The organism is Enterobacter sp. Y17, assembly GCF_019730495.1.
Classification (GTDB): Bacteria; Pseudomonadota; Gammaproteobacteria; order Enterobacterales; family Enterobacteriaceae; genus Enterobacter; species Enterobacter asburiae_B.
The window spans coordinates 2056705-2513477 of sequence record NZ_JAASKP010000001.1 but is presented as its reverse complement, the minus strand read 5'-3'; the positions used below and the strand labels follow the sequence as shown (position 1 = coordinate 2513477).

Here is a 456773-nt window from a genome sequence, read left to right as displayed (position 1 = left end):
CGTGTGTCATCGCCAGTTTGTTGATACCGACCACTGGCTGCAAACCGAGGCCGGAAAAACCATCGCCGAGATTGTTGAGCAAGAGGGATGGGAGAGCTTTCGCGCGCGCGAAACCGCCGCGCTGAAAGCGGTCACCACCCCGTCTGCCGTGATCGCCACTGGCGGTGGCATTGTTCTGGCGGAGTGTAATCGCCACTTTATGCGCGAAAAGGGGATTGTGATTTATCTCAGCGCGCCGGTGTCGGCTCTGGTAGGACGTCTGGAAGCCTTTCCGGAAGAGGGGCAACGCCCTGCGCTGACTACCAGGCCGCTCAGCGAAGAGGTGAGCGAAGTGCTGGCCGAACGCGATGCGCTATACCGCGAAGCGGCTCACCACGTGGTGGATGCGTCAGCCTCTCCCGAAGACGTTGTGATTCAGATTATTACCGCCCTGCGTCTGGCTTGTGCCAGCTAACCGGCGTCTATACTTATAGCTCAGACATAAAAAAAGGATGAGCTATGCCAACCAGACCTCCCTATCCGCGTGAAGCACGCATTGTTACCGTTGAAAAAGGCCAGACGGGTCATACCGTGACCTGGTATCAACTGCGTGCCGATCACCCCAAGCCGGACTCGCTGATCAGTGAACACGAGACTGAACAGGAAGCGCTGGATGCGAAACGGCGCTATGAAGATCCCGATAAAACCTGACCCTTTTCCTAAACGTTCCAGTATCGTGCCTGAATCACACTTTTTACTCATCGGGAAAGTTAAGCAGGAGTTAATATTTAGTTATTACAAGTAACTCCGGTATCGGCAGGCGATCTTTACATTTCGATGTCGGGATCACCTGCTACGCTTGGTGCTGTTTTGTTGAAAAAATGAACTGTGCAGCGTAGTGAGCCTGTACCTGTATGCACGATGTTGGAGTAATGGAAGGCGATCAAGATGAAGGCAACGTTGGCGATCCTCACCATTGGTGTGGTCCCTGTAAGCGAAGTGTTACCGCTCTTAACCGAGCATGTATCTGAACAACAGATAACGCATCTTAGCCTGCTGGGGAAGATGAGTCGGGAAGAGGTCATGGAAGACTACGCTGTCGAGGCGGGGGAGGATCCCCTGGCGACGTTATTAAGCGACGGTAAACTGGCGCACGTTTCGCGTCAGAAAATCGAGCGCTCGCTGCAGGGCGTAATAGAAGTGCTCGATAATCAAGGTTATGACGTTATTTTGCTGATGAGCACCGCGCCCATTAAGGGGCTTACGGCGCGTAATGCGATTTTGCTTGAGCCGATGCGGATCATTCCACCGCTGGTGGCCTCCATCGTGGATGGTCATCAGGTGGGGGTGATTGTGCCCATTGAGGAGCTCATGGATAACCAGGAAGCAAAATGGCACGTGCTGGAAAAAGTGCCCTTGTATGCGCTGGCAAATCCGTTCTGGGACAGTGAGGCAAAACTTATTGCTGCCGGGAAGGAACTGCTTGAGAGAGGAGCAGATGTCTTGATTCTGGACTGCCTCGGTTTCCATCAGCACCATCGTGATCTGCTGCAAAAAGCGCTGGATGTTCCCGTGCTGTTATCCAACGTTCTGATGGCTCGCCTGGCCTCGGAACTTCTCATGTAATGATTTTGCGTGACAGGTGATGAGCATGGCCCCTATAGTGAATTTTTATCTAAAAATATAAGGGCCAGTTCATGCTTCAAAGTAACGAATACTTTTCCGGTAAAGTGAAATCCATTGGTTTTACCAGCAGCAGCACTGGTCGCGCCAGTGTCGGCGTTATGGCGGAAGGGGAATACACCTTTGGCACGGCGGAAGCTGAAGAAATGACGGTCGTCAGCGGGGCGCTGAACGTCTTACTGCCGGGTGAAACGGAATGGAAAGTTTACGCTGCCGGGCAAGTTTTCAACGTCCCTGGCCACAGCGAGTTTCATTTGCAGGTCGCTGAACCTACCTCTTATCTGTGCCGCTATCTGAAATAAAAAATAAGCCGGGTGGCGCTAACGCTTACCCGGCCTGCGTTTTGCCTGTTATCTCTGCGCTTCGCCGCCGAGACCTTCCACCAGATTCTGAATCAACGCGGCCAGCTCGCCGGTCATCAGGATGAAGTCCGCGTCAAAGCGCTGGGCGTAATCTTCCCTGTCGATATCTTCGTTCTGATCGCGCAGCTCGTCGCAGAACTTCAGACGCTTCACGGAGCCGTCGTCGCACATCACGAACTGAATGCGCTGCTGCCAGTCGAGCGCCAGTTTAGTGACCACTTTACCCGCTTCGATGTGGACGGCGATCTCGTCGCTCACCAGATCCTGCTTCTTCGCGCGGATCACGCCGCCATCTTCCAGCAGGGCTTTCAGCTCGGCTTCATCAAGGATCTGGAAACCCTGAGCCGCAGCGCCGCTGCGTACCCATTCGGTCAGCGTCAGCTCGATCGGCGTTTCCAGCGCCAGCGGAACGACCGGTAAAGATCCGATGCTTTTACGCAGCAGGGCCAGCGTATCTTCTGCTTTCTTGGCGCTGGCGCAGTCCACCATGATCAGCCCGTTGACGGTGTCGATCCACATCATGGTCTGGCTGAAGCGGCTGAAGGCGCGCGGCAGCAGGGAGTGCAGCACTTCGTCTTTCAGCGAATCTTTTTCGGTCTTTTTCAGCTTGCGGCCCTGTTCGGCTTCCAGCTTGAAAATTTTCGCTTCGAGCGCCTGCTTAACCACCGGCGTCGGCAGGATTTTCTCTTCTTTACGGGCGCAGACGATGATTTGACCCGTGCTGCTGGCGTGGGTCAGTGCATCGCTTTGTGAACCCATTGGCGGAACCCAGCCGGTTTTCGCCATATCCTGGCTACCGCAAGGGGAAAAGGTATAAGCGGCTAACTGTTTTTCCATCTCTTCTGCACGCAGCGAAACGTCGCGGCTGAGACGGTAAACCATCAAATTTTTGAACCACAGCATGATAATTTCCACGGCCTTGTCGTTAAATCAGCGGGCATGATAACGAATTGTCGCATCGCTTGCATTGCTAATCGGGAAGCGTGCTTCTACTCTGTTGATAATCAAAATAATGAGGAGAGTCTTGTGCGTATTGGGATCGATTTGGGCGGCACCAAAACAGAAGTCATCGCACTGAGCGAGCAGGGGGAGCAGCTGTTTCGCCATCGTCTGCCGACGCCGCGCGATGATTATCACCAGACTATCGAGACGATTGCCAGCCTGGTTGAGATGGCAGAGCAGGCGACAGGGCAAACCGGCAGCGTCGGGATGGGGATCCCGGGGTCGATCTCGCCGTATACCGGGGTGGTTAAAAATGCCAACTCCACCTGGCTCAACGGTCAGCCGTTTGATAAAGATTTGAGCCAACGTCTGAACCGGGAAGTGCGTCTGGCCAACGACGCCAACTGTCTGGCGGTCTCTGAGGCCATCGACGGCGCGGCGGCTGGTGCCCAGACCGTGTTTGCCGTGATCGTCGGTACCGGCTGCGGCGCGGGCGTGGCGTTCGGCGGACGCGCCCATATCGGCGGTAACGGCACCGCGGGCGAGTGGGGACACAACCCGCTGCCGTGGATGGATGAAGACGAGCTTAAATACCGCGCTGAGGTGCCGTGCTACTGCGGAAAGCAGGGCTGTATTGAGACGTTTATCTCCGGCACCGGTTTTGCGACCGACTACCACCGCTTAAGCGGCCAGCCGCTTAAGGGCAACGAAATCATGCGTCTGGTCGAAGAACAGGATCCGGTCGCCGAGCTGGCCCTTAGCCGCTACGAAATGCGGCTGGCGAAATCCCTGGCGCACGTGGTGAATATTCTCGATCCGGACGTGATTGTGCTCGGCGGCGGCATGAGCAACGTCGACCGGCTGTACGCCACGGTACCGAATCTGGTGAAACAGTGGGTGTTTGGCGGCGAGTGTGAAACCCCGATCCGCAAAGCTGTTCACGGTGACTCCAGCGGTGTGCGCGGCGCGGCGTGGCTGTGGCCGGAATAAAAGCAAATAATGTTTATTCCCTCTCCCTGTGGGATAGGGCCAGGGTGGGGCAAGGTAAAAGCAAAACAGCAACGCAAGTTGCTGTTTTTGGTGTTTTTACCCTCTCCCTGTGGGAGAGGGCTAGGGTGAGGGCATCAGACCGCACCGACCTACCATTCAGCCAACCGCAAATTCCTTATCCAGCCTGCTATAACCCAGCCCGTTAATTTTCTTCACCTTGATCTGCACCGGAATGCGCTCTTTCATCGCCTCAACGTGGCTGATCACGCCGATGGTTTTCCCGGTGGCGTTCAGCGCGTCGAGCGCATCCAGCGCGGTATCCAGCGTTTCACTGTCGAGCGTGCCGAACCCCTCATCCAAGAACAGGGAATCGATTCGCGTTTTATGGCTCACCAGATCGGAAAGGGCCAGCGCCAGCGCCAGGCTGACCAGGAAGCTCTCGCCGCCCGAGAGCGTGCGGGTATCGCGAACCGCATCCGCCTGCCAGGTATCGACCACTTCCAGCTCCAGCGCGTCGCTGGCCTTGCGCTGCAGCAGATAGCGGCCGTGCAGACGGTTAAGCTGCTGGTTAGCAAGCCAGACGAGATTGTCCAGCGTTAGCCCCTGCGCGAATTTACGGAACTTGTCGCCGGTGCTGGAGCCGATCAGCGCGTTCAGATAACCCCAGTCGTCCGCCTGGCGCGCGGCCTCTTCAATTTGCTGCATCAACGCCAGCTGGTGCTGACGGTTATCGCTGTCCTGCTTAAGCTGCTGGCGGATCTCGCCCTGATGCGTGGTGTTCTCGCGAAGCCGTTGCGCCAGCTGCTGCAGCTGGCTTTGCAGCGCAGGAGCATCGGCGTTGAGCCCTTCCGGCCGCAGCGCCAGATGAGCCTGCAGCTGCTGGTTAGCCTGGCCGGAAAGGGCTGCGGCCTGCTGTATCTGGCTTTCCAGCGACTGCTTCAGCTGTTCGAGGCGACGAATAGCGTCGTCATCCAGCAGCGCGGCAAGGAACGCGTCCCGATCGGCAAAGCAGCTCGCTGCGAGCGCCGCGGTGAACTGCGTCTGCGACTGCTGCAGGCGCTCTTGCTCCAGCTTTTCCTGCTGCTGCTGCGCGCTGAGCTGGCTTTGTAGCGACACGCATTCATCGTGAACGTCGCGCCAGCCGTCAGGAATGGCCGGTTCGGCCTCTTCGCCGTTCGTTTCCGGAAGCGTGTCGAGCAGCGGCTTCAGCGCGTTTATGCGTTCCAGAAGCACGCCGTGCTGCGTTTGTTTCTCCTGCCACTGCGCGAATTCCGCTTCGCGGGCGTGCAGCCAGGCGGCTTCATTGCCGTCTTCAGGTACGTTAAGCGATAGCGAGAGCAGGGTGTTTTCCAGCGCCTGGCGCGCGGCCGTCAGCTGCTGCTGATACTGTCGCTCCAGCACTTCCTGCTCGTTTAGCTGGTTTTGCAGGGTCAGACGCTGGCTCAACTGATAAAGCTGGCGCTCGTACTGTTCCTGCTCGTTCATCCATGGCGTGATATCTTCCTGAATATTCAACGCGATGTTCAGGGAAGCGCAGGCCTCCATCCACTCTTTAGTGAGCGCTTGCTCTTCCTGAGAGAGAGTCTGCGCTTCGTCTGACTCGCGCTGGATCTGCTGCGTCAGGGCATTAACCTGTCCCAGCACCAGCAGCCCTTCCTCTTTAAGGGCGGCGACCTCTTTTTCCAGGACATCGCGGCGGCGCTGGTTATCCGTCAGCTCAAGCGACTGGTATTGCGCAACGGCGGGGTGCTCGCTGGAGCCGCACAGCGGACAGGGTTTGCCGGCCTCAAGCCGGGAACGATAGCTTTCCAGGTCTTTAATCGTCGCTTCGCGTTCGCAGAGGGCTTTAAGATCCAGAAAGTGCTGGTGTTTCTCTTTGTACTGCTGGCGACGAAGCGTCAGCGTTTCATTGAGTTTATTTTGATCGGCCTGGGCCTTCTGCACGCTTTCACCGCTCTGGCGCAGGCGCTTTTGCAGCGGCTGATAGCGGGCATGCAGCGACGTCAGCCGCTGGCGCAACGTGCGTGATCGGGACTGCTGCTCCATGGCCGCGCTGACCTCATCCGCCGTCAGCGTCAGCGCATTTTCCGGCATCTCAGCCAGCCTGTTGCGTAATTCACCCATCCGCGCAGCAAGCGAGGCTAACTGCGTTTTGTCGCGGTTAAGCTGTGAGAACTGGGCACGCCAGCCGGCAATTTCCTGCCCCAGCAGGCGATAGCGCTCGTGCTCCGCCAGCCACTGCGCCAGCGCCGTCAGTTCGGTCTGAAGCTGCTCATGATTACGCTGGGCGGTATGACGGATCCGCGCGCGCAGCGCGGTTTTGGCTTGTAAGCGAGTATTTACTTCAATAATTCGCTGCTGGGTTTGCGTCAGGCGCGCGGTTTGCTCCTGCTGGTGCTCCCAAAGCGGTCGAAGCTGGGCGGCGGGCAGAGCAAGCTGGAGCTTTGCCAGCTCTGGCGCAGCGTTCGTCAGCGCCTGTTGCGCCTGCTGCTGCATCGCGGTGACGCGCTGTTGCTCAAGCACGAGCTCATCATGGCGCGTAAGCCACTGAAAATCTTTCTGCTGGCTTTGCTGCTGAACCAGCAGGGTTTTCTCTTCGTCAGTAAGCGCCTGCAAACTTTGCTGCAACTGCTGCTGTTGCTCTTCGCTCAACAGCACGACGCCCGCCGCCTGCGCCTCGCACTTTTCAAGCACGCTGCGGGCGGCTTTGTGTTTCTCAAACACCATGGCGGAAATCTGTCCGTAGATCTCGGTGCCGGTCAGCTCTTCCAGCAGCTCGGCGCGATCGCTCGGCCTGGCATTAAGGAAGGCGGCAAACTGCCCCTGTGAGAGCAGCATCGAGCGGGTGAAGCGGCCATAGTCCAGCCCGGTGAGCGCAGCGGTTTGCTCCAGTTTATCCGTCACTTTGTCGGCCAGGATTTTGCCATCTTCGCAGCGCGCCAGCTCCACGCGCGGCGCCTGCAGGTTTCCGTCCGGCTGGTTGCGCGCGCGGTTCTGGCTCCAGAATGCGCGATAGGCGGTGCCTTTTACCTCGAACTCCACTTCCGCCAGGCACTCGGCGGTGTCGCGCGTCATCAGGTCGTTTTGCGCCTGAGAGACCTTCTGCAGTCGCGGCGTTTCGTGATAAAGCGCCAGGCAGATGGCGTCGAGCAGGGTGGTTTTACCTGCCCCGGTCGCGCCGGTAATGGCAAACAGCCCGTTGCTGGCAAACGGCTCCGCGGTAAAGTCAATTTTCCACTCGCCCTTGAGGGAGTTGAGATTTTTCAGGCGCAGGCTCAAAATTTTCATGCGTTTTCTTCCTCATCATTGAGCGCATGCAGGGTATGGCTGAACAGTTCGCTGAGTCTTGCGCGCTTCGCGTCGTCAATTTCCTCCTGCGAGAGCCTGCGTTCAAACACCTCTTCAACCCGAAGCTCACTGAGCGTTTCACGTTGAGCGCTTAACAGAATTTTCTCGCGCTGCTCGCGGCTGCGGCGTACCAGTAAGACTTCGACGGGTAAATCTTCCGTCAGCGCCTGAATTTTACGCTGCATATCGTGCAGGTAGTCGTCGGTGGTGATTTCGATATCCAGCCAGACGGGCGGGTTAAGCGTTGCCCCGCGCCACTGCTCAAGCTGGGCGGTAATGGCGTCAAGATCGCCCTTCAGCACCGCCAGCGGCTGGGTGACCGGTACTTCCAGCGTCTCGACGGCGTGAAGTTTTCCCTCGGAGAAGCTCACCAGATGGACGGACTTGGCTTTGCCCGTTTCGTCAAAGCTGAGCGAAAGAGGCGAGCCGCAGTAGCGGATGTGCTCGCTGCCGCCGACGATCTGCGCCCGGTGTATGTGCCCGAGCGCAATGTAGTCGGCTGGCGGGAAGTTTTGCGCCGGAAAGGCATCCAGCGTGCCGATATAGATGTCGCGTACGGCGTCACTTTTACTGGCCCCGACGGTGGTGAGATGCCCGGTCGCAATCACCGGAATCGGCTGGTCGCCGCGCAGGGCGCAGGCATCGGCGTGCTGCTGGTGATAATAATCCGTGATGGCCTGCAGGAGATGCTGCTGTTTTTCCGCGCCCGACAGCCCCGCCTGACTTTGCACGATGTCCCGCGGACGCAAAAAGGGAATGGGGCACAGCACCGCCCCCGGCGTGCCGTCGCGTTTTTTCAGGATCTGCGGGGCGTGCCCGGCGCTGGCGACGACGGTGGTATTGAGAAATGCCAGGATGTCGCGGGATTCATTGAGCGTCGCGACGGAATCATGGTTGCCGGCGACAATCACCAGATGACAGCCGGTTTGCTGCAAATTCACCACGAAGCGGTTGTACAGTTCACGCGCATAGCTGGGGGGCGAGCCGGTATCAAAGATGTCACCCGCCACAATAATCGCGTCCACCTCGTGCGTCCGGGCCGTTTCCAGCAGCCAGTTCAGGAAGGCTTCATGTTCAGCCGCACGGCTTTTGCTGTAAAAATTTTGACCCAGATGCCAGTCCGAGGTGTGAAGTATGCGCATAGCAGATCCGTGGCAAAAAAGAGAAAGCAGGATTATAAACGTTCAGAGACGGGAAAATAACCGCTGTAATAAAACAACGGTTTGCCCGTTATCGTGGTACTGTTTTTCATAAATCTGTCATAAATCTGACGCATAATGGCGCCGAATTACAAACTTGTAACTTAAATAAGATAAGACAGGGCAAAGTATGGCGAGACGTATTCTGGTCGTAGAAGATGAAGCTCCAATTCGTGAAATGGTGTGCTTCGTGCTCGAGCAAAACGGCTTCCAGCCGGTTGAAGCGGAAGATTATGACAGCGCAGTGAACCAGCTGAATGAACCCTGGCCCGATCTGATTCTGCTGGACTGGATGTTGCCCGGCGGCTCCGGACTGCAGTTTATCAAACACCTGAAGCGTGAAGCGCTGACCCGCGACATCCCGGTTGTGATGCTCACGGCGCGCGGAGAAGAAGAGGATCGCGTGCGCGGTCTGGAGACCGGCGCGGACGATTACATTACTAAACCGTTCTCCCCAAAAGAGCTGGTTGCCCGCATTAAAGCCGTGATGCGCCGTATTTCGCCGATGGCGGTGGAAGAGGTGATAGAGATGCAGGGGCTGAGCCTTGACCCCACCTCACACCGCGTCATGACCGGTGAAAATCCCCTCGACATGGGGCCTACCGAATTTAAACTCCTGCACTTCTTTATGACTCACCCGGAACGCGTTTACAGCCGCGAGCAGTTGCTGAATAACGTCTGGGGAACTAACGTGTATGTCGAAGACCGGACGGTTGACGTACATATTCGCCGCCTGCGAAAAGCACTGGAACTGAGCGGCCACGATCGCATGGTGCAGACGGTCCGCGGCACGGGTTATCGTTTTTCTACCCGTTTCTGAACAATGACAGGAGTGTGACGCGTGCTGGAACGTCTGTCATGGAAAAGGCTCGTCTTTGAACTGATCTTATGCTGTATTCCGGCCTTCCTTCTGGGGGCCTTTCTTGGACACCTGCCGTGGTTTCTGCTGGCGTCGGTCACCGGGCTGCTGATCTGGCATTTCTGGAACCTGCTGCGCCTCTCGTGGTGGCTGTGGGTTGACCGAAGTATGACGCCGCCGCCGGGAAGCGGCAGCTGGGAGCCGCTGCTGTACGGTCTGCATCAGATGCAGATGCGTAATAAAAAGCGTCGCCGCGAGCTGGGAAGCCTGATTAAGCGTTTTCGCAGCGGTGCAGAGTCGCTGCCGGATGCCGTTATTCTGACGACCGAAGAAGGGACGATCTTCTGGTGTAACGGCCTTGCGCAACAGCTGCTGGGCCTGCGCTGGCCCGACGACAATGGCCAGAATATCCTCAACCTTCTGCGATATCCCGAGTTCACGCTGTATCTGAAAAAGCGTGATTTTACCCGCCCGCATAATCTGAAGCTCAATAATGGTCGCCATCTGGAAATCCGCGTGATGCCCTACAGCGATAAACAGTGGCTGATGGTGGCGCGCGATGTCACCCAGATGCACCAGCTGGAAGGGGCGCGTCGCAACTTCTTCGCCAACGTCAGTCACGAACTGCGTACACCGCTGACCGTGCTTCAGGGATACCTGGAGATGATGCAGGAGCAAACGCTTGAAGGCGCGCCGCGTGAAAAAGCGCTGCACACCATGCGCGAGCAAACGCACCGGATGGAAGGGCTGGTGAAGCAGCTGCTGACGCTCTCGAAGATTGAAGCGGCGCCGTCGCTCGCGCTAAATGACACCATTGATGTGCCGATGATGCTGCGGGTCGTTGAGCGTGAAGCGCAGACGTTAAGCCACAAAAAGCATCACCTGACTTTTGAGGTCGACAATACGCTGAAGGTGCTGGGCAGCGAAGATGAACTGCGGAGCGCCATTTCCAACCTGGTATATAACGCGGTGAATCATACGCCGGAGGGGACGAATATCGTGGTGCGCTGGCACCATGCCCCAACGGGGGCTGAGTTTAGCGTGGAAGACAACGGGCCGGGGATTGCGCCTGAGCATATTCCGCGTCTGACCGAGCGCTTTTACCGTGTGGATAAAGCGCGATCCCGGCAAACAGGCGGAAGCGGCCTGGGGCTGGCAATTGTGAAACACGCGGTGAATCACCATGAAAGCCGTCTCGATATTCAGAGTACGCTGGGTAAAGGAACCCGCTTCAGTTTCGTTATTCCGGAACGATTAATTGCCAAAAAGATCGCCTGACGGCAGGCGTGTCATTTTACCTTTCCACGGGTCAGCGTCTGCTGGCCCGTTTGCTTTGCAGTCAAGCGAAACGCGGATGAATTTTATACGGCTGACTGTTTTTTGTTCGCATGATTAGCCATGGGTTTTTCTTATAAATAGCGTATTGTTCTGACGTGTATTTTCATGCTGGCATATTGTTCTGGTTTTGCGATCCCACCTTGCCTTTAAACGTTATAAGCGTTTAAATTGCGCCCCAGATACTGTCAGACCGACTGTATTTGCGTGGTAAATCGAAAAACTATTCTTCTCCACGCCAGGACGGGAGCATTTCCCGCTGAAATTGAGCAAATTTTCGGCTGTATCGTCCCGTCAGGGATATCGAAAATCTCAATGTTTTCAACACCACATCCACAGGCAGTAAGGTTTTATGACCCATCACTTAAAATCGCGTGACATCATCGCGCTGGGCTTTATGACATTTGCGCTGTTCGTTGGCGCAGGCAACATCATTTTCCCTCCAATGGTTGGCTTACAGGCGGGTGAACACGTCTGGACCGCCGCGTTTGGTTTCCTGATTACTGCCGTGGGTCTGCCGGTTCTGACCGTCGTTGCGCTGGCGAAAGTCGGCGGCGGTGTGGATAGCCTCAGCACCCCGATTGGCAAAGTGGCGGGCGTTCTGCTGGCAACCGTCTGCTATCTGGCCGTTGGCCCGCTGTTTGCGACCCCGCGTACGGCAACCGTGTCCTTCGAAGTGGGTATTGCTCCCCTGACCGGTGACGGTGCGATGCCGCTGTTTATCTACAGCCTGATCTACTTCGCGATCGTGATTCTGGTTTCCCTCTATCCGGGCAAGCTGCTGGATACCGTGGGTAACTTCCTGGCTCCGCTGAAAATTGTGGCGCTGATTGTTCTGGCTGTTGCGGCCATCGTCTGGCCAGCGGGCCCAATTAGCGACGCGATGGACGCCTATAAAAATGCCGCGTTCTCTAACGGCTTTGTGAACGGCTACCTGACGATGGATACGCTGGGCGCGATGGTGTTTGGTATCGTTATCGTTAACGCCGCGCGTTCCCGCGGTGTGACCGAAGCGCGTCTGCTGACCCGCTATACCATCTGGGCTGGCCTGATGGCCGGCGTGGGGCTGACGCTGCTGTATCTGGCGCTGTTCCGTCTGGGCTCCGACAGCGCCATGCTGGTTGAGCAGAACGCCAACGGTGCGGCTATCCTGCACGCCTACGTTCAGCACACCTTTGGCGGTGCGGGCAGTATGCTGCTGGCAGCGCTGATTTTCCTTGCGTGTCTGGTGACGGCGGTTGGCCTGACCTGCGCCTGCGCAGAGTTCTTTGCACAGTATCTGCCGCTCTCTTACCGCACCCTGGTGTTTATCCTCGGTATCTTCTCCATGGCGGTGTCCAACCTCGGTCTGAGCCACCTGATTCAGGTCTCTATTCCGGTGCTGACGGCGATTTACCCGCCGTGTATCGTGCTGGTGGTGCTGAGCTTTACTCGCCCGTGGTGGAACAACTCTTCACGAATTATTGCGCCAGCCATGTTTATCAGCCTGATTTTTGGTATCCTTGACGGGATTAAAGCATCAGCTTTCGCGCACATACTGCCGGCATGGACACAGCGTCTGCCGCTGTCCGAGCAGGGTCTGGCCTGGCTGATGCCTACCGTTGTTGCACTGGTTCTGGCGATTATCTGGGACCGTGCTGCAGGGCGTCAGGTCGCATCGAACGCTCATTAATCAACGGCAACAAACTGTTTAACCACGGGGCTTAAGGCCCCGTGGTTTTTTGTTTTTTTCGTGTTGAATGGCAAGATTTAAATGGAAAGCACTAACAAACTTAAACGTGGATTGAGCACGCGCCACATCCGCTTTATGGCGCTGGGCTCTGCTATCGGCACCGGTCTTTTTTATGGCTCGGCAGATGCCATCAAAATGGCCGGTCCCAGCGTTCTGCTGGCGTACATCATCGGCGGCGTGGCGGCGTATATCATCATGCGCGCCCTCGGCGAAATGTCGGTTCACAACCCGTCCGCCAGCTCCTTCTCCCGCTACGCGCAGGAAAACCTCGGCCCGCTGGCCGGGTTTATCACCGGCTGGACCTACTGCTTTGAAATCCTGATTGTGGCGATTGCCGACGTGACGGCGTTTGGCATCTATATGGGCGTCTGGTTCCCGGCGGTGCCGCACTGGATTTGGGTGCTGAGCGTGGTGCTGATCATTTGCGCCGTCAACCTGATGAGCGTGAAGGTGTTCGGCGAGCTCGAATTCTGGTTCTCCTTCTTCAAGGTCGCCACCATCATCATCATGATCGTGGCCGGTTTCGGCATCATCATCTGGGGAATCGGCAACGGCGGGCAGCCGACCGGCATCCATAACCTCTGGAGCAACGGTGGCTTCTTCAGCAACGGCTGGCTCGGGATGGTCATGTCGCTACAGATGGTGATGTTCGCCTACGGCGGCATCGAGATAATCGGTATTACCGCCGGTGAAGCGAAAGATCCGGAGAAATCCATTCCGCGCGCTATCAACTCGGTACCGATGCGTATTCTGGTGTTCTACGTGGGCACGCTGTTCGTGATTATGTCCATCTACCCGTGGAATCAGGTCGGCACCAACGGTAGCCCGTTTGTTCTGACCTTCCAGCATATGGGCATTGCCTTTGCGGCCAGCATTCTGAACTTTGTGGTGCTCACCGCGTCACTCTCCGCGATCAACAGTGACGTCTTTGGCGTGGGCCGTATGCTGCACGGCATGGCGGAACAGGGCAGCGCGCCGAAGGTGTTCGCCAAAACCTCACGCCGCGGCACGCCGTGGGTAACCGTTGTGGTGATGACCGTGGCGCTGCTATTCTCGGTTTACCTGAACTACATCATGCCGGAGAACGTCTTCCTGGTGATCGCATCGCTGGCGACCTTCGCGACGGTGTGGGTGTGGATTATGATCCTGCTGTCGCAGATTGCGTTCCGCCGTCGTCTGTCGCCGGATGAGGCGAAAGCGCTGAAGTTCAAAGTACCGGGCGGCGTTGCGACGACCGTCGTCGGGCTGATCTTCCTGGTGTTTATCATTGGCCTGATTGGCTACCATCCGGATACCCGCATTTCCCTGTACGTGGGCTGCGCGTGGATCGTCCTGCTGCTGGTGGGCTGGATGTTTAAATGCCGCCGTGACCGTCAGCTGGCGGAAGCGCAGTAATATCCTTTTCCCCTCTCCCCTTGGGAGAGGGAATTTTGCCTCATCCTCCTTTCTCCTCCCCCAATAATCCCGAACGTGATGAGCTATCCTTAACCACCCTGTGGCAAGGTGACGTCAATTTCATCAGAGGGGATTCGTGATGTTAAACGCCTGGCACCTTCCGGTTGCCCCATTTGTTAAGCAAAACAAAGACAACCTTGTGATTACGCTCTGGCTGGCGGGGGAAAATCAGCCTGAACGCGTGACGCTCCGCGCCGAAATAGATAACGAAGAGACCGGCCTGAAAATGCACAAGCTGCGCAGCCAGCCGCAGCCGGGGATCACGGCGTGGCGGGCGAATATCGACCTGAATACTGGGCAGCCGCGCCGCCGTTACAGCTTTAAGCTTTTGTGGAATAACCGCCAGCTGTGGTTTACCCCGCAGGGGTTTAGCCGTTTCCCGCCCGCACGGCTGGAGCAGTTTGCGGTCGATTACCCGGATAACGGCCCGCAGTGGGTTAACGATCAGGTGTTTTACCAGATTTTCCCGGACCGTTTTGCGCGCAGCGAAAAGCGTACTGCGCAGCAGGATAAGGTTTATTACCACCACGCGGCGGGTCACGACGTCATTATGAAAGCGTGGAATGACCCGGTGACGGCGCAGGCTGGCGGCTCGACGTTTTACGGCGGCGATCTCGACGGCATCAGCGAAAAGCTGCCGTACCTGAAAAAGCTCGGCGTGACGGCGCTGTATCTCAACCCGGTGTTTAAAGCCCCGAGCGTGCACAAATACGATACCGAAGATTATCGCCACGTTGACGAACAGTTTGGCGGTGACGAGGCGCTGCTGCGCCTGCGAAAGAACACTCAAAACGAAGGCATGCGCCTGATTCTGGATGGCGTGTTCAACCACAGTGGAGATTCGCACGCCTGGTTTGACCGCCATAACCAGTCGATGGGCGGGGCGTGTCATAACCCGGACTCGCCGCAGCGCGACTGGTACAGCTTTAACGAGGAGGGCCGCGCGCTGGACTGGCTGGGCTACGCGAGCCTGCCGAAGCTGGATTTCCAGTCGCCAACGCTCGTGAATGAAATCTACGGCGGTGAAGACAGCATCGTCCGTCACTGGCTGAAGGCGCCGTGGAATATGGACGGCTGGCGGCTGGACGTGGTGCATATGCTCGGTGAAGCCGGCGGAGCGCGGAATAACCTTCAGCACGTCGCCGGGATTACGCGCTCGGCGAAAGCGGCCCAGCCGGAGGCGTTCGTCTTTGGCGAGCACTTTGGCGACGCGCGCCAGTGGCTGCAGAACGATGCGGAAGATGCGGCGATGAACTATCGCGGCTTTACCTTCCCGCTGTGGGGATTCCTCGCTAACACCGACATCTCCTACGATCCGAATCATATCGACGCTGAAACCTGCATGGCGTGGATGGAGAACTATCGCGCCGGTCTGTCTCATCAGCAGCAGCTGCGGATGTTCAACCAGCTCGATAGCCACGATACCGCCCGCTTTAAATCCCTGCTCGGCAAGGATGCGGCGCGTCTGCCACTGGCGGTGACCTGGCTCTTCACCTGGCCGGGCGTGCCGTGCATCTATTATGGAGACGAAGTGGGGCTGGACGGCAACAACGATCCGTTCTGCCGCAAAACCTTCCCGTGGGAGCCAGAGAAGCAGGACAAGATGCTGTTCAGCCTGTATCAGCGGCTGGCGAAGCTGCGTAAGCAGAGTCTCGCCCTGCGCTACGGCGGCTGCCAGGTGGTATACGCCCACGATAACGTGGTGGTGTTTGCTCGCGTCTATAACCAGCAGCGCGTGCTGGTGGCGATTAACCGGGGCGAGGCCTGCGAAGTGGTGCTGGATGATTCACCGCTGCTAAAGGTGGCTGCGTGGAAGAATAAAGAGGGCAAGGCGACGATACAGGACGGCGTGCTGGCGCTGCCTGCGGTATCCGCGACGATCTGGTTCGGCAGTTAAGACCTGTTAATGTTTCCACTTTTTAAGATGGCGCAAATGCAACTATTTGTGTCAATCTTAACGGATCGTTTACGGTGAAGGTGGAAACATGGACGAGCTTTACATCCTTGGCTGTTTGTTCCTGGTTTTTGCGCTGGTGGTTGCGCCCGTGCTTGCGGTTATCGGCTTTAACCGAAGTACGGCGGCGCGACAGGAGATCGCCCGGCTACGCCAGCGCATTGAGGCGCTTGAGCAGCGCGACGTACCTGAAAGCGCGCCGGAGCCCGTGCAGCCTACCGCGCCAGTGGCTGTGACCGCGCCGGTGGTTGAAGACGCTCCCGCGCCTGTCGACCCCTGGCGTTCCGATACTCCCGCAGCCGTGGCAGAACCCGCTCCGGCCCCGACGCCTGCGGCAAAACAGCCTTCTGCCTTTGGCGGTATCCTGACGTCGCTGGCGCGCTGGTTTATGCAGGGTAATCCGCTGGCGAAGCTTGGGATCCTGCTGCTTTTCCTCGGTCTTTCATTCCTGTTGCGCTATACCGTGGAACATTCCCTGTTCCCGCTTGAGCTGCGCCTCGTGGCAACGGCGCTGTTTGCCATCGTTCTGCTGGCGGTGGGGTGGCGGCTGCGGCATAAGCAGCGTGTCTATGCGCTGATCCTCCAGGGCGGGGCGACCGGCGTGCTCTACCTGACGGTGTTTGGCGCATTCCGGCTCTGGCAAATGCTGCCGATGACGCTGGCCTTTGCGCTGCTGGTGGTGATTTGCGCGGCGAGCGTTGGGCTGGCGGTGCTGCAGAAGGCGCTGAGCCTGGCCATGCTGGCGAGCCTCGGCGGGTATCTTGCGCCGCTGCTGTTGTCCACCGGGGGCGGCAGCTTTGTGGCGCTGTTCTCATTCTATCTCCTGCTTTCCATCGGGATTCTCGCTATCAGCATCTGGCAGCACTGGCGCGAGCTGAACCTGCTCGGGCTGCTGTTTACGTTCGGCGTGGGCGGCCTGTGGGGGCTGAATGACTACCAGCCTGAAGACTATTGGATCTGCCAGCTGTTCCTGATTGCCAATACGCTGATATTCGGCGTCCTGAGCGCGGCGCTGTCGCTGCGGGCGCAGGAGAAAGGGAAGCAGATTATCGACGGCGTGCTGCTGTTTGTCCCGCCGCTGATCGGTTTCGGGATGCAGTACGGCATGACCCGGCACTGGGAGTATGGCCCGGCCCTGAGCGCGCTGGGATACGGCGCATTTTATCTTACCCTCGCGTTCCTTGCGCTGCGGCGCTATCCCTCCATCGGACGACCGCTGGTCATGGCGGCGCTGGCCATCGGCGGCGGATTTGCCACGCTCGCCATTCCGCTGGCGCTGTCGGCGCGCTGGACGGCGATGGCCTGGGCGCTGGAAGGGCTGGGTATCCTCTGGCTGGGCGTACAGCAGAACCAGCGTCGCATGAGCTATAGCGGGACGGTGCTGCTGGTGCTGGCGCTCGGCAGCGCGCTGTGGGCGCAGACGAACGGCGTTACGTCCCTGAGCCTGCTGCTGATCTTCACCATCCTCAGCCTTTGCTGGCTGGCTGCGGCCTGGCTGTGGCGGACTCTCTTTCTGCCGGTCAGCTGGGCGCTGCTGGCAGGCGGGCTGCTGTTCTGGCTCGTGGCGCTATTGGGCGCGTCACAGCTGGCACTGACGAAGGAATTACCGATTCTGGCGGGCGTGCTGGCGCTGACGGCGGCGTCGGTCTGGGGCTGGCGGCAGGCAGCTGCTCGTCTGGCGTGGCGGGAGCTGGATGCCAGCAAATGGCTGCTGTGGCCGGTTATGCTGCTGATGGTGGGTTATCAGCTCTGGCACCAGCAGATCGTTGCCGCCGGCTGGTCAAATCTCGCCTGGTGCGTTGCGCTTCCTGCCGCGCTGATGCTGCTGCGGCGCGACGGTGACAGACTCCTGCCGCGCATCGCGATGGGGCTGCATTTGTCGCTGTTCTGGATGATTTTGCTGGCGCTGGCCGCGGAGCTTTACTGGTTTGCCCGGTCGCTGCCGTGGGGCATGGCGGCCTGGGGCAGCGGAGTAACGATGGCAGCAGGCGGCGGGGTAATTATGGGGCTCTCTGCAGCCGTACGGCGTCGCGGGCGGCCGTTCCGGGAGTGGCCTGCACTCTACGCCTGCCTGGCGCCGATCCCCGTGGTCGTGGCGCTGCTGGTACTGCTGGTGGTGACCAATTTCCAGGACGGCGTGGTCTATCGTCAGACCTGGCTGCCGCTGGTAAACCCGCTTGAGGAAGGCGCAGCGTTCGCATTGCTGGGGCTGGTGGTCTTTTATCGGGCGGTGGATCGCTACTACCCGGCGTGGCTCTCGCAGGCCCGTACGTGGCCTGCCGTCGCGATGATGACGTTTGGCTTCTGGTGGCTTAATGGTGCGCTGATGCGCGCCCTGGCCTGGTACGGCGACGTGGCCTGGAATATGGCATCGCTGTGGGATTCGCGGCTTATCCAGACCTGTTTTGCCCTGTTCTGGATGCTGAGCGCGCTGGTGGTCATGATCCATGCCACCCGTCGGGCTTCCCGGCAGGAGTGGCTCTGCGGTGCCGCGCTGCTGGGCGTGGTGATGGTTAAACTGATGCTGGTGGACAGCGCGGGCGGAGGCGGTTTGTCGCGCGCGGTGGCGTTTATCGGCGTGGCGATACTGGTTCTGATCGTGGGGTATTTCTCCCCGCTGCCGCCCAAAACAGGAGATGAAAAATGAAATGGATGAAAGCGGTAGCCTGTACCGCGCTGCTGGCGCTTTCCGGCCCGGCGTTCTGCGACGAAGGACAAACGGAATCGCCCCGGGACTATGCCTTTGGTCTTTCACTGGATACGTCTGTTCCTTCCCAGTGGTATCGGGTGATGCTGCCGCTCGCCGTCTATGAGCAAAGCACGTCGCCGGATCTGCATGATGTCCGCGTCTTTAACCAGTCGGGCGAGGCGGTTCCCTTCAGCCTGGTCAGCGCGACGCGTCCGCAGGTGCCAGCGCAATCCACCGCGCTGCGCCTTTTCCCGCTGGACGCCTCGCCGCTAGCGGCTTCTCGAGGATCCGGTGATAGCGATAAGATCCTGCTTCGTTCCGGAAGCGGCGTTGAGATTGTGCTGGAGGGGCAAAAAGCCGCCGCAGCCGGGCAACATTATCTGCTGACCCTGCCGGAACAGGCGACGGGCGAGATCGCTATATCCCAGCTGCAGCTGCTCTGGAATACCCCGCAGACGCCGTGGCAGGGAACGGCGTCGGTCTATTACAGCGAGGATCTTAAGCGCTGGTATACCCTGCGCGAGGATATGCCATTGCTGGACGTCGTCAGCGGTCAGGATCGTCTTAAGCTCGATCGGATCGATACCGATACCGTTTTATCTCCCGATGCAAATCGTTATCTCATGGTGGTGCTGAACGCGCAGAGCCAGGGGCTAACCTTGACCGGCGTAAACGCAATCAGCGCACCTGCGCAGGCAGCCCCGGAAGCGGTCGACCTTGAGGGCGAAGTGGAGCAGCTATCGACAAGCGAAGCGCAGTGGCACTGGGCGCGCCCGCAGCCGCTGAGTGCTGTCAGCCTCTCACTGAATGGCGATGGCGTCCTTCCCGTGGAGATCGCGTGGCGGAGTACGGAAAAAGACGCATGGCACCCGCTTAAAAAAGAGGTTCTTTACCGTCTTGAGGGAAAAACGTCGCCACCGGTTTCGCTTAACGGGGGCCTGGTGCAGGCTGTGAAAATCACGACGCTGAATGCGCGTCTGCCAGAATATCTGCCGGGCGTCACGGGACATCGCGACCGCTATGACCTGGTGTTCAACGCGCAGGGGAAAGCGCCGTACGTGCTCGCCTGGGGCAACGGCGCCGCGAAGCCTGCCAGCGTGGAGCCCGGCATGCTGATCCCGGCCGACCTGCGCAAGACCTATGATATGGCGAACCTGCCGCAGGCCGACATTCTGGATGATGTCGCGTTAGGCGGCCAGGAGCGTCTGACCGCTACCTCTGCGGCAGAGCGGGAGAGCAGGATGAACACGCTGCTGGTATGGGGCGTGCTGATTGCGGGGGTGATTCTGCTGGCGGGCATGGCCTGGCGTATCTGGCGAGAGACGCAGCGTAAGGCATAAAAAAAGGCCCGCATAAGCGGGCCTTTTTCGTAAACCGTGCCGATTACAGGCTGGATACGTTCTCAGACAGGTATTTAGCCACGCCGTCTGGAGACGCGTTCATGCCTTCTTTACCTTTTTCCCACTGAGCCGGGCACACTTCGCCGTGCTCTTCGTGGAACTGCAGCGCGTCAACCATGCGCAGCATTTCGTCGATGTTACGACCCAGCGGCAGATCGTTCACAACCTGGTGACGAACGATGCCGTTTGCGTCGATCAGGAAGGAACCACGCAGCGCAACGCCAGCGTCCGGATGTTCGATACCGTAAGCCTGCTGGATTTCGCGTTTGATGTCCGCAACCATTGCGTATTTCACCGCACCGATGCCGCCTTTGTCGACAGGGGTGTTACGCCATGCGTTGTGTACAAATTCAGAGTCGAAGGAGACGCCAACAACTTCCACGCCACGCTTCTGGAATTCTTCATAACGTTTGTCGAAGGCAATCAGCTCAGACGGGCAAACGAAAGTGAAGTCCATTGGCCAGAAGAACAGAACGGTCGCTTTACCGTTGGTGTGCTGTTTGAAGTTGAAGTTTTCAACGATTTCACCGTTGCCCAGAACTGCTGCAGCTGTAAAATCCGGAGCCGGACGAGTTACCAGAACCATATGATTCTCCTGTAGATACTAAGGTTATTTGGAACGCAACGCGAGCCAGTATAGAGAGTGTTCATGGATAAGACAAAGAGGTGGTGACAATCGTTCCGCCAGCTTTTACCTATCAATGTGAATTCTGTCAGAGCTGTTTGTTTTTCGCCTGCACCATCATCCGCGGGTAAAACTGCCAGAAACGCGCTTCCAGGGCATCGTAATGTTCATCCAGGTCATACCAGGAATCCCGCAGCGCATCCAGTCGCGGTCGGCGGCTCGCCATCCCGTTCAGCACGTTCTGGATGAAATCCATCTCGCGATAGCGCTCCAGCCAGCGTTCCGACCATAAATAGTTATTCAGATTCACAAAGCGCGGCGGCGAGTCGGGCAGAATGATCGACACCTGCTGGTGGGCATAGCGCACAAACGCCGGCAAGGGCATCTCCGGCGACAGCTGTTCCCAGTGGCGCGACAGAAAGTGATCCCACATCACGTCGAGCGTGATCGGCGCAACGCGGCGCGTTTCAGGGCGAAACCACGCTTTAGCTTCCGTCACTTCCGGCAGCTTATCTGTCAGTACGTCGATGCGGCGGTGCATAAAAATCCCGTCGACAACCTCAGGGGAATAGTCCTCAGCGGGGTTGCCGCGTACGAAATCGGCCAGCAAATTGCCGGACAGGGAGCTGTCAGCGAGGTGAGCGAGATGCAGGTGAGCGAGAAAATTCATGCGTTTTATTTGTCCGGGGGCGGCTAGTTGTTGCAGCAAAAGGGTGTGAGCACTAGACTATGCCGCCTGTTTTTAAGTCACGAGTATACGTCATGCGCGTCGCCGATTTCTCCTTTGAACTACCTGAATCCCTGATTGCTCACTATCCCATGCCTGAGCGCAGCAGCTGTCGCTTACTGTCACTGGATGGGCCAACGGGCGAGCTGACGCACGGTACTTTCACCGATTTGCTCGACAAGCTCAACCCTGGCGATCTGCTGGTCTTTAATAATACCCGCGTGATCCCGGCGCGCCTGTTTGGCCGTAAAGCCAGCGGCGGCAAGATTGAAGTGCTGGTCGAACGTATGCTCGATGATAAACGTATTCTGGCACATATTCGCGCCTCCAAGGCGCCGAAGCCGGGCGCTGAACTGCTGCTGGGCGATGATGAGAGCATCAAAGCGACCATGACCGCGCGCCACGATGCGCTGTTTGAGGTGGCGTTCGATGACGAACGCACGGTGCTCGATATCCTGAACGCCATCGGCCACATGCCGCTGCCGCCGTATATTGAGCGTCCGGACGAAGAGGCCGACCGCGAGCTGTACCAGACCGTCTACAGCCAGAAGCCTGGCGCCGTCGCTGCGCCGACCGCGGGCCTGCATTTTGATGAGCCGCTGCTGGAGAAACTGCGCGCGAAGGGCGTGGAGATGGCGTTCGTGACGCTGCACGTCGGCGCGGGAACCTTCCAGCCGGTGCGCGTGGACAGCATTGAAGATCACATCATGCACTCTGAGTATGCCGAAGTGCCTCAGGATGTGGTGGACGCGGTGCTGGCGGCGAAAGCGCGCGGTAGCCGCGTCGTGGCGGTCGGTACAACGTCCGTGCGCTCACTCGAGAGCGCCGCGCAAGCCGCGAAGAGCGATCTTATCGAGCCGTTCTTTGGCGATACGCAGATCTTTATCTACCCGGGCTATCAGTACAAAGTGATTGACGCGCTGGTGACCAACTTCCATCTGCCTGAATCAACGCTGATTATGCTGGTGTCGGCATTTGCCGGTTATCAGCATACGATGGCGGCCTACAAGTCTGCGGTAGAACAAAAATATCGCTTTTTTAGCTACGGGGACGCGATGTTTATCACGTACAATCCGCTGGCTTTGAATGAGCGTGTCGGGGAATAAGTCCGCGGCACCGTTTTACAACGTTGGACTGTTTTTCTGACGTCGGAGAAAAAATGAAATTTGAACTCGATACCACCGATGGCCGAGCGCGTCGCGGTCGCCTGGTGTTTGATCGCGGCGTGGTGGAAACCCCCGCGTTTATGCCTGTGGGCACGTACGGCACCGTCAAAGGGATGACGCCGGAAGAAGTAGAAGCCACTGGCGCACAGATTATCCTCGGCAACACCTTCCACCTGTGGCTGCGTCCGGGTCAGGAGATCATGAAGCTCCACGGCGACCTGCACGATTTCATGCAGTGGAAGGGCCCAATCCTGACCGACTCCGGCGGCTTCCAGGTCTTCAGCCTGGGCGATATCCGCAAGATCACCGAGCAGGGCGTACACTTCCGTAACCCGATCAACGGCGATCCGATTTTCCTCGATCCCGAAAAATCGATGGAGATTCAGTACGATCTCGGCTCTGACATCGTGATGATCTTCGACGAATGTACGCCGTATCCGGCCGACTGGGATTACGCAAAACGCTCCATGGAGATGTCTCTGCGCTGGGCGAAGCGTAGCCGTGACCGTTTTGACTCCCTGCAGAACAAAAATGCGCTGTTCGGCATTATCCAGGGCAGCGTTTACGAAGATTTACGCGATATCTCTGTTAAAGGTCTGGTAGAGATAGGTTTTGATGGCTACGCTGTCGGCGGTTTGGCTGTGGGTGAACCGAAGGAAGACATGCACCGCATTCTGGAGCATGTCTGCCCGCAAATCCCGGCGGATAAACCACGATACCTGATGGGCGTGGGTAAACCAGAAGATCTGGTTGAAGGCGTACGCCGCGGCATTGATATGTTCGACTGCGTCATGCCAACCCGCAACGCGCGTAACGGCCATTTGTTCGTTACCGATGGCGTGGTGAAAATCCGTAACGCGAAGCATAAGAGTGACACCAGCCCGCTCGATTCCGAGTGCGATTGCTATACCTGTCGCAATTATTCTCGCGCGTATCTGCATCATCTCGATCGTTGCAACGAGATTTTGGGCGCGCGTCTCAATACCATTCATAATCTTCGTTATTATCAGCGCTTAATGGCTGGTTTACGTAAGGCTATCGAAGAGGGTAAATTAGAGAGCTTCGTGACCGATTTCTACCAACGTCAGGGGCGGGATGTTCCACCGTTGAACGTTGATTAATTTTAATAATGAGGGAATTTGAATGAGCTTTTTTATTTCTGATGCGGTAGCGGCAACAGGTGCTCCAGCGCAGGGCAGCCCGATGTCTCTGATTCTGATGCTGGTTGTGTTCGGTCTGATCTTCTACTTCATGATCCTGCGTCCACAGCAGAAGCGCACCAAAGAGCACAAAAACCTGATGAACTCCATTGCCAAAGGCGATGAAGTACTGACTAACGGTGGTCTGGTGGGTCGCGTAACCAAAGTGGCTGAAAACGGCTACATTGCTATCGCCCTGAACGACACCACTGAAGTGGTCATCAAACGTGACTTCGTAGCTGCCGTTCTGCCGAAAGGCACCATGAAGGCGCTGTAATCCCAACTTTTCCCAAAGGGAACTGCCGTGTTAAACCGTTATCCTTTGTGGAAGTACATCATGCTGGTCGTCGTGATTCTCGTCGGCCTGCTGTACGCGCTTCCCAACCTGTATGGTGAGGATCCGGCTGTTCAAATCACTGGCGCGCGCGGTGTCGCCGCCAGTGAGCAAACGCTGATCCAGGTCCAGAAAACGTTACAAGAAGAAAAAATTACCGCTAAGTCTGTGGCTCTGGAAGAGGGTGCAATTCTTGCTCGCTTCGACACCACCGACACGCAGCTCCGCGCTCGCGAAGCGCTGATGGGCGTGCTGGGTGACAAATACGTCGTGGCGCTTAACCTTGCCCCTGCAACCCCGCGTTGGCTGGCTGCGATGAAAGCAGAGCCAATGAAGCTCGGTCTTGACCTGCGTGGCGGCGTTCACTTCCTGATGGAAGTGGATATGGATACCGCGCTCGGCAAGCTGCAGGAACAGAATATCGACAGCCTGCGCAGCGATCTGCGTGATAAAGGCATCGCTTACACCACCGTGCGTAAAGAAGATAACTACGGCATGAGCATCACGTTCCGCGACAGTGCGGCGCGCGATCAGGCTGTAGATTACCTGACCCAACGTCACCGTGACCTGGTAATCACCTCTCAGGGCAGCAATCAGCTGCGCGCGGTGATGACCGATGCGCGTCTGAAAGAAGCGCGTGAATATGCCGTTCAGCAGAACATCAACATTCTGCGTAACCGTGTAAACCAACTGGGCGTGGCTGAGCCGCTGGTACAGCGTCAGGGTGCTGACCGTATCGTGGTTGAACTGCCGGGTATCCAGGATACCGCGCGTGCGAAAGAGATTCTGGGTGCGACTGCAACCCTGGAATTCCGTCTGGTGAACTCCAACGTCGATCAGTCCGCTGCTGCCGCAGGGCGTATTCCGGGTGACTCCGAAGTGAAACAGACCCGCGAAGGTCAGCCAGTTGTGCTGTACAAACGCGTGATTCTGACCGGTGACCACATCACCGACTCCACCTCGAGCCAGGACGAATACAACCAGCCGCAGGTTAACATCTCGCTGGATAGCGCGGGTGGTAACATCATGTCTAACTTCACCAAGGACAACATCGGCAAACCGATGGCGACCCTGTTCGTGGAGTACAAAGACAGCGGTAAGAAAGATGCAAACGGTCGTGCGGTGCTGGTGAAAGAGGAAGAGGTGATTAACATCGCCAACATCCAGTCTCGTCTGGGTAACAGCTTCCGTATTACCGGTATCAACAACCCGAACGAAGCGCGTCAGCTCTCCCTGCTGCTGCGTGCCGGTGCGCTGATTGCGCCAATTCAGATTGTTGAAGAACGTACCATTGGTCCAACTCTGGGTATGCAAAACATCCAGCAGGGTCTGGAAGCGTGTCTGGCCGGTCTGGTGGTCTCAATCCTCTTCATGATCTTCTTCTACAAGAAGTTTGGTCTGATTGCGACCTCCGCGCTGATCGCCAACCTGGTGCTGATCATCGGCATTATGTCCCTGCTGCCGGGGGCGACGCTGACCATGCCGGGCATTGCGGGTATCGTTCTTACCCTTGCGGTGGCGGTCGACGCCAACGTACTGATTAACGAACGTATAAAAGAAGAGTTGAGCAACGGTCGCTCTATTCAGCAGGCGATTGACGAAGGCTATAAAGGCGCGTTCAGCTCCATCTTCGATGCGAACGTAACAACACTGATTAAGGTTCTTATCCTGTATGCAGTGGGTACTGGCGCGATCAAAGGCTTTGCGATTACAACCGGTATCGGTGTCGCAACGTCAATGTTTACCGCTATTGTCGGCACCCGTGCCATCGTGAACCTGCTGTACGGCGGCAAGCGCGTCAAAAAGCTGTCTATCTGAGGAGTGCGTTGTGGCACAGGAATATACTGTTGAACAATTGAACCACGGCCGTAAAGTCTGGGACTTTATGCGCTGGGACTACTGGGCCTTCGGCATTTCAGGTTTCCTGCTGATTCTGTCCATCGGCATTATGAGCGTGAAAGGCTTTAACTGGGGGCTGGATTTCACCGGCGGTACGGTCATCGAGATTTCCCTGGAAAAACCGGTCGATATGGACCAGATGCGTTTGTCTCTGCAGAAAGCGGGCTTTGAAGAGCCGCTGCTGCAGAACTTCGGCAGCAGCCGCGACATCATGGTGCGTATGCCGCCGGTGCACGATGCCAACGGCAGCCAGGAGCTGGGCAGTAAGGTTGTTAGCGTGATTAACGAAACAACCAGCCAGAACGCGGCGGTCAAGCGTATTGAGTTCGTCGGCCCAAGCGTGGGTGCTGACCTGGCACAGACCGGTGCGATGGCGCTGCTGGTGGCGCTGATCTCCATTCTGGTATACGTCGGTTTCCGCTTTGAGTGGCGACTGGCGGCCGGTGTGGTTATCGCTCTGGCGCACGACGTGGTTATCACCATGGGCATACTGTCGCTGTTCCACATTGAGATTGACCTGACGATTGTGGCATCCCTGATGTCCGTTATCGGTTACTCACTGAACGACAGTATCGTGGTATCTGACCGTATCCGTGAAAACTTCCGTAAGATCCGTCGCGGTACGCCGTACGAAATCTTTAACGTGTCGTTGACCCAGACGCTGCACCGTACCTTGATAACATCCGGTACCACCCTGATGGTGATCCTGATGCTGTTCCTCTTCGGTGGTCCGGTACTGGAAGGCTTCTCGCTGACCATGCTGATCGGTGTCACCATCGGTACGGCGTCGTCTATCTACGTCGCATCCGCTCTGGCACTGAAACTTGGCATGAAGCGCGAGCACCTGCTCCAGCAGAAAGTCGAGAAAGAAGGGGCGGATCAGCCGTCCATTCTGCCGTAAGGCGACGTTTAGCGCGTTATCGAAATCCCGGTCTGTTGACCGGGATTTTTTTTTATCTGCTCCTGACAAACACTCCTGACAGTATGCTGTCAGGAGCCCTGTCGTAGACTCCTTCTGAACCCAAACAACAGGCAGGAGGATGTATGAAAAGCGTCATTAACTGGTTTGAAATTCCGGTCGCGGATATGGATCGCGCCATCAAATTTTATGAGCCGGTGATGCAGCTCGCGCTGCGTCGCGAGAAAATGGACTGTGCGGAGCTGGCCGTTTTCCCGCATGAGGATCCGTATACCGGCGGGGCGCTGGCAAAATTTGACGGCGTTACACCGTCTTTGCAGGGCGCTATTATCTACCTGCATACTGACAATCTGGCGGCCACGCTCGATCGCATCGCCTCCGCGGGCGGCGAGTGCGTGTTTGGCCCGCTGGAACTGCCGCATGGCATTGGCACTATCGCATTGTTTACCGACAGCGAGGGTAACCGCGTCGGCCTCCATCAACCTGCCTGAGAGCGGAATAAGATATGACCCGACGCGCTGACCGTTTGTTTCAGATTGTGCAGATCCTGCGGGGCAGGCGTCTGACAACGGCAGCGCATCTGGCGGACCGGCTTGGCGTGTCCGAGCGCACGATCTACCGCGATATCCGCGATCTGTCGCTTTCCGGCGTGCCGGTGGAAGGTGAGGCGGGGAGCGGATATCGGCTGATGTCGGGTTTTGACCTGCCGCCGCTAATGCTGACAAATAAGGAGTCAGAGGCGCTGATCGTCGCGATTCGCCTGCTCAAAACCTGGGGAGGGGAATCGCTTTCGTGCGAGCTGGAGTCGGCTCAGGAGAAGGTGCTGGCTATCCTGCCCGAGGAGAGTCGTCGAAAGGCGGAGCAGACGCGGATCTACGCCCCGGATTTTTGCATGCAAAGCCACTCCCGCAGCGATTTTGACAGGATCCATCAGGCGATTTCCGCCCAGCGCGTGCTGGCGCTGCATTACCGTGATGAGGCCGGGCAGCTCTCTAAACGCGAGGTCCAGCCGCTGGGCTTGTTCTTCTGGGGGGAGCGCTGGCTGCTGGCGGCGTGGTGCGAACGGCGCGACGACTATCGCTGTTTCCGGCTCGACCGCTGTCTCAATATTGTGCAGACGGAGAGGCGGTTTAGCGAGAGTGCGGACAGATCGCTGGCGGATTTTTTGCGGAAGGTTAAGCAGTAAAAAGCCAGCTCTTGAGCTGGCTTTTTTTGCCCGGCGGCGAGGTAAAAGTAAAACGGCAACGAATGTTGCCGTTTTTTGTATTTGTTCCCTCTCCCTGTGGGAGAGGGTCAGGGTGAGGGCATCAGCCCGCACAGTCCCGAACAGGTTAGAAGTTATAACCTACAACCAGGTAGCCACCCCAACCGGTAGAACGGACGTTTTCGTTCATCCATACCAGTTTCGCGTCGTCGTTCCACTGACCGCCGTTGTGCCAGTAACGCGCAACAACAGAGTAGTGCCAGTGATCGTAGTTCAGCGCCAGAATGTGGCTTGAGGCGATGGAATTGTTGGTACGCTGCTTGATACCGTTCTCTGCGTAACCGCTCTTATCGCCCAGCTCTGAACCCCAGTCGAAGTTGGTGAAGCCGATATAGCTCAGGTTACCGCCCCACAGCTGAGTGATTGGCACAAAGTATTTCACTTTGAAACGGTAGCCATCCCACTCATTCTGGTTTTCGGCACCGTAGTTCTGCCACTGGTATTTCGCGTACACGTTCAGGGACAGGCTCATTGGCAGGCCGGTGTCAACGTCGGTACCCAGACCCATATACCAGGTGCTCTGACGACCGGACTCGTTGCGGCCCATGTCGTAGATATAGTTGTTCGCGAAGTACCACTCTTTGAACGGGCCGAAGCTCAGGTCTGTGCCGGTCAGCTTGTCGATGGAGAAGCGCGGTTCGATCTCCATGAACAGTGGAGAACCGTGGTTCCAGATACCTTTAGCCTGCGAGTTACCGCCGAAGAAGACCGGTGCATCCATATAGCCGTAGAAATCAAACCAGTCTTTCTTGGCGAATGCTTCGTACTCCAGGTAGGTATCGTTGCGGATCTGAGGTCCGAAACGCGTGTGGTAGCTGCCGACCACGTTAACACTCTGGTGCCACCAGTCGGAGAGGTATTGTGGTTTATCGTTTTCCGCTGCGTTAACAGTGAAAGAAGAGGAGAGTGCCAGTACAGCGCCGGCTGCGAGTAATGTTTTTTTCATAATCATGCCACTGATTGAAATTCCCTTCCGGGAGTGAAAAATGCGCGAATTGCGTTTCTAAATATTTCGTGTTTCTGCGGTGCCTATTATAGGAATCCCTGCTCACAAAAATATGTGTTGTTTCACATATCTCTCACGCGCGTAATCGATTGCGTTCACGTTTGCGTACTTTAAACGGGCGGGATTGTAGCGGCAATCATTTATGTTGCCAATCCATACGAAATGTAAATGTTAGCGGAGTGACATTTCACTCCGCTAAAGGGAGGGTTATTGCGCGGCGGGCTGGATATCGTGAATGCGGATGAAACCTAACCGATCCGGAGTGAGTCCGTTAAGCTGCAGCGGAATGTCAACATCGCTCGGAGCCAGCACGCTGGCCGGTGCGGTGAACAGCTGACTGTTAACATTTACCTCCTGGTAGCTCTCAGTGGTGCCCTGAATCTGTCCCCATTCGACGGTGCCGCTGAAGGCGGGCAACGGATCGTTGGACTCGCCCTGAATGCGTAATGTTGCGCGAGTACCATTTGCATTCGCCGCCACATTCACCAGAGACATTTTTAGCGTGCCAATCTGACTATTGAGACGCGCAGGCGTATTCGCTCCCGGCAGCAGATAAACCCCGCTGCTGGATTTGGCGTTTAGCGCGTTTTGCTGGGTGATCTTCACCGTTTCTTTGTTCAGTTTGTCCATCGCCGCATTGAGCGTGTTCACGCTCTGTTTCATCTGACGGACTTCGGTTTGCTGTGCACAGGCGCTAAGGGTGAAGAGGCTCCCCACCAGCAAAATTTTAAGGTAACGTCTTGTCATTGCGTTTATTTCCTTGAAATAACGGATCGCCTTAATGGTAGCCAGACTCGACGTGTCAGACATAGATCCTTTGTCTCAAAAAGCTCTTCCTTTGTTGTCAGGCCAGATCAGGGTAAAATGAAAATTAGTTAACCACATAACAGGGATACCGTATGCATTGCCCATTCTGCTCCGCTGTGGATACCAAAGTCATCGACTCTCGTCTTGTGGGCGAAGGGTCCTCCGTACGCCGTCGTCGGCAGTGTCTGGTGTGCAACGAGCGTTTCACGACCTTTGAGGTTGCAGAGCTGGTAATGCCGCGCGTGGTGAAAAGCAACGACGTGCGCGAGCCGTTTAACGAAGATAAACTGCGCAGCGGGATGCTGAAGGCCCTGGAAAAACGTCCCGTCAGCGCGGATGACGTTGAGATGGCGTTAAACCACATAAAATCTTACCTTCGTGGTTTGGGTGAGCGTGAAGTGCCGAGCAAAATGATCGGTAACCTGGTGATGGAGCAGCTGAAAAAGCTCGATAAGGTTGCCTATATCCGCTTCGCCTCGGTCTACCGCAGCTTCGAAGACATCAAAGAGTTTGGCGAAGAGATCGCCCGCTTACAGGATTAAGCTCATGCAGGATGAGATTTACATGGCGCGAGCCATGAAGCTGGCGCAGCGCGGTCGTTTTACCACCCATCCCAACCCGAACGTCGGGTGCGTTATCGTTAAAGATGGCGAGATCGTGGGGGAGGGGTTTCACTATCGTGCCGGCGAGCCGCATGCCGAGGTTCATGCGTTGCGCATGGCGGGTGAGAAGGCGCGCGGCGCCACAGCCTACGTCACGCTGGAGCCCTGCAGCCATCACGGGCGTACGCCGCCGTGCTGCGAAGCGCTGATCGCGGCAGGCGTTTCACGCGTGGTCGCATCGATGCAGGACCCGAATCCGCAGGTTGCCGGACGCGGTCTGTATCGCCTGCAGCAGGAAGGCATCGACGTCAGCCATGGGCTGATGATGCAGGATGCGGAAGCGATCAACAAAGGCTTTCTGAAGCGCATGCGCACGGGGTTCCCGTATATTCAGCTCAAGCTGGGCGCCTCGCTGGACGGTCGTACGGCGATGGCAAACGGCGAAAGCCAGTGGGTAACCTCACCACAGGCAAGGCGCGATGTGCAACGTCTTCGCGCGCAAAGCCATGCTATTCTCACCAGCAGTGAAACCGTTCTGGCTGACGATCCGGCCATGACCGTGCGCTGGGACGAACTGAATGCCGATACCCAGGCGCTGTACCCGCAGGAGAACCTGCGCCAGCCGCTGCGTATTATTATTGATAGCCAGAACCGGGTGACGCCGGAGCACCGCATCGTCCAGCAGCCGGGTGAAACCTGGATTGCCCGCACTAAAGAAGATACGCGCGAATGGCCGGAAGGCGTGCGCAGCATTATGGTGCCGGAGCATAACGGTCATCTGGATCTGGTAGTGCTGATGATGCTGCTCGGCAAGCAGCAGGTGAACAGCATCTGGGTGGAAGCGGGGCCAACGCTCGCCGGTGCGCTTTTACAGGCCGGACTGGTGGATGAACTGATTGTTTACGTTGCGCCTAAACTGTTAGGTCACGACGCGCGCGGCCTGTTTGTGCTGCCCGGCCTTGAAAAACTGGCCGACGCACCGCAACTCAAATTTAGCGAGATTCGTCCGGTAGGCCCGGATGTCTGCCTCCACTTAACGACAGCGTAATTGCTCCTGAAATAGGGAAGCAGTGCGCAAAGTATTATGATAAAATCCGCCCCCCTGCGGGGCCAAATGAACCCGTAAAGGAAGAGTATGAACATTATTGAAGCTGCTGTAGCTACCCCGGACGCTCGCGTCGCCATCACCATTGCGCGTTTCAACAACTTCATCAACGACAGCCTGCTGGAAGGTGCGATTGACGCCCTGAAACGTATCGGCCAGGTTAAAGATGACAACATTACCGTTGTTTGGGTTCCAGGCGCTTACGAACTGCCACTGGCGGCAGGCGCGCTGGCGAAAACCGGTAAATACGACGCGGTGATTGCGCTGGGTACCGTTATTCGTGGCGGCACTGCGCACTTCGAATACGTTGCGGGCGGTGCAAGCAACGGTCTGGCACACGTTGCGCAGGATGCTGAAATTCCTGTCGCGTTCGGCGTGCTGACCACCGAAAGTATTGAACAAGCCATCGAACGTGCTGGCACCAAAGCCGGTAACAAAGGTGCAGAAGCTGCACTGACCGCGCTTGAAATGATCAATGTATTGAAAGCCATCAAGGCCTGATTTTTTTGTAAGGGGAATTCCGTGAAACCTGCTGCTCGTCGCCGCGCCCGTGAATGTGCCGTCCAGGCACTTTACTCCTGGCAGTTGTCCCAGAACGACATCGCTGATGTCGAATACCAGTTCCTGTCAGAACAGGACGTAAAAGACGTTGACGTTCTGTACTTCCGCGAACTGCTGTCGGGAGTGGCGACTAATAGCGCGTATCTCGATGGCCTGATGAAGCCATACCTGTCCCGTCTGCTCGAAGAGCTGGGCCAGGTGGAAAAAGCAGTGTTGCGTATCGCGCTGTTTGAGCTGTCTAAACGTGATGATGTGCCGTATAAAGTGGCCATCAACGAAGCGATCGAGCTGGCGAAAACCTTCGGCGCTGAAGACAGCCACAAGTTTGTAAACGGCGTACTTGATAAAGCAGCACCTGCGATCCGTCCCCACAAAAAGTGATCCGCAAACCGGAGTCCTGCATTGCCTGACGGGCAGTGCGGCTCCGGTTTTTTCTTTTATTTGCTGAGGCATAACGTATGGCATGCGGCGAATTCTCCCTGATTGCCCGTTATTTCGACCGTGTCAGAACCTCTCGTCTTGATGTTGAAACCGGCATTGGCGATGACTGTGCACTTCTCAATATTCCCGAAAAACAGACGCTGGCAATCAGCACCGACACCCTGGTGTGCGGCCGTCATTTCTTACCGGATATCGATCCTGCCGATCTGGCGTATAAAGCCCTGGCGGTTAACGTCAGCGATCTGGCGGCGATGGGTGCCGATCCCGCGTGGCTGACGCTGGCTCTGACCCTGCCAGAGGTGGATGAAGCCTGGCTGGAAGCCTTTAGCGATGCGCTGTTTGAGCAGCTTAGCTATTACGATATGCAGCTGATTGGCGGCGACACGACTGCCGGTCCGCTGTCGATGACGCTGGCGATCCACGGCTACGTGCCGCTCGGCCGCGCGTTGAAGCGCTCAGGTGCAAAACCGGGCGACTGGATCTACGTAACCGGTACGCCGGGCGACAGCGCGGCAGGGCTGGCGATCCTGCAAAACCGTTTAACGGTTGATGATGCTGACGACGCGGCATATCTGGTGAAACGCCATCTGCGGCCAACGCCGCGTATTTTGCACGGCCAGGCGCTGCGCGAACGGGCAAGCTCGGCTATCGATCTCTCTGACGGGCTGATCTCGGATCTCGGGCATATCCTGAAGGCCAGCGGCGTAGGCGCGCGCGTTGACCTGGATCTGTTCCCGCTGTCGGAGCAACTGCTTCGCCATGTAGAGCCTGAGCAGGCCCTGCGCTGGGCGCTGTCCGGTGGTGAAGACTACGAGCTGTGCTTCACGGTGCCTGAGCTCAACCGTGGAACGCTGGACGTGGCGTTAGCGCATCTCGGCGCGAAGTTTACCTGCATCGGTCAGATCATGCCGGAGAGTGAAGGGCTGAAGTTTGTGAAAGACGGTGCGCCCGTTACGCTGGACTGGAAAGGATACGATCACTTCGCGTAAGTTTGTGCGCGCTGTACTGCCGGGTAGCGGCTCCGCCTTACCCGGCCTACAAAAGATGGGCTTACTTAAACCCCACCACCGGGTGGGGCTGATACGGTGTTTCCAGCTCGGCAATCTGCTCCGGCGTCAGCGTGATATCCACCGCATTCAGCAGCTCATCAAGCTGTTCTTCCCGCGACGTTCCAATAATCGGTGCCGCGACCCCGCGCTTGCCCAGCAGCCACGCCAGCGCCACCTGAGCGCGGGTTGCACCGGTATCGTCGGCGATTCCGGCTAAACGTTCGGCAATCAGCGCATCGCTGGCTTCTGTACCGCCATAGAGATTCTTTCCCACTTCATCCGATACCAGCCGAGCCGTGGTTTCACCCCACGGACGGGTCAGGCGACCGCGCGCCAGCGGGCTCCACGGGATCACCGCCACGCCTTCCTGATGGCATAGCGGCAGCATCTCGCGTTCTTCTTCACGATAAATCAGATTGTAGTGATCCTGCATGGTGACAAAGCGCGCCCAGCCGTGCTGCGCCTGGAGATCCAGCGCCTGAGCAAACTGCGACGCGTGCATAGACGATGCGCCGATGTAGCGCGCTTTCCCGGCTTTGACCACGTCGTTCAGCGCTTCAAGCGTTTCCTCGACTGGCGTGTTGTAATCCCAGCGGTGAATTTGCAGCAGGTCGACGTACTCCATGTTCAGGCGTCTGAGGCTGTCATCAATGGAGCGCAGGATCTGCGCGCGAGAAAGGCCCTCAGCCAGGTCGCCCACAGGATAGTAGACTTTGGTGGCGACGACGATGTCATCACGGCGGGCAAAGTCGCGCAGTGCGCGGCCGACAATTTCCTCGCTGCTGCCGTCTGAGTAGCTGTTGGCGGTGTCAAAGAAGTTAATGCCGCCCTCGATGGCGCGTTTGATAATCGGACGGCTGCTCTCTTCCGGCAGCGTCCAGGCGTGGTTTCCCCGATCGGGCTCGCCAAAGGTCATGCATCCCAGACAAAGTCGGGAAACCTTAAGGTCCGTTCTTCCTAATGTTGTGTATTGCACGGTTCCGCTCCTGCTGTTTAAACATCAGCTTTAAGCATAGCAGGAGCGGAAAAGGGGGAAGGGTCAGTCCAGCCAGGTACGGATTTTGGCTTCGATACCGGCGGCGTCCAGGCCTATCGCCGCACGGGCTTCGTCCTGAGTACCTTGCGGAATGAAGCGATCCGGCAGGCCGAGGTTCAGCACCGGCACGGCTTTACGGTTCGCCATCAGCACCTCATTCACGCCGCTGCCCGCGCCGCCCATGATGGCGTTTTCTTCCAGCGTGACCAGCACGTCGTGGGTCTCAGCCATACTCAGGATCAGAGAGTCGTCGAGCGGCTTCACAAAGCGCATGTCCACCAGGGTGGCATTCAGCGCTTCAGCCGCTTTCGCGGCCTCGGGCATCAGCGTGCCGAAGTTCATGATCGCCACTTTCTCACCGCGACGCTTAACCACCCCTTTACCGATCGGCAGTTTTTCCAGCGGCTGAAGCTCAACGCCCACCGCATTGCCGCGCGGGTAGCGAACGGCGCTTGGGCCATCCTGATAGTGATAGCCGGTAAACAGCATCTGACGACATTCGTTCTCGTCGCTTGGCGTCATGACAACCATATCCGGAATACAGCGCAGGAAGGAGAGATCAAACGCGCCCTGGTGCGTCTGGCCGTCGGCACCGACGATGCCCGCACGATCGATAGCAAACAGTACCGGCAGCTTCTGAATCGCCACATCGTGGATCACCTGATCGTAGGCGCGCTGCAGGAAGGTGGAATAGATAGCGACAACGGGCTTGTAGCCGCCAATCGCCAGGCCCGCTGCAAACGTCACCGCATGCTGCTCGGCAATGGCGACGTCAAAATACTGGTCAGGGTATTTTCTGGAGAACTCCACCATGCCGGAACCTTCACGCATGGCCGGGGTGATCGCCATCAGCTTGTTGTCTTTGGCTGCGGTTTCGCACAGCCAGTCGCCGAAGATTTTGGAATAGCTCGGCATGCCGCCGCTGCTTTTTGGCAGACAGCCGCTGGACGGGTCAAATTTCGGTACCGCGTGAAAGGTGATCGGATCTTTTTCCGCCGGTTCGTAACCGCGCCCTTTTTTGGTCATGATATGCAGGAACTGCGGGCCTTTCAGGTCGCGCATGTTCTTGAGCGTGGTCACCAGTCCCAGCACGTCGTGACCGTCAACCGGGCCAATATAGTTAAAGCCCAGCTCTTCAAACAGGGTGCCCGGCACCACCATGCCTTTGATGTGTTCTTCGGTACGCTTGAGCAGCTCTTTAATCGGCGGTACGCCGGAGAAGACTTTCTTGCCGCCTTCGCGCAGCGAGGAGTAAAGCTTGCCGGAGAGCAGCTGGGCCAGATGGTTATTCAGCGCGCCGACGTTCTCTGAGATCGACATTTCGTTATCGTTGAGGATAACCAGCATGTCCGGCTTGATATCGCCCGCGTGGTTCATGGCTTCGAAGGCCATACCGGCGGTAATGGCGCCGTCGCCAATCACGCAGACGGTGCGGCGCTGCTTGTTCTCTTTCTCGGCGGCAACGGCAATACCGATGCCCGCAGAAATGGAGGTGGAGGAGTGGCCGACGCTCAGCACGTCATACTCGCTCTCACCGCGCCACGGGAACGGGTGCAGGCCGCCTTTCTGACGAATGGTGCCAATTTTATCGCGACGTCCGGTCAGAATTTTGTGCGGATAGGCCTGGTGGCCCACGTCCCAGATGAGCTGATCGAACGGCGTGTTATAGACGTAATGCAGCGCCACGGTCAGCTCTACCGTGCCAAGCCCGGAGGCGAAATGGCCGCTGGAGCGGCTTACGCTGTCGAGCAGGTAGCGACGCAGCTCGTCGCACAGCTTCGGCAGGCTCTCTTTCGGCAACAGACGTAACTCCTGGGTGGAGTCAACTAACGCCAGTGTCGGGTATTTGGCAATATCAAAACTCATCAAAGGCTCATCGAGATATATAGTTTATTTATCACGCTGGATTATATAGTCCGCTAGCGCTTCCAGTGCCGAGGTATCCAGCGATTGCGCGGCCAGTTCATTTAGCGACTGGCGGGCATCGTCAATCAGATCCCGGGCTTTACGTTGGGCTTGCTCAAGACCCAGCAGGGCGGGGTAGGTACTTTTGCCAAGCTGCTGGTCCGCACCCTGACGTTTACCCAATGTTGCAGTATCGCCCACCACATCCAGAATGTCATCCTGAACCTGGAATGCCAGACCGATACTTTCTGCGTATCTGTCCAGAATCGGCAGGGCTTTGCGCCCTTGTTCACCCGCGCTCAGCGCGCCCAGGCGAACGGCGGAACGAATCAACGCCCCGGTTTTATGGCGATGAATACGCTCCAGCTGTTCCAGATTAACCTGACGTCCTTCCGCTTCAAGATCCAGCGCCTGTCCGCCGCACATGCCGGCCACGCCGCTGGCCATTGCCAGCTCGGAGATCATCGCCAGGCGGTCGCGGTCGGCCACTTCCGCCATCGGCGCGTCGCTCAGAATCGAGAACGCCAGCGTTTGCAGGGCATCACCCGCCAGAATGGCATTCGCCTCGCCAAACTTGATATGGCAGGTGGGTTGACCCCGACGCAAATCGTCGTCGTCCATGGCCGGGAGATCGTCGTGGATCAGCGAGTAGGCGTGGATGCACTCCACGGCGGCTGCCGGGGCGTCCAGCGTGTTATCGCTGATGCCAAACATATTGCCTGTGGCGTACACCAGGAACGGGCGCAGGCGTTTTCCACCCAAGAGTGCGCCATAGTGCATGGCTTCAACCAGTGGAGTGTTCTGAAAAGGCTGTGGCGCAATAAAACGGCGCAGGGCGTCGTTGGCGCGTACGACACGCGCCTGAAGCTCGTTGGCAAAATCCATTTACTCGGCGTCCGGTGTGAAAGGCGTGGTTTTCGCGTCTTCGCTGTCGGAAAGCAGGATCTGCACGCGCTGCTCGGCCTGCTGCAGTTTGACCTGCCCTTGGCGCGCCAGCTGCACGCCACGCTCGAATTCGTTGAGCGCCTCTTCCAGCGGGAGATCGCCGCTTTCAAGACGGGTAACGATTTGCTCCAGTTCACTCAGCGCAGTTTCGAAACTGGCCGGTGCGTCGTTCTTCTTCGGCATAGTGAATTGACTCTTATATTCTCAGCCCCGACATGGTAACGGACTCAGGGCAATTATCAAATAACGCGCAATGTGCACAGGAGCGGCGCGATGGTGGTATACTTGCGCGCCTGGATGCAGCCACGGGTGTGGGCTGCTGTACTCTTTTCCATTACAAGCCTTAATACGCTTGCCTAAGAAACATTGCCGCCATGAAGTTTATCATTAAATTGTTCCCTGAAATCACCATCAAAAGCCAATCTGTGCGTTTGCGCTTTATTAAAATTCTCACCGGGAACATTCGTAACGTATTAAAGCACTACGACGAAACCCTCGCCGTGGTGCGCCACTGGGACCACGTAGAGGTCCGTGCGAAAGACGAAAACAAACGTCAGGATATTCGCGACGCGCTGACCCGTATTCCGGGGATCCACCATATCCTGGAAGTGGAAGATGTTCCGTTCAGCGATATGCACGACATCTTCGAGAAAGCGCTGGTGCAGTACCGCGACCAGATCGAAGGCAAAACCTTCTGCGTGCGCGTGAAGCGTCGCGGTAAGCACGAGTTCAGCTCTATTGAAGTGGAACGTTACGTCGGCGGCGGTTTGAACCAGCACGTTGAAACGGCGCGCGTTCGTCTGACCAACCCGGACGTAACCGTGAACCTGGAGATCGAAAACGATCGCCTGCTGCTGGTGAAAGGGCGCTATGAAGGTATCGGTGGCTTCCCGATTGGCACCCAGGAAGACGTATTGTCCCTGATCTCCGGCGGCTTCGACTCCGGCGTCTCCAGCTATATGCTGATGCGTCGCGGCTGCCGTGTGCACTACTGCTTCTTCAACCTGGGCGGCGCGGCGCACGAAATCGGCGTTCGTCAGGTCGCACATTACCTGTGGAACCGCTTCGGCAGCTCCCACCGCGTGCGTTTCGTGGCGATCAACTTCGAACCTGTGGTCGGCGAAATCCTCGAAAAAGTGGACGACGGCCAGATGGGCGTGGTGCTGAAGCGCATGATGGTGCGTGCGGCGTCCAAAGTTGCCGAGCGCTACGGCGTGCAGGCGCTGGTCACCGGTGAAGCGCTGGGCCAGGTGTCCAGCCAGACGCTGACCAACCTGCGTCTGATCGACAACGTGTCTGATACGCTGATCCTGCGCCCGCTGATCTCCCACGATAAAGAGCACATCATCGATCTGGCGCGCGAAATCGGTACCGAAGATTTTGCCCGCACCATGCCGGAATACTGCGGCGTGATCTCAAAAAGCCCGACGGTGAAGGCGGTGAAGGCGAAGATCGAAGCGGAAGAAGAGAACTTCGATTTCAGCATTCTGGAAAAAGTGGTGGAGGAAGCGTCCAACATCGACATCCGCGAGATTGCCCAGCAGACCGAGCAGGAAGTCGTTGAAGTTGAAACCGTGAGCGGTTTTGGCGCTAACGATGCGATTCTGGATATCCGCTCCATTGACGAGCAGGATGACAAGCCGCTGCTGGTTGAAGGCGTCGACGTGGTTTCTCTGCCGTTCTATAAGCTGAGCACCAAGTTTGGCGATCTCGACCAGAGCAAAACGTATCTGCTGTGGTGCGAGCGCGGGGTGATGAGTCGCCTGCAGGCGCTGTACCTGCGCGAACAGGGCTTTGCGAACGTGAAGGTGTATCGCCCGTAGTTTTTTGCCGGGGAGTGCGGCCTGAAGCCCTCACCCCGGCCCTCTCCCACAGGGAGAGGGAGAACACCTATTCGTAATAATTATAAATCCCCGCCGGCATCACCAGCGATGACGCCACTTCGTACGCTTTCTCGCGCCCGACCAGCAGGTCAATAATCTTTAAGCCAAAATCAATCGCGGTGCCTGGCCCCTGGCTGGTTAGCAGGTTGACGCGCGGGTCCCAGACGACGCGTTTATCCACCCAGTGCTCTTCCGGGATCGTATCCTTCAGCCCCGGGAAGCCGGTCATGTTGCCGATGGGGAAGATATCGTGCGGAACCAGAACCGTTCCTGCTGCGGCACAGATTGCCGCGACGATGCGGCCGGATAAATGAAACTGACGCACGGTCTCGACCAGCAGCTGGCTGTCGCGAAAACATTCCGCGCCTTTTAAGCCGCCGGGCAGCACGATGATGTCGTAATCGCCGTCAGCCACCTGAACAAGGGGGGCATCCGCGAGGATTTTCACCCCGCGCGAGCAGGTGATTGTCAGATTACCGTCGCTGGCGACGCTGGCGGTGGTGACCTTAATGCCGCCGCGCACCATCAAATCAATGGTGGTGACCGCTTCCATCTCTTCGCTACCAGGGGCGAGACAGATCAGTGCTGACGCGCTCATATTCACTCTCCTTACGTTTAACAAGGTCATACAGACGGGCGTTTTCCGGCACGGAAATACCGTGCGCGCGGGCGCGTTTTAGCAGATAGCCGGTAATGTAGTCGATCTCCGTGTGGCGTAAAGCCCGAACATCCTGCAGCATCGAGGAGATGTTTTCTGCCGTGCTCTCAATGACCTGCTCGACATAACAGCGTAAATCGTCGGCCGAGGTATGCAGGCCTTCCCGCTCAACGACCGCCGCGACTTCCGCACACAAAATCGCAACGTCCTGCGGATGATTTTTCAGCTCCCCGTTCGGGCAATTCCACAGCGCCGTCAGCGGATTGATCACGCAATTTACCGCCAGCTTGCGCCACAGCTGAGGGCGGATGTTGTTGTGCCAGGCGACGTCCGGCAGCACCTTCTGCAGCACATCGGCAAGATAGCTGTAATCTCCATCCTGAGTTCTGGCGGGCCCGATGTGCGTCACGCCGCTGGCGACATGCACGATGATGTTGCCGTCGCGACGCGCAGCGTGCGTGGTCGTCGCCATCAGCAGGGGCTGCGGGACGCTTTTCAGCTCATCAAGGGTTCCCATGCCGTTATGCAGCAACAGTATGGGCGAAGTGGGGGGGAGCTGCGCGGCCAGTGTCTTTACCGCGTCTGAGACCTGCCACGCTTTGAGCGTCACCAGTAAAAGATCGCTTTGCGCCAGGAAATCAGGATCGTTCGCGGTGAGGGATTCGTTAAAGATGCTTCCGTCTTCACCAATCAGGTTTACCCTGCAATAGGGCTGGGGCACGCGCAGCCAGCCCTGAACCTCATGTCCGTGCTTGCACAGCGCGGTCAGCCACAGCTGACCAAGCGCTCCGCATCCGAGCACCGTAATTTTCATTGTTCCTCCTCACCTGCAACTGCGCCAGGTGTTACAGCTTAATTATACAGCTAAGCTTCTGTTGAGTTATGCCTCGTAGCGGGTATTATGCAACGCAACAAAAGTGAAGGGAGAAGAAAAGATGCCATCTTTCGATATTGTTTCCGAAGTTGATATCCAGGAAGTTCGCAACGGCGTTGAGAACGCAACCCGCGAAGTTGAGTCACGTTTCGATTTTCGTGGCGTTGAGGCGTCGTTTGAGCTGAACGACGCAAATAAGACCATTAAGGTGCTGAGCGAGTCTGATTTCCAGGTGAATCAGCTGCTCGACATTCTGCGCGCCAAGCTGTTAAAGCGCGGCATCGAAGGGACGTCTCTGGACGTGCCGGAAGAGTTTGTGCACAGCGGTAAAAACTGGTTTGTTGAAGCCAGGCTGAAGCAGGGCATCGAGAGCGCAGTGCAGAAGAAGATCGTTAAGCTTATTAAAGACAGCAAGCTGAAGGTGCAGGCGCAGATCCAGGGCGAAGAAATTCGCGTGACCGGTAAGTCCCGCGATGACCTCCAGTCCGTAATGGCGCTGGTGCGCGGCGGCGATCTGGGGCAACCGTTCCAGTTTAAAAACTTCCGCGATTAATATAAAAAGCCCGGTTTAACCGGGCTTTTTTTCACGCTTTGAGCGCCTGCTCGACTTCGAAGCGGTTGGTCATTTTACTGTTTATTTTGACGTAAGCGCTGCGCTCTTCCGGGACGATGAGCACCTCTGTCACACCCTCTTTGGCTTCCAGACGCTGCTTAAGCACATCGTTGATTTCCACATCATCCGGGATTTCTACCCGCAGGCTGCTCACGTAGCGCGGCTCTTTCATGGTGCTGGCGACCAGCAGCCAGACTGTCGCCAATAGCGCACCGGCGAGAAACACGGTTTGTGAATCAAACAGGCCGTCCACCCAGCCGCCGAGCGAGCCGCCGATCGCCACGCCGAGAAACTGGCTGGTGGAGTAGATGCCCATCGCCGTGCCTTTGTAGCCGGCGGGGGACTCTTTGCTGATCAGAGACGGCAGCAGCGCTTCCATCAGATTAAAGGCCAGGAAGAAAAGCTGCACGCCTGCAATCAGCTCCCAGAAGTGCGGGCCGGCACCCCAGAGCACAATTTCGGCAATCAGCAGGACCGCCACGCAGCCCACGAAGACGCGCTTCATTTTGCGCTTCACTTCGGCGTAGATGATGAACGGCACGACGGAGACAAACGAAATCAGCATCGTGACCAGATAGATTTTCCAGTGCTCAGCCGCCGGGAAACCCGCTGCGGCAAGCTGGCCGGGCAGGGCGACAAAGGTCGACATCAGCAGGATATGCAGGCACATAATGCCAAAATTGAGCTTCAGCAGGCGCGGCTCGACAATCACTTTGCTGAAGCAGCCTTTTACCATCCCTGATTCGCGGTTCAGAACGTGGTTTTTGCTGTCCGGCACGACCCACAGGGTTAAGGCAATACCGATGGTCGCCAGCACGGCAATCATCCAGAACAGGGCGTGCAGACCCAGCGTGTGCGTAATGATGGGGCCCAGCACCATCGCAATCGCAAAGGTCACGCCAAAGCTCACGCCGATGAACGCCATTGCTTTGGTACGGTTCTGCTCACGGGTTAAGTCTGACAGCAGCGCCATCACCGCGGCGGCAATCGCGCCGGAACCCTGCAGGGCGCGGCCGAGAATAATCCCCCAGATGGAGTGGGAGAGGGCGGCAATCACGCTTCCGAGCACAAAGACCAGCAGCCCGCCGACGATCAGCGGCTTTCGGCCCACCCGATCAGAGAGCAGGCCAAACGGGATCTGGAAAACCGCCTGCGCCAGACCGTAGATGCCGATCGCGAGTCCAATCAGCGCCTCGCTGGCCCCCTGCAGCGCCATACCGTACGTGGTCAGAACAGGCAGGACCATAAACATGCCAAGCATCCGTAGCGAGAAGACAGTCCCTAAGCCCCAGGTCGCGCGTAGCTCGCCTGGCGTCATTTTATAATCGTTCATTACCACCTCAGTTCAAAAGCAGGCCATAGTGTAGTGCGGGGAAGGGGCGGGGTAAATAAAGGGTTATTTAACAAATATTACATGCGTTATTAGTAGATTCAGTGAATAAAAAAGGGTGCCGAAGCACCCTTTTATTGACCTGTTTGGCTTACCAGACGTAAGTCAGCAGGTTGTGTGAATCTGGCACCATGAAGTCCACGGACATCATCACGGACAGCGAGGTGATGGCCACAATCGAGAACACAAACAGCTTGCGCGCCCAGACTTTGTCATCTTCCACTTTGTAACCGCGCAGCGCCATACCGAGCCACCAGACGCTCACCGCAGCCGCTACCGCCAGATATTTATACCCGGCGTAACCACCCAGAGAGAGCATCAGCGTTGCCACGGCAAAGGCGATGATGTACAGCGTGATGTGGTTCTTGGCAACAGAAATGCCTTTCACGACCGGCAGAACCGGGATGTTCGCTGCCTGATAATCCTTAAAGCGGAAAATCGCGATGGCATAGGAGTGCGGCATCTGCCACAGGCTAAAGATAGCCAGCAGGATCAGCGCACCGCTGTCTAACTCGTTCGTGACCGCGCAGTAGCCAATCACCGGCGGCGCAGCGCCGGAGAGAGAACCAATCAGCGTGCCGTAGACGGAGTGGCGTTTCATATACAGGCTGTAGACGCCCACATACACCACGAACCCCATCACCCCCAGCCAGCAGGCCAGCGGGTTAGCACCAAACCACAGCAGCATAAAGCCAGCAATACCCAGCAAGGTGGCGTACACCAGCGAGACGGAAGGGGCGATCAGGCCTTTCACCAGCACCCGATTTTTGGTCCTTTCCATCTTCTTGTCGATATCCATGTCGATGTAGTTGTTAAATACACAACCGGACGCAACAACCAGTGACACACCGACCAGCGTGTAGATAAAGAGGGTGTAATCAATGCTGCCCTTAGAGGCCAGCAGGAACCCTCCGATCACGGAGATCAGGTTGCCAAAGATGATGCCTGGTTTCGTTACTTGCAGGTATTGCTTAAACATACTCGCCGCTCTTAGTGAACCATCATGTTGTAGTTGAGGTTCCACATAATCCAGATGGAACCGACTACCAGGATAGCGATGATAATCACGGTAAAGATAAAGGCGGTCATATTCCAGCCTTCATCGGACTTGGTGTTCATGTGCAGGAAGCAAACCAGATGCACCAGAATCTGAATCACCGCGGTCACCAGGATTGCACCCAGAATAACCGGTTTAGACGCAGAACCGCTCATCACCATCCAGAACGGGATCACCGTCAGGATGATCGACAGGATGAAACCTGTCATGTAGGTTTTTACGCTACCGTGGGAAGCGCCATGATCGTTTGAATGACTCATTACATCGCCCCCATCAGATATACAACAGAGAACACACAGATCCACACCACGTCCAGGAAGTGCCAGAACAGGCTCAGGCACATGATACGGGTACGGTTAGTGCTGGTCAGGCCGCGACGGGATACCTGGAACATCAGTACCGCCATCCAGATCAGACCAGAGGTGACGTGCAGACCGTGGGTACCGACCAGCGCGAAGAACGCGGACAGGAAGCCACTGCGATCCGGACCGAAACCTTCCAGAATCAGGTGATGGAATTCATAGATTTCCATCCCGATAAATCCAGCACCAAACAGCCAGGTCAACGCCAGCCAGGACACAACCTGGCTCTTGTTGTTTTTGTACATGGCGATAGCCGCCATGCCGTAGGTGATGGAGCTGAATAACAGCAGTGCGGTTTCAACCAGAACGAACGGCAGTTCAAAGATGTCCTTGCCAGCCGGGCCGCCCGCCGTGCCGTTCACCAGAACGGCGTAGGTCGCGAACAGACAGCAGAACAGAATGCAGTCGCTCATCAGGTAGATCCAGAAACCGAAGACTTTGGTCGGTCCTGTATCGTGGTGCGCATGTTCATGCGCGTGGGCAGTTGAGTGCGCCAGAGTATCAGTTGCCATTTTTCAGCCCCGCTTTAGAAATCTCGTCGAAATGCTGATTTTCCAGCTTCTCAACTTCACGGACTGGTACGTAGTAGTCCACGTCCTCGTCAAAGCTCTTCACAATCCAGCTGATTACGATGCCGGCGAAGCCAACAATCGCCATCCACCAGATGTGCCAGATCATTGCGAAACCAAATACCGTTGCGAAGGCGGCAATCACAATACCCGCACCGCTGTTTTTCGGCATGTGGATTTCTTCGTAATGAGCAGGTTGCTTGTACGCTTCACCTTTTTCTTTCATTTCCCAGAATGCGTCGCGTTCATGAACCTGCGGCACGATGGCAAAGTTATAGAAAGGAGGTGGAGAAGAGGTCGCCCACTCCAGCGTACGGCCACCCCATGGGTCACCGGTCAGGTCACGGTTCTGGTCGCGGTCGCGAATAGACACGTAGAACTGAATCAGCTGAGACGCGATACCGCAGGCAATCAGCACGGCGCCGCCCGCTGCAACCATCAGCATTGGGTGGAACTGCGGATCGATCTGCTGGCTCAGACGACGGGTCATACCCATGAAGCCCAGCACGTACAGCGGCATAAATGCCACGAAGAAGCCGATGATCCAGAACCAGAACGCGCGTTTACCCCATTTTTCGTTCAGCGTGAAGCCGAACGCTTTTGGCCACCAGTAGGTTACGCCAGCGAAGCAGCCGAAGACCACGCCACCGATGATAACGTTATGGAAGTGCGCAATCAGGAACAGGCTGTTGTGCAGAACGAAGTCAGCACCTGGTACCGCCAGCAGTACGCCGGTCATCCCACCTACGGAGAAGGTCACGATGAAGCCGATGGTCCACAGCATCGCTGAGTGGAACACGATACGGCCCTGGTACATGGTGAACAGCCAGTTGAAGATCTTCACCCCGGTAGGGATGGCGATAATCATGGTGGTAATACCGAAGAAGGCGTTTACGTTCGCGCCCGCACCCATAGTGAAGAAGTGGTGCAGCCAAACGATGAACGACAGAACGGTAATACACACGGTTGCCCACACCAGAGAAGTGTAACCAAACAGACGTTTACGCGAGAAGGTTGCCGCGATTTCGGAGAACACACCGAACACAGGCAGAACCAGAATGTACACTTCCGGGTGACCCCAGGCCCAAATCAGGTTGATGTACATCATCATGTTGCCACCCATATCATTCGTGAAGAAATGGGTGCCCAGGTAGCGGTCCAGGGTCAGCAGCGCGATGGTGACGGTCAGAATTGGGAAGGAGGCAATAATCAGGATGTTGGCGCACAGAGATGCCCAGGTAAATACCGGCATCTTGAACATGGTCATGCCAGGGGCACGCATCTTGATAATGGTCACGAAGAAGTTGATACCGGTCAGGGTAGTACCGACGCCGGAGAGCTGAAGCGCCCAAATCCAATAGTCGACGCCAACGCCCGGACTGTACTCAATTCCTGACAGCGGCGGGTAAGCCAGCCAGCCGGTCTGCGCGAATTCGCCCACACCCAGTGACAGGTTAACCAGGATAACGCCGACAACCGTGAACCAGAAGCTCAGGTTGTTCAGGAACGGGAACGCCACGTCGCGCGCGCCGATTTGCAGCGGAACGACAACGTTCATCAGACCGATAACCAGCGGCATCGCCACGAAGAAGATCATGATAACGCCGTGGGCGGTAAAGATCTGATCGTAGTGGTGCGGTGGCAGGAAGCCGGCTTCGCCCGCAGAAGCGAGTGCCTGCTGGCTACGCATCATGATCGCATCCGCAAAGCCACGAATTAACATGACGATACCGACGATGCAGTACATGATACCGAGTTTTTTGTGGTCAACCGAAGTCAGCCACTCGTTCCACAGGTAGCTCCACTTACCGAAGTAAGTGATCAGGGCCAGTAAGGCCGCGCCACCAATGATAATTGCAGCCACCGTAACCACGATAATCGGTTCATGGTAGGGCACTGCATCCAGTGTCAATTTTCCGAACATTTTCTTCCTCGGCCCCTTAGTGAGCGGTTTCCGCGTGGCTCATGTCCATGCCTTCCATACCTTCGTGCGCGCTGTGCTCGCCTTCAGGCTGGGTCATGTCCATGCTCTTGCCGTGATCCATAAATTTGCCAATAACGTCTTTGAACAAATCTGGTTTCACATTAGAGAAGTACTCCACCTTGTTGTATTCGCTTGGTGCAGCCACTTTTTCGAACGCCGCCATGTCAGACATGGTGTTTGGAGACTGCTTCGCTTTTTCAACCCACTGGTCGAAAGCGGCACGGTCTGGCGTCGCAATAGCTTTGAACTTCATACCTGAGAAGCCCGGGCCGCTATAGCTGGCGGAGATACCATCATAGGTGCCTGCTTCATTCGCGATCAGGTGCAGGTTGGTCTGCATACCGGCCATCGCGTAAATCTGGCTACCCAGACGTGGGATGAAGAAGGAGTTCATTACGGAGTTGGAGGTCACTTTGAACTGAACCGGAGTGTTCGCCGGGAAGGCGATTTCATTCACGGTAGCAATACCCTGCTCTGGATAGATGAAGAACCATTTCCAGTCCATGGAGACCACTTCAATGGTAATAGGTTTCTCATCGTGAACCAGCGGTTTGCTTGGCTCAAGTGCGTGAGTGGTTTTCCAGGTCAGTACGGCAAGGAACAGGATGATCAGAATAGGTACCGTCCAGACCACAGCTTCCACTTTATTGGAGTGTGACCAGTTAGGGCTATACTTCGCATCTTTATTGCTCGCACGATACTTCCAGGCGAAACCAACAGCCATCAAAATGGCAGGAATAACCACAATCAACATCAGGCCAAAAGCCGTCAATATCAGTGAACGTTGTTCCAGTCCAATCTGTCCTTTGGGGTCTAGTAGTGCAGAATCGCAGCCACTGAGTAATACAGTGCCCGCGAATAATGACAACCATCCCAAACTTTTATTGTATTTCCCGAGTCTCATTTAACGACCTCAATTCCACGGAGTCTGGTGGCGTTTAAAGTGTGCGGGCATTTTACGGGAAGGTTACATTACTGTAAACATCATTAGGCCTGTGTCAGGAAGGTGTTACCGGGTTCTGCCGCACGTGTCACAAGTGTTGCAAATTATGTCGGTTTTTATGACCGAAGCCGCATGGCAAGGGCTTTATAACGAAAGGACCCCCAAGCATACCCTAAAAGGGGCAATTGGTATAACCATTGTTGAAAATAAACAAAAAATTAACAATTAATTATCAATAAAAAGACATCTGAAAAACGAAAAATCAAACTCTCGTATGCTGAATCGTTTAATGAAAAATAGCGTTTTGGAATGGGAGCCAATAATTTCCAAATCCTATCCCGCACAAAACAACAAATATTTTTTTTGCGCCTGGCGGCTATTTCGCCGTTATAATTTCGGTTAGTGATTACAACGGGAAATAACCTTTCGCATTTTTCTTCAGGTCATCTGCGTTTTACGCAACGCCATGAAATCAAGCAGACCTCCGGTCAGGATCCCGGCGATAGCCAGCAGGGCGCCTGCGTCCAGCAGAAGGGCTTCGAAAGGGAGTACCAGAGAGGTGCTGGCATTGATAATAAGCACCACAAGCCAGAGCGCCAGAGCAATGCAACCCGCCATTAACAGACGCAGCGCAAAACGGTAGGCGCGGCGATATTCGGTGCGCGGCATAAAATGTTCTGTCCGCTGGGTATATTCCAGCGTCTGACGGCAGACCAGCAGCAATAAAATCCCCGGCACGGCAGCCACGACCGAGAAGAGATAAAATGTTGGCCAGCCGTGGGCTTCCACGAACCAGCCGGCAATCGGGCCAACGTACACGCGGCCAACTGCGGAAAGCGCCGAGAGCAGAGCGAACTGGGTAGCGGAAAACGACTTATTGCACAGGGTCATCAGCAGGGCGACAAACGCCGCTGTTCCCATGCCGCCGCAGAGGTTTTCGAAGAACACCGCCGCGGCCATGCTGATCGTATGTTTGTCGGTAATCGACAGCAGCCAGTAGCCTGCGTTAGAGGCGCCCTGAAGGATGCCGAAAATCAGCAGCGCGCGAAACAGCGTCAGGCGTTGCATCAGCACGCCGCCATAAAGCGCGCCGACAATCGTCGCAAACAGCCCCAGCGTTTTATTCACCACACCCACTTCACCGGCGTCAAAACCGACGCCCCGGATCAGGAAGGTGGTGGTTAAACTCATGGCAAAGGCATCGCCCAGCTTATAAAGGACGATGAGCAGCAGGATCAGCCAGGCGTTGTTGCGGCCAAAGAAGTCACGGAGCGGTTCGGCGACGGCCTGCTCCAGCGTGCGGGGAACCGGGATGACGTCACTCGGTTCGGGCGCGAACAGCGTCGCGATAATGCAGGGGATCAGCAGGGCGGCCATCAGCCAGTACATGCCCTGCCAGCCGAGGTAACGGTCGGCCAGCCACAGCGCCAGCCCGCCGGAGACCAGCATTCCGAGGCGATAGCCCAGCACGCTGATTGCTGCACCAGCACCGCGCTCTTCAGCAGGTAACACGTCCGTCTTCCAGGCGTCGAACACAATATCCTGAGAGGCGGAACAGAAGGCAATCACCACCGCAAGCGCTGCCATCCAGCGAAGCTGGGTGGTGGGTTCAAGAAATCCCATCGCCGCAATAGCCAGCAGCAGCAGGATCTGCGTCATCACTAGCCAGCCGCGTCGACGTCCGAGGAAAGGCGGCGTGTAGCGATCCATGACCGGAGACCACAGGAATTTAAAGACATAGGCCTGGCCGACAAGCGAGAAGAAACCAATGGTTTTAAGATCGATGTTCTCAACCGTCATCCACGCCTGAAGCGTGCCGGAAGTGAGCGCGAGGGGTAAACCCGAGGCGAAGCCGAGGATCAGCAGGATCGCTGATTTCGGTTGCTGGAAAATGCGTAAGTAATGGCTGGACATGTTCTTATAAAACTGACCCGGTGATACACCGGGTCAGCGAGCGGGATTAACGCGCGTTCTGCTTGATGAAGTCGTGAATGCTGGTGTCCTGCGCCATATCGGCGATGGTATCGGTCAGCACGCTGTTCACGGCGTTAGCAATGTTCTGGTTAGAAGCCTGGAAGGCACCTTCAACAGAGTAGCTGGCGCGGTAGTTTTTGGTCATCTTGTTGCCATTCTTCGCGGTGGCAATGATGGCGATATCCGCTTTGGTCGCAATGTTGTAGCGCACGTTGCCCTGAGACACGTCAGCGTACAGGTTATTCACGATGATCTGCAGATCAACCGCGCCGCTTGGGCCAATCATGTAGCCGCGAGCGGTCATCTGTTTCTCCAGCACTTCCTGGAGCAGGAAGCGCAGGTCGCGGGACGCGGTGAGAGTAACCTGCTGGTTATCGCGGGTCACTTTAGCCAGCGCCTGATCCTGACGCTGATCGGCACCGTTAATGCTCACGGTGACGCCCATCAGGCTTGGATCCTGCTGAGGCAGGGTGATTTTTGGTGAGACATCAATGGTGGTAGGTGGGGTAGCACAGCCTGCCAGCATAAAAAGGGCTACCAACGGAAAGAAGAGTTTTTTTAACATTTTCGGGTTCTCAACGAATCGTAAGCATATAAAGAGAAAAATTGCCGCCATCATAACATCGCCAACGGCGAGGGGAAGTGGTCAACGCATGTAAATTCATCGCCTTGTCCGAAAACTGACCAGATCACCCTTTTTCCCAATCCGTGTATGACAAAACGTATGAGTCTCACAGTGAACTTCATTCGTTTGAATGAGAAAATCAGACGAAAGCTAAATATTTGTTGTCAAGGTGTAATGGAAACGGTAAAAGCGGCTAACATTTAAAGGGATGGGTGACATCCTGGCGTTGTCGGAGGAGTAATTTCATGATGATACGTGAGCATATAGAAGATAAATTAAGGGCGGCCTTCAACCCTGTGTTCCTCGAAGTCGTCGACGAAAGCTATCGTCATAACGTGCCGGCAGGTTCTGAAAGCCACTTTAAAGTGGTTCTGGTTAGCGATCGCTTCACGGGAGAACGTTTCCTGAATCGACACCGCTTGATCTACAGCACCTTGACGGAAGAGCTCTCCACGACCGTGCATGCGCTGGCACTGCATACCTACACCATTAAGGAATGGGAAGGCCTGCAGGATACGGTTTTCGCATCGCCGCCCTGTCGCGGTGCAGGCACTATCGCCTGATAAATCGGATTTGCAACGGCTGGAGCTTTTCCAGTATGTTGCTTACAGATTTCCTCAAAACGGCCTCCGGGCCGTTTTGTTTTGTCTGAGTTTTGAGCGAATGGAGCGATTTTAAGACTAAAAATAGCCTTAAAGTGTGAAAAAAGCCGCAGCAACATGCCCCAACCGTTCTCGACTCACCTAAGTGATGCCGCTATAATGCCGCGTCTTATTGAATGTCTTCGGGATGATTCTGGCGACAGGGAATGTGAATCTGCACTAAGAGAGCATCCCGGTATAACAGACAGATTCAGAGTTGACCGAGCACTGTGATTTTTTTGAGGTAACAAGATGCAAGTTTCAGTTGAAACCACTCAAGGCCTTGGCCGCCGTGTAACGATTACTATCGCTGCTGACAGCATCGAAACTGCTGTGAAAAGCGAGCTGGTCAACGTAGCAAAAAAAGTACGTATTGACGGCTTCCGCAAGGGCAAAGTACCAATGAATGTTGTTGCTCAGCGTTATGGCGCTTCCGTGCGTCAGGATGTGCTGGGTGAACTGATGAGCCGTAACTTTATTGATGCGATCATCAAAGAAAAAATCAATCCGGCCGGCGCGCCGAACTACGTTCCAGGCGAATACAAACTGGGCGAAGACTTCACCTACTCCGTTGAGTTCGAAGTGTACCCGGAAGTTGAGCTGAAAGGTCTGGAATCTATCGAAGTTGAAAAACCAGTTGTTTCCGTGACTGACGAAGACGTTGACGGCATGCTGGATACCCTGCGCAAACAGCAGGCGAACTGGAAAGAGAAAGAAGGCGCTGTTGACGCTGAAGACCGTGTCACCATCGACTTCACCGGTTCTGTAGACGGCGAAGAATTCGAAGGCGGTAAAGCGTCTGACTTCGTACTGGCGATGGGCCAGGGTCGTATGATCCCAGGCTTCGAAGACGGTATCAAAGGCCACAAGGCTGGCGAAGAGTTCACCATCGACGTGACCTTCCCGGAAGAATACCACGCTGAAAACCTGAAAGGGAAAGCAGCGAAGTTCGCTATCAACCTGAAGAAAGTTGAAGAGCGCGAACTGCCAGAACTGACTGAAGAATTCATCAAGCGTTTCGGCGTGGAAGATGGTTCCGTAGCGGGTCTGCGTACCGAAGTACGTAAGAACATGGAACGCGAACTGAACGGCGCGGTGCGTAACCGTGTGAAATCTCAGGCGATCGAAGGTCTGGTGAAAGCCAACGAAATCGACGTTCCAGCTGCCCTGATCGACAGCGAAATCGACGTTCTGCGCCGTCAGGCTGCACAGCGTTTCGGTGGCAACCAGCAGCAAGCGATGGAACTGCCACGCGAGCTGTTTGAAGAGCAAGCGAAACGCCGCGTTGTTGTTGGCCTGCTGCTGGGCGAAGTGATTCGTACCCACGAGCTGAAAGCTGACGAAGAGCGTGTGAAAAGCCTGATCGAAGAGATGGCTTCTGCATACGAAGATCCATCAGAAGTGATCGAGTTCTACGGTAAGAACAAAGAATTGATGGACAACATGCGCAACGTTGCCCTGGAAGAGCAGGCTGTTGAAGCGGTACTGGCGAAAGCGAAAGTGACCGAAAAAGCGGCCTCTTTCAACGAACTGATGAACCAGCAGGCGTAATTTCGCCCCAACGGTTTAAAGTTTGAACAGAAAACCCGTTGCCTTGCGGCAGCGGGTTTTTTTTATCGCAGCGATAGCCCAGGAAGAGTGCTAAAACGCCCTTTCGGTGTTAGCGTAACAACAAAAGGTTGTTATGCTTGAAATAGGGCACTGTGAACCCCATAAGTACGTAATCATGATGAATGAGACTGGCTGATAATCCGTCCGTAAGGTTACAATCAGTACAGCAGGTGTTTTCAATTTTGATCCAGGAGACGGAAATGTCATACAGTGGCGAACGAGATAACTTTGCACCCCATATGGCTCTGGTGCCAATGGTTATTGAACAGACCTCACGTGGTGAGCGTTCTTTTGATATCTATTCCCGTCTGCTCAAGGAACGCGTTATCTTTCTGACCGGCCAGGTGGAAGACCACATGGCTAACCTGATCGTGGCACAGATGCTGTTTCTGGAAGCGGAAAACCCGGAAAAAGACATTTACCTGTACATTAACTCCCCGGGTGGCGTGATTACAGCAGGAATGTCCATTTATGACACCATGCAATTCATCAAGCCTGATGTAAGCACTATCTGTATGGGTCAGGCTGCATCTATGGGCGCGTTCCTGTTAACAGCAGGGGCGAAAGGTAAGCGTTTCTGCTTGCCAAATTCCCGCGTGATGATTCACCAGCCGCTGGGCGGTTACCAGGGGCAGGCGACGGATATCGAAATCCACGCCCGTGAAATTCTGAAAGTAAAAGCGCGCATGAATGAACTTATGGCGCAGCATACGGGTCAACCACTCGAGCAGATCGAGCGCGATACCGAGCGCGATCGCTTCCTCTCTGCTCCAGAGGCAGTTGAGTACGGCTTAGTCGACTCCGTGTTGACCCATCGTAATTGATGCCCGCGACGCGAGTGTGCCGCTATACTAAGGTAGGGCGGCACGCTGCTGATTGCAGCTTGCGTCTTAGAATGGCATTTGCGTCGTCATGTGCGGCACAAAGAACTTAAAAAGAGGTTTGGACTCATGACAGATAAACGCAAAGATGGTTCGGGCAAACTGCTGTACTGCTCTTTTTGCGGCAAAAGCCAGCATGAAGTGCGTAAACTGATTGCCGGGCCGTCCGTGTATATCTGCGACGAATGTGTCGATTTATGTAACGACATCATTCGCGAAGAGATTAAAGAAGTCGCACCGCACCGTGAGCGCAGCGCGCTGCCAACGCCGCATGAAATTCGTCATCACCTTGACGACTACGTCATCGGACAGGAGCAGGCCAAGAAAGTGCTGGCGGTAGCGGTCTATAACCACTACAAACGTCTGCGTAACGGCGACACCAGCAATGGCGTAGAACTGGGTAAAAGTAACATTCTGCTGATCGGCCCAACCGGTTCCGGTAAAACGCTGCTGGCTGAAACCCTGGCGCGCCTGCTTGATGTTCCGTTCACGATGGCGGATGCCACCACCCTGACCGAGGCCGGTTATGTGGGTGAGGACGTCGAAAACATCATTCAGAAACTGCTGCAGAAGTGCGATTACGACGTACAGAAAGCCCAGCGCGGGATTGTTTACATCGATGAGATCGACAAGATCTCCCGTAAATCTGACAACCCGTCAATTACCCGTGACGTATCGGGTGAAGGCGTACAGCAGGCGCTGCTGAAGCTGATTGAAGGTACGGTTGCTGCCGTTCCGCCACAGGGTGGTCGTAAACATCCGCAGCAGGAGTTCCTGCAGGTTGATACCTCCAAGATCCTGTTCATCTGTGGTGGCGCGTTTGCTGGTCTGGACAAAGTCATCTCCCACCGTGTTGAAACCGGCTCCGGCATTGGTTTTGGCGCAACGGTGAAATCGACGTCCGAAAAACCAAACGAAGGCGAACTGCTGTCTCAGGTTGAACCGGAAGATTTGATCAAATTCGGTCTGATCCCTGAATTCATCGGCCGTCTGCCGGTTGTGGCAACGCTGAATGAGCTGAGCGAAGACGCGCTGATCCAGATCCTGAAAGAGCCGAAAAATGCGCTGACCAAGCAGTATCAGGCGCTGTTCAATCTGGAAGGCGTTGATCTGGAATTCCGCGACGAAGCGCTGGATGCTATTGCCAAGAAAGCGATGGTCCGTAAAACCGGTGCCCGTGGTCTGCGTTCAATTGTTGAAGCGGCACTGCTCGACACCATGTACGATCTTCCGTCGATGGAAGACGTTGAGAAAGTGGTGATTGACGAGTCCGTCATTAGCGGTCAAACCAAGCCGCTGCTGATTTACGGCAAACCGGAAGCGCAGCAGGCATCTGGCGAATAATTAACCAAATCATACAAGCAGTTAATCAAAAAGGGGGGATTTTATCTCCCCTTTACTTTTTCCGTATTCATAGCGTTGAATGTGTGGGAAACATCCCCATATACTGGATACATGTTAATGGTTATGTGAAGCACAGTGACATGACCAGCTTACCTGGCGGACACTAACTAAGAGAGAGCTCTATGAATCCTGAGCGTTCTGAACGCATTGAAATCCCCGTATTGCCGTTGCGCGATGTGGTGGTTTATCCGCACATGGTCATACCCTTATTTGTAGGGCGGGAAAAATCTATCCGTTGCCTCGAAGCCGCCATGGATCATGATAAAAAAATCATGCTGGTCGCGCAGAAAGAAGCATCAACGGATGAGCCGGGTGTAAACGATCTTTTCACCGTCGGGACCGTGGCCTCTATTTTGCAGATGCTGAAGCTGCCTGACGGCACCGTGAAGGTGCTGGTAGAAGGCCTGCAGCGTGCGCGTATTACCACTCTGTCAGACGACGGCGAGCACTTCTCTGCAAAGGCAGAGTACCTTGATTCGCCTGAGCTTGATGAGCGTGAACAGGAAGTGCTGGTTCGCACCGCGATTAGCCAGTTTGAAGGCTATATCAAGCTGAACAAGAAAATTCCACCAGAAGTGCTGACGTCGCTGAACAGCATCGACGATCCTGCGCGTCTGGCGGACACCATCGCTGCACATATGCCGCTGAAGCTGGCTGACAAGCAGTCCGTGCTGGAAATGTCCGACGTTAACGAACGTCTGGAATACCTGATGGCGATGATGGAGTCTGAAATCGATCTGCTGCAGGTTGAGAAGCGCATTCGCAACCGCGTCAAAAAGCAGATGGAGAAATCTCAGCGTGAGTACTATCTGAACGAGCAAATGAAGGCCATTCAGAAAGAACTGGGCGAGATGGACGACGCGCCGGACGAAAACGAAGCGCTGAAGCGTAAGATCGACGCGGCGAAGATGCCGAAAGAGGCGAAAGAGAAGGCTGAAGCAGAACTGCAGAAGCTGAAAATGATGTCTCCAATGTCGGCTGAAGCGACCGTTGTACGCGGCTACATTGAGTGGATGGTGCAGGTTCCGTGGAACGCCCGCAGCAAGGTCAAAAAAGACCTGCGTCAGGCGCAGGAAATCCTGGATACCGACCACTACGGTCTGGAACGCGTGAAAGACCGCATTCTTGAGTACCTCGCGGTACAAAGCCGTGTAAACAAAATTAAAGGCCCAATTCTGTGCCTGGTTGGACCGCCGGGGGTGGGTAAAACCTCTCTGGGTCAGTCCATCGCCAAAGCGACCGGACGTAAGTATATCCGTATGGCGCTGGGTGGCGTACGTGATGAAGCGGAAATCCGCGGTCACCGCCGTACCTACATCGGTTCTATGCCGGGTAAACTGATCCAGAAGATGGCGAAAGTGGGGGTTAAAAACCCGCTGTTCCTGCTCGATGAGATCGACAAAATGTCGTCGGACATGCGTGGCGACCCTGCGTCTGCACTGCTGGAAGTGCTTGATCCAGAACAGAACGTAGCGTTCAGCGATCACTACCTGGAAGTGGACTACGACCTGAGCGATGTGATGTTCGTGGCGACCTCCAACTCCATGAACATTCCGGCCCCGCTGCTGGACCGTATGGAAGTGATCCGTCTCTCCGGTTATACCGAAGATGAGAAGCTGAACATCGCTAAGCAGCACCTGCTGCCGAAACAGATTGAGCGTAACGCGCTGAAAGCCAACGAGCTGACCGTCGAGGACAGCGCGATTGTCGGCATCATTCGCTACTACACCCGTGAAGCGGGCGTGCGTAGCCTTGAGCGTGAAATTTCGAAACTGTGTCGTAAAGCGGTGAAACAGCTGCTGCTGGATAAGAGCCTTAAGCACATTGTGATTAACGGCGACAATCTGCATGCCTATCTCGGCGTTCAGCGCTTCGACTACGGTCGAGCGGACAACGAAAACCGCGTTGGCCAGGTGACCGGCCTGGCATGGACGGAAGTGGGCGGCGATCTGCTGACCATCGAAACCGCCTGTGTCCCTGGCAAAGGCAAGCTGACCTATACCGGCTCGCTGGGTGAAGTGATGCAGGAATCCATCCAGGCGGCGCTGACCGTGGTGCGCGCGCGCGCGGAGAAACTGGGTATCAACCCTGATTTCTACGAAAAACGCGACATCCACGTGCACGTTCCGGAAGGGGCGACGCCGAAAGATGGCCCAAGCGCGGGTATTGCTATGTGTACCGCTCTGGTTTCCTGCCTGACAGGTAACCCGGTGCGTGCCGATGTGGCAATGACCGGTGAAATTACGCTGCGTGGTCAGGTTCTGCCGATTGGTGGTTTAAAAGAAAAACTGCTGGCGGCACACCGCGGTGGGATCAAAACCGTATTGATCCCTTACGAAAACAAACGCGATCTGGAAGAGATTCCGGACAATGTGATTGCCGACCTGCAGATCCATCCTGTGAAGCGAATTGAGGAAGTTCTCAGTCTCGCACTGCAGAATGAACCCTCCGGAATGCAGGTTGTAACCGCAAAATAGTGACCTCGCGCAAAGAGCGTCAATAAAAACAAGGCTGGTAAGTCATTTCGCACTTGCCAGCCTTTTTTTGTATAGCTAATTTAGATTGCTGATTAGGTCCGTCATCAACAACGGGTGTTGTAAGGTCATGGCAGGCCTGATATAACTGCTGCGCGGTCGCGTTGTGAAGGATTCAGGCGCGATATAAATTATAAAGAGAGGAAGAGAACAGTGAATAAATCTCAACTGATTGACAAAATTGCTGCGGGTGCTGATATTTCTAAAGCTGCAGCTGGACGTGCGTTAGATGCCTTAATTGCTTCTGTTACTGAATCTCTGCAGGCTGGGGACGACGTTGCACTGGTAGGTTTCGGTACTTTTGCTGTTAAAGAGCGTGCTGCCCGTACTGGCCGCAACCCTCAGACCGGTAAAGAGATCACCATTGCTGCTGCTAAAGTGCCGGGTTTCCGTGCAGGTAAAGCGCTGAAAGACGCAGTAAACTGATTGCTTTCCCGTTTCAGGGAAGCCGGAAAGTACAAGGGCGCATCATTTGATGTGCCTTTTTTGTTTGTCCAGACCTGATTTGTGCGAGTTTATGCGAGTTGTGGGCTGACAATCGCCCCGTTTTCTTGTCACAATACGCCTTCACGCGCGACGGGCAGGATTTTCCGTCAGCGTCAGGTAACCAGTCACCTACAGCGGAGTGTTGTTACACCATGATGGACAGCTTACGCACGGCTGCTAACAGTCTCGTGCTCAAGATTATTTTCGGTATCATTATCGTGTCGTTCATATTGACCGGCGTGAGCAGTTACCTTATTGGCGGTGGCGCAAACTACGCCGCAAAAGTGAATGGCCAGGAAATCAGCCGTGGTCAGTTCGAGAATGCTTTTGCCGGTGAACGTAACCGTATGCAGCAACAGCTGGGCGACCAATTCTCTGAACTGGCGGCGAACGAAGGGTACATGAAGACCCTGCGCCAACAGACACTGAACCGTCTTATCGACGAAGCGCTGCTTGATCAGTATGCCAAAAAACTCGGCCTTGGCATCAGTGATGAGCAGGTGAAAAAAGCCATCTTCTCCACGCAAGCCTTCCAGTCTAACGGTAAATTCGACAACGCGCGTTACAACAGCATCGTCAATCAAATGGGGATGACGGCCGACCAGTACGCTCAGGCGCTGCGTAACCAGCTGACCACCCAGCAGCTCATCAATGCCGTCGTGGGCACCGATTTCATGCTCAAAGGTGAAACGGATGAACTGGCCGCGCTGGTGGCGCAGCAGCGTGTTGTACGCGAAGCGACCATTGATGTGAACGCCCTGGCGGCGAAACAGCAGGTGAGCGACGCTGACGTCAACGCTTACTACGAGCAGAACAAGAATTCCTTTGTTTCTCCAGAGCAGTTCCGCGTGAGCTACATCAAGCTGGATGCGGCCGCGCTGCAGGAAACCGCGTCTGATGCTGAAATCCAGTCTTACTACGATCAGCATCAGGATCAGTTCACTCAGCCGCAGCGTAACCGCTACAGCGTAATTCAGACGAAAACCGAGGCTGATGCTAAAGCGGCGCTGGATGAGCTGAACAAAGGCGCTGATTTCGCGACCGTTGCGAAAGCGAAATCCACCGACATTATCTCTGCGAAAAACGGCGGTGATATGGGCTGGCTGGAAGATGCGACCACGCCTGACGAGCTGAAAAATGCCGGTCTGAAAGAGAAAGGCCAGCTTTCTGGCGTCATTAAGTCTTCCGTTGGTTTCCTGGTCGTGCGTCTGGACGACATCACCGCGGCGAAAACCAAGCCGCTGGCTGACGTTCGTGATGATATCGCGGCGAAAGTGAAACAGGAAAAAGCGCTGGATGCCTACTACGCGCTGCAGCAGAAGGTAAGCGATGCTGCCAGCAACGACAACGAATCTCTGGCAGGCGCAGAGCAGGCGGCTGGCGCGAAGGCGGTTGAGACAGGCTGGTTTGGTCGTGACAACCTTCCGGAAGAGCTGAATTTCAAACCGGTTTCCGATGCCATCTTCAACGGTGGTCTGGTGGGCGAGAACGGTACGCCGGGCAGTAACTCTGACATCATTACCGTCGACGGCGATCGTGCGTTTGTGTTGCGCGTCAGCGAGCACAAGCCAGAAGCGGTCAAACCGCTGGCGGAAGTGAAGGATCAGGTCGTCGCTCAGGTTAAGCACAACAAAGCGGAACAGCAGGCGAAACTGGATGCTGAGAAGATTCTGTCCGATCTGAAAGCGGGTAAAGAAGACGCGCTGAAAGCGGCTGGCCTGAGCTTCGGTGAAGCGAAAACGCTGAGCCGTACCGGCCAGGACCCAATCAGCCAGGCCGCGTTTGGTCTGACTCTGCCTGCGAAGGACAAGCCAAGCTTTGGTACCACCACCGATACGCAGGGTAACGTCGTTCTGCTGGCGCTGGATGAGGTGAAAGCCGGTACCCTGCCAGAAGCGCAGAAGAAAGCGATGGTTCAGGGGATTACCCAGAACAATGCTCAGATTGCCTTCGAAGCCATGATGAGCAACCTGCGTAAAGAAGCCAAAATCAAGCTGGGTGATGTAATGACTCAGCAGCAGTAATTACGTGTCTGCTCGCAGATTTTCGTAACGCTCTGCAAAAACTAAAGGCCGCTTTCGCGGCCTTTTCCATTTCTGCAATCTGCTGTTTGTGCCGGTTTTATCTGGCGGCTATTGTGACCTGGCTGTCAACAAACAAGGAGATACAGCATGAAATGTGGAATCAAAGCACTGTTAATTACGCTGGCTATTGCCACCACCGGGATGAGCGCGGGTGCGATGGCGTCGGCCCCTGCAGCCAAAATACAGGCTACGCAGAGCAAGTCCGACGCGGCAGCGCCGGTGCAGGGGCAAACCAAAGCGACAGATGCCGGTAAAAATGCGGATGATGAAGGTACGCGGGTCAGTATCAATTCGGCCTCAGCGGAAGATCTCGCCCGTGCGTTGAACGGCGTGGGCCTGAAAAAAGCGCAGGCCATCGTCAGCTACCGCGAAGAGTATGGTCCTTTCAAAACGGTCGACGATCTCAAGCAGGTGCCGGGCATGGGCAGCGCGCTGGTTGAGCGCAACCTCTCACACCTGACGCTGTAATTACGCAATTTCTTGCACTGCGGCAAATTTTTGCCAGGATAAAGAGGTCATACCAGTTATGACCTCTTTTCCTACAATAACAGTAAAGGCTATTGCGCTATGCAGACAAAAATCAAAGTACGCGGTTTTCATCTCGACGTTTATCAGCATGTGAACAATGCTCGCTATCTTGAGTTTCTTGAAGAAGCGCGCTGGGACGGGCTGGAAAACAGCGAAAGCTTTCAGTGGCTGACCGCGCACAACATCGCGTTTGTGGTCGTCAATATCAACATCAACTACCGCCGTCCGGCCGTGCTGGGTGACGTGCTCACGGTAACCAGCCAGGTGCAACAGATCAATGGCAAAAGCGGGGTCTTAAGCCAGGTGGTGACGCTCGATCCAGAAGGGCAGGTGGTCGCAGATGCGTTGATCACGTTTGTCTGTATCGATCTGAAAACGCAGAAAGCGCTGCCGCTGGAAGGGGAACTGCGGGAAAAGCTGGAGTTGATGATCGTGTAAGACATGTTAAGGCGTACTCGTGCTGTCGACACCTGTTTGCGACAGCACGGTCAAGTAGCCCTATTTAAGACCGGTCTTTTTCTGCATCGCGGCCATCACGCCGGATTTATCGGCAAGATAGTGGTTCAGCCCGTTAGCGCGCAGATTACAGGCCGCACACTGGCCGCAACCGTCGCCTTTGATGCCGTTATAGCAGGTGAGCGTTTCGTTGCGAACAAGGTCCAGCTTGCCCCAGTAGTCCGCCAGCGCCCAGGTTTCGGCTTTATCCAGCCACATGAGCGGAGTTTCAAAGCGCGTCTCTTTCGCCATCCCCAGATTGACGGCGTGGTTTAACGCTTTTACGAACTCATCACGACAGTCCGGGTAGCCGGAGAAGTCGGTCTCGCACACGCCCGTGATCACCGCTTCGGCTTTTACCTGGTAGGCGTAGATCGCCGTCAGAGTCAGGAACAGGATATTACGGCCCGGCACGAAGGTATTTGGAATGCCGCTGGCATCGGGTTCATAGTCTGGCACAGGAATACTGTCGCGGGTGAGGCTGCTCACGGCCAGTTCATTTAACAGCGTAACGTCCAGCACCTTGTGCGCGCGTGCGCCCAGTTTCAGGGCTAGTTCACGAGCAACGTCGATTTCAGCGCGATGACGCTGACCATAATCGAAAGTGACACAGTGAACTTCATCGTACTGATGAAGGGCCTGGACCAGGCAGGTAGTAGAGTCTTGTCCTCCGCTGAACACGACGACGGCACGTTTCATAAATCATCTCGACTGTTACGGTAAAAACGTTATGTTACCGTCTGACCACGACGGCGACCAGCTTCTTCACGATTTGGGCGCGGGCAGCCAGGCTTCGGTAAAGTCAAACCAGCCGCGGGTGTTGAGGCGTATACCATTCACGCCAGGCGGAGCACTGATTTGGTATTGATAATTAAAGAGTGGCGTCAGCACCGCACTCTCCATTAACCGGTTAAAGATGGCTTGCAGTCCCGCGTGTCTATCCCGAGCCTCGGCCTGAGTCTGTACCGCATCCAGCGTGGCTTGCAGATGGGCGTAAGCCGGTGCGCTAAGAACGTGCGGCCAGAGGGCATCGCAGCGCAGCCACTGTTCAAGCGTATATTCCGGCGCTTCGCCAATCAGCCTGTCCCCCATCATGATGTCTGCATCGGCAAGCTCCAGGCATCCGTCCCACGTCTTGGCGTCGTGAAAGATGACGGTCAGTTCACACCCCTGTAGCGCCAGGTATGCCTTCAACTGGCTGGCCATGGTGTGAAGCTCAACAGGGAGATGGTAAACCAGCGTCAACGCTTCAGGGAGGGTGACGTCCGATAAATCAGGCCATTCGGGGATGGTCCAGCCGGGAAGCAGTTCCTGGGTGGGCGTGATGAGCCCTTCGTTTAGCGGAAGTGTGTGAAGAAGCCTGGAGAGATGAATGATATTGATAAGCCGCTTTGCCTGAATCTCACTCAGGCGCGCGCTCTGTTTTAGCGTGAGGTAACAGAACCCCAGGCTGGTGCTGCTGCTTACCAGCCGCAGACTTTCCAGCTCGTCGGCCTCGCCGATCGCGATTTGCACCGGGTGACGACAGCTGGTGCCCAGGCTGTAATCAAAAAGCTGGGGAGTGATCCAGTATTCGATGGCTTTGAGCAGCGGATGGCTCAGGTGATACTGCTCATGGCTTTCCAGACGAACCAGGTCGGGCTCAAAGGCGGCCAGCCGAAACGGGCCACTGCCAACCGCAGGATGGTCGGGATGCGCCAGACGGCTACAGTAGGTTGCCAGCCTGTGCGGCAGCCAGTAGTCCGGTTGATGCAGCGTAAACGTCAGACACTGAGGATGCGTTGTTTCAATACATAAGACGCTCTGAAACAGAGTGCGCAGGGCGGGAAGCGTCAACAGCGCTGTCAGACTTCGCTGGAGTTGCGCCGTTTCTATTTTATCGCCGTTATGCCAGTGCAGGGTGGAGCGAATGTAGAAATGCCAGCGCAGGCCGTCAGCAGAGACATCCCAGTGATGCGCCAGATCGCCCGTAGGTTCACTGCTGTTACCGTTAAAACGCGTCAGGCCTGAGAACACCTCTCCCGCCAGATGCTGCTCTGCCCGGCCCGGTAAAAAACCCGGCTGAAGCGGCTCCAGCGAGCGATAGTAGGGGATGCGCAGCGTCGGCGTGTCGTTTTGCCACTGCCCGCCCAAAAAAGGATGCAGCAATGACCGCAGCGCTTCAGGGGCAAGCTGCGCCAGTTCCAGCGCGTTATGCTGCTGCCCGCTTTTCAGCGCTTCTTCCATCATCGTATTGCGCAGTGACTCCGGGGCGACATGGAACGTGAGCTCACCGCGCTTACCGCGGCCAGACTGCGCTCGCCAGCTGAGCCAGCCCGCCTCCTGGGCCTGGCGCAGCAGGGTTCGGACATGCCGCTCGCTACAAAAACAGCGGGCGGCCAGCTCGCTGATGGTGACCTGTTGCGTTGCACCCTGCGAAGGCTGCCAGAGGCGGTGATACTGGTTGAGTCGATTGAGCTGGCGCATAAGAAACCCGGAACAATAATTTTCATCTATTCACTATTACTTCCGTATATCTCACACGATACTGTTGCACAAGTTAACCGCATCACATTTCGGGAGTAATCATGGCTCGGCTCGCTGCATTTGATATGGACGGTACGCTGTTAATGCCGGATCACCGTTTAGGGGAAAAAACCCTGAACACGCTGAAGCGCCTGCGCGAGCGTGATGTCACCCTGACGTTTGCCACTGGCCGCCATGTGCTGGAGATGCGCCATTTGCTGGGCGCGTTTTCCCTCAACGCCTTTCTGATCACCGGCAACGGGACGCGAATTCACTCCGTAGAAGGGGATGTGCTGCACCGGCAGGATCTCAACCCGGAAGTGGCGGACATCGTGCTGCACAGCACCTGGGACACGCAGGCCAGTATCCACGTCTTTAACGATCGGGGCTGGTTTACCGGACGTGAAATTCCTGAACTGCTGCACGCGCATGTATACAGCGGTTTCAAATATCAGCTTATCGATCTGCGTCGGATCCCCGCCCATGCGGTAACCAAGATCTGCTTCTGCGGCGATCATGACGATCTGTGTCGCTTACGGATTCAGCTGAATGAGGCGCTGGGCAACCGGGCGCACTTGACTTTCTCGGCGGTGGATTGTCTGGAAGTGCTGCCGGTGGGTTGTAACAAAGGCTCCGCTCTGGCGGTACTCAGCGACCACCTGGGCTTAACGCTGCAGGAGTGTATGGCGTTTGGTGACGCCATGAACGACCGCGAAATGCTGGGTAGCGTTGGTCGCGGTCTGATCATGGGGAATGCGATGGCGCAGCTGAAAGCAGAACTTCCCCATCTGCCGGTTATTGGCCACTGCCGCAATGAAGCAGTGTCCCATTTTTTGACGCATTGGCTGGACAACAACAATCTCCCGTATTCCCCCGAATAGTGAGACCCTTCCAGCAAGCCAGACTTCGGTCTGGCTTTTTTTATTTCACCAGTTCTGCAATCTGCGCTTTCCACGGAGCGATATCGCCGATGTTGGCCTGCACCCACTCCGCGTTGTAGTAAGTTTCAAGGTAGCGTTCGCCGCTGTCGCACAGCAGCGTGACGATGGAACCGGTACGGCCCTCTTCGCGCATACGGGCGGCAAGCTGCAGTGCGCCCCACATATTTGTGCCCGTCGATGCGCCCACTTTGCGCCCCAGCTGCGTTTCCAGCCAGTGCGCCGTTGCCACGCTTGCGGCATCCGGCACGCGCATCATCTCATCCACGACGTCGGGGATGAAAGAGGGCTCCACGCGCGGGCGGCCAATCCCTTCAATTTTACTGCCCACCGGGCTGCGCAGCTCCGCATTGCGGTTTTGCCAGTAGTCGAGGAACACGGAGTTCTGCGGGTCAACCACCATCAGTTGGGTATCGTATCCCTGACAGCGGATGTAGCGTCCAATCGTGGCTGACGTGCCGCCGGTACCGGCGCTCATGACGATACAGGACGGAACCGGATGCGGTTCGTGGGTCATCTGGCGGAAAATACTGTCGGCAATGTTGTTATTGCCGCGCCAGTCGGTCGCGCGCTCGGCGAAGGTGAACTGGTCCATATAGTGACCGTTCAGCTCACGGGCCAGCATTTCGGAGGCGGCGTAGATTTCGCAGGCGCTTTCCACAAAGTGGCAGCGTCCGCCGTAAAATTCGATCTGTTCGATTTTGCGTTTTGCGGTGCAGGACGGCATTACCGCGATAAACGGCAGGCCCAGCAGGCGGGCGAAATAGGCTTCGGACACCGCCGTTGAACCGGACGAAGATTCAATAATAGTGGTGCCTTCTTTAATCCAGCCGTTACATAAACCGTATAAAAACAGCGAGCGCGCCAGGCGATGCTTCAGGCTACCGGTGGGATGGGTGCTTTCATCTTTCAGATAGAGCTGAATGCCGTCAAATCCCGGCAGGGAAAGGCGAATCAGGTGCGTATCCGCCGAGCGCTGATAGTCGGCATTGATTTCGCTGATCGCATGTTTAACCCAGGTGCTATTCATCATCGTTATCCGTTTGTCATTTTGTGCCTAGGATAGCGAAAAGCACAGAAAAAATTGTTGCTATCTGGCCTTTAAAATAGAATGAAGAGAGAAAAATTTTCTCTCTGAGGTGGGTATGCTAGATAAAATTGACCGCAAGCTCCTTTCATTGCTGCAAAATGACTGTACCCTCTCTTTGCAGGCGCTGGCAGATGCCGTTAATCTGACCACCACCCCGTGCTGGAAGCGGCTTAAGAAGCTGGAAGATGACGGCATTCTTCTGGGGCGCGTTGCGTTGTTAGATCCCGAAAAGCTGGGGCTTGGGCTGACGGCATTTGTGCTGATAAAAACCCAGCATCACAGCAGCGAGTGGTATTGCCGCTTCGTCACTCAGGTGTCTGAGATGCCCGAGGTGCTCGGTTTCTGGCGTATGGCCGGAGAGTATGATTACCTGATGCGCGTCCAGGTGGCCGACATGAAGCGCTATGATGATTTCTACAAGCGGCTGGTGAACAGCGTCCCGGGTTTGTCGGACGTCACCTCTAGCTTCGCCATGGAACAGATTAAATACACCACAGCATTACCCATTGAATAACTTCGTAAAATACCTTCAGGAACAAACCGCGTGCGATTATTTGCCCAACTAAGCTGGTACTTTCGTCGGGAGTGGCAACGCTACCTCGGTGCAGTCGCCCTGCTTATTATTATTGCCATCCTGCAGCTGATCCCGCCGAAAGTGGTGGGGTACGTCGTGGATGGCGTCACCGAACAGCATTACACCACCGCACGGGTGTTGATGTGGGTCGGCACGCTGGTGCTGACGGCGGTCATTGTTTATCTGCTGCGCTACGTCTGGCGCGTGCTGCTGTTTGGTGCGTCCTATCAGCTGGCCGTTGAGCTGCGTGAAGATTTTTACCGCCAGCTGAGCCGACAGCATCCCGAATTTTATCTTCGTCATCGCACCGGGGATCTCATCGCCCGCGCGACGAACGACGTCGATCGCGTGGTCTTTGCCGCCGGGGAAGGAGTGCTGACGCTGGTGGACTCGCTGGTGATGGGCTGCGCGGTGCTGATCGTGATGTCCACGCAGATCAGCTGGCAGCTGACCCTGCTCGCCCTGCTGCCGATGCCGATCATGGCGCTGGCGATCAATCGCTATGGCGAACAGCTGCACGAGCGCTTCAAGCTGGCGCAGGCGGCGTTTTCGTCTCTGAACGATCGCACCCAGGAGAGCATGACCAGCATCCGCATGATCAAAGCGTTTGGCCTGGAAGACCGTCAGTCTGCGCTGTTTGCCGCCGATGCGGCAGACACGGGGGCGAAAAACATGCGCGTCGCGCGTATCGACGCCCGTTTTGACCCGACGATTTATATCGCAATCGGCATGGCAAATATGCTGGCGATTGGCGGCGGAAGCTGGATGGTGGTGCAGGGCACGCTTACCCTGGGGCAATTGACCAGCTTTGCGATGTATCTGGGGCTCATGATCTGGCCGATGCTGGCGCTGGCCTGGATGTTTAACATCGTGGAGCGCGGCAGCGCTGCCTACAGCCGCATTCGCGCCATGCTGGCCGAAGCGCCGGTGGTCATCGACGGTAGCGAGGCCGTACCGGAAGGGCGCGGCGTCATGACCGTCGACGTCCGCAAGTTTGTCTATCCGCATACGGAGCATCCGGTGCTGGAGAACGTTAGCTTTACGCTTCAGCCAGGGCAAATGCTGGGCATCTGCGGCCCGACGGGATCCGGCAAAAGTACCGTGCTCTCTCTGCTTCAGCGCCACTTTGACGTCACCGAGGGCGATATCCGCTTTCACGATATTCCCCTGACCAGACTGCTGCTGGACGAGTGGCGCGGTCGACTGGCGGTCGTCAGCCAGACGCCGTTTTTATTTTCGGACACCGTGGCAAACAACATTGCCCTGGGACGCCCCGGGGCGACGCAGGAAGAGATTGAACATGTGGCGCGTCTGGCCAGCGTTCATGATGATATTTTGCGTCTGCCGCAGGGGTACGAAACGGAAGTCGGGGAACGCGGCGTCATGCTGTCCGGCGGGCAAAAGCAGCGTATCTCGATTGCCCGCGCGCTGCTGCTGAATGCTGAAATTCTGATCCTGGATGATGCGCTTTCCGCCGTGGACGGCCGTACCGAGCATCAAATTCTGCATAACCTGCGCCAGTGGGGCGACGGGCGCACGGTGATAATCAGCGCCCATCGTTTGTCGGCGCTCACCGAAGCCAGCGAAATTGTGGTCTTACAGCACGGGCACATTGCCCAGCGCGGGCAGCATGAAACGCTTGCCGAGCAGCCGGGCTGGTATCGCGATATGTACCGCTATCAACAGCTTGAGGCGGCGCTGGACGATGCGCCGGAGCAGGATGAGGAGGCCGCTAATGCGTAAGCTCGGAACGATGTGGCCGACGCTCAAACGTCTGCTGGCCTACGGCTCGCCGTGGCGTAAACCGCTCTCCGTGGCCGTGCTTCTACTCTGGATTGCGGCGATTGCTGAAGTGAGCGGTCCGCTGCTCATCAGCTATTTTATCGACAACATGGTCGCCAAAAGCTACCTTCCGCTGGGGCTGGTGGCGGGCTTAGGCGTGGCCTACGTTGGCCTGCAGCTGGCGGCGGCAGGGCTGCACTATGCGCAGTCGCTGCTGTTTAACCGCGCAGCCGTGGGCGTCGTTCAGCAGCTGCGTACGGATGTGATGGACGCGGCGCTTCGCCAGCCGCTCAGCGAGTTTGACATCCAGCCGGTCGGGCAGGTGATTTCTCGCGTAACCAACGATACCGAGGTGATCCGCGATCTGTACGTTACCGTGGTCGCGACGGTGTTACGCAGCGCGGCGCTGATTGGCGCGATGCTGGTGGCGATGTTCAGCCTCGACTGGCGCATGGCGCTGGTGGCGATCACCATCTTCCCGGCGGTGCTGATTGTCATGGTCATTTACCAGCGCTACAGCACGCCGATTGTGCGTCGGGTGCGCGCGTATCTGGCCGACATTAACGATGGCTTCAACGAAGTGATCAACGGCATGAGCGTCATCCAGCAGTTCCGCCAGCAGGCGCGCTTTGGCGAACGCATGGGGGAAGCCAGCCGTTCGCACTACATGGCGCGTATGCAGACGCTGCGGCTTGATGGTTTCCTGCTGCGTCCGCTGCTGAGCCTTTTCTCGGCGCTGGTGCTTTGCGGGCTGCTGATGCTCTTCGGGCTGAGCTCAAACGGTACGATTGAAGTGGGCGTGCTGTACGCCTTTATCAGCTATCTCGGACGCCTTAACGAGCCGTTGATCGAGCTTACCACCCAGCAATCGATGCTGCAGCAGGCGGTGGTCGCCGGTGAGCGCGTGTTTGAGCTGATGGACAGGCCGCGCCAGGCCTACGGCAATGACGAGCGGCCTCTGCAAAGCGGGACTATCGCCTTTGATAACGTCTCGTTTGCCTATCGCGAAGACCGGCTGGTGCTGCAGGACATCACGCTCGACGTTCCGTCGCGCGGTTTCGTGGCGCTGGTAGGGCATACCGGCAGCGGTAAGAGCACGCTTGCCAGCCTGTTGATGGGCTATTATCCGGTCACGCACGGCGAAATCCGCCTCGATGGGCGCCCGCTCGCGTCTCTCAGCCACACCGTGTTGCGTAAAGGCGTCGCGATGGTGCAGCAGGATCCGGTCGTGCTGGCCGATACCTTCTACGCCAACGTGACCCTGGGGCGAGACTACTCCCAGGAGCAGGTCTGGGACGTGCTGGAAAAAGTGCAGCTGGCAGAGCTGGCGCGCGGGTTTAGCGATGGGATCAATACCAAACTGGGCGAGCAGGGGAACAATCTCTCCGTCGGGCAAAAGCAGCTCCTGGCACTGGCGCGGGTGCTGATTGAAACGCCGCAGATACTGATTCTGGATGAAGCCACGGCCAGTATTGACTCCGGCACCGAACAGGCCATTCAGCAGGCGCTGGCCGCCGTACGCGACCATACGACGCTGGTGGTGATTGCCCACCGTCTTTCCACCATCGTCGATGCCGATACCATTCTGGTGTTACATCGCGGACAGGCCGTTGAACGCGGTACGCACCGTGAACTGCTGGAAGCCAAAGGGCGCTACTGGCAGATGTACCAGCTGCAGCTGGCGGGCGAAGAGCTGGCGGCCAGCGTGCGTGATGAAGAGTCGCTTAGCGCCTGATGCACCAAAATGAGGCGACGCGCTAACAGTCATTCCTGTTGGTGCAAAACTGAAACGCACCCTGCACCGGCATGGTGCGTTTTTTTTCACCTGTTTGTTTATTACGGCCGCGTAATGCTCTGTGCGCCGCCGTTCCCCCTCGTTTTCATTTCTGGCACACCCCTTGCAATACCTTCTGCGTAAGCTGCGGCCATTACCGAATTCTGACTGGAGGGGATCTATGAAGCTGGTTACGGTTGTAATCAAACCATTCAAACTCGAAGACGTGCGTGAAGCGTTGTCTTCAATGGGTATTCAGGGACTGACTGTCACCGAAGTGAAAGGCTTTGGTCGTCAGAAGGGTCATGCCGAGCTTTATCGCGGGGCGGAATACAGCGTTAACTTTCTGCCAAAAGTAAAAATTGATGTCGCGATTGCTGACGATCAGCTTGATGAAGTCATTGATGTCATTAGCAAAGCGGCCTATACCGGCAAAATTGGCGACGGCAAAATTTTCGTTGCCGAACTGCAGCGCGTCATTCGCATCCGTACCGGCGAATCTGACGAAGCGGCATTGTAAATAACGCCTGGCACACAGTGATAGGGATCGAGAAAATGAAGATAGCAACACTTAAAACGGGTCTGGGTTCGCTGGCTCTGCTGCCGGGCCTGGCGCTGGCTGCTACCCCTGCGGTGGTCGACAAAGCCGATAACGCCTTTATGATGATCAGCACCGCGCTGGTGCTGTTCATGTCAATTCCGGGCATTGCGCTGTTCTACGGCGGCCTGATCCGTGGCAAAAACGTTCTCTCCATGCTGACGCAGGTTGCCGTGACGTTCGCACTGGTCTGCGTGCTGTGGGTGGTTTACGGTTACTCGCTGGCGTTCGGTACGGGCAACGCGTTCTTTGGTAACTTCGACTGGGTGATGCTGAAAAATATTGAGCTGACCGCGCTGATGGGTAGTTTCTATCAGTACATCCACGTTGCGTTCCAGGGCTCCTTCGCCTGTATTACCGTCGGGCTGATTGTGGGCGCGCTCGCCGAGCGTATCCGTTTCTCTGCCGTGCTGATCTTCGTGGTGGTCTGGATGACGCTCTCCTATGTGCCGATTGCGCACATGGTCTGGGGTGGCGGTCTGCTGGCAACGCACGGCGCGCTGGACTTCGCGGGCGGTACCGTTGTACACATCAACGCCGCGGTAGCGGGTCTGGTGGGTGCCTACCTGATTGGCAAACGCGTGGGCTTCGGTAAAGAAGCGTTCAAACCGCACAACCTGCCGATGGTGTTTACCGGTACGGCTATCCTCTACTTTGGCTGGTTTGGCTTCAACGCCGGCTCGGCAAGTGCTGCAAACGAAATCGCCGCGCTGGCCTTCGTGAACACCGTTGTGGCCACGGCGGGTGCAATCCTCTCCTGGGTGTTTGGCGAGTGGGCGGTACGCGGTAAACCTTCTCTGCTGGGTGCCTGTTCGGGTGCCATTGCTGGTCTGGTTGGCATTACGCCAGCGTGTGGTTATGTCGGCGTGGGTGGCGCGCTGCTGGTCGGCCTGGTGTCCGGTCTGGCGGGTCTGTGGGGCGTGACCGCACTGAAACGTGTGCTGCGCGTTGACGACCCATGCGATGTGTTTGGTGTTCACGGCGTGTGCGGTATCGTGGGTTGTATCATGACCGGTATCTTCGCCGCGAAATCGCTCGGTGGCGTGGGCTACGCAGAAGGCGTGACCATGGTTCATCAGGTGCTGGTGCAGCTGGAAAGTATTGCTATCACCGTTGTCTGGTCTGCCGTTGTGGCCTTCATTGGCTATAAGCTGGCGGATATGACGGTGGGTCTGCGCGTACCGGAAGAGCAGGAGCGCGAAGGCCTGGACGTCAACAGCCACGGCGAGAATGCGTATAACGCCTGATAAACAGCAAAACGGCAACCCAGGTTGCCGTTTTTATTGTGTATTCCCTCTCCCCGTGGGAGAGGGTCAGGGTGAGGGCATCAGGCCGCACACAATCACCCGCGATTACGCATTACCCCTTCCTGCACCGTAGACGCGACCAGCACGCCATCCTGAGTATAAAACTCCCCGCGCACAAACCCGCGCGCGCTCGACGCTGACGTACTCTCCACGCTGTAAAGCAGCCACTCATTCATGTTGAACGGACGGTGGAACCACATGGAGTGATCGATCGTCGCGACCTGCATCCCTTTTTCCAGGAAACCAACCCCGTGCGGCTGCAGCGCCACCGGCAGGAAGTTGAAATCTGACGCATAGCCGAGCAGATACTGATGCACGCGGAAATCTTCCGGCACGGTCCCGTTGGCACGGATCCAGACCTGGCGCTTCGGTTCGGCGGTATGGCCTTTCATCGGGTTGTGGAACTCAACCGGGCGGATCTCCAGAGGCTTATCGCAGAGAAATTTCTCTTTGACCTGCGGCGGAAGCAGATGCGCCAGCGCGCGGGCGATATCCGTCTCTGATTTTAAAGAGTCGGGCGACGGAGCCGGGGGCATCACTTTTTGATGTTCGTAGCCGGGTTCCGGCGCCTGGAAAGAGGCGGTCATGTAAAAGATTGGCTTGCCGTTTTGAATGGCCGCTACGCGGCGTGCGCTGAAGCTGTTGCCGTCTCGCAGGACTTCAACATCATACACAATCGGTTTTGCGCTATCGCCAGGGCGTAAGAAGTAGCTGTGGAACGAATGCACCAGACGGTCTGCCGGGACAGTCTCCTTTGCTGCGTACAGAGCTTGTCCAACGACTTGCCCCCCGAAGACCTGGCGTAAGCCGAGATCTTCGCTCTGTCCGCGAAAGAGTCCTTCCTCAATTTTTTCCAGATTCAGTAATGTCAGCAGATTGTTCAGTGCCTGACTCATAGTTGTCCTCAATAAACGCCGTAGCGAAAGATAGGCAGAGTATAACGCAGAAATGAAAGTGGTCCGATGGGTAGAATAATCTGAATATCGGCACGTTTTCAGGCATAAATCGGTGATCTGTGCCACACTTGAATACGTTATGTGATTGAAACGACATCGGATGGGATCGATCCCGCTGGTGCATTGATAAGGAGACTTCAATGAAACTCGTGCCCATGCTAAGTGGTGTAGCTATTGCGGTGGCGTTGTCCGCCTGTGCCGGTAAAAGCGCCCAAGTGCCAGTACCAGCAGCCGACCCGAACGGGATTAATACCCTTTCGCAGCAATCCATTCAGCAACCTAACGTTTCCGGTACCATCTGGATTAAACAGAAAGTGGCGTTGCCGCCGGATGCGGTATTAACCGTAACGCTGTCTGATGCTTCTCTGGCCGACGCGCCGTCGAAAGTCGTTGCCCAGCGTGCGGTCCGTACTGAAGGCAAGCAGGCGCCGTTTAGCTTCGTATTGCCGTATAACCCGTCGGACGTGCAGCCTAACGCCCGTATCCTGCTGAGCGCAGCGGTAACCATCAACGGCAAGCTGGTCTTTATCACCGATACGGTCCAGGAAGCGATCAACAACGGTGGGACAAAAATCGACCTGAACCTGGTGCCGGTGCAGCAGACCGAAGTGCCGGTCGCACCGCAGACCAATCAGCCGTCTCTGCCAACTCCACCGACTCAGATGTAATTTCTGCATTTCCCCTCTCCTCCGGGAGAGGGGTCAATACACCCAGCGAAACTTCTGCAAATCGATCTGACCCGACCCTGACACCTGCACACCCTCTGAAAGTAACGCCTGACGCTGGCGCTGGAGATCCGGCCCGGTGAGCGAAATGGCGCCATGACGGTTCACCACCCGATGCCAGGGCAGCGTACTGCCTTCCGGCAGCCGTTTCAGGACGCCTCCAACCTGTCGCGCCGCGCGCGGGGAACCGGCCAGACGCGCGACATCACCATAGGTGGTGACGTAGCCTTCCGGGATTGAGGCCACGATTTGCCATACGCGCTGTGGAAAGGAGTCGTGTTCGTCCATACCTTTACCTGTGGGAGTTTCTGGAAAGCTATGGTAAACGAAGATCTTCATGATTGCTGCGCCTGTTTGCGCAAGAAACCAGCATCCGGTTGCTGGTCGCTTGCAATTGGGCTTTAGCACAGGGATAATGCGCCAGCGCGTTGGTTATCAACGCTCTCAATGGGGGCTCTGTTGGTTCTCCCGCAACGCTACTCTGTTCACCAGGTCAGGTCCGGAAGGAAGCAGCCAGGGCAGACGACGTGTGTGCCGGGATGTAGCTGGCAGGGCCCCCACCCATTTGTGGCCTCATAAGATTCTTCAGCTTCACCTCTCCCTCAAAGCATTACTCCACAATAAAACTACGCCTGTATCGTGTAATATATATTTCATTGCACTGAAATATTATTGTCATAAACCTGTAATAATAGACTGTCATTTTATAATCGGACGGTTATTTTGTTCCATAACTCAAAAAAATATATATCTGGATAACATTGTTAAGTTCGTGTATTAAATAAAGTACTTATTCCGAAGGGAAGTGACAAACATGGCTACAGCGGTATTAAACGTTAAGATTGATGACGCGCTAAAAGAAAGGCTTCGCCACTATGCGGAAGTCAATAACGAGAATTTAAGCGTGACGACAGAGAAATTGCTGCTGCTGGCGTTCGAAGCAGTAGAAGAGGCGGGAGTATCGGAAGAGGATATTGATAATCAGCATACGGAAGAAGAGAGCGTTTCTCCATTTACTCCTAAAGAAATCAAGGCGCTACGTAAACTTCTGAAGAAGAGAAAATGAAACAACAACTGTCAACCGCCAGTGACTACAACGAGGCCTGCGATCTGTTGCGTTCAGGCTACGTGAAGCATGTACGTCTTGGCTGGAATGTTGGAAGCGATGAGTTCTTTCGTATTGCGTCTGACTGGTGTGATACCGGTGCAAAAATAAAGAAAGACGGTGATAACTTCGTTATTTCACTAAAAGGCTTTCCTATTCCTCCTCAGCATTAAACCCTGACCAGTGAAAACTGCTGACTGCATATATTACAGTCAGCAGTTTTTATTTTATGATCTGCTTCAAATATTTAAATATCAGATCACGCTGCGTTTTAACGATGGCACGTTTTTATTCAGGGCGAGCCATAACGGTTTGATCCTAAGCAACGCCTGCTCAAGCTCTGTCGATTCCAGCGAGAAGGGCATACGTAAATAGCGGTCAAACGCCCCCGATAAACCAAATCGCGTCCCGGTTCCCAGGTTAATCCCGATTATTTCTGCCCGCGCGGCAAGCTGTGTCGCCAGCATGCCCGGGAGCTCTATCCAGTAAGAGAGCCCGCCTTCCGCCTCGTGGAATTTCCACTCCGGGAAATGTTCGCGCAGCAGGTCACCACATCGATCGCGCCGTTCCGCCAGCATCTTCCGGCGTGCGGGCAGAAACGTCTCGCTGTTGTTAATGAGCCACCGCATTGCCAGCTGTTCGAGCAGCGGCGAGCCTAAATCCAGAGTATCCCGCGTCTGGGCAAGGGTGGCGATGATGCGCGATGAGGCACGGATCCAGCCGAGACGCAGCCCGCCCCAGAAGCTTTTTCCGGCAGAGCCTAAGGTGATGACGGTGGCCTGCGGGTTAAAGGCGGCCAGCGGTGGCGGGGGAGGCGCATCAAACCAGAGATCCACCATCGTTTCATCCACCACCAGCGCCGTGCGGGTTTGGGCTGCAATATCCGTGATGGCCTGACGGGTGGCGATATCCATACAGCGCCCGGTCGGATTATGAAAATCTGGCATCAGGTAGGCCAGACGCGGCGCCGTCTGGGCAAGCGTTGCGGCAAAGCCATCCGTATCCCAGCCGGTTTCCGGCAGCGACACCCCGACTGGCCGACACTGCGCCCCCTGAATGGCGGCAATCGCCAGCGGATAGGTGGGATGATCGACCACGACGCGGTCCCCCGGCCCGGTCATCATCCGCAGCACCAGCGCAAAGCCGCTGACGGCGCCATTAACCACCATCACTTCGTCTGCGCGGGTGGGAAGGCCCCGCGCGGTATAGCGCGCAGCGATGGCCTCCCGCAGCGTCGGTAGCCCCAGCTGATCGTAGCCCGTCAGCGAGAGATGCGGGGTAATGGCCGTGAGCGCATGGGCATAAGCCTGATGGATCTCCGGCCCGGCATTCAGGGCGGCAGTGGAGAGATCCAGTGCGGCGCTCGCCGCGGAAAGGGTGGGAACGGCGCGCGTGTCAGGGAGAATGACCCGTGACCCGCTGCCGTGGCGGCTTTCAAGGTACCCCTCTTCACGCAGGTGGGCGAGCGCGCTGCTGATGGTGGTTCGGCTCACGTCCAGCGCCGTGGCCAGCTCACGCTCGCCCGGCAGCCGCGTATTCAGTGCCAGACGCCCATCAAGAATTAACAAACGCAGCGCGTCGGCCAGCTGTCGCCAGAGCGGGGTGCGGGATGAGGCTTGCTGCCAGTGGCCTAAAAGGCGTACCAGAGACTGGCTTCCGAAGCGACGTGATGACATATGCAGTCCACTATTTGAAAACTGGACATTAATCATAGTGCCATTTTAGGTCAGGATGAAAGCCTGGTTCACTGGAGAAGATAAAAATGGTACGTCGTCTGCTACAACTCTATGTCGGTTTAGGACTGTATGGCCTTTCCACCGCGATGTTTATTCGTTCCGATTTGGGTGTCGATCCCTGGGATGTGTTTCACCTCGGGGTGGGGATGCAGCTGGGGATGACTATCGGGACGGTGATCATTGTGACCGGCGCGGCGGTGCTGCTGCTGTGGATCCCGCTGCGCCAGATGCCGGGCCTTGGCACGATCAGCAACGTGATTTGTATCGGTCTGGCGGCAGACGCCAGCATGGCGCTTATCCCGGAGCTGGATTCGCTAGCCGTTCGAATTGCTTTCCTGGTGTCGGGCATCGTGATGAACGCGATTGCGACCAGCATGTACATCGGGGCCGGTTTCGGGCCAGGCCCGCGCGACGGCCTGATGACCGGCATTCACGCCCGACTGGGTTGGTCCATTCGCAGCGTGCGTACCTCAATTGAGGTGTCCGTTCTGCTGATTGGGTGCGTGCTTGGCGGCACGTTTGGGGTGGGAACCGTACTGTATGCACTGACCATTGGCCCGCTTATCCAGCTCTGCCTGCCCTGGTTCCGCCAGAAGCCACGCATTGCGGAAATACCCCAGCCGGAGCGGGTTGTTTAATTTTGCGAAGCGCTCACATGTTTTAACGGCGTCGCTGTGCCAGAATAGACGCTTCGAAAATCGCGATGCCAGAAAGCATGAAAGCAATCACTCTCTATGATGTCGCCCTCCTTGCGGGGGTTTCTTATCAGACCGTTTCCCGCGTCATTAACGACGCGGAACATGTCTCTGCCCGCACGCGAGAAAAGGTGCAGCAGGCGATGGCGGAGCTGCACTACGTTCCTAACCTTCGGGCGCAGCAGCTGGCGGGGAAACGCACCCGTACGCTGGGCCTCATCACCACCGACCTGGCCCTGCACGCGCCTTCGCAAATTGTGTCGGCAGTCAAATCGCGTGCGGCGGAACAGGGGGCGAGCGTCCTTATCTCCATGGTGGAGCAACCCCGGCAGTGTCAGGCCGCGCTTCAGGCGCTGCTGGCACAGCGGGTGGACGCGCTGCTGGTGAATGTGCCGCTTGACGATCCGCACGCCGAAGAGATCGGGGCGCTGGCGTCGCCCGTCCCGGTGCTGTTCCTCGATGTATCGCCCTCAGCGCGGGTAAACAGCCTCGTGTTTAACGCGGAGCAGGGGGCGCGTCTGGGCGTTGAGCATCTGCTTTCTCTGGGGCATCAGCGCATTGCCCTGCTGAGCGGGCCGGAAAGCTCGGTCTCTGCGCGGGCGCGCCTGGCGGGCTGGAAAGCGACGCTGGCGCAGGCGGGTCTTAACGCAGCGGCTGTGGCCTACGGTGACTGGAGCGCGGCCAGCGGTTATGAGAAGGGACACGTGCTGCTGTCGGGGGCGGCATTACCGGACGCGATTCTGGTGGCGAACGATCAGATGGCGCTCGGGGTGATGCGCGCCTGCGCGGAAAAAGGGATCGCGATCCCTGGCCAGCTTTCGGTGGTAGGGTTTGACGATACGGCCGACAGCGCCTGGTTTTCCCCGCCGCTGACAACCATTCGTCAGGCGTTTCGCGAGGCGGGCGAACGCAGCGTGGAGTGGCTGCTGGCGCCTTCCGGGGGCGAAGCGTGCCGGCAGGTTCAGCTGCCGGTGACGCTGGTTACCCGTCATTCCAGCGCACGGCGCAACCCTAAGCAGGCCGAACGCGAGGATCTGGCGCAGCAGCTCAGAAGTCTGGCACTGCTTGCCGAGCAGATTGCCCGCAAATAAAACTTTGTGATCGGACTCGCTACCCCGCGATTGAACGCTTTACCGTTGCCGGGTGCCAGGGCATGTTAACCAAAATTGTGAGCGCTTCGCAAAGAGGTTACTATGTCTACCACTTCACCGCTGACCCTCAGCGCCATTCTGGCCCGTCGGGACTGGGAAAATCCTGGCGTCACCCAGTGGAACCGTCTGGCCGCACACGCGCCGTTACACAGCTGGCGCAATGAACCCTCTGCCAGAGATGATGCTGGATCCGCCAGCAGGCACGTTCTCAACGGGCTATGGCGGTTTAGCTACTTTACCGCGCCGGAGCAGGTTCCTCAGGCATGGGTAACCGAAGATTGCGCCGATGCCGTTGCGATGCCCGTGCCGTCTAACTGGCAGATGCAGGGGTTCGACACGCCCATCTATACCAATGTCACCTATCCTATCCCCGTTAACCCACCTTTTGTGCCGCAGGAAAACCCGACCGGTTGTTACTCGCTCACATTTGAGGTGGATGACGCCTGGCTCCGGAGCGGGCAGACCCGCATCATCTTCGACGGCGTGAACTCGGCGTTCCATCTCTGGTGCAACGGACAGTGGATGGGCTATTCCCAGGACAGCCGATTGCCCGCCGAATTTGACCTCTCGGCGGCCTTGTGCCCCGGGCAGAACCGCCTGGCGGTCATGGTATTGCGCTGGTGCGACGGCAGCTATCTGGAAGATCAGGACATGTGGCGCATGAGCGGCATCTTCCGCGATGTGACGCTGCTGCATAAACCCGAGACGCAGATTGCCGATTATCACGTGGTGACGGACCTGAATGAGGAGCTGGATCGCGCGGTGCTGAAGGTGGATGTCGCGCTGGCAGGCGCTGGCTTTGCAGACTGCGAGGTGGTCATGACCCTGTGGCGCACGGGTGAAAAATGCGCCAGCGTTTCCCGGCGGCCAGGATCTGCCATCGTCGACGAGCGCGGCAGCTGGGCCGAGCGGCTAACGGCAGCGATCCCCGTCGACCAGCCCGCGCTCTGGAGCGCTGAAACGCCAGAACTGTATCGCCTGACGATTGCGCTTCTTAACCCGCAGGGTGAGGTGCTGGAGGTTGAGGCGTGCGACGTGGGCTTCCGCCGCGTTGAGATCGGCAATGGCCTGCTGAAGCTTAACGGTAAACCGCTGCTGATCCGCGGGGTTAACCGGCACGAGCATCACCCGGAAAACGGCCAGGTGATGGACGAAGCGACCATGCGCCGCGATATCGAAATCATGAAGCAGCACAACTTCAACGCCGTGCGCTGCTCGCACTACCCTAACCATCCCATGTGGTACCGGCTTTGCGACCGCTACGGGCTGTACGTCGTTGACGAAGCCAATATCGAAACGCACGGCATGGTGCCGATGAGCCGCCTTGCTGACGATCCGCGCTGGCTGCCCGCGATGAGCGAGCGGGTGACCCGCATGGTGCAGCGCGATCGTAATCATCCCTCGGTTATCATCTGGTCCCTGGGCAATGAGTCGGGCCACGGTGCGAATCACGATGCGCTGTACCGCTGGCTGAAAACCACCGATCCTACGCGTCCGGTGCAGTATGAAGGCGGCGGCGCGAACACGGCGGCGACCGATATTGTCTGTCCGATGTACGCCCGGGTCGATCGGGATCAGCCCTTCCCGGCAGTGCCTAAATGGTCAATCAAGAAATGGATCGGCATGCCGGACGAAACGCGCCCGCTGATCCTCTGTGAATACGCCCACGCGATGGGAAATAGCTTTGGCGGGTTTGCGAAATACTGGGAAGCGTTTCGCAGCCATCCTCGCCTGCAGGGTGGGTTTGTCTGGGACTGGGTCGATCAGGCCCTGACGAAACGGGACGAAAAGGGCAACGCGTTCTGGGCCTACGGCGGAGACTTCGGCGATAAGCCGAACGACAGGCAGTTCTGTCTAAACGGGCTGGTGTTCCCCGATCGCTTGCCGCACCCGGCGCTGTACGAGGCGCAGCGCGCCCAGCAGTTCTTTACCTTTACGCGGGTCAGCACCTCTCCGCTGGTGATTGAGGTGCAAAGCGGCTACCTGTTCCGCCACACCGATAACGAAGTGCTGAACTGGACGGTTGCCCGGGACGGGGACGTGCTGGCCGCGGGCGAGGTGACGCTCTCGATGACGCCTGAAGGCACCCAGCGTCTGGAGATTGACCTGCCGGCGCTGAACGCCGGGCCGGGTGAGGTCTGGCTGAACGTTGAAGTACGCCAGCCGCGGGCAACGCCGTGGTCTCCGGCTGACCACCGCTGCGCGTGGGAGCAGTGGCCGCTTCCGGCTCCCCTTTTTATTGCTCCGCCAGTCCCGGCGGGCGAGCCGCCGGTGTTAACGCAAAACGATCGCATCCTGGAGATCGCCCATCGTCAACAGCGCTGGCAGTTCGATCGCGCATCCGGACACCTGACTCAATGGTGGCGAAACGGCGTTGAAACGCTCCTTTCACCTCTGACGGATAACGTCAGCCGCGCGCCGCTGGATAACGACATTGGCGTGAGCGAGGCGACGCAGATCGATCCGAACGCCTGGGTTGAGCGCTGGAAAGCGTCGGGCATGTACGATCTCACCTCGCGCGTTTTGCACTGTGAGGCACAGCAGCACGCAGGCGACGTGGTGGTCACAACCCAGCACGTACTTGAGTATCGCGGCAAAGCCCTGTTCATGAGCCGTAAAGTCTGGCGGGTAGACGATCGGGGTGTTCTGCATGGCGATATTCAGGTCGATATGGCATCTGATATCCCTGAACCCGCGCGCGTTGGCCTGAGCGTTCATCTTGCCGAAACGCCGGAAAACGTTCACTGGCTGGGGCTGGGGCCGCATGAAAACTACCCGGACAGAAAGCTGGCGGCGCAGCAGGGTCGCTGGACATTACCTCTCGAGGCCATGCACACGCCGTATATCTTCCCGACGGAAAATGGTTTGCGCTGCGATACCCGGGAACTTGTGGTGGGAACGCATCAGCTGAACGGCCGGTTCCATTTCTCGGTGAGCCGCTACGGCCAGCAGCAGCTGCGTGAGACAACCCATCATCATCTGCTGCGCGAAGAGCCGGGATGCTGGCTCAATCTCGATGCGTTCCATATGGGCGTGGGCGGCGACGACTCCTGGAGCCCCAGCGTCTCTCCGGAATTCCTCCTGCAGACACGCCAGCTTCGCTATACCTTCAGCTGGCAGCAGACCCTTAGCTGACCATGAAGATGCGGCCACAGAGCGTGGCCGCAGTCTTACGCCAGAATGCCGCTCAGGCCATGCAGGCTCATGTAAATCCCTACTACGGTAATCAGCGCAGCGGAGATCCACGGCGCTTTACGGGAGAATTCGCTAAACCCGGGCCAGCGTTTGGTCGCGTGCTTGAGGCTTAAGGCGGCAATCGCGCCGGAAGCGACCAGCGTTAACGCCAGACCAATGCTGAAGCTGAACACCAGCGTCGCGCCGAGGGCGAAATGCTTTAGCTGCAGGCAGATCAGCAGCACGGTGATGGACGCCGGACAGGGGATAAGCCCGCCGGTCAGGCCAAACATCACGATCTGTCCGGTGGTGACATTTTGACCGCTGAAGCGCCGGTTAATATCCTGCGCGTGAGCGCGCTGGTGGGCGTCCTGCCACTCTTCTTCAACCAGCGAGTGTTCGTGGTGATGGTGATGATGATCATGATGGTGGTCATGGACATGGTCATGGTGGTGGTGGTGGTGATCATGGTCGTGATGATGATGATCGTGCGGCTGGCTCTCTTTCCAGGTTCGCCACGCCATCCACAGGGCGATCGCAACGATCAGCACCCCGGAAATCAGCTGGAACCAGGGTTCGGACGTGTGTGCATCCCAGCCCCGACCAAACCATAATCCCGCCATCGCAACGAGCCAGACCACCGCCGTATGGGAGAGCGTGGCCGCCAGGCCGAGCAGCACCGCCTGTTTCAGCGTGCCTCGGATGGCAACAATAAAGGCGGCCATCATTGTTTTTGAATGGCCCGGTTCCAGGCCATGTAGCGCACCGAGCAGGATAGCGCTGGGAACAAACAGCCAGGCGTTGCCCTGCTGAAGGAGTGAAGCAAAATCGGTCATGGGAAATTCCGGAGTGGAAAGCGTGCGGAGATACTACTCCCCCCCAGTAGCGTAATACTACCCCCCAGTAGAAAAATACTCAGGGGGAGTAGAGCGTGATATGCTTTAAAAGCCAAAAAATAAGGGAGACAGAGATGTCACATACCGTTCGAGACAAGAAGATGTTACTGACTCGCCTGAAGAAAATTCAGGGGCAGAGCACCGCGCTGGAGAAAATGCTCAACAGCGATCACGAATGCGCCGAGGTGTTACAGCAGCTGGCGGCGATCCGCGGGGCGGTGAATGGCATGATGATGCAGGTGATCGAAGGGCATTTAACCGATCATGTGGTGAAAGAGCCTGAAGAAGCGCAGCGTGAAGCCGATCTTGGCGTGGTGTTGCGGGTGATGAAATCCTATCTTAAGTAGAATGCATGCCGAGGTTATTTTCTGCCCAGAGAATAAATTCCGTTTTTGGCAGCGCTTTGCTGTAGTACCACCCCTGCCCGTACTGCACGCCGTGTTGGTGCAGCCAGGCGAGCTGCCCTGCGGTTTCGACGCCCTCCGCCACCATCGCCAGCTTCAGCGACTTCGCTATTTCAATGATGTGCGGCGTCACGTTTTTATACTCCAGCGCATCCACGAACGATTTATCAATTTTTAGCGTGTCGACGTCCAGATCCTGCAGATAGCTCAGGCTGGAATAGCCCGTGCCAAAATCATCTATATAAACAGGGTGGCCCGAACGACGAAATGCGGCGATAGCCGGTGCGCTAATTTTGGGGTCGGCAAAGCCGCGCTCGGTGAGCTCAAGGGCGATTTGTCGGGGATGGATTTGCCACTTATTCAGGAGCTGACTCAACAGAGGCGGCAGGATGCCGGAGGTTAAATCGGCAGGGGCGAGGTTAATGGAGATATGCTGATCCGGATAGCGTTGCAGCCAGTGGCCCATATCTTCAAACACCTTTTCGATGACTAACTGCGTCAGCTTCGAGATGAGCCCCGTTTGCTCGGCAAGGGGGACAAAAATATCCGGCGAGAGGCAGCTTCCGTCCGGCTGTGGCCAGCGCGTCAGCGCCTCAGCGCCCACAATTTTTCCGCTACAGAGCGCCACGATGGGCTGATAGTGGACCACAAAATCCCGGCTGTTAATGGCGTCAAGCAGGCGATTGCGCGGCGACTGGATACGCCGCAGGATCCGCAGGACAAACAGTGCGGCGAGCAGGCTTATCAACATGCCGAACGGTAACCAGAAAAGAAGCTGCCGGTGCCAGGTTTCAGCCAGCGGTTTGAGCGTTGCCCATGCGACAACGGTAAACCCAAGCTCAGGTACAGACTTCATGACGTACATTGAACCGTTGTACTGCACGCTTTTCACACCCCGCTCCTGAACCATGTCGCGGATGTGAGAGTCGAGCTTGCTGCTGCTGGCAAATATGCGGTGCGTTGCGCTTCCTACCAGGGCGGCATCAATCGCTATCTCGCCGAAAGGGATCACGTCCACCAGCGAGGCAGGATCGATCATGACAAGGTAGTGGCCTTTTCCCAGCACCGTCATGTAGCGGTTAAACCCAAGATCGTTTTGCGTTGTCAGCCACGCGCTGTAACCATCTTCGGTAATGCGCATTGGAGGAGGGAAAGGGGACGCGTGACTGGTTTGCTCCAGGGAGGAGCAGAGCGGTCGAAGATTGTCGATATAAATCACTTCCTGGACATATCGCCACGAGAAAGCGACCCGGCGCATTTCCCGCAATTGCAAGGGGCTACACGGCACGCCCTCAAAGGCCTGCAGGTGATCGAGCGCTTCTTTTGCCTGATCCACAACCCTGTCGGTGCGTACCAGCACGCGGGAGGCATAGTTATCCAGCGCATCGGCGAATTTATCTTCCGCCTGGCGATGGGCCAGCCAGATGCTCAGGCAAATGGGGACCAGCACAGAAAAGATAAGTACGCCAGTCACCAGACTGACCAGATGTCGGGTTTTCATGCTGTCGTGTCCTTCCTCGTATACCCGTTCCTGGGCATTGAGTTCCCTGCCTGAAGAGAAAGATTTTACCGCGAAATGATATAGTTATAGCACGTGGTTGGCATGGTTTTCATTTTATCTCAGGCATACGAGAAATTATCGTCAGAAGAGAGGGGTTGTTTTTTCAACCTCGCCTGGATATTATTTTGTTATGTTATAACAAAACATAAAGGATTTGCGATGAAACCCAATATCCACCCAGCCTATCGCACCGTGGTATTCCACGACACCAGCGCTAATGAATACTTTAAAGTCGGCTCAACCATTAAAACCGACCGCGAAATTGAACTCGACGGTGAAACGTATCCGTACATCACCATTGAGGTTTCTTCAAAATCGCACCCGTTTTATACCGGTAAGCAGAAAACGTTCTCCACGGACGGCAGCGCAGCGCGCTTCCGCAAGCGTTTTGGCGGTTTTCTCAATGCGAAGCGGGGCTAATCATGCAGGTACTTAACTCATTACGCAGTGCAAAGCAGCGTCACCCGGATTGCCAGATTGTCAAACGCAAGGGACGCTTATACGTGATTTGCAAATCTAATCCGCGCTTTAAGGCGGTTCAGGGACGTAAAAAAAGACGCTAAACGCGCGTTTCTCGCCAGCTTTCCAGGGATCTAATCTGTTTGCCATCGGCGGTAAAATTGTCGGTGGCAAGCCAGCTTTCAAAGGCGCTCGCCAGCGCCGGCCACTCTTTGTCGAGAATCGAAAACCAGTCGGTATCCCGGTTACGGCCTTTTATGACCAGCGCCTGACGAAAGCGCCCCTCAAACTGAAAGCCCAGACGCAGCGCCGCTTTACGGGAAGGCTCGTTCAGGCTATTGCACTTCCATTCATAACGCCGGTACCCCAGGGTATCGAACACGTATCGCATCAGCAGATACTGCGCTTCTGTCGACCCTGGCGTGCGGCTTAACAGAGGAGAGAAGTGAACGTGCCCCACTTCCACGACCCCGTTTTTAGGATCGATCCGCATCAGGGACAGCGTCCCGACAGGAGACTGGGTCCGGTTATCCATAACGGTAAAGTGGATGGGATCGGATAACTCACTTACGCTCGCCACCCAGTCGGCAAACTCCTCTGCGGTGGCATCGGGTTCACGCAGCAGCCACGTCCAGCTGCGGGTATCTTCAGCCAGGGAATAGGCGGAGAACAACGCGTGGGCATGCTCCACGCGCAGCGGCTCAAGCCGACAATAGTGACCCTGAAGGACCACCCGGGACGGGTGCTGACGAGGCTGCCAGTCGATAAGGGCTTCGCCTACAGGTTGTCCAAACTCGTTGAATGTATTCATCTTTATTTCCATGACGTTGAAAAGATCTCCAGATTAGTGAATTGCTGGTTCCTTAAAAAGAACCACCAGGCTATGTTTTTCTGGTACCACAAGGAGGGAAGATGAATATACCGGGTGATGAGCTTTACACTTTGCTCCATGCTGCGCTGAAAAAGCGTGGGCAGGAGACGCTTCAGCGCGCGCTCTATCTTGCTTTGCGGGAGGCCATACTGGGCGGAAGGCTTCGGTCCGGCAGCCAACTGCCCGGTTCGCGAACGCTGGCGCAGCAGATCTCGGTTTCCCGAAACACCGTCAATGCGGCGCTGGACCAGCTCACGCTCGAAGGTTATTTACTGCGTAACCGTCAGGGAACGCGGGTGGGGCAATTCGCTCAGCGTACGATTGCCCGGGCATTGCCGGATCCTGACATCAGGCTGACAAAACGGGTCGCCCTGCTGCCCGCGCCCGTGCCGCGCGACACCCCGGTGATGGCGTTTACGCCGGGAACGCCAGCCATTAACTATTTCCCCTTGCCGCTGTGGCGGCGATTGTACGATCGCGTCCTGCGCGAGGAGGGAAGTGCCCTGTTAGGCTATGGCGACCCGGCCGGCGAGCCGTCGCTGCGTGCCGCGATTGCCCGGCATCTCGCCCTGTCCCGCGGTATCGACTGCGACGCCAGCCAGATTGTGATAACCGAAGGGGCGCTTGAAGGCGTCAACCTCTGCACGATGCTGTTAAGCGAGCCTGGCGATGTCGCCTGGGTAGAAAACCCCGGCTATAGCGGGGCAAAGAGTGCGTTTGTTAAAACTGGCCTGGCAATGACGGGAATACCGGTTGATGACGAGGGAATGTGCTGGGAAGGGCTGGATGCGCCTGCGCCCTCAATGATTTTTACCTCACCTTCGCATCAGTTCCCTTACGGAAGTGTGCTCAGCGCGCGGCGGCGGCTGGCGCTGCTGGAACTGGCCCGGCAGCACAACGCGTGGATCATTGAAGACGATTACGACAGCGAGTTCCGTTATGCCGGTGAGCCCGTACCAGCGATGCTGGGAATGGTCAACAATGCGCCCGTTGTGTATCTGGGAACGTTCAGTAAAACGCTGTTTCCCTCGCTCAGAATGGGGTTCATGGTGCTACCGCCAGCGCTGGCGAAAGCGGCTCGCCCGGCCATCGGCTCGCTGTTGCGCGGAGGGCATCGTGCGGAGCAGCGTACCCTGGCGCTGTTCATTGAAGAAGGTCACTATGCCCGTCATCTTGCCGCCATGCGTCGGCTCTACCGTAAACGCTACCGCCAGCTGCGTGAGGTGCTGAGCGCAGAGCTTCATTCTCCGCATCGCATTCTGGCAGGCGAAGGGGGAATGCATCTGACGCTGGCGATAGACGGTATTGACGACCAGAAGCTGGTGGAGCAGGCGAGGGCGTTTCAGCTGGCACCCGCTGCGCTGAGCGGGTACTACCTGGAGGCGAAGCAGGGGCAAACCGGTCTGGTTTTAGGTTACGGCAATACCTCTGCTTCTCAGTTTGCGCCGGGGATCCGACGCCTGCAGGCGTTAATTACGCAGCAGCAGGGCGGGAAAGGGTAAAAACATCATAGAATGAGAGCTGACCTTTGGTGGAGACCATTTTCTGCAGCTTCTCTTTTTGCCCGGCTTCAACCGCCGGAGAGTGCATGATGTTTTCGATCAGCTCCTCTGGCACGTAACGCGTGTTGTACCATTCGCCGTTATAGCAGACCCGGAAATCGAGCACGTCGATATCTTCGTAACGGTAGCGCGGATTCACGTCGAAAAAGAAAAAGGCGTTAAAGACGACAAACAGTACAACCAGCAGCCAGACGGAGTCCACCAGCGTTTCGGACTTCAGCATTACAATCAGCGTCGCCAGCCACGCGGCATACATGGCGACAAACAGTCCAGGATGTTTGCGAATAAAGCTAATGCTAAAGCGCGGGCGATTGTCGCGCTTTTCGCGGAGGTTGAGATCGTCGATGGTGGCGGTAAGCAGGCGCTGTATCTCGGTCATTTTTTGCCTTCATAAGAGTTGACAATACAGGGGGTCTGCCAATTTTAGGGGAGCCATCAGGCTGAAAAAAGTAACAGTCTGGCGCTAAAAGACTATAACAGTTGACTCCCCGCAACCTCACAGCGTTTTGATGATTTTTGCCGGATTGCCGCCAACGACGACGTTAGCCGGGACGTCTTTCGTCACGACGGCGCCGGAGGCCACCACCACATTATCACCAATGGTGACGCCAGGGTTAATGACAGCCCTGCCGCCAATCCAGACGTTATTGCCAATATTGACGGGTTTTCCAAACTCCACGCCGCTGTTTCGTTCTTCCGCGTCCAGGGGATGGGTAGCCGTATAAATATGAACACCCGGTGCGAGCATACAGTTATCGCCAATATGAACAGGGCAGACATCCAGCATCACGCAGTCGAAGTTAGCGTAAAAGTTTTTGCCCAGATAAATGTTATATCCGTAGTCGCAGCGGAAGCTCGGCTCAATATAAGCGCCTGCGCTTTGTCCCAGAAGTTCCGCCAGAATGTTCTGGCGTTCTGTTTTTTCATCAGGCGCGGTGTGGTTATAGCGGTAAACCAGATGGCGGGCGTGCAGTCGGTCAGCCCGTAACGTCTCATCGCCGGGGCGGTAATGTTCACCGGCAATCATTTTCTGTTTTTCTAAGCTCATTGGAAACCTCTCTGGATGTTATTACCGAAGGGTAATCGGAACAGGCCAGAAGGGGAACGTTCCCGAAAAGCCGATGTGACTGACGTCACAACATTGCTGCTGATGAACACGTTTTACACGGAGACCTGGCCTGGGCACAGGGAGCATAACGGGACAGGTAAATACTCAGAACGAGGCGTAGAACTCTACAGACACCCTTCAAAGATTAACGGACAAATTTCCACACAGAAGTAGGGATTTTGTCATACAGTTTATTCATTGTCAGTTCAGCAAGACGATGGTCAGCGGCTGAATAAAATACCGCCAGTTCATTATCAGAAAGCTCGTATTTATTCTTTTCAATGACGCGCTCAAGCGTATCAATTGACTGACAACGTCGTAAGCGCATCAAATAATCGATTTTTGTGAGTGGTTTATCAGACATAAATTCACCTTAGTAATTGTAATAATTTTAACAGGAAAGACTCACCGGGTTAGCTCTGCTCACGTTGACGAAACAGCGGAATAGCCGATTTCCCGATTTACGCCATTTTTGCAAATCCTGCGCGTTAATGCCGTAACTGCTGAACAACATAAAGGTGTCGTCCAGGTATTCATCAATTTGCTCAATGAGCTTATTATCTTCATTGTACTTAATTTTATAATTAAGTGCGAAGGTTGCGATATGCTCTATCAGCTCATTCAACTGTAAATTGATGGCAGATGTTGGGTCGTTTACCCAGCCATGGTTACTTTCATCAAGATTGGCAAGGCAGTCATGGTACAAGGATTCGCAGAGAAATTTCAACTGCGCGATATCATGCCTTTTTGGCGAGTACTCGTCCATAGCGCATCCCCTTCTGAGTGATTTCTTACTCACCGAACATCATTGTCGGGATGGATACAACTGACTTAGCTACATGAGTGCTGTGTTCCTGATAACCTAACTATAAGCCACTCCTTCCTGGATTTCACCGCGCTATTACGAAAAATTACAAATAAAAACCGCAGGCTGGGAGCGTGTACGCAAATGGTCACCCTGGACTCAACGTTTTTATCCAAATTAACGACGGGGTTTTATCGCTTCCTTACGTTTCATCGGCTTAGCAAAAATGATGAGAAAAGTTCAGATTCAGACTTATCTTTGTAAGAACTTCTTATTAGGAATATTCCTAATAGCTTAAGCGGGGAAATGAAATTAAAAAAATCCTGAATTCACCGATTAAGGTATCAGTTAATTATGATATGTCTATTTAAGATGGCAGAAAATAAATAGAGCCACAATAAGCGTAATTTATGATTTTTTCTGAAAATGAAAAAGGCCGCTAATGCGGCCTTTTTATCATGTGGAACCGGTATCAGTGAGGTTCTACCGAATGACTGTGTTCAACATCTTCATTCTTGCGGCTAAAGCGGCGGCGAACCACCACGAAGAACACCGGTACGAAGAAGATAGCCAGTACGGTCGCGGTAACCATACCGCCCATCACGCCTGTACCTACCGCGTTCTGCGCGCCGGAGCCCGCACCGGAGCTGATAACCAGCGGCAGTACGCCGAGGATGAACGCCAGCGACGTCATCAGGATTGGGCGCAGACGCATACGAACCGCTTCAAGCGTCGCCTCAATAAGGCCTTTGCCCTCTTTCTCCATCAGATCTTTGGCGAATTCAACGATAAGTATCGCGTTCTTCGCCGACAAGCCAATGGTTGTCAGCAGGCCTACCTGGAAGTAAACGTCGTTGGTCAGTCCACGGAACGTTGCCGCAAGCAGCGCACCGATAACCCCGAGTGGAACCACCAGCATAACGGAGAACGGAATCGACCAGCTCTCGTACAGTGCCGCCAGACACAGGAAGACCACAATCAGTGAAATGGCGTACAGGGCAGGGGCCTGGTTACCGGACAGACGTTCCTGATAGGACATACCGGTCCAGTCATAGCCGATACCCGCAGGCAGTTTGCTTGCCAGTTCTTCCATCAGGTTCATGGCTTCACCGGTGCTTCGGCCCGGAGCAGCCTGACCCAGGATCTCCATCGATGGCAGACCGTTATAGCGTTCCAGACGCGGCGAACCGTATTCCCAGCGTGAGGTTGAGAACGCCGAGAACGGTACCATCTGACCATTGCTGCCGCGCACGAACCAGCTGTTGATATCGTTAGGCAACATACGGTACTGCGCCTCGGACATCACGTACACTTTCTTCACACGACCGCGATCGATGAAGTCGTTAACGTAGCTACCGCCCCAGGCTGCGCCCAGCGTGGTATTGATGTCACTGATGGATACGCCCAGCGCCTGAGCTTTCTCCTGGTCGATATCGATCTTGTACTGCGGCGTATCTTCCAGGCCGTTTGGACGCACGCCGACCAGCAGGTCAGGGTGTTTAGCGACTTCACCAAACAGCTGGTTACGCGCCTGCGTCAGTTTTTCGTGGCCCAGACCGCCCTGGTCAATCAGCTGGAAGTCGAAACCGGTCGCCGTACCCAGTTCAACAATCGCTGGCAGGTTAAAGGCAAAGACCATCGCATCTTTAATCTGCGAGAAGGTTCCCATTGCACGGCCGGTGATGGCTTCAACCTTGTTCTTTTCGCCTGGACGTTCAGACCAGTCTTTCAGAGAAACGAAGGCAATACCGGTGTTCTGACCACGACCCGCAAAGCCAAAGCCGTTAACCGCAAACACGGACTCAACGTTGTCTTTCTCTTTGGTGAGATAGTAGTCCGTCACTTCATCCAGCACTTTCTGGGTACGCTCTTGCGAGGCACCCGCCGGAAGCTGCGCCATCGTCAGGAACACGCCCTGGTCTTCATCTGGCAGGAACGAGCTTGGCAGACGAACGAACAGGAAGGCCATGCCCACCACGATGATGATATAGAGCAGCAGGTAACGACCGGTGCTGCGCAGGATGTTGCCCACGCTGTCGGTGTAGTGATGCGTGCTCTTATCGAACATGCGGTTAAACCAGCCGAAGAACCCTTTGTGCTCGCCGTGACCGCCTTTCTGAATTGGCTTCAGCATGGTGGCACACAGGGCAGGGGTCAGGATCAACGCCACCAGCACCGACAGCGCCATCGCGGAAACGATGGTAATGGAGAACTGGCGGTAAATCGCACCGGTAGAGCCCCCGAAGAAGGCCATCGGGATAAATACCGCAGACAGCACCATCGCGATACCGACCAGCGCGCCCTGGATCTGGCCCATTGATTTACGGGTCGCTTCCTTCGGCGGCAAACCTTCTTCCGCCATCACGCGTTCGACGTTCTCGACCACGACGATGGCGTCATCCACCAGCAGGCCGATGGCGAGCACCATCCCGAACATCGTCAGGGTGTTTATCGAGTAGCCGAATATCGACAGGATCGCAAAGGTCCCGAGCAATACCACCGGCACGGCAATCGTTGGGATAAGCGTCGCGCGGAAGTTTTGCAGGAACAGGTACATCACCAGGAATACCAGGATGATCGCCTCAACTAGCGTCTTAACCACTTCATGAATCGAGATTTTGACGAACGGCGTGGTGTCGTACGGGTAAACGATTTTCAGACCTGACGGGAAGAACGGTTCCATCTTCTTCAGCTCTGCGCGGATCGCCGTGGCGGTGTCCAGGGCGTTAGCGCCGGTCGCCAGTTTGATACCCAGACCGGAAGCCGGTTTACCGTTAAACTTCGCGATGATGTCGTAGTTCTCACCGCCCAGCTCAACTTTCGCCACGTCGCGCAGGCGAACCTGCGAACCGTCCTGATTCACCTTCAGCAGAATTTTGCTGAATTCATCGGCAGAGGTCAGACGGGTCTGCGCGATGATCGAGGCGTTAAGCTGCTGGCCTTTCACCGGCGGCGTACCGCCTAACTGACCGGCCGCTACCTGGGCGTTCTGCGCTTTAATCGCGCTGATCACGTCAACCGGCGTCAGCTGGAAGTTGTTCAGCTTGTTCGGATCCATCCAGATACGCATCGCGTACTGGGAACCGAACAGCTGCACGTCACCCACACCGGAAGTACGGCTAATAGCGTCCTTCATGTTGGCGCCCACGTAGTCGGAAATATCCTCCTGCGTCATGGTGCCGTTGGTGTTGATAACGCCGACAACCATCAGGAAGCTACTGGACGATTTCTCGACGCTCACACCCTGCTGTTGTACTTCCTGCGGCAGCAAAGGCATTGCCAGCTGCAGTTTGTTCTGCACCTGAACCTGCGCAATGTCAGCATCCGTACCTGACTGGAAGGTCAGGGTGATCTGCACCGTACCGGTGGAGTCACTGTTTGAGGACATGTACATCAGGTTATCGATACCGTTCATGTTCTGTTCGATAACCTGGGTGACGGTGTCCTGCACCGTTTTCGCATCAGCCCCCGGGTAGGTTGCGGAAATTGTCACCGCCGGTGGCGCAATCGTTGGATATTGCGCGACAGGCAGCTTCAGGATCGCAAGTCCCCCGGCCAGCATGATGATTATGGCGATCACCCACGCAAATATGGGGCGATCGATAAAGAAATTAGGCATGTCTTAACGGCTCCTGTTTAAGTTAAGACTTGGTTTGTTCTGACTGGCCAGCGGCCGAAGCTTGTTGTTTATCGTCAGATTTCACTTCCTGTGCTTTAACCTGCGCGCCAGGACGAACTTTTTGCAAACCAGTAACAATCACGCGATCGCCATCTTTCAGACCTTCCGTCACCAGCCATTTATCGCCAATCGCCTGGGTGGCGGTGATATTGCGCGTTTCGACTTTGTCATCAGCCCCAACAACCAGCGCGCTCGCATCGCCGCGTGGCGTACGGGTCACACCCTGCTGTGGAACCAGAAGTGCGGTTGGATTCGTTCCTTCTTCCAGACGCGCGCGAACGAACATACCTGGCAGCAGATTTTTGTCAGGGTTCGGGAAAATCGCACGTAAGGTGATGGAACCGGTAGTCTGGTCGACCGTCACGTCAGAGAATTCCAGGGTACCTTCCTGCGGGAACTTAATACCGTCGTTGGTAATCAGCTCCACCTTGGCTTTGCCGTTTTCCTGTTTCAGGGTGCCGTTAGCCAGCTCCTGTTTCAGGCGCAGGAAATCGTTGCTGGACTGCGTCACGTCAACGTAGATCGGATCAAGCTGCTGCACGGTTGCCAGCGCATTGGTCTGACCGTTCTGCACCAGCGCCCCTTCCGTGACGGAAGATTTACCAATACGACCGCTGATAGGGGAGGTCACTTTGGTATAGGCCAGGTTAATGCGCGCGGTTTCGACGGCCGCTTTGGCTGCCACCACGGCCGCGTTAGCCTGCTGTGCATCGGCCAGAGCGGTATCGTAATCCTGTTGGCTGATGTACTTGGTACCGAGCAGCTTTTGGTAGCGGTTCAACGTCAGCTGAGCAATTTTGGCCGCGGCTTGTGCTTTCGCCAGGTCGCCTTTCGCACTTTCATAAGAGGCCTGATAGGTTGCTGGATCAATCTGATACAGAGACTCACCGGCTTTCACATCACCACCTTCGGTGAAGTTACGCTTCAGGATAATGCCGCTGACCTGAGGACGCACTTCCGCAATGCGGTAAGCATTGGTACGGCCTGGTAATTCGGTGGTGATTTGTAGAGGTTCAGATTTGAGCGTCACGACGCCTACTTCTGGCGCCTGCTGAGCTCCTTGTTGAGCTGGTTTGTCGTCACATCCTGTTAGCGCTAAGCTGCCTGAGAGCATCAGAACGACCGCCAGAGGCGTTAACCCTCTGTTTTTGTTCATATGTAAACCTCGAGTGTCCGATTTCAAATTGATCAAGGGTCCTGAGTCTAAAAACCCATTGCTGCGTTTATATTATCGTCATGCTATGGTACATACATTCACAAATGTATGTAAATCTGACTCCTGTAAATTCACCCACCTATGGCACGAAAAACTAAACAACAAGCGCTGGAAACCCGACAACACATTCTGGATGTGGCAATACGTTTGTTCTCGCAGCAGGGTGTTTCATCCACCTCGCTGGCGCAGATTGCTCAGGCTGCCGGTGTGACGCGAGGAGCGATTTACTGGCATTTTAAAGATAAGTCAGATCTGTTCAGTGAAATCTGGGAGCTTTCAGAGTCCAGCATTAGCGATCTTGAGAGTGAGTATCGGGCAAAATTCCCTGACGATCCACTCTCAGTATTGAGAGAAATATTAGTATATATCCTTGAAGCAACGGTAGTTGAAGAACGTCGCAGATTAATGATGGAGATTATTTTTCATAAATGCGAGTTCGTGGGCGAGATGGCGGTGGTGCAGCAGGCGCAACGCAGCCTTAGCCTGGAGAGCTATGATCGTATTGAACAGAACCTGAACCTGTGTATGCAGGCAAAACTCTTACCGGCTAATCTCTTGACCCGACGGGCGGCAATCCTGATGCGCAGCTACATTTCAGGTCTGATGGAAAACTGGCTTTTCTCGCCGCAATCCTTTGACCTCAAAGAGGAAGCCCGCAGCTACGTGGCGATTTTACTGGAAATGCTACAGCTCTGCCCCACGCTGCGCAGCGACGCGCCTTCGCTAACGGCCTGATCCCTTTCCAGGATTTATCTCAGAGGATAACGTTCGCGCTATTCTGCTTTCAGCGAGCGTGATATTCTTCACGCCGGACTATTTTCGGTCATCTTCTGACATCATTCACAACTATGCTGCCCATCAATCGCTCGCAACATCCTGTTTTTGCATTGCTCTTTGCGATGCTGTTTTTCTTCGCCACGGCGCCGCTGACCTGGGCCCGCGCCGATAACAGCAATGATATTCCCTCGCGCGGCGATGTTCAGTCGCAGCTCGACACGCTGAACAAACAAAAAGATCTCTCCCCTCAGGAGAAACTCGTCCAGCAGGATCTGACGGAAACGCTGGAAACGCTGGATAAAATTGAACGCATCAAAGCGGAAACCGTCCAGCTTCGCCAGAAGGTGGCGCAGGCGCCTGAAAACATGCGTAAGGCCACCGACGCGCTGAATGCCCTCAGCGATGTGGATAACGATGACGAGACGCGCAAGACGCTCTCGACGCTCTCTTTACGCCAGCTGGAGTCCCGCGTCGCGCAGCTGCTTGACGACCTGCAAACCGCGCAGTCGGATCTCGCAACCTATAACAGCCAGCTTGTCTCGCTTCAGACCCAGCCCGAGCGCGTGCAAAACGCGATGTACGCCGCGTCTCAGCAGCTGCAGCAGATCCGCAACCGTCTGAACGGCACGATGGTAGGCGAAGGCACGCTGCGCCCGACGCAGCAAACCCTGCTGCTGGTACAGCAGACCTTGCTCAATGCGCAAATCGAACAGCAGCGTAAAAGCCTGGAAGGGAATACGGTGCTGCAGGACACGCTTCAGAAACAGCGTGATTACGTCACCGCGAATATTAACCGCCTGGAACACCAGCTTCAGCTGTTGCAGGAGGCGGTAAACAGCAAACGCCTGACCCTGACGGAAAAAACCGCCCAGGAGGCCGTATCGCCTGACGAAACCGCCCGCATTCAGGCAAATCCGCTGGTGAAACAGGAGCTCGAGGCCAACCACCAGCTTAGCCAGCGCCTGATACTGGCGACGGAAAACGGCAACTCGCTGGTTCAGCAAAATATCAAAGTGAAGAACTGGCTGGATCGCGCGCTGCAGGCTGAACGCAACATCAAAGAGCAGATTGCGGTCCTGAAGGGCAGCCTCCTGCTGTCGCGTATTCTCTACCAGCAGCAGCAGACGCTCCCGTCCGCCGATGAGCTGGAGGACATGACCAACCGCATTGCGGATTTACGTCTGGAACAGTTTGACGTCAACCAGCAGCGTGATGCCCTTTTCCAGAGCGATGCCTTTGTCGCCAAAATTGAAGAGGGGCATTCCAGCGACGTGAACCCGGAAGTGCACGACGCGCTGCTCCAGGTCGTCGATATGCGTCGCGAGCTGCTGGACCAGCTCAACAAACAGCTGGGCAACCAGCTGATGATGGCCATTAACCTGCAAATCAACCAGCAGCAGCTGGTGAGCGTCTCGAAAAGTCTGCAGGAGATACTGACCCAGCAGATTTTCTGGGTGAACAGCAACAAGCCGATGGACTGGGACTGGGTCAAATCCTTCCCGGAGACGCTGAAAACGCAGATTAAGAGCATGAAGATCACCGTAAACTGGGAGAAAGCCTGGCCTGCGGTGACGATTGCCCTGCTGGCGGGATTACCGCTGCTGCTGATTGCCGGTCTGATCCGCTGGCGTCTGGGCTGGCTGAGAAACTACCAGGCGAAGCTGGCCTCCGAAGTGGGGCAGCTGCGCAACGATAGCCAGCTCCATACGCCAAAAGCGATTCTCATCGATCTCATCCGCGCCCTGCCGGTGTGTCTGATTATTCTGGCCGTGGGCCTGATTCTGCTCACCATGCAGCTCAACGTCAGCGACCTGCTGTGGGCGTTCAGTAAAAAACTGGCGCTGTTCTGGCTGGTGTTTGGCGTGTGCTGGAAGGTGCTGGAAAAAGACGGCGTGGCGGTGCGTCATTTCAACATGCCTGCGCAGCTGACCAGCCACTGGCGTCGTCAGATTGTGCGCATCAGCCTGGCGCTCCTGCCGCTGCACTTCTGGTCGGTTGTCTCTGAGCTTTCTCCGCTGCACCTGATGGATGACGTGCTGGGCCAGCTGGTTATCCTGCTGAACCTGCTGCTGATCGCGATCCTGATGTGGCCGATGTGCCGCGACAGCTGGCGTGATAAAGAGTCCCACAATATTCGCCTGGCCACCGTGACGGTGCTGGCGATCATTCCGCTGGCGCTGATGGTGCTGACGGCAACGGGCTACTTCTATACCACGCTGCGCCTGTCCGGGCGCTGGATTGAAACGGTCTATCTGGTGATCGTCTGGAACCTGCTCTATCAGACCGTGCTGCGCGGCCTGAGCGTGGCGGCCCGCCGCATCGCCTATCGCCGTGCTATCGCGCGTCGTCAGCATCAGGTGAAAGAGGGGGCCGAAGGCGCGGAGCCTCAGGAAGAGCCGACCATTGCCCTGGAGCAGGTTAACCAGCAGACGCTGCGCATCACCATGCTGGTGATGATCGCCCTGTTTGCGGTGATGTTCTGGGCTATCTGGTCCGATCTTATTACCGTTTTCGCCTATCTCGACAGTATTACCCTCTGGCAATACAACGGTACCGAAGCGGGCGCGGCGGTCATGAAAAGCGTGACCATGGGTAGCCTGCTGTTTGCGCTGGTGTCGTCGGTGGTGGCCTGGGCGCTGATTCGCAACCTGCCAGGCCTGCTCGAAGTGCTGCTCCTGTCGCGTCTGAATCTCCGCCAGGGGGCGTCCTACGCCATTACCACGATCCTCAACTACGTGATCATTATTGTTGGGGCGATGACGGTCTTTGGCTCGCTTGGCGTCTCGTGGGATAAACTGCAGTGGCTGGCGGCCGCCCTCTCGGTCGGTCTTGGTTTTGGCCTGCAGGAGATCTTCGGTAACTTTGTGTCCGGCCTGATCATCCTGTTCGAACGTCCGGTACGAATCGGCGATACCGTCACCATCGGCACCTTCTCCGGTACGGTCAGCAAGATCCGTATTCGTGCCACCACCATCACCGACTTCGATCGCAAAGAGGTGATCATCCCGAACAAAGCGTTCGTGACCGAGCGCCTGATCAACTGGTCGCTTTCCGATACGGTGACGCGCGTGGTGATCCGCCTGGGCGTAGCCTACGGATCGGATCTGGAGAAGGTGAAAGAGGTACTGCTCAAGGCGGCGTCAGAACATCCGAAAGTGATGCACGATCCGGCGCCGGCGGTCTTCTTCACCACCTTTGGGCCGAGCACGCTGGATCACGAGCTGCGTTTATACGTGCGCGAGCTGCGTGACCGCAGCTACACGGTGGATGAACTCAACCGTTCTATCGATCGTCTGTGCCGTGAAAACGATATTAATATCGCCTTCAACCAGCTCGAGGTTCACCTGCGCAACGAGAAAGGTGATGAGCATACGGAAGTGAAGCGCGACATTAAGGGTGACGATCCTACGCCTGCTTAATCTATTTTCTCTCAGCCCTCAGGGGCGAGGGAACGATTTTCCCCCTCTCCCTCAGGGAGAGGGTTGGGGTGAGGGTAATTTTCCTTCAAAATCCCGCCGCACAATCTCCAGCGCCTTAAGCACCGTCTCGGCGGGGATCTCATGATTCTCGAGAAGCATAATCAAATCGACGGCCAGCTTGACCTCATCGGGTGCATTTTCCAGTGACATGGGTGTGGCTCCTGTTAACGGGTCAAACGTTCAATGACGCGCTCAATCTCGTCCCGCGCCTGACGGCAGCGGACGATACGTCCTTCCAGCGCGCTAATCTCGCGCATCAATAGCTGCTGCTCTTCCAGCGTCTCGCTGTTGTTTAGCCGCGTCTCGCGCTCGCGCTTCATCTCAAACAGCCGGCGCTCAAACTCCTGGTTCTCCAGCCGCTTGCGCTGCCATTTACCGAGCCCCGGCGAGGCGCTGTCCCAGGCGCGCAGCGGCCAGGCGGCGATTTCGCGATGCAGAGCGGTGATCTGCTCTGTGAGATGCTCTGCGAGCCACGCCACCTGTTCCTGCTGTTCACTCTCAACCGCATGGCGAAGCTCGTCGAGGTTCGTCTGCGCTTCCGCCAGGTAATCCTGAATGACGGTGCTGCGGGTACGAAAAAGCTGCCGGTCAAAGCGCGGTTTCAGCGTGGCGTGGCCCATCAGCGGTGTAGCCTGCTCCCGCAGAGCACTAAGCTGATTTTGCAGCCTCTCAAGAAGCAGTGCTGTTTTCAAGGCGCTCTCCAGTGGTAAAGTAGCCGTTCAGTTTGATAACGATTCGCATTATGAAGCGTACTATTTTAATCATCATTGGCTGGCTCGCGGTAGTGCTTGGCACGCTGGGCGTGTTTTTACCCTTGCTGCCGACCACCCCGTTTATCCTGCTTGCGGCCTGGTGCTTCGCCCGCTCGTCGCCGCGTTTTCACCACTGGCTGCTCTATCGCTCGTGGTTTGGCGGCTATCTGCGGCACTGGCAAAAACACCGGGCCATACCGCCCGGCGCGAAGCCGCGCGCGATCGCGGTGATCCTCATCACCTTCGCTATTTCATTATGGCTGGTGAAAATGATGTGGGTACGTATTCTGCTGCTGGCGATCCTCTCCTGCCTGCTTTTCTTCATGTGGCGGATCCCCGTGGTTGATGAAAAGCAACAAAAGCACTGAAGCCTCATCATGGCTGTTGCAATTATCACGCGCAGCCAGTAAATTCGACCGTTTTCGAGCACAGGTGCGCCTGGTCAAAGGTTAAACAATTGTTGCCTTGGCCGACTCGTTGCGCGCTGTGAGTAACACTGTTTCATTTAGGCAAAACCGATGACCGCAACTGCACAGCAGCTTGAATATCTGAAAAACAGCATCAAAAGCATCCAGGACTATCCAAAGCCTGGCATTCTTTTCCGTGATGTCACCAGCTTGCTGGAAGACCCGAAAGCGTACGCGCTCAGCATTGAACTGCTGGTCGAGCGTTATAAAAACGCCGGGATCACCAAAGTAGTAGGTACCGAAGCCCGTGGCTTCCTGTTTGGCGCACCGGTTGCGCTGGCAATGGGCGTGGGTTTTGTGCCGGTGCGTAAGCCGCGCAAACTGCCGCGTGAAACCATTGCTGAGAGCTATGAGCTGGAGTACGGCACCGATCAGCTGGAGATCCACGTTGATGCGATCAAGCCTGGCGACAAAGTGCTGGTGGTGGACGATCTGCTGGCAACCGGCGGTACCATTGAAGCGACCGTGAAATTGATCCGTCGTCTGGGTGGTGAAGTGACCGACGCGGCATTCATCATCAACCTGTTCGATCTCGGCGGTGAACAGCGCCTGGAAAAACAGGGCATCACCAGCTACAGCCTGGTGCCTTTCCCGGGTCATTAATCCCGGTTTTCACAACCTCGCTCAATGGGTGAGGTTGTGATAGCATTCCCCTCCATAAATTCACCTTCCAGCGTTGCAGAGCCTGCCCATGAGTTATCAGGTGTTAGCCCGTAAATGGCGACCACAAACCTTTGCTGACGTTGTCGGTCAGGAACATGTGCTGACGGCCCTGGCGAACGGCTTGTCGCTAGGTCGCATCCATCACGCCTATCTTTTCTCCGGCACCCGCGGCGTCGGTAAGACCTCTATTGCCCGTTTGCTGGCAAAAGGTCTCAACTGCGAAACCGGGATCACCGCCACGCCGTGCGGCGTGTGCGATAACTGCCGGGAGATCGAGCAGGGGCGTTTTGTCGATCTGATCGAGATCGACGCCGCCTCGCGCACCAAAGTGGAAGATACCCGCGATCTGCTCGATAACGTGCAGTACGCCCCGGCGCGCGGCCGCTTCAAGGTCTACCTGATCGATGAAGTGCACATGCTGTCGCGCCACAGTTTCAATGCCCTGCTGAAAACGCTGGAAGAGCCGCCCGCGCATGTGAAGTTCCTGCTGGCGACCACCGATCCGCAAAAGCTGCCGGTCACGATTTTGTCGCGCTGCCTGCAGTTCCACCTGAAGGCGCTGGACGTTGAGCAGATCCGCGCGCAGCTTGAGCACATTCTTGATGAAGAGAAGATTGTTCACGAGCCGCGAGCCCTGCAGCTGCTGGCCCGGGCGGCGGACGGCAGCCTGCGTGATGCGCTCAGCCTGACCGACCAGGCGATTGCCAGCGGTGACGGCAAGCTCTCCACCGAGGCGGTCAGCACCATGCTCGGCACGCTGGATGACGATCAGGCGCTGTCGCTTATCGAGGCGATGATTGCCGCCAACGGCGAACGCGTGATGTCGCAGGTGAACGCGGCCGCTGCCCGGGGTATCGAATGGGAAGGACTGCTGGTTGAGATGCTCAGCCTGCTGCACCGCGTGGCGATGCTGCAGCTTTCACCGTCCGCCATCGGTGCGGATATGGCCGCCATTGAACAGCGGATGCGTGAACTTGCCCGCACCGTGCCGCCTGCCGACGTGCAGCTGTACTATCAGACGCTGCTGATTGGCCGCAAAGAGCTACCTTTCGCGCCGGATCCACGAATGGGCGTTGAAATGACGCTGCTGCGCGCGCTGGCGTTCCACCCGCGCATGCCATTGCCGGAGCCGGAAGCGCCGCGGCAGTCTTTCGCGCCGGTCGCCCCTACGGCGGTGATGTCGCCGCAGCAGGTGCCACCGCAGCCGACACCGCCGCCGCAGCAAAACGTGCCGCTGTCGGATGCCACCAGTTCGGTGCTTGCCGCACGCAGCCAGCTGCAGCGTGCGCAGGGAGTAACCAAACCAAAAAAGAGTGAACCGGCAGCGCCAGGAAGAGCGCGGCCGGTGAACAACGCCGCGCTTGAACGACTGGCCTCGGTAACGGAGCGCGTACAGTCGCGTCCGGCACCGTCCGCGCTTGAGCAGAAAGCCCCGGTGAAAGAAGAGGCTTACCGCTGGAAGGCAACCACCATCACCGAAGAGGTGAAGGAAGAGGTCGCCACGCCGAAAGCGCTGAAAAAGGCGCTGGAGCATGAGAAAACGCCGGAGCTTTCCGCGAAGCTTGCTGAAGAGTCCATTGCGCGCGACGCCTGGGCCGCCGAGGTCAGCAAACTCCAGCTGCCGAAGCTGGTCGAGCAGGTCGCGCTGAATGCCTGGAAAGAGCAGGATGGTAATCAGGTGCGTTTACACCTGCGTCCGGGTCAGCGGCACCTCAATTCTCCTGGCGCGCAAAAGGCGCTGGCGGAGGCGCTCACCGCATTACAGGGTGCGCCGGTTGAATTGACTATCATTGAAGATGATAATCCGGCAGTGAAAACGCCGCTCGAGTGGCGCCAGGCCATTTATGAAGAAAAGCTCGCGCAGGCGCGCGAGGCGATTATTGCGGATAACAACATTCAGACCCTGCGCCGGTTCTTCGACGCCGATCTGGATGAAGAGAGTATTCGCCCCATTTGATCGTGAGTCTGACTTACGGTTGTAATCCTTAAACGTGAAAGAAGAGAGAAGCCTATGTTTGGTGGAAAAGGCGGTCTGGGTGGCCTGATGAAGCAGGCTCAGCAGATGCAGGAAAAAATGCAGAAGATGCAGGAAGAGATCGCTCAGCTGGAAGTCACGGGTGAATCCGGTGCCGGTCTGGTCAAAGTGACCATCAACGGTGCGCACAACTGCCGTCGCGTGGAAATCGACCCGAGCCTGCTCGAAGACGACAAAGAGATGCTGGAAGATCTGGTTGCAGCCGCGTTTAACGATGCCGCTCGCCGTATCGACGAAACTCAGAAAGAGAAAATGGCCTCTGTTTCCAGCGGTATGCAGCTTCCGCCTGGCTTCAAGATGCCATTCTGATGCAAACCAGTCCGCTGCTCACGCAGTTAATGGAAGCACTGCGCTGCCTGCCGGGCGTTGGCCCGAAGTCGGCGCAGCGCATGGCGTTTACGCTATTGCAGCGCGACCGCAGCGGCGGGATGCGCCTGGCGCAGGCTTTAACCCGCGCCATGTCAGAAATTGGTCACTGTGCGGATTGCCGCACCTTTACCGAGCAGGACGTGTGTAACATCTGTACGAACCCGCGTCGTCAGGAAAACGGTCAGATTTGCGTGGTGGAGAGTCCGGCGGACATCTACGCCATCGAACAAACCGGGCAGTTTTCCGGCCGCTACTTCGTGCTGATGGGGCATCTCTCCCCGCTGGACGGTATTGGCCCGGATGATATCGGTCTTGACCGCCTTGAACAGCGTCTTGAGTCCGAAACCATCAAAGAGGTGATCCTCGCCACCAACCCGACGGTGGAAGGAGAGGCAACCGCCAACTACATCGCCGAACTGTGCTCGCAGTACGGCGTTGACGCCAGCCGCATCGCCCACGGCGTGCCGGTGGGCGGCGAGCTGGAAATGGTCGACGGCACCACGCTGTCGCACTCTCTGGCCGGGCGTCACAAGATTATTTTCTGACCAAACGGAGGCTGCGCGCGCGGCCTCCGCTTGAAAATTTCCCCCCTTATCCCCATCTCTCACTCAACGTTTTAAAACCCCATTAAATGGCATTGTTGAGGTCGACATAGATGAAAGGACAAGAAACCCGTGGTTTCCAGTCAGAAGTAAAACAGCTTCTGCACCTGATGATCCATTCCCTGTATTCCAACAAAGAAATTTTCCTGCGTGAGCTGATTTCCAACGCCTCGGACGCGGCGGACAAGCTGCGCTTCCGCGCGCTGTCCAACCCGGACCTGTACGAAGGTGACGGCGAGCTGCGCGTGCGCGTCTCGTTCAATAAAGAGAACCGCACCCTGACCATCGCCGATAACGGCATCGGGATGAACCGCGACGAGGTGATCGACCACCTCGGCACCATCGCCAAATCCGGCACCAAAGCGTTCCTTGAGTCCATGGGCTCTGACCAGGCGAAAGACAGCCAGCTCATCGGCCAGTTCGGCGTGGGCTTCTACTCGGCGTTTATCGTGGCCGACAAAGTTACCGTCCGTACCCGTGCGGCAGGCGACAGCGCCGAGAACGGCGTGCTGTGGGAATCCAAAGGGGAAGGCGAATATACCGTTGATGACATCACCAAAGCGGATCGCGGTACCGAAATCACCCTGCACCTGCGTGAAGGGGAAGATGATTTCCTGAACGACTGGCGCGTGCGCTCCATCATCAGCAAATATTCCGATCACATCGCCCTGCCGGTAGAGATTGAAAAACAGGAAGAGAAAGACGGTGAAACCGTGGTTTCCTGGGAGAAGATCAACAAGGCGCAGGCGCTGTGGACGCGCAACAAGTCTGAAATTAAAGACGACGAATACAACGAGTTCTACAAGCACATCGCCCACGACTTTACCGACCCGCTGACCTGGAGCCACAACCGCGTGGAAGGTAAGCAGGAGTACACCAGCCTGCTGTACATTCCGGCACAGGCGCCGTGGGACATGTGGAACCGCGATCACAAGCACGGCCTGAAGCTGTACGTGCAGCGCGTGTTCATCATGGACGACGCCGAGCAGTTCATGCCGAACTACCTGCGCTTCGTGCGTGGTCTGATCGATTCCAACGATCTGCCGCTGAACGTCTCCCGTGAGATCCTTCAGGACAGCACCGTCACCCGTAACCTGCGCAACGCCCTGACCAAACGTGCGCTGCAGATGCTGGAGAAACTGGCGAAAGACGATGCGGAAAAATATCAGACCTTCTGGAAACAGTTTGGCCTGGTGCTGAAAGAAGGCCCGGCAGAAGACACCGCGAACGTTGAAACGATCGCCAGGCTGCTGCGCTTCGCCTCTACGCACACCGACTCCTCCGCGCAGACCGTGTCGCTGGAAGAGTACGTCTCCCGCATGAAAGAAGGGCAGGAGAAGATCTACTACATCACCGCCGACAGCTACGCGGCGGCGAAGAGCAGCCCGCACCTGGAGCTGCTGCGTAAGAAAGGCATCGAAGTGCTGCTGCTTTCTGACCGCATCGACGAGTGGATGATGAACTACCTGACCGAGTTCGACGGTAAGGCGTTCCAGTCCGTAGCCAAGGCCGACGAGTCCATCGACAAGCTGGCGGATGAAGTGGACGAAAGCGCGAAAGAAGCCGAGAAGGCGCTGGAGCCGTTCGTTGAGCGCGTGAAAAACCTGCTGGGCGAGCGCGTGAAAGAGGTACGCTTCACGCACCGTCTGACCGACACCCCGGCCATTGTCACTACCGATGCGGACGAAATGAGCACCCAGATGGCGAAACTGTTCGCGGCGGCGGGCCAGGCGATGCCGGAAGTGAAATATATCTTTGAGCTTAATCCGGATCATCCGCTGGTGAAACGCGCGGCGGATACCCAGGACGACGCCCGCTTTGCCGAGTGGGTTGAGCTGCTGCTGGATCAGTCCCTGCTGGCCGAGCGCGGCACGCTGGAAGATCCTAACCTGTTCATTAAACGTGTGAATGCGCTGCTGCTGGCGTAATTGACCACGCCTCCCCTGGTCTTCTCCCTCTCCCGTGGGAGAGGGCCGGGGTGAGGGCACCAGACCGCACCCTCCCAAATAATCTCCCCCCGTTAACCGTTTCAGCCTTCCCGCCTTCCTTGAGCGATGCCCGTTCTGATGGTATTGTTTAGCGCTTTTGAAAAATTGAAACGACTTTTGAGGGGATTTTCGCAATGCGTATTATTCTGCTTGGCGCTCCGGGCGCGGGTAAAGGAACTCAGGCTCAGTTCATCATGGAGAAATACGGTATTCCGCAAATCTCCACCGGTGACATGCTGCGCGCCGCTGTAAAATCTGGCTCCGAGCTGGGTAAACAAGCGAAAGACATCATGGACGCAGGCAAGCTGGTGACCGACGAGCTGGTTATTGCTCTGGTCAAAGAGCGCATTGCGCAGGAAGACTGCCGTAACGGTTTCCTGCTGGACGGCTTCCCACGCACCATTCCTCAGGCTGACGCCATGAAAGAAGCGGGCATCAACGTGGACTACGTTCTGGAGTTCGACGTACCGGACGAGCTGATCGTTGACCGTATCGTTGGCCGTCGCGTACACGCTGCTTCTGGCCGCGTTTACCACATAAAATTCAACCCGCCTAAGGTTGAAGGCAAAGACGACGTGACCGGCGAAGAGCTGACCACCCGTAAAGACGATCAGGAAGAGACCGTGCGTAAACGCCTGGTGGAATACCATCAGATGACCGCGCCTCTGATCGGCTACTACACCAAAGAAGCGCAGGCGGGTAACACCAAATACGCCAAAGTTGACGGCACCAAAGCCGTGGCTGACGTACGTGCAGAGCTGGAAAAAATCCTCGGCTAATCGCGCGCCTCTCACCCGGGCTCCCGGGTGAGAAATATTCTCATCTTACCTATTACAGCAATGGGTTTCGTTTAAACGCATTTCCGCTACAATTGACAACCTATCAAATGGTTAAGAGGCGTGAATGAGTCAGGCGAAAACCGGCATCCTGCTTGCCAATCTGGGCACTCCAGAAGCACCTACATCAGACGCGGTAAAACGCTACCTGCGACAATTTTTAAGCGACACGCGCGTCGTGGATTTCCCGAGACTGCTGTGGTGGCCGCTGCTGCGTGGCGTCATTCTGCCGATTCGTTCTCCGCGCGTCGCCAAACTTTATCAGTCCGTCTGGATGGAAGAGGGCTCGCCGCTGATGGTATACAGCCGTCGCCAGGAAAAAGCGCTGGCCGCCCGACTGCCGGATATGCCCGTCGCGCTCGGCATGAGCTACGGAAAACCGTCCCTGCAAAGCGCGGTGGAATCACTGCTGGCGCAGGGCGTGGACCATATCGTCGTGCTGGCGCTCTACCCGCAGTACTCCTGCTCGACGGTGGCCGCCGTCTGGGACGAGCTGGCCCGCATTCTGGCGACCCGCCGCCGCATTCCGGGCGTGACCTTTATTCGAGACTACGCGGATAACGATCTCTACATCCAGGCGCTTGCCAACAGCGCGCGCGCGTCGTTTGAAAAGCACGGCGAGCCGGATCTGCTGCTGCTCTCCTATCACGGGATCCCGCAGCGTTTCGCCAATGAAGGGGATGATTATCCGCAGCGCTGCCGCGATACCACGCGCGAGCTGGTTTCCGCCCTTGGCCTGCCGCCGGAGAAGGTGATGATGACCTTCCAGTCGCGCTTCGGTCGCGAGCCGTGGCTGACGCCTTATACCGATGAAACCCTCAAAATGCTGGGTGAGAAGGGCGTGAAGCACATTCAGGTGATGTCGCCGGGCTTCTCGGCAGACTGTCTGGAAACGCTGGAGGAGATCGCGGTGCAAAACCGGGAATTTTTCCTTGAGGCTGGCGGCGAAAAGTATGAGTACATTCCGGCGCTTAACGACTCGCCTGAGCATATCGACATGATGGTCTCGCTGGTAACGAACAGCCGCTGATCGCACTCCGGGCCGGGTTTGTGCTACCATTCCCGGCCCATATTCTTCGTACAGTTCAGACCATGAAATTTCCCGGTAAACGCAAATCCAAACACTACTTCCCCGTCGATGCCCGCGACCCGCTCCTGCAGCAAATCCAGCCAGAAAACGAAACCAGCGCGGCATGGGTCGTCGGTATCGATCAGACGCTGGTGGACATTGAAGCGAAAGTGGATGATGCGTTTGTCGCCCGTTACGGTCTGAGCGCCGGTCACTCGCTGGTGATTGAGGACGACGTTGCCGAAGCGCTGTATCAGGAGCTGGTGCGCGCAAACCTGATTACCCATCAGTTCGCCGGTGGCACCATCGGCAATACCATGCACAACTACTCCGTGCTGGCCGACGACCGCTCGGTGCTGCTCGGCGTGATGTGCAGCAATATCGAAATCGGTGGCTATGCCTACCGCTATCTCTGCAACACCTCCAGCCGTACCGATCTGAACTACCTTCAGGGCGTCGACGGGCCTATTGGCCGCTGCTTTACGCTGATTAGCGATTCCGGCGAGCGTACTTTTGCCATCAGCCCGGGTCATATGAACAAGCTGCGCGCCGAGAGTATTCCGGAAGAGGTGATCGCGGGCGCCTCGGCGCTGGTGCTGACTTCCTATCTGGTGCGCTGTAAGCCGGGCGAGCCGATGCCGGAAGCGACCATGAAAGCGATCGAGTACGCGAAGAAATACAACGTGCCGGTCGTTCTGACGCTGGGCACAAAATTCGTTATCGCCGATAACCCGGAGTGGTGGCAGGCGTTCCTGAAAGAGCACGTCTCGATTCTGGCGATGAACGAAGAAGAGGCCGAAGCGCTGACCGGCGAAAGCGATCCGCTGCTGGCGTCTGACAAAGCGCTGGACTGGGTGGATCTGGTGCTCTGTACCGCCGGCCCGGTTGGGCTGTACATGGCGGGCTTCACGGAAGAAGAGAGCAAGCGCAAAACCCAGCACCCGCTGCTGCCCGGTGCGATTGCCGAGTTCAACCAGTACGAGTTCAGCCGCGGCATGCGCTACAAAGACTGCGTGAATCCGCTGCGTATCTACTCTCATATCGCGCCGTATATGGGCGGGCCGGAGAAGATCATGAACACCAACGGTGCGGGCGACGGCGCGCTGGCCGCACTGCTGCACGACATCACCGCTAATGCCTACCATAAAACCAACGTGCCGAACTCCAGCAAGCACAAGTTCAGCTGGCTGACCTATTCCTCGCTGGCACAGGTGTGTAAATATGCCAACCGCGTGAGCTATCAGGTACTGAACCAGCACTCCCCGCGCTTAACGCGTGGGCTGCCGGAACGTGAAGACAGCCTCGAAGAGGCTTACTGGGACAGGTAAAAGCAAAACGGCAACCCTGGTTGCCGTTTTTAGTGTTTGTTCCCTCTCCCTGTGGGAGAGGGTCAGGGTGAGGGCATCAGGCCGCACCAAACTTACCCCGTCACAGCCTCTTCAACCGGCGGTTTCTCCAGCAGCGTCAGCATCGTATTCGCAATCTCGCGCTCGCCCATCACCACCTTATTCGCACCGCGTTCGGTAATGTACTCCACCTCGTCGTCATAGTGCGCCCGGGCGATAATCTCAATCGTTGGGCACTTCTCGCGCGCGGAGGCCACAATTTCACCCGCTTCATAGCCGTTAGGTATGGTCAGCAGCAGCCAGCGCGCGCAGTCCAGGTGCGCCAGATTCATGATCTCTTCGTTTGCCGCATTGCCCAGTACCGCACGAATGCCGCGCTCGCGCAGCTCGTCGACGCGGGTGCGTGAGGTCTCAATCACCACCAGCGGAATGCCCTGCGCCATCAGCTTCTCACCGAGCAGGCTGCCCACGCGGCCAAAGCCGACCAGCAGGGCGTGATTGCAAATATCCACCGGGATCTGCTTCTCTTCTTCGATGGCCTCTTCCAGCGTCTGTTCTTCCAGCGTTTCGGTTTTATCGAGGTATTTTTCCAGCAGGGCAAACAGCACCGGGTTCAGCATAATCGACAGGATCGCCCCCGCCAGCACCAGGTTTTGCCCCGCCTGCGGCAGCAGGTTTAGGGCCATGCCCAGACCGGCCAGAATAAAGGCGAACTCACCGATCTGCGCCAGGCTGGCGGCGATGGTCAACGCCGTGCGCGGGGAGTGGCCGAACATTCTCACCAGGAAGAAGGCGGCGAGCGACTTACCAAAGATGATGATCGCCAGCGTGCCCAGCACGGCCAGCGGCTGGTGAATCAGGACCATCGGGTCAAACAGCATCCCGACGGAGACGAAGAACAGCACGGCGAAGGCATCGCGCAGCGGCAGAGTGTCATGCGCCGCGCGGTGGCTCAGCTCGGATTCGTTCAGCACCATCCCGGCGAAGAATGCGCCCAGGGCAAAGGAGACGTCAAACAGCTCTACGGCACCAAAAGCGATACCCAGCGCCAGCGCCAGCACGGAGAGGGTAAACAGCTCGCGTGAGCCGGTTGCCGCGCTGCGGGACATGATCCACGGCACCAGACGGCGTCCCACCAGCATCATGATGGCGATAAACGCCACCACCTTACCGATGGTGATACTCATATCCAGCGCCAGCGAGGCCAGGCCGACGTTGTCTTTTTCCATCATCCCGGCGACGGCTGGCAGCAGCACCAGCGTCAGGACCATCACCAGGTCTTCCACAATCAGCCAGCCTATCGCGATTTGCCCGCGCTGGCTGTCTATCAGCTGTCTCTCTTCAAGCGCGCGCAGCAGCACCACGGTGCTGGCGGTTGAGAGACACAGCCCAAATACGATACCGGTCATTAACGACCAGCCCAGCACCGCCGAAAGCGCCATCCCCAGCAGCGTCGCCACCCCAATCTGGGCGATCGCTCCCGGTATGGCGATCGACTTTACCGCCATCAGATCCTTCAGGGAGAAGTGCAGGCCGACGCCAAACATCAGCAGAATCACGCCCAATTCCGCCAGCTCAGGGGCCAGCTTGGTATCCGCCACGAAGCCTGGCGTAAACGGTCCCGCCAGTACACCCGCTAACAGATAGCCGACAAGAGGAGAAATACGCAGCTTATTGGCAATCATGCCGAGGATAAAAGCGAGCACAAGTCCACCAACAATGGTGGTGATAAGCGGTGTGGCGTGGTGCATTCCGTCTCCTTTCGTTGTGGGTGTTCCTTTTTGGCGAAAACCAAAAAACCGAGTAATAGTTTATGACAATTTTTACCCTTATGTTTATGAATTATTGTTGAAGTTTGAATAAAACAGCAATATGCACGTAAAAAAGCGCGTTTTGATAAATTCAGCGAGGGGAAGAAGAAGAAACCCTTATGGCATCAGGATATCAGGTAGCCAAAGTTAAACTTTGGCTACCCGTAATTTACGCTTTATGACGGTTATCAGGCAGGAATATGGTCAACATCCCAAGAAGTGGCAGGAAAGCGCAGATTTTATAAACTAGGAAGATGCTGGTGTGATCCGCCACCATCCCCAACACCGCCGCGCCAAGCCCGCCCATACCGAAGGCGAAACCGAAAAAGAGCCCGGAAACCATACCGATACGGCCAGGCAGCAGCTCCTGGGCATAGACCAGAATGGCGGAAAACGCGGATGCGAGAATAAAACCAATGATCACGGTTAAAATCCCCGTCCATTCAAGGCTGGCGTACGGCAAAATAAGGGTAAACGGCGCCACGCCGAGGATAGAGCCCCAAATGACGTATTTACGCCCAATCTTATCACCCACAGGCCCGCCAATGACTGTGCCGGCCGCAACGGCGAACAGGAAGGCAAACAGGTGGAACTGTGCATTCTGCACCGATAATCCGAATTTTTGCATCAGATAAAAGGTGTAATAGCTGCTGATGCTCGCCATATAGAAGTATTTCGAGAAGATCAGTACCAGCAGCACGGAAACCGCCAGGATAACCTTATTGCGCGGAAGAGGATTGATAACCTTCGCTTTAGGTTTACCTTTATTCACGCGATGCTGAGCGGCATACCAGCGGCTGATCTGCGCCAGCACGATAATGGCCAGCAGAGCGGCCAGCACAAACCAGGCCACGTTGCCTTTGCCGTAAGGGGCAATAATCACCGCGGCCAGCAGCGGGCCGAGAGAGCTACCAAAGTTACCGCCTACCTGGAAGAGCGACTGCGCCAGACCGTGACGTCCCCCGGAGGCCATGCGCGCTACGCGGGAGGACTCCGGATGGAAAACGGACGAGCCGGTGCCTACCAGCGCGGCGGCAATCAGCACCGCTTCAAAGCTCCCCGCCATGGCCAGCAGCACCAGCCCGCTTAGGGTGAAGCACATGCCAATCGGCAGCGACCACGGCATCGGGTATTTATCCGTCCAGTAGCCCACCAGCGGCTGCAGCAGTGAGGAAGCCAGCTGGAAGGTCAGGGTGATCATCCCGATCTGCACGAACGTTAACGAAAACTCGGACTGCAGCAGCGGATAAATTGCCAGAATCAACGACTGGATCATGTCATTGAGCAGGTGCGAGAGACTGATTGCGCCTAAGACTTTAAAGGAGGTGCGCGACGCCGGCGCGCCCGGAACGGGCTGGGTTGATTCACTGATTGCCATAGAGAGAAGTACCACGTTTTTCGTTATTAGAGATGCAGGGTGTAATTATTATCCGACTAACATACCCGTCCGGGACATTTGAAGAAAGTCGCAATTCTGAAAACTTATTTGTCTATTCTTGTTAGTCACTGTAATTTTTGCCTTTGTCTATTGGTCAGGGAGAGAGAAGATGAAGTTTATGAAGCGGGGCGTCGCGCTGGCGCTCATCGCCGCGTGGGGCCTGGTAAGCTTGCCCGCGCAGGCGTATGAAAAAGACAAAACCTATAAAATCACCATTCTGCATACCAACGATCACCACGGTCATTTCTGGCGCAGCGAATACGGCGAATATGGCCTGTCGGCACAGAAAACGCTGGTGGACGGCATTCGCAAAGAGGTGGCTGCCCAGGGCGGCAGCGTGCTGCTGCTGTCGGGTGGCGATATCAATACCGGCGTGCCGGAATCCGATTTACAGGACGCGGAACCTGATTTTCGCGGCATGAACCTGATTGGCTACGACGCGATGGCCGTGGGTAACCACGAGTTCGATAATCCGCTGACCGTGCTGCGTCAGCAGGAAAAATGGGCTAAATTCCCCTTCCTCTCCGCCAATATTTACCAGAAAAGCACCGGCGAACGCCTGTTTAAGCCGTGGGCGCTGTTTAAGCGCCAGGATCTGAAGATTGCGGTCATCGGCTTAACCACTGACGACACGGCGAAAATTGGCAACCCCGAGTTCTTTACCGATATCGAATTCCGCAAACCGGCAGACGAAGCGAAGCTGGTGATTCAGGAGCTGCAGCAAAACGAGAAGCCGGACGTGATTATCGCCACCACGCACATGGGGCACTACGACAACGGCGAGCACGGCTCTAACGCGCCCGGCGACGTGGAAATGGCGCGCAGCCTGCCTGCGGGCTCGCTGGCGATGATTGTGGGTGGTCACTCACAGGATCCGGTGTGTATGGCCTCGGAGAACAAAAAGCAGGTGGACTACGTGCCGGGCACGCCGTGCGCGCCGGACCGTCAGAACGGTATCTGGATTGTTCAGGCGCACGAGTGGGGCAAATACGTCGGCCGGGCGGATTTCGAGTTCCGTAACGGCGAGATGAAGCTGGTCCATTATCAGCTCATCCCGGTCAACCTGAAGAAGAAAGTCACCTACCCGGACGGGAAAAGCGAGCGCGTACTTTACACGCCAGAGATTCCAGAAAACCAGCAGATGCTCTCCCTGCTGACGCCGTTCCAGAACAAAGGCAAGGCGCAGCTGGACGTGAAGATCGGCACGCTGAACGGTCGTCTGGAGGGGGACCGCAGTAAAGTTCGCTTCGTGCAGACCAACATGGGCCACCTGGTGCTGGCGGCGCAAATGGCGCGCACCGGCGCTGACTTCGGCGTGATGAGCGGCGGCGGTATTCGTGATTCCATCGAAGGTGGAAACATTACCTATAAGGACGTCCTGAAGGTGCAGCCTTTCGGCAACGTGGTGGTCTATGCGGACATGAGCGGGAAAGAGGTGATTGACTACCTGACCGCCGTGGCGCAGATGAAGCCGGATTCCGGGGCCTATCCGCAGTTTGCCAACGTCAGCTTTGTGGCGAAAGACGGCAAGCTTAACGACCTGAAGATCAAAGGCGAACCGGTTGACCCGGCCAAAACGTACCGTCTGGCGACGTTAAGCTTTAACGCCACCGGCGGCGACGGCTATCCGCATATTGATAACAAACCGGGATACGTGAATACCGGCTTTATCGATGCGGAAGTGCTGAAGCAGTTCATCGAGCAGAATTCACCGATTGACGTGAATGCGTACGAGCCGAAGGGTGAGGTGAGCTGGCAGTAGTGGTGTGCGGCCTGATGCCCTCACCCCAACCCTCTCCCACCGGGAGAGGGCGCGAACACAAAAAACGGTAACGCCTGTTACCGTTTTGCTTTTACCTCGCAGCCGCCACCGGGCAATTTTCTCAATCCCGGCGCGCAATATCCGCAAACTTCGCGTCCAGCATTTTCGCCAGGTCGCCCGCCGCCAGCTCGATATCCAGCCCGCGTTTGCCGCCGGATATAAAGATGGTTTCAAACTCCTGTGAAGGGGCATCAATCAGCGTCGGCAGGCGTTTTTTCTGCCCGAGCGGACTGATCCCGCCCACCAGATAGCCCGTGGTGCGTTGCGCCACCATCGGATCCGCCATATCCACCTTCTTCGCCCCCAGGGCTTTGGCGACTTTCTTCAGATCAAGCTGTCCCGCCACCGGAGTAACCGCGACGGCGAGGTGTTTCATATCGCCATTCACCGCCACCAGCAGCGTTTTATAAACCTGGTCAGCATTCAGCCCCAGCTTGCGCACCACTTCATCACCAAAGTTAGTTTCATTCGGATCGTGATCGTAAGTGTGGATCCGGAAAGAAATGTTGTTTTTTTCGAGTAATTTAACGGCGGGAGTCATAGCTATCCTTCTTACGACAGACAAATCATGCCATCAGCATACGCCTGACGTTTGTCTAAAAAATAGCACCATCTTGCGCAATAGTATTGGCAGTGATGGTCACTTTGAGCGACAATCGGCTCAACCGAAGGTCTCCTTCGGCATAATAAAAACGATGAAATTCCTCTTTGACGGGCCAATAGAAATATTGGCCATTTTTTTATTTCAACAGTGACGGCAAATTCCCTTCTCCGTACAAATGTAACGCCCCAACCGCCACCACGTAATGCCCCGCGGGCAAAGCATGCAGCGTCTGCCGCCAGGCTTTGTTGCGCGCATTCATCAGCACATCATAAAGCGATTCGCTGAACGTCGAGGGCAATGCCAGCTTACCGTCCTCAGGCGGCGCGTCCAGCCACCAGCCAATCATGGTCTGCAGCAGGCGCGCGTTGGTGTGCCAGTGGGTCAACGTATCATCCAGCAGCATCAGGCCGTCGTCGGGAAGCTGGCGCAGAAGCGCAATCTGGCTGTCCGTCCCTTCCAGCTCAATGACGGGCAGGCTGCGGGCCCTTGCCGCGTTCAGCAGCTGGTAATCAATGCCGTAGTCACCGCGCAGTCCCAGACGCTGCGCCTGCGTAGCCTGCAGCACCATCGCAATTTGCCAGAGCGGCAGGGTGTCAATCATGGAGAGCGACACGCCGGTTTCATCCGCGACGCGCGTCAGTTCGGCAAGCCGGGGATCATCCAGACGTTCCGCCAGAGTGAGAGCGCTTTCCAGCCCGACAAACGGCGACTCCTGACCCGAAATGTCCGCCTCAACGACCAGCGCGTCGGCGCGTTTCAGCAGTTTAATCAGCCCGGGTGGCAGGGGAGACATATCCTGCGTACCCATATGAATACTGCCGACCAGATGCAGGTGCTGCCCGCCGGGGAGAGAGATATCCAGACCGGGCCAGGCATAACGGCGAGGAAAGAGGGCGCGAAACGATGCTTTTATACGATTAAACAGATCCATACGCGCTCCATGAATGGAAAGGTTCATGCTAGCGCGTACGGGTACAAGGTTCAATCCTTCGGTTTAAAGCGCAGCAGGCGGTTGGCGTTGCTCACCACGGTAATGGAGGAGAGCGCCATCGCCGCGCCCGCGACCACCGGGTTAAGCAGCGTGCCGGTCAGCGGCCACAGAATACCGGCCGCGATTGGGATACCGAGGGTGTTATAGACGAACGCTCCCAGCAGGTTCTGCTTCATGTTGCGCAGCGTGGCTTTTGAAATGGCCAGCGCGTCGGCAACGCCCATCAGGCTATGGCGCATCAGCGTAATGGCAGCGGTTTCGATGGCGACATCGCTCCCGCCGCCCATGGCAATCCCGACGTCCGCCTGGGCCAGCGCCGGGGCATCGTTGATGCCGTCGCCGACCATCGCCACCTGACGACCCTGACTTTGCAGTTTCTTGATGGCGTCCGCTTTACCGTCCGGCAGTACGCCTGCAATGACCTCATCAATTCCGGCCTCTTTCGCGATGGCGTTGGCCGTTGTCGGATTGTCCCCGGTCAGCATCACCAGACGATAGCCCGCACGGTGCAGACGCTGCAGGGCGTCCACGCTGTCCTGGCGAAGCGGATCGCGCACGGCCAGCAGCGCGGCGGCTTTGCCATCCACCGCCAGCAGAACCGGCGTGGCGCCCTGAGACGCCTGCGCCTTCAGCTCGCTTTCCAGCGCGGCGGTATCAATACCGTTTTCATTAAGCAATGCCTGGTTACCCAGCAGCAGCGCGTGGCCTTCTGCTTCACCGCTGACGCCGAGCCCGCGCAGGGTGCGGAAATTGCTGACCTGCGGCAGGGCAGAAGCATTCGCTTTATCGAGAATGGCGCGCGCCAGCGGATGGCTGGATCCTTGCTCCAGCGCGGCGGCGAGGCGCAGCGCGTCCTCTTGCGCAATGCCTGCGGTAGTGACGGCCACCACCTGCGGTTTGCCTTCGGTCAGCGTGCCGGTTTTATCAAACACCAGCGTGTCGAGGGTGCTGGCCCGCTGCAGCGCGTCCGCATCCCGTACCAGTACGCCAAATTCGGCCGCGCGGCCTACGCCGGAGATAATCGACATCGGGGTCGCCAGGCCAAGGGCGCAAGGACAGGCGATGATCAGCACCGTGGTGGCGATCACCAGGGTGTAAACAATCTGCGGTGCCGGGCCGAAGAAATACCAGATCGCCGCGCTCAGCAGGGCAATGCCGACCACTACTGGAACAAAAACGGCGGAGATCCTGTCAGCAAGCTGGCCAATTTCCGGCTTGCTGCTCTGCGCCTGGCGCACCATGCGGATGATACGCGACAGCGTCGTGTGGCTGCCGACGGCGCTGGCGGTAAACAGCACGCTGCCGTCCTGCACCACCGTGCCGGCATGAACGGCGTCGCCGTCTGATTTCTGCTGAGGGATAGGCTCGCCGGTCAGCATCGCTTCATCCAGCCAGGCTTCGCCCTGGGTTATCTTGCCGTCAACGGGAACGCGATTGCCCGTCGTCAGGCGCAGCGTCATGCCGGGCTGAACTTCCGCCAGCGGGACGCTTTTCTCCCCCTCGTCCGTGACCACGCGCGCCGTCGGCGGGGTTAAATCAAGCAATCTTTCCAGCGCTTTCGAGGAGCGCTGGCGGGCGCGGGCTTCCAGCATGTGGCCCAGGTTAATCAGGCCGATAATCATCGCGCTGGCTTCGTAATAGAGATGGCGCGCCTCCATCGGGAACCACTGCGGCCAGACGTTCACGCTCATCGAATAGAGCCACGCCGCGCCGGTACCGAGCGCCACCAGCGTATCCATCGTCGCGGTGCGGTTTTTCAGGCTCTTCCAGGCGCTGGTATAGAAATGCCCGCCTGCAAACACCATCACCGCAAGGGTAATCAGACCAATCACCAGCCACAGCGTGCGGTTGTCAGCGGTGACCATCATGTTGTCACCCATCATGCCCCACACCATCACCGGAATACCCACCAGCAGGGCGACAATCGCCTGCCAGCGGAAGCGCTTCATGGTGGCGATAGCCGTTTCCTGCTGGCGCTCGCGGCGCTCGGCATCATCTTCGATGGCCTCCGCCCCGTAGCCCGCTTTCTCAACGGCCTGCACTAAATCTGCGGCGGAGGCGCTGCCCATCACCAGCGCAGTGCGCTCCGCGAGGTTTACCCGTGCCTGCGCGACGCCCGGTACGGCCTGCAAGGCGTTTTGTACCCGGGAGACGCAGCTGGCGCAGCTCATGCCGTTGATCAGCAGCTGTTGGCTGTCGTCAATATCATCAGCTGCCGGAAGCTCAGGAGTGGCCGCTGTCAGTGCTTCCGACGGGGATGATGACTCTGCCAGCGGTTTAGCCTTTGGGTGGCTTAACTCCGCCCCGTAACCGGCCTGCTTGATGGTATCGATCAGCGCATCCGCGCTGGCGCTGCCGGTTACGGCGGCATGATCGATAGTCACGTCAGCGCTTTCAACGTCAGGGCGCTGTTCCAGGCTTTCTTTAACGCGTTTGACGCAGTGGCCGCAGGAGAGGCCGTCCAGCGTCAGGTCGATAGTGTGAGACATAACAAAACTCCCGTATAATGAACTGGTCAGTAGTTGACCGGAGTAACGCTTTTCGCTAACTGTTATGAAGGTTAAACCTTCCATCAAGGGGAAGGTCAAGGGGGAATTGTGAATATCAGTGACGTGGCAAAAAAAACCGGCTTAACCAGCAAGGCAATCCGCTTTTATGAAGAGAAGGGGCTGGTAACGCCACCGCTGCGCAGTGAAAACGGCTACCGCAGCTACACGCAGCTGCATCTGGATGAACTGACGCTGCTGCGCCAGGCAAGACAGGTGGGGTTTAATCTGGAAGAGTGCGGCGAGCTGGTGAACCTGTTTAACGATCCGAAGCGTCACAGCGCCGACGTGAAAAAACGCACGCTGGAAAAAGTGGCCGAAATTGAACGCCACATCATCGAGCTGCAGGCGATGCGCGAACAGCTGCTGCAGCTCGCGGAATCCTGTCCGGGGGATGACAGCGCCGACTGCCCGATTATCGATAATCTTGCCGGCTGCTGTCATCGTAAGGCCTCTGCTTAGCAGGCTTTCACCCGCAGGGTAATGCCTTCCACCGCAATGACCTCAACCCGCGTGCCGGCGCTGAGGTCGTCGTCTGCGACCACCGGCCACGAGCTGTCGCCCACGCGCATATGCCCGCGCCCGTTCACCAGCGAGGTGTCGAGCGTAAAACGCTTGCCGACAATCTGCTGTCCGCGCTGGTTGAGGTGCGCGTCCAGCGGTTTTTGCTCGTTAACCCGCCGGTTTAGCCAGCGCCACCACAGCCACGCGGCCACCAGCGTCAGCACGGCAAATAGCGCACCCTGCCACGCCCAGTCCAGGGGAAGGATCCAGACCAGAAGGCCCGTAATGACGGCGGCAACACCGCTCCAGAGCAGGTAGCCGTTGCCGCCCAGCATCTCCGCCGCCAGCAATAAGCCACCGAGGCTTAGCCAGAAGGCATGAGGATGTGCAGCGATCAGCTCAATCATTTTTTACGCTCGTTTCCGCTGTCTTTAATCAGTTCGGCAATACCGGCGATAGAGCCCATCAGGCTGCTGGCCTCCAGCGGCATCATCACCACTTTGCTGTTGTTCGCCGAGCCGATCTGTTTTAGCGCGTCGGTATATTTTTGCGCGACAAAGTAGTTCACGGCCTGGATATCACCGGCGGCAATCGCCTCGGACACCATCTGGGTGGCGCGGGCTTCCGCTTCTGCCGAACGTTCACGTGCTTCCGCCTGTAAGAATGCGGACTGACGATCGCCTTCCGCTTTCAGGATCTGCGACTGTTTTTCCCCTTCCGCTTTGAGGATCTCCGCCTGACGCACCCCTTCGGCTTCCAGAATGTAGGCGCGCTTGGTTCGCTCGGCCTTCATCTGGGCGTTCATGGAGGCGATCAGCTCCGCCGGCGGGCGCACGTCGCGGATCTCAATACGGGTGACTTTGATCCCCCACGGGTTCGTTGCTTCATCGACAATGTGCAGCAGGCGGGTGTTGATGCTGTCGCGCTGGGAAAGCATTTCGTCCAGCTCCATCGAGCCGAGCACGGTACGGATGTTGGTCATCGTCAGGTTGACGATCGCCAGCTCCAGGTTGCTGACCTCATAGGCCGCTTTCGGCGCATCAATCACCTGAATAAAGCAGACGGCGTCGATGGTGACGTTGGCGTTATCCTTGGAGATGATCTCCTGAGACGGAATGTCCAGTACCTGCTCCATCATGTTGATCTTGCGACCAATCCGGTCCATGAAAGGAACAATCAGGCTTAAGCCCGGCTGGAGGGTGTTGGTGTAGCGACCGAAACGCTCGACGGTCCACTGATAGCCCTGAGGGACAATTTTGACGCCTGCGCCCACAATAACCAGCGCAACGAAAATAAGGACAGGAACAACGATAAGCATAAAAACCTCCTGTTTTGCATGCTGTGATGAGTGAAAGTGTGTGTTTATTGCTCGTAAGTATAGGTAAAGTCAGAGATGAATCCATCACCCGCTTCGGCAATGGCTTTGGATAATCCCTGGTAGTACTTCTCCAGCCCCAGCGCTTCGATACGCTGGATCTGTTCGCGAATGGGGGCGCAGAACAGAACGGCATTCCCCGCTTCAACGCGCTTGTTATTGGGAGGAAGATCGCCCGCGATGGCTTTGAACCACGTTCTGATACCCTGCTTTAAATTATGCGGCGCTTTAGTCAGGTTATCCATGCCCGTCAGAACCTGCAGGGTGGGAAACTCATCGGCCAGCACGGCGGTTTTCATGCGCGCAAAGAACTGGCTGAACAATTCAAACGATCCCAGATCGGTGACGCGCGGTTTGGTCGTTTTACCGTTTTTATTGCCGATTTTCCCTGCGGCTGACGCTGGGGCCGGAACCGCATTCACCTTTTCCAGCTCCAGCCCGAATAACAAATTACAGTGCGCACGGCGCTCTTTCAGCGGATAGGACATCAGCACGTCAATGAATTGGGTGGCCTTTACATCCGCAAGATCGTGGTTGATAAGCCACTGGGTACGAGAAAATTCAGCCGGAGAGACGAACCAGTCGGGTACCTCATTGAAACGTTTGGATTTTCCCTTGCCGTCAAATTCCAGGAAGTGTGTCCCGTTGTCGAAGGCGAAATAGCAATTTTTGAAACTGCCGATCGTGGTGTTCACGATGAGCGCCTTCTTAACAAAATCCACCACCTCTGCGCCAATGACAAAACGCGTGAGTTCCGACGATTTGATGACTTCCATTAATGTTTCGACATCAGGAACACCAGGCTTCAGGGAAGGAAACTCATAAAAGATATGTGCCATGCTGCTTACTTCCTGTAGTGATGGTGGAGACAAATAACAAACAAAAAGTTTAACACTTGCTTTAGCGTGAGGCTATTCGCTCTGTGCGCACGAAAGGATTATGCTACAGGCGGTTATTACACGAAGCGGTTAACGGAAGCGTAATGAACGATAAAAAAGAACTATTACATCTCAGGGATATCGGATTTCGTGTTGGAGAAAATATTATTCTTCAGCACGTCGGGTTTAGCCTGTCGCCGGGCGAGTTTAAATTAATCACGGGACCTTCGGGCTGCGGTAAAAGCACGCTGCTGAAAATTGTGGCCTCACTCCTCAGCCCGACGGAGGGCACCATTCTGTTTGAAGGACAGGATATCTCAACCCTGTCCCCGGAAAACTATCGCCAGCAGGTCTCCTACTGCGTGCAAACCCCCGCGCTGTTTGGCGATACGGTTTATGACAACCTGATTTTCCCGTGGCAAATCCGCAATAAAACGCCGGAGCCGGAAAAGTTTATCAGCGATCTGGCCCGCTTTGGCCTGGCGCAGGAGACGTTAACCAAATCCATCACCGCGCTGTCAGGCGGAGAAAAGCAGCGCGTCTCGCTGATCCGCAACCTGCAGTTTTTACCGAAGGTGCTTTTGCTGGATGAAATTACCAGCGCGCTCGATGACGTCAACAAGCGCAACGTTAACGAGATTATTCATCGCTACGCCCGGGAGCAGAACATTGCCGTGCTGTGGGTGACGCACGACGCTAATGAAATAACCCATGCGGATGACGTGATTACGCTTCAGCCGCACGGCGGGAAAATGCAGGAGGCTAACCGTGGGTGAGCATAACATTACCAATGAATCACTGGCGTTTTCGATGGTGCTGGTGCTGATTGCGATTGTAGTCAGCTATCGGGAAAAGCTGGGGCTGGAAAAAGATATTGTGTGGAGTATCTGCCGCGCGGTGGTTCAGCTCATCATCGTCGGCTATGTGCTGAAGTATATATTTAACGTCAACCACGCTGTGCTGACGCTGCTGATGGTGCTCTTTATCTGTTTCAACGCGGCGTGGAATGCGAAAAAGCGCAGTAAATACATTGATAAGGCGTTTATCTCGTCGTTTATCGCTATTACCACCGGGACGGCGCTCACGCTGGCGGTGCTGGTGCTCTCCGGCTCGATTGCCTTTACGCCGATGCAGGTTATCCCTATCTCCGGGATGATTGCGGGGAACGCCATGGTGGCCGTTGGGCTCTGTTATAACAATCTCGGCCAGCGCTTCAGCAGTGAACAGCAGCAGCTTCAGGAGAAATTAAGCCTGGGGGCGACGCCTAAAGTGGCCTCGGCGCGGCTGATCCGTGAGAGCATTCGCTCATCGCTGATCCCAACGGTCGATTCAGCCAAAACGGTGGGGCTGGTGAGCCTGCCTGGCATGATGTCGGGGCTGATTTTTGCCGGTATCGATCCGGTCAAAGCGATTAAGTATCAGATCATGGTGACGTTTATGCTGCTTTCCACGGCAAGCCTGTCAACCATCATTGCCTGTTACCTGACCTATCGGAAGTTCTACAACGCGCGTCACCAGCTGGTGGTGACGCAATTAAAGAAAACGGGTTAAGCCTGTTTTGTAGGCCCGGTAAGCGTTAGCGCCACCGGGCATTTTTTTGTTAGTAGAGCAACGCGTACAGCTGACGACGATACTTCGATGCCAGCGCGTCTCCGGTGCCCAGCGCGGCCAGAATTTCCTGGAACATCTTGCGCGCCTGACCGTCTGCGGCTGCCAGGTCTTTTTGCAGGTGGCTGAACAGCAGCTCCAGCGCCTCTTCGTTACGCCCCACCTGGTGCAGCTGCAGCGCCAGCTGGCTTGCCAGCGCGGCATCGGCCGGGTTGTCGGCAACCTGCTGCTGCAGCTGCTGAATTTCCGGGGTGTCCGCGGCCTGTTTCAGCAGCTCAATCTGCGCGACAAGACCCTGATAGCGGGTGTCCTGATCCTGCAGCGGAACCGTCTTGAGTACGGCTTCCGCGTCTTCTGAACGGTGCAGGGCGATCTGCGTTTCCGCCAGCAGCAGGCCAATCTGGCTGTTCTGATTCGACAGCTGCCACGCCTCTTTGAGCAGCGGCAGCGCCTCGTCGTATTTACCTTCCTGCATCAGCGCCATGCCTTCCTGCGCCTTCAGCTCTTCTTCACGCGGCAGCACTTTATCCAGCAGGGCGCGGATAGCCTCTTCCGGCTGCGGCCCCTGGAAGCCGTCAACGGGCTGGCCGTTCTGGAACAGATAGACGGTTGGGATGGCGCGCAGACCAAACTGAGACGCCACCATCGGCTCGGCGTCGCAGTCCAGCTTAGCGAGAATGAACTGACCGTTGTACTGGGCGGCAAGGCTTTCCAGCACCGGCGTCAGCTGCAGGCAGTGTTGGCTGCGTTCAGACCAGAAGTAGAACAGGACCGGTTTGGTCATCGACTGTTCAAGGGTCTGTTGCAGGTTAGCTTCTGTAATATTGACGATATTCTGTACGGACATGCGGCTTTCTCTTTTGTCGGTTTGTTCTTTACATGGGGATGAGCGTCGTCGCTTCAACTCAACCGTGCAAAATTTTGTCCATCATCCGGCCCGGCAGCAGGCGTTTTAACCAGCCTACGGCATGGGTGACCAGCGTCACCGGATAGCGCATTTTAGGATGTTCGCTCTCAAAAGCATGGCGCACTTTGGCCACCACCGCCTCTGGCCCGAGGGTAAAACGTGCGGCAATGCCGGGGTTCTCGACCGGCTTATCCGCCTGGGTCTGGTTCACGTTTTCGGTAAAGCGGGTGCGGATCGGGCCGGGCTCAATCAGGCTGACCTTGATGCCGCTGTGGCGCAGCTCCATGCGCAGGGCGTCGGACCAGGCCTCCAGCGCATATTTGCTGGCGGCGTAGGCGCCGCGGCCCGGAGTGGAAATCAGCCCCATCACTGACGATGTCATCACGATGCGCCCTTCACCGTGCGGCAGCATCGCGGGGAGCAGGCGCATGGTGAGCTGATGCACGCCGAAGAAGTTGGTCGAAAACTGTTTCTCCAGCGTTTCGCGGGAGAGCGTATCCAGCGGACCATACACGCCGTAGCCGGCATTGTTAAAGAGCCCGTACAGACGATTGTCGGTCAGCGCGATCACCTCATCGGCGGCGCGTTCAACGCTCTCCGGCGAGTCCATATCCAGCAGCACGCCGGTAAAGCCCAGCCCGTTCATGCGTTCGACATCGTCGGGTTTGCGACACGCCGCCAGCACCCGAAACCCCTGGCGCTTCAGTTCGAGCGCGCTTTCCAGGCCGATTCCACTGGAACATCCTGTAATTAAGACCGATTTTTGCATAACTTTACCTGTCAGGATCTCCGCTTAATCAGGAGTCATGTTTAACTAAAGGAGCCAGCCGCGTTGCCATCCAGTCGGCAATAAACGGCTGAGCATCGCGATTGGGGTGGATCCCGTCGTCTTGCATCCACTGGGGTTTGAGATAGACCTCTTCCATGAAAAATGGCAGCAGCGGAATATCAAACTCTTTGGCAAGCTTAGGGTAGATCGCGCTAAAGGCTTCATTATACCGACGACCGTAGTTAGCGGGCAGGCGAATTTGCATCAGCAGCGGCTGGGCGTTTGCCGCTTTGATATCCTGCAAAATGGTGCGCAGCGTTTGCTCGGTTTGCTGAGGCTGAAAACCGCGCAATCCATCGTTACCGCCAAGCTCCACCAGCACCCAGCGCGGCTGATGCTGTTTGAGCAGTGCAGGCAGGCGCGACAGGCCCTGCTGCGAGGTATCGCCGCTGATGCTGGCGTTAATTACCGACGTCTTGCTCTGCCATTTGTCGTTGAGCAGCGCGGGCCAGGCCGCGCTGGCCGCCATGCGATAGCCTGCGCTCAGGCTGTCGCCGAGAACCAGTAACGTGTCCGCTGCCGCCGCGCGGAAGGTCATCAGAATCAAAAACAGGAAGGGCAAATGCCAGCGGAAAACAGTGTTGAAGTTCATCATCTTAAGAAGTCCGTCGGTCAGGGGGAACACGAGCTTTCCATCCTTACTGGAGTTGAACTCGTTGTCAAACGCGCTGAAACCATCGCGCTGATTGGCGAATCCGGCTCCGGCAAGTCCACGCTGCTGGCGATTTTGGCCGGTCTGGACGACGGCAGCAGCGGCGAGGTCCATCTTGTCGGGCAACCGCTGCATCAGCTTGATGAAGAGGCGCGGGCCGCGCTGCGCGCGCGTCACGTTGGTTTTGTCTTCCAGTCCTTCATGCTGATCCCCACCCTGAACGCGCTGGAAAACGTCGAACTCCCGGCGCTGTTGCGCGGTGAAAACAGCCGTGAAAGCCGGGCGCACGCGAAGGCGCTGCTGGAGCAGCTCGGTCTGGGCAAGCGTCTCGACCACCTTCCCGCACAGCTTTCCGGCGGTGAGCAGCAGCGCGTGGCGCTGGCGCGGGCGTTTAACGGTCGTCCCGAAGTCCTGTTTGCCGATGAGCCCACAGGTAACCTTGACCGTAAAACCGGTGACCGGATTGCCGACCTGCTGTTTTCGCTCAACCGCGAGCACGGCACCACGCTGATCCTCGTCACCCACGATCCGCAGCTCGCCGCCCGCTGCGACCGTCGCCTGCGGCTGGTGAACGGTATTCTTCAGGAGGAGGCATGATTACCCGCTGGTTCTGGCGCGAGTGGCGCTCGCCCTCGCTGCTGATTGTCTGGCTGGCGCTAAGCCTGGCGGTGGCCTGCGTGCTGGCGCTCGGCAGCGTCAGCGACCGCATGGAAAAAGGGCTTAGCCAGCAGAGCCGGGAGTTTATGGCGGGTGACCGGGCGCTGCAAAGCTCCCGCCCGGTGCCGTCGGGCTGGATTGACGAAGCACGTAAACAAGGGCTGAAGGTGGGGGAGCAGATAAGCTTCCAGACCATGACGTTTGCGGGCGACACGCCGCAGCTCGCCAGCGTTAAAGCCGTCGATGATATCTACCCGATGTACGGCGAACTGCAGACCAACCCGCCAGGGCTGAAGCCAAAGCCCGGTACGGTGCTGCTGGCATCACGTCTGATGGCGCTTCTGAACCTGAAACCCGGCGATAGCATCGACGTCGGCGACGCCACCTTCAACATTGCCGGGGAAGTGGTGCAGGAGCCCGATTCCGGCTTTAACCCCTTCCAGCTCGCGCCGCGCCTGCTGATGAACACCGCGGATGTCGCGGCAACCCATGCTGTACAGCCGGGCAGCCGCGTCACCTGGCGCTATAAGTTTGGCGGCACGCCTGCCCAGCTTGACGTGTACGAAAAATGGCTTCTGCCGCAGCTCAAGCCGGAGCACCGCTGGTACGGGCTGGAGCAGGACGAAGGGGCGCTCGGTAAATCTCTTGAACGTTCTCAGCAGTTCCTGCTGCTTTCGGCACTGTTGACCCTGCTGCTGGCGGTGGCGGCGGTTGCCGTGGCGATGGGGCACTACTGCCGCAGCCGTTACGACCTGGTGGCGATCCTCAAAACCCTGGGGGCGGGCAGGGCGCAGCTGCGCAAGCTGATTGTCGGCCAGTGGCTGATGCTGCTGGTCCTCTCCGCGATTACTGGCGGAATAATCGGGCTGCTGTTTGAAAAACTGCTGATGGTGATGCTGAAGCCGGTGCTCCCGGCCGCCTTGCCGCCGGCCAGCCTCTGGCCGTGGCTGTGGGCAATCGGTGCGATGACGGTGATTTCGCTGCTGGTGGGGCTACGCCCGTACCGCCTGCTGCTCGCGACGCAGCCGCTGCGCGTGCTTCGCAACGATGTGGTGGCGAACGTCTGGCCGCTGAAGTTCTACCTTCCGGTGATTATTGCCGTGGCGGTGGGGCTGCTGGCGTGGCTGATGGGGGGCAGCACGCTGCTGTGGGCGGTACTGGCCGGGGCGGTTGTGCTGGCGCTGCTGTGCGGCGTGCTGGGCTGGATACTGCTCAACGTCCTGAAGCGGCTCACGGTGAAATCGCTGCCCGTGCGCCTGGCGGTCAACCGCCTGCTGCATCAGCCGTGGTCAACGCTCAGCCAGCTGTCGGCGTTTTCGCTGTCGTTTATGCTGCTGGCGCTGCTGTTAGTGCTGCGCGGCGATCTGCTCGATCGCTGGCAGCAGCAGCTTCCCCCGGAAAGCCCGAACTATTTCCTGATCAACATTGCCCCTGAGCAGGTCACGTCGCTGAAGGGCTTCCTGGCGGAGCATCACATTATCCCTGAGTCGTTCTATCCCATCGTTCGCGCGCGTCTGACGCAGATCAACGGCCAGCCAGCGGACGGGAACAAGGACGAGTCGCTGAACCGCGAGCTGAACCTGACCTGGCAGGAGAAACGCCCTGACCACAACCCGCTTACCGCCGGCACCTGGCCGCCAAAAGCGGGGGAAGTGTCGATGGAGGAGGGGCTGGCGACGCGCCTGAACGTGAAGCTGGGGGACAGCGTCACCTTTACCGGCGATACCCAGGATTTTACCGCGAAAGTCACCAGCCTGCGTAAAGTGGACTGGGAAAGCCTGCGGCCAAACTTCTTCTTTATCTTCCCGCCGGGCGCGCTGGACGGTCAGCCGCAGAGCTGGCTGACCAGTTTCCGCTGGGAAAACGGCAACGGCATGCTGACCCAGCTCAACCGGGAGTTTCCGACGGTCAGCCTGCTGGATATTGGCGCGATCCTGAAGCAGGTAGGGCAGGTTCTGGAGCAGGTGAGCCGCGCGCTGGAGGTGATGGTGGTGCTGGTGACGATCTGCGGCGTGCTGTTGCTGCTGGCCCAGGTGCAGGTGGGCATGCGCCAGCGCCATCAGGAGCTGGTGGTCTACCGCACGCTGGGGGCTGGAAAGCGGCTGCTGCGGATGACGCTCTGGAGCGAGTTTGCGCTGCTGGGGCTGGTGGCGGGTCTGGTAGCGGCCATTGGCGCGGAAACGGCGCTGGCGGTGCTGCAGACAAAGGTTTTCGACTTCCCGTGGGAGCCTGACTGGCGTCTCTGGTTGATCCTGCCTCTCAGCGGCGCGGTGCTGCTTTCTCTCTGCGGAGGCTGGCTCGGCACGCGGCTGTTAAAGGGCAAAGCCCTGTTCCGTCAGTTTGCGAGTTGATTTAGCACGGTGATAGTTGCGCGCCGGGTTTTAATGCCGGTGCGCAGCGTTTAAATAGCACAAACTGATAATACCCACTCATTTAGTAGCACAAAACATTAAAAACCCGACCACACGGCCCGATTATTTCCAGTTAATATTCACCCGCTAAATATTTAGCAGCGTGTCTATTAAGGAAAAATAATGACTATAAAAAAATCAGCGCTGGCGGCAACGATCGGCGCGGCAGTGGCATTGACTACCTTCGCTTCTCAGGCGGAAATCACCGTTCTTAAGCAGGAGCCTCAGGCGGGTAACCCGCTGAGCCGCCTGAACTTTACCGTTGGCGGCAGTATTCGTCCTCAGTTCCAGAACATGACCGGCGACGACGGTAAAAACAGCTACAAGCGTAACGGCTTTGACGGCGGCACCCGTTTCCGTTTCGCGGCTGATTACTACCTGTTTGATGACATCAGCTGGATCAGCTACTACGAGCTGGGTGTCAATATTCCTGCGCAGTTTAACTGGGATCACCACTACGCCGACGGCGCACACGACACCACGCGTCGTATGCTCTACACCGGTCTGAAGAGCGATACCTGGGGTACGCTGACCTTCGGTCAACAGAACAGCGTTTACTATGATGTGGTGGGCGCGAAAACCGATATCTGGGACTACGACATGATTGGTCAGGCTCCGGGTAACGGGATCAACGGCGATTACGACGGTTCTTACCGTTCACGCCAGATGCTGAAATATAAGAAAACCGTGGGCGATGCCGACATCTACGCATCTTACCTGTTTGAAGACAGCGAATACCTGCCGGGCAACGGCCTGCGCTACAAGCGTAAAGGCGGCGGCTCGCTGGGTCTGGATTACCACCTGACTACCGACCTGACCTGGGGCGCGGCGTGGAACTACACCCGCGCGGACATGCGTAACCCGGACAACGGCGACAGCAAAACCTACGACCAGAACATTCTCGGTACCGCGCTGAGCTGGACCCCGGACAACTGGACCTTCTCCGCAGGCGGCGGCTGGTACCAGAACTTCATGACCACCAAAAAAGTGTCGGTTAACGACTACTTTGCGGGTGATGCATGGGGTATTGAATACTTTGCGGGCTACAAGTTCCCGGTCGGCCAGTACGCGGTTAAATCCATCCAGCCTTACTTCATGGGCGACCGTATTGAGTACGTGAACGGCCGTAACTACCAGCGCATCGACAACGGCGTGGGTATCAGCTTCCAGCTGGATTACGGTTTCCGCGTGGATTACGAACACGTGTTCACCTCCAGCACCGACAACCTGGGCGACATGAACCTGGTGCGTCTGCGTTACGACTTCTAAGTCGTCTTGTTGGGTGCGCCCTGATGCCCTCACCCTGACCCTCTCCCACGGGGAGAGGGAATAAACATTAAAAACGGCAACCCAGGTTGCCGTTTTGCTTTTACCTCGCCACCCGGCTTTATTTTTCAGCGATCAAGCCACTCAGCAATCTCTTCGTACGTCCCGCGATACACAATCTTCTCCGCCTTTTTCTCCAGCTGATAGCCGTACATCGGGTCGTAATAATCCTTCAGCAGCGGCGCAAGCCAGCTGAAGTGCGCGTCAGTGCTGCCGGAGCGTTGCTGTTCCAGCAGCGCGGAATCTAACAGCGCGGTGAATTCTGCATACCGCTGCAGCCCCAGACGGCGGCGAATGGCAAACAGGCCGTGGTGCAGATACTCGCTGTATTCTTTCCAGCCCGCTTCCTCGCCGTATGCGGCAGAAAAGTCTGCCCACATATGGTCGAAATACTCTTCGCGCAGGCGCTCAAGGCGGACGTCAAACGGGTCTTCGACGACAACGATAGGGGCTTCAGCCATGCGGTCGCGCAGGCACTCCGGCAGGTGGTTGGAGCCAATCATCCGGCCCTCGTCTTCCAGCACCCAGCGCGCGGCGTTTTTTTTCAGGAGCTCAACCGCAAGGTGGTTTTCAAAGCTGGCCTGGGAAAGCTGCGGCGTGAGCGTGCGGCCAAACGACGAACCGCGATGGTGCGCCAGCCCTTCCAGATCGATACCCTGCGCGTGCTGCTTCACCAGCAGGGTTTTGCCGTTTCCGGTGCAGCCGCCAATAAGCACCATCGGCTTTTGCGACTGCTCGATAGTCACCTGAATCGCCGTCTGACGCAGAGCCTTATAGCCGCCGCGGATCAGCGGGTAGTCAACGCCCGCCTCTTTCAGCCAGGCCTGCGAGATATGCGAGCGCTGGCCGCCGCGCGCGCAGCAGAGAAAGCCCTCAGGATGGGTAAGGCTGGCTTCCCGCCAGGCGTTAATGCGTGCCTCACGCGTCTCGCCGCTCACCAGCTGATGGCCGAGCGCCAGCGCGGCCTCGGGGCCCTGGCGTTTATAGCAGGTACCGACGGCGGCGCGCTCGTCGTCGTTCATTAAGGGCAGGTTGATCGCCGCAGGCATCGCGCCCTGGGCAAATTCGATCGGCGCGCGAACGTCGATTAAAGGGGTATCAAACGCGAGGATCGCGCGATAGTCCGTTCCATCGTTCATGGTTGTTCCAGAAGAAAACTCAGCAGCAATGGGCGGGGATTGTACGCCGGGGAAGGGGAAGATCAACTCCCCGGCGCAGATGTCTTACTTGAGCTTAGACTGTGCCCAGACAATGCCGCTCGCATATTCCGGCGGCAGGAGCGGGATCATCGCTTCCAGGGTGGCGCTCAGGCGGCCCGTGTCGCTGTCGTTCAGGTTCAGGTGACCGACCTTACGACCCGCGCGTACCTCTTTGTCATACCAGTGCAGATGCACGAGCGGCAGCTTCAGCCAGTCGTAGTTCAGATCGGTGCCGATCAGGTTGATCATCACCGACGGGCTGTTCACCACCGGCTGCGGCAGCGGCAGGTCCGTAATCGCGCGCAGGTGCAGCTCGAACTGGCTGATGGACGCGCCGTTTTGCGTCCAGTGGCCGCTATTGTGCACGCGCGGCGCAAGTTCGTTGATCAGCAGACCGGACGGGGTGATAAAGCACTCCATCGCCATGACGCCCACATACCCGAGTTCGTGCATGATGGCAGAGAGCATATCTTCCGCCTGCGCCTGCTGGTCAGCATTGGCGTGCGGGAAGGCGACGCTGGTGCGCAGAATGCCGTCCTGATGCAGGTTATGCGTCAGCGGATAAAAGACGGTATGCCCGTCTTGCCCGCGCGCGCCAACCAGCGACACTTCACCGCTGAAGTTGATGCCCTGCTCAACGATGCACTCGCCGTAGCAATCGTCCGGCAGTTCTGCCGTTTCATCTGCACGCAGGCGCCACTGGCCGCGGCCGTCATAGCCGCCCACACGGCGCTTCACGATTGCCAGCTCGCCCAGCATCGCGAAAACGTCATTCCACTCGCTTTTATCGGACAGGAGCTGCCACGGCGCGGTCGGCAGACCGAGCTTGTCGAACAGCTGCTTTTGCGTCAGACGGTCGGCGATGATCGGGAACACGTCGCGGTTAACGAAGGCGTTATGACGCGCCAGCTCGCGGGTCAGAGCCGTTTCTGGCCAGCGTTCGATCTCGGCGGTGATCACGCTCTGGTGGAACGGTACGGCTTCCGGTTCGGCGTCCAGCCCGACGGGCCAGACGGCAATACCCAGCGGCTCACCGGCCTGACGCAGCATGCGGCCTAGCTGGCCGTTACCGAGGACGCAAACCTGCTTCATGCCGCACCCCGCGGGTCCGGATTGTCCAGCACCTCGTCTGTCTGGGCTTTACGCCACTCCGCCAGACGCTGGTGTAATGCTTTATCGTGCGTCGCAAGAATTTGCGCCGCCAGCAGGGCGGCATTGGCAGCACCCGCTTTACCAATCGCCAGCGTGCCGACAGGAATACCGCGCGGCATCTGGACGATTGAGTAGAGGCTATCCACACCGCTTAACGCGGCGCTTTGGACCGGAACGCCCAGTACCGGCACCAGGGTTTTAGCGGCAATCATGCCTGGCAGATGTGCTGCGCCGCCCGCGCCGGCAACGATCACCTCATAACCGTTCTCTTCGGCGCTTTCGGCGAAGCTGAACAGTTTGTCCGGTGTACGGTGCGCGGAGACCACTTCAACGTGGTGCGGAACATTCAGGATTTCAAAGATTTCGGCGGCGAACTGCATGGTAGCCCAGTCGCTTTTGGACCCCATCACGATGGCGACACGCGCCGGATTATTGCGGGAAGACATGCGTCTTAAAACTCCTGTGGTGCGAAACACACTGCTTTCGAGGGCACAGAGAATAGCATGTTATACGGGCAAGGAAAACGGTTGCGCGGTTAAAAGGTGAGCAGTTATGGCGAGAAAGCGATAACAAAAAAGACCGCACGATGGCGGTCTTTTATATGATGTTACTGAAGATCCCCTGCGGACAGGTTCTCGTTGTCGAACGCGCGGCTGACATCGATATGATTCACCATGCTGGTGTCGGCATTCGAGCCCGATTTTGGCACGGAGAAGCGATTCTCCGCGGCCTGTGCGCCAGTGGACACCACGACTGCCAGCAGCAGGGTACTTACGATGCTGATGTTTTTCATTCTCTGTTCCTTCCTCATCGTATTGTCGCTGTCGCACGTCTTCGCTGGCGGCACGGCAATCAGGGTTTTTATTTAGTCAGTTCTGCGGTCATGTACACGCGGTTGTTGACCTTCGCGCTCGTGATTTTATAAGAGGCATTCTGCTCGGCGGCCTGCGCGGCAATTTTCGCTTCTGCGCGGTCAAGGGTAGAGGCGGTTGCGCTCACGCTTTGAGCGAAAGAACCGAAAGAAACCAGGGAAAGAGCGGCAACTGCAACGAAAGTTTTGATAGATTTCATGGTCGTATTCCTTAAGTGTTTTATCTGGGATAGGGCGTATTGCCCTGATGCGATAAATAATAGGCCGACCACGGGCTGATTAAAATCGAAACAATTTGCCGATATTGTTCAAAAAAATAGAATGATGGTGCGAGGGGTTAAAACGGAAAGGCGATCAGCTCCACGCCCTCTGGCGTGACTTTGACCATGGAGCCTTCGGTGTGCCAAGCACCTAATACCACGCGATGGGCCGGTTCGCCGTTGGCGATAAGGGAATGGACGTCAGGACGATGGGTATGACCGTGGATCAACCACTGAACGCCATGCTTTTCCATCACGCTCACCACGGCCTGCGGGTTCACGTCCATGATGGTCATGGATTTGCTGCTGTTGGCGGTTTTACTGCCCGCGCGCATTCTGGCGGCGATACGGTTGCGTATAAACAGCGGCAGCGCAAGGAACACCTTTTGGATCCACGGGGTGTGGACTTTGGCGCGAAACGCCAGGTAGCCGGTATCGTCGGTGCAGAGCGTGTCGCCGTGCATGATCAGGATCCTGCGGCCATAGAGATCGAGCACCTGCTCTTCCGGCAGCAGCGTCATGCCGCTTTCGCGGGCGTAGCGCTTGCCGATCAGGAAATCACGGTTGCCGTGAATGAAATAGCAGGGAACGCCGGAATCCACGAGGGCGTGAATGGCGTCTGCCATTTCACGGTGCAGCGGGTTAGGGTCGTCGTCGCCAATCCAGGCTTCAAAGAGGTCGCCCAGGATGTACAGCGCATCGGCGCTTTTCGCTTCACCGCGTAAAAAACGCAGAAAACCGGCGGTTATCGCCGGTTCTTCTGTTTGCAGATGCAGATCCGCAATAAAGAGTGTCGCCACGAATTACTCGCTGACGGTCACGCTTGTAATCACAACGTCTTCTTTAGGAACGTCCTGGTGCATACCGCTGCGGCCAGTAGAGACGGCTTTGATCTTGTCAACCACGTCCATACCTTCAACCACTTCTGCGAATACGCAGTAGCCCCAACCCTGCAGGCTTTCGCCGGAGAAGTTCAGGAAGTCGTTGTCCGCCACGTTGATGAAGAACTGCGCGGTGGCAGAGTGTGGCGCCTGAGTACGGGCCATTGCCAGCGTACCGCGGGTGTTTTTCAGACCGTTGTTCGCTTCGTTTTTGATCGCTTCTTTGGTCTCTTTCTGGTTCATGCCAGGTTCGAAACCGCCGCCCTGGATCATAAAGCCGTTGATCACGCGGTGGAAAATGGTGTTGTTGTAGAAACCTTCGCGGCAGTAGTCCAGGAAGTTTTTAACTGTTTCAGGCGCTTTGTCATCAAAGGTTTTGATTACGATATCGCCATGATTAGTGTGGAAAGTAACCATTTTTGCATCCTGTTCCGTTATTGTGGTACGTCGACCCGCGTTCGGGTCATCTATAGGGGCTTGTTATAGCATAACCACAGGATGCGATCACCTTGCATTGTGTGCTGCTTCGGGTTTGAATTACGGGTAGAATAGCCGGTTTTCAACCACACACGTGTTTACATGGAATCTTCGATGTTAAAAATCTTTAATACAATGACGCGCCAGAAAGAGGAATTTAAACCTATCCATGCCGGGGAAGTCGGCATGTACGTGTGTGGTATTACGGTTTACGATCTCTGTCACATTGGCCATGGCCGTACCTTTGTCGCCTTCGACGTGGTGTCACGCTACCTGCGTTTTCTGGGCTACACCCTGAAATACGTGCGTAATATCACCGACATCGACGACAAAATCATCAAGCGCGCTAATGAAAACGGCGAAAGCTTTGTTGCGCTGGTCGATCGCATGATCGTCGAAATGCACAAAGATTTCGACGCCCTGAATATTCAGCGCCCGGACAGCGAGCCGCGCGCGACCCACCATATTCACGAAATCATCGAGATCACCGAAAAGCTGATCGCTCGCGGTCATGCCTACGTTGCGGACAACGGTGACGTGATGTTCTCGGTGCCGACGGACCCAACCTACGGTTCGCTTTCCCGTCAGGATCTGGACCAGCTCCAGGCCGGCGCGCGCGTTGACGTGGTTGACGTGAAGCGTAACCCGATGGACTTCGTGCTGTGGAAAATGTCCAAAGAGGGCGAGCCAAGCTGGCCATCACCGTGGGGCGAAGGCCGTCCGGGCTGGCACATTGAATGTTCCGCGATGAACTGCAAGCAGCTGGGCAAGCACTTCGATATCCACGGCGGCGGTTCAGACCTGATGTTCCCGCACCACGAAAACGAAATCGCGCAGTCTACCTGCGCCCACGGCGGCGAGTACGTGAACTACTGGATGCACTCCGGCATGGTAATGGTTGACCGCGAGAAGATGTCTAAATCGCTGGGTAACTTCTTCACCGTGCGCGACGTGCTGAAGTATTACGACGCGGAAACCGTGCGCTACTTCCTGATGTCCGGCCACTATCGCAGCCAGCTGAACTACAGCGAAGAGAACCTGAAACAGGCGCGCTCGGCGCTGGAGCGCCTGTATACCGCGCTGCGCGGAACCGACAGGTCTGTTCCTGCTGCAGGTGGCGAAGCGTTTGAAGCCCGCTTTGTTGAGGTGATGAACGACGACTTCAACACCCCGGAAGCCTACTCCGTGCTGTTCGACATGGCGCGCGAAGTGAACCGCCTGAAGTCAGAAGATATGGCCGCGGCGAATGCGCTGGCGTCCCATCTGCGTAAGCTTTCCTCCGTGCTCGGCCTGCTGGAGCAGGACCCGGACGCGTTCCTGCAGAGCGGTGCGCAGGCGGACGACGGTGAAGTGGCGGAAATTGAAGCGTTGATCAAAGCGCGTCTGGAAGCGCGTCAGGCAAAAGACTGGGCGGCGGCAGATGCGGCGCGTAACCGTCTGACCGAGATGGGCATCATTCTGGAAGATGGCCCGCAGGGCACCACCTGGCGCCGTAAGTAATTTTCCCCTCACCCTAACCCTCTCCCAAAGGGAGAGGGAATTATTAGGTTTTCTCCCTCTCCCCGTGGGAGAGGGCCGGGGTGAGGGCATCAGCGCCCACGTTTTCTCCACCACAGCAACCCCATCAGCACGACTCCCGGCAGCCACACCCACAGCAGCTCCGACACGATCACCTGATGCCCGTACGGCGTGGTGTAGCGCGACAGCGCAAACGGCGCGACCTTAATCACCTGCCACGACGCAAAGAAGCGTTCATCTGACCACGGCCACAGCCAGCCGACGCCTTTCCCGCCCGTGGTAATCGAATCCAGCAGGCTGTGCGACAGCAATGACACGGTTAAAAACAGCCAGCACCGCGTCAGGCTGGCCCGGAACCACCGTCGTCCAGTCAGCACGCAGAGTATCGGCACCACAAAGGCGAACAGCAGGGAGTGGGTAAAGCCGCGATGGCCGAAAACATTGCCGTACGCGACGCCGAACTTGAACGCCAGCACGTCGGCATCCGGCAGCATGGCGAGGACAATCCCGGCAAACAGCAGGCGGGGAGGAATCACTTTGGTTCCCAGGCCTAAGCCCAGACAAAGCGGAACAGCAGCGTGTGTAATAACGGTAGGCATTGCGATTATCCATGGCAAATCATGGAAATATAGCAGCAATCCCGCGCCGGCAGACCCGCGTCAAATTCTTATTTTTACGCCGACTCGCGCGCGATAAGCTGTCCGGAAAGCGTAATGCGCTGGGTTTGCAGCGTCGGCTCCTTCAGCGTGCGAATAATCAGACCTGCAGCCTGACGCCCGGTCTCTTCGCTGGCGGACGAGACGTAAGTAAAGGACGGCGAGGTGAGGTTAACGTGGAGCATATCTTCGAAACCGACCAGCGCGACCTGCTGCGTCAAAAACACATCTTTACCCACCGTTCGTCCAACCTGATGAATACCGGAGATGGAGCCGATCATGGCATCCGGCGAGTGGCAGAGCAGGGCGGTGATGGTGTTGTTTTTTTCCAGCAGCTGGCGGGTGGCGAAACCCGCTGCCAGGGTGTCATCGCTGCAGGCCGGAGAGTATTCATCGCGCCAGACCAGCCCGTTCTGCGTCATCGCGCTGCGAAAACCGAGCAGGCGCTGCTCGCGGATGAGGCAGCCTTCACGTCCGCCAATGTAGGCGATATTGCGATGGCCGCGCTCGATAAGATAACGCACCGCCAGATTTGCCGCCTGGCGGTTATCGCGCATTACCAGATTGCATTTTTCATCCAGCAGCGACTGAGAGACCACCACCAGCGGCAGCGGGCAGCGGCGAATCTGCTCCGGCAGGGTGGAGGTGCGGGTATCCGAGGCCAGATAGATAACCCCGGCGACGCCCTGCTGCTTAAACGACAGCAGGCAGCGCTCAAGATGGTCATGGTCGTTCTGGGGCTGGCCGAGAAAAACCATATACCCCTGTTTTTCAAGATCCTGAACGATGCTCGCCATCACCTTGATGGAGAAACTGTCGCTAAAGTCGCGGAGGATCAGGCCAATCAGATTGGACGTATTGGCGCGGAGGTTGGCAGCGGCGACGTTATGAACATAGCCCAGCGTATTGATGGCAGCGTTGACCTTCTCGATCGTTGCCTCTGAGATTTTCCCTTTCTGGCGCAAAACCAGCGAGACGGTTGAGACCGATACACCCGCGTGCTTTGCGACATCAATAATGCTGACTTTCTTCAAAACCGCTCCCTGAAATTCACCGATTATCAGTCAGATACGACAATGCGTCTCCCAGACTACAGGAGACGCGTCGTTCAGGCATCTTATTATTTGCCGATCATGGTGGACATGGTCTGGGCGATAAACTGTGCTCTGGCACCGAAAATCACCTGAATACCGTTGTCGCCGACGAAGACCACGCCGCGCGCGCCGAGTCCGTTCAGGCCGTCCTTATCGACCACCTCGCTTTTTGCCACTTCCAGGCGAAGGCGGGTGATACAGGCGCCGACGGAGTCGATGTTGTGCGCCCCGCCCAGCAGGGTGATGATCTCGGTCGCGAGTTCTGAATCAGACTTATCATCCGCGTTGGCGGTCACTTCAGTGCGGCCCGGCGTTTTCACGTCGAAACGACGGATCACAAAGCGGAACGTGAAGTAATAAATCAGGCCCATCGGAATGCCGATGATAATCGCATTCAGGAAGTTGGTCTTGTAGCCGTTAAAGGACGGCAGGATCCCGAATGACAGATAGTCGATAAAGCCTGCGGAGAAGGACTTGGCGATATGCGCATGCAGCAGATACATGGTCATGTAGGCCAGGCCCGCCATGATGGCGTTAAAGACGTACAGGATCGGCGCCACGAAGATAAAGGTAAACTCGACCGGTTCGGTGATCCCCGTCAGGAAGCAGGTCAGCGCCGCAGAGAACAGAATACCGGCCGCGATTTTCTTATTCTTCGTATGGGCTTCGTGATACATCGCCAGGCACGCGGCGGGCAGCGCGAACAGCATCAGCGGGAATTCGCCCTGCATGAATTTACCGGCATTCTGGTAGGTGTCGCTGCTGAAGGACTTCACTCCTTCTTCCAGCATCTTGAACCAGATGGTCTGGTCGCCGTGGATCACCTGTCCTGCCTGGGTGGTGTAATCCCCGAACGAGTACCAGAAGGACGGATACCAGATGTGGTGCAGGCCGAGCGGGATCAGCGCGCGCTCTACCAGACCGAAGATAAAGGTCGACGCCGCCTGATTATCGCCGTTAACCACCACGGAGAGCGCGTCGATACCGGCCTGGATATGCTGCCACACGTACGGTAGCAGCAGCCCCATCAGGAACGACAGTAACGCCGTTGCAATGGCCACGAAGCGCTTGCCGGAGAAGAAGCCCAGGAACTCCGGCAGCTGCATGGTGTGGAAGCGGTTATAGCACCAGGCCGCGAGAATACCGCAGATCAGGCCGCCGAAGACGCCCATCTGCAGCGTCGGGATGCCGACCACCATGGCGTATTTCCCACCCTGGGAGGCCATTTCCGGCGTGATGCTCAGCACGGTGCTGATGGTGATATTCGTGACAAACACCGACACCGCCGCAGACAGCGCCGCGATGCCGGATTCTGACGCCAGACCCACGGCGGAGCCAATGGCAAACAGCATCGGCAGGTTATCAAAGATAACCCCGCCCGCGTTCATCATCAGCGGCAGATGGAACTTATCGCCGAAGGCCAGCAGCAGGCCCGCAGCGGGAAGCAGTGAAATTGGCAGCATTAAGGCGCGACCAATCATCGATAACTTAGACAGCGATTTAACAAACCCTGATATCAGACTCATGCTGATTTCCCCCGAGTAGCGCTTTTTTGGCGCTGTTATTGTAAGTAGAACGTTTTAGTAGAACGTTCTACTTATCGTGGGCAAAGAGTGAAAAACGCGCAACAGAATTTTCATGTTTCAACAGATGAAATAGTGATTATTTGAAGTTGATCGATAAATAACCGCGATGGGTGTAAGGGATTTTATATCCCCTCTCCCTGTGGGAGAGGGTTAGGGTGAGGGCATAATACGGCTCAGGCCGTAACGGTTACGCTCTGTCCTTCAAAGCTCACGGTCTGACCCGCGACAATCTTGCAGCGCTTGCGCGTTTCTACCACGCCGTCGACTTTTACCAGCCCGTCGGCGATAACGATTTTCGCCTGCGCGCCGCTTTCGCTCCAGCCTTCCAGCTTCAGCAGATCGCACAGCTCAACGTGCGGGTGTTTACCTAATGAAAAAGTCGCCATCTTACGCGTCCTCTACGTCGTGATATTCTTCGCACGCCTGCAGCGTATTCTGAATCAGCGTTGCTACGGTCATCGGGCCTACGCCGCCCGGTACGGGGGTAATGTAAGACGCGCGCGCGGCGGCATCTTCGTACACCACGTCGCCGACCACTTTGCCGTTTTCCAGACGGTTAATCCCGACGTCCACGACAATCGCGCCCTCTTTGATCCACTCGCCCGGAATAAAGCCCGGTTTGCCGACCGCGACGATCAGCAGATCGGCGTTCTCGACGTGGTGACGCAGGTTTTTGGTGAAGCGGTGGGTCACGGTGGTGGTACAGCCCGCCAGCAGCAGCTCCATGCTCATCGGGCGGCCCACGATGTTGGACGCACCGATAACCACGGCGTTCAGACCGTAGGTGTCGATGTTATAGCGCTCCAGCAGCGTCACAATGCCGCGCGGCGTGCACGGGCGCAGACGCGGCGCGCGCTGGCACAGGCGGCCAACGTTGTACGGATGGAAACCGTCCACGTCTTTATCCGGCGCGATACGCTCCAGCACCTTCACGTTGTCGATACCCGCCGGCAGCGGCAGCTGAACCAGAATACCGTCGATCTCTTTATCGGCATTCAGGGTGTCAATAAGTTCCAGCAGCTCTGCTTCGCTGGTGGTTTCCGGCAAATCGTAAGAGCGGGAGACGAAGCCCACCTCTTCACACGCTTTGCGCTTGCTGCCGACATAAATCTGCGATGCCGGGTTGCTGCCAACCAGCACAACGGCCAGCCCGGGGGCGCGTTTTCCGGCAGCTTTACGCGCCTTCACTTTTTCCGCGACCTCAGAGCGCACCTGCTGCGCAATCGTTTTACCGTCAATAATCTTTGCTGCCATCAGAGAGAAGATTCCGTCTGTAACGTTTGAAAGGGGGGATGGCGTGTATTTTGTCAGAAGCGAGCGTCGCTGTCAGTCACCCTTTACGCGTTTTTATCAGTGAGACGCAAAAACCCTTCTTAAGGGATGGTCAATTTCTTAGGCGGGATTAGGATGTGACCTGGCGAAATAGCAGCGTTTTGACATATTTAAAAAACGCGTCCTGAGCTACTTTGTCTCCTCCGAAATAAGCTTTCAATTAATCAATTGAACGTATTTCTTATTCCCGATTATTCGCGGGAAGGGTTATTTACATTTTAAAGGAATAGACATGAAACTCAGCAACATTGCTTCTACTGTTATTGCTACTTTGGCCCTGGTTGCAGGTGCCGCAAATGCAGCAGATCCTGCTGCGCCGGTTTCCGTAAATGGCGGTACCGTACATTTTAAAGGTGAGCTGGTTAATGCGGCTTGTTCAGTAAATACTGATTCTTCCGAGCAGACCGTTAATCTGGGTCAGTATCGCACCGCGAAATTTACCAAAGTGGGCGACACCACCTCTAATATTCCATTCAACATTGAACTGAATGATTGCGATCCGCTGGTTGCCAAAACTGCCGCTGTTGCGTTCACCGGTCAGATCGACCCAACCGACAAAACCCTGCTGGCCGTGACTTCCGGTAACAACGACAACACCGCAAAAGGCGTGGGTATCGAGATCCTCGACAGCAAATCCAGCGTTCTGACCCCAGACGGCGCGACCTTCTCTGCTGCGCAGACGCTGATCGAAGGGACCAACACCCTGAAGTTCACCGCACGTTACAAATCAACGGCTGCCACCACTGAGCCAGGCCAGGCAAACGCTGACGCCACCTTCGTAATGAAATACGAGTAATTCCTCCGCACAGGGATGTTCAGGCCTCACGGACGAGGCCCGTCATACGCTAATGCCAGGAACGAAGGATGACAAGGACTGGAACACTACTGCTGTTAACCCTTGCGATGGCTTACCCGGCATCGGCGCATACCGTGGTGATCGAAGGTGGCAAGGTTCATCTCAGAGGTGAACTGGTGAACGGCGGCTGCGCCGTGGCGCCCGACAGCCAGAATATGCGCATCGACATGGGGCAGTACCGAACCAATTCATTTTCCGGTGTGGGCAGTTTTTCCACGGTTAACGTGCCTTTTACCGTGCGGCTGCTGGACTGCAGCGTTGATGTTTCGCGCACCGTGGGGATCCAGTTTCAGGGCGTGACGCCCGCAGAAGATCCGCAGGTCTTTCTGGCGACCTCGCGGCCGGGTGAAACGCCCGTCAGCAGCGGCGTGGGGCTGGCGCTTTTTGACGAACAGCAGCGTCAGATTATCCCAAATGCCACGGCCGTCAGCTGGCTGCCGATCGATACCCGCGAGCTCGCGTTCCATTTTAGCGCCCGCTATCGGGCTATTTCCGAACACCTCGAGCCAGGCAAAATTCAGTCGGATGTCTGGTTTACGTTGATTTATCCATAACACCTGCGAACACATTATTAAAGGTACGGTTGTGATGAATACCCTAATTAAACCAGGACTTTTTTTATCGTTTATTTTGATGATGGTTTCTGCCTGCGCAAATGCTTCCGGCGGTATTGCGCTGGGGGCCACGCGCGTTATTTATCCCGCAGAGGCGAAGCAAACGTCGCTGGCGATCACCAACAGCAACAAACAGGAACGCTATTTAATTAACGCGTGGATCGAAAATGCGAGCGGGCAAAAAGAAAAAACCTTTGCCGTCACTCCGCCCCTGTTTGTCAGCGAGCCGAACAGTGAAAACACGCTGCGTATTATTTACGCCGGGCCAGCGCTGCCTGCCGATCGCGAATCGCTCTTTTACATGAACGTGAAGGCGATCCCGTCGGTGAACAAAGCGAAAACGGAAAACAATAACGTGCTGCAGCTGGCGATCCTCTCACGCATCAAGCTGTTTGTGCGCCCGAACAACCTGGCGATGCAGCCGGAAGAAGCGCTTTCCCAGCTGCGGTTTGAGCGCGCGGGCAGCCATCTCAAAGTCAGCAACGCTTCCCCGTATTACATCACCCTCGTCAACCTGAAGCTGGGCGGGCAGCAGCTGGATAACCTGATGGTTGCGCCGAAAAGCTCGGCTCAGCAGGTGCTGCCAGCCGGTGCCAGCGGTACGCTTTCCTGGCAGAGCGTGAATGACTACGGTGCCATCACTCCGGCGCGTAGCGTCAACCTGTGAGCAGAGTCAGGTCGATGAAAAACCACCAGAGACGTTACTGCCCGGTTGCACTGGCGCTGATGGCTGCGCTCTGGCCGCAGGCTGGCTGGAGCGAAAGTTATTTCAACCCGGCCTTCTTGTCCGACGACACCGCCAGCGTGGCGGATTTGTCGCGTTTTGAACAAGGACACCAGCAGGCACCCGGCGTTTATCGCGTGGATATCTGGCGTAACGATGAGTTTATCGGTACCCAGGACGTGCGTTTTGAGCAGGCCAAGAACACGCCGCCGGTGGCGGGCGGTTTGTCGGCGTGCATTACGCGCGCGATGCTCGATCGCTTTGGCGTCAACGTCGCGGCGTTTCCCGAACTGGCTAAGGTGCAGGGCGATACCTGCGTTCCGTTGACCACGGCCATACCCGGCAGCGAAACGGTATTCAACTTTGCCTCACAGCGTCTGGACGTCAGCCTGCCGCAGGTGGCGTTGCAAAACAGCGCCCGGGGCTACATTCCGCCTGAACAGTGGGATGAAGGCATTCCCGCCGCGCTGGTGAACTACAGCTTCACCGGTAACCGGGGAAGCGAAGACGACAGCTATTATCTGAACCTGCAGAGCGGGTTGAACTATGGCGCCTGGCGTTTACGTAACAACGGCGCATGGCGGTACACGGAGAATAACGGGCAGCGGCACAGCGAGTGGCAGAATATCGGCACCTGGGCGCAGCGCACCGTCATCCCGCTCAAAAGCGAACTGGTGCTGGGCGACAGCAATACCGGGAATGACGTCTTCGACAGCATGGGTTTTCGCGGCGGGCGGCTCTTCTCGTCTGACAGCATGTACCCGGACAGCCTGCAGGGCTACGCGCCGACCGTGCGGGGGATCGCCCGTACGCATGCCAAAGTGGTGGTTCGCCAGAATGGCTACGTTATCTATCAAAGCTATGTCCAGCCGGGCGCATTTGCGATTACCGATCTTAACCCGACCTCCTCAAGCGGTGACCTGGAAGTCACGGTTGAAGAGAAAGACGGCACCCAGCAGCGCTATACCGTGCCGTACTCCACCGTGCCGCTCCTGCAGCGTGAAGGGCGCTGGAAGTATGACCTCGTTGCGGGGGATTACCGCAGCGGTAACAGCGATCAGGATACGCCGTTCTTCACTCAGGGCACCCTGATTACCGGTCTAGCCAACGGTTACACGCTCTACGGCGGGACGCAGCTGGCGTCACGCTATACCGCGGTGGCCGTCGGGGCCGGGAAAAACCTGGGCGACTGGGGCGCGGTCTCGCTCGATATCACCCACGCCCGCAGCCAGCTCGCGGACGACAGCAGGCACGAAGGGCAGTCTCTGCGCTTCCTCTACGCGAAATCCCTTAACGGCTTCGGCACTAACTTCCAGCTGCTGGGCTACCGCTACTCCACAAAAGGGTTTTACACCCTCGACGATGTCGCCTGGCGCTCAATGGAGGGCTATCAGTATGCCGATAGCCAGAACGATAACGATGTGCCGGACGTGCAGAGCTATCACAACCTGACGTGGAATAAAAAAGGCCGCTTCCAGCTCAACGTATCTCAGTCGCTGGGGGACTACGGCTCGGTCTATATCTCCGGTAGCGAGCAGACCTACTGGGGAACAGACGAGACGAACCTCTGGTACCAGCTGGGCTATGCGGGCGGCGTGAAGGGGATCAACTACTCCGTCTCGTGGTCGTGGAACAAATCCGTGGGGATAGACGGCACCGATCGGATCGCGTCGTTTAACGTCTCCGTGCCGTTCAGCCTCTTTACCCGTCAGGGCTATCGCCGGGACAGCGCGATTGACCGCGCCTACGCTACGGCATCCGCCAGTCGAAACAGCGACGGCGACACAAGCTGGCAAACCGGCGTCAGCGGAACGCTGCTGGAGGATCGCAACCTGAACTACAGCGTGACCCAGGGACACGCCAGCACCAACGGCGCAAGCGGAAGCGCCAGCGCCAACTGGCAGGCGACCTACGGCACGCTGGGCGTTGGCTACAACTATTCCCGCGACCAGCACGATCTCAACTGGCAGCTCTCCGGCGGGGTGGTCGGCCACGCCGACGGCGTGACCTTCAGCCAGCCGCTGGGCGACACCAACGTGCTGATCAAAGCGCCGGGGGCATCGGGCGTCAGTATTGAAAACCAGACCGGCGTGAAAACCGACTGGCGAGGCTACGCGGTGATGCCGTATGCCACCGTCTATCGTTACAACCGCGTGGCGCTGGATACCAACACCATGAGCAACAACACCGATATCGAAAACAACGTGAGCAGCGTGGTGCCGACCAAAGGCGCGCTGGTACGCGCCAGCTTTGATACCCGCATTGGCGTGCGCGCCCTGCTGACGGTAACGCGCGGCAAACAGCCTGTGCCGTTCGGCGCGGTGGTGCGTGAGACCAAAAGCGGCGTGACGAGCATGGTGGGGGATGACGGGCAAATTTACCTGAGTGGGCTGCCGCTGGAGGGCGAACTGCTGATCCAGTGGGGCGACGGGGCGCAGTCCCAGTGTCGCGCACCTTACAGCTTGTCTGAACAGAGCCTGCAACAGGCAATCACACTTAAGGGGATCGGCTGTGATTAAAACTCAACTCTTTGCCTTGTCGCTGCTGGCGCTACTGCCCGCGACAAACGCATTAGCGACCGTGTGCGTCAATGAAAAAGGCGTGCCGACGGAAGTGCATTACGACCTGACGGATAAATTCAACAGCTCGAATAACCAGATTGGGCAGGTCGTGACGCTCAGCGAGAAATCGCAGTGGGTAGGGGTGAATGCCGTCTGCCCGAAGGGCACGACCGGGAATACCACCAAGCGCAGCTATGTGACCGATTATCCGGTCACGGGGACCAGCGATGGCTATCAGTATCTGAAGCTTAACGACTATCTGGACGGGGCGATGAAAATCACGGACAGCTATGCTGGCGTGTTTTACCCGCCAAAAAGCTATATCCAGATGGGGAGCCATCCTAACGTCTCCAAAAACAAACCGTTTGGCGTTCAGGACTCCAGCCTGGTCTTCCGTCTTAAGGTGACCCGGCGTTTTATCAACATGGTGGTGATCCCGCGTGCCACCATGTTCCGCGTTTACGTCACCACTACCTCTTCCGATCCGTTAACCACGCCGGTCTATACCATCAGCTACAGCGGAACCATTCAGGTGCCGCAAAGCTGCGCCATCAATGCCGGTAACGTGGTGGAGTTTGATTTCGGCGACATTGGCGCCTCCTTGTTCAGCAAGGCGGGCGTGGGTAACAAGCCGGAGGGGGTCTCATCGCAAAGCAAAACCATCGCCATCAAATGCACCAACGTGGAGGCGAACGCCATGCTGACGATGCGGGTCGAGGCGGAAAAAGTCTCTGATAATGTGCTGGTGTCGGATAACCCGGATGTGGGGTTCATCATCGCCAACGAGAGCGGGGCGCCGCTGACGCCCAACAACCTGACGAGCAAAATTCCGTTCAGTCTCGACGACAGCGCGCAGGCGCAGGTGGGGATCCGGGTCTGGCCGGTGAGCGTGACGGGCAATAAGCCAGCGGAAGGGCGCTTCACCTCGCGCGGGTATTTGCGCGTGGATTACGACTAAGGAGCCGATATGCGAAACAGGATCCGTTTTCTCACCGTAGCGCTCTTTGCGCTTTGCACGCAGGCTCAGGCGGACACCGCGTTGGGCGAGATTAACATTCGGCTCTACGGCAATATCGTCGATTTTACCTGCGTTGCCGAGGGCAGCGACAGCGACAAGGCCGTCCCGCTGGGCACCTGGCCCACGAAACAGCTCAGCACCACCGGGAGCCGCACGCAGCCGATGCCGTTTACGCTGAAGCTGACCGGCTGCCCGCCGGGCGCGGCGTCCATTACGTTTTCGGGTAAAGCCGACGGAAGCAATAGCGGCCTGCTGGCGCTGAATGACGCCAGTACTGCAAGCCATGTCGCCGTTGAGATCAGGGATGCGGATAAAACGCGGCTGGCGCTTCAGCAGGCCAGCCAGCCGGTCTCGGTTGATGCGCAGGGAAATGCGATTCTGTCATTTTATGCCAATTATATTGCCACTGCCGATAACCCTCAGCCCGGACGGGCTGATGCGGATGCCACCTTCATGATTAATTATAATTAGCACTGACCGCACTCCCTGCAGCTCAGATAAGCTGCAGGGAGTGAATTCAGGTTATAGCAGCTCGTGGGCTTTAGCGTAATCAATTAATTCCACGATGCTTTGCACACCCAGCTTGGAATAAATATTGGATTTGTGCGCGCTAATGGTCTTGTTGCTTAATAGTAGCTGTTCAGCAATTTCCTTGTTGGATAATCCATTCGCCAGATACCGTAATACCGTGACCTCGCGATTCGATAATGGCATATCTACTGCCATCCCTTTCCCTGAACCCAGGTGGTTTATAAAGTTCAGCGTTTCCGACGGGAAAAAGGAATAGCCCATCAGGATCATTTCTACGGCGTTGTAGATCTCCCCTAAATCTTTTCGTTTACTGACGAAGCCATTTGCCCCGGCGCGAATGGCGCGACCCGCGTAAAATAACTCTGATTTAGACGAGAGGAACAGAACCTTAATGTTCTTGTTTAAGTTTCTGATTCTCTTAAGTAAAGCGAAAGCATCCGTGCCCGTGAGTTCAATGTCAAGGATCACCAGATCGATAGGGTGATTGCGGATACAGTCAAGGACTTCATGGCTATCGCCAGACTTGAGCTTGACTGTGATATTCTTATTTTTCTGTAGCAGGACTTCTATCGACATTCTGACGATAGGATGTTCGTCCATAATGATAACGGATGCCGGTTTCATTTTTAATGCCTCAGATTGTTAAAAGCGTTATGCAGAGTTTGGTAAAACTCTCGAAATGCCGGAAGGATATAATGTGCAGATCCCTATACCGTAGTATTTCCCTGGAAAGAGCGAAAGCATCCTTGTTTACGTAATGAAAAGAACTATGCCTCAGCGCGGTCATCTCATTAGGCTGGTGTTGGCAAAAAGGTTTTTCTTATTCATATTTGATACGCATCTTATTATACAGGGTAAGTTTTTTCCGAAAACCCTGTAAATTAATATGAGGGTATTGGTTTGTATTATCTTCTGGATCTTAATCGCTATTTTTTTAAATTTAGCGGAAATATCCTGTTATCTCATTTACCGCATATTTTCATCTTTATGTAATAACAAAAAATAACAGATATCTCTGTATGTTGATTAATTGTTAACAAAAATACGCCTCTTTGAAAGGGACGAACCCGCAAAAGTGAGGTTGAAAATTGCCCTCGCAGGCCGTCTGACCTTCATCTGAAAGTGCTTACGCCGATCCGGATAACGGCGTCTGGTGCACAGGAGAACGTGCTGCCCGCTTTGCTTTTTACTCCTGGCAGTTGTCGCTAAGCTGCTTGTTTTTACATCATTATCATCTTGTTAACGCCTTCTGCATTCGCTTAACGGATGGAGGAAAGTGCTGCCGTTCCGCTAATCTGTGGCATTTCACAAGGTTCGCGCCCATAAATTAGGAATAGTTATAAATTCGATTATATTGTTAAAAATTAACATTTTCGCAACGCAAGTGGTAAGTAAATTCTTAAACCGCTTTAGGAAATAAGGGGTTAGGAGGTGAGTGAAAACGTGCAGTCTGAGAGGTTATTAAGAAGATGCAGCAATTCCTGGCGATGGCTTAGCCCCAGCTTTAGGAGGATGCAGCTGAGACGATAGATAATGCGGCTATAGGGGCGATTCTGCATAAGGGCAATCTGACGCAATGTCTTGCCCCGGGAAAGCTCCTGCAGAATGGGCCATTCGTTGCGCGAGAACCAGTCTTTCTCGGTACCCGGCGGAGGGAGGGGATCCTGCAGGCTGTGCTGGAGCGCGGCGGCGTTCAGCTGACGTTCGAGCACATGAAAGGGACCTGCCGCTTTGCAGAAGAGGCGGGTGTCGTAATTATCGGCCCGGACCAACAGCCAGGGCGTCAGGAACGGAGAAAACAGGCTATGCCGTCTCAACTGATCCAGTTTCTCCAGAAGCCCCGTGGATCGGCTTTCAATATCCACGACCAGACGGGCTGAGGGCCACTGCGTCTGAGCGATAAGGGCGTCGTCCAGCGTGGCGTAGTCGCAGCAGCTGCTCAGGGGAAACTGCCCGTGGAGAAAACCGGTGCGCAGGTAGTGATCCTCCGTCACCAGAAGGATAAACGGGGCGTCTGTTTTGCGGGGCTGGCTGATGGACTGGCTCAAAAATTCGAGCCGGTCGAAAAAGGGGGGAGCAAAAGGTGAGCGCGTAAATCCCAGTGCATCACTTCCTGTACGCCGCCGCCGGTAACGGCGCACTGTCATTCGCATGGTCTCCCTCCTGGAAATGGCTTTTTAATCCTCCGGCCATGTCCAGGACGGCCAGTAATATCCCTGGCCGAGGTCTGCGCCTGCCTGCAGTGCCCAGGTACGATCGCGTTCAGTCTCAATACCTTCAATAAGCACTTTCCCGGCAAGCTGAAAGCAAAGGGAAACCAGTTGCCTCAGCGCAGGGGTGTCGCGTAAACGCCAGAATGCTTCCTTATCTATTTTGATGCCGCTTAACGGGAGTCGGCAGGATAAAAACGACTGCACTGTGACGTCATCCACGTCATCAAGCCAGATAGCGTGTCCCTGTTTGCAAAGTTGCCGCAAATTTTGAACGACATGCTGCTTCTCTACGAGGGAAAGCGCCAAAAAGGACGCGAGGTCGACAATCTCAATATTGAGCGGCACGCCTGGCAACCGGATAAGTCGCTGAAAAGACGCGGGCTCTGTCAGGACGGTTATCGGCAGATTAATAAAAAGATTATGACCGTGCGGCGTATTTTTTAACGCGGCAAGCTGCGCTTCAAGCAGCGTTATCGACCACTCTGCGGAGCGATCGCAAAAAAAGTTCTCGCTGTCCCGCGTGTCGGACAGGACGCTAAGGACCTCCACGCCAACCTGGCGCAAGGAGGAAAGGGCGACGATGGGCTCAAGCTTAATGCCGACGATGTCCTGAGAAATGTACTGTAACCGGGGGGGCGTATCGATCAGGTTTTGCGCTGTCACTCCATTGTCCTGTTGTCTGTCAGCCTCCAGGCGGCCGGGATACCTGACTCTAGTGTGACGAGCTGACGGTCAGGAAAACAGCAGGCGTTACTTAAATGCAACTAAGCCTTTTCGCAGCGCTAAATTTTACGGTGAAACAGGGCGAAATGTTGAGAAAATAGCCGTATTTACAATCGGCTAGCGGTAATTGGCCCTGAAAACGGAAAAGGCATTGACTCACCTGCCATTGACCGTATAATTCTTCGCGTTTCACCACCGCGAAGTACACGCATATCAGTGCGCCCTTAGCTCAGTTGGATAGAGCAACGGCCTTCTAAGCCGTAGGTCGTAGGTTCGAATCCTACAGGGCGTGCCATTTCATTTCATAGAGTTACGCCTCTTTCACATCCTCCTGATTTCCGTTGTGGGACTTATTTGGGACATCGCCCCTAAAATTTACCGGTCAAGAAGGACATTTATGTGGTATCTACTCGCAACTTCGCTTGCCGCACTCTCCCTTAATAAAAGCCTGGCTTATCTAATGCTGGGATTAACGGCATTTCTCGGCTGGAAACAGGGCATTCTTGACGCCCCGGCGCTGCTGGTTATTGCATCAATCGTTGTTGGCTGGTCTGCTGTTGAATGGCTACGTAATAAAAATAATAAATATACATATCTGGTCGAAGGCCTGTGCGTGGCCATCGCCGTTGCCCTGGTTTTGCATCTGATCCCGGGTTTTCATAACCCCAAAGTGCTGGATGCTGTCGTCGTAGGTCCGCAAAGCATACCGTTCAGTATGTACTTTAATATGGACAAGGCAGTGGTGCCGTTCTTTTTAATTACGTGCATGCCAACGTTATTCGTAGCAAAACCCCTCTATAAAGCGGGCAAGATCGGCTGGGGAATATTGGTTCTTGCGATACCCGCGCTGTTACTTCTGGCTGTTGCGTTGGGTGGACTTAAAATTGAGCCGCATGCGCCAGAATGGTTCGCTCAATTTGCCCTTGCGAATATTTTTTTCGTCTCTTTGGCTGAGGAAGCCTTGTTCAGAGGCTACCTGCAGCAACGCTTGTCCCGGATTATTCATCCTGTTGTCGCGCTGTTGATTGCCTCAGTCATCTTTGGACTGATGCATTATAGCGGCGGTTTACTACTGATTATTTTTGCCAGCCTCTCCGGCATTATTTACGGCCTGGCGTGGATGTGGAGCGGCAGGCTCTGGGTTGCAACGTTATTCCATTTTGTGCTGAACTGCGTGCATTTATTGTTCTTCACCTATCCTATGTATGCCCCTCATGCGGTTATGTGATGCTTTTAAAATTAGTCGCCTTATAAATTTAGCGACCTCCGGATAAGCATAAAAAGCCCCGCAAGATCGGGGCTTTTATATCTGCCGGGCGCATGAATAACAGATTTACCTTCGCGTCATAATGAATAGAAGGCTAATGAATTTCACTGTAGGCAGGCTTAAGGTTTTCTTAATCTAAAAATTATCTCTCATTAAAATTTGGATTTTTATCATTCTAAAATCTGCTAAAAAGAAATTTTACACTTTTACGACTAAACTCGATTGATACTAATTATCATTAGCGTTGTTGTATGCTTTAATCCTGTCCCACAAAGCTATGAGTCGTTAATCCCGTTGGTCTATAAAGGATATGTTCATGAATTCTCGCCTGCTGTCCTGCTTCTCGCTTGCCTTGTTGTCTTCATCCCTTTTCCTTTCCACACAAGCGGTTGCCGCTGATAACAACGAAGGTATCGTTGTTTATAACGCGCAGCACGAAAACCTGGTGAAGTCGTGGGTTGACGGTTTTACCAAAGAAACCGGCATTAAAGTCACTCTGCGTAATGGCGATGACAGCGAGCTGGGTAACCAGCTGGTTCAGGAAGGCAGCGCGTCCCCGGCAGACGTATTCCTGACGGAGAACTCGCCGTCAATGGTGCTGGTGGATAATGCCAACCTGTTTGCGCCATTGGATGCAGACACCCTGAAGCAGGTACCGGCAGAATATCGTCCGGCGCACGGCCGCTGGATTGGCATCGCGGCCCGCAGCACGGTGTTTGTGTATAACCCGGAAAAGCTGAACGAAAAGCAGCTGCCTGAATCGCTGATGGATCTGGCAAAACCCGAGTGGAAAGGGCGCTGGGCGGCATCACCGTCAGGCGCGGATTTCCAGGCCATCGTGAGCGCGATGCTGGCGCTGAAAGGCGAAAAGGCCACGCTGGAATGGCTCAAGGCGATGAAAGCCAATTTCGTTGCCTATAAAGGCAACAGCACAGTGATGAAAGCGGTCAATGCCGGTCAGATTGATGGCGGCGTGATTTATCACTACTACCGTTTTGTCGATCAGTCCAAAACCGGTGAAAACAGCAAAAACACCCAGCTTTACTACTTCAAACACCAGGATCCGGGCGCGTTCGTGAGCCTCTCTGGCGGCGGCGTGCTGGCGTCCAGCAAACACAAAGCGCAGGCGCAGGCCTTCATCAAATACATTACCGGTAAAGAAGGCCAGGAAAGCCTGCGGACCAACAACGCCTTTGAATATGCCGTGGGCGTGAACGCGGCCTCAAACCCGAAACTGGTCCCGCTGAAAGATCTTGATGCGCCGAAAGTTGAACCTTCAACGCTCAACAGTAAAAAAGTTATCGAGCTGATGACGCAAGCCGGCCTGCTGTGATCCTGAGAGTGAAGTGAACGTCTTATGTCTGGTCTGAGTCTCGACATCGGAAAAAACAGAGTGCAGGAGCCTGCCCGCAGGCGTCCTGCACTGCCGATGGTTGCGTTAGCTGTATTGTTTTCATTGATGGCGCTTCTGCCTTTGGGGTTTATCATTGCCATTGGCATTGAGACCGGCTGGGAAACCATTAAGGCGCTGGTGTTTCGCCCGCGTGTTGCTGAGCTGCTCAGCAACACGCTGTGGCTGACGGCTTTAGCGGTTCCGCTGTGTATCGTGACGGGCGTGGCAATCGCCTGGCTCACGGAGCGCACGCAGCTTGCCGGGCGAGGGATCTGGTCCGCACTGGCGGTCGCCCCGCTGGCGATCCCCGCGTTTGTGCAAAGCTACGCCTGGGTGAGCGCTGTCCCGTCCATGCACGGGCTCTCCGCGGGCGTGTTCCTCTCGGTTCTTGCCTACTATCCGTTTATCTATATGCCGGTTGCGGCGGTGCTGCGTCGCCTTGACCCGACGCTTGAAGATGTCGCCGCTTCGCTGGGAACGCCGCCTTGGCGGGTCTTTTTCCGCGTGGTGTTGCCCCAGCTCAAGCTCGCTATCTGTGGCGGCGCGCTGCTGGTGGCGCTGCACCTGCTGGCGGAATATGGCCTGTACGTGATGATCCGCTTTGATACCTTCACCACGGCAATTTATGACCAGTTCCAGTCTACCTTCAGCGGCCCGGCGGCGAACATGCTGGCGGGCGTGCTGGCCTTGTGCTGTCTGGCTATATTAATGCTGGAGGGCGTGACGCGCGGAAAAGCACGCTACGCGCGCATTGGCGCCGGGGCCGCGCGCGAGCAGAAACGCTGGCCGCTGAAGCCAGCGGCCGCCGCGCTGGGCCAGCTGTTTTTCATCGTGCTGATCGTGCTGGCGCTGGGCGTGCCGTTAATTGTCCTGTGTCGCTGGATTTGGCTCGGCGGCGTGCAAAACTGGATGAGTGCCGATCTCTGGCACTCCCTGCGCCAGACGCTGATGCTCGGCGTGGGCGGCGCGCTTCTGACGACGGCGTGCGTGATCCCCATCGCGTGGCTCGGTATCCGCTATCCGCACCGCATCTTCCGGATGCTGGAAGGGTGCATCTATATCACCAGTTCGCTGCCGGGCATCGTCACGGCGCTGGCGCTGGTCACCGTCACCATTCATTACGCCCGTCCCATTTACCAGACGGAAATTACCCTGTTCCTTGCCTACCTGCTGATGTTTATGCCCCGTGCGCTCATCAACCTGCGGGCGGGGATTGCGCAGGCGCCGGTCGAGCTGGAGAACGTGGCGCGCAGCCTGGGCAGCACGCCCGCGAAGGCGCTCTGGAGCGTCACGATGCGGCTGGCCGCGCCGGGTGCGGCGGCGGGGGCCGCGCTGGTTTTCCTCGGCGTCAGCAACGAGTTGACCGCCACGCTGCTGCTCTCTCCGCTGGGCACGCGCACGCTCTCCACCGGATTCTGGGCGCTGACCAGTGAAATTGACTATGTTGCCGCCGCGCCTTACGCGATGCTGATGATCCTGATTTCACTCCCGCTGACCGCCATTCTCTATATGCAGTCGAAAAAAATTGCAGGGCTATGACATGCTTGAATTAACCGCCATTTCTAAATCGTTTTCTGATGTGCAGGTGCTCGACAGCTTAAACCTGAGCGTGGCGCCGGGGAGCAGGACGGCGATTGTCGGGCCGTCCGGGTCGGGGAAAACCACGCTGCTGCGTATTCTGGCCGGGTTCGAAACGCCTGACACCGGGCGCATTGTCATGCAGGGGAGAACGCTGTTCGATGAAAACAGTTTTGTTCCCGCCCACCTGCGCCGGATCGGTTTTGTGCCTCAGGAGGGTGCGCTGTTCCCGCACCTCAATGTGGCAGACAACATCGCCTGGGGGCTGGACGGCACTCGCCACGAGAAGCGCCAGCGCGTTGAGGCGCTGATGGAGATGGTTTCTCTGGACAGGCAGCTCGCAACGCACTGGCCCCACGAGATTTCCGGCGGACAGCAGCAGCGCGTGGCGCTTGCCCGTGCGCTGGCACAGCGTCCTTCACTGATGCTGCTGGATGAACCGTTCTCGGCTCTGGATACCGGCCTTCGCGCCATGACGCGTAAGGCAACGGCCGATCTGCTGGCCGAAGCGGGCGTGGCCTCGATTCTGGTCACCCACGATCAGAACGAAGCGTTGTCCTTTGCCACGCAGGTTGCCGTCATGCGCTCCGGGCGCTTCACGCAGGTCGGGACGCCTTATGACGTTTACACCCGTCCCGTTGACGAAGAGACGGCGCTGTTTCTTGGCGATGCCGTGATCCTGCCTGCTCAGCTCGCTGCCGGGTATGCCGTGTGCGCGCTGGGTGAAGTGCCGACGGACAACGCGCATGCAACAGGGCAGGGCAGGGTAATGATGCGCCCTGAACAATTACGCGTGACGGCATGTGCAGCGCATGAAAGCCCGATCTCGATTCTCGACGTGGACTTCACCGGCCAGCTGTCAACGCTCACCCTGGGATTAGCCGGGCAGCAGCAGCCCGTAATTCTGAAGACCGTAAGCCAGCCAGGATGGAACCCGGGCACGGCTGTACGCATTGATATTGCTGGCACCGCGCGGGTATTCGAATATTCTTAATATTCGTTAGTAATTTCATGCAACGGGTTGTTATAAAAGATTTTTCCCGAACGCATGGCAATTCCTGAGATTCTCTACCATGCTCATAAAACCTCACCACAATGCGTGAGGTTTTTCGTAGTTGCTGATTAATCTCAAGGAAAAAGGTTATGAAAAAGACGACTGCTATTTTGTTGGGAACGGCGTTACTGTTTACGACCAATGCTTTTGCTGCCCAGCTACTCACTAAAAGCGAGTTCAAGAAAGTTGCATCTCAATATAAAAAAATCGGTACGGTAAACACCTCGAATGAAGTATCGGTGGATGATGCGAAAAAAGAACTGATTGAGAAAGCCGATAAGCAAGGCGCGGATGTCCTGGTGCTCACTTCAGGGAACACCAACAATAAAATTCACGGTACGGCCAATATCTACAAGAAAAAATAATGTTATTGCAGCCATCCCCGAAACTGGGTGGCTGTTCCCCCTCTTTTCTCGCCAAATCTCCTTATGAACGCGGTTACACTTGCTAACGCATGGATAATGCGTATAGTTCTCATTTGCATTGCATTCAATACATTCTAAGGCCCGACAACGGGTCATTTTTGCGCGCACTTTAAAATGAGTTAACGATGAACAACACCAAAATACACAAGACGCTGCTGGCGCTCGCCGTTGGCGCGGCGCCACATTCCGCCTTTGCGGCGGACAATCAAAAAGAGGACACCCTCGTTGTCCAGGCTGCACCAGCCAGCGATTTCAAACCCGGCGGCGACCAGTTGGTACCGGCCTTCCTTGACGGACAGGTGGCGAACGGCGGGCGCATGGGTATGCTGGGCCAGCAAAACGCCATGGACGTGCCGTTCAACATCATCAGCTACACCTCGAAGCTGGTGGAAGATCAGCAGGCGAAAACCATTGCCGATGTCGTCGCGAACGACGCGGGCGTGCAGTTCGTTCAGGGGTACGGCAACAGCGCGGAGACCTACCGCATCCGTGGCCTGAAGTTCGACGGCGACGACATGACCTTTGGCGGCCTGTCCGGCGTGCTGCCGCGCCAGGTGGTGGATACCCAGATGGTTGACCGCATCGAGATCTTCAAAGGGGCCAACTCGCTGATGAACGGCGCGGCAAGCTCCGGCGTGGGCGGGATGATTAACCTTGAGCCAAAACACGCGGGCGAACTCCCGCAGGCGAAAGTCGGCGTGGACTACACCTCGGATTCCCAGATTGGCACCACGCTGGATGCGGGCCGTCGCTACGGTGACAGCGACCAGTTCGGCGCGCGGGTGAACCTGGTTCATCGCGAAGGGGAAACCGGCATACCGAATGACCGCCGCCGCACCACGCTACTCTCTACCGGCCTGGATTACACCGGCGACCGCTTCCGCACCTCGCTGGATCTGGGCTATCAGAAGAAAACCTTCCACGGCAGCCCGACCAGCGTCAATATTTCCGCGGTGGATTTCGTTCCGGAGCCGCCGAAAAACGATCGCAACTTCTCGCAGAAGTGGGCCTACAGCAATATCGAAAACGAATTTGGGATGTGGCGCAGCGAGTACGACATCACCGACGGCTGGACCGCCTATACCGGTCTTGGCGCGCAGCACGCGCACGAGGAAGGCATCTACAGCGCGCCGAAGCTGGTGGATAAAAGCGGCAAGGCAACGGTCAGCCGTCTCGACACCAACCGCATCAGCGATTCCGTCAGCGGCATGGCGGGCGTTCGCGGTAATTTCAATACAGGCTTCGTCTCGCACAAGGTCAACATTGGCTATTCGGCGATGACCAAAAACGAAAAAATCGCGTGGAAAATGTCGGCGGCGAAGGATAACCCGACCACCAACATCTACCACAACACCGGCGTCGATATGCCGGACAGCACCAACTTCAGCGGCTCCGGCGGAAAGTACAGCGATCCGCTGACCAGCGGGCGCACCCGTACCCAGGGCTGGCTGCTGAGCGATACGCTGGGCGTGCTGGACGACAAGCTGCTGTTCACCGCAGGTGCCCGCCATCAGAAAGTCGTCGTTCGCGGGTATAACAAAGTCACCGGTGCGGAAAACGCGGCGGACGGCTTCGACGGCAGCCGCTGGATGCCCACCTATGGCGTGGTCTACAAGCCGTGGGAGGCGATCTCCCTCTATGCTAACCACACCGAAGCGCTGCAGCCGGGCAAAACCGCACCTAACACCGCCACCAACTACGGCCAGAGCACCGGTATCGTTCACTCTAAGCAGAACGAAGTGGGCGTGAAGGCAGACTTCGGCCGCGTGGGCGGATCGCTTGCGCTATTCGAAATCAAAATGCCGTCGGCGATCCTCGACGACAGCGGCCACTACGGCCTTGACGCCGAGCAGCGTAACCGAGGCGTGGAGCTGAACGTCTTCGGCGAGCCCGCGCTGGGGATGCGTCTGAACGCCAGCGCCACCTGGCTGCAGGCCGAGCTGACCAAAACCAAAAATGGCGTGAATCAGGGTAACGATGCGATCGGGATTCCGAACTTTTACGCCGTGCTGGGCGCTGAGTACGACATCAAGCCGATTGACGGCCTGACCGCCACCGCCCGCGTGAACCACTCCGGCGCGCAGTACGCTGACCTGGCAAACTCCAAAAAGCTGGACAGCTACACCACGCTGGATCTGGGGATGCGTTATCGCTTCGCGGTTAACCACAATGAAAACCAGATGACGGTTCGTGCGGGCATCGATAACGTGACCAATGAAAACTACTGGGCCAGCGTGGACGATTCCGGTACCTATATTACGCAGGGCGAACCGCGCACCTTTAAGGTCTCGGTTGGCTACGCGTTTTAAGCGTTCCATCTCGTTATCCGGGGCAGGGATGCCCCAATCCCTTGCTACCTCCAGCATGAAGTGTTAAAACGTGCCCCTTCTAAAAAAGAGACAGGGGTAGGACGTGAAAGACGCGTCATCCGCTTCAGGCCATGGTAGCGCTGAAGCCTCGTCGGATCAGAATCCGACGCTGCAACGTGGTTTGCAAAATCGACATATTCAGCTCATTGCCCTTGGCGGCGCGATCGGTACCGGGCTGTTTCTCGGCATCGGCCCCGCTATTCAGATGGCTGGCCCGGCGGTGCTGCTGGGTTACGGTATCGCCGGGATTATCGCCTTCCTGATCATGCGCCAGCTTGGCGAAATGGTCGTTGAAGAGCCGGTTTCAGGCTCCTTCGCGCACTTTGCTTATAAATACTGGGGCCCGTTTGCAGGCTTCCTGTCCGGCTGGAACTACTGGGTAATGTTCGTGCTGGTGGGGATGGCGGAGCTGACCGCCGCGGGCATTTACATGCAGTACTGGCTGCCGGATGTTCCGACGTGGATCTGGGCGGCGGCCTTCTTCATCATTATTAACGCCGTTAACCTCGTCAACGTGCGCCTGTATGGCGAAACCGAGTTCTGGTTTGCGCTGATCAAGGTGCTGGCGATTATCGGGATGATCGGCTTTGGCCTGTGGCTGCTCTTTTCCGGCCACGGCGGCGAGCGCGCCACGATCGACAACCTGTGGCAGCACGGCGGCTTCCTGGCGACTGGCTGGAAAGGGCTGATCCTCTCCCTGGCAGTGATCATGTTCTCCTTCGGTGGACTAGAGCTGATCGGCATTACCGCCGCGGAAGCGCGCGACCCGCATAAAAGCATTCCCAAAGCGGTCAACCAGGTGGTGTACCGGATTCTGCTGTTCTACATCGGCTCGCTGGTGGTGCTGCTGGCACTCTATCCGTGGGTGGAAGTGAAGTCCGACAGCAGCCCGTTCGTGATGATTTTCCACGATCTGAACAGCAACGTGGTGGCCTCGGCGCTGAACTTCGTCATTCTGGTTGCATCTCTGTCGGTCTATAACAGCGGCGTTTACTCCAACAGCCGCATGCTGTTCGGCCTCTCCGTGCAGGGCAACGCGCCGAAGTTCCTCACCCGCGTCAGCCGTCGCGGCGTGCCGGTGAATTCCTTGTTACTTTCCGGCGCCATTACGTCGCTGGTGGTGCTGATTAACTATCTGCTGCCGAAAGAAGCCTTTGGCCTGCTGATGGCGCTGGTTGTTGCCACGCTGCTGCTGAACTGGATCATGATCTGCCTTGCGCACCTGCGCTTTCGCGCCGCGATGCGCCGCAAGGGACGCGAGACGCAGTTCAAAGCGCTGCTTTACCCGGCGGGGAACTACATCTGTATCGCTTTCCTCGGGCTGATTCTGGTGCTGATGTGCACCATGGATGAGATGCGTCTTTCGGCGATGCTGCTGCCGGTATGGGTTATCTTCCTGTTTGTGGCGTTTAAGCTTTCCCGCAAAAAGTGATCTGCTTTTCTCCCTCTCCCCGTGGGAGAGGGCCGGGGTGAGGGCACCAGACTGCACCTGCCTTCACGCCCGGCAACCCACCTCACCGATGCTGTAGGGTCAACGAGCGAATATCGTTCCCGGTCGGGGACTGGTGAATACGCAGCCCAAATTCATCCACCACTGCGAAAATATGGTCGAAGATGTCGGCCTGAATCTCCTCATATTCTGCCCAGACCACCGTGTTGGTGAAGGCATATATTTCAATCGGCAAACCATTCGCATCAGGCGCTAGCTGGCGCACCATCAGCGTCATATCTTTGCGAATACGCGGATGGTTGCGCAGATATTCATTCAGGTAGGCGCGGAAGGTCCCAATATTGGTCATCTTACGCAGATTTAATACTGACTCCCCTTCACCGTTCTTCTGATTCCACAGGCTAATTTCCTCATGTCGCGCGGCCAGATAGGGCTTCAGCAGCTTCGCCTGAATGAGTTTCTGCTGCTCCTGCTCGTCGAGAAAATGAATGCTGGTGGTATCAATATTCAGGCTGCGCTTAATGCGTCGCCCGCCGGAGGCCGACATGCCGCTCCAGTTGATAAAGGCGTCGGAGACCAGCGCCCACGTCGGAATGGTGGTGATGGTGTTATCAAAATTGCGCACTTTAACGGTGGTCAGACCGATGTCCGTTACCGTGCCGTTGGCACCGTATTTCGGCATCTCCAGCCAGTCGCCGAGCTTGAGCATGTCGTTGGCGGAAAGCTGGATCCCGGCCACAAGTCCGAGTATCGGGTCCTTAAACACCAGCATCAGAACGGCGGCCATGGCGCCCAGACCGCTGATCAGAATCGCCGGGGACTGGCCGATCAGCAGGGAGATAATCAATATCCCCACCAGGATGGCGCTCACCAGCTTGATGCCCTGGAAGATCCCCTTCAGCGGCAGCTGTGACGCGGTGGCCATTTTCTGCGACAGATTAAAAATCACGTCCAGCAGCGAGAAGAAGGAGAGCAGGGCATACACCATGACCCACAGCTTTGCGCAGGTAGTGAGAATTTCCGCCGCTTCGCTGCCCTTTTGCAGCCACAGTACCGCCTGAACGTTGACGATTATCCCCTGAAGGGTGAAGGCCAGACGGTGAAATAATTTATTCTGGGTAATGATCTGCAGCCATAAATGGCTGCTGGCCTGCGCGCGTTTTTCGAACGCGCGAAGCACCACTTTGTGCAGAATAAAATGAACGATGATGGCGGTAAGAAAAATAATACCAAAGATAATCACTAAAGAGGTGGTGTGATTAATTTCAATGCCTAACTCTTCAACCTGAGCAATTAATTCCTGCATAACGTCTCCTGTATTGATGCAGCCCCATAATGGCGGCTGCGGATCTATTATGCAAATTCCCGGGCTTATTTGGTGGCCTGGCAGACCTTCACCACCGGCAGGCACAGGCGATGGCGGATGCGCAGCGTCGCCAGGACAAGCGCCACCATCATCGCCGTTTCCACCATCAGGAAGACGTTCACCGCCTGGGTGTAATCCCCGTGATGGTTCTGCAGCGCGTGGAGCAAAATCGCGCCAAAAATGGCCGGGCCAAGCCCCAGCGCGGCCTGCTGCAGCGTGCTGAGAATGGCGCTCGCGGCCCCGGCGTCGTCAGGCTGAATATCGCGCATCCCGATGCGGTAGAAGCTGTTCACGATCAGCGCCTGCCCGTAGCCGACCAGCCCGGTCGCGGGCGCCAGCGTCAGGGCGGTATTCTCCATTCCCCAGACGCGGAACGTGGCGATCAGCGCCAGCAGGCCGGCAATCTGGATCGCCAGACCCGTCAGCAGAATGGTACTGGTGCTGTAGCGAGCAATCAGCCTCGGCGCGAACCACGCCGAAATAAAGTAAGTTACGCCCAGCGCGATAAAACTGTTTCCGGACTGCCACGGTGCCATCCCCAGACCGGTTTGCATGGTCAGCGCCATACAGAACATAAACCCGGACCAGACGCTGAAAAAGAGCATCGCAATCAGAATGCCAAAGCGAACGCTGCGAAGCTGCAGCAGGCGCGGCGGGATCAGCGGGTGGGCATTCTCACGCTCCTTTTTGCGCGCATTCAGCGCCGTCAGCCAGCCCAGCGGAATAATGGCGAGAAGCATAACCTTCAGCGGCCACGACCAGTGCCACTGGGGGCCGAGCGCCATCGGGAACAGCAGGCAGCAAAGAATGATCGCCAGCAGCACGGTTCCGGTCCAGTCGATCCGTGACGGCGTCTCGCGACGGGTTTCGGGTACGAAATGGCGGCTCAGCCCCAGCACCACCAGACAGATCGGCACGTTGATGAAGAAGGCGTTACGCCAGCCCAGCCCGGCGATATCCGCCGACACCAGCCAGCCGCCGCCCATCTGGCCGACGATAAACGCAATCCCACCGATGCCGCCAAACAGGCTGATGGCCTTAGCGTGCGCCGTACCTTTCAGCGTCACGTGCAGCGTGGCAAGAATTTGCGGCACGATCAGTGCCGCTCCCGCCCCCTGAACGATGCGCGCGGCCAGCAGCTGTTCAATGTTCCCCGCCATCCCGCAGAGCAGCGAGGCCAGGCCAAAGCTCGCCACGCCCCACATGAACAAACGCCGACGGCCAAAGTTATCCCCCAGCTTGCTGCCGAGCGCGAGGCAGACGGCGAAGGCCACGCCGTAGAGCGCGACAATTAGCTCCAGCTCGGTGGCGGTGGCGTTCAGAGAATGGGTGATGGCATCAAGCGCGACGTTGGTGATTGAGGTATCAATCATCGGCAGCATCTGGCCGGTTAGCAGCAATATCAGGCCAGCGCGGCCCGGTGAAACAACTGACGTATTCATGGTAACTCCATTGCGTCATTCAACAGATGGTCGTAGCATCAACCATCTGATAAACGGGTACCAGTTCTTGCTTATACTGGTACTGGCACTACCATGCAGGGGGATTTATGGCCTTGATGTCTGAACCCGTCTTCTCACTTCAGGATGACACCCGAAAACAGCTGGGGGCATTTTTACGCGCGCGACGCGAAAGCCTCGATCCGCAGCGTCTCGGCCTGCCGCGCAGCGGTCGTCGCCGCACGCCGGGTCTGCGCCGGGAAGAGGTAGCGATGCTCGCGGACGTGGGCGTGACCTGGTACACCTGGCTTGAGCAGGGCAGGGACGTCAATCCGTCCAGCGTGGTGATGGCGGCTGTGGCAAAAGCGCTGCAATGCACCCCGACCGAGGCCCGACACCTGTTTGTGTTAGCCGGGTTGCCGCCGGGTGAAGCGCCGCAGGCGGTTTGCTGCGAGGGTATCAGCGAGGGCACGCGCCGCCTGCTGGATACGCTGATGCCTAAACCCGCCAGCATTCAGAAACCGAATTTCGACATCGTGGCGTGGAACGACAGCTTCGGGCACCTGATGGGCGTCGATTTCAATGAAATCCCGCCGGAAGACCGCAACTGTATTTACCTGTTCCTCACCCACCCGGCGTGGCGCGCGCGTCTCGGCAGGCGTGACGATGTGCTGCCCATATTTGTTTCCTATTTCCGGGCGGCGATGGCCGAGCATCGGGGCGATCCGCTGTGGGAGGCCAAACTGGCGCGCTTCTTTGCGGTGTCGGAAGAGTTTAAAACCCTGTGGCACCAGCGCAACGACGTGCGCGGCGTGGAGAACCAGCTTAAGCTGTTTACCCATCCCGAGCTGGGGGATTTTACGCTGCAGCAGATGTACTGGTACTCCGCGCCGCGAAACGGATCGCGGCTGCTGGTGTATTTACCGGTGGATGAGGCGGGAGAAAGGGCAATGGCATGGTTGGCGGAGCAGAACAAATAAACCTGGTTTACCGGGTCAGTAGTTATCCGGAAGCCTGTTTATTGCCATTAAGAGCCCACGTTCAATTTTAATATAGTTGCCTGTTTTCAAATCGCTCAGGATCTTCATAATTCGACTGCGCGAAAGATGAGTCTTTTCCTGTATGTAGTCACAGGCATTAACAGACAGACGAAGGTCTTCCTTCTCTGTCATCAGTGACACAAGATTAAGGCGAATTAACTCATAAGTAGACAACCCAACCGAAGTTTCATGAGCTTCCAGTAATCGTTTAATGGCGTACATATACGAATAGGCGGCCTCCTGCCAAAGATTGCGATTGTTAATAATTGCAAATGTAGATTTTAGCGGTTTGATTTCATATCTAATTTCACCGCAGGCCTGCATATAAAATCCCGCATTGGTATCAATAAGATTATTCATACCAACGATCATCGGGGCTTCGATAAACTTCAGCAGAAGCCGGTCTCTCGTGCGGTAGACGGCGACGATGCCGGAATGGAGTATGAATGTCATTGGTTTTTCATGCTGATCCAATGAAATGATTTGCCGTTGGTGTCCTACCCTGACGCGCTCCGGTTCAGAGAGTTCATGTATAAGTTTTATAATATAATTTTCAGGTTTCATAGCGTACAACATACCCTGAGAAATATCACTACGAGTATTTCAGAGGTTGATAAAAGTAGTGGAAGTGAGAACAAGGTTATAAATGACACCATGGGCACACGCAATATATAACATGTTATCTTATAGAGGCTGAGAGGATGAAGGATGTTTAACGTACAGGCGATGAGGAAACCGCGTTGAATGCAGCCAGCAAAGACGCAAAACGAGAGAAAATCATGATATCCCTTTCAGCACCCTACAATGAAAAAAGACCGGAAACGACCATCCTTGAGCCGTATCCGGGAGAAAAACCCGTTTGTTAGTTATACGTGAATGACATCGTGATAACGGAGCTGATTTTTCCCGGTGTCGCGCCACCGTCTTTACTGAAAGCGCGAGTATGCATCTTAAAGGTGGGGGTCGCGCCTGCGGAGGCAATATCAATAGTCGCCGTTTTGCCGTTGCCGTAAGCTTCATTAGCCAAACCTTCAAGCTGAACAGCGATGTTTTTGGCCGCTTTGTCTTCTCCCGCATCTACCGCCGTGTTGCTGTACAGCGTGTTAGGATCGCCAGCATCGGCTGTGCCATGGAATGTTGCGGTTATCGTTGACGTACCCGCCGGACAGCTTTTGAAAACGACGTTAATTGGTACCCATGCAGAACTGCTTCCTGCTGCGTTCAGATCGGCGCTTTGCAGTTGATCGCCTAAAGAGATGTTTAACGACTCACTTCCCGTATCGATTACGCAAGGTGAGGCGACAATATTGCCCGTTACGGTAATTTGTACTGGGTCAGCGGCAAACGCGGAGTGAGCCGAGACGACAGTAAGAAAAATACAGGCTGTTGATGATAAAAAGAATTTTTTCACATTGAACATAGTAATGGCCATTTAAGCAGATTTTGAGTGCATCTTGCCCACAGCGCCGAAGTCGCTAATGACGCTGAATTGAATATTTCCGGAATTAACCCCCGCAGGGAGCGTAAACGATGTTGTTTTGCCCGGTGATGCATAGGAGACATTCGTAAGTTTTTTTCCGGCAACACTTATTTCATTGAAATTAATGTAGCAGGGGGTCGGATTGTTGATATTCAGTTGGTTGCCGGAAATATGCCAGCTGAGTTTGTCGCTTTCTTTCTCTACGTCCAGGTTTTTCAGCGAGTCCGGGCGATAAATCAGTTTGATGCTGGTTGATACCGCAATTTGTAGCGTATTTTTTTCACGTGGCGCTGAAGGGATCGCCTTAACACGTAGCCAGAACATGGACTCTTTATCTTGTGGAAGATTGCCTGACTGGATAACGCGCATTAGGTTTTCTTTCCCTCCATCAAGGCGATAAAGCGGAGGGGTGATGATGAAGGGCGGTTTTTGCTGACTACTCTCAAGATTATCGATAACCGTCTGAATAAGATAAGGACTACTGTCTGGATTACGAACGCTGAGTGACACTTCTTTTTTTGCACCTGCATAGACGAGGCGTGTTCCGCCAATATTGACCGTTGCGTGAGCCATCTGGCAGGTGGCGGCGACAGTGCAGCCAAGCAGTAAAATAGTAATAATTTTCACGGTAAAACTCCGAGAGATAATATATGTCTCCTTAATGGGAAAGACAGTTTTCCATGCTGATGCTGTAATTCTAAGTGCCGCTAAGGGTATTGTCCTTCTAAACAATATCCTATTTAGGATCCAAGAAAGGATCGTATTTCATTTTGACTAAAAAGTTAATATTGTAAAAATACCCTTGTAAATAAAATATTGTTACAACATGCTGAGTGTTTTTTCGCTGAAAAATAATGTTTTATTTGTGAGAACAGGATTTTTCTTTTTTATTATAGGTATCTGGAGTTTTAAATGAAGAAGCATATGTTAGCTGTAGTTATGGCATCTATTATGGCAAGCGCTACCTGTGCACAGGCGGCAAGCACTACGACCGTTAACGGTGGTAATATTAAGTTTATGGGTTCTGTGGTAGACGCACCGTGCGCTGTTGCCCTGGAATCTGAAGACCAGGTTGTCCATATTGATCAAATTACGTTGAAAAGCCTCGGCGCTAAAGATGCCGTTTCTGGCCAGTCTAAGCCGTTCTACGTGACCCTGACTAACTGCGATGTCAGCACTTATACGAATGCCGCTATCAGTTTCAGCGGTCAGTCAGACGCTATAACTGCAGGTGCTTTGGCTAACACCGCAGGTTCTGGCGGAGCAACTGGCGTGGCTTTGCGCCTGTTTGGGCCAGATGGTAAGGCGATGGATGTTAACTCTGGTACCGCATCTGACACCATTCCGCTGTCAAAAGGCGACAACACCATTCCTATGAGTGTTGATTATCTGACAACTGGCGATAAACCAACTGCGGGTGCTGTTGAAGCTGTTGCAACATTCCAGATCATCTATTCCTGATTGCTTTATTTATCCCCCTCTGGAATTCCGGGGGGGATATTTCTGGCGCTTCATCATTATTTTTTTATTGAGATAAACATGTTTCGTCTGATAGCACTGATAATTTTCATTCAACTGCTATTGATTCAGCCAGGTATTAGTAGCGATATATCAACCGTGGGAAAAGTGCATTTCTATGGTGCTGTGGTTAATAGCTCATGTTCAATTGATACGCAGAGTTTTGACCAGAGTGTCATGATGGGTCAAGTCCGCACCGGTTCATTTTTAGGGCCAGGAAGTTGGGCTGAACCGGTCACCTTCTGGATTAAGCTTGAAAATTGTGCCACTTCAACCAGCGAGTCGGCAAGCGTCACCTTCAACGGACTGGCTGATCTTAAGGATCCACAGGTCTTTCAGGCAGGTTTTGGCTCTGGTGCTGCAAAGGGCGTCGGAATTGGTATTTTTGATATGAGAGGCAACCAGGTGATCCCTGATAGCCAACCTCTCGCAAAAATGCCGCTGATTGCGGGAGAAAACACATTACTGTTTACCGCCCGATATCGCTCTGTATCGATGCCCGTTACGGCGGGGGATGCCAGTGCGGCCGTCACTTTCTCGGTGATTTATCAGTAAGTAAAAATGGATAAGTACTCACCAGGATGTTTTTTATTTTTTTGGATTTTTAAAATGAAAACCTTTATTTCAACGTTGCTCTTATTAATGATCTGCTTGGGAAATAGTCATTTAGTTTATGCAGAAGGGATCGCGCTGGGGGCCACCCGAATCATTTATCCGCTGGGTGAAAAACAAACCAGCATCAATGTTGTTAACACCAATAAGAAAGAGACGTTTTTGGTGCAATCTTGGGTATCCGATCCGCAGGGTAATAAATCCACACAGTTTACCGTGACGCCGCCATTGTTTGTGATGAAGCCTGAAAAAGCGAACGTTCTGCGCATCATGTACGTAGGCCCAAAACTTCCGGAAGATCGCGAGTCAGTATTTTACTTCAATAACAAAGCAATACCTTCACTCGATAAAAAACAACTCCAGGGTAATACCTTACAGATCGCTACGCAAAGTGTGATCAAATTATTTGTTCGCCCTGCGCATTTAAAAATGAAATCAATGGATGCACCTGCAACGCTGCGTTGCCAGCGTAGTGGAAAAAGCATCACCATTACAAACCCTTCTCCCTATTTTGTTTCGCTGGTGAAATTCAGCGTTGGAGGGAAAGCATTGCCGAACAACATGGTTCCCCCAATGGGTAACCTTCAGGTAACGGCGCCGGATAATGCCCAGGGCAGTATATCTTTCCAGACCATGAATGACTATGGCGCAGTAACCCCAGCATTAACATGCAATGCGTAATGCAGACAGGTCATAAGTTGTTATGAAACTTCGAAAACAAGCTCGAATGATTAATGCAGTCCGCTGGCGGTTATCTCCATTAGCGTTAGTTATTGGATCGGGTTTATTTTCCGGTGTTTTGCATGCAGAGAACTATTTTAATCCGGCTTTTTTGGCGGATGGTGAAAATCAGGTTGCCGATCTATCCCGCTTTGAAAACGACGGCAGCCAGGCCCCTGGGGTATATCGCGTAGACATTTATCTCAATAATGATTTTATCACCAGTCATGATGTCGAGTTTCAGGCCCGGCAAACGCAGAATTCCAGCGCCCCGTCATCCTCCGATGAAACAGGTTTAACCGCCTGTTTATCCGGAAAAGTATTGGATGGTCTGGGTATCGATCTAAGTATTCCGCAAGCCCGAAAACAGTCTGTAGACGGACAGTGTATCGACATCGCGACTTTGATTGAGGGGGCTAAAGCCAGTTTTGATTTTAGCAAGCAGCGCCTGGATCTCAGTGTGCCACAGGTTGCGCTTAAAAATAGCGCACGGGGCTACATTCCTCCGGAAAAATGGGATCAGGGGATCAACGCCCTGCTTCTGAACTACAACCTGAATGGCTCGAGACGAAAAGACAGCAGCGGCGAAGGTAGCAGCAATTTTCTGGGGCTAAACGGCGGCGTTAACCTGGGAGCATGGCGTTATCGTGACTATTCTACATTTAACCGTAGCACCAGTAGTAATGGAGAGACAACCAGCCAGTGGCAACATATTAGTGGTTTTCTGGAACGCACGATCATCTCGCTGAAAAGTGAACTGACGGTGGGTGACAGTTATACCAGTGGTGACGTGTTTGACAGCGTTAGCTTCCGTGGTGTTCAGCTAGCCTCAGACGACAATATGTTGCCGGACAGCCTGAAAGGCTTCGCCCCAACGGTGCGCGGTATTGCAAAAAGCAACGCTCAGGTGACGATCAAACAAAACGGATACGTTATTTATCAGACTTACGTAGCGCCTGGCGCCTTTGCAATAGACGATCTCTTTCCGACATCCTCAAGCGGGGATTTGACGGTAGAAGTAAAAGAGCAGGATGGTGCTATTACCTCCTATTCTGTCCCTTATTCCGCCGTCCCGTTACTACAGCGCGAAGGTCGTCTGAAATATTCTGCCACAGCCGCGAAGTACCGCACCAGCAACGAACAGCAAGATCAAGTCTCTTTCGCACAAGGAACATTAAGCTGTGGCTTGCCGCATGGTTTTACGCTGTATGGCGGCGCACTGCTGTCTGACAATTACAAGGCAATGGCGATCGGGACGGGGGTCAATATGGGCCACTGGGGCGCGCTGTCTGCGGATGTCACTCACGCCCAAAGTACGCTTATTGATGAGACCGAGCATAGCGGTCAGTCATTGCGTTTGCTTTATGCAAAATCGTTAAACGAAATAGGAACTAACTTCCAGTTATTGGGCTATCGCTATTCAACGTCAGGCTATTACACCTTTACGGATACTACGTACAAGCACATGGATGGCTATAACAGCAATCCGCTGAACGAGGATGATGATGATAACAACGATGTGCCGCACTGGTTCGACTACTACAACCTCTATTACACCAAGCGCGGAAAGTTGCAGGTCAATATTTCTCAACAGCTGGGTGGTTTTGGCTCCATTTATCTCAGCGGAAGCCAGCAAAGTTACTGGCATAACGATGATAAAGATACGCTGGTGCAGTTTGGTTATAACACCACCTGGAAGGATATTAATATCGGTTTGAGCTACAACTACAGCCAGATGTCCGGCCAACCCGTAGCCGACAAAATGATTGCATTCAACCTGTCGTTACCGATCGGTAAATGGCTCTCAGCGCAGGGAGCCTCGTCGTCAAATAACGCATTTGCGACGTACAGCATGAACCACGATAACCACGGTAGCGTCACCCAGAACGCCGGGATCAGCGGTACTCTGCTGGAAGGCAATAACCTGAGCTACAGCGTTCAGCAGGGCTACGGTAATCAGGGTACAGGTAATAGCGGTAATGCCAGCCTTGCTTATCAGGGCGGATATGGTAATGCCAACGTAGGTTACAGCTACGACAGTAGTAATTCTCAGCAGGTGACCTACGGCGTCGCGGGCGGCATCGTGGCGCATCGCCACGGCATTACTCTGAGCCAGCCGCTAGGGGAAACGAATGTCCTGGTTGAAGCGCCGGGTGCGGATAACGTTAAGGTTGAAAACTCCACCGGCGTGAAAACGGACTGGCGTGGATATGCTGTTGTGCCTTTCGCAACGACCTACCGTAAAAACCGTATAGGCCTGGACACCACAACACTGGGTGACAAAGTTGATCTTGAAAACGCGGTAGTAGACGTTATACCCACGCGAGGTGCACTGGTTCGTGCAACATTCCAGGCGCATGTCGGAAGCCGGGCATTATTTACGTTGATGCACAATAACAAACTAGTTCCCTTTGGGGCGACGGTAACACGAAATGATAATGGTATGGGTAGTATTGTAGGAGATGACGGACAGGCGTATTTGTCCGGGCTGGCACCGAAAGGTGAGTTGCAGGTGCAGTGGGGAGAAGGGGCTGAGCAAACGTGCCGGGCGAACTACCAGCTCCCTGCTGATGCAGAGAATTCCGCCATTACCCAGATGAAAGTCATTTGCCATTAAAAAGGATGCAAACGGTGGAATTGAATTTGAAATGCTTTTTTGTCGTGACTCTGACGCTGCTGGGGGGGATTTTTTGTGTTCCCTTTGCATCGACAGCAGATTCGACGTTAACGATAGCGGGCAATATTATTGCCAGTGGTTGTACTGTTCGATATCCGACCCCGACGGTGATGATTGGTGTATTTTCTGGGAAAGATTTTCCTACGGTAGGAAGCACCACAGCATTCAAAGCTATGAATATTGATTTAAAAGATTGCTATTCAAAATTAAAAAATGTTCAAGTGAGTTTTTCAGGTGTTACGGATAAAGATAATCCTGCTTTGTTGGCGATAACCGATATTGGGAAAGACAAGGTGTTAGCGACGGGGGTGGGAGTTGAATTGCTCGATAATAATTTTAAAACATTGCCATTTAATAGCGAAAAGCCATTGGTATATGAGCTCGACGGGGAAGAAAATACGCTATCATTTCTAATGCGTTACAAGTCGACAAAAGCACAGGTGACGCCAGGAGATGCCTCTGCTGTGATGTATTTTGATTTAATATATCAGTGAGTTTTTATAATGAAAAACACAAGGCGTTTTTTTATAATGTGCTTGCTTTTAAATGTATTCATATTTGATGTTGAAGCACATGATGGTACTGTAACTATATCTGGCACAATACAAGATAATACATGTGAGCTGGCTACAGACTCGCAAAATAAGACCGTTGAAATGGGTGTGCTGGCAGTCAATCAGTTTACAAGGAAGGGTAATCAAACGCCAGAAAAGGCCTTCTCAATTAATCTTATTAACTGTGGGCCTGCGGCAAGTGAAGCTTCTGTTACCTTTTCAGGTACACCCGACCCACAAGTCAATACCCTCTATTCTCTCGACCACAGTTCCGATGCGGCCACAGGTATTGCGCTGGGAATTTATGATAGTAATGCCCAACCGATCGCTCCGGGTGCTCAAAGCTTGGGTGTTGCGTTGGAACCAGGCCAGACATCAGTTGAGTTGGCGTTTACAGCGCGCTATGTATCTGTTGACGATAACGTTGAGATGGGGAGTGCGAATGTATATGTTACGTTTATAGTCAACTACGCATAATAAAATGCTGGAAAGGACAGAGAAATAGTAGATTTTTTTGATTATGCTAATAATATAACCGCGTCCACAAATTTTTAGGTATTCTATGTTCTCTTTTTTACGTTATTTATGTTTATCTACACTGTTATTTTCAACCCATTTACTTGCTTGCAGTGCAGATGCTTATTTTGGTCCAACAGATGACGTTCATTTTAATGATATAATAGTGCAGCGAGATACCCCTGTTGGGACTGTTATTGCATCAGTGGCCGGTGAAATGAGTGGTGGTGAGTATTATTACGGGATTACTGACTGTGATATATATGTTGCAATGAATTATCAAGGGGCTGTTCCAGCACCAATAGAGCATGTTTATAATACAAATGTTCCAGGGGTAGGCATTCGTTTTTATTTGTCTACGTGGTCGCATGGCGGCGTTTACGCTTCACCTACACCAGGCACTTTTTTGGATCATTTTTCAACAGCCATGAGCTATGGAATTAATCCCCCTGTTGTGGATTTAATTAAAACAGGAAATATTACGTCAGGATCTCTGGCAACTGGGAGTGTAGCTCATGTATATGCTTTGAATAATGAGAATACAAACGGGGATGTGACATGGAGCATAAATTCGCCTGCGGTTATTACACAAGTCGCCTGTGCCATAAATTCAGGTCCGTTGTCATTTCCAATTGGCAATGTTTTATCGGCCCAGTTTATATCTACTGGAACCGTATCTCAGGAAGTAAAAACCGTTGATTTAAAACTAGACTGTGATCCTGAAGCGAATATCAATTTCACATTGACTGGTGTACAAAACCCCGACTCATCAGACAGTAGTATTTTGGCATTAACGGGGCAGGGCCAGGACGATGCTAAAATTGCGGATGGTATTGGTGTCCAGCTTCTTTATAATGATAAACCGCTGAAATTAAACGAAAGGCTGGAAATTAAACATTCCGCTGGCGGAAACGAAATTTTCCCTATTACTGCTCGATACATTCAAACTAAAGATAAGATTAAAGCTGGCATTGCAAATACCACCGCAACGTTGAATCTGACCTACCAATGACCTTCAATATGACAAACCGGGCAGGATGCCCGGCCTCACGTTTTACCCACGCTTCATATCAATACGCTGCATAAACCGTTTCAGATCGCGCGCTTTCCTTAATGCCAGTTTCGATACGACTTCAGCGGGTACCGGTTTTTCGGGTTTAGGCAGCGCCATTACCACCGTTCTTCCCTCTTCAACTACAATCTCCACTGGCGCACTTCCGTACCGCGTTCATCACCGGATTTAATTACAGGTGTAATAATAACCAGAAGGAAGGAGAAGTCTGTTTAAAAATACTTAAGCCTGCATTTATGACTTACCTAAATATATAAAAACCGCGTTAATCAATGCGGTTGAAATAGATTTCGATCCCCTATGATTTAAATCGAACGTCCCACGGCATTAGCCGATGTGCCCGCTGTTTTAATTTTTCTGCATCACCCTGACGATGTGAAAATAATAAAATATTAACCTGATCGTTCCAGGCGTCCTCTTCCATATGCAATTTTATCCATTCACCATTTTCTTTGGCGTATCGTTCCAGCTCATCGATATCGCCCGTCTGGTTGAAATGCCACAAATGAAGCTGGCTAAGATCGCGCTGATAGCGCATCTGCATGAGCCCCGGCACGTGTAAACCGGTAATGCTCTCAGGGAAAGCAAGTCTGCCCGTCTCAAAATTTCCCAGCACAATGCTGGCAAAAAAAAGCTGTGCAGAAAGCACTAAGCCATACAGTGCGATGAACACCAGCGGCCAACGTAACCGCGAACTGCGAACCTGAAATGTGCGGAGTTCTCCGTCTGCCGAGGCCATTAAAATCAGAATGGCAAAATAGTGCGCCACGGAATAATAGAGTGGAAACTCCACCTGAGTGTGCAGCAGAATCGGCAAGGTGGTGAGCAGTGCCGCCCACTGCCACAGGCTTTTTCGCCTCAGGAAAAGAATTATCCAGCCCCGCAGGAGACACAGCCCGCCCGCCAGCGCCATCACGCCGCCCTCCGCCCAGATAAACAGCGTCTCATTGTGCGGGTGTTGCATCATTTCCCGGCTTGGATTATCGAACGGCAGCGCGGCCATAAAATTCTGGAAGGCGGGTTCAAACATTCCTAACCCCCAGCCCCGCCAAGGATGAACGCCGATCATACGTAGCGTGTACTCCAGGGTTAACATCCGCTGATTGCTGGAGCTTTCGTGCGCGAGGGATGCGTCCAGAGGCTGATTCAGCAGCAGCGTGCCTAAAAGCCCACCCGCGAACGGCAAAAGGACCACCAGCAGGCGGCGACAACGTGTCGTTCGAACGCGAAAACGCGGGTGGCTGAACATCACCGATACGCACAGAATGCCGATTAACCCGCCGAGCCAGCCGGTGCGTGAGTGAAACACAACCAGCGTGGCCGATATCACTATGATGCTGACACAAATAAACAGCAGGCGATACGATTCTGCGCGAACCCGGTAACAGACGCATCGAGCATCGGCAAGAACAAACAGCAGGGCGACCAGCCCCGTCGCCAGAAATGAAGCGGTGACATTCAGTTGCTGAAATATACCCGGTGCGTAGCCAGAATAATTTTCAGCCAGGTTATTGAGCGGGAAGGGGAGATACGCCGGGCAGTAAAGCCCCGCCAGCGAAATCAGACATTCCACAACGGCAGCGATAGCCAGCAGATAAAAAATCCCTGTGGTTTCTTTCTCCTGAAGAGGAACCTGAAGCAGAGTCACGAAACACATCACTCCGCCCCAGATCCCGACCAGCCGGGGTAGGGCAGTCGGTAAGCCTTCAGAAGGAGACCAGAGGATCGGCAGCGTAAACAGAACCGCGCTCGCCAGCATGAGTATGCTGGTGCGTGTAATACGCACGGTTGCCGTACGCAAAAAAAGCCATACCAGCAGCGACAGCATGGACATCACGCCCCAGCACAGCAGGTTCATCGGCAGGTTCATGCCGTAATCGCCGTTGTTAGGCCAGGGGATATGGAGTAGCACCAGCCAGTAGAGGCTGAAAGTGGACAGTATCAGCACGCGTATCGTGCGGGCGTTTAGCAATATATTTGCCAGCGTAATCAAAGAGGATGTCAGCGTGTTCATTAGAGCCTGAAGAGGGTAAATCATGATTGTATTTACCCCCTCCGACAGGGGCTAACGCTCCTGCGTCCATTCTGAGACTTTCTCCGTCAGTACTGCCATTGCACCGAAAACCCAAGCGTGACGGGACTGGTATGCATCTCATCCGGTTTTGCCAGTGGTACGCCCGCAAAAAGGTCATACCCCAGATGGCCTTTTACCCCACGCACGCCAGCGACCGCACCGGCAATGTGCGCCCCGCTCCAGTAATCATTTTCTGAGCCGCTGACTTCGCCATAGTCTGCGCCAATATACGGCTGCATTCCCCATACCGGCAGATTCAGGTTGATATCGTTGCGCAGATACCAGCCTTTGTCGGCATACAATGAGGACTCTCCGTCAAAGCCGCGCACCGTCCAGCGGTTGCCGATGGTGAACTTATCGGGCTGGGTCAGCCTGTCCGGAGAGGTCTGTTGCTTGAAGTGCGGTTCATAGCTGAGGGCAAACTTGCCCAGTTTGAACGGGAAAGTACCGTCTGCACTCAGCGTAATAATGCGCGCCTGCGCGTCGGCACTGCCCACCATCTCTTCAGCATCGGGTTCTTCACCAAACCACGGTGCGGCATGTTGATAACCGAGGCTTGCCGTAAGCTGACCGAAGGGAAGATAGGCTAAATGTTCCAGGCTGAGCTGCCAGCTGCTGGTGTCCCGGTGCTGAACCTCCACTTCCACGTCGTTAAGATCGTAGCGGGAATCCCGCTTGATCCCTTTAAAGCCCAGCGTGGTTTTCTGGCTCGCGCTGCGGTAAACCACGCGGTTAAGCGCGGCGGTCATTAACTTTTCATCGCTACTGTACCGGTAGTTAAAATCACCGCTATGGAGAGTCTGCGTCGTTCTGTACTGGCTGGCATAAAGTTCCAGCGCCCAGTATCCCCAGGGAACGGAGTAAAACACCGAGGTATTATCGTTACGCTTGCCGTTTTCATTCTTGAAACCACCGCCATACGCGGCATAAAACATATCGTTGAGCGAGGTGGGGTTATCCAGATACAGCGCCAGGCCCCCCTGGTACCGTCCGGTGTATTTACTACCGGAATCATCAAACCAGCTGCCCAGTCGCCAGGCTTTACGCTGGTCGCGCTTGATCTCAACGCGCGTATCGCCAGGATTTTCCCCCGGCACCAGACGAAAACTGGCCTGCGAACCGGGAATACGCTGCAGGTTTTCCAGCCCCTGTTCCAGACCGCGTAAATCGAGGAGATCGTCCGGCCCTTGTGGGACGTTATTCCAGCGATGAACGGAGAGGCCGCTTTGATCCTGAATAATGACATCACTGACGCGTCCAGGCAGAATTCGCAGGGTTAACGTTCCCTTGTGCAAATTTTGCTCCGGTATTAATACGCGGGTGGTAATAAATCCGTGGGATATTAATCGATTCTGCACGGCCGTATGTATGGCTTTAATTCCCTTCACGCCAATACAGTTATTCTCAGCCTGACGAATGATATCGCGAAAAGTGAGCCAGTGAGGAAGCGACTGCGTATTGTCGATGTTCAGATGCTGAATGTCGTAGCACACTGTCTCATGTGGCAGTGCAAGCGCATCAGTTGCGAGCATGCTTTCTGATGAAAGGACTGACTTCCCAGGCGGTGCAAGCTGTTCGTGCCTCGCCTGATCCTGCTGCTGAGTGGTGGCCGGTTCAGCATGTACAGTGTCGGGAAGTGACGCGAGCAGTGATAGCAGAACGAGGCCAGATCGATAATTAGTCATGTAAATAACTTTATGGACCGCGAAGGATCCTGAATATAACGAAAAAATAGATAGCCCCATTCCAGGAATGGGGCTTTGGTTTATTTCAAACGATTACGCGGTATAAATGGAGTAGCCGCCTGGGTAATAAACGATACCCTGAATGGGATACCCGTAATACAGATCGCCCGGATAATAGACAACGCCGTTTTCCCAAACGCCATTACCTTCAGGTGTACCGTTTGGCTTAACGGTGGTATTTCCACTATTATTCGCCGTGGTATCTGAATCTGGGTTGGTATTATTGTTATCAGCAGTGTTACTACCGTTGTCTTGATTTGCTGTACCGGTCTCGTTAATCACACCCATGTTATTGACGTAACCCATGGTGTACACGCGATCGCCGGTAATATTACCGCTGGCTTCGTTGTTAATGCCGTTAGCCGTGTTCAGCGTAATACCGCTTGCACTGGTGATGTTACCGCTGTTGGTCAGGTAGTTGCTGACCAGGATAATACCGTTATCAGCAGACAGCGTACCGCCGTTGATGAGGGTTACGCGGTCCATCTGTGCGTTCAGGGTATTACCCGCCACAATCGTGCCGTAGTTATACGCGGTGCTTTGAGACCAGCCGTAGCTACCCATTACGTCGAGATTAATGTCATGCGCCGCGCGGATGTCACCGCTGTTGTCCAGATTGTTCATGATAAACAGCATGGCATCAGAACCCGCGTTGATCTGGCTACCTGCATCGGTCATCAGATAAGAGGCGGTAATGTTGATGTTATGGTCTGCGACGAGCGTACCGTTGCCCCGGTTTTCCAGGCTAGTGGTGTTCAGGTTGATATCATTCTTGCTGACGATCGAGCCGCTGTTGGACAGGTCTGCCAGCTGAAGATCCATCTGATTAGCGGTAATGTCGCCGCTGTTGTCGAACTGACTGCTGTTCATCTGCAGCGCCAGGCGACCGCCAGCCGCGATGGAACCGCTGTTCTGCGCCGGGCCGCCATAGTTATTCCAGCCATTAGAACCGATGGTTAACATCATATCCTGACCCGCTTTAAGGGTTCCGGCGTTCTGGAACGTACCGGTCTCGGTCATGTCGATATTGCCGCCTGCTTCCATCTTACTGGCAAGGTCAGAATAGTAGGACGTGCCGTACATAAAGAGGTCTTTTTCGGCTGCGATGGTGCCGGACATATTATCCAGCGCGCCATTGATTGAAACAGAGCCGTCGCTGTGGATTGATCCATTGCGGTTAGAGAGCATGTTGTTGCCGCTCACCTGAAGCTGGCTGTCAGATCCCAGAGACTGAATCACACCGTTATCGTTATTCAGCATGGAGGCGTTGATCATGTTCCAGCCGTTCCCGGCGGAAATGAGACCGTTGTCGTTCGTCAGCGTGTCGACATTGACGCTCATCGCACCGTTGGTTTCTACGCGGCCAGCGGAGTTGTTCAGGCTGGCAGCGTCAACGCTGAGGGCACCCTTAGCAACAATGCGGCCATGGGTGTTATTCACGCCCTGCGAGTTGTAATTCCAGGAGGCGCGGCCGATCGTCAAATCGCCATTGCTGAGAATTTCACCGTCGCTGTTGTCCAGCGAGTCAGCGGTAATAAAGGTATTCTGGCTGCCCTGAATGGAACCACGGTTGTTAACGGTATTTTTGCCGGAAACATTAACCATCGCAGCTTTAATGACGCCGTTAGTGTTGTCCAGCGTGTTGTCTGCGGCAACGGACACCATCCCCTCAGAGGTAATCTGACCGTTATGGTTCAGGACATCACTTCCCATCACGGTAGCTGAATTTTTACCGCTGATACGTCCGCCGTTGTTTTCGACCACACCCTCAACGTTGATTGACAGCGTGTCGGATGCCGTCAGGTCAGCACCATCGATATGCACGCCAACGCCGGCGTCAGTGCCTTCCATATAGATTTTATTCGCGTACATGGAGCCCAGCGCAGACACATCCAGCGCTACGTCCGGGGCATTGCTGCTGTCATACTTCTTCTGCACGCGGCCATATTTATCAATGTGGTTATTAGCCGTGACGATATTCAGTTCGTTAGCCTGAAGTTTCGCATTGACCTTCACTGAACGGGCAATAATGTCGGTGTACTGCGTAGAACGAGTATCCATCCCTTTACCGGTGATGGTCACCTGACCTTTGCTCACATCCAGACCGCTAACATCACCCTTGTTGTCGTAGGTGGCAGTACCGGTGGTCAGCGTAGCGTGGTTGGTATTGATAAAGCCGCAGCCGTCACAGGTTATGCCTGATGGGTTGGCGATAATCACCTGCGCGGACTGGCCTGCTACTTCGACCATGCCGTTCAGCTGGCTCGGATCGGATGAACGCACTTCGTTCAGGATCACTTTAGCGCTGCCGCCGGCCATATTAGCGTTGCCATTGATCTGACCTGCTAATTGGGTGTTGGTTGCTGTGCCGCTGTTATTCAGGATCACGCCGTTGCTGTCGACGTTAAATTCGGAATAAACGTTATGGGAAACCCCACCCGCGCTCGCCTTGTTGATATCAACGATGGTTGCGCCACTTGCATCCGTATGAATGGCCGGTTTGTCGGTATTACCTGCCACGATGGCAGCCTGAGCTGGCATAATCATGCCCAGCGCAAGCATGGTCGCAAAGCAGGTCGGCGCCAGTTTGGCGTGCAATACCTTTGAATTAGCCTTTGTGCTCACTGCACTTTTATTTTTCATATATCTATCCTTGTAATTCCTTGAAAAAGTGTTCCCATTTCTCTTCATGCGAAATGGACGCACATAAAAACATGCAGAACTTCGATTCCAAAAATAGACATGTAACAATTCATACAAAATGTGCATTAATTAATGCGGTACCAGAAGGGAATAATTAACGTGAACGTGACAAAAAATAAATGGATATATTTTTGAGAGTTATTGATTGGGGTGATGAGAGGCTATAACAGGTTGATAGCACATAGAAGAACGTAATTAATAATTATAAAATTGCATGCGAAATTTCCGATATAACTATTTCTATGCTGTTACAAATAATTTGCCTGCTAACGGATGCATCTATACACAGCGGGAGTATGCGGTATTGAAAACAGGCACGCCGGATCCCAGCGCGCCAGAGGAGATCAGCACTCAGTTACAATCGTGCTCAGCGGCAGGCGAGACTTCGGCAGCGTGGCGTTGAAATCTTCCACGCTGTGGTGCCCAACCGGTACTACCACCAGGCTGGTAAAGCCCTTTTCTTTCAGGCCAAACTCTTCGTCGAGAATAGCGGCGTCGAAACCTTCAATCGGTACCGCGTCCAGACCCATCGCGCCTACGCCCAGCAGGAAGTTGCCGACGTTCAGGTAAACCTGCTTCGCCATCCACTGGTCGTCATCTTTCAGATCCACGCGGTGCATGTCGGCGAAGAAGGTGCGGCCCTTGTGGTTTGCGGCTTTGGCTTCCGGCGTGTTGAAACGGCCATCGGCCTCTTCCTGATCCACGACGCGCTCCAGCCAGGCGTCATCCAGCGCGGTTTTCGCGCAGAACACCACCACGTGAGAAGCATCCAGCATTTTGCGTTCGTTGAACACATAGGTGCCCGCGGCGGATTTCGCCACGCGCGCTTTTCCTTCCTCGGTGCTGGCCACAATGAAGTGCCACGGCTGGGAGTTGGTGCTGGACGGGCTGTACTGCAGCAGGGTTTTGATTTTTTCCGCTTCTTCCGCGGTCAGTTTTTTGCTTGGGTCGAACGCCTTGGTCGAGTGGCGTTTCAGGGCGACAGAAATGATATCCATAACAACTCCTGGTGATGAAATTCGCCCGCTCGCGGGCGCGAAAGGAAAGCAGATTACAGCGGGACGCGGAAAAAGATAAGTGCAATTCGAGCGCTTAATCTGTTCGTCTCAGACGAACAATCAGACCGGCCGGATCCACTTCTGGTCTTTTTTCGGCAGCTTATCTACCACCAGATTCCAGGAATCATTAATGAGGTCGGTAACCAGTTCCGGCGTCACGTCGTCAGTGCCGTAAAGGGAAATCCAGTGCTTTTTACTCAGATGGTAACCCGGCTCTATCCCGCGATAGATCTGCTGATTTAACAGTGATTTCTCCGGGTCTGACTTCAGGCTGACGTGCGGTCGCCCGTGCGCGACCGCGGCGATCATGAAAATCTTTCCGCCCACTTTAAACACGTCAAACTCCGGCCCAAACGGCCAGCAGTGCTCGGTGAAGGGCAACTCAAGGGCCACGCGCATTGCGTGCTCCTGCAAGGATTTACTGTCCATCGCTCTCTTCCTGGGCTAGCCCGCGCCACATCACTTCAAAACCGAGCGCTTTAAAATCAACGGCGCGGGAAGGGTCGCGAGTGGCAAATTCCATCGTGGATTCGGCCAGCGATAAGAAAAGCGCATCGCCAAAGGTTTTAAATTCATCTGACATAAACACCTGGCGCACCGAGCGGCGGCACAGTTCATGGAGTTCCGGGAACATCTCTTTCACCGCCTGTTCGGTTTCGGCGCTCAGCTTTTCACTGACGCCAATCTGGCGGATAGCCGCATGAGAAACGGGGTTACGAATACCCCAGTCCACGTAGCTGTTCCAGATATTGCGGGTATGTTCTTTGGGCAGCGTGATGGTGCGATCGAGGTTTGCCAGCATGGCCTGGCAGAGATCCTGCTTCAGGTGCAGATAGAGGGCATTCAGCAGATCGTCTTTAGTGGGAAAGTAGCGAAACAGGGTCCCTTCGGCGACGCCCGCGTTACGGGCGATTAACGACGTTGAGGCGGCAATACCTGACTGTGCAAACGCCACCGTTGCGGCTTCCAGTAAGGCCTGTTTTTTATCTTCACTCTTCGGACGTGCCACTAAATTTTTCCCCCTGTCAATTATAAAAACCCTGATTGAAACACGTGCTTTGACACGCTGCAACGCGGAATGTCAAAGATCGAAAACGTCTTGACGACTTTATCATCATATCTATAATGAGTGCTTACTCACTCATGATCAAGTTTACCCCGCGCAAACTATCGGATGGGGCGCGTTTTCGGGTCTGGATATGAAAAAACCTCTCTTCATCTGCGTGGTGTTAATCATGATTATTGCTTCAGCTGCGAGTTTACCGTTTGTTCTGAATGCCGGATTCGGCCAGCCGCCGCAGGGTGAGCAGCTCACTGAAGTGGAGGCCTCTCCCCAGTATCGCGACGGGAAATTCCACAACACGCTGCCGACGCCGGGCTATAACGGCGACAAAAACATGCTGGTCGCGACGTGGGATTTTCTGACCAAAAAAACCGAAAACGCGCGCCCGGCCCAGCCGCTGCCGCTGGTGAAAACCGATCTTGCGAGCCTGCCGCTTGAGGAGAACACCCTGGTGTGGCTCGGCCACTCCTCGTGGTACCTGCAGCTCGCGGGCAAACGCATCCTGATCGACCCGGTGCTCGGCAACTATGCCGCGCCGTTCTCGTTCCTGAATAAAGCCTTTGCCGGGGAATATCCGTGGCGCGCTGAAAGCATGCCGGAAATCGACCTGCTGATTATCTCGCACGATCACTACGATCATCTGGATTACGCCACCATCCGGGCGCTACTGCCGAAGGTGAAGCGCGTGGTGACGCCGCTGGGCGTGGGATCCCACCTGCGCTACTGGGGGATGAAGCCTGAGATTATTGACGAACGCGACTGGAACCAGTCGGTACGCATCAGCGATGAACTGACGGTGCATGTTCTGCCGGCGCGTCACTTCTCCGGGCGCGGCATCAAGCGCGATCGAACCCTGTGGGGCAGCTTTATGTTCGTCACGCCAGATCGGAAAGTTTATTACAGCGGGGATTCCGGCTACGGCCCGCACTTTAAGGCCATCGGCGAGCAGTTTGATGGTGTGGATGTCGCCATCATGGAAAACGGCCAGTACGACCAGGACTGGAAGTACATCCACATGCTCCCGGAGGAAACGGCGCAGGCCTCGGTGGATCTGAACGCGAAAGCCGTGGTGCCCGGGCATAACGGGCGCTTCGTGCTGGCGAAACATACGTGGAACGATCCGCTGATCCAGCTGGCTAAAGCCAGCAAGGATAAAAACTATCGGCTACTGACACCGGCGCTGGGCGAGCCCGTCCGGGTGAATGACGCCACGCAAACCTTTCGCGCGTGGTGGGAATAATGTTTAAGCGAGAAGCAGAGGGGGACAGCAGCATGACCATTTCCGCTCAAGTCATCGACACTATCGTCGAATGGATCGACGACAATCTGCACCAGCCATTACGTATAGAAGAGATTGCCCGCCACGCGGGCTACTCGAAGTGGCACCTGCAGCGGTTGTTTATGCAGTACAAAGGGGAGAGCCTGGGGCGTTATATCCGTGAGCGCAAGCTGCTGCTGGCGGCGCGCGATCTGCGTGAATCCGACGCTCGGGTGTACGACATCTGCCTGCGTTACGGGTTTGACTCGCAGCAGACGTTTACCCGTATTTTCACCCGCACGTTCAACCAGCCGCCTGGTGCGTACCGCAAGGAGAACCACAGTCAGGCGCATTGAGCTGTTTTCCGCCCTGGCGGGTCTGGAAAATTGCCATCACAGGCCGGGTAAGGCGAAGTCGCCACCCGGCTTTTTTATTGGCTTACGACGCCAGTGAAAACCAGCGGCGCCAGACGAAACGCAGCACGAAGAATTCGATGGCACCCAGCAGTAAAAACCACACGCAGAACAGAATGGTGTAAAGCTGGTTCAGATCGACCATGTGAAAGGTCTGAACCAGCTTCTGCGCCAGCACCAGACCCAGCGATGGCGCGGGCAACAGCAGGCAGGAGAGCAGGGCCAGCAATAAAATGCCGCCTGCCGTAAGCAGCGATTCTAACGGGTGTTTCATCGTAATGTTAATCGTCAGTTAAAAATGTCATTGTCCGGCATCCTGTAACGTAAAGCAATATCAGCGACTAAGACGTTATTGAATAAAACGAAGATATTATTTGGGGAATAAATAACAAAATACGACCCGGCATTTATATTAATATCGCGTTATGTAAATAAATGTCTTTGTCAGGAAAATAATTTTACAAATGTATAAGTGCTATAACCAATTAACGTGGCAATAACAATGGCCGCGATAACGTATAACACCAGTCGGCGTCCGCGATAAATACCCCACATGGTTCCCCCTCGTTTAGTGTTGGTTTAGAAATATTTTGTAAAAATCAGGCCATCTAAATAGTTTTAATCAGTTTTGAATAACCGAGAAGTCATTATATTGCGGTAGATCAATTTTACCCGCAAGACTTAAAAATGAATTTATTTAGCCAGAAAGGAATTCAGGCTTCTGTTCACCGGATATTGAAGGAAAAATACGATGACCGAAAAAAAAGTGTCCCCAAACGTGCCGCCTTCCGGCGGGCTGGCATACCAGCAGACCGTAGAGCAGGTGCTTACCCACACGCAGAGCCAGGCCAGCGGCCTGGATCGTGCAGAGGCGCAGGCGCGTCTGCAAAAAACAGGGCCGAACGCGCTGCCGGAGAAAAAAGGCAAACCCGCCTGGCTGCGTTTCCTGGCCCATTTTAATGATGTGCTGATTTATGTCCTGCTGGCCGCCGCCGTATTAACGGCAGTAATGGGCCACTGGGTTGATACGCTGGTAATTCTGGGCGTGGCGGTAATCAATGCTTTAATTGGCCATATTCAGGAAAGCAACGCGGAAAAATCCCTGAAGAGTATTCGTAATATGCTCTCCAGCGAGGCGCGCGTTATTCGTAACGGCAATCACGAAACTCTACCCACAACTGAAATAGTCCCGGGCGATATTATTGTATTACGCGCGGGGGATCGTATTCCGGCGGATATGCGTTTAATCGAAGCGCATAATTTACGCGTGGAAGAGGCCATTCTGACCGGTGAATCCACCGTGGTGGATAAACACGTTAATCCGCTGAGCGGCGAACTGCCGCTGGGCGATCGCACCAATATGGTCTTCTCCGGAACGACCGTAAGCGCGGGCGGCGGCGTCGGCGTGGTCACCGCGACCGGTAAGGATACGGAGCTCGGCCACATCAACCAGATGATGGCGGGTATCGAAAAGCACCGCACGCCGCTGCTGGTTCAGATGGACAAGCTGGGTAAAGCGATCTTCGCCATTATTCTGGCGATGATGGCCGCGCTGTTTGTCTTCAGCCTGGTGTTCCGCGAGATCCCGATGGGCGAGCTGCTGCTCTCCCTGATTAGCCTGGCGGTGGCCTCCGTGCCGGAAGGTCTGCCGGCGATTATCTCCATCATCCTCTCGCTGGGCGTGCAGGCGATGGCGCGCAAGCGGGCGATTATCCGCAAGCTGCCGACGGTGGAAACGCTCGGCGCGATGACCGTGGTCTGTTCGGATAAAACCGGCACCCTGACCATGAACGAGATGACGGTTAAAGCCATTATCACCGCTGACGCCTGCTACCGCGTGGACGGCAACAGCTACGAGCCGGTCGGCAACATCTACCTGGAAGGCAGCGACGAGCCGGTCCACATCCAGCCGGGCACCGTGCTGGAGCACTACCTGCGCACCATCGACCTGTGTAACGACAGCCAGCTGATTCAGGACGAGCGCGGCCTGTGGGGCATCACCGGTGGGCCGACCGAGGGCGCGCTGAAGGTGCTGGCGGCGAAGGCCAGCCTTGAGCCGGTCATGACCACGCTGGTTAACAAAATCCCGTTCGACTCGCAGTACAAGTACATGAGCACCCACTACCAGATTGGCGGTGAGGAGCAGATCCTGATCACCGGCGCGCCGGACGTCATTTTCGCCCTGTGCGCGCAGCAGCAGACCCGCAACGGTGCGGAAGCCTTCAACCGCACGTACTGGGAAAGCGAGATGGAGCGTTACGCGCGTCAGGGGCTGCGCATGGTCGCCGCGGCGTTCAAGCCTGCGAACGGCGAGCAGGAACTGACGCACGACGACCTGAGCCACGGCCTGATCTTCCTCGGCATCGCCGGGATGATGGATCCGCCGCGTCCGGAAGCCATTGATGCGATTAACGCCTGCCAGCAGGCGGGGATCCGCGTGAAGATGATCACCGGGGATCACCCGCAGACGGCGATGAGCATCGGCCAGATGCTGGGGATCGCCAACAGCGAGCAGGCGGTCACCGGCTATGAGCTGGAGAAAATGGACGACGCCGCGCTGGCGGAAGCGGCGGTGAAGTATGACATCTTCGCCCGTACCAGCCCGGAGCATAAGCTGCGCCTGGTGAAAGCGCTGCAGGACAAAGGCGAAATCGTCGGCATGACCGGTGACGGCGTGAACGATGCCCCGGCGCTGCGTCAGGCTGACGTCGGCATCGCGATGGGCATCAAGGGCACGGAAGTGACCAAAGAGGCGGCGGACATGGTCCTGACGGACGATAACTTCGCCACCATCGCCAGCGCGGTGAAAGAGGGGCGTCGCGTTTACGACAACCTGAAGAAGACGATTCTGTTCATCATGCCGACCAACCTCGCGCAGGGGCTGCTGATTGTAATTGCGCTGCTGGCGGGGAACATCATTCCGCTGACGCCGGTGCTGATCCTGTGGATGAACATGGCCACTTCCGCCACGCTCTCCTTCGGTCTGGCCTTCGAAGCCGCCGAGCGCAACATCATGCGTCGTCCGCCGCGTCAGACCGGGCAGCACGTGATGGACGCCTACGCCGTGTGGCGCGTGGCCTTCGTCGGCACCATGATTGCCATCGCCGCCTTTGCGCTGGAAGCCTGGCTGGCCCCGCGCGGCCACAGCGCGGAGTTCATCCGCACCGTGCTGCTGCAGATGCTGGTCTGCGCCCAGTGGGTGTACATGATTAACTGCCGCAACACCGAAGGATTCTCCCTGAACCGAGGCCTGCTGGCGAACAAAGGGATCTGGCTGGTGACGGGCGTGCTGTTCCTGCTCCAGGCGGCGATTATCTACCTGCCGTTGATGCAGATGCTGTTCGGCACCGAAGCGCTGCCGCTGCGCTACTGGTTTGTGACCCTGGCGGTAGCGGGCGTGATGTTCTTCGTCGTCGAAATCGAGAAGCGACTGACCCGCAGGTTCCGTAAGGCTGCATAACCTTTTGCCCTCACCCTAACCCTCTCCCACGGGGAGAGGGGACTCTGACCTCCCTCTCCCTGTGGGAGAGGGCCGGGGTGAGGGGAACACATCTGAGGTACCTCTTAATGAAACTCCCACTCCTGTTCGCGCTCCTCGCCTGCACCCTGCAACCCGTATTCGCTGCCGCCATCCCCGTTCGCGTCGCCACCGTGGAGCAGACCGCCCACGCCGCCGAGCGCCAGATCCCGGGCCGCATCGAAGCCATCCACACCGTTGAGCTGCGCGCGCGTACCGAAGGCGCGATCGCCAAAATCCACTTCCGCGACGGGCAGTACGTGAAAAAAGGCGACCTGCTGTTCGAGCTGGACGACGCCGAGCCGCGCGCCGCCCTGCGTCTGGCGCAGGCTGAGGTGAGAAGCGCTGAAGCCACGCTGCGCCAGGCGCAGCAGCAGCTTTCCCGCTTTGAAAGCCTGGGCAGCAGCAACGCCATCAGCCGTCACGACGTGGACAACGCCCGCATGCAAAGGGACGTCGCCAGCGCGGCGCTGGAGCAGGCCAAAGCCCGGCTCGAAACCCGTAATGTCACCCTGAACTACACCCGCATCACCTCGCCGATCGACGGTCGCGTGGGGCACAGTCGGTTCCACGTCGGCAGCCTGGTCAACCCTGCCAGCGGCGTGCTGGTGGAGGTGGTGCAGCTCGATCCCATCCGCATCGCCTTTGCGCTGGAAGAGGGCGCGTTTGCCACCAAAGCCGGACAGCATGCGGATATCAGCGCCATGAAGCAGGCCTGGCAGACGTTCATTGACAGCAACGGCCAGCGCGTCAGCGGCGAGCTGACGTCCGTGGACAACCGCATCGATCCGCGCACCGCCAGCGTGATGCTGCGCGCCGAGTTTGCCAACCCGCGCCATCAGCTGCTGCCCGGCGGCAGCGTGAACGTGACGCTGCGCCCGGCCAGCGAGCAGCCGGCTCTGACCCTGCCCGCCGCGGCGGTCCAGCAGAACGGCGACGGGTTCTTTGCCTGGGTGGTTAACGCCGACGGCAAAGCCGAAATGCGCCCGCTGAAGGTCGCCGGACAGATCGGCCAGCAGTTCCGGATTACCTCCGGCGTGAAGCCCGGTGAGCGAGCGATTACTGACGGCGCGCAGCGCGTGCAGCGCGGCGCGGCCGTCCAGATACTGAATTAAGGAGCCATCATGCTGACGTTTTTCATCAAACGCCCGCGCTTCGCGATGGTGATTGCGCTTGTCATCACCCTGCTGGGGGCCATTGCGCTGAGGATTATCCCGGTGGAGCAGTACCCGCAGATCGCGCCGCCGGTGGTGAATGTGTCTGCCAGCTGGCCGGGCGCCAGCTCGGCTGACGTGGCGGAGGCTATCGCCACGCCGCTGGAGACGCAGCTGAACGGCGTGGATCACATGCTCTACATGGAGTCCACCAGCTCGGACGAAGGCTCGTATAGCCTGAACATCACCTTCGCGGCGGGCACCGATCCGGACCTCGCCGCCATCGACGTGCAAAACCGCGTCTCGCAGGCCGTGGCGCAGCTCCCGACCGAAGCGCAGCAAAACGGCGTGCAGGTGCGCAAGCGCGCCACCAACCTGATGATGGGGGTAAGTCTTTACTCACCGGACAACACCCACACGGCGCTGTTTGTGAGTAACTACGCCAGCACCCAGGTGCGCGAGGCGCTGTCGCGTCTGCCGGGCGTCGGGCAGGTGCAGATATTTGGCGCGCGCGACTACAGCATGCGCATCTGGCTGCGTCCGGACCGCATGAACGCCCTGAACGTCACCACCGACGACGTGGCGCAGGCGCTGCGCGAGCAGAACGTGCAGGGTGCGGCAGGCCAGGTCGGCACGCCGCCGGTGTTTAACGGCCAGCAGCAGACCCTGACCATCAACGGCCTGGGGCGCTTAAGCCAGGCCGAAGACTTTGCCGACATCATCATCCGCGCGGGCGAGATGGGCCAGCTGGTGCGTCTGAAGGACGTCGCCACCATCGAGCTCGGCTCGCGCAGCTACAGCTCCGGCGCGCAGCTGAACGGGCACGATTCCGCCTACCTCGGCATCTACCCGACGCCGTCCGCCAACGCCCTGCGCGTGGCCGACGCGGTGCGCGCGGAGCTGGATCGCCTCTCGACGCGCTTCCCGGACGACCTGGTCTACGAGGTGAAATTCGACACCACCTCCTTTGTGGCCGCCACCATTAAAGAGATCGGCGTCTCGCTGGCGCTGACGATGCTGGCGGTGGTGGTCGTGGTGTCCCTGTTCCTGCAAAGCTGGCGCGCGACGCTGATTGTCGCGCTCGCCATTCCGGTATCGCTGGTGGGCACCTTCGCGGTGCTCTACGCGCTCGGCTACTCCGCCAACACGCTCAGCCTGTTCGCCATTATTCTGGCGCTGACCATGGTGGTGGATGACGCCATCGTAGTGGTGGAGAGCGTCGAAACGCTGATGGCGGAAGGGCAGAGCCGCACGGCGGCGACCGCGCTGGCGCTGCGCCAGATCGCCGGGCCGGTCATCGCCACGACGCTGGTGCTGCTGGCGGTGTTTGTGCCGGTAGCGCTCCTGCCGGGGATTGTCGGCGAGCTGTACCGCCAGTTTGCGGTGACGCTCTCCACCGCCGTCACGCTCTCAAGCCTCGTGGCGCTGACCCTGACGCCCGCCCTGTGCGCGATGCTCCTGCGTCCGCGCCCGGTGCAGCCCGCGGCGATTTTCCGTGGGTTCAACCGGGGGCTGGAGGCCACGCGTGGCGTCTACACCCGCATCGTGACTGTCTTCAACCTTCGCCCGTGGCTGGCGCTGCTGGCCACCGCAGGCGCGGCGGCCGTGGTGGCGTTCAGCTTTACGTCGATGCCTAAAGGCTTCCTGCCGCAGGAGGATCAGGGCTACTTCTTTGCCAGCGTCCAGCTGCCGGAGGCGGCCTCGCTGGAGCGCACCGAAGCGGTGATGACCACGGCACGCGAACTCATCGCAAAAAATCCGGCGGTGGAGGACGTGATTCAGGTCTCCGGATTTAACATTCTCAACGGCACCAGCGCCTCCAACGGCGGGTTTATCTCCATCATGCTGAAGGACTGGAGCGAGCGCCCGCCGCTGGACGAGGTGATGGGTACCCTGCAGCGCCAGCTGCTGGCCCTGCCGGAAGCGACCATCATGACCTTCGCGCCGCCGACGCTGCCGGGGCTGGGCAACGCCTCCGGCTTCGACCTGCGCATTCAGGCGCAGGCGGGGCAGAGCCCGGCGGAGCTGGAGCGCGTGACGCGTGAGGTGCTGGCGAAAGCCAACCAGCACCCGCAGCTGAGCCGCGTGTTCACCACCTGGAGCAGCAACGTGCCGCAGCTGACGCTGACCGTTGACCGCGAGCGCGCCGCGCGTCTCGACGTGCCGGTGTCGCGCATCTTCAGCAGCCTGCAAACCGCCTTTGGCGGCACGCGCGCCGGGGATTTCAGCGTCAACAACCGCGTCTACCACGTGGTGATGCAGAATGAGATGCAGTGGCGCGAGCGCGCCGGGCAAATCAGCGAGCTGTTCGTGCGCAGCAACAGCGGCGAGCGGGTGCGCCTGAGCAACCTCGTCACCATCACGCCGACCGTCGGGGCGCCGTTCCTGCAGCAGTACAACCAGTTCCCGTCCGTGTCGGTGAGCGGCTCGGCGGCGGAAGGGGTGAGCAGCAGCACCGCGATGGCGGCGATGGGCGAGCTTCTGGCGCAGAATCTGCCTGCCGGGTACGACTACGCCTGGAGCGGCATGTCGTATCAGGAGCAGCAGACCGGCAACCAGGCGATGTGGATCGTGCTGGCGGCGGTAGTGATGGCGTGGCTGTTCCTCGTCGCCCAGTACGAGAGCTGGACGCTCCCGGCGAGCGTGATGCTCTCGGTGCTGTTCGCCATCGGCGGGGCGCTGGTCTGGCTGTGGCTGGCGGGCTACGCCAACGACGTGTACGTGCAGATTGGTCTGGTGCTATTGATAGCCCTCGCCGCCAAGAACGCAATTCTTATCGTGGAGTTCGCCCGCGCGCGGCGCATGGACGGAATGGCGATTGTCGATGCCGCGCGGGAAGGGGCATCGCGCCGCTTCCGCGCGGTGATGATGACCGCCGTGTCGTTCATTATCGGCGTCCTGCCGATGATGCTGGCGACCGGGGCGGGGGCCCAGAGCCGCCGCATCATCGGCACCACGGTGTTCAGCGGCATGCTGGTAGCGACCGTGGTGGGGATTGTGTTTATCCCCGCGCTGTTCGTGCTGTTCCAGCGCCTGCGCGAGTGGGGCCACGGCCTTACGGACTCGTCGCCCACAGCTCGCAGTGCTTCTGAACCAGAGAAATCAGCGAGCCACCGTCGGCGATAAACTCCCGCATGCGCTGCGCCTCGCTCTTGCCCTGCTTTAACAGCAGGGCAATTTCATTGATTGCGCTCGTCGCGCCGAGCTTCTCGGCCGACGGCGCAACCTGCTCCAGCAGCCACGCAATGTCTTCCGCCACGGTTTTGTGCTCGCCGGTATGCACATCCGTCAGGATCCCCTCCAGCCCGTAGCGACAGGCCTGAAAACGGTTAAAGCGGTACAGCAGAAAATCTTTTTCCTGATGCTTATAGGGCCGCGCGGTCAGCAGCCAGTGCGACGTCGCCTGAATAAGCCCGGCGATGTTAATGGCGTGGCCGAGCGTCAGCGGCGTATCCATCACCCGGACCTCGACGGTGCCGAAATGCGGGCTGGGGCGAATATCCCAGTGCAGATCCTTAATGCTGTCGATCATGCTGGTGGAACTCAGGCGGCGGAACAGCCCCTCGAACTCCTGCCAGCTGTTGACCCACGGCATCTGGCCGTTATCCGGAAATCCCGAGAAGATGTTGAGCCGCGACGAGGAGAACTTCGTGTCCGTGCCCTGCATGTACGGCGAGGCCGCCGCCAGGGCGATAAAGTGCGGCACGAATCGCGACAGGCCGTGCAGCAGGTAAATCGCGTCGTCCCCGGTTCGGCAGCCGACGTGCACGTGCTGGCCGAACACCGTCGCCTGCAAAATCAGGTAGCCAAAGCGCTCCAGCGTGACGTTATAGCGCTCGTCGTCGCACACCTCCTGCCGCTGCCACTTCTGGAACGGGTGAGTCCCGCCGCCGCAGATCTGGATATGCTGCTCCGCCGCCGCGCGCAGGATGCTCTGCTGCATCACCGAGAACTGCGCCGCCGCCTGGTCGATGTTCTGGCATACGCCGGTGGCGATTTCGAGCATGCTTTCGGTGATATCGTGTTTGACCTCGCCGCCTTTGATGTCGTCTTTGACGGCGGCGATGAGCGCGGAGGAGTCCTGGCTCAGATCGTAGCCCGGCGGGTTAACCACCTGCAGCTCGAGTTCGATGCCGAGGGTGAAAGGTTCAGAGGACTTAAAATCGGGTAAAGGCATGGCGCACTCCGTTGTCTGTAGTGTGTTGAGTATAGACAACGACGTGGCGCTCACTTTTCAGGGTGGTATAACTGTTAGCAGGCTTAGCGAAAAGGGGAGATAACCATGTCTGACAATCCAGTGATTGCGCTGATTGGGCCTGGCGCAATTGGTACCACCATCGCCGCGGTGCTGCATGACGTTGGCCGCACGCCGTTGCTGTGCGGGCGCACCGCGCACGCGGAATTACGCCTGCGCCACGACGAGGGTGAAACCGTGGTGCCCGGTCCGGTATTAACCGATCCGGCCGTCATCAGGCAGCCAGTGGATCTGGTTTTCATCGCAGTGAAAACTACCCAGAACGCCGACAGCGCCGGGTGGCTGCGCGCCCTGTGCGATGAAAACACCGTGGTCTGCGCCCTGCAAAACGGCGTCGAGCAAAAAGCCCAGCTTGAGCCGTGGGTTAACGGCGCGACGGTGCTGCCGTCGGTGGTCTGGTTCCCGGCCCAGCGCGAACCGGATGCCTCCGTCTGGCTGCGCGCCAAACCGCGTCTGACCCTGCCGGACGTGCCGCAGGCGCAGCGGGTGGTAGAGGCGCTTCGCGGTACGCGCTGCGCGGTTGAGCTCTCGACAGATTTCGCCTCCGTCGCCTGGCGCAAGCTGCTGCAAAACGCGGTCGCCGGGCTGATGGTGCTTTCTAACCGCCGCGCCGGGATGTTCAGGCGCGAAGATATCAGCGAGCTTGCGCTGGCCTACCTGCGCGAGGGGCTTGCCGTTGCCCGCGCCGAAGGGGCGAAGCTGGATGATGACGTGGCGCAGGAGATCCTGGCGAACTTCCAGCGTGCGCCAGTAGATCTGGGCACGTCGATCCTGGCCGACCGCCAGGCCGATCGCCCGATGGAGTGGGGTATCCGCAACGGCGTGATCCAGCGCTACGGCCGCAAGCACGGTATTGCGGTGCCCATCAGCGATGTGGTGGTGCCGTTGCTGGCGGCGGGGAGCGAGGGGCCGGGCTAACGGCCGCTGTTTTTCCGTTCGGCAAAATAATGGGCGGGCGTGCTGCCCATCGCTTTTCTGAACATGGTGATAAACGCATTCACCGATTCATACCCGAGCGTTGCCGCCACGTTCTGGACGGGCACGCCGCTGGCCAGCTCCCGCAGGGCGATAATCAAATGCAGCTGCTGACGCCAGCGCCCGAAGCTCAGCCCGGTCTCGCGCTGCATCAGGCGGGCAAACGAGCGCTCGCTGAGGGCGAGCCGTTTCGCCCAGTCCTTCAGGGTGCTTCTGTCCTCAGGACGGCTGACCAGCGCGTCCGCCATGGCGCGAATTTTCGGATCGGTTGAGACCGGCAGGCTTAGCTTCTGCTGCGGCATGCTGGCGAGCTCGTCAAGCGTGACCCGGGTCAATCTGGCGACGTGGCCGTCGGGGGGATAATCCACGCCTTCGCGCGTCAGACGATCAACCAGCTCCTTAATCAGCGGCGAGATCGCCAGCGTGCAGCATCTTTCTGGCAGCGCCGCCGCGCCGGGCTCAATAAACAGATAGTTAAGATGCGCGTTCCAGGTCGCCCTGGCGCTGTGCGGGATCCCGCCGGGGATCCAGACGGCGCAGTCCGGCGGCACGATCCAGATATCATTCTCCGCGTAACAGCTGACCGCGCCGTATCGGGCAATAATCAGCTGGCCCTTGCGGTGGGTATGCACCGGTACTTCCGCGGCGTAATCCACGAAGTCCAGATGACGCGCCACGGCAGGAGAGGCGGTAGAGTCAGGGTCATACAGCGTAGTAGCAGATTGAGGTTTCACGATTCTGGCAACATTTAGGTATTTTTTGACAGAATAGAGTATTTAAGCGGGTCTGCAAGCCGGTAATAATCCCGGCATGAAAAACATCTTCTCTCATCCCGTGCGTCTCCCCGCCGCGCTGCGAAACGATGCGGGCGCGCTGATCTACGCCGCGAAGAGTTTTGCCGCGGCGATGCTGGCTTATTACCTCGCGCTGTCGATAGGCCTTGAGCGTCCCTCGTGGGCCATTATTACGGTTTACATCGTGTCGCAGACGTCGGTCGGGGCATCGCTGAGCAGAAGCCTCTACCGGCTGGCCGGCACCGCGGTAGGTGCCAGCGCGACCGTTGTGATTGTGCCTGCCTTCGCAAATACGCCAGTCCTGTGCAGCGCGGTGCTGACGGGCTGGATCGTATTCTGCCTGTGGCTCTCCCTGCTGGAACGCACGCCCCGGGCTTACGCGTTTGTGCTGGCAGGCTACACCGCGAGCCTGATTGGTTTTCCGGCGGTGTCCGATCCCGGCGGCATTTTTAACGTCGCCATCGTCCGCGTGCAGGAGATCGCGATTGGGATTTTCTGCGCGGCGCTGATCCACCGCTACGTGCTGCCCGCGCGCGTATCGGGCCAGTTCAACGCTAAGCTATCCCAGACGCTACAGGCCGCGCGCGCGCGGGTGGCGGACACCCTATCAGGCAAACCCGATGCGGCTTCCGGCCCCCTGCATCTGGCTCTGGCGCTGCAGTTCCTGCAGGGCATCAGCCACCATATTCCGTATGATTTTGCCCTTTCAGCCCCGGTGCGACAGGCCAGAAAAGCGATCCACGACCGGCTGGCGCGGCTGGTTATCGTCAACTGTGAACTGCACGATCGCCTGCCAGCGAGCGGAACCCTGCCCGCCGACGTGCAGGCGTTGATGGGCGACGTTCAGGCCTGGCTTACCGCTGAAGGCGCTGATGCCGGCAGTACGGCAGAGTCGCTGCGGCTCCGCTGTGCGCTTCTCATCGATCGGTATGCCGCGCAGGCGCAGACGTTTGACGACGCGCTGCAGGTCAGTTTTATCCGCTACCTCTCGGAGGCGATCGTGCTTCTGCAGCAGTGCGAACGTCTTTCCGGGGCCATCCACCGTGCAAAACCCGTGTTTGGTGAGGTGCAAACCCGCGCGGCGAAAGGCTACGTTTTCCATCGCGATCCCCTAACTGCCGCCCGCACGGCGCTGGGGGCTTTCGCTATCATCCTGAGCGGCTGTCTGGTCTGGATCTTCTCGGCGTGGCCGGATGGCGGTACGGCGGTTTCGATACTCGGCGTCTGCTGCACGCTGTTTGGCAGCTTCGACACCCCGGCGCCGCATATCGTGAAATACATCATTGGCTCATTCTGGGGCGTGGTCATTAGCCTGTTCTACAGCTTTGCGCTGCTGCCGCAGGTAAGCGATTTTACGGTGCTGGTGGCGGTGCTTGCCCCGGCGTATCTGCTGGCCGGGTCGCTTCAGGCGCGCCCGCCCACCACGTTTATGGCGATGGGCATCACCCTGACCCTGCCCATTCTGTGCGAGCTGGGGGCGCACTACAGCGGAGACTTCGCCGTCGCGGCCAACACCGCCATCGCGCTCTTTGCCGCGACCGGCTTTGCCGTCGTCAGCATGAGCCTGCTGCAAACCGTGCAGGCGGACGGCGCCATCGCGCGTCTGCTGAACCTCTGCCAGCGCGACATTCGCCGCAGCGTGAAGGGCACGCTGCGGGTTGATGAAACGCACTGGATCAACCTGATGATGGACCGGACCGCCCTGTTGCTGCCGCGCCTGCAGCGCAGCGCGCGCGCGCCGGAGCAGGCGCTCGATCGGCTGTTGCACGCGCTGCGTCTGGGGCTCGCGGTTATGCATTTACGCCGCAGTGGCGCACCGCCCGGCAGGGAGGTTGACGCGCTTTTTCATCGGATAAACGCCGCGGACCGCAACGCCTTACGCGAACGCATTGCCGCTATTATCGAGAGCCAACTGCCTGCGGCAGATGAACACGCGCGGCAATTGGTCTTCAGGCTGGTGGATCTGCACTGTGCATTACGGGGGCCAGACAATGGTTAACGATCTCAATATCGGCGGGGTTTTTATTCCGGGGCTGCTGATGGTCGCCCTCGCGGCGCTGGTCTGCACGCTGGGCCTCGTCGCGCTTTTCTCGCTCAGCAGGCTCTACCGGCGCTTGCCGTTTCGCCCGCTGATGGATGTTTCAACCTGGATTGTCACCTTTTTCCTGCTGATGCAGGGTCTGATCGCGTTGGGGTTATTGTCATGAAATCACTGCTCTCTTTACTGGCTCGCTATGCGCTGACGTTGAGCGCGGCCGCGGCGGCCTCGCTTCTGGCCTTTATGATGTGGAAACACTACGCGCAAACGCCGTGGACCCGCGACGGCCGCGTGCGGGCGGACGTGGTGCAGATTGCGCCGGACGTCTCCGGGCCGGTCATCAGCGTGGCCGTGCGGGACAATCAGTGGGTGAACCAGGGCGATGTGCTTTACACCATCGATCCGCGCTGGCTTAAGCTGGCGGTGGTCAGCGCGCAGGCGGACGTCGAGTCGAAACGCCATGAGATGCTGATGCGCCAGGACGCGGCCCATCGCCGCACGCTGATTAAAAACGCCATCTCGAGCGAGGATTTACAGCAAACCGGCAGCGCGGCGAACGTCGCGGCGGCCAATTATCACGGCGCGCTGGCCGCGCTGGATCTGGCAGAGCTGAATCTGGCGCACGCCACCGTGCGCGCGCCGGTCTCGGGGTACGTCACGCACCTGCGGCTTCGCCCCGGAGACTACGCGACGGCGGGGGAGACGAAGGTCGCCATTGTTGATGCCCACAGCTTCTGGGTGGTGGGGTACTTTGAGGAGACCAAGCTGCGCCATATTCGCGTCGGGGATGCCGCGCAGGTGGTGCTGATGGGTTACGAGCCTGTCATCACGGGCCATGTGGAGAGCATCGGGCATGGGATCGGGGACAGCAACGATGAGGCGGGCTGGCTGGGCCTGCCCGACGTCGAGCCCACCTTTAGCTGGGTGCGCCTGGCGCAGCGCGTGCCGGTGCGCATTCATATCGACAGGTTGCCGGAGGGGGTTGAGCTGGTGGCGGGGCTGTCGGCGAGCGTGGCGGTGGGGCGGTAGATAAGGATTGAAGCGACTATTCCTTGTCTACAAACTTGTCGGCTTCAGGAGAGTAATGCTGATAAACGCATGCGAGCTTATGCCCGTCAGGATCGCGCAGATAGGCAACATAAAAGTCGGGGCCGTACGCGCTTCGCGTACCAGGCTCGCCTTCATCCGTTCCTCCCACAAGGAGGCCAGCTGCATGGAACCGTCTGACAAGATCCGCGTTATCTGCACTGAATGCGAACATTGTCCCGTTTCCCGCCGTCGCGGGCTGCTGGTCAAAAGGAGGACAAAGACAGAAGCTGAAGCCCTCGCCGGGATTATTTTCATCTCCCCACATTGCCCAGCTTTCAGTCCATGCCGGCAGACGTGAATAGCCCAGAACGTTAAAAACTGCGTCATAAAAATTCACGGAGCGCTGAAAGTTGTTTGTACCTATTGTGATATAAGCCAGCATCTTATGACTCCCGTCCTTCAATATTCGATTTAACAGCCTTCAGCGTCCTTTTACGGATCCAGCCGCTTCCCGCCCGTATTATCAGCCAGTAAGCCGACATTTTTAGTCGAGTGCGTCTGTCCGGACAATAGATGAATGTTTCCGTAGAGAGCTCATGTTTGCCGGGCGCCAGCTCCGTTACCTTGTAGCGCAGCAACAGTTTCGCGCTGCCCGGCTCGGCTGGGGTCTGAAAAACACTGGCATCCGGCACGTTTTCCAGACCGAAATCGGTACGCCAGAATTGCCCTCTTAAGCCATAGCAGAGCTCAGATGCAGAGTTCTTCAAAAGGGTAAAACTGTGCAAACCAAAGTTGCCGATCGACTGTGGCTTCTGGTTGCGCAGAAATTTTTGCGGTATTTGACGCAATGACATTAACCGCCGAATCACGGCATCTTGCCGGACGTCAAAGCTGGCAATCATCGGCAGAATATTTTCAGGGCGGCTAGTGTGAATGACCGTCAGGTGTTTTTCATGAAACTGGAACTGGGGGAGAAAAGCGGGAACATCCTTCCACTGAGCAAGCGCTTTGCGGGTAACGAATCCTGGGTTAAGCATCTCTCTTCCTTGTCATCCCTTGCGTCCTGCCAGAGTAACAGATGGTGTGTTGCAGGCAATTACCAGGAAAAGAGAGGGCAACAGGGAAGTAAATGTAACGAGCCGGTTGGGTTAACCACGTTCGCTTCTTTGCGAATGGAGGAGCTCAGTGATTTCTTTGCGCTTTCTTGTTGCCCATTCAGGTTTGATAGAGAGCATTAAACTATATTGCCTTCTGAAATAAACCTCTCTAAATTCTCGTTCAGATGAATGGCTTGCTGCATAGGTTGAGGCCATCCCCGCCACGGCACTTTCCACAAACCAATACAGAACTTCATCGTCACTGAGCGTTACTTTTCGCTGTATCTCAAGGCCTCTTTCACTGACGATAAAATGATATTCTTTGCCATGAATTTCAAGATAGGGAGTTGCGGCCCCATCGGGTTGGTCAGGGATAAAGAAGTAATGTTTTGGCCTTGTGCCTCCCCCTAGTTGCTCACCTATTTTTAGAAGCTCGTTTCGTAGTTCTTCAATTGTTTTCATAAACAGCTCTTTGTTCTTGTATGTAAACGACGCATTATCGCGGATTGGGTACAAAGCGCCTGCTCTCGATCACTTCCCCACAAACGCACTCACCGGCAAACCAAAACCCTTCGCCAGCGCACGCATATGATCCAGCGTTAACGTTGGTACTGATCCATCAGCGTTCGCAATAACGCAACGCCTGACGGAATGCTGGCAACACGCGCGTTAAATTTTGCAAACACCGGAGACTTGTTTTCGTATTTATCGATTTTAGTGGTGAGCATCTTCACCAACGTCAGCGCATCCTCGTAATCATGCCGCGACGGGCGTGAGCCCAGGAAAGGGAGCGCGTTTGTCAGATCGTTTGCCGCTTTGATGGCTGCTGCATAATTCATTCTTTCGTTCTCCGGTAGAGGTCCGTGAGCTTGTCATATTCTGCGTGTGTGCTGATGTGTTTGATGAAAATCTTTCCTCGCTCAAAATCAGCAAAAAACATCACCGCTGCCCACATCAATGACCCACCATTTCACCCGGTATTTCATCCTGTCCAGGCTGGGGAATCGCTTTCGCATATCGTCCGGTGACGGGTAGTGTTCCTCTTTAGTACTCGGTAAAGATCGTCCAGGGCTTGTGCTTGATTAGGAAATTGTCTGGTAGTCGCGTCGAAAGGCGCTCTTGAGACTACGTGCATCCTTGCCCCGTGTTTCCATATTGGAAATATAATAGGTGATAGTTGGTGGGTTGATAATATGGAAAAAGTGATGGAGTACAGTTTTCAAATGCTCGTGCTGACGGCGGTCATTTAATGAGTGTGAACACTGTATGAGGTGACTGTGAAAAAAATGTCCGCTTTGTGCCAGAAGCGGACGTGGAGGAGAATGTTAATTTGATTCGAAATATTTGCGTAATATCTTTTCTAATAGCGAGAAAACGACCGTCACCCTTTTTGGAGTAATCAGCTGGTAAGGCCGGTATAAATAAAATTGCCATTTCTCCTGTCGCAGTTCTGGCAGTGGGGGAACAAGTTGGCCGCTTGCTAAGTACTCTCTACAGATAAAGTCGCTTGACTGTACAACCGTTTTCCCGGCCAATGCGGCCTGAATTTCGGCATATGGATCTGTAGTATAAAACTCAATATGACGAGGTACAAAAGTATTTACTGCGTCACTCATAAACTCAAATGATTTTCCCGTCTCAGGATTAATTAAACCACTAAATGGATAGCGCTGTCGAAGATCTTCTAAATCAGTAGGAGCCCCCAGGCGCGCAATGAGTTCAGGGGATGCGACTAAAATATGTTCAACTTGCCCAATATTTTTAATGATAAAGTTTGGATTAGGTTCTCGCCCTACGCGTATACCTATATCAATACGATGCTCGATAGTATCAAGTTTCATCATATCTAAACGCCAGTCGATAAATAACTCAGGATAGGGACGTAGTGCAGTCAATAGTTCATACAAGATTTGTTCATGATTTGGAAGTCGAAGTAATGTGATACGAACAATGCCCTTCATTTCATTATCATCTTTTGCCGTCTGAAATAGTTTTTCTGAATCCTCCAGCAGTCGCTTCGCTTGGGGTAAAAATAGTTCACCGAAACTGGTGAGAAAGATCGAACGCGTATTGCGTTTGAATAGAGGTTCACCAAGTTGTTTCTCCAACTCAGCGACTGTTCGGCTTACTACTGATGGTGAAACCGACAGCTTGATTGCTGCTTCGCGGAAGTTCAAGGTCTCAGAGGCGATGATGAAAAATTTTAGAGCATCAAGTTTGTTCATGATTGTTGTGAAATTTGCATTAATATATTTTGATAATAGCAATTAATTTGCAACTATTCCAGTCATATAATCGAACAATAAAATAAGTAACCTGTCTTACTTTTTATCAGAACTCAAAAGAGTAAATTATGTCAATTCAACGAGTAGAGTTAAACAAAGCCTATCGGCTATTACAGATCGGGCCAACGACGATGATATCGGCTAAAAATGATGGCATTGAAAATGTCATGGCAGCGGCTTGGGTGGGATTAGTAGGCAATAACAAAGTGATGGCTTTTATAGGTCCACAGGCATTTACTCGCGGGCTTGTAGAAAAAAGCGGATATTACGTTGTGCAGATCCCAGTAGTAAATCAGATGGATATGGTCTTATATGCTGGAGGCCACAGTTATTCCGACACACCCGATAAAAACAGTAAAATTCCACTATTCTATCAAAAAGAGTTTGATCTGCCTTTAGTTGAAGGTTGCGCTGGCTGGTTAGTATGTAAGGTCATACCCAATGAAGAAAATGAAAAGCAGCACAACTTGTTTATGGGGGAAATTGTCGGAGCATGGAGTGATGACCGCGTTTTCAGAAATGGGCACTGGATTTTTGATGATGCGCCAGATGAATTACGTACTGTCCATTACGTAGCTGGCGGACAGTTTTACGCCATTGGTAAAGGTACAAAATTCAATTATGGCCCGGGAAAAGACTAATCCTTACTTCTGTATAAATGTAGCCATATAACATTGCTATATAGAGGTAGTAGCATAAAAAAACAACTTACTTAAGATGTCCGCTCCTCGCTTTTGGCAGACATTCAACGTTAGCGTAAGGTCGAAATCCTGCTTCTACCCAGCAGAATTCCGGCCACCTATCACCCACCTCAATGTGCCGAAATATAAGGCTCCTTCACAAACTCCGCCAGAAGCCAGACCATATCATGCAGAAGCCCGGTGAGTTCTTTCGCCACGCTCGCAGGCAACGTCCCGCCCATCACCGCCAGCGTTAACGCTACGGCATAATCCACCTGCAGCGTCGTCTCCTGCCAGCAGTCCGGTACGCAGGAGGCAATCTTTTCCCCCGCAATCAGTTGTTCAACCAGATGCGAAGGCAGTTCGGCATTGCAGCACTCCCGCAGTCGCTTAAGCGCAGCCAGCAATCTCTTACAGAGCGTGGCAAACGTCACCGCGTCGTCAGTTTCCACCAGCACGCTGACATACGCAGTGCAGGCATCGGCCAGTTCGAAGAGATCCGCAGAATCGGAAATTGAAGTGTTGATAAGGTGATGAACTGCGCTTTCCTCAGAGAGCGCGTAAGAAAATCCAGGGGTAGTCGCCATTTAGCATCCTCTTTGTCCAAAAAAACGTCATGTTATGCTAACGGGTTCCTACGCCCGGTTACGGATGTGCCGCAACGCAGGCACTTTACGGCGGCGAAAAAGGGAAGGAAAGGGATCACCCTGAATTACATAAGGTTTCTTGAAAGTTTGCGAGGCGGCTTCCAGAAGGGCATTGCCGGGAGGCGGCTACGCCTTACCCGGCCTGCAAAAACCAAAACCCCTCTATTGCCGTCACCCCTCGCTCATCATCATCAAAAACCGCTTCACCGTCCGCGAGCGTTCAAAGCGCCGCCAGCAGAGCGCGATATCGGTATAAAGCTCCGGCGAGCTCAGCGCGTGATAGGTGACATTCGGCGGTGAAATGGCCGCCATGGATTTCGGCACCAGCGCGAACCCGCCGCCCGCGGAAACCATGCTCAGGGAGGAGGAAAGCTGCGACGACTGCAGCGCGTGCTGCACGTCAATTCCGGCCCGCTCGCAGCAGCCGTGAACCCGTTCGTACAGCCCCGGCGCGACCTCCTGCGGGAACAGCACCACCGGTGTATTCCGAAGCTGCTCTAACGCCAGCGAATCGCACGCCGCCAGCGGATGATCGCGATGCAGCGCCACCACCATCGGCTCCCGGTCGAGGATTTTTAACTCGAACGCCTTGCTGCTCTCACACGGCAGGCGCACGAAGGCGATATCCAGTTCACCCTCCGCCAGCATCGTCGTCAGCGACGACATATTGGCTTCCACCTGGTGAACCTGCACCGCCATGTTCTGCACCTGAAACTGGCGGATCAGCGCGAAAATTTTGGGATGAAAAGCGTCGGAGCTGGTGATGCCAATCGACAGGTTGCCGTTCAGCCCGCGCGCGATGCCGCGGGCTTTTTCCAGCGCGGCATCGCTCAGCGCCAGAATTTTGCAGGCGTCCTCGTAGAAGGCTTCTCCCGCCTCGGTCAGCTCCACGCCCCGCGTCAGGCGTCTGAACAGCGGCGTGCCCACTTCCTCTTCGAGCCGTTTGATCTGCTGACTCAGAGGAGGCTGGGAAATACCCAGCGCTTCGGCCGCCCTGGTGAAGTGTCGCTCGCGTGCAACCGCGACAAAATACCGCAGATAACGAAGTTCCATATCTAAAACGTCTCAAACCAGCATGGTTTCTATATTGGAACTCTCTGCTGAATCGGGTCAACATTTATTTAACCTTTCTAAATAAAGTTGAAGAGGACGAGCACGATGATGCATTCATCTGCCTGCGACTGTGAGGCCAGCCTGTGCGAGACCCTGCGGGGGTTCTCCGCCCAGCATCCTGACAGCGTGATCTATCAGACATCGCTAATGAGCGCCCTGCTAAGCGGCGTGTACGAAGGAGAGACCACCATCGCCGATCTGCTGGCACACGGTGATTTTGGTCTGGGCACCTTCAACGAGCTGGACGGAGAAATGATTGCCTTCAGCAGCCAGGTGTACCAGCTGCGCGCCGACGGCAGCGCCCGGGCCGCGAAGCCAGAACAGAAAACGCCGTTCGCGGTGATGACCTGGTTCCAGCCGCAGTACCGCAAAACCTTCGATGCGCCGGTCAGCCGTCAGCAGATCCACGACGTCATCGACCAGCAGATCCCCTCCGACAACCTGTTCTGCGCGCTGCGCATCGACGGCAACTTCCGCCACGCCCATACCCGCACGGTACCGCGCCAGAAGCCGCCGTACCGCGCGATGACCGACGTGCTGGACGACCAGCCGGTGTTCCGCTTTAACCAGCGCGAAGGGGTGCTGGTCGGGTTCCGCACGCCGCAGCACATGCAGGGCATCAACGTGGCCGGCTATCACGAGCATTTCATCACCGACGACCGTCAGGGCGGGGGCCATCTGCTCGACTACCAGCTGGAGAGTGGCGTGCTCACCTTCGGTGAAATTCACAAGCTGATGATTGACCTGCCCGCCGACAGCGCGTTCTTACAGGCCAACCTTCACCCCAGCAATCTTGATGCAGCGATCCGTTCCGTCGAAAACTAACAGGAGAACTACCGTGAACAGTGAGAAACAGTCACGTCAGTGGGCGCACGGCGCCGATATGGTTGTCGGCCAGCTGGAAGCGCAGGGCGTGAAGCAGGTGTTCGGGATCCCGGGTGCGAAAATCGACAAGGTCTTTGACTCCCTGCTGGACTCCTCCATCGAGATCATCCCGGTACGCCACGAGGCCAACGCGGCGTTTATGGCGGCGGCGGTCGGGCGGCTGACCGGCAAGGCCGGGGTGGCGCTGGTCACCTCCGGGCCGGGCTGTTCTAACCTGATCACCGGCATCGCCACCGCCAACAGCGAAGGCGACCCGGTGGTGGCGTTGGGCGGGGCGGTGAAGCGGGCGGATAAAGCCAAGCTGGTGCACCAGAGTATGGACACCGTCGCCATGTTCAGCCCTGTCACTAAATACGCCGTGGAGGTCAGTTCGCCGGACGCGATTGCCGAGGTGGTATCGAACGCGTTTCGCGCCGCCGAGCACGGCAGGCCGGGGGGCGCGTTCGTCAGCCTGCCGCAGGATATTGTCGACCAGCCCGCGACGGGGGCGATTTTACCCGCCAGCGGCCCGGCGCTGATGGGCCCGGCACCGGAGTCAGCGATTAACGACGTGGCGAAGCTTATCGAAAACGCCAAAAATCCGGTCATTTTACTCGGCCTGATGGCCAGCCAGCCCGCGAACAGCGCCGCGCTGCGCAAGCTGCTGGAGAAAAGCCGCATTCCGGTGACCAGCACCTATCAGGCCGCCGGGGCGGTAAACCAGGAACACTTCACCCGCTTCGCCGGACGCGTCGGCCTGTTCAATAACCAGGCGGGCGACCGGCTGCTGCATCTGGCGGACCTGATTATCTGCATCGGCTACAGCCCGGTGGAGTACGAGCCGTCCATGTGGAACAGCGGCGACGCGACGCTGGTGCACATCGACGTGCTGCCCGCCTATGAAGAGCGTAACTACGTGCCGGATCTGGAGCTGGTGGGGGATATCGCCGAAACGCTGAACCTGCTTGCTAACCGGATCGACCGTAAGCTCGAGCTGAGCCAACGGGCCTCCGAAATTCTGGTCGATCGCCAGCATCAGCGCGATCTGCTCGACCGCCGCGGCGCCTCGCTCAACCAGTTTGCCCTGCACCCGCTGCGCATCGTTCGCGCCATGCAGGACATCGTGAATAACGACGTGACGCTCACCGTGGACATGGGCAGCTTCCACATCTGGATCGCCCGCTACCTCTACAGCTTCCGGGCGCGTCAGGTGATGATCTCCAACGGTCAGCAGACCATGGGCGTCGCGCTGCCGTGGGCGATTGGCGCGTGGCTGGTGAACCCGGGCCGCAAGGTGGTTTCAGTCTCCGGCGACGGCGGCTTCCTGCAGTCGAGCATGGAGCTGGAAACCGCGGTGCGCCTCAACGCCAACGTGCTGCATATCATCTGGGTGGATAACGCCTACAACATGGTGGCGATTCAGGAAGAGAAAAAATACCAGCGCCTTTCCGGCGTCGAGTTCGGCCCGGTCGATTTCAAAGCGTATGCCGACGCCTTCGGCGCGAAAGGCTTTGCCGTGGAGAGCGCCGAGGCGCTTGAGCCGACGCTGCGTGCGGCGATGGATGTGGATGGCCCGGCCGTGGTGGCCATTCCCGTCGACTACAGCGATAACCCGCTGCTGATGGGCCAGCTCCATCTCAGCCAGATTTTGTGACTCAATATAAGGACAGAGAAATGCAAAAAGTTGCTCTCGTAACAGGCTCAGGCCAGGGGATTGGTAAAGCGATCGCGCTTCGCCTGGTGAAAGACGGCTTTGCCGTCGCCATCGCCGACTATAACGTTGAGACGGCAAGAGCCGTCGCCGATGAAATTATCCGTAACGGCGGTAACGCCGTCGCCGTGAAGGTCGATGTCTCTGACCGCGAACAGGTATTTGCTGCGGTGGAGAAAGCGCGCACCGCGCTGGGCGGCTTTAACGTGATCGTGAATAACGCCGGGATTGCGCCGTCTACCCCTATCGAATCCATCACGCCGGACATTGTCGACAAGGTTTACAACATTAACGTGAAAGGGGTGATCTGGGGGATCCAGGCCGCGATTGACGCCTTCCGCAAAGAGGGACACGGCGGCAAGATCATCAACGCCTGCTCCCAGGCGGGCCACACCGGCAACCCGGAACTGGCGGTCTACAGTTCCAGCAAGTTCGCGGTGCGCGGCTTAACCCAGACCGCGGCACGGGATCTCGCGCCGCTGGGGATCACCGTTAACGCCTACTGTCCGGGCATCGTCAAAACGCCGATGTGGGCGGAAATCGACCGTCAGGTCTCCGAGGCGGCGGGTAAACCGCTCGGCTACGGGACCGAAACCTTTGCCAAACGCATTACGCTTGGCCGCCTGTCCGAGCCGGAAGATGTCGCCGCCTGCGTCTCATACCTGGCAGGCCCGGATTCCGACTACATGACCGGCCAGTCGCTCTTAATCGATGGAGGGATGGTGTTCAACTAAATACTAATATACCCGTCATACTTCAAGTTGCCTGTGCGTTGGCTTTCCTCGCTCACCCCAGTCACGTACTGATGTACGCTCCCGGGGATTCGCTGCGTCGCCGCCTTCATGCAACTCGAATTATTTAGGGTAAAAGCTCTGACATGAGTTTTCCCCTGCACCTGTGCAGGGGCTTTTTTTTGTCTCCTCCGTCATTGTGCATTACACTGCGCGCTGCAAAACTTTAGTCATTACGATCTGACAGGCGGTAACAGCGATGAACGGTACAATCACAACGTGGTTTAAAGATAAAGGCTTTGGATTTATCAAAGATGAAAACGGCGACAACCGCTATTTTCATGTGATTAAGGTCGCGAACCCCGATCTGATTAAGAAAGATGCCGCGGTGACCTTTGAGCCAACCACCAACAACAAAGGCCTTTCCGCCTACGCGGTGAAGGTGATCCCCGAAAGCAAACATCTCTTTATTGCCGGCGAGCGCGTGAAGCTCTCCTCCATCAAATCCTTCGTGGTGTTTAACGAAGAAGAGCCGGCTGATACCAAAATCGACAAAGAGAACGCGGTGCTGTCGGTTGGGCTGCTGATGAACAGCATCAAGCCTAAATCCGAGAAAAAGCCGGGCGAAATGCGCACGGTGAAGAAGCTGGCGATCACCACCTTCCAGAATACGACGCTGATCTTCACCGAAGATGAGATCGACATCGACGCCACGGTGAAGCTGCTGAAGTAAGGTTTTGCCGGGTGGCGGCTACGCCTTACCCGGCCTACGAAAAACCATCAACGCGGCACGAAACGTAGGCCCGGTAAGCGCAGCGCCACCGGGCACCGCCGCGCGCATTTACCCCATCCTGTGCTCACCCCGCAACATCGCCTCACGGTCAAACATCCTCTGGATCTCCCCGTGCGCCATAAATGCCGCCCGGTCGGACATATGGGCAATCACGTCCGCATCGTGGCTCACCAGCAGGTAGGTCATGCCGTGCTCGGCCTTCAGGCGGTTGAGCAGGTTCAGAATTTCCGCCTGCACGGACATATCCAGCGCCGAAGTCGGCTCGTCCAGCAGCAGAAGCTGCGGGCGCAGCAGCAGCGCGCGGGCAATGGCCACGCGCTGACGCTGCCCGCCGGAAAGCTGGTGCGGATAACGCTTGCCCGCGTCGGCGGAAAGCCCCACCTGCTGCAGCGCATCCGCTACCTTTTCGGCAATCTGCGTTTCGCCGTGGATGTTTAACGGCTCCGACAGGGTGCGCGCAACGGTGTGGTTTGGATGCAGAGACGCCCACGGATCCTGAAACACCATTTGCACGTTGCGGCGAAGCTCGCCTTCAAAACGCCGTCCTGGCCGTAGCGCGTCTCCCAGGATCGAAATACGGCCGTTCCACTCGCGCTGCAATCCCGCCAGCACGCGCAGAATAGTCGATTTCCCGCAGCCGGATTCGCCGATCAGGCTGAAGGTTTCACCTTTCTCGATGCCAAAGCTGGCGGCGGACACCGCCGTTTTCTCCCCGAATCTCACCTGGAGATCCTTAACCTCAACGAGCGCCATTATCGGCCTCCTTCCACGGCTGCGTGCGGTCCAGCGTCGGCAGCATCTGGCCGAACGTTTGCGCATTGGGTCGGCAGGTCCACAGGGTTCGCGTATACGGGTGCGTCGCCTGCGGAAGTCGGCTTGCCGCCATCTCATCGACCTTCTCGCCCTGATACATCACCAGCACGCGGTCACAGTGCTCCGCCACCAGCGGCAGATCGTGGCTGATTAACAGCATCGCCATCTGGCGTTCTTCGCTCTGCTGCACCAGCAGTTCGAGGATCTGGTTGCGCAGGCGGGCGTCCAGCGCGGAGGTGGGTTCGTCGGCAATCAGCACCTGCGGGTTGTTGATCAGCGCAATGGCGATCATCACCCGCTGGCCCATGCCCCCGGAGAGCTCGCCGGGGTAGCGCTGGAGGACGTGTTCGTTGAGCCCGACGGCGCGGATGATGTCGTGAATGCACCCCAGGCGCTCGGCGCGGGGCAGGCGCTGGTGCAGGGTCAGCGCTTCATCGAGCTGAGCGGCGACGTTTTGCGCCGGATTCAGCGCGTAGCGCGGGTCCTGCAGGACCATCGCAATCCCGTTGCCGCGCAGCGCCTGCCAGCGGCGGGTGCTCAGGGTCAGCAGGTCGTTGCCGAGCACGTTAAGCCGGTTCGCGCTCACGATGCCGGGCTTACGCACCAGCCCCATCAGGGCGCGGGCGGACATTGATTTGCCCGAGCCGGATTCCCCCACCAGCGCCAGCCGCTCGTTGCCCAGCGTGAAGCTGAGGTTGTTGACCACGCGCGCGGCGGGGTAGTCGATATTCAGCGCATCGACGATGACGCGTTGTTCAGTCATGCTGTGGCTCCAGTACGTCGCGCAGGCCGTCGCCCAGGAGGTTAAAGGCGAGGCTGGCAAACAGAATCGCTCCGCCCGGAATGGCGGCAATCCACCACTGGTCGAAAATCACCTGCATGCCGTCAGCGATCATCGCGCCCCATTCGGCCATCGGCGGACGCGCGCCAAGGCCGAGGAAGCCCAGACCGGCGGCTGCCAGAATAATCCCCGCCAGATCCAGCGCCAGCCGCACAATCGCGGACGGCAGGCACAGGGGCAGAATATGGCCGACCAGCAGGCGCGGGCCGCGAATGCCCATCATCTCGGCGGCGGCCAGATAATCGCTGTGGCGCAGGCGCTGAATTTCACTCCGCGCCTGACGCGCGTAGGCCGGCCAGGTGGTTAAGGCCAGCGCCAGCGCGCCGTTGACCAGCCCCGGGCCGAGCATCGCCACAAACGCGAAGGCGAGTATCAGGCGCGGCATCGACATCACCACGTCGGTAAAACGCATCAGGATGCGCTCCAGCCAGCCGCCGTAGTAGCCGGACAAAATCCCCACCAGCAGCCCGGCGGGCAGGGTGATTACGGTAACTAATGCCACCAGCCCGAGCGCCGGACGGGTGCCGTAAATCAGGCGCGAAAGCAGGTCCCGCCCGTAGCTGTCGGTGCCCAGCCAGTGTTGAGTATTCGGTGCCTGCAGGCGCGCGGCGGCGTCCTGCCAGTTCGGGTCAAGCGGCGCGAGCCACGGCGCGAACAGGGCGATAACCACCAGCAGCGCGATGGCAGCCAGCCCGCAAAACGCGGCGGGGGAGCGGCGCAGGCGGCGTAAGAAAAGATAAAACGGCATCAGCGCACCCTGGGATCGGTCGCCCGCACAAGCAGGTCGGTAAGGTTATTGATCAGCACAAAGCAGACGCCAATCAGCAGCGTGCCGCCCATGACGGCGGTGGTGTCTCCGGCGAACAGGGCGGTGGTGAGGTAGCGCCCAATCCCCGGCCAGGAGAAGACGGTTTCAGTCAGTACCGCGCCTTCCAGCATGCTGGTGTAGGCGAGGGCGATCACCGTCAGCAGGGTGCCGCGAATGTTCGGCAGCACGTGGCGCAGCAGGATGGTCATCTCCCCGGCGCCCTTGGCGCGGGCAAGCAGAATGTACTCTTTGTTCATTTCGCTCAGGCAGGCGGAGCGCGTCAGGCGCGTGATGCTCGCCAGCGAGTAATAGGCCAGCAGCAGCACCGGCAGCACCAGGTGGCTGAGGGCGTTGCGGAACGCCTCGCGATCGCCGGAAAGCCAGGTATCCACCAGCGCAAAGCCGGTACGCGGCTCGACGGTGAACTGCCAGATATCATCCAGCCTGCCGGGACCCGCGCTCCACTGCAGCTTCGCGTAGAACAGGGCCAGCATCAGCAGGCCGAGCCAGAAAATCGGTACCGAGTTGCCGAGCAGGGTGAGCGTTCTGATGGCTAAATCAAGCGGCGAACCGGCGTAGCGGGCGCACAGCACCCCGGCAATCACGCCGAGCACGGCGCCGATGATTAACGCCAAAGTCGCCAGCTCGAGCGTGGCGGGAAACGCGTGCAGCAGATCCTGCAGCACCGGCTGCCCGGTGGCGCTGGCGGTGCCTAAATCCCCGTGGGCAAGGTTTTGCAGGTAGTGCCAGAACTGCACGGGCAGAGGCCGATCCAGCCCAAGCTGGTGGCGAACCTGATCGTAGGTTGACTGGCTGGCGTGATCGCCGACGATCTGCAGCACGCGATCGACCGGTGAAAACGCCGAGAGCGCAAACGTGACGAGCAGCAGCCCGAGGAGCGTGAGCAGCAGGGTCAGCAGACCCTGGAGCACGCGGGTGGAAAGATGTGGCATGGGTAAATCGTTATCCTGAAAATATGCACGGACGACCCCCTCTCCCTGTGGGAGAGGGCGGGGGTGAGGGGGAACAGGCGGCTCTGTTGCACGATGTTGCCCTCACCCCAACCCTCTCCCACGGGAGAGGGAGAAGGAGAAGGGCTACTTCGTGACGCGATCGTACCAGACCATATCCGCGTTCAGCCCCTGCTGATACCCCTTCACGTTATCGCGCACCACGATCTGGGTTTTCCCCTGATCGACGAACACGTACGGCGAATTCTGCTGCAGCTGTTCCTGCATCTTTTTGTAGAGACCTAGACGCTTCGCCGGATCCGGCTCGGCTACCGCCGCCAGCGTGGCTTTGTTCAGCTCGGGAATTTTCCAGCCGTTAAGCCCGGCCACGGTGCTGGATTTGCCGTCGTTCCACGCGAAGGCGCTGGCGTTTGAGTGCGCGTCGAAGTAGTCCGGGATCCACAGACGAATCGCCGCCTGATGCTGCTTTGCGCGCACGCGGGCATAGACCTGGCTCCCGGCGGCAGGCAGCAAATCGACCTTCACGCCGCCCTGAGCAAAGCTCGCCTGCATCGACTGGGCGATGGTGATAAACGGCGGCTTGTTCTCCACGTCCAGCGTGAAGTGCGCGTCTTTAATGCCCGCTTTGGCGAGAATGGCTTTCGCTTTTGCCGGGTCAAATTTAAACGGGTTGTCTTCCAGCGCGCCCGGCAGGCCGACCGGCAGGAAGCTCTGATGAACAAAGTACTGGCCTTTCAGCAGATTTTTGGTGATGCCTTCATAATCGACCAGCCAGCGCGAGGCTTCCCAGAACGCCGGGTTGTTCAGCAGCGGGTTGGCGCTGTTGCCGGTGTTAAACACCAGGTAATTTTGCTCGGCGGACGGAATGCTCAGCACCTTCACGCCCGGCTTGCCGTCCAGGGCGCTTATCTGATCTGCACCGAGATCGCGCGCCACGTCCGCATCACCCTGCTGGATCAGCAGGCGGCGTGAAGCCGGATCGGGGACGTTTTTAATGATGATGCTTTTGAGCTTCGGCGCGCCGCCGGGCGCTGATTCGTTAGCTTCCAGCACGATGGCCTGATGCGGCTGATAGACGCGCATTTTGAACGCGCCGCTGCCCGCCGAGTGCATTTTCAGCCAGGCGTTGCCGAAGTCATTATCCTTCACGTTCGCCGCAACCTGCTTTTCATCGACGATGGAGGCAATCGGCGTGGAGAGAATATTCAGCGCCACCGACGGGCTAACGTCCGCCGTCCAGTGAAGCTGGAGGGTATGGTCGTCCACCTTTTTCAGCTGGCTGGCGATGTTGCTCGCGTCCCAGCCCAGCACGTTGAGGATAAAGGCCGGGGATTTGTTGAGCGTCACGGCGCGGGTGTACGAGAAAATCACGTCTTCCGGGCGCAGCGGGTTACCGGAGGCGAATCTGGCATCGGGCTTAAGCTTAATCGTCAGGGTTTTGGCTGCCGCGTCCGCTTCCCAGCTTTCTGCCAGAATCGGGGTGATTTTTTCCGGGTTATCGCGGTCCGGCTGTACCAGACGCTGATACAGGCTCGGCACGGTCTGGATGCTGGAAAGCTCGTTGGCTTCGGCCGGGTCGAGGCTCACGATGTCATCCAGCCCCTGGGCAACAACCAGCGTGTTGGGCGGAGTAGCGGCGTGGACAGCGCCTGAGAGCGCAGCCAGCACCAGTAACGGCAACAGTTTTTTCGTCATAGCGATCCCTGAGAAGAATATATTGTGATTGTTTTATGCTCCGCTACGTTAGGGCGACTCTGACATTACGCAAAGTCGAAATTCAGCTTTGCTTATGCCTTTCGGGAATATCGCATGCGTTCGGGCTATTAAAATACGCTGCTTTTCGCCCGCTTTTTAACCTGCTATAACAAACTCCTTACCTTTCAGGGAGTCACCGCCGTGCCCGAAATCAATCAACATGGTCAAACCGTTAACGATATCGTTCCCGACTGGAGAGGCGCGCGCGTATTAACCCGCACGCCGCTATTCGGCCAGTATTGCCGCCTGGAGCCGCTGGACGCCGATCGCCACGCGGCCGATCTCTATGAGGCCTACGCGCTGGGCGACGACAGCGACTGGACGTGGCTTGCCAGCACGCAGCCAGCGAGCGTGGAAGCCACCGTGCACTGGATCGTGGGTAAGGTGATGGACGATGAGCTGGTGCCGTTTGCCGTCATTGATTTACGCACCGAACGCGCGGTGGGGCTGGTGAGCTATATGGCTAACGAGCGGCTGCTGGGGTCGGTGGAGATCGGGCACGTGACCTGGTCGCGCAGGATGAAAGGAACCCGGATGGGCACCGAAACGGTGTGGCTGCTGCTGAAAAATGCGTTTGAGCACGGCTACCGGCGCGTCGAGTGGAAGTGCGATTCCATGAACGTTGCGTCACGCAATGCGGCGGAGCGGCTGGGGTTTGTCTGGGAAGGTCGCCTGCGTCAGAAGCTGGTGCGCAAAGGGCGCAACCGCGACAGCGATATGCTTTCTATTATTGACGGCGAATGGCCGCAAAGAGACGCCGAACTGCGCGCCTGGCTGGCGGCGGAGAATTTTGACGAGGAAGGGCGGCAGATTAAGCGGCTTGAGGCGTTTCGGTTATAAGTGTTTTATGTAGGGTACATCTGAAACGGGCGATCAATCTGCGGAAATGGCAATTTCGATCAAATTGGTTTTTCCTGACTGTAGCCCCTGCGTCACCGCCGTGGCGATATCCGCGGCCTGGGTCACCCGGCAGCAGCGGATACCCATCGCGGTGCCCAGCGACTGGAAATCAATTCGCGGGTTAATCAGATCCATCCCGATAAAACGACCCAGCTTTGTCGAACTGTAGCCCGGCTGTCCTTTCATGAAGTTTTTCAGGATGTTGTACTCCAGGTTATTCATCACGATAAAGGTGACGGGCAGATTTTCGTGCGCCGCCGTCCAGAGCGCCTGCGGCGAGTACAGGGAGGCACCGTCGCCAACCAGACACACAACCGGCTCGCGTCCCAGCCCCAGAGAGTGACCTACTGCTGCAGGCATTCCCCAGCCCAGACCGCCGCCGCGCATAAAGTAGTAGCGCGGGTGCTGCTGGTCGGAGATAAACCGGCGAACGTGTCTGGCCGTTGCAATCGCCTCGTCGACAATCGTTATGCCCGGTGGAACGGACTTTATCACCTCGTAGGCCGCGACCATCGGCGAAATCGCCGGGCGCAGCCGCTCGGCTGCCAGACGCTCTTCCTGCAGTTGCCACTCTTTTTCTCGTTCAGCGCGTGCCGCTTTGAGCAGCCGCTGATGCGTCAATTTGCTTGCCACCCGGCGCTGCTCAAGCTTCGGCAGCAGTTCCTTCAGGGAGAGTTTTATATCCCCCATCACCGAGAGGCGCGTGGCGTAGGTGCGGCCAAGTTCGTTCATATCCGCCGAGAGCTGATACACCGCGCAGGTTTCCGGAATGGCCTCGCCCTCGCTATACAAAATGGTAATCAGGCTTCTGCCGCCGATGATAAACACCGCATCGTAGGCATTAACGACGCTGGCGATTTCCTTTGCGGTGGTGGGCATATTCCCTCGCCATAGCGCGTGCTGCGTGGGAAAGGGCAAATTCAACGGCCAGGAGGAGCCGTAGACATGGGCGCCGAGCGCTTCAGCAAGCTGGACAATCTCCTGCGTCGAGCCGCTGGAGTGAACTTCATCCCCCGCCACAATCATGATCCTGCCGGGGGTGACTTCGCTTAGCGCCTGCGCCAGCTCGTCCAGCGAGCCCGCCACTGTGTGGTAGTTCACTTTAGAGGCCGTTTGTATCCCGGCGTCGCTCAGCTCTTCCATCACGTTCATTGGCAGGGATAGCAGAACCGGACCCGCGGGAGGGTAGCTGGCGGCATGAAACGCCCGACGCACCAGCACCGGAAGCTGGTCGGCGCTGGTGACCTCCTGCGCCCATTTCACCACCGGCGATCCAATGGAGACAATGTCATCGTACAGGAGCGGGTCGCGCACGTAGTGCCGGGTATCCTGCTGCCCGACGGTGACAACCAGCGGCGTTTTCATGATCCGCGAATTAATGAGATTCCCCATGCCGTGCCCAAGACCGCTGGCGGTATGCAAATTGATAAAACCGGTCTTGCCGGAGGCTTTCGCGTAGCCGTCGGCAATGGCGACCACGCTGCTCTCCTGGAGTGCCAGAATATAGTGAATATTTTCATGGCGAAGAAGGGCATCAATGAGCGGGAGTTCGGTGGTGCCGGGGTTGCCAAAAATATATTCCACACCTTCACTCTCCAGCACTTCAAGGAGAATATCGGCACCCGATCGCATATTTAAATCTGACAGGGACGTTAATGATTTAATCATAATGACACCTCATTCAGCGTTATTTAACTCATGCTAAAATTCTTCCTGCGTAGGACGGACAATTATTTCATTTACATCAACGTCGCCAGGCTGTTCGATAGCAAATAATACGGCCCTGGCAATCGACTCTGCCGGAATAGCCTGCTTATAAAATTCATGCAGGAACTGTTTGCTCGGGGCATCAGAGCTGCCAAACTGCAGCTCGCTTTCAACGGCGCCGGGGGAAATAAGGGTCGTCCGAACGGTTTTCCCCGCTTCCTGACGTAAGCCTTCACTCAGGGCGCGGACGGCGAATTTCGTGGCGCTGTACACCACGCCGCCGGGGGCAAGGACCTTGATACCCGCCACGGAGGCCACGTTAATAAAGTGTCCGCTCCCCTGACGCTGGAATACCGGGAATGCCGCTGCGATACCGTACAGCACGCCTTTGATGTTGGTATCGATCATCCGGTCCCACTCGTCGGTTTTCAGCTCGCTGAGGGGAGCAATTGCCATAAAGCCTGCGTTGTTGATCAGCACGTCGACGCGCTGGTATGCGGCGACGGCAGCGTCAATCGCGCGCTGAACCTCCTCCTGTCGGGTCACGTCCGCCTTCACGGCAATCGCCTGGCCGCCCTGCTGAATAATGCGATCCACCAGGGCGTTAATTCTCTCCAGACGACGGGCAACCAGCACCAGAGAGAAAGGTTTATTTGCCAGATGAAGGGCAATGGCCTCACCAATACCGCTGCTGGCACCGGTGATAACAACAACTTTGTTTGCACTATTATTCATGATCTTATCTCACTGTTGTGTGATTCAAAATAAATAAAAATAAGGGAGCGGTTTAAGAATTATGAAAAATTCTTAAATGCTCGTTTTTGATATATTCTGTATCTGGAATGAAATAATGCTCGCTTAAAACTTAATGGAGTGCGGAAGAAAATGTCAATGACGTTTTTTAATAATTAAATTAATTGCAAGCTTAATATTTAATTCTTATATGTAACAATCATATGAACAGAATAAAATTTGGTGACCCCGCGGCCCTGCGAACAAGGCCGGAGGATTAAATCTTGCCGCTGTACAGCACGGGGCCGGTGGGTTGACCGGTGGGTGATCCCCCTTTAGGTTCAAGGCTTATGGCTATCATCGCGTCAGGGGTAAGGGTGTTTTTCCTGAGGGCAACATCAGTCGGTATATCACGTTGCAGCAGCCCAAGGGATATCGGGGCCTTCCCGGCAGGAATAAGCCAAAGCTGCAGGCTGTTTTGCGCCGCGACAGCGTTCGGTCTGAGAGGGGTGATGCTCAGATACTGGCGGCGGCTGTCCGCACTGACGATCCATTGCCCGTGCTGTTGGGCATCGTTGAGCACCATCAGCGGTGCGAGTTCCGGCGTTCGGATGGAATACCAGGTCACGACGGTAACGGCGGCGAGGCCGGCCGCGACCACCCAGCCGAGATAGGGCCGGCTTTGGCGCAAAGGCTTTTTCGGTGGCAGATCGAGGGCTATCCTCTTCCACACCGTCTCGGGTGGGTGAACGGGCGCGAGATGACTGTCGAGCGTGCTGAACATTTCCTGCCAGTACGCCACGCGGGCAGCCAGACCGGGCTCAGCGGCAAGCCTCTTCTGGAACTGAAGCCGCGCCCCTCCGCGCAGGGTGCCGAGGGCATATTCTGCAGCCAGCATGTCATCGCGTTTTTCGCTGTCATTCATAGGCCCACGCACTCCCGAAGATGATCCATCGCGCGGCGGATCCAGCTTTTTACCGAGCCCACGGGCTGCTGGAGCCAGTCGGCAATGTCGCTGTGGGACATGCCCTGATAGTAGGCGAGCGTAATGCTCTGGCGCTGTTCCTGACTCAGATGATCCAGACAATGCCTGAGTCGTGCTGCCTGCGCGTTATCGTACCCGTTGTTTTGCTCATCGTTTTCGCTAAGCAGACTCTCTTCGGAATACGACTCCTCGCGGGCGGCAGCGCGGGTTTGCCCGCTGCGCAGCCAGTCAATGCAGCGGTTGCGAACAATATGCGTAAGCCAGGTCATCGGAGAGCTTAGGGCGGCGTTATAGGTGTCGGCTTTACTCCAGACGGTGACAAAACAGTCGTGAAGGATCTCTTCTGCCCAGGCGCGATGGCGTAGCATGCGCAGCGCGACGGCAAACAGATGCGGTGAAGTGAGTCGGTAAAGCTGTTCAAATGCGCGGCGATCGCCGTTTGCGACCGCCTGCATTAATTTCAACTGCTGTTCAGCCAGCGCGTTATCCATGTTTTTCCCGGAAGGCAACGTCACACTTCCGAAGTATAGACAACTACTTAGGCATCAGGACGGTATCAATCACATCGATCACGCCATTTTTCTGATGGACGTCATAGGTGCTGATGTTCGCCACGTTACCTTTACCATCCTTGAGCTGAATATTGTGCGGGCCGTTACTCATGATCCACAGCGGTTGACCGTTAACGGTTTTCAGCTCCGCGTGGCCGCCGCCCTGTTTAATTTTCTGCTCCAGCGCTTTCATATCGTAATTACCGACGACCACGTGATAGGTCAGAATACTGGTGAGCAGCGCTTTATTTTCCGGCTTCACCAGATTGTCGACCGTACCCGCAGGCAATTTTGCAAACGCCGCATCGGTGGGCGCAAAGACGGTGAATGGCCCTTTGCTCTGCAGCGTATCCACCAGCCCGGCCGCTTTAACCGCCGCCACCAGCGTGGTGTGATCTTTAGAGTTCACGGCGTTTTCAACAATATTTTTGCTCGGGAACATTTCCGCTCCGCCCACCATCACGGAGCCAGACGTCATGGCCGCTGATGCGCCTGCACAGAAGAGTAAAGCGCTGGATACGAATGCAACACTGAGTAGCTTTTTCATCATTTATCCTCGGATTAGGGAGCAAAGGCGTTGCTCACATACTCACATACGAGGGCAGGGTGGAAACTGGATGCAGGAGGATGAAAATATTTTGGGAAGGGAGTGGCAAAGTGAATTTGAAAGTTGATTTTGGTTAAGTTCTGTTCGCGGATTTTATGCGCTAATGCCCTTCTGGATCTACAATATCAGGAACTTAACTCATGGATGACTCTGAAAATCGTGCTTATCATCGGCCCATCTGGGACGACAATGGACGGTTTCATTATGAATTGACCTCCCAGCCAAAAGAAAATAATTACGTGGCGGTTTGCCTTATGCCGCCGCACAAAATCATTCCGGTTATTTTCATTCCAGGAGTGATGGGATCTAATTTAAAGAATAAAGAGAACAAAGTCTGGGAGTACAGCTTTGAATCACTAAAAAAATGGCCGTTGGCAGGCCCGGAGAAAAGAAAACAGCTTCTTGACCCAAAAACAACATTTGTTGATGACAGCGGGAATATCTTCAATGAGGGGGCTGACGGTAAAAAGTTCCCATCCCGGTGTGTGCGGAGCTGGGGGAGTGCGTTTTACAAGAGCTACGGCGAGGCGCTTGACCGGTTACAGTACCTGCTCAGTGACGACGATATCCTGTTAGATAATTATTTCCGTGAAGCGCAATTACAAACGGCGCGGCAGCGTTTTACCGGTGTCAGGATCAGTGACGAACCTGCAGAGCAGGTGCTGACGGAAGAAGAAGCGGCGCACGGGCACCACTTTTTATACCCGCTTCACGTTTTTGGCTATAACTGGCTACAGTCGAATGCTGATTCGGCGGCGTTGCTTGGCCAATATATCAGCAAGGTTCTGGGGTTATATCACGGTCGTCTGGCGGTGGACAAAGTCATTCTGGTCACCCATTCGATGGGAGGCCTAGTTGCCCGACATTATTCAGAAAACATGAACGGTCAGAGCAAGATTCTGGGGATTGTCCACGGGGTGATGCCGGACCTTGGCTCGCCAGCAGCTTATCGACGGATGAAAATCGGCGAACGGGGAATTACCGGGATAATTATCGGGGACAGTGCCGAGAAGCTGATGCCGGTGTTGGCCCAGTCTCCCGGCCCGTTACAACTGCTGCCGGGCAAGGCTTACGGTCCTGGCTGGCTGAAAATCGAGAGCGGCGATACGCAACAGTCTCTACCAAAGAGCGATCCGTACACGGAAATATACCTGAACAAAACGGACTGGTGGCGGCTATGTGATAAGGATTTGCTGCTGGGGGATACGAATAGTGAGTGGCAAGATTTTGTTTACCGGATAAAGAATCCAGTTAAAGAATTCATTGAGAAACTGAATGGCAAATACCACCCGCAGACCTGGCTGTTTTATGGTGCGAGTGCAGACAATAAGTCTGATGCTTTTCTGACGTGGAAAGAACGGCCTGCTCTGCGGCCTGTGCCGGTGATGGGCTATCCAGAGCCATCGTCACCGACATATCGGTATGATGCAGGAACAACCTTTGAGTTGATTTCCGCAGGCACGCCCGGCGATGGCACGGTGCCAGTAAAGGCGATCCGGACCAGGTCCCCCAGAATTTTTGGGGTGCTGGCGACCAATGTTGACCATGAAGGGGCCTATGCCGTTGATCCTGTGGATCGCTCCCGTTCAGTTTACAGCGACCTGTCCGACGCCCTGATGTTCACGGTCCGCTCGGTGGTAAAAATCGTGCAGCAGGTGCCGGCACCATGAAAAAATTCCCGTTTCCCCTGCTTATTCCGCTGGCGATGCTGTTGCTGGCGGCAGGATTCTATATTCACAACTTTGTGACGTTTGTTCATACGCCACCAGAATTGACCGCTAAGGAAAAACGTATGGTTGATACCCTGTTTGCCTACACTAAAGCCCAGTGCGTGGGGCGCTATGTGTTTGAGGTTCCGACCTCTTTTGAAAACACCCGGACCGAAGATGCCAAAATCAATGAGATCAGCATCAGCAGCAAGCGACTTTATCGCCCGGCATTTGAACAACGTATCCGGCTACGAGAGCAGGAGTTGCTGAACGGGCATACAGTGAGGAAAGTGGATCAGCCTTTCTTAAAGCAGGTGTACCGGATCAATGAGAATGCGGTGATCTTTGACCGGAATAGAAATGGGAGTGAAGGAGGATATGGCCGCACTCTGGAAGGGCACCTGTATATAGATGGGGTAGCGTTTATCCTCAGTCAGGATATTATCGATTTATCAGATCCTAAATATCAACAAGATAAGGAGGATTTTATCAATGCTGGTGTCAGTCCTGGCCATATTAATAACAAACCTCAGAAACTAGCAGAGCTACAGGACTTAATGTCCCGTCTGAGCGGGCGAAAAAATGATGAAATCCCGACACAGCCGGGCACCTGTATTTCAGAAGGGTTTATCCGCGACGGGAACGGTAAACCAAAGGAAGACATCACCTTTATTTATCCGCACAGTTCGGTATTTTCTTTTATCGTCTGGAGCAATAATGCTCTGAAAGAAAGCACCACCATGCTGGAGCGAACCGGGGAAATTCAGTCTTATATCAACAGCATTAATGGACGCACATTACGTAAGGGGGAAGCGCAGATTGCCGGTTTCACGGGCAATGAATGGCTGATTACCGCCCCACCAAAAAGATCATCCGATAATCCCTCAGCGCAGCTCATGTTTACAGCCGTAGCGAATGAGACAAATGCAGACTTCATGCATCCCAGTCTTGATCTGACACTCAGCAACGAAATCCCACCCGAAGGAAGCGACACTGCTCCCCCATCAGCCTATAGCGAAGCTGAGCTTGTGGCGATCTGGGATCGCATTACCCGTTCATTTCGTCTCAGGGACAATGCGTTCTGACTGGTACAAATCCCCGGCGGCGACGTCCGGGGATTTTTGTCTATGAAACTGAGGTTTTAATCATCGTTGAAACGTAGGCGGGCGAAACTTAGCGTCTTACCGGTGCCCCGTTCGCCACATAATACGCCGCCGTGCTCTTCGCCAGTGGCTCGCGCCCGCGGATGGCGTCGGCAATTTTTTCGCCAATCATAATAGTGGTGGCGTTCAGGTTGCCGGTGATGATCTGCGGCATGATCGACGCATCCACCACGCGCAGCCCTTCCAGCCCGTGAACGCGGCCTTCGCCGTCGACCACCGCCATCTCGTCGTAACCCATCTTGCAGGTGCCGCACGGGTGGAAGGCGGTTTCGGCGTGGTTACGCACGAATTCGTCCAGCTGCTCGTCGGTCTGGCATTCGATACCCGGGCTGATTTCGCGACCGCGATATTTGTCCAGCGCGGGCTGGTGCATGATCTCGCGGGTGATGCGGATTGCGTCGCGGAACTCCTGCCAGTCCTGCTCGTGTGACATATAGTTGAACAGGATCGCCGGATGCTGGTGCGGATCGCGCGACTTGATGCGCACGTGGCCGCGGCTCGGGGAGCGCATGGAGCCGACGTGGCACTGGAAGCCGTGCTCTTTTACCGCGTTCGAACCGTTATAGTTAATCGCTACCGGCAGGAAGTGGTACTGAATGTTCGGCCACTCGAACTCTTCGCGGCTGCGGATAAAACCGCCCGCTTCGAAGTGGTTGCTCGCGCCCACGCCGGTGCCGCCAAACAGCCACTCGGCGCCAATCTTCGGCTGGTTCCACCACTGCAGGGCAGGGTAGAGGGAGACCGGCTCTTTGCATTCGTACTGGAGGTACATCTCCAGGTGATCCTGCAGGTTTTCGCCCACGCCGGGCAGGTCGTGCACCAGCGGAATATCGAACTGCTTCAGCAGCTCCGCGTTGCCCACGCCGGAGCGCTGGAGGATCTGCGGGGAGGCAATCGCACCCGCACACAGCAGCACCTCTTTATTCGCCGTCGCTCTGGACGGGATGGTGCTTTCGCCCTCCAGCCACTCGACGCCCGCCGCGCGCTTGCCGTCAAAAATAATATGATCGGTCATGGCGTGAGTGCGGATGGTCAGGTTCGGGCGCTTTTTGGCCTGGTCCAGATAGCCGCGCGCGGTGCTGGCGCGTCTGCCCTGCGGCGTGACCGTGCGGTCCATCGGGCCGAAGCCCTCCTGCTGATAGCCGTTGAGATCGTCGGTGCGCGGGTAGCCCGCCTGCACGCCCGCCTCCACCATCGCCTCAAACAGCGGGTTCACGCCCGGCTTAGAGGTGGTGACGCTCACCGGACCGTCGCCGCCGTGGTAGTCGTTCGGCCCCACGTCGCGCGTCTCGGCCTTGCGGTAGTAGGGCAGGCAGTTGAGGTAGCTCCAGTGCTCCAGACCCGGCTCTTTGGCCCAGTTGTCGAGGTCCATCGCGTTACCGCGGATGTAGCACATGCCGTTGATCAGCGACGAGCCGCCCAGCCCTTTGCCGCGCCCGCACTCCATGCGGCGGTTGTTCATGTACGGCTCTGGCTCGGTTTCATACGCCCAGTTGTAGCGCTTGCCCTGCAGCGGGAACGCCAGCGCGGCGGGCATTTGGGTGCGGAAGTCAAAGCGGTAATCCGGCCCGCCCGCCTCAAGCAGCAGAACGGTGGTATTCGGATCTTCAGTCAGTCGCGTTGCCAGTACGTTGCCGGCAGAGCCGGCCCCGATAATGATGTAGTCAAATTGCAAATAAACCTCCCGGTTAAAATATGGACTGGAATTTACCCATCTCAACCTGGATGGACTTCACCTGGGTGTAGCTCTGCAGCGTCATCACGCCGTTCTCGCGGCCAATGCCGGAGTGTTTGTAGCCGCCGACCGGCATCTCTGCGGCGGATTCACCCCAGGTGTTGATCCAGCAGATGCCCGCTTCGAGCTGATGAATGGCGCCGTGCGCGCGGTTCAGGTCGGCAGTGACGATGCCCGCCGCCAGACCGTAGTCGGTGTCGTTGGCGCGGCGAATGGCTTCTTCTTCGCTTTCATAGGTGAGGATGGACATCACCGGGCCGAAGATCTCTTCGCGCACGATGGTCATCTCGTCGGTGCAGTCGGTGAACACGGTCGGGGCGACCCACGCGCCGTTGTCGAAGCCTTCGCCCTTCAGCGCGTCGCCGCCGCACAGCACGCGCGCACCTTCCTCTTTGCCTTTGGCGATGTAGCGCAGCACGCTGTCGCGGTGCGGGAAGCTGACCATCGGGCCAAAGTTGGTGCGTTCATCGAACAGATCGCCCGCGCGGATGCGGCCCACGCGCTCAACGATTTTCTGCTCAAACGCGGCCTTGAATTTCGCGGGTACGAACACGCGGGTTCCGTTGGTGCACACCTGGCCGGAGCTGAAGAAGTTCGCCATCATGGCGATGTCTGCCGCGAGATTGAGATCCGCGTCGTCGAAAATAATCAGCGGGGATTTGCCGCCCAGCTCCATCGTTACCTCTTTCAGGGAGGAGGCAGCCGAGTTGGCCATTACCTTCTTGCCGCTGGCGACGCCGCCGGTGAAGGAGACTTTGGCGATGCCCGGATGCTCGGTAAGGTACTGGCCAGTCTCCGCGCCCACGCCCGGCAGGACGTTAAATACGCCGTCCGGCAGGCCCGCTTCGGTGTAGATCTCCGCAAGCTTCAGGGCGGTGAGCGGGGTGACCTCGCTCGGCTTGAAGATCATCGCATTGCCCGCCGCCAGCGCCGGGGCGGATTTCCACAGGGCGATCTGGATCGGGTAGTTCCACGCGCCGATGCCCGCCACCACGCCCAGCGGCTCGCGGCGGGTGTAGACGAATGAGGTCTCACGCAGCGGGATCTGGCTGCCTTCCAGCGCCGGGATCAGCCCCGCGTAGTACTCCAGCACGTCCGCGCCGGTGACGATGTCGACGGTGGAGGTTTCGGAATACGCTTTACCGGTGTCGAGGGTTTCCAGCTTCGCCAGCTCGTCGTTGCGCTCGCGCAGGATATCGACGGCGCGACGCAGAACGCGCGAGCGCTCCATGGCGGTCATCGCTGCCCAGATTTTTTGCCCGCGTTTTGCGCTTTCCACGGCGCGGTCAACGTCTTCGCGCCCGGCGGCCTGTACGCTCGCCAGAACTTCACCGTTGGCCGGGTTGATGGTCTCGAAGGTGCGACCGCTGGTGGTGGAGGTATAACCACCATTGATATAAAGCTGCTGTTCTGCCATTCGGGACATAAATTCTCCTCGGTTATTCGGTCGGTAAATGCTGGCTGATAAAGTGGCTGGTGAGCGACTGCGCCAGGGGCTTATCCAGCGGCTTGCCGCTCAGCGCGGCGCGCAGCCACAGCCCGTCGATCAGGGCCGCCAGGCCGTAGCCCGCCTCTTCGGCCTGTTCGCGCGGCAACTCACGGCGGAACTCGTACACCAGGTTTGACAACAAGCGACGGCTGCTCACCTGCTGCAGACGGTAGAGCATCGGCTGGTGCATGCTGCTCGCCCAGAAGGCCAGCCAGGCCTTCATTGCCGCGCCGCTGGTCTGGGTTTCATCAAAATTGCCGCCGACAATGGCCTGCAGGCGCTGCTCCGCGCTGCCGTCCGGCAGAGCGCGTAAGCGGCTCAAAACCGCGTCGCGCAGCTGGCCGGTGATGTCGCGCATGGTCGCTTCCAGCAGACCGTTTTTGTCTTTGAAGTAGTGACTGATGATCCCCGTGGAAACGCCCGCCCGACGGGCGATCTGCGCGATCGTCGCGTCGTGCATTCCCACTTCATTTATTGCTTCCAGCGTGGCGTCGATAAGCTGCCTGCGCCGGATCGGCTGCATCCCCACTTTGGGCATTTTTGCCACTCCATTCATCAGCGTTGGTAATACATTAAAGCGGTTTTTGATTGGACGTTCAATATAAAATGTGTCTTAATTGTTGCGGATTTGGATTTTAATAGTTACAAAAACAGTGGGGATACTGGATGACAGACCTTTCACAAGACAGAGAAAAAGACAAAATCAACCCGGTCGTTTTTTATACGTCCGCCGGGCTGATTTTGTTGTTTTCCCTGACGACCATCTTCTTTCGTGATTTTTCTGCCGAGTGGATTGGGCGCACCCTGAACTGGGTGTCGAAGACCTTCGGCTGGTACTATCTGCTGGCCGCGACGCTCTATATCGTCTTCGTGGTCTGCATTGCCTGCTCGCGCTTTGGTTCCGTGAAGCTCGGGCCTGAGCAGTCCAAGCCCGAATTCAGCCTGCTGAGCTGGGCCGCGATGCTGTTTGCCGCCGGCATCGGCATTGACCTGATGTTCTTCTCCGTGGCCGAACCGGTCACGCAGTATATGCAGCCGCCGGAAGGCGCGGGGCAGACGATGGAGGCCGCGCGCCAGGCGATGGTCTGGACACTGTTCCACTACGGCCTGACGGGCTGGTCGATGTACGCCCTGATGGGCATGGCGCTCGGATACTTTAGCTATCGTTATAATTTGCCTCTCACCATCCGTTCCGCGCTGTACCCGATCTTCGGTAAAAAGATTAACGGGCCGATTGGCCACAGCGTCGATATCGCGGCGGTGATCGGCACCATCTTTGGTATTGCGACGACGCTCGGGATTGGCGTGGTGCAGCTCAACTACGGGCTGAGCGTGCTGTTTGATATCCCGGATTCGATGGCGGCCAAAGCGGCGCTGATAGCGCTGTCGGTGATTATCGCCACCATCTCGGTGACGTCGGGCGTGGATAAAGGCATCCGCGTGCTCTCCGAGCTGAACGTGGCGCTGGCGCTGGGCCTGATCCTGTTCGTGCTGTTTATGGGCGATACCTCGTTCCTGCTCAATGCCCTAGTGCTCAACGTGGGCGACTACGTAAACCGCTTTATGGGCATGACGCTGAACAGCTTCGCTTTCGACCGCCCGGTAGAGTGGATGAACAACTGGACGCTGTTCTTCTGGGCGTGGTGGGTGGCGTGGTCGCCGTTTGTCGGCCTGTTCCTGGCGCGTATTTCGCGTGGCCGCACCATCCGCCAGTTCGTGATGGGCACGCTGATAATCCCGTTCACCTTTACCCTGCTGTGGCTGTCGATTTTCGGCAACAGCGCGCTGCATGAGATCATCCACGGCAATGCCACCTTCGCGCAGGAAGCGATGGCGCACCCGGAGCGCGGCTTCTACAGCCTGCTGGCGCAGTACCCGGCGTTTACCTTTAGCGCCTCCGTGGCGACCATCACCGGCCTGCTGTTCTACGTCACCTCGGCGGATTCCGGCGCGCTGGTGCTGGGTAACTTCACCTCGAAGCTCAAAGATATCAACAGCGATGCGCCGAACTGGCTGCGCATCTTCTGGTCCGTCGCCATCGGCCTGCTGACGCTCGGCATGCTGATGACCAACGGTATCTCGGCGCTGCAGAACACCACGGTGATCATGGGCCTGCCGTTCAGCTTCGTCATCTTCTTCGTGATGGCCGGGCTGTATAAATCGCTCAAGGTGGAAGACTATCGCCGCGTCAGCGCCAGCCGCGACACCGCGCCGCGTCCGATGGGCGCGCAGGACAGGCTGAGCTGGAAGAAACGTCTCTCGCGCCTGATGAACTACCCGGGCACGCGCTACACCAAACAGATGATGGAGACGGTCTGCTTCCCGGCAATGGAAGAGGTTGCGCAGGAGCTGAAGCTGCGTGGAGCCTACGTGGAGCTGAAAAACCTGCCGCCGGAGGAGGGCGAGACCCTGGGGCACCTGGATCTGCTAGTGCACATGGGCGACGAGCAGAACTTTGTTTATCAGATCTGGCCGCAGCAGTATTCAGTACCCGGGTTTACCTACCGGGCGCGCAGCGGGAAATCGACCTACTACCGGCTTGAGACCTTCCTGCTGGAAGGGAGCCAGGGGAATGATTTGATGGACTACAGCAAGGAGCAGGTAATTACGGACATTCTGGACCAGTATGAACGGCACCTGAACTTTATCCATCTGCACAGGGAAGCGCCGGGGAATAGCGTGATGTTCCCGGATGTTTGATCCTTGATCTTAAAAACGTATAAAGGCATCACCGCTGCCCTCATGCCGGGTGGCGGCGATGCCTTACCCGGCCTACAACACCGCTTTACCGAAGACCTGATAAGCGTAGCGCCATCAGGCTTTTAGCAGCGTAAACACGCTCGTATCATTATTCTGCCAGATGAGGATGAAGCGTTTACCCTCAGGATAGTCTCCAGCCGGGTTCGAAAGCGCCAGCGTGATTGTTTTTTCCGTTAACTCTGTGACTCTCGCCCACTCAAACCCCATGTAAGTATTTGCCTTTGGAAAGAGCGCCTTAAACAAACTCTCTTTGGCGCTAAATGCCAGCGTCAGCGCCAGCGCAAAAGGGTAGCCCGAGTGCGTCAGGCATATCGCTTCCTGCGCATCAATAATGCCGTCCTGGATTTCGCGGGCTTCCCGGTCTGGAAGAATGGCTTCGCAATCAATACCTACGAGCGCATCTTGATGACGGACGACAACCGCCATCGCCTGCGTGCCGCTATGAGTAATGCTTCCCGAAACTCCTTCCGGCCAGAGCGGTTCGCCGCTGGGGCCGACGCCGGGGATCGCGCGTTCATGTATCGCGCCGAGCGCATGTGCGGCGGCGATGCGGCCTGCCAGATGCTCGGCTTTGCGTTTGCGTCCGGCGTTTGAAAGTTCAGCGTAGTGGGGGAGCCAGAGAAGGTCGGCGTCGGTGAAGGTGGTGGGGGCGAAGGTGACGTTGTGGACGGTGTGGCCGGCAAGAATGAACGTGGTGTGGGTTGTGTGCATGTTTTTTCCCTTCAGAATTGTGCGGCCTGATGCCCTCACCCCGGCCCTCTCCCACGGGGAGAGGGAGCAAACACGAAAAACGGCAACTCAGTTGCCGTTTTGTTTTTACCTTAGAAGCGCGTATTCACGCTCATGTACCAGGTACGACCCGGCTCATTATACGTATACGCTCCCGCACCGTACATATACGCACCGGTGGTGGCGTTGCCCGTGGTCTGGGCATTACCCGCGCGCCACTGGCGTTTGTCGAAGACGTTATCCACGCCGCCGGTCAGGCTGACGTTTTTGGTCATGTCCCAGGTCGCGCTCAGGCCAACGATGCTGTACGGACTGATTTCGTCTTTCTCAGACCCGGTCACCGGCTGACCTTTGTAGTTATACTTCTTCGGCTGCTGCTTGCCGTACCAGGTAAAGGTCGACTGGAGCGACACGTCCTGATGAACCTGCCAGCTCAGGGTCGAGTTCAGCGTGTACTCCGGAATGATCGACAGACGGTCGCCGGTCTCCTTGTTTTTGCTCTGCAGCATCCAGGTGATGTTGTTGGTCCAGTTGATCGTGTCGCTGACCGGCACGTTCAGGGAGCCTTCCAGCCCTTCGACGACCGCTTTCGGAACGTTTTCCCACTGGTAGATATCCGTCTGCACTTTACCGGAAGAGGTGTGACCGATCGGCGCGTAGCCCGCTTCAATCTTGTCGCGATAGTCGTTGCGGAACCAGGTCACGCCCGCCAGCCAGCCGTCGCGTTTCCACTCCAGACCAATCTCTTTATTGATGCTGGTTTCCGCTTTCAGGTCGTCGTTGCCCATCATGTAGCAGCCCACGCCGTCGGAGCTGGCGTAGCAGCCCTGGCCTTTGCTGTAGAGCAGGTAGTTCGGGTTGGTCTGGTACAGGCTCGGCGCTTTATAGGCGCGCGCGATCCCCATCTTCAGCGTGAAGTCATCGCCCAGACCTTGCGACAGGTTCAGGGACGGGCTCCAGTTGTTGCCGACGATAGTGTGGTGATCGAAGCGCAGGGCAGGGGTTAGCATGGTGCTGTCGGTCAGCTCCATGTTGTTTTCGGCGAACAGGGAGAAAATCTCCGCCGAGGTGTACGGGCTGCGGTCGTTGCTCATGCCCGGAATGGTGCCGCCCTGCAGGGTTTGCGTAAAGGAGGTGGAGTCCTTCATGCGCTGCTGGTTCCACTCGGTGCCCAGCGTCAGGTTCTGGTTGACGAGGAAATCAATCGGCAGGTTGATTTCGCTGTGCAGCATCACGTCGGCCAGGTCGGTGTCGGTAAATTTATTGCTGTTGAACAAGCCTTCCGTACCGCCCGCCAGACCTTCGCCCAGGCGGGAGTTGCGGGTGTGTTCGTACTGTGCCCAGCTGCTGGTGGTGATGCCGTTATCCCAGCCGCCGTTCCAGGTCACCGCGAAGTTCTGGCGGTAGATACGGTTAGTCTCTTTGCCGTAATTTTTCTTCACCAGCGCGCTGTCGTTGTTGGTGTTCTGCGTGTCGCCCGCGTAGAGGTTGTTCTGGCGGCTGTAGCCCGCTTCGAACTCCAGGGACTGCATGGGCGCGAAGTCCCAGCGCACCACGCCGTTGATGTCTTTGTTTTCCACGCCCTCGCGGCCAGCCGGCAGGGTGTTGGCGTAGGCACCGGTACGATCGGACTGATGACCCTGGTTGATGTCCCACGCGTCGGCCTGGGTTTTATCGAGGTTACCGAACATGCGGAAGCTGAAGTCGCCGCCCAGGGGGCCGCTCAGGCTGAAGTTGGTGCGCCTGGTGGAACCTTCGTCCTTATGTTCTGGCGCGTTCAGGTAGGTGTTCCAGGAGCCGTGCCACTGGTCGTCGAATTTTTTGGTGATGATGTTCACCACGCCGCCTGCCGCACCGTTGCCGTAGCGCGCGGCTGCCGGACCGCGGATCACTTCGATACGCTCGATCATCTCCGGCGGTACCCAGCCGGTATCGCCGCGGGTGTCGCGCTCGCCGCGCCAGCCCAGACGAATAGAGTTGCGGCTGGTGACCGGCTTGCCGTCGATGAGGATCAGGGTATTTTCCGGACCCATGCCGCGAATGTCAATCTGACGGTTGTTTCCGCGCTGCCCGCTGGTGGAGTTCCCGGTCAGGTTAACGCCCGGCATAGTGCGGATGATTTCCGCCACGTCGCGCGCGGGCGGGTTTTTGCGGATCTCGTCGGCGGTGATGGTCGACACGCCCGGCGCCTGTAAATTCTGCTCGGCGGCGGTGATCACCATCGTATCTTCGTGCTGCGCAGAGGCGGTGTTGTCGTCTGCCATGGCGGGCAGCGCGACACCATAAATCCCTAAATTGACCAGCAAGGCCAGAGAGTGAATCTTCTTATTCATTGTACGTCCCGCTTTTATGGTTATTTAATGAGCGCGCTTCCCACAGCGCGGGCATTACGCTATTGCAAATGCAAATAGTTATCAATAATATTATCAATAAAATTTGCTCTGAAACAAAAAAGACTGTGAAACATGGGGTTATAAGGGTGACGACGTTAACAACCGGAAGTGAAGCGTGGTGGCAGTCGAAAAACGGACCTGAATGGGAACGTCAGAAGGAGAACTGTCGCGTCACCTTCTGGTGGCGGGATCCGGCAGGAACGCAGAAAACCTCATCGGTCAAACGCGTCTGGCTCTACGTTACCGGCGTGACCGATCACCATCAAAATGCCCGCCCGCAGTCCCTCGAGCGCATCCCGGATACCGACGTCTGGCAGTGGCAGGGCGAATTCAGCCCCGAGTGGCGCGGGAGCTACTGTTTTATCCCTTCTGTAAATGAAAACGATTTTGCCGATACCGTGTTTGAAGGCGAGCTGCCGGACCGCATGGCGCTGCGCGAAGGCTGGCGCAAGCTGCTGCCGCACGCGGTTTCCGACCCGCTGAATCGGCAGAGCTGGCGCGGCGGGCGCGGTCATGCCGTTTCTGCGCTGGAGATGCCGGACGCGCCGGTTCAGCCCGGCTGGGACCATCCCGATACGCAGTATCACCAGCCGGTCCGCATTGAGTGGAACAGCGAGCGTCTCAACAACCGTCGCCGCGTGTGGATTTTTACCACCGGGGACGACGGCACCGAGCGCCCGCTGGCGGTGCTGCTCGACGGGCAGTTCTGGGCTGAAAGCATGCCCGTCTGGCCTGCGCTGACGTCGCTCACCACCGGGCGCCAACTGCCCCCTGCGGTCTACGTATTAATCGATGCGATCGACATGGAACACCGCAACCGCGAATTGCCCTGTAACCCCGATTTCTGGCTGGCGGTACAGGAAGAACTTCTCCCTCTTGTAAAACATCTCACGCCCTTCAGCGACCGCGCCGACCGTACCGTGGTGGCGGGCCAGAGCTTTGGCGGACTCTCTTCGCTTTATGCTGGCCTCAGCTGGCCGCAGCGGTTTGGCTGCGTGCTGAGCCAGTCCGGCTCGTACTGGTGGCCGCACCGCGGCGGGCAGCTGGAAGGGCGCCTCATTGAACAGCTCAGAGCCGGTGAGCTGACCGCGAGCGAGTTGCGTATCGTCCTCGAAGCCGGGCGCAACGAGCCGCTGATTTTCAATGCCAATCAGGCGATTTACGCCGAACTACGCGCGCAGCAGGTTACCTGGCGTCAGGTTGACGGCGGACACGATGCGCTTTGCTGGCGCGGTGGGCTGACGCAGGGGCTGATGACCCTCTGGCAGCCGCTCATTCAATAACGGAGTCTGTATGGAATTCAGCAATCCTTTCGATAATCCGCAGGGACAGTTCGCCATTTTGCAAAACGACCAGGGGCAGTACAGCCTGTGGCCGCAGCAGTGCGCACTGCCGGCGGGGTGGCGCGTGGTGTGCGAGGCGCAGTCTCAGGAGGCGTGCCAGCAGTGGCTGGCCGGGCACTGGCGCACGCTTGAACCGTCCCATTTTGCGGAGGGGAGCGCATGAACCGTCTTCCTCTAGTTGCCGCCCAGCCGGGTATCTGGATGGCGGAGCAGCTGTCCTCCCTGCCAAACGCCTGGAGCGTGGCGCACTACACCGAGCTGAAAGGCGATATCGACGCGCCGCTGCTGGCAAAAGCCATCGCTGAGGGCATGACGCAGGCCGATACCCTGCGGATGCGTTTTGCCGAGGAGAACGGCGAGGTGTGGCAGTGGGTGGATAACACCTACGTTCTGCCGGAGCCGTCCATCGTTCGCGTTGACGACCACGCCGCCGCCGTGGCGCTGATGGAGGCCGATCTCAATCAAAACCTGCGCGTCGACAGCGGTCAGCCGCTGGCGTTTCACCAGCTGATTCAGGTGGGTGAAAGCCACTGGTACTGGTATCAGCGCTATCACCATCTGGTGGTGGATGGCTTCAGCTTCCCGGCCATTACCCGCCAGATCGCCGCGATTTACGCCGCGTGGAAAAAGGATGAACCGACTCCTGACTCCCCGTTTACGCCATTTGCCGAAGTGGTGGAAGAGTATCAGCGCTATCGCGACAGCGAGGCGTATCAGCGCGACGGCGCCTTCTGGGCGGAGCAGCGCAGGCAGCTTCCTTCTCCGGTCTCGCTCTCTTCCGCGCCGCTGCCGGGACGCGCCGCCACTACCGATATTCTGCGCCTCAAAATCGCCGCCGACGGTCGCGCCTTTAGCCAGCTTGCACAGGCGGCAGGGCAGGCGCAGCGTACCGATCTGGCCCTTGCGCTGGTGGCGCTGTGGCTGGGCCGCCTGACCGGAAGGCTGGACTACGCCGCCGGGTTTATCTTTATGCGACGCATGGGCTCCGCCGCGCTGACCGCGACCGGGCCGGTGCTCAACGTCCTGCCGCTGGCGGTGAATATCAACCCGCAGGAGAGCCTGCCGGAGCTGGCGCTGCGCCTGGCCAACCAGCTGAAAAAAATGCGCCGCCACCAGCGCTACGACGCCGAGCAGATCGTGCGCGACAGCGGGCGTGCCGCAGGCGAAGAAGCCCTGTTTGGCCCGGTGCTGAACGTGAAGGTGTTTGATTATCAGCTGGATATCGACGGCGTGGAGGCCATCACCCACACGCTGGCCACCGGCCCGGTGAACGACCTTGAGCTGGCGCTGTTCCCGGACGAACAGGGCGGATTGAGCATTGAGATCCTCGCCAGTAAGCAGCGTTACGATGAGGCGACGCTTTCCCGTCACGTCGCGCGCCTGAACGCGATGCTGATGCAGTTTGCGGCCAACCCGGACCTGCGCTGCGGCGAAGTGGAAACCGTTTCAGAGCAGGAATACCAGAGGCTTGCGCGCATCAACGATACCGGACTGGCGCTGCCGGCCACCACGCTGGCGGATCTGGTGGCGGAGCAGGCGAGCAAAACGCCGGACGCCCCCGCGCTGGCGGACGCGCATATTGAGCTCAGCTATCGTCAGATGCGCGAGCAGGTGGTGGCGCTGGCAAACCTGCTGCGCGCGCGCGGCGTGAAGCCGGGCGACAGCGTGGCGGTGGCCCTGCCGCGCTCGGTGTTCCTGACGCTGGCGCTGCACGGCATCGTCGAGGCCGGCGCCGCGTGGCTGCCGCTCGACACCGGCTACCCGGACGACCGCCTGAGGATGATGCTGGAAGACGCAAAGCCATCCCTGCTCATTACCACCGACGAGCAGCTTCCGCGCTTTAGCGATCTGCCGATTACTGCCTTTAGTTACAACACCCTTTTACCGGCTGCGGATGCAAAACCGCTGCGCCTGGCGAAGCCGGAGCAGACGGCGTACATCATCTTTACTTCCGGTTCGACGGGGCGTCCGAAAGGGGTGATGGTTGGCCATACCGCCATCGTTAACCGCCTGAAGTGGATGCAGGACCACTACCCGCTGGACGCGACGGACGTGGTGGCGCAGAAAACGCCGTGCAGCTTTGACGTGTCGGTGTGGGAGTTCTGGTGGCCGTTTATCGCCGGGGCGAAGCTGGTGATGGCCGAGCCGGACGCGCACCGCGATCCGCAGGCGATGCAGAGCTTCTTCGCGCAGTACGGCGTGACTACTACCCACTTCGTGCCGTCGATGCTGGCGGCGTTTGTCGCCTCGCTGACGCCGGAAAACATCGACTGCTGCAGGACGCTTAAGCAGGTGTTCTGCAGCGGCGAAGCGCTGCCGACCGGGCTGTGCCGCGAGTGGGAGCAGCTCACCCGTGCGCCGCTGCACAACCTGTATGGCCCAACCGAAGCGGCGGTGGACGTCAGCTGGTATCCGGCGTTTGGCCCCGAGCTGGCGGCGGTGGAAGGCAACAGCGTGCCGATCGGCTTCCCGGTGTGGAACACGGGGCTGCGCATTCTGGATGCGATGATGCGCCCGGTGCCGTTCAGCGTGGCAGGGGACCTTTATCTCACCGGGATTCAGCTGGCGCAGGGGTATCTGGGCCGTCCGGACCTCACCGCCAGCCGCTTTATTGCCGACCCGTTCGCCCCGGGCGAGCGGATGTACCGCACCGGCGACGTTGCCCGCTGGCTGGACAACGGCGCGGTGGAATATCTCGGCCGCAGCGATGACCAGCTAAAAATTCGCGGACAGCGCATCGAGCTGGGCGAAATCGACCGGGCGATGCTGTCGCTGCCGGACGTGGCCCAGGCCGTGGCGCATGCCTGCGTGTTCAACCAGGCGGCAGCCACCGGCGGCGATGCCCGCCAGCTGGTGGGGTATGTGGTTTCCGAATCCGGCTTACCGCTGGATCGCGACGCGCTGATGGAAGCACTAAAAGCACAGCTGCCGCCGCATATGGTGCCGGTGGTGCTGCTGCAAATCAGCGCGCTGCCGCTCAGCGCGAACGGCAAGCTGGATCGCAAGGCGCTGCCGCTGCCGGAGCTGACGAGTAAAACCTCCGGACGCGTGCCGGAAAACGAATCCGAAATCGCCGTCGCGCAGGCGTTTTCTGTCCTGCTGGGCTGCGAGGTGAACGATATCGACGCCGATTTCTTTGCCCTCGGCGGACACTCGCTGCTGGCGATGCGCCTGGCGGCACAGCTCAGCCGCACGTTTGGCCGCAGGGTCACGCCGGGGCAGATAATGGTCGCCTCGACGGTGAGCAAGCTCAGCGCGCTGCTGGACTCGCAGATGAGCGACGAGCAGGCGCAGCGTCTGGGGTATGAAACCCTTCTTCCGCTGCGCGAAAGCGACGGCCCGACGCTGTTCTGTTTCCATCCGGCGTCCGGCTTTGCCTGGCAGTTTAGCGTCCTGGCACGCTACCTCAGCCCGCGCTGGTCCATCGTCGGCATTCAGTCGCCGCGTCCGGACGGTCCAATGCAGCAGCGTGCGGATCTGGATGGGGTGATTGAGCATCACCTGGCTACGCTGCGTAAGCAGCAGCCGCAGGGGCCGTATTACCTGTTCGGCTATTCCCTCGGCGGCACGCTGGCGCAGGGTATTGCCGCCCGTCTGCGCGAGCAGGGTGAAGCGGTGGCCTTCCTCGGCCTGCTGGACACCTGGCCGCCGGAAACCCAGAACTGGTCGGAGAAAGAGGCCAACGGCCTCGACCCCGAGGTGCTGGCGGAAATCGAGCGCGAGCGTCAGGCGTTTATCGCCGCCCAGCAGGGTCAGGGCTCCAGCGAGCTGTTTAACGCTATCGAGGGCAACTACGCCGACGCGGTGCGGCTGCTCACCACGGCGCGCAGCGCGCGCTTTGACGGCAAAGCGACGCTGTTTGTCGCCGAGCGCACGCGAACGATGGATCCGCAGGTCGCCTGGGCGCCGTGGGTGGCGGAGCTTGAGGTGTACAGCCAGGACTGCGCCCACGTGGATATCATTTCACCGCAGGCGTTTGAGAAGATAGGGCCGGTGTTGAGGGAGATATTGGGGTAACGTCAAAAGCGCCTCTCCCACAGGGCGAGGGGAGGGGGTGCTCCCTCTCCCTGTGGGAGAGGGTCGGGGTGAGGGCATCAGCCCGCACGCTTGCCCAGCGGCACCACCAGCGGCGTACCCGCCACCGGATCGTCAATAATCATGCAGCGCATGCCGTAGATCCGCTCGATCAGCTCCGGCGTCACAATCTCTTTCGGCGCGCCCTGCGCCACGATCTCACCGTCTCGCAGCGCAATCAGATGCGTGGCGTAGCGGCATGCCTGGTTTAAGTCGTGCAGCACCGCCGCCAGGGTGTATCCCTGCGTGCGGTTCAGCTCGCTCAGCAGCTCCAGCAGGTCAATCTGATGGCTGATGTCGAGCCAGGTTGTCGGCTCGTCCAGCAGCATGATCGACGTTTCCTGTGCCAGCACCATCGCGATCCACGCCCGCTGACGCTGCCCGCCGGAGAGGGTGTCCACGCTCTGCTGGGCGAGATCGGTGATGCCCGTCGCCTGCATCGCACGGTTCACCGCCTCGTCATCCTCGTTACGCCAGCGGGTAAACAGCGGCTGGTGCGGGTAGCGCCCGCGCGAGACCAGCTCCTGCACCGTGATGTCTCCCGGCGTGGTGGCGTTTTGCGCCAGCAGACCGATGCGCCGTGCCACCTCTTTGCTGGCGAAGCGCTGGATCTGCTCCCCGTCGAGGAACACGCTGCCTTCAGCCGGCGTCATCAGGCGGCTCAGCGTGCGCAGCAGGGTCGATTTGCCGCAGCCGTTCGGCCCGATAATCGCGGTGAAATGGCCGTCCGGAATGGCGACGGATAAGTCACGGGCAATGATTTTTTTGCCGTAGCCGAGGGTGAGGTTTTCGCCGCGCAAGCGGGTGGTTGAATCAGTCATTTCCTGCGTGACTCCTGAACGAGCAAGACGATGAGGTAAATCCCGCCGAGGCTGACGGTCACCACGCCCACCGGCAGTTGATAAGGCATAAACAGCCGCTGGGCGCAGAGATCGGCGGCCAGCAGCAGCAGCGCGCCGCACAGCGCCGCCTGGGTTAATCCCCAGCGCGCCGTGCCGCTAAGTCGCCGGGCGATGTGCGGTGCCACGAGGGCGATAAACGAGATTGGCCCGGCAATCGCGGTGGAGGCGGCGGTCAGCAGTACGGCGACCAGCATCAGCGTCAGGCGCGAGCGCTCGACGCCCACGCCCAGCGCGCAGGCGCTGTCGTCGCCCATCTCCAGCAGACGCATGCGCCGCACCAGCAGCAGCGCGCCGATAAACATCAGCAAAATCAGCGGCGCGGCGGGCCAGGTTTTGCCCCATGTCAGGCCGTTGAGCGATCCGGCGTACCACAGCCCGGCGGAGAGCGCGGTTTCCAGCGAGGCCTGCAGTAAAAGCCAGGTGTTAAAGGCCATCAGCATGGCGCGGATGCCGATCCCGATGATGATCAGGCGAAAGGTGTCGATACCGTTGCGCCAGGCCAGCGCCCAGATCAGTAATGACGTCAGAATGCCGCCCGCCATCGCCGTAAAGGTAATGGCCGTCAGGTGCTGACCAAACAGCACCATCGCCACCAGCACGCCGCTCCAGGCCCCGGTGTTAAGGCCCATCACGTCCGGGCTGCCGAGCGGGTTGCGCATCAGCGACTGGAATATCGCACCGCTCACGCCGAGCGCCGCGCCGACCAGAATCGCCATCGCCACGCGCGGGAGACGCCACTCCGTCACCACCATGGTGACGTTGCGCGGCGCGCTGCCGAGCAGGGCGTTGAATACCTGAGTAAAGTCGAGCGTCACCGCGCCGCTGCGCAGGCTCCAGACAGCCAGCAGCAGAATGACGATAGTCAGCAGGCATACGCTGGTGAGTAAACGACGGGACGGGGCCATCATGCGCCACCTCCGCGTTTACGGCGTACCAGGAAAATCAGCACCGGCGCGCCGATAAAGGCGCTGACCACCGAGACGCGCAGCTCGCCGGGCACCAGCAGGCGGCCCAGCACGTCGGCAAACAGCAGCAGGGCAGGGGTCGCCAGCAGGGTCACCGGCAGCGACCAGCGGTGATCCGCCCCCACCAGCCAGCGCGCCATGTGCGGCATCATCAGGCCGATAAAGGCGATCGGACCGACCACGGCGGTCGCGCTGCCGCACAGAATCGTGATGGCCAGAAGTCCAGTCAGCTGCGTGCGCGCCACGCGGTTGCCGAGGGCGGTCGCGGTGTCGCTGCCGAGGCTCAGGCTGTTGAGCGACCGGCTTAAAAACAGCGCCACGGCGGCGGCGATAATGACCGGGATCGCCACCACTTTTAGGGTTTCGAGGGTGCGGATATCCAGCGAGCCGGCCTGCCAGAAGCGCAGCTGGTCGTAGACGTCCGGGTTGAGCAGGGCGATGCCGTTGGACAAGCCCTCCAGCACCGCCGCGAGCGCCACGCCCGCAAGCGTCAGGCGTACCGGGCTCAGCTGCCCGCCGCCCTGGCTGCCGGTAAAGGCGACCACCAGCGAGGCGGCCAGCGCGCCGCAGAAGGCCATCACCAGCTGTTCGGAGGGCGAGGTCAACCCGAACAGCGCCGCGCCGAGCACGATGGCAAAGCTGGCGCCGGAGTTAACGCCGAGAATACCGGGATCCGCCAGCGGGTTACGGGTAAGGGTTTGCATCAGGGCACCGGCAAGGCCGAGCGCGCCACCGGACAGCAGTCCGGCAAGCGTGCGGGGCAGTCGGGCGTCGAGCACGATGACGCAGTCGGCGCTCTGGCAGGTGCCGGAGAGCGCATCAACGATAACGGACGCGGGCAGCGGCTTCGCGCCGACCAGCAGGCTGAGTGCAGTCGCAAGGATCAACAGCAGCAATAAAACGGGCACGGCAACGGCGCGCACCGCGGAAGAGGAAAACGACATAGCAACATCCATGATTTGATAATGATAGTGATTATCGTTATCTATCTTATTTGGCTATGTTAGCATGTGCGCCCATGGAATGGGTAGAAATAGACTCAAGGCTTTGTCATGAATCAAAAATCCTGGCTGCTCAACCTCAGCCTGCTGAAAACGCACCCGGCGTATCGCGCCGTTTTTATCGCTCGCTTTATCTCCATTTTGTCCCTCGGGCTGCTCGGCGTGGCCGTGCCGGTCCAGATCCAGACCATGACGCACTCCAGCTGGCTGGTGGGGTTATCCGTCACCTTAACCGGCGGGGCGATGTTCATCGGCCTGATGGTCGGCGGCGTGCTGGCGGACCGCTACGAGCGTAAAAAGCTGATCCTGCTGGCGCGCGGCACCTGCGGCGTGGGCTTTATTGGGCTGTGTCTGAACGCGATGCTGCCGGAGCCGTCGCTGCTCGCGATTTATGCCCTGGGGCTGTGGGACGGTTTCTTCGCCTCGCTGGGCGTGACGGCGCTGCTGGCGGCGACGCCCGCGCTGGTCGGGCGCGAGAACCTGATGCAGGCGGGGGCGATCACCATGCTCACCGTGCGTCTGGGCTCGGTGATTTCGCCGATGGTGGGCGGCCTGCTGCTGGCGACCGGCAACGTGGCCTGGAACTACGGGCTTGCGGCGGCGGGAACCTTCATTACCACGCTGACGCTGCTGCGCCTGCCGCTGCTGCCGCCTCCGCCGCAGCCGCGCGAGCATCCGCTGAAATCGCTGATGGCCGCGATTCGTTTCCTGTTCAGCAACCCGCTGATTGGCGGGATTGCGCTGCTCGGCGGCCTGCTGACCATGGCGAGCGCCGTGCGCGTGCTCTACCCGGCGCTGGCGGGAGAGTGGCAGATGAGCGCCTCGGAGATTGGCATTCTCTACGCCGCCATTCCGCTCGGCGCGGCGTGCGGGGCGCTGACCAGCGGCAACCTGGCACAGGGCGCGCGTCCGGGGCTGATTATGCTGCTTGCCACGCTGGCCTCGTTTATCGCCATCGGCTTCTTCAGCCTGATGCCGGTGTGGGCGCTGGGCGCGTTGTGCCTCGTGATTTTCGGCTGGCTGAGCGCCATCAGTTCGCTGCTGCAGTACACCCTGATCCAGACCCAGACGCCGGAAGGGATGCTCGGGCGCATTAACGGCCTGTGGACGGCGCAGAACGTCACGGGGGATGCGATTGGTGCGGCGATCCTCGGCGGGCTGGGGGCGATGATGACTCCGGTGGCCTCGGCGAGCTGCGGCGGGTTTGTACTGGCAATTATTGGCGTGATTTTGTTAGTGGCGCTGGTGGAATTGCGGCGGTTCAGGCAGGAGAGTGCTCCGGTGTGATTTGCCGGGTGGCGGCTGCGCCTTACCCGGCCTACATTTTGCACTCGTAGGCCCGGTAAGCGAAGCGCCACCGGGCGCAGCTGTTACCCAAAGATTGCTTCTAAACGCTGCAACACCAACACCGCGCTGTAATAATCCAGGCGGAACGTCTCCGTTCCCAATGCCCAGACCCGTTTGTTTTTCACCGACGGCAAATGCGCCAGCAGCGGGTTGGCGTAAATCGCATCCACGTCTTTCCGATCGCCGGCAAACACAAACAGCCCTTCGCCGTTCAGCCCCGTCGCCAGGTTTTCACCGCCCAGCTGGATGATGTCGTGGCGTTTGCCCTGGCTTTTTGAGGTGTGCAGTCCGGCGGGCAGTTCCGCCAGCGTAAAGCCCAGCTGGTGCAGCAGCTTGCCCTGCGCCGATTCCGCGGTCCACAGGTTGGCGCTGTGCGCGGCGGCGGTGTAGACGATGGCGTTCACCGGCTGCGGCGGCAGCTTCATCTGCTGTTTCACCTGCGCGAGCTGTTTATCAAAGGCGGCAATGCGCTCTGCGGCCTGTTTTTCCTGCCCGGTGAGGCTGCCCAGCTGCGTCAGCAGTTCCTGCCAGCTCTTGTCGTCGTAGTTGATGATAAGCGTTGGGGCGATGGCGGACAGCTGATCGTACAGCGCCAGCGCGGAATCCCCGCCGGTAGCGCTGATCAAAATCAGATCCGGCATTTGCGCGGCGACCGCTTCGGCGCTCGGCTCGCCGATGTACAGCCGCGCAACCTTGCGCTGTTTCGCAATATTACCCCACTGACGCAAAAAGCCCTGCGCATCCGCCACGCGGTTGTTCGGCGTGGTCGCGCCGCTGGCAACGACCGGCGCGTCAATCGCCAGCAGGGAGCCGGTTAAGGTCACGCTGGTGGAGACAATGCGCGTCGGTTTGCTCTCAAGCGTGTGAACGCCACGGCTGTCGGTCACCTGACGCGGCCAGTCGGCGGCAGCGGCTGAGGCAAGTCCTAAAACAAAAAGTCCAGGTAAAAGCAGGGTATTACGGAATAGGGCAGGGAATTTCACAGCGCGACATCCTGTTTTCGTTGAAGATAATGCTTCTCATTTTCATGGTTGATGCGAAGGGATGCAAGCTTTTGTCGCATAAGTTATTTGTCCGACGGTTGACAGCGAAGCGATGTGGGATTAGGTTAGCCGACGAAAATATAAATGATAATCATTATTGCTTCTTTTATCATTTTGAGGAGGATGATATGGACACGTCCCTGGCTGAGGAAGTTCAGCACACCGCGACCACGCTGCAATCAGACAGCTTTTTCTTTATGTCGCCTTACCGCAGTTTTACTACCTCAGGCTGTTTTGCCCGCTTCTCTGAACCCGCCGTCGGCGGCGACGATCCGGCCGGGCAATTCCAGCAAAAATTAGCCCAGGCCTTCCGGAATGCGAAAGCTAACGGTATCGCTCATCCGGTAATGGTAGGGGCTATTCCGTTCGATACCCGCAAGCCATCTTCTCTGTTTATTCCGCAGCGCTGGCAGACCTTTTCCCGCCCGGCGCGTCAGCAGTCCGCACGCTATTTTTCCGGCTCGCAGGCGCTGAAGGTGGAACAACGCACCGAGATCCCGCCGCAGCCCGTGTTTGAAGAGATGGTCGCTCGCGCCGCGTCGCTTACCGCCACGCCGCAGGTGAATAAGGTGGTGCTGTCGCGCCTGATTGATATCGCGACCGACAAACACATTGATAGCGGTGCGCTGATGGAGCGCCTGCTCGCCCAGAACCCGGCAAGCTTTAACTTCCACGTGCCGCTGGAAGACGGCGGCGTGCTGCTCGGCGCCAGCCCCGAACTGCTGCTGCGTAAAGAGGGCGCGCACTTTAGCTCGCTGCCGCTGGCAGGCTCCGCGCGCCGTCAGCCGGACGACGTGCTGGATCGCGAAGCGGGCAATAAGCTGCTGGCCTCCGAAAAAGACCGCCACGAGCACGACCTGGTGACTCAGGCAATGAAGGCCATTCTGGCACCGCGCAGCCACCACCTGAGCATGCCGTCTTCCCCGCAGCTCATCACCACGCCGACGCTGTGGCATCTGGCGACGCCGGTTGAAGGTGACGCGCGTGAAAACGAAAACGCCCTGACTCTGGCCTGCCTGCTGCACCCGACCCCGGCGCTGAGCGGCTTCCCGCATGAGGCGGCAAAAGAGCTGATCGCCGAGCTGGAGCCGTTCGACCGCGAGCTGTTCGGCGGCATCGTCGGCTGGTGCGACAGCGAAGGTAACGGCGAGTGGGTGGTGACCATCCGCTGCGCGCGTCTTCGCGAAAATAGCGTTCGCCTGTTTGCCGGCGCGGGCATTGTGCCTGCCTCTTCGCCGGTGGGCGAATGGCGCGAAACGGGCGTGAAGCTCTCCACCATGCTCAACGTGTTTGGCTTGCACTAAGGATCGCTCATGACCATTCCTTTTACCCGCTGGCCTGAGGAATTCGCCCGCCGCTACCGCGAAAAAGGCTACTGGCAGGATCAGCCGCTGACCCACATCCTGACGGATCGCGCTGACAGCGATGCCGTGGCGATTGTCGACGGCGAGCGGCACATCACCTACCGCGCGTTTAATCAGGCGGTGAACAACCTGGCGTCCGTTCTTCAGGCGCGCGGGCTGCAGCGCGGCGAGATCGCGCTGGTGCAGCTCGGTAACGTGGCCGAGTTCTACGTCACTTTCTTTGCGCTGCTGCAAATTGGCGTCGCGCCGGTTAACGCGCTCTTTAGCCATCAGCGCAGCGAGCTGAACGCCTACGCGGAGCAGATCAAACCCGCCGTGCTGATTGCCGATCGCGACCACGCGCTGTTTGCGGGCGATGATTTCCTCAACGCCTTTGTGGATGCGCATCGCTCGGTACGCCTTGTAATGCTGCGCGGCGATAAGGACGAACACGCCCTGGAAGCGGCGATTGCGCGTCCGGCGGACAACTTCATCCCGAACCCGACGCCCGCTGACGAAGTGGCGTTTTTCCAGCTTTCCGGCGGCAGCACCGGCACGCCGAAGCTGATCCCGCGCACGCATAACGACTACGACTACAGCATCCGCCGCAGCAACGAGATCTGCGGAATCAATGCACACACCCGTTACCTGAACGCGCTGCCCGCGGCGCATAACTACGCCATGAGCTCGCCGGGATCGTTAGGCGTCTTCACCGCGGGCGGGTGCGTAGTGCTGGCGAACGATCCGAGCGCCACGCTCTGCTTCCCGCTGATTGAACGGCATCAGATTAACGTCACCTCGCTGGTTCCTCCGGCGGTGAGCCTCTGGCTGCAGGCGATTGCCGACGGCGCGGGTAACGCGCAGCTCAAATCCCTCAGGCTGCTGCAGGTGGGTGGCGCACGCCTCTCCGCTACGCTCGCGGGGCGCATTCCGGCGGAAATCGGCTGCCAGCTTCAGCAGGTGTTCGGCATGGCGGAAGGGCTGGTGAACTACACCGCGCTCGACGACTTGCCGGAGCGCATCATCAACACCCAGGGTCGCCCGATGTGCCCGGACGACGAAGTGTGGGTGGCGGACGAACACGGCAACCCGCTGCCGCGCGGTGAGGTCGGGCGTCTGATGACGCGCGGGCCGTATACCTTCCGCGGCTATTTCAACAGCCCGGAACACAACGCCAGCGCCTTTGACGCCAACGGCTTTTACTGCTCCGGCGATCTCATCGCCATCGACGAGCAGGGCTACATCACCGTGCAGGGGCGCGAGAAGGATCAGATCAACCGCGGCGGCGAGAAGATCGCCGCCGAAGAGATTGAAAACCTGCTGCTGCGCCACGAGGCGGTGATCCACGCCGCGCTGGTGAGCATGGAGGACAGCCTGCTGGGCGAAAAAAGCTGCGCGTATCTGGTGGTGAAACAGCCCCTGCGCGCGGTCGAGGTGCGCCGCTTCCTGCGCGAGCAGGGCGTTGCCGAATTCAAGCTGCCGGACCGCGTGGAGAGCGTGGATGCGCTACCGCTGACGCCGGTCGGCAAAGTCGATAAGAAACAGTTGCGCCTGTGGCTTGCTGAACGCGCCCGGGGCTGAGGAACAGAGTATGGCCATTCCAAAATTAACCGCTTACGCGCTGCCGACCGCCGCAGAGCTGCCGACCAGTAAAGTGAACTGGGCGTTTGAGCCTGAACGTGCTGCGCTGCTGATCCACGATATGCAGGAGTATTTCCTGAACTTCTGGGGCGAAAACAGCGCGATGATGCAGCAGTTGGTGGCGAATATCGCCAGACTGCGCGCTTACTGCAAAGCGCACAATATTCCCGTGTACTACACCGCTCAGCCGAAAGAGCAGAGCGACGAAGACCGCGCCCTGCTGAACGACATGTGGGGGCCGGGCCTGACCCGCTCGCCGGAGCAGCAGCGCATTGTCCGCGAACTGACCCCGGACGAAGCGGACACGGTGCTGGTGAAGTGGCGCTACAGCGCGTTTCACCGCTCGCCGCTGGAGCAGATGCTGAAAGAAACCGGCCGCAACCAGCTGCTGATTACCGGCGTTTACGCCCACATCGGCTGCATGACCACCGCCACCGATGCCTTTATGCGCGACATCAAGCCGTTCTTTATTGCCGACGCGCTGGCGGATTTCACCCGCGACGAGCACCTGATGTCGCTCAACTACGTGGCCGGACGCTCGGGCCGCGTGGTAATGACCGACGAGCTGCTGCCGTCCGTTCCGGCGACCAAAGCCGCGCTGCGTGAGCTGATCCTGCCGCTGCTGGACGAGTCCGACGAGCCGATGGATGACGAAAACCTGATCGACTACGGTCTGGACTCGGTGCGCATGATGGCGCTGGCCGCCCGCTGGCGCAAAGTGCACGGCGATATCGACTTCGTGATGCTGGCAAAAAATCCAACAATCGACGCCTGGTGGGCGCTGCTGTCCCGCGAGGTGAAGTGATGGGTCTGGATTTCACCGGTAAAACCGTCTGGGTGACGGGCGCGGGTAAGGGGATTGGCTACGCGACGGCGCTGGCGTTTGTGGAGGCGGGCGCGCAGGTGACCGGCTTCGATCTGGCGTTTCCGCTGGGGGATTATCCGTTCGCCACTGAAACCCTGGACGTGGCGAATGCCGCGCAGGTGCAGGAAGTATGCGGGCGCGCGCTGGCGTCGCTTGAACGGCTGGACGTGCTGGTCAACGCGGCGGGCATTCTGCGCATGGGGGCGACGGACCAGCTTTCGCAGGAGGACTGGCAGCAGACCTTCGCGGTCAACGTCGGCGGCGCGTTCAACCTGTTCCAGCAGACGATGGGCCAGTTCCGCCGTCAGCAGGGCGGGGCGATAGTCACCGTGGCGTCCGACGCGGCGCACGCGCCGCGCATCGGCATGAGCGCCTACGGCGCGTCGAAGGCGGCGCTGAAAAGCCTGGCCCTGACCGTCGGGCTGGAGCTGGCGGGCAGCGGCGTGCGCTGTAACCTGGTGTCGCCGGGCTCAACGGATACCGATATGCAGCGCACCCTGTGGAAAAGCAACGACGCGGAGCAGCAGCGTATTCGCGGCTTTGGCGAGCAGTTCAAGCTCGGCATTCCGCTGGGCAAAATCGCTCGTCCGCAGGAGATTGCCAGCACGGTGCTGTTCCTTGCTTCCGATGCCGCCAGCCATATCACCCTGCAGGATATCGTGGTGGACGGCGGCTCCACGCTGGGGGCGTAAGATGATCTGGAAACGTCATTTACCGCTCGAGGAGCTGAACGCGACCAGCCTGAACACCCTGGTGGCGCATCTCGGTATCGTCTATACCCGCCTCGGCGACGACACGCTGGAAGCGGAGATGCCGGTGGATGCGCGTACCCATCAGCCGTTTGGCCTGCTGCACGGCGGCGCGTCGGCGGCGCTGGCGGAAACGCTGGGGTCGATGGCCGGTTTTCTGATGACCCGCGACGGGCAGAGCGTGGTGGGGACGGAGCTTAACGCCACGCACCATCGTGCGGTCTCTCACGGCAAAGTGCGCGGGGTATGCCAGCCGTTGCATCTGGGGCGTTCGAGTCAGAGCTGGGAGATTGTGGTATTCGACGAGCAGGGGCGGCGGTGCTGCACCTGTCGGTTGAGTACGATGGTGTTGGGCTAAGCCAGGCAGATCAAAGTGATCGGCTTAACACTGTGGTGTAAATCTCTGGTTTGACCACGCATTATTGCGTTTCAAAGTTGTTAAATTTTTCCGGTTGTTCTAGAAACAAAATGTAACATCTCACTGTTTCACAACAACGGACAACAACTATGAACAACTCAGGGAAATACCTTATATGGGCAGGGCTCTCCGTTGTGGGAGCCTTTGCCCTGGGCTATATCGCCCTCAACCGGGGGGAACAGATCAATGCGCTCTGGATCGTCGTCGCCTCCGTCTGCATTTATCTGATCGCGTACCGTTTTTATGGCCGCTATATCGCAAAGAACGTTCTGGGCGTTGATGCGACGCGCATGACGCCTGCCGTCCGCCATAACGACGGGCTGGACTACGTGCCGACCGACAAAAAAGTGCTGTTCGGTCACCATTTTGCGGCGATTGCCGGGGCGGGTCCGCTGGTGGGGCCGGTGCTGGCGGCGCAGATGGGCTACCTGCCGGGGATGATCTGGATCCTCGCGGGCGTGGTGCTGGCGGGCGCGGTGCAGGACTTTATGGTGCTGTTCGTCTCGACCCGCCGCGACGGGCGTTCGCTGGGTGAGCTGGTGAAAGAGGAGATGGGGGCAACCGCCGGGGTGATTGCGCTGGTGGCGACCTTTATGATCATGGTGATCATCCTCGCGGTGCTGGCGATGATCGTGGTGAAAGCGCTGACCCACAGCCCGTGGGGGACCTATACCGTTGCCTTCACCATTCCGCTGGCGCTGTTTATGGGGATTTATATTCGCTACCTGCGCCCGGGCCGCATTGGTGAGGTGTCGGTAATTGGCCTGGTATTCCTGGTGTTCGCCATTATCTCCGGCGGCTGGGTGGCGGAAAGCCCTACCTGGGCGCCGTTCTTCGACTTTACCGGCGTCCAGCTGACCTGGATGCTGGTGGGCTACGGCTTTGTGGCGGCGGTGCTGCCGGTATGGCTGCTGCTGGCTCCGCGTGACTATCTCTCTACGTTCCTGAAAATCGGCACCATCGTCGGGCTGGCGATCGGCATTCTGATTATGCGTCCGACCCTGACCATGCCTGCGTTAACCAAATTCATCGACGGTACCGGCCCGGTCTGGACCGGTAACCTGTTCCCGTTCCTGTTTATCACCATCGCCTGCGGCGCGGTGTCGGGCTTCCACGCGCTGATCGCTTCCGGAACCACACCGAAGATGCTGGCGAATGAAAATCAGGCCTGCCTGATCGGTTACGGCGGTATGCTGATGGAATCCTTTGTCGCCATCATGGCGCTGGTCTCTGCCTGTATTATCGACCCGGGCGTGTACTTCGCGATGAACAGCCCGATGGCGGTACTGGCACCGGCTGGCACCGTTGACGTGGTGGCGTCCGCCGCGCAGGTGGTGAGCGGCTGGGGCTTTGCGATTACCCCTGATACGTTGACGAGCATCGCCAGTGAAGTGGGCGAGCAGTCGATTATCTCCCGTGCGGGCGGAGCGCCGACGCTGGCGGTCGGCATGGCGTATATTCTTCACGGCGCGCTGGGCGGGCTGATGGACGTGTCGTTCTGGTATCACTTCGCCATCCTGTTCGAGGCGCTGTTTATCCTGACGGCGGTGGATGCAGGAACCCGTGCGGCGCGCTTTATGCTGCAGGACCTGCTGGGGGTGATCTCCCCGAACCTGAAGCGTACCGATTCGCTCCCGGCTAACCTGCTGGCGACGGCGCTGTGCGTGCTGGCGTGGGGCTACTTCCTGCATCAGGGGGTAGTCGATCCGCTGGGCGGGATTAACACCCTGTGGCCGCTGTTTGGTATCGCCAACCAGATGCTGGCGGGCATGGCGCTGATGCTCTGCGCGGTGGTGCTGTTCAAGATGAAGCGCCAGCGTTACGCGTGGGTGGCACTGGTGCCAACCGCGTGGCTGCTGATCTGTACCCTGACGGCGGGCTGGCAGAAAGCCTTTAGCCCGGACAACAAGGTGGGCTTCCTGGCGATCGCCAACAAGTTCCAGGCGATGATCGACAGCGGCAAGATCCCGGCGCAGTACACCGAGTCGCAGCTGTCCCAGCTGGTGTTTAACAACCGTCTGGATGCCGGGCTGACCATCTTCTTTATGGTGGTGGTCGTGGTGCTGGCGTTGTATTCTCTCAAGACCGCGCTCGCGGCGTTGAAAAACGATCAGCCAACAGCGAAAGAAACACCGTACGAGCCGATGCCTGAAAACCTGGAAGAGATTGTGACCCAGGCGAAAGGGGCGCACTAACCTGTTTGCCGGGTGGCGGCTTCGCCTTACCCGGCCTACATTTCTTCTCCGCCCTCACCCTCCGGGAGAGGGCCGGAAACAAACGAGAAACTGATTATGTTCGACACTCTATCCAAAGCAGGTAAATACCTGGGCCAGGCCGCCAAAATGATGATTGGCGTGCCGGACTACGACAACTACGTCGAGCATATGCGCGTCAACCATCCGGACCAGACGCCCATGACCTACGAAGAATTTTTCCGCGACCGCCAGGATGCCCGCTACGGCGGCAAGGGCGGGGCGAAGTGCTGTTAACCCTCTTTCGGTAGATAGAGGCTGATCTGCTCCTGCTTGCAGCCGTAGATAGCAGCCAGCTTTTCGCGGGTGCGCTTTTGCGGACGGGAGTCGAGGGCCTCAAGCTGTGATACGGCGGACTGGGTGATGCCGAGTTTCTCAGCCACCTCCTGCTGGGACATGCCACGCAGGATACGCCACGCGGCCTGCAGGCTGACGTTCTCGTTATGCATGACGTCGCACACTTCACCAGGTAATCCTACGTCATCATAACAATCGTGTTCGACTTCAATATCCTCTAGATCATCATCGGTTTCGTCGTCGATTTCTGCCATCTGTAAGCACATACGAAAGTATTCATCATAGGGAATTACGGCGTACTGCGCTTTTCCGTCATTGTCCTTAATTAGCTGAACAGCCATAGGGGGCTTTCTCCTCGTGAAGGTATGTCGTTGAAGTTCTGCGCTTGACGGCCAAAACATAACAATGGTTATCGGGATCGTCCCGAAGTGTAATCAGAATGCGGTAATCGCCAACGCGTAGCCGGAAATGATTTTCTGTTGCCGATATTTTTTTGATATCGGGCCGGGGAGCTGAGCGATCGTCCAGCTCAGCAAGTTTTGCTTTGATTCTTCGCTGATATCGGCCATCGATTTTGGAAAACTCTTTCTTTGCATTCTTTGACCAGACAATCTTCATCCGTACCTCCACTGTACGCCCACACAAAGTATAAGGAAATAATAAGGCTATTAGATAAATTCCGAATTTCTAATGGGGTACTGTAGAGCGAGGAAATAACCGGAGAAAGCGGCAAAACGCAAACCGTCGAGGGCGCTCGGAAACGCCTCTGCCGGACGACAGAGGCTTGCAGTGAGATTGCGATCAGGCGTTCAAACCGCCGTCCACGTCCAGGCCGGTACCGGAGATCTGCCCGGCCGCCGGACTGGCAAGAAACGTGACCGCCGCCGCGACGTCTTCCGGCTGACCGTAATGACCCAAAGCAATAAGCTGACGCTGAGAGTCAGCCTGTTCCCCGTCTCCCGGGTTCATATCGCTGTTGGTGGGCCCGGGATGTACCAGGTTAACGGTAATGCCGCGCGGCCCTAAATCACGGGCCAGCCCGCGGGTGAGGGAATTCAGCGCCGATTTGGTCATCGAGTAAACGGCAATGCCCGGCTGCGCCACGCGGTTTGCCAGACAGCTGCCGATGTTGATAATGCGCCCGCCGTCTGACATGTGCACCAGCGCTTCCTGAATGGCGATCACCACGCCGCGAATGTTGACGTTGATAAGGGCGTCAATGTCCGCCAGCGTCATGGACTCCAGCGGACCGCCGCGCGCGATCCCGGCGTTGTTGACCAGAATGTCCAGCCCGCCAAGAGAACGCGCCGCATGGGTGACGGCATCCTGAATCGCCTGCGCGCTGGCGCTGTCGGCCTGCACGGCTTCGCTGTGGCGCCCCAGCGCCTTAATCTCATCGGCGACCGCCTGGGCCTTATCGGCAGATTTTTCATACGTAATAATCACATCCGAACCGGCGCGCGCCAGCGACAGGGCAATCGCACGACCCAATCCGCGGCTGGCACCGGTAACCAGCGCCTTTTTACCTGTTAAATCGATCTGCATGATGACCTCGTTACGAGAGTGGTAAGAATCATCATTAGGTATAGCCTGTCGGCGCGATTAACGGCTGAAGGATTCCACTTTCTCAAACGCGGCGCGCAGAACGTCAGGCGTTAACGTAACAGGTAAATAGTGAATCGACTCCACCGGGCGCAGGGTGTGGGCGATGACCCGATCCAGCTCGTCACGGTTATTGATGTCGACGTCCAGCTCGCGAAGCGTGGTCGGCAGGTTAAAACGCTGGTACGCCGCGACCAGCTGCGCCAGCACGTCGTCCTGACCGAGCAGGGCGCTCTGCACCAGAATCCCGTAGGCAACCTTGGTGCCGTGCAGGTATTTCTCCGTCTGCGGCAGCACGGTTAAGCCGTTGTGTACCGCATGCGCCGCCGCCACGCGCGTATAGCGTTCGCCCAGGCCGCCGACCATCCCGCCGCCGGCGATGATTGCATCGACCACGTCCCGGAACGCCTGCGTCTGTTCGCCGCGCTGCTGGTCGGCCAGCGCCTCTTCGCTGCGCGCCAGCAGCACGTCGCGGATCGCCAGCGCACCGTTGATGCCCAGCCGCACCGTCAGCGGCAGGTTCTCAGGCTCAGGTGCCAATACCACCGCTTCGTACCACTTCGCCAGCGTATCGCCGATGCCCGCCAGCAGGTACTCCGCCGGGGCGTTAAGGACTATCTGCGGCTCCACCAGCACCAGGAAGTTGGCGTCGTCGAAGATCTCAAAATGCAGCGCCTGACCGGCATCGTTGTACCAGACGGAAAGCGGGGTCCACGCCGCACAGGTGGCGGCAATGGTGGGGATGCCCACAAACGGCACCCCTAAGCGGCGCGCCACGGCCTTGACGGTATCCATCACCGCGCCGCCGCCGACGCCAATCACCACGCTGGCGTCGCTGCCGGATTCATTCACCAGATGGGTGACGTCGCGCTCGCTGCAGTGGCCTTTAAACAGCAGGCGTTTCGCTCCCGGCGCGTTAAAGCTCTCGGGCAGGAAAGGGCGCGCGCCTTCGATAGCGCGCTCGCCGTAAATCCACACCGCGCGGGAGAGCTGCTGCGGGGTAAAGAAGTTATCCAGCTGCGCAAGGCTTCCGGGATGAGAGAAGTAGTTCGCCGGGCCAGGCACGACGCGGATATCGGTGTTGCTCATGATGGTGTCCTTTTTGCGGAAGCGCTAACCCGATGTTATGTCTGGACATCTGGATGGCTAATAATATTTCGCTTTAACTTATGCCTTTTCCGTCGTTGTCAGTCAACCAGAGCTGTGAAAAATTCGATAAATCAGAAGAGTAATGAAGGATTTACGCGGATGGTTTCCAGTCGCCTTGAGATGCGCGGTATCAGCCTGGCCTTTTCCGGCTTTCAGGCGCTGTCGCGCGTGAATTTCACCTTAACCGGCGGATCCGTACACGCGCTGACCGGTGCCAACGGCGCGGGAAAATCGACCCTGATGGCGGTGCTGTGCGGGACGCACGACCACTATGAGGGCGAGATCAGCATCAACAACCAGCCGGTGAGCATCCGCGAACCGCTCGATGCCAAACGGCTGGGGATCCACCTTGTGCAGCAGGAGGTGGACGTAGCGCTGATCCCGGGGTTAAGCATTGCCGAAAACATCATGCTCGACCAGCTGGCGCTGCCGGGGCATCGCTTCAGCTGGCGCGCGATGCGCCAGCAGGCGAGACAGGCGCTGGCGCAGCTCGACGTGACGCTGGACGTTCGCCGTTCCATCGACGGCTGTTCGCTGGCCGAAAAGCAGCAGATTTTGCTGGCGCGGGCGCTGTCCCATCACTGCCGTTTTTTGATTCTTGATGAACCCACCGCGCCGCTGGACGCGCATGAGAGCGAGCGCCTGTTTGCGGTAGTGAGACGTTTAAAGCAGCAGGGCATCGGCGTGGTGTTTATCTCTCACCGCATTCACGAGCTGAAGGCCATCTGCGACACCCTGACGGTGCTGCGCGACGGCAAGCTGATCGAGTCCGGCCCGATGGCCGATCTTAGCGGCGAAGCGATCGTCGAGAAGATGCTCGGCCACGTGCTGAGCGATATCTATCCGCCCGCGCGGCCGCCGCACGGCGACGAAACGCTGTTACGCGTTGAGGGGCTTCACGACGACGCGCTGCTGAAAGATATCTCCCTGCACCTGCGCAAAGGCGAAATTCTCGGGATTGCCGGGCTGGCGGGGGCGGGGAAAACCGAACTCTGCAAGGCGCTGTTTGGCGCCAGCAAAAGCCGCGTGGCGCGCGGTGAGCTGAATCATCAATCCTGGCAGCCGCGCGACCCGGCCGACTCCGTGCTGCGCGGTCTGGCGCTGGTGCCGGAGGAGCGGCGGAAAGAGGGCATTTTTATCGACGAGCCGGTGAGCATGAACCTCGCCGTGTGCGCCGATAACAGCTTTTCGCGCTGGAGCCTGTTTGGCCATCGTCAGGCGTGGCGCTGGGCGGAAGAGGTCATCACCCGCGTCGGCGTGCGCGCGCGTGGGCCGGGGCAGGTGCTGCGCCGTCTCTCCGGCGGCAACCAGCAGAAGGTCGCCATCGGTAAATGGCTGCGCAATGACGCCAGCGTGCTGATATTCGACGAGCCGACCAAAGGCGTGGACGTGAAGGCCAAAACCGATCTGTTCCAGCTGATTGACGGCCTGGCGCGCGAGGGCAAAGGGGTAATTTACGCCTCGGGCGAGTTTGCCGAACTGGTCGGGCTGTGCGACCGCATCTGCGTGCTGTGGGACGGGCGCATCGTGGCGGAAATCGCCGGGGCCGAGGCCCGCGAAGAGACACTACTTTATTATTCAACCGGAGGAACGGCGTCGTGAGCAAGGCCCTTTCAGTGAACGCGGCGGCGTCTGGCCGCCAGCAGATTTTCGATTTTCTCTACAGGTGGGGCATGCTGTTAACCGTCGTCGCGCTGGTGGCCGTCTTTGGCCTGGCGTCGGACAGCTTCCTCGATCCGAACAACATCATCAATATTCTGCGCTCGATTGCCATCGTGACGGTGATTGCCATTGGCGTGTCGATCTCGTTGACCATCGGCGGGTTCGATCTCTCCGTGGGATCCACCGCCTCGCTGGCGAACGCGCTGGTGATTTCCCTTTTCGTCTGGCACGGCTTTGGCACCACCGAGTCGATTCTGATCACCCTCGCGCTCTGCACGCTGGTGGGTCTGTTTAACGCATTCCTGATCGTCATCCTGCGCATTCCGGACATGCTGGCGACGCTTGCCAGCCTGTTTGTGATCCAGGGCGTGGCGATGACCTACAGCTACGGCGGGTCGATTACCGAGAACATGGTGCTGCCGAGCGGCGACATGGCGGAAGGGACCATTCCGGCGGCGTTCAGCCTGCTGGGGCAGGTGCCGACCATCGTGATCGTCATGCTGGTGGTGACCGTGCTGGCGCAGCTGGGCCTGTCGCTCACTACGCATGGCCGACGCATGTACGCCATCGGCGGCAACCCCGAAGCGGCGCGCCTCTCCGGCATTCGCACCACGCGCTACAAGGTGGCGGCCTACGTGATTGCCTCGCTGCTGGCGGGTCTGGGCGGGATTTTGCTGGCTTCACGCATCGGCTCGTCGCAGGTGAATGCGGGCGGCGGATACCTGATGGATGCGGTGGCGGCGGCGTGGATTGGCTTCTCGCTGGCCGGATCCGGCAAGCCGAACGCGCTGGGAACCCTGGTTGGGGCGGTCATTCTCGGCGTGCTGTCGAACGGGCTGGTGATGCTCTCCGTGCCGTATTACGCCATGGACATTATAAAAGGGCTGGTGCTCGCGGTAGCGCTGGCGATTACCTACATACAAAAACGCTGACAACACAACGGGATAAAAAAATGAAAAAGATTGCACTCTCTTTGGTGGCACTTGGGTTGCTCACGGCTCTGCCAGGCTTCGCGGCCACGCCCGCGCCGCTTCCGGCAGCCATTGCGAACCATGACGGCCCGATCCGCATCGCGGTGATCCGTAACCTCGGCTCAGATGACAACACCACGCAGTTTATTGCTGGCGCAATTCAGGAAGGGAAGAAGCTCGGCTTTAAGGTCAGCACCTTTTTAAGCAACGGGGACGACGCCAAATTCCAGGACTTTGTGAACCAGGCCATCAGCCAGAAGTACGACGGGATTATTCTCTCTCAGGGGCGCGATCCGTACTCCACCGCGCTGGTGAAGAAAGCGGTGGATGCCGGGATCAAAGTCTCCGTCTTTGATACGGCGGTTAACGGCGAGATCCCTGGCGTGACCGTCACCCAGCAGGACGATGCCTCCCTGACGAACCTCTCCTTCGGCCAGCTGGCGAAAGATTTCAACGGCAAGGCCAATATCGTCAAGCTGTGGGTGGCGGGCTTCCCGCCGATGGAGCGTCGTCAGGCGGCCTATAAAGAGCTGCAAAAGCAGTATCCGGACATCAAAGAGCTGGAGTCTATCGGCGCCGTGTCCTCTGACGTGCAGGGGGATACCGCCAACAAGGTGGGGGCGATCCTGGCGAAATACCCGAAAGGCAAAATCGACGCCATCTGGGGAACCTGGGACGCCTTCAGCCAGGGCGCGTATAAGGCGCTGAAAGAGAACGGCCGCACCGAGATTAAGCTCTACAGCATCGACATCTCTAACCAGGATCTGCAGCTGATGCGCGAGCCGGGCAGCGCGTGGAAGGTGAGCGTGGCGGTGGATCCGAAGCTGATTGGCGCAACTAACGTGCGTCTGGTGGCGAACAAGATTGCCGGGGAAGCGACGCCTGCGACCTACGATTTCAAAGCGGCGGCCATTCCTCAGGCGCTGCTGACCGCCCAGCCGGGCCCGGTGAACGTGGCGTCGCTGGGGAAAATCATTCCGGGCTGGGGCCAGACGGAAGATTTTATCGCGCCGTGGTTTGCGACGCTGGAAGCGAAGAATAAATAAAACCAGGCCGGGTGGCGTCAGGTGCGGCCTGATGCCCTCATCCCGGCCCTCTCCCACAGGGAGAGGGGGAAAACCCAAAGGAGCTAACGGTGACGCAAGTACCCCTTCCAGAATACAGCCGCAATATGCGGCTGATTGGCCATAGCGATCAGGGCGGTCGCCCGGACGGCGTGCAGCTGATGGTCCATCGCGGTTTCGCCTATATCGGCCATATGGTGTCGCAGGGATTTTCGATTGTCGACGTGCGCGACCCGAAAAACCCGAAAGCGGCGGGCTACGTGCCCGCGCCGCCCGGCACCTGGAACGTGCATCTGCAGGCGCATGACGACCTGCTGCTGGTGATTAACGCCCGGGATCTGTTTGCCGATGTCCGCTTTGCCGACGAGAAGGTCTACTACACCCGCCAGGTGGGGGAGACCGTCAGCGACGTGCAGGACAAAGGCTGGAGCGCCGGGCTGCGGGTGTTTGATATCTCCACGCCCGACAGGCCGCGCGAAATCGGCTTTCTGTCGCTGAGCGGCATCGGCATCCACCGCATCTGGTACGTCGGCGGCCGCTGGGCGTATGTGTCAGCGCTGATCGACGGCTTTACCGACTACATCTTTCTGACCATCGATCTGGCCGATCCGCGTAAGCCTGAAGTGGCGGGGCGCTGGTGGCTGCCGGGGATGAACCAGGCCGAAGGGGAGAAGCCGAACTGGCCGGAAGGGAAACGCTACGCGCTGCATCACGCGATTATCGCGGGCGATACCGCCTACGGCAGCTGGCGCGACGGCGGCCTGACGCTGCTGGACGTGAAGGACCGCACCCAGCCGAAGCTGATTAGCCACCGCAACTGGAGTCCGCCGTTTGGCGGCGGGACGCACACCGCGCTGCCGCTGCCGGACCGCGATTTGCTGGTGGTGCTGGACGAAGCGGTGCTGGATAACCAGGAGGACGGCGAAAAGCTGATCTGGCTGTTTGATATCCGCGAGCCGTCGAACCCGGTCAGCATCTCGACCTTCCCGCAGCCGGATGAAACCGACTACGTGGCGAAAGGGGCGCATTTTGGCCCGCATAACCTGCACGAGAACCGGCCGGGGAGCTTTGTCAGCTCGACGCTGATTTTTGCGACCTATCAGAACGCGGGGGTGCGGGCGTATGACATTTCCAATCCGTATCGACCGGTGGAAACCGGTGCGCTGGTGCCCGCCGCGCCGGAGAGAATGATGGACACGCGGCCAAATCGCCCGCAGGTGATCCAGTCGTGCGACGTGTTTGTGGATGCGCAGGGGATAATTTACAGCACGGATTATAACGGCGGGCTGTCGGTGATTGAGTATCTGGGATGAGTGCGGTTTGATGCCCTCACCCCGGCCCTCTCCCACAGGGAGAGGGAGAAAACCAAATGTAATCAGCTGTACTGACGCACCCGTGCCACCAGATCTTCGGCGCTGTCGATGCGGTCAGCAATGACTATCAGCGCTTTACCGAGCGTTATCGCGTGGCGCAGGCACTCGTGGCGCATCGCCTCGTCCTGGATGGTGTCGATATCCGCGACGTGGGAAAGCCCGACGCTGCGGCGAATGAGCTCGGTGCCGCAGAAGCCGATGGCGTCATGCCAGACCTTTTTCAGGAACGCGGAGGTATAGCCCGGCGCGCCGAGCGCGGCGTCGCGCGTTTTCTCGTTTGCCAGCGCCTGGAAGCGTTCCGCGAAGGTGTTCCACAGCTCCTGAATATCGGTCAGGCGCTGCTCGCGCGCGGCGGCGGCATCGCGAATGCCCAGATGCCCCGGCAGGCCGCAGAAGTTCAGCAGCAGGTTGCCGATGGCGGTACCGACGTCAAAGCCAATCGGGCCAAAGTAGCCGAACTCGGCGTCGATGGCCTTCAGGCTGCCGTCGGCCACAAAAATCGAGCCGCTGTGAATATCGCCGTGCAGGAGCGCTTCAGCGTGCGAGAAGAAGCGGTGCTTCAGGGAAGCCACGGCAATTTTAAGCTGAGCGTCGTCGCGCAGGGCTGCGACGTCATTTTCCAGCTCGGCCGGGTAGCTGTTGCGCGCGTGGATCTGGTACGGATCGTTGAAGAACAGATCTTCGGTGATCTCGCACATCTCCGGGTTGATGAATTTCGCCACCTGCGCTTTTTTCGCGTGCGGGTGCAGGTAGAAATCGCTGGTGTGGAACAGCGCGTGCGCGAGGTATTCGCCCAGCTGACGGGCCGCCTGCGGGTAGTAAATGTTTTTAATCAGCTCGCCGCGCCAGATGCGATGGCTGGAGAGATCCTCCATCACCATCACCGCCAGCTCCGGGTCAAAGTGGTGGATTTTCACGGTGTGCTGCGGGCTGTGCTGGTAGTGCTCGACCAGGGTTTGTGCTTCAAGGCGGGCGCGGTCCAGCGTCAGCGGCCAGGACTCGCCGACGCAGCGGACGTAGGGCAGCGCCTGCTTAACGACGATGCGGCTCACGCCCGCGCCGTCGAAAATTTTGAATACCAGATTGAGGTTGCCGTCGCCTACTTCCTGCGCCTCTACCAGCGATGAAGGATCGTCAAGTCCGCCAAACTGCCTGGCATACTCCACGGCGTCCTGAGCGGTAAAGGTACGGTATTGCGACATGGCCTGCTCCTCACGAGTTTTCTAATTAAGACATGTAGACGTCTATACATCTGGATTTCATCCTGACACAATGTGCTACAACAACGCAACAGGGAATTAACGACATGCAGACATTACAGACGACCAGCCTGCGGGTGGCGGATAATCAGCTCTTTATTCTCGATCAGCAGGCGCTTCCGCAGGAGAAACGCTGGCTGGATGCCTCGACGGTAGAGGCGCTGGTCGGGCATATCCACGCCCTGCGCGTGCGCGGCGCGCCGCTGATTGGTCTCTCTGCAAGCCTGCTGCTGGCGCTGCTGGCGGAAAACGGCAAAAGCCGCGACGAGCTGGCGGCGGCGCTGGAAACCCTGCGCGCATCCCGCCCGACGGCGGTGAACCTGATGAACAATCTCGACCGCATGAAGCTCGCCCTGTGGCAGGAAGATTTTGTACCGGCGCTGGTGGCCGAAGCGCTGCGCCTGATTGACGAAGACAAACGTCTTTGCGACGCGATCGCCAAAGCCGGCAGCGCGCTGGTGAAGCCCGGCAGCCGTCTGCTGACCCACTGCAACACCGGCGGGCTGGCAACGGCGGGCGTTGGCACCGCATTGGGCGTGATTGCCCGCGCGCATCAGGAGGGTAACGTCAGCAGCGTCTGGGTGGATGAAACCCGTCCGCTGCTGCAGGGCGGCAGATTGACCGCGTGGGAGCTTGGCGAGCTGGGCGTGCCGTACCAGCTGATTACCGATTCCATGGCCGCCAGCCTGATGGCAAAAGGGGAAGTGGACGCCGTGTGGGTGGGCGCAGACCGCATTGCCGCCAACGGCGATGTGGCGAACAAGATCGGCACCTATTCTCTGGCGGTGCTGGCGAAATTCCACGGCATTCCGTTCTACGTTGCCGCCCCGCAAACGACCCTCGATCCGGACTGCCCGAACGGGGATGCGATCCCCATTGAGCAGCGCGCCGCCAGCGAGGTGACGGGCGTGGCCGGAAGCTTTGGCGCGGTGCAGTGGGCGCCGGAAAACGCGCAGGTCTATAACCCGGCGTTTGACGTTACCCCTGCCGCGCTGATTAGCGGCTGGGTGCTGGATACGGGCGTAGTCACGCCGGAAGCGGTGGCAAACGGGAAATTCGCCTGAGTCCGGCTATCCTTTAAGGGGTTCCCTTGAGAGGACAATATCGTGACGCTCGATCCTGAAACTGACTTAAAACTGGAGCGCGTGGTGGATGCACCGCGCGACCTGCTGTGGCTCTGCTGGACCACGCCGGAACACATCAAAAACTTCTTCATTCCTGCTCCCCATAAGGTGACCGAATGCGATCTCGATCTCCGCGTGGGCGGGCGGTTCAACACCGTGTTTGATGTGGACGGTCAGCGGATGGATAACCGGGGCGTCTTTCTGGAAATCGATCCCGGTCAAAAGCTGGTCTTTACCGACGGCTATACCGAAGGCTGGAAACCGGCCGAGAAGCCGTTTATGACGGCGATCCTGCTGCTGGAGGATGTGGGCGAGGGCAAGACCCGCTACACGGCGATTGCGCATCATCCGACGAAGGAAATCCGCGAGAAGCATGAACAGATGGGCTTCCACGAAGGGTGGGGGATTGTGCTGGATCAGCTGGTGGGTTATGTGAAAGGACTGGAGCGTTGAAGCTCGAGGCGGCCTGATGCCCTCACCCCGACCCTCTCCCACAGGGAGAGGGAGCAAACACTAAAAACGGCAGCTCTAGCTGCCGTTTTGCTTTTACCTATGCCAACCGTGGATACGCATCCGCGATGGCATCGCCCGTAAACTGCGCCACCCAGCCTTCCGGGTTATCGAAAATGCGGATCGCCGTAAAGTTCGGCTCTGAGCCCATATCAAACCAGTGCGGCGTGCCCGCGGGAACGGAAATCAGGTCGTTTTTCTCGCACAGCACCTGATACACCTCATCGCCAATGTGCAGGCAGAACAGCCCCGCGCCTTCCACGAAGAAGCGCACTTCGTCTTCGCCGTGGGTGTGTTCGTTCAGGAACTTCGCGCGCAGCGCCTCTTTCTGCGGGTTGTCGGCGCGCAGGCTGATCACGTCCCAGCTCTGATAGCCTTTCTCCGCCACCAGCTTGTCGATCGCATGCTGATACGCCGCGATCACGGCTTCGGGCGCGGGATCGTGTCCTAAATCGCGATCCGCCGCCCAGCGTTCAAACCGCACGCCTTTGGCATTGAGCTGCTGGGCGATCTCGGCGGCGTCGGTGCTGTGCCACTGGTGTTGACTGGCGTCTTTATCGGAATAAATGGTCAATGCGCTCATGAAGGGATCTGCTCCGGATTAATCTCGTCAAACTGGTGGACCTGATGGTGATGGCTTGCGCCGTCATCATCACCGCGAATCAGCTGCAGGGTGCGAAAACCTGCCTGTTCAGCCGCGTCCAGCTCCTGATGAATATCGGACAGGAACAGGATCTGCGACGGGGCGATGCCCGTTTGTGCCGCAATGTTCTGATAGGACTGCACCTCGCGCTTGGCGCCGATGTGGGTATCAAAATAGCCGCTGAACAGATGAGTAATATCACCTTCGTCGCTGTAGCCAAATAACAGTTTCTGCGCGGCGACGGAGCCAGAGGAATAAACATAGAGATCAATCCCTTGCGCTTTCCACTTTTCCAGCGCAGGCAGTACGTCCGGGTAGAGGTGGCCGGTAAAGTCGCCGTTCACGTAGCCGTCATGCCAGATGATCCCCTGCAGGGCTTTGAGCGCCGTGGATTTGCGGTCTTCATCCATAAAGGCAAACAGGGCGTCGATAAGCTCGCTGACGCTGGCGTGCGGGTTACCGATTTCATCACGCAGGTTGTCCAGAATGGATTTGACCGGCTCGGCGTACTGCTGCGCGGTCACGAAGGCCGCCAGCCGCTCACGCGCGTAGGGGAACAAAACGTCATGGACAAAACGGATATCGCTGGTGGTCCCTTCAATATCCGTCACAATCGCGCGAATCATACTCTCTCCAGTTGTCGTAAACGCATTTCGCATTCAAATAAGAATTCTAGTCCTTCCAGATGACGGCGGGCCTCGGCCACGTCGCGTCCCCAGCAGGTTAAGCCATGACCGCGCAGAAGAAAACCATAATTAAGCGGGCGTTCCTGTGCGTAATGGGCGATTCGGGAGGCGAGGGCGTCAATATCCTGGTCGTTATCGAAGACCGGGATAGCCACCGTATCCAGATGCGTGGTCTGCCCGGTGAGGGATTTTTGCATCTCAAAGCCGCTGATGTTGAGCTCGGCTTCTTTGACCAGACGCGACAGCACCGTGGCGTTGACGGTATGAACGTGCAGGACGGCGTTGGCTTCCGGGAACAGGCGATAAATCAGCGTGTGAAGACCGGTTTCCGCCGACGGCCTGCGGCCAGACGGCGCGCGGTTGGTGGCAATTTCAACCTGCAGAAAATCCGCCGTTGTCAGGCTGCCTTTGTCTTTGCCGGATTCGCTGAGCCAGCAGAGGCGCTCGTCCTGACGCACCGACATGTTGCCGCCGGTGGCGGGTGCCCAGCCTTTGGCGCCAATCCAGCGGCAGGCGTCGACAAGATGTGTGAGTTGCAGGTTGTCTGTCATTTCCTTTTACCCTCGCGGCCAGGAATATTCATATGGTTTAGACGTCTAAGCGTCTTGATTGCCAAAGACTAACATCGTGTTATAGTGGCAGCAACATAAGTATTACAAGCAGGCACGACACAATGAGCAATAACGCATTGATTCCTCAGAGTAAACTTCCCAATCTCGGTACTACCATCTTTACGCAGATGAGCGCTCTGGCGCAGCAGCACAATGCCATTAACCTTTCTCAGGGATTCCCGGATTTCGACGGCCCGACCTATCTGCAGGAGCGCCTGGCGTACCACGTGGCGCAGGGGGCGAATCAGTATGCGCCGATGACGGGCGTGCAGGCGCTGCGGGAAGCCATTGCGGATAAAACGGCGGAGCTGTACGGCCATAAGCCCGATGCGAACAGCGATATTACGGTGACGGCAGGGGCGACCGAAGCGCTCTATGCGGCCATCACCGCGCTGGTGCGTACGGGCGATGAAGTTATCTGCTTTGATCCGAGCTACGACAGCTATGCGCCTGCGGTTGAACTCTCCGGCGGCGTGGTGAAGCGCGTGGCGCTTCAGCCGCCGCATTTTCGCCCTGACTGGCAGGCGTTTGCTGCGCTGCTGAGCGACAAAACCCGCCTGGTGATCCTGAATACCCCGCACAACCCGTCGGCGACGGTGTGGCAAAAGGCCGATTTCGCCGCGCTGTGGCAGGCGATTGCGGAGCGTGAAATTTACGTGCTCAGCGATGAAGTCTACGAGCACATCTGCTTTGCAGAAGAAGGACACGCCAGCGTGCTGGCCCATCCGCAGCTTCGCGAGCGTGCTATCGCCGTCTCGTCATTCGGTAAGACTTACCATATGACCGGCTGGAAAGTGGGCTACTGCGTCGCACCGGCGGCTATCAGCGCCGAGCTGCGCAAGGTGCACCAGTACCTGACCTTTGCCGTGAACACGCCGGCTCAGCTGGCGCTGGCGGATATGCTGCGCGCCGAGCCGGAGCACTATCGCGAGCTGCCGCACTTCTATCGTGAACGTCGGGATCTGTTTGTGGCGGCGCTAAGCAAAAGTCGTCTGGAAATTTTGCCCTCAGAAGGGACCTATTTCCTGCTCGCCGACTACAGCGCGATATCGGATCTGGACGACGTGAGTTTCTGCCAGTGGCTGACGAAAGAGGTGGGCGTAGCCGCCATTCCGCTGTCTGTATTCTGCGCCGATCCCTTCCCGCATAAGCTGATTCGTCTTTGCTTTGCGAAGCAGGAATCGACGCTGCTGGCGGCGGCAGAGCGTCTTAACACGCTCTGATTATTTCACCGTCCAGGCTTCTGAATAACGACGGTCTGCAAACAGCTCCAGCAGACCGTTGATTTGCTTGAGGCGCAAGACTTCATCGCTGTCCATTCCCAGCTCCTTGCTTATTCTCTCGTCATTCCAGCCAAGCTGCACCAGCTCGCGAACGATCTCCGACATAGCGTTAATCTGGTGTCGACCCCGCGCCCGGTTGTGACGAATAGTGGCAGCCATACGGTCATGTTTATCCTGTCGGTCCTGGCGCAGGAAGGTGACAGGAAGATAACCCTTGAGCTGGTGCTTCAGTGCCGCCCGATTTTTACCGATTTCATGGCGATGAAAACCATCCACAATTTCGTAATGTTGCGGTTCACTTTCTGTCACAACGATAGGTTGGGTGAATCCATCGAGTTCCAGCGACTTACTGAGCAGCCGTTTTTCTGGCGGGGCAACGTTATTGGGGTTGTAGTCGTTAGCGGTAATAGCGTCCTGTCTGATCCAGAGGACGCAGTCTATCGGTTGCGCACGAAACGGACTGTGTTTATGGATCGCTTCACGAAAAGCATTTATGGCGTTAATGCGTTCCTCTTCGGGAAGTGACTGAAGGTACGTTTCCATCTCGTTGATTAGTTTTTGTCGCATAATATGCCCCACTCCTTGCGTTTCGCCTTCACTCTGTCGCTGTAGCGCTGATAATGTTTGGGTTTATTTGGGCTGAACGATAGCGCCCTGCACCAGTAGTCGTTATTCAGGAGAACCTTACAAATACGGCGCCATGAGGGAACATCTTTGGCACCGATGTCACCGTCCTGCGTATCGGGAATATCCTCTGCGCCTCTCTTCTGATACCAGTGCAGATAAATGGCGATTTTATTGCGGTAATGCTCTGCCGTATTTTGCGGCATGCTGTCGAGGAGCAGCATGGCATATTCGCGCCAGCACAGGTGTTCGGGTTTCAGAATTTTTCGGTGACCATAAAAATGGTTATCGTGTCCGGCGTACATCCCCCCGCTGCGCGCACCGCTCACGCGCTCACACATGGCCGCCCAGCGATCGGGCTCAACAACGTGGTAGAGCCATAATCCCTGGCGCTGTTCCGGACCAAAGGGTTCACAAATCCGCATGTAGCGTAGCGGCACGCCGGCCTGAAACATCAGGTCATAGAGTGGGTTATAGCAACACCCTGATTTGGCGAACCAGGTCCATATATCGGCGGTTTTCCAGTCGTAGAGAGGGTAGATATACCAGGCATGTCCTCCCGGTGCGACGGTTGTCCAGGGTTTATCGTCGGCAAACCGCTGTTTACGCGCCGACGCGACAGCCAGAAAACGGTTGTATGACTCATCGGCGCGGATGCCAATCAGTACCGCCGCCGGGCGATTGCGAGAGAACCAGTCGGAGAAACCGCGGACAAAGGTTTCAAACGTCATGCCTGGCTGGTAGAAGGGAAAAAAAGCGGGATCGGTTATCGCATCGTCAGGAGGCTGGCGGACCCATTGTGTGCCGGGTTCCCAGCATTGCCATTCCGGCTGGAATTGCGACAGTGAATTTTGCGTTGTCAGGGGGAGCGCGACCCACCAGAAATGGTCGATGACATCGCTGTACAACTCGCGCATATGTTCCACATGGATAATGGTATGGGAAAACTGCGCTTCCCAGTCGATAAAGAGCACATCTATTTTGATGTTCATCAGTCGCGCCTGCTGGGCAACCAGATGCAGCATGACGGTGGAGTCTTTACCTCCTGAAAAAGAAACACAGATTCTGGGTAAGTTTTCGAGCGTCCATTTTATTCGCTCCCGAGCAGCGGTAAGAACATCCTGATTTAAAGGGTATTTATAAATTGACATGCTTATTCTCATCCTGAGGAATAAATACCTGACTGTAGCGTCAATACTAATAAGAGGATTATATCAGTCAATAATTAATTGGATATGTAACGGTTATGCCGCGTAATTCTATAACGGTGGTGTATGTTTTAACGGTGTGGTTCCCATTTTGTGCGAGAACCACAGCAATATCTCACGGTAAGGATATTTCTTCAATAAAACTCGCGAATGCCGAGCTATTGAGCGCGGAACGATTGTACATCATGTAAATATCAATGCTGGGGAATTGAATGTCAGTTTCCACTTTTCGCAGGTTGAGGGCTGGCCCATATTGTTCGAAGGCCGGCGCGGGCACTAATCCTATGAGGTCGGACGAACCAATCACCGACAGAAGGGATATAAAAGAGTCGCTGCGATAGACAATATTTCTTTCGGTTAACAGGTTTTCGGCCTTTTCCTGATAGTCTTTGAAGCTGTTTTCATCGTTCAGGTAGGCGGTGAAGTTTTCATTCAGAATCTCTTCACGCGTGGGATTTTCACTGAGACGGGGATGGCCCTCCCGACAAACGAGGACGAAAGGAAGTTTATGGTAAAGGCTACAGGCGACAGAATGATTGTTAGAAGAAGAAAACGAAAATATCAGGTCGGCTCTTCTGTAGGCTAAGAGATCTTCTGCTGAATCAGACGAAAGAAAAACATCATGTAATTCAATTGAATAGTTATGGTTTTCCATCAACAGTTTTATAGGGTCAAGCGTTGCTTTCGTACTCATAAAATGCGGGCAATAAATGACAAAGTTCTTCTTCAACCCGCTGCTGTGCATGATATTGATAGTCTGCTCCAGCTGGTTCAGGTTCTGTTCCAGATGATGATGCAAATTGACGCCGACGGTCGTGGGCGTGATCCCTTTACCGGAACGGATAAACAGAGGATCGTTGAGTTGTCCTCTCAGACGCTGCAGTGACTGGCTCACGGCTGAGGGTGTGATATACAGCGTCTCGGCGGCTTTACTGATACTAAGGTGCTGATAAATGCACTCGAAAATGACTAACAGATTAAGATCGAATTTTTTAAGGTCATACAGGTTTGCCATGTTTCGTCCTGAGGGTACTGCGTTTGCTGTGGTTATCATATAACTGATAACAATAGTTTAAGGCTAACCATTTATAACTCTTTCGGTTAGCTCTCTTAGTTTTAAATTAAATCATCTTAATATATCACGGTGGCAGATTATTGAAATAGCGCTTCAAAAGCGATTAAGACAATTTTACCTTAGGAAAGGGAACAATCATTTTAAATGACAACTGTCATTTATATATTGCGATAGTTTTATAATAAAAATAAATTTATAACGCATCGGAATGATGTTCGACACAACCTATCACAGCCATAGGCAGGAATGCCTCTCTTATGGATTGCTCAATCCCTGCGCGGGTGTTGTAATCAAACGGCTGTTACCGCCTTGATATAAAGGGTTGTAGAGCGCAACGCAACGCCAGTTTCGGCTGGCACTGAATGTACCTGCGGGGAATTCAGGTATCAGGGCCGCCCGTTGAGGCGGCCTTTTTACTTTCAGGCTTTCCTGTAAAAGGTTCACCTTGTTGTCTTGTCGACGTTGTAAGGTTTGGCTGATTGATTTGATAAAGCATACGCATTAGCCCCGATGAATAAAGTTGGTTACCTTACACCTCAACGAAAACACGGAGGAAGTACAGATGTCTTTGATTAACACCAAAATTAAACCTTTCAAAAACCAGGCGTTCAAAAACGGTGAGTTCATCGAAGTTACCGAGAAAGATACCGAAGGCCGCTGGAGCGTCTTCTTCTTCTATCCGGCTGACTTTACCTTCGTTTGCCCGACTGAACTGGGTGACGTTGCAGACCATTACGATGAACTGCAGAAGCTGGGCGTAGACGTTTACTCCGTCTCTACCGATACCCACTTCACCCACAAAGCATGGCACAGCAGCTCCGAAACCATCGCGAAAATCAAATACGCGATGATCGGCGACCCGACTGGCGCCCTGACCCGTAACTTCGACAACATGCGTGAAGATGAAGGCCTGGCTGACCGCGCCACCTTCGTTGTTGACCCGCAGGGCATTATCCAGGCTATCGAAGTTACCGCTGAAGGTATCGGCCGTGATGCTTCTGACCTGCTGCGTAAAGTGAAAGCCGCTCAGTACGTGGCTTCTCACCCAGGCGAAGTATGCCCGGCGAAATGGAAAGAAGGCGAAGCGACGCTGGCTCCATCCTTAGATCTGGTTGGTAAAATCTAAGTTTTGCCCATTCGGTAATTAATGGGCGCACCCGCGCCCATTTCATTCCAGCACCATGATGCAAGTTGCATTCAGGCCGCCCGTATAAGGCAGCTTGCATGATGACGTCTTAAGAGAGGGAAGAACAATGCTCGACACTAACATGAAAACCCAGCTCAAGGCCTACCTTGAGAAACTGACCAAACCCGTTGAGCTGATTGCCACGCTGGACGACAGCGCCAAATCGGCAGAAATCAAGGAACTGCTGGCGGAGATCGCCGAGCTGTCGCCGAAAGTGACCTTCAAAGAAGACAACGCGCTGCCGGTCCGTAAGCCCTCTTTCCTGATTACCAACCCAGGCTCCGACCAGGGACCGCGCTTTGCCGGCTCGCCGCTGGGTCACGAATTTACCTCACTGGTGCTGGCGCTGCTGTGGACCGGTGGTCATCCGTCAAAAGAAGCGCAGGCGCTGCTGGAGCAGATCCGCGATATCGACGGTGATTTCGAATTTGAAACCTATTACTCGCTCTCCTGCCACAACTGCCCGGACGTGGTGCAGGCGCTGAACCTGATGTCGGTTCTGAACCCGCGCATCAAGCACACGGCGATTGACGGCGGTACCTTCCAGAATGAAATCACCGATCGCAACGTGATGGGCGTTCCGGCGGTCTACATGAACGGCAAAGAGTTCGGCCAGGGCCGTATGACGCTGACCGAAATCGTAGCCAAAGTGGATACCGGTGCTGAAAAACGTGCGGCGGAAGAGCTGAACAAACGCGATGCTTACGACGTGCTTATCGTCGGTTCCGGCCCTGCGGGCGCGGCGGCAGCGGTGTACTCTGCGCGTAAAGGTATTCGTACCGGCCTGATGGGCGAACGTTTTGGCGGCCAGGTGCTCGATACCGTGGACATCGAAAACTACATCTCCGTGCCGAAGACCGAAGGCCAGAAGCTGGCGGGGGCGCTGAAGGCGCACGTCAGCGACTACGACGTGGACGTGATTGACAGCCAGAGCGCCAGCAAGCTGGTTCCGGCAGCGGTCGAGGGTGGTTTACACCAGATTGAAACCGCGTCCGGCGCGGTGCTGAAAGCGCGCAGCATTATCATTGCCACCGGCGCGAAATGGCGCAACATGAACGTTCCGGGCGAAGATCGGTACCGTACCAAAGGCGTGACCTACTGCCCGCACTGCGACGGCCCGCTGTTTAAAGGTAAACGCGTGGCGGTGATCGGCGGCGGTAACTCCGGCGTGGAAGCGGCTATCGACCTGGCGGGGATTGTTGAGCACGTTACCCTTCTGGAGTTCGCTCCAGAGATGAAGGCCGACCAGGTTCTGCAGGATAAAGTTCGCAGCCTGAAAAACGTCGACATCGTACTGAACGCGCAGACCACGGAAGTGAAGGGCGACGGCAGCAAAGTGACCGGCCTGGAATACCGCGACCGCGTGAGCGGCGACGTGCACAGCGTTCAGCTGTCAGGGATCTTCGTGCAGATTGGTCTGCTGCCAAATACCACCTGGTTGGAAGGCGCGATTGAGCGCAACCGCATGGGCGAAATCATCATCGATGCGAAATGTGAAACCAGCGTGAAAGGCGTGTTTGCGGCGGGCGACTGCACCACCGTGCCGTACAAACAGATCATTATCGCCACGGGCGAAGGGGCGAAGGCGTCTCTGAGTTCCTTTGACTACCTGATTCGCACCAAAACCGCATAACAGAAGAAAGTACAGAAGAAAGTAAGGCTACACCTGCAATAGCGAGAGGCCACCGAAAGGTGGCCTCTTTTTTTATCTTACGACCATCACCGGTATATGGGTGTGGCGGATCACGCTGGAGGCGTTAGAGCCCAGCAGATGCGTGGTAATGGAAGGGTTGCGCGAACCGATGACCACCACGTCTGCTTTTAGCTCGTTCGCCAGTTCGTTTACCGCATCGCGAACGCTGCCGAATCTGACGTGCGTTTTGATGCGCGAAGGGTCGATGCTGAAGTGGCTGACCATGGTTTGCAGGCGAGTTTCCGCTTCATGCTGCAAATGCTCCTCGAAGCGACGCACGTCGGCGGCAAAGCGGTGCAGGCTCAGGCTGGCGGAGCCCGGCAGTACGTGCAAAAGATGGATAACACCGTCCTGCTGCGCCAGGAACTCCGCATGGCGTACGGCCTTGTCGCTCAGCTCCATCTCAAAAACATCAACCGGCATAATGATTCTCTGATACATACCCGTTTCTCCTTGTTTATAAACGCTGAATTCATTCAACCATAAAATAAAAATGGTTTCTGTAAGCGCCCCGTCAGTTTTCTTATCTCACCAGGATAAATCTCAAAAGCCCCGTATTCCAGGGCAGACCTTCAGGGGTAGCTACCCTTATACACTTACCTGGAACCTTTCGGAGGTCGCATGAAAGCACTTACGTATCACGGTCCGCACCATGTACGCGTCGAGAATGTCCCCGATCCCATTATCGAACAGCCCGACGATATCATTCTGCGCGTCACGGCCACGGCTATCTGCGGCTCCGATTTGCATCTCTATCGCGGAAAGATCCCGAAGGTGCAGCACGGCGACATTTTTGGCCATGAGTTTATGGGGGAAATCGTCGAGTGCGGCGCAGAGGTGAAGAATTTGCAAAAAGGCGATCGCGTGGTGATCCCCTTTGTCATTGCCTGCGGAGACTGTTTCTTCTGCCGTCTGCAGCAATACGCGGCCTGTGAGAATACCAATGCCGGGCAGGGCGCCGCGCTGAACAAAAAGCAAATCCCCGCGCCGGCCGCGCTGTTTGGCTACAGCCATCTCTACGGCGGCGTGCCGGGGGGACAGGCGGAATATGTCCGCGTGCCAAAAGGCAACGTCGGGCCGTTTAAGATCCCGCAACTCCTCTCCGATGATAAGGCGCTGTTCCTTTCCGATATTTTGCCCACGGCCTGGCAGGCGGCAAAAAATGCGCAGATTGAAAAAGGCTCAAGCGTTGCGGTTTTCGGCGCCGGGCCGGTGGGGCTACTGACTATTGCCTGCGCGCGGTTGCTAGGCGCTGAGCAGATCTTTGTTATCGATCACCACCCGTACCGTTTGCGATTTGCCGAGGCGCGTTACGGCGCAATCCCCATCAACTTTGATGATGATAACGACGCAGCGGAAAAAATCATCGAGCAGACCGCTGGCCAGCGCGGCGTTGATGCCGTGATTGATGCGGTAGGGTTCGAAGCGAAAGGCAGCACCACCGAAACGATCCTCAGCAATCTTAAAATTGAAGGCAGCAGCGGCAAAGCGCTGCGGCAGTGCATTGCTGCCGTTCGACGCGGTGGCGTAGTTAGCGTACCCGGCGTGTACGCCGGGTTTATTCATGGCTTCCTGTTTGGCGATGCCTTTGATAAGGGGCTGACGTTTAAGATGGGCCAGACGCACGTCCATGCCTGGCTGGGTGAACTGCTGCCGCTGATCGAAAAAGGGCTGCTTACTCCGGAAGAGATTGTGACCCATTATCTCCCCCTTGCCGATGCGGAACGCGCCTATAAGGTATTCGAAAAACGGGAGGAGGAGTGCCGGAAGGTGATTCTGGTCCCTGGTGCAGAAACGCCCGAGGCCGCAGAGCAAAAAGTTAAGGGCCTGGTGAACGCTTTCCCGGGTGGGGTTGCATGAGTACTCGCCTAGCTGTGGCGTTCAAGATAAAGCACGGCCATGACGATAATCGCCGCAATAATCAGAAAAATAAGTGTGATAACCAGTATCTCACTCATGACCGTCCCCACGGCACCAAAACAGATTAAGCGTGGATTAAGGGCTTTTTGCGCGATATAAGAAAATGGGGTGAATTTACGGAAAGAGGATGCGGCTGCATCCTCTGTGCAAAGCGGGGCGCTTGTTCAGAAGTGGTTAACGCAGGTAATCGCCCGCGGCTTCTGGCTGGTAGAGCAACGCCAGCACTTCAAGATGGGCAGAGGCGCCGCCCGGCAACTCCCAGTGGATGGTATCGCCCGTGCGCAGGCCCAGCAGTGCGGCACCCACAGGCGCAAGAACAGAAAGCTGTGCGCTGCTGTCGGTCATCTGAGCCGGGTAAACCAGCGTGCGGGTCAGCTCTTCACCGGTGGTGAGGTTGCGGAATTTTACCTGGCTGTTCATGGTGACCACGTCATGCGGCATCGTCTCAGGCGTGCACATCTGCGCCCGGTCGAGCTCCTCATTCAGGGCGTCGGCCACGGGAAGTGAGGCAAACTCCGCTTTTTCCAGCAGCCTGTCGATACGTTCTGCGTCGAGCTCGTTGATGATAATTGTAGGTCTGGACATTTTTACTCCATGTCGTTAATGCTGCGCGTAACGCAGAAACCAATCCAAAAGAAAACCCTCGCCGTCTGGCAGCGAGGGTTTAACTCTCCCGATGATACTGGCTGAGCGCGCAAGTTTGAAGTGATGAAGGTCACATTCATGGTCCATATGAATTTTCGCTGAAATTTATTCAGTCTTCATTCCGGGCGGAATACGCTACGCTGAGTGTCCTGAACCCGGGCTTTGCGCGAAGCGCTATTCGCGTCCGCCCATCAACGAGAGAGAACTATGTACTTCTACCAACCGTCTCAGGGGCACGGCCTGCCGCACGATCCGCTGAACGCCATTATTGGTCCACGTCCGATCGGCTGGATCTCCTCATGCGACAAGGCCGGTCAGCTCAACCTCGCACCGTATAGCTTCTTTAACTGCTTTAACTATCGCCCGCCGATCATCGGCTTTTCCAGCAACGGCTGGAAGGACAGCGTACGTAATATTACCGAAACAAAGGAATTTGTCTGGAACCTTGCGACGCGCGATCTCGCGCAGGCGATGAACCAAACCTCTGCGATGCTTCCGCACGATCGGGATGAATTTAGCTTTGCCGGGCTAACGCCAGCGGCGAGCCAGCTGGTCAACGCGCCCCGCGTCGCAGAAAGCCCGGTGAACTTTGAGTGCCGCCTGTCGCAGTGCATTCAGCTTACCGGTGCTGACGGCACACCGGTCGATACCTGGCTGGTGCTGGGGGAGGTGGTCGGTATCCATATTGCCGAAATGCTGCTGGAAGAGGGGATTTACCAGACGGCGAAAGCGCAGCCCATCCTGCGTGCGGGAGGGCCGACGGCGTATTATGGCATCAGTGATGAAAACCGGTTTGATATGGTGCGCCCGGGCGCGGATCAGTAGCCGGCTTTATCAATCACGAACTGTTTTCCGCAGTTACCCGGATGTGGCTGCGGGGCCAATGACGCCGCAGAAAGCGGGTTGTTAATGGTGTCCGCCTTTAGCGAAACCTGCATCTCGGTCAGATACGCCGGATTGCCGTTGCAGGTCAGCTTGATCGCTTTGATGTTTTCTTTTCCCCAGCTTTTGGCAACGGCACCGTCAAAGTCGCTGCGATTGACGGTTTTCCCGTAATTATCGGCGAGGAATTTACCGACCGCGCTGTTTTTAACTTCCTGATTCATCCGCACCATCGTGCCGAAATAGGCATCCGGATCGAAACCAAAGCAGACGCCATGTTTGGCATATTCATAACGTTCCAGGCAGGAATTACCGCCCGCGCCCGGCATCACGTCGTTGAGCTTTGCGGCTGCGGAAAGCGACAGTCCGGTTTCGGCGGCATCGCATTTGCGGCTAGCCTTTACTTCCGGCATGTTCGGAATGGGGCGCGTGGCGCAGCTAAAACGCATCCACCGACGTTCATCCACGCCGCGAGCGGCAATGGATTTTGGCAGGCCAGGCCATAGCCCGTGGACGGTCAGAAAATCGGCTTTATTATCGCGCTCTTTTTGCAGGCGACATTCGTCAGGTTCGTTGCGGTTGCGTTCGACCATGCTCTGGCAAAACCCGGTTTGCCAGGACAGAGCCAGCACATAGCGATCGAAATCGCCATACTGTGTTGCCTTCAGCGGTTCCGCCTGTGCGGAGAAGAGACAGAGAGCAAGCGCGATTGCGCCAGACGGGATGACGATATCCTTCCTGAACATATGATTTCCTGATCGAATGAGCACGATTAATTTCTGGAAGTTATTAAAGCACAAAAAGCGCCTACAGGCGCTTTTTGGATATCTCTAATTTAGCTTAGGCCGCGCCGGGTACCAGCACTTCCGTGGCGATAATCACGATAATCAGACCAACTATAACGGGCACTGAGGTGCGTTTGACGACTTCGAATGGCGAGATTTTCGCCATCCCGGCAACGGCGACGACCACACCCGACACCGGCGAAATGGTGCGGCCCAGATTTGATGCCTGCAGCATGGGAATGGAAAGGTAGGCCGGGTTAATACCGGAGGAGTGAGCCAGTTTCGGGATCATCTCAACGAAAGCGTAGAAAGGTGCATTACCGGAACCGGTGGTCATTGCCGCCAGCATGGTGAGCACCACCAGAACCAGCATCAGGATAATACTGGCCGAGCCGAACGAGGTGGCGATAGAAATCAGGCTCTGGATAAAGCCGATCGTGCTCAGACCCTGGGCAAAAACGCCCGCTGCAACCAGCAGGATAACCACGCCAGCGAAGGCATCCGCCATACCGCGATACGCAACTTCCAGACCCGAGAAGACTTTTTGCGTGTTAAAACCGCGCACAAACTCCAGCACGGCGGCCAGCAGCATGCAGATAACCAGAATGGTGATGATGTGCAGCTGTGGACCCCATTTTCCGTCAAAAATCAGCACTCCGACGATCGGGGTGAACGGCAGAATGGCATAGAACGCGGGAGCGGTCGTGGTGATTTCACTCACGTCCATCATTTCATGGCTGATGTTTTCTTTCTTATCGAGATAGCGCTGCCAGAAGAAATGCGCGATCCCCATGCCCATGATGGCAACAATTGAGATCGGTAACGTGGTTTTAAAGGCGAAGTCGATGAGTGACATCTCCGCCGCCTTTGCCGCCAGCACAACGTCGCCGGAGGTCGGGGAGAGAATAATCGCTGCCGGAGACGCGCAAATTGCCGCGGCCGCGCCACGGCTGATACCGACGTTCACCATGACCGGGAACAGCGTCGCCATGAGCAGTACGCCAAGCCCGGTAGCCGACGAAACGGCCAGTGACATCAGGCAGGCGAGGAAATAGGCGGCGACCATTAGCAGATACGGCGAGTTGATGTATTGCAGGGGTTTAGAGGCAAGCTTAACGACCATGTCGTTGGCGCCAATATGGGTCATGTAGGCTGCAAAACCGCACAGCATCATGATCATCATACCCAGGTCACCGCCGCGGCTCATGAGCAATATTTTAATGTATTCAACAATATCTGTAGCCGTGTAACCGGTGCTGGTCGCGCTGGCAGGTAACACCTGGTGCCCCATTATTGCGCTGATAATCAGCAGCGTTAGACCGCCGACAAATAATACGCCCGTGGCCGAGTAGCCTTTAATGATGTAGCGTGCGACGCCGACAATGACGACGACTCCAATAAGGAGTTCGAATAACGTAAGCATGATTTCCCCTGTATCTCTGCTGCAATGGAGCACAAAAAATCAAAAAAAAGAAGGATGAAAATGTGCCGAATAATTGGCCTGTTCTTGCTGATTAAAATCAATAAACAGACGACTAAAGAACAGAACAACCGTCTTTTTGCCATGGCCCATACATTTATGTCATGAGGGTCTTGACCGTTAGAAATAGCGCAACATGTCCCAATAATGATAACAAATTGTTAATGCTTTGTGTGGTTTTACATGTCACTGATTCAGAACATTAAATGGGTAAAGGCACACCCCTTGTGGGTTTATTTTGAACGCATCGCCGCCTTTCCTTAAGAATATTCCCGAAAAGAAGCTGAATAATTAGGAATAAGGCCGATGTCGTTAAGCTTTGATTCAACTACTTTATGGTAAACTTTGCCTCGAATACTAAGAATGGTAATTGCATTGTGATTGTACGTAATACATTTTTCTCTATTTTGTTGTTTATTTTTGGGCAGTTAACGTTTTGTTCTGTTGCACAGGCAGAAGGCAACGCGACGGATAAAGGCTGGTTCTCAACCTTTACGGATAATGTTTCCCAGACATGGACGGCACCTGAACATTATGATCTCTATGTCCCGGCAATAACGTGGCATGCGCGTTTTGCTTATGACAAAGAGAAAACCGATAAATACAACGAGCGTCCGTGGGGCGCGGGTTTTGGCCAGTCGCGCTGGGATGAAAAGGGAAACTGGCATGGCATCTATCTGATGGCCTTCAAAGACTCGTTTAATAAATGGGAGCCGATTGGGGGGTATGGCTGGGAAAAAACCTGGCGGCCGCTAGCGGACGAGAACTTCCACGTCGGTTTGGGCTATACCGCCGGGGTTACTGCACGTGATAACTGGAAATACATTCCAATCCCGGTGCTGCTGCCTTTGGCCTCTATCGGCTATGGCCCCGCAACGTTCCAGATGACCTACATTCCGGGTACGTACAACAACGGTAACGTTTACTTCGCCTGGATGCGTTTTCAGTTTTAACTGACAAAACGTTACATGCTGGTGAAAAAACGCGCAGGCGTTGATTCATAAGCGATAAAAATCTGTCAGTGAAAATTAACGCGACTTTAGTCACTTTTTATCAAAGATCCGCTGGACAAAAGGTCCCACAATTGATGTACTGATAACCGACACAGCATTTGTGTCGTTTTTTAATGTAAAGGTAATTTTGATGTCTAAGATTAAAGGTAACGTTAAGTGGTTTAATGAGTCCAAAGGATTCGGTTTCATTACTCCTGAAGATGGCAGCAAAGACGTGTTCGTACACTTCTCTGCAATCCAGTCTAATGGTTTCAAAACTCTGGCTGAAGGTCAGCGTGTAGAGTTCGAAATCACTAACGGTGCCAAAGGCCCTTCTGCTGCTAACGTAATCGCTCTGTAATTCAGACGCGTCAGCAAGAATTTCAAAACCCGCTCACTGAGCGGGTTTTTTTCGTTTTGAATCAGCCAAGCAGATACATTTTCAGGAAGCTGGCAACGATCAGCACGCTCAACAACACCATTCCTGCGCTCATCAGACTCTGTTTCATTCTGTCCCCCTCGTTCAGTATTACATTCAGAGTGACAGAGAAAAATTAAGCCAACATTAACGGTTCGGCTGTTAATGCGCGCTTGCGGAAGAAAATAGCCAAAATGCGATCCCCGTCATCGCAAAGGAGCCGAGCATATTGATCGCCACATTCATCAGCGCCCAGCCGATACGGCCTTCCTGAAAGAGAAAAACCGTCTCCGCAGAAAAGGTTGAGAAGGTGGTCAAACCGCCGCAGAATCCGGTGGTAATCAACACCTTCCACATTGGGTCGATGTGCGTCATTCGGTTAAACCAGGCCAGCCCCATACCAATGATAAAGGCACCAATCAGGTTTGCGGCAAGTGTTCCCATAGGAATCGCCTGATGCAGGGGGTTAAACCGCATACTCAGAAACCATCGCGCAACGCTACCCGTTCCCCCACCAATAAAAACGGCTAAAAGTAGTTGTAACACGCTAAATACCTGCTATTTGATGTGTAAGAGTAGCGAGTTTAACGCCGTTTATGATGAGGGGACAAATATGTATGTAGCGGTAGGGCAGTTTGCCGTCACGCCTGACTGGCATGAGAATGCGAGAACATGCGTCAACCTGATGATGCAGGCCCGGCAGAAAGGCGCGTCGCTGTTGGTTCTCCCTGAGGCGCTGCTGGCCAGAGATGATAACGACCCGGATTTATCCGTGAAGTCCGCGCAGCCGCTGGATGGCGAATTCTTACAGCAATTACTCGGCCAAAGCGCAGGCAATACGATGACGACGATCTTAACGATCCATGTTCCTTCCACGCCGGGTCGCGCGGTGAATACACTCGTGGCGATTCGTGACGGGGCCATCGTGGCACATTACGCCAAGCTTCACCTCTATGATGCGTTCAGCATCCAGGAGTCGCGACGCGTTGACCCCGGAGACAATATCCCTCCGCTGCTGGAGATTGACGGATTTAAGATCGGACTGATGACCTGCTATGACCTGCGTTTTCCCGAGCTGGCGCTCCATCTGGCGCTGCAGGGGGCTGACGTGCTGGTACTGCCTGCCGCGTGGGTCAAAGGGCAGTTAAAAGAGCATCACTGGGCAACGCTGCTTGCGGCACGCGCGCTGGATACAACCTGCTATGTCGTTGCCGCAGGGGAATGTGGCACGAAAAACATCGGGCAAAGCAGGGTGGTTGATCCGCTGGGGGTGACGATCGCCGCCGCCGCTGAAGCCCCGCATTTGCTGGTGGCGGAGATAAACTCAGAAAGAATTGCGCTTGCGCGTCAGCAATTACCCGTTCTTCGCAATCGTCGGTTTGCGCCACCGCAATTATTGTGATGTTTTTTTCAACAATGCTTGATTCACCTTGTTACAGATTGCTATTGTGTGCACGCGCAAAATGACCGTTAATACAGTCAGGTTTTGGCGCTGAATGCAGCCTGTTTTAAGTAAAGAAGGTATCTATGGGTGAGATTAGTATTACCAAACTGCTGGTGGTTGCCGCACTGGTCGTCCTGCTGTTTGGTACCAAGAAGTTACGCACGCTGGGTGGTGACCTGGGGGCTGCCATCAAAGGCTTTAAGAAAGCGATGAACGATGATGATGCAGCAGCGAAGAAAAGCGCCGAGGATGACGTTCCGGCAGACAAGCTTTCTCACAAAGAGTGACAGCAACGCCTGAGGGCTTGCGAAAAAAAACCGGCTCATGAGGCCGGTTTTTTTGTATTACTGTAAATGAATATTACAGCATTATTTAACTTCTTCGCCTTTAGCCTGCATATCGGCATGGTATGAGGAGCGAACGAATGGGCCGCAGGCAGCGTGGGTGAAGCCCATCGCCATCGCTTCGGCTTTCATTTCATCGAACTCGTCCGGGCTCACGTAGCGCTGTACCGGCAGGTGGTGACGGCTTGGCTGCAGATACTGTCCGAGGGTAAGCATGGTCACACCGTGGCGGCGAAGATCGCGCATCACCTCGATGATTTCATCATTGGTTTCACCCAGACCCACCATCAGACCAGACTTGGTCGGAATATGCGGATGCGCTTCTTTGAAACGCTCCAGCAGTTTCAGGGACCAGTTATAGTCAGCGCCCGGACGGACCTGACGGTAAAGCCGCGGCACGTTCTCCAGGTTGTGGTTAAACACATCTGGCGGCGTCGCGGTCAGGATATCCAGCGCGCGGTCCATACGGCCGCGGAAGTCAGGCACCAGCGTCTCGATTTTGATGTTAGGGCTTTTCTCGCGAATGGCCGTAATACAGTCGGCGAAGTGCTGAGCACCACCATCACGCAGGTCGTCACGGTCAACGGATGTGATAACCACATAACGCAGCGCCATGTCGGCGATGGTCTGTGCCAGTTTCTGGGGTTCGTTAGCATCAGGCGCGACTGGACGGCCATGAGCAACATCGCAGAACGGGCAGCGGCGGGTACAGATAGCACCCAGAATCATAAACGTCGCGGTACCGTGATTGAAACATTCAGCAAGGTTCGGACAAGAGGCTTCTTCACACACGGAGTGAAGACCATTCTTGCGCATCGCCGCTTTGATCCCCTGGATACGCGAAGAGTCGGCCGGAAGTTTGATTTTCATCCATTCCGGTTTTCTTAACAGCGCCTCGCGCTCTGTAGCCACGTTTTTAACCGGGATAAGGGCCATTTTATCGGCATCGCGGTATTTAACACCGCGTTCCATCACAATGGGTTTACTCATAGCGTGCGTGTTCCAGTTGCGAATATCGAAGGAAAGCGTTTCAATTCAAGGGAATGTTGTATTTATCAACTATTTTTGAACGAACGACAGGCAGTATATCATTGAAACGGTCGTTAAAGCAGCCTGCCAGATCGCCAATTTGTAAAATAGTTGTTGTTTTGTGCCTTTTGCCCTGCGGGTTGCAGGGGCTTGTGCTGGCTAAACCTGTCAGAAGGCCTGACGGATGATGCGGATGACGTTTTCCAGGACCGGATCGCGCAAACTCAGCTTGTTGTAATGCAGTGAAATCTCGATAGATTCCGCATTAAGCTGGCTGAGCGGGATGCTTTCCAGCGGCCAGCATTTTTGTAGCAGGCTGTACAGGCGTGATGGCATAACGCACAGCATATCGCTGCTGCCGATCAGGGATGCGGTGGTAAACATATTGTAACTGCTGAAGCTGATCTGACGTTCCGGGAAAATTTCATCAATACGCTGACGAAGTGCATGATTAGATTGCCCTTCGGTCATGAAAGACGAGTGATCGTAGTTGCGCAGGTTTTCGATGGTTAACGGCTCGCTAAGAGCAGGATGCTGCTGGCGGCAAACCAGTACCAGGTTATCCGCATAAAGCACATTTTGCCCCAGCGCTCTGGCACTGAAGCTGCCGCTTTCAATAATCAGGTCCGTCTGGAACTGGGCAAGCTGAATGTCAGGTTCATTGAGAGGCACATTGCGAAGCAGGAGCTGCGGAGCATGCTCTTTTACGGCCTGGAAGATCGCCGGCATCACCAGCACCCCGACAGAAGGGGAACAGCCGATGGTGATGGTTCGCTGCTTATCATAGCTCCCGGTTAAATCCAGTGCGCCCAGAATCGACTCTAGCCCCTGGCTGATGTACTCGTGGAGATGCGTGGCATAAGCCGTCGGCGTTACCCCCTGGCCCTTACGGATAAATAACGGGTCGGGAAATATAGCGCGTAGCTTTTGGATTGACTGGCTTATTGCTGATGGCGTGAGATTAAGAATTTTCGCAGCGTTAACGATACCCTTATGGACATATACCGCCTCAAAAATAGTCAGTAAATTGAGATCAATATTACGTAAAGTCCGAAAAATTTGCGGCTTGTCTTCGCCACCGGGTTCATTCAGTCGTTTGGCTGGTAAATTATTATACTCCACGCTTTCACTCCGTATACATTCACAATATGAATGATAGTTGAATTTATTTATTATGCTTGTAGAGATTCGTAAAGTGTTGGTTTTGTTTCACTTGTTTATCAAGGGCAAACGGTTGTGTGATAATTGCTCACCTTACTTATGCCGTGTTTGCCATGCTTGCTGGAGGCTAAATAATATGTGACGGTAATATTCGGGCGCTTCGAAAATATAGAATCTGTGGATTATTGTAAAGTGCAAAAGCTGTAAATAAACAGTGGCCCGCCAAATTATCGAGCCCTGTTGTATGATGTATTAAGCAGGGATATATTCGTGTGGTGGATTGTTAAGTAGTGCTAAAACGTTCCTCAAAAGCACTGGACGAATAGTTTCTGGCGTAGCGGTTTCAACCCACTGGCGTACCTGCGTCATTTCCATGCCGGCATAGCCGCAGGGGTTAATGCGCTGGAAAGGCGCGAGGTCCATATTAATATTCAAGGCCAGGCCATGGAATGAGCAGCCTTTACGAATACGCAGCCCCAGGGAGCAGATCTTCATTTCCCCAACGTAAACGCCCGGCGCATCGGCGCGTGGATGCGCGTCAATACCATATTCCGCCAGCGTGTTGATGACAGTTTGTTCCAGTAAGGTAACCAGCTCACGTACGCCAAGCTTTCTGCGTTTCAGATTGAGCAGGACGTACATCACCTGCTGTCCGGGCCCATGATAAGTAACCTGACCGCCGCGATCGCTCTGAATAACCGGGATATCTCCCGTCATTAGCAAATGTTCTGCTTTACCCGCCTGGCCCTGCGTAAATACCGGCAGGTGTTCGACCAGCCAGATTTCATCCGGGGTGCTGTCATCGCGTGAATCGGTGAAGTCATGCATAGCCTGGGAGACAGGCTCATAAGGTTGCAGGCCGAGGTGACGGACCAGAATTTTATCCTGAAACAAAACTGCGTCTCCGAAGACGAGGGACAAAAGGTGTGGGGGAGTATATCACAGCGGGGAGAGGGGTTACCCGGCAAACCGGGTAACCGCAAAGGGACTACAGCACCATACGAACAATTTCGATATTGCCGAGCTCTTCGTACAGCGTTTCCACCTGCTCAATGTGTGTCGCAGTGATGGTAATAGAAACCGAGTGGTAGTTGCCCTTGCTGCTTGGTTTTACTGACGGAGAGTAGTCACCCGGCGCATGGCGCTGTACCACTTCAACCACCTGATCAACCAGCTCAGGTTTCGCCAGACCCATTACTTTGTAGGTAAATGAGGTAGGGAATTCAAGCAGTTCGTTAAGTTTGGTTTTCATGTCAGCTCCGGCGTAACGTCAAAAAATAATAACTCCCACGTCAGGTGGGAGTTATCAGGATACTTAGTATATGGGGATCAAAATCACACTTTCAAGTGTTCAATTTTTAACCAAACCAGTGGTGGAACATCAATTTAATGTAATCAATGATTTTGCCGAAGAAATTGCCTTCAGGAATTTCTTGCAGGACAACCAGCGGACGCTGATCGATCGTTTTTCCATCCAGCTGGAAGTTGATCGTGCCCACAACCTGGTTTTTCTGCAGCGGGGCATGCAGCTCGGTGCTGTTCAGCACGTAGCTGGCTTTCAGATCCTTCATACGACCGCGTGGAATGGTCAGGTAGAGATCTTTATCAACGCCGAGTGAAGCACGGTCGTTGTCGCCGAACCAGACGGGTTCAGACGCAAACTCTTTGCCTGCTTTCAGTGGGTTCACGGTTTCGAAGAAGCGGAAGCCCCAGGTCAGCAGTTTCTTGCTTTCTGTTTCACGACCTTTAAAGGTGCGGCCGCCCATCACGGCAGAGATCAGACGCATCTGGCCTTCAGTGGCAGAGGCCACCAGGTTGTAGCCCGCTTTGTCGGTGTGGCCAGTTTTGATGCCGTCAACGTTCAGGCTGTTATCCCACAGCAGGCCGTTACGGTTGGTCTGACGAATACCGTTGAAGGTGAACTCTTTCTCTTTATAGATAGAGTATTCATTAGGGACATCGCGGATCAGCGCCTGACCAATCAGGGCCATATCGCGTGCGGAGCTGTACTGACCGTCTGCGTCCAGGCCGTGTACGGTCTGGAAATGGCTGTTTTTCAGACCCAACGCGGTAACGTAGCTGTTCATCAGACCCACAAAGGCATCCTGGCTACCGGCGGCGAAGTCGGCCATCGCCACGCAGGCATCGTTACCAGACTGCAGGTTGATACCACGAATCAGCTGGGAAACAGGAACCTGCATACCCGGCTTCAGGAACATCAGAGAGGAACCTTTGAAAACAGGGTTTCCGGTTGCCCACGCATCGTTACCGATGGTGACCAGATCCGATTCTTTGAATTTACCTGCCTTCATCGCCTGGCCGATAACGTAGCTGGTCATCATTTTGGTCAGGCTGGCCGGGTCACGGCGGGCATCGGCATTCTGTTCTGCCAGCACTTTGCCAGAGTTGTAATCGATCAGGATGTAGGATTCCGCGTCGATTTGCGGAACGCCAGGGATCATGGTCTTGATATTCAGGTCATCGGCGTGAGCTGCAGAGAGCGCAGCAGCGCAAAGGGCCGTGGTCAGCGCCATGCGCTGCACAAAACGAGCAGAAAAAGTGGTCTTCATGGTCAGAACTACGACATCCGTGATGGAATTAAAAAAAGTGCCTTACTATAGCAAATGCTATTCAGGCAGGCATCCGACTTTAAGCATGAGTTTGTGAATGTGTTTTACACTAACTGACAATTCGGATACCGCCGGTTAATTATTTCGCAACAGCGATAAATGACTGAAGTTGAGCTTCATTCTGCAGACGCTGCTGCAGGGATGCGGCCTGCGATTTGCTGGCAAACGGCCCCATCTGAATGCGCCAGACCGCGCCGTTCTGCTCAACGCGTCCCGGTACGCCAAACTGCTGGCTCAGACGCTGTTGATACTGCCTGGCCCGGGCCTGATCGCTTACTGCGCCTACCTGAACCACATAGCTGCCGCTGGCCGCTGCTGGAGCCGCTACCACCGCACTTTGCGTGGCTGCAGGCGCCGTTACGGGAGCCGGCTGGGTTACTGGTGCCGCAACGGGAGCAGGGGCTGGAGTCGGCTCACTGCCTTCCAGCACGCCCGAGGCTAAGGTCGTCGGTGCGCCAAGAAAGCCGCTACTCTTTACCGGCGCGCCGGTAGAATCCTCGCTTTGCAGCGTGTCATTGCTGATCGGGCGTATTTCTCCCCCCGGCTGAGCAGGCTCTGCCGGAGACGAGACGCTTCCCATTCCGCCGTCAAGATTTGGGCGGTCAGGAAGGGCATAGGTCTGTTTTGCCACCGTCGTACACGCGGTACCCGGCCCGGAGAGCGAACCATCCTGTGCGACGATAATCGGGTCAATACGGACTTTGGTGTTGTTCGAGGTGTTCAGGCGATCGGCAGACGCGCGCGACAGGGAAATCACCCGGTCATTTCCGTAAGGACCACGGTCGTTGATCCGCACGACGATCATACGGCCATTCGCCAGGTTGGTGATACGGGCGTAGCTCGGGATCGGCAGCGTCGGGTGTGCTGCCGTCAGCTGCATTGGGTCGAACACTTCCCCGGAAGCCGTCAGGTTACTGCCTGGCTCGGCATCATAAATGGCGGCAAAGCCCGCCTGACTGAAACGGGAAGGATCCTGAACAATTTTATAGCTTTTGCCGTCGCGCTGGTAATCCTGATTGGCACTGGCATTCAGCGGTTCATAAACGGGATCGGCACCGCTGATTTCAACGATCGGGCCATTACACACCGCAGGCTGCGGCGGCGCGACGGTTGCCTGTTGCTGACCATCATCACTTGTGCAGGCCGCAAGTAAACTTGCCGCGATGCAGATCCCCAGCCACTGCTTACGCATTCCGATCCCCTTATTTTTATACGCTTTTTGACAACATTTTTCTGTGGGTATGGATCGACATCACGATACCAAACCCGGCCATCAACACGATCAGTGCCGAGCCTCCGTAACTCACCAGCGGCAGCGGTACGCCTACCACCGGCAGAATACCACTCACCATACCAATATTTACGAAGACATAAACGAATAAAATCAGCATCAACCCGCCGGCCATGACGCGACCAAAGGTGGTTTGCGCGCGTGCTGCAATCCACAATCCCCGCATGATCAGCAGTACGTACAGCGCCAGCAATATTAAGATGCCAACCAGCCCCAGCTCTTCCGCCAGTACGGCGAAGATAAAGTCGGTGTGGCGTTCCGGTAAAAATTCCAGCTGCGACTGCGTGCCGTGCAGCCAGCCTTTACCGCGCAGGCCGCCGGAGCCAATCGCAATCTTGGACTGAATAATATGATAGCCCGCGCCCAGCGGATCGGTTTCCGGATCGAGCAGCATCATGACGCGCTGGCGCTGGTAATCATGCATCAGGAAGAACCAGAGGATAGGAATGAACGCTGCAATCAGCACCACCGCGATACCAATCAGGCGCCAGCTCAGTCCCGACAGGAAAAGGACAAACAGGCCGGAAAGGGCGATAAGAATTGAGGTGCCAAGGTCAGGCTGAGCCGCAACCAGCAGCGTCGGCAGGAAAATCAGCACCAGCGCGATGGCGGTATTTTTCAGAGACGGCGGACAGACGTCGCGGTTGATAAAGCGTGCCACCATCAATGGAACGGCGATTTTGGCAATTTCCGAGGGCTGGAAGCGGACAACGCCCAGATCCAGCCAGCGCTGCGCCCCTTTTGAAATGGCGCCAAACGCATCTACCGCAACCAGCAAAATAATACAGAAGATGTAGAGATATGGCGCCCAGCCTTCGTAGACGCGCGGCGGGATTTGCGCCATCACCACCATGATGATCAGACCCATGGCGATCTGGCCGATTTTGCGCTCCATCATGCCGATGTCCTGGCCGCTGGCGCTCCAGATAACCAGGGCGCTGTATACCAGCAGAGCCAGCAGGATCAGCAGCATGGCTGGGTCGATGTGGATTTTATCCCACAGCGATTTTTTATTTGGATTATCCGTCATGATTATTGGTCCTCCGCCGCAGCGGCGGCCGGGTTTTCAGCCGGCAGTTCGGTATTGTTATCACCCAGCATAATGTGGTCAAGGATCTGGCGCATGATGGTACCTACTGCTGGCCCGGCACCGCCGTTCTCCAGAATCATCGCCACCGCGACCTGCGGGTTATCATAAGGGGCAAACGCCGTCATCAGCTTATGGTCACGCAGACGTTCAGCAATGCGGTGCGCGTTATAGGTTTCGTTGGCTTTCAGACCAAACACCTGCGCAGTACCGGATTTCGCGGCCACTTTGTACGGCGTACCGGCGAAGTACTTATGCGCGGTACCGTTCGGGCGGTTTGCCACGCCGTACATACCGTCTTTCGCAATTTCCCAGAAGCCGGAATGGATGTCACCCACTGGCGCCTCGTGCGGCTGATTCCACGGCACTTTTTTGCCGTCTTCAACCGTACTCTGTAGCAGATGGGGCACTTTTACCACGCCGTCATTGATGAGGATCATCATGGCTTTGTTCATCTGAATCGGCGTCGCTGTCCAGTAACCCTGGCCGATACCCACCGGAATGGTGTCACCCTGATACCACGGTTTTTTAAAGCGCTTCAGCTTCCATTCACGCGTTGGCATGTTGCCAGAACGTTCTTCTGAAAGGTCCACGCCGGTGTAATGCCCGTAGCCGAATTTGCTCATCCACTCTGACAGGCGGTCGATACCCATGTCATACGCCACCTGATAGAAGAAGGTATCCGCAGATTCCTCCAGCGATTTGGTGACGTTCAGATGACCGTGGCCCCATTTTTTCCAGTCACGATAGCGCTTATCTGAACCCGGCAGCTGCCACCAGCCCGGGTCAAAAAGGCTGGTATTACGGTTGATGACGCCGGCACTCAGCGCAGAGACCGCTACGTACGGTTTAACCGTTGATGCTGGCGGGTAAACCCCTTGCGTCGCGCGGTTCACCAGCGGCGTGTTCGGGTCATTCAGCAGACCGGAATAGTCTTTGCTGGAAATACCGTCAACGAAGAGGTTCGGGTCATAGCTAGGCATGGAGACCATTGCCAGGATACCGCCGGTACGAGGATCGGTGACCACAACGGCTGCACGGCTACCCGCCAGCAGGGTTTCGATATACTGCTGAAGCTTGAGGTCGAGCGTCAGATAGACGTCATGCCCCGCCTGAGGCGGCACTTCTTTCAGCTGGCGGATCACGCGGCCGCGGTTGTTAACCTCAACCTCTTCATAGCCGGTTTGCCCGTGCAGAACGTCTTCGTAGTAACGTTCGATCCCCAGCTTACCGATATCGTGCGTAGCAGCGTAGTTGGCCAGCTTGCCATCTTTATCAAGGCGGTCGACGTCTTTGTCGTTAATCTTGGAAACGTAGCCAATCACATGCGTCAGCGCGGAGCCGTAGGGATAGTAGCGACGCTTATATCCCTTCACTTCCACGCCGGGGAAACGGTACTGATTCACCGCAAAGCGGGCCACCTGGACTTCCGTCAAATTGGTTTTAACCGGAATCGAGGTGAAGCGGTGAGAGCGGGCGCGCTCCTTTTTGAAGGCCGCGATATCGTCATCGTTAAGGTCTACAACGCTTTTCAGCGCTTCCAGCGTATCCTGAACATTATCGACTTTTTCCGGCATCATCTCGATTTGATAGATGGTGCGGTTCAACGCCAGCGGGGTGCCGTTACGATCGTAAATAATGCCGCGGCTGGGTGCGATAGGCACCAGCTTAATACGGTTTTCGTTTGAACGCGTCTGGTAGTCGGTAAAGCGGACAATTTGCAGATTATAGAGGTTGGCGATCAGCACGCCGGTAAGCAGCAAAATCCCGGTAAAGGCGACCAGCGCCCGGCGCACAAACAGCGCGGACTCAGCCGTATAGTCGCGAAAAGAATTCTGTAGTTTCATCCGCTGCTTAATCTACCCTGGTCAGTCATTACTCGCGGTGATAGGGGTGGTTGGTAGTAATGCTCCACGCGCGATACAGGCTTTCTGCCACCAGTACCCGAACGAGCGGGTGGGGAAGCGTCAGCGCGGAGAGGGACCAACTTTGTTCAGCCGCCGCTTTGCAGGCAGGGGATAACCCTTCTGGTCCGCCAATCAACAGACTGACGTCACGACCATCCTGCTTCCAGCGCTCCAGTTCTTGCGCCAGCTGCGGCGTATCCCAGGGTTTACCTGGAATATCGAGGGTGACGATGCGGTTTTTGCCAGCGGCAGCCAGCATCAGTTCGCCCTCTTTATCGAGAATACGTTTGATATCAGCGTTCTTGCCGCGCTTCCCGGCGGGAATTTCCACCAGCTCGAACGGCATGTCTTTTGGAAAACGACGCAGATATTCAGTAAAACCGGTTTGTACCCAGTCCGGCATTTTGGTGCCGACGGCGACCAGCTGTAACTTCACGCATTAACCCCAGAGTTTTTCCAGCTCATACAGGCGACGGCTCTCGTCCTGCATGACGTGGACAATCACATCGCCGAGGTCGACTACCACCCAGTCAGCCGTCGCTTCACCTTCAACACCCAGCGGCAACAGCCCTGCTGCACGCGATTCCTGAACCACGTGATCGGCAATTGAAACAACATGACGCGTCGATGTACCGGTGCAGATGATCATGCAGTCGGTAATACTGGATTTACCCTTAACGTCGATAGCGATGATGTCCTGACCTTTCAGGTCATCAATTTTGTCAATAACAAAATCCTGGAGTGCTTTACCCTGCAAGTTTTCCCCCTGGGGTGAATGAGATTGTAAAACTTTGAATTCGTAGCCAGACAGTATACCTGAACTCACGCCTGCGTCGGGACAAATGTCTCCGGCCGGGCTTTTGAAGGCGGGTATCATCCCACCCTCCGCCTGAGATTGCATTGCCATTTTTGTAAAACAATTTCTGTAAAGCAATGATCGGCGGGAAAGTCTGGCAGCGGAGAATAACAGTATGGCTTACCCTGTCAAGGCGGGATAAACAATAAGCCGCTTTTTATGCTCTCCGGCTATTCATCTGCGCTTTTCTGATACAAACCGTGCTCATGGATATAGGCCAGCACCGGGGTCGGCAGCAGATCGTCACACGCTAAACCCTGCTGTAGACGCTCGCGAATGAGGGTTGCAGAGATATCAAACCACGGCGTTTCCGCCAGATAGATCTTCCCGGCAGGCTGGTTGTGAAGATCTTCAACATTATCGGTGAGGTGGTCTTCCAGCCACTGCTGGTACTGCTCTTCGCGCATGGTCAGCGGATAGCCGGGACGGCGGCAGACGAGCAGGTGGCTGTTCTCCAGGATGGTTTCATACTGATGCCACGTAGGGAAATTCAGCAGAGAATCCTGGCCGATGATAAAGGCAAGCGGCTGGTCTGGCCCTTGTTCGGCGCGCCACTCCTGAAGCGTCTGAGACGTCCAGGAGGGCGTGTCGCGACGCAGCTCACGCTCGTCAAGTCGGAATAGCGGTTTATCTGCGATGGCAAGGGCAAGCATCTCTTTTCGCTGCTCGCTGGTCGCCTCGGGCTGTGGACGATGGGGCGGGACATTGTTGGGCATGATGGTGACGCGCTGAAGGCCGATCAGATTCGCCAGAATTTCAACCGGCTTCAGATGCCCGTAATGTACCGGGTCGAAGGTGCCGCCATATAAGGCCTGTAAAGAATGCATGCTATCCATCAATAAAAACGTCTGCCAGCGCCTTGTGGCAGAGCAGGAGAGAAAGACTTTCCAGCTCCGCCCAGACCGACTGGCCATAATCTTGTTTTAACGTGAGCTCAGCGCGCATCAGAAGCTGAACTGCCTGACGAAGCTGTTCATGACTCAGGCGGTTGACGGCTTCGGTGATCAAAGCCCGGCGATTTTGCCACACGCGGTGTTTATCAAACAGCGAACGCAGCGGCGTATGGGCCGACTGACGCTTGAGCGTAATCAGCAGCAATAATTCGCGCTGCAGCGTACGCAGCAGAATAACCGGTTCGCTCCCTTCGAGACGCAGCTGTTGCAAAATATGCAGGGCGCGTTTGCTTTTCGCCGACAGCAGCGCGTCCACCCAGTGGAACGGCGTGAAGTGTGCCGCGTCGTTAACGGCCTGCTCGACGCGCGGCAAGGTCAGCTTGCCATCTGGCCAGAGCAGGGAGAGTCTGTCCAGCGCCTGCGCCAGGGCCAGCAGGTTACCTTCATAGCAGTAGCAGAGCAGTTGGTTCGCCGCATCATCCAGCTGAAGGTTGTTCTGCTTCGCTCTCGCTGCCACCCATTTGGGCAGATGCGCCTGTTCAGGCGTCTGACAGGTGACCTGCACCGCGTGGGCTGCGAGTTGGGTGAACCACGCCGCATTTTCCTGCGCTTTGGTGAGCTTGTTGCCGCGCACAATCAGCAGCAGATCGCTGTGAAGCAGGCTGACCAGCGTGGCCAGCTGTTCATTGATGGCCGCGTTAGGGCCGTTTTCCGGCAGCAGGATCTGAATAGTCTGGCGCGACGCAAAAAGGCTCATCGCCTGACAGAGTGAGAAGAGGGCATTCCAGTCGGTGTTGTTATCCAGCTGGACGGTGTGGTGTTCATCGAAGCCCTGAGAGGCGGCTTCATGCCGCACGGCATCCAGGCTTTCCTGAAGCAATAACGGATCGTTTCCAAGAAGCAGATACGCCGCGCGCAGCCCTTCTTTGAGCTGCGCGCGGAGTTGTTCAGGATACAGCCTGATCATCATTTACCCAGAGAGTTAGCAGCAGGAAGCGTGCCAGCAACCGGTTTTTCAACAATGTCAGAGCCTTGTCGGGTAGACGCTGCAATACCTGGCAGTTTACGGATCAGCTGTTCCGCCGCCTTGTCGTACATTTCGTTGATGATAATCTGCTGTTCGGCATCTTTTGCCAACGCCGTCTGCGGGTTATCGAAGAACGAACGGAACACTTTCGTGCTGATCGGATAGATGTCTTTACCCGGGATCAGGACCGCTGCGTTGACCGTCAGCACCATCTGATATTCAGCTGTACGACCGTCCTGGAAGATGGAGGCCGTATCTCTCGACAGACCTCCTCCGATGATACGCAGAGACGGTACATCCTGGCGCAGCGTTTGTTTCTCAACAAGCTCAACGCCGTTCAGACGCAGCTGATTACGAACTGCCCGGCTGAGTGGACCATTCGGATCCGATGAGTCGAAAATCATCGTTTTCATCTCAGCAGGCACCGCCGTGGTATTGCGCAGGTGCCAGCCACAGCCAGCGGTGACAAGCACCGCCAGTGATAAGAGTATTGTTGCCAGTTGTCGCACGTTTCCTCCCGCGCTTAGCCAACGACCAGATTGAGCAGTTTACCCGGTACGTAGATCACTTTACGTACGGTAACGCCCTCAAGATATTTTGCGACCAGAGGTTCCTGGCCCGCGCGCTCGCGAACCTGTTCTTCGGTTGCATCGACCGCCACGGTAATTTTACCGCGGACTTTGCCGTTTACCTGGACCACAACCAGCGTCGTGTTTTCCACCATCGCGGCTTCGTCAGCCTGCGGCCACGGCGCGTTGTCAATATCGCCTTCGCCTTTCAGCTCCTGCCACAGGGTGAAGCTGACGTGCGGAGTGAACGGGTTCAGCATGCGAACGACGGCCAGCAGCGCTTCACGCATTAAGGCACGATCCTGCTCACCGTCCTGCGGGGCTTTCGCCAGCTTGTTCATCAGTTCCATAATAGCCGCAATTGCGGTATTGAAGGTCTGACGACGACCAATATCATCGGTCACTTTCGCAATCGTTTTATGAACATCGCGACGCAGCGCCTGCTGATCTTCAGTCAGTGCGGTGGCGTTCAGCGCCGGGGCATCGCCCAGTGCAGTGTGTTCGTAAACCAGTTTCCAGACGCGTTTCAGGAAGCGGTTCGCCCCTTCCACGCCGGACTCCTGCCATTCCAGGGTCATGTCGGCCGGAGAGGCAAACATCATGAACAGACGCACGGTGTCCGCACCGTAACGCTCAACCATCACCTGCGGATCGATGCCGTTGTTTTTCGACTTGGACATCTTGCTCATGCCGGTGTAGACCAGTTCATGACCTTCGGCGTCTTTTGCCTTAACGATACGGCCTTTCTCGTCGCGCTCGACGATCGCATCAACCGGAGAAACCCAGTTACGCTCGCCGTTAGCACCGACGTAATAGAACGCATCTGCCAGTACCATGCCCTGACACAGCAGCTGTTTTGCTGGTTCGTCAGAGTTCACCATGCCTGCATCGCGCATCAGTTTGTGGAAGAAGCGGAAGTAGAGCAGGTGCATGATGGCGTGTTCGATGCCGCCGATATAGATATCAACCGGCAGCCAGTAGTTTGCCGCATCGGAATCGAGCATACCGTCCTGATACTGCGGGCAGGTGTAGCGCGCATAGTACCAGGATGACTCCATAAAGGTGTCAAAGGTGTCGGTTTCACGCAGCGCAGGCTGACCGTTGACGGTGGTTTTTGCCCACTCAGGATCGGCTTTGATCGGGCTGGTGATACCGTCCATGACCACGTCTTCCGGCAGGATCACCGGGAGCTGATCTTCCGGCGTTGGCATCACGGTGCCATCTTCCAGCGTCACCATTGGGATTGGCGCGCCCCAGTAACGCTGACGGGACACGCCCCAGTCGCGCAGACGGAAGTTAACTTTACGCTCGCCCACGCCCAGAGAGGCCAGCTTATCGGCGATGGCGTTGAAGCCCTCTTCGAAGCTCAGGCCGCTGAATTCACCGGAGTTGAACAGGGTGCCTTTTTCGGTCAGCGCTTGTTCGGACAGGTCGGGTTCAGAACCATCTGCGGCCAGAATAACGGCTTTAATCGGCAGGCTGTATTTGGTGGCAAACTCGTAGTCGCGCTGATCGTGTCCCGGAACGGCCATTACCGCGCCTGTACCGTACTCCATCAGCACGAAGTTCGCTGCCCAGACAGGAATCGCTTCGCCAGTCAGCGGATGCTTCGCATAGAAGCCTGTCGCGACGCCTTTTTTCTCCATCGTCGCCATGTCGGCTTCGGCCACTTTGGTGTTGCGGCACTCGTCGATGAAGGTGGCCAGCTCCGGGTTGTTCTCTGCCGCTTTCTGCGCCAGCGGGTGACCTGCGGCCACGGCCAGGTAGGTCGCGCCCATGAAGGTGTCCGGACGGGTGGTGTAGACAGTCAGGGTCTGGTCGTAGTTCTCAACGTTAAAGGTAATCTCCACGCCTTCAGAACGGCCAATCCAGTTGCGCTGCATGGTCTTAACGGTATCTGGCCAGTGGTCGAGGTTATCCAGATCGTTCAGCAGCTCATCAGCGTAAGCGGTGATTTTGATAAACCACTGTGGGATCTCTTTACGCTCAACTTTGGTGTCACAGCGCCAGCAGCAGCCGTCGATAACCTGTTCGTTCGCGAGAACGGTCTGGTCGTTCGGACACCAGTTAACGGCAGAGGTCTTCTTATACACCAGGCCTTTTTTGTACAGCTCGGTGAAGAACTTCTGCTCCCAGCGATAGTATTCCGGAGTACAGGTTGCCAGCTCGCGGCTCCAGTCATAGCCAAAGCCCAGCATTTTGAGCTGGTTTTTCATGTACGCGATGTTGTCGTACGTCCACGGTGCCGGTGCGGTGTTGTTTTTGACCGCCGCGCCTTCCGCAGGCAGACCGAACGCATCCCAGCCGATAGGCTGCAGAACGTTTTTGCCCAGCATGCGCTGGTAGCGTGCAATCACATCGCCGATGGTGTAGTTACGCACATGGCCCATGTGTAGTCGACCAGAAGGATAGGGAAGCATCGACAGGCAGTAATACTTCTCTTTGCTCTCGTCTTCGGTTACTTCAAAGGTGCGCTTCTCGTCCCAGTGTTGCTGGACTTTTGATTCTATCTCTTCCGGGCGGTATTGCTCTTGCATGGCAGCCAGTGGTCCTGTTTTCAATACAGCTACAAATGTAGCCAATGGATGTGGTAATTCAGATCCGCATAGCATAGCCCAAACGCCCGCGTCAAAACAGCCTTTCGCACAAATGCGCTTTGCAGGAATTTACCGGGTCTGTGCTTCACCTGACAAAGCGGCGATGAAATAAGGTCTATTATTAGAAATAGTTACTTACCCGGGAGGCAAAATGATGAACAAGGTTGCTCAATTTTACCGCGAACTGGTGGCGACACTGACGGAACGGCTGCGTAACGGCGAGCGAGATATCGACGCGCTGGTGGAGCAAGCGCGTGCCCGCGTGACGCAAACGGGTGAGTTAACGCGAACCGAAGTGGAAGAGGTGACGCGCGCCGTGCGTCGCGATCTGGAAGAGTTCGCGCGCAGCTACCAGGAGAGCCAGGAGGAGGTCACGGACAGCGTTTTTATGCGGGTGATTAAAGAGAGCCTGTGGCAAGAGCTGGCCGACATCACGGATAAAACGCAGCTGGAGTGGCGCGAGGTCTTTCAGGATTTGAACCATCACGGCGTGTATCACAGTGGTGAGGTGGTCGGCTTGGGAAATCTGGTGTGTGAGAATTGCCACCATCATATTGCGGTATATACGCCGGATGTCCTGCCGCTGTGTCCGAAATGCGGCCACGATCAGTTCCAGCGTCGGCCGTTTGAGCCCTAAATAAAAGCAAAACTTTCTGCTCCCTCTCCCCCTGGGAGAGGGCGGGGGGTGAGGGCATCAGGCCGCAGAATAGTAAGCCAGTCTCTCCGCCAGCAAATCCACAAACGCCTCGCGGTCGATGTCCACCATCACCGTGGTATTCGGTTTATTTCCCGTCAGCGAGTAGTAATCCACCACCGTCATTCCCTGGGTGTATTTTCCCTGCGTCTCAACACCAACCCATCTGTCCACCGTAGTGAACATCTCCGGCTTCAGTAGCCAGGCAATGGTGCACGGGTCGTGCAGCGGCGCGCCGTGGAAGCCCCATTTCTCTGCTTTGTGATATTCCATAAAGAAGTCGAGCAGCTCGGCTACGGTTGTCGCGACCGTATTACCCACGGAGCGGAATCGCTCAATATCGTCCGCCATAATCTGCGCGCGGTGGGTAACGTCCAGTCCCGCCATTACAATCGGTAAGCCGGACTGGAAGACGATTTCCGCGGCTTCCGGGTCGACAAAGATGTTGAACTCCGCCGCAGGCGTCCAGTTCCCCAGCCCCATGGCGCCACCCATAATCACAATTCGGGCAATTTTATTATGCAGCTCAGGATGGCTGTTCAGCAGCAGCGCAACGTTGGTTTGCGGTCCGGTTGCCACCAGCGTTACCGGTTCTGCACTCTCACGTAGAACCTTCGCCATCAGCTCCACGGCGGTACAGTTTTGCGGCGTGAAACCCGGCTCCGGCAGTGCCGGACCGTCCAGCCCGCTTTCACCATGAACGTTGTCGGCAATAATCAGCTCGCGCATCAGCGGCTTCACGGCCCCGCCGGCGACAGGAATGTCGGTGCGTTTGAGCAGCGTGAGCATGCGCAGCACGTTGCGCAGGGTTTTGTCCGGCGTCTGGTTTCCGGCGGACGAGGTGACGGCTTTTACCTCGAGTTCAGGGGAGGCAAGAGCGAGGACGAGCGCGATCGCGTCGTCATGACCCGGATCGCAGTCGAGAATAATAGGCTGTGCCATAGCGTTCTCCATACGTAGCGTTATTTTGTGACAAGGTTAACGCTGCAATGTGACGCCGACGAGAGGAACTGAGTGAAAGCGTGAAGCAGTGCGCAATCCGGAGATTGCGCACCGGGAAGGTTAGTGCAGGATTTTCGCGAGGAAATCTTTCGCACGCTCTGATTTCGGGTTAGCGAAGAATTCTTCTTTCGGTGAGTCTTCGACAATTTTCCCTTCGTCCATAAAGATCACGCGGTTGGCCACTTTACGGGCAAAGCCCATTTCGTGGGTCACCACCATCATGGTCATCCCTTCGTGCGCAAGCTCGACCATTACGTCCAGCACTTCGTTGATCATCTCTGGATCGAGCGCCGACGTTGGCTCATCAAACAGCATCGCCACCGGATCCATACACAGCGCGCGGGCGATCGCCACACGCTGCTGTTGGCCGCCAGAAAGCTGTGCCGGGAACTTATCTGCATGCGCCGAAAGCCCAACGCGTTCCAGGAGCTTCAGACCTTTCTCGCGCGACGCTTTTTTATCACGCTTCAGCACTTTTACCTGCGCCAGCGTCAGGTTCTCAATAATGGAGAGGTGAGGGAACAGCTCAAAGTGCTGGAACACCATGCCAACGTGAGAGCGAAGCTGGGCGAGATTAGTTTTCTTATCGTTGACTTTGGTGCCGTTGACGACGATCTCACCCTGCTGCACCGGCTCCAGTCCGTTGACGGTTTTAATCAGCGTCGATTTACCGGAGCCGGACGGCCCGCATACCACCACTACGTCGCCTTTTTTGACTTCGGTGGAGCAGTCGGTCAGCACCTGAAAGTGCCCATACCATTTAGAAACATTTTTCAGGGAAATCATTATACCGTCCTTTTCTTCAGCCAGCTGACCAACAGCGACGCGCTTAAACTAATCACAAAATAGACCGCACCCGCAAAGAGCACCATCTCGACCTGCGTACCATCACGTTCACCGATGGTTGACGCGGTACGGAAGAAGTCTGCCAGACTCAGAACGTAGACCAGCGAGGTATCCTGGAACAGCACGATGCCCTGGGTCAGCAGGAGCGGAACCATGGCGCGAAACGCCTGGGGCAGAATAATGAGCTGCATGGACTGCCAGTGCGTCATCCCGAGCGCCAGCGCGGCGCTGGATTGCCCGCGGGAGATACTCTGAATGCCCGCTCGGATAATTTCTGAGTAGTAAGCGGCCTCGAACATTGAGAACGCCACCATGGCGGAGATCAGACGGATATCGGTTTTCGGGGACAGCCCCAGCACGTTCTGCAGGAAGCCGGGCACAATCAGGTAAAACCACAGCAGCACCATCACCAGCGGGATGGAGCGGAACACGTTAACGTAGGCGGTCGCAAACCAGGCGAGCGGCTTAAAGCTCGACAGGCGCATGACGGCCAGCAGGGTACCCCAGACGATACCAATGATGATGGCAATAACGGTGATTTTTAAGGTAATCACCAGGCCATCAAGCAGGTAAGGCATGGATGGAACGATAGAACTCCAGTCAAATTCGTACATTATTTGCCCCCCAGATTACCCGGCAGGCGGATTTTGCGTTCAACCAGGTTCATCACCAGCATGATGAAAGCGTTAATCAGAACATACGCGAGCGTGATCGCGGTGAAGGATTCCCACGCGTGAGCGGAGTAATCCAGCAGCTTGCCCGCCTGCGCGGCCATATCCACCAGGCCGATAGTTGAGGCGATGGCCGAGTTTTTCACCAGGTTCATCATCTCGGAGGTCATCGGTGGAACGATAACCCGGTAGGCGTTAGGCAGCAGCACGTAGCGGTAGGTTTGGGGCAGCGTCAGGCCCATTGCCAGGCCCGCGTTTTTTTGTCCGCGCGGCAATGACTGAATGGCGGCACGCACCTGCTCGCAAACGCGCGCAGCGGTAAACAGCCCCAGACACATCATGGAGGAGACAAAGAACTGCACGTTCGGATCCAGCTCCGACTTGAACCACATGCCAATATTTTCCGGCAGCAGTTCCGGGATGACCAGATACCAGGTAAAGAATTGCACGATCAGCGGAACGTTACGGAACAGTTCCACATACAGGGTGCCAAGCGTTGAAAGAAAACGGTTAGGGACGGTGCGCAGAATACCGAACAGAGAACCGACAAGAAACGCGATAATCCACGCCGTTATCGATAGTGCCACGGTGACCTGAAAGCCGCTCCACAGCCAGCCAAGATAGGTGGTGTTGCCGAACGGGGCTTGTTGCAGGAATATGCCCCAGTTCCAGTCTATTGACATAATAAACTCCAGAAAAAAAAGGGTAGCAGCGCTACCCTCGAAGATTGGTGAGAAGCTCATTTTTCGCGCTGAGTGGGGAACGACCACTCAACGTATAGTCTGTCCATGCTTCCCGACAATCGAGAGGGCAGGAGATCCCGCCCCTGTAGTTCTAATTAGTTAAGAGCCTTGTCATTTGGAGATTTGAACAGCGCTTTCATGTCGTCAGACAGTTCAAAATTCATGTTCAGGTTTTTTGGTGGAATCGGGTTCTTGAACCATTTGTCGAACCATTTTTCCGCTTCGCCGGAGGTCTGCACCTGAGCAATGGTGTCATCGATCAGCTTTTTGAATTGCGGATCGTCTTTACGCAGCATACAGCCGTAGGCTTCTTTGGACTGCGCGGTACCGACGATATCCCAGTTGTCTGGTTTCTTCGCTTTCGCACGTTCGCCCGCCAGCAGGGCGTCATCCATCATAAACGCGACGGCACGACCGCTTTCCAGGGTACGGAAGGAGTCGCCATGGTCTTTCGCGCTGATGATGCGCATATCCATTTTCTTCTCGTCGTTCAGCTTGTGCAGCAGCACTTCTGACGTGGTACCGGAGGTCACAACAACCGCTTTGCCTTTCAGGTCAGCGAAGTCTTTGATCTCGCCGCCTTTCTTCGTCAGCAGACGGGTGCCCACGACAAAGATGGTGTCAGAGAAGGCAGCCTGTTTCTGACGCTCGAGGTTGTTGGTGGTGGAGCCACACTCGAAGTCAAAAGTGCCGTTTTGCAGCAGTGGAATACGGTTCTGTGAAGTGATTGGGATCAGCTTCACCTGCAGGTCAGGTTTGTTCAGCTTTTTCTTCACAGCTTCAACGATGGCGTTGGAGTAATCCTGTGAATAGCCCACGACTTTTTGCGTGTTGTCGTAGTAAGAGAACGGGACTGAAGATTCACGGTGGCCGACCACGATGACGCCGTTTTTGGCAATCTTGTCGAGAGTGCTGCCTGCTGCCGGAGCATCTTCAGCGTGAACCACGCCTGCAGACATTCCCATAACCAGCATTGCTGTGGCCAGTTTACGTAATTGCATACCCAACTCCTTTTTTATCAGCGCCAGCGACGCATTGATACCCATTGTGATGTTGTTATATCTCGCGCAGTGCGAGTGCAGTGTTATGCAAGCTTGTTAACATTTAGTCTGGCTTAATGTAAAGATTTTGCTGCGTTATTGTTTATTTTTGCGAAGCGCGCCGCACCATTCAGAGGCAAATATCTCCCGTTGCACCGTTTCGGTGCTACCGATGATCTACGCTGGTGCGACAAAGTTGCACGTTAAGCCAAACTGCGTTTACCTGAATAAACAAAGCAATAGGCGTGCCAGAATGGGAGTCTGGAGAAAATTGTCGGGTGGCGGCTACGCCACCCGACAACAGAAGGGAAGGTTATTTCCGACGCTGACGCAGGCTCATCAGCACCGCGCCAAAGCCGAACAGCACGGTCAGTATCCACAGCGGCCAGTTGCCGGTGCGCGCGTATGGCGTCAGCCCGGTGGTTGGCGTGACTTTAGTGGTCAGTACCTCGCGGGTAAACTGCGGGATCATCGCCTGAATTTCACCCTGCGGACCAATCACAGCCGTGATGCCGTTGTTGGTGCTGCGCAGCAGCGGACGCGCCAGCTCCAGAGAGCGCATACGTGCCATCTGGAAGTGCTGCCACGGGCCGATTGACTTACCAAACCAGGCGTCGTTGGAGATGGTCAGCAGATAGTCAGTATCCGGGCGGAAGTTATCGCGTACCTGCTCGCCGAGAATGATTTCGTAGCAGATGGCCGCCGTCAGGGCCAGGCCGTGCGCGTGCAGCTGAGGCTGTACGTACGGGCCGCGGCTGAAAGAGGACATAGGCAGGTCAAAGAACGGGGCCAGCGGGCGCAGAATCGACTCCAGTGGGACAAATTCACCAAACGGCACCAGGTGGTTCTTGTTGTACCGGTCAGTGGAGTGGTAGCTGTACTCGCTATCTTTCCCGAGCGTAATGATGCTGTTGTAGGTGTCGTAGCGGTTCTGCTGATTCAGACGCGCATCGACAATCCCGGTGATCAGCGTGCTGCCGCGCGCCAGCAGCAGGTCGTTCATCATGTTGAGGAACGGCTGCTGGTTAATTTCCAGATCGGGGATCGCAGATTCCGGCCAGATAATCAGCTGGGATTTACCCATCACCTCTTCGGTGGCGTTGGCGTAGATCTTCAGCGTATTCAGCAGCTCTTTCTCATCCCACTTCATAGACTGCGGAATATTCCCCTGCACCATGGACACCTGCAGGGTGCGCTCTGGCTCTGGCGTGAACCACTGGATATAGCGCAGCGGGAAGGGCAGGGCAAACAGCACCAGCGCCACAGCCAGCGGCTTCCAGCAGCGCTGGACCAGCGCCAGGATCAGCAGGCCGCTGACCACCATCAGCAGGAAGTTGATGGCCTCAACGCCCATTACCGGCGCCAGACCCTTCAGGGGGCCGTCAATCTGGCTGTAGCCGAACTGCAGCCACGGGAAGCCCGTCAGCACCCAGCCACGCAGGAACTCGGTTATCTGCCAGACCACCGGCGCGGCAATGGCGACGCGCAGCCAGGTGGTTTTTGGCCACAGGCGAGAAAGGATGCCGGCGAACAGACCGGTATAGAGCGAGAGATATGCGGCGAGCAATACCACCAGGAAGACGTTAACCGGGCCAGGCATACCACCAAACTGGGCGATGCTGACATAAACCCAGTTGATGCCTGAGCCAAACAGCCCCAGTCCCCAGAAGTAACCGATGGCCGCAGCCTGGACCGGACGACGATTCAGGGTCAGGCCCTGAAGCCCCATTAGGGAGAGAATGGCGGCGGGCCAGATATCGTAAGGAGAAAAAGCCAGCGTACCGCTGGCTCCGAGTAACAGCGCCAGCAGCAAACGGACGCGCTGGCGTTCAAGCAGTGGGGCAAATGCCATTTACATTAATCTTCCAGTTTTGGCACCGGTGAGTCGTCCGGCGTTCTGACGTGAACCTGTATAATACGTCGGCTGTCGGCCATTGCCACTTTGAACTGGTAACCGTCGATGTCAACGGTCTCACCGCGCGCCGGGAGGTGGCCAAAGGCCTGCATCACCAGCCCGCCAATGGTATCGACCTCTTCATCGCTGAAGTGGGTACCGAAGGCGTCGTTAAAGTCCTCAATCGAGGCCAGCGCGCGTACGGTCCAGGTGTGGCGGCTAAGCTGACGGAAGTCGATATCTTCTTCTTCGTCGTACTCGTCTTCGATTTCGCCCACGATCAGCTCAAGAATATCCTCGATCGTGACCAGACCGGAAACGCCACCAAACTCATCAATAACAATCGCCATGTGGTAACGCTGAGAGCGAAACTCTTTCAGCATCCGATCCACACGTTTACTCTCCGGCACAACCACGGCCTGGCGTAACACTTTTTCCATGCTGAAGGCTTCGGCATCGCTGCGCATAAACGGCAGCAGATCTTTGGCCATCAAAATCCCTTCGATGTGATCTTTGTCTTCGCTGATGACCGGGAAACGCGAGTGGGCGGATTCGATGATCACATCGAGGCACTCGTCCAGGGGCTGGTTACGTTTCAGGGTGATCATCTGCGAGCGGGGGATCATGATATCGCGAACGCGCTGGTCGGCGATGTCCATAACCCCTTCGAGCATTTCGCGCGTATCTTCGTCGATAAGGTCGTTCTGCCCGGAATCACGAATCAGCTCCAGCAGTTCATCACGGTTTTTGGGTTCGCCGTGGAAAAGCTGGTTCAGAATGAGGGAGAAAAATCCCTTTTTACTGGTTGTCGTGTCGCTACTGTGTGAATTGTCGTCGCTCATGGCGTTTGTTAAGGGTTCTCTTGTTAGTTCAACGTTTACCGCCACGCGATATCCTTTCGTGGCGGCATGTGAGTCCGTCAGGTGACGGACTATTCTTTCTCGGCAATGTACGGATCCTCATAGCCCAGAGCAAGCATTATCTCTGTCTCGAGGGACTCCATCTCTTCCGCTTCGTCATCTTCAATGTGATCGTAGCCGAGCAGGTGCAGGCTGCCGTGTACCACCATATGCGCCCAGTGGGCCTCAAGCGGTTTTTGCTGCTCTTTGGCTTCCTGCTCAACCACCTGACGGCAGATGATCAGATCGCCCAGCAGCGGCATCTCAATGCCCGGCGGCGCTTCGAACGGGAATGAGAGCACGTTGGTCGGCTTATCTTTCCCGCGATAGGTCAGGTTAAGCTCATGGCTTTCCGCTTCATCAACCAGGCGAATCGTGACTTCTGATTCTTCCTGAAACTGAGGAATAACGGCATCCAGCCATTTATGAAACTGTGCCTCATCTGGCATGCCGGAATTGTCTTCACAGGCCAGCTGTAAATCGAGGATCACCTGACTCATTTCTGTTCTTGCTCCTGCGCTTCGCGCTTACGTTCTGCGGCCAGTTCGGCCTTACGCTTCTGATCCGCCTCTTCCCAGGCTTCATAGGCGTTAACGATACGCGCGACCACCGGGTGGCGTACCACGTCTTCACTGTGGAAGAAGTTAAAGCTGATTTCGTCGACCTCGGCCAGCACCTCAATGGCGTGGCGCAGGCCGGATTTGGTGCTGCGCGGCAGGTCGATCTGGGTGACGTCACCGGTAATGACCGCTTTCGAGTTAAAGCCGATACGCGTCAGGAACATCTTCATCTGTTCGATGGTGGTGTTCTGGCTCTCATCGAGAATGATGAACGCATCGTTCAGCGTACGACCGCGCATGTAGGCGAGAGGGGCCACTTCGATAACGTTACGCTCAATGAGCTTCTCAACCTTCTCAAAGCCGAGCATCTCGAACAGCGCATCGTATAACGGGCGCAGATACGGGTCGACCTTCTGGCTCAGATCGCCCGGCAGGAAGCCCAGCTTTTCACCCGCTTCAACGGCCGGACGGGTCAGCAGAATACGACGGATCTCCTGGCGTTCCAGCGCATCTACCGCAGCGGCAACGGCCAGATAGGTTTTACCCGTCCCCGCCGGCCCCACCCCGAAGGTGATGTCGTGGTCGAGGATATTGGCGATGTACTGCGCCTGGTTTGGCGTACGCGGCTTAATAACGCCACGTTTGGTCTTGATGTTAATGGCCTTGCCGTAGTCCGGCACGCTTTCCGCGCTCTGCTCAAGCACGCGCGCCTCTTTAATGGCGAGGTGAATTTGTTCCGGTTCGATATCCTGAATTTCGCCGCGCATGGGTGATGTATCCACATACAGGCTACGCAGAATGTCCGCAGCGGCGTTGACGCAGATAGGGCGTCCGGTAAGTTTGAAATGATTATCGCGACGATTGATTTCGATACCCAGACGTCGCTCCAGTTGTTTGATGTTGTCATCAAACGGCCCGCACAGGCTCAGCAGGCGAGCGTTGTCTGCTGGCTCAAGGCTAATTTCACGCGTATCTATATTCAAACTGTTCCTCTTTAATTGGTTAACTGACCCATTGCGATAGGACGTAATAAAACGGTCATTACCGAAATTATTCACGCCACAGAATAAAGGCGCAAGCGTTGCGGAAGATATTGGGGACGATGAGAGGAAATACAAGGCCTGCCGGAAAGGCAGGCCAGGAGGATTAAGGCTGGTAAATCCCCACGCCAGAATCGTTTTCTTTACGGGTACGAGAGATCACGGATTCCGGTGACTCGGCAATACGCAGGCCCATTTCGTCCTCGGTGCGTACCAGCTTCGCGCGCAGCGAGTTGGTCAGCACTTCGACAATCTCGACGTCCACGAATTTACCGATCATATCCGGTGTGCCTTCAAAGTTCACCACGCGGTTGTTTTCGGTACGACCAGAGAGTTCCATAATGCTCTTGCGGGAGGTGCCTTCCACCAGAATGCGCTGAACGGTGCCGAGCATACGGCGGCTCCACGCGTTGGCCTGCTGGTTAATACGCTCCTGCAGAATATACAGACGCTGCTTTTTCTCTTCTTCCGGCACATCGTCAACCATATCGGCCGCAGGTGTTCCAGGACGCGCAGAGAAGATGAAGCTGTAGCTGACGTCAAAATTCACTTCACCGATGAGCTTCATGGTGCGCTCGAAGTCATCAGCGGTTTCGCCAGGGAAGCCGACGATAAAGTCGGAGCTGATCTGGATATCCGGACGGGCTTCACGCAGCTTGCGAATGGTGGACTTGTACTCCAGCACCGTATGCGGGCGGCCCATCAGGTTCAGCACGCGGTCAGAGCCACACTGAATCGGCAGGTGCAGGAAGCTCACCAGCTCTGGCGTATCGCGATACACGTCAATGATGTCGTCGGTAAACTCCATCGGATGGCTGGTGGTAAAGCGAATGCGGTCGATGCCGTCAATCGCGGCCACCAGACGCAGCAGTTCGGCAAAGCTGCCGGTGGTGCCGTCGTAGTTTTCCCCGCGCCAGGCGTTAACGTTCTGGCCCAGCAGGTTCACTTCGCGAACGCCCTGTGCGGCAAGCTGCGCAATTTCAAACAGAATATCGTCTGCCGGACGGCTGACTTCTTCACCACGGGTGTAAGGCACCACGCAGTAAGTGCAATATTTGTTGCAGCCTTCCATGATGGAGACGAAGGCGGTCGGGCCATCGGCGCGCGGCTCCGGCAGACGGTCAAACTTTTCGATTTCCGGGAAGCTGACGTCAACGACCGGGCTACGGTTGCCGCGAACCTGATTGATCATCTCCGGCAGGCGGTGCAGGGTCTGAGGGCCAAAGACGATATCCACATACGGGGCTCTCTGGCGGATCAGCTTACCTTCCTGCGATGCGACGCAGCCACCCACCCCGATGATCAGGTCCGGATTTTTTCGTTTGAGAAGCTTCCAGCGGCCTAACACGTGAAAGACTTTTTCCTGCGCTTTTTCACGAATCGAACAGGTGTTCAGCAGCAGCACGTCCGCTTCTTTCGCATTTTCAGTTAGCTGGTATCCGTGGGTTGAATCCAGCAGATCGGCCATCTTGGATGAATCGTATTCGTTCATCTGACAGCCCCAGGTTTTTATATGGAGTTTTTTAGTCATCGACTTGCTCAGCTCAGGATTGCAAGCCGCGTATTGTAATGCTTTGGTGGGGTTGTGACCAGTATGAAGGTTATGTGTCTCAGGACCGCAAAAATCCGGTAAACTTAAGGGATTCTCCAATAAGGAAAATTGACCATGACACTCCTACACACCGAAGTTGCCGTTGTCGGCGGCGGTATGGTCGGCGGCGCGCTGGCGCTGGGGCTGGCGCAGCAGGGATTTGAGGTAACGGTAATTGAACAGGCTGCTCCGCCGGCCTTCGATCCCGCCAGCAAACCGGATGTGCGCATTTCCGCAATCAGCGCGGCGTCCGTCGATCTGCTGCGCGGGCTGGGCGTCTGGGAGGCGGTGCTTGCGATGCGCGCCCATCCTTACAGCCGTCTTGAAACCTGGGAGTGGGAAAATGCCCACGTCGCGTTTAATGCCGCTGAGCTGAAGCTGCCGCGCCTGGGTTATATGGTGGAAAACAACGTGCTTCAGCAGGCGCTCTGGCAGGCGCTGGAGGCGCACCCGAAGGTGACGCTGCGCGTTCCGGCGTCGATTAAGGCTCTGCATCCCCAGGAGAGCGGGTATTCGCTGACGCTCGACAGCGGCGATGAACTGGCCGTGGAGCTCGTCGTTGGAGCGGACGGCGCTAACTCGCAGGTCAGACAGAAGGCGGGAATTGGCGTTCATGCCTGGCAGTATGAGCAGTCCTGCATGCTGATTACCGTCGAGTGCGAGCATGCGCCGGGTGAAAGCACGTGGCAGCACTTTACGCCGAATGGCCCGCATGCGTTTTTACCGCTGTTTGATAACTGGGCATCGCTGGTCTGGTACGACAAACCAGCACGCATTCGTCAGCTGCAGGGGCTTTCAATGGAACAATTGCAGCGGGAAATCCGCCTGCATTTCCCGGGCCGTCTGGGCAACGTGACGCCGGTGGCTGCCGGGGCGTTTCCCCTCACGCGACGTCACGCTTTGCAGTATGCCCGTGAAGGGCTGGCGCTGGTGGGCGATGCGGCACACACCATTCATCCGCTGGCCGGGCAGGGCGTGAATCTGGGGTACCGTGATGTCGATGCGTTACTGGATGTGCTGGGCAGCGCCCGCGGGCACGCGGAAAACTGGGCCAGCCATCAGATTCTAAAGCGTTACCAGACGCGACGCATGGCGGATAACTTTATTATGCAGTCGGGGATGGATCTGTTCTATGCCGGGTTCAGCAATGACTTAGCCCCGGTGCGCATTCTGCGTAATATTGGATTGATGGCAGCGGAACGTGCCGGTGGTCTGAAGCGTCAGGCGCTGAAATACGCGCTGGGACTCTAATCTTTTTCCCCTCTCCCAGTGGGAGAGGGTCAGGGTGAGGGCATCAGGCCGCACCATCCTGAACAACAAAAACAAAAAAGCCCGCAGAGCGGGCTTTTTTGTTACTTAAGTGGCTGGGGTGCAGGGATTCGAACCCCGGAATGCTGGTATCAGAAACCAGAGCCTTACCGCTTGGCGACACCCCAATTGCGTTAAACAAACTGCTTAACGACTTTTTAAATTGGCTGGGGTACGAGGATTCGAACCTCGGAATGCCGGAATCAGAATCCGGTGCCTTACCGCTTGGCGATACCCCAACAATTTGTCTTGATTACCGAAAAATCGACAATCTGAATTTGGTGGCTACGACGGGATTCGAACCTGTGACCCCATCATTATGAGTGATGTGCTCTAACCAACTGAGCTACGTAGCCAGTACTGCAATCTTCGATGGCTGGGGTACCTGGATTCGAACCAGGGAATGCCGGTATCAAAAACCGGTGCCTTACCGCTTGGCGATACCCCAATACCGCGGAGAACCGCAAAATCGAAGAAATATGGCTGGGGTACCTGGATTCGAACCAGGGAATGCCGGTATCAAAAACCGGTGCCTTACCGCTTGGCGATACCCCATCCGTGCAACGCTTACCCGGGAATGGTGCGGGAGGCGAGACTTGAACTCGCACACCTTGCGGCGCCAGAACCTAAATCTGGTGCGTCTACCAATTTCGCCACTCCCGCAAAAAAGATGGTGGCTACGACGGGATTCGAACCTGTGACCCCATCATTATGAGTGATGTGCTCTAACCAACTGAGCTACGTAGCCATCTTTTTTCGCGTTACCTTATCGGCGTTGCGGGGCGCATTATGCGTATAGACCCTTGCAGCGTCAACACCTTTTTCAACGAAAATAGCCGGAATGTGACTGTTTGGTTAGGTTGCGAACAGCGTGGCCGAATATTCGGCAATTATTGGTTATTAATCAGATTTAGACGGTGAAATGTGAGGCAAAAAAATCAGGCCCCTGAGGGGCCTGATTGCGATCTGAGTGATTATTTGTAGGCTGACTGGTGAACGCCTACCGCGCGTCCTGACGGATCGTTCATGGATTTGAAAGATTCATCCCATTCAATCGCTTTGGCAGAAGAGCAGGCGACGGACGGGCCACCCGGTACACACTCCGCGGCGCTCGGTACCGGGAACAGCTCTTCAAAAATTTCACGATACAGATAAGCTTCTTTCGAGCCTGGCGTGTTGTACGGGAAGCGGAAGCTCGCGGTTTCCAGCTGTTGGTCAGAAACCTGTTTCGCCGCGACCTCTTTCAGGGTGTCGATCCAGCTATAGCCTACGCCATCAGAGAACTGCTCTTTCTGACGCCATGCCACGCTCGCCGGCAGGTAGGATTCAAAACACTCGCGCAGAATATGTTTTTCCATTTTGCCGTTGCCGCACATCTTGTCCTGCGGGTTGATGCGCATCGCCACGTCGAGGAATTTCTTATCCAGGAACGGCACGCGCGCTTCCACGCCCCAGGCCGACATCGCTTTGTTGGCACGCGCACAGTCGAACATGTGCAGCGCCTGCAGCTTACGCACGGTCTCTTCGTGCAGCTCTTTGGCGTTCGGCGCTTTGTGGAAGTACAGGTAGCCGCCAAACACTTCGTCAGAACCTTCACCGGAGAGCACCATCTTGATGCCCATCGCTTTGATCTTACGCGACATCAGGTACATCGGCGTTGAGGCGCGGATGGTAGTCACGTCATAGGTTTCAATGTGATAGATCACATCGCGGATCGCATCCAGACCTTCCTGCACGGTGAAGTGAATCTCATGGTGCACGGTGCCGAGGTGGTTCGCCACTTCCTGCGCGGCTTTCAGGTCAGGTGCGCCTTCCAGGCCAACGGCAAAAGAGTGCAGCTGTGGCCACCAGGCTTCTGAGCGCTCCTGATCTTCCACGCGACGCGCCGCGAATTTCTTGGTGATCGCGGAGATTACGGAGGAGTCCAGACCGCCGGAGAGCAGCACGCCGTAGGGCACGTCAGACATCAGGTGGCTTTTCACGGAGTCTTCCAGGGCCTGGCGCAGCTCGGCTTTGTCCGTGACGTTGTCTTTTACCGCATCATAGTCGAACCAGTCACGCTGGTAATAGGAGCGGATCTCGCCGTCTTTGCTCCACAAATAGCTGCCCGCCGGGAATTCTTTAATGGTGCGGCATACCGGCACCAGGGCTTTCATTTCAGAGGCAACGTAGAAGTTGCCGTGCTCATCGTGGCCCATGTACAGCGGGATAATGCCGATGTGGTCACGGCCAATCAGGTACGCGTCTTTTTCGCTGTCGTACAGGGCGAAGGCGAACATGCCCTGCAGGTCGTCCAGGAACTCGGGCCCTTTCTCCTGATACAGCGCCAGGATCACTTCACAGTCAGAACCGGTCTGGAACGCGTAGCGGTCGCCGTATTCGGCGCGCAGCGCCTGGTGGTTGTAGATTTCACCGTTGACAGCCAGCGCGTGCGTTTTTTTCTCGTTATACAGCGGCTGTGCACCGGCGTTGACGTCAACAATGGACAGACGTTCGTGAGCCAGAATCGCTTTATCACTGGCGTAAACGCCTGACCAGTCTGGTCCGCGATGGCGCATCAGGCGGGACAGTTCGAGTGCCTTTTTACGCAGTTCGCCCGCGTCAGTTTTAATATCCAGTACGCCAAAAATTGAACACATAACCTTCTCCGTTAACCCTGTTGCTTTGTAATGTTGCTTGCTTATGAAAATGCCGCAAAGGGGCAGGGCGCGCAAGCGTTTTACGGGTGAAAACGGAAATAGTGCAACAGTGATTGCGGAATAGTGAAAAAAGAGCACGCCAGAAATTCTTTTATTGATGATTATGCAATGAAACGTGCTTTTTGTTAGATGAGACTTTATTTTTGTAGGCCATAAATGAAAAACCACGCCCTGAGGCGTGGTTCGGTATCAGATGATGTCGATTTCATCGACGGAGGGGTAAATCCAGCTTGGCCGGAACGGCATCGAATCAATGTCATCAAGTTGAGAGACGCCGGAGAGGACCAGAATCGTCTCCAGACCCGCCTGGAATCCGGCCAGAATATCGGTGCGCAGGTTGTCGCCGACAATAACGGTTTCTTCAGAGTGGGCCTGCATCTTGTTGAGCGCGGCACGAATGATCCACGGGCTCGGTTTACCGACTACAAACGGCTGACGACCTGAGATTTTTTCGATACCGGCGCACAGCGCGCCGCAGGCCGGATAAAAACCACGGCCGTGCGTATCCGGGTTGGTCGCGATAAAGCGCGCGCCGCTGGCGACAAAGTATGCTGCCTTATGCATCATCTCCCAGTTAAAGGAGCGCGTTTCGCCGACAATCACGAAGTCCGGGTTCACGTCAGTGATGGTAAAGCCAGCTTTGTACAACTCGTGTATCAGCGCACCTTCACCCACCACGTAGGCTTTTTTCCCTTCCTGACGCTTCAGAAAATCTGCCGTGGCCATTGCCGAGGTATAAAACACGCTGTCCGGAACGTCGACGCCCGCTGTGGCAAAGCGGTTAGCCAGGTCCTGACCGGTTTGGGAAGGGTAGTTCGTGAGCAGAACCAGAGGCATTCCTTTGTCGATGATGCGGTGAAGAAACTCCGCAGCACCCGGCACGGCAACGTTGTCGTGCATCAGCACGCCGTCGATATCACAAATTACATTCTTAATGGTCATGGACAGTCCGACATCAAAAAAAGAAGGCGTTACTATAAGGTCCGATCAACTTTCCAGCAAATGCTGCAGCAGAATTCCGTTGAGCATGGCGCGTTTGACCAGCGCGAACGCGCCAATCGCCGAGCGATGGTCAAGCTTTGAACGAACCACCGGGAGGTTCTGGCGGAATGCTTTCAGCGCCTGGGTGTTAATACAGCCTTCAATGGCGGGGAGCAGCACCTTTTCCGCCTCCACAATTTCACCGGCGATCACCACTTTCTGGGGGTTAAACAGGTTAATGGCGATGGCGATGGTTTTCCCCAGATGGCGGCCTACCTGCTCAATCACTTCACAGGCCAGCGCGTCGCCCTTATTGGCGGCTTTGCAGATGGTGCCTATCTTGCAATCGTCCAGCGTGACGCGGCTTTGGTAACCCTGTTCAAGGAGATGGCGAACGCGCTGCTCAATGGCCGTGTTGGCGGCAATCGTTTCAAGGCAGCCGAAGTTGCCGCAGTGGCAGCGCTCCCCGAGGGGTTCAACCTGGATGTGGCCGATCTCGCCGACGTTACCGTTGCGACCAATAAAAATACGGCCGTTAGAGATAATACCGGCGCCCGTTCCGCGGTGAACGCGCACCAGAATAGAGTCTTCACAGTCCTGGCTCGCACCAAAGTAGTGCTCTGCCAGCGCCAGAGAGCGAATGTCGTGGCCCACAAAGCAGGTCACCTTAAAACGCTTTTCCAGCGCGTCGACCAGCCCCCAGTTTTCAACCTGAATGTGCGGCATATAGCGGATCACGCCGCTTTCCGGGTCGACCAGTCCGGGCAGAATCACGGAGATGGCGATGAGTTCACGGATCTTGCGCTGACAGCTTTCAATAAACTGCGCGATGGTATTCAGCAACGCATGCTCCAGCGTCTCCTGAGTGCGCTCCGGAAGAGGGTAGTGCTCTTCCGCAATCGCTTTACTGCTCAGATCGTACAGCGTGAGCGTGGTGTCATGACGGCCCAGACGGACGCCAATGGCCTGAAAATTGCGGGTTTCGGTAATAATGGAGATGGCGCGGCGGCCCCCGGTGGAGGCCTGCTGATCGACTTCTTTGATCAGACCGCGCTCAATGAGCTGGCGGGTAATTTTTGTCACGCTGGCGGGAGCAAGCTGGCTCTGTTCGGCTATCTGAATTCGCGAGATTGGTCCGTGCTGGTCAATCAGGCGGTATACCGCCGCACTGTTAAGTTGTTTAACGAGATCGACATTACCGATTTGAGCTTGTCCGCCAGGTGTCATACTTTTACTTACTCAGTGACGACCTCGTTACCATTAACGATGGTCTTAATAATTTTATAATCGTGTGTGAATGCCGTCAGGTTTGCAACCATACCTGGTGCAATTTCGCCGAGCTGTTTATCCACGCCCATTGCGCGCGCCGGATAAAGGGTGGCCATACGCAGGACTTCATCAAGCGCAATCCCGCAATGTTCAACCAGGTTACGCACCCCTTCAATCATGGTTAAAGAGGAACCGCTCAGCGTACCGTTTTCATCCACACACAGTCCATTGCGGTAGTATATTGTTTTACCGGCAAAAATGAACTGCTCAATATTTGCACCTGCCGGTGCGGTGGCATCCGTCACCAGACAAAGCTTGTCACCTTTCAGCCGCTTAGCGTTGCGGATGTTGGTGTAATCGACATGTAAGCCGTCAGCAATAATGCCGCAGTAGACGTCTGGTTCATCCAGAATCGCCCCGACCAGACCCGGTTCACGGCCTGTGATATACGGCATAGCGTTGTAAAGGTGCGTTGCGAAAGTAATGCCCGCGCGGAAACCGGCTTTCGCTTCTTTCAGCGTCGCGTTTGAGTGGCCTGCTGAAACGATAATCCCGGCACCAGCCAGTTTGCTGATGACATCCGTACCCGTCATTTCAGGCGCCAGCGTCACTTTGGCGATCACATCGGCGTTCGCACACATGTAGTCAACCAGCTCTGCATCAGGTTTACGCACGTAATTCGGGTTATGCGTTCCTTTCTTGACCATATTCAGCCATGGCCCTTCAAGGTGCAGACCCAGCGCCTGGTTAGGGTGTTTGGCCAGGTATTCGCGCATCACGCGGATACCCTGCTTCATGAGGTCATCACTGCTGGTGATGAGCGTTGGCAGATAGCTGGTGCAGCCCGATTTCTCGTTGGCTTTCTGCATGATCTCCAGCGTTTCGACCGTCACCGCATCCGCAGTGTCATTGAATTGCACACCGCCGCAGCCGTTGAGCTGTACGTCGATGAAACCGGGGGAGATTACTGCTCCATTGAGTGAGCGCTGTTCAATCTCCGGCGGCAGTTCTGCCAGCGGACAAACACGTTCAATCAGGCCATCAGCGATAACAATCGCATGGTCATCCAGAATTTCATGGCCGGTATAAATCCGACCGTGGGTTAAAGCGTACATAACGACCCCCGGTTAAAAAAAGCGGCCGCCTCTTGTTGAAGAGGCGGTTATTCAATTACAGACCTTTGATGTTCTCAGCTTCTAACTCGTTGAAGTATTTCAGCGTTTTTACCTTCAGCTCCATCGTGGACGGTTCGTCGCAGACGATGACGGATTTAGGATGCAGCTGCAGGCAGCTGATGGTCCACATATGGTTAACGTTGCCTTCAACGGCAGCCTGGAGCGCTTGCGCTTTCACGCCGCCCAGCACCAGAATCATCACTTCTTCGGCATCCAGCAGGGTGCCTACGCCTACGGTCAGGGCGTATTTTGGAACCTGGTTAACATCGCCGTCAAAGAAGCGGGAGTTTGCCACGCGCGTGTCATGGGTCAGCGTTTTAATACGGGTGCGGGAAGCCAGAGATGACGCCGGTTCGTTAAACGCGATATGACCATCATTACCTACACCACCCATGAACAGGTGGATCTTACCGTAAGAACGGATTTTTTCTTCATACTGACGGCATTCTGCGTCAATATCAGGCGCGTTTCCATTCAGCAGGTTAATATTTTCAGATGGAATATCAACGTGATCAAAGAAATTACGGTGCATAAAGCTATGGTAGCTTTCCGGGTGGTCTTTCGGTAAGCCAACGTATTCATCCATATTGAAGGTCACAACATGTTTGAAGCTAACCTGGCCTGCTTTATGCATCTCAATCAGCGCCTTATAGGCGGTCAGCGGCGTGCCGCCTGTCGGAAGTCCAAGAACGAAAGGACGATCGGCGGTCGGTTTAAAGGCGTTAATACGGTTAACGATATGGCGAGCGGCCCATTTACCGACTTGTTCAGCAGTTGCCAGGGGAATCAGTCTCATTGTTCACCTCAAGAGTTTAAGTAGAAGAGTGGGCGGATGGCTATCGGGACCTGATACTTAAGCGTAACCTGGAAACTTTCAGGCCGGATCAATCCGTCTTGATTTTTTGAATGATAAAATAAGTTTTCGCTGTTAGCCAGTATAAGGGAGGGTGAATAACGATATTTGGTGACAAAAATCACAAAAAGTACGCGTTTAATTTGCGATACGAATTAATTTTTCACACACTCACAATGCCAGTGAAGCATCAACTGTATCTATAGTTCGTGACACAATAAAAAACAGAGCTGAGAACATGCCTTAAACGGGGTCTCATAGGGGGAAGAAAGTGAGTATTCTAGGTTATTTACAAAAGGTTGGCCGCGCGCTTATGGTGCCGGTCGCCACGCTGCCTGCCGCAGCCATCCTGATGGGTGTCGGCTACTGGATCGACCCCAACGGCTGGGGTAATACCAGCGCGCTGGCGGCGTTCTTTATCAAGTCAGGTTCCGCCATTATCGACAACATGTCCGTGTTGTTCGCGATTGGTGTGGCTTACGGTATGTCCAAAGACAAAGACGGTGCCGCTGCGCTGACCGGTTTTGTCGGTTTCCTCGTGTTAACCACCCTCTGCTCGCCTGCAGCGGTGGCCATGATCCAAAAAATTCCGGCGGACCAGGTTCCGGCGGCATTCGGTAAGATCAGCAACCAGTTTGTCGGTATCCTTGTGGGTATCATCTCCGCCGAACTGTATAACCGCTTCAGCAGCGTAGAGCTGCCAAAAGCGCTCTCCTTCTTTAGCGGTCGCCGCCTGGTTCCTATCCTGACCTCGTTTGTGATGATCGTTGTCGCGTTCATCATGATGTACGTCTGGCCGATGATCTTCGACGGTCTGGTGAACTTCGGTGAGCACATCCAGAAACTGGGTTCTGTCGGCGCGGGCGTGTACGCGTTCTTCAACCGTCTGCTGATCCCGGTCGGTCTGCACCACGCGCTGAACTCCGTATTCTGGTTCGACGTTGCCGGTATTAATGATATCCCTAACTTCCTGGGTGGCGCACAGTCCATCGAAGCAGGTAAAGCGGTTGTCGGTATCACCGGTCGTTACCAGGCGGGCTTCTTCCCGATCATGATGTTTGGTCTGCCGGGTGCTGCGCTGGCTATCTACCACTGCGCGCGTCCAGAGAACAAAGCGAAAGTGCTGGGTATCATGATGGCGGGGGCGTTCGCGGCCTTCTTCACTGGTATCACCGAGCCGCTGGAGTTCTCCTTCATGTTCGTGGCGCCGGTTCTGTATGTGATCCACGCCGTGCTGACCGGTATCTCCGTGTTCATCGCTGCCAGCATGCACTGGATTGCCGGTTTCGGCTTCAGCGCCGGTCTGGTGGATATGGTGCTGTCGTCCCGTAACCCGCTGGCGACCCACTGGTGGATGCTGATCCCGCAAGGTCTGGTGTTCTTCGCGATCTACTACATGGTGTTCCGTTTCACTATCACCAAATTCAACCTGATGACCCCGGGTCGTGAACTGGCCGTGGCCGGTAGCGAAGCGGATGGTCAGGATGTGAACGTGAGCGGTGCTGAGGATCAGGACGTTTCAGGCCTGGCGCGTCAGTACATCGCCGCTGTCGGCGGTTCTGACAACCTGACCGGTATCGACGCCTGTATCACTCGTCTGCGTCTGAACGTCAAAGACTCTTCTCTGGTTAACGAAGCGCTGGCCAAACGTCTGGGTGCTTCCGGCGTTATCCGCCTGAACAAAACCAGCGTGCAGATTATCGTTGGCTTCGTGGCAGAGAAAATTGCTAATGCCATGAAAACCACTGGTCCGGTAGCCGCAGCAGACGCTTCTGCCGCACCTGCCGCCGCGCCAGCGGCTGCAAAACCGCAGGCGGTACCGAACGCCAAAACGGTAGCCGCGCTGGTTTCACCGGTAACAGGTGAAGTGGTTGCGATTGAGCAGGTGCCTGACGAAGCCTTCGCCAGCAAAGCGGTTGGTGACGGTGTGGCGGTGAAACCAACGGAAAAAACCGTTGTGTCTCCGGCGGCCGGTACCATCGTGAAAATCTTCAACACCAACCACGCGTTCTGCCTCGAAACCGAAAATGGCGCGGAGATCGTTGTCCACATGGGTATCGATACCGTTGCGCTGAACGGTCAGGGCTTTACTCGCCTGGTGGAAGAGGGCGCTGAAGTGGTGGCCGGGCAGCCGATTCTGGAAATGGATCTGGACTTCCTGAACGCCAACGCGCGCTCCATGATAAGCCCGGTCGTTTGCAGCAACATCGATGACTTCAGTGGCCTGGTCATTCAGGCGAAAGGTCAGGTTGTTGCGGGTCAAACACCGCTGTATGAGATTAAAGGCAAGTAATCGCTCCTGAGTAGAGTCATGCCTTAAGCGGCGGGGGATATCCTCCGCCGCTTTTTTTTGCAGCAAAAGCCCCCATTATTTTCTTCAGAGACGTTTTAAGGGTTGTCACTACGTCCGGCTTATAAGATCATATGCCGTTATACGTTGTTTACGCTTTGAGGAATCCACGATGAGTGAGGCAGAAGCCCGCCCGAGTAACTTTATTCGTCAGATCATCGATGAAGATCTGGCCAGTGGTAAGCACACCACAGTTCATACCCGTTTCCCGCCGGAGCCGAACGGCTACCTGCATATCGGGCATGCGAAGTCCATCTGCCTGAACTTTGGCATTGCGCAAGACTACCAGGGACAGTGCAACCTGCGTTTCGATGACACCAACCCAGTAAAAGAAGACATCGAATACGTTGAGTCCATCAAGAATGACGTGCAATGGCTGGGCTTCAACTGGTCTGGCGATATCTGCTACTCCTCTGACTATTTTGATCAGCTGTACGCCTACGCGGTTGAACTGATCAACAAGGGTCTGGCGTATGTTGACGAACTGTCTGCTGATGAAATCCGTGAATATCGCGGTACGCTGACCGCCCCGGGCAAAAACAGCCCGTTCCGCGATCGCAGCGTGGAAGAGAACCTTGCGCTGTTTGAAAAAATGCGTGCCGGTGGCTTCGAAGAAGGCAAAGCGTGCCTGCGTGCCAAAATCGACATGGCGTCTCCGTTCATCGTGATGCGCGATCCGGTGCTGTACCGCATTAAGTTTGCGGAACACCACCAGACCGGCAACAAGTGGTGCATCTACCCGATGTACGACTTTACCCACTGCATCAGCGATGCGCTGGAAGGCATTACGCACTCCCTGTGTACGCTGGAGTTCCAGGACAACCGTCGTCTGTACGACTGGGTGCTGGATAACATCACCATTCCTGTGCATCCACGCCAATACGAGTTCTCTCGTCTGAATCTGGAATACACCGTGATGTCCAAGCGTAAGCTGAACCTGCTGGTGACCGACAAGCACGTTGAAGGCTGGGATGACCCACGTATGCCAACCATCTCGGGTCTGCGTCGTCGTGGTTACACTGCAGCCTCTATTCGTGAGTTCTGCAAACGCATCGGCGTGACCAAGCAGGACAACACCATCGAGATGGCCTCCCTTGAATCCTGCATTCGCGAAGATCTCAACGAAAACGCCCCGCGCGCGATGGCCGTTATCGACCCGGTGAAACTGGTTATCGAAAACTATCCGCAGGGTGAAAGCGAGCTGGTCTCCATGCCTAACCATCCGAACAAACCGGAAATGGGTAGCCGTGACGTGCCGTTCAGCGGTGACATCTGGATTGACCGCGCTGACTTCCGCGAAGAAGCCAACAAGCAGTACAAGCGTCTGGTGCTGGGTAAAGAAGTGCGTCTGCGTAATGCCTACGTCATCAAAGCCGAGCGCGTAGAGAAAGATGCGGAAGGGAATATCACCACCATCTTCTGTTCTTATGACGCTGAAACGCTGAGCAAAGATCCGGCGGATGGCCGCAAGGTGAAAGGCGTGATTCACTGGGTGAGCGCTTCCCACGCGCTGCCGGTAGAAATCCGTCTGTACGATCGTCTGTTTAGCGTGCCTAACCCAGGTGCAGCGGAAGACTTCCTGGCGACCATCAACCCGGAATCTCTGGTGATCAAGCAGGGTTATGCGGAGCCTTCTCTGAAAGCCGCTGAAGCGGGCAAAGCGTTCCAGTTCGAACGTGAAGGTTACTTCTGCCTGGACAGCCGTTACAGCACGGCGGAAAAACCGGTATTCAACCGTACCGTAGGCCTGCGTGATACCTGGACGAAGATCGGCGAATAATATTGCTGGTCTGGTCAATGAGAGACAAACGCCGCACTATGCGGCGTTTTTTTATTTAACGATCAGGGTATTAAGACAGGGCCTAAAAAGGCGTCATAAAAATATCAGGTCAATGAGGTGCTACTTATTTTTCAAAAAAAAGTTTGTATCATTGCGGAAATTAAAAAGGTTATAAAAAAGGAAAGAATTCTCACGCCTAGCCACTGAAATACCTGATAATTCCCCGCCATTCCTCGCCTTCTCACAAATGTTACAAAGCGCTACCAATTATGTGCACTTCGTCATAATCCTGACTTTTGTCCGCTAAAAAGCATTGATAATTCGTGTCGCGAAAAATAACCTAAAGACGGTAGTTAATTCGAGGGTATTTAAAACTACCCCTGACCATTTGGTCTTTTTTATTTACGCCGCTTCAGGCGTTTTAATTCGTCAAAGAGGAATAATCTATGCGTACGTTCAGTGGCAAAAGTAGTGCGCTGGCGCTGGCTATTGCCGGTGTGACAGCAATGTCGGGTCTGGTGGTGACACCAGAGGCGAAAGCGGCGGGCTTCATCGATGATTCTACCCTCACGGGCGGTATTTATTACTGGCAGCGTGAACGTGACCGTAAAGACGTCACCGAAGACAAATACAAAACCAACCTTTCTCACTCCACCTGGAACGCCAACCTGGACTTCCAGTCAGGCTATGCCGCGGATATGTTCGGTCTGGATATTGCTGCGTTTACCGCGATTGAAATGGCGGAAAACGGCGACAGCGCCCACCCGAACGAAATTGCCTTCTCCTCCAGCAACAAAGCCTATAAAGAAGACTGGTCCGGGGATAAGAGCGGTATCAGCCTTTACAAAGCCGCTGCAAAATTTAAATACGGTCCGGTTTGGGCGCGCGGTGGTTATATTCAGCCAACTGGCCAGACTCTGTTAGCACCGCACTGGAGCTTTATGCCGGGTACCTATCAGGGTGCAGAAGCCGGGGCGAACTTTGACTACGGTGATGCGGGTGCGTTGAGCTTCTCCTATATGTGGACCAACGAGTACAAAGCACCGTGGCACATCGAGATGGACAAGTTCTACCAGAACGATAAAAAAACCAAAGTCGATTACCTGCACTCGCTGGGCGCGAAGTACGACTTTAAAAACGATCTGGTGCTTGAAGCGGCATTCGGTCAGGCACAAGGCTATGTCGATCAGTATTTTGCTAAGGCCAGCTATAAATTCGATGTCGCGGGTAGCCCGTTGAGCACCAGCTACCAGTTCTACGGTACGCGCGACAAGGTCAGCAACGGTGGCGTCAACGACATTTATGACGGCACCGCGTGGCTGCAGGCGTTAACCTTCGGCTACAAGGTCGGTCAGGTTGATTTGCGTCTGGAAGGCACATGGGTGAAGGCGGAAGGGCAGCAGGGCTACTTCCTGCAGCGTATGACCCCGACCTACGCCTCCTCCAACGGTCGTCTTGATATCTGGTGGGATAACCGCTCAGACTTCAACGCCGACGGCGAGAAAGCGGTCTTCTTCGGCGCAATGTATGACCTGAAAAACTGGAACCTGCCTGGCTGGGCGGTGGGCGCTTCTTACGCTTACGCCTGGGACGCAAAACCTGCCGATATGGCCACGCCGGACGCATACTACGATCCCAACTATCGCCTGAAAGAGTCTTCCTACAGCCTCGATGCTATCTATACCCTGCAGGATGGCCGTGCGAAAGGCACGATGTTCAAACTGCACTTCACCCAGTATGACAACCACTCCGATATCCCGAGCTATGCGGGCGGTTACGGCAACATCTTCCAGGATGAGCGTGACGTGAAATTCATGGTTATTGCCCCATTCACCATCTTCTGATGAACGCACCGGCGGGCTGAGTCCCGCCGGCATGGAGACTGCACATGATGAAAAAAATTGTAATCGTCGCGTTGCTGGCATCAGGGCTGGTGGCGTGTGCTCAGAATCAGGCGCCGAAAGAGGACTCCCGTCTGAAGGAGGCGTATAGCGCCTGCATAAATACTGCGGAAGGATCGCCGGAGAAAATTCAAGCCTGTCAGAGCGTGCTGAACGTGCTGAAGAAAGAGAAAGCGCATGAGCAGTTCGCGACGCAGGAAAACGTCCGCGTGATGGATTATCAGGCCTGCATCCAGGCGCGTAAAACCGGTAACGATCAGGAAGTGGCGAAGCGTTGCGATAAGATCTGGAACGAGATACGCAATAACAATAATTAAGTGCTTTACGCCCGATGGCGCTGCGCTTACCGGGCCTACAAAGGTGTTATAGCCCGTAGGCCCGGTAAGCGCAGCGCCACCGGGCTTTTTTAGGCAAAAAAAAGCCAGCCTTTCGGCTGGCTCAGAGTATGAATCTTATTATTTCGCGTCGTGCGCGTGATCGTCTTCGCGGCAGTCGCCTTCAGCGCAGTGACCGTAAAGGTACAGGCTGTGGTTCGTCAGGCGGATGCCATGACGCGCCGCGATTTCACGCTGGCGCGCTTCGATGGAATCATCGCTGAATTCAATGACCTTGCCGCAATCGAGGCAGATCAGGTGATCGTGGTGCTGCTGCTGGGTCAGTTCGAAAACGGATTTACCGCCTTCGAAATTATGACGGGTAACAATGCCCGCGTCATCAAACTGGTTCAGCACGCGATAGACGGTAGCCAGCCCAATCTCTTCACCCATGTCGATAAGACGTTTATAAAGGTCTTCCGCACTGACATGGTGATTGTCTGGACCCTGAAGCACTTCAAGGATTTTTAACCGAGGAAGCGTAACTTTCAGGCCAGCCTTCTTTAATGCGGTATTGTTGTCAGTCATGCGGAATCTGTCCTGTTGCTAAACGATTCACTTCTGTAGGAAGTGACAGAAAATGCACCCGGGATAATGCGTCTCATTATAGAACTGCCATGGCTAAATGAAAACTGCAAGTCTCAGGCAAAATATGCTTATAAAAACGTGGTATCACCAACAAACTTGCTCAATGGAAAACCACGTTTTATCAGGGAGACATTGTACAGGTCTGGGCGAAAAAGTTAAAAGATTGTAGCGATTAATTTAATCGGTTTGACCTGGAGCATGGGCGCAACCGCAGTTGCGCCGCGATAAAATCAGGCGTTCAGAATATCATCCAGGTGCAGTTCTTCGCGGATCTGCTTCACCCACTTCTCAACGCGCTCTGCGGTCAGTTCTGGCTGACGGTCTTCGTCGATGGCCAGGCCTACGAAATGATCGTCATCGGCCAGGCCTTTAGACGCTTCGAAGTGGTAACCGGCGGTCGGCCAGTGGCCTACGATAACCGCGCCGTTCGGCTCAATGATATCGCGGATGGTGCCCAGCGCGTCACAGAAGTATTCGGCGTAGTCTTCCTGATCGCCACAGCCAAACAGGGCGACCAGCTTACCGTTGAAGTCCACTTCTTCCAGCGTCGGGAAGAAATCATCCCAGTCGCACTGGGCTTCACCGTAGTACCAGGTTGGGATACCCAGCAGCAGAATGTCATAGCCTTCCAGATCTTCTTTGCTGCTCTTGGCGATGTCATGCACATCAGCAACGTCTTTACCGAGCTGTTTTTGAATGTTTTTTGCGATATTTTCGGTATTGCCGGTATCACTGCCAAAGAAAATGCCGATGATTGCCATGAGTAAAATAACCTCTTGAAACTTAATAGTATGGTGGCGCAATTCGGCCACGGATAAGGGCAATAATAGCAGAACTGGCAACCCTGCGGAAACAGCTATCGCGCAGGACTGCACTCTGTGCTACATGAAAAGGGTGAGAAAGGGGATTTTCAGACTTATGCCTGGCTGCGTAACGTCTCAAGCTGGACGAGCAACATCTCTTCAATGAGCTCGCTGCGGCTGATATTTCGCGCGTCAGCCAGCTCGTTCAGCGCGTCGACGGCGTCGGCGTTAAGCTTCAGTTCGACACGCTTAAGCCCACGATTTTTATCGCGTTTAAGCTGGTTGCGTTTATTGATACGCAGCTGTTCATCGCGCGAAAGCGGATTCGTCTTGGGTCGTCCCGGGCGACGCTCATTCGCGAACAGATCTAGTGTCGTACGGTCCGTTTGTTCTTTGGCCATGATTCTGAGACTTCGGGGGAAACACGCCGCCCTGCTAATGCCCGGGCGATAAGCGCGCCATCATACATCACCAAAAACGGCACGCCAACGACTGGAAGCCCGCAGCCTTCCAGTCGCTTTCTTTTTAATCAATTTGCAGTATCAGTGAGATAGCGGCGAATGGCGCGCAGTACAGCATCCGGTTTTTCCGCATGCACCCAGTGCCCGGCACCGGCAATCACGTGGGCGCGAGCCTGCGGGAATTGGGCCAGCAGCGTGTCGCGGTACGCGTCGGTAACGTAAGGCGAGTTTCCACCGCGAATAAAGAGGGTAGGGTGTGGCCAGGCGGGGACGGTTTCCCAGCCCACGATGTTATTGTACTGCTCCCAGAGTACCGGCACGTTAAAACGCCATTGGCCGTCAACAAACGACTTCAGCAGGAACTGCACGACGCCTTCTTCATCAAGATGCTCACGCATGACGGCAGCCGCCTGTTGGCGCGTCGCGACACCCGCTTCTGTGACCGCATTGATGGCGGCAAAAATCTCGTCGTGACGGCGGACGTCATAATCCACGGGCGCGACGTCAATCACCACCAGGCCGCTAATACGGTCCGGGGCCAGTGCCGTCAGGGCCATCACCGCTTTGCCACCCATTGAATGCCCGATGAGGGTCACCTTTTGCAGGTCGTGGGCATCCAGCGTATCCAGCAGATCCTGCGCCATCGCCGCGTAGGTCATCTCGTCGGAACGCCCGGAAAGACCATGATTGCGCATATCGACCTGTAAAATATCGTGGTCGGTAACCAGATCGCGCGCCAGCACGCCCAGGTTATCCAGACTGCCAAAAAGCCCGTGAACCAGTACGATGGGAGAATTATTGTTCGGCGATTGTGCAGTTTGCGCTCGGGTATTCAATTTCATGGCAAAGTTCTTTTTTTACGTATGTCAGGTTAGGGTATCATGTTGACCATTCTGCCGCCCGGCTGCAAGGTTCCAGTTTAATCTGACTTTTGCGGCCAACCTGGTTTGACGCTATCCGCTGTTGGGATTTGACCTTATAATCCCAATGACTTGTATTCAGATAAGATATCGCACTGGATTAAGATGAAAACAATCGAAGTTGATGACGAACTCTATCAGTATATTGCCAGCCAGACGCGGCATATCGGGGAGAGCGCGTCCGACATTTTACGGCGCATGCTTAAAATTTCCGCCGCTTCACAGCCTGCTACCCCAGTCACCAAAGATGTCGTGTCTCAGCCGAGCGTTGTTGCACAAGCAAAACCTGCCGTGACGCCGGCAAAAGATAAAGTGCGCGCGATGCGCGAGCTGCTGCTCTCCGATGAATACGCGGAGCAGAAAAAGGCGGTTAACCGCTTTATGCTGGTGCTGTCTACACTTTACTCACTAGATAACAAAGCGTTTGCTGAAGCGACCGAGTCGCTTCACGGCCGTACTCGCGTCTACTTCGCGGGCGACGAGCAGACGCTGCTGCAAAATGGCAATCAAACCAAACCTAAACATGTTCCTGGCACCCCGTACTGGGTGATCACCAATACCAATACGGGCCGCAAGTGCAGCATGATTGAACACATCATGCAGTCCATGCAGTTCCCGGCGGAATTGATTGAAAAGGTTTGCGGTACAATTTAACCCTTGCATCAGAAGGACCCGGTAATGGCAAATCACAGCCGTGCAGGCCAACCTGCACAACAAAGCGATTTGATTAACGTCGCTCAGCTGACCGCGCAGTATTACGTGCTGAAACCGGTCGTGGGCAACGCAGAACACGCAGTGAAGTTTGGTACATCTGGTCACCGCGGCAGCGCGGCGCGCCACAGCTTTAACGAACCGCATATTCTGGCCATTGCTCAGGCCATTGCGGAAGAACGCGCTAAAAACGGCGTTACCGGTCCGTGCTACGTGGGGAAAGATACCCATGCCCTGTCTGAACCGGCGTTCATCTCTGTTGTGGAAGTGCTGGCGGCAAACGGCGTCGATGTGATTGTTCAGGAGAACAATGGCTTCACCCCAACGCCTGCGGTCTCTAACGCCATCCTGGTGCACAACAAAAAAGGTGGCGCGCTGGCGGACGGTATTGTTATCACGCCATCCCACAACCCGCCGGAAGACGGTGGTATCAAATACAACCCGCCTAACGGTGGCCCGGCCGACACTAACGTCACCAAAGTGGTGGAAGATCGTGCGAACGCGCTGCTGGCTGACGGTCTGAAAGGCGTGAAGCGTATTTCTCTGGATGCTGCCATGGCGTCCGGTCACGTGAAAGAGCAGGATCTGGTTCAGCCGTTCGTGGAAGGGCTGGCGGATATCGTCGATATGGCGGCCATCCAGAAAGCCGGTCTGAAGCTGGGCGTGGATCCGCTGGGCGGCTCCGGTATCGAATACTGGAAACGTATCGCCGAGCACTACAAGCTGGATCTGACCATCGTGAACGATCACGTCGATCAGACCTTCCGCTTTATGCACCTGGATAAAGACGGCGCGATCCGTATGGACTGCTCCTCCGAGTGCGCGATGGCGGGCCTGCTGGCGCTGCGTGATAAATTCGATCTGGCGTTTGCTAATGATCCGGATTATGACCGTCACGGTATCGTCACGCCTGCCGGGCTGATGAACCCGAACCACTATCTGGCTGTTGCAATTAACTATCTGTTCCAGCACCGCCCGCAGTGGGGCAAAGAGGTGGCCGTCGGTAAAACGCTGGTTTCCTCCGCGATGATCGACCGCGTGGTCGAGGCGCTGGGCCGCAAGCTGGTGGAAGTGCCGGTCGGCTTCAAATGGTTCGTTGACGGTCTGCACGACGGCAGCTTCGGCTTCGGCGGTGAAGAGAGCGCGGGCGCATCTTTCCTGCGTTTCGACGGCACGCCATGGTCAACCGATAAAGACGGCATCATCATGTGCCTGCTGGCGGCGGAGATCACCGCGGTCACCGGTAAGAACCCGCAGGAACACTACAACGACCTGGCGGCACGCTTTGGTGCACCAAGCTATAACCGTATTCAGGCTAGCGCGACGTCAGCTCAGAAAGCGGCCCTGTCCAAACTCTCTCCGGAGATGGTCAGCGCAAGCACCCTGGCGGGCGATCCGATCACCGCGCGTCTGACGGCTGCACCGGGCAACGGCGCATCCATTGGTGGTCTGAAAGTGATGACCGAGAACGGCTGGTTCGCCGCGCGTCCGTCCGGTACGGAAGATGCGTACAAAATCTATTGCGAAAGCTTCCTCGGCGCTGAGCACCGTCAGCAGATTGAGAAAGAGGCGGTAGAGATTGTCAGCGAAGTGCTGAAAAACGCGTAAGTGCGGTATGGGTGCGGGCTGATGCCCTCGCCCCGGCCCTCTCCCACAGGGAGAGGGAGAAAACATTAAAAACGGCAACCCCTGGGTTGCCGTTTTGCTTTGACCTCGTAGGCCCGGTAAGCGCTAGCGCCACCGGGCTTTTTTTAGCTATGCTTATTCTTCAATTCAAACCGCGGTGACACCAGACCGTACAGCGTCCAGCCCATAAAGGTCACCATTGCCCCGTAGAGCATCGCTTCCTGGCCGGATGAGTAGAGCGCATAAAAGCTGTAGATTGCCCCAATCAGCGCCACGATATTGGCCGCGCGCGCTTTGCGTGGATCCACCTTCGCCACCTTCTGAATGATCACCAGCGCTGCCATCGACAGGATATACGGAATGATGTTCGTCACCACCGCCAGGTTGACCAGCACGTTGAACTGGCTGTTCAGCGACGGGCTAATGGTCATCAGCGACAATCCGCTCTGGAAGATAACAATCGCCAGCATGCCCTGCACCGGCGCATCCGCTTTGGTCACGCGGGAGAAGATTTTTGGGAAGTAACCTTCATCAGCCGAGGATTTAAAGACCTGTGCGATGGTGAACTGCCAGCCGAGGAGTGAACCGCAGCAGGACATCACCATCAGCCCCATGATCACTTTCCCGACCTCAGGCGTGAACATCTGCGCGAAGGCCAGACCGAACGGCGCCGTAGAGTTTGCCAGATCCATGTTTGGCACAATCCCGGCAATCACGTTAGTCGAGACGATATAGATCACCGCCGCGCCCAGCGTGCCGCCGAGGACCGCAATCGGCACGTTCTTCTCCGGATTCTCTACCACTTCCGCGTTCGCACAGGCGGATTCCAGACCCAGGAAGGCCCAGAGCGTCATGGCGATTGAAGAGCCGACCGCGGTAAAGAATGGCACATGGTGCGGGTTCCAGGAGTTGGCGTAGAGTGTCGGGCTGAACCAGAACCAGCCGATGATGCACAGGCCGACAACCGGGATAATCACGCCCCAGACGGTGATGCTGGAGAGCTGTCCGGTGATACGCGCGCCGCCAAAGTTAGCCACGGTACAGATCCACAGCACCCCGATGGTCGCCAGCCCAATTTGCACCGGGCTGAGCGTCGCGCCAAACAGCTCCGTACCGTAGCCCACGGCGGAGATGGCAATCGCCACGTTGGCGATCAACAGCGATACCCCGTAGGTATAGTTGGCCATAAAGTTGCCCGACTTGCCAAAGGCGTATTCGGCGTAGCCCCCCATGCCGCCTGACTTACGGCTGAACATCCCGCACTTGGCGAACGCCCACGCCAGCGCCATTGAACCGACTGCCGTCACCAGCCAGGAGATGATAGAGATGGTGCCCACCTCTCCCAGTTTGGTGGGCAGCATGATAATCCCGGAGCCCATCATGTTCACCATGGTGAGGATGGTCAGCTGCACCACGCCCATCTTGTTGGACTTACTCATAATTTCTCTCCTTTCAGCAGCGTGGGCTGAGCGGCGGGTTGTTTGATGACGTTACAGCGAACCTGCTTGCGACCCTCACACTCCTCGACGTACACACCCTGCAGCTCCGGCGCGAAGCCCGGCAGCAGGTTGATGCCTTCTTCCAGCGCGGCAAAGTAGCGCAGCACGGAACCGCCCCAGACTTCCCCTGGGACAACGCACAGCACCCCTGGCGGATAAGGGAGCGCGCCTTCGGCGGCGATGCGGCCTTCCGCGTCGCGCAGGGAGACCAGTTCAACTTCACCGCGCAGATAGGCGTAGTTCGCGTCCTGCGGGTTCATCATCACGCGTGGGAAGTGAGACTTGCGGAACATCTCTTTCTGCAGCTGTTTCACGTTGTGGCGGGCGTACAGGTCATGCATTTCCTGGCAGATCTGGCGCAGGGTGTAATCCGCGTAACGTTCCGGATGCTGTTTGTAGAGAGATGGCAGGACGTCTTTCAGCGGAACATCGCTCTCGAGCAGTTTTTCGAAGCGCACCAGCTGCGCCACCAGCTGCTGCAGTTTGCCCATATCTTCCGCAGGCGTGAGCAGGAACAGGATCGAGTTGAGATCGCATTTTTCCGGCACGATGCCGTTTTCACGCAGGAAGTTGGCGAGGATAGTGGCGGGCACGCCGAAGTCGTCATACTCCCCGGTGCGGGCGTTAATACCCGGCGTGGTCAGCAGGAGCTTGCACGGGTCGATAAAATACTGATGCTCAGCGTAGCCTTCAAAAGCGTGCCAGTTTTCACCCGGTACGAAGTGGAAGAAGCGCAGATCGGTCGCAATTTTCGCCGTGTCCCAGCTTTCCCACGGGAGGCCATCCACCGTTTCCGGCACGAAGGGGCGCAGATACCGGCAGTTCTCCAGAATCAGCTTGCGCGCTTCGATACCGTTCACCACGCAGTCCATCCACATGTTGCGGCCGCTCTGGCCCTCATGCATACGGGCATTAATGTCCAGCGCAGCGAACAGCGGATAAAACGGGCTGGTGGAGGCGTGCATCATAAAGGCATTGTTCAGCCGCTTGTGCGGGACATAGCGCTGTTGCCCTTTGATGTGGCTGTCTTTCTTATGGATTTGCGAGGTCTGCGAGAAGCCGGCCTGCTGTTTATGCACGGACTGGGTGACCAGGATCCCCGGATCGTTTTCGTTCAGCTCCAGCAGCAGCGGAGAGCAGTCGGCCATCATCGGAATAAACTGCTCGTAACCCACCCAGGCCGAGTCAAACAGAATGTAATCACACAGATGCCCAATCTTATCCACCACCTGACGGGCGTTATAGATGGTGCCATCGTAGGTACCCAGCTGGATCACCGCCAGACGGAACGGACGCGCATCGCGTGCACGGCCCGGCGCCACCTCCGCCACCAGCTCGCGCAGATAACTTTCTTCAAAGCAGTGGGCGTCAATGCCGCCAATAAAGCCGTACGGGTTGCGCGCGGTTTCCAGATAGACCGGCGTTGCACCAGCCTGGAGGAGGGCACCGTGATGGTTAGATTTGTGGTTGTTACGGTCAAACAGCACCAGGTCACCCGGGGTGAGCAGGGCGTTAAGCACCACTTTGTTGGATGACGAGGTGCCATTCAGCACGAAGTAGGTTTTATCGGCATTAAAGACCTTTGCCGCATGCTGCTGGGCGATGCACGGCGCGCCTTCGTGGATCAGCAGATCGCCCATCGCCACGTCGGCGTTACACAGGTCGGAGCGGAAAAGCGTCTCACCAAAGAAATCGACAAACTGATTACCGGCAGGATGACGGCGGAAGAACTGGCCACCCTGATGCCCCGGGCAGTCAAACGCGCTGTTGCCCTGCTTCACATAGTCGACAAGGGCGCGGAAAAACGGCGGGCGCAGCTGGGTTTCATACTTCTGGGCTGCCGCTTCCAGCTGGCGTCCATAAAAGTCGTTGCTGGTGTCTGAATACTCAAATACGCCGTGAATGCGCGATAAATAGTCTGCCGGAATGAATTCCTCTTTGTGCGTCGCGACAAAAACAGGAATGCCAAAACCGGTGGCTTCTATTTCGTCCAGGATACCGCTGGCAATATCCGTGACCGCCAGAACAATGGCGGCAACATCAATATAATCAGAGGCGCGGACATCTACCAGTTCACGCTGGGTAGTAAAGCAATCCGGACATGCACGGCTGGCTGCGATTTTTAAACTTTTCATCTTTCTCTCTTTATTTTAGGTAATAAGCGTCCCTCGATTTCTTGCAAGAAAGAAATCGATAATTTACCGGAAAAAAAGCAAAGGGTGGCCGCTGATTAAAATCAGTGAATTGCTTTTTTGATGATTGAAATTCAGTCCGCCCGGTGCGGATGAGTCTGAATTAAAATGAATGAGCGCACGAGTTCACAGGCAATGGCCTGTAAAATAAGGTATTTCAGGATAACCTGTAAGCGAGTGCGCCAGAAGTCGAAGGACTACCGGGCATTAAAGAGATGAAAGTCAAAGCAGTTTCGGTGGGCAAACATCATGATATGTGTTGTCCGCCTTATATGGGGCATTAAGCGATTGTTGTTTTCCATGTTTCATTTTCCTTTCAGTAATTGAAAGCATGGTCATTTTATCCAGGGAAAGACGATTAACCGTGAGGTAGATCACCGTTAACCGATCAAATCAGAAATAAATATTCGTTTTAGATGAATATCGCAGATCAAAATTCTGATTTGTTGATGATGCGTTAACAGGTTGTGTTGTCAATGTTTTAAATGAGCAAAAATAGCCCGTAAAAATAATTTATGGGTTATTTGTGAAATATTGTCTGAGGGATTTCGTTTTTATTTAAAAATAAAATGAATAGTTATTCAAAGCATAAACCGATAACCGATACCGGTTTCAGTTAATAAATGGTGGGGGCGAGCGGGGTCAACTTCGAGTTTCTGACGAAGGTGTCCCATATATATGCGTAAATAATGACTATGTTCCACCGCGTTGGGCCCCCACACCTGACTTAACAGCTGGCGTTGGGTGAGTACCTTGCCGTGGTTGTTGAGCAGTACGGCGAGCAGGCGAAATTCTATTGGCGTCAGATGGATTTCTTCTTCACCGCGCACAATACGCCGCGCGGCCAGGTCAACCCGGATATCCCCAAACGTGTAGGTTGGGTCAGCTGGCGTGGTTGCGCTGTGGCGACGCAGCGCCACGCGAAGGCGAGCCTGAAGCTCGCCGATACCAAAAGGTTTAATCAGATAGTCATCTGCACCGGCATCCAGCGCCGCGATTTTATCCGTCTCTTCAGTACGCGCGGAGAGCACGAGGATCGGCATCTGGCTCCACTGACGCACTTCCCGGATAAAATCGATGCCGTCGCCGTCCGGCAAACCAAGATCGAGGATCACCAGGTCCGGCTTGCGGGTGGCGGCTTCAATTAAACCCCGCTGAAGCGTACCCGCATCATGAACGCGCAGACCGTCCCCTTCCAGCGCAGCGCGCAGAAAACGGCTAATGGCGATCTCATCTTCAACAATCAGAACGTTGATCACAAATCCTCTGGTAATTCATTAAGTTCTGGCGGGGTTTCCAGAGGAAGTGTAACACAAAACCGCGCGCCGCCTTCGGGGCGATTCTCTGCGGAGATGGACCCGCCATGGACGTCAATGATCGCCTGGCAAATCGCCAGCCCCAGCCCCACGCCCGGAATGGCAGACTCCTTATTGCCGCGCGCGAATTTTTCGAAAATAGCCAACTCCTGCCCGGCTGGAATGCCGGGTCCGGTATCCCAGACGTCAAGATGAAGCGTGCCGTCGTCCACCGTTGCATCTACGCCAATTTGGGCGCTGGCGCCCGCATATTTGCCGGCATTTTCCAGCAGGTTGATCAGCACCCGTTCAAACAGCGGACCATCAACGTGAATTAAGGTCAGGGGCTCGGGCATGTTCAGCGCAATATGCCGCCCGCCCAGGCCGGGTTCGAGCATTTTCAGGGCGCTGCCCACTACCTCTTCAAGCGTGAGCCACTCTTTTTTGAGGTTAAAACCGCCTGACTGGATACGCGCCATATCGAGCAGGTTATTCACCAGACGCGTGGTATTCAGCACATGCTGGCGGATCTCGCTGGCCTGAAGGGCGTGTTTAGAGCCTTCGGCCGCCAGGTCCAGCGTCAGGATTTCTGACTGACCAAACAGGACGGTGAGCGGGGTTCGCAGATCGTGAGAGAGCGCCGCCAGCAGCGAGTTACGAATGCTTTCACGCTCGCTCGCCAGCCGGGCCTGCTCTTCGCTGGCGGTGAGGGCAAGCCGCTCCAGCGCGCTGGCAACCAGCAGCGTAAAGGTCTCCAGCAGCCGCTGCTGTTCGGGGATCATCAGCTGGCGCAGGTTTGAGGGCTCAACAATCACCAGCCCCTGATTTTTATCGGCGCTGCGCAGCGGCAGAATTTGGTAGGGCACGCCGGGCAGGGTGTCGGTCCCTGCGCCCGCAGGTAACCCTTTATCAAAGCTCCAGCGCGCGATGGCTTCGTCCCAGGGCGTCATGCCTGAGGCCGACGTCAGCGGGCGCAGCTTGCCGTGTTCGTCAGGGAGTAAAATCAGGTTGCTGGCATGAAACGTCGAGCGAATGAACTGCTCGCTGGTCTGCACGATATCCAGCGGCGTGCGGCCCACCGCCAGCGATTTCGACATCTCATAGAGATGGCGCGTGCGCTGTTCGCGATAGCGGGCAATACGCGCCTGGTAGCGCACGCCCGCCGTCAGATTCCCGATTACCAGCCCGACGGTGAGCATCACCGCAAAGGTGAGAATGTACTGAACATCCGACACGGCGAGCGTCCCGCGCGGGGCAATAAAGAACAGATCGAAGCTGATGACGTTAATCACCGTCGCCAGCACCGACGGCCAGCGCCCGTAAAAGAGCGCCACCACCACTACGCCAAGCAGGTAGATCATCACCAGGTTGGCGGCATCAAACGCGATCAGCCACTGGCTGGCAATCACGGTAATCAGGGCGCAGAGCACGACGGCGACAAGACAGCCGCGCAGCTGAATGCGCCATTTATCGCTGAAGGCACGGCTGTCCGGCGCGCGGCTGGGTAACGGCGTGGGCTTATCATCCAGCGCCACGATCACCAGGTCCAGATCCGGTGCGCGGCGGGCCAGCTTGTCGGCAAACGATTCGCGGCTAAACCAGCGGCGATGCTGGCGACGGCCAATCACGATTTTTCCCAGATTGTGCTCACGGGCGTAGCGCAAAATGGCTTTATCTTCCTGAGGGTCGGAAAGGGTGGCGGTTTCGGCACCCAGCTCCTGCGCCAGGCGAAGCGAACTCAATATCGCGCGACGCTGGTTCTCGGGCAGCGCGTGCAGCTGCGGCGTTTCGACATACACCGCATGCCAGACGCTGCCAAATTTGGCCGCCAGGCGCGCGGCGGTGCGGACAAGCTTTTCATTGCCGCTGCCGTGGCCTACGCACAGCAGGATGGCATCTCGCGTATGCCAGACGCGCTCCTGGCCCTGCAGGTCGCGCCAGGCGCGCATCTGATCGTCGACGCGATCGGCAGTACGACGCAGGGCCAGCTCGCGCAGGGCAATCAGGTTGCCTTTACGGAAGAAATGTTCGATGGCGCGCTCGGCCTGGCCGGCAATATAAACCTTGCCTTCGTGCAGGCGCTGGCGCAAATCGTCGGGGGGAAGGTCGACCAGCACCACTTCATCGGCAGAATCAAAGAAGGGGTCGGGCACCGTCTCGCGCACCTGAATGCCGGTCACGCCGCTGACCACGTCGTTCAGGCTCTCCAGATGCTGAACGTTAACCGTCGTGAAAACATCGATGCCGGCTTCGAGCAGCTCCTCGACATCCTGCCAGCGTTTTGGATGGCGTGAGCCTGGCGCATTGCTGTGCGCCAGTTCGTCCATCAGGATAAGGGCGGGACGGCGGGCGAGGGCGGCATCGAGATCGAATTCGGTGACTAGCCGACCGCGGTGGCTGATACGGCGGGGCGGCTGGGTGGCCAGCCCCTTCAGCAGCGATGCGGTCTCTTTGCGTCCGTGGGTTTCTACCACGCCTATCAATATATCGAGCCCCTGCGCCCGAAGCCGCTGGGCTTCCGTCAGCATGGCGAAGGTTTTCCCGACGCCTGCGCAGGCGCCAAAGAAAATTTTCAGTTTGCCGCGATGGGCTTCGGCCGTCTGTTCGAGCAGCCTGTCCGGATCCGGGCGCATGGGCTCGTCGGTCATTTAGTTTTTCCTTAGCGCGTCCAGCGCCAGATTCAGCTCAACAATATTCACCACGGGCATGCCGATAAAGCTGACCAGCGGCTTTTGCGTGTGCTCTGCAACCAGCTGGCTAACCTGTTCGACGGTCAGCTGACGGGCCGCGGCGACGCGCGGGATTTGCCATGCCGCGGCTGCCGGCGTCAGGCTGTAGTCCAGCCCGCTGGCCGAGGCGGTCACCAGCTCTACGGGCACCTCACGGCTGGCCTGCGGATTAGCGGCGCGCAGGGCTGCCACGCGCTCAGCAACGGCTTTGTCCAGCTCGGGGTTGCTACCCGCCAGGTTACTGCCGCCGGATGCCATCGGATTATACGGGCTTTCGGCAGTGGCGGAAGGGCGCCCCTGGAAGTAACGGGCATCGGTAAAGTTCTGACCAATCAGGCGTGAACCGCGGCTTTCACCGTTTTGCATAATCAGCGAGCCGTTGGCCCGATCCTTAAACCACCACTGGCCCAGCGCGGTGGTCACCAGCGGGTACAGCCCGCCGGTAATGAGAGACAGCAGAATAAACAGAAGTATAGCGGGGCGTAACATCGTCATTTGATTCACCTTTTAAACCAGGCCGAACAGCGTCAACAGCAGGTCGATAACCTTGATACCGATGAAGGGCACCACCAGCCCGCCCAGGCCGTAAATCCACAGGTTGCGGCGCAGCATGGCGGCGGCGGTGAGCGGCTTATAGCTCACGCCTTTCAGCGCCAGCGGGATCAGGAAGACAATAATCAGGGCGTTAAAGATCACTGCGCTCAGAATGGCCGATGCCGGAGAGTGCAGGTGCATCACGTTCAACGCGTTTAATTGCGGGTAGGTCGCAGCAAACGCCGCCGGAATGATGGCGAAATATTTCGCCACGTCGTTGGCGATACTGAACGTAGTCAGCGACCCGCGCGTCATCAGCATCTGCTTGCCGATGTGCACCACTTCAATCAGCTTGGTCGGGTTTGAGTCGAGGTCGACCATGTTGCCCGCCTCTTTTGCCGCCTGGGTACCGGAGTTCATCGCCACCGCCACGTCGGCCTGCGCCAGGGCAGGGGCATCGTTGGTACCGTCGCCCGTCATCGCCACCAGACGGCCTTCCGCCTGATACTGACGAATCAGCGCCAGTTTTGCTTCCGGTGTGGCTTCAGAAAGAAAATCATCCACGCCCGCTTCGGCGGCAATCGCCGCGGCGGTAAGACGGTTATCCCCGGTGATCATCACCGTTTTGATCCCCATTTTACGCAGCTGGGCAAAGCGCTCCTTGATGCCGCCTTTGACGATATCCTTCAGGGCAATCACCCCCAGCACGTGTGCCCCTTCGGCCACCACCAGCGGCGTTGCCCCCTGACGGGCCACGCTTTCGACCAGGCTGTCCACTTCCGGCGGGAAGTGGCCATTGTTGGCCTCAATGTGGCGACGGATGGCGTCAACAGAGCCTTTACGGATCATGCGATCCTGAATGTTAATGCCGCTCATGCGGGTTTGCGCCGTGAAGGGCACGAAAGTAGCGTGAAGGCTCTGAACGTCGCGCTGGCGCAGGTTAAAGCGCTGCTTGGCGAGGATCACGATACTGCGGCCTTCCGGGGTTTCATCTGCAAGCGAAGAGAGCTGCGCGGCGTCTGCCAGCGTTTTTTCATCCACGCCCGGGGCGGGCAGGAAATCTGACGCCTGGCGGTTACCGAGGGTAATGGTCCCGGTTTTATCCAGCAGTAAGACGTCCACGTCACCGGCGGCTTCAACCGCACGCCCGCTGGTGGCGATGACGTTGGCACCGAGCATACGGCTCATGCCGGCTACGCCGATGGCTGACAGCAGGCCACCAATGGTGGTGGGGATCAGGCAGACCAGCAGCGCCACCAGCACCGTGATAGTGACCGCGGTGCCGCCATAGGCGGAGAACGGCCACAGCGTCGCGGTTGCCAGCAGGAAGACGATGGTCAGGGCCACCAGCAGGATGGTCAGGGCGATCTCGTTCGGCGTTTTACGGCGCTGGGCGCCTTCCACCATGGCGATCATCCGGTCGAGGAAGGTTTCCCCCGGGTTAACGCTACACTGGATCACCAGCCAGTCGGAGAGAATGCGCGTCCCGCCCGTCACGGAGGCGAAATCGCCGCCGGACTCACGGATAACCGGCGCGGACTCCCCGGTAATGGCGCTTTCATCCACCGAGGCGCCCCCTTCGATGACTTCACCGTCGCAAGGGATAATGTCACCGGCTTCCACCAGCACCACATCGCCTTTACGCAGTTCATCAGCCGGAACGTGGTCCATCTGCGCGCCGTATTTCGGTTCACGCAGCTTGCGCGCGAAGGCGGTTTTCTTCACCCCTTTCAGGCTGTTGGCCTGGGCTTTACTCCGGCCTTCCGCCAGCGCTTCCGCAAAGTTGGCGAACAGCACGGTAAACCACAGCCACAGGCTGATGGCGCCGGTAAACGTTGCATTTCCCGGCATGTGGCCCGTTCCCATGGCAATCGCCAGGGCGGTGGTCAGGACGCTTCCCGCCCAGACAATAAACATCACCGGGTTGTGCCACTGCACGCGCGGGCTCAGCTTTTTCACCGCATCCATGAGCGCCTGGCGAACTAATGACGGTTCGAACAGGGCCAGTTGTTTACGACTCATGACAATTTCTCCGCAAAATCAGCGTAAAGAGAGGTATTCCGCGACCGGGCCTAACGCGAGGGCGGGGATAAAGGTCAGGGCGCCGACCAGTAACACGGTGCCCGTCAGCAGGCCGATAAACAGCGCGCCGTGGGTCGGTAATGTCCCGGTGGTGGTCGGTTGGATTTTTTTATTCACCAGCGATCCGGCAATCGCCAACACCGGCACAATGATCCCAAAGCGACCCACAAACATGCAGAATGCCAGCAGGCAGTTCCAGAACGGTGAGTTGGCGCTTAAGCCCGCAAAGGCGCTGCCGTTGTTGTTGGCGGCAGAGGAGACGGCATACAGCACTTCACTAAAACCGTGAATGCCCGGGTTAAAGATGCCGCTGCGTCCGGCCTCGGTCATCAGCGCCAGCGCGGTGCCGAGCAGCACAAGCGCAGGGGTGACCAGAATCGCCAGCGCGGTTAATTTCATCTCGCGGACGTCGATTTTTTTACCGAGGTATTCCGGAGTGCGGCCAATCATCAAACCGGCAATAAACACCGCCAGCAGCACGAACAGCAGCATGCCGTAAAGACCCGAACCCACGCCGCCAAAGACGACTTCGCCAATCTGCATCAGCCACATCGGGATCATGCCACCCAGCGCCGTAAAAGAATCATGCATGGCGTTGACAGCCCCGCACGAGGCCGCCGTGGTGACCACCGCATACAGGCTGCTGGCAAGAATGCCAAAGCGGCTCTCTTTACCTTCCATATTGATATTGCTGTTGGCCCCCAGCTGCATGAAATGGCCGTTGCCGCTCCATTCAGCCCACATCACCAGCGCCACGCAGACTACAAAGATAAGTGACATCGTCCAGAGCAGGGTGCGGCCCTGACGGCGATCGTTAACCACGTCACCAAAGGCGAAGCAGAGCGCGGCGGGGATCAGGAAAATCGCCAGCATCTGCACAAAATTGGTTAATGCGGTAGGGTTTTCAAACGGATGCGACGAGTTGGCGTTGAAGAAGCCACCTCCGTTCGTCCCGAGCATTTTGATGGCTTCCTGTGACGCTACTGGCCCCATCGGCAGGAGCTGTTTTGCACCTTCCAGCGAGGTATAGGGCGCGTAAGGCATCAGGTTTTGCAGGGTGCCCTGCTGGATGAAGAACAGCGCGATTAGCAGCGCAATTGGCAGCAGGATCCACAGCGTAATGCGGGTCAGATCCACCCACGCATTACCCAGGGTATTGATTTTCTGACGCGCAAACGCACGGGTCAGCGCGAAGATCACGGCAATACCGCTGGCGGCCGAGAGGAAGTTTTGCACGGTTAACCCGATCATCTGGCTGAAATAGCTCAGCGTGGTTTCACCGGCGTAGGACTGCCAGTTGGTGTTAGTGACAAAGCTCACCGCTGTGTTCAGCGCAAGATGCCAGGACAGGCCCGGTAACTGTTGCGGATTCAGCGGCAGGATGCCCTGCAACATCAGCATGGCAAAAAGCGCAATGAGCCCAACGATATTCAGCAGCAAAATGGCGATCAGATACTGACGCCAGTTCATCTCCCGATCGTCTATTCCCAGCACGCGCCAGATCCCTTTTTCAACGCTTCCCGTGCCGGGCAGAGGAACGTTGTTGATCAATCGTGCCAGTCCCGATCCCAGTGGCCTTGCCAGAATGAACAGTACCACTAAGAAGCTGGCAATAAGCAGAAACGCCTGAGCAGCCATCAGAAGGCCTCCGCATTAATCAGGGCATAGACCAGATAACCCAATAACAGGAACACCAGCACGATGCCGGCAATAAGACCTGCACTCACAATCCACCTCCAGGTGACTTTCGTTGTTGTACCAACGGTAGGATTTCCGGCGCAAAGATTTCGCAAAAATGGGGAGGGTGGGTGTAAAAAAAGTATAAAAATGGCAAAGCCCACAATTTAACTATTGATAAGTAAACTGTTAACTTTTTTGTAACTTAATTACGGCGTGAATGTAAATATTCACTAAATGGGCAAAAATAAGTGGTCGGATGAGTAGTAAAATTACAAACAAAGCGATATTATTTTAGCCAGGTCACAGATTTTGAATTTTCCGGATGACGTTTCCGGCCAACTATAGGGGAGAAAATATGGATCTTTATAAAGAGTATCCGGCTCATATCGTGTTTTTGCGCCGCGCTTTCGCCGTAGTGGCTGGCGTGCTGGCTCTGCCGGTGATGCTGTTCTGGAAAGATCGTGCACGTTTTTACAGCTATCTGCACCGCGTCTGGGCGAAAACCAGCGAGAAGCCGGTGTGGATGGATCAGGCCGAGAAAGCGACCTGCGATTTCTACTGATACTAAGACTACACATAGCAATAAAAAAAACCGCCACATTACTGTTGGCGGTTTTTTTTGTCCCTCGGGATTCGCGGTCCGTTGGGTGGTCTTGCAGCCCCTACCCGGGATTTTTATCATACCCTCCTGTAAGCAGATGGCAATCCCTCGAAGCCTTTATAAATTCCTAATTTTATTCGAGTATATTACCTTCGCAGCGGATGTTAATTATGATGCTGCGTCCCTTTCCGCCATCTCGCAAATGGGCATCGGTCCTGGGAAAGGTGTACTTACAGCCGTAAAGCAACCCGCCTACCCGGGCTTGTGTCCACCGACTTATCACCGGTGGTGAACGGTGGAGCGGTTAGCAGCAGGGACCGCATAATGAAACGCTATTTTTGCATCGCGTTCATTGTCGCCAGCGTACTCGTTGTAAAGAGCGATGAACCTAATGGGTTTGTCGCGTTAACCACGATAGCGCAGGACAAGTAGCGCTAAGGCCGCCTCGGGCGGCCTTTTTTATTTCATCCCGTCTACACTTCATGGCAAAGTAGTTCAATGCATGCTTTTTCCTTTTACGGCATGCCCTTACGGACATAATGGATAATTGCCTGGAGTTTTATGCCCACCCATCTGGTTTGGTTTCGCGCGGACCTGCGCGTACATGACAACATCGCCCTTGCGGCAGCCTGCCGCGCCAAAGACGCTAACGTACTGGCCCTGTTTATGGCCACGCCCGAGCAGTGGCGGCAGCACGATATGGCCCCCCGGCAGGCGGCCTTGCTCCGGGCGTATCTGAACGATCTGCAGCACTCGCTTGCCGGAAAAGGCATACCGCTTCTCTATAAAGAGGTGAGTGATTTTGCCGCACAGCTTCAGACGGTGCAGGAGACATGTAAGCAGCACAACGTCACGCATCTTTTTTACAACTATCAGTACGAATTCAACGAACAGCAGCGCGACCGTCAGCTGGAGAAGATGCTGGAAGGGGTGGTCTGTGAAGGGTTTGATGACAGCGTGATGCTGGCACCGGGCAGCGTGATGACCGGCAACCACGAGATGTATAAAGTTTTTACGCCGTTTAAAAATGCCTTTATCAAACGTCTGAAAGAGGCGCTGCCGGAGTGCGTTGCCGCGCCTGCCGTGCGAGGCGAAGCCATAAAGGATCTGCCTGAGCTGACGTTTGATTACCCTCAGCAGCCGTTTGATGAAACGCTGTTCCCCGCCGATGAGAAAGCGGCCATCGCCCAACTGCGCCAGTTCTGCAAGCAGGACGCAGCCAGTTACGACGCGCGTCGGGATTTTCCCGCCATCGAGGGCACCAGCCGCCTGTCGGCCTGTCTGGCGCTGGGCGCGATCTCACCGCGCCAGTGTTTGCATCGCCTGCTGGCGGAGCAGCCGCAGGCGCTGGAGGGGGGCGCAGGGGCCGTCTGGCTGAATGAACTTATCTGGCGCGAGTTTTATCGCCATCTGATGACCTTTCATCCGGGTTTGTGTAAGCATCGGCCCTTCATTGGCTGGACCGATAATGTAAAGTGGCAATCGAATGATAAGCAGCTTAAAGCCTGGCAAAGCGGGCAGACGGGTTACCCGATAGTCGATGCCGCCATGCGTCAGCTTAACGAGACGGGGTGGATGCATAACCGCCTGCGGATGATTACCGCCAGCTTTCTGGTGAAGGATCTGCTTATCGACTGGCGTATCGGAGAGCGCTATTTTATCTCTCAGCTGATCGATGGCGATCTCGCGGCGAATAACGGCGGCTGGCAGTGGGCAGCCTCTACCGGCACCGATGCCGCTCCCTATTTCCGGATTTTCAATCCGACCACGCAGGGGCAAAAATTTGATGCGGACGGCGAGTTTATCCGCCGCTGGGTTCCTGAACTTAACGGTATACCTGCTAAAGCGATCCACGAACCGTGGGCATGGGCGGATAAACAGCGTGTAAAGCTGAATTACCCTCGTCCGATTGTCGACCATAAACAGGCGCGTGTCGCCACGCTGGCGGCGTACGAAGCTGCCCGCAAAGCATAAGAGAGTGATGATGAAAAACAGCGAACTGGAAAGCCTGATTAACGAAAAACTGAACAGTACCTCTTTCAGCGATTACGGCCCGAACGGGCTCCAGGTTGAAGGTCGTGAGACGGTGCAAAAAATTATCACCGGCGTGACGGCAAGCCAGGCGCTGCTGGACGAGGCCGTTCGTCAGAACGCCGACGCGGTGATTGTTCATCACGGTTACTTCTGGAAAAACGAATCGCCGATTATTCGCGGGATGAAGCGCAATCGTCTGAAAACGCTGCTAGCTAATGACATCAACCTGTACGGCTATCATCTGCCGCTGGATGCGCACCCGGAGCTCGGCAACAACGTCCAGCTGGCGCAGCTACTGGGGATTACCGTGATGGGGGAAATTGAACCGCTGGTGCCGTGGGGCGAGCTGGCGATGCCGGTTCCGGGGCTGGAGCTGGCCTCGTGGATTGAAGCGCGCCTGGGCCGTCGTCCGCTGTGGAGCGGTGATACCGGTCCGGATACGGTGAAGCGTGTCGCATGGTGTACCGGCGGTGGTCAGGGCTTTATCGACAGCGCCGCGCGTTTCGGCGTCGATGCTTTTATCACCGGCGAGGTTTCCGAGCAGACCATTCATTCGGCGCGTGAACAGGGGCTGCATTTTTATGCGGCTGGCCATCATGCCACCGAGCGCGGCGGCATTCGCGCCCTCAGCGAGTGGCTGACGGAAAATACCGATCTGGATGTGACCTTTATTGATATCCCTAACCCAGCCTGACGAGAGGTAGTTAAGTGCAGCGAGCGCGTTGTTATCTTCTGGGTGAAACCGCCGTGGTTCTGGAGCTTGAACCACCGGTGACGCTTGCCACGCAAAAGCGTATCTGGCGGCTGACCCAGCGTCTGGCCGAACTACCGGAGGTGGTTGAAGCCATTCCGGGGATGAATAACATCACCGTGGTGCTGCGTAGCCCGCATACCCTGGCGCTGGATGCCATTGAGCGTTTGCAGCGCTGGTGGGAAGAGAGCGAGGCGCTGGAGCCGGAATCGCGCGCCATTGAGATCCCGGTCGTTTATGGCGGTACGGGTGGGCCGGATCTTGGCGTGGTGGCAGACCACTGCGGATTAACCGAAAAGCAGGTTGTTGAGCTGCACAGCTCGGTTGACTACGTGGTCTGGTTCCTGGGGTTTCAGCCCGGATTCCCGTATCTGGGCGGATTATCTCCCCGGCTGCATACGCCACGCCGTGCCGAGCCGCGCCTGAGCGTCCCGGCGGGAACGGTGGCTATCGGCGGTGAGCAGACCGGCGTTTATCCGCTGACATCGCCCGGCGGCTGGCAGCTTATTGGGCATACCGCTACACCGTTATTTGAACCCGGGCTGGAGACGCCAATACTCCTGCGTCCCGGCGATACCCTTCGCTTTATCCCGCAGAAGGAGGGGGTATGTTAACGCTTATTCGCGCCGGGCTTTACACCTCCGTACAGGATGCCGGGCGCTTTGGTCTTCGCCAGTCGGGCGTGAGCTACTGCGGTGCGCTTGACCGTCCTTCGCTGGAGATTGCCAACCTGCTTGTGGGCAACCCAGGCAGCACGGCGGCGCTAGAAATTACGCTGGGTCAGTGTGTGATTGAGTTTGGTCAGGAGACCTGGTTTGCCTTAACCGGCGCAGGGTGTGATGCGACGCTGGATGGCAAAGCGGTGTGGACCGGCTGGCGGCTGCGGGCGAAAGCCGGGCAGCGCCTGACGCTCAAACGTCCGCTGCACGGCGTGCGTAGCTATCTCGCGGTGGCTGGCGGCATCGACGTGCCGGAGATATTGGGTTCATCCAGTACCGATCAAAAAGCCTGGATCGGCGGTCACGAAGGACGTTTGTTGCGCGACGGCGATCGGCTGGCAATCAAAGCCTCCGCGCGCCATTTCTCGACCACGCAGGGCGTAAAACAGCTGCTGTGGGGAAACCAGATCCGCGCCTTACCGGGGCCGGAATATCATGAGTTCGACGAGGCTTCTAAAGAGTCCTTCTGGCGCGCGCCGTGGAAGATCAGCCCGCAGAGTAACCGCATGGGCTACCGCCTGCAGGGTCAGCCGCTGACCCGCACGACGGACCGGGAACTGCTCTCCCACGGTTTATTGCCGGGGGTTATTCAGGTGCCGGGCAACGGTCAGCCCATCGTGTTAATGAACGATGCGCAAACTACCGGCGGTTATCCGCGCATTGCCTGCATCATTGAAGCGGATCGCTACCATCTGGCGCAAATTCCCCTCGGTCAGCCGATTCACTTCGTGCAGTGTTCGCTGGAGGAGGCGCTGAAAGCGCGGCAGGATCAGCAGCGTTATCTCGAACAGCTGGCGTGGAGGCTTGATGGTAAAGATTGATTTGAACGCCGATCTGGGGGAGGGAAGCAGCGCTGATGCGGAACTGATGACCCTGGTTACCTCGGTCAATATCGCCTGCGGCTTTCACGCGGGGGATGCGCAAACCATGCTGGAGAGCGTGCGTAATGCCATTAAAAACGGCGTCGCGATTGGGGCTCACCCCAGCTTTCCCGATCGGGAAAACTTTGGCCGTACGGCGATGGATCTGCCCCCTGAGACGGTCTACGCGCAGGTGCTCTACCAGATCGGCGCGCTGAAGGCGATGGTGCGCGCCCAGAACGGCGTGATGCGCCACGTGAAGCCGCACGGCATGCTTTACAACCAGGCGGCGAAAGATGCGGATCTGGCGGACGCCATTGCCCGAGCGGTGCGGGACTGCAGCCCGCAGCTGATCCTTGTGGGTCTGGCGGGAAGCGAGCTGATTCGCGCCGGACAACGGCTGGGGCTGACCACGCGTCAGGAAGTGTTTGCCGATCGTGGATACCAGCCGGACGGCAGCCTGGTGCCGCGGACGCAGGCCGGGGCTCTGATTACCGATGAAGGCAAAGCGCTGGCGCAGACGCTGGAGATGGTGCGCGCCGGGCGGGTGATCGCCGTGGATGGAACACCAGCAAATGTTCAGGCCGATACGGTATGTTTACACGGCGACGGCGAGCATGCGCTCCAGTTCGCACGCCGCTTGCGGGCAGCGTTTTCTGAAGAGGGTATCCTCGTCAGCGCCGAATAATGACGATAAGGACACAAAAATGCCTGAAGGTCCGGAGATCCGCCGCGCGGCGGATAGCCTGGAGGCGGCGATAAAGGGCAAACCCCTGACGGATGTCTGGTTTGCTTTTCCTCAACTGAAACCGTTTGAATCACAGTTGGTGGGCCAGACGGTGACCCATATTGAAACGCGCGGCAAGGCCTTGCTCACGCACTTTTCCCATAACCTGACGTTATATAGCCATAACCAGCTTTACGGCGTCTGGCGCGTGGTGGAGGCGGACGAGCTGCCGCAAACCACCCGCGTGCTGCGCGTCAGGCTGCAAACGGCGGATAAAGCGATCCTGCTCTATAGCGCGTCGGATATCGAAATGTTAACGCCGGAGCAGCTGCTGACGCACCCGTTCCTGCAGCGGGTCGGGCCGGACGTGCTGGACATGCGCCTGACGGCAAGCGACGTGAAGGCCCGGCTGTTATCACCTAAATTCCGTAACCGACAGTTTTCCGGTCTGTTCCTCGACCAGGCCTTTCTGGCCGGGCTGGGTAACTACCTGCGGGTAGAGATCCTCTGGGAAGTCGAGCTGGCGCCGCAGCATAAAGCGTCTCAGCTGAGCGATGAACAGCTGGAGGCGTTATCCCACGCGCTGCTGGATATTCCGCGGCTGTCGTACAACACGCGAGGCGTGGCGGATGAGAACACGCATCACGGGGCGCTGTTCCGATTCAAGGTGTTTCATCGGGCGGGGAAAAAGTGCGAGCGATGTGGCGGGATTATCGACAGGATTATGCTCTCTTCCAGACCTTTTTACTGGTGTCCACACTGCCAGAAATAAAAGTAAAACGGTAACCCAAGGGTTACCGTTTCTAAGGTTTTCACCCTCTCCCTGTGGGAGAGGGCCGGGGTGAGGGCATCAGGCCGCACCCAACTTCTGTTAGCGCTTAATATCAGACTTAAAATCACGCTGCTCGTAGCCGGTGTACAGCTGACGAGGACGGGCGATTTTCATGCCTTCGCTGTGCATTTCGTTCCAGTGCGCAATCCAGCCTACGGTACGGGCCATGGCGAAGATCACGGTGAACATGGAAGACGGAATGCCCATCGCTTTCAGAATAATGCCAGAGTAGAAATCGACGTTCGGGTAGAGTTTCTTCTCGATGAAGTACGGGTCGTTCAGCGCGATGTGTTCCAGCTCCATCGCCACTTCCAGCAGGTCATCTTTGGTACCCAGCTCTTTCAGCACTTCGTGGCAGGTCTCACGCATGACGGTAGCGCGCGGGTCGTAGTTTTTGTAAACACGGTGACCGAAGCCCATCAGGCGGAAGGAGTCATTCTTGTCTTTCGCACGACGCACGAACTCAGGAATGTGCTCAACGGTGCTGATCTCTTCCAGCATCTTCAGTGCCGCTTCGTTCGCGCCGCCGTGCGCCGGTCCCCACAGGGAGGCGATGCCCGCAGCGATACAGGCGAACGGGTTCGCGCCTGAAGAGCCCGCGGTACGGACGGTAGAGGTAGAGGCGTTCTGTTCGTGGTCAGCGTGCAGGATCAGAATACGGTCCATTGCGCGTTCCAGCACCGGGTTCACTTCGTACTCTTCGCACGGCGTGGAGAACATCATGCGCAGGAAGTTACCCGCATAGGAGAGGTCGTTGCGAGGATACACAAACGGCTGGCCGATGGAGTATTTGTAGCACATCGCCGCCATGGTAGGCATTTTGGACAGCAGGCGGAACGCCGCGATATCGCGGTGACGCGGGTTATTCACGTCAAGGGAGTCGTGGTAGAACGCCGCCAGCGCACCAGTGATACCGCACATCACCGCCATCGGGTGAGAGTCACGACGGAACGCATGGAACAGACGGGTAATCTGCTCATGGATCATGGTGTGACGGGTCACGGTGGTTTTGAATTCATCGTACTGTGCCTGCGTCGGTTTTTCGCCGTTCAGCAGGATGTAGCACACTTCCAGATAGTTGGATTCGGTGGCTAACTGATCGATGGGGAAGCCGCGATGGAGCAGGATACCTTCGTCACCGTCAATGTAGGTGATTTTGGATTCGCAAGATGCGGTAGAGGTAAATCCAGGGTCAAAGGTGAATACACCTTTAGAGCCCAGCGTACGGATATCAATAACATCCTGACCGAGCGTGCCTTTTAGCACATCCAGTTCAATAGCAGTGTCACCATTTAGGGTGAGCGTTGCCTTTGTATCAGCCATTTACGGTCTCCTTAGCGCCTTATGCTTAAGACTGCGCTTTACCGGATTTGCTTTCAGCTGTTAATCACCGTTACCAGATTGTTATTTGGCTTACCGCTCAGCTCACGAGGACAAACCAGGGTACAGAGCTATGGCGCCTTGCAGGTAAACGAATGAAATATCAGTGAAACAACAGCAAATCAGCGTTTTTGCAGTCCGAATTATTCAAACCTGTATATCACTAATAACTGTCCTGATAACTTCGGTCAATACCATCACACTGTTACATAACTATTTGTCAGGTGAAAGAGAGACCTCATAACTTTTGCGCATTATATGCCTTTTCTGATGACGTTTGTAACAATATTGTTTAACATTTGTCAAATCAGATGATTAAAAATTAAAAAGATGTTGTTATCGTGACCCTGATCACTGTTCCAGAGAAAACCCGACAAACTGTATGTAGGTTAATTGTAATGATTTTGTGAACGGCCTATACTGCCGCCAGGTCTCCGGAACACCCTGCAATCCCGAGCCACCCAGCGTTGTAACGTGTCGTTTAAGCATCTGGAAGCAGTGTTTTGCATGACGCGCAGTTATAGAAAAGGAACGCTGCTTGACCCGCATCGCAGTCCGGAGGAAGGAAACAATAAGAACAGCATGTGGGCGTTATTCATGATAAGAAATGTGAAAAAACAAAGACCTGTCAATCTGGATCTCAAAACGATCCGGTTCCCTGTAACAGCAATAGCGTCCATTCTGCACCGTGTTTCTGGTGTGATTACGTTTGTGGCGGTCGGTATTTTGCTGTGGTTACTGGGCACCAGCCTCTCTTCCCCTGAAGGATTCCTCCAGGCCTCCGCCATCATGAACAGCTTCTTCGTGAAATTCATCATGTGGGGCATTCTGACCGCGCTGGCGTACCACGTTGTCGTCGGTGTTCGCCATATGCTGATGGACTTTGGCTACCTGGAAGAGACTTTCGAAGCCGGGAAACGCTCCGCTAACATTTCATTTGTGATTACTGTCGTGCTTTCACTTCTCGCAGGAGTTCTCGTATGGTAAGCAACGCCTCCGCATTAGGACGCAACGGCGTACATGACTTCATTCTGGTCCGTGCTACCGCCATCGTTCTCACTCTTTACATCATCTATATGATCGGTTTCTTCGCGACCAGCGGCACGCTGACGTGGGAAATCTGGAGTGGGTTCTTCGGATCCGCCTTCACCAAAGTGTTCACCCTGCTGGCTCTGTTCTCCATCCTTATTCATGCCTGGATTGGCATGTGGCAGGTGTTGACCGATTACGTTAAACCGCTGGCGATTCGCCTCCCACTGCAGCTGGCCATTGTTGTTGCACTGGTGGTTTACGTTATTTATGGATTCGTTGTGGTGTGGGGTGTGTAATGAAACTGCCAGTCAGAGAATTTGATGCTGTTGTAATTGGTGCCGGTGGCGCAGGTATGCGTGCCGCACTGCAAATTTCCCAGAGCGGCCAGACCTGTGCGCTGCTCTCTAAAGTTTTCCCGACCCGTTCCCACACTGTGTCTGCGCAGGGCGGTATCACCGTTGCGCTGGGTAACTCCCATGAAGATAACTGGGAATGGCACATGTACGACACGGTAAAAGGTTCCGACTACATCGGCGACCAGGATGCCATCGAATATATGTGTAAAACCGGCCCGGAAGCGATTCTGGAGCTGGACCACATGGGTCTGCCGTTCTCCCGTCTGGAAAATGGCACCATCTATCAGCGTCCGTTTGGCGGCCAGTCGAAAAACTTCGGCGGCGAGCAGGCGGCACGTACCGCGGCGGCGGCTGACCGTACCGGTCACGCACTGCTGCACACCCTGTATCAGCAGAACCTGAAAAACCATACCACCATCTTCTCCGAGTGGTACGCGCTGGATCTGGTGAAAAACGCCGATGGCGCAATCGTCGGCTGTACCGCGCTGTGCATCGAAACCGGTGAAGTGGTTTACTTCAAAGCCCGCGCTACCGTGCTGGCTACCGGCGGCGCAGGCCGTATCTATCAGTCCACCACCAACGCCCACATCAATACCGGTGACGGCGTCGGTATGGCTATCCGCGCGGGCGTGCCGGTGCAGGATATGGAGATGTGGCAGTTCCACCCAACCGGTATCGCCGGTGCGGGCGTTCTGGTAACAGAAGGCTGCCGCGGTGAAGGTGGCTACCTGCTGAACAAGCACGGCGAGCGCTTCATGGAGCGTTATGCCCCGAATGCGAAAGACCTGGCGGGTCGTGACGTGGTGGCGCGTTCCATCATGATCGAAATCCGTGAAGGCCGCGGCTGTGACGGCCCGTGGGGTCCACACGCGAAGCTGAAGCTCGACCATCTGGGTAAAGAAGTTCTGGAGTCCCGTCTGCCGGGCATCCTAGAGCTGTCCCGCACCTTCGCACACGTCGACCCGGTGAAAGAGCCGATTCCGGTTATCCCAACCTGCCACTACATGATGGGCGGTATTCCGACCAAAGTGACCGGTCAGGCGCTGACCGTAAACGAGCAGGGCGAAGACGTGGTCATTCCTGGCCTGTTCGCGGTAGGCGAAATTGCCTGCGTATCCGTACACGGTGCAAACCGTCTGGGCGGCAACTCCCTGCTGGACCTGGTGGTGTTTGGTCGTGCAGTCGGTCTGCATCTGCAGGAATCCATTGCCGAGCAGGGCGCGCTGCGTGACGCGACCGACGACGAAATTGATGCCTCTCTTGAGCGCCTCAACCGCTGGAACGGTAACCGCAACGGCGAAGATCCGGTGGAAATCCGTAAAGCGCTGCAGGAATGCATGCAGCACAACTTCTCGGTGTTCCGCGAAGGCGACGCGATGGCCAAAGGTCTTGAGCAGCTGAAAGCTATCCGCGAGCGTCTGAAAAATGCCCGTCTGGACGACACCTCCAGCGAATTCAACACCCAGCGCGTTGAGTGCCTGGAGCTGGATAACCTGATGGAAACCGCGTTCGCGACGGCGATGTCGGCAAACTTCCGTACCGAAAGCCGTGGCGCGCATAGCCGCTTCGACTTCCCGGATCGTGATGACGAAAACTGGCTGTGCCATTCCCTGTATCTGCCAGAGTCGGAATCCATGACGCGTCGTAGCGTCAACATGGAACCGAAACTGCGTCCGGCGTTCCCGCCGAAGATTCGTACTTACTAATGCGGAGACAGGATAATGAAACTCGAATTCTCAGTTTATCGTTATAACCCGGATGTTGATGACGCTCCGCGTATGCAGGACTACACCCTGGAAGCGGAAGAAGGTCGCGACATGATGCTGCTGGATGCCTTAATCCAGCTGAAAGAAAAAGATCCTACGCTGTCGTTCCGCCGCTCCTGCCGTGAAGGGGTTTGTGGCTCTGACGGTGTGAACATGAACGGCAAAAATGGCCTGGCCTGCATCACGCCAATTTCAGCGCTGCAGCGTCCTGGTCAGAAAATTGTTATCCGTCCTCTGCCAGGCCTGCCGGTCGTGCGTGATTTGGTGGTAGACATGGGGCAATTCTATGCACAATATGAGAAGATTAAGCCTTACTTATTGAATAATGGGCAAAATCCACCCGCTCGCGAGCACTTACAGTCTCCTGAGCAGCGTGAAAAACTCGATGGGTTGTACGAGTGTATTCTCTGCGCATGCTGTTCAACGTCCTGCCCGTCGTTCTGGTGGAACCCGGACAAGTTTATCGGCCCGGCCGGTCTGCTGGCTGCCTATCGCTTCCTGATCGATAGCCGCGACACCGAAACCGACAGCCGTCTGGAAGGGCTGAGTGACGCTTTCAGCGTATTCCGCTGCCATAGCATCATGAACTGCGTCAGTGTGTGTCCGAAGGGGCTGAACCCGACGCGCGCCATCGGCCATATTAAGTCGATGCTGCTGCAGCGCAGTGCGTAAGTAGCGAGAGGGGAGCGCTGTTCCCCTCACCCTAACCCTCTCCCCAAGGGAGAGGGGACAGTTTGCAGAAACCTTTAAAAACTGCCCTGAAGTCTAGACAGTTTCTAAAGGTTCCTTCGCGGGCCACAAAGAGCTCGCAGGTGAACCCCGGCACGTACACATGGTGTGCGTGGTAGTTTCTACGGCGAAAGTAAGCATAAAAATGCTTAAGGGATCACGATGCAGAACGGCGCAATGAAAGCCTGGCTGGACTCTTCTTTCCTTTCTGGTGCGAACCAGAGCTGGATTGAACAGCTCTATGAAGACTTCTTAACCGATCCTGACTCAGTGGACGCAAACTGGCGTTCCATGTTCCAGCAGTTGCCTGGCACAGGGGTCAAACCGGATCAATTCCATTCCAAAACACGTGATTATTTCCGTCGTCTGGCGAAGGATGCCTCACGTTACTCTTCTGCGATTTCCGACCCTGACACTAATGCGAAGCAGGTTAAAGTCCTGCAGCTTATCAACGCTTATCGCTTCCGCGGTCACCAGCATGCGAATCTCGATCCGCTGGGACTGTGGCAGCAAGACCGTGTGGCCGATCTCGATCCGGCGTATCACGATCTGACCGAGGCCGATTTCCAGGAAAGCTTTAACGTAGGTTCCTTTGCCATCGGCAAAGACACGATGAAGCTGGGCGATCTGATTGACGCGCTCAAGCAAACCTACTGCGGCTCCATCGGCGCGGAATACATGCACATTACCTCTACCGAAGAGAAACGCTGGATCCAGCAGCGCATCGAATCCGTAGCGGGCCACGCGACCTTCTCGGCTGACGAGAAAAAACGCTTCCTGAACGAACTGACCGCAGCGGAAGGGCTTGAGCGCTATCTGGGCGCGAAATTCCCGGGCGCAAAACGCTTCTCGCTGGAAGGCGGCGACGCGCTGGTGCCGATGCTGAAAGAGCTGATTCGTCACGCAGGCAAGAGCGGCACCCGTGAAGTGGTACTGGGCATGGCGCACCGTGGTCGTCTGAACGTGCTGGTCAACGTGCTGGGTAAAAAACCGCAGGACCTGTTCGACGAATTCGCGGGCAAACATAAAGAACACCTTGGCACCGGCGACGTGAAGTACCACATGGGCTTCTCGTCGGATATCGAAACCGAAGGCGGTCTGGTTCACCTGGCGCTGGCGTTTAACCCGTCACACCTGGAAATCGTTAGCCCGGTGGTTATCGGTTCCGTGCGTGCGCGTCTGGATCGTCTGGACGAGCCGAGCAGCAATAAAGTGCTGCCAATTACCATCCACGGCGATGCGGCGGTAACAGGGCAGGGCGTGGTTCAGGAAACCCTGAACATGTCGAAAGCGCGTGGTTATGAAGTGGGCGGTACCGTTCGCATCGTGATCAACAACCAGGTGGGCTTCACCACCTCTAACCCGCTGGACGCGCGTTCTACCCCGTACTGCACCGACATCGGTAAGATGGTGCAGGCGCCAATCTTCCACGTTAACGCGGATGACCCGGAAGCCGTTGCTTTCGTTACCCGTCTGGCGCTGGACTTCCGTAATACCTTTAAACGCGATGTGTTCATTGACCTCTTCTGCTACCGCCGTCACGGCCACAACGAAGCGGACGAGCCAAGTGCAACCCAGCCGTTGATGTATCAGAAAATCAAAAAACACCCGACCCCGCGCAAAATCTATGCTGACAAGCTGGAGAGCGACAAAGTGACGACGCTGGAAGATGCGACCGAAATGGTCAACCTCTACCGCGACGCGCTGGATGCGGGTGAATGCGTGGTCAAAGAGCTGCGCCCGATGAACATGCACTCCTTTACCTGGTCGCCGTACCTCAACCACGAGTGGGATGAGAGCTACCCGAACAAGGTTGAGATGAAGCGCCTGCAGGAGCTGGCTAAACGCATCAGCACCGTACCGGACGCTATCGAGATGCAGTCTCGCGTGGCGAAAATTTACGCTGACCGTCAGTCCATGGCGGCAGGCGAGAAGCTGTTCGACTGGGGCGGCGCGGAAACGCTGGCTTACGCAACGCTGGTTGACGAAGGTATTCCTGTTCGTCTGTCCGGTGAAGATGCGGGCCGTGGGACCTTCTTCCACCGTCACGCGGTTGTTCACAACCAGTCCAACGGTTCAACCTACACCCCGCTGCAGCACGTGCACAACGGTCAGGGCCAGTTCAAGGTCTGGGACTCCGTGCTGTCTGAAGAAGCGGTTCTGGCCTTCGAATACGGTTATGCCACCGCTGAACCACGCACCCTGACCATCTGGGAAGCGCAGTTCGGTGACTTCGCCAACGGTGCGCAGGTGGTTATCGACCAGTTTATCTCCTCCGGCGAGCAGAAGTGGGGCCGCATGTGTGGCCTGGTAATGCTGCTGCCGCACGGTTATGAAGGTCAGGGTCCGGAGCACTCCTCCGCGCGTCTGGAACGTTATCTGCAGCTCTGCGCCGAGCAGAACATGCAGGTCTGCGTGCCGTCCACCCCGGCTCAGGTCTACCACATGCTGCGTCGTCAGGCGCTGCGCGGTATGCGCCGTCCGCTGGTGGTGATGTCGCCGAAATCCCTGCTGCGTCACCCGCTGGCGGTGTCGAGCCTGGAAGAACTGGCGAACGGAACCTTCCTGCCAGCCATCGGTGAAATTGACGAGCTGGATCCGCAGGGCGTGAAGCGCGTGGTGATGTGTTCTGGTAAGGTTTATTACGACCTGCTGGAACAGCGCCGCAAGAACGATCAGAAAGATGTCGCCATCGTGCGTATCGAACAGCTTTATCCGTTCCCGCATCAGGCGATGCAGGAAGTGCTGAAACAATATGCTCACGTACATGATTTTGTCTGGTGCCAGGAAGAGCCGCTCAACCAGGGCGCATGGTACTGCAGCCAGCATCATTTCCGTGAAGTGATTCCATTTGGGTCAGCCCTGCGTTATGCAGGTCGCCCGGCCTCCGCCTCTCCGGCGGTAGGGTATATGTCCGTTCACCAGAAGCAGCAACAAGATCTGGTCAATGACGCGCTGAACGTCGATTAATTAAAGGATACAAAATGAGTAGCGTAGATATTCTTGTTCCCGACCTGCCTGAATCCGTAGCAGATGCGACCGTCGCTACCTGGCACAAAAAACCAGGCGATGCCGTTAAGCGCGATGAAGTGCTGGTAGAAATCGAAACTGACAAAGTGGTACTGGAAGTACCGGCTTCGGCGGATGGCGTTCTGGACGCGGTGCTTGAAGATGAAGGTACCACCGTAACCTCTCGTCAGATCCTGGGTCGCCTGCGTGAAGGCAACAGCGCGGGCAAAGAGACCAGCGCGAAATCTGAAGAGAAAGCCTCTACGCCGGCTCAGCGCCAGCAGGCTTCTCTGGAAGAACAGTCTAACGACGCCCTCAGCCCGGCGATCCGTCGCCTGCTGGCTGAACACAGCCTTGACCCGGCAGCCATCAAAGGCACCGGTGTGGGCGGTCGTCTGACCCGCGAAGACATCGACAAACACCTTGCGAAAGCGCCAGCTCAGGCAGAAGCGAAAGCCCCTGCGGCAGCACCAGCAGCACAGCCTGCTCTGGGTGCCCGCAGCGAAAAACGCGTGCCAATGACTCGCCTGCGCAAGCGCGTGGCCGAGCGTCTGCTGGAAGCGAAAAACTCCACCGCGATGCTGACCACCTTCAACGAAGTGAACATGAAGCCAATCATGGACCTGCGCAAGCAGTACGGTGACGCGTTTGAAAAACGTCACGGTATCCGTCTGGGCTTTATGTCCTTCTACGTGAAGGCGGTAGTTGAAGCGCTGAAACGCTACCCGGAAGTGAACGCGTCTATCGATGGCGATGACGTGGTTTACCACAACTATTTCGACGTCAGCATGGCGGTTTCTACTCCACGCGGCCTGGTCACCCCGGTTCTGCGTGATGTGGATACCCTGGGTATGGCTGACATCGAGAAAAACATTAAAGAGCTGGCTGTAAAAGGCCGCGACGGCAAGCTGACCGTAGACGACCTGACCGGCGGTAACTTCACCATTACCAACGGCGGCGTATTCGGCTCGCTGATGTCTACCCCGATCATTAACCCGCCGCAGAGCGCGATCCTGGGTATGCATGCCATTAAAGATCGCCCTATGGCGGTAGACGGTAAAGTTGAGATCCTGCCGATGATGTACCTGGCGCTCTCGTACGATCACCGCCTGATCGACGGCCGCGAGTCCGTGGGCTTCCTGGTCGCGATTAAAGAGCTGCTGGAAGATCCAACCCGTCTGCTGCTGGACGTCTAGTTTTGCAGTCTTGCCCGGCGGCGTATGGCTGCCGGGCCAATAAAAGCACGACCTAACGATTACCTGAAGGATGGATAGAACACATGAACTTACATGAATATCAGGCCAAACAGCTGTTTGCCCGGTATGGCTTACCGGCTCCGGTGGGTTATGCCTGTACTACCCCGCGTGAAGCAGAAGAAGCCGCATCTAAAATCGGTTCCGGCCCTTGGGTAGTTAAGTGTCAGGTTCACGCTGGTGGCCGTGGTAAAGCGGGCGGTGTGAAGGTTGTTAAGAGCAAAGAAGAGATTCGTGCGTTTGCTGAACATTGGCTCGGCAAGCGTCTGGTAACGTACCAGACAGATGCGAACGGCCAGCCGGTTAACCAGATCCTGGTTGAAGCGGCGACCGACATCGCGAAAGAACTGTACCTGGGCGCGGTTGTTGACCGTAGCTCCCGTCGCGTGGTGTTCATGGCGTCTACCGAAGGCGGCGTGGAAATCGAAAAAGTGGCCGAAGAAACCCCGCACCTGATCCACAAAGTGGCAATCGATCCGCTGGCAGGCCCAATGCCTTACCAGGGTCGCGAGCTGGCGTTCAAACTGGGCCTGGAAGGCAAGCTTGTTCAGCAGTTCACCAAGATCTTCATGGGTCTGGCGAACATCTTCCTGGAGCGCGATTTGGCGCTGATCGAGATCAACCCGCTGGTGATCACCACCCAGGGCGACCTGATCTGCCTCGACGGCAAGCTGGGCGCTGACGGTAACGCGCTGTTCCGCCAGTCCGATCTGCGCGAAATGCGCGACCAGTCTCAGGAAGACCCACGTGAAGCGCAGGCTGCACAGTGGGAGCTGAACTACGTAGCGCTGGACGGCAACATCGGCTGCATGGTTAACGGTGCGGGCCTGGCAATGGGCACCATGGACATCGTTAAGCTGCACGGCGGTGAGCCAGCAAACTTCCTCGACGTAGGCGGTGGCGCAACCAAAGAGCGCGTAACCGAGGCGTTCAAAATCATCCTCTCTGACGACAACGTGAAGGCCGTTCTGGTTAACATCTTCGGCGGCATCGTTCGTTGCGACCTGATCGCCGACGGTATCATCGGTGCGGTAGAAGAAGTGGGCGTGAACGTTCCGGTGGTTGTGCGTCTGGAAGGTAACAACGCTGAACTCGGCGCGAAAAAACTGGCTGACAGCGGCCTGAATATTATTGCAGCGAAAAGTCTGACGGATGCAGCTCAGCAGGTTGTTGCCGCAGTGGAGGGGAAATAATGTCAGTTTTAATTAATAAAGATACCAAGGTTATCTGCCAGGGCTTCACCGGTAGCCAGGGGACTTTCCACTCCGAACAGGCGATTGCCTACGGCACGCAGATGGTTGGCGGCGTAACGCCAGGTAAAGGCGGCACCACGCATCTGGGCCTGCCGGTATTCAACACCGTGCGTGAAGCCGTTGAAGCGACGGGCGCAACCGCGACCGTGATCTACGTTCCGGCACCGTTCTGCAAAGACTCCATTCTGGAAGCGATCGACGCAGGCATCAAGCTGATCATCACCATCACTGAAGGCATCCCGACGCTGGATATGCTGACCGTGAAGGTGAAGCTGGATGAAGCAGGCGTGCGCATGATCGGCCCGAACTGCCCTGGCGTTATCACCCCGGGCGAATGCAAAATCGGCATCATGCCGGGCCACATTCACAAGCCGGGTAAAGTGGGTATCGTGTCCCGTTCTGGTACCCTGACCTATGAAGCTGTGAAGCAGACCACCGATTATGGCTTCGGCCAGTCCACCTGCGTGGGCATCGGCGGTGACCCGATCCCGGGCTCTAACTTCATCGACATCCTGAAGCTGTTCCAGGAAGATCCACAGACCGAAGCGATCGTGATGATCGGTGAGATCGGTGGTAGCGCGGAAGAAGAAGCCGCTGCTTACATCAAAGAACACGTGACCAAGCCAGTTGTCGGTTACATCGCGGGCGTGACCGCGCCGAAAGGCAAGCGTATGGGTCACGCAGGCGCGATCATCGCCGGTGGTAAGGGTACGGCTGATGAGAAATTCGCAGCGCTGGAAGCCGCAGGCGTGAAAACCGTTCGCAGCCTGGCGGATATCGGCGAAGCACTGAAATCCATCATTAAGTAAGTCCTCTCTGCTCCCCGAAAGGGGGGCGTTGAAGTATAAAAATGTCCGTTTCGACATGGTTGGCCGCTGTAAAGCGGCCTTTTTTATTGCCTGCCGGGCATCATGCAATAGTCACTAAATGGTGTTAATTAGAGAGGGGGATAAAAGTAAAATAATTGTTATTTATTTACCTTAAAGAGAGCGGATGGAAAAAAACGAAAAACGCACTAAAATTTATGTCCTGAATAAATTAGGCATTCGTGCTTCTGAGTTAATAAAAATCACTTCTGTTTATATTCATCAATCGACTTGATAACCTTAATTGTATTTTATATACATATCTTTAACATGGTTTTTACTATGTTCACTGCATCAAAACACATTTAACACAAAGGATTGTTTTTGATTTAAATCAATGTTTAATCCTTGGAAAAACCCATCAAAAGGCGGTAAATTGTCCCCGATCAAAATGGCCGAAAAGTGGTAATTTTGCTATAAATTGATCGCCGTCGAAAAACGTAAATGTGATTCAATAAAAACCTGTTTATTGTAAGGGTTTTGCAGCGTATTATATTTGCGGGATCAATTTGAGTTTTTTATTAACGTATTTGTAACCTCACGTCATCGTTTTTATCCTCCTTCAGGGTAATAACGACGACAAGGATGCGAATAATTTGTATTGGGGCATGCGTGTGGATCTCTCTCTGACGGGGTTCACTCTCGGAGTCTTCATGCGATGAGCAAGGAGTCATGATGTTAGATATAGTCGAACTGTCGCGCTTACAGTTTGCCTTGACCGCGATGTACCACTTCCTGTTTGTGCCACTGACGCTCGGTATGGCGTTCCTGCTGGCCATTATGGAAACGGTATACGTTCTCTCCGGCAAACAGATTTATAAAGATATGACCAAGTTCTGGGGCAAGTTATTTGGTATCAACTTCGCGCTGGGCGTGGCAACCGGTTTGACCATGGAGTTCCAGTTCGGGACTAACTGGTCTTACTATTCCCACTATGTAGGGGATATCTTCGGTGCGCCGCTGGCCATTGAAGGTCTGATGGCATTCTTCCTCGAATCCACCTTTGTAGGTCTGTTCTTCTTCGGCTGGGACCGTCTGGGTAAAGTCCAGCATATGGCGGTGACCTGGCTGGTGGCATTAGGTTCGAACCTGTCCGCGCTGTGGATTCTGGTGGCGAACGGCTGGATGCAGAACCCTATCGCGTCTGATTTCAACTTCGAAACCATGCGTATGGAGATGGTCAGCTTTGCCGAGCTGGTCCTGAACCCGGTTGCGCAGGTTAAATTCGTTCACACCGTCGCTTCTGGCTATGTGTGCGGCGCGATGTTTGTACTGGGCATCAGTTCTTACTACATGCTGCGCGGTCGTGACTTCGCGTTTGCTAAGCGCTCCTTTGCTATCGCTGCAAGCTTCGGTATGGCTGCAATCCTCTCTGTTATCGTTCTGGGTGATGAATCCGGTTACGAAATGGGTGACGTGCAGAAAACCAAACTGGCCGCCATCGAAGCCGAATGGGAAACCCAACCGGCGCCTGCTGCCTTTACGCTGTTCGGTATTCCGGATCAGGACGCGCAGGAAAACCGCTTCGCCATTCAGATCCCTTATGCGCTGGGTATCATCGCCACCCGTTCTGTTGATAAGCAGGTGACCGGTCTGAAAGAGCTGATGGTTCAGCACGAAGAGCGTATCCGTAACGGTATGAAAGCCTACTCGCTGCTGGAACAGCTGCGTGCCGGTTCTACCGACCAGGCCGTTCGCGACCAGTTCAACAACGTGAAGAAAGATCTGGGTTACGGTTTGCTGCTGAAGCGTTATACCCCGAACGTTTCTGATGCGACAGAAGCGCAGATCCAGATGGCAACCAAAGACTCGATTCCACGCGTTGCGCCACTGTACTTCGCATTCCGTATCATGGTGGGCTGCGGCATCATCATGCTGCTGATCATTGCGGCGTCCTTCTGGTCCGTGATTCGTAACCGCATCGGCGAGAAAAAATGGCTGCTGCGCACCGCGCTGTACGGTATTCCACTGCCGTGGATCGCGATCGAATCCGGCTGGTTTGTTGCGGAGTACGGCCGTCAGCCATGGGCGATTGGTGAGGTACTGCCAACGGCGGTAGCGAACTCGTCCCTGACAGCGGGCGACCTGATCTTCTCCATGCTGCTGATTTGTGGTCTGTACACCCTGTTCCTGGTGGCTGAACTGTTCCTGATGTTCAAGTTCGCGCGCCTTGGCCCAAGCAGCCTGAAAACCGGTCGCTATCACTACGAGCAGTCCACTGCGACTACTCAGCCGGCACGCTAAGACAGGAGTCATCAAATGATCGATTATGAAGTATTGCGTTTTATCTGGTGGCTGCTGGTTGGCGTTCTGCTGATCGGTTTTGCCGTCACGGATGGTTTCGACATGGGGGTGGGGATGCTCACCCGTTTCCTCGGTCGTAATGACACCGAGCGTCGAATCATGATCAACTCCATCGCCCCTCACTGGGACGGTAACCAGGTGTGGCTGATCACCGCTGGCGGCGCGCTGTTCGCTGCCTGGCCGATGGTCTACGCGGCTGCGTTCTCCGGCTTCTACGTGGCGATGATTCTGGTGCTGGCCTCTTTATTCTTCCGTCCGGTTGGTTTCGACTACCGTTCCAAGATTGAAGACACCCGCTGGCGCAACATGTGGGACTGGGGCATCTTCATCGGTAGCTTCGTTCCACCGCTGGTGATCGGCGTGGCGTTCGGTAACCTGTTGCAGGGCGTACCGTTCCACCTGGACGAATACATGCGTCTTTACTACACCGGTAACTTCTTCCAGCTGCTGAATCCGTTTGGCCTGCTGGCCGGCGTGGTGAGCGTGGCGATGATCATCACTCAGGGCGCAACCTATCTGCAGATGCGTACGGTTGGTGAACTGCACCTGCGTTCGCGCGCGACGGCTCAGGTCGCTGCGCTGGTGACGCTGGTCTGCTTCGCACTGGCCGGTGTGTGGGTGGTGTACGGGATTGATGGTTATGTGGTGACCTCTGCAATTAACCACTCGGCACCGTCTAACCCGCTGACCAAAGAAGTGGCGCGTCAGGCTGGCGCTTGGCTGGTGAACTTCAATAACACCCCTGCGCTGTGGGCGATCCCGGCTCTGGGCGTATTGCTGCCGCTGCTGACCGTGTTGACGTCTCGTCTGGAGAAAGGCGCGCTGGCGTTCGTGTTCTCTTCGCTGACCCTGGCGTGCATCATCCTGACGGCGGGTATTGCGATGTTCCCATTCGTCATGCCATCCAGCACCATGCTGAATGCTAGCCTGACCATGTGGGACGCAACGTCCAGCCAGCTGACGCTGAACCTGATGACGTATGTTGCTTGCGTGTTCGTACCGATTATCCTGCTCTACACCACCTGGTGTTACTGGAAAATGTTCGGTCGCATCACTAAAGAACATATCGAAAGCAACACCCACTCTATGTACTAAGTAAGGAGCTGAATATGTGGTATTTCGCATGGATTTTAGGGACGCTTCTTGCCTGTGCATTTGGTGTCATCACTGCCCTGGCGCTTGAGCACGTCGAAGCGACCAAAGCGGGTGAAGAAAAACACTGATGAATATTATCGCGACGCTTTACGCGGTAATGGACAAGCGCCCGTTACGGGCGCTTTCTTTAGTGATGGCATTACTGCTGGCAGGTTGTATCTTCTGGGACCCTTCGCGCTTTGCAGCGAAAACCAGCGAGCTTGAAATCTGGCACGGCTTTCTCATTATGTGGGCGGTCTGTGCAGGTGTGATCCACGGCGTCGGCTTTCGTCCGAAAGCCATTCACTGGCAGGGAATTTTTTGCCCGCTGATTGCCGATCTGGTGCTTCTCGCCGGTTTGATTTTCTTCTTCTTCTGAATAAGAAATGTCCGTTAACGTTATGGGCTTACCCGAGCCCATAAAAATTTACTCTCCGTTTACTTTCTCCCATTCCCAACCCTCTTTCCCGCGCGTATAGTAGCGAAGTTTAAAAGCATTAACTTTTGTTGCATTACCGGGATGTAAAGTGAATACAACGCTGTTTCGATGGCCGGTTCGTGTCTATTACGAAGATACCGATGCCGGTGGTGTGGTTTACCACGCCAGCTACGTTGCTTTTTATGAACGGGCACGCACAGAGATGCTGCGCCATCATCACTTTAGTCAACAGGTGCTGTTGGCTGAGCGAGTTGCCTTCGTGGTACGCAAGATGACGCTTGAGTATTTTGCGCCTGCCAGACTCGACGATATGCTCGAAGTCCAAACTGAAATTACATCAATGCGCGGGACCTCACTGGTTTTCACGCAGCGGATAGTCAACGCAGAGAATACCGTACTGAACTCAGCTGAAGTGCTGATTGTTTGTGTTGATCCAACCATAATGAAGCCTCGTGCGCTTCCTAAGTCTATTGTCGCGGAGTTTAAGCAGTGACTGACATGAATATCCTTGATTTGTTCCTGAAGGCAAGCCTTCTGGTTAAACTTATCATGTTGATTTTGATTGGTTTTTCAATCGCATCCTGGGCCATCATCATCCAGAGAACGCGTATCCTCAATGCCGCTGGCCGTGAAGCTGAAGCGTTTGAAGATAAGTTCTGGTCGGGTATTGAGCTTTCTCGTCTGTATCAGGAAAGCCAGGGACGCCGTGAAAACCTTACAGGCTCCGAGCAAATTTTTTATAGCGGTTTCAAAGAGTTTGCTCGTCTGCATCGTGCAAACAATCATGCGCCGGAAGCGGTTGTAGAAGGTGCCTCGCGTGCGATGCGTATCTCTATGAACCGTGAGCTGGAAAATCTCGAAACGCATATTCCATTCCTCGGCACTGTCGGTTCCATCAGCCCGTATATCGGCCTGTTTGGTACCGTGTGGGGGATCATGCACGCCTTTATCGCGCTGGGCGCGGTGAAGCAGGCGACGTTGCAGATGGTTGCACCGGGTATCGCTGAAGCACTGATTGCGACCGCTATCGGTCTGTTTGCGGCAATTCCTGCGGTTATGGCTTACAACCGTCTGAACCAGCGCGTGAACAAACTGGAACTGAACTACGACAACTTTATGGAAGAGTTCACTGCGATTCTGCACCGTCAGGCGTTTACCAGCACCGAGAGCAACAAGGGGTAAACCATGGCCAGATCGCGTGGACGAGGTCGTCGCGAGCTCAAGTCCGAAATCAATATCGTTCCACTGCTGGACGTCCTGCTGGTACTGCTGCTGATCTTCATGGCGACAGCGCCAATCATTACTCAGAGCGTGGAAGTGGATCTGCCGGATGCGACAGAATCACAGGCGGTGAGCACCAATGACGATCCTCCGGTTATCATTGAGGTTTCCGGCGTAGGGCAATACAGCGTCGTGGTAGAGAAAGATCGTATGGATCAGCTGCCGCCTGAGCAGGTTATTGCTGAAGCGCAGCGTCGTCTGGAGTCAAATCCGAAAACGGTCTTCTTAATCGGTGGCGCGAAAGACGTACCCTACGATGAAATTATTAAAGCGCTGAACTTGCTACATAGTGCGGGTGTTAAGTCAGTTGGCTTAATGACCCAACCTATTTGATCATCCGCGTAGTTTTTGGGAACCGATAGTGTCAAAGGCAACCGAACAGAACGACAAGCTTAAGCGAGCGATAATCGTCTCCGCAGTGCTGCACGTGATTCTCTTTTCAGCGCTGATCTGGAGTTCGTTCGACGAGCATATTGATGCATCAGCCGGCGGCGGTGGAGGGTCTTCCATTGACGCCGTGATGGTGGATCCCGGTGCGGTAGTACAGAACTATAATCGCGAACAGCAGCAGAAGGCGAGTGCCAAACGGGCTGAAGAGCAGCGTGAAAAACAGTCGCAACAGCAGGCGGAAGAACTGCGTGAAAAGCAGGCCGCAGAGCAGGAGCGTCTGAAGCAGCTTGAGAAAGAGCGTTTGCAGGCGCAGGAAGCTGCGAAAGAGCAGGCGGAACAGCAGAAGCAAGCCGAAGAGGCCGCGAAGAAAGCACAGGAACAGCAAAAGCAGGCGGAAGAGGCGGCAGCAAAAGCCGCAGCGGACGCGAAAGCACAGGCTGATGCCCAGGCAAAATTAGCGGCAGAAGCGGCGAAGAAAGCCGCTGCTGATGCTCAGAAGAAAGCTGAAGCGGAAGCGGCGAAGAAAGCCGCTGCCGATGCTCAGAAGAAAGCTGAAGCGGAAGCCGCGAAGAAAGCCGCTGCTGATGCTCAGAAGAAAGCCGAAGCGGAAGCCGCGAAAAAAGCCGCTCAGGAAGCAGAGAAGAAAGCTGCTGCCGAGGCCGCGAAGAAAGCGGCTGCTGCTGAGAAAGCGGCTGCAGAAAAAGCTGCCGCCGCTGAAAAAGCCGCTGCCGATAAAAAAGCTGCAGCTGAGAAGGCCGCTGCCGATAAAAAAGCTGCATCTGAGAAGGCCGCTGCCGATAAGAAAGCTGCTGCTGATAAAGCGGCAGCCAAAAAGGCCGCTGCTGCTGAAAAAGCTGCTGCTGCCGCAGGGGTTGACGATCTGCTGGGCGATTTGAGCTCCGGTAAGAATGCGCCGAAAACGGGCGGTGGGGCGAAAGGAAACAACGCAGCGCCGACGGGAAGTGGTAACACTAAGAGTAACGGTGCGACAGGGGCTGAAATCAACGGTTATGCCGCGCAGATTAAATCCGCTATTGAAAGCCGATTCTATGATGCGTCTTCCTATACCGGTAAAACGTGTACGTTGCGTATAAAACTGGCTCCGGACGGCATGCTGCTGGATATTAAGTCTGAAGGTGGCGACCCGGCTTTATGTACTGCGGCCCTGGCTGCAGCGCGTCAGGCGAAGATGCCTAAACCGCCGTCTCAGGCAGTTTACGAAGTCTTCAAAAATGCGCCGCTGGACTTCAAACCTTAAGTTACATTTTCCCCGTGCAAACGGGGAAAAATAGACCAGGTTTAGTCACAGGGTTCTGGTAGTTTTGTCTATTTGAGTTTGTTAACATTCTGCTAAATTATCGTGGGTAAGGTTACCCGGATAAGGGAGATATGATGAAGCAGGCATTACGTGTAGCATTTAGTTTTTTAATGCTGTGGGCAGCAGTACTGCACGCAGAAGTACGTATCGAGATCACCCAGGGGGTGGACTCGGCACGCCCAATCGGTGTTGTTCCGTTCCAGTGGGCCGGTCCTGGCGCTGCACCTGAAGATGCCGGTGGCATCGTGGCGGCTGACCTGCGTAACAGCGGTAAATTCAACCCGTTAGATCGTTCTCGTCTGCCGCAGCAGCCGGGCAGCGCGCAGGAAGTACAGCCTGCAGCATGGTCTGCACTGGGTATTGATGCCGTGGTTGTGGGTCAGGTTACGCCTAACCCGGACGGCTCTTACAACGTGGCCTGGCAGCTGGTGGATACCGGCGGTGCACCGGGTACCGTTCTGGCACAGAACTCTTACAAGGTTACGAAGCAGTACCTGCGCTACGCGGCACACGCTGCCAGCGATGCGGTATTTGAAAAACTGACCGGCATTAAAGGGGCGTTCCGTACCCGTATTGCTTATGTGGTGCAGACCAACGGTGGTCAGTTCCCGTATGAGCTGCGCGTATCTGACTACGACGGCTACAACCAGTTCCTGGTGAAACGTTCTTCACAGCCGCTGATGTCTCCAGCCTGGTCTCCGGACGGTTCTAAACTGGCCTATGTAACCTTCGAAAGTGGCCGTTCAGCGCTGGTTATCCAGACGCTGGCAAACGGTGCTGTTCGTCAGGTGGCGTCTTTCCCACGTCACAACGGTGCGCCTTCCTTCTCTCCGGACGGGTCTAAACTGGCGTTTGCGCTGTCAAAAACCGGTAGCCTGAACCTGTACGTGATGGACATTGGCTCTGGCCAGATCCGTCAGGTGACCGACGGTCGCAGCAACAACACTGAACCTTCATGGTTCCCGGATAGTCAAAACCTGGCGTTTACTTCTGACCAGGCTGGCCGTCCACAAATCTATAAAGTCAACATCAACGGCGGTGCTCCGCAGCGTATTACCTGGGAAGGTTCGCAGAACCAGAACTCAGACGTGAGCAGCGACGGTAAATTTATGGTAATGGTGAGCTCCAACGGTGGGCAGCAGCACATTGCCAAACAGGATCTGGTAGCGGGTGGCGTTCAAGTTCTGTCGTCAACGTTCCTGGATGAAACGCCAAGTCTGGCACCTAACGGCACGATGGTAATCTACAGCTCTTCTCAGGGGATGGGATCTGTGCTGAATCTGGTTTCTACAGATGGGCGTTTCAAAGCGCGTATTCCGGCAACTGATGGACAGGTAAAATCACCTGCCTGGTCGCCGTATCTGTAAATAATAATTAATTGATTACTAAAGGAATCATAGAAATGCAACTGAACAAAGTGCTGAAGGGGCTGATGATCGCTCTGCCTGTAATGGCAATCGCAGCGTGTTCTTCTAACAAGAACGCCAGCAATGACCAGAGCGGCGAAGGCATGATGGGTGCCGGCACCGGTATGGACGCGAACGGCAATGGCAACATGTCTTCTGAAGAGCAGGCGCGTCTTCAGATGCAGCAGCTGCAGCAGAACAACATCGTTTACTTCGATCTGGATAAATACGACATCCGTTCTGACTTCGCTGCGATGCTGGATGCTCACGCTAACTTCCTGCGTAGCAACCCATCTTACAAAGTCACCGTAGAAGGTCACGCGGACGAACGTGGTACTCCAGAGTACAACATCTCCCTGGGTGAACGTCGTGCTAACGCTGTTAAAATGTACCTGCAGGGTAAAGGCGTTTCTGCTGACCAGATCTCCATCGTTTCTTACGGTAAAGAAAAACCTGCAGTACTGGGTCACGACGAAGCGGCTTACTCCAAAAACCGTCGTGCCGTACTGGTTTACTAAGAGAATTGCATGAGCAGTAACTTCAGACATCATCTGTTGAGTCTGTCGTTACTGGTTGGAATAGCGGCCCCCTGGGCCGCTTTTGCTCAGGCACCAATCAGTAGTGTCGGCTCAGGCTCGGTAGAAGACCGGGTCACTCAACTCGAGCGTATTTCTAACGCTCACAGCCAGCTTTTAACCCAACTCCAGCAACAACTTTCTGATAACCAAAACGATATTGACTCTCTCCGCGGCCAGATTCAGGAAAGCCAGTATCAGTTGAACCAGGTTGTGGAACGTCAGAAGCAGATTTTGCTGCAGATAGATAGCCTGAGCAGCGGTGGTGCAGCAGCACAAGCACAGCCAGCCGCGGGCGATCAGACCGGTGCGGCGACATCAGCTCCGGCTGCGGATGCTTCTGCTGCAACAGGTGCGCCTGTACAGAGCGGTGACGCGAATACGGACTACAACGCGGCCATTGCCCTGGTGCAGGATCAATCTCGTCAGGATGACGCGCTTGCTGCGTTTCAGAACTTTGTTAAGAAATACCCTGATTCCACTTATCAGCCAAATGCGAATTACTGGCTCGGTCAGCTGAATTACAACAAGGGTAAAAAGGACGATGCGGCGTTTTATTTTGCCTCAGTGGTGAAAAATTACCCGAAATCGCCAAAAGCGCCTGATGCGATGTATAAAGTGGGCGTCATCATGCAGGACAAAGGCGACACTGCGAAAGCCAAAGCGGTTTATCAGCAGGTGGTCTCTAAATTCCCGGGTACCGAAGGTGCTAAGCAGGCGCAAAAACGTCTGAATTCGATGGGATGATTATCGCATGACCAGAAATCGCGTTATTTCTGGTCGTGCAGCATGATTCGTAAGCAGTTAAGTGATCTTCATCGAAATTTTTGTTGCGCTGAATTCTTAAATCAGTAATATATGCCGCCGTTGCCACGGGATATCAAACAACGTGAAAACAGCGTAAAAGTGGGTCGTTAGCTCAGTTGGTAGAGCAGTTGACTTTTAATCAATTGGTCGCAGGTTCGAATCCTGCACGACCCACCACTTAACGCACACCAGCAGTACAGAGTGGGTGATTAGCTCAGTTGGTAGAGCATCTCCTTTACACGGAGGGGGTCGGCGGTTCGAGCCCGTCATCACCCACCACTCGGGTCGTTAGCTCAGTTGGTAGAGCAGTTGACTTTTAATCAATTGGTCGCAGGTTCGAATCCTGCACGACCCACCAATTTTATTGGTTCCGAGTGATAATTCAGGCAACACCCAAAAGGGTCGTTAGCTCAGTTGGTAGAGCAGTTGACTTTTAATCAATTGGTCGCAGGTTCGAATCCTGCACGACCCACCAGCCTGAATAAATTTGAAGTACATCCCGCAAGGGGTCGTTAGCTCAGTTGGTAGAGCAGTTGACTTTTAATCAATTGGTCGCAGGTTCGAATCCTGCACGACCCACCAGTGTAGAAAGGCGCCCTAAAGGCGCCTTTTTGCTATCTGCCGTCTGTGCAGGTCGGGCAAGGCGAAGCCGCTGACCGACAAATGCTATCCGCACCTATTTCCGGTGACTTTTCCTCTCATATTCGCTATCTTGTTTAGTATACAAAACACAATTGCCACGCGTTTTGCTATGTCATGCAAAAGAAAGGCAATATTGTTAAGCCCGTAAAACGAGAAGCCATAATGAGTGTGATGTTTGATCCTGAAGCCGCAATCTATCCGTTTCCGCCAAAGCCTGTCCCGCTGAGCCAGGACGAAAAGCAATTCTACCGTGAGAAGATCAAACGTCTTCTCAAAGAACGAGATGCGGTGATGGTGGCTCATTACTACACCGACCCGGAAATTCAGCAACTGGCGGAAGAGACCGGGGGCTGTATTTCTGACTCACTGGAGATGGCACGCTTCGGTGCAAAACATCCTGCTTCCACGCTGCTGGTTGCTGGCGTGCGTTTTATGGGCGAAACGGCAAAGATCCTGAGCCCTGAAAAAACCATTCTGATGCCGACGCTTAATGCGGAGTGTTCACTGGATCTCGGCTGCCCGATTGACGAATTCACGGCCTTCTGTGACGCCTACCCTGACCGGACCGTGGTGGTTTACGCCAACACCTCTGCGGCGGTAAAAGCGCGGGCAGACTGGGTTGTCACCTCCAGCATCGCCGTTGAGCTGATTGAACATCTGGATAGCCTTGGCGAGAAAATTATCTGGGCGCCTGACCGCCATCTTGGAAATTATGTCCAGAAGCAGACGGGGGCTGACGTTCTCTGCTGGCAGGGTGCCTGCATTGTGCACGACGAATTCAAAACCCAGGCGCTGGCGCGCATGAAGGCACTTTATCCTGACGCCGCGATTCTTGTTCACCCTGAATCACCGCAGTCGATTGTCGACATGGCGGACGCCGTGGGCTCAACCAGCCAGCTTATCAACGCGGCCAGAACGCTGCCTAACAGGCAGCTCATCGTGGCGACCGATCGCGGTATCTTCTACAAGATGCAGCAGGCCGTGCCGGAGAAAGAGCTCCTTGAAGCGCCAACGGCGGGCGAGGGCGCAACGTGTCGCAGCTGTGCGCATTGTCCGTGGATGGCGATGAATGGCCTGAAGGCCATTGCCGAAGGGCTCGAGACGGGCGGTGCAGCACATGAAATCCATGTGGATGCCGCCCTGCGTGAAGGTGCGTTAATTCCGCTTAACCGCATGCTGGATTTTGCAGCTACACTACGTACTTAATTCAAAACGCCCCGGGGAAAAGATGGATTTTTTTAGCACGCAGAACATTCTGGTTCATATACCGATTGGTGCAGGTGGCTATGACCTGTCATGGATTGAGGCCATTGGCACGCTGGCGGGATTACTCTGTATCTGGCTGGCAAGCCTGGAGAAGATCAGCAACTACGCGTTCGGGCTGATTAACGTTACGCTGTTTGCGATTATCTTCTTCCAGATCCAGCTGTACGCCAGCCTGCTTTTGCAGCTGTTCTTCTTCGCCGCCAATATTTACGGCTGGTACGCGTGGTCGCGTCAGAACAGCCAGCAGGAGGCAGAACTGCAGATCCGCTGGCTTCCATTGCCGAAAGCCATCGCCTGGTTTGTCGCCTGCGTGGTCGCCATTGGCTTAATGACCGTCTATATCAACCCGGTGTTTGCGTTCCTGACCCGCGTTGCCGTTTCGGTCATGTCCGGTTTCGGCCTGAACGTGACGATGCCCGAGCTCCAGCCGGATGCCTTCCCGTTCTGGGATTCCTGCATGATGGTGCTGTCGATTGCGGCGATGATCCTGATGACCCGTAAATACGTTGAGAACTGGCTGCTGTGGGTCATCATCAACGTGATCAGCGTGGCGATCTTCGCCCTGCAGGGCGTCTATGCGATGTCGCTGGAATATCTGCTGCTGACCTTCATTGCGCTGAACGGCAGCCGGATGTGGATTAAGAGCGCGCGTGAGCGAGGCTCTCACGCGCTTTCCAGCTAGTGGTGATGCTGATGTGAATGTCCGGACTGCGCCTCGTTAAGGTGGCAGTCCGGCCCGTTACAGGGCTGATACTCCATCTGGATGGTGGCGTGGCCAATTTCGTAGTGATGTTCAAGAAAATGCTGGATGCGTTCAAGCAGCGCATCGTGGTCGTGAGGCGGGATCACCTGGACGTGCAGCGTCATGACCGGTTTTTCCCCCACCAGCCAGACGTGCACGTGATGAACATTGCGGACTTCCGGGACTGAACGGCGCAGGTTGCGCTTCAGCTCGTCAATATCCATCGATGCCGGTGCCCCTTCAAGCAGTTCATTCACGCTCTCCTTCAGTAGCCGCCAGGCGCTGCGCAAGACCAGACACGACACCAGCACGGACAGAATCGGATCGACAGGCGTCCAGCCGGTGTAGAGGATCACCAGCGCGGCGACAATCGCCCCGACTGAGCCGAGCAAATCACCCAGAACATGCAGAGCCGCAGCGCGCACGTTGAGGTTCTTTTCCCCGCTGCCGCGGTGCAAAATCCAGAAGGCGAGGATATTCGCCAGCAGCCCCGCCACGGCAATCACCATCATTGTCGCCCCGGCGATCGGCTGCGGGTGTCTGAAGCGCTGTACGGCCTCCCAGACGATAAGAACGGTAATGACCACCAGCGCAATAGCGTTAACAAACGCGGCGAGGGTTGTCAGCCTCAGCCAGCCGAAGGTATGGCGCGCATTGGGAGGACGACGCGCAAACTGCACCGCCAGCAGGGCGAAGAGCAGCGCTGCGGCATCGGTCAGCATGTGTCCGGCATCAGCCAGTAGCGCCAGAGAGCCGGAAATCAGGCCGCCAATGACCTCGATAACCATAAACGTTGCCGTGACGCCAAAGGCCAGCATCAGTCGTTTAGCGTTGTCGTTGCCGGGAGAGGGTGAGTGGGAATGGGAGTGCGCCATGTCTGCTTTCCTGATGTGTTATTGTTTTTAGTGTAGCGTTTTTAATAGGTTACTCCAAAAAGAAAGGAGAGCCAGAGCTCTCCTTTTTCTTACCGAACATCCCCATTACTGGGTGGTGCCATCGGTTTTGGTATTCGCGTCGTTTCCTACTTTGTCATTAGGGTCAGGGCATTTGCCGTCCTTGCACATTGAGTTCTTATGAACCTCGTCCGAACTCATATTGTCATGATTCATGGTGCCGGAACCGCTGCCGTTGGGATGCAGCATGGTGCCTCCGGTGTTAGTGTTGCCGGTATTGATCTGGCTGTTGTCGACATTATTCGGGGCGATATTCTGTTTCGCATCAGGTGCGGGCTGGCCTGCTGCCGCAGCGGCATTCGCATCACCGTTGCTGTCTGATGTGCCCGTTTCCGCTGCCAGGACGCTGCCGCTTGCCAGAGTGAGTGTGGCGGTCAGGAAGAGGGTTGCCAGTTTTGTCATTTTCATCATGGTGCTCCTGTTCTTGTCGTTACGCTGGATAACATTCTCCAACAGTGCATCTTTTTCTGAGGCGAAAGATTCCGCCTTACGGACTTACGTCAGTAGGGAATCGCGTTTAAGCGTGTAAAATTGGTTGTTACAGTTAAAAAGCTTAGGTTAGATCTCGTTTTTCGCTATTTTGTGGCGATTTTTAGGCGAATTCCAGGAATTATCTGCGTGAAGTGTAAAACCGTGTTTACACTTCCTGGTCGACAAGATAGATTGAAAGGATTGCTTTCATTACTAAAGATATGGCAGAGCTGGAAAGAAAATGAATTATCAGAACGACGATTTACGCATTAAAGAGATCAACGAGTTATTACCTCCTGTAGCGCTCCTTGAGAAATTCCCCGCCACTGAAAATGCCGCAAACACGGTTTCTCATGCTCGTAAAGCGATCCATAAGATCCTGAAAGGTAATGACGATCGTCTTCTGGTGGTGATTGGCCCGTGCTCCATTCACGATCCTGCAGCTGCGAAAGAGTACGCTGCCCGTCTGCTCACCCTCCGTGAAGAGCTGAAGGACGAGCTGGAAATCGTGATGCGCGTCTATTTTGAGAAACCGCGCACCACCGTGGGCTGGAAAGGACTGATTAACGATCCGCATATGGATAACAGCTTCCAGATCAACGACGGTCTGCGCATTGCGCGCAAGCTGCTGCTGGAGATCAACGACAGCGGCCTGCCTGCGGCCGGTGAATTCCTCGACATGATTACGCCACAATATCTGGCAGACCTGATGAGCTGGGGCGCAATTGGTGCCCGCACAACCGAATCTCAGGTTCACCGCGAGCTGGCGTCCGGTCTTTCTTGCCCGGTGGGTTTCAAAAACGGCACTGACGGCACCATTAAGGTGGCTATCGACGCCATCAACGCAGCGGGTGCGCCGCACTGCTTCCTGTCCGTGACCAAATGGGGCCATTCCGCCATCGTTAACACCAGCGGTAACGGTGACTGCCATATCATTCTGCGCGGCGGCAAAGAGCCGAACTACAGCGCGAAACACGTGGCAGAAGTGAAGGTCGGGCTGGAAAAAGCCGGGCTGCCACCGCAGGTGATGATCGATTTCAGCCATGCTAACTCCAGCAAGCAGTTTAAAAAGCAGATGGAAGTGGGTGCAGACGTCTGCCAGCAGATTGCCGGCGGTGAGAAGGCGGTGATTGGGGTAATGATCGAAAGCCATCTGGTTGAAGGTAACCAGAACCTGGAAGGCAGCGAGCCGCTGGTGTATGGCAAAAGCGTCACCGATGCCTGCATTGGCTGGGACGATACCGATACCATCCTGCGTCAGCTGGCGAATGCGGTAAAAGCGCGCCGCGGCTGAATTCTCAGGCACAAATAAAAAAGCGCGGAAGGCTCCGCGCTTTTTTTATACCTTGCGAAAATTACTTCGCTTTACCCTGGTTCGCGACAGCCGCTGCTTTCGCCGCGATCTCTTCTGCGTTACCCAGATAGTAGTGTTTGATTGGCTTGAAGTTTTCGTCGAACTCATACACCAGCGGTACGCCAGTTGGGATGTTCAGTTCGAGGATTTCGTCTTCACCCATGTTGTCTAGGTATTTCACCAGCGCACGCAGGGAGTTACCGTGAGCAGCGATGATCACGCGCTCGCCGCTTTTCAGGCGTGGCAGAATGGTTTCGTTCCAGTAAGGCACAACGCGGTCGATGGTCAGCGCCAGGCTTTCGGTGGTTGGCAGCTCAGCGTCGGTCAGCTTCGCGTAGCGCGGATCGTGGCCCGGGTAGCGCTCGTCATCTTTGGTCAGCTCTGGTGGGGTGATTGCGAAGCCGCGGCGCCACTGTTTAACCTGCTCGTCGCCATATTTCTCAGCGGTTTCCGCTTTGTTCAGGCCCTGCAGCGCACCGTAGTGACGTTCGTTCAGTTTCCAGGACTTCTCAACCGGCAGCCAGGCCTGATCCAGTTCGTCCAGCACGTTCCACAGGGTGTGGATGGCACGTTTCAGCACAGAGGTGTAAGCAAAATCAAAGCTGAAGCCTTCTTCCTTCAGCAGTTTACCTGCTGCTTTTGCTTCGCTTACGCCTTTCTCAGACAGATCAACGTCGTACCAACCGGTAAAGCGGTTTTCGTTGTTCCACTGGCTTTCGCCGTGACGCACCAGGACCAGCTTAGTTATAGCCATCTCTTACTCCTCAAGCATTTTTAGAATGATAACAATTCTCATTATATTGCCGTGGCCGTGCCACCAGCAACGCTTAACCCTAACCATAGCGAAAATAGTCTCTGAGTGTAAGATGCTTGTGAATCCAGGGTTATGATTTTGTCTGCGATCGGCGCTATTTTCAGCAAGGCGCGCAGAAAAAAGCCCTCCGGAGGGAGGGCTGGATATTAATGTGGAATAAAATGATATTCCGTCACGCTCACGTACTCTTTACCCGTGCGCAGCACGCAGTCCGGCTGCGGCCATTCCGGATGGTTCGGGCTGTCCGGCAGGAACTCGCTCTCCAGCGCCAGGCCTTGCCAGTCGCTGTACTCATCATGTTCGCGCGCCGTCGTGCCGCCGAGGTAGTTGCCTGAGTAAAACTGCAGGGCAGGGGCAGTGGTATAAACCGTCATCTGCAGTTTCTCATCCGCAGACCAGACCTGCGCGGCAGGCTGTTTCACATCGCCTTTGGCCTGCAGCAGGAAAGCGTGGTCGTAGCCTTTCACCTTGCGCTGATCGTCATCACTCATGAAATCCTGGGCGATGGACTTCGCGCTGCGGAAGTCAAAGCTGGTGCCGCTCACGTCTTTAAGGCCCTGATACGGAATGCCCATCTCGTCAACCGGCAGATACGCATCCGCCAGGATCTGCAGCTTGTGCTCACGCACGTCGCACTGGTTACCGTCCAGATTAAAGTACGCGTGGTTGGTCAGGTTGACCGGACACGGCTTGTCGACCGTCGCACGGTATTCAATGGCGATACGGTTGTCGTCGGTCAGCGTAAAGCGCGCGGACGCGACAAGGTTCCCCGGGAAGCCCTGATCGCCATCAGGCGAATCCAGCGAGAACAGCACTTCGCCATCGTTTTGACGAACAATCTTCCAGCGGCGTTTATCAAACCCGTCCGGTCCGCCGTGCAGCTGGTTCTCACCCTGGCTTGGAAGCAGGGTGTACTGCACGCCGTCGAGTTCAAAACGGCTCTTCGCGATGCGGTTAGCATAGCGCCCGACGGACGCGCCCAGATAGGCGGACTGATTGATGTACTGCTCAGGCGAGGCGCAGCCGAGCAGTGTCTCGCGCACGCTGCCGTCCGGCATCGGTACGCGGGCAGAAAGAAGGGTTGCCCCCCAGTCCATCACCGTAACGACCATCCCCGCGCTGTTGCGCAGGGTTAACAGGCGATACGGCAGACCATCCGGTGCAAGGGTAGGTGTTTCGTTTAGCACTGTCCGGCTCCTTGTGATGCTTTACAAACATAGAAGGTTTCTTTGATACCCGTTTTTGCTTCGTACTGCTTCGCCACGGCATCCTGTACGGCAGGGACCAGCTCTTCTGGCACCAGCGCAACGATGCAGCCGCCAAAACCGCCGCCCGTCATGCGCACGCCGCCTTTGTCGCCGATGGTGGCTTTAACGATGTCCACCAGGGTGTCGATCTGCGGAACGGTGATTTCAAAATCATCGCGCATGGAGGCGTGAGATTCCGCCATCAGCTCACCCATGCGTTTCAGGTCACCTTTCGCCAGCGCTGACGCGGCTTCAACGGTACGGGCATTTTCCGTCAGCACGTGACGAACGCGTTTGGCGACAACCGGATCCAGCTCGTGCGCCACTTTGTTAAATTCATTGAGCGTCACGTCGCGCAGGGCAGGCTGCTGGAAGAAGCGGGCGCCGGTTTCGCACTGCTGGCGGCGGGTGTTGTATTCGCTGCCCACCAGCGTGCGCTTAAAGTTGCTGTTGACGATCACCACAGCCGCGCCTTTCGGCAGGGGAACGGCTTTGGTACCCAGCGAACGGCAGTCAATTAACAGGGCATGCTCTTTTTTGCCCAGCGCGGAGATCAGCTGGTCCATAATGCCGCAGTTACAGCCCACGAACTGGTTTTCTGCTTCCTGACCGTTCAGGGCGATTTGCGCGCCGTCCAGCGGCAGATGATAAAGCTGCTGGAATACGGTACCAACCGCGACTTCCAGCGACGCAGAGGAGCTTAAGCCCGCACCCTGCGGCACGTTGCCGCTGATAACTAAATCCGCACCGCCAAAGTTCTTGTTGCGCTTCTGAAGGTGTTTCACCACGCCGCGCACGTAGTTAGACCACTGCTGGCTGTCGTGCGTCACAATCGGGGCATCGAGGGAAAACTCGTCCGTCTCATTACCGTAATCCGCCGCAATCACGCGTACTTTACGGTCGTCGCGCTTCGCACAGCTGATGACGGTCTGGTAATCGATGGCGCACGGCAGCACGAATCCGTCGTTATAGTCGGTGTGTTCACCGATCAGGTTAACGCGGCCTGGCGCCTGAATAACGTGGGTGGCAGGGTAGCCAAATTTCTCAGCAAACAGGGATTGTGTTTTATCTTTCAGACTCATTTTTTTAGACTCCTGATTCGCGATAGTGGACGTCGCTAACGGCACGCAGACGTTCTGCCGCCTGTTCCGCCGTCAGGTCACGCTGGGTTTCCGCCAGCATTTCATAGCCCACCATAAATTTACGTACCGTCGCAGAGCGCAGCAGCGGCGGATAGAAATGGGCGTGCAGCTGCCAGTGTTGATTCTCTTCGCCGTTAAACGGGGCGCCGTGCCAGCCCATAGAGTACGGGAAGGAGCACTGGAACAGGTTGTCGTAACGGCTGGTGAGCTTTTTCAGCGCCAGGGCAAGGTCGTCGCGCTGCGCGTCGCTAAGATCTGTGATGCGCTGCACGTGCGCTTTCGGCAGCAGCAGCGTTTCAAACGGCCAGGCGGCCCAGTAAGGGACGACGGCCAGCCAGTGTTCGGTTTCCACCACGGTGCGGCTGCCGTCGGCCAGCTCGCGCTGGGTGTAGTCCACCAGCATCGGCGAACCGTTTTCAGCAAAATACGCTTTCTGCAGACGGTCTTCACGCTCGGCTTCGTTAGGCAGGAAGCTGTTCGCCCAGATCTGGCCGTGCGGGTGCGGGTTAGAGCAGCCCATGGCCGCGCCTTTGTTTTCGAACACCTGCACCCACGGATAGCTCTGCCCCAGCTCTGCGGTTTGCGCCTGCCAGGTGCTGACGACCTCTTTCAGCGCGTCCACGCTCAGCTCGGGCAGCGTTTTGCTGTGATCCGGCGAGAAGCAGATCACGCGGCTGGTTCCGCGCGCGCTTTCGCAGCGCATCAGCGGATCGTGGCTTTCCGGCGCGTCCGGCGTGTCGGTCATCAGCGCGGCAAAATCGTTGGTGAACACGAAGGTGCCTTTGTAGTCCGGGTTTTTATCCCCGGTGACGCGCGTGTTGCCCGGACAGAGGAAGCAGTCCGGGTCGTGCTGTGGCAGCGTCTGTTTTGCAGGCGTCTCCTGCGCGCCCTGCCAGGGGCGCTTGGCGCGATGCGGAGAAACCAAAATCCATTGCCCGCTTAACGGGTTAAAACGACGATGCGGATGATCGACGGGATTAAATTGCGTCATGACGGATCCTTAGTCCGGATAGCCTTGCGGGTGGCGTGACTGCCAGTGCCAGGTATCCTGTGCCATTTCATCAAGCGTGCGCGTCACACGCCAGTTAAGCTCTTTGTCGGCTTTGGTAGCATCAGCCCAGTAAGCAGGCAGGTCGCCATCACGACGCGGAGCGAAGTGATAGTTCACCGGCTTGCCGCAGGCTTTGCTGAAGGCGTTAACCACGTCCAGCACGCTGCTGCCGACCCCGGCGCCGAGGTTGTAAATATGCACGCCCGGTTTGTTGGCTAGCTGCTGCATGGCCGCAACGTGACCGTCGGCCAGATCCATCACGTGGATGTAGTCGCGCACGCCGGTACCGTCTTCGGTCGGATAGTCATTGCCAAAAATCGCCAGCGAGTCGCGGCGACCCACGGCAACCTGGGCGATATACGGCATCAGGTTATTCGGGATGCCCTGCGGATCTTCACCCATGTCGCCGGACGGATGCGCGCCGACCGGGTTGAAGTAGCGCAGCAGCGCGATGCTCCACTCCGGCTGTGCTTTTTGCAGGTCGGTCAGGATCTGCTCCACCATCAGCTTGCTTTTGCCGTACGGGCTTTGCGGTGTACCGGTCGGGAAGCTTTCAACGTAAGGGATTTTGGGCTGATCGCCGTAGACGGTGGCGGAGGAGCTAAAGATGAAGTTTTTGACGTTCGCAGCGCGCATGGCGGAGATGAGACGCAGAGTACCGTTGACGTTATTGTCGTAATACTCGAGCGGCTTCGCAACGGATTCACCGACCGCTTTCAGACCCGCGAAGTGGATCACTGCTTCGATGGCATGGTCGTGAAGGATCTCGGTCATCAGCGCTTCGTTGCGGATGTCGCCTTCCACGAAAGTCGGTTGTTTACCGCCAAGGCGTTCAATCACCGGCAGCACGCTGCGCTTACTGTTGCACAGGTTGTCGAGGATGATGACGTCGTGACCGTTTTGCAGCAGTTGCACGCAGGTATGACTACCTATGTAACCGCTACCACCTGTTACCAGAACTCGCATATTTCGCTCCATTGGGCTTATGGTATGTAATAACCATAGCATAACAGAGACGCGAAAAGTGTGACATGGGATAAAATAGTGGAATCGTTTACACTCGTTTTCACACCCGCTTTTTTAATGACTGAGTGCATTCTAGATCAAAGAGATAGCGATGTATTGATGCAAGTTATCTGAAAAAGAGGAGGGCAGAGCCCTCCACGGTTAATCGACGTTGCTGAGAAGATAGCGATAACCCTCACCGTCCGGCACAAACTCCAGACGATGCGTGATGCAGGCGGGGGCATCTTCGGCATGATGTGAAACGAACAGCAGCTGCGTTTCACCTTCGCTAATCAGCACGTCCACAAAGCGGCGGATAAGCTGGCGATTCAGCGGATCGAGTCCCTGCAGCGGTTCGTCGAGGATCAGAAGCGTAGGGTGTTTCACCAGCGCGCGAACGATCAGGGCCAGACGCTGCTGTCCCCACGACAGACTATGAAACGGTGCGTCAGCGACCCGATTGTCCATGCCCAGGATATCCAGCCACTGCTGGGCCAGCTTTTGCTGTTTGTCCGACACCGCCTGATAAATACCGATTGAATCAAAATACCCGGAAAGGATCGCGTTGCGTACCGTGGTACTGACCCGGTAATCCAGATGCAGGCTGCTGCTGACGTAGCCGATATGTTTTTTAATATCCCAGATGGTTTCGCCGCTGCCGCGACGCCGACCAAACAGCGTCAGATCGTTGCTATAGCCCTGCGGGTGATCGCCGGTTATCAGGCTCAGCAGCGTGGATTTTCCCGCGCCGTTAGGGCCGACAATCTGCCAGTGTTCGCTGGGATTGACCGTCCAGCTAAGACGGTTGAGGATCGGGCGATCGTCATAAGAGACCATCCCATCTCGCAGCACGATGCGCGGCTGGTGGGGATCGAGCGCATGGCGGGCCGAAGGGGCGTCAGGTTCCGGAAGCGTAATTCCGTCGAGTTGTTCACTGTGCGCGAGCTGGGCAATGAGCGCCTGCTTGAGCAGCGCTGTTTTTTCACCGGTCTCGGTCAGGTTACAGTCGGCCAGTACGCCCGCGTGCTGAATAAAGTCCGGAATTTCATCGAAGCGGTTAAGCACCAAAACCAGGGTATATCCCTGCTGATTAAGCGACTCCAGCAGGGCCGCCAGCTGCGCACGGGACTGCACGTCAAGGCCGTCAAACGGTTCGTCGAGGATAAGCAGCTCGGGCTCGCTCATCAGCGCCTGGCAAAGCAGCGTTTTTCGCGTCTCGCCGGTAGAAAGGTATTTAAAGCGCCGGTTCAGCAGGGCGGTGATGCCGAACCGTTCTGCCAGGCGCTGACAGCGGGCGGGATCTTTCACCTCATCCTGAATAATTTCCGCCGTCGTACGGCCGGTATCTTCTTCGCCAGGGCTGAGTAAATCAGTGTTATTGCGCTGCCACTCGTCGCTTACCAGCTTTTGCAGTTGTTCAAATGACAGGCGCGTCAGGCGCGTAAAGTCGCCCTGGCATTCGCCCTTGAGGAGGGGGAGCTCGCCGGCCAGCGCGCGGGCCAGCGCGGATTTACCGCTGCCGTTAGTGCCGACAAACGCCCAGCTTTCACCCGCGCGTAGCGTTAAATCAGCAATCGTCAGCGTTCGGGTATCGCTAAGACGAAACGTGCCTTGCGAAATATGCAATGATGACATGGTTTATCCCTGTTTTTGCAGCAACAGATATCAGGGATACGCACTGTCGGCGCGATTGTCAATGCGCTCAGCACAATGTGGCGATAATCACCCGATCTGCGTTGAACCAGGCGGTAACGACAGTACCTTCTTCTAAACCGTCCGCTTCGCTAAGCGGTATCGTCGCGCAAAGCGGTTGCCCGTCTGCGAGGGTCATCAGCACTTCGCACTGCGCCTGGCCGCGTTCGATATGGCTAATAGCGCCCTGGAGCTGGTTATCGGCCGCCTTTGCGGCGTCGGGATCGCGCGTGATATTGACCCACGGCGCTTTCAGCAGCACCAGCACCTCTTTACCTTCATCGAGCTCAAGGCGCTCTGCGCTCTGCGCCGTTATTGCGGCTTTCAGACGGGTGGTGCCATCGGCAAGCAGGATCTCAACATGCTGCTGTACCTGGAGATTGTCGCGCGCCGTCACCGTTCCAAACCACTGGTTGCGGGCGCTGGTTTGTAACGAGAAGCGGGAAATGGCGGCCAGCAAGCTGTCCAGCGGAACGTTATCGTCGTCGCTCAACACATCGAACGCCTTTTGCTGGATCTGGGCCAGCAGATCGTAAAGCTGAATAAGGCGCTGGCCGTAACGCGTCACGATCGCACCGCCGCCGCCTTTGCCGCCTGTGGCTCTGTCCACCAGCGGGTGTTCGCTCAGGGTGTTCATTTCGTTGATGGCGTCCCAGGCACTTTTGTAGCTGATGCCCGCGTTTTTCGCCCCCTGGCTAATTGAGCCCGTTTGTTCTATTTGTTTAAGCAGGGCGATACGTCGCGGATCGGCGAAAAGCTTTTGCTGAAGTCGTAGAGTGAGAAGAATTTCGGCCTGCATAACAGTGTCCTGGCAAAAAGAGTATTGTGACCCAAATGGTGCAGGGCGCAAAGGGTACCGCACAAAAGGGGATGTTTTTCTCACTTGAAAGGGTAGAATGAGCCGTTCACAATATCTGGAGAAAACCATGTTAGAGTTGTTGAAAAGTCTGGTATTCGCCGTGATCATGGTACCAGTAGTGATGGCCATCATCCTCGGTGCCATCTACGGCCTGGGTGAAGTGTTCAACGTCTTTTCGAACATTGGTCACAAAGACCAGGCTAAAAAGCAGCATTGATTCCCCACAAAACGCCCGGCCAGTCCGGGCGTTTTGCTCTCAAGATTTTCCCGTCTACGCCGATATTATTTAACGCATCACACCGGTTTACCCCTTCAGCGGTACGATTAAACGCTGGGATCTCCCTGACGTTATCGTTATATTAAGATGTATATAACGCTACTCACAGGAGTTACAGATGGCACGTTCATGGATACGCCTTTTCGCAGGGGCAACGCTGACGCTTTCACTTACCGGACACGCGCTGGCGGACGAGGGTAAAATCACCGTCTTTGCCGCGGCGTCGCTGACCAACGCGCTGCAGGACATCGCGGCGGCGTATAAAAAAGAGAAAAACGTCGAGGTGGTCTCCTCTTTTGCCTCTTCCTCGACGCTGGCGCGCCAGATAGAAGCGGGCGCACCGGCGGATCTGTTCATCTCGGCTGACCAGAAGTGGATGGATTACGCGGCGGAGAAGAAATCGATTGATGCGACAACCCGCGAAACGCTGCTGGGGAATAGCCTGGTTGTCGTGGCGCCAAAAGCCAGCGCGCAGGCGGACTTCACCATCAACAAAGAGACCCACTGGACGAGCCTGCTGAACGGTGGCCGTCTGGCCGTGGGCGACCCGGAGCACGTTCCGGCCGGGATTTATGCCAAAGAAGCGCTGCAAAAGCTGGGTGCATGGGAGACATTGTCACCGAAGCTGGCCCCGGCGGAAGACGTGCGCGGCGCGCTGGCGCTGGTAGAACGCAACGAAGCCCCGCTGGGCATTGTGTATGGCTCTGATGCCGTTGCCAGTAAAGGTGTAAAAGTGGTCGCAACGTTCCCGGAGGACTCCCACAAGAAAGTGGAATATCCTGTTGCGATTGTTGATGGACATAAAAATGCGGCCGTGACGGCCTTCCGCGATTACCTGAAAGGGCCGGAGGCGTCCGCAATCTTTAAACGTTATGGATTTACGACTCACTGATGATATTGACCGATCCTGAATGGCAGGCTGTTCTGCTGAGCCTAAAAGTCTCTTCCCTGGCGGTTGCGCTGAGCTTGCCCTTTGGGATCTTCTTTGCCTGGCTACTGGTTCGCTGTCAGTTTCCCGGCAAAACGCTGCTCGACAGCGTGCTGCATCTTCCGCTCGTTTTGCCGCCCGTGGTGGTCGGTTACCTGCTGCTGATTTCGATGGGGCGACGCGGTTTTATCGGCGAGAAGCTTTACGACTGGTTTGGGCTGACGTTTGCGTTTAGCTGGCGCGGTGCGGTACTGGCGGCGGCGGTGATGTCATTCCCGCTGATGGTGAGGGCGATCCGCCTCGCGCTGGAAGGCGTGGACATGAAGCTCGAACAGGCGGCCCGCACGCTGGGCGCAGGGCGCTGGCGCGTCTTTTTCACCATCACGCTTCCGCTCACGCTGCCGGGCATTATTGTCGGGACGGTGCTGGCCTTCGCCCGCTCGCTGGGCGAGTTTGGCGCGACGATCACCTTTGTGTCGAACATCCCCGGCGAGACGCGAACCATCCCGTCGGCAATGTATACTCTGATTCAAACGCCGGGCGGTGAAGGCGCGGCGGCGCGGCTGTGTATTATTTCAATTGTGCTGGCGCTGGTATCGCTGATGGTGTCTGAATGGCTGGCGCGGCTCAGCCGCGAGCGGATGGGGAAATAAGCATGCTGGAACTCAATTTCACCCAGACGCTGGGAAACCATACCCTGACGCTTAACGAGACTCTGCCGGCAAGCGGAATCACCGCCATCTTTGGCGTGTCGGGAGCGGGAAAAACGTCGCTGATTAATGCCATCAGCGGCCTGACCCGCCCGCAGTCAGGCCGTATTGTCCTGAATGACCGCGTCCTGAATGACGTGGAGAACAAAATTTACCTCTCGCCGGATAAGCGCCGCATCGGCTATGTTTTCCAGGACGCGCGCCTGTTCCCGCACTACAGCGTGCGCGGCAACCTGCGTTACGGCATGGCGAAAAGCATGGCCGGGCAGTTTGACAAGCTGGTGACGCTTTTAGGCATTGAGCCTCTGCTCGACAGGCTGCCATCCTCGCTCTCCGGCGGAGAAAAACAGCGTGTGGCCATTGGCCGCGCGTTGCTGACCGCCCCGGAGCTGCTGCTGCTCGACGAGCCGCTGGCCTCGCTCGATATTCCGCGTAAACGCGAACTTCTGCCTTATCTACAGCGACTGACGCGCGAAATTAATATTCCGATGCTCTACGTTAGCCATTCGCTGGATGAGATCCTCCATCTGGCCGACAAGGTGCTGGTGCTGGAAGAGGGCAGCGTGAAGGCCTTCGGCAACCTGGAAGAGGTGTGGGGCAGCAGCGTAATGCACCCCTGGTTACCCAGGGAACAGCAGAGCAGCATCCTGAAAGTGAGCGTTCTGGAACATCACCCGCACTACGCGATGACCGCCCTGGCGCTGGGCGACCAGCATCTGTGGGTCAATAAGATCGACAAACCGCTACAGTCCGCGCTGCGAATTCGCATCCAGGCGTCGGACGTCTCGCTGGTGCTGCAGCCGCCGCTGCAAACCAGTATTCGAAATATTCTGCGCGCCAAAGTCGCAGAGTGTTTTGATGATAACGGGCAGGTGGAAGTGAAGCTTGAAGTCGGCAGCAGGACGCTCTGGGCGCGCATCAGCCCGTGGGCGAGGGATGAGTTAGGGATCAAACCCGGCCTGTGGCTTTACGCGCAAATTAAGAGCGTCTCGATTACCGCCTGATTACAGCAGGTGGGTATAAATGTACTGCGCGATGCTGTCGGTGGTGTTGTCGCCAATCACCACGTTGGCGCGGGCTTTTACCGCGTCGTCGGCATTGCCCATCGCCACGCCGGTACCGGCGGCTTCCAGCATGCTGATGTCGTTGTAGTTGTCGCCAAAGGCGATCACGTCACGCATCGACCCGCCCTGTGATTCCACATACTGCGTCAGGCGCTTGCCTTTGCTGTTGCCTTTGCGGGCAATATCCACCTGATCATGCCAGGACCATTCGCACTCCAGACCCAGTGTGTGTTCCACGTGTTTTGCGAAGGTATTCAGTTTGGTGGTGTCTTCATCGGTCAGGGCGAATTTCCAGATTGCCTCAACGTCCTGGGCTGCCTGACGCAGGGAGGAAACCTGGGTAAAGACCGGACGCTGTGCTTCAGGCAGGGACAACGCCCAGTTGCTGGTGCGCACCACATGGCCAGTAGGGCGCTCGTACACCATCGCGTTATCCACGTACATCAGGCCGTGAACGGCATGCTCATCCAGAAGATCGATCAGCTGCAGCGCCTGGGGAACCGGCAGCGCGTCGGATTCTAAAACCTTTTTTGCCTGATAATCATACAAATAAGTGCCATTACAACAAATTGCAGGTGTATCTAACGCCAGTGCCTGATAAAAAGGGTGAATGGCAACGTGATGTCGACCCGTTACGATAAGGAGTTGATATCCCACTTCCTGCGCGCGTTTTAGCGCCTCAAGGGAGGAGGGGAGAAGGGTTTTTTGCGGCGTCAGTAAGGTACCGTCTAAATCCAGAGCAATCACACGCGAGGTCATCTGTTTTCCCGGGTTAATATTGAATTTACGTTTTGATGGGATGGTACACCGAGAGGCGAACGCTTCAAAACTCCTGTCGACAATTCAGCATTCACCGTCAAAAGTTAACTACTTTCATGCGCAGTGAGGAGTGAATATTCATGAAACAAACCGTTTATACCGCCAGTCCTGAAAGCCAGCAGATCCACGTCTGGCGTTTAAATACCGAAGGGACACTCACGCTGGTTCAGGTTGTTGATGTGCCAGGCCAGGTGCAACCGATGGTCATCAGCCCGGATAAACGTTTCTTGTACGTGGGTGTGCGCCCGGAGTTCCGCGTGCTGGCCTATCGCATTTCTCCGGACGATGGCGCGCTGACGTACACTGCCGAAGCCCCGTTGCCGGGCAGCCCAACCCATATCTCGACCGATCGTAAAGGCAACTTTGTCTTCAGCGGATCGTATAACGCGGGCTGCGTCAGCGTAACGCGTCTGGAAGATGGTATTCCGGTCGAAACCGTGGATGTGGTGGAAGGGCTTGAAGGCTGCCACTCGGCGAATATCTCTCCGGATAACCGCACGCTGTGGGTGCCTGCGCTGAAGCAGGATCGTATCTGCCTGTTCACCCTGAGCGACGATGGTCACCTGGTGGCGCAGAATCCTGCCGAAGTGACTACCGTTGAAGGCGCCGGTCCGCGTCATATGGTCTTCCATCCGAACCAGCAGTACGCCTACGTGGTCAATGAGTTGAACAGCTCTGTGGACGTATGGGAGCTGAAAGATCCAAACGGTCAGATTGAGTGCGTGCAGACGCTGGACATGATGCCGTCTGATTTCTCCGATACCCGCTGGGCGGCGGATATCCACATAACGCCAAATGGCCGCCATCTGTACGCCTGCGACCGTACCTCCAGCCTGATTACCGTGTTTAGCGTGTCTGAAGACGGCAGCGTGCTGGCGATTGAAGGGTTCCAGCCAACGGAAACCCAGCCGCGCGGCTTTAATATCGATCACAGCGGTAAATACCTGATTGCGGCGGGGCAGAAATCCCACCACATCGCGCTGTATGAAATTAAAGGCGAGCAGGGGCTGCTGGAAGAGAAAGGGCGTTATGCCGTAGGCCAGGGGCCAATGTGGGTGGTGGTAAACGCTCACTAAGCGGCTAAAAACAAAAAACCTCGCGAATGCGAGGTTTTTTTATGCCCGGTGGCAGTGCGTCTACCGGGCCTACGGGGTATGTATGCCGGGTAAGGCGAAGCCGCCACCCGGCAAAACAGCTTACTGCTTCGGCTCAGCAACCACTTTGCTACCCAGACCGCGGTTGTTGTATTCCCACATGCGGTTGAAGTTAGCGTCGTTCAGGTTGCGCTGCACGTTCCCTTTATCATCCACCGCGCCGGTATTGCCGGAGAATGGACGTTTGGAGATCGCGGCATCAGCCCACGGCTTCGCCATGTTGAAGCCTTCATTGATCACGCTGTCGCGGATCACGACCTGGCCGTTGGTCGCAGAGTCCACGTCCAGGGAGCGTCCCAGCTGCGCCACGCCGTCACCGGCAGCGTTAAAGCGGCTGTTCACGGCCAGGAAGCCGTAGAAGAGGTTAGACTGGGTTGCCGGAGCAAACACGTAACCTTCCTGCTGAGTGCGGGAGTTCACCACGCGGAAATCGGTATTATCAAACACCACCGCGCCGCGACCGGACACCAGATCCACGTCACCTTCAACGTAGCTGTTGGTCACCAGAGTACGGGTCAGGCGGTTATTCTGCAGGGTGTTCTGCACGCCGCTGTTGGTCACGAAGAAGGTGTTCTGACGGCCCAGAATGTTGACGTTATTAATCTGCACCTTATCGCCATCGCTACGCAGCGCAACGGCCTGGTGGCTGCCGGCATCAACGCTGTCGCCCAGGGTATTCTGAATGGTCAGGTTCTGCAGCTGCAGACCGTTATTCTGAGACCAGAATACCGCCGAGCACATCACGCCAATGGTGGCGGAACGCTTGCTCTGGCAGTTATCAAACATATACCACGCAGGTTTGCCCGGCATATATTTACCGGCCGGATTCACCAGGTGACGCCAGGTGTTGCTGTCGATTTCGGAATCAATCGCCAGGCCAATTTTTACGTCGATCGCTTTTTCGCCCAGACCGTAAAGCGTAATGCTGCCAGGGGCCGCCGGAACATACACGGTGCCTTCATATTCACCCGGCAGGATCGCGATGTACTGGCGAGACGCGCTGTGTTTAGTGATGGCAGCATCAACCGCAGCCTGAATAGAGGTATGCGTTACGCCCTGCGCACCCGCCGGGCCAACCACGAAGTCAGGCTGTTTAGGCAGGTTAATAGACGACGGTGTCCACGGCGCAGCGTTAGGATCCATCGCCGAGAAGTAGTGCGCACGATCGAAGTTCTTCGCTTCATCAGCGGACAAAATCGGGCGGGAGGCGGTACCGGGCGCAACCTGCTCAGAAGGACGCTGATCCGGTGGTGTTGAACTGCATGCGGATAAGGTCACGCCAAAGGCGAGTGCTAACGCCAGACGGGAAATCCTGGAAATGTTCAAGGTAGAGCTCCTGGGTATGCAAGTCTTAAACGGGATAGACGAAATAGCCTGCTTTTTTATACTAAGTTGAGCGAAACGGGAAGATAAAAAGGGTAAAAGTTGCATTTTTAGCCCCGGAGCGGCAGGTAGGTGATCACAAATAAATAACATTTTCCGTTAAGGCGGTTGACAGCAGACGGTGGATGCAAATAAATGTCTATACAACCTAAGACAAGTGGAATGCCCCATGCAGCAGATTCATCCCGACGATGTAATATGGCGAAATGCGCGACTGGCTACGATGGCGCCGGACGTACCTGCGCCTTATGGACTGAAAGAGCAACACGCTCTGGTCGTGCGCGGCCACACTATTCTGGCCGCGATCCCTGAATCTGACATTCCTTCCGGACACCGACACTGTGTCGATCTTCAGGGGCGTCTGGTCACGCCTGGCCTGATTGACTGCCATACCCACCTGGTATTTGGCGGCGACCGCGCGGCGGAGTGGGAGCAGCGTCTGAACGGCGTCTCTTATCAAACCATCAGCGCCCAGGGGGGCGGGATTAACGCTACCGTGACGGCGACGCGCAGCAGCTCAGCCGAAACCTTGCTGAAACTGGCGCAGCAGCGGCTCCTGCGTCTCATGAATGAAGGCGTGACGACCGTTGAAATCAAATCGGGATACGGGCTCAACGCCGAGGCCGAAGAGAAGATGCTGCAGGTTGCCCGCCAGCTGGGCCTCAATAATCCGATTGATATCAGCCCAACGCTGCTGGCGGCCCATACGGTTCCGCCGGAATACCGGCAGGATCCGGATGCCTACCTCACGCTGGTCTGCGAGCAGATACTGCCTACGCTGTGGCAAAAAGAGTTATATGAAGCAGTCGATGTGTTTTGTGAAAACGTCGGCTTTACCCCGTCGCAGACCGAGCGCCTCTTCAAGGCCGCCGCCGCGCTGGGTATCCCGGTGAAAGGGCATGTCGAACAGCTGTCGAATCAGGGCGGCGCGGCGCTGGTCAGCCAGTATAAGGGCCTTTCCGCCGATCATATCGAATATCTCGACGACGCAGGCGTTCAGGCGATGGCGGAAAGCGGCACGGTTGCCGTCCTGTTGCCGGGTGCGTTCTATTTTCTGCAGGAGCGCCAGCGTCCGCCAGTTGAACAGCTCAGAAAACAGGGCGTGCCGATGGCCGTCGCCACCGACTATAACCCCGGCACCAGCCCGTTTGCGAGCCTGCACCTGGCGATGAACATGGCCTGCGTCCAGTTTGGTCTGACCCCTGAAGAGGCCTGGGCTGGCGTCACGCGGCATGCCGCGCAGGCGCTGGGCCGTGGCGCAACCCACGGGCAGCTGCGGGCAGGGTTTGTCGCCGATTTTATCGTCTGGGATGCACATCATCCGGTTGAGATGGTCTACGAGCCGGGACGCAATCCGCTGTATCAACGTATTTTCCGTGGGGAGGCAGTATGAGGTTATGGCGGCCCGTAGCCGAAACCGTCTGGCAGGGGCGCGATGACAGCGCCGAGGCCAGCAGTGCAAAGCGCATTTTCCAGACGATAAAGCAGCAGGGCCAGTTCACGCCGCTTTCATCCGGCATCGCGCTGATAGGCTTTGAATGTGATGAAGGGGTAAAACGCAATCAGGGCAGGCCCGGCGCCGTGCAGGCACCGGATATGCTGCGAAAGGCGCTGGCAAATATGGCAAGCCATCAGGGGCATGACCGGCTGACGGATATGGGCTCTGTGTACGTTGAAGGCGGCGAGCTGGAAGCGGCACAGCAGGCGTTAAGCGATGCCGTCACGGCCTGTCAGCAGTCCGGGATGCGCACGCTGGTGTTTGGCGGCGGGCACGAAACCGCGTGGGCGCACGGTCGCGGCGTGCTGGAGGCCTTCCCGAACGAGCGGGTTGTCATTATCAACCTTGATGCCCATCTCGATCTGCGCAAGGCCGACCGGGCCACATCCGGCACCCCGTTTCGCCAGCTGGCGCGCTACTGCGATGAGCGCGGGCGGGAATTTCACTACGCCTGCCTTGGCGTGAGCCGGGCGGCGAACACGCTGGCGCTGTGGGACGAGGCCGAACGCCTGAACGTCACGCTGGTGGAAGATCTCCATTTCAGGCGCGATGCGCTATCCGCCCTGGAAAGGGTGCTGGCGCAGGCCGATCGTATCTATCTGACGATCGATCTGGACGTCCTCCCCGCCAGCGAAATGCCTGCCGTGTCCGCACCGGCTGCGTTAGGCATACCGGCGCTGGATCTTCTCCCGGTTATCGAACAAATCTGCCGTAGCGGTAAGCTACAGGCCGCCGATCTGGTAGAGTTTAACCCGCAGTACGATCGGGACGGGCAGGGCGCTAAGCTAGCCGCCCGCCTGGCCTGGCAAATTGCTCACTGGTGGGCATAACACTATTCAAGGAGTCACGATGTTTTCACGCTCACCTCTGCCGCAGTCGAGCCCTCCCGCGCCTTTCTATGAAAAGGTGAAGCAGGCAATTAGCGAAAAAATCGCTACCGGCGTCTGGCGCCCGCACGATCGCATTCCTTCGGAGGCCGAGCTGGTAGCGCAGTTTGGTTTTAGCCGGATGACCGTCAACCGGGCGCTGCGCGAGCTGACCGACGAAGGGCTTCTGGTGCGCCTGCAGGGCGTGGGGACGTTTGTGGCGGAACCGAAAGGACAGTCGGCGCTGTTTGAAATTCGCAGCATTGCGGACGAGATTGCCGCGCGTAATCACCAGCACCGCTGCGAGGTGCTGGTGCTCGAAGAGACCCAGGCCAGCGCCGAGCAGGCCACAGAGCTTAACGTCAAGGAGGGAAGCCGCATTTTCCACTCCGTGATGGTGCATTTCGAAAACGACATTCCGGTGCAGATTGAAGATCGCTGCGTGAACGCTGAGCGGATACCGGACTATCTGAACCAGGATTACACCCAGACCACGCCGCACGCCTATCTCTCGCTCGTCGCACCGCTGACGGAAGGGGAGCACATTGTGGAGGCCGTGCGCGCCACGCCGCAGGAGTGCGAAAGGCTACGCATTAAAGAGCACGATCCGTGCCTGCTGATCCGCCGTCGAACCTGGTCCTCGTCGCACATTGTGTCGCATGCCCGGCTGCTTTTCCCGGGGAATCGCTACCGGCTGCAGGGCCACTTCATGTCATAAGTTTTATAAGCGTGATCGCTAACGCAATATAACAAAATTGTATCTTTTTTGTTAAATATGACCTTGTGTGTGCTTGTCTATACAAGTATATCTAAATGCATCATCTGTCCCCTATGAGGAGCACACAATGTCGTCAGGTAAATACCGCCAGCAGGACGTCCGCGCCGCGCGCGGCACCACGCTTACCGCCAAAAGCTGGCTCACCGAAGCCCCGCTGCGCATGTTGATGAACAACCTCGACCCTGAGGTGGCGGAAAACCCCCACGAGCTGGTGGTCTACGGCGGCATAGGCCGCGCCGCGCGCAACTGGGAATGCTATGACGCAATTGTAAAATCCCTGACCGAACTCGAACACGACGAAACCCTGCTGGTGCAGTCCGGCAAGCCGGTTGGCGTGTTCAAAACGCACAAAAACGCGCCGCGCGTGCTGATCGCTAACTCTAACCTCGTGCCGCACTGGGCCACCTGGGAACACTTCAACGAACTGGACGCGAAAGGGCTGGCGATGTATGGCCAGATGACCGCGGGGAGCTGGATCTACATCGGCAGCCAGGGGATCGTGCAGGGCACCTACGAAACCTTCGTGGAAGCCGGTCGCCAGCACTATAACGGCTCGCTCAAAGGCCGCTGGGTGCTGACCGCGGGTCTCGGCGGCATGGGCGGCGCGCAGCCGCTGGCCGCCACGCTTGCCGGTGCGTGCTCGCTTAACATTGAGTGCCAGCAGAGCCGCATTGATTTCCGTCTGCGCACCCGCTACGTCGATGAGCAGGCAACCGATCTGGACGATGCGCTGGCGCGCATCAAAAAATACACCTCCGAAGGCAAAGCGGTGTCGATTGCCCTGTGCGGCAACGCGGCGGACATTCTCCCGCAGCTCGTCGCCCGCGGCGTGCGTCCGGATCTGGTCACCGACCAGACCAGCGCCCATGACCCGCTGCACGGTTACCTGCCAAAAGGCTGGACGTGGGAAGAATATCAGCAAAAAGCGGAAACCGACCCGGAAGGCACGGTGCTTGCCGCGAAACGCGCCATGGCCGAGCACGTCTCCGCCATGCTGGCCTTCAGTCAGATGGGCATTCCGACCTTTGACTACGGCAACAACATCCGCCAGATGGCGAAAGAGATGGGCGTAAATAACGCGTTCGACTTCCCGGGATTCGTTCCTGCCTATATTCGCCCGCTGTTCTGCCGCGGCATCGGTCCGTTCCGCTGGGTTGCCCTGTCCGGTGACCCGGAGGATATCTACAAAACTGACGCCAAAGTGAAGGAGATCGTCGCCGATGACGAACACCTGCATCGCTGGCTGGACATGGCCCGCGAGCGCATTAACTTCCAGGGCCTGCCGGCGCGTATCTGCTGGGTAGGGCTGGAGTGGCGTCAAAAACTCGGCCTCGCCTTTAACGAAATGGTGCGCAGCGGTGAAGTCTCCGCGCCGATCGTCATCGGCCGCGACCACCTGGACTCCGGCTCCGTCGCCAGCCCGAACCGCGAAACCGAAGCCATGCGCGACGGCTCGGATGCGGTCTCTGACTGGCCGCTGCTGAACGCTCTGCTGAATACCGCCAGCGGCGCGACCTGGGTGTCGCTGCACCACGGCGGCGGCGTGGGGATGGGCTTCTCCCAGCATTCCGGGATGGTCATCGTCTGCGACGGAACCGATGAAGCCGCCGCGCGTATCGCTCGCGTGCTGCACAACGACCCGGCCACCGGCGTGATGCGTCACGCGGATGCGGGTTATGAGATTGCCATTGACTGTGCCAAAGAGCAGGGCCTTAACCTGCCGATGATCCCTGCCACACAAGGAAAGCATTAATGAACGCATTAACACTCACTCCCGGCTCGCTGACGCTCAAGCAGCTGCGTAACGTCTGGCGCAAGCCGGTCACCCTGTCGCTGGATGCAAGTGCCCACGCCGCCATTAACGACAGCGTCGCCTGCGTCGAAGCCATCGTTGCCGAAGGGCGCACCGCCTACGGGATTAACACCGGATTTGGCCTGCTGGCGCAGACCCGCATCGCGACACACGATCTGGAAAACTTACAGCGTTCGCTGGTGCTGTCACATGCGGCGGGCGTGGGCCAGCCGCTGGATGATGAGATTGTCCGTCTGATGATGGTGCTCAAAATCAATAGCCTGGCCCGCGGCTTCTCCGGCATTCGCCTGAGCGTGATTCAGGCGCTGATGGCGCTGGTCAATGCGGAAGTCTATCCGTGGATCCCGGCAAAAGGTTCCGTTGGCGCATCCGGCGATCTTGCGCCGCTGGCGCACATGTCGCTGCTGCTGCTGGGCGAAGGCAAAGCGCGCTGGCAGGGCGAGTGGCTTCCTGCGAAGGAGGCGCTGAAAAAAGCCGGGCTAAACCCGATCACCCTGGCGGCGAAAGAGGGGCTGGCGCTGCTGAACGGCACGCAGGCATCGACCGCCTTCGCGCTGCGCGGCCTGTTTGAAGCGGAAGATCTGTTTGCCTCGGCGGTGGTGTGCGGTGCGCTGACTACCGAAGCCGTGCTAGGCTCGCGCCGCCCGTTCGATGCCCGCATCCACGAGGTGCGCGGTCAGCGCGGGCAGATTGATGCCGCCGCGATGTACCGTCACGTGCTTACCGACACCAGCGAGATCGCGGATTCACACCACAACTGTGAAAAGGTGCAGGATCCGTATTCCCTGCGCTGCCAGCCGCAGGTGATGGGCGCGTGCCTGACGCAGCTGCGCCAGGCGGCAGAAGTGCTGCTGGTGGAGGCCAACGCGGTGTCCGATAACCCGCTGGTGTTCGCCCAGGAAAACGAGGTGGTTTCCGGGGGCAACTTCCACGCCGAGCCGGTGGCAATGGCGGCGGATAATATCGCCCTGGCGATTGCCGAAGTCGGCGCGTTGTCCGAGCGCCGCATCGCGCTGATGATGGATAAACATATGTCCCAGCTACCGCCGTTCCTGGTGCGTAACGGCGGGGTCAACTCGGGCTTTATGATTGCCCAGGTGACCGCGGCGGCGCTGGCGAGCGAGAACAAAGCCCTGTCTCACCCGCACAGCGTGGACAGCCTGCCAACGTCAGCGAACCAGGAAGATCACGTTTCGATGGCGCCGGCTGCCGGGCGTCGTCTCTGGGAAATGGCCTCCAACACCCGCGGCGTGCTGGCGGTGGAATGGCTGGCGGCATGTCAGGGTGTCGATCTGCGTGAAGGGTTAAAATCCAGCCCGCTGCTGGAGCAGGCGCGTCATGTGCTGCGCGAGCACGTATCGCACTACGATGACGACCGCTTCTTTGCGCCGGATATTGATAAGGCGATGCAGCTTCTGGAAGAGGGAAGCCTTGTAGGACTGCTACCTTCAGTGCTGTGATTTTTGCCCTAACCCTCTCCCAAAGGGAGAGGGAATTGCCCGGTTTTCTCCCTCTCCCTGTGGGAGAGAGCCGGGGTGAGGGCATCAGCCCGCACTATTATGAATACATCGCCGTAATCGACGCGCTGCCCAGCGAATGGAAATGCACGTTAAACCCTACCATCGCGCCGCTCGCCCCTTCATCGACCTCAATCTTCTCCACATCCAGCGCGTGCACCGTGAAGATATAGCGGTGGGTTTCCCCTTTTGGCGGCGCCGCGCCGCCGTAGCCCGCTTTACCAAAGTCAGTGCGCGTCTGAATGGCGCCTTCAGGCAGAGCAACCAGGTCTGAACCGGAACCCTGCGGCAGGACGCGCGTGTCGGCAGGCAGGTTCGCCACAATCCAGTGCCACCAGCCGGAGCCGGTCGGCGCATCCGGGTCGTAGCAGGTCACGACAAAGCTTTTGGTTCCGGCCGGAACCTCGTCCCACGCCAGGTGCGGGGAGATGTTGTCTCCCTGATACCCCATGCCGTTGAATACGTGGCGTTCCGGCAGTTTTTCACCGTCGCGCAGATCTTTACTGATGATTTTCATACGGTTTACCCTCGTTGATCGCTCGTTCAGCAAGTGTAATGCATAGGGTTACATCGTGAAATGCGCGGGAATGTTAACGGCTGTTACAACCGCGTCGGTTAATTTACGCAGCTGCTCCGGCGTAATGCTGTACGGCGGCATCAGGTAGATAAGCTTGCCGAAAGGCCGCACCCAGACGCCCTGCTCAACGAAGAAGCGCTGCAGCGCCGCCATATTCACCGGATGGGTGGTTTCAATCACGCCGATGGCGCCCAGCACGCGCACGTCTGCCACAAAATTCGCGCCCGAGGCGGCGCTCAGTTCATCTTTCAGCTGCGCCTCAATCGCCGCAACCTGCGTCTGCCACTCGCCGCTCTCCAGAATGGCAAGGCTTTCGCTTGCGACGGCGCAGGCCAGTGGGTTGCCCATAAACGTCGGGCCGTGCATAAAGCAGCCCGCCTCGCCGTCGCTGATGGTGTCGGCCACCTGGCGGGTCGTGAGCGTGGCGGAGAGCGTCATGGTGCCGCCGGTCAGCGCTTTACCCAGACACAGAATATCCGGCGCAATGCCTGCATGCTCGCAGGCAAACAGCCTGCCGGTGCGGCCAAAGCCGGTGGCGATCTCATCGGCAATCAGCAGAATGCCCTCGCGGTCGCACATCCTGCGAATACGCCTCAGCCATTCCGGGTGGTACATCCGCATTCCGCCTGCGCCCTGCACAATCGGCTCCAGGATCACGGCGGCGATTTCTTGGCGATGCGCCGCCATCAGCCGCGCGAAACCGACCATGTCCATCTCGTTCCACTCGCCGTCGAAACGGCTCTGGGGGGCCGGGGCGAACAGGTTTTCCGGCAGATAGCCCTTCCACAGGCTGTGCATGGAGTTGTCCGGATCGCACACCGACATCGCCCCGAAGGTATCCCCGTGATAGCCGTTGCGGAAGGTGAGGAACCGCTGGCGCGTTTCGCCCTTCGCGTGCCAGTACTGCAGCGCCATTTTCATCGCCACTTCCACCGCCACGGAGCCGGAATCGGCCAGGAACACGCACTCCAGCGATTCAGGCGTCATCGCCACCAGGCGACGGCATAAATCCACCGCGGGCTGATGGGTGATCCCGCCAAACATCACGTGCGACATCTGGTCAATCTGGGCCTTCATCGCCGCATTCAGGCGCGGGTGGTTGTACCCGTGAATGGCCGCCCACCACGAAGACATCCCGTCAACGAGCTGTTCGCCGCTGGCGAGGTGCAGCTCGCAGCCGTGGGCCGAGGCCACCGGATAAACGGGAAGGGGGCGGGTGGTGGAGGTGTAAGGGTGCCAGATATGCTGCTTGTCGAAGGCGAGATCGTCCTGGGTCATAATCGACTTGTAAACCATTTTGAAAAGTTTTAGGTTTACGAGTATAAACCGAACCGAAAATTAACAAAACCCTTTGGAGAAGCCCGATGGCTCACCACACACGCTGGACGATGTCGCAAGTCACTGAATTATTCAATAAACCTTTCCTTGAGCTGATGTTCGAAGCCCAACAGGTGCATCGTCAGCACTTCGATCCGCGCCATGTTCAGGTCAGCACGCTGCTGTCGATCAAAACCGGTGCCTGTCCTGAAGACTGCAAATATTGCCCGCAGAGCGCGCGCTACAAAACCGGCCTGGAGTCCGAACGGCTGATGGAGGTGGAGCAGGTGCTCGACTCCGCTCGCAAGGCGAAAAACGCCGGTTCAACCCGCTTCTGCATGGGCGCAGCGTGGAAGAACCCTCACGACCGCGACATGCCGTATCTGGAGCAGATGGTGAAGGGCGTGAAGGAGATGGGCCTCGAAGCCTGTATGACGCTCGGCACGCTGAACGAGGAGCAGGCGCAGCGCCTCTCTGCGGCGGGGCTGGACTACTACAACCACAACCTCGACACCTCGCCGGAGTTTTACGGCAACATCATCACCACGCGGACCTATCAGGAGCGTCTGGACACGCTGGATAAAGTGCGTGACGCGGGGATCAAGGTCTGCTCCGGCGGTATTGTCGGCTTAGGTGAGACGGTCAAAGACCGCGCGGGCCTGCTGCTGCAGCTGGCAAACCTGCCGACCCCGCCGGAAAGCGTGCCGATCAACATGCTGGTGAAGGTCAAGGGCACGCCGCTGGCGGATAACGACGACGTGGATGCGTTTGATTTTATTCGCACCATCGCGGTGGCGCGCATCATGATGCCGACCTCTTTCGTGCGCCTCTCTGCCGGTCGCGAGCAGATGAACGAGCAGACCCAGGCGATGTGCTTTATGGCCGGAGCCAACTCCATCTTCTACGGCTGCAAGCTGCTGACCACGCCGAACCCGGAAGAGGACAAAGACGTTCAGCTGTTCCGCAAGCTGGGGCTTAACCCGCATCAGACCGAAGTGCTGACGGGCGATAACGAGCAACAGCAGCAGCTGGAGCAGCAGATTTTCAACGCCGACACCGACCAGTTCTACAACGCGGCAGCCGTATGACCTGGCAGGCACGAATAAATACCGCGCTGGACGAACGCCGGGCGGCAGAGGCGTTTCGCGTTCGCAGGGTGGTGGAAAACGGCGCGGGCCGTTTTCTTACCCGCGAGGGGCGGCAGTTTTGTAATTTCTCCAGCAACGACTATCTCGGGCTGAGCCAGCATCCGGCCATCATCCGCGCCTGGCAGCAGGGTGCGGAGCGGTTTGGCGTGGGCAGCGGCGGCTCGGGACACGTCAGCGGATATACCACCGCGCATCAGGCACTGGAAGAGGCGCTTGCCGACTGGCTCGGCTACCCGCGCGCGCTGCTGTTCATCTCCGGCTTTGCCGCCAACCAGGCGGTCATTACCGCCCTGATGGGAAAAGAGGACCGTATTGTCGCCGACCGCCTGAGCCACGCCTCGCTGCTGGAGGCTGCAAGTTTAAGCCCGGCGCAGCTGCGCCGCTTTGCCCATAACGATGCGGGGCAGCTCGCCGGGCTGCTGGATAAACCCTGCGACGGACAACAGCTGGCGGTTACGGAAGGGGTGTTCAGCATGGACGGCGACAGCGCGCCGCTTGCCGCGCTGCATGAGGCCGCAAAGCGGCAAAACGCCTGGCTGCTGGTCGACGATGCCCACGGCATTGGCGTAATGGGCGACGAAGGTCGCGGCAGCGCATACCAGCAAAACGTGAAGCCGGAGCTGCTGATCGTCACCTTCGGCAAGGGCTTTGGCGTCAGCGGCGCCGCCGTGCTGTGCAGCGATTCGGTCGCCGACTATCTGCTGCAGTTTGCCCGACACCTGATCTACAGCACCAGCATGCCCCCGGCGCAGGCCGTGGCGCTGTCTGCGTCGCTGGCGGTGATCCGCAGCGCAGAAGGGGATGAACGTCGTCAGCGGCTGGCAGAGCATATCTCCCGCTTCCGCAAGGGGTTAGCGGCGCTGCCCTTCCACAGCCCCGATTCGCAGAGCGCCATCCAGCCGGTGATTGTCGGCGAAAACGGCCGCGCGCTGGCGCTGGCACAGGCGCTGCGCGAGCGCGGGATGTGGGTGACCGCTATCCGCCCGCCAACGGTCCCGCCGGGTACCGCGCGGCTGCGCTTAACCCTGACGGCGGCGCATGAGGCACGGGATATCCAGACGCTGCTGGAGGCGCTCCATGACGCCGGTGAATAAGCAGGCCGTCGCGGCGGCATTTGGCCGGGCCGCGCAGAGCTATTCGCAGCACGATGAGCTGCAGCGTCAGAGCGCGCAGGGGCTTCTGGCCGCGCTTGGCGAGAACCGTTTTCCGCAGGTGCTGGACGCCGGCTGTGGTCCCGGCAGCAACAGCCGCTACTGGCGCGGGGCGGGAAGCCAGGTCACGGCTATCGACCTCTCAGAGCAGATGCTCGACGAGGCGCGTCAGCGACAGGCCGCGGACCATTATCTGCTGGCCGATATTGAGGCGATCCCGCTGGCGGATGCGCAGTTCGATCTGGTCTGGAGTCATCTGGCGGTCCAGTGGTGCAGCAGCCTGCCGAAGGCCTTGCGCGAGCTTTATCGCGTGGCGCGACCGGGCGGGAAGGTGGCTTTTACCACCCTGCTGGAAAGCTCGCTGCCGGAGCTTAATCAGGCGTGGAAAGCGGTGGATGAGCAGCCTCACGCTAACCGCTTTTTATCGCATGAGCAGGTGATGCAGGCGCTGGCAGGCTGGCGTTACCGCAGCACGGTGCAGACCATCACCCTCAATTTTGGCGATGCGTTCAGCGCTATGCGTTCGCTGAAGGGCATCGGCGCCACGCACCTGCACGCCGGACGGGAGAAAAAACCGCTGACCCGGGGCCAGCTGCAGCGTCTGGAGCTGGCCTGGCCGCAGCAGCGGGGACATTTCCCGCTCTCTTATCAACTTTTTCATGGGATTATCGAACGTGACTGAACGTTATTTTGTTACCGGCACGGATACGGAAGTGGGCAAAACGGTGGCCAGCTCGGCGCTGCTGCAGGCGGCACGACTGCTCGGAAAAAACACCGCCGGATATAAGCCCGTTGCTTCCGGCAGCGAGGTGACGGCGGAAGGATTACGCAACACCGACGCGCTGGCGCTCCAGCGTAACAGCACCCTTGAACTCGCCTATTCAGCGGTCAATCCGTACACCTTTGCCGAACCGACCTCGCCGCACATCATCAGCGCTGACGAAGGTCGTCCGATTGATTTCACCGTGCTGTCAGCCGGGTTACGGACGCTGGAAAGCCATGCCGACTGGGTGCTGGTGGAAGGTGCAGGCGGCTGGTTTACGCCGCTTTCGGAGACGCAGACGTTTGCTGACTGGGTGCAGACCGAGCAGCTTCCGGTCATTCTGGTCGTCGGCGTCAGGCTGGGCTGCATCAATCACGCCATGTTGACCGCGCAGGCCGTCCAGCAGGCCGGGCTGACGCTGGCGGGCTGGATAGCCAACGACGTGGTTGCGCCGGGTAAACGACACCAGGAGTATCTGGCGACGCTCAGGCGCGTACTTCCCGCCCCGTGCCTCGGGGAAATTCCCTGGCTTGCTGACGGCGCGGAAAATGCCGACACCGGGCGTTATCTCGATCTCAGCGTCTTGCTTCCCGCGACATCCAGTGCGCGATAAGCTCGTCATCCAGCTCGTTAACGTGGCCCTGCGCCACGTTACGCCCGCGATAGAGCATGCAGAAACGGTCCGCAACCCGGCGGATAAACGACAGCTGCTGCTCCGCTAGCAGCACCGTCATACCTAACTCCCGGTTTAAGCGCACCAGCAGCTGCCCCAGCTTCTGGGCGAAGCTGTGTCCTGCGCCGTGCAGGGGCTCATCGAGGATCAGCAGGTTCGGGCGGTTCACCAGCGCGTTAGCCAGCGCCAGCTGATACTGATCGTCCGGAGAGAGCGTATTGGCGCGGGCCTGCCGCAATGCGTAGAGCGCCGGAAACAGGTCGTAAACGTCACTTTTCGCCTCCGGGTTGGGTTTCCCCATCGCCCGCATGGCGATATGCAGATTCTCCTCAATCGTTAGCTGGGAGAAGATCCGCCTGTCCTGCGGGACATAGCCTATCCCCGGTCCTGAACGCTGTTCTGGCGGCAGGTTAAGCAAATCGCGCGGCGGCGCGCCCGCCTCGTGCCAGATGATGCTGCCGCTTTCAACGGGCACTCTCCCGGCGATGCAATTCATGAGGGTGGTTTTCCCCATCCCCGGCAGGCCAACGACGCCTGTACACATCCCTTGCGGAAAATCCAAATTCACGTTCCATAGCGTATGTTGGCTTCCGTAAAACTGATTCACAGCACGCAGACTCAACATCTTTTTCTCCTTAAAAATGTGTGTAGGTGAGGCTCATGTTTGAATCTGCAAAACCCCTGCCAGAAACCGAAAAGTGTTCAAAAAAACGGCTTTTTTAGGAATGAATCACCAGAAAGCGGTTTATAAAAAACCGGATTGCACAGCGACGGTGCTGGAAGTGGTGAGTTGTGGTGCAGAACCCAAAATGATGAAAATGTGAGCAAGATCCCATCGACTGGTTATGAATGACGCAACTGTTAATCATCAAAAAATAGCTATAAAAATTTTTTACTGCCGTCTCGTGGGAAAAACCGGGAATTTGCCGAGCGCCAGTCTGTATGGGCTGGAAGCAGTTATCCACTATTCCTGTGGATAACCATGTGCATTAGAGTTAGAAAACACGCGATAAGCGAGAGAAGACGCGGCTTACGCCCAAATTGGCGCGAAACGCGGCTTTAGAAAATATCGTTTATTATTTAATTGCTTAGATAAAAGCAATTCCCGTCATGAAAGTGTCACCCGTTGCCACAAAACTATCATTACCTGGCTTGACAAATGTTAAAAAAGAAAAAGTTCTGGGGATAACCTGACCTGACTGGTGTTTTATATTGTCACAGTCCAAATTTTGGCTGTTATCCCACTTATCATTCAGGCGCTATGCTAAATATCCTGACATGCCACTGGTTTTTCATCCAGTGTTTTTTACTGGCATTCCTGGCAACAACGAGTAAAATTACTCACCTGCCGCTTATAACGTCATCAGGTCGTCGCCCATGAGTAAACCGTTCAAATTGAATTCTGCTTTCCGTCCATCTGGCGATCAGCCTGAGGCGATCCGTCGTCTGGAAGAGGGGCTGGAAGACGGGCTGGCGCACCAGACGCTGCTGGGGGTAACCGGCTCGGGTAAAACGTTCACCATCGCCAACGTGATTGCGGATCTCCAGCGTCCAACGATGGTGCTGGCACCCAACAAAACCCTGGCCGCACAGCTTTACGGCGAGATGAAAGAGTTCTTCCCGGAAAATGCGGTGGAGTATTTCGTCTCCTACTACGACTACTACCAGCCTGAAGCCTACGTACCGAGCTCTGACACCTTCATCGAGAAGGATGCCTCGGTGAACGAACACATCGAGCAGATGCGTCTGTCGGCCACGAAGGCGCTTCTGGAGCGTCGCGATGTGGTCGTCGTCGCGTCGGTGTCCGCGATCTACGGTCTGGGCGATCCGGACCTCTATCTCAAGATGATGCTGCACCTGACGCAGGGGATGATTATCGACCAGCGCGCCATCGTCCGCCGTCTGGCAGAGCTGCAGTACGCCCGTAACGATCAGGCGTTCCAGCGCGGCACCTTCCGCGTACGCGGAGAGGTGATCGACATCTTCCCGGCGGAATCGGACGATATGGCGCTGCGCGTCGAGCTGTTTGACGAAGAGGTTGAACGCCTGTCGCTCTTCGACCCGCTGACCGGACACGTTGAGTCAGTGATCCAGCGCTTTACCATCTACCCGAAAACGCACTACGTGACGCCGCGCGAGCGTATCGTGCAGGCGATGGAAGAGATCAAAGTGGAGCTGGCCGAGCGCCGTAAGGTGCTGCTGGCGAACAATAAGCTGCTGGAAGAGCAGCGCCTCAGCCAGCGCACCCAGTTCGACCTTGAGATGATGAACGAGCTCGGCTACTGCTCCGGCATTGAAAACTATTCGCGCTTCCTCTCCGGGCGCGGGCCGGGCGAGCCGCCGCCAACGCTGTTTGATTACCTGCCGGCAGACGGTTTGCTGGTGATCGACGAATCCCACGTCACGATCCCGCAGATCGGCGGGATGTACCGCGGTGACCGGGCGCGTAAAGAGACGCTGGTGGAGTACGGCTTCCGCCTGCCGTCGGCGCTGGATAACCGTCCGATGAAGTTTGAAGAGTTTGAGGCATTAGCGCCGCAAACCATTTACGTCTCGGCCACGCCGGGCAACTACGAGCTGGAGAAATCCGGTGAAGACGTTGTCGATCAGGTTGTGCGTCCGACCGGGTTGCTTGACCCAATTATTGAAGTTCGTCCGGTGGCTACGCAGGTGGACGATCTGCTCTCTGAGATCCGCGCCCGTTCCGCCATCAACGAGCGCGTGCTGGTCACCACGCTCACCAAGCGTATGGCGGAAGACCTCACCGAGTATCTCGAAGAGCACGGCGAGAAGGTGCGCTATCTGCACTCGGATATCGACACCGTGGAGCGCATGGAGATTATTCGCGATCTGCGTCTGGGCGAGTTTGACGTGCTGGTGGGGATCAACCTGCTGCGAGAAGGTCTGGACATGCCGGAAGTCTCGCTGGTGGCGATTCTGGATGCGGACAAAGAGGGCTTCCTGCGTTCTGAACGCTCCCTGATCCAGACCATCGGCCGTGCGGCGCGTAACGTCAACGGTAAAGCGATTCTGTACGGTGACAAAATCACCCCGTCGATGGCGAAAGCGATTGGCGAAACGGAGCGCCGACGCGAGAAACAGCAGCGCTACAACGAAGAGCACGGCATTACCCCGCAGGGGCTGAACAAGAAGGTGGTGGATATTCTGGCGCTGGGGCAGAATATTGCCAAAACCAAAGCGAAGGGTCGCGGCAAGGCGCGTTCAGTGGTGGAAGAGGATACCGTCGTGCTGACGCCGAAAGCGCTGCAGCAGAAAATCCACGAGCTGGAAGGGCAGATGATGCAGCACGCGCAGAATCTGGAGTTCGAAGAGGCGGCGCAGATCCGCGACCAGCTTCATCAGCTGCGGGATCTTTTCATCGCGGCATCGTGAGTAAAGCGTTGTTTTCTCCCTCTCCCCGTGGGAGAGGGCAGGAGTGAGGGCAACAGGCCGCACAAAACGAACCTAGCCCAGCGCCTGAATCGCCTTCTCCAGCGCCTCGCGCAGCAGGTGACGATCGTGGCGATACTTGATATCGCTGGCCTCCAGCGGCTCCTGCACCACCAGACGATTGCCAATCCCTGACACATCCACTTTTGGGCCCACGACTACGCCGTCAATGATTTTCTTGCCGACGTAATGCTCCATTAATTCCAGTTTGTCAGCCAGCGACAGGCTCGCCGCCGCGGGGCTCAGCTCACGTCCCAGGTTACCGATGTAAACCATCGGGGCAGGGGTGCGGCGCAGCGCCTGCGCCAGCTCTTTTACGAGTAGAATTGGCATCAGGCTGGTATAAAAACTGCCTGGACCGATCAGGATAAGATCCGCTTCCCCGATGGCCTCCACCGCTTCTCGCGTGGCGGGCACGCTCGGATAGGTCATTAACTCCGTTGGCGGCAGGATGAGCTGGTCGATATTCACCTCGCCGTAAACTTCATGCCCTTCGGCGTCGATGGCCATCAAGTCTACCGGTTGTTCTGACATGGGGATCAGGAATGCGTCCACTTTGAGCAGATTACGGATTAAATTGATGGCTTCCAGAGGCCGTACGCTCAGGTGATCGAGCGCCTTTAACATCAAATTTCCGAGGTTATGCCCGGAAAGTTCGCCATTACCGCCAAAACGGTACTCAAACATCGCCGACGCGACGCTCGGATCGGTAATTAACTGGTTCAGGCAGTTGCGCATATCTCCCCAGGCAATGCCGCCTTCGGCACGTCGAATGCGCCCGGTTGAGCCGCCGTTGTCGGTGGTAGTTACTATCCCTGTCAGCCTTGAGCCGAGTGACGACAAAGAGGACATAACCCGGCCTAAGCCGTGTCCTCCGCCAAGAGCGACCACTCGGTCAAGATCCGCAAAAGTGCGATTGCGCATACGTATTCCTTATCACGTTCGATCGCGTAACAGTAACCTAACTACCCCTAAAAGACGATGCCTCACCCGATGCAAAATGACGTATATCAATGTGAAAATGCGGTTTTTAGGTATTCTGTAGCGAAAATGCAGGAACGATTCGCTATATAGATAATTATATAGCGTGAGGCGATAATGGCGTCGTCAGAATTTCCGCGCTACTATCGCCCTAACCACGTTTTCAAAATTGAAAACATACACTCTAGCCCTTGTGCCTGTGTCGAAAGATATGGCGCTCTGGCCGTGGCGAATTTGCCACCAGGGTACAGAAAGAAATGACTGTGCCTCCCGATCTGGAAAGGTGTACATGGCTTCACAACTTACTGATGCTTTCGCGCGTAAGTTTTATTACTTACGTCTGTCGATTACCGATGTGTGCAACTTCCGTTGCACCTACTGCCTGCCCGATGGCTACAAACCGGGCAGCGTCACCAATAACGGCTTTCTCTCCGTGGATGAAGTGCGCCGCGTCACGCGCGCTTTCTCTGAGCTCGGCACCGAAAAAGTGCGTCTGACCGGCGGAGAACCCTCTCTGCGCCGCGATTTCCCCGACATCATTGCCGCCGTGCGTGAAAACGAACGCATCCGCCAGATTGCGGTGACCACCAACGGTTACCGCATGGCGCGTGACGTGGCGAACTGGCGCGATGCGGGGCTGACGGCGATCAACGTCAGCGTCGATAGCCTGGATGCCCGTCAGTTCCACGCCATCACCGGCCAGGATAAATTTCAGCAGGTCATGGACGGCATCGACGCCGCGTTCACAGCGGGCTTCGAAAAAGTCAAAGTCAACACGGTGCTGATGCGCGATGTGAACCATCACCAGCTCGATACCTTCCTGGCGTGGATTAAATCCCGCCCCATTCAGCTGCGTTTTATCGAGCTGATGGAAACCGGCGAGGGCAGCGAGCTGTTCCGTCGCCATCACATCTCCGGCATGGTGCTGCGCGACGAGCTGCTGAAACGCGGCTGGATCCATCAAATCCGCCAGCGCAGCGACGGCCCGGCGCAGGTCTTCTGCCACCCGGATTACGAAGGTGAGATTGGGCTTATCATGCCCTATGAGAAAGACTTCTGCGCCAGCTGCAACCGCCTGCGCGTCTCCTCCGTTGGCAAGCTCCATCTTTGCCTGTTCGGCGACGGCGGCGTGGATCTCCGCGATCTGCTGGAAGACGATGCGCAGCAGGCCGCGCTTGAAGCACGTATTTCTGACGCGCTGACGCATAAAAAACAGACCCACTTCCTGCATCAGGGCAATACCGGCATTACTCAGAACCTGTCCTACATCGGCGGGTAATCAGGCTTAAGAAGGAATCAGAAGATGAGTCAGGTAAGCGCAGAATTTATCCCGACACGCATTGCTATCCTTACCGTTTCCGACCGCCGTGGCGAAGAGGATGATACCTCCGGCCACTGGCTGCGCGAGGCGGCCCATGACGCGGGGCATCACATCGTCGATAAAGCGATCGTGAAGGAGAACCGCTACGCCATTCGCGCTCAGGTTTCGCAGTGGATTGCGAGTGATGAGGTGCAGGTGGTGCTGATTACCGGCGGCACCGGTTTTACCGCAGGCGATCAGGCCCCTGAAGCGCTGATCCCGCTGTTCGACCGCGAGGTGGAAGGCTTCGGCGAAGTGTTCCGCATGCTCTCCTTTGAAGAGATTGGTACCTCCACGCTCCAGTCGCGCGCCGTTGCCGGGGTGGCTAACAAAACCCTGATTTTCGCTATGCCGGGCTCGACCAAAGCCTGCCGCACCGCGTGGGAAAACATCATCGCCCCGCAGCTGGATGCCCGTACCCGTCCGTGTAATTTCCATCCCCATTTAAAGAAATAAGCTATGTCACAACTGACCCATATTAACGCCGCCGGCGAAGCGCATATGGTGGACGTCTCCGCCAAAGCGGAAACGGTGCGCGAGGCGCGCGCGGAAGCGTTCGTCACCATGCTGCCGGAAACCCTGGCGATGATTATCGACGGCAGCCATCACAAGGGCGACGTCTTTGCCACCGCCCGCATCGCCGGTATTCAGGCCGCCAAACGGACCTGGGATCTCATTCCGCTGTGCCATCCGCTGATGCTGAGCAAGGTGGAAGTGAACCTGCAGGCGCAGCCGGAGCATAATCGCGTGCGCATTGAGTCACTCTGCCGCTTAACCGGCAAAACCGGTGTGGAGATGGAGGCGCTGACGGCGGCCTCAGTCGCCGCGCTGACCATCTACGACATGTGCAAAGCGGTGCAGAAAGATATGGTGATTGGCCCGGTTCGCCTGCTGGCAAAAAGCGGCGGCAAATCCGGTGATTTTAAGGTGGACAGCCATGATTAAGGTGCTCTTTTTTGCGCAGGTGCGTGAGCTGGTGAATACCGACAGCCTGACGCTGGATGCGTCCTTCGAAAACGTCGCGGCCCTGCGCGCGCATCTGGCGGCACAAAGCGACCGCTGGGCGCTGGCGCTGGACGAAGGCAAGCTGCTGGCCGCCGTTAACCAAACGCTGGTGGAGTTCACCCATCCGCTGAAGGAGGGCGATGAAGTGGCCTTCTTCCCGCCGGTTACGGGGGGCTAAGATGGCTGAAACCCGAATTCTGGTGAGTCCCGAACGTTTTAACGTGGGGACAGAATACTGCTGGCTGGCGGAACGCGATGAGGACGGCGCGGTCGTCACTTTCACCGGCAAGGTGCGCAACCATAACCTCGGTGACAGCGTGAAGGCGCTGACGCTGGAGCACTATCCGGGGATGACCGAGAAATCGCTGGCGGAGATTGTCGACGAGGCGCGAGGCCGCTGGCCGCTTGGCCGCGTCACGGTTATTCACCGCATCGGCGAGATGTGGCCTGGCGAGGAGATTGTCTTCGTCGGGGTGACCAGCGCGCACCGCAGCAGCGCGTTTGCGGCAGGGGAGTTCATTATGGATTACCTCAAAACAAAAGCGCCGTTCTGGAAGCGCGAAGCCACGCCGGAAGGTGACCGCTGGGTAGAATCGCGCGACAGCGATAAACAAGCCGCCAGCCGTTGGTAGTCGGTTTACGTGGATGTGTTAATCTTAACGTGTGTGTCTACTTAATCTTAATCAGGAGTGAATCATGGACCGATTTCCGCGTTCCGATTCAATAGTACAGCAGACCCGTAGCGGCCTGCAGACGTATATGGCTCAGGTGTACGGCTGGATGACGGTTGGCCTGCTGCTTACCGCGTTTATCGCGTGGTATGCGGCAGGTTCAGAGGCAATCACTGAATTGCTCTATACTAATCGCTACTTTTTCTTTGGCTTGATTATTGCCCAACTTGCAGTTGTGTTCGTTTTATCTGGGTTGATTCATAAGCTCAGCGCGGGACTTTCAACCACGCTTTTTATGCTCTATTCGGCATTAACTGGCCTGACGCTCTCCAGCATTTTTATCGTCTACACTGGTTCATCTATCGCTAGTACGTTTGTTATAACCGGCGGGATGTTCGGTGCGATGAGCCTGTACGGTTACACCACGAAGCGCGATCTGAGCGGTTTCGGCAGCATGCTGTTTATGGGGCTGATTGGGATTGTGCTGGCGTCGCTGGTAAACCTGTGGCTGAAGAGCGACGCGCTGATGTGGGCCGTGACCTACATCGGGGTGGTGATCTTCGTTGGGTTGACGGCGTATGACACCCAGAAGCTGAAAAACATCGGCGAGCAGATCGACGTACGCGACAGTTCGAACCTGCGCAAATACGCGATTCTGGGCGCGCTGACGCTGTATCTGGACTTCATCAACCTGTTCCTGATGCTGCTGCGAATTTTCGGCAACCGTCGCTAAGGTTGTTTTGCCGGGTGGCGGTGCGGTCTGGTGCCCTCACCCTGACCCTCTCCCACGGGAGAGGGAACAAACACTAAAAACGGCAACATCGTTGCCGTTTTGCTTTTATTTCGCTAACGCCTTCTCGTTCTTCGCTCTCAGCTTTTTCGCCCGACTCTCCAGCACCAGATAACACACCGTTGCCAGCGCCAGCGGCAGGAAGTAATACAGCATGCGGTACGCCAGCAGTGCGGCGATAATCGTTCCCTGAGAGATATGCTCCCCGGCCAGCAACGCGATAAACACAGCCTCCAGCACGCCGATCCCCGCCGGAATATGCACAATCACGCCCGCAATACTGCTCACCAGCAGCACGCCCAGCACGAAGAAGTAGTTCACATCCTCGCCAATCAGCAGCCAGATAATCGCCCCCATCGCCATCCAGTTGGCGCTGGAGACGGCCATCTGCAGCACCGCAAACTTCCACGAGGGCAGTACCAGCTTTTGCCCCTTAATGGTCATATGGCGGCGTCTGGCAAACGCGCAGGCCCACAGATAAACGGCGATAATCAGCAGCAGTACGATGCCCAGAATGCGCAGCGTGGCCTCATCGATATACCAGTGCGCGGGCAGCTGCACCACGCCGATGGTGAAGATCACCCCGCCGAGCAAAATATAGCCCAGCCAGTTGGTGGTGATGCTTAACGAGAAAATGCGCGTGATGGTCCCGCCCGGCAGGCCGAGCCGCGAGTAGAGGCGATAGCGCATGCCAATGCCGCCGACCCAGGTGCTCAGCGTCAGGTTGAAGGCGTAGCAGATAAACGACACCAGCATAACCTGACGTTTGGCCAGCTTGTGGCCGCAGTAGGCACGGCCCAGCAGGTCATAACAGCCGTACATCAGGTAGCTGACAATAACCAGCCCCACAGCGCCCAGCAGCACCATCCGGTTATAGTTGCGGATGACTTTCCACACCTCTTCCCAGTCAACTTTCTGCGCGTAGACCACCAGCAGAACCGCGACCGCAATAAAAAATAGCCAGGTCAGGATCTTTTTTGCCAGCCGCCAGCGTGGATGCGATTTCGACATCAGGGTTTGCCTCCGTCTTCCGCTTCAATACGGTCCTGGGTTTCCATTTCGGGTTGTACCGGCGGGTCCACCTGCGCAAGCTTAGGCGTATGCGCCGGCAGCCAGCCGACCATGGCCGGGAAATGACGCAGAAAGTGGAACACCACCACGCTGATGCCCAAGTTCCACCAGGTGCGTTTGGGGACCATGGACTCGTCCACGCGCACGCAGTCGTTAACGATCAGCGCCTGCAGGTTATCCCGCAGGGTCTGGTTAAACTGGCGATCGTGAATGATCAGGTTAGCTTCGAGATTGAGCGATAAGCTCAGCGGATCGAGGTTACTGGAGCCCACGGTGGCCCAGTGATCGTCCATCAGCGCCACTTTGCCGTGCAGCGGTCGGCGACGATATTCGTAGATCTGTACGCCACCCTTCACCAGGTAGTTATACAGCAGGCGTGCGCCGACTTTGACTATCGGCATATCCGGCTCGCCCTGCACAATCAGCTTCACGCGAACCCCGCGCCGGGCCGCATTGCGCATGGCGTGCAGCAGACGATAGCCGGGGAAAAAGTAGGCGTTAGCAATAATCACTTCGCGCTTCGCGTTGGCGAGCATCTTGAGATAATGACGTTCAATGTCGTCCCGGTGCTCGCCGTTATCCCGCCAGACGAAAAGGGCCTGCGCTTCGCCGGGCTTCCGGTTCTCTTCCGGGCGATGGCGGCGTCTCCACCAGCGGCGAACGGCCTCTTTACCCGGCAGGTTCTCCAGCTCAAACAGTAAGATGTCCTGAACCACGGGGCCTTCAATGCGAATAGCGTAGTCCTGCTTCGCCTCCGGGCCGTAGTCGGACATATGCTCAGCGGAGTAGTTAATGCCGCCGACAAACGCCACCGTCTCGTCCACCACCACTATTTTGCGATGCATCCGGCGGAAAAGATTGGTGCGCATGCCGAACAGGCGAGGGCCGGGATCGTAGTAGCGGAACACCACGCCTGCGGAGGTCAACTCATTCACAAACGTATCGCTGAGATCCGGCGAGCCATAGCCATCAAGCAATACTTCAATTTTGACGCCGCGCCGGGCGGCGCGCAGCAGCACGCCATGCAGCTGTTTGCCGACGTCGTCTTCGAACCAGATAAAGGTTTCGAGGATCACCTTCTGCTGTGCATGGTCAATCGCTTTAAACACGGCCGGATAATACTCGTCCCCGTTGACCAGCAGCGTGATTCGGTTGCCTTCCTGCCAGGAACATTTCATAGGTGGATCTCCGCGCTGAGCGGGGCATGGTCGGAAAGATGTCGCCAGTTAAGGAGCGCCAGGGCGGTCGGGCTGCTGGCGTGGGCATTTTTCACGTAGATGCGGTCAAGCCGAAGCAGCGGGAAACGGACCGGGAAGGTGCGCGCAGGCCTGCCGTTGGCGCGAGTAAAAATCTCTTCCAGCCCGGCATCTACTTTCAACGGATGGTTTGCCCTCTGTCTCCAGTCGTTGAAATCGCCCGCTACCACCACAGGTTCGCCTTCGGGAAGGGCGTTGGCCCATTCGGCCAGCATTTTCAGCTGCGCCTGACGATGGGCTTCGCGAAGGCCCAGGTGAACACAGCCGACATGGACAGGTCGCTCGAGGTCTGGCGGCGTAATGCGGCAGTAAAGCAGGCCGCGTTTTTCGCTTTCCCCGACGGAAACGTCGCGGTTTTCGTAATGTTCAATGGGGTAGCGGGACAGCACCGCGTTTCCGTGATGCCCTTCCGGATAGACCGCGTTGCGGCCATAGGCGTAGTCACTCCACATGGTGTCGGCCAGAAATTCATAGTGCGGCGTGTCGGGCCAGTTCTCAAAGTGGAGCGGATGCACTTCGTGTGCGCCCATCACCTCCTGCAGGCAGACAATATCCGCGCTGACGGTGCGTACCGCGTCGCGCAGCTCCGGTAAAATGAAGCGGCGGTTAAATGCTGTGAAGCCCTTATGAATGTTTATCGTCAGCACCTTAAGCGAGAAATGCTGCATTTTTTGAGTCATAAGCTCCTTCCTGAGTGACTATCCCAATGAAAATAAAGTGTAGTCGTCGTCACAAAAAGATGCGGCGTTACGGAATTTTCCGTAAAGTGCGGTAGTCTGATTAAGCAGAGAAAAATCCTTCAGGAGAGAAGCCATGAAGTGGCAACAACGTGTTCGTGTCGCAACTGGCCTGAGTTGCTGGCAGATAATGTTGCATTTACTGGTCGTGGCCGTACTGGTGATGGGCTGGATGAGCGGTACGCTGGTGCGTGTTGGCCTGGGGCTATGCGTCCTTTATGGCGTCACCGTGCTGTCGATGCTGTTCTTACAGCGCCACCATGAAGCGCGCTGGCGCGAGGTGGGTGATGTGCTTGAAGAGCTCACCACCACCTGGTATTTTGGCGCGGCGATGATTGTGCTTTGGCTGCTGTCGCGCGTGCTGCAAAACAACCTGCTGCTTGCCCTGGCGGGTCTGGCTATCCTCGCAGGGCCTGCGGTGGTCTCGCTGCTGACCAAAGAGAAAAAGCTACGCAATGTTGCGTCTAAACATCGCGTACGCCACTGAGCCCGTCGTGGCCGCTATGACCAGTAGCGGCCACAAACTTCCCCAGACAATATCCAGACTCGCATCCTTCAGATAGATTTGCTTGGTGATGTCCGTAAAGTGCCGAATCGGGTTTACCCACGTCAGGTCCTGTAGCCACACCGGCATGTTCTCGACGGGTGAAACATACCCCGAGAGCAAAATCGCGGGCATCATAAAGACGAACACCCCAATAAACGCCTGCTGCTGCGTCGAGCAGAGCGCCGAGATCAGCAGTCCAAACCCCACCAGCGACAGCCCGTAAATGACCATCGTGAAGTAAAACAGCGCCAGCGAACCGGCGAACGGGATCTGGTAGGCCCAAATTCCCACCCCCAGCACGATGGTGGCCTGAAACGTCGCGACGATCAGCGCCGGGACCGCTTTGCCGACGAAAATTTGCCAGGTGGCGAGCGGGGAGACCAGTAGCTGGTCCAGCGTGCCCTGTTCGCGCTCGCGGGCGACGGAAAGGGAAGTCACGATCATCACCCCGATAGTGGTGATCATAGCGATCAGCGACGGCACCACGAACCACTTGTAGTCCAGGTTCGGGTTGTACCAGTTACGCACCACCAGCTCGCTGTTGTTGGGCTTCGGTTTGCCGTCCATCAGCTCCTGCTGGTAATCCTTCACCACCTGCTGCAGATAGTTGGCGGCTATCTGGGCGCTGTTGGAGTTACGCCCGTCGAGGATCAGCTGCATCGGCGCGGTCTGGAAGGTATCCAGATTGCGGGAGAAATCCGCCGGGAACCGCACCAGCAGCAGCGCTTTTTGCGTGTCGATGGTGGGCTGGATCTCCTGCGGGCTTTTCAGCAGCAGGATGTGGGTAAAGGCTTTCGCACGGGCAAAGCGCTGCGTCAGCTCGACGGAATGTTTGCCGTTATCTTCGTTGTAAATGGCAATGGTGGCGTTGGTCACCTCAAGGGTGGCGGCAAACGGGAACAGTAAAACCTGGATCAGCACCGGCAAGACCAGAATGGCGCGGGTTTGCGGCTCGCGCAGCAGGGATTGCAGCTCTTTGCGTATCAACGTCCATAATCGGTGAAACATGTTCGCTCCTTAATCCAGTCGCCGTTTGGTTTTCATCCACGTCAACCCAATAAACATCGCCGCTGACGCCATTAAAAACAGCGTGTTGACGATCAGCACCACCGGAATATTCCCCGCCAGGAACAGGCTTTGCAGCGTGCTCACAAAGTAGCGAGCCGGAATAACATAGGTCACGGCGCGGATCACCGCAGGCATACTGTCTATCTGGAAGATAAACCCGGACAGCATAATCGACGGTAAAAAGGCGGCGTTGAGGGCCACCTGCGCGGCGTTGAACTGGTTGCGGGTGATGGTGGAGATGAGCAGCCCCATGCCCAGCGTGCTGAGTAAAAACAGGCTGGTGATAAAAAACAGCACCACCAGCGAGCCGCGATACGGCACGCCGAGGATAAAGACTGAGACAAGCATACAGAGCAGCATCGCCAGCATGCCGAGGAAATAGTAGGGGATGAGCTTGCACAGCAGCAGCTCGACGCGCGTCACTTCGGTAGAGAGCAGCGCCTCCATGGTCCCGCGCTCCCACTCGCGGGCGATCACCAGCGAGGTCAGGATCGCGCCAATCACCGTAATGATAATCGTCACCGCGCCCGGAATAATAAAGTGCTGGCTGATGGCGGCGGGGTTAAACCAGTAGCGCGTCTGCACGTCGATCAGCGGTTTAAATTCTTCACCCCGGTCCTCCGCGCGCTGCATCTGCCACAGCTGCCAGATCCCCTCCGCGTAGCCCTGTACAAAGTTGGCGGTGTTTGGCTCGCTGCCGTCGGTAATCACCTGGATCGGCGCGTCGGTATTCGCCCGCGCCATATTGGCGGCGAAATCCACCGGAATGACGATCAGGCCGCGAATTTTCCCGGCCTGCATTTTCTGGATCAACTCCTGCCTGTTATCGCTGATGGTGGCGTCAATGTAGGGCGATCCGGTCATGGCGTGAGTAAAGTCCAGCGCATCCTCACTCTGCTGCTCCAGCAATATCCCGACCCGCAGCTTGCTGGAGTCCAGGTTAATGCCGTAGCCAAAAATAAACAGCAGCAGCAGGGGGATGACTACCGCAATCAGCCAGCTGCTGGGGTCACGCACGATCTGCCGCGTCTCTTTAATGCACAGCGCGCGCACCCTGCGCCAGGAAATGGCATTACTGCGCATGGGCATTCTCCTTATCCCAGTCGTGGATGAGGGTGATAAACGCTTGCTCCATGGTCGGATCCGGAACCTCATCGTCGGCGGCCTGGTTTTTCAGGTCGTCCGGGGTACCGTGGGCAATCAGCTTGCCGCGATACACCAGCCCGATGCGGTCACAGTACTCCGCCTCGTCCATGAAGTGGGTGGTCACCATCACGGTCACCCCTTTTTCCACCATGCTGTTGATGTGCAGCCAGAACTCACGGCGGGTAATGGGGTCAACGCCTGATGTCGGCTCATCAAGAAACAGAATATCCGGCTCGTGCATCAGCGAGCAGGCCAGCGCCAGCCGCTGCTTAAAGCCGAGCGGCAGCTCGTCGGTGGCGTGGGAGGCAATGTTGGTTAAGGCGAAGGCGTCGCTCATGCGGCGGATTTTCTCGTTCTGTGCCCGCCCGCGCAGGCCGTACACGCCGGAGAAAAAGCGCAGATTCTGTTCGACCGTCAGGTTGCCGTACAGGGAAAACTTCTGCGCCATATACCCGAGATGCTGGCGCGCCTTGCCGGAGCTGACCTTCAGGTCCATATCCAGCACCAGCGCCTTGCCGGACGTCGGCACCAGCAGGCCGCACATCATCTTAAAGGTGGTCGATTTTCCCGCGCCGTTCGGTCCGAGCAGGCCAAAAATTTCCCCCCGCTTCACCGCAAAGTTGACGTTGTCGGTGGCGGCGAAATCCCCGAACTTTTTGGTGAGGGATTTGGCTTCAATCACCGTTTCGCCCGGCGTGCCTTCCACCGTATGCAAAATGGCGGCAAGCGGCGACTCTGAGGTACCCGCGCCGCCCAGCAGGTCGATAAACGCGTCCTCAAAGCGCGGCGCGGTCTCTTCCATCTCGATCTCAGGCATGCCGGGCGCCTGGCGAATATCGTCGACGGTGGCCTCTTTTTTGAGGATCACCCGTACCGAGCGGCCCTGGATCATCCCGTCGCTGACCTGCGGCAGCCTGAGCACCCGCTGCAGCAGCCTGCGGTTAGACTCCTGCGGGCTGTGCAGCAGGAAGCTGCGCCCGGCCATGCTCTGCGTCAGCGTCGTCGGCTCGCCCTGATAAAGCAGTTCGCCTTCGTTCATCAGCAGCACGTCCCGGCACTGTTCCGCTTCGTCGAGGTAGGAGGTGCTCCAGAGGATCAGCATCCCGTCGCCCGCCAGCTCGTGCACCATCTGCCATAGTTCGCGGCGCGAAATCGGGTCTACGCCGACGCCGGGCTCGTCCAGCAGCAGCACTTTCGGCTCGCCAACCAGCGTGCAGGCCAGCCCCAGCTTCTGCTTCATCCCGCCGGAGAGCTTGCCCGCCAGCCGGTCGGTGAACGGGCCGAGGGAGGTAAACTCCAGCAGGCGCGCGAAGGTTTTCTGCCGCGTTTCGCCGGTGACGCTGCGCAGGTCGGCGTACAGGTTCAGGTTTTCCATCACCGTCAGGTCTTCATACAGGCCAAACTTCTGCGGCATATAGCCGAGCATGGCGTGAAGGGCTCCGTCATCCTCGATCGGGTCAAGGCCGAGCACGCTGGCCGTGCCTTCATCCGGCTTGAGCAACCCCGCCAGCATCCGCATCAGCGTGGTTTTACCGGCGCCGTCCGGACCGACCAGCCCGGTCACATAGCCTTTCTGGATAGTGCAGTTCAGCGGCGCGACGGCCGGTTTGTCCATTCCCGCGAAGCGTTTAACCAGATTGTTGAGCTGAATAACCGCGTCATTCATGTCGTTCCCCGTTGTTCACTTTTACGGTGACGGGCATGCCCTGACGCAGCGCGTCGTCCGCATCGGTCACGATGATGCGCAGGCGATACACGAGGTCGGTACGCAGATCAGGTGTTTCAACGGTTTTCGGCGTGAATTCGGCAGTAGGGGAGACAAAGCCCACTTTGCCGTGATACGGCTTGTCCGGGCGACCGTCGGTATAGAGCAGCAGCTCGCGGCCCGGCTGCATCTGGCCGAGGTTCGGCTCATCAACGTAGGCGCGTACCCAGACCGGACGGGTCAGGGAGAGCGTTAAGACTGTGCTGCCGGCGCTGAGCATGCTGCCCGGCTCCACGGCGCGGGTCATCAGCATGCCGTCAGACGGCGCGATTAAGGTGGTGTCGTGCAGATCCAGCTCTGCCTGAGCCAGCTGCGCCTGCGCCTGTTCAAGGCTGGCTTTCGCCTGGGCGATATCCTGCGGGCGGTTACCGGTGTGGTACTGGCTTAATTTATCCTGCGCGGACTTCAGCGTTGCCTGCGCCTGGTCGCGGGACGAGCGCGCATTTTCCAGATCGTTAGCGGAAATGGTGCGGCTTTTCCACAACCCCTGCTGGCGCGCGTAGAAGTTCTGCGCGTAGTCATAGGCGGCTTGCGCCTGCTTAACGGCAGCGGCGGCCTGGGCGATCTCTTCGTCGCGATAGCCTGCCAGCATCAGGTCATACTGCGCCTGGGCGACGGACACCCCCGCTTTGGCCTGCAGCAGCGCATTCTCATAGGGCGCTTTATCCAGCATCCCCAGCGTCTGCCCGCTTTTAATGGCATCGCCTTCGTCCACGCTCAGCGAGGCGAGACGTCCGCCCACGCGGAAGCTCATGTTCACCGTGCGAATATCCACGTTGCCGTACAGCGTCAGGCCTTTATCCTGATGGCTCTGATACCACAGCCATCCACCGACTCCGGCAGCAAGCAAAACAACAACCACCAGAATGATGGCGACAGGTTTTTTCATGACTTCAGGCTCCTTTGCGTTAAGCCTTGCAGGATCAGATCGACGTGACAGGCGATCACCTTGCTAATCTGCGCGGCTTTATCCTCATCAAATTGTGTCCAGCCGGTGCGTAACAGGATGGTTTCCCTGCCCAGACGGAAGGCAAGAATTTCCCCCAGCAGGGCGTGGGTATGCAAAATTGTCTCGGTATCACTGGCGTCCCGCCCGGTATAGGCGGCGATCAGCCGGGTCAGGTGCGAGTGCATTGGCTCAATCACCCGATCGTGTACCCGCTGGTAGGCGACGGTCGGGGAGAGCTGCTCCCGGGAGATAAACTTGCTCAGGTTGAGCGTATCGTCGTGCGTGAGCAGGCGGATCATATCGTGGCAGGCATTGAGAATAAGCTGGCGAACGGCGGCGCGATCGGGCGACGGCTGGCCGAGCAGCGCGGTGGCTTCCTCAACGTGCGGGTGAAACTGCGTGCCGATAAAATCGGCGATCCACTCGGCGCAGGCGAGGTATAAATCCTCTTTTGAGCCAAAATAGTAGGTAATCGCCGCAATGTTCTGCCCGGCCAGCGCGGCAATATCGCGCGTGGTGGCATGCAGCCCGAACTCACCAAACTGCGCCAGCGCGGCGGCGATAAGCTGATTTTTGGCCTGTTCACCTTTGGTTGTTGTGGGGGTCGTATTCATGGCGGCATTAAGAATTAATCAATCGATTGATTAAGATTATGCCTGATTCACGCTAACGTCGAGGGAACGCTGAGGGATATTTTATGCGCCACGTCACAAAAGCTGCTACACTCCGCTCCTTCGCGACATTGTGGTTTTTGTCCTCCCCTATTCGTTATATCTCCCTGAAAACTACACCTGTGATGGTCGGGGCGGTTCGGAGTTTTTATGTCTTTTGATTCCCTTGGCCTGAACCCGGAAATTCTGCGCGCGATCGCAGAGCAGGGCTACGTTGAGCCAACCCCAATCCAGCAGCAGGCGATCCCCGCCGTTCTGCAGGGCCGTGACCTGATGGCGAGCGCCCAGACCGGTACCGGCAAAACCGCGGGCTTTACCCTGCCGCTGCTGGAACTGCTGGTAAAAAACCAGCCGCACGCCAAAGGCCGTCGTCCGGTTCGTGCCCTGATCCTGACCCCAACCCGCGAGCTGGCGGCGCAAATTGGTGAGAACGTGCGTGACTATAGCCGCTATCTCAACATTCGTTCGCTGGTGGTTTTCGGCGGGGTAAGCATCAACCCGCAGATGATGAAGCTGCGCAGCGGCGTCGACGTTCTGGTTGCGACTCCAGGTCGCCTGCTGGATCTGGAGCACCAGAATGCGGTGAAGCTGGACCAGGTTGAAATTCTGGTGCTGGACGAAGCCGACCGCATGCTCGACATGGGCTTTATCCACGATATTCGTCGCGTGCTGGCCAAGCTGCCTGCGCGTCGTCAGAACCTGCTCTTCTCCGCGACCTTCTCCGACGAGATCAAGGCGCTGGCGGAAAAGCTGCTGCATAACCCGCTGGAAGTGGAAGTGGCGCGCCGCAACACCGCCTCCGAGCAGGTGACGCAGCACGTTCACTTTGTGGATAAAAAGCGCAAGCGGGAACTGCTCTCCCAGATGATCGGCCAGGGCAACTGGCAGCAGGTGCTGGTCTTTACCCGCACCAAGCACGGCGCCAACCACCTGGCGGAACAGCTGAACAAAGACGGCATTCGCAGTGCGGCGATCCACGGCAACAAGAGCCAGGGCGCGCGTACCCGTGCGCTGGCTGAGTTCAAATCCGGCGACATCCGCGTGCTGGTGGCGACCGACATCGCCGCCCGTGGCCTTGACATTGAAGAGCTGCCGCACGTGGTGAACTACGAGCTGCCAAACGTGCCGGAAGATTACGTTCACCGTATCGGCCGTACCGGCCGCGCGGCGGCAACCGGTGAAGCGCTCTCTCTGGTCTGCGTGGACGAGCACAAGCTGCTGCGCGACATCGAGCGCCTCCTGAAGAAAGAGATCCCGCGCATCGAAACCCCGGGTTACGAAGTGGACCCGTCGATCAAAGCCGAGCCGATTCAGAACGGTCGTCAGGGCGGCGGTGGACGTGGTCAGGGCGGCGGCGGTCGCGGTCAGCAGCCGCGTCGTGCCGAAGGCGGCGCGCCGAAATCATCCGGCAAACCGCCGCGTCGTAACAACGACAGCAAACCGGCGGGTGAAAACCCGTGGCGCAGCGGCGAGGGGAAACCGGCAGGAGAAGGGCAGCGTCGACGCCGCCCGCGCAAGCCTGCTAACCCGCAGTAATCTGGAAGCCCGGTCGTAAAGCCGGGCTTTTCTTTTTGCGGCAGCGAAGAGAAAGTGCCACAATAGTGGCTGTTTATACAGTATTTCAGGTTTTCCAATGGCTTTAACGGCTGCGCTCAAGGCGCAAATTGGCGCATGGTATAAGGCGCTACAGCAGCAGATCCCCGACTTTATCCCCCGAGCGCCGCAGCGGCAGATGATTGCTGACGTGGCAAAAACGCTCGCCGGGGACGACGGGCGACATCTGGCGATTGAAGCCCCAACCGGCGTCGGGAAAACCTTGTCGTATCTTATTCCCGGCATCGCGATTGCGCGGGAAGAGGACAAAACGCTGGTGGTCAGCACCGCCAACGTGGCGCTGCAGGACCAGATCTTCAGCAAAGATTTGCCCCTGCTGCGCAAAATCATCCCCGACCTGCGGTTTACGGCAGCCTTTGGGCGCGGGCGTTACGTGTGCCCGCGTAACCTGGCGGCGCTGGCCAGCAGCGAGCCGAATCAGCAGGATCTGCTCGCGTTTCTGGATGACGAGCTAACGCCAAACAATAAGGCCGAGCAGGAGCAGTGTGCAAAACTCAAAGTCGAGCTCGACGGCTATAAGTGGGACGGCCTGCGGGATCACACCAGCCAGGCCATCAGCGACGACCTGTGGCGCAGGCTCAGCACCGACAAAGCGAGCTGCCTGAACCGCAACTGCCACTACTACCGCGAATGCCCGTTCTTTGTCGCCCGGCGTGAAATTCAGGAGGCGGAGGTAGTGGTCGCAAACCACGCGCTGGTAATGGCGGCGCTGGAGAGCGAAGCGGTGCTGCCGGAGCCCAAAAACCTGCTGCTGGTGCTCGACGAAGGCCACCATCTGCCTGACGTGGCGCGGGATGCGCTGGAGATGAGCGCCGAAATCACCGCTCCGTGGTTCCGCCTGCAGCTGGATCTCTTCTGCAAGCTGGTAGCGACCTGCATGGAGCAGTTCCGCCCGAAAACCACGCCGCCGCTGGCGGTGCCGGAGCGGCTGAGCGACCACTGTGAAGAGGTCTATAGCCTCATCTCATCCCTGAACAACATCCTGAATCTTTATCTTCCGGCAACCCAGGAAGCCGAACACCGCTTTGCGATGGGTGAGCTACCGGAAGAGGTTATGGAGATCTGCCAGCAGCTGGCAAAGCATCTGGAAAAGCTGCGCGGGCTGGCGGAGATGTTCTTAAACGATCTCAGCGAGAAAACCGGCTCGCATGACGTGGTGCGTCTGCACCGCGTTCTGCTGCAGATGAACCGCGCGCTGGGGATGTTCGAAGCGCAGAGCAAGCTCTGGCGGCTGGCCTCGATGGCGCAGGCGTCCGGCGCGCCGGTCACCAAATGGGCCACCCGCGAAGTGCGGGACGGGCAGGTGCACCTCTTTTTCCACTGCGTGGGCATCCGCGTGGCCGATCAGCTGGAAAAGCTGATCTGGCGCAGCGTGCCGCACGTGGTTGTCACCTCTGCCACGCTGCGTTCCCTGAACAGTTTCTCAAGGCTGCAGGAGATGAGCGGGCTAAAAGAGAAAGCGGGCGACCGTTTCGTGGCGCTGGACTCGCCGTTTAACCACTGCGAGCAGGGAAAGCTGGTCATTCCGCGCATGAAATTCGAGCCGCTCATCGACAACGAAGAGCAGCACATCGCGGAAATGGCGGCCTACTTCCGCGAGCAGGTCGAGAGTAAAAAGTACCCCGGTATGCTGGTGCTGTTTGCCAGCGGGCGGGCGATGCAGCGTTTCCTCGAACACGTCACCGATCTGCGTTTACTCCTGCTGGTGCAAGGGGATCAGCCGCGCTACCGGCTGGTGGAAACCCACCGTAAGCGCATTGATAACGGCGAGCGCAGCGTGCTGGTGGGGTTGCAGTCGTTTGCTGAAGGTCTGGATTTGAAAGGCGACTACCTCACGCAGGTGCATATCCATAAAATCGCCTTCCCGCCTATCGATAGCCCGGTAGTGATCACCGAGGGGGAGTGGCTGAAAAGCCTCAACCGCTATCCGTTTGAGGTACAGAGTTTGCCTGCGGCGTCGTTTAACCTGATTCAGCAGGTCGGGCGCTTGATTCGTAGCCACGGCTGCTGGGGCGAGGTGGTGATTTATGACAAACGTCTGCTCACCAAAAATTACGGCCAACGGCTCCTGAACGCGCTGCCGATCTTCCCGATCGAACAGCCGGAAGTGCCTGAGGTAAAAAAACGCCCGGCAACACTGACTTCCGGGCGTAAGAAAAGCCTCCGCGCTAAGGGGCGCAGGTAAAGGCCGATCCAGACATAGCGGGGCCTGTGGTAACTGCGGTCCTCGTTTGGATATAGCGTACGCCGAACCCCAGAGCGCTAACCACCGTGCAATGGATTTGCTGAGACGATGTATACGCGGTGACAGGCTGCCTTGCCTGGATATCTCATCGTGACCCTTAATGACTTTCCACTCTTTATTTAGACAAATAATGAAGCGTCAAGAATCTACTGTAGAAATCGCAACTAGCTGGAATAAGTCCAGCATGTCTTTTTTGTCATAAAAACAGAACCTTGATTCTGGAGAAAAAACTAACCTCCGGATATTCAACAGGGCTATATTGTTAACAAGATGATTTTTTCAGGAGTGATGCCGTGGATTATCGCAAGATTATCAAAGAGGTAGGCAGAGGCAAAAACCACGCCCGCGATCTGGACCATGAAATCGCGCGTGCGCTTTATACCCGCATGCTGGAGGGCGACGTCCCCGACCTGGAGATGGGGGGCATTCTGATCGCGCTGCGTATCAAAGGCGAAGGTGAAGCGGAGATGCGCGGTTTCTATGATGCCATGCAGGCGCAAACGCTGCGCTTAACGCCGCCGGTGGCGAAACCGATGCCGATTGTGATCCCGAGCTATAACGGCGCGCGCAAGCAGGCAAACTTAACCCCGCTGCTCGCTATCCTGTTACACAAGCTGGGGTTCCCGGTGGTGGTGCACGGCGTTAGCGAAGATCCCACTCGCGTGCTGACGGAGACCATTTTCGGGATGCTGGGCATCGAGCCAACGCGTCATGCCGGCCAGGCGCAGGCGAAGCTGGATGGTCATCAGCCTGTTTATATCCCGGTCGGCACGCTCTGCCCGCCGCTGGAAAAGCAGCTCGATATGCGCTGGCGCATGGGCGTGCGCAACAGCGCACACACGCTGGCGAAACTGGCCACGCCGTTTGGTGAAGATGCCGCCCTGCGTCTTTCCAGCGTCTCGCACCCGGAATACGTGGCGCGCGTGGGGCAGTTCTTTGAGGCAATTGGCGCAAGGGCGTTGCTGATGCACGGAACGGAAGGAGAGGTTTATGCGAACCCGCAGCGCTGCCCGCAGGTGATGCTGATTGATTCTGCAGGCACGCGCGCCATTCTTGAGCGCGGGGAAGAGAATACCGGTGTGATACTGCCTGAGGCAAAAGATCCCCATACTACAGCCCACTGGATTGAGCAGTGCCTTGCCGGAAATGTTCCTGTTCCGCATTCGATCAAGCTGCAGATGGCCTGCTGTTTGCTGGCTACCGGAGAAGTGGAATCCGTTCAGGCCGGGCTTGAACGCGTGGCGCAGGCGTTTTAGACAAAAAAAAGCCCGTCCAGTGGCGGACGGGCAAGCAAGGGTAACAACAACAGGGTCAATGAGGGTGGAGCAGCTCACCAGAGGGTATGGCGAGGGTACAGCATTCATTCAGTCGATTATTTGTAGATAACCGCGGTACCGCTCAGCTTGTTATTGCCGTTAGCGGAAGTAATGGTGTATCCGCTTGCACCGGCAGCAGCGGCTTTCTCAGCCAGTTTGGCTTCCAGACCGTCCAGGGTGGTGGCGCCATCAGCACTGACCACACCAACTTTGTTCATGTTCTGTGCCTGAGTAGAAGAGACAGGCTCTACGGCGAAAGCGCCGAAAGACAGAGCGGACAGGGCAACAGCAGCTACAGCATATTTGATGGTTTTCATAATTAATCTCTCGCAGGTGTTTCTGTTAAGGGGACGATGTTCCGTCGATGTGATAAGTATCACGGTTTTTTACGAGAGATAAAATCGAAGAGAATTGACGTGGTTGCTCAAAAAAATTGAATGACAAATAACTTATTGAATATTAATAAATTCAAAGCACCCCTTTACACTTCTTGCGGATGCGCTTTACAGAAGCGATACGAAGGGCACGTTTTGCTACGCGTCTGGCTAAAAACCGTGAGCGTAAAGGAACGTGCAGGCTCGGTTAGCCTGGGTAAAGCAAAGTCAACGTAACTGGCTGTCTTTCGAACCTCTGCGATTATATCCCGAGTGTGATGCATTTTTTGAATCTTTATGCTGCTGGCAGGCAATGCAAAGCCGTACGCCGGGAATGGCTTTTCGGCGCGCCTCCGGGATAGGTTCTCCGCATTCTTCGCATTCCGTTAAGCTCTCGCCGCGCGGAATTTCACCGCGGGCACGCGCAACCGCATCTTCAATTGTACTGTTGATCTGTTCGTTAACAGCGTCGTCATTTGCCCAGCCGGAAGCCATAGCGTCCTCCTGAAATCGGTTTAGGCCATACGTTTACTATGGGGTTAAAAAATGAACAATCAAGGCGAAGGGAGAAGAGAACTGCACCCGTTGGGCAGATGCAGTCTTGTGGAAGAGACAGGTTATTTATAGATAGTCGCAGTGCCGTACATATGGTTATCTCCGCCAGCGGAGTTCACCACGAATCCTTTTGCACCTTCCTGACGGGCTTTTTCGGCGAGTTTAGCCTGTAGGTCGTCAAGGTTACTGGCACGGCTTACCGAAACGGTGCCCGCAGGGCGTAGCTGGCTGGTGTCAGTACTCTGGGTCAGCGACTGGACGGCCATGGCAGAGAAGGACGCGGTCGCCAGGGCGGCTGCGATAACAGCAAGGGTCAGGTACTTTTTCATAATCACATCCTCATGAGGAAACAACAGGTGATTCCCTTTAAGTTTAGAAGCCTGACGAGTGTGACTTAGCGCAAATATTTGATGATGATATGCTTATTTTTTGAACGATATAAATTGACAATTCGCTGACGGATCATAGACATAAAGGTGTTTGATTTATGGCGGTTTTTTGAGCGTCGCAGAGAAAGATTTACCGTTGGGCCTGCAAAGGGTATCTTACGCCGCTGTTTAAAGGAGAATGCCATGACTGCCCAAAAGCCGGGATTGCACCCGCGAAATCGCCACCGCAGCCGCTACGACATGAACGCGTTATGCCTGAGCTGCCCGCCGCTGCAGGACTATCTTGTTCTGACCCCAGCGGGTGAGCCCTCGGTTAACTTTGCCGACCCGCAGGCGGTTAAAATGCTGAACAAAGCCCTGCTGGCGCATTTTTACGGTGTGGCTCACTGGGATATTCCGGAAGGCTTTCTCTGTCCACCCGTGCCGGGCCGCGCGGATTACGTTCATCACCTTGCCGACCTTCTTGCCGAAGGCAATGAGGGTGTCGTGCCACAGCAGGCCACCATTCTGGATATTGGCACCGGGGCGAACCTGATTTACCCGCTGATCGGGGCGCATGAATATCAGTGGCGCTTTACCGGAAGCGAAATCGGTGACGAGGCTTTTGCCAGCGCCCAGGCGATTATCAGCGCTAACCCGGGATTAAGCCGCGCCATTCGCCTGCGTCGTCAGAAAGATGCAGGGTCGATCTTCAACGGCATTATTCACAAAAACGAAAGCTATGACGCTACGATGTGCAATCCGCCGTTCCATGATTCGGCGGCATCGGCCCGTGCGGGCAGCGAGCGCAAGCGCCGTAACCTCGGTCAGGCTGAAGATGCCGCGCTGAACTTCGGCGGACAGCAGCAGGAGCTCTGGTGCGACGGGGGCGAAGTGGCGTTTATCCTGCGCATGATTGCGGAAAGCAAACAGTTTGGCCGTCAGGTGAAGTGGTTCACGACGCTGGTTTCCCGCGGGGATAACCTGCCGCCGCTCTACCGCGCGCTGACCGAAGCGGGCGCCGTAAAAGTGGTGAAAAAAGAGATGGCGCAGGGCCAGAAACAGAGCCGCTTTATCGCCTGGACGTTTATGGACAACAACAAACGTCGCAAATAGAACTCCGTCGTAGGCCGGGTAAGGCGAAGCCGCCCCCCGGCAACCAGGTTACAGCGTCGGCTCCTGCGGCGGGAGCGGCGATGCGGGCGGCGGCAATACCTGATAGGTCTGCACGGGCATCCGCACGTTCGCCAGATCGAAGTGTTTTTTCACCATGCTGTCGAGGGCAAAGCGCACCGTCCACTGCTTCAGCGGCTGGGTGGTGAACGACACGCGCAGGGTAAACGCCGTGTTCGTCAGCCCGACGATGCCGGCAAATGACGGCTCTCCGATCACCAGCCCGCGGATATCCTCCATCTCCATCAGTTCTTCTACTGCATCGCGCAGCGCCTGCTTCGCTTTATCTGCATCCTCGTGGCGATCCACATCATAGTTCGCCACAACGGAACCAATCCCGCGCACAAAGTTGGCGAAGGTGGTGATCGAAGACCAGGGGATGATGTGGTAGGCCCCGGTGTCCTGACGCACGCCAACCGAACGGATGGACATCCTCTCCACGGTGCCGGTTAACGGCCCGATGGTCACCAGATCGCCCGTGTTCATCCCGTTCTCAAACTGGATAAAGATGCCGGTAATAATATCCTTCACCAGCGTTTGCGAACCGAAGGAGATGGCCAGCCCCAGGGCACCGGCACCCGCCAGCAGCGGGGCAATATTCACGCCGATTTCCGACAGCACAATCATAATGGTGATGGTGCTGATAATTACCGCCAGCGCGTTGCGGAACAGGGTTAACAGCGTTCTTGCCCGCGCGCTGGGCAGGGGTCTGCCGTGAATATCCGATACCAGGCGGTTCTCAATAAGGCTCGCCAGCAGCGTCCAGCCGACGGCGGAGAAGAAGAGAATCAGCGCGATGCGAATCAGGATGTCGACCGTTTTTTCACCCGCACCGTTGTGCAGCCAGTTCCAGAAATCAAACAGGCTCCACGCATTCAGAAGCAGCATAATCGCCACGCAGACGGTGAGAATGCGCGCCACTTTGAGCGATACCGACATCCAGCCGTTTACCCGTTTTTGCAGTTCCGGGTAATTACGCTGCACCTGCGGCGACAGGGTGATGGTTTTCGAGATCCATCGCGACAGCAGCCCCGACACAAAGGCCGCGATGCCGATAATGGCCAGGCTTTTGAACGTCGCCCCCATCATAAATTTCAGGCTATTGCCCGGGTCAAACAGCGAGAAGAAGCACAGCACGATGAAGTAAGCGCTTGCCAGCCAGTGCCACACCAGGGCGAACGCGCGAATAAAGAGGCTAAAGAACGAGAGGGAGCGATCGGCCAGATTCAGCAGGCTTTGGGTAATGGTTTTTTTGTTGTGGAAGATCAGATACAGCGACCAGACGGTAATGCAGATCATGATTAGGACGTTTGCCAGCGCGCCAAACTGGACGTTCACCTGGTTGGAGATGATCGGCACGGCAACCAGCAGACCGTAGCCAATCAGCCCGCTGAGCACGCTCAGGCGCAGCGCCCAGTACTTCGCGCTCGCATCCCGAATGGAGAAAGGCCGCAGCTCCGGCACGTGCGGACAAAAGAGTAACCGCAGCAGCGCCTTGAAGAACTCAATCAGGGCAAAGGCATTCAGGAAAAGCGACTGCTGGAAGGCGATGGTTTTGTTGCCTGCATTCAGCCTGTCGGCCAGCATCTGGCCTAAAAACAGCGTCAACGCCAGCAGCATTAAATCAATGATAAACGCTGAGGCTATCATCAAAGGCAGGTGCAGCCAGCTGCTTTTATGCTGATTCTTCCTGCGTCCCCATTGCCCCATTTTGCGGTACAGCGGCCACGCGCACAGACGCACCAGCCAGTAAAAAAGAAATACCGCACCCGCCAGCATCAGGAACTGCATGGCGGCGGCGGTAAACGTTTGCGGGTTAAACGGCTTGTGCGGGGAGCCAATCAGGTTGCGGTACAGCTGAGCGAAGCGTGAGGAGAGCGCTTCTCCATAGTGGCGGCTCACGTCGGTGACGTTTTCCAGCACCGTTTTTTGCTCCTCAACCTGCGGCGGGGTGAGGGTTGGCACCGACTCCTGCGGCGGCGTGGCGGCGGCTTTGCGCAGCTGGCCAATGAGCTCCTGCCGGGAGGTATCGTTTTCAAGGACGTCGGCAAGCGCACCGTAGGCGGCTTTTTTCTGTTCAACATCGGGTTCCGGAGGCGACGTATTTTGCTGGGTCGCAGGGGTTCCGGTGGTCACGCCGGGGATCGCGACGGCGAACGAAGGCGCACTAAACAGGCTAATCAACAGCAGCAGGATCCACGGCACGGCGTCCTCCGGTGAAAATGTCGAACAAAATGATAAGTATAGAAGTCGGGGCGAGGAGGGGGATTTTTGGGAACAATCTGGCGTAAAAAAGCCGGGCAAGCCCGGCTTAGCGTAAAGCGATGGATCAGGAGACGTGCTGCAGGAACTCCTGCAAACGCTGGCTCGGCGGGTTCGCAATCAAGTCCTGCGGGTTACCGTCTTCCGCGATACGGCCTTTATCAATAAAGATCAGGCGGGACGCCACTTTTTCGGCAAAGCCGATTTCGTGGGTTACGATAACCATCGTCATCCCTTCTTCCGCCAGATCCTGCATGACTTTCAGCACCTCGTGGCGCAGCTCCGGGTCGAGTGCGGACGTAGGCTCATCAAACAGCATCATTTTCGGTTTGACCGCCAGGGCGCGGGCAATCGCCACACGCTGCTGTTGACCGCCGGAGAGCTCGGAAGGGAAGTGGTGCGCACGTTCTGCCAGGCCGACTTTCGCCAGCAGATCTTTTGCCAGCGCTTCCGCCGCCGCTTTGCTGGCACCGCGCACGCGCAGCGGGCCAAACATCACGTTTTCCAGCGCCGTCAGGTGCGGGAACAGGTAGAACTGCTGGAACACCATGCCCGCTTCCTGACGAATCAGACGGTCGTCCACTTTTGGGTCGTTTACCTTCAGGCCGTCGACGATCAGATCGCCGCTGGTGATCTCTTCCAGCTTGTTGATGCAGCGCAGCAGGGTGGATTTACCGGAGCCGGATGGCCCAATAATCACCACCACTTCACCCTGTTTTATGTTCAGATCGATATTGTGCAGCACCTGGGTTGGGCCAAAGTGCTTGGAAACGTTTTTAAATTCAATCACAGGATTTTCATCCTTCTTTCAAGACGACGCAGAACGAAGCTCAGAACCAGAGTAATGATCAGGTAGACAACGGCTACCGCACTCCAGATTTCCAGCGCGCGGAAGTTGCCAGCAATGATCTCCTGCCCCTGGCGGGTCAGCTCTGCCACGCCGATAACAATGAACAGCGACGTATCTTTAATGCTGATGATCCACTGGTTACCGAGCGGCGGCAGCATGCGACGCAGCGCCAGCGGCAGAATAACGTGGCGGATCGTTTCGCGACGAGAAAGACCTAGCGCCAGACCGGCTTCACTGAAACCTTTATGAATCGACAGCACCGCACCGCGGGTGATTTCCGCAATGTAGGCGCCTGAGTTGATCATAATGGTGACGACGGCTGCGCTGAACGGGTCGATGCGCAGGTCGGTGAACGCCATAGGCAGGGCGAAGTAGATGAACATGACCTGCACGACAATAGGCGTGCCGCGGATCACTTCGATGAAAACCAGTGCGATGTGGTTTGCGATCCAGCCGCCGTAGGTGCGGGCGAAACCGGCGACAAGACCGATAATCAACCCACCAACCAGACCCAGGACCGAAATCCACAGGGTCATTTTAGCGCCTTCAAGCAAGAGTGGAATGGCAGGCCAGATGGCGCTCCAGTCAAACTGCATGATAATTTCCTGTTACTGTTACCGTGTTTCAAAAATAGCAGGGGCGAAAGGTCGCCCCCGAGTGAACGTCATTTTTACGTCTTATTATTTAGGCTCGGTACCGAACCATTTTTTGTAGATTTCGTTATAGGTGCCGTTCTCTTTCAGCGTTTTCAGCGCGCCGTTAACTTTCGTGCGCAGGTCGTCGCTGCCTTTCGGGAACGCGATACCGTACTGCTGCGCTTCCAGAGACTCGCCAACGGCTTTGAACTTACCGTTACCGGCTGTCTTGATGAAGTACAGGATGTTAGGCGTGTCGTGCAGAACAGCGTCAGCACGGCTGGTGCCGAGTTCCATGTACGCGTTGTCGATGTTCGGGAACTGACGCAGGTCTTTGGTTTTGATATTTGCTTTCGCGTAATCAACAGAACCGGTGCCGCTCTTCACTGCCACCACTTTGCCGTCGAGATCTTTCACGCTTTTTACGTCGTTATTATCGGCTTTGACCATGACCAGCAGGCCGCTTTTGTAGTAGCCGTCAGAGAAGTCGATCGCTTTTTTACGTTCATCGGTAATGGTGATGCCTGCCAGTGCCAGATCAACGTTTTTGGTTTGCAGTGCCGGGATGATGCCGCTGAAGTCCATAGGCTTCAGGGTGTAATCCAGCTTGAGTTCTTTTGCGACAGCGGCCCACAGATCCACATCAAAACCAACGTATTTATCACCCTGTTTGAATTCAAACGGAACGAACGCCGTGTCGGTCGCCACAACCAGTTTGTCGGCAGCCTGAGAGGACACTGCAAAAGCCAGGGTAAGTGCAGCCAGTGAAACTTTTAATACAGACTTCATAGCATTTCCTTTTATATCCACGGGGCGATCCCCTGCGAGAACAGGTGGCACAATGAAAAAATCGTGCCAACTTTACAAGCTATTGTTTTGCAAAGGGGATGATGTCATGCATTGCACAATAAATGGGGCAATGAGGCTTTATTGCACCAAAGTGGAGCACCGTTTTGGTGCGCTTCGTTTGGCTCAACTGACGGGGAGATATTTAGCGTAAATTCTGACGAAAAAACAATCTTCCGTTAACGGTTGTGTGAGGTGATTATTACATTTCGTTCACTTTTGCAGGTGTGCAGACAAAAACTGTGCACCATAGATGTGCAAAACCCTCACCGGAGGGCGAGGGTTTGATAGAAAATTCGTATGAATTATTCGATGTTAGATTCGATAAACCACAGGAACTGGTCCAGGTCGCGGGAGGCGGCAGTGAAAATGTCTGCGGTATCTTCGTCTTTGGCTTCGCCGATCGCTTTGCGCACGTCATTGGCCACAATCGCGTAGCGGTCCGCCAGCTCTTTCAGGTGATCCTGAACGGTATGGATATCCAGCGGATAACTCTTCAGTGGCGTTTTGCTGTTGATCACCTGCGTGGTACCCAGCGCCACGCCGCCTAACTGAACGGCACGTTCAGCCATCGTATCGAGGTGGGTCACCAGTGCTGTGCGGAAGCCATCCAGCATTTCATGAACGGCAATAAAGTTTGCACCGCGCATATTCCAGTGGGCCTGTTTGGTGATCAGCGAAAGATCGATGAACTGGATCACCTGGCGATTCAGCAACTCAATGGTCGCCTTTTTGTCGCTATCCGATACATCGTTACGGGTATAAAGCAGATTAGACGCTTTCGTTTTCACCAGTTTAGCGGTACTCATAATCTCATATCCTCTTGATGTTTATGTCCCAGGTAATTACGGAACTAAGTATAGCACCGGATTTTTTCTCTGCGGTTTGGCTGTGCCTATCGGTTTAATAGCGAGAAGTGGCTTGTGAATTTAATTCATTGAAATAAATGGGTAATTTTAAAATTGATACAGATCAATCTTAATTGCTGGATGGGGATGTAAACGCAGAGGGATATTTCGAAAATAGAACAAAGTGTGTAAGAAATTATAACGTCTGTCTTTCTGGCCTTTATTCTGCATGGCGTGGAAGCCATGCAGAATATATGGCCTTAGCTGATATCCACTTTCTCAACTTTAGGTTCCGGGCGCATGGTGAGCGTCGAGCCCATTGATGCCGCGATAATCGAGCAGAGCGCCAGAGTCTGGGTCAATGTCAGGGTTTCGCCGAGAAACACCATTCCGGAAATGGCGGCTAGCGCAGGCTCCATACTCATCAGGGTGCCAAATATGCGCGTCGGCAGACGCGTAAGGGCAATCATCTCCAGAGAGTAGGGGAGTGCGGTAGAGAGAATCGCGACCGCCAGCCCGATGGGCATGACGGACCATTGCCAGATAGATTCGGTCGCCTGCGCCATGCCGATAGGCACGAAGACGATGGCTGCGATCAGGGAACCTAACGCGACGGTCGCCGGACCGTGCTCTTCTCCTGCACGCTGGCCCGTAAGTATATAGACGGCCCAGCAGGCGCCAGCACCCAGCGCCAGGGCTGCGCCCGTCAGATCGATCTCAGCGACGCTCTGGCCCAGCGGCAGCAGGAACCATAAGCCCAGAACGGCTAACACAACCCAGATAAAATCGACCGGACGTCGCGAGGAGAAAAGCGCCACCGCCAGCGGGCCGGTAAACTCCAGCGCGACGGCGATCCCCAGCGGTATCGTCTGAATAGAGAGGTAGAACAGATAGTTCATTGCCCCGAGGGAAAGTCCATAAAACAGCAGGGGTAAACGCTGCTCCTTTTTGAAGCGCAGACGCCAGGGTTTGAAAATGACCACCAGTATCGCCGTGCCCAGCACGATACGCAGGGCAGTCACGCCTGGCGCACCAACCAGCGGGAAAAGTGATTTTGCCAGCGAAGCACCGCTTTGAATGGACAACATGGCAATGAGTATGACTGCCACCGGCAACCAGACCGACGACGTGCGGGATAACCCAGGCATCCTTTCTCCTGTCAGCTTATGTCAAATGAGGTAAAGGTTGCAGTGTAAAGGAAATAAGCGGCAACGGTTGAGGCGCTGTTGAAAAAAAACCGTGTCAAATCCGTAAAATGGTTAAGCGCTGGTGGATTTATCGCCTGATAGATTAGGAATAATCTGGATGAATGTAACGGCGCGTACGCGCAATATGCGCATTTAGTAGTGAAAATTGCATGTGATTTGAAAGAGATAGCTGATGCTGGAAACGTTCTGTTACAGGAAAGGTTTCATTAGACATCACGAATCACAAAGAGTTTCGCAAAATTTTTTGATATATTTAAAACTTACGGACTTACTTGAAGCACATTTGAGGTGGTTATGAAAAAAATTGCATGTCTTTCAGCACTGGCCGCTGTACTGGCTGTTTCCGCAGGTACCGCTGTAGCTGCTACTTCTACTGTTACTGGTGGTTACGCTCAGAGCGACTATCAGGGCGTGATGAACAAAGCTAACGGTTTCAACCTGAAGTATCGCTACGAGCAGGATAACAACCCACTGGGCGTGATCGGTTCTTTCACCTACACCGAGAAAGATCGTTCTGAAAACGGCGCATACAACAAAGGCCAGTACTACGGTATCACCGCTGGTCCAGCTTACCGTCTGAATGACTGGGCGAGCATCTACGGTGTTGTAGGTGTTGGCTACGGTAAATTCCAGCAGACTGAAAACCAGAGCGAAAGCCGCACTGCAAGCAACAGCGACTATGGCTTCTCCTATGGCGCAGGCCTGCAGTTCAACCCAATCCAGGACGTTGCTCTGGACTTCTCCTATGAGCAGAGCCGTATCCGCAACGTTGACGTTGGCACCTGGATCGCGGGCGTAGGTTACCGCTTCTAATCACTCCGGTGAGCTAATAAAAAAATCCGCCCAATGTGGCGGATTTTTTTTTGTCTTTTCCCTCTCCCTGTGGGCTGAGGAATTCCCAGTAATTTTTTTAACCTGTAGCGACGAATGTTGCGTCAGGAAAATGAATGGTTTACAGCGATGCCCTGGTCCGGCTGTAAATCGCTGAGGCGTTTGCCTTCCGGCCGGGGCGAGGCGCAGGGATGCGCCGAGAGGGCGGGCTTTACAGGGATGTTACCTCCGCCCGTCCCCGATAAGCCGGAAGGAATAAGACGAGGACACCGCGAAGCGGCGATTTACCGCCGGGAGCCCGGGTCGCCTTGGGGTGGCGACTGAGCCACCCTGGCACGTTCACAAGCCATGTCGTTAAAGAGTAGCAAGGAACATAAAGTGAACGGAATGACCACAAGAGCCGTATGTTCCCCCTCACCCCATCCCTCTCCCTCAAGGGAGAGGGAGCCGACTGTGCTGATATTATTTTGTGGGGATCCCTCAGCCCACAGGGTGAGGACATCGGACCGCTACTTACTCTTAATATCGAAAATATCCGTACCCAGATGGTTGTAGTCAACTTTCTGTAACTTGAAGTTGGTAACGTACACTGGGGGAGCTTTCTTGTTAGAGACAAACGGGTAAGCCGTTTTTATCTGCTCGGCTGTAATCCCCGTCCACTGCGAGAAGAACTGCAGGAAATCATTTGCCGAACGGCGCGCTTTAATCACGCGATGCGTTTTATCGTCGCTCGACAGCACCATAAACGGCACCTGGAAGTTCTGCTGGAACTTGTCATCGTGCGCCAGGTACTGCACCTCTTTACCACGCTCTTTAAACGCCAGTCCGTGATCCGAGAAATAGACCATGGAGAAGCTGTCGCCCGTATTGCGTAGCTGATCGTACAGCTTGCTCAGCAGCTCATCGGTTTGCGTCATGGTGTAGAGATAGCAAGAGGTCTCTTTAGACTGGACGAACTCAGCGTATTTCCCGCCGGTCCGATCGCAGGCCTGCGGGTGCGATCCCATCAGGTGCAGGACGATCAGCTGAGGCTGGGTGCGCGGAGTGGCGAAGACCTGTGCCGTCATTTTCAACAGAGCTTCGTCTTTGGTATTTTTGTCGGCTTCAAAGTCGCCGTTCTTCAGGAACTGCACTTCGTCGGCACGTTTGGCGATACTGGCGATGGCCGTATCGTATTCGCCAATTTGCCCCTGATTGGAGAACCACCAGGTCTGATAACCCGCGCGGTTTGCCAGGGTGACAAAATTATCCTGATACTGGGGTTTGCCGTCGACGACACGGTTTAGGGTCAGGCCGAGCGATTTCTGCGTCGAGCCGCTGGCCGCGACATAATCGGTAAACAGCGTGCCTTTAACCGAACTGGCAAACGGTGTGTTATCCCAGTGTCCGCCGAAGGCTCCCATTGCATCGCGACGGGCACTTTCCCCAATCACCACCACATAGGTGTGATACTTCGGCTTAACGGCCAGCACGTTCCAGGTGTCTTTCATATTGGAAAGCTCAGCCATGCGCGCCTGTTCGTCGAGAACCTCTTTATTATTGACAACGACGTCTTTCACGAAGCGGAAAACCGGATAGCCGATATTTATGAGCCTTAGCTTACCGTCCCAGGGAATATTCTGGATGGGGGCGACAAAGGCCACGGCAACGCTGAACACCAGACAGAGTATTTCGATCTTACCCCAGGATTTTTTCTCGCCCGGCTGACGGCGGATGGCGATAACGCCCAACGCGAAGATAAAGATCCCGACCACGTAGCTGTACCACGGGAAGATCGTCAGGATCTCCGTTGACTCTTCCATATTGGTCGAGTGCAGCGCCAGCAGGGTATTAAAGTTTGGCGCGCCGTAAGCCTGACCAAACGGGAAATAGAGTGCAGCGACCAGCGAGCAGATCCCGATTAACGCTTTTTGCACGCGCGGTGCGGTTCGCCACAGCACATGCAAAACGCAGGTGAAAGCCACCGCGTAGAGCAAACTAAAGGGATAACCCAGCGCAAAGTTAATCAGTAATGACTGCAAAAAGTAAAAACCCGTCCACGGGCTTAAGGCCCGGCTGCGGGTCACAACGGTATCTATCAGGGTTACATTCATAGGTCACTATCATGGATGAAAACGCCATGTGCTCACCCTGGCGTCAAGGGTCATAACCTGCCTGACAGTGCGTGGAGAGGGAATGAGGGTCCGCTTCAGCGAGCCGCAAATTGTGCAGGGCTGCAAGAAGATAGTGCGAGCGCTAAATAATATCAACAGTTGCTAAGCAGATGTTTTGCGAAGGGGACTGCAAATCCGTAAAAAAGATCGGGAATAAGGCGGCTGGGAGCCAGTTTACAGCGAGATTGTGACGGGAAAATGAAGCGGCGTACCGCAACGCCGCTTAGTGGGAAGGTTTGTCGTCCTGATGCGGTTTGTTGTTAAACATATCGCACAGCATGTTCAACAGCATTAAGCGCACTTTAAAGGGAGAGTGGGTAAACACGGTCATGCACCTCTTGAATTCGTTCATAAGACCTCCTGAGTTTTGATCCCTTCGATCCGTGAAGGGTGACTGCATTACATACAGATATAGCACAGGCTATATTGTATAGCTATGGCTATTTCGTTAATTTTTTGTGCTTGCGGAGCTATGGTTTACAATGTGCGCTCTCGAATCCGGGCGCTGGAAGCGTCACCCCACTGAGGAAGTACAATGAACCGTCGCGCAGGTCATCCGACAATGAGGAAAACGACGCAACTGGTGAATGTTGAAGAACATGTCGAAGGTTTTCGCCAGGTCCGTGAAGCGCACCGGCGTGAACTGATTGATGATTATGTTGAACTCATTTCCGATCTGATTCGTGAGGTTGGTGAAGCGCGCCAGGTCGATATGGCCGCCAGGCTGGGGGTTTCACAGCCAACTGTCGCTAAAATGTTAAAACGTCTGGCCTCCGTGGGCTTAATTGAAATGATCCCCTGGCGCGGTGTTTTTCTGACGCCGGAAGGGGAGAAACTCGCGCAGGAGAGCCGCGAGCGCCATCAGCTTGTCGAGAATTTTTTGCTGGTGCTGGGCGTCAGCCCGGAAATCGCCCGCCGGGATGCGGAAGGCATGGAACACCACGTCAGTGAAGAGACGCTGGTGAAGTTTCGCGAATTTACCCTTAAATATGGTCCCTCCGCTGAATGAAAATCCCCGGACTGCAGGCCCTGGCACGCGATCGTTTCTTCCATCTCTTATTAATCATTGGCGCAGCGTTAAGCCTCTTTGTGCCTTTTGCGCCACACGCCTGGCCCGCCGCAATTGACTGGCGCACCATCATTACCCTGAGCGGCTTGATGATGCTCACCAAAGGGGTCGAGCTGAGCGGCTATTTTGACGTTCTGGGCCGTAAAATGGTGCGCCGCTTTGTCACCGAGCGCAGGCTGTCCCTGTTTATGGTGTTCTCCGCCGCGGTGCTGTCGACGTTTCTGACCAACGATGTGGCGCTGTTTATCATCGTACCCCTCACGCTCACGCTGCGTAAGCTGTGCGAGATCCCCGTCAGCCGGCTGATCATCTTTGAAGCGCTGGCCGTCAATGCGGGCTCGCTTCTGACGCCAATCGGCAACCCGCAAAATATCCTTCTGTGGGGACGGTCCGGGCTGTCGTTCGCCGCCTTTACCTGGCAGATGGCCCCTCTGGCGCTGGTGATGATGCTGTCGCTGATGGCGGTGTGCTGGTTCGCGTTTCCGGATAAAAAGCTGCAGTATCACAGCGGCACAACCGGCCCGCAGTGGCAGCCGCGCCTGGTGTGGAGCTGTCTCGGGTTATACATCGTCTTTCTGTTCGCGCTGGAGCTGAAGTATGAGCTGGCGGGCGTCCTGCTCGTTGCCGCAGGCTTTGTCGTCCTGGCGCGTCGCGTGCTGGTGAGCGTGGACTGGACGCTGCTGCTGGTCTTTATGGCGATGTTTATTGATGTGCATCTCCTTATCCAGCTTCCGGTGCTGCAAAACGTTCTGCACAGCGTCAGCACGCTGTCTCAGCCGGGACTGTGGCTGGCGGCGATTGGCCTGTCGCAGTTTATCAGCAACGTACCGTCCACCATTCTGCTGCTCAACTATGTTCCGCCCGATACGCTCCTGGCCTGGGCGGTGAACATCGGCGGGTTTGGGCTGCTGCCCGGCTCGCTGGCAAACCTGATTGCCCTGCGTATGGCCAACGACCGTCGTATCTGGTGGCGTTTCCACGTCTGGTCGATTCCGATGCTGGTTTGGGCCGCGGCGATCGGTTTCGGAATATTCCTTCTCATATAGTGCGCAATTTGTCAGTTTTTCCTGGCAAACGTATAGCAACGTCCTAGCTTTAGTGAACGGCATAGTGTGATGCCGCTCACTGACAGGACCGTTGCTGAACTATGGCTGAAGATCAAAACCCGCCTGCTGACGAGCAGGACAAAAACAATAATGAGCGTAAGCGCCCGGGCAAGAAACCGTTAATTATCCTCGGCATTGTCGTGGTGGTGATGGTCGTCGTGGCGCTGGTCTGGTGGTTTTTAACCCGTAACGAAGAGACGACCGACGACGCCTTTACCGACGGCGACGTGGTGACGATTGCCCCCAAAACGGCGGGCTACGTTACCGAGCTGCGCGTGCGCGATAACCAGCGCGTGAAAAAGGGCGATCTGCTGGTGGTTATCGATCCGCGTGACACCACCGCGCAGCGCGATCAGGCTCAGGCCCAGCTTGGGCTGGCTATCGCGCAGCTGCATCAGGCGCAGGCACAGCTGGCGCTCTCGAAGGTGCAATATCCCGCCCAGCGTGACGAAGCCAAAGCGCAGGTGCTGAAAGCGCAGGCCGATCTGGCGAACGCGCAGGCAGAGTACCGTCGTCAGCGCGGCGTCGACCCGCGTGCGACCACTCAGCAAAGTATCGATTCCGCGAACGCACAGCTGCGTAGCGCACAGGCGGGGCTGGCCAGCGCTCAGGCGCAGCTGGAAGTGGCAGAGCAGGTCCAGCTGCAAATCCGCCAGCAGGAAACCAACGTTGAAGCGCGCGAGCGTCAGGTCGATCAGGCTAAAGCGCAGCTGGAAACGGCCAACCTTAATCTCTCCTATACCGAAGTCCGCGCCCCGTTCGACGGCGTCGTCACCAAACGCAACGTACAGCCCGGCACGCTGGTGCAGGCGGGAACGGCGCTGTTCTCGCTGGTTTCCCCGAACGTGTGGGTGGTCGCGAACTTTAAAGAGTCGCAGCTCGAGCGCATGAAGCCGGGCGATAAGGTCACCGTGTCCGTCGACGCGTGGCCGGATATGGAGCTTGAGGGCCACGTCGACAGTATCCAGCAGGGCAGCGGCTCGCGCTTCTCCGCCTTCCCGGCAGAAAATGCCACCGGTAACTTTGTCAAAATTGTGCAGCGCGTGCCGGTCAAAATCGTGATTGATAAGGGCCTGGATCCAAACAAACCGCTGCCGCTGGGGCTGTCGGTTGCACCGAAGGTGACGGTGGAATGACGGATCACAGCCACGACAGCTGGAAACCCGCCAGCAATCCGTGGGCGGTGGCGATTGTCGTCACCCTGGCGGTATTCATGGAAATTCTGGACACCACCATCGTCAACGTGGCGCTGCCCCACGTGGCAGGCTCGCTCTCGTCCAGCTATGACGAATCTACCTGGGTGTTAACCAGCTATCTGGTCGCGAACGGCATCGTGCTGCCCATCTCGGCGTTTCTGAGCCGGGTGTTTGGCCGCAAGCAGTTCTTCCTGATTTGCATCGTGATGTTTACCGTCTGCTCGTTCCTGTGCGGGATTGCCACCGAGCTGTGGCAGATCATCCTGTTCCGCGTGATGCAGGGCTTTTTTGGCGGCGGGCTGCAGCCCACGCAGCAGTCGGTGCTGCTCGACTACTTCAAGCCGGAGGACAGGGGCAAGGCCTTTGGTCTGTCCTCCATTGCGATTATCGTTGCGCCGGTGCTCGGCCCGACGCTGGGCGGCTGGATCACCGACAACTATTCCTGGCGCTGGGTGTTCTTTATCAACATTCCGGTGGGGATTGTCACGGTGCTGGCGATCTACCAGCTGCTGGAAGATCCGCCGTGGGAGAGTAAATCAAAAGAGAAGCTGACTATCGACTGGACGGGGATCGGCCTGATCGCGCTGGGGCTGGGCTGTCTGCAGGTGATGCTCGACCGGGGAGAAGATGAGGACTGGTTCTACTCGAACTTTATCCGCACCTTCGGCGTGTTGACGCTTGTCGGCATTATCGGCGCCATCTACTGGCTGGTGTATGCCAGAAAGCCGGTGGTGGATCTGCACTGCATGAAGGACCGCAACTTTGCCATCTCCAGCCTGCTGATGGCGGGGATGGCGATGATCCTGTACGGCAGCTCGGTGGTGATCCCGCAGCTGGCGCAGCAGGACCTGGGCTACACCGCTACCTGGTCGGGGCTGGTGCTGTCGCCCGGCGCGGTGCTGATTGTGTTAACCATTCCGCTGGTGCTGAAGCTGATGCCGGTGGTGCAGACGCGCTGGATCATCGCCTTTGGCTTTACCTGTCTGGCGGTGTCGTTCTTCTGGTCGCGAACGCTGACGCCGGATATCGACTTCGAAACCCTGGTGCTGTTCCGCAGCGCCCAGTCGATAGGGTTGGGGTTCCTGTTTGTGCCGCTCACGACGATTGCGTTTATCTCAATACCGAGGCGGCTGAATGCCGATGCGGCGGCGCTGTTTACCATGTTCCGCAACGTAGCGGGCTCGATTGGCATATCCCTTTCGACGGCGGCCATCACCGAACGCGCCCAGGCGCACAGCGCGCACCTTGCGTACCACGCCTCGCCGCTTAACGAGCAGTTCCAGCAGGCGATACGCGAAAGCGCCCGGGCGATCCAGAACTTCACCACCCAGGTGGGCGACCCCACCGGCATCGCCACCGGACGCATGTACCAGACCATGATCGAGCAGTCGCGCATCCTGGCCTACATCGACGTCTTCACCATTCTGAGCGCGGTGGCCTTGTTACTGATTCCGTTTTGTTTGTTGCTCTCGCCGGTTAAGAGCGAGGGGAGTGCAGGAGCACATTGATGATACACAGACGTTTACACCCCCTGATGATAATGATGCTGCTGGCGGGCTGCGCCGTCGGGCCTGACTACCAGCAGCCTGCGCCGCCCGCCGTTACGCACTGGAACGATAAGGGCGACAGCGCGGTGAAATCGCAAACTACTTCCGCTGCGACCAATCCGCGCTGGTGGAAGACCTTCGGCTCGCCGCAGCTCGACAGCCTGGTTGAGCGCGCCATCGCCGGAAACCTGACGCTGCAGCAGACGGTGCTGCGCATCGCCGGGGCGCGAGAGCAGATTAACCAGGCGGGCGGGGCGTTTTATCCGTCGGTGAACGGCAATCTGCAGGCGACGCGCCAGCAGCTTGGCCTGGAAGGAGAGCTGAAATCTCATGGCGTGTATGACCAGGTGGATAGTATTGATCCCAACCTGAAGGGCGCGCTGGGGCCGCTGACGCAGCCGATTAACCTCTACCAGGGCAGCTTCGACGCCCAGTGGGAAATCGACCTGTGGGGCAAGGTGCGTCGTCAGGTGGAAGCCGCCGAAGCGCAGCAGAAAGCGGCTATCGAGCAGCGTAACGACGCGCTGGTGTCGCTGGAGGCCGAAGTGGCGCGCGCGTGGCTCCAGCTGCGCGGGGCGCAGAGCATTATCGCCACGCTGAACACCCAGATTAAAAGCGCGCAGCAGACGCTGGATCTCACCGAAAGCCGCCAGCGGGGCGGGCTGTCGCCGCAGATGGATGTGGAAAATGCCCGGGCGCAGTTAGGCAACCTTGAGGCACAGCTTCCGCAATATCAGGCGCAGGAGCGGCAGGCGATGAACGGCCTGGCGATCCTGCTCGGCAAGCCGCCAGGGGCGCTGGATGCGGAATTGCAAAGCGTGCAGCCGATGCCAGCCCTGCCGGATATCGTGCAGACCGGCATTCCGTCCACGCTGGCGCGACGCCGTCCGGACGTGCGCGAAGCGGAGGCGAACCTCCACGCCGCGACGGCGCAAATTGGCGTCTCGGTGGCGGAGCTGTTCCCGAGCTTTACGCTCTCCGGGCAGTTTGGCCTGCGCAACAGCGAAACCAACTGGCTGACCGACTGGAGCAGCCACTTCTACAGCTTCGGCCCGCAGGTCTCCATTCCTATCTTCCAGGGCGGTCGACTGGTCTCCAGCGTCAAGGTGGCGCGCGCGCAGCAGGGGGCGGCGGTGCTGGACTATCGCCAGACGGTGCTGACCGCGCTCGGCGATGTCGAAAACGCGCTGGTGAGCTATCGCACCGACCAGCAGCGTGAAGCGGGTCTCGCAAAAACGATCGACGCCCTGCAAAACGCCTTTGACCTGGCAAGCGACAGCTACCGCCAGGGGATTGCCAGCTTTATCGACGTGCTGGACGCCCAGCGTCAGCTGGCGCAGGCCCAGCAGCAGCGCGCACAGGCGCAGGTGCAGAGCGCGCTCGATCTGGTGGCGCTCTACAAGGCCCTCGGCGGCGGCTGGGAGCCGTATCAGCAGGTGCAGTTACCGAACTACAGCGTCTTTGGCGACGCCCCGCGCGGATAAATTCAGAGGATTGGGCAAGAAACGGACAGGAACACCACATTCGCGATGGCTGAGGGGCGGGTATAACTATCGGGTACCCAATCGACATGCGAGGAATAACTTATGCGTTATCAAAAACTGGGCAACACCGGTCTGTTTGTTTCTGAACTGTGCCTCGGCACCATGACCTTCGGCGGTGAGGGCGGCATGTGGGGCAAGATTGGCCAGCTCCAGCAAAGTGAAGCCGAGCAGCTGGTGGGCCGCGCGCTGGATGCCGGGATCAACTTTATCGACACCGCGGACGTTTACTCGGAAGGACGCTCGGAGGAGATCACCGGGCAGGCGCTGAAAAACCTGAAGATCCCACGCGAGAACGTGGTGGTCGCCACGAAAGTGTTCGGCGAAACGGGAACGGCAGGGGTGAACTCGCGCGGCAGCTCGCGCTATCACATCATCAGCAGCGTGAAGGAGAGCCTGCGCCGCCTGCAGCTCGATCATATCGATCTCTACCAGCTTCACGGCTTCGACCCCGCAACGCCGATTGAAGAAATGCTCTACGCGCTGGATAACCTGGTGCAGCACGGCCACGTGCGCTACATCGGCGTCTCGAACTGGGCGGCGTGGCAGATTGCCAAAGCGCTCGGTATTTCTGAACGTCTTGGACTGGCGCGTTTCGCGTCGCTGCAGGCGTATTACACCATTGCCGGGCGCGATCTTGAGCGCGAGCTGGTACCGATGATGCAGAGCGAAGGCGTCGGGCTGATGGTCTGGAGCCCGCTGGCAGGCGGTCTGCTGAGCGGAAAATATGGCCGCGACGGTCAGAGTGAAGCCGGCGGTCGTCGTCTGGAGTTTGACTTCCCGCCGGTGAACAAAGATCGCGCCTTCGACTGCGTGGACGTGATGCGCACTATCGCCGAAAGCAAGGGCGTCTCCGTCGCGCAAATCGCGCTGGCGTGGCTGCTGCATCAGAAAGCGGTGACCAGCGTCATCATTGGGGCGAAACGCGTCGAACAGCTGGACGACAATATCGCCGCGACCGGGATCCGACTGAGCGAAGACGAACTCAAGCAGCTTGATACGGTGAGCGCGCTGCCGCGCGAATACCCGGGCTGGATGCTGGAGCGGCAGGGGGAATATCGCCGCAATCAGCTCGCGCAACAATAACCTTCCTTGCCCCGGTAGTGCATCGCTAACCGGGGCTTTTTTTCCCGCATTGCTCACAAAAAACGATCCTCCTCTTTGATCCCCATTTCATCTTCGCCTATATGACTAGTCATGAAATTTTAAATGACTAGTCATATAGGGAGAGAGCATGAACAATTCGCTGCCGGCCAATTTTTTATGGGGCAACTCGGTGTCCAGCATGCAGACGGAAGGCGCATGGAACGAGGGTGGGAAGGGGATGTCGGTTTACGACATTCGCGAAGCCGGGGAGAACGTATCCGACTGGAAAGTCGCGACCGACTCCTACCACCGCTACCGGGAAGATTTCGACCTGATGCAGGATCTGGGCATGAACTGCTACCGCTTTCAGATCTCATGGAGCCGCGTCTGCCCGCAGGGCGACGGCGCGTTCAACGACGAAGGCATCGCGTTTTACGACCGCTTTATTGACGATCTCATCGCCCGCGGCATCGAGCCGATGGTCTGCCTGTACCATTTCGATATGCCGCTGGCGCTGGCGCAGGAGTACAACGGCTTCAACGACCGCCGCGTGATGGAGGCCTTTATCCGCTACGGCAAAAGGATGATCGACTGCTATGGCGACCGCGTGAAGTACTGGCTGACCTTCAACGAGCAGAACATTTTCCATATGCCTGAAGCGTTCCGCATTTCCGGCTATATGCACGGTGAGAAAACCCTGCGCGAGCTGTACGAGCTGCAGCATCATACGATGGTGGCGCACATGGCGCTGACCGAGTATCTGCACCAGACCAGACCGGGCCAGCTGATGGGCGGCATGCTGGCGCACCAGCTGATCTACCCGGCCACCTGCAAACCGCGCGATATCTTCTGCGCCCAGCAGTACGACGAATTCCTCAACCAGAACCTGCTGCGCGTCTTCGCAGGGCAGGGCTACAGCCCGGCGGTAATGGCGGTGGTGGAGCAGGAGGGCTTTGGCGATATCTACCGCGCCGAGGATTTAGCGCTGCTGGAGCGCACCAGAAACGACTATATGGCCTTCAGCTACTACGCCAGCAAGACGCTGGACAGCGATGCGATCCCGGAAGGCACGCCGGTGAACTATTACCTGCTGCACGGCGAGAAAAACAATCCGTACCTGAAGGCCACCGAGTGGAACTGGCAGATCGATCCGCTGGGCTTTCGCACCATCATCACCCGCTACGCCAACGACTGGCGGATGCCGGTCTTCCCGATCGAAAACGGCATCGGAGTGATTGAGTCCTGGGACGGCGTGAACCCGATTGAGGACACCTACCGCATCGACTACCACCGGGCGCATATCAATGCCATGAAGGAGGCGATGTTCGAGGACGGGGCAGAGGTCATCGGCTACCTCGGCTGGGGGTTAATCGACATTCTCAGTTCCCAGGGCGACATGCGTAAGCGCTACGGCGTGGTCTATGTCAACCGTGAAAACCACGACCTGAAAGATCTGAAGCGCGTGCCGAAGAAGAGCTACGCGTGGTTAAAACAGGTTATCCATACCAACGGACGCGAGATGTAAGCCGTACGCTGCCGGGCCGTTTTTGTGACTGATTGATGGGAACTATCCGCTATGTCTGAAACAAAAATAACACCGCACATGCAGTCTTTTGTCGACAAATTTGTTGAGTTCTCGGCGCGCCTGGCAAACCAGGTGCACCTGCGCTCCCTGCGCGACGCCTTCGCCACGGTGATGCCCATTTTCATCCTCGCCGGTCTGGCGGTGCTGGTGAACAACGTGGTATTTCCGTGGATTTTTCACGGCGACACGCTCGCGCAGTTTAAGGTATGGGGCGAGGCGATTATCAACGGCACGCTGAACATCGCCGCGCTGCTGCTGGCCCCGATGATTGCCTGGTCGCTGGCGCGCAACAAAGATTTCGACAATCCGGTCTCGGCAGTGGTTATCGCCGTCAGCAGCTTCATCATCATGATGCCGATGCGCCTGCAGATTACGCCCGTCGGCAGCGATGCTGCGGTGAACGTCACCCAGGTGCTGACGTTCACCAATATTGGCTCAACCGGGATTTTCGCCGGGGTGCTGATCGGGTTGCTCTCAACGGAACTGTTTATCGCTATTTCGCGGCTGAAGGCGCTGCACATTTCCCTCGGGGAAAACGTGCCTCCGGCGGTGAGCAAATCCTTTACCGCGCTGATCCCGACCATCCTCACGCTCTCTCTTTTCGCGGTGCTGGCGGCAGTGCTGGCAAACGTGCTGCACACGGACCTGATCCATCTTATTACCACCTTTATCCAGCAGCCGCTGCGGCTGATTAACACCAGCCTGCCGGGGACGATTTTCATCTACAGCTTCGGTAACTTCCTGTTCACGCTCGGTATTCATCAGTCAGTCGTTAACAGCGTGGTGCTGGAGCCGTTCCTGCTGATCAACACCAACGAGAACATGCTGGCCTTCGCCAACGGTCAGCCCATCCCGCATATCATCAACAACATCTTCGTGCCGACGTTTGGCATGGTGGGCGGCACGGGCAGCACGATCTCGCTGCTGATCGCCATCTTTATCTTCTCCCGACAAAAGTCGGCGAAGCAGGTGGCGCGTCTGTCGCTGGCGCCCGGTTTATTCAACATCAACGAGCCGGTGATCTTCGGCCTGCCGATCGTGTTTAACCTGCCGCTGATGATCCCGTTTGTGCTGCTGCCCGCCATCGGCATTTACTTCGCCTGGCTCTGTACCACGCTGGGGTTAATGTCGCGCTGCGTGGTGATGATCCCGTGGACCACGCCGCCCATTCTCAGCGCCTGGCTGGCCACGGCAGGGGACTGGCGGGCGGTGGTGGTGCAGTTGGCAATCATCGTATTTGGTGTATTCTTCTACCTGCCTTTCCTCAAGATTGCCGAGAGAGTGGCGTTGAAAAACAGCGGGATAGAAAACTAACTGAAAGGAAGAACGATGGCGGCGAAGTACATCACCATAGCGCGGGAAATTAAGAAACGCATTATCAGCCAGCAGTACGCCGCCAACGAACCCCTGCCTGACCAGTTTGCGCTGGCGGCGGAGTTCAACTCCAGCCGGATGACCATTCAGCAGGCGATGCGCCAGCTGATCGTCGAAGGTCTGGTCTATACCCGCCAGGGCCAGGGCACGTTCATCCGCAAAAACTTCCTTCAGCTCTCGCAGTGGGACCTCTCCGGCAGCGACTATTTTGGTGCGACCAAAACCTGGGCGCATCTGGGCACGGTGACCAGCCGGGTGGTGCATTTCGAGCTGCGCTTCCCGAACGAAAAAGAGCAGGCGTCGCTGATGATTAACGCCGATGCGCCGATCTATGACTTCGTTCGCCTCCGTCTGCTGAACGGCGAACCGATGTCGCTGGATTCCACGGTGATGCCGATGAATCTGGTGCCGGGCCTGACGAAAAACCATCTTGAAGGTTCAGTGTTCCAGTACGTGCAGGAGACGCTGGCGCTGAAAATTATGGGGTCGTATCGGGTGGTGCGGGCGCTTAAGCCCAACGCGCTGGACAGGGAGCATCTGGTCTGCGAGCAGACAGATCCCGTCCTGGAAGTGGAGCAGGTGATTTATCTGGAGGACGGCACGCCGCTGGAGTATGCCCACTGCCACTATCGGTACGACCACGGCGGGATCGTGATCGTGAATAACGGATAAAAAAAAGCGGGCAACGAGGCCCGCTTTTTTAATGCTTCGCTATCAGTTCAAACGCACCGGCATACCGGAGCGGTTCTGCACGGCCTGGTCAACAATCGCCGTTTCTACGTCTGGCTGAGAAGTCACCGCCTGCACCGCGCTGTTCAGCGTAACAGGGACGATTTCGTTGTTGTTGATCTGGTCTTCGCTGGTGGACAGCGGGTTGTGCACTTCGATGTAGCGGCTGCCGTCTGGCTCAGAGGTCGCCTTCACCGGTTCGTTGATGAACTGCACGCGCGTACCGACCGGCACGTTTTCGAACAGGAATTTGATGTCGTCGTTACGCAGGCGCACGCAGCCGTGGCTTACGCGCAGGCCGATACCAAAGTTGGCGTTGGTACCGTGGATAGCGTACAGGCGGCCAATGTACAGCGCGTACAGACCCATTGGGTTATCCGGACCTGCCGGTACAACGGCTGGCAGCGGTTCGCCCGCAGCGATATATTCCGCGTGCATTTTGGCAGTCGGCGTCCAGGTTGGGCCCGCTTTCTTACGCTCAACTTTGGTGGTCCAGTTCATTGGGGTGTCTTTACCCAGCTGGCCGATACCGATTGGCAGCACGATAACGGTGTTGGTGCCTTTCGGGTAGTAATACAGACGCATTTCGGCGCTGTTAATCACGATACCTTCATGAACGGTATCCGGCAGGATCAGCTGCTGTGGAATATTCAGCACGGTACCCGCTTTCGGCAGATACGGGTCAACGCCCGGGTTCGCTTCCAGCATGTTAGACAGGCCCAGCTGGTACTGCGCAGCGAAATACTCCAGTGGCTGAGAGTTACCTTCTGGTACCGTCACAACCTGGTTCTGGCCTACCAGACGGCTACCGTCGGTTGGCAGGGGATACGTCACCGCAGACGCGGTCTTACAAAAACCTACTACGGCTAACGCCGCCGCAAAAAGCGTTGTTAATTTCATGTTCATGTTGTGCGAGGTATCTAAGCCATTCTGGCGATGAGTTGATAAGTCTGAATCTGTGATGGGAGCGCATTATATGTGCATTCCCGCTAACAGGGAATTCAGATGTGTACGAAATCACATTTTTTTCGATTTTGTTAAAGTTTAGTGGATTGCCGCAACACGGGATCTCAATTCGGAATTGTGGCATAATGCCGTGTTTATCACACTTTTCGCAGGAATCTCCCCGTGTTAGTTACCAGCAACGTCACTATGCAGTTTGGCAGTAAGCCGCTGTTCGAAAACATTTCCGTCAAATTTGGCGGCGGCAACCGTTACGGCCTGATTGGTGCCAACGGTAGCGGAAAATCCACCTTTATGAAGATCCTCGGCGGTGACCTGGAGCCGACGCTAGGTAACGTATCGCTCGACCCTAACGAGCGTATCGGTAAGCTGCGTCAGGATCAGTTCGCCTTCGAAGAGTTCACCGTGCTCGACACCGTGATCATGGGGCATGGGGAACTGTGGGAAGTGAAGCAGGAACGCGATCGCATCTACGCGCTGGCCGAAATGAGCGAAGAAGACGGCTATAAAGTGGCCGATCTGGAAACGCAGTATGGCGAGATGGACGGCTACTCTGCGGAAGCGCGCGCGGGCGAGCTGCTGCTGGGCGTAGGCATTCCGGTTGAACAGCATTACGGCCCGATGAGCGAAGTTGCGCCAGGCTGGAAGCTGCGCGTGCTGCTGGCACAGGCGCTGTTCTCTAACCCGGACATCCTGCTGCTCGACGAACCGACGAACAACCTGGACATCGACACCATCCGCTGGCTGGAGCAGACGCTGAACGATCGCGACAGCACCATGATCATCATTTCGCACGACCGTCACTTCCTGAACATGGTCTGTACGCACATGGCGGATCTGGACTACGGCGAGCTGCGCGTTTATCCGGGCAACTACGACGAGTACATGACGGCGGCTACCCAGGCGCGTGAACGTCTGCTGGCGGATAACGCCAAGAAGAAAGCGCAGATTGCTGACCTGCAGTCCTTCGTCAGCCGCTTTAGCGCCAACGCCTCTAAGTCGCGTCAGGCGACCTCGCGTGCCCGTCAGATCGACAAAATCAAGCTGGACGAAGTCAAAGCTTCCAGCCGTCAGAACCCGTTCATCCGCTTCGAGCAGGACAAGAAACTGTTCCGTAACGCGCTGGAAGTGGAAGCCCTTGAAAAAGGCTTTGAGAACGGTCCGCTGTTTAAAAAATTCAACCTGCTGCTGGAAGTGGGCGAGAAGATTGCCATCCTCGGCGCCAACGGCGTGGGTAAATCCACCATGCTGAAAACCCTGGTCGGCGAACTGCAGCCGGACAACGGCACCGTGAAGTGGTCTGAAAACGCGCAGATTGGCTACTACGCGCAGGACCATGAATATGAGTTCGAAAACGACCTCACCGTCTTCGACTGGATGAGCCAGTGGAAGCAGGAAGGCGATGACGAGCAGGCGGTACGCAGCATTCTGGGTCGTCTGCTGTTCAGCCAGGACGACATCAAAAAGCCGGCTAAGGTGCTCTCCGGTGGTGAGAAGGGCCGCATGCTGTTCGGCAAGCTGATGATGGAAAAACCAAACATCCTGGTGATGGACGAACCGACTAACCACCTGGACATGGAATCTATCGAATCCCTGAACATGGCGCTGGAGATGTATCAGGGTACCCTGATCTTCGTCTCTCACGACCGTGAGTTCGTCAGCTCGCTGGCGACCCGCGTGATCGAAATTACGCCAGAGCGCGTGGTGGACTTCACCGGTAATTACGAAGATTACCTGCGCAGTAAAGGTATCGAGAACTAAAAAAAAGCCGGGTGGCGGCTTCGCCTTACCCGGCCTACGTTCTGTTCCCTCTCCCCGTGGGAGAGGGTTAGGGTGAGGGCATCAGGCCGCACTAGACCACCCACTCGCCCCCTTCGACCCCGTTCACCAGCAGCGTACGTTTTTCCCCTGCAGGCAGCGACACCTTAAGCGATTTCCACGCCGGACGATAATCCCCGCGCGCGTTGACCTTCAGGTTGATGGTTGCGCCGTCGCACACCATTTCCCACTCCACCCACAGCGCATTGCCGTTCTGGTAGCCCCAGCTTTCGCCGTCGTCTTCAAACAGCATTCCGGTGGTCGTGCCGACGCCCTTCACCGGGAACAGCTTCAGCTCGCGGGTCGTATCTTTTTCGGCACTCACATGCGTAATGCGTTCGCTCAGCGGCAGAGCGGCACCGGCGCGCACCAGCAGCGGCAGTTTTTCCAGCGGCGCGTCGAGGACGATTGACTGGCCGCCCGCATACCACGCGTGGGTGTAAAAATCATACCAGCCGGTGGCGTTATCCGGCAGCCAGACGCGGCGCTCGCGCTGCCCGGCTTCGACGACGCTGGCCACCAGCAGGTCGCGGCCCAGCAGGAAGTCATCGCACTCCTCAAACGTCTGCGCATCGTGTTCGTGGTCGAGGAAGGTCGGGCGCAGCATCGGCTCGTCGTCGGCGTGCGCCTGCCAGAGCAGGGTATAGAGGTACGGCAGCAGGCGGTAGCGCAGCTCAACCGCGCCGCGAATGGCTGGCGTGACGCCCGGGTACATCCACGGCTCGTTCACGGTGTGGTCATCGTTCCACGAGTGAATGGTAAAGCGCGGGTGCATCACGCCGTTCTGCACCCAGCGCACGAACAGCTCGGCGTCCGGTTTGTCGCCGGAGAAACCGCCGACGTCATGGCCGACGTTGAACAGACCGGACAGGCTCATGCCCAGCCCCATGCGGATGTTATAGCGCAGGGTGTCCCAGCTGGTGCGGTTGTCGCCGCTCCAGGTCTGAACGTAGCGCTGCATCCCGGCGCAGCCGGAGCGGGAGATCAGGTACGGACGTTTTTCCGGCGCGAAACGCTGCTGCGCTTCCAGCGAGGCGCGCATCATCAGCAGCGGCATCACCGGGCGAATGTGCTTGATGGCGATCTCCTTGCCGAAGCCAAAGCAGCGCGCTTCCCCGTCCCACACTTCGTACTCGTTGTTGTCGTTCCAGGTGGAGTCGATGCCCATCTCCAGCAGCTGCGTGGTCACGCCGTTCTGCCACCACTGCACCGTCTGCGGGTTGGTAAAGTCGAGGTGCGATCCTTCGTCATCCCAGAAGCTGGAACGTTCCGGAGCATCGGTTTCTGAATCGCGAATGAACAGGCCGCTCTCCGCCACTTCGTTATAGCGCGGATGGTCCTGCAGCAGGCACGGCTTGATGTTTGCCGCAAGCTTCAGCCCCGCGTCGTGGAACGCCTGACTCATCACCTTCGGCTGCGGCACCTTGTCATAGTTCCAGTTGAAGACGTAGCGCTTGCCGTTGATGGAGGTATAGCCGGAGGAGAGCTGGAACGAGTCGCACGGAATGGCGTGCTCTTCGCACAGGCGGATGAAGTTCATCAGCTGGTTCTGGGCGTCCGGCGCGTCGGTGTAGTGCATGGTCGAGCCGCTGTAGCCCAGGCTCCATTTCGGTCCGAACAGCGTTTTCCCGGTCAGGCGCACGAAGGCTTTGGTGACGTCCAGCACGCGCGTGCCGGTAAAGATGTAGTAATCGATGTCGCCCGCTTCCGCCTGCCAGCGACGATAGGCGGTGTGGTAGTTGTCGATTTCGTTACCCAGATCCAGCCAGCAGCTGCTCAGGTTGTCGTAGAACAGGCCGTAGCTGACGTCGTCGCGGCGGGCGATAGTGAACGGAATATGCTTGTAGAGCGGGTCGGTGCTGGCCGCGTTGTACCCCATTGCGTCGAGGTTGCGCATCTCATAGCGCTTGCCGTTGCGCTGCAGATCGCCCGCTTTTTCGCCCAGGCCGTAGAAACGCTCGTCCTTGCGGCGGCTGAGGTAGTGCGCCACGCCGTCGCCGTGGGCGTTCAGCAGGTAGGCGCTGGTTGGACGGTCGTTGATCAGCGGCTGCCACTCGCCCGCCTCATTGCGGTAGTGCCACTCCAGCCACAGCGGCTGGTGGACCGTCACGCGCAGCTGTTCGGTTGCCACCGTGAGCGTCTCATCCTGTTGCGTCAGGGTCCAGGCCGGGCAGGAAAAACCGCTTATATCGTCACGACGGCGGCCTTCCCACGGCACGTCTTTTTCCGGCGCGATGCTCCAGGTGCGGTCCAGCGCCAGCTCGCCTTTGCGTTTGATCAGCACGCGGAACAGGTTCTCTTCCAGCACATACAGGCACAGGCGGTGCTGGTTATCGACCAGCAGTTCCAGATGGTTTGCCGACTGCGTATCAAGGGTCCAGTTTTTCAGGGTTTTCATATGCAATACATCCACTATCAGGCGCGCTTGGCGCGACGTTCAGCAATAAATGCTACCAGGAAGACAGCGCCAATCAGGTCAAAGAAGCCCATGGCAATAAAGAGCGGGTTAAAGCCGATTTTGTCGGCGGTCACGCCGATTAACAGCGAGAACAGGAAGCTGGCGATCCACGCCGCCGAGCCGCGCATGCCGTTGACGGTCGCCATCTGTCCTTTGTCGAACGACTCAACGACCAGGGCGCTCAGCATGCAGGAGATAATCTGGTGCCCGAAGCCGCCGATGGAGATCAGCACGATGGTGATATACGGGTCGCGGGTAATGGCCACGATGCCCAGAGAGATCATCAGGAACGCGCCCGTCACGGAGCTGGCAACGACCGAGTTAACGCGCGAGCAGCCGAACAGACGGGTGTACAGACGCGTCAGGTAGCCACTCGCCACGCTGCCGAGGTCGGCGGCGAGGAACGGCAGCCAGGCAAACATCGCAATCTGCTTCAGGTCCATGCCGTGCTCTTTGGCGAGGTACAGCGGCACCCAGAAGCTCAGCACCGCCCAGGCCGGTTCCGCCATAAAGGCCGGGATGGCGATACCGTAGAAGCGTTTGTTTTTCGAGACGGTTTTCAGCGCGGTCAGGAAGGGCAGTTTGACCGCAGGCGGTTCGTTATCCTGCTTGATGAACGCCAGCTCGTCCTTGCTCAGGTTCGGGTGCTGCTCCGGGTTGTGGTAGAACGCCCACCACAGGATCACCCACAGCAGCGCCAGCACGCCGGTAAACATAAATGCGCCCTGCCAGCCGAACGACGCGTGAGCGAAATAGATGATGGGCGGGGCCAGCATCGCGCCGATGGAGAAGCCTACGCCCGCCCAGCCGGCGGCAACGGGTCGCTCTGATTTCGGGAACCATTCGCCGATGGTTTTGGCGTTTGCCGGGGTAGCGGCGGCCTCAGAGGCCCCCATAAAGAAGCGCAGAATAGCGAGGTGCAGCCAGCTTCCGGCGCCCGCGTGGAAAATACACATCAGCGCCCAGATCCCGGCGCAGACCATAAAGCCAATCTTCAGGCCGATGACGTCAATCAGCCAGCCGCACAGGGGCTGGAAAATGGTATAGGCGATCTGGAACGCACCGACGATCCAGGAGTATTGCTCGGTGGTGATCCCGAGGCTCTCTTTCAGTTCCGGGGCGAGGATCCCGAGTGAGTTACGGGTGATGTAGTTGACGGTGACGCCAAGTAAGAACAGCACCAGCACGTACCAGCGCAGGTTCTTGATGACGCGACGGGTTTTGCTTGTCGCTACGGTGTTATTGATGTCCTGACTCATTTTACTCTCCACAAGACGGACGGTAAGGGGACGGAGGTTCAGGTGTCACACGGATTTTTATGCCTTTGATTTCTATCCGTTTAAAATGTTTAAGTTGGTATACAACTAGTATGGAAGTTGTGTGACAAGTTCACCTTAAGGAAGAAAATGAGTGGGCAAAAGTGGATTTTGTGCAAAATTTCTCATAACTGACGTAAACCCTCTGGCATGATGCCTTTTATGTCAGCTATTGTCTGACCAACACGCTATGAAAATTTTTTCATTTCGCAAATGGAGCCAGATCACAAAATGGACAAAAGGCTAAAAATCACCGAAATCGCGGCCCGGACGCAGCTCTCGATCAGCACCGTGTCGCGAGTGCTGGCGGGAAAAGCGAATACCAGTGAAAAAGCGCGCGCAAAGGTGCTGGCGTGCGCGCGGGAGCTGGGGGTGATGGACGGCATGGCAGCAGGGCGTCTGCTGCTTAACAGCCTGGTGGTTTTTGCCCCGCAGCGGGCGTTTGACGAGCGGTCCGACATCTTTTACTACCGCGTGATCCAGAGCGTGAGTAAAGGTCTGGCGTCCCACGATGTGCGTCTTCGCTACTGCGCGCTGGAGGAGAACGACAGCGACGCCCAGCTGTTTCTGGCACGCATGAACGAAGCGGACACCCAGGCGGCAATCCTTCTTGGCATCGACGATCCCCATATCCACGATCTGGCGGTGGACGTCGGTAAACCCTGCATGCTGATTAACTGCCGCGACCGGCACATGCGTCTGCCTGCCGTCGCGCCGGATCATCGCGCCATTGGCGAACGGGCGGCGGAATATCTGTTCGAAATGGGACACCGTGAGGTGATGAACGTGCTGTGCCTGCGCCGCTACACCATGGAGCTGCGCCTGGCGGGGATCCGCGACGCGTGGCAGTCTCACAACCTGAAATTCAACGATAAACGCGATCTGCTGGTGGTGCCCAGCTTCAGCGCGCGCGAAACGGAACAGATGGTCAGCAGCTGGCTCAGTGAAGTGCAGGGGAAGGATTTACCTACCGCGTTCCTGGTCGGCGGCGACTTTATGGCGGCGGGCACCATTAGCGCTTTACAAAACCACGGCCTGCGCGTGCCGCAGGACGTGTCGGTGATGAGCATTGACGGCTTTAACCTGGCGGCGATTCAGGATGTTCCATTAACGGCGGTGCACGTTCCGCGCCATGAACTGGGAACCGAAGCGGTATATATGCTCCAGCAGCGGCTGATGCGCCCGGACGCGCCGGTGGGAACATTGCTGCTAAACGGCACGCTGGCCGTGCGGGAATCGGTACGGCGGATACGTCAGGGGAAACGACGCACCGCCGTGGAGCGGGAAGGGCTGTATGACAGTTAGACTATGCCCAGCGCGCGCTTGCCGTGGATGTTGAGATCGTTCACGGTAAAGCGGTCCTGCCAGCTTTTTTCATAATCCTCGCGCGGGAAGTCTCCCGGCGACGCGCCGGTTTCAAGCGCTTCCTTGACCTTTTTCGCGTAGGCGAGGTTTTTCTCGCACATCGGCGCGGCAGGAATGTACATCACGTTGCCCCAGCCCTGCTGATTTTCCACCGGCGCGACGGAATGGATCACATCGCAGTGCCACCACACGGAATCGCCCGCATCGAGTGCCGGAATGCTGGTCAGCGCCTCGATCAGCAGCGGGTGCCATTTCTCTGAAACCGGCAGCACGCGCCCCGGCGCCACGCCGCACAGCTCGTCTTCCGGCACGTCGTCCAGCAGCGGCCGCAGCAGAATGTAGGCCATCGCTTCCGGGATTGGCACCACGTGCAGCAGCCCCTGACCTGGGATCATATCCGACAGCGCCGTCCAGCCCTGGAAGGTGCGGAACACCGAGCATTTGGTGGTGTTATCGACGGTGTACTCTTCCACTTCGGTACGGTGCGCGGCGTTCCACGGATCGTATTTCTCGACGTTGCCGTCAAACACGCGGGCAAAGACCTGCTGATAGGCCGGTAGCAGCCAGCGCTCCAGCGCGCCGGAGTCGGTATGTGCGCCCAGTCCTTTCGAGGTCGTTCCCGGCGGGCGGCGGCGAATACGGTCCGGGTAAATCACGCTCACGTCCGGGTTGAACCACTGCTTGCCGTTGCTCTCGAATGTCCATAAACGGTTCAGGAACGACTGCACCTGCGCCATCTCTTCGCTCTGGCGCGCCTGCATCTGCGCCTGAGACCAGTAAATCGGGTAAATCTCCGGACGAGAGGCCGTCAGGGTGCCGAAGAAGTTATCGCCCGGGCCTTTGTAGACCTCGTCAAACTTATTCAGATCGAGGTAGTCGAGCATCGACTGATCCCACGCCAGCGCCTGCTCGCGCGGGAAGTGACCTTTAATCACCGCGCAGCCGCGGCGTTTAACGGCCTCGCGCTGTGAGTCGGTAATGGTGCCGTTTTTCACATCCGCAAACGGGATCACCGGCCAGACGGATTCACCTTTGTTCTTAAGCGCGTTGATTTCCGCCACGCGGGTGGCAATTTTGTCGCTGAGCTTATTAAACACTGCCTGCACGTCGCCGATCTGCGCGCGCAGCTCACGTTTTAACTGACGGATTGCCGCTTTGTGATCCGCTGGCAAAGTTTCACTGGTAAAGGTCATAACTGCCTCGCATCTTTCATTCGAAAGTAAAAGTGTCTACAAGTGATACTTTAAGTTAAAAATAAGTTAATGCAAGTTTAAAAACTTGACGCAAGCCACAGGACGGAAAAAGAGTGAGAGGCCGGAGCGACGCTCCGGCGAGGAAAGGATCAGACGTCGAACGGGGAATGGTTGTCGAGCACGGCCTGGATGACGTTCAGCGCGCCCTGATGGTTGTTGTCGTCGGTGCCGTAGCGGCTGATTTCTTTGATGCTCTCTGCCGCGTTGCCCATCGCAAAGGAATATTTCACCAGCTTCAGCATCTCGGCATCGTTGCCGCTGTCGCCAATAGCCACGCACTCCTGCGGGGAGATTTTCCAGCGTTTCAGCAGACGGCTAATACCGTTGGCCTTGTGCAGGCCGGGGATAATCAAATCGACAAAACCAAAGCCGCTGGTGACCGGTTTCATGATGCCGTCCAGGGAGACGTGCAGTTTATCCACCAGATTAGGGATATCGCTGTCCGGCAGGTTCAGGGAGAACTTAAACAGTACGTCGTCAATTTCGCGGTAATCGCTGATGCGCTTTAAGCGGTGATAGTGCTTTGACATCAGCGCCACGAATTCTTCAGGAGCCTGGTCGCTAACCCAGGCGCTCTCCAGCCCGCAGGCCACGAAGTTCAGCCCTTTGTCCTTCAGCAGTTCGCCAATCACGATCTGCGATTCATGACGCGTCAGCTCGCCGTGGAAAATTTGTTCGCCGCGATCGAACACCAGCGCGCCGTTTTCCGCCACGAAGGAGATCCTGTCTTTCAGCGCCGGAAAGAAGGAGATGAGCTGGTAATACTGGTTGCCGCTGGCGACAACGAATTCAATATCGCGGGCTTTAAGCTGTTCAAACTGTGCCTGGAAGCGGTCACGATCGTACTGCTTGGCATCATCAAGGAAAGTTCCGTCCATATCGGTGACGATAACTTTAACGGTCATACTGTGCTCCTGGGTCACTGCGTTTTGAAACATTCTAATAACAAGGTGACGGGGAGCACAAATTTAATTTCATTCGAAAGTAAAAGCAAAACGGCAACCGAGGTTGCCGTTGTTAGTGTTTTCTCCCTCTCCCCGTGGGAGAGGGTCGGGATGAGGGGATATGCCGTTACAGCGTATGCTCAGTACGGGCGATAATATCGTCCTGCGCATCCGGCGACAGGGCGGTGAAGAACGCCGAGTAGCCCGCGACGCGCACCACCAGGTCACGATACTGGTCAGGATGTTTCTTCGCTTCCAGCAGCGTTTCGCGCGAGACGATGTTGTACTGGATATGCCAGCCTTTATGCACCTCGAAGAAGGTGCGCAGCAGCACCATCAGCTTCTGGCGATCGCTGTCGTTTTCCAGCGTCGACGGGTTCAGCTTCTGGTTCAGCAGCACGCCGCCGAGAATCGCTTCCGTCGGCAGTTTACCCACCGAACCAATTACCGCCGTCGGGCCGAGGTGGTCCGTACCGGAGGCCGGGCTTGCTCCTTCCGCCAGCGGGGTGTGCGCCTTACGTCCGTCCGGGGTGGCCATCGTTGCCGCGCCGAACGGCACGTTTGCGGAGATGGAAGAGGTGCCCGCGTAGTAGTTACCGCCAATCGGGCCGCGGCCGTGGCGAGGGTTGTGGTACTGCTTCAGCTCTTCAATGTAGGTCTGGTAGGCGCGCGTCAGCAGCATGTCCACGCTGTCGTCGTCGTTGCCGTACTTCGGCGCGCCGTTGATCAGGCGCTGACGCAGCTGCTCGTGGGTCAGCCCGTCGAAGTCATCCGCCAGCGCTGCCGCCAGCTGCTGCTGACCAATAGTGCCCTGTTCGAACACCAGCTTCTTCACCGCCGCCAGGCTGTTGCCGAGGTTGGCGATGCCCACCTGCAGGCCGGAGACCCAGTCATACTTCGCGCCGCCCTGCTTGATGCTTTTCGCACGTTCGATGCAGTCATTCACCAGCGCCGAGCAGAGAATATCGTGGACGTTCTCTTCCAGCATGGTGTCCACCACGTACTCAATCTCGATGGATTTGCGGGTGTAGTAGCGGATCTGGCTGTCCCACGCCGCCATCACTTCGTCGAAGTTGTCGAAGTTACCGGCGGAGAGCGCTTTCTCCTGTGGCAGGAACACCTTGCCGCTGGTGGCGTCGCGCCCGCCTTCCAGCGCGGCCAGCATCACGCGGGCGAAGTTGATAAAGCTCATGCCGGTGCAGCGGTAGCCCCACTTGCCGCCAACCGCGGTTTCGATACAGCCGATGGCCGCGTAGTCGTAGGCGTCGTCTCGTTCAACGCCGAGCTTGATGAATTCCGGAATGACGATTTCATCGTTGTTGAACGCGGGCATCCCGAAGCCGCAGCGGATCACCTGCACGCAGGCGTCGAGGAAGTCATTGCTCATGCCCGCGTGGTAGCGCACGCTCAGGTTTGGCTGGGTGGAGCGCAGGCGACCGCAGGACTCCAGAATCGCGTAGGAGAGCGGGTTCACCGCGTCCATCGGCTCACCGTTGACCAGCTTCTGGCCGCCGATGGTGACGTTCTGGTACAGCGGGCTACCGGCGGAAGCCTTGGAGTGCGAACCGGAGCGGATTTTGTTCACTTCCAGCAGCTTCAGCCAGCAGCTGTGCAGCAGCTCGATAGCGTGTTCGCGGTCGAGGCTCTGGTTCAGCTCGACGTCGCGGCGGTAGTACGGATAGAGATACTGGTCCATACGCGCGAAGGAGACGGAGTGGCCGTTTGACTCAATCTGCAGGATCAGCTGGATGAAGTAGCACAGCTGCAGCGCCTGCCAGAAGGTTTTTGGCGGCTCGTGGGCAATCACGTCGCAGTTTTCCGCCATCGCCAGCAGCTCGTCGCGGCGGCTTTCGCGTGTCTCGGTAGATGCCATTTCACGCGCCAGATTGGCAAAGCGTTTGATGTGCAGGCTTACGGCTTCCAGCACGATATCGATCGCCTTCAGGAACTGGTCGCCGTGCAGGTCTTCCAGCACCGTCAGGTTGATGCGCGTGCGGCGCTCGGCCACCTTAGCGCGCAGGCCGTCGAGGCCTTTTTCCAGCACCAGCGGGAAGTTGACCGCCAGGTGCGCGTCGCCGGAGGTCATGTTGCCTTCGGCTTTGATAATGCCGGTTTCCAGCAGGCCTTTTTGCTCGTCGGTGAACATGCCGTAGCAGCGGTCCTGCACCGTCTGGCCGCGCCACCACGGGCAGATGTCGTGCAGCACGCGCTTGTTCTCTTCGCTCACCGCAAAGCCCGCGCCCGGGCGGTCCGCCAGATCGTCGATCTCTTTCTCAATCCAGGAAACGGTGTATTCCGGGAAAATCGGCGCGGCGCGCACTTCGCTTGCCTGGTTACCTATAATCAGCTCGTCGTGTTTGATCCAGATGGTGCGTTCCGCCAGGTGATGCGCCAGCGCCAGAGCGCGGCGTACCGGGATCGGCTTGTCCATGTGCTGCTGGTACATTTCGGTGTAATGCTGGGCGCGCTCGGTACAGACCGGCGGCTTAACGATATGCACCAGCGCCGTTTTGTGCGCCTTAATGCGTTCGCTGAGGGTGTTGAGATTCAGGGTCGTCATAGGTTTATCCTCGTAAGGTCGCGGTTAACCCTTTCTGGCAGGCGTACTGCTGCGCGAAGTCCAGCAGGGCAGGGTTATCCAGCGGTTTGTCAGGGGCAGAGTAGGGTTGGCCGAGCAGGGTGTATTTGTTCATGCCCAGCGTGTGATACGGCAGAAAATGAATATCGTCGACGCCGAGCTCGTCGGCGGCGAAGTTGGTAATGGCGGTTACGGACGCTTCGTCAGCGTTAAAGCCCTGGATCAGCGGCACGCGGATGGTGATTTTTTTCCCGGCGGCGGCAAGGCGTTTCAGGTTGTCCAGGATTCGCTTAGCCGAACCGTCCGTCCACTGTTTGAACACCTCACCGTCGACGTGCTTCAGGTCGGCGAGGAACAGATCGACGTACGGTAATGACGGCTCGATATAGTGCCACGGCACGTGAAGGCAGGTTTCCACGGCTGTGTGGATCCCCTGTTCGTGGCTGGCTTTAAACAGGGCGTGCGCCAGCTCAGGGTTCATAAACGGCTCGCCGCCGGAGAGGGTGATCCCGCCGCCGCTGCGGTCGTAAAAGGGTTTATCGCGCAGTACGGTCGCCATGATCTCCTCGACCTGCTGCTCTTCACCGCAGACGGTCAGCGCCTGCGTCGGGCAGCAGTCACTAAGGGCGTTGAGCGTCGCTTCATCAAGCTTCTCGCGGTGGATAACCAGGCCATTCAGCGCGCGTTCGATGCAGCCCGGTGCCGCCTGCTGGCACAGGTCACAGCCGTCCAGGCACAGGCGCGCATCAAACAGCACGTCCCGGCTGCGGGAGCGGCTTTCCGGGTTCTGGCACCAGCGACAGCCCAGCGAGCAGCCTTTCAGGAACACCACGGTTCTAATACCGGGGCCATCGTGGGTAGAGTAACGCTGAATATTGAAGATCATGATTTCGCCTCTCGCATTGCATATGAAGATTAAATTACTTTCGAATGAAAGTTATCTTGATGCAGGTCAACTACTGAGCAGGTTTTGTCGTGATAGGGTAAGTGCAGGCTAAATTTGAGGGTGACATCATGGAACTTTATCTCGACACATCTGACGTTGCGGCAGTCAAAAAGCTGGCGCGCATCTTCCCGCTGGCGGGCGTGACCACCAACCCAAGCATTGTGGCGGCAGGTAAAACGCCGCTGGACGTTTTGCTGCCAGCGCTGCACGACGCGCTGGGCGGCAAAGGCCGTCTGTTCGCGCAGGTGATGGCGACCACCGCCGAAGGGATGGTGGAGGACGCGCGTAAGCTGCGCGCCATCATCAACGACCTGGTGGTAAAAGTGCCGGTGACCGCCGAAGGGCTGGCGGCGATCAAGATGCTGAAAGCGGAAGGGATCCCGACGCTGGGTACGGCGGTTTACGGTGCTGCGCAGGGGATGCTCTCCGCGCTGGCGGGCGCGGAGTATGTAGCGCCTTACGTTAACCGCCTGGACGCGCAGGGCGGGGACGGGATCCAGACCGTGGTTGAACTGCAACAGCTGCTGACGCTGCACGCCCCGCAGTCAAAGGTGCTGGCCGCGAGCTTCAAAACCCCGCGTCAGGCGCTGGACTGCCTGCTGGCAGGCTGCGAGTCCATCACGCTGCCGCTGGACGTGGCGCAGCAGTTTATTACCTCTCCGGCTGTGGATGCGGCGATTGTGAAGTTTGAGCAGGACTGGCAGGGGGCATTTGGACGGACGTCGATCTAACGGGTGCGGCCTGATGCCCTCACCCCAACCCTCTCCCACAGGGAGAGGGAGCAAACACTAAAACGGCAACCTGAAGGTTGCCGTTTGCTTTAACCTCCGCAAACCTCACACCCCGGGTTACGCATCAGCTTCATCTCGCGGAACTGGCAGGTCATCGCGTCATACATTACGATTTTCCCCGCCGCAGGCGTGCCGTAGCGCGCCAGCACTTTGATCGCTTCCATCGCCTGCAGGGAGCCAATCACGCCGACCAGCGGCGCCATCACGCCCGCTTCAACGCAGGTCAGCGCGTTCTCGCCGAACAGGCGGCTCAGGCAGCGGTAGCAGGGTTCACCTTCCGCGTACGTGAAAACGCTGATTTGCCCCTCCATGCGGATCGCCGCGCCGGAGACCAGCGGGATTTTGTGGGCAAAGCAGCCCGCGTTCAGCTGGTTACGGACCGTGACGTTATCGGTGCAGTCCAGCACCAGGTCGTGCTGTGCAATCTGCGCGGACAGCGCCTCGTCATCCAGCATCGCGTCAATCAGGGTGAACTGAACGTTGGGGTTGATGCGCGCCAGCGCCGTGCGGGCAGAGTCCACCTTCGGCTGGCCAACCGTCGCGTCGCTGTGCAGCGTCTGGCGCTGGAGATTTGACACCGACACGGTATCAAAATCCAGCAGCGTCATTCTGCCCACGCCCGCCGCGGCAAGATACTGCGCGGCGGCGGAGCCCAGGCCGCCCAGACCAACAACCAGCACGCTTGCTGCCTTAAGCGATTCCTGGCCTTCGAAATCAAACCCGCGCAGCACAATCTGGCGGTTGTAGCGCATCATCTCCGGGTCGCTCAGCTCCACCGTCATGTCAGCCTCCGAACAGGTGGTTAAAACGCTCGATCTCAACCCACTCGCCTGCTTCCACATTGCCGCGCTCGCGCTCCAGGACGATAAAGCAGTTGCCCTGGCTGAAGGAGCTGAAAATATGTGAGCCCTGGTGCCCGGTGGTGCTCACTTCGAGCTCTCCGTCCGCGTTGCGCGCGAGGATGCCGCGCTGGAAATCGAGGCGGCCCGGCGATTTTTTCAGGCGCGTGGCGGCGCGCACGCGCTGGCGTTCCGGCAGCGGGCTGGCGCTGTTGCCGGAAAGCTTCGCCAGCAGCGGGATCACCAGCTGGTAGAAGGTGAGAGCCGCCGAGACCGGATTACCCGGCAGGCCGCAGAACCAGCCGCGCGTGAGCTTGCCAAACGCGAACGGTTTGCCCGGCTTGATGGCCAGCTTCCAGAAGGCGATTTCCCCCAGCTCTTCGAGGATGGTTTTGGTGTAATCCGCTTCGCCCACGGAGACGCCGCCGGAGCTGATGACCACGTCGGCTGCGTTATTCGCCTCGATAAACGCGGCGCGCAGTTTTTCCGGATCGTCAGGAATAATGCCGAGGTTAATCACCTCGCAGCCCAGCTGCTCCAGCATCAGGTGTACCGCCAGGCGGTTGGTGTCGTAAATCTGACCGTCCTGCAGCGGCTGGCCCGGAAGCTGCAGCTCGTCGCCGGTGGAGAAAACGGCCACGCGCACTTTACGGATAACGTCGATTTCAGCCACGCCGAGCGACGCCAGCACCGGCAGCTCACCTGCCGTCAGCTTCTGCCCGGCGGCAAAGACCGTCGCGCCAAGGGTGATATCTTCGCCCGTGCGGCGGATGTTCTGGCCCGCTTTAACGTTCGCGGTAAAACGCACGCCGTCGTCGGTCTGTTCGGTCTCTTCCTGCATTACCACGGCGTCGCAGCCAGCCGGAACCGGCGCGCCGGTCATGATGCGCACGCAGGTGCCCGCAGGCCATTCACCGCTAAACGGCTGGCCCGCAAAGGCTTTACCCGCCACAGGCAGGGCATTACCCGTCTGGAGATCCGCCAGGCGTACCGCGTAACCGTCCATCGCGGAATTATCAAACCCCGGCACGTTAAGCGGAGAGACGATATCGCGCGCGGCAATACGGCCAAAACAGCGCACGAGGGGCAGCGTCTCAACGTCATTCAGCGGGGAAACTCGGTCAAGCATCTGCGTGAGTGCCGTCTCAAGCGGCATCAGTCCGGCGGTAAAATCCATGGTGGGCTCCTGCGGAGTAACAACGAAAGCGGCCATTATGGCAGAAAAGTGCGGCTAACTGTATGACCCGATGGGTGTACGCTTTACATCACAGTTACGTCTTTCTATATTCAAAAATCATCTGAAGTTTCATCGACGATAATGATATTTATAGAAAAAGCCGCAAATCAGGCTAACGGGTGATGCGAATGGTTAATGCGGTAATCGCAATTCATGGTGGCGCCGGGGCAATCACCCGAGCACAGCTCAGTCCCGAGCAGGAAAAGCGCTATATCGACGCGCTGTACGCCATTGTGGAAACGGGCCAGAAAATGCTGGAAGCGGGCGAAAGCGCGCTGGACGTGGTCACCGAGGCGGTGCGCCTGCTGGAAGAGTGCCCGTTATTTAATGCGGGGATCGGTTCGGTCTTTACCCGGGATGAAACGCACGAGCTGGATGCCTGCGTGATGGACGGCGTCACCCTGAAAGCGGGCGCCGTGGCGGGCGTGAGTCATCTGCGCAATCCGGTGCTGGCCGCGCGTCTGGTGATGGAGGCGAGTCCGCACGTCCTGCTCACAGGGGCCGGAGCGGAGGCGTTTGCCTTCGGGCACGGGATGGAACCGGTATCGCCGGATCTGTTTTCCACCGAGGAGCGCTATCAGCAGCTGCTGGAAGCCCGTTCGGCGGGCATGACGCAGCTTGACCATACAGCGCCGCTTGATGAAACCACCAAAATGGGCACGGTCGGCGCGGTGGCGCTGGATAAGGCCGGAAACCTCGCGGCGGCAACCTCAACGGGCGGGATGACCAACAAGCTGCCCGGGCGCGTCGGCGATAGCCCGCTGCCGGGCGCTGGCTGCTACGCCAATAACGCGACGGCGGCGGTGTCATGTACCGGAACCGGGGAAGTGTTTATCCGCGCGCTCGCGGCCTACGACATCACCGCGCTGATGGATTACGGCGGTTTAAGCCTCAGCGAAGCCTGCGAGCGCGTGGTGATGGAGAAACTGCCTGCCCTGGGCGGCGTCGGCGGGCTCATTGCGGTGGATCGTGAGGGCAACGTGGCTCTGCCATTCAACAGCGAAGGTATGTACCGCGCCTGGGGTTATGCCGGTGATGAACCGAGCACGGGCATCTATCGTGAATAAGGGGGCAGCGCGTGCCGCACAGTGAAGAACTGGACAACCGCGAAGTGCTGGCTGTCCATCAGCTCAATATTGCGTTTCAGGAAGAGCGGCAGTTCATCCCCGCAGTAGAGAATTTATCGTTCACGCTCAGGCGCGGCGAGACGCTGGCGATAGTTGGCGAATCTGGTTCCGGTAAATCGGTCACCGCGCTGGCGCTGATGCGCCTGCTGGAACAGACGGGCGGGCAAATCAGCAGCGAGAAAATGCTCCTGCGCCGCCGTAACCGTCAGGTCATTGATTTAAATGAGCTAAGCGGTTCGCAGATGCAGGGCGTGCGCGGGGCGGATATTGCGATGATCTTCCAGGAGCCGATGACCTCCCTGAACCCGGTTTTCCCGGTCGGGGAACAAATCGCCGAGTCCATCCGCCTGCATCAGGGACTGAGCGGCGATGAAGCGCTCAAAGAGGCCCGACGGATGCTGGAGCTGGTGCGCATTCCGGAGGCGCAGGCCATTCTGGGTCGCTACCCTCATCAGCTTTCCGGCGGCATGCGCCAGCGGGTGATGATTGCCATGGCGCTCTCCTGCCGTCCGGCGGTGCTGATTGCCGATGAACCGACGACGGCGCTGGACGTGACGATTCAGGCGCAGATCCTGCAGCTCATCAAAGTGCTGCAGCAGGAGATGGAGATGGGGGTGATATTCATCACCCACGATATGGGCGTAGTCGCCGATATCGCCGATCGGGTGCTGGTGATGCACAAGGGCAGCGCGGTGGAAACCGGCCCAGTTGAGCAGATTTTTCACGCGCCCGTGCATCCTTACACCAAAGCGCTGCTGGCGGCGGTTCCGCGCCTGGGGGCGATGAACGGCAGCGATTTGCCGCGCCGCTTCCCGCTGATTTCTCTTGAGGCGTCTGAGCTACAGGAGGAGGAGCGCGAGCAGGACACCGTGGTGCCGGGTAAGCCCATTCTGGAAGTGCGCGATCTGGTCACCCGTTTTCCGCTGCGCAGCGGTGTACTGAACCGCGTTAAGCGCGAAGTGCACGCGGTTGAAAACGTCAGTTTCG

Annotated in this window: 419 protein-coding genes, 13 tRNA genes, 1 other RNA gene, 3 pseudogenes, 1 riboswitch and 1 other annotated feature (2 of these 438 only partly in view); of the genes and pseudogenes, 220 read left to right on the top strand and 216 right to left on the bottom strand. The window is 56.7% G+C overall.

Annotated features, from left to right (window positions below; all coding sequences use genetic code 11):
* From aroL to ppnP, 4 genes are all read left to right on the top strand, one after another.
* Positions 1-454, top strand: partial view of a shikimate kinase AroL gene (gene aroL / locus HCH49_RS11875; protein WP_039263897.1) — the 3' portion only. Its footprint begins 71 nt before the window's first position; only the last 454 of its 525 coding nucleotides appear in the window; the start codon falls outside the window, past its left edge; its stop codon occupies positions 452-454.
* A gap of 44 nt (positions 455-498) precedes the next feature.
* Positions 499-690, top strand: a complete 192-nt coding sequence (gene yaiA / locus HCH49_RS11870; RefSeq protein ID WP_032638425.1) for a protein YaiA — start codon at positions 499-501, stop codon at positions 688-690.
* A gap of 237 nt (positions 691-927) precedes the next feature.
* Positions 928-1605, top strand: a complete 678-nt coding sequence (locus HCH49_RS11865) for an AroM family protein (protein WP_008503271.1) — start codon at positions 928-930, stop codon at positions 1603-1605.
* 71 nt (positions 1606-1676) lie between these two features.
* Complete coding sequence (gene ppnP, locus HCH49_RS11860) at positions 1677-1964, top strand: pyrimidine/purine nucleoside phosphorylase (RefSeq protein WP_008503270.1); 288 nt, start codon at positions 1677-1679, stop codon at positions 1962-1964.
* Positions 1965-2012: 48 nt separating this feature from the next.
* Here ppnP and rdgC read toward each other — a convergent pair whose 3' ends face one another.
* On the bottom strand, positions 2013-2927 hold the full coding sequence (gene rdgC, locus HCH49_RS11855; RefSeq protein WP_023310540.1) for a recombination-associated protein RdgC: 915 nt from the start codon (positions 2925-2927) through the stop codon (positions 2013-2015).
* A 123-nt stretch (positions 2928-3050) separates the two neighbouring features.
* On the opposite strand from rdgC, the gene mak reads away from it, so the two are divergent.
* Positions 3051-3956 (top strand): fructokinase, encoded by a 906-nt coding sequence (mak, locus tag HCH49_RS11850; RefSeq protein WP_023310541.1) that lies wholly within the window; start codon positions 3051-3053, stop codon positions 3954-3956.
* A 156-nt stretch (positions 3957-4112) separates the two neighbouring features.
* Here mak and sbcC read toward each other — a convergent pair whose 3' ends face one another.
* Both sbcC and sbcD read right to left on the bottom strand, forming a co-directional pair.
* A complete protein-coding gene (gene sbcC / locus HCH49_RS11845; RefSeq protein ID WP_221702724.1) occupies positions 4113-7244 on the bottom strand; it encodes an exonuclease subunit SbcC in 3132 nt (1043 codons plus the stop codon).
* Positions 7241-8446: an exonuclease subunit SbcD gene (sbcD, locus tag HCH49_RS11840; RefSeq protein ID WP_221702723.1), complete on the bottom strand. Its 1206-nt coding sequence runs from the start codon at positions 8444-8446 to the stop codon at positions 7241-7243. Before sbcD ends, sbcC begins: the two co-directional genes overlap by 4 nt.
* 187 nt (positions 8447-8633) lie before the next feature.
* On the opposite strand from sbcD, the gene phoB reads away from it, so the two are divergent.
* The 7 genes from phoB (at position 8634) to HCH49_RS11805 (ending at position 19867) form a co-directional block, all read left to right on the top strand.
* Entirely contained in the window at positions 8634-9323 is a 690-nt protein-coding gene (phoB, locus tag HCH49_RS11835) for a phosphate response regulator transcription factor PhoB (protein WP_008503265.1), read from the top strand.
* Positions 9324-9344: 21 nt separating this feature from the next.
* On the top strand, positions 9345-10640 hold the full coding sequence (phoR, locus tag HCH49_RS11830) for a phosphate regulon sensor histidine kinase PhoR (protein ID WP_058841165.1): 1296 nt from the start codon (positions 9345-9347) through the stop codon (positions 10638-10640).
* Positions 10641-11049: 409 nt separating this feature from the next.
* Positions 11050-12369, top strand: coding sequence for a branched-chain amino acid transporter carrier protein BrnQ (gene brnQ, locus HCH49_RS11825; protein WP_023310545.1), 1320 nt, complete (start codon positions 11050-11052; stop codon positions 12367-12369).
* An 81-nt stretch (positions 12370-12450) separates the two neighbouring features.
* Entirely contained in the window at positions 12451-13824 is a 1374-nt protein-coding gene (gene proY, locus HCH49_RS11820) for a proline-specific permease ProY (RefSeq protein WP_063429228.1), read from the top strand.
* Between the two features lie 139 nt (positions 13825-13963).
* Positions 13964-15781: a maltodextrin glucosidase gene (gene malZ, locus HCH49_RS11815; protein WP_221702722.1), complete on the top strand. Its 1818-nt coding sequence runs from the start codon at positions 13964-13966 to the stop codon at positions 15779-15781.
* Positions 15782-15869: 88 nt separating this feature from the next.
* Positions 15870-18485: a DUF2339 domain-containing protein gene (locus tag HCH49_RS11810; RefSeq protein WP_221702721.1), complete on the top strand. Its 2616-nt coding sequence runs from the start codon at positions 15870-15872 to the stop codon at positions 18483-18485.
* The gene (locus tag HCH49_RS11805; protein ID WP_213787638.1) at positions 18482-19867 is read left to right on the top strand and encodes a DUF3999 domain-containing protein; all 1386 of its coding nucleotides are present in this window, start codon (positions 18482-18484) and stop codon (positions 19865-19867) included. Before HCH49_RS11810 ends, HCH49_RS11805 begins: the two co-directional genes overlap by 4 nt.
* A gap of 43 nt (positions 19868-19910) precedes the next feature.
* Here HCH49_RS11805 and HCH49_RS11800 read toward each other — a convergent pair whose 3' ends face one another.
* Both HCH49_RS11800 and acpH read right to left on the bottom strand, forming a co-directional pair.
* Positions 19911-20513, bottom strand: coding sequence for a peroxiredoxin (locus tag HCH49_RS11800; protein WP_014168840.1), 603 nt, complete (start codon positions 20511-20513; stop codon positions 19911-19913).
* A 127-nt stretch (positions 20514-20640) separates the two neighbouring features.
* Positions 20641-21222 (bottom strand): ACP phosphodiesterase, encoded by a 582-nt coding sequence (acpH, locus tag HCH49_RS11795; RefSeq protein WP_029741678.1) that lies wholly within the window; start codon positions 21220-21222, stop codon positions 20641-20643.
* 92 nt (positions 21223-21314) lie between these two features.
* On the opposite strand from acpH, the gene queA reads away from it, so the two are divergent.
* The 7 genes from queA to HCH49_RS11760 all read left to right on the top strand — a co-directional run bounded on the left by queA (position 21315) and on the right by HCH49_RS11760 (position 27982).
* Positions 21315-22385 (top strand): tRNA preQ1(34) S-adenosylmethionine ribosyltransferase-isomerase QueA, encoded by a 1071-nt coding sequence (gene queA / locus HCH49_RS11790; protein WP_023310550.1) that lies wholly within the window; start codon positions 21315-21317, stop codon positions 22383-22385.
* A gap of 53 nt (positions 22386-22438) precedes the next feature.
* Positions 22439-23566 carry a tRNA guanosine(34) transglycosylase Tgt gene (gene tgt, locus HCH49_RS11785; protein ID WP_003859110.1) on the top strand — a complete coding sequence of 376 codons (1128 nt, stop codon included), beginning with the start codon at positions 22439-22441 and terminating at the stop codon, positions 23564-23566.
* 22 nt (positions 23567-23588) lie between these two features.
* The gene (gene yajC, locus HCH49_RS11780; RefSeq protein ID WP_003859109.1) at positions 23589-23921 is read left to right on the top strand and encodes a preprotein translocase subunit YajC; all 333 of its coding nucleotides are present in this window, start codon (positions 23589-23591) and stop codon (positions 23919-23921) included.
* Positions 23922-23948: 27 nt separating this feature from the next.
* Positions 23949-25796, top strand: a complete 1848-nt coding sequence (secD, locus tag HCH49_RS11775) for a protein translocase subunit SecD (protein WP_071789390.1) — start codon at positions 23949-23951, stop codon at positions 25794-25796.
* Between the two features lie 10 nt (positions 25797-25806).
* Positions 25807-26778 (top strand): protein translocase subunit SecF, encoded by a 972-nt coding sequence (gene secF / locus HCH49_RS11770; protein ID WP_023310552.1) that lies wholly within the window; start codon positions 25807-25809, stop codon positions 26776-26778.
* Positions 26779-26921: 143 nt separating this feature from the next.
* Positions 26922-27287: a VOC family protein gene (locus HCH49_RS11765; protein WP_033144761.1), complete on the top strand. Its 366-nt coding sequence runs from the start codon at positions 26922-26924 to the stop codon at positions 27285-27287.
* 14 nt (positions 27288-27301) lie between these two features.
* Positions 27302-27982, top strand: a complete 681-nt coding sequence (locus tag HCH49_RS11760) for a YafY family protein (protein ID WP_221702720.1) — start codon at positions 27302-27304, stop codon at positions 27980-27982.
* A gap of 145 nt (positions 27983-28127) precedes the next feature.
* On the opposite strand, the gene HCH49_RS11755 is transcribed toward HCH49_RS11760, so the two are convergent.
* Both HCH49_RS11755 and HCH49_RS11750 read right to left on the bottom strand, forming a co-directional pair.
* A complete protein-coding gene (locus HCH49_RS11755; RefSeq protein ID WP_039264090.1) occupies positions 28128-29006 on the bottom strand; it encodes a nucleoside-specific channel-forming protein Tsx in 879 nt (292 codons plus the stop codon).
* A gap of 267 nt (positions 29007-29273) precedes the next feature.
* Positions 29274-29813: a DUF3251 domain-containing protein gene (locus HCH49_RS11750; protein WP_033146491.1), complete on the bottom strand. Its 540-nt coding sequence runs from the start codon at positions 29811-29813 to the stop codon at positions 29274-29276.
* Between the two features lie 152 nt (positions 29814-29965).
* Here HCH49_RS11750 and nrdR point away from each other — a divergent pair, with 152 nt between their 5' ends.
* The 5 genes from nrdR (at position 29966) to thiL (ending at position 33571) form a co-directional block, all read left to right on the top strand.
* Complete coding sequence (gene nrdR / locus HCH49_RS11745; protein ID WP_221702719.1) at positions 29966-30415, top strand: transcriptional regulator NrdR; 450 nt, start codon at positions 29966-29968, stop codon at positions 30413-30415.
* A gap of 4 nt (positions 30416-30419) precedes the next feature.
* Positions 30420-31523: a bifunctional diaminohydroxyphosphoribosylaminopyrimidine deaminase/5-amino-6-(5-phosphoribosylamino)uracil reductase RibD gene (ribD, locus tag HCH49_RS11740; protein WP_048975541.1), complete on the top strand. Its 1104-nt coding sequence runs from the start codon at positions 30420-30422 to the stop codon at positions 31521-31523.
* An 87-nt stretch (positions 31524-31610) separates the two neighbouring features.
* Positions 31611-32081, top strand: a complete 471-nt coding sequence (gene ribE, locus HCH49_RS11735) for a 6,7-dimethyl-8-ribityllumazine synthase (protein ID WP_006176874.1) — start codon at positions 31611-31613, stop codon at positions 32079-32081.
* Between the two features lie 21 nt (positions 32082-32102).
* Positions 32103-32522, top strand: coding sequence for a transcription antitermination factor NusB (gene nusB / locus HCH49_RS11730; RefSeq protein WP_006809908.1), 420 nt, complete (start codon positions 32103-32105; stop codon positions 32520-32522).
* Positions 32523-32599: 77 nt separating this feature from the next.
* Positions 32600-33571 carry a thiamine-phosphate kinase gene (thiL, locus tag HCH49_RS11725; RefSeq protein ID WP_221702718.1) on the top strand — a complete coding sequence of 324 codons (972 nt, stop codon included), beginning with the start codon at positions 32600-32602 and terminating at the stop codon, positions 33569-33571.
* 61 nt (positions 33572-33632) lie between these two features.
* Here thiL and HCH49_RS11720 read toward each other — a convergent pair whose 3' ends face one another.
* The 4 genes from HCH49_RS11720 to xseB form a co-directional block, all read right to left on the bottom strand.
* Positions 33633-34607: an aldo/keto reductase gene (locus HCH49_RS11720; RefSeq protein ID WP_221702717.1), complete on the bottom strand. Its 975-nt coding sequence runs from the start codon at positions 34605-34607 to the stop codon at positions 33633-33635.
* A gap of 63 nt (positions 34608-34670) precedes the next feature.
* Positions 34671-36533: a 1-deoxy-D-xylulose-5-phosphate synthase gene (gene dxs / locus HCH49_RS11715; RefSeq protein ID WP_069303734.1), complete on the bottom strand. Its 1863-nt coding sequence runs from the start codon at positions 36531-36533 to the stop codon at positions 34671-34673.
* A 24-nt stretch (positions 36534-36557) separates the two neighbouring features.
* On the bottom strand, positions 36558-37457 hold the full coding sequence (gene ispA / locus HCH49_RS11710) for a (2E,6E)-farnesyl diphosphate synthase (RefSeq protein ID WP_008503332.1): 900 nt from the start codon (positions 37455-37457) through the stop codon (positions 36558-36560).
* Positions 37458-37700 (bottom strand): exodeoxyribonuclease VII small subunit, encoded by a 243-nt coding sequence (xseB, locus tag HCH49_RS11705; RefSeq protein ID WP_008503331.1) that lies wholly within the window; start codon positions 37698-37700, stop codon positions 37458-37460. It abuts the gene before it with no gap.
* Positions 37701-37891: 191 nt separating this feature from the next.
* Between xseB and thiI the strand changes: the two genes are divergently transcribed.
* On the top strand, positions 37892-39340 hold the full coding sequence (thiI, locus tag HCH49_RS11700) for a tRNA uracil 4-sulfurtransferase ThiI (protein ID WP_221702716.1): 1449 nt from the start codon (positions 37892-37894) through the stop codon (positions 39338-39340).
* 67 nt (positions 39341-39407) lie between these two features.
* On the opposite strand, the gene yajL is transcribed toward thiI, so the two are convergent.
* Complete coding sequence (gene yajL, locus HCH49_RS11695; protein ID WP_221702715.1) at positions 39408-39998, bottom strand: protein deglycase YajL; 591 nt, start codon at positions 39996-39998, stop codon at positions 39408-39410.
* Positions 39961-40872 carry a 2-dehydropantoate 2-reductase gene (gene panE / locus HCH49_RS11690; protein ID WP_221702714.1) on the bottom strand — a complete coding sequence of 304 codons (912 nt, stop codon included), beginning with the start codon at positions 40870-40872 and terminating at the stop codon, positions 39961-39963. The genes yajL and panE overlap by 38 nt, the downstream gene beginning before the upstream one ends.
* A gap of 121 nt (positions 40873-40993) precedes the next feature.
* On the opposite strand from panE, the gene HCH49_RS11685 reads away from it, so the two are divergent.
* Positions 40994-41485 carry a YajQ family cyclic di-GMP-binding protein gene (locus HCH49_RS11685; protein WP_033144770.1) on the top strand — a complete coding sequence of 164 codons (492 nt, stop codon included), beginning with the start codon at positions 40994-40996 and terminating at the stop codon, positions 41483-41485.
* Between the two features lie 31 nt (positions 41486-41516).
* Here HCH49_RS11685 and HCH49_RS11680 read toward each other — a convergent pair whose 3' ends face one another.
* From HCH49_RS11680 to HCH49_RS11645, 8 genes are all read right to left on the bottom strand, one after another.
* Positions 41517-42878 (bottom strand): MFS transporter, encoded by a 1362-nt coding sequence (locus HCH49_RS11680; RefSeq protein ID WP_221702713.1) that lies wholly within the window; start codon positions 42876-42878, stop codon positions 41517-41519.
* A gap of 148 nt (positions 42879-43026) precedes the next feature.
* Positions 43027-43914, bottom strand: a complete 888-nt coding sequence (gene cyoE, locus HCH49_RS11675; protein ID WP_033144771.1) for a heme o synthase — start codon at positions 43912-43914, stop codon at positions 43027-43029.
* Positions 43915-43925: 11 nt separating this feature from the next.
* Positions 43926-44252, bottom strand: coding sequence for a cytochrome o ubiquinol oxidase subunit IV (locus HCH49_RS11670; RefSeq protein ID WP_006176899.1), 327 nt, complete (start codon positions 44250-44252; stop codon positions 43926-43928).
* Complete coding sequence (locus tag HCH49_RS11665; protein WP_023334703.1) at positions 44252-44866, bottom strand: cytochrome o ubiquinol oxidase subunit III; 615 nt, start codon at positions 44864-44866, stop codon at positions 44252-44254. Before HCH49_RS11665 ends, HCH49_RS11670 begins: the two co-directional genes overlap by 1 nt.
* Positions 44856-46847 carry a cytochrome o ubiquinol oxidase subunit I gene (gene cyoB / locus HCH49_RS11660; protein WP_014168864.1) on the bottom strand — a complete coding sequence of 664 codons (1992 nt, stop codon included), beginning with the start codon at positions 46845-46847 and terminating at the stop codon, positions 44856-44858. Before cyoB ends, HCH49_RS11665 begins: the two co-directional genes overlap by 11 nt.
* Before the next feature lie 16 nt (positions 46848-46863).
* Entirely contained in the window at positions 46864-47811 is a 948-nt protein-coding gene (gene cyoA / locus HCH49_RS11655) for a cytochrome o ubiquinol oxidase subunit II (RefSeq protein ID WP_014882770.1), read from the bottom strand.
* Positions 47812-48288: 477 nt separating this feature from the next.
* On the bottom strand, positions 48289-49764 hold the full coding sequence (gene ampG / locus HCH49_RS11650) for a muropeptide MFS transporter AmpG (RefSeq protein WP_221702712.1): 1476 nt from the start codon (positions 49762-49764) through the stop codon (positions 48289-48291).
* Positions 49765-49810: 46 nt separating this feature from the next.
* Positions 49811-50389 carry a lipoprotein gene (locus tag HCH49_RS11645; RefSeq protein WP_023310568.1) on the bottom strand — a complete coding sequence of 193 codons (579 nt, stop codon included), beginning with the start codon at positions 50387-50389 and terminating at the stop codon, positions 49811-49813.
* 305 nt (positions 50390-50694) lie between these two features.
* On the opposite strand from HCH49_RS11645, the gene bolA reads away from it, so the two are divergent.
* From bolA to HCH49_RS11600, 9 genes are all read left to right on the top strand, one after another.
* Positions 50695-51012, top strand: coding sequence for a transcriptional regulator BolA (gene bolA, locus HCH49_RS11640; RefSeq protein ID WP_021241655.1), 318 nt, complete (start codon positions 50695-50697; stop codon positions 51010-51012).
* Positions 51013-51342: 330 nt separating this feature from the next.
* The gene (gene tig, locus HCH49_RS11635; protein WP_221702711.1) at positions 51343-52641 is read left to right on the top strand and encodes a trigger factor; all 1299 of its coding nucleotides are present in this window, start codon (positions 51343-51345) and stop codon (positions 52639-52641) included.
* A 260-nt stretch (positions 52642-52901) separates the two neighbouring features.
* Positions 52902-53525 carry an ATP-dependent Clp endopeptidase proteolytic subunit ClpP gene (clpP, locus tag HCH49_RS11630; protein ID WP_010428105.1) on the top strand — a complete coding sequence of 208 codons (624 nt, stop codon included), beginning with the start codon at positions 52902-52904 and terminating at the stop codon, positions 53523-53525.
* Positions 53526-53651: 126 nt separating this feature from the next.
* A complete protein-coding gene (gene clpX, locus HCH49_RS11625; protein WP_023310570.1) occupies positions 53652-54926 on the top strand; it encodes an ATP-dependent protease ATP-binding subunit ClpX in 1275 nt (424 codons plus the stop codon).
* 182 nt (positions 54927-55108) lie between these two features.
* The gene (gene lon, locus HCH49_RS11620; protein WP_126543958.1) at positions 55109-57463 is read left to right on the top strand and encodes an endopeptidase La; all 2355 of its coding nucleotides are present in this window, start codon (positions 55109-55111) and stop codon (positions 57461-57463) included.
* Between the two features lie 210 nt (positions 57464-57673).
* Positions 57674-57946 carry a nucleoid-associated protein HU-beta gene (gene hupB / locus HCH49_RS11615; protein ID WP_002444653.1) on the top strand — a complete coding sequence of 91 codons (273 nt, stop codon included), beginning with the start codon at positions 57674-57676 and terminating at the stop codon, positions 57944-57946.
* 212 nt (positions 57947-58158) lie between these two features.
* On the top strand, positions 58159-60030 hold the full coding sequence (ppiD, locus tag HCH49_RS11610) for a peptidylprolyl isomerase (protein WP_221702710.1): 1872 nt from the start codon (positions 58159-58161) through the stop codon (positions 60028-60030).
* A gap of 147 nt (positions 60031-60177) precedes the next feature.
* Complete coding sequence (locus tag HCH49_RS11605) at positions 60178-60558, top strand: helix-hairpin-helix domain-containing protein (RefSeq protein ID WP_221702709.1); 381 nt, start codon at positions 60178-60180, stop codon at positions 60556-60558.
* A gap of 99 nt (positions 60559-60657) precedes the next feature.
* Positions 60658-61056: a YbgC/FadM family acyl-CoA thioesterase gene (locus HCH49_RS11600; RefSeq protein WP_032646165.1), complete on the top strand. Its 399-nt coding sequence runs from the start codon at positions 60658-60660 to the stop codon at positions 61054-61056.
* Positions 61057-61116: 60 nt separating this feature from the next.
* On the opposite strand, the gene queC is transcribed toward HCH49_RS11600, so the two are convergent.
* Both queC and HCH49_RS11590 read right to left on the bottom strand, forming a co-directional pair.
* The gene (gene queC, locus HCH49_RS11595; RefSeq protein ID WP_045143097.1) at positions 61117-61812 is read right to left on the bottom strand and encodes a 7-cyano-7-deazaguanine synthase QueC; all 696 of its coding nucleotides are present in this window, start codon (positions 61810-61812) and stop codon (positions 61117-61119) included.
* Between the two features lie 66 nt (positions 61813-61878).
* A complete protein-coding gene (locus HCH49_RS11590) occupies positions 61879-63579 on the bottom strand; it encodes an SgrR family transcriptional regulator (protein WP_221702708.1) in 1701 nt (566 codons plus the stop codon).
* 101 nt (positions 63580-63680) lie between these two features.
* On the opposite strand from HCH49_RS11590, the gene cof reads away from it, so the two are divergent.
* The gene (cof, locus tag HCH49_RS11585) at positions 63681-64499 is read left to right on the top strand and encodes an HMP-PP phosphatase (RefSeq protein WP_196354756.1); all 819 of its coding nucleotides are present in this window, start codon (positions 63681-63683) and stop codon (positions 64497-64499) included.
* A gap of 40 nt (positions 64500-64539) precedes the next feature.
* Here the strand turns inward: cof and HCH49_RS11580 are convergent, their stop codons facing one another.
* Positions 64540-65589, bottom strand: coding sequence for a PLP-dependent cysteine synthase family protein (locus tag HCH49_RS11580; RefSeq protein ID WP_219773467.1), 1050 nt, complete (start codon positions 65587-65589; stop codon positions 64540-64542).
* 112 nt (positions 65590-65701) lie between these two features.
* Between HCH49_RS11580 and HCH49_RS11575 the strand changes: the two genes are divergently transcribed.
* The 5 genes from HCH49_RS11575 to amtB all read left to right on the top strand — a co-directional run bounded on the left by HCH49_RS11575 (position 65702) and on the right by amtB (position 71621).
* Positions 65702-66160, top strand: a complete 459-nt coding sequence (locus tag HCH49_RS11575) for an Lrp/AsnC family transcriptional regulator (protein WP_023310581.1) — start codon at positions 65702-65704, stop codon at positions 66158-66160.
* A 30-nt stretch (positions 66161-66190) separates the two neighbouring features.
* Positions 66191-67963, top strand: a complete 1773-nt coding sequence (locus HCH49_RS11570) for a SmdA family multidrug ABC transporter permease/ATP-binding protein (RefSeq protein ID WP_033144778.1) — start codon at positions 66191-66193, stop codon at positions 67961-67963.
* On the top strand, positions 67956-69737 hold the full coding sequence (locus HCH49_RS11565; protein ID WP_039263947.1) for a SmdB family multidrug efflux ABC transporter permease/ATP-binding protein: 1782 nt from the start codon (positions 67956-67958) through the stop codon (positions 69735-69737). The genes HCH49_RS11570 and HCH49_RS11565 overlap by 8 nt, the downstream gene beginning before the upstream one ends.
* Positions 69738-69957: 220 nt before the next feature.
* Positions 69958-70296, top strand: coding sequence for a P-II family nitrogen regulator (glnK, locus tag HCH49_RS11560; RefSeq protein WP_008503304.1), 339 nt, complete (start codon positions 69958-69960; stop codon positions 70294-70296).
* A 35-nt stretch (positions 70297-70331) separates the two neighbouring features.
* On the top strand, positions 70332-71621 hold the full coding sequence (amtB, locus tag HCH49_RS11555; protein ID WP_023310584.1) for an ammonium transporter AmtB: 1290 nt from the start codon (positions 70332-70334) through the stop codon (positions 71619-71621).
* A gap of 95 nt (positions 71622-71716) precedes the next feature.
* Here the strand turns inward: amtB and tesB are convergent, their stop codons facing one another.
* Complete coding sequence (tesB, locus tag HCH49_RS11550; RefSeq protein ID WP_023334719.1) at positions 71717-72577, bottom strand: acyl-CoA thioesterase II; 861 nt, start codon at positions 72575-72577, stop codon at positions 71717-71719.
* Positions 72578-72777: 200 nt separating this feature from the next.
* On the opposite strand from tesB, the gene HCH49_RS11545 reads away from it, so the two are divergent.
* Entirely contained in the window at positions 72778-73305 is a 528-nt protein-coding gene (locus HCH49_RS11545; RefSeq protein ID WP_008503301.1) for a YbaY family lipoprotein, read from the top strand.
* A 33-nt stretch (positions 73306-73338) separates the two neighbouring features.
* Here HCH49_RS11545 and HCH49_RS11540 read toward each other — a convergent pair.
* A pseudogene (locus tag HCH49_RS11540) lies at positions 73339-73735 on the bottom strand (MGMT family protein).
* Between the two features lie 84 nt (positions 73736-73819).
* Between HCH49_RS11540 and ffs the strand changes: the two are divergent.
* The 3 genes from ffs (at position 73820) to HCH49_RS11525 (ending at position 74640) form a co-directional block, all read left to right on the top strand.
* An RNA gene (gene ffs / locus HCH49_RS11535) (signal recognition particle sRNA small type) lies at positions 73820-73916 on the top strand.
* A gap of 260 nt (positions 73917-74176) precedes the next feature.
* Positions 74177-74428 (top strand): hypothetical protein, encoded by a 252-nt coding sequence (locus HCH49_RS11530; protein ID WP_023310587.1) that lies wholly within the window; start codon positions 74177-74179, stop codon positions 74426-74428.
* Complete coding sequence (locus tag HCH49_RS11525; protein WP_023310588.1) at positions 74425-74640, top strand: hypothetical protein; 216 nt, start codon at positions 74425-74427, stop codon at positions 74638-74640. The genes HCH49_RS11530 and HCH49_RS11525 overlap by 4 nt, the downstream gene beginning before the upstream one ends.
* An 81-nt stretch (positions 74641-74721) precedes the next feature.
* Here the strand turns inward: HCH49_RS11525 and HCH49_RS11520 are convergent, their stop codons facing one another.
* Positions 74722-76143 (bottom strand): PLP-dependent aminotransferase family protein, encoded by a 1422-nt coding sequence (locus HCH49_RS11520; RefSeq protein ID WP_143347463.1) that lies wholly within the window; start codon positions 76141-76143, stop codon positions 74722-74724.
* 86 nt (positions 76144-76229) lie between these two features.
* On the opposite strand from HCH49_RS11520, the gene HCH49_RS11515 reads away from it, so the two are divergent.
* The 3 genes from HCH49_RS11515 to HCH49_RS11505 all read left to right on the top strand — a co-directional run bounded on the left by HCH49_RS11515 (position 76230) and on the right by HCH49_RS11505 (position 81184).
* Positions 76230-76841, top strand: coding sequence for a YczE/YyaS/YitT family protein (locus HCH49_RS11515; protein ID WP_047173818.1), 612 nt, complete (start codon positions 76230-76232; stop codon positions 76839-76841).
* A gap of 77 nt (positions 76842-76918) precedes the next feature.
* Positions 76919-77989 (top strand): LacI family DNA-binding transcriptional regulator, encoded by a 1071-nt coding sequence (locus HCH49_RS11510; protein ID WP_221702707.1) that lies wholly within the window; start codon positions 76919-76921, stop codon positions 77987-77989.
* Positions 77990-78091: 102 nt separating this feature from the next.
* Positions 78092-81184 carry a beta-galactosidase gene (locus tag HCH49_RS11505; RefSeq protein WP_221702706.1) on the top strand — a complete coding sequence of 1031 codons (3093 nt, stop codon included), beginning with the start codon at positions 78092-78094 and terminating at the stop codon, positions 81182-81184.
* A gap of 35 nt (positions 81185-81219) precedes the next feature.
* On the opposite strand, the gene HCH49_RS11500 is transcribed toward HCH49_RS11505, so the two are convergent.
* Positions 81220-82059: a nickel/cobalt efflux protein RcnA gene (locus HCH49_RS11500; RefSeq protein ID WP_033144785.1), complete on the bottom strand. Its 840-nt coding sequence runs from the start codon at positions 82057-82059 to the stop codon at positions 81220-81222.
* 134 nt (positions 82060-82193) lie between these two features.
* On the opposite strand from HCH49_RS11500, the gene HCH49_RS11495 reads away from it, so the two are divergent.
* Positions 82194-82466: a metal-sensing transcriptional repressor gene (locus HCH49_RS11495; protein WP_023310594.1), complete on the top strand. Its 273-nt coding sequence runs from the start codon at positions 82194-82196 to the stop codon at positions 82464-82466.
* Here HCH49_RS11495 and HCH49_RS11490 read toward each other — a convergent pair.
* Positions 82459-84024 carry an EAL domain-containing protein gene (locus HCH49_RS11490; RefSeq protein WP_221702705.1) on the bottom strand — a complete coding sequence of 522 codons (1566 nt, stop codon included), beginning with the start codon at positions 84022-84024 and terminating at the stop codon, positions 82459-82461. The genes HCH49_RS11495 and HCH49_RS11490 overlap by 8 nt on opposite strands.
* A gap of 219 nt (positions 84025-84243) precedes the next feature.
* Between HCH49_RS11490 and HCH49_RS11485 the strand changes: the two genes are divergently transcribed.
* Positions 84244-84504, top strand: coding sequence for a type B 50S ribosomal protein L31 (locus HCH49_RS11485; protein WP_006176933.1), 261 nt, complete (start codon positions 84244-84246; stop codon positions 84502-84504).
* 2 nt (positions 84505-84506) lie between these two features.
* Positions 84507-84647 (top strand): type B 50S ribosomal protein L36, encoded by a 141-nt coding sequence (gene ykgO, locus HCH49_RS11480; RefSeq protein WP_003859006.1) that lies wholly within the window; start codon positions 84507-84509, stop codon positions 84645-84647.
* Here ykgO and HCH49_RS11475 read toward each other — a convergent pair.
* Positions 84644-85354, bottom strand: a complete 711-nt coding sequence (locus HCH49_RS11475) for a GNAT family N-acetyltransferase (protein WP_221702704.1) — start codon at positions 85352-85354, stop codon at positions 84644-84646. The two genes, ykgO and HCH49_RS11475, sit on opposite strands and share 4 nt — an antisense overlap.
* A 101-nt stretch (positions 85355-85455) precedes the next feature.
* Here HCH49_RS11475 and HCH49_RS11470 point away from each other — a divergent pair, with 101 nt between their 5' ends.
* On the top strand, positions 85456-86916 hold the full coding sequence (locus HCH49_RS11470; protein WP_221702703.1) for a PLP-dependent aminotransferase family protein: 1461 nt from the start codon (positions 85456-85458) through the stop codon (positions 86914-86916).
* On the opposite strand, the gene HCH49_RS11465 is transcribed toward HCH49_RS11470, so the two are convergent.
* The 6 genes from HCH49_RS11465 to acrA form a co-directional block, all read right to left on the bottom strand.
* Positions 86888-87355: a YlaC family protein gene (locus HCH49_RS11465; protein ID WP_023310598.1), complete on the bottom strand. Its 468-nt coding sequence runs from the start codon at positions 87353-87355 to the stop codon at positions 86888-86890. The genes HCH49_RS11470 and HCH49_RS11465 overlap by 29 nt on opposite strands.
* Positions 87356-87472: 117 nt before the next feature.
* The gene (gene maa, locus HCH49_RS11460; protein WP_047061252.1) at positions 87473-88024 is read right to left on the bottom strand and encodes a maltose O-acetyltransferase; all 552 of its coding nucleotides are present in this window, start codon (positions 88022-88024) and stop codon (positions 87473-87475) included.
* A gap of 205 nt (positions 88025-88229) precedes the next feature.
* Positions 88230-88448 carry an HHA domain-containing protein gene (locus HCH49_RS11455; RefSeq protein ID WP_008499287.1) on the bottom strand — a complete coding sequence of 73 codons (219 nt, stop codon included), beginning with the start codon at positions 88446-88448 and terminating at the stop codon, positions 88230-88232.
* Positions 88449-88475: 27 nt separating this feature from the next.
* Positions 88476-88850, bottom strand: a complete 375-nt coding sequence (gene tomB / locus HCH49_RS11450; RefSeq protein ID WP_008499288.1) for an Hha toxicity modulator TomB — start codon at positions 88848-88850, stop codon at positions 88476-88478.
* Positions 88851-89361: 511 nt separating this feature from the next.
* Positions 89362-92508, bottom strand: a complete 3147-nt coding sequence (gene acrB / locus HCH49_RS11445) for a multidrug efflux RND transporter permease subunit AcrB (RefSeq protein WP_029741964.1) — start codon at positions 92506-92508, stop codon at positions 89362-89364.
* Positions 92509-92530: 22 nt separating this feature from the next.
* A complete protein-coding gene (acrA, locus tag HCH49_RS11440; protein ID WP_029741963.1) occupies positions 92531-93724 on the bottom strand; it encodes a multidrug efflux RND transporter periplasmic adaptor subunit AcrA in 1194 nt (397 codons plus the stop codon).
* Between the two features lie 141 nt (positions 93725-93865).
* Here acrA and acrR point away from each other — a divergent pair, with 141 nt between their 5' ends.
* Together acrR and mscK are read left to right on the top strand one after the other, a co-directional pair.
* Positions 93866-94519: a multidrug efflux transporter transcriptional repressor AcrR gene (acrR, locus tag HCH49_RS11435; RefSeq protein WP_033144791.1), complete on the top strand. Its 654-nt coding sequence runs from the start codon at positions 93866-93868 to the stop codon at positions 94517-94519.
* A gap of 113 nt (positions 94520-94632) precedes the next feature.
* Positions 94633-97980 (top strand): mechanosensitive channel MscK, encoded by a 3348-nt coding sequence (mscK, locus tag HCH49_RS11430; protein WP_221702702.1) that lies wholly within the window; start codon positions 94633-94635, stop codon positions 97978-97980.
* A gap of 11 nt (positions 97981-97991) precedes the next feature.
* On the opposite strand, the pseudogene rsmS reads toward mscK, so the two are convergent.
* Both rsmS and priC read right to left on the bottom strand, forming a co-directional pair.
* Positions 97992-98190: pseudogene (rsmS, locus tag HCH49_RS11425) on the bottom strand (pleiotropic regulatory protein RsmS).
* 14 nt (positions 98191-98204) lie between these two features.
* Positions 98205-98732, bottom strand: coding sequence for a primosomal replication protein N'' (gene priC / locus HCH49_RS11420; RefSeq protein ID WP_047061255.1), 528 nt, complete (start codon positions 98730-98732; stop codon positions 98205-98207).
* Between the two features lie 50 nt (positions 98733-98782).
* On the opposite strand from priC, the gene HCH49_RS11415 reads away from it, so the two are divergent.
* The 9 genes from HCH49_RS11415 to HCH49_RS11375 all read left to right on the top strand — a co-directional run bounded on the left by HCH49_RS11415 (position 98783) and on the right by HCH49_RS11375 (position 108149).
* Positions 98783-99160, top strand: a complete 378-nt coding sequence (locus tag HCH49_RS11415; RefSeq protein WP_221702701.1) for a DUF454 family protein — start codon at positions 98783-98785, stop codon at positions 99158-99160.
* Positions 99161-99310: 150 nt separating this feature from the next.
* A complete protein-coding gene (gene apt, locus HCH49_RS11410) occupies positions 99311-99862 on the top strand; it encodes an adenine phosphoribosyltransferase (RefSeq protein ID WP_000127359.1) in 552 nt (183 codons plus the stop codon).
* 88 nt (positions 99863-99950) lie between these two features.
* A complete protein-coding gene (dnaX, locus tag HCH49_RS11405) occupies positions 99951-101879 on the top strand; it encodes a DNA polymerase III subunit gamma/tau (protein WP_039263966.1) in 1929 nt (642 codons plus the stop codon).
* Positions 101209-101273 (top strand) — a sequence feature (DnaX frameshifting element). (Overlaps the previous gene by 65 nt.)
* A 54-nt stretch (positions 101880-101933) precedes the next feature.
* Positions 101934-102266 carry a YbaB/EbfC family nucleoid-associated protein gene (locus tag HCH49_RS11400; protein ID WP_003858972.1) on the top strand — a complete coding sequence of 111 codons (333 nt, stop codon included), beginning with the start codon at positions 101934-101936 and terminating at the stop codon, positions 102264-102266.
* On the top strand, positions 102266-102871 hold the full coding sequence (gene recR, locus HCH49_RS11395) for a recombination mediator RecR (RefSeq protein WP_008499298.1): 606 nt from the start codon (positions 102266-102268) through the stop codon (positions 102869-102871). The genes HCH49_RS11400 and recR overlap by 1 nt, the downstream gene beginning before the upstream one ends.
* Positions 102872-102981: 110 nt before the next feature.
* Complete coding sequence (htpG, locus tag HCH49_RS11390; RefSeq protein WP_087822110.1) at positions 102982-104856, top strand: molecular chaperone HtpG; 1875 nt, start codon at positions 102982-102984, stop codon at positions 104854-104856.
* A 194-nt stretch (positions 104857-105050) separates the two neighbouring features.
* Positions 105051-105695, top strand: coding sequence for an adenylate kinase (gene adk / locus HCH49_RS11385; RefSeq protein WP_006809841.1), 645 nt, complete (start codon positions 105051-105053; stop codon positions 105693-105695).
* A 124-nt stretch (positions 105696-105819) separates the two neighbouring features.
* A complete protein-coding gene (gene hemH / locus HCH49_RS11380; protein ID WP_033144798.1) occupies positions 105820-106782 on the top strand; it encodes a ferrochelatase in 963 nt (320 codons plus the stop codon).
* A 62-nt stretch (positions 106783-106844) separates the two neighbouring features.
* Positions 106845-108149 (top strand): inosine/guanosine kinase, encoded by a 1305-nt coding sequence (locus tag HCH49_RS11375; protein WP_221702700.1) that lies wholly within the window; start codon positions 106845-106847, stop codon positions 108147-108149.
* Positions 108150-108241: 92 nt separating this feature from the next.
* Here the strand turns inward: HCH49_RS11375 and ybaL are convergent, their stop codons facing one another.
* The gene (ybaL, locus tag HCH49_RS11370; RefSeq protein ID WP_063439797.1) at positions 108242-109918 is read right to left on the bottom strand and encodes a YbaL family putative K(+) efflux transporter; all 1677 of its coding nucleotides are present in this window, start codon (positions 109916-109918) and stop codon (positions 108242-108244) included.
* A 229-nt stretch (positions 109919-110147) separates the two neighbouring features.
* Positions 110148-111356 (bottom strand): MFS transporter, encoded by a 1209-nt coding sequence (locus tag HCH49_RS11365; RefSeq protein ID WP_033144801.1) that lies wholly within the window; start codon positions 111354-111356, stop codon positions 110148-110150.
* Between the two features lie 169 nt (positions 111357-111525).
* Between HCH49_RS11365 and ushA the strand changes: the two genes are divergently transcribed.
* Positions 111526-113178 (top strand): bifunctional UDP-sugar hydrolase/5'-nucleotidase UshA, encoded by a 1653-nt coding sequence (ushA, locus tag HCH49_RS11360; protein WP_213787623.1) that lies wholly within the window; start codon positions 111526-111528, stop codon positions 113176-113178.
* Positions 113179-113299: 121 nt separating this feature from the next.
* Here ushA and ybaK read toward each other — a convergent pair whose 3' ends face one another.
* From ybaK to copA, 3 genes are all read right to left on the bottom strand, one after another.
* Positions 113300-113779 carry a Cys-tRNA(Pro)/Cys-tRNA(Cys) deacylase YbaK gene (ybaK, locus tag HCH49_RS11355; protein WP_023310615.1) on the bottom strand — a complete coding sequence of 160 codons (480 nt, stop codon included), beginning with the start codon at positions 113777-113779 and terminating at the stop codon, positions 113300-113302.
* A 199-nt stretch (positions 113780-113978) separates the two neighbouring features.
* Positions 113979-114773 carry a TraB/GumN family protein gene (locus HCH49_RS11350; protein WP_221702699.1) on the bottom strand — a complete coding sequence of 265 codons (795 nt, stop codon included), beginning with the start codon at positions 114771-114773 and terminating at the stop codon, positions 113979-113981.
* 50 nt (positions 114774-114823) lie between these two features.
* Entirely contained in the window at positions 114824-117322 is a 2499-nt protein-coding gene (gene copA / locus HCH49_RS11345) for a copper-exporting P-type ATPase CopA (protein WP_221702698.1), read from the bottom strand.
* A 108-nt stretch (positions 117323-117430) separates the two neighbouring features.
* Between copA and cueR the strand changes: the two genes are divergently transcribed.
* Complete coding sequence (gene cueR, locus HCH49_RS11340) at positions 117431-117841, top strand: Cu(I)-responsive transcriptional regulator (protein WP_023310618.1); 411 nt, start codon at positions 117431-117433, stop codon at positions 117839-117841.
* On the opposite strand, the gene HCH49_RS11335 is transcribed toward cueR, so the two are convergent.
* From HCH49_RS11335 to HCH49_RS11325, 3 genes are read right to left on the bottom strand one after another with little or no spacing between them, the layout of a single operon-like run.
* Complete coding sequence (locus HCH49_RS11335; RefSeq protein ID WP_033144807.1) at positions 117838-118290, bottom strand: NfeD family protein; 453 nt, start codon at positions 118288-118290, stop codon at positions 117838-117840. The two genes, cueR and HCH49_RS11335, sit on opposite strands and share 4 nt — an antisense overlap.
* On the bottom strand, positions 118287-119201 hold the full coding sequence (locus HCH49_RS11330) for an SPFH domain-containing protein (RefSeq protein WP_023310620.1): 915 nt from the start codon (positions 119199-119201) through the stop codon (positions 118287-118289). Before HCH49_RS11330 ends, HCH49_RS11335 begins: the two co-directional genes overlap by 4 nt.
* A 44-nt stretch (positions 119202-119245) precedes the next feature.
* On the bottom strand, positions 119246-120097 hold the full coding sequence (locus HCH49_RS11325; RefSeq protein ID WP_033144808.1) for a hypothetical protein: 852 nt from the start codon (positions 120095-120097) through the stop codon (positions 119246-119248).
* 143 nt (positions 120098-120240) lie between these two features.
* Here HCH49_RS11325 and fetA point away from each other — a divergent pair, with 143 nt between their 5' ends.
* Positions 120241-120912 carry an iron efflux ABC transporter ATP-binding subunit FetA gene (fetA, locus tag HCH49_RS11320; RefSeq protein ID WP_045887951.1) on the top strand — a complete coding sequence of 224 codons (672 nt, stop codon included), beginning with the start codon at positions 120241-120243 and terminating at the stop codon, positions 120910-120912.
* The gene (gene fetB, locus HCH49_RS11315) at positions 120905-121687 is read left to right on the top strand and encodes an iron efflux ABC transporter permease subunit FetB (RefSeq protein WP_023310623.1); all 783 of its coding nucleotides are present in this window, start codon (positions 120905-120907) and stop codon (positions 121685-121687) included. Before fetA ends, fetB begins: the two co-directional genes overlap by 8 nt.
* Positions 121688-121736: 49 nt before the next feature.
* Here the strand turns inward: fetB and HCH49_RS11310 are convergent, their stop codons facing one another.
* The 3 genes from HCH49_RS11310 to tesA are packed head-to-tail and all read right to left on the bottom strand — an operon-like array spanning position 121737 to position 124072.
* A complete protein-coding gene (locus HCH49_RS11310) occupies positions 121737-122591 on the bottom strand; it encodes a co-chaperone YbbN (protein WP_023310624.1) in 855 nt (284 codons plus the stop codon).
* Positions 122592-122649: 58 nt separating this feature from the next.
* On the bottom strand, positions 122650-123420 hold the full coding sequence (locus tag HCH49_RS11305) for an SDR family oxidoreductase (RefSeq protein ID WP_014882827.1): 771 nt from the start codon (positions 123418-123420) through the stop codon (positions 122650-122652).
* A gap of 28 nt (positions 123421-123448) precedes the next feature.
* Positions 123449-124072: a multifunctional acyl-CoA thioesterase I/protease I/lysophospholipase L1 gene (gene tesA / locus HCH49_RS11300; protein ID WP_032661743.1), complete on the bottom strand. Its 624-nt coding sequence runs from the start codon at positions 124070-124072 to the stop codon at positions 123449-123451.
* On the opposite strand from tesA, the gene ybbA reads away from it, so the two are divergent.
* From ybbA to HCH49_RS11285, 3 genes are all read left to right on the top strand, one after another.
* A complete protein-coding gene (gene ybbA, locus HCH49_RS11295; RefSeq protein ID WP_023617272.1) occupies positions 124043-124729 on the top strand; it encodes a putative ABC transporter ATP-binding protein YbbA in 687 nt (228 codons plus the stop codon). The genes tesA and ybbA overlap by 30 nt on opposite strands.
* On the top strand, positions 124726-127140 hold the full coding sequence (ybbP, locus tag HCH49_RS11290; protein ID WP_221702697.1) for a putative ABC transporter permease subunit YbbP: 2415 nt from the start codon (positions 124726-124728) through the stop codon (positions 127138-127140). The genes ybbA and ybbP overlap by 4 nt, the downstream gene beginning before the upstream one ends.
* 183 nt (positions 127141-127323) lie before the next feature.
* The gene (locus HCH49_RS11285; RefSeq protein ID WP_045887957.1) at positions 127324-128469 is read left to right on the top strand and encodes a porin; all 1146 of its coding nucleotides are present in this window, start codon (positions 127324-127326) and stop codon (positions 128467-128469) included.
* A gap of 125 nt (positions 128470-128594) precedes the next feature.
* On the opposite strand, the gene mnmH is transcribed toward HCH49_RS11285, so the two are convergent.
* The 7 genes from mnmH to ppiB form a co-directional block, all read right to left on the bottom strand.
* Complete coding sequence (mnmH, locus tag HCH49_RS11280; RefSeq protein ID WP_033144819.1) at positions 128595-129665, bottom strand: tRNA 2-selenouridine(34) synthase MnmH; 1071 nt, start codon at positions 129663-129665, stop codon at positions 128595-128597.
* Positions 129666-129749: 84 nt separating this feature from the next.
* Positions 129750-130817 carry a 5-(carboxyamino)imidazole ribonucleotide synthase gene (gene purK / locus HCH49_RS11275; protein WP_033144820.1) on the bottom strand — a complete coding sequence of 356 codons (1068 nt, stop codon included), beginning with the start codon at positions 130815-130817 and terminating at the stop codon, positions 129750-129752.
* Complete coding sequence (gene purE / locus HCH49_RS11270; RefSeq protein ID WP_023310631.1) at positions 130814-131323, bottom strand: 5-(carboxyamino)imidazole ribonucleotide mutase; 510 nt, start codon at positions 131321-131323, stop codon at positions 130814-130816. Before purE ends, purK begins: the two co-directional genes overlap by 4 nt.
* Positions 131324-131484: 161 nt before the next feature.
* Positions 131485-131670, bottom strand: a complete 186-nt coding sequence (locus HCH49_RS11265) for a hypothetical protein (RefSeq protein ID WP_029741050.1) — start codon at positions 131668-131670, stop codon at positions 131485-131487.
* Positions 131671-131738: 68 nt separating this feature from the next.
* On the bottom strand, positions 131739-131948 hold the full coding sequence (locus HCH49_RS11260) for a YdgH/BhsA/McbA-like domain containing protein (protein WP_023310633.1): 210 nt from the start codon (positions 131946-131948) through the stop codon (positions 131739-131741).
* A 137-nt stretch (positions 131949-132085) separates the two neighbouring features.
* Positions 132086-132808, bottom strand: coding sequence for a UDP-2,3-diacylglucosamine diphosphatase (lpxH, locus tag HCH49_RS11255; RefSeq protein ID WP_167818660.1), 723 nt, complete (start codon positions 132806-132808; stop codon positions 132086-132088).
* 3 nt (positions 132809-132811) lie between these two features.
* Positions 132812-133306, bottom strand: a complete 495-nt coding sequence (ppiB, locus tag HCH49_RS11250) for a peptidylprolyl isomerase B (protein WP_010428247.1) — start codon at positions 133304-133306, stop codon at positions 132812-132814.
* A gap of 174 nt (positions 133307-133480) precedes the next feature.
* Here ppiB and cysS point away from each other — a divergent pair, with 174 nt between their 5' ends.
* The gene (gene cysS, locus HCH49_RS11245) at positions 133481-134866 is read left to right on the top strand and encodes a cysteine--tRNA ligase (RefSeq protein ID WP_029741052.1); all 1386 of its coding nucleotides are present in this window, start codon (positions 133481-133483) and stop codon (positions 134864-134866) included.
* Between the two features lie 89 nt (positions 134867-134955).
* Here the strand turns inward: cysS and HCH49_RS11240 are convergent, their stop codons facing one another.
* The 5 genes from HCH49_RS11240 to folD form a co-directional block, all read right to left on the bottom strand.
* Positions 134956-135483 (bottom strand): metal-dependent hydrolase, encoded by a 528-nt coding sequence (locus HCH49_RS11240; RefSeq protein ID WP_213729523.1) that lies wholly within the window; start codon positions 135481-135483, stop codon positions 134956-134958.
* A gap of 74 nt (positions 135484-135557) precedes the next feature.
* A complete protein-coding gene (gene malI / locus HCH49_RS11235) occupies positions 135558-136574 on the bottom strand; it encodes a Mal regulon transcriptional regulator MalI (RefSeq protein ID WP_023310638.1) in 1017 nt (338 codons plus the stop codon).
* Positions 136575-136660: 86 nt separating this feature from the next.
* Positions 136661-138160 carry a PTS transporter subunit EIIC gene (locus HCH49_RS11230; RefSeq protein ID WP_221702696.1) on the bottom strand — a complete coding sequence of 500 codons (1500 nt, stop codon included), beginning with the start codon at positions 138158-138160 and terminating at the stop codon, positions 136661-136663.
* Between the two features lie 233 nt (positions 138161-138393).
* Positions 138394-138606 (bottom strand): ribosome-associated protein YbcJ, encoded by a 213-nt coding sequence (gene ybcJ, locus HCH49_RS11225; protein WP_023334767.1) that lies wholly within the window; start codon positions 138604-138606, stop codon positions 138394-138396.
* A 1-nt stretch (position 138607) separates the two neighbouring features.
* A complete protein-coding gene (folD, locus tag HCH49_RS11220) occupies positions 138608-139474 on the bottom strand; it encodes a bifunctional methylenetetrahydrofolate dehydrogenase/methenyltetrahydrofolate cyclohydrolase FolD (protein WP_008499332.1) in 867 nt (288 codons plus the stop codon).
* A 310-nt stretch (positions 139475-139784) separates the two neighbouring features.
* Here folD and fimA point away from each other — a divergent pair, with 310 nt between their 5' ends.
* From fimA to sfmF, 6 genes are all read left to right on the top strand, one after another.
* Entirely contained in the window at positions 139785-140348 is a 564-nt protein-coding gene (gene fimA / locus HCH49_RS11215; RefSeq protein ID WP_023310641.1) for a type 1 fimbrial major subunit FimA, read from the top strand.
* A gap of 68 nt (positions 140349-140416) precedes the next feature.
* Complete coding sequence (gene fimI, locus HCH49_RS11210) at positions 140417-140962, top strand: type 1 fimbrial protein subunit FimI (protein WP_047749384.1); 546 nt, start codon at positions 140417-140419, stop codon at positions 140960-140962.
* A gap of 34 nt (positions 140963-140996) precedes the next feature.
* The gene (gene fimC / locus HCH49_RS11205) at positions 140997-141689 is read left to right on the top strand and encodes a type 1 fimbria chaperone FimC (RefSeq protein ID WP_033144824.1); all 693 of its coding nucleotides are present in this window, start codon (positions 140997-140999) and stop codon (positions 141687-141689) included.
* 14 nt (positions 141690-141703) lie between these two features.
* Positions 141704-144265 (top strand): fimbrial biogenesis usher protein, encoded by a 2562-nt coding sequence (locus HCH49_RS11200; RefSeq protein ID WP_221702695.1) that lies wholly within the window; start codon positions 141704-141706, stop codon positions 144263-144265.
* Complete coding sequence (fimH, locus tag HCH49_RS22230) at positions 144258-145265, top strand: type 1 fimbria D-mannose specific adhesin FimH (protein WP_311775747.1); 1008 nt, start codon at positions 144258-144260, stop codon at positions 145263-145265. The genes HCH49_RS11200 and fimH overlap by 8 nt, the downstream gene beginning before the upstream one ends.
* Before the next feature lie 9 nt (positions 145266-145274).
* Positions 145275-145796, top strand: a complete 522-nt coding sequence (sfmF, locus tag HCH49_RS22225) for a fimbria assembly protein (protein WP_039263992.1) — start codon at positions 145275-145277, stop codon at positions 145794-145796.
* A 51-nt stretch (positions 145797-145847) separates the two neighbouring features.
* Here the strand turns inward: sfmF and fimZ are convergent, their stop codons facing one another.
* The 3 genes from fimZ to HCH49_RS11180 all read right to left on the bottom strand — a co-directional run bounded on the left by fimZ (position 145848) and on the right by HCH49_RS11180 (position 148732).
* Positions 145848-146480 carry a fimbria biosynthesis transcriptional regulator FimZ gene (fimZ, locus tag HCH49_RS11190; protein ID WP_033144828.1) on the bottom strand — a complete coding sequence of 211 codons (633 nt, stop codon included), beginning with the start codon at positions 146478-146480 and terminating at the stop codon, positions 145848-145850.
* A gap of 800 nt (positions 146481-147280) precedes the next feature.
* On the bottom strand, positions 147281-148009 hold the full coding sequence (locus tag HCH49_RS11185; protein WP_033144829.1) for a response regulator transcription factor: 729 nt from the start codon (positions 148007-148009) through the stop codon (positions 147281-147283).
* Positions 148010-148033: 24 nt separating this feature from the next.
* Positions 148034-148732: an EAL domain-containing protein gene (locus HCH49_RS11180; protein ID WP_033144830.1), complete on the bottom strand. Its 699-nt coding sequence runs from the start codon at positions 148730-148732 to the stop codon at positions 148034-148036.
* 278 nt (positions 148733-149010) lie between these two features.
* Between HCH49_RS11180 and HCH49_RS11175 the strand changes: the two genes are divergently transcribed.
* The 8 genes from HCH49_RS11175 (at position 149011) to pheP (ending at position 158310) form a co-directional block, all read left to right on the top strand.
* Positions 149011-149087, top strand: a tRNA-Arg gene (locus HCH49_RS11175).
* Between the two features lie 102 nt (positions 149088-149189).
* A complete protein-coding gene (locus HCH49_RS11170; protein WP_221702694.1) occupies positions 149190-150020 on the top strand; it encodes a CPBP family intramembrane glutamic endopeptidase in 831 nt (276 codons plus the stop codon).
* A 355-nt stretch (positions 150021-150375) separates the two neighbouring features.
* On the top strand, positions 150376-151392 hold the full coding sequence (locus tag HCH49_RS11165) for an iron ABC transporter substrate-binding protein (protein WP_039263996.1): 1017 nt from the start codon (positions 150376-150378) through the stop codon (positions 151390-151392).
* Positions 151393-151416: 24 nt separating this feature from the next.
* Positions 151417-152991 carry an ABC transporter permease gene (locus tag HCH49_RS11160; protein ID WP_048976680.1) on the top strand — a complete coding sequence of 525 codons (1575 nt, stop codon included), beginning with the start codon at positions 151417-151419 and terminating at the stop codon, positions 152989-152991.
* 1 nt (position 152992) lies between these two features.
* On the top strand, positions 152993-154024 hold the full coding sequence (locus HCH49_RS11155; protein WP_048978908.1) for an ABC transporter ATP-binding protein: 1032 nt from the start codon (positions 152993-152995) through the stop codon (positions 154022-154024).
* 149 nt (positions 154025-154173) lie between these two features.
* Positions 154174-154449: a DUF1471 family periplasmic protein YahO gene (yahO, locus tag HCH49_RS11150; RefSeq protein ID WP_033144835.1), complete on the top strand. Its 276-nt coding sequence runs from the start codon at positions 154174-154176 to the stop codon at positions 154447-154449.
* Between the two features lie 185 nt (positions 154450-154634).
* Complete coding sequence (locus HCH49_RS11145) at positions 154635-156818, top strand: TonB-dependent siderophore receptor (protein ID WP_221702693.1); 2184 nt, start codon at positions 154635-154637, stop codon at positions 156816-156818.
* A 103-nt stretch (positions 156819-156921) separates the two neighbouring features.
* Complete coding sequence (gene pheP / locus HCH49_RS11140; RefSeq protein ID WP_047061279.1) at positions 156922-158310, top strand: phenylalanine transporter; 1389 nt, start codon at positions 156922-156924, stop codon at positions 158308-158310.
* Between the two features lie 82 nt (positions 158311-158392).
* On the opposite strand, the gene HCH49_RS11135 is transcribed toward pheP, so the two are convergent.
* Both HCH49_RS11135 and HCH49_RS11130 read right to left on the bottom strand, forming a co-directional pair.
* Positions 158393-159634, bottom strand: a complete 1242-nt coding sequence (locus HCH49_RS11135) for a mechanosensitive ion channel family protein (RefSeq protein WP_033144837.1) — start codon at positions 159632-159634, stop codon at positions 158393-158395.
* 65 nt (positions 159635-159699) lie between these two features.
* Positions 159700-161136: an MFS transporter gene (locus tag HCH49_RS11130; RefSeq protein WP_221702692.1), complete on the bottom strand. Its 1437-nt coding sequence runs from the start codon at positions 161134-161136 to the stop codon at positions 159700-159702.
* A 107-nt stretch (positions 161137-161243) separates the two neighbouring features.
* On the opposite strand from HCH49_RS11130, the gene HCH49_RS11125 reads away from it, so the two are divergent.
* Complete coding sequence (locus HCH49_RS11125; RefSeq protein WP_221702691.1) at positions 161244-162113, top strand: helix-turn-helix transcriptional regulator; 870 nt, start codon at positions 161244-161246, stop codon at positions 162111-162113.
* 15 nt (positions 162114-162128) lie between these two features.
* Here the strand turns inward: HCH49_RS11125 and HCH49_RS11120 are convergent, their stop codons facing one another.
* From HCH49_RS11120 to HCH49_RS11110, 3 genes are all read right to left on the bottom strand, one after another.
* Positions 162129-162737 carry a helix-turn-helix domain-containing protein gene (locus HCH49_RS11120; RefSeq protein ID WP_158002599.1) on the bottom strand — a complete coding sequence of 203 codons (609 nt, stop codon included), beginning with the start codon at positions 162735-162737 and terminating at the stop codon, positions 162129-162131.
* Between the two features lie 298 nt (positions 162738-163035).
* Positions 163036-163605, bottom strand: coding sequence for a fimbrial protein (locus HCH49_RS11115; protein WP_221702690.1), 570 nt, complete (start codon positions 163603-163605; stop codon positions 163036-163038).
* Positions 163606-164280 (bottom strand): molecular chaperone, encoded by a 675-nt coding sequence (locus HCH49_RS11110; protein WP_033144841.1) that lies wholly within the window; start codon positions 164278-164280, stop codon positions 163606-163608.
* 285 nt (positions 164281-164565) lie between these two features.
* On the opposite strand from HCH49_RS11110, the gene HCH49_RS11105 reads away from it, so the two are divergent.
* The 7 genes from HCH49_RS11105 (at position 164566) to HCH49_RS11075 (ending at position 171262) form a co-directional block, all read left to right on the top strand.
* Positions 164566-165114: a fimbrial protein gene (locus HCH49_RS11105; protein WP_033144842.1), complete on the top strand. Its 549-nt coding sequence runs from the start codon at positions 164566-164568 to the stop codon at positions 165112-165114.
* A gap of 78 nt (positions 165115-165192) precedes the next feature.
* A complete protein-coding gene (locus HCH49_RS11100; RefSeq protein ID WP_050595273.1) occupies positions 165193-165726 on the top strand; it encodes a fimbrial protein in 534 nt (177 codons plus the stop codon).
* A gap of 6 nt (positions 165727-165732) precedes the next feature.
* On the top strand, positions 165733-166464 hold the full coding sequence (locus tag HCH49_RS11095; protein WP_223998124.1) for a fimbria/pilus periplasmic chaperone: 732 nt from the start codon (positions 165733-165735) through the stop codon (positions 166462-166464).
* Positions 166465-166486: 22 nt separating this feature from the next.
* On the top strand, positions 166487-169120 hold the full coding sequence (locus HCH49_RS11090) for a fimbrial biogenesis usher protein (RefSeq protein ID WP_221702689.1): 2634 nt from the start codon (positions 166487-166489) through the stop codon (positions 169118-169120).
* Between the two features lie 14 nt (positions 169121-169134).
* Positions 169135-169674 (top strand): fimbrial protein, encoded by a 540-nt coding sequence (locus HCH49_RS11085; RefSeq protein WP_049015676.1) that lies wholly within the window; start codon positions 169135-169137, stop codon positions 169672-169674.
* Between the two features lie 9 nt (positions 169675-169683).
* Positions 169684-170211 (top strand): fimbrial protein, encoded by a 528-nt coding sequence (locus tag HCH49_RS11080; RefSeq protein ID WP_033144845.1) that lies wholly within the window; start codon positions 169684-169686, stop codon positions 170209-170211.
* 85 nt (positions 170212-170296) lie between these two features.
* Positions 170297-171262 carry a fimbrial protein gene (locus tag HCH49_RS11075; RefSeq protein ID WP_221702688.1) on the top strand — a complete coding sequence of 322 codons (966 nt, stop codon included), beginning with the start codon at positions 170297-170299 and terminating at the stop codon, positions 171260-171262.
* A gap of 42 nt (positions 171263-171304) precedes the next feature.
* Here the strand turns inward: HCH49_RS11075 and HCH49_RS11070 are convergent, their stop codons facing one another.
* From HCH49_RS11070 to HCH49_RS11040, 7 genes are all read right to left on the bottom strand, one after another.
* Positions 171305-171457: a hypothetical protein gene (locus HCH49_RS11070; RefSeq protein WP_214538193.1), complete on the bottom strand. Its 153-nt coding sequence runs from the start codon at positions 171455-171457 to the stop codon at positions 171305-171307.
* Positions 171458-171620: 163 nt separating this feature from the next.
* Complete coding sequence (locus HCH49_RS11065) at positions 171621-173336, bottom strand: O-antigen ligase (RefSeq protein ID WP_221702687.1); 1716 nt, start codon at positions 173334-173336, stop codon at positions 171621-171623.
* Positions 173337-173422: 86 nt separating this feature from the next.
* The gene (locus HCH49_RS11060) at positions 173423-175081 is read right to left on the bottom strand and encodes a ShlB/FhaC/HecB family hemolysin secretion/activation protein (protein WP_033144848.1); all 1659 of its coding nucleotides are present in this window, start codon (positions 175079-175081) and stop codon (positions 173423-173425) included.
* Positions 175082-175174: 93 nt separating this feature from the next.
* Positions 175175-177784, bottom strand: coding sequence for a filamentous hemagglutinin N-terminal domain-containing protein (locus HCH49_RS11055; RefSeq protein WP_221702686.1), 2610 nt, complete (start codon positions 177782-177784; stop codon positions 175175-175177).
* A gap of 404 nt (positions 177785-178188) precedes the next feature.
* Positions 178189-178842 carry an oxygen-insensitive NAD(P)H nitroreductase gene (gene nfsB / locus HCH49_RS11050; protein ID WP_033144849.1) on the bottom strand — a complete coding sequence of 218 codons (654 nt, stop codon included), beginning with the start codon at positions 178840-178842 and terminating at the stop codon, positions 178189-178191.
* A 120-nt stretch (positions 178843-178962) separates the two neighbouring features.
* Complete coding sequence (locus HCH49_RS11045) at positions 178963-179331, bottom strand: MmcQ/YjbR family DNA-binding protein (RefSeq protein ID WP_047061289.1); 369 nt, start codon at positions 179329-179331, stop codon at positions 178963-178965.
* Positions 179321-179911, bottom strand: a complete 591-nt coding sequence (locus HCH49_RS11040) for a TetR/AcrR family transcriptional regulator (protein WP_039264021.1) — start codon at positions 179909-179911, stop codon at positions 179321-179323. Before HCH49_RS11040 ends, HCH49_RS11045 begins: the two co-directional genes overlap by 11 nt.
* 190 nt (positions 179912-180101) lie before the next feature.
* Here HCH49_RS11040 and HCH49_RS11035 point away from each other — a divergent pair, with 190 nt between their 5' ends.
* Both HCH49_RS11035 and HCH49_RS11030 read left to right on the top strand, forming a co-directional pair.
* Positions 180102-181205 (top strand): MBL fold metallo-hydrolase, encoded by a 1104-nt coding sequence (locus HCH49_RS11035; protein ID WP_094935784.1) that lies wholly within the window; start codon positions 180102-180104, stop codon positions 181203-181205.
* 32 nt (positions 181206-181237) lie between these two features.
* Entirely contained in the window at positions 181238-181579 is a 342-nt protein-coding gene (locus HCH49_RS11030; RefSeq protein ID WP_029741711.1) for a RamA family antibiotic efflux transcriptional regulator, read from the top strand.
* 82 nt (positions 181580-181661) lie between these two features.
* On the opposite strand, the gene HCH49_RS11025 is transcribed toward HCH49_RS11030, so the two are convergent.
* Complete coding sequence (locus HCH49_RS11025; RefSeq protein WP_013097677.1) at positions 181662-181910, bottom strand: DUF1158 domain-containing protein; 249 nt, start codon at positions 181908-181910, stop codon at positions 181662-181664.
* A gap of 477 nt (positions 181911-182387) precedes the next feature.
* On the opposite strand from HCH49_RS11025, the gene HCH49_RS11020 reads away from it, so the two are divergent.
* The 3 genes from HCH49_RS11020 to HCH49_RS11010 all read left to right on the top strand — a co-directional run bounded on the left by HCH49_RS11020 (position 182388) and on the right by HCH49_RS11010 (position 189433).
* Positions 182388-185096 (top strand): cation-transporting P-type ATPase, encoded by a 2709-nt coding sequence (locus HCH49_RS11020; RefSeq protein WP_221702685.1) that lies wholly within the window; start codon positions 182388-182390, stop codon positions 185094-185096.
* A 107-nt stretch (positions 185097-185203) separates the two neighbouring features.
* A complete protein-coding gene (locus HCH49_RS11015) occupies positions 185204-186268 on the top strand; it encodes an efflux RND transporter periplasmic adaptor subunit (RefSeq protein WP_033144854.1) in 1065 nt (354 codons plus the stop codon).
* Between the two features lie 9 nt (positions 186269-186277).
* Positions 186278-189433, top strand: coding sequence for an efflux RND transporter permease subunit (locus HCH49_RS11010; RefSeq protein WP_221702684.1), 3156 nt, complete (start codon positions 186278-186280; stop codon positions 189431-189433).
* Here the strand turns inward: HCH49_RS11010 and HCH49_RS11005 are convergent.
* The gene (locus HCH49_RS11005; RefSeq protein WP_029741715.1) at positions 189363-190484 is read right to left on the bottom strand and encodes a YbdK family carboxylate-amine ligase; all 1122 of its coding nucleotides are present in this window, start codon (positions 190482-190484) and stop codon (positions 189363-189365) included. The two genes, HCH49_RS11010 and HCH49_RS11005, sit on opposite strands and share 71 nt — an antisense overlap.
* Before the next feature lie 105 nt (positions 190485-190589).
* On the opposite strand from HCH49_RS11005, the gene HCH49_RS11000 reads away from it, so the two are divergent.
* Positions 190590-191480: an oxidoreductase gene (locus tag HCH49_RS11000; protein WP_221702683.1), complete on the top strand. Its 891-nt coding sequence runs from the start codon at positions 190590-190592 to the stop codon at positions 191478-191480.
* Here HCH49_RS11000 and HCH49_RS10995 read toward each other — a convergent pair.
* On the bottom strand, positions 191477-192271 hold the full coding sequence (locus tag HCH49_RS10995; RefSeq protein WP_221702682.1) for a helix-turn-helix domain-containing protein: 795 nt from the start codon (positions 192269-192271) through the stop codon (positions 191477-191479). The genes HCH49_RS11000 and HCH49_RS10995 overlap by 4 nt on opposite strands.
* A 76-nt stretch (positions 192272-192347) precedes the next feature.
* Between HCH49_RS10995 and HCH49_RS10990 the strand changes: the two genes are divergently transcribed.
* From HCH49_RS10990 to HCH49_RS10980, 3 genes are read left to right on the top strand one after another with little or no spacing between them, the layout of a single operon-like run.
* Entirely contained in the window at positions 192348-194330 is a 1983-nt protein-coding gene (locus tag HCH49_RS10990) for an FUSC family protein (RefSeq protein WP_221702681.1), read from the top strand.
* On the top strand, positions 194323-194538 hold the full coding sequence (locus HCH49_RS10985; RefSeq protein WP_048976666.1) for a DUF1656 domain-containing protein: 216 nt from the start codon (positions 194323-194325) through the stop codon (positions 194536-194538). Before HCH49_RS10990 ends, HCH49_RS10985 begins: the two co-directional genes overlap by 8 nt.
* On the top strand, positions 194535-195398 hold the full coding sequence (locus HCH49_RS10980) for an HlyD family secretion protein (RefSeq protein WP_221702680.1): 864 nt from the start codon (positions 194535-194537) through the stop codon (positions 195396-195398). Before HCH49_RS10985 ends, HCH49_RS10980 begins: the two co-directional genes overlap by 4 nt.
* Positions 195399-195414: 16 nt before the next feature.
* Here the strand turns inward: HCH49_RS10980 and HCH49_RS10975 are convergent, their stop codons facing one another.
* The 6 genes and pseudogenes from HCH49_RS10975 to HCH49_RS10950 all read right to left on the bottom strand — a co-directional run bounded on the left by HCH49_RS10975 (position 195415) and on the right by HCH49_RS10950 (position 198720).
* Complete coding sequence (locus tag HCH49_RS10975; RefSeq protein WP_221702679.1) at positions 195415-195840, bottom strand: VOC family protein; 426 nt, start codon at positions 195838-195840, stop codon at positions 195415-195417.
* Between the two features lies 1 nt (position 195841).
* Positions 195842-196435, bottom strand: a complete 594-nt coding sequence (locus HCH49_RS10970) for a hypothetical protein (RefSeq protein WP_069303782.1) — start codon at positions 196433-196435, stop codon at positions 195842-195844.
* 111 nt (positions 196436-196546) lie between these two features.
* Positions 196547-196957 (bottom strand): Imm63 family immunity protein, encoded by a 411-nt coding sequence (locus HCH49_RS10965; protein WP_087822847.1) that lies wholly within the window; start codon positions 196955-196957, stop codon positions 196547-196549.
* A gap of 137 nt (positions 196958-197094) precedes the next feature.
* Entirely contained in the window at positions 197095-197334 is a 240-nt protein-coding gene (locus HCH49_RS10960; protein WP_375372073.1) for a hypothetical protein, read from the bottom strand.
* A pseudogene (locus HCH49_RS10955) lies at positions 197331-197630 on the bottom strand (type II toxin-antitoxin system HigB family toxin). The gene HCH49_RS10960 and the pseudogene HCH49_RS10955 overlap by 4 nt, the downstream one beginning before the upstream one ends.
* A 190-nt stretch (positions 197631-197820) precedes the next feature.
* The gene (locus HCH49_RS10950; RefSeq protein ID WP_064673606.1) at positions 197821-198720 is read right to left on the bottom strand and encodes a LysR family transcriptional regulator; all 900 of its coding nucleotides are present in this window, start codon (positions 198718-198720) and stop codon (positions 197821-197823) included.
* Between the two features lie 128 nt (positions 198721-198848).
* Between HCH49_RS10950 and HCH49_RS10945 the strand changes: the two genes are divergently transcribed.
* Positions 198849-199421 carry a flavin reductase family protein gene (locus HCH49_RS10945; protein WP_048976663.1) on the top strand — a complete coding sequence of 191 codons (573 nt, stop codon included), beginning with the start codon at positions 198849-198851 and terminating at the stop codon, positions 199419-199421.
* A 170-nt stretch (positions 199422-199591) separates the two neighbouring features.
* On the opposite strand, the gene HCH49_RS10940 is transcribed toward HCH49_RS10945, so the two are convergent.
* A complete protein-coding gene (locus HCH49_RS10940; RefSeq protein WP_087822145.1) occupies positions 199592-200047 on the bottom strand; it encodes a hypothetical protein in 456 nt (151 codons plus the stop codon).
* A 231-nt stretch (positions 200048-200278) separates the two neighbouring features.
* Positions 200279-201160 (bottom strand): LysR family transcriptional regulator, encoded by an 882-nt coding sequence (locus HCH49_RS10935; protein WP_087822146.1) that lies wholly within the window; start codon positions 201158-201160, stop codon positions 200279-200281.
* A gap of 105 nt (positions 201161-201265) precedes the next feature.
* Here HCH49_RS10935 and budA point away from each other — a divergent pair, with 105 nt between their 5' ends.
* From budA to HCH49_RS10915, 4 genes are all read left to right on the top strand, one after another.
* Entirely contained in the window at positions 201266-202045 is a 780-nt protein-coding gene (gene budA / locus HCH49_RS10930; protein ID WP_023310680.1) for an acetolactate decarboxylase, read from the top strand.
* A gap of 13 nt (positions 202046-202058) precedes the next feature.
* Positions 202059-203738, top strand: coding sequence for an acetolactate synthase AlsS (gene alsS, locus HCH49_RS10925; RefSeq protein WP_033144871.1), 1680 nt, complete (start codon positions 202059-202061; stop codon positions 203736-203738).
* A 20-nt stretch (positions 203739-203758) separates the two neighbouring features.
* On the top strand, positions 203759-204529 hold the full coding sequence (locus HCH49_RS10920) for a (S)-acetoin forming diacetyl reductase (RefSeq protein ID WP_024906954.1): 771 nt from the start codon (positions 203759-203761) through the stop codon (positions 204527-204529).
* Positions 204530-204785: 256 nt separating this feature from the next.
* Positions 204786-205259, top strand: coding sequence for a cold-shock protein (locus tag HCH49_RS10915; protein ID WP_023310683.1), 474 nt, complete (start codon positions 204786-204788; stop codon positions 205257-205259).
* A 108-nt stretch (positions 205260-205367) separates the two neighbouring features.
* Here the strand turns inward: HCH49_RS10915 and HCH49_RS10910 are convergent, their stop codons facing one another.
* The 5 genes from HCH49_RS10910 to HCH49_RS10890 all read right to left on the bottom strand — a co-directional run bounded on the left by HCH49_RS10910 (position 205368) and on the right by HCH49_RS10890 (position 210447).
* Positions 205368-206072 (bottom strand): ABC transporter ATP-binding protein, encoded by a 705-nt coding sequence (locus tag HCH49_RS10910; RefSeq protein WP_087822147.1) that lies wholly within the window; start codon positions 206070-206072, stop codon positions 205368-205370.
* Positions 206059-206895: an ABC transporter ATP-binding protein gene (locus HCH49_RS10905; RefSeq protein WP_221702678.1), complete on the bottom strand. Its 837-nt coding sequence runs from the start codon at positions 206893-206895 to the stop codon at positions 206059-206061. The genes HCH49_RS10910 and HCH49_RS10905 overlap by 14 nt, the downstream gene beginning before the upstream one ends.
* Positions 206888-207721 carry an ABC transporter permease gene (locus HCH49_RS10900; RefSeq protein WP_045887758.1) on the bottom strand — a complete coding sequence of 278 codons (834 nt, stop codon included), beginning with the start codon at positions 207719-207721 and terminating at the stop codon, positions 206888-206890. Before HCH49_RS10900 ends, HCH49_RS10905 begins: the two co-directional genes overlap by 8 nt.
* Positions 207721-208734, bottom strand: coding sequence for an ABC transporter permease (locus tag HCH49_RS10895; protein ID WP_033144875.1), 1014 nt, complete (start codon positions 208732-208734; stop codon positions 207721-207723). Before HCH49_RS10895 ends, HCH49_RS10900 begins: the two co-directional genes overlap by 1 nt.
* Before the next feature lie 144 nt (positions 208735-208878).
* The gene (locus HCH49_RS10890; protein ID WP_221702677.1) at positions 208879-210447 is read right to left on the bottom strand and encodes an ABC transporter substrate-binding protein; all 1569 of its coding nucleotides are present in this window, start codon (positions 210445-210447) and stop codon (positions 208879-208881) included.
* A 201-nt stretch (positions 210448-210648) separates the two neighbouring features.
* On the opposite strand from HCH49_RS10890, the gene HCH49_RS10885 reads away from it, so the two are divergent.
* Positions 210649-211347, top strand: a complete 699-nt coding sequence (locus HCH49_RS10885; protein ID WP_087822150.1) for a GNAT family N-acetyltransferase — start codon at positions 210649-210651, stop codon at positions 211345-211347.
* Positions 211348-211380: 33 nt separating this feature from the next.
* Here HCH49_RS10885 and HCH49_RS10880 read toward each other — a convergent pair whose 3' ends face one another.
* The 5 genes from HCH49_RS10880 to HCH49_RS10860 form a co-directional block, all read right to left on the bottom strand.
* Positions 211381-213075 carry a thiamine pyrophosphate-binding protein gene (locus tag HCH49_RS10880; protein ID WP_221702676.1) on the bottom strand — a complete coding sequence of 565 codons (1695 nt, stop codon included), beginning with the start codon at positions 213073-213075 and terminating at the stop codon, positions 211381-211383.
* A 33-nt stretch (positions 213076-213108) separates the two neighbouring features.
* Positions 213109-213849, bottom strand: coding sequence for an SDR family oxidoreductase (locus HCH49_RS10875; RefSeq protein WP_033144879.1), 741 nt, complete (start codon positions 213847-213849; stop codon positions 213109-213111).
* 274 nt (positions 213850-214123) lie between these two features.
* Entirely contained in the window at positions 214124-214771 is a 648-nt protein-coding gene (locus HCH49_RS10870) for an anti-sigma factor domain-containing protein (RefSeq protein WP_221702675.1), read from the bottom strand.
* On the bottom strand, positions 214768-215322 hold the full coding sequence (locus HCH49_RS10865) for an RNA polymerase sigma factor (protein ID WP_221702674.1): 555 nt from the start codon (positions 215320-215322) through the stop codon (positions 214768-214770). Before HCH49_RS10865 ends, HCH49_RS10870 begins: the two co-directional genes overlap by 4 nt.
* A 43-nt stretch (positions 215323-215365) precedes the next feature.
* The gene (locus HCH49_RS10860) at positions 215366-215929 is read right to left on the bottom strand and encodes a fasciclin domain-containing protein (RefSeq protein ID WP_210867388.1); all 564 of its coding nucleotides are present in this window, start codon (positions 215927-215929) and stop codon (positions 215366-215368) included.
* 200 nt (positions 215930-216129) lie between these two features.
* Between HCH49_RS10860 and HCH49_RS10855 the strand changes: the two genes are divergently transcribed.
* Together HCH49_RS10855 and HCH49_RS10850 are read left to right on the top strand one after the other, a co-directional pair.
* Complete coding sequence (locus HCH49_RS10855) at positions 216130-217659, top strand: lipase family alpha/beta hydrolase (RefSeq protein ID WP_221702673.1); 1530 nt, start codon at positions 216130-216132, stop codon at positions 217657-217659.
* Positions 217656-218783, top strand: a complete 1128-nt coding sequence (locus tag HCH49_RS10850) for a T6SS immunity protein Tli4 family protein (protein WP_221702672.1) — start codon at positions 217656-217658, stop codon at positions 218781-218783. Before HCH49_RS10855 ends, HCH49_RS10850 begins: the two co-directional genes overlap by 4 nt.
* A gap of 88 nt (positions 218784-218871) precedes the next feature.
* Here the strand turns inward: HCH49_RS10850 and betA are convergent, their stop codons facing one another.
* From betA to betI, 3 genes are read right to left on the bottom strand one after another with little or no spacing between them, the layout of a single operon-like run.
* Positions 218872-220536, bottom strand: a complete 1665-nt coding sequence (gene betA / locus HCH49_RS10845; RefSeq protein ID WP_221702671.1) for a choline dehydrogenase — start codon at positions 220534-220536, stop codon at positions 218872-218874.
* Positions 220537-220549: 13 nt separating this feature from the next.
* Positions 220550-222022 (bottom strand): betaine-aldehyde dehydrogenase, encoded by a 1473-nt coding sequence (gene betB / locus HCH49_RS10840; protein ID WP_221702670.1) that lies wholly within the window; start codon positions 222020-222022, stop codon positions 220550-220552.
* A gap of 13 nt (positions 222023-222035) precedes the next feature.
* Positions 222036-222623, bottom strand: a complete 588-nt coding sequence (betI, locus tag HCH49_RS10835; protein WP_087822155.1) for a transcriptional regulator BetI — start codon at positions 222621-222623, stop codon at positions 222036-222038.
* Between the two features lie 128 nt (positions 222624-222751).
* Between betI and betT the strand changes: the two genes are divergently transcribed.
* Positions 222752-224785: a choline BCCT transporter BetT gene (gene betT, locus HCH49_RS10830; protein WP_029741651.1), complete on the top strand. Its 2034-nt coding sequence runs from the start codon at positions 222752-222754 to the stop codon at positions 224783-224785.
* Between the two features lie 114 nt (positions 224786-224899).
* Here the strand turns inward: betT and entD are convergent, their stop codons facing one another.
* Both entD and HCH49_RS10820 read right to left on the bottom strand, forming a co-directional pair.
* A complete protein-coding gene (entD, locus tag HCH49_RS10825) occupies positions 224900-225556 on the bottom strand; it encodes an enterobactin synthase subunit EntD (protein WP_221702669.1) in 657 nt (218 codons plus the stop codon).
* Between the two features lie 110 nt (positions 225557-225666).
* Positions 225667-227907: a TonB-dependent siderophore receptor gene (locus tag HCH49_RS10820; protein ID WP_217072407.1), complete on the bottom strand. Its 2241-nt coding sequence runs from the start codon at positions 227905-227907 to the stop codon at positions 225667-225669.
* Between the two features lie 146 nt (positions 227908-228053).
* On the opposite strand from HCH49_RS10820, the gene fes reads away from it, so the two are divergent.
* Genes fes through entF form a run of 3 tightly spaced genes read left to right on the top strand, consistent with a single transcriptional unit; the run spans position 228054 to position 233327 of the window.
* Entirely contained in the window at positions 228054-229250 is a 1197-nt protein-coding gene (gene fes, locus HCH49_RS10815) for an enterochelin esterase (protein ID WP_221702668.1), read from the top strand.
* Positions 229251-229260: 10 nt separating this feature from the next.
* Positions 229261-229473: an MbtH family protein gene (locus tag HCH49_RS10810; RefSeq protein WP_221702667.1), complete on the top strand. Its 213-nt coding sequence runs from the start codon at positions 229261-229263 to the stop codon at positions 229471-229473.
* A complete protein-coding gene (entF, locus tag HCH49_RS10805) occupies positions 229470-233327 on the top strand; it encodes an enterobactin non-ribosomal peptide synthetase EntF (RefSeq protein WP_221702666.1) in 3858 nt (1285 codons plus the stop codon). Before HCH49_RS10810 ends, entF begins: the two co-directional genes overlap by 4 nt.
* Before the next feature lie 77 nt (positions 233328-233404).
* Here entF and fepC read toward each other — a convergent pair whose 3' ends face one another.
* Genes fepC through fepD form a run of 3 tightly spaced genes read right to left on the bottom strand, consistent with a single transcriptional unit; the run spans position 233405 to position 236195 of the window.
* Positions 233405-234205, bottom strand: coding sequence for an iron-enterobactin ABC transporter ATP-binding protein (gene fepC / locus HCH49_RS10800; RefSeq protein WP_221702665.1), 801 nt, complete (start codon positions 234203-234205; stop codon positions 233405-233407).
* Positions 234202-235191, bottom strand: coding sequence for an iron-enterobactin ABC transporter permease (gene fepG / locus HCH49_RS10795; RefSeq protein WP_221702899.1), 990 nt, complete (start codon positions 235189-235191; stop codon positions 234202-234204). The genes fepC and fepG overlap by 4 nt, the downstream gene beginning before the upstream one ends.
* Positions 235191-236195, bottom strand: a complete 1005-nt coding sequence (gene fepD, locus HCH49_RS10790) for a Fe(3+)-siderophore ABC transporter permease (RefSeq protein ID WP_221702664.1) — start codon at positions 236193-236195, stop codon at positions 235191-235193. The genes fepG and fepD overlap by 1 nt, the downstream gene beginning before the upstream one ends.
* A gap of 108 nt (positions 236196-236303) precedes the next feature.
* Here fepD and entS point away from each other — a divergent pair, with 108 nt between their 5' ends.
* Entirely contained in the window at positions 236304-237539 is a 1236-nt protein-coding gene (gene entS / locus HCH49_RS10785) for an enterobactin transporter EntS (protein ID WP_221702663.1), read from the top strand.
* 83 nt (positions 237540-237622) lie between these two features.
* Here entS and fepB read toward each other — a convergent pair whose 3' ends face one another.
* Complete coding sequence (gene fepB / locus HCH49_RS10780) at positions 237623-238582, bottom strand: Fe2+-enterobactin ABC transporter substrate-binding protein (RefSeq protein ID WP_221702662.1); 960 nt, start codon at positions 238580-238582, stop codon at positions 237623-237625.
* Between the two features lie 188 nt (positions 238583-238770).
* On the opposite strand from fepB, the gene entC reads away from it, so the two are divergent.
* The 7 genes from entC to HCH49_RS10745 all read left to right on the top strand — a co-directional run bounded on the left by entC (position 238771) and on the right by HCH49_RS10745 (position 246147).
* Positions 238771-239946, top strand: a complete 1176-nt coding sequence (gene entC, locus HCH49_RS10775) for an isochorismate synthase EntC (RefSeq protein ID WP_221702661.1) — start codon at positions 238771-238773, stop codon at positions 239944-239946.
* A gap of 9 nt (positions 239947-239955) precedes the next feature.
* Positions 239956-241566: a (2,3-dihydroxybenzoyl)adenylate synthase EntE gene (gene entE / locus HCH49_RS10770; RefSeq protein WP_221702660.1), complete on the top strand. Its 1611-nt coding sequence runs from the start codon at positions 239956-239958 to the stop codon at positions 241564-241566.
* A 10-nt stretch (positions 241567-241576) separates the two neighbouring features.
* Positions 241577-242431, top strand: coding sequence for an isochorismatase (locus HCH49_RS10765; protein ID WP_221702659.1), 855 nt, complete (start codon positions 241577-241579; stop codon positions 242429-242431).
* Positions 242428-243183: a 2,3-dihydro-2,3-dihydroxybenzoate dehydrogenase EntA gene (gene entA, locus HCH49_RS10760; protein WP_221702658.1), complete on the top strand. Its 756-nt coding sequence runs from the start codon at positions 242428-242430 to the stop codon at positions 243181-243183. Before HCH49_RS10765 ends, entA begins: the two co-directional genes overlap by 4 nt.
* Position 243184: 1 nt before the next feature.
* On the top strand, positions 243185-243598 hold the full coding sequence (gene entH / locus HCH49_RS10755) for a proofreading thioesterase EntH (protein ID WP_023310710.1): 414 nt from the start codon (positions 243185-243187) through the stop codon (positions 243596-243598).
* A gap of 149 nt (positions 243599-243747) precedes the next feature.
* Positions 243748-245853 (top strand): pyruvate/proton symporter CstA, encoded by a 2106-nt coding sequence (cstA, locus tag HCH49_RS10750; RefSeq protein ID WP_033144900.1) that lies wholly within the window; start codon positions 243748-243750, stop codon positions 245851-245853.
* A 96-nt stretch (positions 245854-245949) separates the two neighbouring features.
* Positions 245950-246147: a YbdD/YjiX family protein gene (locus HCH49_RS10745; protein ID WP_006809671.1), complete on the top strand. Its 198-nt coding sequence runs from the start codon at positions 245950-245952 to the stop codon at positions 246145-246147.
* Here HCH49_RS10745 and HCH49_RS10740 read toward each other — a convergent pair.
* The 4 genes from HCH49_RS10740 to HCH49_RS10725 all read right to left on the bottom strand — a co-directional run bounded on the left by HCH49_RS10740 (position 246144) and on the right by HCH49_RS10725 (position 248898).
* A complete protein-coding gene (locus HCH49_RS10740; protein WP_047061324.1) occupies positions 246144-246548 on the bottom strand; it encodes a helix-turn-helix domain-containing protein in 405 nt (134 codons plus the stop codon). The genes HCH49_RS10745 and HCH49_RS10740 overlap by 4 nt on opposite strands.
* Entirely contained in the window at positions 246529-246825 is a 297-nt protein-coding gene (locus tag HCH49_RS10735; RefSeq protein ID WP_023303272.1) for a type II toxin-antitoxin system RelE/ParE family toxin, read from the bottom strand. The genes HCH49_RS10740 and HCH49_RS10735 overlap by 20 nt, the downstream gene beginning before the upstream one ends.
* Positions 246826-247008: 183 nt before the next feature.
* Positions 247009-247752, bottom strand: coding sequence for an SDR family NAD(P)-dependent oxidoreductase (locus HCH49_RS10730; RefSeq protein ID WP_221702657.1), 744 nt, complete (start codon positions 247750-247752; stop codon positions 247009-247011).
* A 57-nt stretch (positions 247753-247809) separates the two neighbouring features.
* Positions 247810-248898, bottom strand: a complete 1089-nt coding sequence (locus HCH49_RS10725) for an oxidoreductase (protein ID WP_221702656.1) — start codon at positions 248896-248898, stop codon at positions 247810-247812.
* Positions 248899-249057: 159 nt separating this feature from the next.
* On the opposite strand from HCH49_RS10725, the gene HCH49_RS10720 reads away from it, so the two are divergent.
* The 4 genes from HCH49_RS10720 to HCH49_RS10705 all read left to right on the top strand — a co-directional run bounded on the left by HCH49_RS10720 (position 249058) and on the right by HCH49_RS10705 (position 253968).
* A complete protein-coding gene (locus HCH49_RS10720) occupies positions 249058-250560 on the top strand; it encodes a sugar ABC transporter ATP-binding protein (RefSeq protein ID WP_221702655.1) in 1503 nt (500 codons plus the stop codon).
* Complete coding sequence (locus HCH49_RS10715; protein ID WP_023334863.1) at positions 250557-251552, top strand: ABC transporter permease; 996 nt, start codon at positions 250557-250559, stop codon at positions 251550-251552. Before HCH49_RS10720 ends, HCH49_RS10715 begins: the two co-directional genes overlap by 4 nt.
* A 20-nt stretch (positions 251553-251572) precedes the next feature.
* On the top strand, positions 251573-252637 hold the full coding sequence (locus HCH49_RS10710) for a sugar ABC transporter substrate-binding protein (protein WP_023310718.1): 1065 nt from the start codon (positions 251573-251575) through the stop codon (positions 252635-252637).
* A gap of 89 nt (positions 252638-252726) precedes the next feature.
* Positions 252727-253968 (top strand): LVIVD repeat-containing protein, encoded by a 1242-nt coding sequence (locus HCH49_RS10705; RefSeq protein ID WP_221702654.1) that lies wholly within the window; start codon positions 252727-252729, stop codon positions 253966-253968.
* Positions 253969-254030: 62 nt separating this feature from the next.
* Here the strand turns inward: HCH49_RS10705 and mtnK are convergent, their stop codons facing one another.
* Positions 254031-255230 (bottom strand): S-methyl-5-thioribose kinase, encoded by a 1200-nt coding sequence (mtnK, locus tag HCH49_RS10700; RefSeq protein WP_221702653.1) that lies wholly within the window; start codon positions 255228-255230, stop codon positions 254031-254033.
* A 104-nt stretch (positions 255231-255334) separates the two neighbouring features.
* Here mtnK and mtnA point away from each other — a divergent pair, with 104 nt between their 5' ends.
* Both mtnA and HCH49_RS10690 read left to right on the top strand, forming a co-directional pair.
* A complete protein-coding gene (gene mtnA, locus HCH49_RS10695; protein WP_221702652.1) occupies positions 255335-256351 on the top strand; it encodes an S-methyl-5-thioribose-1-phosphate isomerase in 1017 nt (338 codons plus the stop codon).
* A gap of 42 nt (positions 256352-256393) precedes the next feature.
* Entirely contained in the window at positions 256394-256864 is a 471-nt protein-coding gene (locus tag HCH49_RS10690) for an SRPBCC family protein (protein ID WP_221702651.1), read from the top strand.
* Between the two features lie 97 nt (positions 256865-256961).
* On the opposite strand, the gene HCH49_RS10685 is transcribed toward HCH49_RS10690, so the two are convergent.
* From HCH49_RS10685 to HCH49_RS10675, 3 genes are read right to left on the bottom strand one after another with little or no spacing between them, the layout of a single operon-like run.
* Positions 256962-257504: an acireductone dioxygenase gene (locus HCH49_RS10685; RefSeq protein ID WP_023315605.1), complete on the bottom strand. Its 543-nt coding sequence runs from the start codon at positions 257502-257504 to the stop codon at positions 256962-256964.
* A complete protein-coding gene (gene mtnC, locus HCH49_RS10680; RefSeq protein WP_033144912.1) occupies positions 257501-258190 on the bottom strand; it encodes an acireductone synthase in 690 nt (229 codons plus the stop codon). Before mtnC ends, HCH49_RS10685 begins: the two co-directional genes overlap by 4 nt.
* Positions 258187-258801, bottom strand: a complete 615-nt coding sequence (locus tag HCH49_RS10675; RefSeq protein ID WP_033144913.1) for a methylthioribulose 1-phosphate dehydratase — start codon at positions 258799-258801, stop codon at positions 258187-258189. The genes mtnC and HCH49_RS10675 overlap by 4 nt, the downstream gene beginning before the upstream one ends.
* 122 nt (positions 258802-258923) lie before the next feature.
* On the opposite strand from HCH49_RS10675, the gene HCH49_RS10670 reads away from it, so the two are divergent.
* Positions 258924-260084: a pyridoxal phosphate-dependent aminotransferase gene (locus HCH49_RS10670; protein ID WP_087822175.1), complete on the top strand. Its 1161-nt coding sequence runs from the start codon at positions 258924-258926 to the stop codon at positions 260082-260084.
* Here HCH49_RS10670 and HCH49_RS10665 read toward each other — a convergent pair whose 3' ends face one another.
* The 3 genes from HCH49_RS10665 to citR all read right to left on the bottom strand — a co-directional run bounded on the left by HCH49_RS10665 (position 260085) and on the right by citR (position 262991).
* Positions 260085-260711 carry a ParB/RepB/Spo0J family partition protein gene (locus HCH49_RS10665; protein WP_048975886.1) on the bottom strand — a complete coding sequence of 209 codons (627 nt, stop codon included), beginning with the start codon at positions 260709-260711 and terminating at the stop codon, positions 260085-260087. It lies immediately after the preceding gene.
* On the bottom strand, positions 260696-261919 hold the full coding sequence (locus tag HCH49_RS10660) for a phosphoadenosine phosphosulfate reductase (RefSeq protein WP_069303809.1): 1224 nt from the start codon (positions 261917-261919) through the stop codon (positions 260696-260698). The genes HCH49_RS10665 and HCH49_RS10660 overlap by 16 nt, the downstream gene beginning before the upstream one ends.
* A 172-nt stretch (positions 261920-262091) precedes the next feature.
* Positions 262092-262991: a DNA-binding transcriptional repressor CitR gene (citR, locus tag HCH49_RS10655; RefSeq protein ID WP_039261223.1), complete on the bottom strand. Its 900-nt coding sequence runs from the start codon at positions 262989-262991 to the stop codon at positions 262092-262094.
* A 622-nt stretch (positions 262992-263613) separates the two neighbouring features.
* Here citR and ahpC point away from each other — a divergent pair.
* Positions 263614-264177: an alkyl hydroperoxide reductase subunit C gene (gene ahpC, locus HCH49_RS10650; protein ID WP_008501015.1), complete on the top strand. Its 564-nt coding sequence runs from the start codon at positions 263614-263616 to the stop codon at positions 264175-264177.
* A 127-nt stretch (positions 264178-264304) separates the two neighbouring features.
* Positions 264305-265870, top strand: coding sequence for an alkyl hydroperoxide reductase subunit F (ahpF, locus tag HCH49_RS10645; RefSeq protein ID WP_047061336.1), 1566 nt, complete (start codon positions 264305-264307; stop codon positions 265868-265870).
* A 72-nt stretch (positions 265871-265942) separates the two neighbouring features.
* On the opposite strand, the gene uspG is transcribed toward ahpF, so the two are convergent.
* Complete coding sequence (gene uspG / locus HCH49_RS10640; RefSeq protein ID WP_023310731.1) at positions 265943-266371, bottom strand: universal stress protein UspG; 429 nt, start codon at positions 266369-266371, stop codon at positions 265943-265945.
* A gap of 180 nt (positions 266372-266551) precedes the next feature.
* Here uspG and HCH49_RS10635 point away from each other — a divergent pair, with 180 nt between their 5' ends.
* On the top strand, positions 266552-267790 hold the full coding sequence (locus HCH49_RS10635) for a zinc-dependent alcohol dehydrogenase (protein WP_221702650.1): 1239 nt from the start codon (positions 266552-266554) through the stop codon (positions 267788-267790).
* Positions 267791-267798: 8 nt separating this feature from the next.
* Here HCH49_RS10635 and yldA read toward each other — a convergent pair whose 3' ends face one another.
* Positions 267799-267888 carry a small membrane protein YldA gene (gene yldA, locus HCH49_RS22320; RefSeq protein WP_272481390.1) on the bottom strand — a complete coding sequence of 30 codons (90 nt, stop codon included), beginning with the start codon at positions 267886-267888 and terminating at the stop codon, positions 267799-267801.
* Positions 267889-268024: 136 nt separating this feature from the next.
* Positions 268025-268435 carry a nucleoside diphosphate kinase regulator gene (gene rnk, locus HCH49_RS10630; RefSeq protein ID WP_023310734.1) on the bottom strand — a complete coding sequence of 137 codons (411 nt, stop codon included), beginning with the start codon at positions 268433-268435 and terminating at the stop codon, positions 268025-268027.
* A gap of 267 nt (positions 268436-268702) precedes the next feature.
* On the opposite strand from rnk, the gene HCH49_RS10625 reads away from it, so the two are divergent.
* Complete coding sequence (locus HCH49_RS10625) at positions 268703-269320, top strand: flavin reductase family protein (protein WP_221702649.1); 618 nt, start codon at positions 268703-268705, stop codon at positions 269318-269320.
* Here HCH49_RS10625 and rna read toward each other — a convergent pair.
* Positions 269314-270123, bottom strand: a complete 810-nt coding sequence (rna, locus tag HCH49_RS10620; RefSeq protein WP_221702648.1) for a ribonuclease I — start codon at positions 270121-270123, stop codon at positions 269314-269316. The genes HCH49_RS10625 and rna overlap by 7 nt on opposite strands.
* A 94-nt stretch (positions 270124-270217) precedes the next feature.
* A complete protein-coding gene (gene dcuC / locus HCH49_RS10615) occupies positions 270218-271585 on the bottom strand; it encodes an anaerobic C4-dicarboxylate transporter DcuC (protein WP_045887729.1) in 1368 nt (455 codons plus the stop codon).
* 392 nt (positions 271586-271977) lie between these two features.
* Between dcuC and pagP the strand changes: the two genes are divergently transcribed.
* Positions 271978-272595 carry a lipid IV(A) palmitoyltransferase PagP gene (gene pagP, locus HCH49_RS10610; protein WP_045142917.1) on the top strand — a complete coding sequence of 206 codons (618 nt, stop codon included), beginning with the start codon at positions 271978-271980 and terminating at the stop codon, positions 272593-272595.
* Between the two features lie 190 nt (positions 272596-272785).
* Positions 272786-272995: a transcription antiterminator/RNA stability regulator CspE gene (gene cspE / locus HCH49_RS10605; RefSeq protein ID WP_002439184.1), complete on the top strand. Its 210-nt coding sequence runs from the start codon at positions 272786-272788 to the stop codon at positions 272993-272995.
* Positions 272996-273214: 219 nt separating this feature from the next.
* Here cspE and crcB read toward each other — a convergent pair whose 3' ends face one another.
* Entirely contained in the window at positions 273215-273598 is a 384-nt protein-coding gene (crcB, locus tag HCH49_RS10600; protein WP_033144922.1) for a fluoride efflux transporter CrcB, read from the bottom strand.
* A 67-nt stretch (positions 273599-273665) separates the two neighbouring features.
* On the opposite strand from crcB, the gene HCH49_RS10595 reads away from it, so the two are divergent.
* Complete coding sequence (locus HCH49_RS10595; protein ID WP_221702647.1) at positions 273666-274454, top strand: deaminated glutathione amidase; 789 nt, start codon at positions 273666-273668, stop codon at positions 274452-274454.
* Between the two features lie 125 nt (positions 274455-274579).
* Positions 274580-274783, top strand: coding sequence for a twin-arginine translocase subunit TatE (gene tatE, locus HCH49_RS10590; protein ID WP_023310742.1), 204 nt, complete (start codon positions 274580-274582; stop codon positions 274781-274783).
* An 81-nt stretch (positions 274784-274864) separates the two neighbouring features.
* On the opposite strand, the gene lipA is transcribed toward tatE, so the two are convergent.
* The 14 genes from lipA to leuS form a co-directional block, all read right to left on the bottom strand.
* Positions 274865-275830 carry a lipoyl synthase gene (gene lipA, locus HCH49_RS10585; RefSeq protein WP_013097595.1) on the bottom strand — a complete coding sequence of 322 codons (966 nt, stop codon included), beginning with the start codon at positions 275828-275830 and terminating at the stop codon, positions 274865-274867.
* Positions 275831-276037: 207 nt separating this feature from the next.
* Entirely contained in the window at positions 276038-276991 is a 954-nt protein-coding gene (locus HCH49_RS10580; protein ID WP_032665064.1) for a YbeF family transcriptional regulator, read from the bottom strand.
* Positions 276992-277282: 291 nt separating this feature from the next.
* Positions 277283-277924, bottom strand: a complete 642-nt coding sequence (lipB, locus tag HCH49_RS10575) for a lipoyl(octanoyl) transferase LipB (protein ID WP_221702646.1) — start codon at positions 277922-277924, stop codon at positions 277283-277285.
* 94 nt (positions 277925-278018) lie between these two features.
* The gene (gene ybeD, locus HCH49_RS10570) at positions 278019-278282 is read right to left on the bottom strand and encodes a DUF493 family protein YbeD (protein ID WP_006177135.1); all 264 of its coding nucleotides are present in this window, start codon (positions 278280-278282) and stop codon (positions 278019-278021) included.
* A 106-nt stretch (positions 278283-278388) separates the two neighbouring features.
* Entirely contained in the window at positions 278389-279600 is a 1212-nt protein-coding gene (gene dacA / locus HCH49_RS10565; protein WP_014069323.1) for a D-alanyl-D-alanine carboxypeptidase DacA, read from the bottom strand.
* Between the two features lie 139 nt (positions 279601-279739).
* Complete coding sequence (rlpA, locus tag HCH49_RS10560) at positions 279740-280852, bottom strand: endolytic peptidoglycan transglycosylase RlpA (RefSeq protein WP_033144926.1); 1113 nt, start codon at positions 280850-280852, stop codon at positions 279740-279742.
* Positions 280853-280868: 16 nt separating this feature from the next.
* Positions 280869-281981: a peptidoglycan glycosyltransferase MrdB gene (gene mrdB, locus HCH49_RS10555; RefSeq protein WP_023310746.1), complete on the bottom strand. Its 1113-nt coding sequence runs from the start codon at positions 281979-281981 to the stop codon at positions 280869-280871.
* A 2-nt stretch (positions 281982-281983) separates the two neighbouring features.
* Positions 281984-283885 (bottom strand): peptidoglycan DD-transpeptidase MrdA, encoded by a 1902-nt coding sequence (gene mrdA / locus HCH49_RS10550; protein ID WP_023310747.1) that lies wholly within the window; start codon positions 283883-283885, stop codon positions 281984-281986.
* A gap of 28 nt (positions 283886-283913) precedes the next feature.
* Positions 283914-284381: a 23S rRNA (pseudouridine(1915)-N(3))-methyltransferase RlmH gene (rlmH, locus tag HCH49_RS10545; protein ID WP_023310748.1), complete on the bottom strand. Its 468-nt coding sequence runs from the start codon at positions 284379-284381 to the stop codon at positions 283914-283916.
* Positions 284382-284384: 3 nt separating this feature from the next.
* Complete coding sequence (gene rsfS / locus HCH49_RS10540; protein WP_023334893.1) at positions 284385-284702, bottom strand: ribosome silencing factor; 318 nt, start codon at positions 284700-284702, stop codon at positions 284385-284387.
* A gap of 269 nt (positions 284703-284971) precedes the next feature.
* The gene (gene nadD, locus HCH49_RS10535; RefSeq protein ID WP_221702645.1) at positions 284972-285637 is read right to left on the bottom strand and encodes a nicotinate-nucleotide adenylyltransferase; all 666 of its coding nucleotides are present in this window, start codon (positions 285635-285637) and stop codon (positions 284972-284974) included.
* A complete protein-coding gene (gene holA / locus HCH49_RS10530; RefSeq protein ID WP_064673642.1) occupies positions 285630-286661 on the bottom strand; it encodes a DNA polymerase III subunit delta in 1032 nt (343 codons plus the stop codon). Before holA ends, nadD begins: the two co-directional genes overlap by 8 nt.
* The gene (lptE, locus tag HCH49_RS10525; RefSeq protein ID WP_039261260.1) at positions 286661-287230 is read right to left on the bottom strand and encodes an LPS assembly lipoprotein LptE; all 570 of its coding nucleotides are present in this window, start codon (positions 287228-287230) and stop codon (positions 286661-286663) included. Before lptE ends, holA begins: the two co-directional genes overlap by 1 nt.
* 14 nt (positions 287231-287244) lie before the next feature.
* Positions 287245-289827, bottom strand: coding sequence for a leucine--tRNA ligase (gene leuS, locus HCH49_RS10520; RefSeq protein ID WP_221702644.1), 2583 nt, complete (start codon positions 289825-289827; stop codon positions 287245-287247).
* Between the two features lie 214 nt (positions 289828-290041).
* Here leuS and HCH49_RS10515 point away from each other — a divergent pair, with 214 nt between their 5' ends.
* On the top strand, positions 290042-290524 hold the full coding sequence (locus tag HCH49_RS10515; RefSeq protein WP_032661386.1) for a zinc ribbon-containing protein: 483 nt from the start codon (positions 290042-290044) through the stop codon (positions 290522-290524).
* A 57-nt stretch (positions 290525-290581) separates the two neighbouring features.
* On the opposite strand, the gene rihA is transcribed toward HCH49_RS10515, so the two are convergent.
* The 10 genes from rihA to miaB form a co-directional block, all read right to left on the bottom strand.
* A complete protein-coding gene (gene rihA / locus HCH49_RS10510; protein WP_045887719.1) occupies positions 290582-291523 on the bottom strand; it encodes a pyrimidine-specific ribonucleoside hydrolase RihA in 942 nt (313 codons plus the stop codon).
* A gap of 120 nt (positions 291524-291643) precedes the next feature.
* Complete coding sequence (locus HCH49_RS10505; protein WP_014883001.1) at positions 291644-292369, bottom strand: amino acid ABC transporter ATP-binding protein; 726 nt, start codon at positions 292367-292369, stop codon at positions 291644-291646.
* Complete coding sequence (gene gltK / locus HCH49_RS10500; RefSeq protein ID WP_014883002.1) at positions 292369-293043, bottom strand: glutamate/aspartate ABC transporter permease GltK; 675 nt, start codon at positions 293041-293043, stop codon at positions 292369-292371. The genes HCH49_RS10505 and gltK overlap by 1 nt, the downstream gene beginning before the upstream one ends.
* On the bottom strand, positions 293043-293783 hold the full coding sequence (locus HCH49_RS10495) for an amino acid ABC transporter permease (protein ID WP_023310756.1): 741 nt from the start codon (positions 293781-293783) through the stop codon (positions 293043-293045). The genes gltK and HCH49_RS10495 overlap by 1 nt, the downstream gene beginning before the upstream one ends.
* Before the next feature lie 155 nt (positions 293784-293938).
* Positions 293939-294844: an amino acid ABC transporter substrate-binding protein gene (locus HCH49_RS10490; protein WP_008501049.1), complete on the bottom strand. Its 906-nt coding sequence runs from the start codon at positions 294842-294844 to the stop codon at positions 293939-293941.
* A gap of 352 nt (positions 294845-295196) precedes the next feature.
* Complete coding sequence (gene lnt, locus HCH49_RS10485; protein WP_221702643.1) at positions 295197-296735, bottom strand: apolipoprotein N-acyltransferase; 1539 nt, start codon at positions 296733-296735, stop codon at positions 295197-295199.
* A gap of 5 nt (positions 296736-296740) precedes the next feature.
* On the bottom strand, positions 296741-297619 hold the full coding sequence (gene corC, locus HCH49_RS10480) for a CNNM family magnesium/cobalt transport protein CorC (protein ID WP_221702642.1): 879 nt from the start codon (positions 297617-297619) through the stop codon (positions 296741-296743).
* An 89-nt stretch (positions 297620-297708) separates the two neighbouring features.
* Positions 297709-298176: an rRNA maturation RNase YbeY gene (ybeY, locus tag HCH49_RS10475; RefSeq protein ID WP_221702641.1), complete on the bottom strand. Its 468-nt coding sequence runs from the start codon at positions 298174-298176 to the stop codon at positions 297709-297711.
* The gene (locus tag HCH49_RS10470; protein ID WP_008501053.1) at positions 298173-299219 is read right to left on the bottom strand and encodes a PhoH family protein; all 1047 of its coding nucleotides are present in this window, start codon (positions 299217-299219) and stop codon (positions 298173-298175) included. The genes ybeY and HCH49_RS10470 overlap by 4 nt, the downstream gene beginning before the upstream one ends.
* Before the next feature lie 163 nt (positions 299220-299382).
* Complete coding sequence (gene miaB, locus HCH49_RS10465) at positions 299383-300807, bottom strand: tRNA (N6-isopentenyl adenosine(37)-C2)-methylthiotransferase MiaB (protein ID WP_033144935.1); 1425 nt, start codon at positions 300805-300807, stop codon at positions 299383-299385.
* Positions 300808-300942: 135 nt separating this feature from the next.
* Here miaB and ubiF point away from each other — a divergent pair, with 135 nt between their 5' ends.
* Positions 300943-302118: a 3-demethoxyubiquinol 3-hydroxylase gene (ubiF, locus tag HCH49_RS10460; protein WP_221702640.1), complete on the top strand. Its 1176-nt coding sequence runs from the start codon at positions 300943-300945 to the stop codon at positions 302116-302118.
* 110 nt (positions 302119-302228) lie between these two features.
* Here the strand turns inward: ubiF and HCH49_RS10455 are convergent.
* The 12 genes from HCH49_RS10455 to nagB all read right to left on the bottom strand — a co-directional run bounded on the left by HCH49_RS10455 (position 302229) and on the right by nagB (position 309095).
* Positions 302229-302303, bottom strand: a tRNA-Gln gene (locus tag HCH49_RS10455).
* Positions 302304-302339: 36 nt separating this feature from the next.
* Positions 302340-302414 (bottom strand) — tRNA-Gln (locus tag HCH49_RS10450).
* Positions 302415-302454: 40 nt separating this feature from the next.
* Positions 302455-302531 (bottom strand) — tRNA-Met (locus tag HCH49_RS10445).
* A gap of 17 nt (positions 302532-302548) precedes the next feature.
* Positions 302549-302623 (bottom strand) — tRNA-Gln (locus HCH49_RS10440).
* Between the two features lie 32 nt (positions 302624-302655).
* Positions 302656-302730 (bottom strand) — tRNA-Gln (locus tag HCH49_RS10435).
* Positions 302731-302753: 23 nt separating this feature from the next.
* Positions 302754-302838 (bottom strand) — tRNA-Leu (locus HCH49_RS10430).
* An 8-nt stretch (positions 302839-302846) separates the two neighbouring features.
* Positions 302847-302923 (bottom strand) — tRNA-Met (locus tag HCH49_RS10425).
* Between the two features lie 226 nt (positions 302924-303149).
* Positions 303150-304814, bottom strand: a complete 1665-nt coding sequence (gene asnB / locus HCH49_RS10420; RefSeq protein WP_023310762.1) for an asparagine synthase B — start codon at positions 304812-304814, stop codon at positions 303150-303152.
* Positions 304815-305063: 249 nt separating this feature from the next.
* Positions 305064-305816, bottom strand: a complete 753-nt coding sequence (gene nagD / locus HCH49_RS10415; protein WP_023310763.1) for a ribonucleotide monophosphatase NagD — start codon at positions 305814-305816, stop codon at positions 305064-305066.
* Positions 305817-305861: 45 nt separating this feature from the next.
* Positions 305862-307082, bottom strand: a complete 1221-nt coding sequence (locus HCH49_RS10410) for an N-acetylglucosamine repressor (RefSeq protein WP_021242995.1) — start codon at positions 307080-307082, stop codon at positions 305862-305864.
* 8 nt (positions 307083-307090) lie between these two features.
* Positions 307091-308239: an N-acetylglucosamine-6-phosphate deacetylase gene (gene nagA / locus HCH49_RS10405; protein ID WP_193138915.1), complete on the bottom strand. Its 1149-nt coding sequence runs from the start codon at positions 308237-308239 to the stop codon at positions 307091-307093.
* A gap of 55 nt (positions 308240-308294) precedes the next feature.
* Positions 308295-309095: a glucosamine-6-phosphate deaminase gene (gene nagB, locus HCH49_RS10400; protein WP_221702639.1), complete on the bottom strand. Its 801-nt coding sequence runs from the start codon at positions 309093-309095 to the stop codon at positions 308295-308297.
* A gap of 328 nt (positions 309096-309423) precedes the next feature.
* On the opposite strand from nagB, the gene nagE reads away from it, so the two are divergent.
* From nagE to chiQ, 4 genes are all read left to right on the top strand, one after another.
* A complete protein-coding gene (gene nagE / locus HCH49_RS10395; RefSeq protein ID WP_221702638.1) occupies positions 309424-311445 on the top strand; it encodes an N-acetylglucosamine-specific PTS transporter subunit IIBC in 2022 nt (673 codons plus the stop codon).
* 169 nt (positions 311446-311614) lie between these two features.
* Positions 311615-313282 (top strand): glutamine--tRNA ligase, encoded by a 1668-nt coding sequence (glnS, locus tag HCH49_RS10390; protein ID WP_029740147.1) that lies wholly within the window; start codon positions 311615-311617, stop codon positions 313280-313282.
* A 446-nt stretch (positions 313283-313728) separates the two neighbouring features.
* The gene (gene chiP / locus HCH49_RS10385; RefSeq protein ID WP_221702637.1) at positions 313729-315126 is read left to right on the top strand and encodes a chitoporin ChiP; all 1398 of its coding nucleotides are present in this window, start codon (positions 313729-313731) and stop codon (positions 315124-315126) included.
* A gap of 47 nt (positions 315127-315173) precedes the next feature.
* Positions 315174-315500 carry a ChiQ/YbfN family lipoprotein gene (gene chiQ, locus HCH49_RS10380; RefSeq protein ID WP_064673663.1) on the top strand — a complete coding sequence of 109 codons (327 nt, stop codon included), beginning with the start codon at positions 315174-315176 and terminating at the stop codon, positions 315498-315500.
* 138 nt (positions 315501-315638) lie between these two features.
* On the opposite strand, the gene fur is transcribed toward chiQ, so the two are convergent.
* From fur to ybfF, 4 genes are all read right to left on the bottom strand, one after another.
* On the bottom strand, positions 315639-316085 hold the full coding sequence (fur, locus tag HCH49_RS10375; protein ID WP_014169146.1) for a ferric iron uptake transcriptional regulator: 447 nt from the start codon (positions 316083-316085) through the stop codon (positions 315639-315641).
* A 290-nt stretch (positions 316086-316375) separates the two neighbouring features.
* The gene (gene fldA, locus HCH49_RS10370; RefSeq protein WP_008501067.1) at positions 316376-316906 is read right to left on the bottom strand and encodes a flavodoxin FldA; all 531 of its coding nucleotides are present in this window, start codon (positions 316904-316906) and stop codon (positions 316376-316378) included.
* A 155-nt stretch (positions 316907-317061) separates the two neighbouring features.
* A complete protein-coding gene (gene ybfE, locus HCH49_RS10365; RefSeq protein ID WP_028019455.1) occupies positions 317062-317349 on the bottom strand; it encodes a LexA regulated protein in 288 nt (95 codons plus the stop codon).
* 128 nt (positions 317350-317477) lie between these two features.
* Positions 317478-318251 (bottom strand): esterase, encoded by a 774-nt coding sequence (gene ybfF, locus HCH49_RS10360; RefSeq protein WP_033144939.1) that lies wholly within the window; start codon positions 318249-318251, stop codon positions 317478-317480.
* Between the two features lie 183 nt (positions 318252-318434).
* On the opposite strand from ybfF, the gene seqA reads away from it, so the two are divergent.
* Both seqA and pgm read left to right on the top strand, forming a co-directional pair.
* Positions 318435-318983, top strand: coding sequence for a replication initiation negative regulator SeqA (gene seqA / locus HCH49_RS10355; RefSeq protein WP_008501070.1), 549 nt, complete (start codon positions 318435-318437; stop codon positions 318981-318983).
* Positions 318984-319007: 24 nt separating this feature from the next.
* Positions 319008-320648: a phosphoglucomutase (alpha-D-glucose-1,6-bisphosphate-dependent) gene (gene pgm / locus HCH49_RS10350; protein WP_032649535.1), complete on the top strand. Its 1641-nt coding sequence runs from the start codon at positions 319008-319010 to the stop codon at positions 320646-320648.
* Between the two features lie 143 nt (positions 320649-320791).
* Here pgm and potE read toward each other — a convergent pair whose 3' ends face one another.
* The 9 genes from potE to kdpF form a co-directional block, all read right to left on the bottom strand.
* Positions 320792-322105: a putrescine-ornithine antiporter gene (gene potE, locus HCH49_RS10345; RefSeq protein ID WP_221702636.1), complete on the bottom strand. Its 1314-nt coding sequence runs from the start codon at positions 322103-322105 to the stop codon at positions 320792-320794.
* Positions 322102-324300 (bottom strand): ornithine decarboxylase SpeF, encoded by a 2199-nt coding sequence (gene speF, locus HCH49_RS10340; protein WP_221702635.1) that lies wholly within the window; start codon positions 324298-324300, stop codon positions 322102-322104. Before speF ends, potE begins: the two co-directional genes overlap by 4 nt.
* Positions 324301-324554: 254 nt before the next feature.
* Positions 324555-324659: a leader peptide SpeFL gene (speFL, locus tag HCH49_RS10335; RefSeq protein WP_003858645.1), complete on the bottom strand. Its 105-nt coding sequence runs from the start codon at positions 324657-324659 to the stop codon at positions 324555-324557.
* A 279-nt stretch (positions 324660-324938) separates the two neighbouring features.
* The gene (kdpE, locus tag HCH49_RS10330; protein ID WP_221702634.1) at positions 324939-325616 is read right to left on the bottom strand and encodes a two-component system response regulator KdpE; all 678 of its coding nucleotides are present in this window, start codon (positions 325614-325616) and stop codon (positions 324939-324941) included.
* Positions 325613-328300: a two-component system sensor histidine kinase KdpD gene (gene kdpD / locus HCH49_RS10325; RefSeq protein ID WP_023310777.1), complete on the bottom strand. Its 2688-nt coding sequence runs from the start codon at positions 328298-328300 to the stop codon at positions 325613-325615. The genes kdpE and kdpD overlap by 4 nt, the downstream gene beginning before the upstream one ends.
* Positions 328301-328876: a potassium-transporting ATPase subunit KdpC gene (kdpC, locus tag HCH49_RS10320; protein ID WP_033144943.1), complete on the bottom strand. Its 576-nt coding sequence runs from the start codon at positions 328874-328876 to the stop codon at positions 328301-328303.
* Positions 328877-328888: 12 nt separating this feature from the next.
* On the bottom strand, positions 328889-330937 hold the full coding sequence (kdpB, locus tag HCH49_RS10315) for a potassium-transporting ATPase subunit KdpB (protein ID WP_039261299.1): 2049 nt from the start codon (positions 330935-330937) through the stop codon (positions 328889-328891).
* 18 nt (positions 330938-330955) lie between these two features.
* Positions 330956-332635: a potassium-transporting ATPase subunit KdpA gene (gene kdpA / locus HCH49_RS10310; protein ID WP_033144945.1), complete on the bottom strand. Its 1680-nt coding sequence runs from the start codon at positions 332633-332635 to the stop codon at positions 330956-330958.
* Entirely contained in the window at positions 332635-332724 is a 90-nt protein-coding gene (kdpF, locus tag HCH49_RS10305) for a K(+)-transporting ATPase subunit F (protein ID WP_014069365.1), read from the bottom strand. The genes kdpA and kdpF overlap by 1 nt, the downstream gene beginning before the upstream one ends.
* A 308-nt stretch (positions 332725-333032) precedes the next feature.
* Between kdpF and HCH49_RS10300 the strand changes: the two genes are divergently transcribed.
* The 7 genes from HCH49_RS10300 (at position 333033) to nei (ending at position 339141) form a co-directional block, all read left to right on the top strand.
* Complete coding sequence (locus HCH49_RS10300) at positions 333033-333239, top strand: YbfA family protein (RefSeq protein WP_023310781.1); 207 nt, start codon at positions 333033-333035, stop codon at positions 333237-333239.
* A gap of 600 nt (positions 333240-333839) precedes the next feature.
* Positions 333840-335252 carry a deoxyribodipyrimidine photo-lyase gene (phrB, locus tag HCH49_RS10295; RefSeq protein WP_087822188.1) on the top strand — a complete coding sequence of 471 codons (1413 nt, stop codon included), beginning with the start codon at positions 333840-333842 and terminating at the stop codon, positions 335250-335252.
* A gap of 10 nt (positions 335253-335262) precedes the next feature.
* Positions 335263-336006 (top strand): type 2 GTP cyclohydrolase I, encoded by a 744-nt coding sequence (locus tag HCH49_RS10290; RefSeq protein WP_023310783.1) that lies wholly within the window; start codon positions 335263-335265, stop codon positions 336004-336006.
* Between the two features lie 14 nt (positions 336007-336020).
* Entirely contained in the window at positions 336021-336677 is a 657-nt protein-coding gene (pxpB, locus tag HCH49_RS10285; protein WP_045887708.1) for a 5-oxoprolinase subunit PxpB, read from the top strand.
* Positions 336671-337603 carry a 5-oxoprolinase subunit PxpC gene (pxpC, locus tag HCH49_RS10280; RefSeq protein ID WP_221702633.1) on the top strand — a complete coding sequence of 311 codons (933 nt, stop codon included), beginning with the start codon at positions 336671-336673 and terminating at the stop codon, positions 337601-337603. Before pxpB ends, pxpC begins: the two co-directional genes overlap by 7 nt.
* The gene (pxpA, locus tag HCH49_RS10275; RefSeq protein ID WP_221702632.1) at positions 337590-338330 is read left to right on the top strand and encodes a 5-oxoprolinase subunit PxpA; all 741 of its coding nucleotides are present in this window, start codon (positions 337590-337592) and stop codon (positions 338328-338330) included. Before pxpC ends, pxpA begins: the two co-directional genes overlap by 14 nt.
* A 19-nt stretch (positions 338331-338349) precedes the next feature.
* Positions 338350-339141 carry an endonuclease VIII gene (gene nei / locus HCH49_RS10270; RefSeq protein WP_221702631.1) on the top strand — a complete coding sequence of 264 codons (792 nt, stop codon included), beginning with the start codon at positions 338350-338352 and terminating at the stop codon, positions 339139-339141.
* 99 nt (positions 339142-339240) lie between these two features.
* On the opposite strand, the gene HCH49_RS10265 is transcribed toward nei, so the two are convergent.
* On the bottom strand, positions 339241-340524 hold the full coding sequence (locus HCH49_RS10265) for a citrate synthase (protein WP_023334930.1): 1284 nt from the start codon (positions 340522-340524) through the stop codon (positions 339241-339243).
* A 639-nt stretch (positions 340525-341163) separates the two neighbouring features.
* On the opposite strand from HCH49_RS10265, the gene sdhC reads away from it, so the two are divergent.
* From sdhC to pnuC, 26 genes are all read left to right on the top strand, one after another.
* Complete coding sequence (sdhC, locus tag HCH49_RS10260; RefSeq protein ID WP_020684965.1) at positions 341164-341568, top strand: succinate dehydrogenase cytochrome b556 subunit; 405 nt, start codon at positions 341164-341166, stop codon at positions 341566-341568.
* Entirely contained in the window at positions 341562-341909 is a 348-nt protein-coding gene (gene sdhD, locus HCH49_RS10255; RefSeq protein WP_008501088.1) for a succinate dehydrogenase membrane anchor subunit, read from the top strand. The genes sdhC and sdhD overlap by 7 nt, the downstream gene beginning before the upstream one ends.
* The gene (sdhA, locus tag HCH49_RS10250) at positions 341909-343675 is read left to right on the top strand and encodes a succinate dehydrogenase flavoprotein subunit (protein ID WP_023310789.1); all 1767 of its coding nucleotides are present in this window, start codon (positions 341909-341911) and stop codon (positions 343673-343675) included. The genes sdhD and sdhA overlap by 1 nt, the downstream gene beginning before the upstream one ends.
* 15 nt (positions 343676-343690) lie before the next feature.
* Positions 343691-344407, top strand: coding sequence for a succinate dehydrogenase iron-sulfur subunit SdhB (sdhB, locus tag HCH49_RS10245; RefSeq protein WP_008501090.1), 717 nt, complete (start codon positions 343691-343693; stop codon positions 344405-344407).
* 219 nt (positions 344408-344626) lie between these two features.
* Positions 344627-347434, top strand: a complete 2808-nt coding sequence (gene sucA / locus HCH49_RS10240) for a 2-oxoglutarate dehydrogenase E1 component (protein ID WP_033144953.1) — start codon at positions 344627-344629, stop codon at positions 347432-347434.
* A gap of 14 nt (positions 347435-347448) precedes the next feature.
* A complete protein-coding gene (gene odhB, locus HCH49_RS10235) occupies positions 347449-348669 on the top strand; it encodes a 2-oxoglutarate dehydrogenase complex dihydrolipoyllysine-residue succinyltransferase (protein ID WP_221702630.1) in 1221 nt (406 codons plus the stop codon).
* A gap of 83 nt (positions 348670-348752) precedes the next feature.
* Positions 348753-349919: an ADP-forming succinate--CoA ligase subunit beta gene (gene sucC / locus HCH49_RS10230; RefSeq protein WP_023310791.1), complete on the top strand. Its 1167-nt coding sequence runs from the start codon at positions 348753-348755 to the stop codon at positions 349917-349919.
* Positions 349919-350788: a succinate--CoA ligase subunit alpha gene (gene sucD / locus HCH49_RS10225; protein WP_008501094.1), complete on the top strand. Its 870-nt coding sequence runs from the start codon at positions 349919-349921 to the stop codon at positions 350786-350788. The genes sucC and sucD overlap by 1 nt, the downstream gene beginning before the upstream one ends.
* Before the next feature lie 732 nt (positions 350789-351520).
* On the top strand, positions 351521-353089 hold the full coding sequence (gene cydA / locus HCH49_RS10220; RefSeq protein ID WP_023310795.1) for a cytochrome ubiquinol oxidase subunit I: 1569 nt from the start codon (positions 351521-351523) through the stop codon (positions 353087-353089).
* A gap of 15 nt (positions 353090-353104) precedes the next feature.
* Positions 353105-354244: a cytochrome d ubiquinol oxidase subunit II gene (gene cydB, locus HCH49_RS10215; protein WP_047061368.1), complete on the top strand. Its 1140-nt coding sequence runs from the start codon at positions 353105-353107 to the stop codon at positions 354242-354244.
* A 14-nt stretch (positions 354245-354258) separates the two neighbouring features.
* Positions 354259-354372, top strand: coding sequence for a cytochrome bd-I oxidase subunit CydX (gene cydX / locus HCH49_RS10210; RefSeq protein ID WP_003858598.1), 114 nt, complete (start codon positions 354259-354261; stop codon positions 354370-354372).
* On the top strand, positions 354372-354662 hold the full coding sequence (ybgE, locus tag HCH49_RS10205) for a cyd operon protein YbgE (RefSeq protein ID WP_014831116.1): 291 nt from the start codon (positions 354372-354374) through the stop codon (positions 354660-354662). The genes cydX and ybgE overlap by 1 nt, the downstream gene beginning before the upstream one ends.
* 148 nt (positions 354663-354810) lie before the next feature.
* Positions 354811-355215 (top strand): tol-pal system-associated acyl-CoA thioesterase, encoded by a 405-nt coding sequence (ybgC, locus tag HCH49_RS10200; protein ID WP_003858593.1) that lies wholly within the window; start codon positions 354811-354813, stop codon positions 355213-355215.
* A complete protein-coding gene (tolQ, locus tag HCH49_RS10195; protein ID WP_008501101.1) occupies positions 355212-355904 on the top strand; it encodes a Tol-Pal system protein TolQ in 693 nt (230 codons plus the stop codon). The genes ybgC and tolQ overlap by 4 nt, the downstream gene beginning before the upstream one ends.
* Before the next feature lie 3 nt (positions 355905-355907).
* On the top strand, positions 355908-356336 hold the full coding sequence (gene tolR, locus HCH49_RS10190) for a colicin uptake protein TolR (protein WP_003858589.1): 429 nt from the start codon (positions 355908-355910) through the stop codon (positions 356334-356336).
* Between the two features lie 28 nt (positions 356337-356364).
* Positions 356365-357651, top strand: a complete 1287-nt coding sequence (gene tolA / locus HCH49_RS10185; protein WP_221702629.1) for a cell envelope integrity protein TolA — start codon at positions 356365-356367, stop codon at positions 357649-357651.
* A 134-nt stretch (positions 357652-357785) separates the two neighbouring features.
* Positions 357786-359078: a Tol-Pal system beta propeller repeat protein TolB gene (gene tolB, locus HCH49_RS10180; protein ID WP_008501103.1), complete on the top strand. Its 1293-nt coding sequence runs from the start codon at positions 357786-357788 to the stop codon at positions 359076-359078.
* A gap of 35 nt (positions 359079-359113) precedes the next feature.
* The gene (gene pal / locus HCH49_RS10175) at positions 359114-359635 is read left to right on the top strand and encodes a peptidoglycan-associated lipoprotein Pal (protein WP_003858578.1); all 522 of its coding nucleotides are present in this window, start codon (positions 359114-359116) and stop codon (positions 359633-359635) included.
* Between the two features lie 9 nt (positions 359636-359644).
* Positions 359645-360439: a cell division protein CpoB gene (cpoB, locus tag HCH49_RS10170; RefSeq protein ID WP_048976319.1), complete on the top strand. Its 795-nt coding sequence runs from the start codon at positions 359645-359647 to the stop codon at positions 360437-360439.
* 161 nt (positions 360440-360600) lie between these two features.
* Positions 360601-360676: transfer RNA gene (locus HCH49_RS10165), tRNA-Lys, on the top strand.
* Between the two features lie 26 nt (positions 360677-360702).
* Positions 360703-360778: transfer RNA gene (locus HCH49_RS10160), tRNA-Val, on the top strand.
* A gap of 3 nt (positions 360779-360781) precedes the next feature.
* Positions 360782-360857, top strand: a tRNA-Lys gene (locus HCH49_RS10155).
* Between the two features lie 41 nt (positions 360858-360898).
* A tRNA-Lys gene (locus HCH49_RS10150) sits at positions 360899-360974 on the top strand.
* A 31-nt stretch (positions 360975-361005) separates the two neighbouring features.
* Positions 361006-361081: transfer RNA gene (locus tag HCH49_RS10145), tRNA-Lys, on the top strand.
* A gap of 222 nt (positions 361082-361303) precedes the next feature.
* A complete protein-coding gene (gene nadA / locus HCH49_RS10140) occupies positions 361304-362347 on the top strand; it encodes a quinolinate synthase NadA (RefSeq protein WP_069303829.1) in 1044 nt (347 codons plus the stop codon).
* Positions 362348-362369: 22 nt separating this feature from the next.
* Positions 362370-363089 (top strand): nicotinamide riboside transporter PnuC, encoded by a 720-nt coding sequence (pnuC, locus tag HCH49_RS10135; RefSeq protein ID WP_094934374.1) that lies wholly within the window; start codon positions 362370-362372, stop codon positions 363087-363089.
* On the opposite strand, the gene zitB is transcribed toward pnuC, so the two are convergent.
* On the bottom strand, positions 363086-364024 hold the full coding sequence (gene zitB / locus HCH49_RS10130) for a CDF family zinc transporter ZitB (protein WP_058841708.1): 939 nt from the start codon (positions 364022-364024) through the stop codon (positions 363086-363088). The genes pnuC and zitB overlap by 4 nt on opposite strands.
* A gap of 105 nt (positions 364025-364129) precedes the next feature.
* Positions 364130-364510 (bottom strand): protein YbgS, encoded by a 381-nt coding sequence (locus HCH49_RS10125; protein ID WP_032661161.1) that lies wholly within the window; start codon positions 364508-364510, stop codon positions 364130-364132.
* Positions 364511-364814: 304 nt separating this feature from the next.
* Between HCH49_RS10125 and aroG the strand changes: the two genes are divergently transcribed.
* A complete protein-coding gene (aroG, locus tag HCH49_RS10120; RefSeq protein WP_024908788.1) occupies positions 364815-365867 on the top strand; it encodes a 3-deoxy-7-phosphoheptulonate synthase AroG in 1053 nt (350 codons plus the stop codon).
* Between the two features lie 61 nt (positions 365868-365928).
* Here aroG and gpmA read toward each other — a convergent pair whose 3' ends face one another.
* From gpmA to modE, 7 genes are all read right to left on the bottom strand, one after another.
* Positions 365929-366681 (bottom strand): 2,3-diphosphoglycerate-dependent phosphoglycerate mutase, encoded by a 753-nt coding sequence (gpmA, locus tag HCH49_RS10115; protein WP_023310804.1) that lies wholly within the window; start codon positions 366679-366681, stop codon positions 365929-365931.
* Positions 366682-366887: 206 nt separating this feature from the next.
* Complete coding sequence (gene galM / locus HCH49_RS10110) at positions 366888-367928, bottom strand: galactose-1-epimerase (protein ID WP_221702628.1); 1041 nt, start codon at positions 367926-367928, stop codon at positions 366888-366890.
* On the bottom strand, positions 367922-369070 hold the full coding sequence (gene galK / locus HCH49_RS10105) for a galactokinase (RefSeq protein WP_029739550.1): 1149 nt from the start codon (positions 369068-369070) through the stop codon (positions 367922-367924). Before galK ends, galM begins: the two co-directional genes overlap by 7 nt.
* A 4-nt stretch (positions 369071-369074) precedes the next feature.
* Entirely contained in the window at positions 369075-370121 is a 1047-nt protein-coding gene (gene galT, locus HCH49_RS10100; RefSeq protein ID WP_063440600.1) for a galactose-1-phosphate uridylyltransferase, read from the bottom strand.
* Between the two features lie 9 nt (positions 370122-370130).
* The gene (gene galE, locus HCH49_RS10095; RefSeq protein ID WP_023334950.1) at positions 370131-371147 is read right to left on the bottom strand and encodes a UDP-glucose 4-epimerase GalE; all 1017 of its coding nucleotides are present in this window, start codon (positions 371145-371147) and stop codon (positions 370131-370133) included.
* Positions 371148-371348: 201 nt separating this feature from the next.
* Positions 371349-372821, bottom strand: a complete 1473-nt coding sequence (gene modF / locus HCH49_RS10090) for a molybdate ABC transporter ATP-binding protein ModF (RefSeq protein WP_221702627.1) — start codon at positions 372819-372821, stop codon at positions 371349-371351.
* Positions 372822-372888: 67 nt separating this feature from the next.
* A complete protein-coding gene (gene modE, locus HCH49_RS10085) occupies positions 372889-373677 on the bottom strand; it encodes a molybdenum-dependent transcriptional regulator (protein WP_221702626.1) in 789 nt (262 codons plus the stop codon).
* 127 nt (positions 373678-373804) lie between these two features.
* Between modE and HCH49_RS10080 the strand changes: the two genes are divergently transcribed.
* The 4 genes from HCH49_RS10080 (at position 373805) to modC (ending at position 376656) form a co-directional block, all read left to right on the top strand.
* A complete protein-coding gene (locus HCH49_RS10080; RefSeq protein WP_023310811.1) occupies positions 373805-373954 on the top strand; it encodes an AcrZ family multidrug efflux pump-associated protein in 150 nt (49 codons plus the stop codon).
* Positions 373955-374132: 178 nt separating this feature from the next.
* Positions 374133-374906 carry a molybdate ABC transporter substrate-binding protein gene (modA, locus tag HCH49_RS10075; RefSeq protein WP_069303833.1) on the top strand — a complete coding sequence of 258 codons (774 nt, stop codon included), beginning with the start codon at positions 374133-374135 and terminating at the stop codon, positions 374904-374906.
* Positions 374906-375595 carry a molybdate ABC transporter permease subunit gene (gene modB / locus HCH49_RS10070; protein ID WP_033144966.1) on the top strand — a complete coding sequence of 230 codons (690 nt, stop codon included), beginning with the start codon at positions 374906-374908 and terminating at the stop codon, positions 375593-375595. The genes modA and modB overlap by 1 nt, the downstream gene beginning before the upstream one ends.
* Before the next feature lie 2 nt (positions 375596-375597).
* Positions 375598-376656 (top strand): molybdenum ABC transporter ATP-binding protein ModC, encoded by a 1059-nt coding sequence (gene modC, locus HCH49_RS10065; RefSeq protein WP_033144967.1) that lies wholly within the window; start codon positions 375598-375600, stop codon positions 376654-376656.
* Here modC and HCH49_RS10060 read toward each other — a convergent pair whose 3' ends face one another.
* Positions 376657-377475 (bottom strand): pyridoxal phosphatase, encoded by an 819-nt coding sequence (locus HCH49_RS10060; protein WP_221702625.1) that lies wholly within the window; start codon positions 377473-377475, stop codon positions 376657-376659.
* A gap of 140 nt (positions 377476-377615) precedes the next feature.
* Between HCH49_RS10060 and pgl the strand changes: the two genes are divergently transcribed.
* The gene (pgl, locus tag HCH49_RS10055; RefSeq protein WP_023292974.1) at positions 377616-378611 is read left to right on the top strand and encodes a 6-phosphogluconolactonase; all 996 of its coding nucleotides are present in this window, start codon (positions 377616-377618) and stop codon (positions 378609-378611) included.
* 120 nt (positions 378612-378731) lie between these two features.
* Here pgl and HCH49_RS10050 read toward each other — a convergent pair whose 3' ends face one another.
* A complete protein-coding gene (locus HCH49_RS10050) occupies positions 378732-380015 on the bottom strand; it encodes a putative acyl-CoA thioester hydrolase (RefSeq protein WP_033144970.1) in 1284 nt (427 codons plus the stop codon).
* A gap of 226 nt (positions 380016-380241) precedes the next feature.
* Between HCH49_RS10050 and hutI the strand changes: the two genes are divergently transcribed.
* From hutI to hutH, 5 genes are all read left to right on the top strand, one after another.
* Positions 380242-381465 (top strand): imidazolonepropionase, encoded by a 1224-nt coding sequence (gene hutI / locus HCH49_RS10045; RefSeq protein WP_221702624.1) that lies wholly within the window; start codon positions 380242-380244, stop codon positions 381463-381465.
* Positions 381462-382400 (top strand): formimidoylglutamase, encoded by a 939-nt coding sequence (gene hutG / locus HCH49_RS10040; RefSeq protein WP_143347369.1) that lies wholly within the window; start codon positions 381462-381464, stop codon positions 382398-382400. The genes hutI and hutG overlap by 4 nt, the downstream gene beginning before the upstream one ends.
* 19 nt (positions 382401-382419) lie before the next feature.
* Positions 382420-383154: a histidine utilization repressor gene (locus HCH49_RS10035; protein WP_023310841.1), complete on the top strand. Its 735-nt coding sequence runs from the start codon at positions 382420-382422 to the stop codon at positions 383152-383154.
* A 127-nt stretch (positions 383155-383281) separates the two neighbouring features.
* Positions 383282-384967, top strand: a complete 1686-nt coding sequence (hutU, locus tag HCH49_RS10030; protein ID WP_182071401.1) for a urocanate hydratase — start codon at positions 383282-383284, stop codon at positions 384965-384967.
* Entirely contained in the window at positions 384967-386487 is a 1521-nt protein-coding gene (gene hutH, locus HCH49_RS10025) for a histidine ammonia-lyase (protein WP_063440577.1), read from the top strand. Before hutU ends, hutH begins: the two co-directional genes overlap by 1 nt.
* A gap of 97 nt (positions 386488-386584) precedes the next feature.
* Here the strand turns inward: hutH and HCH49_RS10020 are convergent, their stop codons facing one another.
* Both HCH49_RS10020 and bioA read right to left on the bottom strand, forming a co-directional pair.
* On the bottom strand, positions 386585-387061 hold the full coding sequence (locus HCH49_RS10020; protein ID WP_008501131.1) for a kinase inhibitor: 477 nt from the start codon (positions 387059-387061) through the stop codon (positions 386585-386587).
* Between the two features lie 48 nt (positions 387062-387109).
* Positions 387110-388399, bottom strand: coding sequence for an adenosylmethionine--8-amino-7-oxononanoate transaminase (gene bioA, locus HCH49_RS10015; RefSeq protein WP_409410434.1), 1290 nt, complete (start codon positions 388397-388399; stop codon positions 387110-387112).
* A gap of 86 nt (positions 388400-388485) precedes the next feature.
* On the opposite strand from bioA, the gene bioB reads away from it, so the two are divergent.
* From bioB to bioD, 4 genes are read left to right on the top strand one after another with little or no spacing between them, the layout of a single operon-like run.
* A complete protein-coding gene (gene bioB / locus HCH49_RS10010) occupies positions 388486-389526 on the top strand; it encodes a biotin synthase BioB (protein WP_069303840.1) in 1041 nt (346 codons plus the stop codon).
* On the top strand, positions 389523-390680 hold the full coding sequence (gene bioF / locus HCH49_RS10005) for an 8-amino-7-oxononanoate synthase (RefSeq protein WP_221702622.1): 1158 nt from the start codon (positions 389523-389525) through the stop codon (positions 390678-390680). Before bioB ends, bioF begins: the two co-directional genes overlap by 4 nt.
* On the top strand, positions 390664-391419 hold the full coding sequence (gene bioC, locus HCH49_RS10000; protein ID WP_221702621.1) for a malonyl-ACP O-methyltransferase BioC: 756 nt from the start codon (positions 390664-390666) through the stop codon (positions 391417-391419). Before bioF ends, bioC begins: the two co-directional genes overlap by 17 nt.
* On the top strand, positions 391412-392113 hold the full coding sequence (gene bioD / locus HCH49_RS09995; protein ID WP_221702620.1) for a dethiobiotin synthase: 702 nt from the start codon (positions 391412-391414) through the stop codon (positions 392111-392113). Before bioC ends, bioD begins: the two co-directional genes overlap by 8 nt.
* On the opposite strand, the gene HCH49_RS09990 is transcribed toward bioD, so the two are convergent.
* Positions 392076-392798, bottom strand: coding sequence for an ABC transporter ATP-binding protein (locus HCH49_RS09990; protein WP_094934362.1), 723 nt, complete (start codon positions 392796-392798; stop codon positions 392076-392078). The genes bioD and HCH49_RS09990 overlap by 38 nt on opposite strands.
* A gap of 752 nt (positions 392799-393550) precedes the next feature.
* On the opposite strand from HCH49_RS09990, the gene uvrB reads away from it, so the two are divergent.
* Positions 393551-395566, top strand: coding sequence for an excinuclease ABC subunit UvrB (uvrB, locus tag HCH49_RS09985; RefSeq protein ID WP_029742168.1), 2016 nt, complete (start codon positions 393551-393553; stop codon positions 395564-395566).
* A gap of 72 nt (positions 395567-395638) precedes the next feature.
* Here uvrB and yvcK read toward each other — a convergent pair whose 3' ends face one another.
* Positions 395639-396547: a uridine diphosphate-N-acetylglucosamine-binding protein YvcK gene (gene yvcK, locus HCH49_RS09980; protein ID WP_221702619.1), complete on the bottom strand. Its 909-nt coding sequence runs from the start codon at positions 396545-396547 to the stop codon at positions 395639-395641.
* Between the two features lie 225 nt (positions 396548-396772).
* Positions 396773-396906, top strand: a riboswitch (molybdenum cofactor riboswitch).
* On the opposite strand from yvcK, the gene moaA reads away from it, so the two are divergent.
* The 6 genes from moaA (at position 396894) to HCH49_RS09950 (ending at position 400373) form a co-directional block, all read left to right on the top strand.
* Positions 396894-397883: a GTP 3',8-cyclase MoaA gene (moaA, locus tag HCH49_RS09975; RefSeq protein WP_033144979.1), complete on the top strand. Its 990-nt coding sequence runs from the start codon at positions 396894-396896 to the stop codon at positions 397881-397883. Its footprint overlaps the riboswitch before it by 13 nt.
* A gap of 24 nt (positions 397884-397907) precedes the next feature.
* Positions 397908-398420, top strand: coding sequence for a molybdenum cofactor biosynthesis protein B (gene moaB / locus HCH49_RS09970; protein ID WP_024908761.1), 513 nt, complete (start codon positions 397908-397910; stop codon positions 398418-398420).
* Positions 398421-398423: 3 nt separating this feature from the next.
* Positions 398424-398909, top strand: a complete 486-nt coding sequence (gene moaC / locus HCH49_RS09965) for a cyclic pyranopterin monophosphate synthase MoaC (protein WP_008501142.1) — start codon at positions 398424-398426, stop codon at positions 398907-398909.
* Entirely contained in the window at positions 398902-399147 is a 246-nt protein-coding gene (gene moaD / locus HCH49_RS09960) for a molybdopterin synthase sulfur carrier subunit (protein WP_023334974.1), read from the top strand. The genes moaC and moaD overlap by 8 nt, the downstream gene beginning before the upstream one ends.
* Position 399148: 1 nt before the next feature.
* The gene (gene moaE / locus HCH49_RS09955; RefSeq protein WP_182931662.1) at positions 399149-399601 is read left to right on the top strand and encodes a molybdopterin synthase catalytic subunit MoaE; all 453 of its coding nucleotides are present in this window, start codon (positions 399149-399151) and stop codon (positions 399599-399601) included.
* Positions 399602-399665: 64 nt separating this feature from the next.
* Positions 399666-400373 (top strand): Bax inhibitor-1 family protein, encoded by a 708-nt coding sequence (locus HCH49_RS09950; RefSeq protein WP_094934359.1) that lies wholly within the window; start codon positions 399666-399668, stop codon positions 400371-400373.
* Positions 400374-400478: 105 nt separating this feature from the next.
* On the opposite strand, the gene HCH49_RS09945 is transcribed toward HCH49_RS09950, so the two are convergent.
* From HCH49_RS09945 to HCH49_RS09935, 3 genes are read right to left on the bottom strand one after another with little or no spacing between them, the layout of a single operon-like run.
* Positions 400479-401441 (bottom strand): YbhN family protein, encoded by a 963-nt coding sequence (locus HCH49_RS09945; protein ID WP_094934358.1) that lies wholly within the window; start codon positions 401439-401441, stop codon positions 400479-400481.
* On the bottom strand, positions 401441-402679 hold the full coding sequence (clsB, locus tag HCH49_RS09940) for a cardiolipin synthase ClsB (RefSeq protein WP_033144984.1): 1239 nt from the start codon (positions 402677-402679) through the stop codon (positions 401441-401443). The genes HCH49_RS09945 and clsB overlap by 1 nt, the downstream gene beginning before the upstream one ends.
* A complete protein-coding gene (locus tag HCH49_RS09935; RefSeq protein WP_023334979.1) occupies positions 402676-403437 on the bottom strand; it encodes an endonuclease/exonuclease/phosphatase family protein in 762 nt (253 codons plus the stop codon). The genes clsB and HCH49_RS09935 overlap by 4 nt, the downstream gene beginning before the upstream one ends.
* A 133-nt stretch (positions 403438-403570) precedes the next feature.
* Here HCH49_RS09935 and HCH49_RS09930 point away from each other — a divergent pair, with 133 nt between their 5' ends.
* Positions 403571-403981 (top strand): YbhQ family protein, encoded by a 411-nt coding sequence (locus tag HCH49_RS09930; RefSeq protein WP_014883088.1) that lies wholly within the window; start codon positions 403571-403573, stop codon positions 403979-403981.
* On the opposite strand, the gene HCH49_RS09925 is transcribed toward HCH49_RS09930, so the two are convergent.
* Genes HCH49_RS09925 through cecR form a run of 5 tightly spaced genes read right to left on the bottom strand, consistent with a single transcriptional unit; the run spans position 403943 to position 409583 of the window.
* A complete protein-coding gene (locus HCH49_RS09925; RefSeq protein ID WP_039261395.1) occupies positions 403943-405049 on the bottom strand; it encodes an ABC transporter permease in 1107 nt (368 codons plus the stop codon). The two genes, HCH49_RS09930 and HCH49_RS09925, sit on opposite strands and share 39 nt — an antisense overlap.
* Before the next feature lie 9 nt (positions 405050-405058).
* Positions 405059-406192: an ABC transporter permease gene (locus HCH49_RS09920; protein ID WP_221702618.1), complete on the bottom strand. Its 1134-nt coding sequence runs from the start codon at positions 406190-406192 to the stop codon at positions 405059-405061.
* Positions 406182-407921 carry an ATP-binding cassette domain-containing protein gene (locus tag HCH49_RS09915; protein WP_221702617.1) on the bottom strand — a complete coding sequence of 580 codons (1740 nt, stop codon included), beginning with the start codon at positions 407919-407921 and terminating at the stop codon, positions 406182-406184. The genes HCH49_RS09920 and HCH49_RS09915 overlap by 11 nt, the downstream gene beginning before the upstream one ends.
* Positions 407914-408909: a secretion protein HlyD gene (gene hlyD / locus HCH49_RS09910; protein ID WP_039261400.1), complete on the bottom strand. Its 996-nt coding sequence runs from the start codon at positions 408907-408909 to the stop codon at positions 407914-407916. The genes HCH49_RS09915 and hlyD overlap by 8 nt, the downstream gene beginning before the upstream one ends.
* On the bottom strand, positions 408906-409583 hold the full coding sequence (cecR, locus tag HCH49_RS09905; protein WP_221702616.1) for a transcriptional regulator CecR: 678 nt from the start codon (positions 409581-409583) through the stop codon (positions 408906-408908). Before cecR ends, hlyD begins: the two co-directional genes overlap by 4 nt.
* 207 nt (positions 409584-409790) lie before the next feature.
* Here cecR and rhlE point away from each other — a divergent pair, with 207 nt between their 5' ends.
* From rhlE to ybiB, 3 genes are all read left to right on the top strand, one after another.
* Complete coding sequence (gene rhlE, locus HCH49_RS09900) at positions 409791-411176, top strand: ATP-dependent RNA helicase RhlE (RefSeq protein ID WP_033144989.1); 1386 nt, start codon at positions 409791-409793, stop codon at positions 411174-411176.
* Positions 411177-411273: 97 nt separating this feature from the next.
* A complete protein-coding gene (dinG, locus tag HCH49_RS09895) occupies positions 411274-413439 on the top strand; it encodes an ATP-dependent DNA helicase DinG (protein WP_221702615.1) in 2166 nt (721 codons plus the stop codon).
* Positions 413440-413792: 353 nt separating this feature from the next.
* Positions 413793-414755, top strand: a complete 963-nt coding sequence (gene ybiB / locus HCH49_RS09890; RefSeq protein ID WP_221702614.1) for a DNA-binding protein YbiB — start codon at positions 413793-413795, stop codon at positions 414753-414755.
* Positions 414756-414871: 116 nt separating this feature from the next.
* On the opposite strand, the gene ybiJ is transcribed toward ybiB, so the two are convergent.
* From ybiJ to mcbA, 3 genes are all read right to left on the bottom strand, one after another.
* Positions 414872-415132 carry a DUF1471 family protein YbiJ gene (gene ybiJ / locus HCH49_RS09885; RefSeq protein ID WP_023310874.1) on the bottom strand — a complete coding sequence of 87 codons (261 nt, stop codon included), beginning with the start codon at positions 415130-415132 and terminating at the stop codon, positions 414872-414874.
* Between the two features lie 285 nt (positions 415133-415417).
* The gene (locus HCH49_RS09880) at positions 415418-415684 is read right to left on the bottom strand and encodes a DksA/TraR family C4-type zinc finger protein (protein ID WP_039261413.1); all 267 of its coding nucleotides are present in this window, start codon (positions 415682-415684) and stop codon (positions 415418-415420) included.
* A gap of 122 nt (positions 415685-415806) precedes the next feature.
* On the bottom strand, positions 415807-416073 hold the full coding sequence (mcbA, locus tag HCH49_RS09875; protein ID WP_032661263.1) for a DUF1471 family periplasmic protein McbA: 267 nt from the start codon (positions 416071-416073) through the stop codon (positions 415807-415809).
* A gap of 243 nt (positions 416074-416316) precedes the next feature.
* Between mcbA and rlmF the strand changes: the two genes are divergently transcribed.
* Positions 416317-417228 carry a 23S rRNA (adenine(1618)-N(6))-methyltransferase RlmF gene (rlmF, locus tag HCH49_RS09870; RefSeq protein ID WP_221702613.1) on the top strand — a complete coding sequence of 304 codons (912 nt, stop codon included), beginning with the start codon at positions 416317-416319 and terminating at the stop codon, positions 417226-417228.
* A 48-nt stretch (positions 417229-417276) separates the two neighbouring features.
* Here rlmF and ybiO read toward each other — a convergent pair whose 3' ends face one another.
* The 6 genes from ybiO to rhtA form a co-directional block, all read right to left on the bottom strand.
* Positions 417277-419490, bottom strand: a complete 2214-nt coding sequence (gene ybiO, locus HCH49_RS09865; RefSeq protein WP_221702612.1) for a mechanosensitive channel protein — start codon at positions 419488-419490, stop codon at positions 417277-417279.
* A gap of 124 nt (positions 419491-419614) precedes the next feature.
* Complete coding sequence (gene glnQ / locus HCH49_RS09860; protein ID WP_087822220.1) at positions 419615-420337, bottom strand: glutamine ABC transporter ATP-binding protein GlnQ; 723 nt, start codon at positions 420335-420337, stop codon at positions 419615-419617.
* Positions 420334-420993, bottom strand: coding sequence for a glutamine ABC transporter permease GlnP (gene glnP / locus HCH49_RS09855; RefSeq protein WP_003858462.1), 660 nt, complete (start codon positions 420991-420993; stop codon positions 420334-420336). The genes glnQ and glnP overlap by 4 nt, the downstream gene beginning before the upstream one ends.
* Before the next feature lie 84 nt (positions 420994-421077).
* The gene (glnH, locus tag HCH49_RS09850; protein WP_033144999.1) at positions 421078-421821 is read right to left on the bottom strand and encodes a glutamine ABC transporter substrate-binding protein GlnH; all 744 of its coding nucleotides are present in this window, start codon (positions 421819-421821) and stop codon (positions 421078-421080) included.
* Positions 421822-422183: 362 nt separating this feature from the next.
* Positions 422184-422687, bottom strand: a complete 504-nt coding sequence (dps, locus tag HCH49_RS09845) for a DNA starvation/stationary phase protection protein Dps (protein ID WP_010428924.1) — start codon at positions 422685-422687, stop codon at positions 422184-422186.
* A 299-nt stretch (positions 422688-422986) separates the two neighbouring features.
* Positions 422987-423874 (bottom strand): threonine/homoserine exporter RhtA, encoded by an 888-nt coding sequence (gene rhtA / locus HCH49_RS09840; protein ID WP_023334998.1) that lies wholly within the window; start codon positions 423872-423874, stop codon positions 422987-422989.
* 354 nt (positions 423875-424228) lie between these two features.
* Between rhtA and ompX the strand changes: the two genes are divergently transcribed.
* Positions 424229-424747, top strand: coding sequence for an outer membrane protein OmpX (ompX, locus tag HCH49_RS09835; RefSeq protein ID WP_023310884.1), 519 nt, complete (start codon positions 424229-424231; stop codon positions 424745-424747).
* Positions 424748-425274: 527 nt separating this feature from the next.
* Here ompX and HCH49_RS09830 read toward each other — a convergent pair.
* Complete coding sequence (locus tag HCH49_RS09830) at positions 425275-426858, bottom strand: phosphoethanolamine transferase (protein ID WP_221702611.1); 1584 nt, start codon at positions 426856-426858, stop codon at positions 425275-425277.
* Positions 426859-427141: 283 nt separating this feature from the next.
* On the bottom strand, positions 427142-427270 hold the full coding sequence (mntS, locus tag HCH49_RS09825; protein WP_014831181.1) for a manganase accumulation protein MntS: 129 nt from the start codon (positions 427268-427270) through the stop codon (positions 427142-427144).
* A gap of 183 nt (positions 427271-427453) precedes the next feature.
* Here mntS and mntR point away from each other — a divergent pair, with 183 nt between their 5' ends.
* The 9 genes from mntR to HCH49_RS09780 all read left to right on the top strand — a co-directional run bounded on the left by mntR (position 427454) and on the right by HCH49_RS09780 (position 438094).
* Entirely contained in the window at positions 427454-427927 is a 474-nt protein-coding gene (mntR, locus tag HCH49_RS09820; protein WP_023310887.1) for a manganese-binding transcriptional regulator MntR, read from the top strand.
* Positions 427924-429033 (top strand): anion transporter, encoded by a 1110-nt coding sequence (locus HCH49_RS09815; protein WP_221702610.1) that lies wholly within the window; start codon positions 427924-427926, stop codon positions 429031-429033. Before mntR ends, HCH49_RS09815 begins: the two co-directional genes overlap by 4 nt.
* Before the next feature lie 101 nt (positions 429034-429134).
* Positions 429135-430229: an HlyD family secretion protein gene (locus tag HCH49_RS09810; RefSeq protein ID WP_032661279.1), complete on the top strand. Its 1095-nt coding sequence runs from the start codon at positions 429135-429137 to the stop codon at positions 430227-430229.
* The gene (locus HCH49_RS09805; RefSeq protein WP_167818300.1) at positions 430226-431797 is read left to right on the top strand and encodes a DHA2 family efflux MFS transporter permease subunit; all 1572 of its coding nucleotides are present in this window, start codon (positions 430226-430228) and stop codon (positions 431795-431797) included. Before HCH49_RS09810 ends, HCH49_RS09805 begins: the two co-directional genes overlap by 4 nt.
* Positions 431797-433320: an efflux transporter outer membrane subunit gene (locus HCH49_RS09800; RefSeq protein ID WP_047648299.1), complete on the top strand. Its 1524-nt coding sequence runs from the start codon at positions 431797-431799 to the stop codon at positions 433318-433320. Before HCH49_RS09805 ends, HCH49_RS09800 begins: the two co-directional genes overlap by 1 nt.
* A gap of 102 nt (positions 433321-433422) precedes the next feature.
* Positions 433423-434463, top strand: coding sequence for an aldo/keto reductase (locus HCH49_RS09795; protein WP_214579141.1), 1041 nt, complete (start codon positions 433423-433425; stop codon positions 434461-434463).
* 148 nt (positions 434464-434611) lie between these two features.
* Positions 434612-435988, top strand: coding sequence for a glycoside hydrolase family 1 protein (locus HCH49_RS09790; protein WP_221702609.1), 1377 nt, complete (start codon positions 434612-434614; stop codon positions 435986-435988).
* Between the two features lie 51 nt (positions 435989-436039).
* Positions 436040-437362 carry a PTS sugar transporter subunit IIC gene (locus HCH49_RS09785; protein ID WP_143347347.1) on the top strand — a complete coding sequence of 441 codons (1323 nt, stop codon included), beginning with the start codon at positions 436040-436042 and terminating at the stop codon, positions 437360-437362.
* Between the two features lie 15 nt (positions 437363-437377).
* Positions 437378-438094, top strand: a complete 717-nt coding sequence (locus tag HCH49_RS09780; RefSeq protein WP_087822225.1) for a GntR family transcriptional regulator — start codon at positions 437378-437380, stop codon at positions 438092-438094.
* A gap of 42 nt (positions 438095-438136) precedes the next feature.
* On the opposite strand, the gene ldtB is transcribed toward HCH49_RS09780, so the two are convergent.
* Positions 438137-439057, bottom strand: a complete 921-nt coding sequence (gene ldtB / locus HCH49_RS09775) for a L,D-transpeptidase (RefSeq protein WP_029740604.1) — start codon at positions 439055-439057, stop codon at positions 438137-438139.
* Positions 439058-439279: 222 nt separating this feature from the next.
* On the opposite strand from ldtB, the gene HCH49_RS09770 reads away from it, so the two are divergent.
* Entirely contained in the window at positions 439280-440875 is a 1596-nt protein-coding gene (locus HCH49_RS09770; protein WP_039261438.1) for an ABC-F family ATPase, read from the top strand.
* Between the two features lie 91 nt (positions 440876-440966).
* Here HCH49_RS09770 and HCH49_RS09765 read toward each other — a convergent pair whose 3' ends face one another.
* The gene (locus tag HCH49_RS09765) at positions 440967-443330 is read right to left on the bottom strand and encodes a glycoside hydrolase family 31 protein (protein ID WP_221702608.1); all 2364 of its coding nucleotides are present in this window, start codon (positions 443328-443330) and stop codon (positions 440967-440969) included.
* Between the two features lie 17 nt (positions 443331-443347).
* Positions 443348-444649: an MFS transporter gene (locus HCH49_RS09760; protein ID WP_014883122.1), complete on the bottom strand. Its 1302-nt coding sequence runs from the start codon at positions 444647-444649 to the stop codon at positions 443348-443350.
* 288 nt (positions 444650-444937) lie between these two features.
* Here HCH49_RS09760 and HCH49_RS09755 point away from each other — a divergent pair, with 288 nt between their 5' ends.
* A complete protein-coding gene (locus tag HCH49_RS09755; RefSeq protein ID WP_221702607.1) occupies positions 444938-446011 on the top strand; it encodes a LacI family DNA-binding transcriptional regulator in 1074 nt (357 codons plus the stop codon).
* Here HCH49_RS09755 and HCH49_RS09750 read toward each other — a convergent pair.
* From HCH49_RS09750 to HCH49_RS09735, 4 genes are all read right to left on the bottom strand, one after another.
* On the bottom strand, positions 446008-447264 hold the full coding sequence (locus HCH49_RS09750) for a DUF1479 domain-containing protein (protein WP_221702606.1): 1257 nt from the start codon (positions 447262-447264) through the stop codon (positions 446008-446010). The genes HCH49_RS09755 and HCH49_RS09750 overlap by 4 nt on opposite strands.
* A 149-nt stretch (positions 447265-447413) precedes the next feature.
* Positions 447414-448229: a Cof-type HAD-IIB family hydrolase gene (locus HCH49_RS09745; protein WP_047061452.1), complete on the bottom strand. Its 816-nt coding sequence runs from the start codon at positions 448227-448229 to the stop codon at positions 447414-447416.
* A gap of 166 nt (positions 448230-448395) precedes the next feature.
* Entirely contained in the window at positions 448396-450828 is a 2433-nt protein-coding gene (locus tag HCH49_RS09740; protein WP_221702605.1) for a formate C-acetyltransferase/glycerol dehydratase family glycyl radical enzyme, read from the bottom strand.
* A gap of 4 nt (positions 450829-450832) precedes the next feature.
* The gene (locus HCH49_RS09735; protein ID WP_047061454.1) at positions 450833-451732 is read right to left on the bottom strand and encodes a glycyl-radical enzyme activating protein; all 900 of its coding nucleotides are present in this window, start codon (positions 451730-451732) and stop codon (positions 450833-450835) included.
* A gap of 128 nt (positions 451733-451860) precedes the next feature.
* Here HCH49_RS09735 and fsa point away from each other — a divergent pair, with 128 nt between their 5' ends.
* Positions 451861-452523 (top strand): fructose-6-phosphate aldolase, encoded by a 663-nt coding sequence (gene fsa, locus HCH49_RS09730; protein ID WP_047061455.1) that lies wholly within the window; start codon positions 451861-451863, stop codon positions 452521-452523.
* An 89-nt stretch (positions 452524-452612) separates the two neighbouring features.
* Here the strand turns inward: fsa and moeB are convergent, their stop codons facing one another.
* Both moeB and moeA read right to left on the bottom strand, forming a co-directional pair.
* Entirely contained in the window at positions 452613-453365 is a 753-nt protein-coding gene (moeB, locus tag HCH49_RS09725) for a molybdopterin-synthase adenylyltransferase MoeB (RefSeq protein ID WP_221702604.1), read from the bottom strand.
* A 1-nt stretch (position 453366) separates the two neighbouring features.
* Positions 453367-454599 (bottom strand): molybdopterin molybdotransferase MoeA, encoded by a 1233-nt coding sequence (gene moeA, locus HCH49_RS09720; RefSeq protein ID WP_221702603.1) that lies wholly within the window; start codon positions 454597-454599, stop codon positions 453367-453369.
* A 188-nt stretch (positions 454600-454787) separates the two neighbouring features.
* Here moeA and iaaA point away from each other — a divergent pair, with 188 nt between their 5' ends.
* Both iaaA and gsiA read left to right on the top strand, forming a co-directional pair.
* Positions 454788-455726 (top strand): beta-aspartyl-peptidase, encoded by a 939-nt coding sequence (gene iaaA / locus HCH49_RS09715; protein WP_033145022.1) that lies wholly within the window; start codon positions 454788-454790, stop codon positions 455724-455726.
* Between the two features lie 11 nt (positions 455727-455737).
* On the top strand, positions 455738-456773 hold the 5' portion of the coding sequence (gsiA, locus tag HCH49_RS09710) for a glutathione ABC transporter ATP-binding protein GsiA (protein ID WP_221702602.1). It continues 836 nt past the right edge of the window; only the first 1036 of its 1872 coding nucleotides appear in the window; it begins with the start codon at positions 455738-455740; the stop codon falls past the right edge of the window.

What these genes read in the sequence shown, in the direction of transcription:
- HCH49_RS11060 (WP_033144848.1), bottom strand. Translation starts at nt 175,081, where the DNA reads ATGACTAATTATCGATCTGGCCTCGTTCTGCTATCACTGCTCGCGTCA.
- bolA (WP_021241655.1), top strand. Translation starts at nt 50,695, where the DNA reads ATGATGATACGTGAGCATATAGAAGATAAATTAAGGGCGGCCTTCAAC.
- acpH (WP_029741678.1), bottom strand. Translation starts at nt 21,222, where the DNA reads ATGAATTTTCTCGCTCACCTGCATCTCGCTCACCTCGCTGACAGCTCC.
- HCH49_RS10870 (WP_221702675.1), bottom strand. Translation starts at nt 214,771, where the DNA reads ATGAATGACAGCGAAAAACGCGATGACATGCTGGCTGCAGAATATGCC.
- HCH49_RS11035 (WP_094935784.1), top strand. Translation starts at nt 180,102, where the DNA reads ATGAAAAAACCTCTCTTCATCTGCGTGGTGTTAATCATGATTATTGCT.
- dacA (WP_014069323.1), bottom strand. Translation starts at nt 279,600, where the DNA reads ATGAAGACCACTTTTTCTGCTCGTTTTGTGCAGCGCATGGCGCTGACC.
- cecR (WP_221702616.1), bottom strand. Translation starts at nt 409,583, where the DNA reads ATGAATACGACCCCCACAACAACCAAAGGTGAACAGGCCAAAAATCAG.
- HCH49_RS11645 (WP_023310568.1), bottom strand. Translation starts at nt 50,389, where the DNA reads ATGTTAAAAAAACTCTTCTTTCCGTTGGTAGCCCTTTTTATGCTGGCA.
- modC (WP_033144967.1), top strand. Translation starts at nt 375,598, where the DNA reads ATGCTGGAACTCAATTTCACCCAGACGCTGGGAAACCATACCCTGACG.
- HCH49_RS10730 (WP_221702657.1), bottom strand. Translation starts at nt 247,752, where the DNA reads ATGCAGATCGATTTAACAGGTAAAAAGGCGCTGGTTACCGGTGCCAGC.
- HCH49_RS11685 (WP_033144770.1), top strand. Translation starts at nt 40,994, where the DNA reads ATGCCATCTTTCGATATTGTTTCCGAAGTTGATATCCAGGAAGTTCGC.
- tgt (WP_003859110.1), top strand. Translation starts at nt 22,439, where the DNA reads ATGAAATTTGAACTCGATACCACCGATGGCCGAGCGCGTCGCGGTCGC.
- hemH (WP_033144798.1), top strand. Translation starts at nt 105,820, where the DNA reads ATGAGTCAGGCGAAAACCGGCATCCTGCTTGCCAATCTGGGCACTCCA.
- sdhB (WP_008501090.1), top strand. Translation starts at nt 343,691, where the DNA reads ATGAAACTCGAATTCTCAGTTTATCGTTATAACCCGGATGTTGATGAC.
- HCH49_RS11335 (WP_033144807.1), bottom strand. Translation starts at nt 118,290, where the DNA reads ATGATTGAGCTGATCGCTGCACATCCTCATGCCTTCTGGCTAAGCCTC.
- cysS (WP_029741052.1), top strand. Translation starts at nt 133,481, where the DNA reads ATGTTAAAAATCTTTAATACAATGACGCGCCAGAAAGAGGAATTTAAA.
- bioA (WP_409410434.1), bottom strand. Translation starts at nt 388,399, where the DNA reads ATGACCCAGGACGATCTCGCCTTCGACAAGCAGCATATCTGGCACCCT.
- entD (WP_221702669.1), bottom strand. Translation starts at nt 225,556, where the DNA reads ATGCACACAACCCACACCACGTTCATTCTTGCCGGCCACACCGTCCAC.
- cyoE (WP_033144771.1), bottom strand. Translation starts at nt 43,914, where the DNA reads ATGTTTAAGCAATACCTGCAAGTAACGAAACCAGGCATCATCTTTGGC.
- ybaL (WP_063439797.1), bottom strand. Translation starts at nt 109,918, where the DNA reads ATGCACCACGCCACACCGCTTATCACCACCATTGTTGGTGGACTTGTG.
- ybaK (WP_023310615.1), bottom strand. Translation starts at nt 113,779, where the DNA reads ATGACTCCCGCCGTTAAATTACTCGAAAAAAACAACATTTCTTTCCGG.
- entS (WP_221702663.1), top strand. Translation starts at nt 236,304, where the DNA reads ATGAATCAAAAATCCTGGCTGCTCAACCTCAGCCTGCTGAAAACGCAC.
- HCH49_RS10300 (WP_023310781.1), top strand. Translation starts at nt 333,033, where the DNA reads ATGGATCTTTATAAAGAGTATCCGGCTCATATCGTGTTTTTGCGCCGC.
- HCH49_RS09745 (WP_047061452.1), bottom strand. Translation starts at nt 448,229, where the DNA reads ATGACCGTTAAAGTTATCGTCACCGATATGGACGGAACTTTCCTTGAT.
- kdpB (WP_039261299.1), bottom strand. Translation starts at nt 330,937, where the DNA reads ATGAGTCGTAAACAACTGGCCCTGTTCGAACCGTCATTAGTTCGCCAG.
- HCH49_RS10410 (WP_021242995.1), bottom strand. Translation starts at nt 307,082, where the DNA reads ATGACACCTGGCGGACAAGCTCAAATCGGTAATGTCGATCTCGTTAAA.
- HCH49_RS11155 (WP_048978908.1), top strand. Translation starts at nt 152,993, where the DNA reads ATGCTTGAATTAACCGCCATTTCTAAATCGTTTTCTGATGTGCAGGTG.
- HCH49_RS11080 (WP_033144845.1), top strand. Translation starts at nt 169,684, where the DNA reads ATGAAAAACACAAGGCGTTTTTTTATAATGTGCTTGCTTTTAAATGTA.
- tolR (WP_003858589.1), top strand. Translation starts at nt 355,908, where the DNA reads ATGGCCAGATCGCGTGGACGAGGTCGTCGCGAGCTCAAGTCCGAAATC.
- fepC (WP_221702665.1), bottom strand. Translation starts at nt 234,205, where the DNA reads ATGACTGATTCAACCACCCGCTTGCGCGGCGAAAACCTCACCCTCGGC.
- HCH49_RS09760 (WP_014883122.1), bottom strand. Translation starts at nt 444,649, where the DNA reads ATGAGTCAGGACATCAATAACACCGTAGCGACAAGCAAAACCCGTCGC.
- HCH49_RS10880 (WP_221702676.1), bottom strand. Translation starts at nt 213,075, where the DNA reads ATGATTAAATCATTAACGTCCCTGTCAGATTTAAATATGCGATCGGGT.
- HCH49_RS11605 (WP_221702709.1), top strand. Translation starts at nt 60,178, where the DNA reads ATGAAATGTGGAATCAAAGCACTGTTAATTACGCTGGCTATTGCCACC.
- cspE (WP_002439184.1), top strand. Translation starts at nt 272,786, where the DNA reads ATGTCTAAGATTAAAGGTAACGTTAAGTGGTTTAATGAGTCCAAAGGA.
- HCH49_RS11145 (WP_221702693.1), top strand. Translation starts at nt 154,635, where the DNA reads ATGAACAACACCAAAATACACAAGACGCTGCTGGCGCTCGCCGTTGGC.
- amtB (WP_023310584.1), top strand. Translation starts at nt 70,332, where the DNA reads ATGAAGATAGCAACACTTAAAACGGGTCTGGGTTCGCTGGCTCTGCTG.
- fepD (WP_221702664.1), bottom strand. Translation starts at nt 236,195, where the DNA reads ATGTCGTTTTCCTCTTCCGCGGTGCGCGCCGTTGCCGTGCCCGTTTTA.
- rihA (WP_045887719.1), bottom strand. Translation starts at nt 291,523, where the DNA reads ATGGCACAGCCTATTATTCTCGACTGCGATCCGGGTCATGACGACGCG.
- acrA (WP_029741963.1), bottom strand. Translation starts at nt 93,724, where the DNA reads ATGAACAAAAACAGAGGGTTAACGCCTCTGGCGGTCGTTCTGATGCTC.
- HCH49_RS11115 (WP_221702690.1), bottom strand. Translation starts at nt 163,605, where the DNA reads ATGGCCATTACTATGTTCAATGTGAAAAAATTCTTTTTATCATCAACA.
- HCH49_RS11325 (WP_033144808.1), bottom strand. Translation starts at nt 120,097, where the DNA reads ATGGCACATATCTTTTATGAGTTTCCTTCCCTGAAGCCTGGTGTTCCT.
- HCH49_RS09790 (WP_221702609.1), top strand. Translation starts at nt 434,612, where the DNA reads ATGAACAATTCGCTGCCGGCCAATTTTTTATGGGGCAACTCGGTGTCC.
- cyoA (WP_014882770.1), bottom strand. Translation starts at nt 47,811, where the DNA reads ATGAGACTCGGGAAATACAATAAAAGTTTGGGATGGTTGTCATTATTC.
- lnt (WP_221702643.1), bottom strand. Translation starts at nt 296,735, where the DNA reads ATGGCATTTGCCCCACTGCTTGAACGCCAGCGCGTCCGTTTGCTGCTG.
- HCH49_RS11805 (WP_213787638.1), top strand. Translation starts at nt 18,482, where the DNA reads ATGAAATGGATGAAAGCGGTAGCCTGTACCGCGCTGCTGGCGCTTTCC.
- HCH49_RS09915 (WP_221702617.1), bottom strand. Translation starts at nt 407,921, where the DNA reads ATGAATGACGCGGTTATTCAGCTCAACAATCTGGTTAAACGCTTCGCG.
- HCH49_RS11010 (WP_221702684.1), top strand. Translation starts at nt 186,278, where the DNA reads ATGCTGACGTTTTTCATCAAACGCCCGCGCTTCGCGATGGTGATTGCG.
- entH (WP_023310710.1), top strand. Translation starts at nt 243,185, where the DNA reads ATGATCTGGAAACGTCATTTACCGCTCGAGGAGCTGAACGCGACCAGC.
- thiL (WP_221702718.1), top strand. Translation starts at nt 32,600, where the DNA reads ATGGCATGCGGCGAATTCTCCCTGATTGCCCGTTATTTCGACCGTGTC.
- HCH49_RS09795 (WP_214579141.1), top strand. Translation starts at nt 433,423, where the DNA reads ATGCGTTATCAAAAACTGGGCAACACCGGTCTGTTTGTTTCTGAACTG.
- pgm (WP_032649535.1), top strand. Translation starts at nt 319,008, where the DNA reads ATGGCAAATCACAGCCGTGCAGGCCAACCTGCACAACAAAGCGATTTG.
- hutU (WP_182071401.1), top strand. Translation starts at nt 383,282, where the DNA reads ATGTCGTCAGGTAAATACCGCCAGCAGGACGTCCGCGCCGCGCGCGGC.
- HCH49_RS11135 (WP_033144837.1), bottom strand. Translation starts at nt 159,634, where the DNA reads ATGCAGGAATTAATTGCTCAGGTTGAAGAGTTAGGCATTGAAATTAAT.
- mnmH (WP_033144819.1), bottom strand. Translation starts at nt 129,665, where the DNA reads ATGAACGATGGAACGGACTATCGCGCGATCCTCGCGTTTGATACCCCT.
- HCH49_RS10685 (WP_023315605.1), bottom strand. Translation starts at nt 257,504, where the DNA reads ATGAGCGCATTGACCATTTATTCCGATAAAGACGCCAGTCAACACCAG.
- HCH49_RS11375 (WP_221702700.1), top strand. Translation starts at nt 106,845, where the DNA reads ATGAAATTTCCCGGTAAACGCAAATCCAAACACTACTTCCCCGTCGAT.
- HCH49_RS09735 (WP_047061454.1), bottom strand. Translation starts at nt 451,732, where the DNA reads ATGATCTTCAATATTCAGCGTTACTCTACCCACGATGGCCCCGGTATT.
- HCH49_RS10735 (WP_023303272.1), bottom strand. Translation starts at nt 246,825, where the DNA reads ATGAAGATTGTCTGGTCAAAGAATGCAAAGAAAGAGTTTTCCAAAATC.
- ppiB (WP_010428247.1), bottom strand. Translation starts at nt 133,306, where the DNA reads ATGGTTACTTTCCACACTAATCATGGCGATATCGTAATCAAAACCTTT.
- thiI (WP_221702716.1), top strand. Translation starts at nt 37,892, where the DNA reads ATGAAGTTTATCATTAAATTGTTCCCTGAAATCACCATCAAAAGCCAA.
- HCH49_RS11120 (WP_158002599.1), bottom strand. Translation starts at nt 162,737, where the DNA reads ATGAAACCTGAAAATTATATTATAAAACTTATACATGAACTCTCTGAA.
- gpmA (WP_023310804.1), bottom strand. Translation starts at nt 366,681, where the DNA reads ATGGCTATAACTAAGCTGGTCCTGGTGCGTCACGGCGAAAGCCAGTGG.
- pxpA (WP_221702632.1), top strand. Translation starts at nt 337,590, where the DNA reads ATGGTAAAGATTGATTTGAACGCCGATCTGGGGGAGGGAAGCAGCGCT.
- HCH49_RS11005 (WP_029741715.1), bottom strand. Translation starts at nt 190,484, where the DNA reads ATGCCTTTACCCGATTTTAAGTCCTCTGAACCTTTCACCCTCGGCATC.
- ybfE (WP_028019455.1), bottom strand. Translation starts at nt 317,349, where the DNA reads ATGGCCAAAGAACAAACGGACCGTACGACACTAGATCTGTTCGCGAAT.
- HCH49_RS10940 (WP_087822145.1), bottom strand. Translation starts at nt 200,047, where the DNA reads ATGGCGACTACCCCTGGATTTTCTTACGCGCTCTCTGAGGAAAGCGCA.
- fur (WP_014169146.1), bottom strand. Translation starts at nt 316,085, where the DNA reads ATGACTGACAACAATACCGCATTAAAGAAGGCTGGCCTGAAAGTTACG.
- HCH49_RS10960 (WP_375372073.1), bottom strand. Translation starts at nt 197,334, where the DNA reads ATGAATTATGCAGCAGCCATCAAAGCGGCAAACGATCTGACAAACGCG.
- corC (WP_221702642.1), bottom strand. Translation starts at nt 297,619, where the DNA reads ATGAGCGACGACAATTCACACAGTAGCGACACGACAACCAGTAAAAAG.
- HCH49_RS11000 (WP_221702683.1), top strand. Translation starts at nt 190,590, where the DNA reads ATGTCTGACAATCCAGTGATTGCGCTGATTGGGCCTGGCGCAATTGGT.
- copA (WP_221702698.1), bottom strand. Translation starts at nt 117,322, where the DNA reads ATGTCTCACACTATCGACCTGACGCTGGACGGCCTCTCCTGCGGCCAC.
- HCH49_RS11580 (WP_219773467.1), bottom strand. Translation starts at nt 65,589, where the DNA reads ATGATGAATAGCACCTGGGTTAAACATGCGATCAGCGAAATCAATGCC.
- HCH49_RS11265 (WP_029741050.1), bottom strand. Translation starts at nt 131,670, where the DNA reads ATGAAAAACATCAGCATCGTAAGTACCCTGCTGCTGGCAGTCGTGGTG.
- HCH49_RS11750 (WP_033146491.1), bottom strand. Translation starts at nt 29,813, where the DNA reads ATGACAAGACGTTACCTTAAAATTTTGCTGGTGGGGAGCCTCTTCACC.
- yajL (WP_221702715.1), bottom strand. Translation starts at nt 39,998, where the DNA reads ATGAGCGCGTCAGCACTGATCTGTCTCGCCCCTGGTAGCGAAGAGATG.
- HCH49_RS10740 (WP_047061324.1), bottom strand. Translation starts at nt 246,548, where the DNA reads ATGGCTGTTCAGCTAATTAAGGACAATGACGGAAAAGCGCAGTACGCC.
- HCH49_RS10855 (WP_221702673.1), top strand. Translation starts at nt 216,130, where the DNA reads ATGGATGACTCTGAAAATCGTGCTTATCATCGGCCCATCTGGGACGAC.
- HCH49_RS10745 (WP_006809671.1), top strand. Translation starts at nt 245,950, where the DNA reads ATGTTCGACACTCTATCCAAAGCAGGTAAATACCTGGGCCAGGCCGCC.
- HCH49_RS11495 (WP_023310594.1), top strand. Translation starts at nt 82,194, where the DNA reads ATGTCACATACCGTTCGAGACAAGAAGATGTTACTGACTCGCCTGAAG.
- tesA (WP_032661743.1), bottom strand. Translation starts at nt 124,072, where the DNA reads ATGAACTTCAACACTGTTTTCCGCTGGCATTTGCCCTTCCTGTTTTTG.
- sdhD (WP_008501088.1), top strand. Translation starts at nt 341,562, where the DNA reads ATGGTAAGCAACGCCTCCGCATTAGGACGCAACGGCGTACATGACTTC.
- moaD (WP_023334974.1), top strand. Translation starts at nt 398,902, where the DNA reads ATGATTAAGGTGCTCTTTTTTGCGCAGGTGCGTGAGCTGGTGAATACC.
- nagB (WP_221702639.1), bottom strand. Translation starts at nt 309,095, where the DNA reads ATGAGACTGATTCCCCTGGCAACTGCTGAACAAGTCGGTAAATGGGCC.
- ompX (WP_023310884.1), top strand. Translation starts at nt 424,229, where the DNA reads ATGAAAAAAATTGCATGTCTTTCAGCACTGGCCGCTGTACTGGCTGTT.
- pgl (WP_023292974.1), top strand. Translation starts at nt 377,616, where the DNA reads ATGAAACAAACCGTTTATACCGCCAGTCCTGAAAGCCAGCAGATCCAC.
- HCH49_RS11310 (WP_023310624.1), bottom strand. Translation starts at nt 122,591, where the DNA reads ATGTCCGTACAGAATATCGTCAATATTACAGAAGCTAACCTGCAACAG.
- rlpA (WP_033144926.1), bottom strand. Translation starts at nt 280,852, where the DNA reads ATGCGTAAGCAGTGGCTGGGGATCTGCATCGCGGCAAGTTTACTTGCG.
- phrB (WP_087822188.1), top strand. Translation starts at nt 333,840, where the DNA reads ATGCCCACCCATCTGGTTTGGTTTCGCGCGGACCTGCGCGTACATGAC.
- yldA (WP_272481390.1), bottom strand. Translation starts at nt 267,888, where the DNA reads ATGAGTGAGATACTGGTTATCACACTTATTTTTCTGATTATTGCGGCG.
- HCH49_RS11200 (WP_221702695.1), top strand. Translation starts at nt 141,704, where the DNA reads ATGAAAAACCACCAGAGACGTTACTGCCCGGTTGCACTGGCGCTGATG.
- gltK (WP_014883002.1), bottom strand. Translation starts at nt 293,043, where the DNA reads ATGTACGAATTTGACTGGAGTTCTATCGTTCCATCCATGCCTTACCTG.
- ykgO (WP_003859006.1), top strand. Translation starts at nt 84,507, where the DNA reads ATGCAGGTACTTAACTCATTACGCAGTGCAAAGCAGCGTCACCCGGAT.
- HCH49_RS10910 (WP_087822147.1), bottom strand. Translation starts at nt 206,072, where the DNA reads ATGGCGCTCGTTGAGGTTAAGGATCTCCAGGTGAGATTCGGGGAGAAA.
- tatE (WP_023310742.1), top strand. Translation starts at nt 274,580, where the DNA reads ATGGGTGAGATTAGTATTACCAAACTGCTGGTGGTTGCCGCACTGGTC.
- chiP (WP_221702637.1), top strand. Translation starts at nt 313,729, where the DNA reads ATGCGTACGTTCAGTGGCAAAAGTAGTGCGCTGGCGCTGGCTATTGCC.
- kdpC (WP_033144943.1), bottom strand. Translation starts at nt 328,876, where the DNA reads ATGACGATGTTACGCCCCGCTATACTTCTGTTTATTCTGCTGTCTCTC.
- phoB (WP_008503265.1), top strand. Translation starts at nt 8,634, where the DNA reads ATGGCGAGACGTATTCTGGTCGTAGAAGATGAAGCTCCAATTCGTGAA.
- HCH49_RS10265 (WP_023334930.1), bottom strand. Translation starts at nt 340,524, where the DNA reads ATGGCTGATACAAAGGCAACGCTCACCCTAAATGGTGACACTGCTATT.
- HCH49_RS09945 (WP_094934358.1), bottom strand. Translation starts at nt 401,441, where the DNA reads ATGTCGAAATCGCATCCACGCTGGCGGCTGGCAAAAAAGATCCTGACC.
- HCH49_RS09805 (WP_167818300.1), top strand. Translation starts at nt 430,226, where the DNA reads ATGACGGATCACAGCCACGACAGCTGGAAACCCGCCAGCAATCCGTGG.
- HCH49_RS10080 (WP_023310811.1), top strand. Translation starts at nt 373,805, where the DNA reads ATGTTAGAGTTGTTGAAAAGTCTGGTATTCGCCGTGATCATGGTACCA.
- HCH49_RS10660 (WP_069303809.1), bottom strand. Translation starts at nt 261,919, where the DNA reads ATGTCAATTTATAAATACCCTTTAAATCAGGATGTTCTTACCGCTGCT.
- ybiJ (WP_023310874.1), bottom strand. Translation starts at nt 415,132, where the DNA reads ATGAAAACCATCAAATATGCTGTAGCTGCTGTTGCCCTGTCCGCTCTG.
- HCH49_RS11055 (WP_221702686.1), bottom strand. Translation starts at nt 177,784, where the DNA reads ATGAAAAATAAAAGTGCAGTGAGCACAAAGGCTAATTCAAAGGTATTG.
- HCH49_RS11285 (WP_045887957.1), top strand. Translation starts at nt 127,324, where the DNA reads ATGACTATAAAAAAATCAGCGCTGGCGGCAACGATCGGCGCGGCAGTG.
- HCH49_RS10990 (WP_221702681.1), top strand. Translation starts at nt 192,348, where the DNA reads ATGAAAAACATCTTCTCTCATCCCGTGCGTCTCCCCGCCGCGCTGCGA.
- HCH49_RS11455 (WP_008499287.1), bottom strand. Translation starts at nt 88,448, where the DNA reads ATGTCTGATAAACCACTCACAAAAATCGATTATTTGATGCGCTTACGA.
- HCH49_RS11240 (WP_213729523.1), bottom strand. Translation starts at nt 135,483, where the DNA reads ATGCCTACCGTTATTACACACGCTGCTGTTCCGCTTTGTCTGGGCTTA.
- fetA (WP_045887951.1), top strand. Translation starts at nt 120,241, where the DNA reads ATGAACGATAAAAAAGAACTATTACATCTCAGGGATATCGGATTTCGT.
- bioF (WP_221702622.1), top strand. Translation starts at nt 389,523, where the DNA reads ATGACCTGGCAGGCACGAATAAATACCGCGCTGGACGAACGCCGGGCG.
- HCH49_RS11170 (WP_221702694.1), top strand. Translation starts at nt 149,190, where the DNA reads ATGTGGTATCTACTCGCAACTTCGCTTGCCGCACTCTCCCTTAATAAA.
- HCH49_RS11330 (WP_023310620.1), bottom strand. Translation starts at nt 119,201, where the DNA reads ATGCTTATCGTTGTTCCTGTCCTTATTTTCGTTGCGCTGGTTATTGTG.
- galE (WP_023334950.1), bottom strand. Translation starts at nt 371,147, where the DNA reads ATGCGAGTTCTGGTAACAGGTGGTAGCGGTTACATAGGTAGTCATACC.
- uspG (WP_023310731.1), bottom strand. Translation starts at nt 266,371, where the DNA reads ATGTATCAGAGAATCATTATGCCGGTTGATGTTTTTGAGATGGAGCTG.
- ybfF (WP_033144939.1), bottom strand. Translation starts at nt 318,251, where the DNA reads ATGAAATTGAATACCCGAGCGCAAACTGCACAATCGCCGAACAATAAT.
- HCH49_RS10950 (WP_064673606.1), bottom strand. Translation starts at nt 198,720, where the DNA reads ATGAACAAACTTGATGCTCTAAAATTTTTCATCATCGCCTCTGAGACC.
- HCH49_RS11670 (WP_006176899.1), bottom strand. Translation starts at nt 44,252, where the DNA reads ATGAGTCATTCAAACGATCATGGCGCTTCCCACGGTAGCGTAAAAACC.
- HCH49_RS11505 (WP_221702706.1), top strand. Translation starts at nt 78,092, where the DNA reads ATGTCTACCACTTCACCGCTGACCCTCAGCGCCATTCTGGCCCGTCGG.
- mtnC (WP_033144912.1), bottom strand. Translation starts at nt 258,190, where the DNA reads ATGATTCGCGCGATTGTGACGGATATTGAAGGGACCACCAGCGATATC.
- purK (WP_033144820.1), bottom strand. Translation starts at nt 130,817, where the DNA reads ATGAAGCAGGTTTGCGTCCTCGGTAACGGCCAGCTAGGCCGCATGCTG.
- HCH49_RS11485 (WP_006176933.1), top strand. Translation starts at nt 84,244, where the DNA reads ATGAAACCCAATATCCACCCAGCCTATCGCACCGTGGTATTCCACGAC.
- fimC (WP_033144824.1), top strand. Translation starts at nt 140,997, where the DNA reads ATGAATACCCTAATTAAACCAGGACTTTTTTTATCGTTTATTTTGATG.
- HCH49_RS11160 (WP_048976680.1), top strand. Translation starts at nt 151,417, where the DNA reads ATGTCTGGTCTGAGTCTCGACATCGGAAAAAACAGAGTGCAGGAGCCT.
- lipA (WP_013097595.1), bottom strand. Translation starts at nt 275,830, where the DNA reads ATGAGTAAACCCATTGTGATGGAACGCGGTGTTAAATACCGCGATGCC.
- HCH49_RS11125 (WP_221702691.1), top strand. Translation starts at nt 161,244, where the DNA reads ATGGCCTTGATGTCTGAACCCGTCTTCTCACTTCAGGATGACACCCGA.
- HCH49_RS10920 (WP_024906954.1), top strand. Translation starts at nt 203,759, where the DNA reads ATGCAAAAAGTTGCTCTCGTAACAGGCTCAGGCCAGGGGATTGGTAAA.
- ppiD (WP_221702710.1), top strand. Translation starts at nt 58,159, where the DNA reads ATGATGGACAGCTTACGCACGGCTGCTAACAGTCTCGTGCTCAAGATT.
- HCH49_RS11400 (WP_003858972.1), top strand. Translation starts at nt 101,934, where the DNA reads ATGTTTGGTGGAAAAGGCGGTCTGGGTGGCCTGATGAAGCAGGCTCAG.
- sucD (WP_008501094.1), top strand. Translation starts at nt 349,919, where the DNA reads ATGTCAGTTTTAATTAATAAAGATACCAAGGTTATCTGCCAGGGCTTC.
- yvcK (WP_221702619.1), bottom strand. Translation starts at nt 396,547, where the DNA reads ATGCGCAATCGCACTTTTGCGGATCTTGACCGAGTGGTCGCTCTTGGC.
- nrdR (WP_221702719.1), top strand. Translation starts at nt 29,966, where the DNA reads ATGCATTGCCCATTCTGCTCCGCTGTGGATACCAAAGTCATCGACTCT.
- HCH49_RS11565 (WP_039263947.1), top strand. Translation starts at nt 67,956, where the DNA reads ATGCGTAAGCTCGGAACGATGTGGCCGACGCTCAAACGTCTGCTGGCC.
- HCH49_RS11500 (WP_033144785.1), bottom strand. Translation starts at nt 82,059, where the DNA reads ATGACCGATTTTGCTTCACTCCTTCAGCAGGGCAACGCCTGGCTGTTT.
- cydA (WP_023310795.1), top strand. Translation starts at nt 351,521, where the DNA reads ATGTTAGATATAGTCGAACTGTCGCGCTTACAGTTTGCCTTGACCGCG.
- glnK (WP_008503304.1), top strand. Translation starts at nt 69,958, where the DNA reads ATGAAGCTGGTTACGGTTGTAATCAAACCATTCAAACTCGAAGACGTG.
- sucA (WP_033144953.1), top strand. Translation starts at nt 344,627, where the DNA reads ATGCAGAACGGCGCAATGAAAGCCTGGCTGGACTCTTCTTTCCTTTCT.
- ybeD (WP_006177135.1), bottom strand. Translation starts at nt 278,282, where the DNA reads ATGAAAACCAAACTTAACGAACTGCTTGAATTCCCTACCTCATTTACC.
- odhB (WP_221702630.1), top strand. Translation starts at nt 347,449, where the DNA reads ATGAGTAGCGTAGATATTCTTGTTCCCGACCTGCCTGAATCCGTAGCA.
- HCH49_RS10020 (WP_008501131.1), bottom strand. Translation starts at nt 387,061, where the DNA reads ATGAAAATCATCAGTAAAGATCTGCGCGACGGTGAAAAACTGCCGGAA.
- dnaX (WP_039263966.1), top strand. Translation starts at nt 99,951, where the DNA reads ATGAGTTATCAGGTGTTAGCCCGTAAATGGCGACCACAAACCTTTGCT.
- HCH49_RS11800 (WP_014168840.1), bottom strand. Translation starts at nt 20,513, where the DNA reads ATGGTTCTGGTAACTCGTCCGGCTCCGGATTTTACAGCTGCAGCAGTT.
- HCH49_RS11680 (WP_221702713.1), bottom strand. Translation starts at nt 42,878, where the DNA reads ATGAACGATTATAAAATGACGCCAGGCGAGCTACGCGCGACCTGGGGC.
- HCH49_RS10505 (WP_014883001.1), bottom strand. Translation starts at nt 292,369, where the DNA reads ATGATTTCCCTGAAAAATGTTTCTAAATGGTATGGGCACTTTCAGGTG.
- HCH49_RS09810 (WP_032661279.1), top strand. Translation starts at nt 429,135, where the DNA reads ATGGCTGAAGATCAAAACCCGCCTGCTGACGAGCAGGACAAAAACAAT.
- budA (WP_023310680.1), top strand. Translation starts at nt 201,266, where the DNA reads ATGATGCATTCATCTGCCTGCGACTGTGAGGCCAGCCTGTGCGAGACC.
- kdpD (WP_023310777.1), bottom strand. Translation starts at nt 328,300, where the DNA reads ATGACCGACGAGCCCATGCGCCCGGATCCGGACAGGCTGCTCGAACAG.
- recR (WP_008499298.1), top strand. Translation starts at nt 102,266, where the DNA reads ATGCAAACCAGTCCGCTGCTCACGCAGTTAATGGAAGCACTGCGCTGC.
- HCH49_RS11810 (WP_221702721.1), top strand. Translation starts at nt 15,870, where the DNA reads ATGGACGAGCTTTACATCCTTGGCTGTTTGTTCCTGGTTTTTGCGCTG.
- cydX (WP_003858598.1), top strand. Translation starts at nt 354,259, where the DNA reads ATGTGGTATTTCGCATGGATTTTAGGGACGCTTCTTGCCTGTGCATTT.
- ahpC (WP_008501015.1), top strand. Translation starts at nt 263,614, where the DNA reads ATGTCTTTGATTAACACCAAAATTAAACCTTTCAAAAACCAGGCGTTC.
- HCH49_RS09755 (WP_221702607.1), top strand. Translation starts at nt 444,938, where the DNA reads ATGGACAAAAGGCTAAAAATCACCGAAATCGCGGCCCGGACGCAGCTC.
- HCH49_RS09800 (WP_047648299.1), top strand. Translation starts at nt 431,797, where the DNA reads ATGATACACAGACGTTTACACCCCCTGATGATAATGATGCTGCTGGCG.
- HCH49_RS11665 (WP_023334703.1), bottom strand. Translation starts at nt 44,866, where the DNA reads ATGGCAACTGATACTCTGGCGCACTCAACTGCCCACGCGCATGAACAT.
- purE (WP_023310631.1), bottom strand. Translation starts at nt 131,323, where the DNA reads ATGTCTTCCCGCAATAATCCGGCGCGTGTCGCCATCGTGATGGGGTCC.
- zitB (WP_058841708.1), bottom strand. Translation starts at nt 364,024, where the DNA reads ATGGCGCACTCCCATTCCCACTCACCCTCTCCCGGCAACGACAACGCT.
- xseB (WP_008503331.1), bottom strand. Translation starts at nt 37,700, where the DNA reads ATGCCGAAGAAGAACGACGCACCGGCCAGTTTCGAAACTGCGCTGAGT.
- HCH49_RS11230 (WP_221702696.1), bottom strand. Translation starts at nt 138,160, where the DNA reads ATGAGTCTGATATCAGGGTTTGTTAAATCGCTGTCTAAGTTATCGATG.
- ubiF (WP_221702640.1), top strand. Translation starts at nt 300,943, where the DNA reads ATGACACTCCTACACACCGAAGTTGCCGTTGTCGGCGGCGGTATGGTC.
- HCH49_RS10895 (WP_033144875.1), bottom strand. Translation starts at nt 208,734, where the DNA reads ATGCCACATCTTTCCACCCGCGTGCTCCAGGGTCTGCTGACCCTGCTG.
- fldA (WP_008501067.1), bottom strand. Translation starts at nt 316,906, where the DNA reads ATGGCAATCATCGGCATTTTCTTTGGCAGTGATACCGGCAATACCGAA.
- HCH49_RS10850 (WP_221702672.1), top strand. Translation starts at nt 217,656, where the DNA reads ATGAAAAAATTCCCGTTTCCCCTGCTTATTCCGCTGGCGATGCTGTTG.
- sdhA (WP_023310789.1), top strand. Translation starts at nt 341,909, where the DNA reads ATGAAACTGCCAGTCAGAGAATTTGATGCTGTTGTAATTGGTGCCGGT.
- hutI (WP_221702624.1), top strand. Translation starts at nt 380,242, where the DNA reads ATGCAGCAGATTCATCCCGACGATGTAATATGGCGAAATGCGCGACTG.
- betB (WP_221702670.1), bottom strand. Translation starts at nt 222,022, where the DNA reads ATGTCCCGAATGGCAGAACAGCAGCTTTATATCAATGGTGGTTATACC.
- HCH49_RS09935 (WP_023334979.1), bottom strand. Translation starts at nt 403,437, where the DNA reads ATGACTCAAAAAATGCAGCATTTCTCGCTTAAGGTGCTGACGATAAAC.
- moaC (WP_008501142.1), top strand. Translation starts at nt 398,424, where the DNA reads ATGTCACAACTGACCCATATTAACGCCGCCGGCGAAGCGCATATGGTG.
- mrdB (WP_023310746.1), bottom strand. Translation starts at nt 281,981, where the DNA reads ATGACGGATAATCCAAATAAAAAATCGCTGTGGGATAAAATCCACATC.
- HCH49_RS11415 (WP_221702701.1), top strand. Translation starts at nt 98,783, where the DNA reads ATGAAGCGTACTATTTTAATCATCATTGGCTGGCTCGCGGTAGTGCTT.
- citR (WP_039261223.1), bottom strand. Translation starts at nt 262,991, where the DNA reads ATGGCAAACCTGTATGACCTTAAAAAATTCGATCTTAATCTGTTAGTC.
- kdpA (WP_033144945.1), bottom strand. Translation starts at nt 332,635, where the DNA reads ATGGCTGCTCAGGCGTTTCTGCTTATTGCCAGCTTCTTAGTGGTACTG.
- ybbP (WP_221702697.1), top strand. Translation starts at nt 124,726, where the DNA reads ATGATTACCCGCTGGTTCTGGCGCGAGTGGCGCTCGCCCTCGCTGCTG.
- modB (WP_033144966.1), top strand. Translation starts at nt 374,906, where the DNA reads ATGATATTGACCGATCCTGAATGGCAGGCTGTTCTGCTGAGCCTAAAA.
- HCH49_RS09740 (WP_221702605.1), bottom strand. Translation starts at nt 450,828, where the DNA reads ATGACGACCCTGAATCTCAACACCCTCAGCGAACGCATTAAGGCGCAC.
- proY (WP_063429228.1), top strand. Translation starts at nt 12,451, where the DNA reads ATGGAAAGCACTAACAAACTTAAACGTGGATTGAGCACGCGCCACATC.
- acrB (WP_029741964.1), bottom strand. Translation starts at nt 92,508, where the DNA reads ATGCCTAATTTCTTTATCGATCGCCCCATATTTGCGTGGGTGATCGCC.
- HCH49_RS11365 (WP_033144801.1), bottom strand. Translation starts at nt 111,356, where the DNA reads ATGGCAATCAGTGAATCAACCCAGCCCGTTCCGGGCGCGCCGGCGTCG.
- dps (WP_010428924.1), bottom strand. Translation starts at nt 422,687, where the DNA reads ATGAGTACCGCTAAACTGGTGAAAACGAAAGCGTCTAATCTGCTTTAT.
- HCH49_RS11760 (WP_221702720.1), top strand. Translation starts at nt 27,302, where the DNA reads ATGACCCGACGCGCTGACCGTTTGTTTCAGATTGTGCAGATCCTGCGG.
- HCH49_RS09950 (WP_094934359.1), top strand. Translation starts at nt 399,666, where the DNA reads ATGGACCGATTTCCGCGTTCCGATTCAATAGTACAGCAGACCCGTAGC.
- HCH49_RS11465 (WP_023310598.1), bottom strand. Translation starts at nt 87,355, where the DNA reads ATGACCGAGATACAGCGCCTGCTTACCGCCACCATCGACGATCTCAAC.
- chiQ (WP_064673663.1), top strand. Translation starts at nt 315,174, where the DNA reads ATGAAAAAAATTGTAATCGTCGCGTTGCTGGCATCAGGGCTGGTGGCG.
- moaE (WP_182931662.1), top strand. Translation starts at nt 399,149, where the DNA reads ATGGCTGAAACCCGAATTCTGGTGAGTCCCGAACGTTTTAACGTGGGG.
- HCH49_RS09930 (WP_014883088.1), top strand. Translation starts at nt 403,571, where the DNA reads ATGAAGTGGCAACAACGTGTTCGTGTCGCAACTGGCCTGAGTTGCTGG.
- HCH49_RS11305 (WP_014882827.1), bottom strand. Translation starts at nt 123,420, where the DNA reads ATGCAAAAATCGGTCTTAATTACAGGATGTTCCAGTGGAATCGGCCTG.
- HCH49_RS10720 (WP_221702655.1), top strand. Translation starts at nt 249,058, where the DNA reads ATGGTTTCCAGTCGCCTTGAGATGCGCGGTATCAGCCTGGCCTTTTCC.
- HCH49_RS11130 (WP_221702692.1), bottom strand. Translation starts at nt 161,136, where the DNA reads ATGAATACGTCAGTTGTTTCACCGGGCCGCGCTGGCCTGATATTGCTG.
- HCH49_RS11490 (WP_221702705.1), bottom strand. Translation starts at nt 84,024, where the DNA reads ATGAAAACCCGACATCTGGTCAGTCTGGTGACTGGCGTACTTATCTTT.
- entF (WP_221702666.1), top strand. Translation starts at nt 229,470, where the DNA reads ATGAACCGTCTTCCTCTAGTTGCCGCCCAGCCGGGTATCTGGATGGCG.
- dinG (WP_221702615.1), top strand. Translation starts at nt 411,274, where the DNA reads ATGGCTTTAACGGCTGCGCTCAAGGCGCAAATTGGCGCATGGTATAAG.
- hutG (WP_143347369.1), top strand. Translation starts at nt 381,462, where the DNA reads ATGAGGTTATGGCGGCCCGTAGCCGAAACCGTCTGGCAGGGGCGCGAT.
- HCH49_RS10915 (WP_023310683.1), top strand. Translation starts at nt 204,786, where the DNA reads ATGAACGGTACAATCACAACGTGGTTTAAAGATAAAGGCTTTGGATTT.
- HCH49_RS10945 (WP_048976663.1), top strand. Translation starts at nt 198,849, where the DNA reads ATGTCAATTCAACGAGTAGAGTTAAACAAAGCCTATCGGCTATTACAG.
- ybgE (WP_014831116.1), top strand. Translation starts at nt 354,372, where the DNA reads ATGAATATTATCGCGACGCTTTACGCGGTAATGGACAAGCGCCCGTTA.
- speF (WP_221702635.1), bottom strand. Translation starts at nt 324,300, where the DNA reads ATGAAAAGTTTAAAAATCGCAGCCAGCCGTGCATGTCCGGATTGCTTT.
- HCH49_RS09990 (WP_094934362.1), bottom strand. Translation starts at nt 392,798, where the DNA reads ATGTTGAGTCTGCGTGCTGTGAATCAGTTTTACGGAAGCCAACATACG.
- mntR (WP_023310887.1), top strand. Translation starts at nt 427,454, where the DNA reads ATGAACCGTCGCGCAGGTCATCCGACAATGAGGAAAACGACGCAACTG.
- HCH49_RS10635 (WP_221702650.1), top strand. Translation starts at nt 266,552, where the DNA reads ATGAAAGCACTTACGTATCACGGTCCGCACCATGTACGCGTCGAGAAT.
- mntS (WP_014831181.1), bottom strand. Translation starts at nt 427,270, where the DNA reads ATGAACGAATTCAAGAGGTGCATGACCGTGTTTACCCACTCTCCCTTT.
- rnk (WP_023310734.1), bottom strand. Translation starts at nt 268,435, where the DNA reads ATGTCCAGACCTACAATTATCATCAACGAGCTCGACGCAGAACGTATC.
- HCH49_RS11065 (WP_221702687.1), bottom strand. Translation starts at nt 173,336, where the DNA reads ATGAACACGCTGACATCCTCTTTGATTACGCTGGCAAATATATTGCTA.
- sbcD (WP_221702723.1), bottom strand. Translation starts at nt 8,446, where the DNA reads ATGCGCATACTTCACACCTCGGACTGGCATCTGGGTCAAAATTTTTAC.
- moeB (WP_221702604.1), bottom strand. Translation starts at nt 453,365, where the DNA reads ATGACGGTGGAGCTGAGCGACCCGGAGATGATGCGCTACAACCGCCAG.
- HCH49_RS11100 (WP_050595273.1), top strand. Translation starts at nt 165,193, where the DNA reads ATGTTTCGTCTGATAGCACTGATAATTTTCATTCAACTGCTATTGATT.
- HCH49_RS10860 (WP_210867388.1), bottom strand. Translation starts at nt 215,929, where the DNA reads ATGAAAAAGCTACTCAGTGTTGCATTCGTATCCAGCGCTTTACTCTTC.
- pagP (WP_045142917.1), top strand. Translation starts at nt 271,978, where the DNA reads ATGGTAAACTTTGCCTCGAATACTAAGAATGGTAATTGCATTGTGATT.
- HCH49_RS10865 (WP_221702674.1), bottom strand. Translation starts at nt 215,322, where the DNA reads ATGGATAACGCGCTGGCTGAACAGCAGTTGAAATTAATGCAGGCGGTC.
- tig (WP_221702711.1), top strand. Translation starts at nt 51,343, where the DNA reads ATGCAAGTTTCAGTTGAAACCACTCAAGGCCTTGGCCGCCGTGTAACG.
- HCH49_RS10035 (WP_023310841.1), top strand. Translation starts at nt 382,420, where the DNA reads ATGTTTTCACGCTCACCTCTGCCGCAGTCGAGCCCTCCCGCGCCTTTC.
- HCH49_RS09765 (WP_221702608.1), bottom strand. Translation starts at nt 443,330, where the DNA reads ATGAAAACCCTGAAAAACTGGACCCTTGATACGCAGTCGGCAAACCAT.
- HCH49_RS11590 (WP_221702708.1), bottom strand. Translation starts at nt 63,579, where the DNA reads ATGCGCCAGCTCAATCGACTCAACCAGTATCACCGCCTCTGGCAGCCT.
- HCH49_RS10980 (WP_221702680.1), top strand. Translation starts at nt 194,535, where the DNA reads ATGAAATCACTGCTCTCTTTACTGGCTCGCTATGCGCTGACGTTGAGC.
- ribD (WP_048975541.1), top strand. Translation starts at nt 30,420, where the DNA reads ATGCAGGATGAGATTTACATGGCGCGAGCCATGAAGCTGGCGCAGCGC.
- tomB (WP_008499288.1), bottom strand. Translation starts at nt 88,850, where the DNA reads ATGGACGAGTACTCGCCAAAAAGGCATGATATCGCGCAGTTGAAATTT.
- fimA (WP_023310641.1), top strand. Translation starts at nt 139,785, where the DNA reads ATGAAACTCAGCAACATTGCTTCTACTGTTATTGCTACTTTGGCCCTG.
- mtnA (WP_221702652.1), top strand. Translation starts at nt 255,335, where the DNA reads ATGCAGACATTACAGACGACCAGCCTGCGGGTGGCGGATAATCAGCTC.
- queC (WP_045143097.1), bottom strand. Translation starts at nt 61,812, where the DNA reads ATGAAACGTGCCGTCGTCGTGTTCAGCGGAGGACAAGACTCTACTACC.
- betT (WP_029741651.1), top strand. Translation starts at nt 222,752, where the DNA reads ATGACAGACCTTTCACAAGACAGAGAAAAAGACAAAATCAACCCGGTC.
- HCH49_RS10725 (WP_221702656.1), bottom strand. Translation starts at nt 248,898, where the DNA reads ATGAGCAACACCGATATCCGCGTCGTGCCTGGCCCGGCGAACTACTTC.
- cstA (WP_033144900.1), top strand. Translation starts at nt 243,748, where the DNA reads ATGAACAACTCAGGGAAATACCTTATATGGGCAGGGCTCTCCGTTGTG.
- HCH49_RS11510 (WP_221702707.1), top strand. Translation starts at nt 76,919, where the DNA reads ATGAAAGCAATCACTCTCTATGATGTCGCCCTCCTTGCGGGGGTTTCT.
- yahO (WP_033144835.1), top strand. Translation starts at nt 154,174, where the DNA reads ATGAAAAAGACGACTGCTATTTTGTTGGGAACGGCGTTACTGTTTACG.
- folD (WP_008499332.1), bottom strand. Translation starts at nt 139,474, where the DNA reads ATGGCAGCAAAGATTATTGACGGTAAAACGATTGCGCAGCAGGTGCGC.
- HCH49_RS10665 (WP_048975886.1), bottom strand. Translation starts at nt 260,711, where the DNA reads ATGCGACAAAAACTAATCAACGAGATGGAAACGTACCTTCAGTCACTT.
- HCH49_RS10900 (WP_045887758.1), bottom strand. Translation starts at nt 207,721, where the DNA reads ATGCCGTTTTATCTTTTCTTACGCCGCCTGCGCCGCTCCCCCGCCGCG.
- tesB (WP_023334719.1), bottom strand. Translation starts at nt 72,577, where the DNA reads ATGAGTCAGGCACTGAACAATCTGCTGACATTACTGAATCTGGAAAAA.
- clsB (WP_033144984.1), bottom strand. Translation starts at nt 402,679, where the DNA reads ATGAAATGTTCCTGGCAGGAAGGCAACCGAATCACGCTGCTGGTCAAC.
- queA (WP_023310550.1), top strand. Translation starts at nt 21,315, where the DNA reads ATGCGCGTCGCCGATTTCTCCTTTGAACTACCTGAATCCCTGATTGCT.
- galK (WP_029739550.1), bottom strand. Translation starts at nt 369,070, where the DNA reads ATGAGTCTGAAAGATAAAACACAATCCCTGTTTGCTGAGAAATTTGGC.
- lon (WP_126543958.1), top strand. Translation starts at nt 55,109, where the DNA reads ATGAATCCTGAGCGTTCTGAACGCATTGAAATCCCCGTATTGCCGTTG.
- fimZ (WP_033144828.1), bottom strand. Translation starts at nt 146,480, where the DNA reads ATGAAACCGGCATCCGTTATCATTATGGACGAACATCCTATCGTCAGA.
- clpP (WP_010428105.1), top strand. Translation starts at nt 52,902, where the DNA reads ATGTCATACAGTGGCGAACGAGATAACTTTGCACCCCATATGGCTCTG.
- uvrB (WP_029742168.1), top strand. Translation starts at nt 393,551, where the DNA reads ATGAGTAAACCGTTCAAATTGAATTCTGCTTTCCGTCCATCTGGCGAT.
- moaA (WP_033144979.1), top strand. Translation starts at nt 396,894, where the DNA reads ATGGCTTCACAACTTACTGATGCTTTCGCGCGTAAGTTTTATTACTTA.
- cyoB (WP_014168864.1), bottom strand. Translation starts at nt 46,847, where the DNA reads ATGTTCGGAAAATTGACACTGGATGCAGTGCCCTACCATGAACCGATT.
- HCH49_RS10985 (WP_048976666.1), top strand. Translation starts at nt 194,323, where the DNA reads ATGGTTAACGATCTCAATATCGGCGGGGTTTTTATTCCGGGGCTGCTG.
- yajC (WP_003859109.1), top strand. Translation starts at nt 23,589, where the DNA reads ATGAGCTTTTTTATTTCTGATGCGGTAGCGGCAACAGGTGCTCCAGCG.
- fsa (WP_047061455.1), top strand. Translation starts at nt 451,861, where the DNA reads ATGGAACTTTATCTCGACACATCTGACGTTGCGGCAGTCAAAAAGCTG.
- modA (WP_069303833.1), top strand. Translation starts at nt 374,133, where the DNA reads ATGGCACGTTCATGGATACGCCTTTTCGCAGGGGCAACGCTGACGCTT.
- HCH49_RS11095 (WP_223998124.1), top strand. Translation starts at nt 165,733, where the DNA reads ATGGATAAGTACTCACCAGGATGTTTTTTATTTTTTTGGATTTTTAAA.
- apt (WP_000127359.1), top strand. Translation starts at nt 99,311, where the DNA reads ATGACCGCAACTGCACAGCAGCTTGAATATCTGAAAAACAGCATCAAA.
- adk (WP_006809841.1), top strand. Translation starts at nt 105,051, where the DNA reads ATGCGTATTATTCTGCTTGGCGCTCCGGGCGCGGGTAAAGGAACTCAG.
- ldtB (WP_029740604.1), bottom strand. Translation starts at nt 439,057, where the DNA reads ATGAACATGAAATTAACAACGCTTTTTGCGGCGGCGTTAGCCGTAGTA.
- HCH49_RS10975 (WP_221702679.1), bottom strand. Translation starts at nt 195,840, where the DNA reads ATGCTGGCTTATATCACAATAGGTACAAACAACTTTCAGCGCTCCGTG.
- tolB (WP_008501103.1), top strand. Translation starts at nt 357,786, where the DNA reads ATGAAGCAGGCATTACGTGTAGCATTTAGTTTTTTAATGCTGTGGGCA.
- mtnK (WP_221702653.1), bottom strand. Translation starts at nt 255,230, where the DNA reads ATGTCGCAATACCGTACCTTTACCGCTCAGGACGCCGTGGAGTATGCC.
- HCH49_RS09830 (WP_221702611.1), bottom strand. Translation starts at nt 426,858, where the DNA reads ATGAATGTAACCCTGATAGATACCGTTGTGACCCGCAGCCGGGCCTTA.
- HCH49_RS10595 (WP_221702647.1), top strand. Translation starts at nt 273,666, where the DNA reads ATGTATGTAGCGGTAGGGCAGTTTGCCGTCACGCCTGACTGGCATGAG.
- seqA (WP_008501070.1), top strand. Translation starts at nt 318,435, where the DNA reads ATGAAAACAATCGAAGTTGATGACGAACTCTATCAGTATATTGCCAGC.
- HCH49_RS10890 (WP_221702677.1), bottom strand. Translation starts at nt 210,447, where the DNA reads ATGACGAAAAAACTGTTGCCGTTACTGGTGCTGGCTGCGCTCTCAGGC.
- HCH49_RS10905 (WP_221702678.1), bottom strand. Translation starts at nt 206,895, where the DNA reads ATGACTGAACAACGCGTCATCGTCGATGCGCTGAATATCGACTACCCC.
- maa (WP_047061252.1), bottom strand. Translation starts at nt 88,024, where the DNA reads ATGAGCTTAGAAAAACAGAAAATGATTGCCGGTGAACATTACCGCCCC.
- miaB (WP_033144935.1), bottom strand. Translation starts at nt 300,807, where the DNA reads ATGACTAAAAAACTCCATATAAAAACCTGGGGCTGTCAGATGAACGAA.
- rhtA (WP_023334998.1), bottom strand. Translation starts at nt 423,874, where the DNA reads ATGCCTGGGTTATCCCGCACGTCGTCGGTCTGGTTGCCGGTGGCAGTC.
- rna (WP_221702648.1), bottom strand. Translation starts at nt 270,123, where the DNA reads ATGTTCAGGAAGGATATCGTCATCCCGTCTGGCGCAATCGCGCTTGCT.
- dxs (WP_069303734.1), bottom strand. Translation starts at nt 36,533, where the DNA reads ATGAGTTTTGATATTGCCAAATACCCGACACTGGCGTTAGTTGACTCC.
- yaiA (WP_032638425.1), top strand. Translation starts at nt 499, where the DNA reads ATGCCAACCAGACCTCCCTATCCGCGTGAAGCACGCATTGTTACCGTT.
- HCH49_RS10820 (WP_217072407.1), bottom strand. Translation starts at nt 227,907, where the DNA reads ATGAATAAGAAGATTCACTCTCTGGCCTTGCTGGTCAATTTAGGGATT.
- malZ (WP_221702722.1), top strand. Translation starts at nt 13,964, where the DNA reads ATGTTAAACGCCTGGCACCTTCCGGTTGCCCCATTTGTTAAGCAAAAC.
- leuS (WP_221702644.1), bottom strand. Translation starts at nt 289,827, where the DNA reads ATGCAAGAGCAATACCGCCCGGAAGAGATAGAATCAAAAGTCCAGCAA.
- HCH49_RS11045 (WP_047061289.1), bottom strand. Translation starts at nt 179,331, where the DNA reads ATGGACAGTAAATCCTTGCAGGAGCACGCAATGCGCGTGGCCCTTGAG.
- ahpF (WP_047061336.1), top strand. Translation starts at nt 264,305, where the DNA reads ATGCTCGACACTAACATGAAAACCCAGCTCAAGGCCTACCTTGAGAAA.
- holA (WP_064673642.1), bottom strand. Translation starts at nt 286,661, where the DNA reads ATGATCAGGCTGTATCCTGAACAACTCCGCGCGCAGCTCAAAGAAGGG.
- nadA (WP_069303829.1), top strand. Translation starts at nt 361,304, where the DNA reads ATGAGTGTGATGTTTGATCCTGAAGCCGCAATCTATCCGTTTCCGCCA.
- betI (WP_087822155.1), bottom strand. Translation starts at nt 222,623, where the DNA reads ATGCCCAAAGTGGGGATGCAGCCGATCCGGCGCAGGCAGCTTATCGAC.
- entE (WP_221702660.1), top strand. Translation starts at nt 239,956, where the DNA reads ATGACCATTCCTTTTACCCGCTGGCCTGAGGAATTCGCCCGCCGCTAC.
- clpX (WP_023310570.1), top strand. Translation starts at nt 53,652, where the DNA reads ATGACAGATAAACGCAAAGATGGTTCGGGCAAACTGCTGTACTGCTCT.
- HCH49_RS11755 (WP_039264090.1), bottom strand. Translation starts at nt 29,006, where the DNA reads ATGAAAAAAACATTACTCGCAGCCGGCGCTGTACTGGCACTCTCCTCT.
- HCH49_RS10875 (WP_033144879.1), bottom strand. Translation starts at nt 213,849, where the DNA reads ATGAATAATAGTGCAAACAAAGTTGTTGTTATCACCGGTGCCAGCAGC.
- ampG (WP_221702712.1), bottom strand. Translation starts at nt 49,764, where the DNA reads ATGTCCAGCCATTACTTACGCATTTTCCAGCAACCGAAATCAGCGATC.
- sdhC (WP_020684965.1), top strand. Translation starts at nt 341,164, where the DNA reads ATGTGGGCGTTATTCATGATAAGAAATGTGAAAAAACAAAGACCTGTC.
- ybeY (WP_221702641.1), bottom strand. Translation starts at nt 298,176, where the DNA reads ATGAGTCAGGTGATCCTCGATTTACAGCTGGCCTGTGAAGACAATTCC.
- fepG (WP_221702899.1), bottom strand. Translation starts at nt 235,191, where the DNA reads ATGGCCCCGTCCCGTCGTTTACTCACCAGCGTATGCCTGCTGACTATC.
- ppnP (WP_008503270.1), top strand. Translation starts at nt 1,677, where the DNA reads ATGCTTCAAAGTAACGAATACTTTTCCGGTAAAGTGAAATCCATTGGT.
- moaB (WP_024908761.1), top strand. Translation starts at nt 397,908, where the DNA reads ATGAGTCAGGTAAGCGCAGAATTTATCCCGACACGCATTGCTATCCTT.
- HCH49_RS10670 (WP_087822175.1), top strand. Translation starts at nt 258,924, where the DNA reads ATGAGCAATAACGCATTGATTCCTCAGAGTAAACTTCCCAATCTCGGT.
- HCH49_RS09815 (WP_221702610.1), top strand. Translation starts at nt 427,924, where the DNA reads ATGAAAATCCCCGGACTGCAGGCCCTGGCACGCGATCGTTTCTTCCAT.
- glnP (WP_003858462.1), bottom strand. Translation starts at nt 420,993, where the DNA reads ATGCAGTTTGACTGGAGCGCCATCTGGCCTGCCATTCCACTCTTGCTT.
- brnQ (WP_023310545.1), top strand. Translation starts at nt 11,050, where the DNA reads ATGACCCATCACTTAAAATCGCGTGACATCATCGCGCTGGGCTTTATG.
- mcbA (WP_032661263.1), bottom strand. Translation starts at nt 416,073, where the DNA reads ATGAAAAAGTACCTGACCCTTGCTGTTATCGCAGCCGCCCTGGCGACC.
- HCH49_RS11185 (WP_033144829.1), bottom strand. Translation starts at nt 148,009, where the DNA reads ATGCGAATGACAGTGCGCCGTTACCGGCGGCGGCGTACAGGAAGTGAT.
- HCH49_RS11090 (WP_221702689.1), top strand. Translation starts at nt 166,487, where the DNA reads ATGAAACTTCGAAAACAAGCTCGAATGATTAATGCAGTCCGCTGGCGG.
- mscK (WP_221702702.1), top strand. Translation starts at nt 94,633, where the DNA reads ATGCTGCCCATCAATCGCTCGCAACATCCTGTTTTTGCATTGCTCTTT.
- nadD (WP_221702645.1), bottom strand. Translation starts at nt 285,637, where the DNA reads ATGGATAGCATGCATTCTTTACAGGCCTTATATGGCGGCACCTTCGAC.
- HCH49_RS10515 (WP_032661386.1), top strand. Translation starts at nt 290,042, where the DNA reads ATGAACAAGGTTGCTCAATTTTACCGCGAACTGGTGGCGACACTGACG.
- HCH49_RS11020 (WP_221702685.1), top strand. Translation starts at nt 182,388, where the DNA reads ATGACCGAAAAAAAAGTGTCCCCAAACGTGCCGCCTTCCGGCGGGCTG.
- mrdA (WP_023310747.1), bottom strand. Translation starts at nt 283,885, where the DNA reads ATGAAACTACAGAATTCTTTTCGCGACTATACGGCTGAGTCCGCGCTG.
- HCH49_RS10625 (WP_221702649.1), top strand. Translation starts at nt 268,703, where the DNA reads ATGTACTTCTACCAACCGTCTCAGGGGCACGGCCTGCCGCACGATCCG.
- HCH49_RS11025 (WP_013097677.1), bottom strand. Translation starts at nt 181,910, where the DNA reads ATGAAACACCCGTTAGAATCGCTGCTTACGGCAGGCGGCATTTTATTG.
- HCH49_RS11515 (WP_047173818.1), top strand. Translation starts at nt 76,230, where the DNA reads ATGGTACGTCGTCTGCTACAACTCTATGTCGGTTTAGGACTGTATGGC.
- HCH49_RS11600 (WP_032646165.1), top strand. Translation starts at nt 60,658, where the DNA reads ATGCAGACAAAAATCAAAGTACGCGGTTTTCATCTCGACGTTTATCAG.
- panE (WP_221702714.1), bottom strand. Translation starts at nt 40,872, where the DNA reads ATGAAAATTACGGTGCTCGGATGCGGAGCGCTTGGTCAGCTGTGGCTG.
- modE (WP_221702626.1), bottom strand. Translation starts at nt 373,677, where the DNA reads ATGCAGGCCGAAATTCTTCTCACTCTACGACTTCAGCAAAAGCTTTTC.
- glnS (WP_029740147.1), top strand. Translation starts at nt 311,615, where the DNA reads ATGAGTGAGGCAGAAGCCCGCCCGAGTAACTTTATTCGTCAGATCATC.
- HCH49_RS09925 (WP_039261395.1), bottom strand. Translation starts at nt 405,049, where the DNA reads ATGTTTCACCGATTATGGACGTTGATACGCAAAGAGCTGCAATCCCTG.
- htpG (WP_087822110.1), top strand. Translation starts at nt 102,982, where the DNA reads ATGAAAGGACAAGAAACCCGTGGTTTCCAGTCAGAAGTAAAACAGCTT.
- pnuC (WP_094934374.1), top strand. Translation starts at nt 362,370, where the DNA reads ATGGATTTTTTTAGCACGCAGAACATTCTGGTTCATATACCGATTGGT.
- cydB (WP_047061368.1), top strand. Translation starts at nt 353,105, where the DNA reads ATGATCGATTATGAAGTATTGCGTTTTATCTGGTGGCTGCTGGTTGGC.
- HCH49_RS11350 (WP_221702699.1), bottom strand. Translation starts at nt 114,773, where the DNA reads ATGGATCTGTTTAATCGTATAAAAGCATCGTTTCGCGCCCTCTTTCCT.
- HCH49_RS11530 (WP_023310587.1), top strand. Translation starts at nt 74,177, where the DNA reads ATGGCTACAGCGGTATTAAACGTTAAGATTGATGACGCGCTAAAAGAA.
- HCH49_RS11475 (WP_221702704.1), bottom strand. Translation starts at nt 85,354, where the DNA reads ATGAATACATTCAACGAGTTTGGACAACCTGTAGGCGAAGCCCTTATC.
- HCH49_RS10495 (WP_023310756.1), bottom strand. Translation starts at nt 293,783, where the DNA reads ATGTCAATAGACTGGAACTGGGGCATATTCCTGCAACAAGCCCCGTTC.
- HCH49_RS11470 (WP_221702703.1), top strand. Translation starts at nt 85,456, where the DNA reads ATGAATATACCGGGTGATGAGCTTTACACTTTGCTCCATGCTGCGCTG.
- sucC (WP_023310791.1), top strand. Translation starts at nt 348,753, where the DNA reads ATGAACTTACATGAATATCAGGCCAAACAGCTGTTTGCCCGGTATGGC.
- aroG (WP_024908788.1), top strand. Translation starts at nt 364,815, where the DNA reads ATGAATTATCAGAACGACGATTTACGCATTAAAGAGATCAACGAGTTA.
- glnH (WP_033144999.1), bottom strand. Translation starts at nt 421,821, where the DNA reads ATGAAGTCTGTATTAAAAGTTTCACTGGCTGCACTTACCCTGGCTTTT.
- HCH49_RS10710 (WP_023310718.1), top strand. Translation starts at nt 251,573, where the DNA reads ATGAAAAAGATTGCACTCTCTTTGGTGGCACTTGGGTTGCTCACGGCT.
- entC (WP_221702661.1), top strand. Translation starts at nt 238,771, where the DNA reads ATGGACACGTCCCTGGCTGAGGAAGTTCAGCACACCGCGACCACGCTG.
- HCH49_RS11105 (WP_033144842.1), top strand. Translation starts at nt 164,566, where the DNA reads ATGAAGAAGCATATGTTAGCTGTAGTTATGGCATCTATTATGGCAAGC.
- galT (WP_063440600.1), bottom strand. Translation starts at nt 370,121, where the DNA reads ATGACGCAATTTAATCCCGTCGATCATCCGCATCGTCGTTTTAACCCG.
- acrR (WP_033144791.1), top strand. Translation starts at nt 93,866, where the DNA reads ATGGCACGAAAAACTAAACAACAAGCGCTGGAAACCCGACAACACATT.
- moeA (WP_221702603.1), bottom strand. Translation starts at nt 454,599, where the DNA reads ATGGATTTTACCGCCGGACTGATGCCGCTTGAGACGGCACTCACGCAG.
- iaaA (WP_033145022.1), top strand. Translation starts at nt 454,788, where the DNA reads ATGGTTAATGCGGTAATCGCAATTCATGGTGGCGCCGGGGCAATCACC.
- pxpC (WP_221702633.1), top strand. Translation starts at nt 336,671, where the DNA reads ATGTTAACGCTTATTCGCGCCGGGCTTTACACCTCCGTACAGGATGCC.
- HCH49_RS09785 (WP_143347347.1), top strand. Translation starts at nt 436,040, where the DNA reads ATGTCTGAAACAAAAATAACACCGCACATGCAGTCTTTTGTCGACAAA.
- HCH49_RS10060 (WP_221702625.1), bottom strand. Translation starts at nt 377,475, where the DNA reads ATGACCTCGCGTGTGATTGCTCTGGATTTAGACGGTACCTTACTGACG.
- HCH49_RS11575 (WP_023310581.1), top strand. Translation starts at nt 65,702, where the DNA reads ATGCTAGATAAAATTGACCGCAAGCTCCTTTCATTGCTGCAAAATGAC.
- hlyD (WP_039261400.1), bottom strand. Translation starts at nt 408,909, where the DNA reads ATGAAAAAACCTGTCGCCATCATTCTGGTGGTTGTTGTTTTGCTTGCT.
- HCH49_RS10765 (WP_221702659.1), top strand. Translation starts at nt 241,577, where the DNA reads ATGGCCATTCCAAAATTAACCGCTTACGCGCTGCCGACCGCCGCAGAG.
- HCH49_RS10675 (WP_033144913.1), bottom strand. Translation starts at nt 258,801, where the DNA reads ATGACAGACAACCTGCAACTCACACATCTTGTCGACGCCTGCCGCTGG.
- ribE (WP_006176874.1), top strand. Translation starts at nt 31,611, where the DNA reads ATGAACATTATTGAAGCTGCTGTAGCTACCCCGGACGCTCGCGTCGCC.
- HCH49_RS11015 (WP_033144854.1), top strand. Translation starts at nt 185,204, where the DNA reads ATGAAACTCCCACTCCTGTTCGCGCTCCTCGCCTGCACCCTGCAACCC.
- modF (WP_221702627.1), bottom strand. Translation starts at nt 372,821, where the DNA reads ATGTCATCATTGCATATTTCGCAAGGCACGTTTCGTCTTAGCGATACC.
- nagD (WP_023310763.1), bottom strand. Translation starts at nt 305,816, where the DNA reads ATGACCATTAAGAATGTAATTTGTGATATCGACGGCGTGCTGATGCAC.
- nagA (WP_193138915.1), bottom strand. Translation starts at nt 308,239, where the DNA reads ATGTACGCTTTAACCCACGGTCGGATTTATACCGGCCATGAAATTCTG.
- HCH49_RS09750 (WP_221702606.1), bottom strand. Translation starts at nt 447,264, where the DNA reads ATGACCTTTACCAGTGAAACTTTGCCAGCGGATCACAAAGCGGCAATC.
- hutH (WP_063440577.1), top strand. Translation starts at nt 384,967, where the DNA reads ATGAACGCATTAACACTCACTCCCGGCTCGCTGACGCTCAAGCAGCTG.
- fimI (WP_047749384.1), top strand. Translation starts at nt 140,417, where the DNA reads ATGACAAGGACTGGAACACTACTGCTGTTAACCCTTGCGATGGCTTAC.
- HCH49_RS09780 (WP_087822225.1), top strand. Translation starts at nt 437,378, where the DNA reads ATGGCGGCGAAGTACATCACCATAGCGCGGGAAATTAAGAAACGCATT.
- cof (WP_196354756.1), top strand. Translation starts at nt 63,681, where the DNA reads ATGGCTCGGCTCGCTGCATTTGATATGGACGGTACGCTGTTAATGCCG.
- HCH49_RS11765 (WP_033144761.1), top strand. Translation starts at nt 26,922, where the DNA reads ATGAAAAGCGTCATTAACTGGTTTGAAATTCCGGTCGCGGATATGGAT.
- sfmF (WP_039263992.1), top strand. Translation starts at nt 145,275, where the DNA reads ATGCGAAACAGGATCCGTTTTCTCACCGTAGCGCTCTTTGCGCTTTGC.
- ybcJ (WP_023334767.1), bottom strand. Translation starts at nt 138,606, where the DNA reads ATGGCGACTTTTTCATTAGGTAAACACCCGCACGTTGAGCTGTGCGAT.
- potE (WP_221702636.1), bottom strand. Translation starts at nt 322,105, where the DNA reads ATGAGTAAGTCCAACAAGATGGGCGTGGTGCAGCTGACCATCCTCACC.
- nfsB (WP_033144849.1), bottom strand. Translation starts at nt 178,842, where the DNA reads ATGGATATCATTTCTGTCGCCCTGAAACGCCACTCGACCAAGGCGTTC.
- sbcC (WP_221702724.1), bottom strand. Translation starts at nt 7,244, where the DNA reads ATGAAAATTTTGAGCCTGCGCCTGAAAAATCTCAACTCCCTCAAGGGC.
- HCH49_RS11520 (WP_143347463.1), bottom strand. Translation starts at nt 76,143, where the DNA reads ATGTCATCACGTCGCTTCGGAAGCCAGTCTCTGGTACGCCTTTTAGGC.
- HCH49_RS11525 (WP_023310588.1), top strand. Translation starts at nt 74,425, where the DNA reads ATGAAACAACAACTGTCAACCGCCAGTGACTACAACGAGGCCTGCGAT.
- pal (WP_003858578.1), top strand. Translation starts at nt 359,114, where the DNA reads ATGCAACTGAACAAAGTGCTGAAGGGGCTGATGATCGCTCTGCCTGTA.
- HCH49_RS11165 (WP_039263996.1), top strand. Translation starts at nt 150,376, where the DNA reads ATGAATTCTCGCCTGCTGTCCTGCTTCTCGCTTGCCTTGTTGTCTTCA.
- bioC (WP_221702621.1), top strand. Translation starts at nt 390,664, where the DNA reads ATGACGCCGGTGAATAAGCAGGCCGTCGCGGCGGCATTTGGCCGGGCC.
- HCH49_RS10965 (WP_087822847.1), bottom strand. Translation starts at nt 196,957, where the DNA reads ATGAAAACAATTGAAGAACTACGAAACGAGCTTCTAAAAATAGGTGAG.
- HCH49_RS10490 (WP_008501049.1), bottom strand. Translation starts at nt 294,844, where the DNA reads ATGCAATTACGTAAACTGGCCACAGCAATGCTGGTTATGGGAATGTCT.
- rhlE (WP_033144989.1), top strand. Translation starts at nt 409,791, where the DNA reads ATGTCTTTTGATTCCCTTGGCCTGAACCCGGAAATTCTGCGCGCGATC.
- cpoB (WP_048976319.1), top strand. Translation starts at nt 359,645, where the DNA reads ATGAGCAGTAACTTCAGACATCATCTGTTGAGTCTGTCGTTACTGGTT.
- HCH49_RS10810 (WP_221702667.1), top strand. Translation starts at nt 229,261, where the DNA reads ATGGAATTCAGCAATCCTTTCGATAATCCGCAGGGACAGTTCGCCATT.
- ybbA (WP_023617272.1), top strand. Translation starts at nt 124,043, where the DNA reads ATGCCAGCGGAAAACAGTGTTGAAGTTCATCATCTTAAGAAGTCCGTC.
- asnB (WP_023310762.1), bottom strand. Translation starts at nt 304,814, where the DNA reads ATGTGTTCAATTTTTGGCGTACTGGATATTAAAACTGACGCGGGCGAA.
- ispA (WP_008503332.1), bottom strand. Translation starts at nt 37,457, where the DNA reads ATGGATTTTGCCAACGAGCTTCAGGCGCGTGTCGTACGCGCCAACGAC.
- HCH49_RS11260 (WP_023310633.1), bottom strand. Translation starts at nt 131,948, where the DNA reads ATGAAATCTATCAAAACTTTCGTTGCAGTTGCCGCTCTTTCCCTGGTT.
- HCH49_RS10935 (WP_087822146.1), bottom strand. Translation starts at nt 201,160, where the DNA reads ATGGAACTTCGTTATCTGCGGTATTTTGTCGCGGTTGCACGCGAGCGA.
- nei (WP_221702631.1), top strand. Translation starts at nt 338,350, where the DNA reads ATGCCTGAAGGTCCGGAGATCCGCCGCGCGGCGGATAGCCTGGAGGCG.
- HCH49_RS10125 (WP_032661161.1), bottom strand. Translation starts at nt 364,510, where the DNA reads ATGAAAATGACAAAACTGGCAACCCTCTTCCTGACCGCCACACTCACT.
- dcuC (WP_045887729.1), bottom strand. Translation starts at nt 271,585, where the DNA reads ATGCTTACGTTATTCGAACTCCTTATTGGAGTCGTCGTCATTGTCGGC.
- rdgC (WP_023310540.1), bottom strand. Translation starts at nt 2,927, where the DNA reads ATGCTGTGGTTCAAAAATTTGATGGTTTACCGTCTCAGCCGCGACGTT.
- HCH49_RS11075 (WP_221702688.1), top strand. Translation starts at nt 170,297, where the DNA reads ATGTTCTCTTTTTTACGTTATTTATGTTTATCTACACTGTTATTTTCA.
- HCH49_RS11865 (WP_008503271.1), top strand. Translation starts at nt 928, where the DNA reads ATGAAGGCAACGTTGGCGATCCTCACCATTGGTGTGGTCCCTGTAAGC.
- HCH49_RS09880 (WP_039261413.1), bottom strand. Translation starts at nt 415,684, where the DNA reads ATGGCTTCCGGCTGGGCAAATGACGACGCTGTTAACGAACAGATCAAC.
- HCH49_RS10970 (WP_069303782.1), bottom strand. Translation starts at nt 196,435, where the DNA reads ATGCTTAACCCAGGATTCGTTACCCGCAAAGCGCTTGCTCAGTGGAAG.
- rlmF (WP_221702613.1), top strand. Translation starts at nt 416,317, where the DNA reads ATGACTGCCCAAAAGCCGGGATTGCACCCGCGAAATCGCCACCGCAGC.
- HCH49_RS11030 (WP_029741711.1), top strand. Translation starts at nt 181,238, where the DNA reads ATGACCATTTCCGCTCAAGTCATCGACACTATCGTCGAATGGATCGAC.
- speFL (WP_003858645.1), bottom strand. Translation starts at nt 324,659, where the DNA reads ATGGAAAACAACAATCGCTTAATGCCCCATATAAGGCGGACAACACAT.
- ushA (WP_213787623.1), top strand. Translation starts at nt 111,526, where the DNA reads ATGAAGTTTATGAAGCGGGGCGTCGCGCTGGCGCTCATCGCCGCGTGG.
- HCH49_RS11545 (WP_008503301.1), top strand. Translation starts at nt 72,778, where the DNA reads ATGAAACTCGTGCCCATGCTAAGTGGTGTAGCTATTGCGGTGGCGTTG.
- bioB (WP_069303840.1), top strand. Translation starts at nt 388,486, where the DNA reads ATGGCTCACCACACACGCTGGACGATGTCGCAAGTCACTGAATTATTC.
- HCH49_RS10290 (WP_023310783.1), top strand. Translation starts at nt 335,263, where the DNA reads ATGAAAAACAGCGAACTGGAAAGCCTGATTAACGAAAAACTGAACAGT.
- HCH49_RS09920 (WP_221702618.1), bottom strand. Translation starts at nt 406,192, where the DNA reads ATGCGCAGTAATGCCATTTCCTGGCGCAGGGTGCGCGCGCTGTGCATT.